This is a genomic window from Sorangium sp. So ce381 (genome assembly GCF_051473845.1).
Classification (GTDB): Bacteria; Myxococcota_A; Polyangia; order Polyangiales; family Polyangiaceae; genus Sorangium; species Sorangium atrum.
Genome location: NZ_CP150336.1, coordinates 11,991,958 through 12,453,330 on the forward strand (window position 1 = coordinate 11,991,958; position 461,373 = coordinate 12,453,330).

At 71.5% G+C, this 461,373-nt stretch carries 369 protein-coding genes, 1 tRNA gene and 2 pseudogenes (1 of these 372 only partly in view); 194 read left to right on the forward strand and 178 right to left on the reverse strand.

Annotated elements, in window-relative coordinates; translation table 11 throughout:
* Positions 1 to 558, forward strand: the 3' portion of a protein-coding gene (locus WMF29_RS44925) for a phosphotransferase (protein ID WP_437326180.1). Its footprint begins 468 nt before the window's first position; the window shows 558 of its 1,026 coding nt (coding positions 469-1,026); its start codon lies off the left edge, out of view; the stop codon is at positions 556 to 558.
* Between the two features lie 207 nt (positions 559 to 765).
* Here the strand turns inward: WMF29_RS44925 and WMF29_RS44930 are convergent, their stop codons facing one another.
* Both WMF29_RS44930 and WMF29_RS44935 read right to left on the reverse strand, forming a co-directional pair.
* Entirely contained in the window at positions 766 to 2,130 is a 1,365-nt protein-coding gene (locus WMF29_RS44930; RefSeq protein WP_437326181.1) for a hypothetical protein, read from the reverse strand.
* A 286-nt stretch (positions 2,131 to 2,416) separates the two neighbouring features.
* Positions 2,417 to 3,886 carry a cellulose binding domain-containing protein gene (locus WMF29_RS44935; protein WP_437326182.1) on the reverse strand — a complete coding sequence of 490 codons (1,470 nt, stop codon included), beginning with the start codon at positions 3,884 to 3,886 and terminating at the stop codon, positions 2,417 to 2,419.
* Positions 3,887 to 4,213: 327 nt separating this feature from the next.
* Between WMF29_RS44935 and WMF29_RS44940 the strand changes: the two genes are divergently transcribed.
* Positions 4,214 to 5,008, forward strand: coding sequence for an ABC transporter ATP-binding protein (locus WMF29_RS44940; protein ID WP_437326183.1), 795 nt, complete (start codon positions 4,214 to 4,216; stop codon positions 5,006 to 5,008).
* A 330-nt stretch (positions 5,009 to 5,338) separates the two neighbouring features.
* On the opposite strand, the gene WMF29_RS44945 is transcribed toward WMF29_RS44940, so the two are convergent.
* Both WMF29_RS44945 and purN read right to left on the reverse strand, forming a co-directional pair.
* Complete coding sequence (locus WMF29_RS44945) at positions 5,339 to 6,964, reverse strand: NAD(P)-binding protein (protein ID WP_437326184.1); 1,626 nt, start codon at positions 6,962 to 6,964, stop codon at positions 5,339 to 5,341.
* Positions 6,961 to 7,683, reverse strand: coding sequence for a phosphoribosylglycinamide formyltransferase (gene purN / locus WMF29_RS44950; RefSeq protein ID WP_437326185.1), 723 nt, complete (start codon positions 7,681 to 7,683; stop codon positions 6,961 to 6,963). Before purN ends, WMF29_RS44945 begins: the two co-directional genes overlap by 4 nt.
* Positions 7,684 to 7,900: 217 nt before the next feature.
* Here purN and WMF29_RS44955 point away from each other — a divergent pair, with 217 nt between their 5' ends.
* On the forward strand, positions 7,901 to 11,566 hold the full coding sequence (locus tag WMF29_RS44955) for a protein kinase domain-containing protein (RefSeq protein ID WP_437326186.1): 3,666 nt from the start codon (positions 7,901 to 7,903) through the stop codon (positions 11,564 to 11,566).
* 93 nt (positions 11,567 to 11,659) lie between these two features.
* Here WMF29_RS44955 and purM read toward each other — a convergent pair whose 3' ends face one another.
* Positions 11,660 to 12,706 (reverse strand): phosphoribosylformylglycinamidine cyclo-ligase, encoded by a 1,047-nt coding sequence (purM, locus tag WMF29_RS44960; protein ID WP_437326187.1) that lies wholly within the window; start codon positions 12,704 to 12,706, stop codon positions 11,660 to 11,662.
* Between the two features lie 331 nt (positions 12,707 to 13,037).
* The gene (locus WMF29_RS44965) at positions 13,038 to 13,703 is read right to left on the reverse strand and encodes a VOC family protein (protein ID WP_437326188.1); all 666 of its coding nucleotides are present in this window, start codon (positions 13,701 to 13,703) and stop codon (positions 13,038 to 13,040) included.
* A 205-nt stretch (positions 13,704 to 13,908) separates the two neighbouring features.
* On the opposite strand from WMF29_RS44965, the gene WMF29_RS44970 reads away from it, so the two are divergent.
* Positions 13,909 to 15,252 carry a hypothetical protein gene (locus WMF29_RS44970; protein WP_437326189.1) on the forward strand — a complete coding sequence of 448 codons (1,344 nt, stop codon included), beginning with the start codon at positions 13,909 to 13,911 and terminating at the stop codon, positions 15,250 to 15,252.
* A gap of 213 nt (positions 15,253 to 15,465) precedes the next feature.
* Positions 15,466 to 15,894 carry a (deoxy)nucleoside triphosphate pyrophosphohydrolase gene (locus tag WMF29_RS44975; protein WP_437326190.1) on the forward strand — a complete coding sequence of 143 codons (429 nt, stop codon included), beginning with the start codon at positions 15,466 to 15,468 and terminating at the stop codon, positions 15,892 to 15,894.
* Between the two features lie 15 nt (positions 15,895 to 15,909).
* Here the strand turns inward: WMF29_RS44975 and WMF29_RS44980 are convergent, their stop codons facing one another.
* The 4 genes from WMF29_RS44980 to thiO all read right to left on the reverse strand — a co-directional run bounded on the left by WMF29_RS44980 (position 15,910) and on the right by thiO (position 19,619).
* Complete coding sequence (locus WMF29_RS44980; protein WP_437326191.1) at positions 15,910 to 17,016, reverse strand: cytochrome c biogenesis protein/redoxin; 1,107 nt, start codon at positions 17,014 to 17,016, stop codon at positions 15,910 to 15,912.
* 21 nt (positions 17,017 to 17,037) lie between these two features.
* Positions 17,038 to 17,781: a zf-HC2 domain-containing protein gene (locus WMF29_RS44985; RefSeq protein ID WP_437326192.1), complete on the reverse strand. Its 744-nt coding sequence runs from the start codon at positions 17,779 to 17,781 to the stop codon at positions 17,038 to 17,040.
* The gene (locus tag WMF29_RS44990; protein WP_437326193.1) at positions 17,721 to 18,305 is read right to left on the reverse strand and encodes an RNA polymerase sigma factor; all 585 of its coding nucleotides are present in this window, start codon (positions 18,303 to 18,305) and stop codon (positions 17,721 to 17,723) included. Before WMF29_RS44990 ends, WMF29_RS44985 begins: the two co-directional genes overlap by 61 nt.
* A gap of 204 nt (positions 18,306 to 18,509) precedes the next feature.
* Positions 18,510 to 19,619: a glycine oxidase ThiO gene (gene thiO, locus WMF29_RS44995; protein ID WP_437326194.1), complete on the reverse strand. Its 1,110-nt coding sequence runs from the start codon at positions 19,617 to 19,619 to the stop codon at positions 18,510 to 18,512.
* 338 nt (positions 19,620 to 19,957) lie between these two features.
* Between thiO and WMF29_RS45000 the strand changes: the two genes are divergently transcribed.
* Together WMF29_RS45000 and WMF29_RS45005 are read left to right on the forward strand one after the other, a co-directional pair.
* Positions 19,958 to 20,299: a hypothetical protein gene (locus tag WMF29_RS45000; RefSeq protein ID WP_437326195.1), complete on the forward strand. Its 342-nt coding sequence runs from the start codon at positions 19,958 to 19,960 to the stop codon at positions 20,297 to 20,299.
* 94 nt (positions 20,300 to 20,393) lie between these two features.
* Positions 20,394 to 20,717, forward strand: a complete 324-nt coding sequence (locus WMF29_RS45005) for a type II toxin-antitoxin system VapC family toxin (RefSeq protein WP_437326196.1) — start codon at positions 20,394 to 20,396, stop codon at positions 20,715 to 20,717.
* A gap of 118 nt (positions 20,718 to 20,835) precedes the next feature.
* Here WMF29_RS45005 and WMF29_RS45010 read toward each other — a convergent pair whose 3' ends face one another.
* The 3 genes from WMF29_RS45010 to WMF29_RS45020 all read right to left on the reverse strand — a co-directional run bounded on the left by WMF29_RS45010 (position 20,836) and on the right by WMF29_RS45020 (position 23,299).
* The gene (locus tag WMF29_RS45010; RefSeq protein WP_437326197.1) at positions 20,836 to 21,537 is read right to left on the reverse strand and encodes a hypothetical protein; all 702 of its coding nucleotides are present in this window, start codon (positions 21,535 to 21,537) and stop codon (positions 20,836 to 20,838) included.
* Between the two features lie 39 nt (positions 21,538 to 21,576).
* The gene (locus WMF29_RS45015) at positions 21,577 to 22,287 is read right to left on the reverse strand and encodes a hypothetical protein (RefSeq protein WP_437326198.1); all 711 of its coding nucleotides are present in this window, start codon (positions 22,285 to 22,287) and stop codon (positions 21,577 to 21,579) included.
* A 169-nt stretch (positions 22,288 to 22,456) separates the two neighbouring features.
* Positions 22,457 to 23,299: a hypothetical protein gene (locus WMF29_RS45020; protein WP_437326199.1), complete on the reverse strand. Its 843-nt coding sequence runs from the start codon at positions 23,297 to 23,299 to the stop codon at positions 22,457 to 22,459.
* A gap of 342 nt (positions 23,300 to 23,641) precedes the next feature.
* Between WMF29_RS45020 and WMF29_RS45025 the strand changes: the two genes are divergently transcribed.
* The 8 genes from WMF29_RS45025 to WMF29_RS45060 all read left to right on the forward strand — a co-directional run bounded on the left by WMF29_RS45025 (position 23,642) and on the right by WMF29_RS45060 (position 31,050).
* Complete coding sequence (locus tag WMF29_RS45025; protein ID WP_044967211.1) at positions 23,642 to 24,184, forward strand: hypothetical protein; 543 nt, start codon at positions 23,642 to 23,644, stop codon at positions 24,182 to 24,184.
* An 11-nt stretch (positions 24,185 to 24,195) separates the two neighbouring features.
* Positions 24,196 to 24,774 carry a hypothetical protein gene (locus WMF29_RS45030; protein ID WP_437326200.1) on the forward strand — a complete coding sequence of 193 codons (579 nt, stop codon included), beginning with the start codon at positions 24,196 to 24,198 and terminating at the stop codon, positions 24,772 to 24,774.
* Between the two features lie 186 nt (positions 24,775 to 24,960).
* Entirely contained in the window at positions 24,961 to 26,601 is a 1,641-nt protein-coding gene (ffh, locus tag WMF29_RS45035) for a signal recognition particle protein (protein ID WP_437326201.1), read from the forward strand.
* A gap of 250 nt (positions 26,602 to 26,851) precedes the next feature.
* Positions 26,852 to 27,658 (forward strand): carbohydrate-binding family 9-like protein, encoded by an 807-nt coding sequence (locus WMF29_RS45040; protein ID WP_437326202.1) that lies wholly within the window; start codon positions 26,852 to 26,854, stop codon positions 27,656 to 27,658.
* A gap of 79 nt (positions 27,659 to 27,737) precedes the next feature.
* Positions 27,738 to 29,054 (forward strand): DUF3696 domain-containing protein, encoded by a 1,317-nt coding sequence (locus tag WMF29_RS45045; RefSeq protein ID WP_437326203.1) that lies wholly within the window; start codon positions 27,738 to 27,740, stop codon positions 29,052 to 29,054.
* Complete coding sequence (locus WMF29_RS45050) at positions 29,047 to 29,574, forward strand: hypothetical protein (protein WP_437326204.1); 528 nt, start codon at positions 29,047 to 29,049, stop codon at positions 29,572 to 29,574. Before WMF29_RS45045 ends, WMF29_RS45050 begins: the two co-directional genes overlap by 8 nt.
* A gap of 10 nt (positions 29,575 to 29,584) precedes the next feature.
* A complete protein-coding gene (locus WMF29_RS45055; RefSeq protein WP_437326205.1) occupies positions 29,585 to 29,851 on the forward strand; it encodes a hypothetical protein in 267 nt (88 codons plus the stop codon).
* A 431-nt stretch (positions 29,852 to 30,282) separates the two neighbouring features.
* Positions 30,283 to 31,050, forward strand: a complete 768-nt coding sequence (locus tag WMF29_RS45060; protein ID WP_437326206.1) for a hypothetical protein — start codon at positions 30,283 to 30,285, stop codon at positions 31,048 to 31,050.
* Positions 31,051 to 31,164: 114 nt separating this feature from the next.
* Here the strand turns inward: WMF29_RS45060 and WMF29_RS45065 are convergent, their stop codons facing one another.
* Complete coding sequence (locus WMF29_RS45065) at positions 31,165 to 32,100, reverse strand: BON domain-containing protein (protein WP_437326207.1); 936 nt, start codon at positions 32,098 to 32,100, stop codon at positions 31,165 to 31,167.
* A 28-nt stretch (positions 32,101 to 32,128) separates the two neighbouring features.
* Between WMF29_RS45065 and WMF29_RS45070 the strand changes: the two genes are divergently transcribed.
* The 4 genes from WMF29_RS45070 to WMF29_RS45085 all read left to right on the forward strand — a co-directional run bounded on the left by WMF29_RS45070 (position 32,129) and on the right by WMF29_RS45085 (position 37,513).
* Positions 32,129 to 32,317, forward strand: a complete 189-nt coding sequence (locus tag WMF29_RS45070) for a hypothetical protein (RefSeq protein WP_437326208.1) — start codon at positions 32,129 to 32,131, stop codon at positions 32,315 to 32,317.
* Positions 32,318 to 32,574: 257 nt separating this feature from the next.
* Positions 32,575 to 34,551 (forward strand): ABC-F family ATP-binding cassette domain-containing protein, encoded by a 1,977-nt coding sequence (locus tag WMF29_RS45075; protein ID WP_437326209.1) that lies wholly within the window; start codon positions 32,575 to 32,577, stop codon positions 34,549 to 34,551.
* Between the two features lie 142 nt (positions 34,552 to 34,693).
* Positions 34,694 to 34,954 (forward strand): hypothetical protein, encoded by a 261-nt coding sequence (locus WMF29_RS45080; protein WP_437296350.1) that lies wholly within the window; start codon positions 34,694 to 34,696, stop codon positions 34,952 to 34,954.
* A 336-nt stretch (positions 34,955 to 35,290) separates the two neighbouring features.
* The gene (locus tag WMF29_RS45085; protein ID WP_437326210.1) at positions 35,291 to 37,513 is read left to right on the forward strand and encodes a S46 family peptidase; all 2,223 of its coding nucleotides are present in this window, start codon (positions 35,291 to 35,293) and stop codon (positions 37,511 to 37,513) included.
* A 46-nt stretch (positions 37,514 to 37,559) separates the two neighbouring features.
* Here the strand turns inward: WMF29_RS45085 and WMF29_RS45090 are convergent, their stop codons facing one another.
* From WMF29_RS45090 to WMF29_RS45100, 3 genes are all read right to left on the reverse strand, one after another.
* Positions 37,560 to 39,086 (reverse strand): ATP-binding cassette domain-containing protein, encoded by a 1,527-nt coding sequence (locus tag WMF29_RS45090; RefSeq protein WP_437326211.1) that lies wholly within the window; start codon positions 39,084 to 39,086, stop codon positions 37,560 to 37,562.
* Between the two features lie 203 nt (positions 39,087 to 39,289).
* Complete coding sequence (locus WMF29_RS45095) at positions 39,290 to 40,054, reverse strand: SDR family NAD(P)-dependent oxidoreductase (protein ID WP_437326212.1); 765 nt, start codon at positions 40,052 to 40,054, stop codon at positions 39,290 to 39,292.
* A gap of 22 nt (positions 40,055 to 40,076) precedes the next feature.
* Positions 40,077 to 40,745 carry a TetR/AcrR family transcriptional regulator gene (locus WMF29_RS45100; RefSeq protein WP_437326213.1) on the reverse strand — a complete coding sequence of 223 codons (669 nt, stop codon included), beginning with the start codon at positions 40,743 to 40,745 and terminating at the stop codon, positions 40,077 to 40,079.
* A gap of 1,340 nt (positions 40,746 to 42,085) precedes the next feature.
* Here WMF29_RS45100 and WMF29_RS45105 point away from each other — a divergent pair.
* Together WMF29_RS45105 and WMF29_RS45110 are read left to right on the forward strand one after the other, a co-directional pair.
* A complete protein-coding gene (locus WMF29_RS45105; protein ID WP_437326214.1) occupies positions 42,086 to 43,324 on the forward strand; it encodes a cytochrome P450 in 1,239 nt (412 codons plus the stop codon).
* A gap of 62 nt (positions 43,325 to 43,386) precedes the next feature.
* Positions 43,387 to 44,376, forward strand: coding sequence for a terpene synthase family protein (locus WMF29_RS45110; protein WP_437326215.1), 990 nt, complete (start codon positions 43,387 to 43,389; stop codon positions 44,374 to 44,376).
* A gap of 77 nt (positions 44,377 to 44,453) precedes the next feature.
* Here WMF29_RS45110 and WMF29_RS45115 read toward each other — a convergent pair whose 3' ends face one another.
* Together WMF29_RS45115 and ggt are read right to left on the reverse strand one after the other, a co-directional pair.
* Entirely contained in the window at positions 44,454 to 49,418 is a 4,965-nt protein-coding gene (locus tag WMF29_RS45115; protein ID WP_437326216.1) for an AAA family ATPase, read from the reverse strand.
* Positions 49,419 to 50,266: 848 nt separating this feature from the next.
* The gene (gene ggt / locus WMF29_RS45120) at positions 50,267 to 52,096 is read right to left on the reverse strand and encodes a gamma-glutamyltransferase (RefSeq protein WP_437326217.1); all 1,830 of its coding nucleotides are present in this window, start codon (positions 52,094 to 52,096) and stop codon (positions 50,267 to 50,269) included.
* 280 nt (positions 52,097 to 52,376) lie between these two features.
* Here ggt and WMF29_RS45125 point away from each other — a divergent pair, with 280 nt between their 5' ends.
* On the forward strand, positions 52,377 to 54,902 hold the full coding sequence (locus tag WMF29_RS45125; RefSeq protein WP_437326218.1) for a protein kinase domain-containing protein: 2,526 nt from the start codon (positions 52,377 to 52,379) through the stop codon (positions 54,900 to 54,902).
* Positions 54,903 to 54,979: 77 nt separating this feature from the next.
* On the opposite strand, the gene WMF29_RS45130 is transcribed toward WMF29_RS45125, so the two are convergent.
* Both WMF29_RS45130 and WMF29_RS45135 read right to left on the reverse strand, forming a co-directional pair.
* Positions 54,980 to 55,342 (reverse strand): VOC family protein, encoded by a 363-nt coding sequence (locus WMF29_RS45130; RefSeq protein WP_437326219.1) that lies wholly within the window; start codon positions 55,340 to 55,342, stop codon positions 54,980 to 54,982.
* Between the two features lie 189 nt (positions 55,343 to 55,531).
* Positions 55,532 to 55,885 carry a response regulator gene (locus WMF29_RS45135; protein WP_437326220.1) on the reverse strand — a complete coding sequence of 118 codons (354 nt, stop codon included), beginning with the start codon at positions 55,883 to 55,885 and terminating at the stop codon, positions 55,532 to 55,534.
* Between the two features lie 274 nt (positions 55,886 to 56,159).
* Here WMF29_RS45135 and WMF29_RS45140 point away from each other — a divergent pair, with 274 nt between their 5' ends.
* The gene (locus tag WMF29_RS45140) at positions 56,160 to 58,085 is read left to right on the forward strand and encodes a fructose-bisphosphatase class III (protein WP_437326221.1); all 1,926 of its coding nucleotides are present in this window, start codon (positions 56,160 to 56,162) and stop codon (positions 58,083 to 58,085) included.
* Between the two features lie 33 nt (positions 58,086 to 58,118).
* Here the strand turns inward: WMF29_RS45140 and WMF29_RS45145 are convergent, their stop codons facing one another.
* Positions 58,119 to 59,360 carry a hypothetical protein gene (locus tag WMF29_RS45145; protein WP_437326222.1) on the reverse strand — a complete coding sequence of 414 codons (1,242 nt, stop codon included), beginning with the start codon at positions 59,358 to 59,360 and terminating at the stop codon, positions 58,119 to 58,121.
* Positions 59,361 to 60,374: 1,014 nt separating this feature from the next.
* Here WMF29_RS45145 and WMF29_RS45150 point away from each other — a divergent pair.
* Positions 60,375 to 62,588 (forward strand): glycoside hydrolase family 3 protein, encoded by a 2,214-nt coding sequence (locus WMF29_RS45150; RefSeq protein WP_437326223.1) that lies wholly within the window; start codon positions 60,375 to 60,377, stop codon positions 62,586 to 62,588.
* A 114-nt stretch (positions 62,589 to 62,702) separates the two neighbouring features.
* On the opposite strand, the gene WMF29_RS45155 is transcribed toward WMF29_RS45150, so the two are convergent.
* The 6 genes from WMF29_RS45155 to WMF29_RS45180 form a co-directional block, all read right to left on the reverse strand.
* Complete coding sequence (locus WMF29_RS45155) at positions 62,703 to 63,701, reverse strand: NADPH:quinone oxidoreductase family protein (protein WP_437326224.1); 999 nt, start codon at positions 63,699 to 63,701, stop codon at positions 62,703 to 62,705.
* Between the two features lie 100 nt (positions 63,702 to 63,801).
* Positions 63,802 to 64,425, reverse strand: a complete 624-nt coding sequence (locus WMF29_RS45160; RefSeq protein WP_437326225.1) for a hypothetical protein — start codon at positions 64,423 to 64,425, stop codon at positions 63,802 to 63,804.
* 198 nt (positions 64,426 to 64,623) lie between these two features.
* Positions 64,624 to 65,361 (reverse strand): hypothetical protein, encoded by a 738-nt coding sequence (locus tag WMF29_RS45165; RefSeq protein WP_437326226.1) that lies wholly within the window; start codon positions 65,359 to 65,361, stop codon positions 64,624 to 64,626.
* Positions 65,362 to 65,719: 358 nt separating this feature from the next.
* Positions 65,720 to 66,814, reverse strand: a complete 1,095-nt coding sequence (locus tag WMF29_RS45170) for an ABC transporter ATP-binding protein (protein WP_437326227.1) — start codon at positions 66,812 to 66,814, stop codon at positions 65,720 to 65,722.
* Positions 66,811 to 68,226: an oligopeptide/dipeptide ABC transporter ATP-binding protein gene (locus WMF29_RS45175; protein ID WP_437326228.1), complete on the reverse strand. Its 1,416-nt coding sequence runs from the start codon at positions 68,224 to 68,226 to the stop codon at positions 66,811 to 66,813. Before WMF29_RS45175 ends, WMF29_RS45170 begins: the two co-directional genes overlap by 4 nt.
* Positions 68,223 to 68,924, reverse strand: a complete 702-nt coding sequence (locus tag WMF29_RS45180; RefSeq protein ID WP_437326229.1) for a DNRLRE domain-containing protein — start codon at positions 68,922 to 68,924, stop codon at positions 68,223 to 68,225. The genes WMF29_RS45175 and WMF29_RS45180 overlap by 4 nt, the downstream gene beginning before the upstream one ends.
* 329 nt (positions 68,925 to 69,253) lie before the next feature.
* Between WMF29_RS45180 and WMF29_RS45185 the strand changes: the two genes are divergently transcribed.
* Positions 69,254 to 69,649 carry a hypothetical protein gene (locus tag WMF29_RS45185; RefSeq protein ID WP_437326230.1) on the forward strand — a complete coding sequence of 132 codons (396 nt, stop codon included), beginning with the start codon at positions 69,254 to 69,256 and terminating at the stop codon, positions 69,647 to 69,649.
* Positions 69,650 to 69,934: 285 nt separating this feature from the next.
* Here the strand turns inward: WMF29_RS45185 and WMF29_RS45190 are convergent, their stop codons facing one another.
* From WMF29_RS45190 to WMF29_RS45215, 6 genes are all read right to left on the reverse strand, one after another.
* Positions 69,935 to 71,461, reverse strand: a complete 1,527-nt coding sequence (locus WMF29_RS45190) for a hypothetical protein (protein ID WP_437326231.1) — start codon at positions 71,459 to 71,461, stop codon at positions 69,935 to 69,937.
* A 52-nt stretch (positions 71,462 to 71,513) separates the two neighbouring features.
* On the reverse strand, positions 71,514 to 71,702 hold the full coding sequence (locus WMF29_RS45195; protein WP_437326232.1) for a hypothetical protein: 189 nt from the start codon (positions 71,700 to 71,702) through the stop codon (positions 71,514 to 71,516).
* Positions 71,703 to 72,239: 537 nt separating this feature from the next.
* The gene (locus WMF29_RS45200) at positions 72,240 to 73,763 is read right to left on the reverse strand and encodes a hypothetical protein (protein ID WP_437326233.1); all 1,524 of its coding nucleotides are present in this window, start codon (positions 73,761 to 73,763) and stop codon (positions 72,240 to 72,242) included.
* A 211-nt stretch (positions 73,764 to 73,974) separates the two neighbouring features.
* Entirely contained in the window at positions 73,975 to 74,790 is an 816-nt protein-coding gene (locus WMF29_RS45205) for a hypothetical protein (protein ID WP_437326234.1), read from the reverse strand.
* Positions 74,791 to 75,399: 609 nt separating this feature from the next.
* A complete protein-coding gene (locus WMF29_RS45210) occupies positions 75,400 to 75,633 on the reverse strand; it encodes a hypothetical protein (RefSeq protein WP_437326235.1) in 234 nt (77 codons plus the stop codon).
* Between the two features lie 107 nt (positions 75,634 to 75,740).
* On the reverse strand, positions 75,741 to 76,688 hold the full coding sequence (locus WMF29_RS45215) for a LysR substrate-binding domain-containing protein (protein WP_437326236.1): 948 nt from the start codon (positions 76,686 to 76,688) through the stop codon (positions 75,741 to 75,743).
* A 236-nt stretch (positions 76,689 to 76,924) separates the two neighbouring features.
* Here WMF29_RS45215 and WMF29_RS45220 point away from each other — a divergent pair, with 236 nt between their 5' ends.
* Positions 76,925 to 77,989 (forward strand): SMP-30/gluconolactonase/LRE family protein, encoded by a 1,065-nt coding sequence (locus tag WMF29_RS45220; RefSeq protein ID WP_437326237.1) that lies wholly within the window; start codon positions 76,925 to 76,927, stop codon positions 77,987 to 77,989.
* 152 nt (positions 77,990 to 78,141) lie between these two features.
* Here WMF29_RS45220 and WMF29_RS45225 read toward each other — a convergent pair whose 3' ends face one another.
* Positions 78,142 to 79,044, reverse strand: coding sequence for a LysR family transcriptional regulator (locus WMF29_RS45225; protein WP_437326238.1), 903 nt, complete (start codon positions 79,042 to 79,044; stop codon positions 78,142 to 78,144).
* 76 nt (positions 79,045 to 79,120) lie between these two features.
* On the opposite strand from WMF29_RS45225, the gene WMF29_RS45230 reads away from it, so the two are divergent.
* Complete coding sequence (locus tag WMF29_RS45230) at positions 79,121 to 79,981, forward strand: aldo/keto reductase family oxidoreductase (protein ID WP_437326239.1); 861 nt, start codon at positions 79,121 to 79,123, stop codon at positions 79,979 to 79,981.
* Between the two features lie 271 nt (positions 79,982 to 80,252).
* Positions 80,253 to 80,537, forward strand: coding sequence for a hypothetical protein (locus WMF29_RS45235; protein WP_437326240.1), 285 nt, complete (start codon positions 80,253 to 80,255; stop codon positions 80,535 to 80,537).
* A 29-nt stretch (positions 80,538 to 80,566) separates the two neighbouring features.
* On the opposite strand, the gene WMF29_RS45240 is transcribed toward WMF29_RS45235, so the two are convergent.
* Complete coding sequence (locus tag WMF29_RS45240) at positions 80,567 to 80,800, reverse strand: hypothetical protein (RefSeq protein ID WP_437326241.1); 234 nt, start codon at positions 80,798 to 80,800, stop codon at positions 80,567 to 80,569.
* On the reverse strand, positions 80,797 to 81,768 hold the full coding sequence (locus tag WMF29_RS45245; protein ID WP_437326242.1) for a LysR family transcriptional regulator: 972 nt from the start codon (positions 81,766 to 81,768) through the stop codon (positions 80,797 to 80,799). The genes WMF29_RS45240 and WMF29_RS45245 overlap by 4 nt, the downstream gene beginning before the upstream one ends.
* 126 nt (positions 81,769 to 81,894) lie before the next feature.
* Between WMF29_RS45245 and WMF29_RS45250 the strand changes: the two genes are divergently transcribed.
* Positions 81,895 to 82,557, forward strand: coding sequence for a DUF998 domain-containing protein (locus tag WMF29_RS45250; RefSeq protein ID WP_437326243.1), 663 nt, complete (start codon positions 81,895 to 81,897; stop codon positions 82,555 to 82,557).
* Between the two features lie 102 nt (positions 82,558 to 82,659).
* Here the strand turns inward: WMF29_RS45250 and WMF29_RS45255 are convergent, their stop codons facing one another.
* The 5 genes from WMF29_RS45255 to WMF29_RS45275 form a co-directional block, all read right to left on the reverse strand.
* The gene (locus WMF29_RS45255) at positions 82,660 to 83,625 is read right to left on the reverse strand and encodes a universal stress protein (protein WP_437326244.1); all 966 of its coding nucleotides are present in this window, start codon (positions 83,623 to 83,625) and stop codon (positions 82,660 to 82,662) included.
* Between the two features lie 71 nt (positions 83,626 to 83,696).
* A complete protein-coding gene (locus tag WMF29_RS45260; RefSeq protein ID WP_437326245.1) occupies positions 83,697 to 84,002 on the reverse strand; it encodes a hypothetical protein in 306 nt (101 codons plus the stop codon).
* Positions 83,999 to 86,329 (reverse strand): nitric-oxide reductase large subunit, encoded by a 2,331-nt coding sequence (locus WMF29_RS45265; protein WP_437326246.1) that lies wholly within the window; start codon positions 86,327 to 86,329, stop codon positions 83,999 to 84,001. Before WMF29_RS45265 ends, WMF29_RS45260 begins: the two co-directional genes overlap by 4 nt.
* Positions 86,330 to 86,515: 186 nt before the next feature.
* Positions 86,516 to 89,164: a MopE-related protein gene (locus WMF29_RS45270; protein WP_437326247.1), complete on the reverse strand. Its 2,649-nt coding sequence runs from the start codon at positions 89,162 to 89,164 to the stop codon at positions 86,516 to 86,518.
* A gap of 447 nt (positions 89,165 to 89,611) precedes the next feature.
* Entirely contained in the window at positions 89,612 to 89,992 is a 381-nt protein-coding gene (locus WMF29_RS45275) for a LysR substrate-binding domain-containing protein (protein WP_437326248.1), read from the reverse strand.
* 49 nt (positions 89,993 to 90,041) lie between these two features.
* On the opposite strand from WMF29_RS45275, the gene WMF29_RS45280 reads away from it, so the two are divergent.
* A complete protein-coding gene (locus WMF29_RS45280; RefSeq protein ID WP_437326249.1) occupies positions 90,042 to 90,509 on the forward strand; it encodes a hypothetical protein in 468 nt (155 codons plus the stop codon).
* A 99-nt stretch (positions 90,510 to 90,608) separates the two neighbouring features.
* Here WMF29_RS45280 and WMF29_RS45285 read toward each other — a convergent pair whose 3' ends face one another.
* Entirely contained in the window at positions 90,609 to 91,502 is an 894-nt protein-coding gene (locus WMF29_RS45285; RefSeq protein ID WP_437326250.1) for an SDR family oxidoreductase, read from the reverse strand.
* A gap of 111 nt (positions 91,503 to 91,613) precedes the next feature.
* Here WMF29_RS45285 and WMF29_RS45290 point away from each other — a divergent pair, with 111 nt between their 5' ends.
* The 3 genes from WMF29_RS45290 (at position 91,614) to WMF29_RS45300 (ending at position 95,277) form a co-directional block, all read left to right on the forward strand.
* The gene (locus WMF29_RS45290; RefSeq protein WP_437326251.1) at positions 91,614 to 92,522 is read left to right on the forward strand and encodes an AraC family transcriptional regulator N-terminal domain-containing protein; all 909 of its coding nucleotides are present in this window, start codon (positions 91,614 to 91,616) and stop codon (positions 92,520 to 92,522) included.
* Positions 92,523 to 92,792: 270 nt separating this feature from the next.
* The gene (locus WMF29_RS45295) at positions 92,793 to 94,106 is read left to right on the forward strand and encodes a lactonase family protein (RefSeq protein ID WP_437326252.1); all 1,314 of its coding nucleotides are present in this window, start codon (positions 92,793 to 92,795) and stop codon (positions 94,104 to 94,106) included.
* Between the two features lie 55 nt (positions 94,107 to 94,161).
* A complete protein-coding gene (locus WMF29_RS45300) occupies positions 94,162 to 95,277 on the forward strand; it encodes a lactonase family protein (RefSeq protein ID WP_437326253.1) in 1,116 nt (371 codons plus the stop codon).
* Positions 95,278 to 95,388: 111 nt separating this feature from the next.
* Here WMF29_RS45300 and WMF29_RS45305 read toward each other — a convergent pair whose 3' ends face one another.
* Positions 95,389 to 96,189: an alpha/beta fold hydrolase gene (locus WMF29_RS45305; RefSeq protein ID WP_437326254.1), complete on the reverse strand. Its 801-nt coding sequence runs from the start codon at positions 96,187 to 96,189 to the stop codon at positions 95,389 to 95,391.
* Between the two features lie 261 nt (positions 96,190 to 96,450).
* Positions 96,451 to 97,557: an AraC family transcriptional regulator ligand-binding domain-containing protein gene (locus tag WMF29_RS45310; RefSeq protein ID WP_437326255.1), complete on the reverse strand. Its 1,107-nt coding sequence runs from the start codon at positions 97,555 to 97,557 to the stop codon at positions 96,451 to 96,453.
* 374 nt (positions 97,558 to 97,931) lie between these two features.
* Here WMF29_RS45310 and WMF29_RS45315 point away from each other — a divergent pair, with 374 nt between their 5' ends.
* The 17 genes from WMF29_RS45315 (at position 97,932) to WMF29_RS45395 (ending at position 122,160) form a co-directional block, all read left to right on the forward strand.
* Entirely contained in the window at positions 97,932 to 100,067 is a 2,136-nt protein-coding gene (locus WMF29_RS45315) for a prolyl oligopeptidase family serine peptidase (protein ID WP_437326256.1), read from the forward strand.
* 229 nt (positions 100,068 to 100,296) lie between these two features.
* Positions 100,297 to 101,103: a hypothetical protein gene (locus WMF29_RS45320; protein WP_437326257.1), complete on the forward strand. Its 807-nt coding sequence runs from the start codon at positions 100,297 to 100,299 to the stop codon at positions 101,101 to 101,103.
* Positions 101,104 to 101,121: 18 nt separating this feature from the next.
* Positions 101,122 to 104,511 carry a hypothetical protein gene (locus WMF29_RS45325; protein WP_437326258.1) on the forward strand — a complete coding sequence of 1,130 codons (3,390 nt, stop codon included), beginning with the start codon at positions 101,122 to 101,124 and terminating at the stop codon, positions 104,509 to 104,511.
* Positions 104,512 to 104,626: 115 nt separating this feature from the next.
* Positions 104,627 to 105,259, forward strand: a complete 633-nt coding sequence (locus WMF29_RS45330) for an OmpA family protein (RefSeq protein ID WP_437326259.1) — start codon at positions 104,627 to 104,629, stop codon at positions 105,257 to 105,259.
* Between the two features lie 149 nt (positions 105,260 to 105,408).
* The gene (locus tag WMF29_RS45335) at positions 105,409 to 106,296 is read left to right on the forward strand and encodes a DUF2894 domain-containing protein (RefSeq protein ID WP_437326260.1); all 888 of its coding nucleotides are present in this window, start codon (positions 105,409 to 105,411) and stop codon (positions 106,294 to 106,296) included.
* A 13-nt stretch (positions 106,297 to 106,309) separates the two neighbouring features.
* The gene (locus tag WMF29_RS45340; protein ID WP_272096295.1) at positions 106,310 to 106,756 is read left to right on the forward strand and encodes a hypothetical protein; all 447 of its coding nucleotides are present in this window, start codon (positions 106,310 to 106,312) and stop codon (positions 106,754 to 106,756) included.
* A 457-nt stretch (positions 106,757 to 107,213) separates the two neighbouring features.
* Entirely contained in the window at positions 107,214 to 107,984 is a 771-nt protein-coding gene (locus WMF29_RS45345) for a PP2C family protein-serine/threonine phosphatase (protein ID WP_437326261.1), read from the forward strand.
* 126 nt (positions 107,985 to 108,110) lie between these two features.
* Positions 108,111 to 111,149, forward strand: coding sequence for an excinuclease ABC subunit UvrA (uvrA, locus tag WMF29_RS45350; RefSeq protein WP_437326262.1), 3,039 nt, complete (start codon positions 108,111 to 108,113; stop codon positions 111,147 to 111,149).
* Between the two features lie 188 nt (positions 111,150 to 111,337).
* Positions 111,338 to 112,822 (forward strand): IS4 family transposase, encoded by a 1,485-nt coding sequence (locus WMF29_RS45355; protein ID WP_437325635.1) that lies wholly within the window; start codon positions 111,338 to 111,340, stop codon positions 112,820 to 112,822.
* 486 nt (positions 112,823 to 113,308) lie between these two features.
* Entirely contained in the window at positions 113,309 to 115,021 is a 1,713-nt protein-coding gene (locus WMF29_RS45360) for an IgGFc-binding protein (RefSeq protein ID WP_437326263.1), read from the forward strand.
* Positions 115,022 to 115,093: 72 nt separating this feature from the next.
* On the forward strand, positions 115,094 to 116,017 hold the full coding sequence (locus WMF29_RS45365; protein ID WP_437326264.1) for a DMT family transporter: 924 nt from the start codon (positions 115,094 to 115,096) through the stop codon (positions 116,015 to 116,017).
* Between the two features lie 290 nt (positions 116,018 to 116,307).
* Positions 116,308 to 117,630 carry a phenylacetate--CoA ligase family protein gene (locus WMF29_RS45370; RefSeq protein ID WP_437326265.1) on the forward strand — a complete coding sequence of 441 codons (1,323 nt, stop codon included), beginning with the start codon at positions 116,308 to 116,310 and terminating at the stop codon, positions 117,628 to 117,630.
* A gap of 282 nt (positions 117,631 to 117,912) precedes the next feature.
* Positions 117,913 to 118,635, forward strand: coding sequence for a ClpXP protease specificity-enhancing factor SspB (locus WMF29_RS45375; RefSeq protein ID WP_437326266.1), 723 nt, complete (start codon positions 117,913 to 117,915; stop codon positions 118,633 to 118,635).
* A gap of 56 nt (positions 118,636 to 118,691) precedes the next feature.
* On the forward strand, positions 118,692 to 119,942 hold the full coding sequence (locus WMF29_RS45380) for a branched-chain amino acid ABC transporter permease (RefSeq protein ID WP_437326267.1): 1,251 nt from the start codon (positions 118,692 to 118,694) through the stop codon (positions 119,940 to 119,942).
* Positions 119,939 to 120,739 carry an ABC transporter ATP-binding protein gene (locus WMF29_RS45385; RefSeq protein WP_272096308.1) on the forward strand — a complete coding sequence of 267 codons (801 nt, stop codon included), beginning with the start codon at positions 119,939 to 119,941 and terminating at the stop codon, positions 120,737 to 120,739. The genes WMF29_RS45380 and WMF29_RS45385 overlap by 4 nt, the downstream gene beginning before the upstream one ends.
* Positions 120,736 to 121,494, forward strand: a complete 759-nt coding sequence (locus WMF29_RS45390; RefSeq protein ID WP_272096309.1) for an ABC transporter ATP-binding protein — start codon at positions 120,736 to 120,738, stop codon at positions 121,492 to 121,494. Before WMF29_RS45385 ends, WMF29_RS45390 begins: the two co-directional genes overlap by 4 nt.
* A gap of 291 nt (positions 121,495 to 121,785) precedes the next feature.
* On the forward strand, positions 121,786 to 122,160 hold the full coding sequence (locus WMF29_RS45395; RefSeq protein WP_272096310.1) for a response regulator: 375 nt from the start codon (positions 121,786 to 121,788) through the stop codon (positions 122,158 to 122,160).
* 82 nt (positions 122,161 to 122,242) lie between these two features.
* On the opposite strand, the gene WMF29_RS45400 is transcribed toward WMF29_RS45395, so the two are convergent.
* Positions 122,243 to 123,283: a hypothetical protein gene (locus WMF29_RS45400; RefSeq protein ID WP_437326268.1), complete on the reverse strand. Its 1,041-nt coding sequence runs from the start codon at positions 123,281 to 123,283 to the stop codon at positions 122,243 to 122,245.
* Between the two features lie 511 nt (positions 123,284 to 123,794).
* Between WMF29_RS45400 and WMF29_RS45405 the strand changes: the two genes are divergently transcribed.
* The 4 genes from WMF29_RS45405 to WMF29_RS45420 all read left to right on the forward strand — a co-directional run bounded on the left by WMF29_RS45405 (position 123,795) and on the right by WMF29_RS45420 (position 127,004).
* Complete coding sequence (locus WMF29_RS45405) at positions 123,795 to 125,360, forward strand: glycosyltransferase family 2 protein (RefSeq protein WP_437326269.1); 1,566 nt, start codon at positions 123,795 to 123,797, stop codon at positions 125,358 to 125,360.
* Positions 125,361 to 125,678: 318 nt separating this feature from the next.
* Entirely contained in the window at positions 125,679 to 125,984 is a 306-nt protein-coding gene (locus WMF29_RS45410; RefSeq protein WP_012241218.1) for an integration host factor subunit alpha, read from the forward strand.
* A gap of 11 nt (positions 125,985 to 125,995) precedes the next feature.
* Positions 125,996 to 126,361, forward strand: coding sequence for a MerR family transcriptional regulator (locus WMF29_RS45415; RefSeq protein ID WP_272097930.1), 366 nt, complete (start codon positions 125,996 to 125,998; stop codon positions 126,359 to 126,361).
* Positions 126,342 to 127,004 carry a hypothetical protein gene (locus tag WMF29_RS45420; RefSeq protein WP_437326270.1) on the forward strand — a complete coding sequence of 221 codons (663 nt, stop codon included), beginning with the start codon at positions 126,342 to 126,344 and terminating at the stop codon, positions 127,002 to 127,004. Before WMF29_RS45415 ends, WMF29_RS45420 begins: the two co-directional genes overlap by 20 nt.
* Positions 127,005 to 127,276: 272 nt before the next feature.
* On the opposite strand, the gene WMF29_RS45425 is transcribed toward WMF29_RS45420, so the two are convergent.
* Positions 127,277 to 127,885 (reverse strand): single-stranded DNA-binding protein, encoded by a 609-nt coding sequence (locus tag WMF29_RS45425; RefSeq protein WP_437326271.1) that lies wholly within the window; start codon positions 127,883 to 127,885, stop codon positions 127,277 to 127,279.
* A gap of 243 nt (positions 127,886 to 128,128) precedes the next feature.
* A complete protein-coding gene (gene mgtE, locus WMF29_RS45430; RefSeq protein WP_437326272.1) occupies positions 128,129 to 129,514 on the reverse strand; it encodes a magnesium transporter in 1,386 nt (461 codons plus the stop codon).
* A 626-nt stretch (positions 129,515 to 130,140) separates the two neighbouring features.
* Between mgtE and WMF29_RS45435 the strand changes: the two genes are divergently transcribed.
* Both WMF29_RS45435 and WMF29_RS45440 read left to right on the forward strand, forming a co-directional pair.
* Positions 130,141 to 132,495, forward strand: a complete 2,355-nt coding sequence (locus WMF29_RS45435; RefSeq protein ID WP_437326273.1) for a hypothetical protein — start codon at positions 130,141 to 130,143, stop codon at positions 132,493 to 132,495.
* A gap of 210 nt (positions 132,496 to 132,705) precedes the next feature.
* The gene (locus tag WMF29_RS45440; RefSeq protein WP_272096320.1) at positions 132,706 to 133,395 is read left to right on the forward strand and encodes a response regulator transcription factor; all 690 of its coding nucleotides are present in this window, start codon (positions 132,706 to 132,708) and stop codon (positions 133,393 to 133,395) included.
* Here the strand turns inward: WMF29_RS45440 and WMF29_RS45445 are convergent.
* Complete coding sequence (locus WMF29_RS45445) at positions 133,377 to 134,309, reverse strand: hypothetical protein (protein ID WP_437326274.1); 933 nt, start codon at positions 134,307 to 134,309, stop codon at positions 133,377 to 133,379. The two genes, WMF29_RS45440 and WMF29_RS45445, sit on opposite strands and share 19 nt — an antisense overlap.
* Before the next feature lie 207 nt (positions 134,310 to 134,516).
* Between WMF29_RS45445 and WMF29_RS45450 the strand changes: the two genes are divergently transcribed.
* Complete coding sequence (locus WMF29_RS45450; RefSeq protein ID WP_437326275.1) at positions 134,517 to 135,194, forward strand: HEAT repeat domain-containing protein; 678 nt, start codon at positions 134,517 to 134,519, stop codon at positions 135,192 to 135,194.
* The gene (locus WMF29_RS45455) at positions 135,194 to 136,021 is read left to right on the forward strand and encodes a class I SAM-dependent methyltransferase (RefSeq protein ID WP_437326276.1); all 828 of its coding nucleotides are present in this window, start codon (positions 135,194 to 135,196) and stop codon (positions 136,019 to 136,021) included. The genes WMF29_RS45450 and WMF29_RS45455 overlap by 1 nt, the downstream gene beginning before the upstream one ends.
* Positions 136,022 to 136,083: 62 nt before the next feature.
* On the opposite strand, the gene WMF29_RS45460 is transcribed toward WMF29_RS45455, so the two are convergent.
* Together WMF29_RS45460 and queD are read right to left on the reverse strand one after the other, a co-directional pair.
* The gene (locus WMF29_RS45460) at positions 136,084 to 136,368 is read right to left on the reverse strand and encodes a (2Fe-2S)-binding protein (protein ID WP_272096324.1); all 285 of its coding nucleotides are present in this window, start codon (positions 136,366 to 136,368) and stop codon (positions 136,084 to 136,086) included.
* A gap of 4 nt (positions 136,369 to 136,372) precedes the next feature.
* The gene (gene queD, locus WMF29_RS45465; RefSeq protein WP_437278340.1) at positions 136,373 to 136,735 is read right to left on the reverse strand and encodes a 6-carboxytetrahydropterin synthase QueD; all 363 of its coding nucleotides are present in this window, start codon (positions 136,733 to 136,735) and stop codon (positions 136,373 to 136,375) included.
* 114 nt (positions 136,736 to 136,849) lie between these two features.
* Here queD and WMF29_RS45470 point away from each other — a divergent pair, with 114 nt between their 5' ends.
* On the forward strand, positions 136,850 to 136,990 hold the full coding sequence (locus WMF29_RS45470; protein WP_012241230.1) for a hypothetical protein: 141 nt from the start codon (positions 136,850 to 136,852) through the stop codon (positions 136,988 to 136,990).
* A 27-nt stretch (positions 136,991 to 137,017) separates the two neighbouring features.
* On the opposite strand, the gene WMF29_RS45475 is transcribed toward WMF29_RS45470, so the two are convergent.
* The 7 genes from WMF29_RS45475 to hemE form a co-directional block, all read right to left on the reverse strand.
* Positions 137,018 to 138,574: a GAF domain-containing protein gene (locus WMF29_RS45475; protein ID WP_437326277.1), complete on the reverse strand. Its 1,557-nt coding sequence runs from the start codon at positions 138,572 to 138,574 to the stop codon at positions 137,018 to 137,020.
* A gap of 148 nt (positions 138,575 to 138,722) precedes the next feature.
* Positions 138,723 to 139,847 carry an acyl-CoA reductase gene (locus WMF29_RS45480; RefSeq protein ID WP_437331239.1) on the reverse strand — a complete coding sequence of 375 codons (1,125 nt, stop codon included), beginning with the start codon at positions 139,845 to 139,847 and terminating at the stop codon, positions 138,723 to 138,725.
* Positions 139,847 to 141,046 carry an acyl-protein synthetase gene (locus tag WMF29_RS45485; RefSeq protein ID WP_437326278.1) on the reverse strand — a complete coding sequence of 400 codons (1,200 nt, stop codon included), beginning with the start codon at positions 141,044 to 141,046 and terminating at the stop codon, positions 139,847 to 139,849. Before WMF29_RS45485 ends, WMF29_RS45480 begins: the two co-directional genes overlap by 1 nt.
* A gap of 48 nt (positions 141,047 to 141,094) precedes the next feature.
* Complete coding sequence (locus WMF29_RS45490) at positions 141,095 to 142,456, reverse strand: aspartate aminotransferase family protein (RefSeq protein ID WP_437326279.1); 1,362 nt, start codon at positions 142,454 to 142,456, stop codon at positions 141,095 to 141,097.
* 43 nt (positions 142,457 to 142,499) lie between these two features.
* A complete protein-coding gene (locus WMF29_RS45495; protein WP_012241235.1) occupies positions 142,500 to 143,399 on the reverse strand; it encodes a GGDEF domain-containing protein in 900 nt (299 codons plus the stop codon).
* Between the two features lie 1,241 nt (positions 143,400 to 144,640).
* Positions 144,641 to 145,426, reverse strand: coding sequence for a class II glutamine amidotransferase (locus WMF29_RS45500; protein ID WP_437326280.1), 786 nt, complete (start codon positions 145,424 to 145,426; stop codon positions 144,641 to 144,643).
* A gap of 78 nt (positions 145,427 to 145,504) precedes the next feature.
* On the reverse strand, positions 145,505 to 146,554 hold the full coding sequence (hemE, locus tag WMF29_RS45505; protein WP_272097932.1) for a uroporphyrinogen decarboxylase: 1,050 nt from the start codon (positions 146,552 to 146,554) through the stop codon (positions 145,505 to 145,507).
* A gap of 217 nt (positions 146,555 to 146,771) precedes the next feature.
* On the opposite strand from hemE, the gene WMF29_RS45510 reads away from it, so the two are divergent.
* Entirely contained in the window at positions 146,772 to 147,356 is a 585-nt protein-coding gene (locus tag WMF29_RS45510; protein ID WP_272096334.1) for a hypothetical protein, read from the forward strand.
* Between the two features lie 6 nt (positions 147,357 to 147,362).
* Here the strand turns inward: WMF29_RS45510 and WMF29_RS45515 are convergent, their stop codons facing one another.
* Entirely contained in the window at positions 147,363 to 148,550 is a 1,188-nt protein-coding gene (locus WMF29_RS45515) for an amidohydrolase (protein ID WP_437326281.1), read from the reverse strand.
* 178 nt (positions 148,551 to 148,728) lie between these two features.
* Here WMF29_RS45515 and WMF29_RS45520 point away from each other — a divergent pair, with 178 nt between their 5' ends.
* The gene (locus WMF29_RS45520) at positions 148,729 to 149,880 is read left to right on the forward strand and encodes an FAD:protein FMN transferase (protein WP_437326282.1); all 1,152 of its coding nucleotides are present in this window, start codon (positions 148,729 to 148,731) and stop codon (positions 149,878 to 149,880) included.
* A 24-nt stretch (positions 149,881 to 149,904) separates the two neighbouring features.
* On the opposite strand, the gene WMF29_RS45525 is transcribed toward WMF29_RS45520, so the two are convergent.
* The 3 genes from WMF29_RS45525 to WMF29_RS45535 form a co-directional block, all read right to left on the reverse strand.
* On the reverse strand, positions 149,905 to 150,693 hold the full coding sequence (locus WMF29_RS45525) for an enoyl-CoA hydratase-related protein (protein WP_437326283.1): 789 nt from the start codon (positions 150,691 to 150,693) through the stop codon (positions 149,905 to 149,907).
* A 44-nt stretch (positions 150,694 to 150,737) separates the two neighbouring features.
* On the reverse strand, positions 150,738 to 153,401 hold the full coding sequence (locus tag WMF29_RS45530; protein WP_437326284.1) for a M1 family aminopeptidase: 2,664 nt from the start codon (positions 153,399 to 153,401) through the stop codon (positions 150,738 to 150,740).
* Between the two features lie 75 nt (positions 153,402 to 153,476).
* On the reverse strand, positions 153,477 to 155,342 hold the full coding sequence (locus WMF29_RS45535; RefSeq protein WP_272096342.1) for a bifunctional homocysteine S-methyltransferase/methylenetetrahydrofolate reductase: 1,866 nt from the start codon (positions 155,340 to 155,342) through the stop codon (positions 153,477 to 153,479).
* A gap of 93 nt (positions 155,343 to 155,435) precedes the next feature.
* Between WMF29_RS45535 and WMF29_RS45540 the strand changes: the two genes are divergently transcribed.
* Both WMF29_RS45540 and WMF29_RS45545 read left to right on the forward strand, forming a co-directional pair.
* Positions 155,436 to 156,314: a hypothetical protein gene (locus WMF29_RS45540; protein ID WP_437326285.1), complete on the forward strand. Its 879-nt coding sequence runs from the start codon at positions 155,436 to 155,438 to the stop codon at positions 156,312 to 156,314.
* 39 nt (positions 156,315 to 156,353) lie between these two features.
* Complete coding sequence (locus tag WMF29_RS45545) at positions 156,354 to 156,935, forward strand: hypothetical protein (protein ID WP_437326286.1); 582 nt, start codon at positions 156,354 to 156,356, stop codon at positions 156,933 to 156,935.
* A gap of 4 nt (positions 156,936 to 156,939) precedes the next feature.
* Here WMF29_RS45545 and WMF29_RS45550 read toward each other — a convergent pair whose 3' ends face one another.
* From WMF29_RS45550 to WMF29_RS45560, 3 genes are all read right to left on the reverse strand, one after another.
* Positions 156,940 to 159,519 carry a hypothetical protein gene (locus WMF29_RS45550; protein WP_437326287.1) on the reverse strand — a complete coding sequence of 860 codons (2,580 nt, stop codon included), beginning with the start codon at positions 159,517 to 159,519 and terminating at the stop codon, positions 156,940 to 156,942.
* 463 nt (positions 159,520 to 159,982) lie between these two features.
* The gene (locus tag WMF29_RS45555; RefSeq protein ID WP_437326288.1) at positions 159,983 to 161,215 is read right to left on the reverse strand and encodes an aminotransferase class V-fold PLP-dependent enzyme; all 1,233 of its coding nucleotides are present in this window, start codon (positions 161,213 to 161,215) and stop codon (positions 159,983 to 159,985) included.
* Positions 161,215 to 163,062: a YgiQ family radical SAM protein gene (locus tag WMF29_RS45560; RefSeq protein WP_437331240.1), complete on the reverse strand. Its 1,848-nt coding sequence runs from the start codon at positions 163,060 to 163,062 to the stop codon at positions 161,215 to 161,217. The genes WMF29_RS45555 and WMF29_RS45560 overlap by 1 nt, the downstream gene beginning before the upstream one ends.
* A gap of 550 nt (positions 163,063 to 163,612) precedes the next feature.
* On the opposite strand from WMF29_RS45560, the gene WMF29_RS45565 reads away from it, so the two are divergent.
* On the forward strand, positions 163,613 to 164,335 hold the full coding sequence (locus WMF29_RS45565; protein ID WP_437326289.1) for an RNA polymerase sigma factor: 723 nt from the start codon (positions 163,613 to 163,615) through the stop codon (positions 164,333 to 164,335).
* 27 nt (positions 164,336 to 164,362) lie between these two features.
* Here WMF29_RS45565 and WMF29_RS45570 read toward each other — a convergent pair whose 3' ends face one another.
* From WMF29_RS45570 to WMF29_RS45595, 6 genes are all read right to left on the reverse strand, one after another.
* Positions 164,363 to 166,144: a right-handed parallel beta-helix repeat-containing protein gene (locus tag WMF29_RS45570; protein WP_437326290.1), complete on the reverse strand. Its 1,782-nt coding sequence runs from the start codon at positions 166,142 to 166,144 to the stop codon at positions 164,363 to 164,365.
* A gap of 730 nt (positions 166,145 to 166,874) precedes the next feature.
* Positions 166,875 to 168,995, reverse strand: a complete 2,121-nt coding sequence (locus WMF29_RS45575; RefSeq protein WP_437326291.1) for an FtsX-like permease family protein — start codon at positions 168,993 to 168,995, stop codon at positions 166,875 to 166,877.
* On the reverse strand, positions 168,996 to 169,760 hold the full coding sequence (locus WMF29_RS45580; RefSeq protein ID WP_437326292.1) for an ABC transporter ATP-binding protein: 765 nt from the start codon (positions 169,758 to 169,760) through the stop codon (positions 168,996 to 168,998).
* 84 nt (positions 169,761 to 169,844) lie between these two features.
* Positions 169,845 to 170,186, reverse strand: a complete 342-nt coding sequence (locus tag WMF29_RS45585) for a type II toxin-antitoxin system PemK/MazF family toxin (protein WP_276596792.1) — start codon at positions 170,184 to 170,186, stop codon at positions 169,845 to 169,847.
* A complete protein-coding gene (locus WMF29_RS45590; protein ID WP_272096353.1) occupies positions 170,174 to 170,422 on the reverse strand; it encodes an AbrB/MazE/SpoVT family DNA-binding domain-containing protein in 249 nt (82 codons plus the stop codon). The genes WMF29_RS45585 and WMF29_RS45590 overlap by 13 nt, the downstream gene beginning before the upstream one ends.
* 358 nt (positions 170,423 to 170,780) lie before the next feature.
* A complete protein-coding gene (locus tag WMF29_RS45595; protein ID WP_437326293.1) occupies positions 170,781 to 171,371 on the reverse strand; it encodes a Uma2 family endonuclease in 591 nt (196 codons plus the stop codon).
* 253 nt (positions 171,372 to 171,624) lie between these two features.
* Between WMF29_RS45595 and WMF29_RS45600 the strand changes: the two genes are divergently transcribed.
* The 3 genes from WMF29_RS45600 to WMF29_RS45610 all read left to right on the forward strand — a co-directional run bounded on the left by WMF29_RS45600 (position 171,625) and on the right by WMF29_RS45610 (position 175,520).
* On the forward strand, positions 171,625 to 173,268 hold the full coding sequence (locus tag WMF29_RS45600) for an ATP-binding protein (RefSeq protein WP_437326294.1): 1,644 nt from the start codon (positions 171,625 to 171,627) through the stop codon (positions 173,266 to 173,268).
* Positions 173,269 to 173,808: 540 nt separating this feature from the next.
* The gene (locus tag WMF29_RS45605; protein WP_437326295.1) at positions 173,809 to 175,266 is read left to right on the forward strand and encodes a peptidoglycan-binding domain-containing protein; all 1,458 of its coding nucleotides are present in this window, start codon (positions 173,809 to 173,811) and stop codon (positions 175,264 to 175,266) included.
* A 71-nt stretch (positions 175,267 to 175,337) separates the two neighbouring features.
* Complete coding sequence (locus WMF29_RS45610; protein WP_437326296.1) at positions 175,338 to 175,520, forward strand: hypothetical protein; 183 nt, start codon at positions 175,338 to 175,340, stop codon at positions 175,518 to 175,520.
* A 383-nt stretch (positions 175,521 to 175,903) separates the two neighbouring features.
* On the opposite strand, the gene WMF29_RS45615 is transcribed toward WMF29_RS45610, so the two are convergent.
* Positions 175,904 to 177,580 (reverse strand): AIPR family protein, encoded by a 1,677-nt coding sequence (locus tag WMF29_RS45615; RefSeq protein ID WP_437326297.1) that lies wholly within the window; start codon positions 177,578 to 177,580, stop codon positions 175,904 to 175,906.
* A gap of 629 nt (positions 177,581 to 178,209) precedes the next feature.
* Between WMF29_RS45615 and WMF29_RS45620 the strand changes: the two genes are divergently transcribed.
* Positions 178,210 to 179,739 carry a sigma-54-dependent Fis family transcriptional regulator gene (locus tag WMF29_RS45620; RefSeq protein WP_437326298.1) on the forward strand — a complete coding sequence of 510 codons (1,530 nt, stop codon included), beginning with the start codon at positions 178,210 to 178,212 and terminating at the stop codon, positions 179,737 to 179,739.
* A gap of 157 nt (positions 179,740 to 179,896) precedes the next feature.
* On the opposite strand, the gene WMF29_RS45625 is transcribed toward WMF29_RS45620, so the two are convergent.
* The 16 genes from WMF29_RS45625 to WMF29_RS45700 all read right to left on the reverse strand — a co-directional run bounded on the left by WMF29_RS45625 (position 179,897) and on the right by WMF29_RS45700 (position 201,339).
* Entirely contained in the window at positions 179,897 to 182,968 is a 3,072-nt protein-coding gene (locus tag WMF29_RS45625) for a tetratricopeptide repeat protein (protein ID WP_437326299.1), read from the reverse strand.
* Positions 182,969 to 183,162: 194 nt separating this feature from the next.
* Positions 183,163 to 183,444: a hypothetical protein gene (locus tag WMF29_RS45630; protein ID WP_437326300.1), complete on the reverse strand. Its 282-nt coding sequence runs from the start codon at positions 183,442 to 183,444 to the stop codon at positions 183,163 to 183,165.
* Positions 183,445 to 183,616: 172 nt separating this feature from the next.
* A complete protein-coding gene (locus WMF29_RS45635) occupies positions 183,617 to 183,904 on the reverse strand; it encodes a hypothetical protein (protein ID WP_437326301.1) in 288 nt (95 codons plus the stop codon).
* Between the two features lie 272 nt (positions 183,905 to 184,176).
* Positions 184,177 to 185,664, reverse strand: a complete 1,488-nt coding sequence (locus WMF29_RS45640) for an OmpP1/FadL family transporter (protein WP_437326302.1) — start codon at positions 185,662 to 185,664, stop codon at positions 184,177 to 184,179.
* Positions 185,665 to 185,693: 29 nt separating this feature from the next.
* Positions 185,694 to 187,520, reverse strand: a complete 1,827-nt coding sequence (locus WMF29_RS45645) for an acetyltransferase (protein ID WP_437326303.1) — start codon at positions 187,518 to 187,520, stop codon at positions 185,694 to 185,696.
* 2 nt (positions 187,521 to 187,522) lie between these two features.
* Positions 187,523 to 189,472 carry a hypothetical protein gene (locus WMF29_RS45650; RefSeq protein ID WP_437326304.1) on the reverse strand — a complete coding sequence of 650 codons (1,950 nt, stop codon included), beginning with the start codon at positions 189,470 to 189,472 and terminating at the stop codon, positions 187,523 to 187,525.
* Between the two features lie 226 nt (positions 189,473 to 189,698).
* Entirely contained in the window at positions 189,699 to 191,009 is a 1,311-nt protein-coding gene (locus tag WMF29_RS45655; protein WP_437326305.1) for a ketopantoate reductase family protein, read from the reverse strand.
* Positions 191,010 to 191,166: 157 nt separating this feature from the next.
* A complete protein-coding gene (locus WMF29_RS45660) occupies positions 191,167 to 191,868 on the reverse strand; it encodes a hypothetical protein (RefSeq protein ID WP_437326306.1) in 702 nt (233 codons plus the stop codon).
* Entirely contained in the window at positions 191,865 to 193,046 is a 1,182-nt protein-coding gene (locus tag WMF29_RS45665; protein WP_437326307.1) for an AAA family ATPase, read from the reverse strand. The genes WMF29_RS45660 and WMF29_RS45665 overlap by 4 nt, the downstream gene beginning before the upstream one ends.
* Before the next feature lie 79 nt (positions 193,047 to 193,125).
* On the reverse strand, positions 193,126 to 194,076 hold the full coding sequence (locus WMF29_RS45670) for a diacylglycerol/lipid kinase family protein (RefSeq protein WP_437326308.1): 951 nt from the start codon (positions 194,074 to 194,076) through the stop codon (positions 193,126 to 193,128).
* Positions 194,077 to 194,171: 95 nt separating this feature from the next.
* Complete coding sequence (locus tag WMF29_RS45675; RefSeq protein WP_437326309.1) at positions 194,172 to 194,510, reverse strand: hypothetical protein; 339 nt, start codon at positions 194,508 to 194,510, stop codon at positions 194,172 to 194,174.
* Positions 194,511 to 194,573: 63 nt separating this feature from the next.
* On the reverse strand, positions 194,574 to 195,587 hold the full coding sequence (locus WMF29_RS45680; RefSeq protein WP_437326310.1) for a YihY/virulence factor BrkB family protein: 1,014 nt from the start codon (positions 195,585 to 195,587) through the stop codon (positions 194,574 to 194,576).
* A gap of 346 nt (positions 195,588 to 195,933) precedes the next feature.
* Positions 195,934 to 196,653 (reverse strand): MerR family transcriptional regulator, encoded by a 720-nt coding sequence (locus WMF29_RS45685; protein ID WP_437326311.1) that lies wholly within the window; start codon positions 196,651 to 196,653, stop codon positions 195,934 to 195,936.
* Between the two features lie 124 nt (positions 196,654 to 196,777).
* The gene (locus WMF29_RS45690; protein ID WP_437326312.1) at positions 196,778 to 198,022 is read right to left on the reverse strand and encodes an MFS transporter; all 1,245 of its coding nucleotides are present in this window, start codon (positions 198,020 to 198,022) and stop codon (positions 196,778 to 196,780) included.
* A 90-nt stretch (positions 198,023 to 198,112) separates the two neighbouring features.
* Positions 198,113 to 198,964, reverse strand: a complete 852-nt coding sequence (locus WMF29_RS45695) for a helix-turn-helix domain-containing protein (protein ID WP_437326313.1) — start codon at positions 198,962 to 198,964, stop codon at positions 198,113 to 198,115.
* A gap of 128 nt (positions 198,965 to 199,092) precedes the next feature.
* A complete protein-coding gene (locus WMF29_RS45700) occupies positions 199,093 to 201,339 on the reverse strand; it encodes a bifunctional salicylyl-CoA 5-hydroxylase/oxidoreductase (protein ID WP_437331241.1) in 2,247 nt (748 codons plus the stop codon).
* Positions 201,340 to 202,076: 737 nt separating this feature from the next.
* Between WMF29_RS45700 and WMF29_RS45705 the strand changes: the two genes are divergently transcribed.
* The 3 genes from WMF29_RS45705 (at position 202,077) to WMF29_RS45715 (ending at position 205,963) form a co-directional block, all read left to right on the forward strand.
* Positions 202,077 to 203,777, forward strand: coding sequence for a DUF1592 domain-containing protein (locus WMF29_RS45705; RefSeq protein ID WP_437326314.1), 1,701 nt, complete (start codon positions 202,077 to 202,079; stop codon positions 203,775 to 203,777).
* 43 nt (positions 203,778 to 203,820) lie between these two features.
* Complete coding sequence (locus WMF29_RS45710) at positions 203,821 to 205,167, forward strand: DUF1552 domain-containing protein (RefSeq protein ID WP_437326315.1); 1,347 nt, start codon at positions 203,821 to 203,823, stop codon at positions 205,165 to 205,167.
* A 250-nt stretch (positions 205,168 to 205,417) separates the two neighbouring features.
* Positions 205,418 to 205,963: an HdeD family acid-resistance protein gene (locus WMF29_RS45715; protein ID WP_437326316.1), complete on the forward strand. Its 546-nt coding sequence runs from the start codon at positions 205,418 to 205,420 to the stop codon at positions 205,961 to 205,963.
* 51 nt (positions 205,964 to 206,014) lie between these two features.
* Here WMF29_RS45715 and WMF29_RS45720 read toward each other — a convergent pair whose 3' ends face one another.
* Positions 206,015 to 206,863 carry a hypothetical protein gene (locus tag WMF29_RS45720; protein WP_437326317.1) on the reverse strand — a complete coding sequence of 283 codons (849 nt, stop codon included), beginning with the start codon at positions 206,861 to 206,863 and terminating at the stop codon, positions 206,015 to 206,017.
* Positions 206,864 to 206,968: 105 nt separating this feature from the next.
* Between WMF29_RS45720 and WMF29_RS45725 the strand changes: the two genes are divergently transcribed.
* Positions 206,969 to 207,709, forward strand: a complete 741-nt coding sequence (locus tag WMF29_RS45725) for an SDR family oxidoreductase (RefSeq protein ID WP_437326318.1) — start codon at positions 206,969 to 206,971, stop codon at positions 207,707 to 207,709.
* Between the two features lie 97 nt (positions 207,710 to 207,806).
* On the forward strand, positions 207,807 to 209,348 hold the full coding sequence (locus WMF29_RS45730) for an aminopeptidase P family protein (protein ID WP_437326319.1): 1,542 nt from the start codon (positions 207,807 to 207,809) through the stop codon (positions 209,346 to 209,348).
* A 36-nt stretch (positions 209,349 to 209,384) separates the two neighbouring features.
* Here WMF29_RS45730 and WMF29_RS45735 read toward each other — a convergent pair whose 3' ends face one another.
* The 4 genes from WMF29_RS45735 to WMF29_RS45750 form a co-directional block, all read right to left on the reverse strand.
* Positions 209,385 to 210,047 carry a hypothetical protein gene (locus tag WMF29_RS45735; protein ID WP_437326320.1) on the reverse strand — a complete coding sequence of 221 codons (663 nt, stop codon included), beginning with the start codon at positions 210,045 to 210,047 and terminating at the stop codon, positions 209,385 to 209,387.
* A gap of 120 nt (positions 210,048 to 210,167) precedes the next feature.
* Positions 210,168 to 211,238 (reverse strand): hypothetical protein, encoded by a 1,071-nt coding sequence (locus tag WMF29_RS45740; protein ID WP_437326321.1) that lies wholly within the window; start codon positions 211,236 to 211,238, stop codon positions 210,168 to 210,170.
* A complete protein-coding gene (locus WMF29_RS45745) occupies positions 211,235 to 212,584 on the reverse strand; it encodes a FecR domain-containing protein (protein WP_437326322.1) in 1,350 nt (449 codons plus the stop codon). The genes WMF29_RS45740 and WMF29_RS45745 overlap by 4 nt, the downstream gene beginning before the upstream one ends.
* On the reverse strand, positions 212,581 to 213,228 hold the full coding sequence (locus WMF29_RS45750; RefSeq protein WP_437326323.1) for an RNA polymerase sigma factor: 648 nt from the start codon (positions 213,226 to 213,228) through the stop codon (positions 212,581 to 212,583). Before WMF29_RS45750 ends, WMF29_RS45745 begins: the two co-directional genes overlap by 4 nt.
* Positions 213,229 to 213,520: 292 nt before the next feature.
* Between WMF29_RS45750 and WMF29_RS45755 the strand changes: the two genes are divergently transcribed.
* The 5 genes from WMF29_RS45755 to polA all read left to right on the forward strand — a co-directional run bounded on the left by WMF29_RS45755 (position 213,521) and on the right by polA (position 221,273).
* The gene (locus WMF29_RS45755) at positions 213,521 to 214,267 is read left to right on the forward strand and encodes a hypothetical protein (protein WP_437326324.1); all 747 of its coding nucleotides are present in this window, start codon (positions 213,521 to 213,523) and stop codon (positions 214,265 to 214,267) included.
* Positions 214,268 to 214,952: 685 nt separating this feature from the next.
* Positions 214,953 to 216,890, forward strand: coding sequence for a S8 family serine peptidase (locus WMF29_RS45760; RefSeq protein WP_437326325.1), 1,938 nt, complete (start codon positions 214,953 to 214,955; stop codon positions 216,888 to 216,890).
* Between the two features lie 86 nt (positions 216,891 to 216,976).
* Positions 216,977 to 217,183, forward strand: a complete 207-nt coding sequence (locus WMF29_RS45765) for a hypothetical protein (protein ID WP_437326326.1) — start codon at positions 216,977 to 216,979, stop codon at positions 217,181 to 217,183.
* Between the two features lie 19 nt (positions 217,184 to 217,202).
* A complete protein-coding gene (locus WMF29_RS45770) occupies positions 217,203 to 218,537 on the forward strand; it encodes a carboxypeptidase regulatory-like domain-containing protein (RefSeq protein ID WP_437326327.1) in 1,335 nt (444 codons plus the stop codon).
* Between the two features lie 33 nt (positions 218,538 to 218,570).
* Entirely contained in the window at positions 218,571 to 221,273 is a 2,703-nt protein-coding gene (gene polA, locus WMF29_RS45775) for a DNA polymerase I (RefSeq protein WP_437326328.1), read from the forward strand.
* A 282-nt stretch (positions 221,274 to 221,555) separates the two neighbouring features.
* On the opposite strand, the gene rpsT is transcribed toward polA, so the two are convergent.
* The 4 genes from rpsT to WMF29_RS45795 form a co-directional block, all read right to left on the reverse strand.
* A complete protein-coding gene (rpsT, locus tag WMF29_RS45780; protein WP_437326329.1) occupies positions 221,556 to 221,840 on the reverse strand; it encodes a 30S ribosomal protein S20 in 285 nt (94 codons plus the stop codon).
* A 13-nt stretch (positions 221,841 to 221,853) separates the two neighbouring features.
* Positions 221,854 to 222,042: a hypothetical protein gene (locus WMF29_RS45785; RefSeq protein WP_044967265.1), complete on the reverse strand. Its 189-nt coding sequence runs from the start codon at positions 222,040 to 222,042 to the stop codon at positions 221,854 to 221,856.
* 95 nt (positions 222,043 to 222,137) lie between these two features.
* On the reverse strand, positions 222,138 to 223,646 hold the full coding sequence (locus WMF29_RS45790) for a hypothetical protein (protein ID WP_437326330.1): 1,509 nt from the start codon (positions 223,644 to 223,646) through the stop codon (positions 222,138 to 222,140).
* Positions 223,643 to 224,230, reverse strand: a complete 588-nt coding sequence (locus WMF29_RS45795) for an RNA polymerase sigma factor (protein WP_272096404.1) — start codon at positions 224,228 to 224,230, stop codon at positions 223,643 to 223,645. Before WMF29_RS45795 ends, WMF29_RS45790 begins: the two co-directional genes overlap by 4 nt.
* Before the next feature lie 383 nt (positions 224,231 to 224,613).
* On the opposite strand from WMF29_RS45795, the gene WMF29_RS45800 reads away from it, so the two are divergent.
* Positions 224,614 to 225,951 carry a S41 family peptidase gene (locus WMF29_RS45800; RefSeq protein ID WP_437326331.1) on the forward strand — a complete coding sequence of 446 codons (1,338 nt, stop codon included), beginning with the start codon at positions 224,614 to 224,616 and terminating at the stop codon, positions 225,949 to 225,951.
* 45 nt (positions 225,952 to 225,996) lie between these two features.
* On the opposite strand, the gene WMF29_RS45805 is transcribed toward WMF29_RS45800, so the two are convergent.
* The 4 genes from WMF29_RS45805 to WMF29_RS45820 all read right to left on the reverse strand — a co-directional run bounded on the left by WMF29_RS45805 (position 225,997) and on the right by WMF29_RS45820 (position 231,177).
* Positions 225,997 to 227,244, reverse strand: coding sequence for an FAD-binding protein (locus WMF29_RS45805; RefSeq protein ID WP_437326332.1), 1,248 nt, complete (start codon positions 227,242 to 227,244; stop codon positions 225,997 to 225,999).
* The gene (locus tag WMF29_RS45810) at positions 227,223 to 229,004 is read right to left on the reverse strand and encodes a glycerol-3-phosphate dehydrogenase/oxidase (protein WP_437326333.1); all 1,782 of its coding nucleotides are present in this window, start codon (positions 229,002 to 229,004) and stop codon (positions 227,223 to 227,225) included. The genes WMF29_RS45805 and WMF29_RS45810 overlap by 22 nt, the downstream gene beginning before the upstream one ends.
* An 83-nt stretch (positions 229,005 to 229,087) precedes the next feature.
* Positions 229,088 to 229,831, reverse strand: a complete 744-nt coding sequence (locus WMF29_RS45815) for a glycosyltransferase (RefSeq protein WP_437326334.1) — start codon at positions 229,829 to 229,831, stop codon at positions 229,088 to 229,090.
* Entirely contained in the window at positions 229,828 to 231,177 is a 1,350-nt protein-coding gene (locus WMF29_RS45820) for a protoporphyrinogen/coproporphyrinogen oxidase (protein WP_437326335.1), read from the reverse strand. Before WMF29_RS45820 ends, WMF29_RS45815 begins: the two co-directional genes overlap by 4 nt.
* A gap of 239 nt (positions 231,178 to 231,416) precedes the next feature.
* On the opposite strand from WMF29_RS45820, the gene WMF29_RS45825 reads away from it, so the two are divergent.
* The 5 genes from WMF29_RS45825 to WMF29_RS45845 all read left to right on the forward strand — a co-directional run bounded on the left by WMF29_RS45825 (position 231,417) and on the right by WMF29_RS45845 (position 236,590).
* Positions 231,417 to 233,399, forward strand: a complete 1,983-nt coding sequence (locus WMF29_RS45825; RefSeq protein ID WP_437326336.1) for an aconitase family protein — start codon at positions 231,417 to 231,419, stop codon at positions 233,397 to 233,399.
* A 134-nt stretch (positions 233,400 to 233,533) separates the two neighbouring features.
* Positions 233,534 to 233,764, forward strand: coding sequence for a TIGR04563 family protein (locus WMF29_RS45830; protein ID WP_012241296.1), 231 nt, complete (start codon positions 233,534 to 233,536; stop codon positions 233,762 to 233,764).
* A 42-nt stretch (positions 233,765 to 233,806) separates the two neighbouring features.
* Entirely contained in the window at positions 233,807 to 234,871 is a 1,065-nt protein-coding gene (locus WMF29_RS45835) for an alpha/beta fold hydrolase (protein WP_437326337.1), read from the forward strand.
* On the forward strand, positions 234,868 to 236,058 hold the full coding sequence (locus tag WMF29_RS45840) for a hypothetical protein (RefSeq protein ID WP_437326338.1): 1,191 nt from the start codon (positions 234,868 to 234,870) through the stop codon (positions 236,056 to 236,058). The genes WMF29_RS45835 and WMF29_RS45840 overlap by 4 nt, the downstream gene beginning before the upstream one ends.
* 91 nt (positions 236,059 to 236,149) lie before the next feature.
* Entirely contained in the window at positions 236,150 to 236,590 is a 441-nt protein-coding gene (locus WMF29_RS45845; protein ID WP_437326339.1) for a YbjN domain-containing protein, read from the forward strand.
* A gap of 42 nt (positions 236,591 to 236,632) precedes the next feature.
* On the opposite strand, the gene WMF29_RS45850 is transcribed toward WMF29_RS45845, so the two are convergent.
* Positions 236,633 to 237,919, reverse strand: coding sequence for a formylglycine-generating enzyme family protein (locus tag WMF29_RS45850; RefSeq protein WP_437326340.1), 1,287 nt, complete (start codon positions 237,917 to 237,919; stop codon positions 236,633 to 236,635).
* Positions 237,920 to 238,005: 86 nt separating this feature from the next.
* On the opposite strand from WMF29_RS45850, the gene WMF29_RS45855 reads away from it, so the two are divergent.
* The 4 genes from WMF29_RS45855 (at position 238,006) to WMF29_RS45870 (ending at position 240,411) form a co-directional block, all read left to right on the forward strand.
* Complete coding sequence (locus WMF29_RS45855) at positions 238,006 to 238,269, forward strand: hypothetical protein (protein ID WP_437326341.1); 264 nt, start codon at positions 238,006 to 238,008, stop codon at positions 238,267 to 238,269.
* A 10-nt stretch (positions 238,270 to 238,279) separates the two neighbouring features.
* Positions 238,280 to 239,242: a prepilin peptidase gene (locus WMF29_RS45860; protein ID WP_437331242.1), complete on the forward strand. Its 963-nt coding sequence runs from the start codon at positions 238,280 to 238,282 to the stop codon at positions 239,240 to 239,242.
* Complete coding sequence (locus WMF29_RS45865) at positions 239,239 to 239,598, forward strand: YXWGXW repeat-containing protein (RefSeq protein WP_437326342.1); 360 nt, start codon at positions 239,239 to 239,241, stop codon at positions 239,596 to 239,598. Before WMF29_RS45860 ends, WMF29_RS45865 begins: the two co-directional genes overlap by 4 nt.
* A gap of 117 nt (positions 239,599 to 239,715) precedes the next feature.
* The gene (locus WMF29_RS45870; RefSeq protein WP_437326343.1) at positions 239,716 to 240,411 is read left to right on the forward strand and encodes a hypothetical protein; all 696 of its coding nucleotides are present in this window, start codon (positions 239,716 to 239,718) and stop codon (positions 240,409 to 240,411) included.
* A gap of 23 nt (positions 240,412 to 240,434) precedes the next feature.
* Here the strand turns inward: WMF29_RS45870 and WMF29_RS45875 are convergent, their stop codons facing one another.
* Entirely contained in the window at positions 240,435 to 242,426 is a 1,992-nt protein-coding gene (locus WMF29_RS45875; RefSeq protein ID WP_437326344.1) for a serine/threonine protein kinase, read from the reverse strand.
* 367 nt (positions 242,427 to 242,793) lie between these two features.
* Between WMF29_RS45875 and WMF29_RS45880 the strand changes: the two genes are divergently transcribed.
* The 4 genes from WMF29_RS45880 (at position 242,794) to WMF29_RS45895 (ending at position 246,188) form a co-directional block, all read left to right on the forward strand.
* Positions 242,794 to 244,572, forward strand: coding sequence for an AMP-dependent synthetase/ligase (locus tag WMF29_RS45880; RefSeq protein WP_437326345.1), 1,779 nt, complete (start codon positions 242,794 to 242,796; stop codon positions 244,570 to 244,572).
* Positions 244,573 to 244,574: 2 nt separating this feature from the next.
* Positions 244,575 to 245,288, forward strand: a complete 714-nt coding sequence (locus WMF29_RS45885; RefSeq protein ID WP_437326346.1) for an HAD family hydrolase — start codon at positions 244,575 to 244,577, stop codon at positions 245,286 to 245,288.
* A gap of 368 nt (positions 245,289 to 245,656) precedes the next feature.
* Positions 245,657 to 245,866, forward strand: coding sequence for a hypothetical protein (locus WMF29_RS45890; RefSeq protein ID WP_437326347.1), 210 nt, complete (start codon positions 245,657 to 245,659; stop codon positions 245,864 to 245,866).
* Between the two features lie 10 nt (positions 245,867 to 245,876).
* Complete coding sequence (locus WMF29_RS45895) at positions 245,877 to 246,188, forward strand: hypothetical protein (protein WP_437326348.1); 312 nt, start codon at positions 245,877 to 245,879, stop codon at positions 246,186 to 246,188.
* A 236-nt stretch (positions 246,189 to 246,424) separates the two neighbouring features.
* Here WMF29_RS45895 and WMF29_RS45900 read toward each other — a convergent pair whose 3' ends face one another.
* The 3 genes from WMF29_RS45900 to WMF29_RS45910 all read right to left on the reverse strand — a co-directional run bounded on the left by WMF29_RS45900 (position 246,425) and on the right by WMF29_RS45910 (position 248,762).
* Entirely contained in the window at positions 246,425 to 246,943 is a 519-nt protein-coding gene (locus WMF29_RS45900) for a hypothetical protein (RefSeq protein WP_437326349.1), read from the reverse strand.
* 188 nt (positions 246,944 to 247,131) lie between these two features.
* On the reverse strand, positions 247,132 to 247,449 hold the full coding sequence (locus WMF29_RS45905; protein WP_437326350.1) for a YtxH domain-containing protein: 318 nt from the start codon (positions 247,447 to 247,449) through the stop codon (positions 247,132 to 247,134).
* A 191-nt stretch (positions 247,450 to 247,640) separates the two neighbouring features.
* Positions 247,641 to 248,762 (reverse strand): hypothetical protein, encoded by a 1,122-nt coding sequence (locus WMF29_RS45910; protein WP_437326351.1) that lies wholly within the window; start codon positions 248,760 to 248,762, stop codon positions 247,641 to 247,643.
* A gap of 500 nt (positions 248,763 to 249,262) precedes the next feature.
* On the opposite strand from WMF29_RS45910, the gene WMF29_RS45915 reads away from it, so the two are divergent.
* The 7 genes from WMF29_RS45915 (at position 249,263) to WMF29_RS45945 (ending at position 266,459) form a co-directional block, all read left to right on the forward strand.
* Positions 249,263 to 251,392, forward strand: coding sequence for a zinc-ribbon domain-containing protein (locus WMF29_RS45915; protein WP_437326352.1), 2,130 nt, complete (start codon positions 249,263 to 249,265; stop codon positions 251,390 to 251,392).
* A complete protein-coding gene (locus tag WMF29_RS45920) occupies positions 251,385 to 253,241 on the forward strand; it encodes a S49 family peptidase (RefSeq protein ID WP_437326353.1) in 1,857 nt (618 codons plus the stop codon). The genes WMF29_RS45915 and WMF29_RS45920 overlap by 8 nt, the downstream gene beginning before the upstream one ends.
* Positions 253,242 to 253,402: 161 nt before the next feature.
* Positions 253,403 to 261,343: a hypothetical protein gene (locus WMF29_RS45925; protein WP_437326354.1), complete on the forward strand. Its 7,941-nt coding sequence runs from the start codon at positions 253,403 to 253,405 to the stop codon at positions 261,341 to 261,343.
* A 483-nt stretch (positions 261,344 to 261,826) separates the two neighbouring features.
* Positions 261,827 to 263,611 carry a carboxypeptidase-like regulatory domain-containing protein gene (locus WMF29_RS45930; protein ID WP_437326355.1) on the forward strand — a complete coding sequence of 595 codons (1,785 nt, stop codon included), beginning with the start codon at positions 261,827 to 261,829 and terminating at the stop codon, positions 263,609 to 263,611.
* Between the two features lie 57 nt (positions 263,612 to 263,668).
* A complete protein-coding gene (locus WMF29_RS45935) occupies positions 263,669 to 264,907 on the forward strand; it encodes an ATP-binding protein (protein ID WP_437326356.1) in 1,239 nt (412 codons plus the stop codon).
* Between the two features lie 220 nt (positions 264,908 to 265,127).
* Positions 265,128 to 265,209 (forward strand) — tRNA-Leu (locus WMF29_RS45940).
* Positions 265,210 to 265,835: 626 nt separating this feature from the next.
* Entirely contained in the window at positions 265,836 to 266,459 is a 624-nt protein-coding gene (locus WMF29_RS45945) for a methyltransferase family protein (protein WP_437326357.1), read from the forward strand.
* Positions 266,460 to 266,465: 6 nt separating this feature from the next.
* Here WMF29_RS45945 and WMF29_RS45950 read toward each other — a convergent pair whose 3' ends face one another.
* The 3 genes from WMF29_RS45950 to WMF29_RS45960 form a co-directional block, all read right to left on the reverse strand.
* A complete protein-coding gene (locus tag WMF29_RS45950; RefSeq protein WP_437326358.1) occupies positions 266,466 to 268,103 on the reverse strand; it encodes an ATP-binding protein in 1,638 nt (545 codons plus the stop codon).
* Positions 268,100 to 268,516 (reverse strand): response regulator, encoded by a 417-nt coding sequence (locus WMF29_RS45955; protein ID WP_012241324.1) that lies wholly within the window; start codon positions 268,514 to 268,516, stop codon positions 268,100 to 268,102. The genes WMF29_RS45950 and WMF29_RS45955 overlap by 4 nt, the downstream gene beginning before the upstream one ends.
* A gap of 74 nt (positions 268,517 to 268,590) precedes the next feature.
* Complete coding sequence (locus WMF29_RS45960; RefSeq protein WP_437326359.1) at positions 268,591 to 271,437, reverse strand: PAS domain-containing hybrid sensor histidine kinase/response regulator; 2,847 nt, start codon at positions 271,435 to 271,437, stop codon at positions 268,591 to 268,593.
* A gap of 622 nt (positions 271,438 to 272,059) precedes the next feature.
* Here WMF29_RS45960 and WMF29_RS45965 point away from each other — a divergent pair.
* The 4 genes from WMF29_RS45965 (at position 272,060) to WMF29_RS45980 (ending at position 273,585) form a co-directional block, all read left to right on the forward strand.
* The gene (locus tag WMF29_RS45965) at positions 272,060 to 272,224 is read left to right on the forward strand and encodes a DUF1328 domain-containing protein (RefSeq protein ID WP_437326360.1); all 165 of its coding nucleotides are present in this window, start codon (positions 272,060 to 272,062) and stop codon (positions 272,222 to 272,224) included.
* 234 nt (positions 272,225 to 272,458) lie between these two features.
* A complete protein-coding gene (locus WMF29_RS45970; protein WP_437326361.1) occupies positions 272,459 to 273,016 on the forward strand; it encodes a hypothetical protein in 558 nt (185 codons plus the stop codon).
* 50 nt (positions 273,017 to 273,066) lie between these two features.
* A complete protein-coding gene (locus tag WMF29_RS45975) occupies positions 273,067 to 273,285 on the forward strand; it encodes a hypothetical protein (protein WP_437326362.1) in 219 nt (72 codons plus the stop codon).
* 15 nt (positions 273,286 to 273,300) lie between these two features.
* Positions 273,301 to 273,585, forward strand: a complete 285-nt coding sequence (locus tag WMF29_RS45980; protein WP_437326363.1) for a hypothetical protein — start codon at positions 273,301 to 273,303, stop codon at positions 273,583 to 273,585.
* Between the two features lie 237 nt (positions 273,586 to 273,822).
* Here the strand turns inward: WMF29_RS45980 and WMF29_RS45985 are convergent, their stop codons facing one another.
* Positions 273,823 to 274,302, reverse strand: a complete 480-nt coding sequence (locus tag WMF29_RS45985) for a hemerythrin domain-containing protein (protein ID WP_437326364.1) — start codon at positions 274,300 to 274,302, stop codon at positions 273,823 to 273,825.
* Positions 274,303 to 275,124: 822 nt separating this feature from the next.
* On the opposite strand from WMF29_RS45985, the gene WMF29_RS45990 reads away from it, so the two are divergent.
* The 3 genes from WMF29_RS45990 to WMF29_RS46000 are packed head-to-tail and all read left to right on the forward strand — an operon-like array spanning position 275,125 to position 277,652.
* Positions 275,125 to 276,558, forward strand: a complete 1,434-nt coding sequence (locus WMF29_RS45990; protein WP_272096441.1) for a sigma-54-dependent transcriptional regulator — start codon at positions 275,125 to 275,127, stop codon at positions 276,556 to 276,558.
* A 30-nt stretch (positions 276,559 to 276,588) separates the two neighbouring features.
* Positions 276,589 to 277,281, forward strand: coding sequence for a histidine kinase (locus tag WMF29_RS45995; protein ID WP_437326365.1), 693 nt, complete (start codon positions 276,589 to 276,591; stop codon positions 277,279 to 277,281).
* Positions 277,281 to 277,652 carry a response regulator transcription factor gene (locus WMF29_RS46000; RefSeq protein WP_437326366.1) on the forward strand — a complete coding sequence of 124 codons (372 nt, stop codon included), beginning with the start codon at positions 277,281 to 277,283 and terminating at the stop codon, positions 277,650 to 277,652. Before WMF29_RS45995 ends, WMF29_RS46000 begins: the two co-directional genes overlap by 1 nt.
* Before the next feature lie 72 nt (positions 277,653 to 277,724).
* Here the strand turns inward: WMF29_RS46000 and WMF29_RS46005 are convergent, their stop codons facing one another.
* Entirely contained in the window at positions 277,725 to 279,155 is a 1,431-nt protein-coding gene (locus WMF29_RS46005) for a helix-turn-helix domain-containing protein (protein ID WP_437326367.1), read from the reverse strand.
* A 210-nt stretch (positions 279,156 to 279,365) separates the two neighbouring features.
* Here WMF29_RS46005 and aceB point away from each other — a divergent pair, with 210 nt between their 5' ends.
* The 5 genes from aceB (at position 279,366) to WMF29_RS46030 (ending at position 290,024) form a co-directional block, all read left to right on the forward strand.
* Positions 279,366 to 280,988 carry a malate synthase A gene (aceB, locus tag WMF29_RS46010; RefSeq protein WP_437326368.1) on the forward strand — a complete coding sequence of 541 codons (1,623 nt, stop codon included), beginning with the start codon at positions 279,366 to 279,368 and terminating at the stop codon, positions 280,986 to 280,988.
* Between the two features lie 75 nt (positions 280,989 to 281,063).
* Positions 281,064 to 282,362 (forward strand): isocitrate lyase, encoded by a 1,299-nt coding sequence (aceA, locus tag WMF29_RS46015; protein ID WP_272096448.1) that lies wholly within the window; start codon positions 281,064 to 281,066, stop codon positions 282,360 to 282,362.
* Positions 282,363 to 282,665: 303 nt separating this feature from the next.
* On the forward strand, positions 282,666 to 285,026 hold the full coding sequence (locus tag WMF29_RS46020; protein ID WP_437326369.1) for a glutamine--tRNA ligase/YqeY domain fusion protein: 2,361 nt from the start codon (positions 282,666 to 282,668) through the stop codon (positions 285,024 to 285,026).
* 268 nt (positions 285,027 to 285,294) lie between these two features.
* Complete coding sequence (locus WMF29_RS46025; RefSeq protein ID WP_437326370.1) at positions 285,295 to 286,065, forward strand: hypothetical protein; 771 nt, start codon at positions 285,295 to 285,297, stop codon at positions 286,063 to 286,065.
* Positions 286,066 to 286,076: 11 nt separating this feature from the next.
* The gene (locus tag WMF29_RS46030) at positions 286,077 to 290,024 is read left to right on the forward strand and encodes a serine/threonine-protein kinase (protein WP_437326371.1); all 3,948 of its coding nucleotides are present in this window, start codon (positions 286,077 to 286,079) and stop codon (positions 290,022 to 290,024) included.
* Positions 290,025 to 290,058: 34 nt separating this feature from the next.
* Here WMF29_RS46030 and WMF29_RS46035 read toward each other — a convergent pair whose 3' ends face one another.
* Both WMF29_RS46035 and WMF29_RS46040 read right to left on the reverse strand, forming a co-directional pair.
* Positions 290,059 to 294,333, reverse strand: a complete 4,275-nt coding sequence (locus tag WMF29_RS46035) for a serine/threonine-protein kinase (protein ID WP_437326372.1) — start codon at positions 294,331 to 294,333, stop codon at positions 290,059 to 290,061.
* Positions 294,334 to 294,340: 7 nt separating this feature from the next.
* Positions 294,341 to 295,207, reverse strand: coding sequence for a hypothetical protein (locus WMF29_RS46040; RefSeq protein ID WP_437326373.1), 867 nt, complete (start codon positions 295,205 to 295,207; stop codon positions 294,341 to 294,343).
* A gap of 290 nt (positions 295,208 to 295,497) precedes the next feature.
* Here WMF29_RS46040 and WMF29_RS46045 point away from each other — a divergent pair, with 290 nt between their 5' ends.
* Positions 295,498 to 296,871, forward strand: a complete 1,374-nt coding sequence (locus WMF29_RS46045) for a serine/threonine-protein kinase (protein ID WP_437326374.1) — start codon at positions 295,498 to 295,500, stop codon at positions 296,869 to 296,871.
* 243 nt (positions 296,872 to 297,114) lie between these two features.
* Complete coding sequence (locus tag WMF29_RS46050; RefSeq protein WP_437326375.1) at positions 297,115 to 298,269, forward strand: ferritin-like domain-containing protein; 1,155 nt, start codon at positions 297,115 to 297,117, stop codon at positions 298,267 to 298,269.
* 55 nt (positions 298,270 to 298,324) lie between these two features.
* Here WMF29_RS46050 and WMF29_RS46055 read toward each other — a convergent pair whose 3' ends face one another.
* Both WMF29_RS46055 and WMF29_RS46060 read right to left on the reverse strand, forming a co-directional pair.
* A complete protein-coding gene (locus WMF29_RS46055; protein WP_437326376.1) occupies positions 298,325 to 299,404 on the reverse strand; it encodes a hypothetical protein in 1,080 nt (359 codons plus the stop codon).
* A 293-nt stretch (positions 299,405 to 299,697) separates the two neighbouring features.
* Positions 299,698 to 299,913 carry a hypothetical protein gene (locus tag WMF29_RS46060; RefSeq protein ID WP_272096458.1) on the reverse strand — a complete coding sequence of 72 codons (216 nt, stop codon included), beginning with the start codon at positions 299,911 to 299,913 and terminating at the stop codon, positions 299,698 to 299,700.
* A gap of 333 nt (positions 299,914 to 300,246) precedes the next feature.
* Between WMF29_RS46060 and WMF29_RS46065 the strand changes: the two genes are divergently transcribed.
* The 9 genes from WMF29_RS46065 (at position 300,247) to WMF29_RS46105 (ending at position 313,788) form a co-directional block, all read left to right on the forward strand.
* Entirely contained in the window at positions 300,247 to 300,987 is a 741-nt protein-coding gene (locus tag WMF29_RS46065; protein ID WP_437326377.1) for an RNA polymerase sigma factor, read from the forward strand.
* On the forward strand, positions 300,984 to 302,291 hold the full coding sequence (locus WMF29_RS46070) for a FecR domain-containing protein (RefSeq protein ID WP_437326378.1): 1,308 nt from the start codon (positions 300,984 to 300,986) through the stop codon (positions 302,289 to 302,291). The genes WMF29_RS46065 and WMF29_RS46070 overlap by 4 nt, the downstream gene beginning before the upstream one ends.
* Before the next feature lie 217 nt (positions 302,292 to 302,508).
* Complete coding sequence (locus tag WMF29_RS46075; RefSeq protein WP_437326379.1) at positions 302,509 to 304,635, forward strand: biotin carboxylase N-terminal domain-containing protein; 2,127 nt, start codon at positions 302,509 to 302,511, stop codon at positions 304,633 to 304,635.
* Between the two features lie 206 nt (positions 304,636 to 304,841).
* Positions 304,842 to 305,984, forward strand: coding sequence for a hypothetical protein (locus WMF29_RS46080; RefSeq protein ID WP_437326380.1), 1,143 nt, complete (start codon positions 304,842 to 304,844; stop codon positions 305,982 to 305,984).
* Positions 305,985 to 306,127: 143 nt separating this feature from the next.
* A complete protein-coding gene (locus WMF29_RS46085) occupies positions 306,128 to 307,546 on the forward strand; it encodes an SIR2 family protein (protein WP_437326381.1) in 1,419 nt (472 codons plus the stop codon).
* 318 nt (positions 307,547 to 307,864) lie between these two features.
* Positions 307,865 to 308,296, forward strand: a complete 432-nt coding sequence (locus tag WMF29_RS46090; RefSeq protein ID WP_437326382.1) for a hypothetical protein — start codon at positions 307,865 to 307,867, stop codon at positions 308,294 to 308,296.
* A gap of 129 nt (positions 308,297 to 308,425) precedes the next feature.
* Entirely contained in the window at positions 308,426 to 311,482 is a 3,057-nt protein-coding gene (locus tag WMF29_RS46095) for a hypothetical protein (protein WP_437326383.1), read from the forward strand.
* The gene (locus tag WMF29_RS46100) at positions 311,479 to 313,026 is read left to right on the forward strand and encodes a hypothetical protein (protein WP_437326384.1); all 1,548 of its coding nucleotides are present in this window, start codon (positions 311,479 to 311,481) and stop codon (positions 313,024 to 313,026) included. The genes WMF29_RS46095 and WMF29_RS46100 overlap by 4 nt, the downstream gene beginning before the upstream one ends.
* Positions 313,027 to 313,149: 123 nt before the next feature.
* Complete coding sequence (locus WMF29_RS46105) at positions 313,150 to 313,788, forward strand: hypothetical protein (protein WP_437326385.1); 639 nt, start codon at positions 313,150 to 313,152, stop codon at positions 313,786 to 313,788.
* A gap of 24 nt (positions 313,789 to 313,812) precedes the next feature.
* On the opposite strand, the gene WMF29_RS46110 is transcribed toward WMF29_RS46105, so the two are convergent.
* A complete protein-coding gene (locus WMF29_RS46110) occupies positions 313,813 to 314,016 on the reverse strand; it encodes a hypothetical protein (protein WP_437326386.1) in 204 nt (67 codons plus the stop codon).
* 13 nt (positions 314,017 to 314,029) lie between these two features.
* Between WMF29_RS46110 and WMF29_RS46115 the strand changes: the two genes are divergently transcribed.
* Positions 314,030 to 314,284: a hypothetical protein gene (locus tag WMF29_RS46115; RefSeq protein WP_437326387.1), complete on the forward strand. Its 255-nt coding sequence runs from the start codon at positions 314,030 to 314,032 to the stop codon at positions 314,282 to 314,284.
* 179 nt (positions 314,285 to 314,463) lie between these two features.
* On the opposite strand, the gene dnaK is transcribed toward WMF29_RS46115, so the two are convergent.
* The gene (gene dnaK, locus WMF29_RS46120) at positions 314,464 to 316,362 is read right to left on the reverse strand and encodes a molecular chaperone DnaK (RefSeq protein ID WP_437326388.1); all 1,899 of its coding nucleotides are present in this window, start codon (positions 316,360 to 316,362) and stop codon (positions 314,464 to 314,466) included.
* Positions 316,363 to 316,368: 6 nt separating this feature from the next.
* On the reverse strand, positions 316,369 to 316,872 hold the full coding sequence (locus WMF29_RS46125; RefSeq protein WP_437284718.1) for an aminoacyl-tRNA deacylase: 504 nt from the start codon (positions 316,870 to 316,872) through the stop codon (positions 316,369 to 316,371).
* A gap of 412 nt (positions 316,873 to 317,284) precedes the next feature.
* Here WMF29_RS46125 and WMF29_RS46130 point away from each other — a divergent pair, with 412 nt between their 5' ends.
* Entirely contained in the window at positions 317,285 to 317,497 is a 213-nt protein-coding gene (locus WMF29_RS46130) for a hypothetical protein (protein WP_437326389.1), read from the forward strand.
* Complete coding sequence (locus WMF29_RS46135) at positions 317,494 to 318,183, forward strand: TMEM175 family protein (RefSeq protein WP_437326390.1); 690 nt, start codon at positions 317,494 to 317,496, stop codon at positions 318,181 to 318,183. Before WMF29_RS46130 ends, WMF29_RS46135 begins: the two co-directional genes overlap by 4 nt.
* Before the next feature lie 82 nt (positions 318,184 to 318,265).
* Here WMF29_RS46135 and WMF29_RS46140 read toward each other — a convergent pair whose 3' ends face one another.
* The 4 genes from WMF29_RS46140 to WMF29_RS46155 form a co-directional block, all read right to left on the reverse strand.
* A complete protein-coding gene (locus WMF29_RS46140; protein WP_437326391.1) occupies positions 318,266 to 318,379 on the reverse strand; it encodes a BON domain-containing protein in 114 nt (37 codons plus the stop codon).
* A gap of 323 nt (positions 318,380 to 318,702) precedes the next feature.
* Positions 318,703 to 319,119 (reverse strand): CBS domain-containing protein, encoded by a 417-nt coding sequence (locus tag WMF29_RS46145; protein WP_437326392.1) that lies wholly within the window; start codon positions 319,117 to 319,119, stop codon positions 318,703 to 318,705.
* 180 nt (positions 319,120 to 319,299) lie between these two features.
* Positions 319,300 to 319,905 (reverse strand): HdeD family acid-resistance protein, encoded by a 606-nt coding sequence (locus WMF29_RS46150; RefSeq protein ID WP_437326393.1) that lies wholly within the window; start codon positions 319,903 to 319,905, stop codon positions 319,300 to 319,302.
* A 72-nt stretch (positions 319,906 to 319,977) separates the two neighbouring features.
* Positions 319,978 to 320,574, reverse strand: coding sequence for an Hsp20/alpha crystallin family protein (locus tag WMF29_RS46155; RefSeq protein ID WP_437284724.1), 597 nt, complete (start codon positions 320,572 to 320,574; stop codon positions 319,978 to 319,980).
* 631 nt (positions 320,575 to 321,205) lie between these two features.
* On the opposite strand from WMF29_RS46155, the pseudogene WMF29_RS46160 reads away from it, so the two are divergent.
* A pseudogene (locus tag WMF29_RS46160) lies at positions 321,206 to 321,922 on the forward strand (alcohol dehydrogenase catalytic domain-containing protein); the annotation flags it as partial.
* A 561-nt stretch (positions 321,923 to 322,483) separates the two neighbouring features.
* Here the strand turns inward: WMF29_RS46160 and WMF29_RS46165 are convergent.
* Positions 322,484 to 322,918: an HAD family hydrolase gene (locus tag WMF29_RS46165; protein ID WP_437326394.1), complete on the reverse strand. Its 435-nt coding sequence runs from the start codon at positions 322,916 to 322,918 to the stop codon at positions 322,484 to 322,486.
* A gap of 401 nt (positions 322,919 to 323,319) precedes the next feature.
* Here WMF29_RS46165 and WMF29_RS46170 point away from each other — a divergent pair, with 401 nt between their 5' ends.
* From WMF29_RS46170 to WMF29_RS46180, 3 genes are all read left to right on the forward strand, one after another.
* Complete coding sequence (locus WMF29_RS46170; RefSeq protein ID WP_437326395.1) at positions 323,320 to 323,874, forward strand: transketolase-like TK C-terminal-containing protein; 555 nt, start codon at positions 323,320 to 323,322, stop codon at positions 323,872 to 323,874.
* Between the two features lie 371 nt (positions 323,875 to 324,245).
* Complete coding sequence (locus WMF29_RS46175; RefSeq protein ID WP_437326396.1) at positions 324,246 to 324,443, forward strand: hypothetical protein; 198 nt, start codon at positions 324,246 to 324,248, stop codon at positions 324,441 to 324,443.
* An 83-nt stretch (positions 324,444 to 324,526) separates the two neighbouring features.
* A complete protein-coding gene (locus WMF29_RS46180; RefSeq protein WP_437326397.1) occupies positions 324,527 to 325,510 on the forward strand; it encodes a YfdX family protein in 984 nt (327 codons plus the stop codon).
* Between the two features lie 73 nt (positions 325,511 to 325,583).
* Here the strand turns inward: WMF29_RS46180 and WMF29_RS46185 are convergent, their stop codons facing one another.
* The 4 genes from WMF29_RS46185 to WMF29_RS46200 all read right to left on the reverse strand — a co-directional run bounded on the left by WMF29_RS46185 (position 325,584) and on the right by WMF29_RS46200 (position 329,865).
* On the reverse strand, positions 325,584 to 327,470 hold the full coding sequence (locus WMF29_RS46185) for a potassium transporter Kup (RefSeq protein WP_437326398.1): 1,887 nt from the start codon (positions 327,468 to 327,470) through the stop codon (positions 325,584 to 325,586).
* Positions 327,467 to 328,072: an HdeD family acid-resistance protein gene (locus WMF29_RS46190; RefSeq protein WP_437326399.1), complete on the reverse strand. Its 606-nt coding sequence runs from the start codon at positions 328,070 to 328,072 to the stop codon at positions 327,467 to 327,469. The genes WMF29_RS46185 and WMF29_RS46190 overlap by 4 nt, the downstream gene beginning before the upstream one ends.
* A 240-nt stretch (positions 328,073 to 328,312) precedes the next feature.
* Positions 328,313 to 328,960, reverse strand: coding sequence for a BON domain-containing protein (locus tag WMF29_RS46195; protein WP_437326400.1), 648 nt, complete (start codon positions 328,958 to 328,960; stop codon positions 328,313 to 328,315).
* A gap of 296 nt (positions 328,961 to 329,256) precedes the next feature.
* A complete protein-coding gene (locus WMF29_RS46200) occupies positions 329,257 to 329,865 on the reverse strand; it encodes an Hsp20/alpha crystallin family protein (protein ID WP_437326401.1) in 609 nt (202 codons plus the stop codon).
* 527 nt (positions 329,866 to 330,392) lie between these two features.
* Here WMF29_RS46200 and WMF29_RS46205 point away from each other — a divergent pair.
* The 6 genes from WMF29_RS46205 to WMF29_RS46230 all read left to right on the forward strand — a co-directional run bounded on the left by WMF29_RS46205 (position 330,393) and on the right by WMF29_RS46230 (position 336,092).
* Positions 330,393 to 331,046 carry a BON domain-containing protein gene (locus WMF29_RS46205; RefSeq protein ID WP_437326402.1) on the forward strand — a complete coding sequence of 218 codons (654 nt, stop codon included), beginning with the start codon at positions 330,393 to 330,395 and terminating at the stop codon, positions 331,044 to 331,046.
* 100 nt (positions 331,047 to 331,146) lie between these two features.
* Entirely contained in the window at positions 331,147 to 331,626 is a 480-nt protein-coding gene (locus WMF29_RS46210; protein ID WP_437326403.1) for a redoxin domain-containing protein, read from the forward strand.
* Positions 331,623 to 332,171 (forward strand): DsbA family protein, encoded by a 549-nt coding sequence (locus WMF29_RS46215; protein WP_437326404.1) that lies wholly within the window; start codon positions 331,623 to 331,625, stop codon positions 332,169 to 332,171. Before WMF29_RS46210 ends, WMF29_RS46215 begins: the two co-directional genes overlap by 4 nt.
* Positions 332,110 to 332,784: a 2Fe-2S iron-sulfur cluster-binding protein gene (locus WMF29_RS46220; protein ID WP_437331243.1), complete on the forward strand. Its 675-nt coding sequence runs from the start codon at positions 332,110 to 332,112 to the stop codon at positions 332,782 to 332,784. Before WMF29_RS46215 ends, WMF29_RS46220 begins: the two co-directional genes overlap by 62 nt.
* Positions 332,781 to 333,770, forward strand: coding sequence for an FAD binding domain-containing protein (locus WMF29_RS46225; protein ID WP_437326405.1), 990 nt, complete (start codon positions 332,781 to 332,783; stop codon positions 333,768 to 333,770). The genes WMF29_RS46220 and WMF29_RS46225 overlap by 4 nt, the downstream gene beginning before the upstream one ends.
* Positions 333,771 to 333,779: 9 nt before the next feature.
* On the forward strand, positions 333,780 to 336,092 hold the full coding sequence (locus WMF29_RS46230; RefSeq protein WP_437326406.1) for a xanthine dehydrogenase family protein molybdopterin-binding subunit: 2,313 nt from the start codon (positions 333,780 to 333,782) through the stop codon (positions 336,090 to 336,092).
* 158 nt (positions 336,093 to 336,250) lie between these two features.
* On the opposite strand, the gene WMF29_RS46235 is transcribed toward WMF29_RS46230, so the two are convergent.
* Positions 336,251 to 337,195 carry an NADP-dependent oxidoreductase gene (locus WMF29_RS46235; RefSeq protein ID WP_437326407.1) on the reverse strand — a complete coding sequence of 315 codons (945 nt, stop codon included), beginning with the start codon at positions 337,193 to 337,195 and terminating at the stop codon, positions 336,251 to 336,253.
* 184 nt (positions 337,196 to 337,379) lie between these two features.
* Between WMF29_RS46235 and WMF29_RS46240 the strand changes: the two genes are divergently transcribed.
* Both WMF29_RS46240 and WMF29_RS46245 read left to right on the forward strand, forming a co-directional pair.
* Entirely contained in the window at positions 337,380 to 337,823 is a 444-nt protein-coding gene (locus tag WMF29_RS46240; protein ID WP_437326408.1) for a DUF2267 domain-containing protein, read from the forward strand.
* A gap of 29 nt (positions 337,824 to 337,852) precedes the next feature.
* Positions 337,853 to 338,452, forward strand: coding sequence for a hypothetical protein (locus tag WMF29_RS46245; RefSeq protein ID WP_437326409.1), 600 nt, complete (start codon positions 337,853 to 337,855; stop codon positions 338,450 to 338,452).
* Positions 338,453 to 338,490: 38 nt separating this feature from the next.
* Here WMF29_RS46245 and WMF29_RS46250 read toward each other — a convergent pair whose 3' ends face one another.
* The 6 genes from WMF29_RS46250 to WMF29_RS46275 all read right to left on the reverse strand — a co-directional run bounded on the left by WMF29_RS46250 (position 338,491) and on the right by WMF29_RS46275 (position 343,462).
* The gene (locus WMF29_RS46250; protein ID WP_437326410.1) at positions 338,491 to 338,781 is read right to left on the reverse strand and encodes a hypothetical protein; all 291 of its coding nucleotides are present in this window, start codon (positions 338,779 to 338,781) and stop codon (positions 338,491 to 338,493) included.
* A gap of 110 nt (positions 338,782 to 338,891) precedes the next feature.
* On the reverse strand, positions 338,892 to 339,764 hold the full coding sequence (locus WMF29_RS46255) for an HvfC/BufC N-terminal domain-containing protein (protein ID WP_437326411.1): 873 nt from the start codon (positions 339,762 to 339,764) through the stop codon (positions 338,892 to 338,894).
* The gene (bufB, locus tag WMF29_RS46260) at positions 339,748 to 340,656 is read right to left on the reverse strand and encodes an MNIO family bufferin maturase (RefSeq protein ID WP_437326412.1); all 909 of its coding nucleotides are present in this window, start codon (positions 340,654 to 340,656) and stop codon (positions 339,748 to 339,750) included. Before bufB ends, WMF29_RS46255 begins: the two co-directional genes overlap by 17 nt.
* A 2-nt stretch (positions 340,657 to 340,658) precedes the next feature.
* Positions 340,659 to 342,665: a ferritin-like domain-containing protein gene (locus tag WMF29_RS46265; protein WP_437326413.1), complete on the reverse strand. Its 2,007-nt coding sequence runs from the start codon at positions 342,663 to 342,665 to the stop codon at positions 340,659 to 340,661.
* A 10-nt stretch (positions 342,666 to 342,675) separates the two neighbouring features.
* On the reverse strand, positions 342,676 to 342,921 hold the full coding sequence (locus WMF29_RS46270) for a CBS domain-containing protein (protein WP_437326414.1): 246 nt from the start codon (positions 342,919 to 342,921) through the stop codon (positions 342,676 to 342,678).
* Entirely contained in the window at positions 342,911 to 343,462 is a 552-nt protein-coding gene (locus tag WMF29_RS46275; RefSeq protein ID WP_437326415.1) for a phosphoribosyltransferase, read from the reverse strand. Before WMF29_RS46275 ends, WMF29_RS46270 begins: the two co-directional genes overlap by 11 nt.
* A 386-nt stretch (positions 343,463 to 343,848) precedes the next feature.
* On the opposite strand from WMF29_RS46275, the gene WMF29_RS46280 reads away from it, so the two are divergent.
* Complete coding sequence (locus WMF29_RS46280; protein ID WP_437326416.1) at positions 343,849 to 344,697, forward strand: aldo/keto reductase; 849 nt, start codon at positions 343,849 to 343,851, stop codon at positions 344,695 to 344,697.
* A 250-nt stretch (positions 344,698 to 344,947) separates the two neighbouring features.
* On the opposite strand, the gene WMF29_RS46285 is transcribed toward WMF29_RS46280, so the two are convergent.
* Complete coding sequence (locus WMF29_RS46285; RefSeq protein WP_437326417.1) at positions 344,948 to 346,108, reverse strand: alcohol dehydrogenase catalytic domain-containing protein; 1,161 nt, start codon at positions 346,106 to 346,108, stop codon at positions 344,948 to 344,950.
* Between the two features lie 562 nt (positions 346,109 to 346,670).
* Here WMF29_RS46285 and WMF29_RS46290 point away from each other — a divergent pair.
* Complete coding sequence (locus WMF29_RS46290; protein ID WP_437326418.1) at positions 346,671 to 348,386, forward strand: bifunctional transaldolase/phosoglucose isomerase; 1,716 nt, start codon at positions 346,671 to 346,673, stop codon at positions 348,384 to 348,386.
* 435 nt (positions 348,387 to 348,821) lie between these two features.
* Here the strand turns inward: WMF29_RS46290 and WMF29_RS46295 are convergent, their stop codons facing one another.
* A complete protein-coding gene (locus WMF29_RS46295) occupies positions 348,822 to 349,832 on the reverse strand; it encodes an AraC family transcriptional regulator ligand-binding domain-containing protein (RefSeq protein WP_437326419.1) in 1,011 nt (336 codons plus the stop codon).
* A 130-nt stretch (positions 349,833 to 349,962) separates the two neighbouring features.
* Here WMF29_RS46295 and WMF29_RS46300 point away from each other — a divergent pair, with 130 nt between their 5' ends.
* From WMF29_RS46300 to WMF29_RS46320, 5 genes and pseudogenes are all read left to right on the forward strand, one after another.
* Positions 349,963 to 350,706, forward strand: a complete 744-nt coding sequence (locus tag WMF29_RS46300) for a pentapeptide repeat-containing protein (protein WP_437326420.1) — start codon at positions 349,963 to 349,965, stop codon at positions 350,704 to 350,706.
* A gap of 137 nt (positions 350,707 to 350,843) precedes the next feature.
* Positions 350,844 to 351,062: pseudogene (locus WMF29_RS46305) on the forward strand (FAD-dependent monooxygenase); the annotation flags it as partial.
* A gap of 1 nt (position 351,063) precedes the next feature.
* Positions 351,064 to 351,258, forward strand: a complete 195-nt coding sequence (locus tag WMF29_RS46310) for a hypothetical protein (protein ID WP_437331262.1) — start codon at positions 351,064 to 351,066, stop codon at positions 351,256 to 351,258.
* Between the two features lie 68 nt (positions 351,259 to 351,326).
* Positions 351,327 to 351,908 carry a metallophosphoesterase family protein gene (locus tag WMF29_RS46315; RefSeq protein ID WP_437331244.1) on the forward strand — a complete coding sequence of 194 codons (582 nt, stop codon included), beginning with the start codon at positions 351,327 to 351,329 and terminating at the stop codon, positions 351,906 to 351,908.
* A gap of 116 nt (positions 351,909 to 352,024) precedes the next feature.
* Entirely contained in the window at positions 352,025 to 353,113 is a 1,089-nt protein-coding gene (locus WMF29_RS46320) for a formylglycine-generating enzyme family protein (protein WP_437326421.1), read from the forward strand.
* 53 nt (positions 353,114 to 353,166) lie between these two features.
* Here the strand turns inward: WMF29_RS46320 and WMF29_RS46325 are convergent, their stop codons facing one another.
* Positions 353,167 to 354,039, reverse strand: a complete 873-nt coding sequence (locus WMF29_RS46325) for an NAD(P)-dependent oxidoreductase (protein ID WP_437326422.1) — start codon at positions 354,037 to 354,039, stop codon at positions 353,167 to 353,169.
* Positions 354,040 to 354,360: 321 nt separating this feature from the next.
* Between WMF29_RS46325 and WMF29_RS46330 the strand changes: the two genes are divergently transcribed.
* The 7 genes from WMF29_RS46330 to WMF29_RS46360 all read left to right on the forward strand — a co-directional run bounded on the left by WMF29_RS46330 (position 354,361) and on the right by WMF29_RS46360 (position 363,395).
* Positions 354,361 to 355,065: a helix-turn-helix domain-containing protein gene (locus tag WMF29_RS46330; protein ID WP_272096478.1), complete on the forward strand. Its 705-nt coding sequence runs from the start codon at positions 354,361 to 354,363 to the stop codon at positions 355,063 to 355,065.
* 163 nt (positions 355,066 to 355,228) lie between these two features.
* Complete coding sequence (gene polX / locus WMF29_RS46335; RefSeq protein WP_437326423.1) at positions 355,229 to 356,956, forward strand: DNA polymerase/3'-5' exonuclease PolX; 1,728 nt, start codon at positions 355,229 to 355,231, stop codon at positions 356,954 to 356,956.
* 175 nt (positions 356,957 to 357,131) lie between these two features.
* On the forward strand, positions 357,132 to 358,526 hold the full coding sequence (locus WMF29_RS46340; RefSeq protein WP_437326424.1) for a pyridoxal-phosphate dependent enzyme: 1,395 nt from the start codon (positions 357,132 to 357,134) through the stop codon (positions 358,524 to 358,526).
* A gap of 154 nt (positions 358,527 to 358,680) precedes the next feature.
* On the forward strand, positions 358,681 to 359,403 hold the full coding sequence (locus WMF29_RS46345; RefSeq protein WP_437326425.1) for a cyclase family protein: 723 nt from the start codon (positions 358,681 to 358,683) through the stop codon (positions 359,401 to 359,403).
* Positions 359,404 to 359,612: 209 nt separating this feature from the next.
* Positions 359,613 to 361,190 (forward strand): serine/threonine-protein kinase, encoded by a 1,578-nt coding sequence (locus WMF29_RS46350; protein ID WP_437326426.1) that lies wholly within the window; start codon positions 359,613 to 359,615, stop codon positions 361,188 to 361,190.
* Between the two features lie 31 nt (positions 361,191 to 361,221).
* Entirely contained in the window at positions 361,222 to 362,358 is a 1,137-nt protein-coding gene (locus tag WMF29_RS46355) for a tetratricopeptide repeat protein (protein WP_437326427.1), read from the forward strand.
* A 26-nt stretch (positions 362,359 to 362,384) separates the two neighbouring features.
* Complete coding sequence (locus WMF29_RS46360; RefSeq protein WP_437326428.1) at positions 362,385 to 363,395, forward strand: hypothetical protein; 1,011 nt, start codon at positions 362,385 to 362,387, stop codon at positions 363,393 to 363,395.
* Position 363,396: 1 nt separating this feature from the next.
* Here the strand turns inward: WMF29_RS46360 and WMF29_RS46365 are convergent, their stop codons facing one another.
* The 8 genes from WMF29_RS46365 to WMF29_RS46400 form a co-directional block, all read right to left on the reverse strand.
* Positions 363,397 to 364,740, reverse strand: a complete 1,344-nt coding sequence (locus WMF29_RS46365) for a PAS domain-containing protein (RefSeq protein ID WP_437326429.1) — start codon at positions 364,738 to 364,740, stop codon at positions 363,397 to 363,399.
* 424 nt (positions 364,741 to 365,164) lie between these two features.
* On the reverse strand, positions 365,165 to 366,091 hold the full coding sequence (locus WMF29_RS46370; RefSeq protein ID WP_437326430.1) for a hypothetical protein: 927 nt from the start codon (positions 366,089 to 366,091) through the stop codon (positions 365,165 to 365,167).
* A 369-nt stretch (positions 366,092 to 366,460) separates the two neighbouring features.
* Complete coding sequence (locus tag WMF29_RS46375) at positions 366,461 to 367,399, reverse strand: DUF4349 domain-containing protein (RefSeq protein WP_437326431.1); 939 nt, start codon at positions 367,397 to 367,399, stop codon at positions 366,461 to 366,463.
* A gap of 233 nt (positions 367,400 to 367,632) precedes the next feature.
* Positions 367,633 to 368,094, reverse strand: coding sequence for a hypothetical protein (locus WMF29_RS46380; protein ID WP_437326432.1), 462 nt, complete (start codon positions 368,092 to 368,094; stop codon positions 367,633 to 367,635).
* Positions 368,091 to 368,492 carry a hypothetical protein gene (locus tag WMF29_RS46385; RefSeq protein ID WP_437326433.1) on the reverse strand — a complete coding sequence of 134 codons (402 nt, stop codon included), beginning with the start codon at positions 368,490 to 368,492 and terminating at the stop codon, positions 368,091 to 368,093. Before WMF29_RS46385 ends, WMF29_RS46380 begins: the two co-directional genes overlap by 4 nt.
* Positions 368,485 to 369,051, reverse strand: coding sequence for an RNA polymerase sigma factor (locus WMF29_RS46390; protein ID WP_437326434.1), 567 nt, complete (start codon positions 369,049 to 369,051; stop codon positions 368,485 to 368,487). The genes WMF29_RS46385 and WMF29_RS46390 overlap by 8 nt, the downstream gene beginning before the upstream one ends.
* A 29-nt stretch (positions 369,052 to 369,080) precedes the next feature.
* Positions 369,081 to 370,184 carry a Spy/CpxP family protein refolding chaperone gene (locus WMF29_RS46395; RefSeq protein WP_437326435.1) on the reverse strand — a complete coding sequence of 368 codons (1,104 nt, stop codon included), beginning with the start codon at positions 370,182 to 370,184 and terminating at the stop codon, positions 369,081 to 369,083.
* A gap of 159 nt (positions 370,185 to 370,343) precedes the next feature.
* Positions 370,344 to 370,835 (reverse strand): GreA/GreB family elongation factor, encoded by a 492-nt coding sequence (locus WMF29_RS46400; RefSeq protein WP_272096501.1) that lies wholly within the window; start codon positions 370,833 to 370,835, stop codon positions 370,344 to 370,346.
* 681 nt (positions 370,836 to 371,516) lie between these two features.
* On the opposite strand from WMF29_RS46400, the gene WMF29_RS46405 reads away from it, so the two are divergent.
* The 5 genes from WMF29_RS46405 to WMF29_RS46425 all read left to right on the forward strand — a co-directional run bounded on the left by WMF29_RS46405 (position 371,517) and on the right by WMF29_RS46425 (position 375,710).
* Complete coding sequence (locus WMF29_RS46405) at positions 371,517 to 372,116, forward strand: response regulator (protein WP_437326436.1); 600 nt, start codon at positions 371,517 to 371,519, stop codon at positions 372,114 to 372,116.
* A 46-nt stretch (positions 372,117 to 372,162) separates the two neighbouring features.
* Positions 372,163 to 372,897 (forward strand): sensor histidine kinase, encoded by a 735-nt coding sequence (locus WMF29_RS46410; RefSeq protein ID WP_437326437.1) that lies wholly within the window; start codon positions 372,163 to 372,165, stop codon positions 372,895 to 372,897.
* Between the two features lie 25 nt (positions 372,898 to 372,922).
* Complete coding sequence (locus tag WMF29_RS46415) at positions 372,923 to 374,500, forward strand: sensor histidine kinase (protein ID WP_437326438.1); 1,578 nt, start codon at positions 372,923 to 372,925, stop codon at positions 374,498 to 374,500.
* Positions 374,501 to 374,530: 30 nt separating this feature from the next.
* Complete coding sequence (locus tag WMF29_RS46420) at positions 374,531 to 375,265, forward strand: response regulator (protein WP_437326439.1); 735 nt, start codon at positions 374,531 to 374,533, stop codon at positions 375,263 to 375,265.
* Between the two features lie 88 nt (positions 375,266 to 375,353).
* Positions 375,354 to 375,710 carry a response regulator gene (locus WMF29_RS46425; protein WP_437326440.1) on the forward strand — a complete coding sequence of 119 codons (357 nt, stop codon included), beginning with the start codon at positions 375,354 to 375,356 and terminating at the stop codon, positions 375,708 to 375,710.
* Between the two features lie 53 nt (positions 375,711 to 375,763).
* Here the strand turns inward: WMF29_RS46425 and WMF29_RS46430 are convergent, their stop codons facing one another.
* Positions 375,764 to 376,888, reverse strand: a complete 1,125-nt coding sequence (locus WMF29_RS46430) for an acyl-CoA dehydrogenase family protein (protein ID WP_437326441.1) — start codon at positions 376,886 to 376,888, stop codon at positions 375,764 to 375,766.
* 104 nt (positions 376,889 to 376,992) lie between these two features.
* A complete protein-coding gene (locus WMF29_RS46435) occupies positions 376,993 to 378,144 on the reverse strand; it encodes a methionine aminotransferase (RefSeq protein WP_437326442.1) in 1,152 nt (383 codons plus the stop codon).
* Positions 378,145 to 378,374: 230 nt separating this feature from the next.
* Between WMF29_RS46435 and WMF29_RS46440 the strand changes: the two genes are divergently transcribed.
* On the forward strand, positions 378,375 to 379,100 hold the full coding sequence (locus WMF29_RS46440) for an SDR family oxidoreductase (RefSeq protein ID WP_437326443.1): 726 nt from the start codon (positions 378,375 to 378,377) through the stop codon (positions 379,098 to 379,100).
* Between the two features lie 34 nt (positions 379,101 to 379,134).
* On the opposite strand, the gene WMF29_RS46445 is transcribed toward WMF29_RS46440, so the two are convergent.
* A complete protein-coding gene (locus WMF29_RS46445; protein ID WP_437331245.1) occupies positions 379,135 to 379,752 on the reverse strand; it encodes a TetR/AcrR family transcriptional regulator in 618 nt (205 codons plus the stop codon).
* A gap of 107 nt (positions 379,753 to 379,859) precedes the next feature.
* Here WMF29_RS46445 and WMF29_RS46450 point away from each other — a divergent pair, with 107 nt between their 5' ends.
* Together WMF29_RS46450 and WMF29_RS46455 are read left to right on the forward strand one after the other, a co-directional pair.
* A complete protein-coding gene (locus tag WMF29_RS46450; RefSeq protein ID WP_437331246.1) occupies positions 379,860 to 380,600 on the forward strand; it encodes an SDR family NAD(P)-dependent oxidoreductase in 741 nt (246 codons plus the stop codon).
* A gap of 117 nt (positions 380,601 to 380,717) precedes the next feature.
* Positions 380,718 to 381,680 (forward strand): hypothetical protein, encoded by a 963-nt coding sequence (locus WMF29_RS46455; RefSeq protein ID WP_437326444.1) that lies wholly within the window; start codon positions 380,718 to 380,720, stop codon positions 381,678 to 381,680.
* Positions 381,681 to 381,767: 87 nt separating this feature from the next.
* On the opposite strand, the gene WMF29_RS46460 is transcribed toward WMF29_RS46455, so the two are convergent.
* The gene (locus WMF29_RS46460; protein ID WP_437326445.1) at positions 381,768 to 383,906 is read right to left on the reverse strand and encodes a cytochrome C peroxidase; all 2,139 of its coding nucleotides are present in this window, start codon (positions 383,904 to 383,906) and stop codon (positions 381,768 to 381,770) included.
* Between the two features lie 383 nt (positions 383,907 to 384,289).
* Between WMF29_RS46460 and WMF29_RS46465 the strand changes: the two genes are divergently transcribed.
* Both WMF29_RS46465 and WMF29_RS46470 read left to right on the forward strand, forming a co-directional pair.
* Complete coding sequence (locus tag WMF29_RS46465; protein ID WP_437326446.1) at positions 384,290 to 384,934, forward strand: glutathione S-transferase N-terminal domain-containing protein; 645 nt, start codon at positions 384,290 to 384,292, stop codon at positions 384,932 to 384,934.
* A 58-nt stretch (positions 384,935 to 384,992) separates the two neighbouring features.
* Positions 384,993 to 385,172 carry a hypothetical protein gene (locus WMF29_RS46470; RefSeq protein WP_437326447.1) on the forward strand — a complete coding sequence of 60 codons (180 nt, stop codon included), beginning with the start codon at positions 384,993 to 384,995 and terminating at the stop codon, positions 385,170 to 385,172.
* A 42-nt stretch (positions 385,173 to 385,214) separates the two neighbouring features.
* Here the strand turns inward: WMF29_RS46470 and WMF29_RS46475 are convergent, their stop codons facing one another.
* Entirely contained in the window at positions 385,215 to 386,021 is an 807-nt protein-coding gene (locus WMF29_RS46475) for a hypothetical protein (protein WP_437326448.1), read from the reverse strand.
* A complete protein-coding gene (locus tag WMF29_RS46480; RefSeq protein ID WP_437326449.1) occupies positions 386,008 to 386,796 on the reverse strand; it encodes a hypothetical protein in 789 nt (262 codons plus the stop codon). Before WMF29_RS46480 ends, WMF29_RS46475 begins: the two co-directional genes overlap by 14 nt.
* An 83-nt stretch (positions 386,797 to 386,879) precedes the next feature.
* On the opposite strand from WMF29_RS46480, the gene WMF29_RS46485 reads away from it, so the two are divergent.
* The 3 genes from WMF29_RS46485 to WMF29_RS46495 all read left to right on the forward strand — a co-directional run bounded on the left by WMF29_RS46485 (position 386,880) and on the right by WMF29_RS46495 (position 389,684).
* Positions 386,880 to 387,743 carry a LysR family transcriptional regulator gene (locus WMF29_RS46485; RefSeq protein WP_437326450.1) on the forward strand — a complete coding sequence of 288 codons (864 nt, stop codon included), beginning with the start codon at positions 386,880 to 386,882 and terminating at the stop codon, positions 387,741 to 387,743.
* 92 nt (positions 387,744 to 387,835) lie between these two features.
* The gene (locus tag WMF29_RS46490) at positions 387,836 to 387,994 is read left to right on the forward strand and encodes a hypothetical protein (RefSeq protein WP_437326451.1); all 159 of its coding nucleotides are present in this window, start codon (positions 387,836 to 387,838) and stop codon (positions 387,992 to 387,994) included.
* Positions 387,995 to 388,034: 40 nt separating this feature from the next.
* Positions 388,035 to 389,684: a 5'-nucleotidase C-terminal domain-containing protein gene (locus WMF29_RS46495; protein ID WP_437326452.1), complete on the forward strand. Its 1,650-nt coding sequence runs from the start codon at positions 388,035 to 388,037 to the stop codon at positions 389,682 to 389,684.
* 54 nt (positions 389,685 to 389,738) lie between these two features.
* Here the strand turns inward: WMF29_RS46495 and WMF29_RS46500 are convergent, their stop codons facing one another.
* Positions 389,739 to 390,398, reverse strand: a complete 660-nt coding sequence (locus tag WMF29_RS46500; protein WP_437326453.1) for a siderophore-interacting protein — start codon at positions 390,396 to 390,398, stop codon at positions 389,739 to 389,741.
* A 514-nt stretch (positions 390,399 to 390,912) separates the two neighbouring features.
* On the opposite strand from WMF29_RS46500, the gene WMF29_RS46505 reads away from it, so the two are divergent.
* Positions 390,913 to 391,413, forward strand: a complete 501-nt coding sequence (locus WMF29_RS46505) for a hypothetical protein (protein ID WP_437326454.1) — start codon at positions 390,913 to 390,915, stop codon at positions 391,411 to 391,413.
* Between the two features lie 62 nt (positions 391,414 to 391,475).
* On the opposite strand, the gene WMF29_RS46510 is transcribed toward WMF29_RS46505, so the two are convergent.
* A complete protein-coding gene (locus WMF29_RS46510) occupies positions 391,476 to 392,099 on the reverse strand; it encodes a DUF4389 domain-containing protein (protein WP_437326455.1) in 624 nt (207 codons plus the stop codon).
* Positions 392,100 to 392,126: 27 nt separating this feature from the next.
* Complete coding sequence (locus tag WMF29_RS46515; RefSeq protein ID WP_437326456.1) at positions 392,127 to 392,600, reverse strand: CoA-binding protein; 474 nt, start codon at positions 392,598 to 392,600, stop codon at positions 392,127 to 392,129.
* A 377-nt stretch (positions 392,601 to 392,977) separates the two neighbouring features.
* Here WMF29_RS46515 and WMF29_RS46520 point away from each other — a divergent pair, with 377 nt between their 5' ends.
* Complete coding sequence (locus tag WMF29_RS46520) at positions 392,978 to 393,880, forward strand: PfkB family carbohydrate kinase (RefSeq protein WP_437326457.1); 903 nt, start codon at positions 392,978 to 392,980, stop codon at positions 393,878 to 393,880.
* Between the two features lie 28 nt (positions 393,881 to 393,908).
* Here WMF29_RS46520 and WMF29_RS46525 read toward each other — a convergent pair whose 3' ends face one another.
* On the reverse strand, positions 393,909 to 395,219 hold the full coding sequence (locus tag WMF29_RS46525) for a hypothetical protein (protein WP_437326458.1): 1,311 nt from the start codon (positions 395,217 to 395,219) through the stop codon (positions 393,909 to 393,911).
* Positions 395,220 to 395,229: 10 nt separating this feature from the next.
* On the reverse strand, positions 395,230 to 396,606 hold the full coding sequence (locus tag WMF29_RS46530) for a hypothetical protein (RefSeq protein WP_437326459.1): 1,377 nt from the start codon (positions 396,604 to 396,606) through the stop codon (positions 395,230 to 395,232).
* Between the two features lie 271 nt (positions 396,607 to 396,877).
* Here WMF29_RS46530 and WMF29_RS46535 point away from each other — a divergent pair, with 271 nt between their 5' ends.
* Positions 396,878 to 398,662: a serine/threonine-protein kinase gene (locus WMF29_RS46535; protein WP_437326460.1), complete on the forward strand. Its 1,785-nt coding sequence runs from the start codon at positions 396,878 to 396,880 to the stop codon at positions 398,660 to 398,662.
* A 298-nt stretch (positions 398,663 to 398,960) separates the two neighbouring features.
* Positions 398,961 to 399,674: a glutathione S-transferase family protein gene (locus tag WMF29_RS46540; protein WP_437326461.1), complete on the forward strand. Its 714-nt coding sequence runs from the start codon at positions 398,961 to 398,963 to the stop codon at positions 399,672 to 399,674.
* A gap of 147 nt (positions 399,675 to 399,821) precedes the next feature.
* Here WMF29_RS46540 and WMF29_RS46545 read toward each other — a convergent pair whose 3' ends face one another.
* The 3 genes from WMF29_RS46545 to WMF29_RS46555 form a co-directional block, all read right to left on the reverse strand.
* Positions 399,822 to 401,741: an ATP-binding protein gene (locus WMF29_RS46545; RefSeq protein ID WP_437326462.1), complete on the reverse strand. Its 1,920-nt coding sequence runs from the start codon at positions 401,739 to 401,741 to the stop codon at positions 399,822 to 399,824.
* A 209-nt stretch (positions 401,742 to 401,950) separates the two neighbouring features.
* Positions 401,951 to 402,667 carry a DJ-1/PfpI family protein gene (locus WMF29_RS46550; RefSeq protein ID WP_437326463.1) on the reverse strand — a complete coding sequence of 239 codons (717 nt, stop codon included), beginning with the start codon at positions 402,665 to 402,667 and terminating at the stop codon, positions 401,951 to 401,953.
* Between the two features lie 275 nt (positions 402,668 to 402,942).
* The gene (locus tag WMF29_RS46555; protein WP_437326464.1) at positions 402,943 to 403,896 is read right to left on the reverse strand and encodes a GlxA family transcriptional regulator; all 954 of its coding nucleotides are present in this window, start codon (positions 403,894 to 403,896) and stop codon (positions 402,943 to 402,945) included.
* Positions 403,897 to 404,051: 155 nt separating this feature from the next.
* On the opposite strand from WMF29_RS46555, the gene WMF29_RS46560 reads away from it, so the two are divergent.
* From WMF29_RS46560 to WMF29_RS46575, 4 genes are read left to right on the forward strand one after another with little or no spacing between them, the layout of a single operon-like run.
* Positions 404,052 to 404,777 (forward strand): ABC transporter ATP-binding protein, encoded by a 726-nt coding sequence (locus WMF29_RS46560; RefSeq protein WP_437326465.1) that lies wholly within the window; start codon positions 404,052 to 404,054, stop codon positions 404,775 to 404,777.
* On the forward strand, positions 404,714 to 406,030 hold the full coding sequence (locus WMF29_RS46565) for an FtsX-like permease family protein (protein ID WP_437326466.1): 1,317 nt from the start codon (positions 404,714 to 404,716) through the stop codon (positions 406,028 to 406,030). The genes WMF29_RS46560 and WMF29_RS46565 overlap by 64 nt, the downstream gene beginning before the upstream one ends.
* Positions 406,027 to 407,235 (forward strand): FtsX-like permease family protein, encoded by a 1,209-nt coding sequence (locus WMF29_RS46570; protein ID WP_437326467.1) that lies wholly within the window; start codon positions 406,027 to 406,029, stop codon positions 407,233 to 407,235. Before WMF29_RS46565 ends, WMF29_RS46570 begins: the two co-directional genes overlap by 4 nt.
* Positions 407,232 to 408,566: a sensor histidine kinase gene (locus tag WMF29_RS46575; RefSeq protein WP_437326468.1), complete on the forward strand. Its 1,335-nt coding sequence runs from the start codon at positions 407,232 to 407,234 to the stop codon at positions 408,564 to 408,566. Before WMF29_RS46570 ends, WMF29_RS46575 begins: the two co-directional genes overlap by 4 nt.
* Here the strand turns inward: WMF29_RS46575 and WMF29_RS46580 are convergent.
* Positions 408,559 to 409,995 (reverse strand): sigma-54-dependent transcriptional regulator, encoded by a 1,437-nt coding sequence (locus tag WMF29_RS46580; protein WP_437326469.1) that lies wholly within the window; start codon positions 409,993 to 409,995, stop codon positions 408,559 to 408,561. The two genes, WMF29_RS46575 and WMF29_RS46580, sit on opposite strands and share 8 nt — an antisense overlap.
* A gap of 34 nt (positions 409,996 to 410,029) precedes the next feature.
* Positions 410,030 to 410,641 carry an NADPH-dependent FMN reductase gene (locus WMF29_RS46585; RefSeq protein ID WP_437326470.1) on the reverse strand — a complete coding sequence of 204 codons (612 nt, stop codon included), beginning with the start codon at positions 410,639 to 410,641 and terminating at the stop codon, positions 410,030 to 410,032.
* 232 nt (positions 410,642 to 410,873) lie between these two features.
* On the opposite strand from WMF29_RS46585, the gene WMF29_RS46590 reads away from it, so the two are divergent.
* Positions 410,874 to 413,339, forward strand: a complete 2,466-nt coding sequence (locus WMF29_RS46590; RefSeq protein WP_437326471.1) for a PAS domain S-box protein — start codon at positions 410,874 to 410,876, stop codon at positions 413,337 to 413,339.
* A 274-nt stretch (positions 413,340 to 413,613) separates the two neighbouring features.
* Positions 413,614 to 414,384 (forward strand): trans-aconitate 2-methyltransferase, encoded by a 771-nt coding sequence (gene tam / locus WMF29_RS46595; protein ID WP_437326472.1) that lies wholly within the window; start codon positions 413,614 to 413,616, stop codon positions 414,382 to 414,384.
* A gap of 12 nt (positions 414,385 to 414,396) precedes the next feature.
* Here tam and WMF29_RS46600 read toward each other — a convergent pair whose 3' ends face one another.
* A complete protein-coding gene (locus tag WMF29_RS46600) occupies positions 414,397 to 414,777 on the reverse strand; it encodes a hypothetical protein (protein WP_437326473.1) in 381 nt (126 codons plus the stop codon).
* Between the two features lie 292 nt (positions 414,778 to 415,069).
* Between WMF29_RS46600 and WMF29_RS46605 the strand changes: the two genes are divergently transcribed.
* A complete protein-coding gene (locus WMF29_RS46605; protein WP_437326474.1) occupies positions 415,070 to 415,714 on the forward strand; it encodes an exonuclease domain-containing protein in 645 nt (214 codons plus the stop codon).
* Here the strand turns inward: WMF29_RS46605 and WMF29_RS46610 are convergent.
* Positions 415,659 to 416,156 (reverse strand): MarR family winged helix-turn-helix transcriptional regulator, encoded by a 498-nt coding sequence (locus WMF29_RS46610; RefSeq protein ID WP_437326475.1) that lies wholly within the window; start codon positions 416,154 to 416,156, stop codon positions 415,659 to 415,661. The two genes, WMF29_RS46605 and WMF29_RS46610, sit on opposite strands and share 56 nt — an antisense overlap.
* Before the next feature lie 50 nt (positions 416,157 to 416,206).
* On the opposite strand from WMF29_RS46610, the gene WMF29_RS46615 reads away from it, so the two are divergent.
* The 3 genes from WMF29_RS46615 to eutB all read left to right on the forward strand — a co-directional run bounded on the left by WMF29_RS46615 (position 416,207) and on the right by eutB (position 420,659).
* Entirely contained in the window at positions 416,207 to 416,884 is a 678-nt protein-coding gene (locus tag WMF29_RS46615; protein ID WP_437326476.1) for a DUF4336 domain-containing protein, read from the forward strand.
* A gap of 121 nt (positions 416,885 to 417,005) precedes the next feature.
* Positions 417,006 to 418,418, forward strand: a complete 1,413-nt coding sequence (locus tag WMF29_RS46620; RefSeq protein ID WP_437326477.1) for an ethanolamine ammonia-lyase reactivating factor EutA — start codon at positions 417,006 to 417,008, stop codon at positions 418,416 to 418,418.
* A gap of 39 nt (positions 418,419 to 418,457) precedes the next feature.
* Entirely contained in the window at positions 418,458 to 420,659 is a 2,202-nt protein-coding gene (gene eutB, locus WMF29_RS46625) for an ethanolamine ammonia-lyase subunit EutB (RefSeq protein WP_437326478.1), read from the forward strand.
* On the opposite strand, the gene WMF29_RS46630 is transcribed toward eutB, so the two are convergent.
* Positions 420,649 to 421,539 (reverse strand): AraC family transcriptional regulator, encoded by an 891-nt coding sequence (locus WMF29_RS46630; RefSeq protein WP_437326479.1) that lies wholly within the window; start codon positions 421,537 to 421,539, stop codon positions 420,649 to 420,651. The genes eutB and WMF29_RS46630 overlap by 11 nt on opposite strands.
* 120 nt (positions 421,540 to 421,659) lie before the next feature.
* Here WMF29_RS46630 and WMF29_RS46635 point away from each other — a divergent pair, with 120 nt between their 5' ends.
* The 3 genes from WMF29_RS46635 to WMF29_RS46645 all read left to right on the forward strand — a co-directional run bounded on the left by WMF29_RS46635 (position 421,660) and on the right by WMF29_RS46645 (position 424,314).
* On the forward strand, positions 421,660 to 422,310 hold the full coding sequence (locus tag WMF29_RS46635; RefSeq protein ID WP_437331247.1) for a glutathione S-transferase family protein: 651 nt from the start codon (positions 421,660 to 421,662) through the stop codon (positions 422,308 to 422,310).
* 123 nt (positions 422,311 to 422,433) lie between these two features.
* Positions 422,434 to 423,450, forward strand: coding sequence for an aldo/keto reductase (locus WMF29_RS46640; protein WP_437326480.1), 1,017 nt, complete (start codon positions 422,434 to 422,436; stop codon positions 423,448 to 423,450).
* A gap of 63 nt (positions 423,451 to 423,513) precedes the next feature.
* Positions 423,514 to 424,314 carry a helix-turn-helix domain-containing protein gene (locus tag WMF29_RS46645; protein ID WP_437326481.1) on the forward strand — a complete coding sequence of 267 codons (801 nt, stop codon included), beginning with the start codon at positions 423,514 to 423,516 and terminating at the stop codon, positions 424,312 to 424,314.
* Between the two features lie 39 nt (positions 424,315 to 424,353).
* Here the strand turns inward: WMF29_RS46645 and WMF29_RS46650 are convergent, their stop codons facing one another.
* On the reverse strand, positions 424,354 to 425,166 hold the full coding sequence (locus WMF29_RS46650) for an alpha/beta hydrolase (RefSeq protein WP_437326482.1): 813 nt from the start codon (positions 425,164 to 425,166) through the stop codon (positions 424,354 to 424,356).
* Positions 425,167 to 425,721: 555 nt separating this feature from the next.
* On the opposite strand from WMF29_RS46650, the gene WMF29_RS46655 reads away from it, so the two are divergent.
* A complete protein-coding gene (locus tag WMF29_RS46655; protein WP_437326483.1) occupies positions 425,722 to 426,381 on the forward strand; it encodes a hypothetical protein in 660 nt (219 codons plus the stop codon).
* Between the two features lie 15 nt (positions 426,382 to 426,396).
* Here the strand turns inward: WMF29_RS46655 and hisC are convergent, their stop codons facing one another.
* On the reverse strand, positions 426,397 to 427,494 hold the full coding sequence (hisC, locus tag WMF29_RS46660; RefSeq protein WP_437326484.1) for a histidinol-phosphate transaminase: 1,098 nt from the start codon (positions 427,492 to 427,494) through the stop codon (positions 426,397 to 426,399).
* A gap of 216 nt (positions 427,495 to 427,710) precedes the next feature.
* Here hisC and WMF29_RS46665 point away from each other — a divergent pair, with 216 nt between their 5' ends.
* Entirely contained in the window at positions 427,711 to 428,268 is a 558-nt protein-coding gene (locus WMF29_RS46665; protein WP_272096583.1) for a glycine cleavage system protein R, read from the forward strand.
* A 34-nt stretch (positions 428,269 to 428,302) separates the two neighbouring features.
* Complete coding sequence (locus WMF29_RS46670; RefSeq protein ID WP_437326485.1) at positions 428,303 to 429,244, forward strand: hypothetical protein; 942 nt, start codon at positions 428,303 to 428,305, stop codon at positions 429,242 to 429,244.
* 14 nt (positions 429,245 to 429,258) lie between these two features.
* On the opposite strand, the gene WMF29_RS46675 is transcribed toward WMF29_RS46670, so the two are convergent.
* Positions 429,259 to 430,044, reverse strand: a complete 786-nt coding sequence (locus WMF29_RS46675) for an HAD family hydrolase (protein WP_437326486.1) — start codon at positions 430,042 to 430,044, stop codon at positions 429,259 to 429,261.
* Between the two features lie 120 nt (positions 430,045 to 430,164).
* On the opposite strand from WMF29_RS46675, the gene WMF29_RS46680 reads away from it, so the two are divergent.
* On the forward strand, positions 430,165 to 430,953 hold the full coding sequence (locus WMF29_RS46680) for a Uma2 family endonuclease (protein ID WP_437326487.1): 789 nt from the start codon (positions 430,165 to 430,167) through the stop codon (positions 430,951 to 430,953).
* Between the two features lie 54 nt (positions 430,954 to 431,007).
* Here WMF29_RS46680 and WMF29_RS46685 read toward each other — a convergent pair whose 3' ends face one another.
* Positions 431,008 to 431,535, reverse strand: a complete 528-nt coding sequence (locus WMF29_RS46685; protein ID WP_437331248.1) for an SDR family oxidoreductase — start codon at positions 431,533 to 431,535, stop codon at positions 431,008 to 431,010.
* Positions 431,536 to 431,579: 44 nt separating this feature from the next.
* On the opposite strand from WMF29_RS46685, the gene WMF29_RS46690 reads away from it, so the two are divergent.
* The 3 genes from WMF29_RS46690 to WMF29_RS46700 all read left to right on the forward strand — a co-directional run bounded on the left by WMF29_RS46690 (position 431,580) and on the right by WMF29_RS46700 (position 434,287).
* The gene (locus tag WMF29_RS46690) at positions 431,580 to 432,122 is read left to right on the forward strand and encodes an MmyB family transcriptional regulator (protein WP_437326488.1); all 543 of its coding nucleotides are present in this window, start codon (positions 431,580 to 431,582) and stop codon (positions 432,120 to 432,122) included.
* Positions 432,123 to 432,339: 217 nt separating this feature from the next.
* A complete protein-coding gene (locus WMF29_RS46695) occupies positions 432,340 to 433,449 on the forward strand; it encodes a M23 family metallopeptidase (protein ID WP_437326489.1) in 1,110 nt (369 codons plus the stop codon).
* A 148-nt stretch (positions 433,450 to 433,597) separates the two neighbouring features.
* A complete protein-coding gene (locus WMF29_RS46700; protein ID WP_437326490.1) occupies positions 433,598 to 434,287 on the forward strand; it encodes an MgtC/SapB family protein in 690 nt (229 codons plus the stop codon).
* A gap of 89 nt (positions 434,288 to 434,376) precedes the next feature.
* On the opposite strand, the gene WMF29_RS46705 is transcribed toward WMF29_RS46700, so the two are convergent.
* A complete protein-coding gene (locus tag WMF29_RS46705; RefSeq protein WP_437326491.1) occupies positions 434,377 to 435,105 on the reverse strand; it encodes a helix-turn-helix transcriptional regulator in 729 nt (242 codons plus the stop codon).
* A gap of 85 nt (positions 435,106 to 435,190) precedes the next feature.
* Here WMF29_RS46705 and WMF29_RS46710 point away from each other — a divergent pair, with 85 nt between their 5' ends.
* Positions 435,191 to 435,919: a glutathione S-transferase family protein gene (locus tag WMF29_RS46710; RefSeq protein WP_437326492.1), complete on the forward strand. Its 729-nt coding sequence runs from the start codon at positions 435,191 to 435,193 to the stop codon at positions 435,917 to 435,919.
* Between the two features lie 64 nt (positions 435,920 to 435,983).
* On the opposite strand, the gene WMF29_RS46715 is transcribed toward WMF29_RS46710, so the two are convergent.
* Entirely contained in the window at positions 435,984 to 438,458 is a 2,475-nt protein-coding gene (locus WMF29_RS46715) for a beta-propeller domain-containing protein (protein WP_437326493.1), read from the reverse strand.
* Positions 438,459 to 438,968: 510 nt separating this feature from the next.
* Between WMF29_RS46715 and WMF29_RS46720 the strand changes: the two genes are divergently transcribed.
* The gene (locus tag WMF29_RS46720; protein ID WP_437326494.1) at positions 438,969 to 439,811 is read left to right on the forward strand and encodes a Uma2 family endonuclease; all 843 of its coding nucleotides are present in this window, start codon (positions 438,969 to 438,971) and stop codon (positions 439,809 to 439,811) included.
* A gap of 36 nt (positions 439,812 to 439,847) precedes the next feature.
* On the opposite strand, the gene WMF29_RS46725 is transcribed toward WMF29_RS46720, so the two are convergent.
* The gene (locus WMF29_RS46725; RefSeq protein WP_437326495.1) at positions 439,848 to 440,489 is read right to left on the reverse strand and encodes a mannan-binding protein; all 642 of its coding nucleotides are present in this window, start codon (positions 440,487 to 440,489) and stop codon (positions 439,848 to 439,850) included.
* 615 nt (positions 440,490 to 441,104) lie between these two features.
* Between WMF29_RS46725 and WMF29_RS46730 the strand changes: the two genes are divergently transcribed.
* Both WMF29_RS46730 and WMF29_RS46735 read left to right on the forward strand, forming a co-directional pair.
* Entirely contained in the window at positions 441,105 to 442,982 is a 1,878-nt protein-coding gene (locus WMF29_RS46730; protein WP_437326496.1) for a sigma 54-interacting transcriptional regulator, read from the forward strand.
* Positions 442,983 to 443,059: 77 nt separating this feature from the next.
* Positions 443,060 to 445,012 (forward strand): protein kinase domain-containing protein, encoded by a 1,953-nt coding sequence (locus WMF29_RS46735; RefSeq protein ID WP_437326497.1) that lies wholly within the window; start codon positions 443,060 to 443,062, stop codon positions 445,010 to 445,012.
* A 33-nt stretch (positions 445,013 to 445,045) separates the two neighbouring features.
* On the opposite strand, the gene WMF29_RS46740 is transcribed toward WMF29_RS46735, so the two are convergent.
* Positions 445,046 to 447,703, reverse strand: coding sequence for a hypothetical protein (locus WMF29_RS46740; RefSeq protein WP_437326498.1), 2,658 nt, complete (start codon positions 447,701 to 447,703; stop codon positions 445,046 to 445,048).
* Positions 447,704 to 447,952: 249 nt separating this feature from the next.
* On the opposite strand from WMF29_RS46740, the gene WMF29_RS46745 reads away from it, so the two are divergent.
* Positions 447,953 to 453,301 carry an AAA family ATPase gene (locus tag WMF29_RS46745; RefSeq protein WP_437326499.1) on the forward strand — a complete coding sequence of 1,783 codons (5,349 nt, stop codon included), beginning with the start codon at positions 447,953 to 447,955 and terminating at the stop codon, positions 453,299 to 453,301.
* A gap of 12 nt (positions 453,302 to 453,313) precedes the next feature.
* Here WMF29_RS46745 and WMF29_RS46750 read toward each other — a convergent pair whose 3' ends face one another.
* The 4 genes from WMF29_RS46750 to WMF29_RS46765 all read right to left on the reverse strand — a co-directional run bounded on the left by WMF29_RS46750 (position 453,314) and on the right by WMF29_RS46765 (position 457,524).
* On the reverse strand, positions 453,314 to 453,766 hold the full coding sequence (locus WMF29_RS46750; protein ID WP_437326500.1) for a hypothetical protein: 453 nt from the start codon (positions 453,764 to 453,766) through the stop codon (positions 453,314 to 453,316).
* Positions 453,767 to 453,974: 208 nt separating this feature from the next.
* Positions 453,975 to 455,222, reverse strand: coding sequence for a hypothetical protein (locus WMF29_RS46755; protein WP_437326501.1), 1,248 nt, complete (start codon positions 455,220 to 455,222; stop codon positions 453,975 to 453,977).
* Positions 455,223 to 455,314: 92 nt separating this feature from the next.
* Complete coding sequence (locus WMF29_RS46760; protein WP_437326502.1) at positions 455,315 to 456,349, reverse strand: tetratricopeptide repeat protein; 1,035 nt, start codon at positions 456,347 to 456,349, stop codon at positions 455,315 to 455,317.
* A complete protein-coding gene (locus WMF29_RS46765; RefSeq protein ID WP_437326503.1) occupies positions 456,346 to 457,524 on the reverse strand; it encodes a hypothetical protein in 1,179 nt (392 codons plus the stop codon). The genes WMF29_RS46760 and WMF29_RS46765 overlap by 4 nt, the downstream gene beginning before the upstream one ends.
* A gap of 186 nt (positions 457,525 to 457,710) precedes the next feature.
* Here WMF29_RS46765 and WMF29_RS46770 point away from each other — a divergent pair, with 186 nt between their 5' ends.
* The gene (locus tag WMF29_RS46770; RefSeq protein ID WP_272096606.1) at positions 457,711 to 458,379 is read left to right on the forward strand and encodes a hypothetical protein; all 669 of its coding nucleotides are present in this window, start codon (positions 457,711 to 457,713) and stop codon (positions 458,377 to 458,379) included.
* 132 nt (positions 458,380 to 458,511) lie between these two features.
* Here the strand turns inward: WMF29_RS46770 and WMF29_RS46775 are convergent, their stop codons facing one another.
* Together WMF29_RS46775 and WMF29_RS46780 are read right to left on the reverse strand one after the other, a co-directional pair.
* Positions 458,512 to 459,354 carry a DUF4142 domain-containing protein gene (locus tag WMF29_RS46775; protein WP_437326504.1) on the reverse strand — a complete coding sequence of 281 codons (843 nt, stop codon included), beginning with the start codon at positions 459,352 to 459,354 and terminating at the stop codon, positions 458,512 to 458,514.
* 480 nt (positions 459,355 to 459,834) lie between these two features.
* Entirely contained in the window at positions 459,835 to 460,620 is a 786-nt protein-coding gene (locus tag WMF29_RS46780; RefSeq protein WP_437326505.1) for a class I SAM-dependent methyltransferase, read from the reverse strand.
* Between the last annotated feature and the right edge of the window lie 753 nt (positions 460,621 to 461,373).

Sequence of the window (461,373 nt, forward strand, 5' to 3'; positions counted from 1 at the left end):
TGGGAGCTCGACCATTTCCGCGCGTGGGCGCTCGACGCGCGCGGGCTCCGGCTGGGCGACGCCGCGCGGGCCGAGCTCGATGCCGTCTCGGATCGCCTCGCCCGGCGCATCGCCGCGTGGCCGCGGGGCTTCGTTCACCGCGATTACCAGAGCCAGAACCTCATGGTCCTGGACGCGGCGGGCGGGGGCCTCGAGATCGCCTGGCTCGACTTCCAGGACGCCCTCCTCGGCCCGCGCGCCTACGATCTGGCGACGCTCCTCAACGACAGCGCCCAGGACCTGGATCGCTCGTTCGTCGAGGCCCGGCTGGACGACTATGCGGCCGCCGCCTCGCTCGACCGGCCGGCGCGCGACGCGCTCGGCCGGGAGTTCGACGTGCTCACGGTCCAGCGCAAGCTGAAGGACGCCGGCCGCTTCGTCTTTCTCGACCGCATCGGCGTGGATCCGACGTATTTGCGCTACGTCGAGCCCGCGCTCGCGAGGGCGCGCGCCGCGCTCGCGAGGATGGGTGACGACGAGGACATGCGCGCGCTGGCGCGGCTCATCGCTCAGGCGTGAGAGATTTGAACGCAAAGGTGCAAAGACGCAAAGGCGCAAAAAGACGAGAGAAAAAGGGGGAGTGTGGCCCTCGAATGCCATGTCGACGACCGTGGCCACCTCGTCGCGCTCAACTCCCTCTCTTTTTTGCGCCTTTGCGTCTTTGCGTTTGAATCTGACATGCCCGGTCGTCGGCCGGCCGGATCTAGGCCTCGGGCGCTGTGCGGCTCAGAGCTCCGACTCCTCCAGAAAGCGCTGGAGGAACGTGACGGCGGCTTGCTCTCCAGCCTCCGGGAAGCCCCCGAACATCGCGAACTGGTGCCATACCCAGTCGGCGTGCAGATAGGTATCCTTCTCGCTCGCCTCGAGCGAGGAGCACACGTGATCCCAGCGCGGGTTCGCCCCGGGGAGATAGCCGCTCTTGTCGGGCGGCAGGCGGGTCAGGCGCGCTTCCTTCGAAGGGCCAGGGAGCTTCTGCTGGAGCGCGGCGTTCGCGTCGAGCTGGTGGCCGCCGGTCATCCGCAGGCGGCGCGAGGCGTCGCCGCCGAGCCAGCGCACGAGCAAGGCCTCGTTCTTGGCGATGCCGCGGGCGTCGAACGCGAACACCTCGCTCACGCGGTCCTTGTTGGCCGCGAGCGCCTGCCACAGGGCCAGTCCGCCGGCGCTGAAGCCCGCGAGCCCGAGCTTCCCGAGCCGCGGCCCGCCCTGTCCAATGCCGATCTTCTGCGCCCCGCAGAGGAAGCGGAGCGCTGCCTCGGCGAGGCCGGGCAGGCTCGCGGTCGTGGCGGCGCCGAAGCTCGCCCCGCTCGGCCACGGGTGCAGCATGACCACCGCCCTGCCGCTCGCGGCGAGCGCCTCCTCGAAGCCGCAGCGGACATAGACCCAGCGGGACTGGTCGCGCGGATCGCGCTCGAACACGTCGCGCGCCCAGAACGAGGCGCCGGGGGACGGGTCGGGCGTGAGCAGGTATCGATTCAGCCCGAACATCTCGTGGCGCTGGTCGACCCGGGTATAGGCGTACCCTTCCGGCCGGTAGAACACGAGGGCGGAGATCCCGTCGTCCGGGGGCGCCATGCAGGCCTCCGGGATGCTCGCGAACCAGATCTTCGGATCTCCCGCGGTGGCGCCGAGGGCCACGAGCTCGGTCCCGGGCCGATGCTCGCGCCGGTACTCGTCCGAGTACCCGGCGTAGGCCATCCAGAACGGGGTGATATCGACGAAATCCGTCCTGATCTGGGCGAGCGCGAGGCCGGGCGCCGATTGCACGTCGACGAGCGGGTGAGCCTGTCCGAACGCCGGGTCAGGGGCGGGGCTGAGCGCCGTACCCCCGCCCGTCACGTCGAACGCCTCGTCGATCGACAGGACCTCTTCCTCTCGGGCGGGGACGTCCTCGAAGGCGTCGAACGCCGCCGAGAAGCGCGCGCTGAGCGCGACGCGCGACGCCCCTGCGGGGATCACGAACTCCCGCCGCCCCGGGCTCGAGCCGGCGAGCGGCAGCGGCGCGTCGTCGGCCGTCGCCTGCACGTCGGAGAGCGCGTCGGGCAGCAGCGGGCTGCCCGCATTGCGCCAGGTGACCCGGAGCCTCAGCGCCATGCGGCGCCCCGGAGGCGCCCCCGGCGACGAGGGAGCGAAGCGGCGTGGAGGGGGTCGACCGGGCTATCGCCGGCGAGGGGGATGCGCTGCGGGGCGGAGGGCACGGTGCGCCCACGGTACCAGAGGGCGCGGGCCGCGGGCGAGCGCGACCGGGCGCGGAGGCTGCGCGGGGAGCCCCGAGAGGGGCTCTTCCTGCGCCGATCGGCCCCTCCTGCAAGGCAGGCGCGCCGCGCCGCCGGGAGGTCGTCTCTCCTCCTCGATCGGCGCGGCGCTCGTCGACCGGAGATCAGCGCGTGCCGTTCGCGCAGTACCCGAACTCGACGTTCGTGCCAGGCTTGATCTTGGCGTTCCAGCTCACGCCGCTGAACACGAAGTCGGTGCCTTGCTTGACGGCGTTGGTGTTCCAGAAGTCACGGAACGTCGCGCCGTTCGAGGGCACGTAGAGCTTCCATGTGGTCTCGCCGCTGTCGGTCTTCGTCAGCTTGATGTTGTTGCAATAGCCGCCCGTCCACGTCGAGTTGGGGGTGATGCTGACGGTGATGTTGCCGCCCTCGACGCGCACCCCGGTCCCGGGGTTGCCCCCGCCGCTGCCGCCGACGCCGGTGCTGCTGCTGCTGCTGCTGCTCGACGAGGACGTGGTGGTGCCGCCTCCGCCACCACCGCTGCCGGAAGTGCTGGAGCTGCTGGAACTGGAGCTGGAGCTGCTGGAGGTGGTGCTGCTCGAGCTGGAGCTGCTGCTGCCCTTCACCCGGGCGATGAAGCTGTCATAGCCGGCGACGTCGCCCGTCTGGGAGAGCATGACGATCGCGACGCCCATGTCGACGGCCTTGGCGACGTTGCTCTCGTTGAGCCAGGTGGAGTCGACGTTGATCGGGCCGCCGCCGAACGTGTACGCGTCCACGATGACGAGCGGCAGGTTGAGCGCGGTGGTGATATCGCGGTAGGTGAAGTTGTCGATCTTGCCCTCGGTGAACGGGAACTGCTTGCCCGTGAGGCCGACGTACTTGACGACGCTGCGATCCCAGCCGGCGTAGAACCCGCCCGGCGTCGTCGCCCACCGGGTCGCAGACGGGTTGAACCACGGGCTGAAGTCGATGACCACCCTGCACGAGGGGCAGCCCGACTTGATGGCGCCGAGGATCTGGTTCATGAAGCCGTCGGATTCCGTCTTGTCGAACGCGTTCTGCTGATCCTTCTGCGAGAACTGGTACCAGTCCGGCTCGATGTGGATCAGCGGCTCGACCGCCCTGCCCCCGAGGCCCGCGTAGATCTTCTGCGCCGCGTCCTTGTACTTGGTCACCATCGCGCCGATGTTGGCGCGCACGTACGCCGCGCCCTTCTGGCACAGCGGTGCGCCACTGTTGCCGTCGCAGTCGTTCTCGGACCCGAGCCCCTTCTTCGTCATGTCCGTGGCGATGTAGCCGAAGAAGTAGGGGGTCTTCCCCGCGTTGACGATCTGCGTAAGCTTGTTCTTGTGTGTGCTGGTGAAGCCGCCCGATTGCAACCAGTCCCCGACGGCGACCACATCGACGTTGGCGGGTCCGGACTGGGGCGGCGACCAGATCTGGCTCCATTGCGGAGCGACGCCGAAGCGCATCTGCGATGCCGCCGCGGCCGCCGCTGCCTCATCGGCGAAAATCTCGTCCTCTTCGGAGGCGCTGGAACCATCGTCCGCGACAACGATGCACCCGCCGACAGCGGCGAGCAGGCACAGAGCTGCCCCAGCACCGAAAAGCGAACCCTTGATCTTCGTCATTGTCAATCTCCAAGTGACCGAGCGGCTCCGCGCCGCATCGGATTTTTCCACTCCCGAGTGCCAGCATCGGCTTGGCACGGGGCGCTTGTTGAAAGGAAGGTTCGTAGATCGTTGCAACGGCCGGGCCATCGTCTCTCCAGAGCGGAGAACGCCGGTTCACGGGCGCATTCCGACGGTGCCTGTCCGCGAGAGATGGAGAGTGGGCCGATGGAGTGGATCGCCGAACCGGGGCACGGATGATCCACCGCGAACGGCCTGATTTCTCGGTGCGGAACGCCGGCAAGCGGGTAGTCTGCGCCCGATGAACCAGGATCGTGGAGTGAGGCGATGAGCGCGCCCGCGCTCATCGAGATCGAGGACGCCGAGGTCTTCCGCGGCGACACGCGCGTCTTCGAGGGGCTGTCGCTGCGCATCGAGCAGGGCGAGAACACCGCGATCCTCGGGCCCAACGGCGCGGGGAAGTCGACCTTGCTGCGGCTGCTCTCACGGGAAATCTATCCGGTCCACCGCGAGAGCTCGCATGTGCGAATACTCGGTCGCGAAAGGTGGGAGGTGTCCGCACTCAGGCGCAGGTTAGGGCTCGTGTCGTACGAGCTGCAGATGGCCTATCCCCGGGGTGTGCGGGGCCACGACGTGGTGCTCTCCGGCTTCTTCGCGAGCGCCGGCCTGCACGAGCACGAGCCGCCGACCGCGGCGCAGCGCCGGCGTGCCGAGGAGGTGCTCGGCGATCTCGGCGTCGCGCACCTCGGCGGCAAGCCCATCGCGGAGATGTCGGCCGGCGAGCAGCGGCGCTGCCTGCTCGGGCGCGCCCTTGTGCACGATCCGGAGGCGCTGGTGTTCGACGAGCCGACGACGAGCCTCGATCTGAAGGCCGCGTTCGAGCTCATCGACCTGCTCAGGCGCCTCGCGCAGCGGGGCAAGACGCTGATCCTGGTGACGCACCATGTGCACGAGATCCCGCCGGAGATCGGGCGCGTCGTCCTGCTGCGGAGAGGCCGTGTCTTCGCCGATGGCCCGAAGCGCGCGGTGCTGACCGACGACAACCTGTCGCGCCTGTTCGACGTGCCCCTCACCGTCGTCGAGCGCGAAGGCTTCTTCCAGGTCTTCCCCCGATCTCCCTGAGACACGGAGTCTCGCCTTCACGTCTCACCCGCTTCGCAAGACGCACGGTTCGTCCTCTGCGCAGTGGAGAGATCAGAAAACGGTAGGCCCTGACGCCTAGGCGTTAACGAAGCTTTGCGCCGCGTTCTCCTATCATCCGAACGTTTACGTTTACGTTTACGTGGTCGTGGTCGTGGTCGTGGTCGTGGTCGTGGTCGTTCACGGCTTATCGTTGACGACCACGACCACGACCACGACCACGACCACGACCACGTTCACGTTCACGTTCCACGTTTACGTTGGTGACCGGTGGAGGGGGACCCGGCACTCTAGCGAGGCCCGCCCCCCCCGCTACCCGATCTCCACCTTGCTCCACATGTCGCGCCGCATCCGCTCCTTCCGCCGATCGGTCCGGGTCACGAGCCGGGCGGCGCCCCAGGCGGCGAGCAGCTGGCCCTCCTGGCCGAGGCCGGGCAGCACGCTCCGGCCGACGAGCAGCGTGCGCTCGATCGGCCCGCGGATCGGCTCGCCCGCGAGCCCGAGGTAGCCGGGCGGGTCGACCTCGAGCTGCCGCACCATCGGCTCGGCGCCCGGGGCGGCGCCCTTCAGCGCGGCGCGCTCGATGAGGCGGCGGCGCTGGCCGTCGTAGAGCCACACGGGCAGCCCGTCGTGCACCGAGTCGACGAGCACGAGGTGGCGCTCGAGGAAGGGGAGCTCGGCCGTGAGCGCGTCGAGCACCGCCTGGCGCGCCTCGAGAAGCGACAGCGGCCCCCGGTCGGGGAGCAGGATCTCCGCCACGAGCAGCGTGTCGGTCGAGGGAGCAGGCAGATCGCAGCGCTGGAGGTGGACCACGGGGCGCCCGGGCCCTGCCGGCCGCGTGTGCCGCGGCGAGCTCGGCCGGCCTCCGGGCGCGCCGTCGCTCGACACGCGCGGCGGCGCGGGCGAGCGGCCCGTCGACGCGGACGGGAAGGGGAACAGCAGCGCCTCCGGGCCGAGCGGCTCGGGCAGGCCCTCGCGGCGCACGATGAGCGACACGACGAAGCGGCCGACCGACGAGGTGATCCGCGGCCACTCGCGCAGCGCGCGCTTGTGGATGCCCTCGCCGCCCGACAGGCTCGCGAGCGTCTCGCCGTCCATGTCGGTGATGACGAAGCTGCTGCCGTTCGGGTGATCGTCGCCGTCGAGGACGACCCCCGCGGCGGTGCCGCGGCGGACGTGGACCGACGCGGCGCGCTCGTCGAGCAGACAGCGACCGCCGTGGGCGAGGATGCGCTCGACGAGGAACTCCTCGAGCTCCTCCTCGCCGCGCGGGAGCATCATCAGCCCGCGCGTCCACGCCCCGTGCAGGCGCGCGACCGCGAAGGGGGGCGGGAGCGCCGAGAGGTCCGTGGCGAAGAGGACGGACTGCGTGACGATCGAGCGGAACAGGTGGCCGCGCGGGAACTCGACGAGCAGGTCGGCGTCGGGCTCGGCGCGCGCATACGGGAGCAGGCCGGCGTAGCGCGCGGTCTCGCGCCGCTCCCAGAACGTGCCCGGCGGCCAGAGGGCGTCGTGCGAGAACGCGTCGTCCGCGGCGCCGTTGACGTGGGCGAGCTCGGCGTAGAGCTCGTCGACGACCCGCCGGAGCTCGGGGAACTCGCGGTCGATCTCGCGGCCGAAGAGGACCATGTCGGGCGGCACGTCGAGGCGCCGGCGCGGCGCGACGGCCTGCAGCATGGGCATGGCCGGGACGATGCGGCGCTTCCAGGTCTGCGACTGGGCGAGCTCGACGAGGAAGCGGCGCCACGCGGGCGAGGGCTCGGCGAGCATGGTGAACGCGCGCCGGCGGAGGACGTGCTGGTCGAGGCGGTAGGTGGGCGGGCGCTCGCCGTGCCCGACGACCATCACGGTGAAGTCGCGGCGCGCGAGGAGCGCCGCGGCCGTGAGCGCGCCGATGGACCGGCCGAGGACGATGACGTCGTAGTGCTTGTGGATCACGCCCCTTCCCCGACTTCTCCGACTTCCCCGACGCCTCCGCCGTCCCCGCGCGCAGGGCCGCTCTGGGCGAGCCCGAGCGCCGTCTCGACGCCGGCGAGCGTCGCGCGCGCTCGCCCGCCCGGCACGTCTGGCGGCGCGATCTGGAGGCGCCCCTCGGCGATCCACGAGAGCGCGCGGATGAGCAGGGCGTGCTCCTGGACGAGGATGCGCGCGGCGAGCGCGTCGCGGTCGTCCCCATCGAGCACGGGGACGGCGGCCTGCGCGAGGATGGGCCCGGTGTCGGTGCCGGCGTCCACGAGATGGACGGTGCAGCCGGTGACGCGCACGCCGTGATCGAGCGCCTGCTGCTGGGCGTCGACGCCGGGGAAGGAGGGCAGGAGCGACGGGTGGATGTTCACGACCCGGTGCGGGAAGGCGTCGAGGAAGGTCGTCGTCAGCAGGCGCATGAAGCCCGCGAGGACGACCCAGGTCGCGCCCGCCTCGCGCAGGGCAGCGACGACGGCGGCGTCGAAGCTGTCGCGATCCGTGAAGTCGCGGTGCGCGATGACGCGCGTGGGGACCCCGGCGCGCTCGGCGCGCGTGAGGCCCTCCACGTCCGCCCGGTTGGACAGGACGAGCCGCACGCGGGCGTCGAGGCGGCCGGCGGCGATCGCGTCGAGGATCGCCTGGAGGTTCGAGCCGCGGCCGGAGATGAGGACGCCGAGATCGAGGGGGGGCATGGGGGGCAGATACTACGGCGGAGGCGGGCGCGGGAGAGATCCGGGGCAGAAGCGGCCGCCCGGCCCCCGGGGGGACGCCTCGAGGGCTGCGAGGCGACCGCCGGGCCGCTCGCGCTGTCATTTGCGGCTGCGCGCGCTCCCGCCTCGTCGGGGCCGGGCCCCTCTGGCCGGCCACCTACCAATGCCGCGCCGCTCGGGGTAGGGTGGCGGCGCCACGATGTCGGAACGCCCGCCTGAGCCGACCCTTACCGCCGACGAGGCCGCGAAGCACCGGGCGAGGTCCTACCTCGGGCGGGTGATCTCGAAGCGCTACCGCATCGACGAGGTCATCGCGATGGGCGGCATGGGCGCGGTCTACCGCGGCGAGCACGTGCACATGCACAAGCGCGTCGCGATCAAGATCCTGCACCCCGACACCGAGCGGCTCCCCGAGCTCGTGCAGCGCTTCGAGCGCGAGGCCATCGCCGGCGCCCACATCGAGCACCGGAACGTCGCGACCGCGACCGATTTCGGCGAGGCGGAGGACGGGTCGTTCTTCCTGGTCCTCGAGTACGTGCGCGGCACGACGCTCCACGAGATCATCCGGCGGGGGCCGGTGCCCGCCGCGCGCGCCGCCCTGATCGCCAGGCAGCTCGCGGCCGCGCTCGACGCGACCCACGCGATGGGCATCGTCCACCGCGACGTGAAGCCGCGCAACGTGATGGTCGTCGAGCCGCAGGGCGACCTCGTGAAGCTCATCGATTTCGGCCTCGCGAAGGTGAGCGTCGATCAGCTACGCCGGTCCGTCGCGTCGCCGGAGTCTGCGCGGGCGGGGGCCGACTCGCTCCCGGTCCGGCTCACCACGGCGGGCGTGATCTTCGGGACCATCGCCTACCTCGCGCCGGAGTCGGCGCTCGGGATGGATTTCGTCGACGAGCGCGCGGATCTCTACGCCGTGGGCCTGATCTTCTACGAGATGCTGGCCGGCAAGCACCCGTTCCTGGCCAAGGATCCGGTCGAGCTCTTCAACCAGCAGCGGAGCGCGCCCGTGCCGGCGATCGCCGCGCACTCGCCCGGCGTCGAGGTCCCGCCTGCCCTCGAGGCGGTCGTGCGGCTCCTCCTCGAGAAGAATCCGCGCGCCCGCTTCGGGACCGCGGCGGAGCTGATCGCGGCGCTCGACGACGCGTGCTCCGTGTCGGGGATCGCCGTGCACGAGCCGCGGGCGGAGATGGCATCGAGGGGGGAGATGTCATCGAGGGCGGAGATGACGTCGGTGCCCGCGATCGCGGACGCGGCGCGCGTGCCGAGCAACCGGCCGCCCGTGCCCAGCGCGCCGTCGCGCGCGACCGACGCGAGCGTCGGCGGCTCGTCGGCGATCGTCCTCGGGGATTCGTGCCTTGTCTCGCTGGACGACGTCGCGGACGCGCTGGCGCCGGCCGGGAGCGGCGAGGGCGCGCCGGAGGCAGCGCGAGCGCGCGCGTCGAGCGAGCCGGGGGAGGGCCGAGCGGACAGCGTGGAGCTGGCGGGGATGACGGCGCCCGTGGAGCCGGCAGGGGCGGCGGCCTCGGAGCTGCCGGAGGGCGACGAAGACGACGAGGACGCCCTCAGCCACTCGCGGCCGACGCCGGTGCGCAACACGCCGACCCTCGTCGCCGAGCTGACGCGCGACTCGCGCCCGACGGCGGTGGGCGGCGCGGCGTTCATGGCGCAGGTCGCCTTCGCGCAGGAGGTCGCCAGGGCTGACGCTGCCTCCGCGGCCGACGACTCGAGCGTGCCGGAGGACGCGCGCCCGACGACGGTAGGCGGCGCCGCGCTCATCGCCCAGGCCGCTTTCGCTCGCGAAGCTGCAGGCGGTGGCGCTCCTTCCGGGGCCGATGACCCGGGGCCGCCGCGCGAGCCGTCGCAGATGCTCGATGCGGCGGCGCCGCCGCAGGAGCCGGCGCCGCCGGAGGAGCCGACGCTGCCGGTCTCGACGCCTCCATCGCCGGAAGCGCCTCCGTTGCCTGGGGAGGCAGCGCGGTCCGTCGAAGCGCCTCTGGCGACGGCGGCAACGGGACTGAGCTCCCTACGACTGTCGCTGGACGATCTATTGTCGTCGCCGGGTCAGGCGGAGCGTCGTCCGGTAGAGCCCTCGGCGAAGAAGCCATCGCCGTCGGGCGTGGAGGAGCCGTCGTCGCCTGGAGCGGAGCAGGCGCCATCGAAGCCGCCGTCGTCGCCTTCGGCGGAGAGCTCGCCATCGAAGCCGCCGTCAGCGGAGCGCGCGTCATCGAAGCCGCCGTCAGCGGAGCGTACGTCGTCGAAGCCGCCGTCAGCGTCCGCTGTGGAGCGTGCGTCATCGAAGCCGCCGTCAGCGGAGCGTGCGCCATCGAAGCCGCCGTCAGCGCCCGCTGTGGAGCCGGCGTCTGTCGCGAAGCCGGCGTCGTCGAAGCCACCGTCGTCTGCGGCGGAACCTGCGTCATCGAAGCCGCCGTCAGCGGAGCGTGCGCCATCGAAGCCGCCGTCGTCGCCCGCGGCGGAGCGCGCGTCATCGAAGCCGCCGTCCGCGTCCGCTGTGGAGCCGGCGTCCGTCGCGAAGCCGGCGTCGTCGAAGCCGCCGTCGTCGTCTGCGGCGGAGAGCTCGCCATCGAAGCCGCCGTCGGCGGAGCGTGCGCCATCGAAGCCGCCGTCGGCGGAGCGTGCGTCATCGGAGCCGCTGTCCGCGTCCGCTGCGGAGCCGGCATCCGTAGCGAAGCCGGCGTCGTCGAAGCCGCCGTCAGGGGCGAGCGCGGAGCCGGCGTCATCGCCATCGCCCGCGCCGTCCGTGGAGGCGCAGCCGCCGCAGAACGAGCCGGCGCCCGTGGCGTCCGCGTCCCCGCCGCTGGACGAGCCGCCCGCAGAGGAGGCGGCGCCCATCTCGGAGCCGACGTCCGAGCGGATGAGCGGCTCGCGGCCAGCCTTCGCCCCGACGCTGCTCCGGGAGCTGGAGGCCGCCGAGGCAGAGCGCGTCGCCCGGGAGCGCGAGGAAGAGGCCAAGCGGAAGCTCGCCGAGGAGGCGGAGCGCGCCACACGCGAGCGCGAGGAGAAGGCCAGGCGAAAGCGGGAAGCCCGGGAAGCTCGCGCGTCGCGGCTGGGCCACGAAGGACTCGGTGGCCGCATCGGCCGGCTGGCCCCGTACCTGGGCGGCGGCATCCTTGCGGCGGCCGTGATCGCGGCGCTCGCCGGCGGTGGGCGCGCCCCGCCCGAGCCGGAGCCCCAGCTCGCCCCCGCGAGGCCTCTCGCGAGCGCGCTCGCCACGAGCGAGCCGGCCCCGGCAGACACCGCCGTCCCCGAGGTACCCGCGCCCACGGCGCCGGCGCCCGAGGCCGCTGCGTCGGCGGCGCCCGATGCGCCGGCCGAGCCTCCGCCGGATGAAGCGGCCCGGAAGGCGCTCACCGACGCTGTCAGGGCGCGCCGGTGGGTGAAGGCCGCCGACGCGATCCAGAAGCTCGCGGAGCACGATCCGACGGCGCTCCGCGAGCGCCCGCTCGCGATCGCGGCGCGCAACGTCGCCATCGCCATCGCGAAGACGGGCGAGGAGCACGCCGACAAGGTCTTCGACGCGCTCTCGAGCCGCTTCGGGACGGCGGGCATCGACGTGCTCTACGAGATCGTCGAGACCCGCGGCCGCTCCACGCCGGCCACCCGGGCCGCGAAGCTGCTGCGCGATCCGGAGATCGCGGCCCGCGGGACCCCTGCGGTCCGGATCTCCTTCGAGCTGCGCGACGCCACGTGCGGCGAGAAGCTCCCGTTCCTCGAGCGCGCCGTCTCGGAGGGCGACGAGCGCACCCTGGTCGTGCTCGAGACGACGGTGAGGCCCTGTTACAAGACGAACCGGGCGATCGACGAGGCGATCAAGAAGCTGCGATCGCGGCTCGAAGGCGGCTGAGCTCGCGCCGCGCGGTCGCTCAGCGCATCCGGGCCCGCCCGGTTGTCTCGCGCTGGGCGGCCCGCGCGCCGCGCATCGCCCTTGCCGGCCCTCTCATCCGAACAGCACGCGCTCCTCGAACGGCACGTCGCCGACCGACAGCACCTCGCCGAGCACCCAGGCCTGCTCGCCGCTCTTCGCGAGCGCCTCGATGGCCCGGTCCGCGGCGCCCTTCTCGACGACCGCGACGAGCCCGACGCCGAGGTTGAACGTGCGCCGCATCTCGGCCTCCTCCACGGGGCCGCCGCGCTGGAGCACCTGGAACACCGCCGGCCGCTGGTAGGAGCCGAGGTCGAGCCGCGCGCCCAGCCCGTCCGGCAGCACGCGCGGCAGGTTCCCCGGCAGGCCGCCGCCCGTGATGTGCGACAGCCCCCGGACCGCGTCGCCGCAGGTCGCGAGGAGCGCCGTGATCGCGCGGGCGTAGATCCGGGTCGGCGTCAGCAGCGTCTCGCCCACGGTGCCGCCGAGATCGGCCACGCGGTCGCTCATCTTGAGGCCCATCTCCTTCTCGAGCACGCGCCGCGCGAGCGAGAAGCCGTTCGAGTGCAGCCCGCTCGACGCCACGCCGAGGACCGCATCGCCGACCGCGATCCGCTTGCCGTCGAGGATGCGCGAGCGCTCGACGACGCCCACGGCGAACCCGGCGAGGTCGTACTCGCCGTCCGCGTACATGCCCGGCAGCTCGGCCGTCTCGCCGCCGATCAGCGCGCAGCCGGCCTGCTTGCAGCCCTCGGCGATGCCGCGGACCACGGCCTCGCCCACGTCGACGTCGAGCTTGCCCGTCGCGAAGTAGTCGAGGAAGAACAGCGGCCGCGCGCCGACGGTCAGCACATCGTTCACGCACATCGCGACGAGATCGATGCCCACCGTGTCGTGGACGCCCGTCGCGAACGCCACCTTCAGCTTGGTGCCGACCCCGTCCGTGCCGCTGACCAGCACCGGCTCGGACAGCCCGCCCGGCAGCGCGCACAGCCCGGCGAAGCCGCCCACGTCCGCGAGCACCTCGGGGATGCGCGTCGGCTTCGCGAGCCGCTTGATGCGCTCGACGAGCGCGTCCCCTGCATCGATATCGACCCCGGCTTCCCGGTACGTGACGCTCATGGCAGGCGCATCCCACACCTCGGCGGCAAAGGGAAGCGGGCTCGCTCTCCGGCTCCGGCCTCCGGGCGGCTCCGGGGTCGGCGGGCGGCCGGGCTCCCCGTGGGGGCTCACCGCGATCGCGTACGGGGCACCGCGATCCTCGACGGCGCGGCGGTGAACGGGGTCACGCGGTGGAGCAGCGGCGCGCGCCGACAGCGCCGCCGCTGCCGCGCCCACGAGCTCGGGCCAGCTCGCGCCGGCGCTGGAGCCGCGGCGGCGGCCGCCGGCAGACGCGCGACCGCATGGCCGGGCGAGCGTTCCTGCTTCCCCCAACGTACGGCGCCAGCCCGCTTTACCAGCGCACGACGAGCGGCGCTTCTGCAGGGAACTGGTGCGATTGCCCTTCGTGACCGTGATCCCACTCCAGCTCAAGAGAGTAGGTCGCCCCGCGATCGATCGAGAGCATGCCCTGGTCCACGAACCAACGCACGCCCGGCGAGAGCGGCGGGTTCTCCGCTGGCAGTTGCAGACGTACACGCGTCAGCGTTCGGCGCGCGCCACGATGCGATCGCGCCTCGATCGGGATGATGTGATTGGTTGTCTGGGCCGCCACGAATATCATGGGCTCCGCCAAGGACCCTCGCGGCGTCACGATGGGCATGCCCGTGCCCTTCGGCAGGTATTGGGGCTTGTAGTCCCAGGTCTCGAAGGGCCAGTCTCCGGCGCCTCCGGCATCGATGGTCCTGAAACAGACGCCGAACGGGCACGCGCCGGTCTCGGCCCAATGAATGCGTTCGTGCAGCCCCAGCGGTCGAACGATTTCGGTCCGCAGCTCCTCCGGATCATGGACGCCGAGGACCTCGAAGAATGCGTTCTCGAAAGCCGCGCACGCGTTCGCGGTCCCCTGACCCTCATGCACCGCGTGGCGCCAGAAGTTCAGGCCGAACTCGGCGAGCATCCGCTCGACGATGCCCACGCCGGGCGTCGCAAGGAACACATGATCGATTTCCCAGCCCATCGGCCGCCTCCGGCGAGTGGAGCCGGCGTCCCTGGCTCGCACGAGACTGTAGCGTGAAAAGCGACGCCATATCAACAGCACCACACCTGATCAGGCTGTGTCGCGACCGGGACAGCTGCGGGTTCGCAAACCGTCGCGTACGCCTGGCGTCACTTCGGGGTATGCTGCCGCGGCCACGCATCGTGGCTCGCGCGAAGGAAACCCCATGAGAGCCGGCGTCGCTGTCACCCTCCTTGTCTCCTCTTCCTTCCTCGCCGCCTGCTCCGGCGGCGGCTCATCGGCCGGAGACGGCGGGACCGGAGGCACGGCCGGATCCGGCGGCGCCGCGGGGACGGGCGCCGCCGGTACGGGCGGCTCTTCGGGCGTGGGCGGCGCGGGCGGCGCGGGCCCGAGCGAGCCGATCGATCTTTGCGCGGGCCTCGTGCAGGACAAGGACGCGCGCCCGATGACCGAGCTCGCCAGGCCGGCGCTCGGGGAGGCCGTCACCGACGCCGAGTTCGGCACCACGATCCGCCGGATCACGGCGGTCGCGCCGGGCGGCGGGAACGACCCGGTCATCAAGCCGATGTACTCGACCATCTCGGCGTGGAACGCGGACGAGTCGAGGCTCATCCTCTTCTCGGTCGCGGCCGGCGAGCATCAGCTCTACGACGGCAAGACATACGAGTTCATCGAGGCGCTCGACATCTCGCCTGCGGACATCGAGCAGGTGTACTGGCACACCTCCGATCCCGACGTCCTGTTCTACGTGGACGACAAGGACTTCATCCGTTACCACGTCGGCGCCGGGACGAAGGAGGTCGTGACGACGTTCGACTTCTGCTCGGGCGGCGCGAGCGCGGGCAGCGACCCGCTGTTCATGTCGTGGGATTCGAACCGCATCGGCCTCGCGTGCGACGAACAGGTGTTCCTCTATGATATCGGCCAGAATACGGTGCTCGCCAGGAAGGCGCTCGACGAGAACCCCGCCCAGGTCGCGCCGAGCGGGACGCTCGCGTTCCTGAGCGACAGCGGCGGCGTGACCGATCCGCAGCTGAACGTGGTGCGCACGCTGGACCTGCTGGAGCCGTACGGCCACGCGTCGCTGAGCATGGTGAACGGCCACGACACCTGGAACGGGGCTGTCTATGATCCCGGCCCCGGCGGCAACGACGACATCGGGCTCCTCGTGACATGGGATCTCGCGGAGGGCACCTCGAAGGTGGTCATTGGCCCGGAGACGGGGTGGCCCTATCCCCCGACGGGGCACATCTCGGGGATGGCGTACAAGCAGCCGGGGTGGGTCTTCGTGTCGTCGATCGGCGATGCGTCGGGCGGAGGGGTGCTCGACATGGAAAACCTGATCGCCGACACGAGCACGGGCAAGGTCTGCCGGATTGGCCGCCACCGGAGCTGGGGCAAGGAGAACACCCACCTCACCGAGCCGTACTGGGCCGAGCCGCACACCGTGCCCAGCCCCAGCGGCACGCGCGCCGTGTTCGGGAGCGACTGGGGCAACGGGGATACCGTCGACGCCTACGTGATCGAGCTGCCCAGCTACGAGCCGTGATGACGGGACGCGACGGGTCGCGCTGGCGTGCCGGAGGTGCTCCCGGTCGTGTCCGTGCTGCCGATCGCCCCTCGCTCCCGCCACCGCCGGAGCTCGAGTCCGAGGGTGAGAAATCCCAGCCCGGAAAGGCAATGAAGACGCCGGAGGGAAGCGCAGCGTCGAGCGTGCCGTTCGCCCTTGTCTTGCGCGCCGCGGCCGACATTCTACGCGCCCATGTCCGCCACGCCCGAGCCCGCTCCTCCCCTCGTCCTCGTCGCCGCCGCCGTCATCATCGAGCGCGGCCGCGTCCTGCTCACGCAGCGCAAGGCGGGCGCGCACCTCGAGGGCGCGTGGGAGTTCCCCGGCGGCAAGGTCGAGGCCGATGAGGACCCGCGAGACGCCCTGATCCGCGAGCTGCGCGAGGAGATCGGCGTCGAGGCCCAGGTCGGCGACATCGTCGAGGTGACCTATTACCGCTATCCGAAGAAGCCGGTGCTCCTCCTCTTCTACGCCGCCGTCCTCGCCGAGGGCTCGCCCGCGCCCGCCGCGCTCGACGTCGCCGCCGTGCGCTGGGCCGAGGCGGCCGATCTCCGGGACGAGCTCTTTCCCCCCGCCGACGTCGCGGTGCTCGCCAAGGTGCGCGCGCGCCTCGCGGGAGCCTAGCCGCGCCGTCGGGGCTCACATGGCAGGGGGGCACGCCTCGCCGCGGACGTCGCCGATGAGGCTCGCGAGCCGCTGGGCAGGCAGCTCGCCGACGGCGCGCTCCACCTCCTGCCCTGCGGCGTCGACGCTGAGGAACGTCGGCACGAAGCGCACGCCGTAGCGGGCAGCGAGCGCCCGCCCGCGCGGGTCGTCGACCTGGATGCGCAGGACGGTGCCGTCCTCCCCGGCGCAGCGCGCCTCGAGCTCCTTCATGAGCGGCGCCATGCGCTCGCACACCGCGCAGTGCGCGCTCTCGAACTCGAGCAGCCGAGGCATCCCCTCGGGCAGCGCGACGTCGCCGTGCGCCACGGCGCCCTCCGGGGCCGCGCACGCGCCGGCGGGGCCGACCTCGCAGGGCGCGCCCGCGTCCAGGGCCGCCGCGGGCGCCGGCGAGAGGGCGTCCAGACGGCCGGCAGCGACCGCGATCCCGGCGGCCACGAGCAGCGCCCCCGTCAGGCGCTGGAGGGCCGGCGTGGCCGGCATCACGCGGCGCGCGAGCTCTACGGCAGCCGGCCCGACGAAGGCCGCGGCGACGAGCGGCGCGGCGAGGCCCGCGGCGTAAGCGCCGAGCTGGATCGCGCCGGTGAGCGGGCTCGCGCCCGCGCTGGCCGAATAGGTCAGCGCGGCGCCGAGCACCGGGCCGACGCACGGCGTCCACCCCGCCGCGAAGGCGATCCCGAAGAGCATGCCCCCCCAGAAGCCGCCCGCGCTCGGGAGGCGGGAGAGGAGCGGGCGCGCCTCGCGCTCCAGCCACGGGAGGCGCAGCACGCCGAGGAGCTTCGCGCCGAAGAGCGCCAGGATCACGCCGGACGCGACGGTGAACGCGCGCCGGTGGGGCGCGAGGACCGCGGCGATCGCCGAGGCGCCGGCGCCGAGCGCGACGAGCACGATCGCGAGGCCGATCGCGAAGCCGACACCGGCGAGGCGCACGCCGCGCTTCGCCGCCGCGGGGTCCGGACCGCCGAGCGCCCCGGCGCCGCCGAGGGCCGACAGGTAGACGGGGAGCATCGGGAGCACGCAGGGCGACGCGAACGTCAGCAGCCCCGCGCCGAAGAGCGTCAGCAATGAACCGATCGTCATCATGGGTCCTCGAGATCGACGGGATCAGCGCCCGAAAAGCGCCGGCGCGAGCGCCGCTGCGTCCACTTCAGCCACCGCGAGCACCGGCTGCTCCACGCTCCTCGCGCAGATCGCGTTGCCGAGCGGCCCCTGGGTGCACCCCACGCTGCGCCCCGCGAGCGCGCGCGCCGCCGTCGCGGCGCCGGAGCCGGGCGGCGGCACGAACACCGTGAGCGGCTTGTCCCCGCTCTCATACATGAGCGCCGCCGTGCGGGTGCCGCCGATCTGGCAGAGGCGCGCCCCGAGCAGCCGGGCGCCGGACACCGGCGGGACGGTCACCGCGTAGCCGAGCTTCCCCTCGAGCCACCCGGCGACGGCGCCCGGATCGGAGGACTCGAAGTCGCACGGGCGCTCGCGCGCGAAGCCCCGCACGTGATGGCTCACGAGCTCGTCGGCCATCGCCGCGCTCACGCCCCGGCTCGGGCTGCCGACGAGCAGCGCGGCGGCCGCCGCGACCGCGGCGAGGGCGGCCGTGATCGCCCAGGGGCCGCGGCGCCGCGCGCGCGCGTTCCGCGCGGCGGCCTCCGCCCGATCGCGCAGGCGCTCCGGGACCTCCCCGTCCGCCTTCGCGACGAGCGCGCGCCGCACGCCGCCGAGGACCTCCGCGGCGCGCCGGCAGGGCCCGCAGCTAGCGACGTGCGCCTCGATCCGCGCCGCGTCTTCGGGCGTCACCTCGTCGTCGTGCCACGCCGAAATGTTCTCGAACCACTCGCGGTTGCACCCTGCCATGACGTCTCCTCGCATCGTTCGGAGAGGCCCTCGACGAGCGCGAGCCGCGCCCTCGAGAGCCGTGATCGTACCGTGCCCACCGGGCACCCCTGGAGATCCGCGATCTCCTCGTAGGAGAGCTCCTCGACCTCCCGCAGGAGCAGCGCCTCGCGCCACTCCGGGGGCAAGCGCGCGAGCGCGCGCTCGACCTCGTCCGCGAAGCCGCGCTCGAGCAGCTCCGCCTCCAGATCTCCCTGCGGCTCCGGCACCGACTCGGCGCCGCGGCCGCCCTCGATCACCTCGAGCCGCTGCCGCGCGCCGCGCGTCGCGTTGAGCAGCACCGATCGCTCGATGCGGAGCAGCCACGAGCGCATGCGATCCTCGTCGCGCAGATCGGTGTGCCGCTCGATCGCGCGCACGACCGTCGCCTGCGCCAGATCCTCGGCGTCCTGCTCCGAGCGCGTCAGGCGGCGCGCCGCGCGCAGGAGGCACGGGAGCTCGGTGAGGAGCCGATCGACGAACGACGTGTGGGGAGACGTGGGCATGGGCTGGACCGGGAGCAGGAGGGCTGTGCGCCGCCTCGTTCCCCAGACACTCTGAGGACACGGCGAGCCCCGCGAAAAGTTCCTGACCGTCACGCCTCGCCGGGATCCCGGCGTGCCGACGGCTCGCGGCGGTTTCGTCCTCGGGCGACGAGGTGCGAGCGGCTAGCCCGTCGCCGGGCTGGGCCCGAGCTGCGCGGCCGCCGCTCAGCCGGCGATGCCGGCCCGCCTGGCCGAGAAGGGCGACAGATCGAGCGGCGGCTCCTCTCCGGCGATCAGCGCCGCCACGATCTTTGCCGTCACCGGGGCGAGCAGGACGCCGTTGCGGAAGTGCCCTGTCGCGAAGATCAGGTTCGCGATCTCCCCCTCGCCGAGGATCGGCAGCGCGTCCTTCGGGTGGGGCCGGAGGCCGGCCCACGTCCTGCCGATCGGCGCGTCGCCGAGCGCGGGCACGAGCCGGAGCGCCGCGGTCAGGAGGTCGCGCACGGCGCGCGACGTCACCGCGGTCACGTAGCCGGCGAACTCCATGGTCGCGCCGACGAGCACGCGCCCGTCGTCGCGCGGCGACAGGTAGCACCCGGGGCCGAAGACCACCTGCGAGAGCACGGGCGTCGCGGGCGTGAGCTCGACGATCTGCCCGCGCACCGGCCGCACCGCGGAGGGCGCGAGGCCCGACGCCTCGAGCAGGGACGACCAGCTCCCGGCGGCGAGCACCGTCCAGCGCGCCTCGACCTTCGTCCCGTCCTCGAGCTGCGCGCCGCGCGCGTGCTCCCGCTCGACCACGATGCGCCGGACGGTCGCGCCCGTGCTGAACTGCACGCCCGCGCGCTCCGCCGCGATGCGCAGCGCGCGCATGAGCGACGGCGGATCGATGCGCGCCTCGTCGGCGAGCCACGCGCCGCCGGCGACCTCGTCGCAGAGCGCCGGCGCGTGAGCGCGCGCCCCGTCGCCGTCGCAGATCTCGACGGCGAGGCCGGCTTCTCGCTGCCACGCGAGCTCGCGCGCGATCTCTTCACGTCCTTCAGCGGTGAACGCCACGCGCAGGGCGCCGCTCTGCCGGTACCCGACGTCGATCCCCGTCGCCTCGACGAGCGACCCGGCGAGCTCCGCGTACAGGGCGCGGCTCGCGAGGCAGAGCCGCGCGAGGGGGCCGTCGCCCGTGGCCTCGAGCTGGGGGCCGATGATCCCCGCCGCCGCCCACGAAGCGCCCTCGCCCTGGTTGCGCTCGAGGACGCGGACAGACAGCCCGCGCCGCGCCAGGGCCAGCGCCGAGGCGCACCCGGCCACGCCGCCGCCGATCACCACCACGTCGCTCATCGGCGCGTGCATAGCACGCCGGGCGCCGAGGGCAGCCACACAACCTGGAGCGCAGCGAGCGCGGCGCACTGCGACATGGGAGCGGGGGCTGGGGCGCGGGATGCGTCGGCGGAGGGGAGGACTTATCGACGAGCGACCGCGGGGCGGCGTCGGGGCGTGCGCCTTTCGGAGCACTTGCGCTGGGGAGACCCGGCAGGGTGGGGGGAAGCGTTGCCGATACCTGGCAGGGGTAGGGGGAAGCGTTGGCGGATGCCCGACCAGCTTGGAGGAGAAGCAACGGGTTGACGGTGTGCTCGCCCGCGAGAAGGGGCTAGGTTTCTGAGGTCACGGAGGTTTGTATGCGGGTAACCCTGGAAATCCGAGAGGACGCGTTCCGTACACCCAAAACCCCGGAGCAAGTCGCGGAGGAGATGCGGCAGGCGGCGGCGGTCTTCTGGGTTGCTCGAGGGGACGTCGCGCCGGACGCTGTCAAAGATATCACGCTGGCCGCTCCCGTTGAGCTCTCAGCCCCCGCTGAGAAGGAGATGGCGCCACGCGGTACGGGATCAGCCTCCGGCACGGAGGTCGGGCGCCCGAAAGACTTCAAGGCGTTCCTCCTGTCGATGCCCGATGTGGGGGATGATTCCCTCTTCGAGCGTCCCCTCGACTATGGCCGTGAGGTTGACTTGTGCGATACCTGATGGACACCAACGTAGTATCCGAATTGCGCAAGAGAAATCGACGCCATCCCGGTGTCGGCGCCTGGTTTGCGGCGACGGCCGGGGAAGACCTCTTTTGTCCGTCCTTGTCATCGGAGAGCTTCAAAAGGGGATCGCAGCGCTGCGTCGCACCGACGCCCGTGCGGCCACATCTATTGAAGCTTGGGCTTCAGCGCTGGAGGTGGACTACGGCGACAGGGTGTTGCCGGTAACCTTGGAGATCTCGCGAATGTGGGGCCGACTCTCGGCACAGGATCCACTCCCGATAATCGATGGCCTTCTGGCCGCGACCGCCATCGTCAATGGACTTACGCTGGTGACCCGAAACGTGCGCGATGTGGCGAGAACCGGTGTCGCACTGCTCAATCCATTTGATATCTCAGCTCCCGAGCAAGGCTGACAACACCTCTATCAAACCCTGGTACAAGGCGTCAGACGCGCGAGGAGCTTCGAGCCAACAGGCCCCTAGACGCCGCATCCTCCGCTCGCGTCAGCGCGGCGTGCGCGCGCAACGATCGCTACTCCGACGGCCCTCCGCCGGTCTCCTTGGCTGCCGTTGCAGGTTCGGGCGCCTTTGTCGCGGCCTCTGGCGCCTTGGCGGCGTCGGGCGCCGCTTCCTTCGGCGCCTTTGCAGCAGCCTTCGGCGCCTTTGCGGCCTCGGGTGCCGCGCCCTCCGCCGCCTCCGGCGCCGCGCCCTCCGCCGCCTTCGGCGCCGCGCCCTCCGCCGCCTTCGCCGGGGCTGCCTTCGCCTTCTTCTCCTTCGCGGCCTTCGCCTCGAGCGCGCCCGCCGCGATCGGCTCGCGCTTGCCGTGGCCGACCGCGCGCGGATCGCCGTACGGGAACGCCGCGCTGCCGCTTGCGTCGATCGGCTTGCGCGGGGCCTCCGGATCCGTCGCCGGGCTCGGCGGCGGCGCGATCGGCCGCGGCGCGCGCAGCCTGTTGCCAGGGCCGGCCTGGGTCCACACCTGCACGTCGCCGAGCACGCGCGTCCTGTTCGCCATCCGCCGCTGGCCGCGCGCGCCGAGCAGCTTCTCCAGGAACGTCGGGGGCGACGTCGCGCCGGGCTCCCCCTTCACCCAGCACGTGTAATCGCCGATGCCGGTGCCCCGGAACGCCTCGCGGCAGACCGCTATCCCGAGCTCGGCCGCGATGTCGCTGAGGAGACGACCCGGCGAGGTCTCGACCGTCCTGTGCTCGTTGACGAAGGTGACCTTGGGCATCGGTGGGCGGGAGCGTCCTGCTCCCCTGCCGCGAGCGCGTCAAGAAGCGCGGCGCGCGTCCCTCGCGTCCCGCACGCGGTGGAGCACCCGCGCGATGCCGACCAGGTTCCAGCCCGCGAACCCCACGAACAGCGCGACGAGCGCGACCGCCCAGCGCGACGCGCGCGGCGAGCTGCCGTCGATGAGCAGCCAGGCGTCGTCCGTCACGGCCGTCCCCGCCTGCTCCTCCACCTCGGCGGCCAGCCGCGCGTGCCGGATGCCCGCGCTCTTGAACGGCACGAGCCGCCCCGCGAACGTGCTCGGCGGGACGAAGCGCGGGCCCTCGAACCCCTCCGGCACCCGGATCTCCACCCACAGCCCCGGGTTGCCCGCCACCGGCGCCAGCCGGAACGAGTCGCCCTCCGCGGCGCGCCCGTACCGGATGGCGCCGCGCGTCCCGAGCAGGCCGACGGCCCGCACGTAGCGGTTGGCGAGGTCCGCCTGCGGCCGCAGCGACGCGAGCTCTCCCACGTCCGTCGGCTGTCCCGGCGACAGCGCGTAACGCGCCTCCCCGAGGAGCGCGACGGCCATCCACAGCGCGGCGATCGCGGTCGCCGCCATCAGCGCCACCGTGACCGTGCGCTCCTGCTTCGGGGGCGACGGCAGCGCGAGCAGCTCCGGATCGGGCCCCGCCACGTCGAGGCCATCGCCGCCCGGGCCGCGCGGGCCGGACGTCATGGATTCCAGGGTCGAGGTCGGGTCGGTGGGCACGCTTCGTCGAGTATATAGCCGGAGCGCCGGCCGCGGTGCACCGCCGTCTCGCCGGTCCTCGGACGAGGGGAGGAGCGGGCTCGGGCGTGGCGGCCCTGGGCGCGCAGGACGTCGGGCGCGGCGCGCGAGACATGGGCGAACGACACGCTCCCGGCGCGCGTGCGCGGGCTCAGCACCAGCACACCGGGTTGCCCGTGGCCACCGAGGCCTCGAAGACCCGCCGCAGGGAGCCGAGGATCTGCTCGAAATCGGCGATGCCCAGCGCGCGCTGCTTCACGTGGAAGGAGCGCGGATACGCCGAGCGGACGCGCCCTCTACCGTCCTGCATTCGACCGTCGGGCCAAGGAATGCACCCGCCGGGAACGGCGATCCTGGACTCGAATTCGCGTCCCGTGTCGAGGTTCCGGAGCAGCACGCGGCCGTCCTCGTGGGCCTCGGTGCGCTCGGGCTCCAGCAGGATCTGCGCGACGCGCAGGGCGCGGAACAGCTCGCAGGGCGGCGCTTCGCGGCTCTGAACGAAGAAGCCGTTCACGTCGAAGCCGAGGTCGATCTGCTCCGAGCCGCTCATGATGAAGATGCCGTCGTACTGCGGAATGAAGTCGTAGAGCTCATCGCCGGTCTCGGAATCGACCAGGAAGGCCGAGCGGACGGAGGCGACGAGCTCCGCGAACCGCGCGAGCTCTCCCAGCGCGTGCGCGCTGGCTTCGGCCAGCATCATGCCGCCGTTCGCCGCCGGCAGCTCGGCCTGCAGCGTCGGGAAATGCTGCCAGCCGATCCTATCGAGCGCCGCCTGGAACGCCCTGAGACCTGCCCAGTTCGAGATCCACTCGGAGGCGAGGCACATGCGTGGGTGCGGGCAGCAGTCCTCCATCCATGCATAGAACGCGTCGTGCGCGTCCCGGCGCTCCTCGGGGAGCGTCAGGCAAAGCTGTCCATCTTCATCGAACCCCACGTGCTCCGCGTGCGGGGGCGGCGTCCGCGTCGTCCCGTCGAGCCAGCATCTGCACATCACGGTCGCGTCCAGGCCCATTCGTGCGCCTCTCGTGTGGCTCGCACCAGCCGGCGGGAGCCCCGCCGCGCGAGCGTCCGTCGGCGGGGCTCCGAGTCTAGCCCGTGCCTTCGCCCATCAGGAACCGCGCGGCGCGATCGCCGAGCCGGCGCCCGGACACGCGCCGGGGGCGGCGGGGGCGGCACCCTCCCATGGCCGGCAGGGTCACGAGGCGCCGCACGCACCGTCGAGCGGACCACCGCCCTCTCGGGCTGCCCTCGAGCTCGCCGCACGCTCGCCCGGCCGCGGCGCAGGGGCCGCGCCGCGCGCTTGCCCGCAAGCGGCGCCTTGCCTAGCCTAGCCGCGATGCCCTCGAAGAACGACAGCTCCATCGTGTGCCCGTCATGCGGCGCGAACAACGCCTCCGTGACGGCGAGCGGGCGCTGCATCGCGTGCGGCGCCAGGATGGGCTCGCTCGCGCCTTTCCGCGACTCCGAGCTCGATCGCCACCGCCGCTACCAGCAGGAGGGCTTCTCGATCCTCTGGTGCCTCATCGCCCTCGTCCTGCAGAGCGTGCTCACCGCGGCCCTCGTCGGCGGCCTCCCCATGATCGTGCAGCAGCTCGACTTCGAGGGGTCGAACGGGATGATCGTCGCCATCCCCGTCTGGTTCATCGGCGGCGTCCTCCTCGGCATGATCTCGCCCGGCAAGACGTTCCTCGAGCCGGTCGTCGCGTCGTTCCTCGTCGCGATCCCGACCGTGTTCTACCTCCTGCACAGCCAGACCGTCCGGACGATGCCGCTGTTCATGTACGTGATCATGGCGCTCATCGGCGTGCTCTTCACGCTGATCGGCTCTTACCTCGGCGAGCGCATCCAGATGGGCCCGCCCGCGAAGCCGGCCGACTGAGGGCGCCCAGCGTGACGACGAGGCCCGGCGCGACGGGCAGCGCAGGGGCAGCAGGCGCAGCAGGGGCAGTGAAGGCGGCAGGGGCAGCGAACGCGGCAGGGGCGGCAGGCGCAGCAGGGACGGCGGGCGCAGCAGGGACGGCCGTCCGGCGGATCGCGCCGGCGAAGCGGATCGCCGCGGCGCTCGCCGCCGTCGCCATGGCCCAGGCGGCGCCCGGGTGCGGCCGGTCGGCCGAGCAGCAGGAGGCGGACGCGCTCCTGCATGCGATCGACGTCCTCCGCGATGCGCCGAGCGAGCCGCGCGAAGCGCGCGAGGCGCTGCTGGCGGAGCTCGAGCGCCAGCCCGCATCGACGCCGCCCGCCGCGAGCGCCAAGGACACGTGCGCGCGGGCCTACCGCCTGCTGCTCGACGCGACGGCCGCCGAGGCGCGCGTCCGCGCCCTGCTCGAGGCGCCCGACGGGGCCGCCGGGCCCGGCGCGCTGGCGGATCTCGCCGCGGCGGACGCCAAGGTCAAGGAGAGCGCCGAGGTCATGCCGAGGTGCGCCGAGGCGCTCGCGATCCTCCGCCGCTCGGGCCGGCGCGGGATGTGACGGCCCGCGTCGACGGCGCCCACGTCGGCCGAGGCCGCGTCGGCCGCGTCCGCGTCGCCCGAGGCGCCCGCGCCGCGCGCCCCCTGGGAGAGGGGCGCCGGCCGCGCCCGCGCCGCGCGTCGCGCGGCGTTGAAGAGGGCAAGGGCATCCGCGCTCGCGGTCCCCTGTGCTAAGACCCGCCCTGCCATGTTCGACACGCTGACACGGGGCTTTCGTCAGGCCAGAAACCGCCTCGCCGGGCTCACGGAGCTCACCGCGAGCAACATCGACGTCGCGCTCCGCGAGGTAAGGCTCAGCCTGCTCGAGGCCGACGTCGAGATCGGGGTGGTCAAGGCGTTCCTTGCCCGGGTCAAGGAGGCCGCGGTCGGCCGCACCCTGGAGACGCGCGTGAAGCACGCCGGCGAGGTCCACCAGGTCTCGGCGAGCGACCACTTCATCAAGATCTGCCACGACGAGCTCGAGGCGATGATGACCCACGAGGGCGACGAGATCGCCTGGGCCGACGGCGGGCCCACGGGCATCATGATGGTCGGCCTCCAGGGCTCCGGGAAGACGACGAGCTGCGCGAAGCTCTCGCGCTACCTCGAGAAGCAGGGGAAGAAGCCGCTGCTCGTCGCGGCCGACATGCAGCGCCCCGCGGCCGTCGAGCAGCTCAAGGTCCTCGGCGAGTCGCTCAAGATCCCCGTGTTCAACATCCCGGGCGAGTCGCCGGTCGCCATCTGCGCCGCCGCCCGCGGCGAGGCGAAGCGGCTCGGCCGTGACGTCATCATCTACGACACCGCCGGCCGCCTCGCGATCGACGAGCCGCTCATGCAGGAGCTCGCGCAGATCAAGGACGCGACCAAGCCCGAGAACATCTTCCTCGTGGTCGACGCCATGATCGGCCAGGACGCCGTGAAGACGGCGCGCGGCTTCAACGAGCGGCTGTCGATCGGCGGCGTCGTGCTGACGAAGCTCGACGGCGACGCCCGCGGCGGCGCGGCGCTCAGCATCAAGGAGGTGACGGGCGCGCCCGTGCTCTTCACCGGCATCGGCGAGACGACGGACAAGTTCGAGCCGTTCCGCGCCGACGGCATGGCGAGCCGCATCCTCGGCATGGGCGACGTCGTCGGCCTCATGCAGGACTTCGAGGAGGTCGTCGACCAGAAGAAGGCCGAGAAGGACGCCGCGCGGATGCTCCAGGGCGACTTCACGCTCGAGGACTTCCTCGATCAGGTGCGGATGATCCAGAAGATGGGATCGCTGAAGGATCTCGTCGACAAGCTGCCCCTCGGCGGCATGTTCCCGGGCGGCCTGCCCCAGGACGTGAACCTCGACGACCGGGAGCTCGTCCGCATCGAGGCGATCATCCAGTCGATGACCCGCTTCGAGAAGAGCGACCCGTACGCGCTGGTCCGCGAGCCGAAGCGGGTGGAGCGCATCGCGAAGGGCTCGGGCTCGAAGCCCGAGGCCGTGAGCGAGCTCGTCCAGAAGTTCCTGTTCATGCGCCAGATGATGAGCGGCCTCGGCCAGAACATGGGCCTCATGGGCAAGATCCCCGGCATGAAGCAGATGGCCATGGCCAAGAACATGCGGGAGATGCAGAAGCAGATGATGGCCGGCGGCGGCCTGCCCGGGATGGGGATGCCGGGCATGGGCTTTCCGGGGATGGGCTTCCCGGGCATGGGGATGCCCGGGCTGGGGATGCCGGGCATGGGCGGCTTCCCGGGCGCCGGCGCCGGTGGCCCGAACATGACGAAGATGAAGACGCTCAGCGCCTCCGAGCGCAACGCGAAGAAGGCGCAGCGCAAGCGCGAGCGCGACGCCCGCAAGAAGGGGCGGAAGTAGCGGCGGCCGCGTGCGCGGGCCCTGCGGCCGGCGGCGCGCTGCTGACGGTGCGCACGGCCCGCACGGCGCGCACGGCGCGTACGCTCGCGCGCGGGCGCTCGCGCTTGTCGCCGTGGCCTTCGCCGCCGCGTGCTCCCGGGGCGGCGGGGGCGAGCAGGAGGCGGCGCCGTCCGGGGCGACGGGTCGCTCGCCAGCGCCGGCGAGCAGCGGCGCAGGCGCCGGGCAAGGTCAGAGACGACCGCCTGCTCCCGTGAAAGAGCTCTCGGTGCGCAAGCTCGCGCCCGGCGCGGCGATCGTCATCGACGGCCGCCTCGACGAGCCGGCGTGGCAGGCCGCGGCGACGACAGGCCCGTTCGTCAACGTGGGCACGGGCCGCGAGGATCGGTCGCTGCCGACGCAGGGCGAGGCGCGGCTGCTCTGGGACGACGGGTTCCTCTACGTCGGATTCGACGTCAGCGACAGGACGCTCACCGGCGGGTTCCCCCAGGGCGCGCGGGATCCGCACCTCTGGGAGCGGGATACCGTCGAGGTGATGATCGATCCGGACGGAGACGGAGATAATAAAGACTATTACGAAATCCAGATAAACCCTCAGAACCTCGTCTTCGACTCGCAGTTCGACGACTACAACGCTCCAAGGGGCGGCCCGAGCGGGCCTTTCGGTCATGAGGAGTGGAGCGCGGGGCTCGCGAGCGCGGTCGCGCTGGGAGGGACGCTCGACGACGACTCGGACGAGGACCGGGGGTATGTCGTCGAGGCGAAGATCCCGTGGAGCTCGTTCGCGAAGGCGAAGGCCGCGCCGCCGGCGCCGGGGGACGCGTGGCGGATGAACTTCTACGCCATGCAGAACAACGGTGGGGCGGCGTGGTCGCCCATCCTGGGGGAGGGGAACTTCCACAGGGCGCGGCGGTTCGGTCGGGTCCGGTTCGTCGGAGCCGGGGGCGAGACGGGCGGCGCGGGGGCGCCCGCGCGCGACGCGGGCCCGGCGCCCGCGACGGCGCCCTCCGCGTCGGCCGGTCCCAAGCAGGGCTACCGGGTTGATCCGCTGGACCGCTGAGCTGCGCGTCCGGCGTCTCGAGCAACAGAACAGCGAACCCCGTTGCGGCGCGAGCCCTCCGTGGAAAGGGAAACAGAGGATGTTCACGAAGCTCGGACTCCGGAACTTCAAGTCCTGGCGTGGCGCACATGCGTTCGACCTCAGGCCGCTCACGCTGGTGCTCGGCGTCAACTCGGCCGGCAAGACGAGCCTGCTGCAGCCGCTCTTGCTCCTGAAGCAAACCATCGAGTCGCCCGACCGGCTCCTGGCGCTCAACCTGGGTGGGCAGCCCGGTGAGATGCTGGACCTCGGCAGGCTCTCCGACGTCGTCTCCGGGGGCGACGTGCGCGCCGGGCTCGGCTTCCGCCTGACGTTCGGCCCCGTGAGCATCGGGAAGGGGGCCGCGCCGCGCACGCTCGATTCCGTGGACTACGAGGTGGAGGTTGGCGCCGGCGAGGATGAGAATCCCTACGTGGAGCGGCTCTCGTACGCCACCGCCGAGGGCGCCTACGCCGTCGCGCGCCAGCGAGACGGCGCCTACGCGCTCTCCGCGCCGGGCGGCCCCTTGCCCGACGACCGGCGAGCTCGGCGGACCTACGAGCCCGAGCGCTCCGTCGGCTTCTCGGCCGATGCGGTCGCCGCCCTCGGCGCCGCGGGGGCGGACGCGCAGGATCTCGCGCTCGCGCTGACGCGGGAGCTCCGGCGGCTCGCCTACCTCGGGCCCCACCGGAGCGTGCCCACGCGCCACTACGCCTGGACGGGGCGCTCGATAGGACAGCTCGGATCGAGCGGCGAGCACGCGATCCCGGCGCTGATCGCGAGCCTCGTCGGCCGCCACGCCGACGGGTCCGAGCGGGGCCGCCTCGTCGAGCAGGTCTCCGCGGGGCTCGCGCGGCTCGGGGTCGCGGACAGGATGGAGATCGAGCGCCAGGCGACGACGTTCTTCCAGGTCATGATCACCTTCCAGGGCCACCGGACCAACCTGCTCGACGTCGGCTTCGGGGTTTCCCAGGTCCTGCCCGTGGTCACGGCGGCGTACTTCGCGCCCGAGGGCTCGACGGTCATCATGTCGGAGCCCGAGCTCCACCTGCACCCGCTGGCGCAATCCGCGCTCGGCGATCTGCTCGTCGAGGCCGTGCGAGAGCGCGGGGTGCAGCTCCTCGTGGAGACGCACTCGGAGCACCTCTTCCGGCGGATCCAGACGCTGATGGCCGAGGAGCGCATCACGCCGGACGAGTGCGCCATGTACTTTGCCCGGTGCCATGGAGGGGATTCGGTGCTCGAGCCGCTCGAGGTGAACGAGTACGGGCGGGTCGCGAACTGGCCCGACAAGTTCTTCGGTGACACGGTGGGCGAGGTCGAGCGACAGATGGAGCGGATGCTCGACCGCATGGAGAAGGACGAGCAACGTGGCTGATCACGTCGTCGACACCAACGTGCTCATCGTCGCGAGCGCCGCCGATCCTGCCTCGCCGTTCAAGGACACCCACGTCCCGACGAGCGAGCGGAGGATCGTCTTCGCGTGGCTCAAGGATTTTCGCGCCGATGACGGGCGCCGTCTGATCATCGACAGGGCCCGCGGCATCCTGCGCGAGTACAGGAAGAAGCTGACGGCCCAGGACTACGGCATCGTCGTGGCGATGGAGAAGCTCCGGACGGCGGCGTTCGTCTCCGTGCAGTACGACGGCGAGTACGCCGTCGTGCCCGAGGGGCTCGCTCGCTTCGACAACTCCGACAAGAAGCTCGTGGCGGCGCACCTCGCGCACCGGGCGGACGGCGGTCAGAGCACCATCGTCAACGCGTGCGACACCGACTGGCACGAGCACGAAGAGGCGCTCTCGGCAGAAGGGGTCATCGTGGAGCAGCTCCTCCCGGCGTGGTGCCAGATGGAGTTCTGGCGCAAGAACCCCGAGAAGATGCCTCCCGGCGCTCGATGATGCGCTTGCGGTGGCGCCGGCGCACCGTGACCTCGTTGTTCTCCGCCCGGACCGTGACGTCGCTCCCCATGGGGTCGCGCTGCGTCGTGGGGCGATGCGTCGTGGGCTCGTACGAGGCAGCGCGAGGTGGGCGCGCTTCCTGAAAGCGAAACGCTACATCAACAGCATGAGTGAGGTCCGCGGCTTCCTGAAAGCGAAACGCTACATCAACAGCATGAGTGAGGTCCGCGGCTTCCTGAAAGCGAAACGCTATATCGATAACGTGTCCGTGCAATGAAGGGGCCGCCTTCTCCACAGCTGCGGGGCGGTCCTCCTCAACGAGGCACGCTACCGGTGTTGGTTGATCCAGAAGGCCTCGTCCGATCCGCTCTCATGAGAAAGCGAGGCCGTGTCCAGAATTCATCGGTGCATCGAGTTGGCTGCCTTCCAACCATCGATCTCAGCGCGCCTCTCGTCCGCGTGTCCGGAGATGCAGTGCGCTCGATCGTCCTCGCGTGATGCTGCACATTTCGCGCGGCGGGGTGGCGTCGCCGTGCAATGACACGACACCCGCCGGCGGTAGCCTCCATACGAGAGCGCGATCGATCTATTGCGTCGACGCGAAAGATCATCGAGAGTCGTGACATGCAATTGCATGCCTCGGATGGTGACCCATCCCGACATACCGGGATCGATCGTCCGCGGGCAGGCTGGATGGAGGTTCATGCGATGACACGGTTCTTTACTCTCGTTGGTGCGATCCTTTTGGCTGCCTGCGGCGGTGCGGGGGAGGGCACCGGCGCGGAGAGCGGGACGGGCTCGGCGGGCGGAGACGATACGAGCTCGAGCGGCGAGGGGCCGACCACGTCGGGCACCACGACGAACACGACGGGCACGGGGATCGAGGACCCGACGAGCGGGTCGGGCAGCAGCACGAGCGGTTCAGGCGACGCGACCGGCTCGGGCGGCTCGGGCGGCTCCGGTGGCTCGGGCGCCGCGAGCGGCTCCGGCGGCACGGGGGGCACGGGGGGCACGGGCGGCGATGATCCGTTCGCGCACGCTCCTGTGTGCAGCAGCGACGAGCACTGGACGATGGGCGATCACGAATCCCCGCTCATGCACCCAGGCATGGCGTGCCGGACCTGTCACTCGACGAAGGAGCCGCGGGTCGCGACGCGCCTGCCGATCGTCGGCACCGTCTACCCGACCGGGCACGAGCCCGACGACTGCCTCGGCGTCGACGGGGATTCCGAGGACGTGGTCGTCGAGATCACGACCGCCGACGCTCGGGTCATCCAGCTGCCGGTCAACGCGTCAGGCAACTTCCTCTTCGACACCGCCCGAGATCGAACGCCCATCAAGTTCCCGATCACCGCACGGGTGGTGAAGGGCGACAAGGAGCGCAAGATGCTTACCGCGCAGATGAGCGGCGATTGCAACAGCTGCCACTCCCAGAACGGCGCCGAGGGGGCGCCCGGACGGATCGTCGCGCCCTGACGCTTGCGCTGACGCCCGCCCGGCGAGGCTCATCGGACGCCCATGCGATGTTCGTGAGCGGCCCGGTGCGGTGCTCCGGGCCGCCCAACGTGGTCCGGGTGTCGCCGAGCAGGTTCAGACCCGGACCCGGGCCGCGTGGCTCTCCGTCGGGCGAGCAGCGCCCTGCTGCGTGCCCGACAGGGCGGCGTCGCCCATCGTGCCCGCCGCGGTGGTCGAGCGGGTTGTCGGCTCGATGGCGCGCTGGACCCGGATCCGGTTGTGGACGTCCTCGACGCCCCGCACGCCCTCGGCGACGTGCTCGATGATGCGCTTGTGGTGGCGCTCGAGCACCGTGCCCTCCAGCGTGACCTCGTTGTTCTCCACCCAGACCGTGACATCGCTCACGTCGATGTCGTCGCGGTCCGAGAGCCTCTCGCAGATGTCCTCCTGGATGCGCGTGTCCGAGCGCTTGTAGCCCTTCGGCCCACGGCCGAACGCGCTGCGCACGCGATCGCCGACCTCGTGGAACGCGTGGCCGACGCCCTCCATCATCGAGCGGCCCGATTCGCGCAGATCGTGGCTCTCGCCGCGGTACGGGCCGCCGCGCCAGTCTGCGTCAGGGCCGTGGTCCGGGCTCACGACGCGGGTCATGCCGAGGTGATACGCGCCGCCGAGATTGAAGCTGTACGCGCTGGCCGCCGGGGGAAGGGGATTGCCGCCGAAGCTCCAGCTGGTATCCCGGCCGCCGACGTAATCGCCGCCGTGATCGTCATCGGGAAAGCCGCGCAGCTGGTCGCCGGGACGACCGTCGCTGTTGGCGAAGCGCCCGTCGTCGAGGGATCGGCCCATGGGGTCGCGGTGCGTCATGGGCCCAGACGTGCGAGTGCGCCCGTGGCCCCAGTCGCGGTGGTCGTGCAGGGCGGCCCCGTGGTCGTAGATCGGGCCCGCGCTGCGGCGCTCGTCGCGAGCCCAGCCGCGCTCGGTGAAATGGCTCCGGTCATCCCTGTAGCGCTGCTCCCAGCGGCGCCCATCTCGTCCGTCGTCCGTGTGCCTGTCCAATCGATCTCGCATCCCGTGCCTCCTTTCTTCCTTGCGAGCAATGCGCCTGAAACACTTCTCCGACGCGCGACAGCGCTGCGCGGCAGACCGCACCACCCTGGTAGCGTGGATCGAGAACATGGGCCGCGTCGGCGCCGTCGCCACCAGGGAGAACCCTTCGTCTCGCGCCGGGGTGATCCCGAAGGTGGCCAGTCACCGGATCAGCACAGAAGAGAAGAGCGTGCTGTGAACGCCTTCTCCTCCTGTTGCGGAGCGCTGCACACCCACCCTCCCGTCGCGGCGGAGGCGGCGTCACGCTCGCCACGCCCCCTGGACCTCCGGCACAGGGAACATCGGCCTCGGCAGCAAAGCCGGCCGCTACCGATCGAGGCGAGCAGCCTGCGCAGCGCGCGCCGCCCGGGGTCGCCGCCCGCGCCCGGGGCGTCGACAGCGCCTTCGCAGCAAAGCGGGCGCATGCGGCAGCCGCTGCGCTAAGCTCCGCGCCCTGTGCCCGTCCTCACCGCTCACGATCTCCACAAATCCTTCGGTCCCCAGACGATCCTCGACGGCGTCTCGGTCAACATCCGCACGGGCGAGCGCGTGGGCCTGGTCGGCGTCAATGGCTCCGGCAAGAGCACGCTCGCCCGCATCCTCGCCGGGGTCGAGCAGGCCGACAGCGGCACCATCGCGCGCCGCCGCGGCGCCGAGATCGGCGTCCTGTCGCAGGATCCGGTCTTCGAGCCGACCGACACCGCGCGCGACGTGGTGCTCGCCGGGCTCTCCGCCTGGCACGCCGCCAAGGCCCGCCACGACGAGGTGAGCCGGGCGCTCGCGGCCGGCTCGGGGGACGCCGAGGCGCTCCTCGCCGAGCAGGCCGAGGCCGGGGCCGACGTCGAGCGGCTCGGCGGGTGGGACATGATGCACCAGGTCGACGCCATCATCGGCCACGTCGGCGTCACCCGGCCCGACGCGCCCATGAGCGTGCTCAGCGGCGGCGACCGCAGGCGCGTCGCGCTCGCCCGCCTCCTCGTGTCGCGGCCCGCCCTCGCCGTGCTCGACGAGCCCAGCAACCACCTCGACGTCGAGACCGTCGAGTGGCTCGAGCGCTACCTCGTCGAGGAGCACCCCGGCGCGCTCCTCCTCATCACCCACGACCGCTACCTGCTCGACCGCGTCGCGGAGCGCACCCTCGAGATCGACAAGGGCAAGGTCTACAGCTACGACGGCGGCTACGAGGAGTACCTCGAGCAGAAGGCCGAGCGCCTCGCGCTCGAGGCGCGCACCGAGTCGAACCGGCAGAACTTCCTGCGCACCGAGCTCGAGTGGCTCAGGCGGCAGCCGAAGGCGCGCACCGGCAAGCAGAAGGCCCGCATCCAGCGCGCCGAGACGACCAAGAGCGCGCCGCCGCCCAAGGCGGAGCGGACCGCGCAGCTCTCGGTGGAGTCGGTGCGCACCGGCAAGACCATCCTCGAGCTGAAGAAGCTCGGCCTCTCGCTCGACGGCAAATGGCTCGTGCGCGGCCTCGATTTCACCCTGACCAAGGGCGAGCGCGTCGGCATCGTCGGCCGCAACGGCACGGGCAAGACCACGATGCTCCGCGCGATCCTCGGCCAGCTCGGCGCCGAAGGCGAGGGCGCCGCCGCCGAGGGGCCCCGCATGGAAGGCGAGGTCGTGCTCGGAAAGAACTCGAGCGTCGCCTACTTCGACCAGCACAGGAGCGGGCTCGACCTCGACAAATCGATCTTCGAGAACATCGCGGGCTCGCACACGCGCGTCGAGGTCGGCGGCCGATCCATGGACGTGCGCAGCTACCTGGAGCGGTTCCTGTTCGATCCGAACAAGGCGCGGCAGCCGGTGGGCTCGCTCTCCGGCGGCGAGCGGGCGCGGGTCGCCCTGGCGAAGATGCTCACCCAGAGCGTCAACGTGATCATCCTCGACGAGCCCACGAACGATCTCGACGTGATGACCCTCGCCGCGCTCGAGGAGATGCTCATCGAGCTCGACGGCTCGGCGCTCGTCGTGACCCACGACCGCTGGTTCCTGAACCGGGTGGCGACCTCGATCCTCGCGTTCGAGGGCGACGGCCGGGTCGTGCGGTACGCGGGCAACTACGACGCCTACCGCGAGCAGCGCGCGAACGCGGCGCTCGAGACCGAGGCCGAGGCCCGGGCCGCGAAGGCCCAGGCGGCGGAGGCCCGGCCGGCGGCGGCGCCGGCGAAGCCCGCCGCGCGGGCCGGCGACAAACCGAAGCTCACGTTCGCGGAGCGGACGGAGCTCGACGGCATCGTGGGGCGCATCGACGCGGCCGAGCAGAAGGTCGCCGAGCTCGAGGCGAAGCTCGCCGACCCGACGCTCTACGCGAGCCGCGGGGCGGACGTGGCGGCGCTGCTCTCGGAGCTCGAGCGCGCCAAGCAGGAGGCGGCGCGCCTGGTCAGCCGCTGGGAGGAGCTCGAGACGAAGCGCGAGGCCGCCGGCAAGGCGTGACAGGGCGCGACCGAGCGCGAGGAGAGCCGCGAGGCGTGACAGGGCGCGACCGAGCGCGAGGCCGCTGGCCAGCGGTGCAGGGGGCGACCCGCCTCGCACGACGACCCTTGTCGGCGCGGCGCGGCCCGGCGACCATGGCCCCATGATGACCGTGTTCGAGGTGCACCTCGCCGAGGGATCCGACGGCGCCGGCCTGCTCAGCGACGAGGTCCTGAGCGAGACAGGCGCGCAGGTGATGACGCTCCAGGAAGCAGCGCTTGTCGGCTTCCAGGGCCTCCAGGCGCTCGACGGCTCCGGCAACGTCCGGCTCATCGCCGTGCGCGCGCGCGACGCCGCCTGGATTCACCGCTGCCTGGAGACCCACGGGGCCGTCGCCGCGTTCCGGGCTCACCAGGTCGACTGAGCCACATCGCCCCCGCTGCTCGACCGACCCCCCGCGCGCGGCCTTGTCCGGAATGCCGTGGATGCCAGTCCGGCCGCCCGGCGCACAGAACATGAAGTCCCGACAAGCCCGCTGAAGCAGGCGAAGCTCGCATCAACGAACATCGACGAGATCCGGTGTCCATCACCACGTATGGAACGCCACCCTCTCGCCGGATCCGTACGTCTCCGCACGCACGAGGCCCGTCCCACTGTGTCTCGTGTTACTAGAAAGTTGCCGTGTGGTTGCGTTGTTCACCGACGATGGTAACAACACCGCATGTCTCACTCCTCTCTACGTAGTTATACGCTCCTGGCGTTGTTCGCGGTCTCCGCGTTCGCGCCGGGCTGCGGCTCGGAGCGGCCGCAAGCGGGCGATACCAGGCCACCGGGCTCCGAGCCCGGTCAGGGGGCGCCCTTCGAGAACCCCGGCGGGATGTGGATGCCGGAGCAGATGGCGCAGCACAAGGACCAGCTCAAGGCGCTCGGGCTCGAGATCGATCCCGAGTCGCTCGCCGATCCCACGGCGTCCCCGCTCGGCGCGGTGGTGAGCCTGGGCGGCTGCTCGGCCTCGTTCGTCTCGCCCGATGGGCTCATCGCCACGAACCACCACTGTTCGACCCGGGCGCTCCAGTACAACTCCACCCCGGAGCAGGACCTCCTGACGAACGGCTACCTCGCGAAATCCCGCGCCGAGGAGCGATGGGCCGGCCCCACCGCGCGCGTGCTCGTGACCCGCGCGTTCCGCGATGTCACCGCCGAGGTGCGGCGCGGCATCGAGGCGATCCAGGGTGATCTCGAGCGCTACGACGAGATCGAGAAGCGCAAGAAGCAGCTCGTGACGGCGTGCGAGGAGGGGCGCCCCGAGATCCGCTGCTCCGTCGCCGAGTACTTCGGCGGTGGCCAGGTCTCCTTGATCGAGCAGCTGGAGATCAAGGATGTTCGCATCGTCTATGTCCCGCAGGAGGCGATCGGCAACTTCGGCGGGGACATCGACAACTGGCGCTGGCCGCGCCACACCGGCGATTTCGCCTTCTTCAGGGCCTATGTCGGCAAGGACAACCGGCCTGCGGCGCACGCCGAGGACAACGTGCCTTACCGTCCGGCGCACCACCTGAAGCTCGCGTCGTCGCCGCTCCACCAGGGCGACCTCGTGATGGTCGCCGGCTACCCCGGCACGACGAACCGGCTCCGGACCGCGGCAGAGGTCGAGTCCGCGGTCTCATGGCTGTACCCGAAGCGGGTGTCGTTCTACGAGGAGTCGATCACCCTCCTGGAGGAGCTCGGCAAGAACGACCCGGCCCTGCGGATCAAGGCGGAGCCGACCATCCAGGGCTACGCCAATTACCTGCTCAAGACGCGCGGCCTGCTCGACGGGCTGGTCCAGGGCGGCCTGGCCAAGGAGAAGGCCAAGCAGGAAGGCGAGCTCAAGGCCTGGATCGACGCGGACCCGGAGCGCAAGGCGGCCTACGGCGGCGCGATCGAGCGGATCGCCGCGCTGCACGCCGAGCAGCGGGCGACGCGCGACCATGACGCGGCCGTGTCGGAGATCGCCTCGTCGGCGAGGCTCCTCGACGCCGCGGTCACCATCGTGCGCATGGCGGAGGAGCGGCCGAAGGCCGACGCCGAGCGCGAGGCCGAGTACCAGCAGCGCAACTGGGAGCGCCTCGAGCAGGCGCAGGCGTCGCTGCAGAAGTCGTACGACCGCGCGATCGATCGGAGCACCTTCAAGCTGGCCACGAGGCGCGCGCTGCAGCTCGATCCGAAGGACAGGCCCGCGCTGCTCGGGAGCCTCGCGGGCGGGCAGGCGCCGACGGAGGCCGGCGTCGCCGCGGCGATCGACGCGCTCTACGAGAAGACGGCGCTCGAGGACGCGGCGACCCGGATCAAGCTCCTCAAGACGGCGACGCTCGAGGAGCTCCAGGCGAGCCGGGATCCGATGATCCGCCTGGCGCTCGAGCTCGCGCCGGTCGACAAGGCGATCGAGGCGCGGGACAAGGCCTACGCCGGGGCGATGAGCCTCGTGAAGCCGCGCTTCGTCGAGGCGCTCCGCGCGTACCGGGGCGGCCTCCTGGCGCCCGACGCGAACGGCACGCTCCGCATCACGTACGGCACCGTGCGGGGGTACCGCCCGGAGGCCAACAAGCCGGCGTATCGCCCGTTCACCACCCTCAGCGAGGTCGTGAAGAAGAGCACCGACAAGGCGCCGTTCAACACCCCGGCGACCCTGCTCGAGGCGGCGCGCGAGAAGCGGTTCGGCCCGTACGTGGACAAGGACCTCGGCGAGGTGCCTGTCTGCTTCCTGAGCGATCTCGACATCACGAACGGCAACTCCGGCTCTGCCACGCTGAACGCGCGCGGCGAGCTCGTGGGCCTCGCCTTCGACGGCAACTACGAGGCGATGGCGTCCGACTGGCTGTTCATGCCGTCGATCACCCGGACCATCCACGTCGATTACCGCTACATGGAGTGGGTGATGGACGCGGTGTCGGGCGCGGACGCCGTGCTGAAGGAGATGGGCGGCAAGCCGGCCATCGACTGAGCGCGGCGCGACGCTGACAGCACGATCGCGATGACGCCGGCGCGGATCACGCGCCGGCGTCGTCGGACGACACCCGCACCTCTCCCTCGGCCACCGTCCAGAGGATCGACGTGCAGCTCCGCCCGAACGCCCTGTCGTGCGTGACGAGGAGCAGCGCGCCCGGGTAGTCGGCGAGGGCGCGCTCCAGCCGCTCGATCGAGGGCAGGTCGAGGTGGTTGGTCGGCTCGTCCAGCACGAGCGCCCACGCGTGCTGCCCGAGGCCCAGCGCGATCATCAGCTTGCGCGCCTCGCCGGGCGACGGCCGCGCCGACCCGAGCAGCGGCCCCGGCTCCACGCCGAGCGCGGCCACCAGCGACATCACCCGCCCGCGCTCGTCCGGAGGGAGGCGCCGCGCCCTCGCGAGGAGCGCCTGCTGCTCCGCCTCGCCGAGCTCCTGCGGCACATGGAGCACCTTGTCCGCCGGCACGCGCGCGCCGGCGAGCAGCGCGTTCACCAGCGTGGTCTTGCCGGCGCCGTTCGGGCCCGCGATCCGGATGCGGTCCTCGCGGCCGACCGCGAGCCGCACGTCCCGCAGCAGGGTCCGCCCGTCGCTCTCGCCGCCGGCGCGGATCCGGGGCGCGTCGAGCGCGAAGAGCCACGGCGCGGGCGATCGCTCGTAGTCGACGAACACGCTGCGGCCCACCGCCTTCTCGAGCTCGACCTCTCCCGCCTCGGCCGACGCCTTCTCGAGCTTGCGCCGGGTCACGCCGACGTTGCGCGACAGCCGCGCCTCGGCGGATGACACGCGGAAGTCCGCGAGCAGGCCCCGGGCGTCGCTGTCGCGCGGGCCCTTCATGCGCCGCTTCGTGCTCCGGTCCGCGTCGGCCGCGGCCTGCGCCCGCCGCTCCTCGCCGAGGCGGCGGCGGAGCTGCCGCTCCTCGGCGCGCATCCGCTGGTGCGCCTCCTCGCGCCCGCGCGCCTCGGCCTCCCAGAGCGCCTTCGCCGCGCTGTACCCGCCGGGATAGAGCCTCGCCGCGGCCCGCTCGACGCGGATCGTGCCGGTGGTCAGCGCGTCGAGGAGCTCGCGATCGTGCGAGACGCACGCCCCGATCCCCTGGAACCCGGCGAGCGCGCCGGCGAGCAGCGCCCGCGCGTCCGCGTCGATGTGGTTCGTCGGCTCGTCGAGCAGGAGCAGGTCCGGCGCCGCGGCGAGCGCCGCGCCGATCTGCCACCGCTTGCGCTCGCCGGGCGACAGCGTGGCCCAGCGCCCGAGCTCCGCCGGATCCAGGAGGAGCTCGCCGCGCAACCTGCGCGCGGCGCCGTCCTCGGCGTCGGCCAGCGCATGGATGGCCGCGTCGGCGTGCTCCACGGCCTGCGGGCAGACCGCGATGGTCGAGCCCCGCGGATCGAGCCGCAAGCTCCCTGCCTCGGGCGCGAGCTCGCCGGCGAAGAGCCGGAGGAGCGTGGTCTTGCCGGCGCCGTTCGGCCCGACGATCCCGTACCACCCGGGGGTCAGGCACAGATCGACGTCCGCGAGGATCGCGGACGCGTCGGAATAAGAGAAGGAGAGGCGCTGCGCGCGCAACGACGACATACGAGCTCCTGAATCCAGAGGGCCACATGGCCCGGTCACGGGACGGGCAGGCTGCCTCGCGCGGCCAGGGAGCAGGGATGCCACCTGTCGCGCTCGCTACCTGCGACGGAGACCGATTCAGGAGTTGATCTTCACCGGAGCACTCTCCTCTTGCGTCAGCCGTGCTCTCTAACAGACGGCCGAGGCCTGCGCAATCGGCGCGGTCACGCGGCCAGGAAGCCGCCGTCGACCGGGACCGCCGCGCCGGTCACGTAGCCCGCGCCCTCCGAGCACAGCCACAGCGCGGCGCCGGCGATCTCGTCCTCGGTGGCCATCCGCGCCATCGGGTGCTGCGCCACCAGCGCCTGCACCAGCTCGGGCGCGAGCGCCTCTGCCTGCTGCATGGCGGGCGTGCGGGTGACGCCGGCGCAGAGGGCGTTCACGCGGATCCCGAGCGGCGCCACCTCGAGCGCCACCGAGCGCGTCATCCCGAGGACCGCGTGCTTGGACGCGACGTAGGCGTGGTGCGCCGCCTTCCCGGCGACGCCGTAGATGGAGCTCATGTTGACGATGGCGCCCCCGCCCGACGCCAGCATGGCCGGGATCTCGTGCCGCATGGCCAGCCAGATCCCGCGGGCGTTGGTCGCCATGACGTCGTCCCACACCGCCTGATCGGCGTGCTCGAGGCGGGCCATGTCGCCGCCGATGCCCGCGCAGTTCGCCGCGAAATCGAGCCGATCGAAGCGGCTCATCGTCTCTTCCACGGCGCGCTTCATCGAGGCGTCGTCCCGCACGTCGGTCTGGACGAACAGCGCCGGCGCGCCCTCTCGCTCCAGCGCGGCGCAGGCCCGCTGCCCGGCGTCGCCGTCGCGCGCGGCGATGGCGACGCGCGCGCCTCCTCGCGCGAACGCGCGCGCGGTCGCGAGGCCGATGCCCGAGGTACCCCCGGTGATGAGGGCGACCCGTCCGGCGAAGTCGTAGGTGATCATGAAGCTCCCTTTCCTGGTGGAATCACGCAGTGTTCGCGCCAAGGCCGCGCTGGATGAACTGGACCGCCTGCTGGGCGAGGCGACGGCGGCGCTTCGGGCCGAGCTGCTTTCGCAGCGCGTCGGAGGCCAGCACGTCGTGGAGCTCGGCCCCGAGCTCCTGGAGCACCGCCTCGGTCAGCCCGGGGCCGATGACGGCGGCGACCAGCCGGGTCGCCACCTCGAGGCTCGTGTCGGTGGAACGAATGGAGCCGCTCGCGATCCCCTCCTCGAGGAGGGCCCGGAGCTCCGCGGCGCCGGCCTCGCAGATGGCCTTGTGGAGACCGCGGACCTCGACCGTCGCGGTCGGGTCGGCCGCCGCGGCGGACAGGCGGGCGAGGCGCGGGTGCTCCACGAGGAACGCCATGCCGCGCTCGATGTGGACCTCCAGGCGAGCCCAGAAGTCCCCCTCCACGCACGCGGCGCCGAGGAACGCGCGCTTCTGCCGCGGCACCTCCTCCGTGAGGAGCCACCGGTAGAGATCGAGCTTGTCCTCGAAGTACTGATAGAAGCTCCCCTTGGGGATGCGGGCGCGGCGCGCGATCTGCGAGAGGGAGGCCTCGGCGTAGGGGCGATCCGCGAACTCGGCGATCGCCTCGCGCACGAGGCGGTCCCGCCGCTCCTCGGGCAACCCAAAGAACGTGCTCTTCGGCATGCGACCGGTCAGTCATATGACCGATCGGTCGCATCGTCAAGGCGGAGGCGGCTCGCGTCGCTGGCCGCTGTTCAGCGGTTCAGGGCAGGGCGCACCCTGAGCACGACTACGGCTCTCCCTGAACTCAGCCCGAAGCGCCCAGAGCGCGACACCGATCGTGAACGCTCCTCCGGCGTGGGTCGGCGCGCCGACGGAGGAGGTGTGGTTCCAGCGAGAAGCCCCCTCTTTCGAGGTCACGAGATCGAGCCGAGCGTGACATCGAGCGTGGCGGACGATGCCGGGAAGCGCGACCGTGCCCCGCCCGAGCGAGGCGCTCCTTTTGCATAGAAGGCCGGAGCACCCTCGTGCCGCCGTGCATTCCTGCAATGCACGTCCAATCGATGGCGCCTTCCTTCGCCGTCAACATCTCGGGCAGACGCCGCGGGCGTCCGCGTCGACGTACGCCTGCAGCGTTCTCGTCTCCACGGCTCGCTCCATCCAGAGCGTAGCGGGGGTGGCTCCAGGTCACGCGCTTTGCGTTCACGGATGAAACCCGAGTCGACTGCATCTTGCATCGCTGCACAGTCGTTCGCGATAGATGGCGTCGATCCTCCAGAGATCATTGCGCTCATCGATCGCAACGCATCTCTATCGGATGGCCATTGAGGTGTCGCTCGGGGGCTGTAGATGTTCTCGGCGCCTGGTGGAGCGGTGCGGGCGCCATACGCAAAAATGTATTTTTATTCACGCGGCATGTTGTGGCGGCTCGGCCATCGTATTGAAGCGTTGGAAGATTCGTTGTCCGCGGTGCTTCGGGCACGACGAGGTCGTCGTGTGAATCTCAGAAATAAGAATACAGTTGCGCATTCGTCCGCATGGTATAGGATGCTGTCATCAGATGGAGGAGCACCCAACGACCATCGGACCCCTGCAGCCATGAAGAGAGCCTAGCGGCTCTCTCGCTTGCTCTGGTCTCATGATGCACCGGGAGATGCCCTGGAAGCAGTCCAGGCGCTCGTGAGTCGCATGCTCGCATTCTGGCGAGCGCAGCGACGACCGAGGAGTGCAGCCGTGTCGTGCGGACGCCGAGCGTTGGCTCGGACCGCGTGGCGGCTGTTCAGCGCCCTGCTCGCGGGAGATGCGCCCAGGTGGCCACGCGCTGGAGCATCGCGGAAACGCGGCTTGCGGGTCCCGTTGCGTGCTCCTTATCAGCGCTAGGGACCAGCTGCCTCAAGGCAGCACCGAATCGACGCCATCGCGTCGCCCAGCGCGTCATCCGAGGCAACACCACACTTAGGCCGATCGACGCGTGCCGCCATGGCGGTGCGGCTGCGTCCTGCCTTCGCCACAGGAAGAGCGCGATGAGTCGACTGAACTTGTTTGCCCCCGAGGTCCGAGAGAACCCGTACCCCTTCTACGCGGCGCTGCGCCGCGAGTCGCCCGTGTGTCAGGTGGACCCCAACGGGATGTGGGTGGTCACCCGGTATGATGACATCGTGGCGGCGTTCAAGAACACGCAGGTGTTCTCGTCCGCGGGGCTTCGCATGGCCACCGAGCCTCCTTACCTGAGGCGTCAAAATCCCTTGTCCGGATCCATGATCCTCGCCGACCCGCCGCGGCACGGACAGCTGCGCAGCCTCAGCAGCCGTGCGTTCACCGCCAACATGGTGAGCACGCTGGAGCACCACATGCGATCCATGGCCGTGCGGCTCACAGACGGCCTGGTGCAGCGTCGTTTCGTCGAGTTCATCTCCGAGTTCGCGAGCCGCGCGCAGGTCAGCGTCCTCGCCAAGTTGATCGGATTTGATCCAGGGCTGGAGGAGCACTTCAAGCGATGGGCGACTGACCTGGTCATCGTTGGCGTCATACCTCCAGAGGACCATGCGCGGATCGCCGAGGTGCGTAGGACCATCGATGAGATGGAGCAGTACATGCTGGGCCTACTGGCGAGCCGCCGGCGTCAGTTGGAGAACGACCTGGTAAGTGAGCTGCTCCGGTCTCGGAGGGACGACGATGGGATCACGGACCAGGACCTCGTATCCCTCCTCTCCCTGCTCCTCGTGGCAGGGCTCGAAACGTCGACATCGCTGATGACCCATATGGTCTTGATCCTCGCCCAGCGTCCGATGTGGATGGATCGCCTTCGTGCGGAGCCGGCGCTCATCCCGCATTTCATCGAAGAGGTCCTGCGCTTCGAGGCGCCTGTGCACGCCACGATGCGGCTGACCCTCACCGAGACGGAGCTCGGCGGTACGCGTCTGCCCGCCCACGCCGTGGTCGCGCTGCTCATAAGTTCGGGTCTGCGCGACGAGGCGAGGTTCCAGGAGCCGGACCGCTTCAACCCAGAGCGTGGCGATCAGGCCAACCTGGCATTCGGCCATGGTGCCCACTTCTGCCTCGGGGTCTTCCTGGCCAGGGTGCAGGCCCGCATTGCGCTGGAGGAGCTCCTGCGTCGATGCCACCGCATCGTGCTTCGTACCGACCGCCTCGAGTGGCAAGCAGCTCTCAACACACGCTCCCCGGTGGCGCTGCCCATCGAGGTGATCCCCATCTCGACTACCGCCACGCGTGAGTCGCCGGTCCTCCAGGGGATCTGGTAGGACCATGCTGTCGTCGTGAGGATGTCTCTATTCCATGAAATCGTCTTGTGGCGGAGCTCGTCATGTCATCCGATCGAACTAGCGTTGTCGTCAGCAAGCGCGATGCTGGTGTATTCGAATATCCATTTGCTGCGTCGTGTCACCCCGGGAGAGAGGTCGCGGAGCAAAGGACCCTGGCGTGGGTTCGCCGGTTGCGTCTGGTGCCAGACGGTCGGTCGCTTTCGCGTCTCAAGGCGACGAACTTCTCCCAGCTGGCGGCATGGCTCTTTCCGTCCGCAAGCATGCAGATGCTCCAGCTGGCGTCGGACTTCACTGCCGCGCTGTTCCTCCTGGATGACGCGTACGACGAGGGGCAGCTCAGCGCGGACCCGGAGTCCGTCGAGTGGCTCAATGAGAAGTACCTGGGTGAGCTCTTCGGGTACACCGAAGCGGACATGAGCGATCCCCTGACGCGTGGGATGCTCGATGTACGTGAGCGCATCCGACGCAGCCATCCGCACTTCTTCCTGAATCGATGGCTCTCGCACTTTCAGTACTACTACGAGGCCAACCTGTGGGAGGCGAACAACCGAAAACAGGTGAGGGTGCCGCATCTTGAAGAATATTTGATGATGCGGCGCTACAGCGGAGCCGTCTATACCTACTGCGACCTGCTGGAGCTGCTGCTCGAACGGCCGCTGCCGCTCGAGGTCGTCCAGCATCCATTGATTCAGACCGTTCGCGATATATGTAATGACATCCTCTGCTGGACGAACGACTACTTCTCGCTCGGGAAGGAGCTGAGCAACGGCGAGACGCACAACCTGATCGTCGTTCTTCGGAACGAATGCGTGAGCACGCTGGAAGAGGCGATCGAGCGGCTCAAGCACATGCACGATCGTCGGGTGGCGGAGTACCAGGACGTGAAGGAGAAGGCGCTCGCGCTCTGGGCGGACGACGAGATCCGCCTCTACCTGGACGCGGCCGACGCCATGATCGCCGGGAATCAGCGCTGGGCGCTCGAAGCCGGTCGCTACTCCGGACTAGAAAGTTTGATCGTGCGCGCTGGATGAAGGCAAGGGGGCTACCGGCGCGTGCGCTTGCGGGGGTCGGCCGGCGTCACGGGGCGCGCTGTGAGAAAGGGGGCGCCCTACGCGTGCAATCTCGTCGCCGTCCGCCGCATCGCGTAGGCGATACCTGCCTTGAGATTGGAGCGGGTCTCTATCGAGCCGAGGTCCACGCCGAGCGCGACCAAGCTCTGCGCCACCGCAGGGCGGAGTCCCGTCAAAATAGCCTTGCTTCCGAGCAGTCCCACCGCCTGGGCCAAGCTCATCAGCCTGCTCGCGACGCTTGTGTCCACGCTCTTGACCCCCGTGACGTCGACGATCACGACTTTCGCAGAGCTGGACGCGACCCCTTGCATCGCGGTTTCAATCATCTGCGCCGCCCGTTTTTCATCGATGGTTCCGATGATCGGCATCACCATGACCTGATCGGTGATCGGTATGCAGGGCGTTGATAGCTCGAAGAGCCGATCCCGCTGCGTCTGAATGATGGCTTCCTGCATCTGGACGCGCTCTTCCTGCAGCCGGACCCGCTCGCCCAGCTCCACCTGCAGCTGGTCGTTGACGTCGCGGAGCTGCTCGTTGGACAGCCGGAGCTCCTCCGTGCGCGCAGCGACCGCCTGCTCGAGCCTCTCGTAGAGCTTTGCATTCTCGATGGAGATCGCGATCTGCGTCGAGAGGAGCTTCAGGAGATCGAGGCGATTCTGCGTGAATACGCCGGTGGACAGGTTGTTCTCGAGATAGAGCACGCCGACGAGCCGACTCTGACGGATGATCGGGGCGCAGATGACCGACTTCGGACGCATCTCTCGGATGTAAGGGTCGGCAGAGAACCTGGCCTCCTCCGCCGCGTTGTCCAGCAGGATGGCTTTCTGGGTGCGCTGCACGTAGCTGATGATCGACAGAGGTGCTCTGCTGAACGAGACGACGGGCGCGGACCTGAGCACGTGAACTTGCTTTGGCTGAAAGGTCCCTTCCACCTCGACGAGGAGGGCATCGCCATGCGCCAGAGCCAGCATGCCGGACTGCGCTCCGACGTTCTCCAGCACGATCGTCATGAGGTTTTCCAGTAGCCTCTCCAGGACGATCTCGCTCGCCACGGCCTGCGACGCCTTGACCACGCTGAGCAGATCCAGGACCGCGTCATCGTGGGTGGAGGTCACCGTCACCGACGTCGATGGATCTGGCCCCCCCTCGAGCCTCAGATGAGGGAACGCCGCGACGAGGCTCTGGCACTTCGCATCAGCGCCCCACAGAGCATAGCCACGGTAGGCCATCGTCATGTAGTGCTGAGCGATCTCGCTCCGACCCATCCCCCGGTAGAACGATGACGCAAGTTCGCACCCTAGCGCCTCTTCCTGGATGTATCCGTGCTGTCGAGCTCCCTCGATCGCGCGATCGTAGAGGGCCATCGCCTCGATCATCGAGCGCCCCACGCGAGCCCGCTCCGCGCTCACCAGGTCGTGCTTGTGCTGGCTGTTCTCCGGAGCGTGGTGTGCCCACATCCCGAGCCTCTGCTGATTCGCGTCGACCTTGGCGAGCGCCGCGTCTTGCTCCTCCTTCGAGAGTCGATCGAACGCGGCGAGAACCGAGAGCGAGCTGTAGAGGTTCTGTTCCACGACGGTGGCAAACCCCACCGCATCCTGGTACTCCTCTCCGGCGCGAAGGCACTCGTAGGCGAGCTTTGGCTCGCCGAAATAGTAGAGCATCATGCCCTTCGCGAGGTGCAGGCAAAACAACGATGTCCTGTTGTGCTCGAGACAAGGGATCATCGACGTTTCGTCGAAGCTCTCGCCGACCAGCCGCAGCTTCTCTGCAGATGGATCTCGGAGGCTGCGCACGAGCTGTTTCCAGATTTTTACATAATACAGCGGATACTGCTGCTTGAGCTTCAGCGCGAGCTCGATAGCATGTGTCATTCGCTGCTCGGTCGTTCCCAGATCCTCCCCAGCAAATAAGGAGTATGTGGGGTGCTGGCAGGAGCTGTATCCGGCGTATTCGATATCTCCTGTCTCTAGCCCTACCTGGACCGCGTGGCGCGCCGGTTCGATGGTCTCCTTCAGGTGCCGCTTCCAGTGATGAATGGCGATGTAATGGAGGGTGTAGATCTTGGGTTCGAGCTCGATCGCCCCGAAGCGATGAGTGAGATCGATCGCGAGCTGGCCGAGCGCGAACCCATGATCTATATTGTTCATCACGCTACACTGAATATGGCCGTAGATCGCGAAGGCGTATGCCGCGGAGGGTGAGATCCCGTGCTGTACGCATATTGCCATCATCGTGAATGCGATCAATGGGACGACGTGGGGCTTTGTCAGGACGGCCGCTGGAAAGGCAGAGACGAGGATCCGGTTCGCGGCGAGCATCCTCCGATCGGCGAGCACCGGCAGCTCCGCCAGGCGAGGTATGTCGATGTCGACGGGCGGCGCCTCGCAGAGCGGCACCTCAAGCATGGCGAGCACAGCCAGGGCGATATCGAGAGCATCCGCCAGTCGATGCTGCGACATGTGGAATTGAATACGGGTCTCGTAGACCCGGATCTTCTCCAGTACGTCCCTTGCATGGTCCACGACGATCTTCGCGCACGCCTCCGCGCGGTCGAAGTTGATCGTCAGGTACTCCAGCTCGACGAGATCCGTGTAGATCGCGAGCGACAGCTCGTGGTTCGTCTCCCACGAGTCCTCAGGCAAGAACGCCGCGGCGGCGCGGAGGCACTGCACCCCGGGGCCGTACGCCGTGGAGCGCCTCGCCTTCTGCCCGGCCCTCAGGTTGAGCGTCGCGGCCTCCTCACGCTCGCGCCTGTCCACGATCATCTCTGCCCCCATGTTGAGGTGCGTCACGATGTCGTAGATCCTCTCCTCGACGGACGCGGGAGGGCTCTCTCCGAGCATGAGCCGTCCCAGCTCCAGGTGGATCCGCTTCTGCTCGCCCTCCGGGAGCAGCTTGTAAGCCGCCTGCTGCACGCGGTCGTGGAGGAACTTGAACGTGACAGCGTCCTCGTCCGCGTCGTCGAGGAACCGCGCGATCCCGTACTCGCCGTCGACGGGCACGACGAGCCCTGCGTCCAGCGCGCCCCACAGGTCCTCGTCGGTCGCGCGCCGGTTCTTCTGGTGGATGAGGGCGAGCATCCTCAGATCGAATTGATTGCCGATGCACGCGGCGAGCTCCAAGACCCGCTGCGTCGCCTCACCCAGGCCCTGTATCCGGCGGACCATCAGGTCGACGACGTTGTCCGCGACCTCCATCCGCTGGATGTCGGCGATGTTCCATCGCCAGGCGCCCGTCTCCGAGCTGAAGCGCAGGTGGCCTTCGCGGCAGACGCTCTCTAGGTACTGGATGGTGAAGAACGGGTTCCCGTGCGTCTTGGCGAAGATGGCACCCGAGAGCTCGCGACACTCCTCCCGAGGCGCGTCGAGCGTGTCCGACACGAGCTGGTTGACGTGATCGGGCCCGAGCGGCGTGAGCGTGATCGTGCGGACGCGGGCCTCGCTCTTCCGGAGCGCGCTCAGCATCATCGTCAGCGGGTGCGCGTCGTCGACCTCGTTGTCCCGGTACGACCCGATCAGCAGGAGATGGCGGATGTCCGGGTCCTCCAGGAGCACGCTGAGGAGGTTCAGGGACCCCGTGTCGGCCCACTGGAGATCGTCGAGGAACAAGACGAGCGCCCGCGTCTTCAGCGCGATCGCGCCGATGAAGTTCCGGAACGTCAGGTTGAAGCGGTTCCGCGTCTCCATCGAGCCCAGCGCCGGGACGGGCGGCTGCTCGCCGATGATGAGCTCGATCTCCGGGATCACCTCGGCGATGACCCGCCCGTTCGGAGAGACCGCCGCGAGGATCCGGGCCCTCCAGTCGGCAAGCTCATTCCTGGTCTCGGTCAGGATCTGCCGGACGATCTCCCGCAGGGCCGCGAGCACGGCCGCATACGGGACGTTGCGCGTGAACTGGTCGAACTTGCCGGCGGCGAAGTAACCCGCCTCCTTCGCGATCGGCTTGTGGATCTCGTTGACGACCGCCGACTTGCCCACGCCGGAGTAGCCGGCCACGAGGACGAGCTCCGAACGGCCACCCTCCGCCGCCTCCGGCCCAGACCCGCTGATGTCCCTGAAGGCCGCCATCAACACGCCGACCTCGCTCTGCCGGCCGTACAGCTTCTGCGAGATCTGCAGCCGCGTGGGCTTGTCCCTCGTCCCTGGCACGAAGTCCGCCGCCGGCGCGCCGTGCTCCAGCATATCGAGGCAGGCCTTCAGATCGGCCTTCAGGCCGAAGGTGCTCTGATACCGCTCCTCCGCCGTCTTCGAGAGCAGCTTCATGATCACCCGGGAGAGCGCCTCCGGGATCGCCGGCCGGATCAGGTGCGGCGCGATAGGCGTCTTCGCGATGTGATGGTGCACGAGCTCCAGCGGATCCGTCGTCTCGAAGGGGAGGCGCCGCGTCGTGAGCTCGTAGAGCGTGACCCCGAGGGAGTAATAGTCCGAGCGGAAGTCGATCGACCGGTTCATCCGGCCCGTCTGCTCGGGCGAGATGTACTGCAGCGTGCCCTCGCCGACCGACCACGGGTCGACCACCGCCGCGCGCTCCCCGGGCAGGAGCGAGGCGATGGAGAAGTCCGTGAGCTTCGACGTGCGCACGTCGCTGTCGACGATGATGTTGCTCGGCTTGATGTCCTTGTGGACGATGTTCCGCTCATGGATCGCCCCGAGCGTGTCCGCGAGCTGGAGCGCTATCCTCACCGCCTGCGCGAGGCCGACGCCCTGCCCATTGCCGTCGATGATCGCCCGCAGCGAACGACCGGCGAAGTACTCCATGACGAGCGCGGCGTAATCGAGCCGGACCTCGAGCTCGTGGACCCGGACGACGCCGTCGAGGTCGAGGTGCTTCGTGATCTCGTACTGGCGCTTCAGGATCGCCACGTTGCGGGTGCCATTGACACCCTTTCGCGCGACCTTGATGACGCACATCTTGCCGGTGCTCTTCTTCCGGCCGAGGTAGACGCTGCTGCGAGCACCGTCGTGCAACGTCTCGAGCAACTCGTGATTCAACAGCTCCACCATGACGGCGACCCCCCCCCTGCGTGACAGGGCTATCTACCCACAGCGCGGCGTTCAGCCGGTATCTCGGTCGGTGTCAAGCTGCAGTCCCCCGTTTCACGGCAGCTCCTCGGGGCGCTAGATTCAAGGATGGCGACAGGCGGACGCGCGATCCGCCGAGGGAGCGAACGTGCTCGGCGAGGCGCATCGCCATAAGCAATCGAAACGGACGGGTTGTGTCAAGGTCGAACCGCCGCGGCTCCGCGCGCGGATCGAGCGCTCCTGCGTGGATCCGCCGCCGAGACGCCGCGCGTCAGGCCAGCGACGCACCACTCGGCTCGAGGCCGGGAGCGAATGCGAGAACCGCGTCCTCACCGCCCGGACTCACGGCGCTCCGTGGCGCAGAGGGCCGTCGGATGTGCATCTCGGGATGACGCCTTCACGAGGAGGGGCGCCACACGCCACAGTCCCTTGGGCACACGCGCGTGCCGGGAACGGCCAACGTGCGCCAGATAGAGAGGGATTCCCTTAGGGAAGCGCCTGATGCGCGTGGCGCGTCTCGAGGCGGTGGGCCATCGAAATGAGCGGCGATTGGCCCCTGAGAGAGATAAGGAGACGCCCGACCGATTGATCGTTGCAATGTTGTCCCGACAACATGCGTCGCCCGGCGGGCGACAACATGGGTCGGGGGAGGCCGTCGAGGGGGGGCGTGGCTCGTTGTTGAGGCTCTCACCCGGCGCCCCCCGGCACGCCGCGGCGCCAGTCTGCCGGTCCGCAGCAGACCATGGATCTCGCCCGTTGTGGGATACGCAGGCGTCGCGTGGGCCGATGTGGGGAGAGGCGCCCGGTCGACGCTGCCGACGCTGCCGACGCTACTTTCCGGCCGCCGCTTCGGAGCCGGGCCGCCGCGGTTCCCGCGCGCCGGCGAACGCGGCGCCCTCGCGGCCGATCGACGGCGCGTCGGCGATGTGCTCGCGGTCGTCGAGGGTATGGCCCATTGCGCCGAGCGCGCTCCTGAGCTCGTCGGGGAAGCCGCCCTTCTCGACCATCAGCTTGTCGGGGTAATCCTGCTGGTGGAAGCGCGGCGCGTTGACCCCCGTGGTCACGTCGAAGCCGAAGTCGACCACGTTGGAGAGGATCTGGAACACCGCAGTGAGGATCGTCGGGCCGCCCGCGGCGCCGAGCACGAGCTCCACGCGCCCGTCCTTCCCCGTCACGATCGTCGGCGACATCGAGGAGAGCATGCGCTTGCCGGGCGCGATGGAGTTGGCCTCCCCCTGCACCAGGCCGAACTGGTTCGGCGTGCCGGGCACGGCGGCGAAGTCGTCCATCTCGTTGTTCAGCACGAAGCCGGCGCCGGACACCGTCACCCCCGAGCCGTACCAGCCGTTCAGCGTCGTGGTCAGCGCGACGGCGTTGCCCTGCGCGTCGACCACGGAGAAATGCGTCGTGTGCGGGCCTCGCCCGCCCGAGTCCTTGACCGCCGCGCCGCGGGCGAGCTCGTCGGTCGGCGTCGCGCGGTCCGCCGCAATCGTGGCGCGCTGCTTCTCGGCCCACGCGACCGAGAGCAGGTCGTCCACCGGGTTCTTCACGAAATCGGGATCCCCGAGGACCTCGTTGCGCGCGAGGAACACCCGCCGCATCGCCTCGGCGACCACGTGCACGTGCGACGGCGAGTGCCAGCCGAGCTTGGCGATGTCGAGCCCCTCCAGCTGATGCGCGATCATCGCGAGGGCGAGGCCGCCCGACGACGGGAGCGGCATGGATGCGACGCGGCGCCCGCGGTACTCGAACACGACGGGCTCGCGCCACTTCGCCTTGTAGCCCTTGAGGTCCGCGGCCGTGATGATGCCCTTGCCCCGCCGCATCTCGGCCACGAAGAGCTCGGCGGTCTTGCCCTCGTAGAAGCCCGCGGGCCCCTTCTCGGCGATGCGCTCGAGCGTCGCCGCGAGCTCGGGCGATTTCCACGTGGCGCCGATCTCGATGGGCGCGCCGCCCGGCAGGAACAGCGCGACCGACGCCGGGAAGCGCTTGAGCTTGGCCGAAGCGGCCTTGACGGTCGTCGCGAAGTTCTCGTCGACCGGGAAGCCCTCCTTCGCGAGCCGGATCGCGGGCGCGACGAGCTCGGCCCAGGTCTTCTTCTTGGAGCCGAGCTTGTCGTACGCTTCCCAGAGCCCCGCCACGCTGCCGGGCACGCCGACCGCGAGGTGGCCGACGCGCGCGCTCTCCGTGGCCTTGCCGTCCTTGCCCCGGTACATGTCGTGGGTCGCCTTGCCCGGCGCGGTCTCGCGGAAATCGAGCGCGTGCTCCTTGTCGCCGACGCGCGCGACCATGAACCCGCCGCCGCCGAGGTTGCCGGCCGTCGGGTGCACCACCGCCAGCGCGAACGCCGTCGCGACCGCCGCGTCGACGGCGTTGCCGCCCGAGGCGAGGACCTCCGCGCCCACCTTCGTGGCCAGGGCGGCGTCGCTCGTGACCATCGACGGGCCCCGCACCGGCGGCGCGCCCTCGGGGAAAGGCCAGCCGGCGGGGAACCGCGACGCCGGCGTGGGCGGCGCGGCCGGCGCGGGCACAGGCGCCGAGGCGGGGGCGGCGTTCGGCGACGGGGGCGGGGGCGGCGCGGGCGGAGGAGGCGGGACGGCGGCCTCGCAGCCCGCGAGGAGGACGACGGCGAGCAATCGATGCCAGGCACGGAGCTTCATCGCGGCGGCTTATAGCCCAGGCCCCGCGCCGCTCGAAAGCCGGAGGCGCGGCCGCGCGAGCGCGGCCGGAGGTTTCTCCACGGTGATCCGTCACAGCTGTTCGGGCTTCTGCTGATCAGCCGTACCGCTCTCTGGCGAACGGGAGAGCGACGCGCCGTACAGGGCGCGTGGAGCATGGGCTCGTACCGAGGCGCCCGGGGACGCCTCCTGGCGCCGCGAAGTGATCGGTCTTGGTCGTTGGCTTGGGGGCTTCGCCCCGCTTGGGTATGATCGGCCCCGGATGTTTCCGACGGAGCCCGCTCCCGAGACGATTGGGGCCTACAAGATTCTCCGGCACCTGTCCGGTTCTGGGCCCACCAGCGTCTATCTCGGGCGACTGGATGGCCCGCTCGGGTTTCGCCGCGTCTGCGTGCTGAAGCTCGTCCCGAATACCGCCGAGGGCGATCCGCGCTTCGCCGACGAGCTCGCGCGCGAGGCGTCGATCTGCGCGACGATGAACCACCCGGCGATCGTGCGGATGTTCGACTTCTTCGAGCACGACGGCCGGCTCGTGCTCGTGCTCGAGCACGTCGAGGGCGTGAACCTCAATCGGCTGCACCAGCACCTCGCGGCGCGGCAGCAGAAGCTCGCCGACGCGGCGGTCTACTACCTGGTCCACTGCATCGCCGGGGCGCTCGCGCACGCGCACGGGTCCGTCGATGAGCACGGCAGCCCCACGCCGATCATCCATCGCAACCTCCACCCGGAGAACATCGTGATCGGGTGGGACGGGCAGGTGCGCCTGACGGGGTTCGGCATCGGCAAGATCCTCGGGCGCACGCCCGATACGATCGCGGGCGTTGTGAAGGGCGCGCCGGGCTACATGGCGCCCGAGCAGGCGCGCGCCGAGCGCGTCACGGTGAAGGCCGATATCTATGGCGTGGGGCTGCTGCTCTGGTCGTTGCTCACGGGGCGGCGGCCGCCCGCGGACGGCACGCGCCCGCAGGCGATCGCCACGATCCGGCCGGAGATCCCGCGCCCGATCGTGGCGCTGCTCGACACGGCCCTCGCGCCCGCGCCGGACGATCGGAAGATCACCGTTCACGAGATCGAGCAGGCGCTCGCGAAGGTCGCTCGCCCGGAGAAGGGGAAGGCCGAGCTCGTGACGCGCGTGCAATCCGCGCACGCGACGATCGAGATCGAGGACGCGGATCGCGAGGAGGACAGGCGGCCGACGATCCCGGTCAAGGGCAAGGGAGGCCAGACCGCGCGGCCCGCGGCGGACGCGGCGAAGCGGCTCGCGAAGGATCTCTTTGCCAGGGATCAGGCGGCCAGGGACGGCGGCGCCGCGAGGCTGCGGACCCCCGGCGCGCAGGCGAAGACCGCGCCTCCCTCGGCGGCGGCGTCCGAGGCGCTGAGCGGGTCGGCTCGGCAGGAAGGCAAGCCGACGCTCGGCGCGCCGGCGCCCGAGCCGATCACGATCCCGGTGCCGGCGGGCCACCCGTCGTCGGCGCTCGAAGCGAGGGGCGAGGGCGCGAAGGGCGTCGAGGGACGAAGGCCCGCGCTGCCGGATCGCGAGACGTTCGGCCGCCTGTTCGAGGCGTCGAAGCGCGCGGCGGAGCGCGACGCGGCGGCGGCCGACGAGGGGCCGCCGGGGGGCGGGCCGCCGACGTTGACCGAGGTCGATCCGGTGTTCTTCGAGGAGGACGGCACGACGATGCCCGGCACGGGCGCGGAGGCAGCCCGCTTCGTGCCGACCACCTCGGTGATCCCGGAGGCGATCCGCTTCGGTCCGCCGCCGGCCCTCCCGGCGGATCTCGCGCCCGCGTTCCTGGGTGCGCCGCCGAAGCCGCCTTCCGGCTCGCCGGTGACCCCCTCCGGCGTGACCGTGCCGATGGGCGTGTCGGGCCTGACGCCGCCCGGGGTGACGGTGCCGGTGGACGGCTCATCGGGGCTGACGCCGCCCGGGGGCGTGCCGTACCCGAGGCCGAGCGCGGAGGGCCGCAGCGGCTCTCCGACGGAGTCGTCGCCCCCGGCGGGCGCGTCGTCGCGGCGCCCGCGGCTGCCTGCGCTGGCGTGGCAAGCGCCGCGTTCGCTGTCGCCTGCCGGGACGATCGCGGTCTCGGCGATCACGGCGACGGTGGTGGCGGGGCTCTGGATCTACGTGGCGCGACGGGATCGGCCCGAGCCGGCTGCCGCTGCCGCGGTGGAGCTGGCGCCCGCGCTCGTCGAGCCCACAGCCGCGGCGGCGTCCGCTGCGAGCGAGTCGCCCCCCGCGAAGAAGGCTCCGGTAGGGAAGGCGCAGGCGGCGAAGACGCTTTCAGCAAAGGAGGCCGCCGCGGCGAAGGAGGCTGCGGCGAAGGAGGCCGCCGCGGCGAAGGAGGCCGCGGCGAAGGAAGCCGCTGCGGCGAAGGAGGCTGCAGCGAAGGAAGCCGCCGCGGCGAAGGAGGCTGCAGCGAAGGAGGCCGCCGCGGCGAAGGAGGCCGCTGCGAAGGAAGCCGCGGCGGCGAAGGAGGCCGCTGCGAAGGAGGCAGCGAGCCAGGCGAAGCAGGGGGGCAATCCCGCGTCGCTGCCCAAGGATCAGGGCCTGCTCACGGTGGGGTTTCCGCAGCCGGGGGGCGTCTACATGACGGGCAAGTACGCGGGGGATGTGAACCAGGCGCTGGCCGTGCGCTGCGGCCGCTTCTTCGTGCGCGTCGGCCGGCCCGGGAAGACGAAGTTCCCCGAGTGGCTCAGCGCGGGTGTGACGGCGCAGGTGCCCTGCCAGGGGGCCACGAGCATCGATATCAAGCCGAGCGCACCGCCGAAGGCGAAGAAGAAGCGGTAGCCCGGCGCTCGGCGCCCGGGCCGCCTCGGTGCGGCGGCCGGAGCCCTCTGCGGCGATGGCGCAATGGCCGCGCGCCCCTATTTCATACAGACCGCCTCCAGGTTGTTGCCGTCGGGGTCGTGCAGGAAAGCCGCATAATACGTCGGGCCATAATCCGCGCGCACGCCGGGCTTGCCGTTGTCGCGGCCGCCGGCCGCCAGCCCCTCCCGGTAGAACCGATCGACCGCGGCATGATCCGCGGCGCGCAGGGCGATGTGCGCGCCGGGGCCCCGGGGGCCGTGGTCCACCTGCAGATAAAGGGCCGGGGCCCCCTCGGGACCGAAGCTCGCATAAGCCTCGTCGCGGGCGCACAGCACGTGACCGAGCGGCGCCAGCGCAGCGGCGTAGAAGCGAACGCTCGCCTCGATGTCCTTCACCTTCAGTCCGATGTGATCGTACATGTTGCCTCCTCATGAGGAGGACCCACGAGAGGGCGCCTCCACGCCGGAGACGCTAGCGAGGGGTGCCCCCGGCGCTCTTGGAGAATCTTGCGGTCGATGCGCGCTCGCTCCCTCACCGCGGCATCGCGCCGTCGCTGAGCCCCAGGGGCGACCGCCGCTCTCAGCCGTCCGGCCGTCATCGAGCGCCGCTCAGGCGGCGTCGATCGTCCTGAGCAGGGCCTCGAGCTCGAACGGCTTGCTGAGCACCTTGCGCGCGTGCGTCGGCATCGGCTGCCTGATGTTCGACGCCGCGGTCATGATGACGACGGGGATCTCCTCCAGCGCGGGGACCGCGCAGAGCTCGTCGCACACCTTCCAGCCGTTCATCTTCGGCATCATCAGGTCGAGCAGGATCACTCCGGGCCTCTCGCCGTCGAGGAGCCGCTCGAGCGCCTCCCGCCCGCTGAAGAAGGGCGTCGCCTCATAACCGAGGTCGCGCAGCGTCTCGGCCAGGGTCGTCGCCAGATCCACGTCATCATCGATGATCAGAACAGACTTGGTCATGTAGAAAGAGGGCGTTCGCTGGTGAATGTGGGGCCGGCGTCGAGGCCGCTCGGCGCAAAGAGGCCGCCTCGCAGCCCCGATATTGCATGGGCTCCCATTGCATTTGCTAGTAGGACGCCGCGCGGCCGCAAGGAGAAACGCGGCAGAGCCAGGCACATGCGCTCGCCTTGCGCGCTTGCCCGGCTGCTTCAGCGCGGCACGCAGCACACGTCACACGCGCGCGCGCGCGCGCGCGTGTGCGTCGAGCCGCGGCCTTGCTCTATGCTGCGGCGCCATGCTCGACACGCGGGAGCTGCCGCTCCTCCGGGCCCTCGCGGGCCGGTACCCGACGACCGAGGCCGCGCTCTCGGAGATCGGCCATCTGCGGGCGATCCTGTCGCTCCCGAAGGGGACGGTGCACGTGGTCAGCGACGTCCACGGCGAGCACAGGAAGCTGAAGCACATCATCAACAACGCCTCGGGGAGCCTGCGGCCGCTCGTCGAGCGGGTCTTCGGCGACCGGCTCACGGCGGCCGAGAAGCGCGCGCTGCTCTCGGTCGTCTACTACCCTCGCGAGAGCTATGCCCGCGTCGCGTCCCACAGCGAGGGGGCGCGGCGGGGCTTCCTGGTCTGGACGCTCGCGCGCGAGGTCGAGGTCATCCGCGCGCTGTCGCTGCGCTACACGCTCCGCCAGGTGGAGGCGGCGTTCCCGGAGGACATGCGGGGCCTGCTCCGCGAGCTCGTGTCGGCGCGCGCCACCCTCGGCGAGGGCGGCTACCTCGACGCGCTCATCGATCCGTTCGTGCAGCACGGCCGCGAGATAGAGATCCTGCGCGCCACGGCGCGCGCCATCCGGAACCTGACGGTCTTCGAGCTCGTGGTGGCCGGCGATCTCGGCGATCGCGGTCCCCGGCTGGACAAGGTGATCGAGTACCTGATGCGCCAGCCGCGCGTGCGGGTCGTGTGGGGCAACCACGACGTGAGCTGGATGGGCGCGAGCCTCGGCCAGGAGGCGCTCATCGCCACCGTGGTCCGGCTCTCGCTGCGGTACGGGCGCCTGTCGCAGCTGGAAGAGGGCTTTGGCATCCCGGTGGCGCCGCTCGATCGGCTCGCGCGCACCGCCTACGCCGACGATCCGGCGGAGCGCTTCGCGGTCCGGGGCGAGGGGCTGCGCGACACCCTCCTGCTGGCGCGGATGCAGAAGGCCGCGGCCGTCCTCCAGTTCAAGCTGGAGGGGCAGCTCTGCCGGCGCCGCCCGGAGTACGCGCTCGAGCACCGCTGCCTCCTCCATCGCATCGACCCGCGCGCGGGCACGGTCGCGATCGACGGCGAGGTGTTTCCGCTGCTCGACGCGCGCTTCCCGACGCTCGACCCCGGCGATCCGTACGCGCTGACGCCGGACGAGGCGGCGTGCATCGCCCTTCTGAAAGAGTCTTTCCTGAGGAGCCCGGCGCTGTCCCGCCAGATGCGCTGGATGGTGCAGCAGGGGACGACGTGGCTCAGGCGCGACCGGGCGCTCATCTTCCACGGCTGTGTCCCGGTGGACGGCGAGGGCGAGCTCCTCCCTTTCGTGGTGGACGGCGAGGTTCGCCGCGGCAGGGCGCTGTTCGACGCGCTGGAGCGGACGGTGCGCCGGGCTTTCCGGGCGGGCGCGCAGGAGGACGTCGACCTGCTCTGGTACCTCTGGACCGGGCCGCTCTCGCCCATGTTCGGCAAGGACCGGATGACGACGTTCGAGTCGTATTTCGTCGCCGACGAGAGGACGCACAAGGAGACGAAGAACCCGTATTTCCACCTGATCCACGACGCCGCGTTCTGCGGCCGGGTGTGCCGCGAGTTCGGTGTGGACGAGGAGCGCGGGCTCATCGTGAACGGGCACGTGCCGGTCCGGGTCGAGCGGGGGGAGTCGCCGATCAAGGCGTCGCGCCGCGCGGTGACGATCGACGGGGCGTTCTCGGAGGCGTACGGCGACAAGGGGTACACGCTCGTGCTCGAGGCGAGCGGGGCGCGGCTCGCGCAGCACCACCATTTCACGTCGGTCGAGCAGGCCGTCGAGGCGGGGGAGGACATCATCCCCGTGATCTCGGACGTGGAGGTCTACGAGGCCGAGCGCCGGGTGGGAGACACCGAGAAGGGGGAGGAGCTCGAGCGGGAGATCGAGATCCTGGAGCGGCTCATCGAGGCGTATCGAGACGGCGCGCTCCTGGAGCAGCCGAGGTGACGTGAGGCGCGGCGGGGCCCGCGCCTGGCCTCGTCACTCCAGCTGACCGTCCGCGATCCAGTCGACGAGCGTCTGCTGCTCTGCGGCCGTCAGGCAGTTAGCGTTCGCGGCGTCGAGCGCCGGGTCGCCGGTGCATCCGCGGTTGCGCGGCATGCGGGTGGCGTTGTCGAGATCGTGGATGCGGATGACGGTGCACGCCCCCTGCGTCCTCGCGGGTTCACCCGGGCCCACGGCGCACTGGGCCGAGTTCGAGGGAAGCTTCGCGGACTCGTAGGTGATTGAGAAGCCGCTGGCCGGCGGGGGATCCGTGCGGGTGTGGCAGGGCGAGCACTTCGCCAGCAGGATCGGCTCCACGTCGGCCCATCGCACGGGCTCGCCGTCATCGCCACCCGCGCCGCCAGCGCCGCCGCCCGCGCCGCCAGCGCCGACTGCGACGGCGGTGGAGGACTCGCCGCCAGCGCCGCCAGCGCCGACCGCGACGGTGGAGGACTCGCCGCCCGCGCCGCCAGCGCCGACTGCGACGGCGGTGGAGGACTCGCCGCCAGCGCCGCCAGCGCCGACTGCGACGGCGGTGGAGGACTCGCCGCCAGCGCCGCCAGCGCCGACCGCGACGGTGGAGGACTCGCCGCCCGCGCCGCCAGCGCCGACTGCGACGGCGGTGGAGGACTCGCCGCCAGCGCCGACTGCGACGGTGGAGGACTCGCCGCCCGCGCCGCCAGCGCCGACCGCGACGGTGGAGGACTCGCCGCCCGAGCCGCCGGAGCCAACTGCGACGCTGGTGGTGGCGGCCGTGGAGGACTCGCCGCCCGAGCCGCCCGCGCCAACCGCGACGCTGGTGGTGGCAGCCGTGGAGGACTCGCCGCCCGAGCCGCCCGCGCCGACCGCGGCGCTGGTGGTGGCGGCGGTGGAGGACTCGCCGCCCGAGCCGCTGGAGCTAGCCGCGACGCTGGTGCTGGCAGCGGTGGAAGGCTCGCCGCCCGCACCGACCGTGCCGGTGGAAGGCTCGCCGCCCTCGCCACCCGCGCCGGCAGCGCCGCCGGCGCCGCCCTCGCCACCCGTGCCAGGAGCGCCGCCGGCGCCGCCCTCGCCGCCCGTGCCGGGAGCGCCGCCGGTGCCGCCCTCGCCGCCGCTGCCGCTGGTGCTGCCGCCGCCAGTTCCTGCGCCGGTGCTGGTGGAGGTGCCGCCGCCGCCCTCACCGCCTGCGCCGCCTGTGCCAAAGCCGACCTCGTCGTCACCGCACGCGGTGAGCGCGAGGAGCAGCGTCCCGGTGGTCATGAAGAGACGAATGGAAGTACGCGGGATAGAGACCATGCGCGGAGAATAGGCGCGTGCAGTATCGCGGGTAAATGCTGCTGCTCAGAAGACAGGATTTTATCATTGCTCCCTTGACGGAATATGCTTCCGCTGAATCGCGGCGGTCGAAGCCCCGGCTCGCCCGTCGGCTCGCGCTGCAGTGAGGCCACGGCTCTGTCCGCCGGCCCTGTTTGACCGCGCCGATCACGCCGCGCCCGGCTGGAGTCCTCATTGCAGGTGTACGACCACGCGAGGACGGGCTCGACGATCCGGAGCGCTCGCGGCGTGGTGCCGCGGCTGCGTCGTATCCCCGAGGTGCGACGGCACATGATAGTTGTTCACCGCCATCTTCATGATGGAGCGTTGATCGCCGACTCCCTCGACCGCCGGTGGAACGCTGGTGATGTCAACTCAGTTAAGGATGGCTCGTCGTTGCGCCGCCATCATCTCTCCTCCTTGTCTTCCTCGCGCCGTCTCTCGATCATCGGATCGGAGAGGGTGTGCTCGACCCCGGTGAGCCCGCATCCATCGATGAGCCCGTCGCGTCCTCGCTCGTGCACGGGTTGTCGCGTTATGCCACGGGTAAATTACCGCGCTGCGCCATCGGGTTTGCAACTTGCGGCCCGACTCGAACTATGGTTAACCGGTGGCGTCCCAGGACGCACCGTGTCATCCGGCGCGCCACGAGGCACGAGAGAGCTGGCTCGGCCTCATCGTCACGGCGCGGCGGCGACGATCGCGCGAGCGCGACCACGCGACCGAACCCTCGTTCGCGGCATGAGGGGGGCTTGCGTGCCGGTGGAGTCATGGATTAGAACGTTCGCTCTCTGCCTTATATTTCTTACACCCATCGCTTGGAGATCATTTCTTCCCATGCTCACGCCCTCGATCGGCTTTCGGCCTCTCTCGGGCGAGCGGCTCGACAGGGCTCTGCTGCCCGGCACGGTTCACCTCAGAGCCCATCCTTCATCTCATTCACAAGAGAGGGGAGCACCCATGCGCCTCACACGGTATGCAACATGGATCTTGGCGGCGGCTGTCGTTCTCGCGCCGGCCGCCTGCGGTGACGACACGTCCGACAACGCGACCGGCTCCGGTGCCACCTCCGGCGCTGGCGCTGGCTCCGGAAGCGGCTCCGGCGCCGGCGCTGGCTCCGGAAGCGGCTCCGGCAGCGGCTCCGGCGCTGGCGCTGGCTCCTCCGCCAGCGGCTCCGGGACCGGAGGCGGCGGCACCGGCGGCAGCGACGCCACCGGCGGCGGCGGCAGCGGCGCCGGGGACAGCAGCGGCCTCTTGCCCTGCGACAATGGCTGGCCCGAGGTGCGGAGCGCGATCGCGCAGGATCCGGAGATCGAGGCGGCCATCACCGAGCTGCTCGGCAAGATGAAGGTGGAGGAGAAGGTCGGCCAGATGGTGCAGGCCGAGATCCAGAAGATCACGCCGGCCGAGGTGAAGCAGTACAACATCGGCTCCGTGCTGAACGGCGGCGGCTCGTGGCCGGGGAAGAACAAGAACGCGACGGCGGCGGACTGGGTGAAGCTCGCCGACGACTTCTACAACGCCTCGGTGGACACCAGCGGTGGCCGCGTGGCCATCCCGATCATCTGGGGCATCGACGCGGTGCACGGGAACAACAATGTCCGCGGCGCCACGCTCTTCCCGCACAACATCGGCCTCGGCGCGGCCCACGACCCCGAGCTGCTAGAGCGCATCGGCGCCGCGACGGCCAAGGAGGTCCTCGCGACGGGGCTCGACTGGACCTTCGCGCCGACGCTCGCGACGGTGCGCGACGACCGCTGGGGCCGCACGTACGAGGGCTACTCCGAGGATCCCGAGATCGTGAACGCCTACGCGGGCCGGATCGTGCAAGGCATCCAGGGCGCCGCGAACAGCCCTGATCTCCTCGGCGCGATGCACGTCATCGCGACGGCCAAACACTTCATCGGTGACGGCGGCACGGACAAGGGCGATGACCAGGGGAACAACCTCGCCTCCGACACCGAGCTGTGCGAGATCCACGCTCAGGGCTACCTGTCTGCCATTCCGGCGGGCGCGCAGACCGTCATGGCGTCGTACAACAGCGTCCGCGGCACGAAGATGCACGGGAAGGGCGATCTGCTCACCGGGGTGCTGAAGGACAAGTTCCACTTCGACGGGTTCGTCATCGGCGACTGGAACGGTCATGGGCAGGTGTCGGGCTGCACCAACGCCTCGTGCGCCGCCTCGATCAACGCGGGTGTGGACATGATCATGGTCCCGGACGACTGGAAGGCGTTCTACGAGAACACCCTCAGTCAGGTGAAGGGGGGCCAGATCTCGATGGCGCGCGTCGACGACGCCGTGACGAGGATCTTGCGGGTCAAGATGCGGGCGGGGCTCCTCGGCCCGAAGAAGACCAAGCAGGCGCCGTCGAAGCGGATGTTCGCGGGCGATCAGTCGGTGCTCGGGCAAGCGGCGCACCGCGCCCTCGCGCGCGAGGCGGTCAGCAAGTCGCTCGTCCTCCTGAAGAACGCCGGCGGGGTCTTGCCCCTCGCCGCGTCGGCCAAGGTGCTCGTCGCGGGCAAGTCCGCGGACAGCATCCCGAACCAGTCCGGCGGCTGGTCGCGGACGTGGCAGGGCACCGACCTCACGAACGCCGACTTCCCCGGCGCGACGTCGATCCTCAAGGGGATCCAGGATCTGGTGTCGGCCGGCGGCGGCCAGGCGACGCTGAGCGCCAACGGCTCCGCCGCCAATTCAGGGACCTTCGACGCGGCGATCGTGGTGATCGGCGAGACGCCTTATGCCGAGATGTACGGCGACATCCAGCTCGCGACGGACGACACGCCGCACGCGAAGACGCTGGAGCACGCGGTCTTCCACCCCGAGGATCTGCAGGTCCTCCAGGCGATCCGCACGGCCAAGCCGGATCTGCCGATCGTGACGGTCTTTCTGTCGGGCCGTCCGCTCTACGTCAACAAGGAGCTGAACCGCTCGGACGCCTTCGTGGCCGCGTGGCTCCCGGGCTCCGAGGGCGGCGGCGTGGCCGACGTGCTGTTCGGCAAGCAGCCGTTCCAGGGCAAGCTCTCGTACTCCTGGCCTGCGACCGATTGCCAGCGCGTCAACCGCGGGGAAGACGGCGCGCTGTTCCCGTACGGCTTCGGCCTGACGACGGAGAACAAGGAGACGCCTGCGGCGCTCCCGGAGGCGTCCACCGCCGGCGGCTGCAACTGATCCCATCTTCCGCGCCGCTGCCGTTCTCCCAGCTCTCCGCAGCGGTGGCATTCGTGAGATAGGCCGAGGGACCCAGCCCGCTGCACAGCGGGCCGGGTCTCCGCGCTCAGCGCGTCAGCGCGTCAGCGCGCCGCCGCCTCGAGCGGTCGTGAGCACCACCTTGCCCGTGGTCGCGCGGGACGTGACCGCCGTCATGGCCGCCTTCGCCTCCGCCATCGGCCGCGCGGCGGAGACGAGCGGCTTGATCGCGCCCTGGCCGTAGAGCGCGTAGAGCTCGTCTTGCGCCCTCCGCGTGAGATCGGGCCGGGTGCGGCTGTAGGTGCCCCAGTAGAGGCCGATGACCGAGTAGTTCTTCACGAGCAGGTGGTTCGCGCGCGCCGCGGGGATGCGGCCGCAGGCGAAGCCGATCACCACGATGCGGCCCTCGAACGCGACGCATTTCGTCGATTGATCGAAGACGTCGCCGCCGACGGGGTCGAAGACGATATCGGCCCCCCGGCCCGAGGTCCGCTCCTTCACGACGGCGACGAAGTCCTCGCGCCGGTAGTCGATCGCGACGTCCGCCCCGAGCGCGCGGCAGACCGCCGTCTTCTCCTCGCCGCCGGCGGTCGCGATGACGGTCGCGCCGGCCGCCCTGGCGAGCTGGATCGCCGCGCTGCCGACGCCGCCCGCGCCGGCGTGCACGAGGACCGTGTCGCCCGGCTGGACGCCGGCGCGCCGGTGGAGCGCGAAGTGGCCTGTCTGGTAGGTGATGGTCATCGCCGCGGCGTCCTCGAACGGCATCGCGTCCGGGAGCGCGTAGGTGGTGCGCGGCCCCGCGATCGCGCGCGTCGCGTACCCGCCGGAGCCGGGGAGCGTCGCGGCCACGCGGGCGCCCGGCGGGAGGGACGGCTCGCGGCTCTCGACGACGACGCCGGCGACCTCGAAGCCGGGGATGAACGGCGGAGTCGGCTTGACCTGGTGCGCGCCCGCCGTGAAGAGCACGTCGGGGAAGTTGATCGCGGCGGCGGCCACCTCGATCCGGACCTCCCCCTCGGCGAGCGGGGGGTCGTCCACCTCTTCCCAGACGAGGATCTCGGGGGGACCGAAGGCGTGTCCGCGCCAGGCGTGCATGCGCGCGGACCTTAGCAGAAAGCACGGGCGACCCGGCGGAAGCCGCGGCGGCGCGGCCTCGCGCGCCGCGGATCCCCTGCGGGATCGCCGGCGCGCGCGATCAGCGGACGATCTCGATCGGCAGCTTCGCCGTCACGGAGCCCTGCTCCTGCCCGTCGAACGTCACCTCGACATCGTAGGTCCCCGGCGCGAAGAACTCGTCCTCCGGGTTGTCCGTGTCCGAGGGCCCGCTCCACTGCCGCCCCGACCAGGAGATCGTGTGCGTCGCCGCCGTCGCGTCGACCTGCACGGTCGCCGCGTCGTCGGGAGCGCAACACCCCGTGTCGCAGAGGCAGTACTGCTGTGGATCTCCCGCCGTCGACAGCCCTGTGATCTGGTACGTGACGAACGAGCGCGGATCCGCGCTCGGCACGACGCAGTGCCCGCACCCGTCGGACGCCGTGATCTCGATCGGAGGGACGCTCGCGTCGGTCGTGATCGTGTAGACGAACTCCGCTGGCTCGCCCCTCCAGTAGACGCAGCGGCTGGACTCGATCGATATCGTCACGCCCGGGATCGTGCCCTGGACGTCGCGCACCGCGCACGGCTCGGCCCCCGGCGGCAGCCCGCGGTCGCCGCCTCTGCTGCTCTCGCCGTCGCCGCCGCTCCCGCCGCCCTCCTTGCTGCCGCCGCATCCGGCCGCGCACGCAGCGGACAGCAAGGTTATCGCCAGAGCTCGAATCATGTCGTTCGCCATTCCCTCACCTCTCCCTCCTTCGCGCCACGCCGCCTGTCTGCGGCGGCGCGCGATCGGCAGCAAGGGAGATGCTCCACGGAGCGCGTGCGGGCTCCTGAGGAACAGGCCGTGGCTCGCTCCACCCCGGGCCGTCAATTGTGCCAGCCTGGGCCGCTACCTGCCTGCCGGCTTCGCCTCAGCCCTGCTTCAGGGGTAGATCTCGATCGGCAGCTTCGCCGTCACGGAGCCCTGCTCCTTGCCATCGAACGTCACCTCGACATCGTAGCTCCCCGGCGCGAACGGGGCGCCCTCCGGATTGCTCGTGTCGGACGGCCCGGTCCACTGCCGCCCCGACCAGCGGATCGTCTGCGTCGCCGAGGTCGCGTCGACCTGCACGGTCACCGCCTCGTCGGGAGCGCAGCAGCCCACGTCGCACAGGCAGTAGAGCTGCGGCTGCGGATCGGCGCCCCCCGAGAGGCCGCTGATCTTGTAGGAGACGAGCGAGAGCGGATCGCTCGTGGGTTCGACGCAGCGCCCGCAGCCGGTGGAGGCCGCGACGTCGATCGGAGGGACGCTCGAGTCGGTCGTGATCGTGTAGATGAACTCCGCCGGCTCTCCCTGCTGGTAGGCGCACCGGCTCGACTCGATCGATATCTTCACGCCGGGGATCGTGCCCTCGACGTCGCGCACCGCGCACGGCTCGTCCTCCGGCGGGGTGCAGCGGCTGCCCTCGCCGCAGCCGCCGGTGCCGTCCTCGCCGGTGTCGTCGTTGCCGCCGCTGCTGCTGCTGCCGCCGCTGCCGCTGCTGTGGCCGCCGCTGTTATCGCCGCTGCTGCTGCTGCCGTTGCCGCTGCTGTGGCCGCCGCTGTTATCGCCGCTGCTGCTGCTGCCGCCGTTGCCGCCGTTGCCGCCGTCGCCGCTGCTGGCGCCAACGCCGTCATTCACGCTGCTCTTGCATCCCATGAGGCACGCACTGGACAGCAGGGCTGCCGCCAGCACGCGAAGCACGTCGCTCGTCATCGCATCACCTCGTCGCTACGCCACCGAACCTCGCGCGCGGCGGCGCGGGGCGTGCAGCAAAAGGGATGCCGCGCGCAACAAGCGCAGATCCCGCAGGAGCGCCTCTGGCGCGTGACACACCGGATCTTCGATTGTGCCAGTTTGGGCCGTGGTGGCTGTGGGCTGCTGCGCTCCCAGGGCGCCATTCCCGGCGAGCCAGCTATTCCGGGGCATCCCGGCGACATCTCAACGCACGAACCAGCAGCCGACCCGGCACATCCCACGGCGCGCCGGCGCGCCGCCGTCACTCGATCTCGGGGTACCAGCACGCCACGCGGTGGCCGCTGCCGGGGACGAGCTCCTCGAGCGGCGGGATCTCGACATCGCACTTGCCCTCCTCGGCCTTCCGGCAGCGAGGGTGGAACACGCATCCGTCGGGCGGGTTGATCGCGCTCCCGGGCGCGCCCGGCAGCAGGCGGCGCGCCTTGCTCCCCCGCTCGATCGACGGCGTCGCATCGAAGAGCGCGCGCGTGTACGGGTGGTGCCGCCGGCCGGCGACGCCCTGCGTGGGGCCGATCTCCACGATGCGGCCGAGGTACATCACCGCGACGCGGTGGCTCACGTGCTCGACGACCCGGAGGTCGTGCGAAATGAACAGCAGGCCGAGCGACAGCTCGTCCTGGAGCTCCTCCAGCAGGTTGACGATCTGGGCCTGCACCGAGAGGTCGAGCGCGCTCACGGGCTCGTCGCAGACGATGAAGTCCGGGCGCACGGCGAGGGCGCGGGCGATCGCGACGCGCTGCCGCTGGCCGCCGGAGAGCTCGTGGGGGAAGCGCTCCATCATGTCCGGCCGCAGGCCGACCTTCTGGAGCGCGCCCTCGACCATCGCGGTCTCCTCGTCGCGGCTCCTCGCGAGGCGGTGGATGACGATGCCCTCGCCCACGATCTCGCGCAGCGTCATGCGCGGGTTGAGCGAGCCGTAGGGGTCCTGGAAGACGATCTGCATCCGCCGGCGCATGGCCCTCAGCGCGCGGCTCGACAGGGCGCTCAGGTCGTGGCCGTCGAAGAGGACGCGGCCGACCGTGGGCTCGATGAGCCGGAGCACGAGGCGCCCGAGGGTGCTCTTGCCGGAGCCCGACTCGCCGACGAGGCCGAGCGTCTCGCCGCGATGGACGTGGAAGGTCGCCTCGACGACGGCCTGCACGAACGTCGGCTTCGCGAAGGCGCCGCGCTGCACCGGGTAGAACTTCGAGAGCCCCTCCGCCTGGAGGAGCGGTCGCTCGCCGGGCGCGCTCTCCGCGCCTTCCGAAGGCGCCGCGGCTGCAGGTTGCGGGTGCGCCGCGGCGGCGCCGGGCTCGTCGCGCTGGGTGGGCGGCGGGGAGCCGCTGTCGCGCGTCACGAGGCGCCCTCGTTCCCCGCGCGCCCCGGGCCCGTGAGGAGGAAGCAGCGCGCCGCGTGGTGCCCGGCGCCGGGCGGGACGGCGTACAGGTCCGGCGCCTCGGCGCGGCAGCGGTCGAACACGGCCTCGCAGCGGTCCTGGAAGCGGCAGCCGCGCGGCGGATCGCGCAGATCGGGCAGCGCGCCCGGGATGGTCGGCAGGCGGAGCGAGCGCTCGCCGCGCACGCGGTGCGGGCGGAGCCCGCGCGCCGGGATGCTCCTGAGGAGCGCGCGCGTGTACGGGTGCGAGGGCGCCGCGAGCACGTCGCGCGCCGGCCCTTGCTCGACGACGACGCCGGCGTAGAGGACGACGATCTCGTCCGCGAGCTCGCCGACGACGGCGAGGTCGTGCGCGATGAGCAGGAGGCTCATCGACGTCTCTGCCTTGAGCCGCTCGAGGAGGTCGAGGATCTGCGCCTGCGTCGTCGTGTCGAGCGCGGTGGTGGGCTCGTCGGCGATGAGCAGCGAGGGCTCCGGCGCGAGGGCCATGGCGATCATGACGCGCTGGCGCATCCCGCCGGACAGCTCGTGCGGGTAGCTGTTCGCGCGGACCTCGGGCTCCGGGAAGCCGACCTTGCGCAGGAGGTTCACGGCGTAGAGCCGGGCGTCGCCGCGGGACATCGGCCGATGCAGCCGGATCGCCTCGGCGATCTGGGCGCTGACCGTGTACACGGGGTTCAGCGAGGTCATCGGCTCCTGGAAGATCATGCCGATCTTCCCGCCGCGCACGGCGCGCATCTCGCGCTCGCTCAGCGAGAGGAGTTCCTGGCCGTCGAGCTCGATCGAGCCGCCGTCGATGGTCGCGTAGGGCGCGGGCAGGAGCCGCAGGACGCTGAGCGCGGTCACGGTCTTGCCGCAGCCCGACTCGCCGACGAGCGCCACGGTGCGCCCGCGCGGCACCGTGAACGAGACGCGGTCGAGGGCGCGCGTGACGCGGCCGTCGGCGGCGAACGACACGCGCAGGTCGCTCACCCGGAGCAGCGTGGGCGGCGGGGCCTCCTCGGGCGAGACGGGCGGCGCGGTGCGGGGGAGCACGGAGGGGCGCCCGCTCGCCGCCGAGCGCTGGGTGACGGCGGGCTCGTCGTCGTCGAGCAGGCCGCGCGCGAGGGCGCTGCGTGGGACGGCGGAGGCGCTGGGCGCGGGAAGAGCGCCTGCGGTCGGCGTGGTGGGTGCGGGAAGAGGGCCTGCGGGCGGCGTGGTGGGCGCGGGAAGAGCTCCCCCGCTCGGGGCGTCGGGCGTGGCCGGAGCGCTGGGCAGAGAGGGCGCGCTGGGCACGGCCGGCCTCCTCTCGCCGAGGTCGTGGCGGATCAGGGGAAGCGGGAGCGAGTTCCGCGCGCCGAGGTCGTCGTCCTCGTCGTCCTGGCCGGTGCTCACCGTACGTACACCTCGAGGCGGGGGCCGACGCCCTGGGAGATGCCCATCGAGTAGGCGGCCCCGACGGCGTCGGTCCCCGGCGCGAGGATGGCGATGCCGTGGTCGTCCTTGCGCCGCCTGGCCCAGTCGCGCACGAGCGAGGTGACGTCGATCCGCAGCGGCGTCGCCGGTCGGGGCCGCGCGATGGCGGCGGCTTCCGGGATCGACAGGCGCGGCTGCCGGCCCCACGTCGCCGTCTCGGAGCGCCACGGCTCGAGGATGCGCGCGACCTCCAGGGTGAGCGCGCGCTCGGCGGGAGGCGCCATCGGGGCCGGCTCCAGCACGACGAAGGCGCTCGCGATGTCGGCGCCGACGCCGAAGGTCGGCGAGAACCGGAGCAGCAGGACGACTTCACCGCCCCCGGCGCGCCCGAGCGCGACGGCGTCGGGGACGCTCGGCGCGGCCGCGGCGTCGTCCTCGACGAGGACGGCGAGGTCCGCGGGCGGGAGCAGGACGCGGCGCGCGTCGATGGGCGCGGGGAGGGCGCTCGCCGGCCGGCAGCGCCCGGCGACGCAGTAGCCGGCGCCGCAGACGCCCGCGCTTGCGCACACGCCCGCGTCCTTCGCGGGGCCGCCGCCGCAGCCCAGGAGCGGCGGCGCCGCGACGAGCAGGGCCACGGGCGCGAGGGCGGCGAGCAGACGCACAGCGGGGGCGACCATAGCAGAGGGCGGCCCGGGGAGGGCGGCCCGGGTGGCCGGGGGGGGGTGGTGGCGGGCGTGGCGCGCAGGGGATGGCGCATCCGAAACGGCCGAAACGGGGGCGCGCGCTCGGGCGTGGGGGGCGGCGGCGCGCCCGGGAGGGGCGGTGGCGGGCGCGCGCGGGCCGCTGCCCGAACGGCGTGGTCGGCGAGGACGCGGGGAACGTGGGCGTCTCGAGAGGCGTTGCCGGTCAAGAGCGTCGCGATCCCTGTTGTCGGGCCGCGGCCGCTCTGATGGGATGCCGTGTCGTGCGCGTTCGAGCCATTACCTTCCTCAGAGCGCTGTTGATCGTGGCTGCCGTTCCTGGGGCGCTCGCCGCCTGCGGAAAGAAGGCGCCCCTCGGGTCTCCGTGCCGCGCCGACGACGACTGCGCCTCGGGCCTCGCCTGCCACCGCGAGCAATGCCTGCACGAGGGGAGCGCCCGGCGCCTGCGCGACGAGGAGCAGCGCGCCTCGAGCGAGGGGGCGGCGCGCAAGGTCGGCGACCGCATCGAGGTCGAGTGGAAGGGCTCGTACAAGCCCGCCATCATCACCGGCGTCGTCGCTCCCGGCTCCTATCGGGTTCACTTCGACGGGTACGACGCGCAGTGGGACGAGGTCGTGACGGAGGCGCGTATCAAGGGCGGCGCGCGCTCGGGCTCGGGGCAGAGGACCGCGGTGCCGGCGGCGAGCAGCGCGCCGCGCTGAGCGGCGGAAGGCGGCGTTCGGAGCACCTGGAGCTGCGGCTGGGGCCGACGGGGCACGAGCGCGATGACGGGCTGGGGCTGATCAACCTGAAAGGCCGGATCTACGATCCGAAGCGGAGGCGTGTGCTGACGCCCGATCCTGTGGTGTCGGCGCCGCTGTTCGGTAAGTGCGGCACGAATAGGTGACAGAGAAATGGTGAGACTACGCAGGCATCCGTGCGAGGCCTACTGACGAACAAGGGTGAGCTGCAACGCGATATTGGGCAGCCCAGCTGGTTCGTGGTCGCTATGCCGTGCTGGCGACCACCGTCGTCAGAACACCATCGCAGCCAGAATACTGGACCGATTGGCCCGTGCCGGCGAGACTTTGTAGGAGCAGAATCACAGGAGATCCCGCATCCACAAAGCGTAGACAGAGATTGCTCAGCTCGAGCCCAGTAGCATCGAAGAGCAGGTCGAGCCCGGACCCATCACGATGCACGCCGGAGGCGAGCCACAAATACCGTGGAAGGCTCGTCGTCAACAGAATCTCGCGGTCCCGAAGGCCGTTTCGCGTAAGGCATTCGGTCTTGTACTTGTTCACGGTGGTGAGTCGTATGTCCCATTCCAGATCGTCAATGGTGCCCGGAGAACCGGATGACGATCCCGTCGACTGCGAAAGCTCCGCGACCAAGCACTTCAAGTAATTGTCAAATGCGCGAATTTCACTGTAGATACGCAAGAATGGCACGCGAATCTTGTGGTACAGTGGAATCAGCAAGGCGTCCGGGCAAAATACCCGGTTGCCGATCGTGTCGTTAGACGCGCACTGCGAAGTCGAGAGCACGGGACAGGACGCCGGTCTCGCATGCGACCACCCCTTGGTAGTCGTTGCAATGAACTCCATGCGTGCGAAAGGCCCTACGCCATCGTCGTGAGCGTACAACTTTTGAATGCGAGACGAGCGCATCAGGAAACCGTCGCTCTCAGGTTCTGCTCGCTCGTCGCTCAATCGGTAGCCTGTGATCGCTACGGCGTGCACGCCATGCTGGTGCCCAAGATCGTCGCGCTCCAGAACGTCGCCGTTGAGCAAAAGAGGTATACCCTCCGAAAGATGCGCGCGAATTGAGGCGAAAAAATATTCTGGGTAGGTGTCCATGACCCATAGCGGCTCAAGGTCGCACGATCGAACGGCGTCCGCCATTTGCACGAACATCAGACCGTCCCCTGCCGGGAAGGCTCGACCGTCCAATGGGTTTGTGGCGGTGGCTTGCTGCGTAATTTCGGCGGGAGATGGGATTCGATGTTGAAAGAGCCGGCCAGTTCCCTGGAACATGGACCACAGAGCACTCGTCGCGCAGGCCGCCACTGCTCGGTCTTGCTCCTGAAACGGAATGGTGCGAACAGTGAGTGAAATGCCGAACAGGTTCGCCTGCTGCGTCCGCGCTGCCGGAAACTCTCTGCCGTCTTCAATTGGGTAGGTGGCCAAACAGGTCCGGCCTATCACCCGCTGGGGGATTGGACGTACAACAATGAACCCGAGATAGCCCTGTTGAAGTGAGGGGCACTTTTGAAGGTCCCCCCGCAAGAGCTCTCTAAACTCGGCGGGCTCGATGTCGACTGTGAAGAAATGAAGTCGTCGACAGTACCGGCTGTAAGGCTGGAAGCACCGCACGTAGTATGCTGCGAAGTCCTCAAGGAAATCGTGGTCGACATATCCGTCTTCCACGACAATCGTGCGCGCTTGGAGCTGATTAAAGTACTCTTCGAAGTAGACGGCGTGGAGCTTCGCGTCGATCGACTCGCGGGTATTCTCGGGACCGTAGGCGAGCAACTCCCAGAGTGCGTCAGGCGCGTACTTCAGAACCCGAGGCTCCAACGTCGTCTCAGAGCGTGACACGTTTCTGGAGCAGCTTCGGATCGACTCGGCTGGCATCCTGCCGTTCGCGAATTCGCGAGAGCGTCGCCTCGGTAGCCTTGGCGAGCGCGCGCTTCCCTTCCTCGGAAGCTAGACGCCGCGCCAATTTGCGCGCAGCTTCCTCAATGCGCTGCATTCGCGGGTCGTTGCTCGTCACGCCGGGCCTCTCGCGGGGACTTATACGTCACGCGCTTACGCTTGGCAAGTGTTCAGGTGTTTCCCGTGGTCGCGTTCGCGTCGGGCACGCGTGACCCGCAGGATGAGCGTTCGCGCGGAGCGCGGGTCGGCGGTCTGCCCAACGGACCACGAGTTCAGCTGCGAAGGCGCCCATGGAGACGCCGGCGAGCGAGCACGGCCGCGGGCAGGCGCCCGTCCTTGCTGTTTGCCACAGCAGGCGCGGGCTCGCGTATGCCGACCGGGCCGAATGCTGAATACCCGGGCGGGCGCTCGATCACGGCCACGGCACGGATCGCGCTGACGACCTGACGGCGTCATCTACGGCTCCCTCTCGTCCGTGACAGCCTTGCCCTCGTTGGCTATCTTTGACCGAGCAGCCTGTCGAGCCTTCCCCCATCGGAGATCGCCTCTGCGCCCAGCCCCGCACCTCGGGCAGAGCTACAGTCTCGCGATCGACCGCGGGCGCCAGCTTCTCGATCTCGTCCAGCAGGGCGTGCGAACACCCGGTGCCGCGGCTTCAGACCCGAAGCGCCTTGCGCATGCGAGCCAGCCATGTGCCTACCCCGCCGAGCCCGAGGGCGCGATAGGCCTCCTCCGCGTCGTCGAGCGTGGCGGCCACCGAAGCCCTCGGCTCGCCGAGGCGCAGGAGCTCGATGGCGATCCGGACCTTGAACCACAGCTCGACATACGAGGTCTCGCGCGCCGCGCCGCGCTCGGCGAGGGCGCGCGCGAAGAGCGCGCGGGCCGCCCTCGCATCGCCGCGGCGAGCGCGGTAGACGCCGGTCATCAAGAGCCCACAGCCGCGGAAGACGTGAAGGCGGCTCATTCGCCTGGCCAGGCGGACGTCGCGGCGCAGATGCTCCAGGAGCTCCCGCGTCGCGGGGCCCCCCTCCTCATCGGCGAGGCAGAGGAGCGCCTCGCTGTGGAAGAGCTTGGCCAGCGTGCCCCAGGCGCGGTTCAGGTGGTGCGCCGCATAGTGGGTGCGAGCGCGCTCGAAATACGAGACCGCCTCACGAAACCGCCCCGACAAGAACGCCTCCGCGCCGAGGATCTCGTTCGGCAGCGCCTCGAACACCGGCAGCGCAAGGCGCGTATCGGACGAGAGCACGCCGCGCGCCGCGCGCGCCGCGGTCTCGAGCTCGCCATGGAGGAGCTCGACCAGGCTCCGGCCGCACGCGGCGTCCTCGCGGAGCCACGTGACGTCGAGCTCGGCCGCGAGCGCACCGGCGCGAGCAAAGTCCTCCTTGGCCTGCCCCGCGCGTCCGAGCAAGAGCCCCGCCCAGCCGCGCATCGTCAGGGCGAAGTTGAGCAGGAACCGATCCCCGAGGGCCTCGGCCCCGCGGACTCCCTCGGCGAAGCGGGAGAGCGCCACGTCCTCGTCGCGCCCCGTCAAGAGCTCGACGCCGGCCCGGACGATCTCCAGGCGAGAGAGCCCGTGCCTGTCCTCGGCGCCCAGCGAGACGGCCCGCGCCTTGCCGAAGAAGAAGGCCGCGAGTCGAGGCCACGATCGCAGCGAGAAGAGGAAGGCCGCCCCGGCGTGCGCTTCGACGAGGTACGCGTCCGCGCCGAGGCGATAGGCGAGCCGGATGAACGCAACGTGGTGGAAGCCGGCTCGCTCGAGGTCGATCCAGCGGTGGATGAGCGCGAGCTCGCGGTGGATCACCGCCCGCTCCTCGTCGGCGGCGTCGTGGACGGGGCGCGCGCCGGAGAGATGCCTGAGGAACGCGAGCGCCATGGCCCCCGCCATGCGCCGCAAGCGGCGGCGCCTGAGGCTGGGCACCGGGTCGCCGAGGAGCGCGAGCGCGCTCTCCAGGGCGTCGAGGCCTCCGGCGACGGCCGGGGTGCGAAGCTGCGCCACCCCGAGCTTGCGCAGCCACCGCGCGCGGGTGGTGGGCGGCGCCGGGCCCGCGCCGAGCTGCCGCAGGAGGTCGATGCCTTCGCGCGTCCGACCCAGGGCGACCGGCGCGTCGGCGAGCGCCTCCGCGCAGCCGGCGCGCGCCGCTTCGCGCGCGCCCTCGGCGAGGCCATCGACCCGCTCCATCGCCTCGCCGAGAGGCGCGCCGCGACCTCGTAGTCGTGCGCGTCGAACGCCGCGAGCCCGGCGCGGCGCAGGGCGTGAAACGCCCGTTCGCGATCCGTGCCGCGCGCGAGGTGGTACGCGAGGGTCGCGGCCGAAGCCGTGCCGCGCCGGCTCAGGGCCGCGCCGATCGCGTCGTGGCGCGCGGCGCGCTCGGGCGCCGGGACATCGCGCTTCAGCACCTCGGCCAGGAGGTCGTGCGCGAAGGCGTACTGGGCGTTCGCCGACCGGCCCCGGACGCTCCGGACCACCGCGGCGCGAGCTGCCTCGTCCACGGCGTCGAGGGCTGTGTCCTCTCCGACGCCCGCGGCCTGACAGAGCAGGTCGATATCGAACGCCCCCCGATGAGCGCCGCGACCGCGAGCACGGCGCGCGTCGACGACGCGAGGCCCGCGAGCTCCGCGTGCAGCAGATCGCCGATCGCGACGTGCAAGACCGAGGAGAGCTCCGCGCCGGTGAGGACCCAGCCCGACGCGACAGGGCGGAGATGGCCGCGATCGACGACGGTGCGCACCGCCGACTGCACCCAGATGGGGTTGCCATCGCACACCTCCACGAGCTCCGAGGCGAGCGGTTCAGGGACGTCCGGCGGCTCGACCGCGAGCATCTCCGCCGCGATCTGCCGCACCGCCGCCGGCTCCAGCCCGTCCAGCGGGCGCCGCGCGATCCTCTCGCGCGCGCTCGGCGCGGCGTCGAGGCGCTCGCGCCACGCCGGCCGCGCCGTCGCGACAAGCACCGGACGGCGGCCGTCCGCGCGCTCGAGCGCCTCGAGCAGGTCGTGCAGCAGGTCGAGGGCGCCCTCTGCGGCATGGTGCAGGTCTTCGACGACGAGGACGACGGGGGCGCGCCGCGCGAGCGCGAGCAGCTTGTCCGCGATCGCGCTCGCGAGCTGTCGCCGCGCCACGACGGCGTGATCCGCCGGCAGCAGGGACCGCGCCTGGCCATGGCCCTCCCGCGCCTGGGCTTCTACGACACCGAGGCGATTCCACATGTGGTCTCGCAGGTCCGCCTGCGCGCGATCGAGAATCAGGTCCCGATCGTCCGCGCAGCTCGCTTCGGCCCTTCCGGCGTGTTTCACCAAGACGGGCGGTACGAGACGCGGGCAAGCTCCGGATCGGGCGTCGCGCTGAGCGTCGCGGTGAGCGCCTCGGAGCGCTCCGTGTTCTCGCGTTTCGCATACGCTCCGTTCCTCGGCGTTCTCCTCGCGCTTTCACTCGTGTATCGAGCGGCGCGATCCGGCTCGATTTTCCTGCGCGCCCCCGTCGCGGCGCGCGCGCCCGCCCGCCCGCCACGTCGGTTCGCCGAGCTGACGGGCGACACGATCGAGCTTCGCTTCGATCCGAGGGACGAAGGCGCTCGCCCGCGCGTCCGCGGCGGTGTTCGGGCCGGCGCAGATCCATGTGCACCCAGGCGAAGTCGACGGGCGCACGCGCCGCCGGCTCGCTCCGACCGACGTGGCGGAACAAGCGTGTCTCTACCTCCGCGACCTCGCCGGCAGCTCGTGAACTGCATGGTGGTGGCTCGCCTCATCGACGGCCCGGGGTGGGGCGAAAAGGCATGCGCGTCGCCGCCGGCGACCGACGGGGGCGTCTGATGCCGGTCACCAGCCGGATTTCTCGTCCTCGCCCAGCGCGCCGCCGATCAGGCCGACCGCGCCGCCCACGGCCGCGCCGCTGGCGCCTCCGAGGAGGCCTCCGGCGAGCGCCCCCTTGGCAGCGCCTCCGGCGAGCTCGGCCTCCGGCGAAGACTCCCTCGCTTCTCCCTCCCCCGCCGGGTCCGCCTGCTCCTGCTGGCTCGTCGCTGGTGTCCGCTGATTCTTCTGCTGCTTTTTCATGATGAGCTTCGGAGCAAGCCTCGTACCTGCAGCGACGGCTGGCCGCCGGAGCGGGGCGGTCTCCGTTCGGCCTGGTGAATCGCGCCGGAGGCCGCCGTCTCAACGGGTCATGTCCGAGCTGCTTTGGATTTCCTTCTCCCCGGCGCGGCGCTCGCTCCTGCCTCGTTCCCCAGGCGCTCGACGAGGAGCTCCACAAACGCGCGCACCTTGGTGGGCTGGTGGAGGTGGTGAGGGAAGACGACGAAGATCGAGATCTCTTGCCCGACATGGCTCAAGAGCACAGGCTGGAGCCGACCGGCTGCCAGATCCTCTGCTACGGCGAAGTACGGCAGCATCGCGAGGCCGAGCCCGTCCACGAGCGCTTGCCTGAGCACGACGACATTATCCACGACCAGATTGCCCCTGACCGGCACGGCGAGCGTCTCCGCGCCGGACTCGAAGACCCACTCGCTCGACTGCCCCGAGAGACGGATGCAGTTGTGCCGGACGAGATCGCCGGGCACCTGCGGCGCGCCGTGGCGCGCGAGGTAGCCGGGCGACGCATAGACCCTACGACGGTAAGACCCGATCTTGCGCGCGACACGCGCCTCATCGAGCTGCCGCGCAAAACGCACCACGACGTCGAAGCCCCCGCCGACGACATCCACGAGGCTGTCGGAGAGGGAGAGCTCGAGGCGCACCTGCGGGTAGCGCGCCGCGAAGTCGCCTAGCAAGGGCGCGATCTTCAGTATGCCGAACGAGATGGGCGCCGACACGCGCAAGAGCCCCTCGGGGACCCGGCTCACGCCATGCATCGCGGACGCGGCCTCGTCGACGGCCGTGAGGATACGCTCGCAGCTCTCGTAGAGCCGTAGGCCCTCCTCGGTGAGCGCGAGGCGCCGCGTCGAGCGGTGGAGCAGCCGTACGCCGAGCCGCTCCTCGAGCGCCGCGAGCCGCGCGCTGACGACCGACTTCGAGAGCCCCAGCACGCTCGCCGCGCCCGTGAAGGACTTGCGCTCCACCACGCGCGCAAAGATCGCCATCGAGAGGAGATCGTCCAGGGAGGTGGTCAGCATTGTCCTGTGGGCAGAACAGTTTAATCGGCGGAGGACTCTACCGCAACGACGAAAGCCGCTTCATCTTCAGGCCGTCCACAGCGCGCGGCGCTACCGGCTGTCACGGGCGCCGGCGAGACCTCGCGGCGCGAGGGCAGAAGATCGTTCGCGCGGGCACGACCTTTCACGGTCCTTCACGTCCCACCCAGGGGCGGCAGCCGCCCTGATAGTAAATACATGTTATCGAAGGAGCTCTCATGAAATCGACCATGGTACTCTCCCGCTCGATCCTCCTGGCGGCGCTGGGGCTCGGCGCATCTCTCGTCGCGTGCGGTGGAGACAACACCACGAGCAGCAGCAGCGACGGTGGCGGCGGCAACAGCGTCTCGACGCCAGAGCTCAATTTTCTCGCCGAGCTCGATGCAGCGAAGTCCCAGCTCCCCGAGGGGCTCTGGGTCACCGCCGACAGCAAGACGGCGTATATGAGCTATGCCCTGACCGGCGAGATCGTCGCCGTCTCGCTCGCCGACAACAAGGTGTCTGCCTTCGCCACCGTGCCGGCGCCTCCCGCGAACACGGGCTTCGTCACCGGCATCACCCAGTCCGCCGCCGGCGATCTCTACGTGGCCGCCGCGTCGCTCGACCCGGCCTCGTACGCGCCCGGCATCTACAAGATCCCGGCGGCGGGCGGTCCGGTGGCCACGGCCTTCGCCGCCGACGCGGCCATGAACCTGCCCAATGGGCTCGTCTTCGACAAGGATGGCAACCTCTTCGTCACGGACTCGGCCCTGGGCGCGATCTTCAAGATAAGCCCCGATGGGAAGACGGTGACCAACTGGCTCACCGATCCTTTGCTCAAGGGGGACATCGCCGCGACGAACCCCTGCAAGACGGTCCTCGGCATCCCGTTTGGCGCCAACGGCATCGCGCTTTCGCACGGCGCCTTCTACGTGGCCAATACGGACAAGGCGGCGCTCATCAAGATCCCCATCAAGGCCGACGGGACACCGGACGTCGCGGTCGAGTTCTCCACGTCGGATCCGGCGACATGCCTGCCGCTCCAGGGCGCCGACGGCATCACCGTGGACGCCGACGGGAGCATCCTTGTCGCGGGCAACGGGGGCAACGCGCTCGTCCGGGTCGGGACAGACGGCAAAGCGGTCGTGCTCGCCACGGGCGGCGTGCTCGATGGGCCCGCGAGCGTCGCGCTCGCGACGTTGGGCTCGGAAAAGCACGCCCTCCTCACCAACTTCGGGCTCATCACGCTGCTGTCGATGAAGACCCCGAAGGTCGGCCTGCTCTCCTACGGCCCGCTCCCGTGATCGTCGCGAGCCTCCGCGAAGGCCCGATCGAGCGCCGAGTCCACTTCGGCCCGGAACGGCGGCGCAGGCCGAAGCGGCGCGCGTCGCGTGGTAGAATCAACGTCTTGCCCACGTCGTTCGTCGAGCACTTCTTTCCCATGCTCCCACCATGACTATTTGCTGTCCGCGCGGATGAAGTCCACGAACGCGCGAAGCGCCGCGGGCATGTGGCGGCGGCTCGGGTAATAAAGAAAGGGGCCCGAGAAACGCGACCACCAGCGCTCCAGGACCGGCTTCAGGGCGCCGCTCTCGAGGTGCGGGTGCAGCCAGTCCTCGAACCAGTAGATGAGACCGGTGCCCGCGATCGCCGCGTCCACGAGGAGGTCCGTCGCGCTCCCGAGGCTGCCGACGAGCGGGCCGGTCGGGTCGACCTTCACGACCTCGCCGTCGCGCTCGAACTCCCACGGGCACAGCGCGCCGGTCGGGAAGCGGCCGCGCAGGCACGCGTGATCGAGGAGCTTGCGCGGATGGGTCGGGCGCCCGCGCCGCTCGAGGTAGGCGCCGGACGCCGCGAGCGCCAGGCGCTGCTCGCGCTGGCCGATCGGGACCGCGATCATGTCTTTCTCGAGCGTCTCTTCGTAACGAATGCCTGCGTCGCAGCCCGCGGCGAGGATGTCGACGAGCGTGTCGTCCGCCGTCACCTCGACGCGGATATCGGGATATGCGGCGAGGAACGGCGGCAAGATCCGCGGGAGCACGAGCCGCGCGGCGACGACGGGGACGTTCAACCGGAGCGTGCCGGCCGGCTTTTCGCTCGAGCTCTTCACGACGTCGAGCGCCGCTGCGATCTCGGCGAGCGCAGGACCGAGCCGCTCGAGGAGACGCGCGCCGGCCTCGGTCGGCGCGACGCTGCGGGTCGTCCGATGAAGAAGCCGAACGCCGAGCTCGCCCTCCAGCCGGCGCACCGCCTCGCTCGCGCTCGACGCGCTCGTGCGGCCCGTGCGGCTCGCCTCGCGGAAGCCGCCGGCGCGCGCCACCGCGGCGAAGACTCGGACGTCGTCGAGATCCACTGCCATTGTTCGCCTTTCCGTACAGGCCGTGCTGATTTGAGGCCCTTATCATACACCCCGTCGTGGCCTACCGTCGACAGCCATGACGAATCTAGCCAAGGTCGGGACGTTCAAGATGGGCAGTCGCACGGTGAAGCGCTTCGGGTACGGAGCCATGCAGCTCGCCGGGCCGGGCGTGTTCGGACCGCCGAGAGACCGCGATGCCGCGCTCGCCGTGCTGCGCGAGGCGGTGAAGAGCGGCGTCGATCACATCGACACGAGCGACGTGTACGGGCCGCACGTCACGAATCAGATCATCCGCGAGGCGCTGCACCCGTACCCGAGGGATCTGGTGATCGCCACGAAGGTCGGCGCAAGACGCGGCCCACAGGGCTCCTGGGAGCCGGCGTTCGCCGCCGAGGACATCACGAGCTCGGTCCACGACAACCTCCGGAACCTCGGCGTCGACGCGCTCGACGTCGTGAACCTGCGCGTCCTGTTCGACGCGCAGGGACCCGCGGAAGGCTCGATCGAGGCGCCGCTCTCCGCGCTCATGAAGCTGCAGCGCGAGGGCAAGGTCCGCCACATCGGTCTCAGCAACGTGACCGCGAAGCAGGTGGAAGAAGGGCGCGCGATGACCGAGATCGTGTGCGTGCAGAACCTGTACAACCTCGCGCACCGGCAGGACGACGCGCTGATCGACAGCCTCGCCGCGGCGGGCATCGCGTACGTGCCGTTCTTCCCGCTCGGCGGCTTCTCGCCGCTCCAGTCCTCGACGCTGTCCGACGTCGCGCGTCGGCTCGGCGCGACGCCGATGCAGGTCGCGCTCGCGTGGCTCCTGCGGCGCTCGCCGAATATCCTCCTCATCCCCGGGACGTCGAGCGTCGAGCACCTGCGCGAGAACCTCGCGGCGGCAGATCTCGAGCTGTCCGACAATGCGATGAAGGCGCTCGACCGTATCTAGGGCGGGGTGCAGCTTCATTTGTCGGCTCGAAGCTGCTGAGGGGAGCGTCGCCGATTCCTATCCGAGCGGGCCGATCCCCCGGTTCAACCTCCGCCCGATTCCAGCGAGACTCGAACTGAAAAATCGACATCGGCCCGTGCCCAGAGTGGCTTCCCCACGTTCTTCCCAGGGCGAAGGGGCCGGCGACAACGGCGGGCCGCTTCCGGGGCGCCGCGCCGCATGGCCGGCCGGCTCCCCTCCATCCACACGTTGCGAGCTGCAGGGCTGGACCATGCGCACTACTTATCTCATCGCGTCAATTTTCCTTGCGACCGCGCTCCTCGCGGCCGGCTGCAAAACGGGGACATGCGCGGATGCCGTCGAGCACGCGGAGGCCTGCGGGGTCGACGGCCTCGAGTTCGAGGACGACCTCACCGGCTGCTCCGAACACGAGGCGTGTCGCGCGTCGTGCGTGCTCGACGCGCCCTGCGACGAGATCAAGGCGTCTTTCGCCGGCGGCACGGACCGGAGCACGGAGGCCTGGCGCTGCTACGAGCAGTGCCCCATCTCTGATTGACACCCCTTCCACCGGGCGGCTGATGCCGGTCACCAGCCGGATTTCTCGTCCTCGCCCAGCACGCCGCCGATCAGGCCGGCCGCGCCGCCCACGGCCGCGCCGCCGGCGCCCCCGAGGAGGCCTCCGGCGAGCGCCCCCTTGGCCGCCCCTCCGGCGAGCTCGTCCTCCGGCGAGGACTCCTTCGCTTCTCCCTCCGCCGCCGGGCCCGCCTGCTTCTGCTGGCTCGTCGCTTGTGTCGGCTGATTCTTCTGCTGCTTTTTCATGATGAGCCTCGAAGCAATCCGCGTACCAGCAGCGACGGCGGGCCGCCGGAGCGGGGTGGTCTCCGTCCGGCCTGGTTCGATCCATGCACCGAATTCGTGATCTCGAGGAGCGACCGCACGAGCGGGTCCTTGTCGTCCATGGCGCGCCACACCGAGCGGCCAAGGACGACGACGTCGAGGTCCCGAACCCGCTTGAACACCACTCCGGCAAGGAGCGTCGACGCGGCGCTCTCGGGAAACAAGCTGAGACCTTCGCCGCTCGCCACGAGCATGAGGATCACATCGCTGCTGGCCTCCTCGTGGGCGAGCTCGAGCCGATGATCATGCGCCCGGAAGGCGGCGATGATGTCGTCCTGGAGGCGCGGGCCCTCCTTGCGCGGAGGCCAGAGAAAGCGCTCCTGCTTCAGGTCCGCGACCCTCAGCGTGCGCCGCGCCGCGAGGCGATGGCTCTTCGACATCACGACGCCGACGCGCTCGCGGTACAGCACGCGAAAGCGGAAGAGCGGGTCGTCTTCCGGCGAATGATAGCCGTACCCGACCGAGATCTTGCCGTCGCGCAGCGCGGCGACCTGCTCCTCGCTCGGCAGCGGCCGAAGGCGTACCTCGACGCGCGGGTGACGCGCGCGGAACGTCTGCACGATCCCCGGCAGCAGGAGGGCGTCGGCCAGGGCGCCGTCGAATCCGACCACGATCGTCCCGATACGGCCTTGCGCCGTCGCGCGGGCGTCCTCGACCGCGAGCGCGGCGCGAGCGAGGGTCGCGCGCGCGCCTTCGAGGAAGCTCCGGCCGGCGGCGGACAGCTTCACCCCGCGTCCAGAGGGCACGAAGAGCTCGACGCCGATCTCCTCTTCGAGCTGCGCGATTTGCCGGCTCAAGGGCGACTGCGAGACGTGAAGCTGCTCGGCCGCCCTTCCGAAGTGCTCCGCTTCCGCGACGGCGACGAAGTACCGCAGGTGACGTAGCTCCATGTTTCAGACCTATAGGGTCTGAAACCGTTGCGATCAATGTCCTGGTGGCCTTGAACGCGACGGCGCAGGCTGTTCAACATGCTGCGACACGAGAGAGGCCCGGCGGCTCACCCCGAGGGGAACCCGATGATGCAAGGTCGCCCCGCCGGCGCGGCGCTCGTCGCCGGGGCCGTGATCTTCTTCCTCGCCGAGCTCATCGCCGCCGCGGCGTGGACGGATCCTCCCTACAGCTACACGCATCACTACATCAGCAACCTGGGAGTCCGTGGCCCCCTCGAGGCGCTTGGCCAGTTCATGAACTCGCCGCTCGCCTGGGTCATGAACACCGGGTTCTTCCTCTTCGGGATCATGTTCTTCATCGGTGTCGCCGCGCTCGAGGGCCTGCGGAGCTGGCGCCGCTGGGCAGCGCTCATCCTGGGAGCTCTCGTGGCGCTGGGCGGCGTCTTGCTGGCGTTCAACCCCGGTTCCGGAGAGCCGCCCGACGGCGCAATCGACTATCACGGCCTGGGCGCCTTCGCGTCCATCGTCGGAGGCAACGTGCTCGTGATCTTCCTTGGACGCCAGCGCCAACAGATCGGAGTCACTCCGAAGGCCGGGAGGGCCATGGTCGCCCTCGGCGTGTTCGGGCTCGCCTCGATGGTGGCCTTCCTCGCGGTCGCCAGCTCGGGGGCCAATGTCCTCATCGGCCTCGTCGAGCGCTGCGCCGTCTATCCCATCCTGGTCGGCTTCCTCTGTGCGGGGACGTCGATCCGGAATCGCAGGATCTGTGGAAGGGCGAGCTCTACCTGACCGACATCCTCGCGCAGGCCGCGAAGGCCGGCGGCGCCGCGGTGGTCGGCGTGCTCACCGCGCTCCTGCCGACGGCTGGGGTGAGGCCAGCAGGATGCAGCCTCACTCGGGCTCCTCGGCGCGTGGCCGAGCAGGCACGATCAGCACGTCGCTGGCGACCTCACGCAGCACGTCTCCAGCGACCGTTCCGAGGAAGGCGTGAGCGACCCCGGAATAGCCGCGGGTGCCGAGCACCAGGAGGTCGCTGTCTGCCTTCTTGACTGCCTTCTCGATCACGCGCCGCGCGGAGCCGCATCGAACATGCATCTTCCAGGGCGGCGCCTCCGCTGGCCGCACCTTCGCCCGCGCAAGCGAGGCAGCGAGCAGCTTCACGAGCTGCTGTGTAGCTGTTTGCTCGAGCTCGCTGCTCCATGCCTCCGCGTCCTCCTCCGAGAGGCTGCGGTAGATGGCTCCGCGATAGGGAGTGTCGAACGCATGGATCGCCATGACACGCGGCGGCGGGGTCGGAATCAGCCGGAGCATCAGAGCGAGCACATCCGCGGATCCTTGCTCGAGATCGAGGGCGACCGCGGGCCGGCTGTACGCCGCGCGAGGAGCCAGCCGGACCGCCAGGACCGGGAGCTGCCCGCGGCGGATGACACGCTCCGCGGTCGAGCCGAGAAAGATGTCCCGGAGCGCGCGGCCGCCGCCGCGACCCATGACGATGAGCTCGGCCGCCGTCGAGGTCGCGCAGCCTGCGATCTCCGCGGCCGGGGTGCCGACCTTCACCACCGGCTCGACGTCGACGCCCTTGGGCAGCGCTCTTGCGAGATGCCGCGCTTCGTTCACGAGTGATTTTCTGGCATCCTGCTCGGCGCGTTCCTGGGCCCTGGCGGGGAGGTTGCCGGGAACGACGTGAAGCAGCGTGACGCGAGCTCCATCGGCCAGAGGCAGAAGTGCAACTCGGCCGAGGACGCGGTCCGCAATGGCCGTCAGATCGACGGGGACGAGCAGCGAATGGAAGCGCCCGGCCTCGTCCATCTCGGGCTGACCGTTGCCTGCCCCCGGCTTCTTCAAACTCTCGTTCATCGTGTGGCCTCCTCTCTATGAAGCAGGTCCCTTCTCGGAGAACGCCCTCCACCGCGCCTGGAACAGCCGATCTAGGCGCGACGGCCGCCTCGGGCGAACGCGGCCAGGCCCCTGGCGAGCGCCCTCGTCACGAGCGCCGCGGCGAGGCCAAGCATCCCGAGATCGGCGAGGCCGTGGTTCCGCAGCGCGACCGCCCCGACGATGCAATCGCCCGCGAGCAGGACCACGAGCGAAAGGCCGAGGTGAAAGCGGCGCGCGTCGTCGTGCGGCCACCCGGGCTCGGCCCTGGCTCCTCCGAACGCCCGGATCCCGGCGGCGATCCCCAGGAGAAACACCGCATAACCGGCGCCGAGCAGCGCCTCCGGCGCGACGCTCACGGGAGCTCGCCCTGCATCGCGCCCGAGGGCGCTGCCCTCCCGGCGCTGTCAGGCGGCGCCTCGATCTCGGTGAAGAGGTTGACCGGGGCTTCCGGTCCCGCGAGCTGCGGGACGCGATGGCGGACGCCGCGGTAGGCGAGGAGCAGGAGCGGCAGGGTGCCGCCGAGGATGAAGAGCACATCGCCCGGCAGGCGCATCCACTCCATGAGGCGGTTCGTGGGGTTCGTCAGGTACTGGAGCTCTCGAGCCTCGAAGTACCCGTAGCTCACCGCGTGGTGGAGCTGCATGAGCCCGAGCGGGAACAGCGTGGCAAAGACCATCCACGCGAGCCCGACGTTCAGCGACCAGAAGCTGATCTTGGCCGCCCTGTCGGACCACTGCGCGGCGGGCATCAGGTAGCGCAGCGCGAAGAGCGCGAGCCCGGCGGCGAGCATGCCATAGACGCCCATCATCGACGCGTGCCCGTGGTTGGCCGTCAGCGCGGTGCCGATCTCGTAATAGGACACGATCGGCAGGTTGATCAGGAACCCGAAGATCCCGGCCCCCAGGAAGTTCCAGAACCCCACGGCCACCAGGAACATGATCGCCCAGCGATGCGGGAAGGGCTTCGTCGACTGTTCGCCTTGCACGATCCCCAGGCGGAGGAAGGTCCACGCCTCCACCGTGAGGAAGGTCAACGGGATCACCTCCGCGGCCGAGAAGAAGGCGCCGAGCGCCATGTGCTCCACGGGCGTGCCGGAGAAGTACAGATGGTGCATGGTGCCGATCACCCCGCCCGCCGAATAGAGGATGACCTCCAGGTAGATGAGCCGCAGCGCGATCGCCTCGGCCACCACCCCGAGCAGGACGAAGAGATAGGCCACCATGAGCGTGGTGAACAGCTCGAGGAAGTCCTCCACCCAGAGGTGCACCACCCAGAAGCGCCAGAAGTCGGTGCTCGTGAAGTTTGCCCGCGGGTGCGCGAGGAGGCCCACGGCGTAGAAGGCCGGGATGGCCAGCGCGGCGAAGAAGAAGAGCCAGGGCATGTTGCCCCGGTGCTCGACGGCGAGCCGACCCCGGAGCACGCGGAAGAGCAGCGCCACCCAGGAGAACAGGCCGAGCGTCAGGAGCACCTGCCAGAAGCGGCCCAGATCGAGGTACTCGAACCCTTCGAGCGCGAACCAGATGCTGTCCGACGCGCCGTGGATGGCGAGGAGCTCGCCGAGGAGGCTTCCCGCGACGACGATGACGAGCGCCCCGAGCAGACCATAGGCGAGCCAGCTCTGGCCTCTCGGCTCGCGCCCGCTGATCATGGGCGCGATGAAGATGCCCGCGCCGAGATAGGAGACCGCGACCCAGAAGATGGCGAGCTGCAGGTGCCACGTGCGCACCAGGTTGAAGGGGAAGGCGCCGGCCAGGTTGATGCCGAAGAAGCTGGACAGCTCGGCGCGATAATGCTGCGTGGCGCCTCCGAGGACGGACTGGAGGGCGAACAGCAATGCCATGACCAGGAAGAACCACGCCGTCGCGCGCTGGGCTGGGGTCAAGGCGACCTCGCCCGGCTGGCGAAAGCTGAGCCGGTGCCCTTCCCGCCCGTGCCAACCGAGGAAGCGCCATCGCCCGAAGACCGCGAAGAGCAAGCCGATCCCGCCGAGGAGCGCGATGAGCGAGAGCACGCTCCATACCACCACTTCGCCCGTGGGCTGGTTCCGGACGAGCGGCTCTGGAGGCCAGTTGTTGGTGTACGAGTAGGCCTCTCCGGGTCGCTCCGCCGCGGCGGTCCAGGCCGTCCAGGCGAAGAACGAGGTGAGCTGCGAGAGCTCGCGCGCGTCCGAGAAGAGGCCGGAGCGCAGGCCGTGCTTGCCGCTGGGCTGGGCGAAGAAGCTGCGATAGTGATCCTTCAGCAGCTCGAAGGCCTCTGCCTGGGCGTCGGTGAAGACCAGCGTCCCTGTCGCAGGATCATAGCGGTTTCGACGAAAATCGCCGACGGTGCGCGCGAGCGCCTCCGCCGAGCCCGCGCCGCCGTGGCGAGAGGCGGCGTGGGAGGCGGCCCGACGGAGGTAATCGGCGGTGAAATCCGGGCCGAGGTAGGCGCCGTGGCCGAAGACGGATCCGTATTCCATGAGCCCGTTGCGCAGGAACAGCTCCTGACCCGTGAGCACGTCGTCGCCCGTGAACAGAATGCGGCCCGCAGGGTCGACCACCCGGACGGGGATGGGTGGCTGTGCCGCGTAGGTGCGGTAGGCGAGCAGGCCGAGCACGAAGAACCCGAGCAGGAAGACGAGGGCCGTCGCCTGGACCCAGCCGCGCGAGATGAGGAGCTTTCGCCGTTTGGATGAGGACGCCATGGGAATGCCGGGAGCAAGCCGAGAGGGGCCTACCCGTTACCCGAGATGACGACCGAGGAGGCTGCGTTGCGCGGCGCTCGTGCCGGGTACGATGATCCGGACGAGGAAGCGGGGGTCGGGTGCACGGGGACCCGCAGGGCCGGGCCGGCTAGACGAGACAGCGAAGAAGTGGGACCTGGTAGGTCCTCACGGACTCGTCCACCAGGCCGGCGCCGAATTGCTCACGCTGAGCTGCAGGTTCCTGACCTGGAAGGACCAGTCGGTCCCTGGATTGGTGAACGCGTGCGCGATGAACCAGCTGGACTGGTCCGCGACCAGCAGCCTGCTCCAGCCGCGCGGCACGATGGTGGGCCCGCCGCCGAAAACAGGGCCGGACGGCTCGGGCTGGGAGTTGTCGAGGAAGACAGTGTCTCCCCCGCCCCTGATGAGGAGCGTGGCGCCAAAGACAGCCCCCGTCCTCCGGATCGCGTAGCCGACCGAGCGGCATTGCGCCGTGGAAGGTGCCGGGCAGGGGGCCTGCTTGACGAACACCTTCACGGAATAGACCGCATACGGATCGAGCGTCGTCTGGCTCGAAGCGGCCGGGCAGGCGGTCTTGTTTTCGGGGTCGCCGATGCCAAGAAAGTGCTCGATGGCGACTCCAAATACGTGCCCGTCGCTGCCGTTCTGGTAACCCGCGGGAGCCGTGCCCCCGAGCCCGTTGTTACAGGGCACCTTCCCCAGGATGATTCCGTTCCCGTAGGCATGTGGCCTCTTGGTGGGGCCGTCCATCACGAAGGGGGCATACCCGTGGTACGGCGTCGTGGTGCCGGGGACGACATAAGGCAGCAGCGCCCTGGGCGCGATGGCGATGTGCGCACCGGGATTCTGGACAAAGAAGTTCCCCGTGTACAGCTCCAGCTCCATGACGTGGTAAACCATCGTCGCGGAAGGGTCCAGCGTGTCGATGCTGCCGCGCACCGCTACGCCGTTCGCCAGCTGCTCGAACGCGTTGGAGATCAGCCTCGTCCCCGAGCCCAGGGGAGCGCCCTGTGCGTTGTGGCAGTCGGGCGTGTCGGTCACACACACCCTGAAGGCATCGCTCGGGAACCCGGAGAACGTGAACTCGTTTTTCCCGGGGAAGGTGATTGTCCCGGCGTTGATCACCTCGCAGGCGCCGGAGCCATCGCACTCCGCGGCGCACTCGTTCGCCGGGTCCGTGTTCGCGGCGTAGCTCGTGCAGGATCCGATGGATCCGCTCACGTTGCACGCCTGGCAGGTTCCGCCGCAGGCCGTGTCGCAGCAGTAGCCGTCGACGCAATTCCCGCTCTGGCACTGCGCGGCGGTCGCGCAGGCCGTCCCGTTGGCCGCAAGACAGGCGCCCTCGTCGACAGCCATGTCGCAGTCGTTGTCGAGCCCATCGCAGATCTCGGTCATGGGCGGCGTCTCCTGTACGCACTGCAGCGCGCCGCCGTCGCAGGTCAGCCACCCGAACCCGCACTCGCCAGGATGGCCCGTGTCGCACGGGTCGCCACCCTCCGGGTTGCCCTCGTCCGCGACGCTGTTGCAATTGTCGTCGAGCCCGTTGCACAGCTCCGGGGCGCCCGGGTTGATGGATGGGTCGAAGTCGTCGCAATCGGCGTCGTTCGCGGCGTACCCCGGCGTTACCGGGTCCGTGCACGACTCCGTCACGGGTGACCACGGGTCGCCGTATCCATCCATGTCGCTGTCAAAGTAGCGGATCCGTGTCCACGCGTACGCGGACGCGGGCGTCGGGTGCCGGACGGCGTCGGCGCCGCCGCTGCCGAGCTGCGCATTGCTGTTGGAGCCCCAGGTCCACGCCTGGCAGACCGAGGAAAGCGCCGCGGCGTGGTAGGCGCCCGCGGCGATGGCCCGGACGCCGTTCACGCTCGACACCGCGTAGGGGCTGGTTCGGTTGGTGGAGCTCGCGTCCCCGTCGCCGATCTGTCCCTGCGTGTCCTGGCCCCAGCTCCAGACGGCGTCGCTCGCCCCCATCGCCATCGAAAAGTACCCGCCTGCGGCGATCACCTGGACATTGCTCAGACCCGGCACGATCTGCGGCAAGGGTTGCGACGTGGTGCTGCCGAGCCCGAGCTGACCCTGCCCATTGTATCCCCACGCCTTGACCGTCCCATTCGAGAGCAGCGCCAGCGAGTGCCCCCCGCCGGCGGCGACCGCGGCGGCCGTGCCGCCGAGAGCGACCTGGTAGGGCGTCGTCCGGTTCGTGGTCCCGGAGGTGCCGTTCCCGATCTGCCCATAGTTGTTGCGCCCCCAGGACCACACGGAGCCGCCCGTGCTCACGGCCAGCGAGTGCTGCCAGCCCGCGGAGATCGCCGCGGCGCCCCCGGGGAGGATCACGCTCGTCGGCGTCACCTGGTTGATCCCGCTCGACCCGTTGCCGATCTGCCCGTAGGAGCTGGCGCCCCAGACCCAGATCACGCCGCTCGTGTCGAGCGCCATCGAGTGCGACGCGCCCGCGGAGATGGCCTTGATCGGGGGCAGCCCCGGGACCTGCACCGGCGTCGCCTGGGGCACGCTGCTGGCGCTGCCCGTCCCGATCTGACCGTAGCTGTTCTGGCCCCAGGCCCACACGGAGCCCGAGGCGTCGAGCGCCAGCGAGTGGTAACCGCCGGCGGAGATCGCCGTGATCGCGGGCAATCCCGGGACCTGGACGGGCGATCCCTGAGGCGCGCTGCCGGAGCCGCCGGTGCCGATCTGGCCATAGGTATTGTTACCCCAGGCCCAGACGGCGCCACGAACGAGGAGCATGGTGTGGTTCGAGCCGGCCGCCACGTCCTCGCTGGTTCCGGCCGCCTGGATGGGTGAGACAGCCATGGCGATACCACGGCCTGGGAGCCGCTCGGCAAGCCCGTCGGCGGTCTTTTCGCTCGGGAGGTCGGCCATCCTCTCGGGAATGGCGTGGGGCCGCTCAGGGGTCTCCGCGCCGGGTCGCGTCTCGGCTGGCGTGCCCACCTCCTCGTCGCTGCCTTCATCGAAGGCGCTGCCCGCACCGGAGCAGCCGACAGCCGGGAGCGTGGCGGCGCCCGCCAGGAGCCCGATACCTATGTAGATCCGGAACGGGATTTTTTGTTTTATGCGATACATTTCGGCGCATAGGTACATCGGCCCTGGTGGAGACGCATACATTTCATCGAAGAAGGGTGTTGCTACTGCAACGATCTGAGCGGGTGTACAGGTGTTTCGCTCAGGGCGCTGTGAGTCGAGGGTTGCCCTGCCGATTCCGTAGAGCCACGGACGACCGGTGCGCGCGATAGCGCACGCCTACCGTGAGGATCCATGAACCGAATTCGTGATCTCGAGGAGCGACCGCACGAGCGGGTCCTTGTCGTCCATGGCGGAATGATAGCCGTACCCGACTGAGATCTTGCCATCGCGCAGCGCGGCGACCTGCTCCTCGCTCGGCAGCGGCCGAGGGCGCACCTCGACGCGCGGATGACGCGCGCGGAACGTCTGCACGATCTCCGGCAGCAGGAGGGTGTCGGCCAGGGCGCCGTCGAATCCGACCACGACCGTCCCGATACGGCCTTGCGCCGTCGCGCGGGCGTCCTCGACCGCGAGCGCGGCGCGAGCCAGGGTCGCGCGCGCACCTTCGAGGAAACTCCGGCCGGCGGCGGACAGCTTCCCCTCGCGTCCCGAGGGCACGAAGAGCTCGACGCCGCGCCGCTGGGCAGCGCTCGTCCTGGGAGCCCTCGTGGCGCTTGGCGGCGTCTTGCTGGCGTTCAACCCCGGTTCCGGAGAGCCGCCCGACGGCGCAGTCGACTATCACGGCCTGGGCGCCTTCGCGTCCATCGTCGGAGGCAACGTGCTCGTGATCCTTCTTGGGCGCCAGCGCCAACAAATCGGAGTCACTCCGAAAGCCGGGAGGGTTATGGTCGTCCTCGGCGTGTTCGGGCTCGCCTCGATGGTGGCCTTCCTCTCGGTCGCCAGCTCGGGGGCCAACGTCCTCATCGGCCTCGTCGAACGCTGCGCCGTCTATCCCATCCTTGTCGGCTTCATCTGTGCGGGGGCGTCGATCTGGAATCGCCGGACGTGTGCACGCTCGAGCGGCGAGGACGAGCCTTCCCGACCACCGATGCTGAAGCAGCAGCCTGCCTGCAGCCTGCAGCCTGCAGCCTGCAGCCTGCATCATCAAAACGCGCGCCAAGCCCGGAGCGAGTGACGAGCTGTTCCAGCTAGCCACGGTCGGAATGGAGAAATCGGGGACGGTGCCGGCGACGAGCGGAGAGCTCGGGGAAGCGCCGCAGCATGTAACGAAGCATCAGGTGGATGCGCGCGCGAAGTAGGTGCCGTGCTCGAGGTCGGCGAGCAGCCCCGCCTTCTCGGGCTTCCAGCCGAACCGCGCCTGCGTGAGCGCGCTCGACGCGGGGGTGTCGAGCGCGAAGAACCCGCCGAGCCAGCCGAAGTGCTCCTTGGGGACCGATTCGACCGGCACGCCGAGCTTGCGGCCGATCACACCGGCGATGTCGCGGGTCGGGATGCCCTCGTCGCCGATCGCGTGGAGTCGCGCGCCGGCCGGCGCCTTCTCGAGCGCGAGGACGAACAGCCGCGCAGCGTCGAGCCGATGCACCGCGGGCCACCGGTTCTCGCCGCCACCGACGTACCCGGAGCGCCCGGTCTTGCGCGCGATCTCGATCAGCATCGGGACGAACCCGTGGTCGCCGTCATCGTGGACCGAGGGCGGCAGCCGCAGCGAGGACACGCGCACGCCGCGGCTCGCGAACGAGAGGGCGAGCTGCTCGGAGGCGGCCCGCAGGCCGCCGGCCGACGCGTCGGGCGCCTCGTCCTCGCTGGCGACGCGGCCCGGCGCGAAGCGCGCGATGCCGGAGGCGATGACGAGCGGGCGCCCGGAGCCGGCGAGCGCGCCGCCGAGCGCCTCGATCGCGCCGCGGTCCTTCTCGCAGTTACCGGCGTAGTCGGTGAAGTCGTCGTGCGAGAACGCGCAGTGGATCACCCCGTCGCACGCGGCGGCGCCGCGGCGCAGGCTATCGAGATCCGTGAGCGAGCCGCGGTGCACGTCGACGCCGGCGGCGGCGAGCCTCTCGGCGGACGCGTCCGAGCGCGCGAGACCGAGCGCGCGGTGGCCGGCGCGGGCGAGCTCGGGGACGATGGAAGATCCGATGAAGCCGCTGGCTCCCGTGAGGAAGATGCGCATAGGAAACCTCTCCTTGGTTCGCGATCCACCATGGCACCGCCGCGGCAACCGCGAAATACACGGCCGTCTCCAGTTCTTGCCCGATCGTCTACGCGGGGCTAGGCTGCCACCGTGATCCCCGGGAGCGGCGAGCTGAAGAACCTCATCTCGCGCTGGTGCCCCAGCGACGGCGTGCACGCCTCGCCGGTGCCCGGGATTTCTTGCATCAAAGTCTCGCGCCCGCAGCAACGCGCGAAGCGGCACTGGCGCGCGTCGTTCTGCATCGTCGTCCAGGGCACGAAGGAGATCCTGCTCGAGCGGCAGGTCTTTCGCGAGCGGGAGCCGCACTACATCGTCAGCCCCATCGACCTGCCTGTGACGAGCCGGGTGATGGGCGTGTCGCCGGCGCAGCCGCTCCTGGGCCTGAAGATGGACTTCGACGCGGCCCTGCTGCGCGAGGTCGCGGCGCAGCTCGACGGCGCGCGGCCGGAAGGCCTCGAGAACCCGGGGCGCGCGATCTTCATCGGCAAGGCGAGCGACCGCATGCTCGACGCCGCGGTCCGGCTGGGCGAGCTGCTCGCGACGCCCGACGACGCGGCCGTGCTCGCGCCGCTCGTGAGGAAGGAGCTGACCTTTCACCTGCTGAAAGGCCCCGACGGCCCGGCGATCCGGCAGCTCGTGCGCGCGGGCAGCCAGGCGCACCGCATCGCCGAGGCGGTCTATCACCTGCAGGCGTCGCTCGACGAGGACGTCGACATCGCCGCGCTCGCGCGCGCCGCAGGGATGAGCCGGGCGGCGTTCTTCAAGCGGTTCAAGGAGGCCACCGCCATGAGCCCGCTGCAGTACCAGAAGCGCCTGCGCCTGCTCGAGGCGCGCCGCCTGATGGTCGAAGAGGGCGCGGGCGCCGAGGTCTCGGCGTTCCAGGTCGGCTACACGAGCGCCTCGCAGTTCAGCCGCGAGTATTCGCGCATGTTCGGCAACTCGCCGCTGCGCGATGCCCGCGCGCTGAAGCAGAAGGCCGCGGTCGTCCAGGACATGTAGTCCGGCCGCTTCCATCGACGTCCTTCGTTCCCGCTCCCATATCCCGCCCCCGTGGCCGCCTCGATCTGAAAGATCGAGCTCGCCAAGAAACCGTTCGGCGCCTTCGCCGTAGGACTGGGCACCGCTCGACATGAGCGGGGCGGTGCGCCGATCGCCGAAGCATGCAGCCGTATCCGGACATGGGCTCGCCCGTGGACGCCGCACGACGGCCTCAATGCGCGGATGGCGCGTCGCGGACAGCGCAATACATCAGAAGATGGAGAGGCAGCTATGAGAAAATCAGTTGGCGCCCTGTTGTTCGTATCCCTCGCGTCGGCCTGTTTGAGCGCCTGCGGGGGTGAACCCGAGAGCCCCGCGGACGGCCAGAGCGCCGTCGGATTCGTGTTCGTGGGGACGAACCATAACAACACGCACGACGCCGGCGAACCTGCCAACCAGGTCGCCGTGTACCGCAGGTTCGCCGATGGATCGCTCGAGCTCGCCGATCACGTCGACACCGGCGGCCAGGGGTCCGGGCCCTCGGCGCGCTTCGCCGGCGACGGTCTCGGCTCGTCCCATTCGATGGTGCTCAGCCAGGACCGGGCATTCCTCCTCGTCACGAACGCCGGCAGCGACACGCTCTCCGTGCTCCGCGTCGGAAAGGACACCCTCGAGGTCACCGACGTCCAGCCCACCAGCGATGGTGCCGGGCCGGGCTTCCCGAACAGCGTGACCCAGCACGGCGATCTCGTCTATGCGCTGAACGGCGCCGGCGAGGGGAGCGTCACCGGCTTCCGCCTGAGCGACAAGGGGAAGCTCACGCCGATCCCGGGCTCGACCCGGCTGCTCTCCGCGAACCAGGCCAGCCCGCCGGACACGCTGTTCAACCCGGCGCAGGCGTCCTTCACGCCGGACGGGAGGCAGCTCGTCGTCACGATCAAGGACGGGCCCGCAGCGGGCCTGATCGGCGGCGTGACCCCGACCGGCCCGAGCCGGGTGCTCGTGTTCGACGTGCTCGATGACGGCCAGCTCGCGCAGACGTTCACGCAGACCGAGCTCGACAACGACGGTCCGTTCGGGTTCTCGTTCGACGCGGCCGGGCACCTGCTCACGGCCATGTTCGTGGGCGGCGATGACCTCGCCGGCGCGGCCGGATCGTTTCAGATCGACGCGGACGGCACGCTCACGCCGATCACGCGGAACGCGAAGGTGAGCCAGCTCGATCCGTGCTGGCTCGAGAACAACGGGGAGTTCGCGTTCACCGCGAATTACACCTCGGGCACCCTCTCGAGCTTCCGTATCGGCGACGACGGCAGCCTGACGGTGCTCGACGAGCAAGCCGGCCTCACCGACGAGCGCGCGGGCACCGCCGGCGCGAGCCAGCAGGGCTCGACGCCGCTCGATCTCGGCATCAGCCCCGATGGCAGGTTCCTCTACGACGTCCTGCCGGGCTCCGGCAAGGTGGGCGCCTGGCGGATCGAGGACGACGGCGGCCTCACCAAGATCGGCGAATACGGCGGGCTCCCGAGGACCGTCGACGGCGACAGGGCGCCTGAGGAGCGCTTCGGCCCCGGCGGGAGCCCGGCCGGCATCGGCGTGCTCTGAGCCTCACGGGCCCATTCCACCGCATCCATCCACGCTCAACTCAAGGAATCGAATCATGCATAACGATGCCAAGGACGATCGACGCGCGGTCTACGTGATGACGAACGCGACCCCGAATGCCATCCAGGTGTTCCACCGGGCGGGCGACGGCACGCTCTCCCCGGGGGCATCCTACCCGACGGGCGGGAACGGCCACGCCCCGAACCCTCCGCTCGGCTTCCCGATCCTCGAGTCCCAGAGCGCCCTGGTCCTCAGCCGGGACGGGCGCATGGTCTTTGCCGTCAATGCAGGGAGCGACACGATCTCCTCGTTCGTCGTCCGCCGAGGCGGGGAGCTCCAGCGGGTCGGCCTCGTCTCCTCGAACGGCGCGCGCCCGGTCTCCCTCGCGCTGCACGAGGGCGTGCTCTACGTCGCGAACGCGGACAGCAAGAGCATCCAGGGATATCGGGTCGGCCACACGGGAGAGCTGACGATGCTCGCCGGCGCCTCGCGCTCGCTGAGCGGCTCCGGGTTCGCCACCATCGCGTTCAACCGGACGGGCGATGTCCTTGTGATCGCGAGCCGCGGGGACGGCGAGCCGATGGGGAGCCTCGAGACCGTCACCGTCGACGACCACGGGATGCCGGGGCCGGTCCGCCGGCAGGACGTGGTGAAGGCCGGCCAGGCGCCGTTCGGCTTCACGTTCGATCGGCGTGGCCACGTCATCCTCTCGAACCTGTCGCTGACCGGCGACAGCTCGGTCTCGCGCTACAGCGTCGCCCCCACCGGGGAAATGCGGCTCATCGCGGAGCAGCGCATCTTCACGACCGCGGCGTGCTGGGTGGCGACAGCGACCGCCGGCCCCTCGACGTTCGCGTTCATCACGTCGGCGGGCTCTCGCTCTGTCACCGCCCTCCGCGTCGACAGGAGCGGCAGCCTGACGCCGGTGGGGCCGCTGAGCGCGACGGAGCAGGCGGCGTTCACGAGCGGGCTGGCCCTCGATTGCGCCGTGAGCATGGGCGACGACTTCCTCTACGTGCTGAGCCCTGACGGGTTCAGCGTGCCACCCTTCACAGGCGCGGGCCCGGCCGTCGTCCACGGCTACCGGATCGAGCCGAGCGGCGCGCTGACCTCGCTGGGCCCGCCGGTCGGCCGCTTGCCCCAGGGCGCTACCGGGCTCGCCGCAGTGTAGCCGGGGCGATGCGGCAAACGCATCTCACGGACCACAGGAATCTCAGGAGCCCGGCCGGCGCCCGACCGCGCCGTTCCCGGGCACCTTGGATGAACGCGGGCGTGACCTTCGTCAGCGAGCGGCGGATCGGTGGTCGGCGTGGGTATGGGCGAAGTCCCAGACGAGCTTGCGGAGGGGTTCGGGGGCTTCGATCTGGGGGAGGTGACCGGCGTTGGGCAGCAGCGCGAAGCGGGCGCCGGGGATGGCGGCGGCGTAGGCGCGGCCGTAGTCGGGCGTGCAGATCCCGTCGCTGTCGCCCCAGACCACGAGTGTGGGCAGGGAGATGGCGGCCAGCCGTGGGCGCAGGGTCGGATCGGTCATGGTGCCGCCGTAGGTGCGCAGGGTGGCCCGGTTGGCGGCCATGGCGGCGCGCTGGGCGTCGCTGAGGCTGGCTGGGTCGATGCGGAACGATTCGGGGTTGTGGTAGCTGCGCTCGGCCAGCTCGGCCAGGGTGAGAGAGAAGATGTCGGCGACGGGCTGGCCGGCGACGTCGATGCCGACCGCGTCGACGAGGATGGTGCTGCTGATGCGCTGGCTCTGCAGGAGGGCGAGCTCGGCGGCGATCCAGCCGCCGATGGAGCTGCCGAACACGGTGACGTCGACAAGATCGAGGTCGTCGAGCAAGGCGCGGTAGAGCTGGGCGAGGCCAGCGATGGTGGTCAGCCATTGCGGGCGGTGGGTCCCGTCGAAGCCAGGATGGGTGGGAACGATCACCCGGGCGTGGTTGCGTTCGGCAAGGGTCCTGGCGAAGCCGGCCACGGACTGGGGACCGGCGCCGCCATGCAGGAGCAGGAACGGGTGTCCGGCGCCGTGGGCGTCGACGGTGACATCGAGTTGGCCGTGGCCGGGAAGGGTGAGGTTGTGCGTTGCCATTGGGCTCCCTGGAGGGGTGCGGCGAGCGCGCTCGCCGCAACCGCTTGTGGTAAGGCTCTTGTCGAAGCGGCACGCGCGCGGATCGTCCCGCTGGGGCGCAGCGTGGCGGCTTCGATGACTCGACCCTAGCGCCTTGCTCGACGGCGCACATTGTCCGGACGTGCCAGAAAGGTGGCACGCGACGCCAGGCGCACGGCGTCCTGCGATCTCGCCAGAGGCCGCGCGCTGCCAGCGAGCGAGCCCGCGCGCGGGCCCGGCGCCCTAGGGAACCCGGCGCGCCGGCGCCTTGTCGGGACGCGGCTGTGTCGTGGCGCCTGGCGCCAGCGAAGCGCGGTACTCGGCCGGCGTGCGGCCGCTCCACCGCCGGAACGCCCGGTAAAAGGCGCTGAGCTCGCGGAACCCGACGAGCCACGCGACGTCGGCGATCGATCGCTGCTCGTCGGCGAGGAAGCCCGCCGCCATCTCGTACCGGACCTGATCGAGCACCGACTCGAAGGTTTGGCCCTCGCCCGTGAGCCTGCGCTGGAGCGTGCGCCGGCTCGTCCCCAGCGACTTCGCGACGCGGGCGACGTCGGGCGAGCCGTCGCGCAGGAGGGCGGCGATCGCCTCCCGCGTCCTCGCGCACCAGGTCTCCCTCGTCGCCAGGGCGGCGAGGAGCGCCTCCGCAGAGCGGGAGACGAGCTCCTGGAGCACGGCGTCGTGCTGCGGAAGCGGCTGGTCGAGCACGGCATCATCGAAGATCAGCCGCGGCACCGGCGCGCTCCAGGCGATCGGCGCGGCGAACAGGCGCTGGTGAGGCCGCACGTCGGCCGGGGCCGAGGACGCGAGCTCGACGCGCACCGGAGAGATCGGCGCGCCGGTGAAGGATCGGCCGAGCATCAGCATCGTCGCGCTGCCCAGCTCTGCGAGCTGGCGACGGCCTTCCGGAGCGGCCATGGCCGTCTTCCCCTGGGGCCGGAGCACGATCGACGTGAGGCGCGCCGCGCGATCGCGCTCGAGCTCGAGGCGGACTCCTTCGTTCCAGAGCACGAGGTAGCGAGCGGTCCGCTCGTAGGCGGCGCGAAGCGTGGGGCTCGTGGAAGCAGCATAGGTGACGACCCCGAAGCGGCGCGGGTCCGCCGCCTTCGCAAGGCGAAGCCCGAGATCGTCGACGCGGGTCAGCTCGACGGCGGCCCTCAGGAGCTCGGGGAGCTTCTCGGCAGGGCCGCGGGCGTCAACGCCGTCCAGCGGGACGCCGGCGAGCACCTCGGCGCGGAGGCGGCTCGCTGCGCCGGGGGCGAGCTGGTCGGCGAAAACGAGAATCGACAGGAAGGAGCCGGCAGCAGCGCTGTGGCTCGGCGCCGAGAGTTGTGTGCCGCGCGGAGGCATCGTTCGAGTGGAGGGGCCAAGAGGAGCAAACGCGTTCTCGAGAATCAAGAGATGGCAGGCCGCAGCCGGCGCTCGAGCCCCGCCACGAACCGCAGGCCAGGACACGGCGAGAAGCGCGCTCGACGCGTATCCATCGGATATTCCAGCCCATCATGTGGCCTCCCACCCGCTGGCCGGTGCGGGAACACCGCCCTCCCCGGCGACCCGCCTCGCACGACGCTCGCGCCCCGACGCGAGCCCCGCGAACCCGCGTGCCCCTGTCGGCTGGGGCACGGTATGCTTGTCGCACCATGAAGTACTCTCCCGGCCTGCTCCTCTCGGCGCTTCTCGCTGGCGCCTGCGGAGGTGGCGAGGCACACCCATCGGGTTCGACCATGACCGCAAGCTCCTCTCTGCTCCCCACCGCGGCCAGCGCCGCGCCCGCGCCCGCGTCCGAAGGTCCCAGCCGCCCCGCCTACCCGCCCACCCGCGTCGCCCCGGTGACGGACGCCGTGCATGGGGTCGAGATCACCGACCCGTACCGCTGGCTCGAGGACGGCAGCGCGCCCGAGGTGAAGGAGTGGATGAAGGCCCAGGACGCGTTCACGCGCGCCGAGCTCGCCCGGCTCCCCGAGCGGGACGCGATCGCGTCAAGGCTGAAGCAGCTCTTCTACATCGATGCGGTCTCCGCGCCGCGCCACCGCCGGGGCCGGTACTTCCTGAGCCGGCGGCACGCGACGAAGGAGAAGTCGGTCGTCTACTGGAAGGAAGGAAAGAGCGGCGAGGAGCGCGTGCTGTTCGATCCGAATACCTGGTCCGACGATGGCAGCGTCTCGCTGGGCGGATGGGAGGTGTCGTGGGACGGCAAGAACGTCGCCTACAAGATCCAGCAGAACAACTCGGATGAAGCGACCCTCCATGTGATGGATGTCGCGTCCGGCAAGCGCTCCGACGTGGATGTCATCGAAGGGGGCAAGTACGCGGTTGCGTCGTGGACGCCCTCCGGCGACGGCTTCTACTACGTCTGGCTCCCCACCGACCCGTCCATCCCTGTCGCCGAGCGGCCGGGTTACGCGGAGGTGCGCTTCCACCGGCTCGGCCAGGATCCGAAGCAAGATCGCGTGGTGCGCGGCAGGACGGGCGATCCAAGGACGTTCCTTGGCGCGTCCCTCTCCAAGGATGGCCGCTTCCTGATGCTCACCGTGTCCCACGGGTGGACCTCGGCGGACGTCTACTTCCGCGATCTCCGCAGGCCGGGCGGTCCCGCCGTGGACAAGCCGCTCGCGGTCGGGCGCGACGCCCACTACAGCGTCGAGGTCTACAAGGACCGGTTCTACGTCCACACCGACGAGGGCGCGCCGCATTATCGTGTCTTCGAGGTCGATCCGGACAGGCCGGATCGCGCTGCGTGGAAGGAGATCGTCCCGGAGCGCCCCGACGCCACGCTGGACAGCGTATCCATTGTGGGTGGGCACCTCGCGCTGAGCTACCTCAAGGACGCTTCGAGCCGGGTCGAGGTGCGCACGCTCGACGGCAAGCTGGTCCGCGAGGTCCCGCTGCCGGGCATCGGCACCGTCGGCGGCCCTTCCGGGCTGCCCGACGAGGACGAGGCGTATTTTTCGTTCGAGTCCTACACCTCGCCTCACGAGATCCACGCGACCTCGATCAAGACGGGTCGGACCGAGCTCTATGCGCGCGTCGAGGTGCCCGTCGATCCGTCGCCCTTCAGCGTCGAGCAGACCTTCTTCCCCTCCAAGGACGGCACGAAGATCTCGATGTTCATCGTTCGCCGCAAGGACATGAAGAAGGACGGGAGCTCCCGCGCGCTGCTCTATGGCTACGGGGGGTTCCAGATGTCGCAGACCCCCGCGTTCACCGCCTCGATGTACCCATGGCTCGAGCGGGGCGGCGTGTACGCGGTGGCGAACCTGCGCGGCGGCGGCGAGTACGGGGAGGCGTGGCACCGGGACGGCATGCTGCTCAAGAAGCAGAACGTCTTCGACGACTTCATCGCCGCCGCGGAGCACCTGGTCCACGAGGGGTACACGCGGCCCGAGCGGCTGGCCATCCTTGGCGGCTCGAACGGCGGCCTGCTGGTCGGCGCCGCGCTCACGCAGCGGCCCGACCTGTTCGGGGCCGTCCTCTGCGGCGTCCCCCTGCTCGACATGGTGCGATACCACCTGTTCGGCTCCGGCAAGACGTGGATCAGCGAGTATGGCTCCGCCGACGATCCGGAGCAGTTCAAGGCGCTCTACGCCTACTCCCCCTATCACCACGTCCAGGCGGGGAAGCGGTATCCGCCGGTCCTCCTGATGTCGGCCGACAGCGACGATCGGGTCGATCCCATGCACGCGCGCAAGTTCGCCGCCGCGCTGCAGTCTGCGAGCGCGGGCGGTCCGGTCCTGCTCCGCATCGAGCGGAACGCCGGGCACGGCGGCGCGGATCTCATCAAGTCGGCTGTCGCGAAGGGCGCCGACCAGATCTCGTTCGCGCTGTGGGCCACGAGCGCGCAGGCGCCGGCGAACAGGTAACGAGTCGAGGCGGCGCGCGCCGCCGCGCATGACGGGCGCCGCGCGTGAGGCGCGCGACGCTCGTGCGCCGCAAGACGCATGAGGCGCGCGGCGCGCGGCGCGCGAGAGCCGCGGGACGCGCGCCGCGGGCGGGGCGACGGACAGGCTTGCGGCTCCGCGCCGCGACGGCTAACAACGCGCCGCTGTGCGAACGCTTCACCCCGTAGCCGGGGCCTCGCGCCGCGGGCCTTTGATCTCGCGCCCCCTCGCGGCCGCCGTCTCGGCGCTCGCGGAGGGCCCGCGCGCGCCGCTCGCGGACCTCGCCGATCCTGCGGCGGTCCTGGCCGGGCTCATGGACCTGCACGGGAGCGTCTCGCTCGCGCGCGAGCTCTCGCTCCTCGACCGCCACGCCGCGCCTCCGCGGGCGTCCGAGGGCGCGCGCGCCGAGGTCCGGGCGCTCGCCGCCGATCGCCTCGGCGAGCTCGCGGAGGCGCTCGACCAGGTGTTCGCCGCCCCGTTCCACCGGCGGAACAAGCTCCCCGACGCGGCGGCGGTGCACGCGACGCTGGAGCAGACCGGGGTGTTGCCTGCCCGCGCGGCCCGCGACCGCGGGGGGCGCCCGCTCGCGTCCGCGGCAGGGCAGCTCTGGGAGCCGTTCGGAGAGCTCGTGGGTCGCGTCCTCGGCCGCATCCGGCTCGAGACGCGCGCGCTGCGCGAGGAGCTCGCGCCTTCGCTGCGGGCGCTCGGCCCGGACGCGGCGCGGCTCGAGCGGCTCGACGCCGCGATCTCCTCCGCCACCCAGAAGCGGCGCGAGCGCGCGCTCGCCGAGCTCGTCCCCGGGCTCTCGCGCGCCTTCGCGCGGGCCTTCCGCGCGGCCGTGGGCGCGCTGCCGGAGGGGGCCGGGCTCGAGGACGTCGCGGGCTGGTTCGGGCAGGAGCAGTGGCTCCTGCGGGAGCTCCAGCGCATGGAGCTCGTGGTCCAGGCGGTGCTCGCGCACGAGGCGGGCCGGCTCCTCTCGCTGGTCGACGGGGCGGCGGCGGCGGGCGCGCCCGCGTAGCTCGCGGGGAGCTTCACGATGCGGCTCGCGACGGCGCGGCAGTGGACGACGCGGATCCTGGTGCTCCTCACCGGCGGGGTCGGCCTCGCCCTGGTGGGGCGGGCAGCGTTCGTCTACCGCGGGGCGGACCCGCTCGCGTACCGCCTCGTGCAGCTCATCGCGCTGGGGCTCGCGCTGGGCACGCTGGAGCTGTTCGTGCGCGCGGGGCGGGCTGCCCGGATCGAGCGCGAGCTCGGCGCGCTGCCGCGGCCGGCGACGCGGGCGGCGATCGAGCAGAGCGGCGCGCCGCTGCGATCGATGCTCGAGGCGCGGATCGCCGGCGCTGCGCTGCCCCCGGCGAGCGCCGCGTTCGCGTCGTACCTCGTCGGCCTGCTCGTGATGATCGGGCTGCTCGGCACGTTCCTCGGCCTGTTCGAGACGCTGCGGGGGGCCCGCGAGGCGCTGACGATGAGCGCCGACGTCGACGCGCTGCGGGAGAGCCTGGCCGCGCCCATGCAGGGCCTCTCGCGCGCGTTCGGCACCTCGGCGGCGGGCGTCGCGGCGTCGGGGATGCTCGGGCTCGCCGGCGTGCTCCTGCGCCGGGCCGAGGCGCGGGCCGCGGCGGCGCTCCAGGCCTACGCGTCGGGCCCGCTCGCGGAGCTCACGGTGGCGGGGCGGCAGCTCGCGGCGCTGGAGGCGCTGGCGCGGCAGGGCGAGGCGCTCCCCGCCGCGGCGGCGTCGCTCCGCGAGGCCACGGGCCGCCTCGAGCGCCTCGAGGAGCGGCTGCTCGCGGTCCAGGTGGAGGGCGCGCGCCAGGCCGCCGCGTCGTTCGCGGCGGCCGCGGCCGAGGTCCGCGGCGACATCGCCGCGGGCCTCCGGCAGACCGCCGACGTCGCGGCGAGCGTGATCAGGCCGATCCTGGCGGAGGCGGTGGAGCGCGCCGGCGCGGCCGCGGGCGGCGCGCTGCAGGCGGTCGAGCGGCGCCTCGACGAGGAGGCGCGCGCGAGGCGGGAGGCGGATGTCGCGTCGGCCGCGAGGCTGGAGGGCCAGGCGGAGCGGCTGTCATCGGTGGTGGGGGAGGCGATCGAGCGGCTGGAGCAGGCGCACGCGGCGCGCGCAGCGGAAGCGGCGGAGCGGCAGGCGGGGCTGGACGCGGAGCGTGCGGCGCACCTGACGGCGCTGGGCGAGTCGCTCTCGGGCGCGCTGTCGGAGGCGGCGAGGGCGGCGCAGGCGGCGCCGGAGGCGGCGTCGCGGCTGATCGGGGAGGCGTCGGAGCGGCTGTCGGCGCGCGCGGAGGCGGACGCAGCGCGGGACGCGCGGCTGGACGCGCTGCTGGAGAAGCTGTCGGAAGCGACGGCGGGGATGGCCGGGAGCGCGCGGGAGCAGGCGGAGCGGGTGGCTGCGCTGGCGGAGGCGGCGGAGCGCAGCGGCGCGGAGCGCGAGGCGCGCGCGGAGGCGCGCGTGGCGGCGCTGGGCGAGGCGGCGCGGGCGCAGCTTGCGGAGCAGGCAGCGCGGCTGCTGGCGTTCGAGGAGCGGCTGGACGGAGCGCGGCGGGAGGCGGCCGACGGGCTCGCCGAGCGGCTCAGCGCCCATGCCCGCGGCCTCGGCGAGAGCCTCGCGCAGCTGGAAGGGGGCGTGGCGTCGCGGCTGGAGCGGATGGAAGGGGGCGTGGCGTCGCGTCTGGAGCAGATGGAAGGGGGCGTGGCGTCGCGTCTGGAGCAGATGGAAGAGGGCGCTGCGAAGCGGCTCGCTCGGCTCGACCAGGAGGCCGCCGCGCGCCGGCACGAGCTCGAGACGGCGTCGGCGTCGAGGCTGGAGGATCAGGCGGAGCGGCTGTCGTCGGTGGTGGGGGAGGCGATCGAGCGGCTGGAGCGAGCGCACGCGGCGCGCGCAGCGGAAGCTGCGGAGCGGCAGGCGGGGCTGGACGCGGAGCGCGCGGCGCACCTGACGGCGCTGGGCGAGTCGCTGTCGGGCGCGCTGTCGGAGGCGGCGAGGGCGGCGCAGGCGGCGCCGGAGGCGGCGTCGCGGCTGATCGGGGAAGCGTCGGAGCGGCTGTCGGCGCGTGCGGAGGCGGACGCAGCGCGGGACGCGCGGCTGGACGCGCTGCTGGAGAAGCTGTCGGAAGCGACGGCGGGGATGGCCGGGAGCGCGCGGGAGCAGGCGGAGCGGGTGGCTGCGCTGGCGGAGGCGGCGGAGCGCAGCGGCGCGGAGCGCGAGGCGCGGGCGGAGGCGCGCGTGGCTGCGCTGGGCGAGGCGGCGCGGGCGCAGCTTGCGGAGCAGGCGGCGCGGCTGCTGGCGTTCGAGGAGCGGCTGGACGGAGCGCGGCGGGAGGCGGCCGACGGGCTCGCCGAGCGGCTCAGCGCCCATGCCCGCGGCCTCGGCGAGAGCCTCGCGCAGCTGGAAGGGGGCGTGGCGTCGCGGCTGGAGCGGATGGGAGAGGGCGCCGCGAAGCGGCTCGAGCAGATGGAAGAGGGCGCCGCGAAGCGGCTCGCTCGGCTCGACCAGGAGGCCGCCGCGCGCCGGCACGAGCTCGAGACGGCGTCGGCGTCGAGGCTGGAGGGTCAGGCGGAGCGGCTGTCGTCGGTGGTGGGGGAGGCGATCGAGCGGCTGGAGCGAGCGCACGCGGCGCGCGCAGCGGAAGCTGCGGAGCGGCAGGCGGGGCTGGACGCGGAGCGTGCGGCGCACCTGACGGCGCTGGGCGAGGCGCTCTCGGGCGCGCTGTCGGAGGCGGCGCGGGCGGCGCAGGCGGCGCCGGAGGCGGCATCGCGGCTGATCGGGGAGGCGTCGGAGCGGCTGTCGGCGCGTGCGGAGGCGGACGCAGCGCGGGACGCGCGGCTGGACGCGCTGCTGGAGAAGCTGTCGGAAGCGACGGCGGGGATGGCGGGGAGCGCGCGGGAGCAGGCGGAGCGCGTAGCTGCGCTGGCGGAGGCGGCGGAGCGCAGCGGCGCGGAGCGCGAGGCGCGCGCGGAGGCGCGCGTGGCGGCGCTGGGCGAGGCGGCGCGGGCGCAGCTTGCGGAGCAGGCGGCGCGGCTGCTGGCGTTCGAGGAGCGGCTGGATGGAGCGCGGCGGGAGGCGGCCGATGGGCTCGCCGAGCGGCTCAGCGCCCACGCCCGCGGCCTTGGCGAGAGCCTCGAGGCAACCGCAGCGGTCGTGCGGGAGGCCTCGGAGCTCGTGCGGGCCGGCGGCGCCGAGATGACGGCTGTGGCGGAAATGTTCACCATCGCGGTCGACCGTTACCGCGACGCGAGCGATCGCTGGCTGAACAGCCTGGGGGCGATCGAGGACGCGATCGAGCGCCGGGAGCACGGCGAGGCGACGGACCTCCTCGGCGCCTACCTCGACCAGACCCGTGAGGTCTTCGATCACTCGCTGCAGTTCCAGCGCGAGCTCTTCTCCGAGCTGCGGGCGCTGAGGAGCAAGACGAGCTGATGGGCCGCGCCTCGCGTGCGTCCGGCCCTGGTCTCCCGCGCCTCGCGATCGTGGGCTCCGAGGATCGTGGCGAGATCTCACCGCGTTTGCTGACGTCTGCCGCGAGAGCGATGCGATGTCCCTGACGCCGGCCGAGGACGATGTGCCCGAGCAGGCGGCGGTCTGGCCGGTCTTCGGCGACCTCATGGCCTGTCTCTTCGGCCTCTTCGTGCTCTTTTTCGTCTGGGCGATCTCGTTTCAGGTCGATCTGGCCCGCGATCTCGCCGCCGAGCGCGCCACCCGCGCGACGGAGCGCGCGCGTCTGGAGTCGCTCGAGCGCGCCCTGGCCGGACCGCTCGCCGAGGGACGGATCACCCTGACGGAGGGGCGCATCGGGATCCGCGGCAGCATCCTGTTCGAGCTCAACTCGGCCGAGCTTCAGCCTGCCGGCATCACGCTGCTCCGCGCGCTGGCCGGCCCGCTCAAGGCGTACCTCGATCTTCATGACGAGCTCATCATGGTGAGCGGTTTCACGGACGACCGCCCGCTCACGAGCTCGTCCCGCGGATATGCCGACAACTGGGAGCTGTCGGCGCAGCGAGCGCTCACGGTGACACGGGCGCTCGCCGCGGCGGGTGTCCCCGACACGTCGCTGTTCGCGGCCGGCTTCGGAGAGCGGCACCCGGTGGCGCCCAACGACACGAGCGAGAACCGGGCGAAGAACCGCCGGGTGGAGATCTCGCCGATCCCGCGGCGAGGCGCGCCCTGATGACATCCACGGCGGATTTTTCGCCGACAATGCCCATGCCCTCCCAACCCGGGTTGGCCGCGTCGTCCCAACCCGGGTTGGCCGCGTCGCCCCAACCCGGGTTGGCCACGTCGCCCCAACCCGGGTTGGCCACGTCGCCCCAACCCGGGTTGGCCGCGTCGTCCCAACCTGGGTCGCCCGCGTCCTCCCAACCCGGGTCGCCCCCGGCCGACGCGCGCCTCGCCGCCCTGCGGGCGGCCGGCGCCCACCGCTTCGACCCGGCGGGCTACCGCCTCGTCGAGGCGCTCCTCGAGCGCGCTCGCGCCCTCGACGGCGGCGCCCGCGCGCGCCTCGCTGCCCGCGCCTCCGCGCGGCTCGCGGCGCTCGACGCCGCCTTCCACCGCGCCCGCGCCGATGCCGAGGCCCACCTCCGCGCCCTCGCCGACGCCGGCCTCCCTCACGACGGCGCCCTGGCCGCGGCGCTCGCGCTCGGCGATTTCCCCGCCGTCGTGAGGACCGCGCGCCGCCGCCTGCGCGCGCTCGCCGCCGAGCGGAAGACGACCGCCGTCCCCTCGCTCGCGCGCCTCCGCGGCGAGGTGGCCGCGCGCGACGTGCGCCTCCCCGAGCCGCTCGCGCGCGATCTCGCGGAGCTCCCGTGCGACGGCGACGTCGTCGAGCGCCGGGTGAAGCGGCAAGCCCAGGCCCTCAGCAGCGCGCTGTCCACCGCGCTGTTCCACGAGTCGCTGGTGAGCGCTCGCGCCACGCTCGCCGTCGCGCGCGCGGCCGACAACGTGCCGGAGGACGCCGGCCCCTACAACGCCCAGGTGCTCGCTGCCCGGGCGCTCTGCGCCGCCGAGCGGCTCTCGGAGCACTACCTGCGCGCGCTCGTGGCCAGCCTCCAGGACCTCGGCGCCCTGGCCGCCGCGCTCGAGCCGCAGCCCGAGAAGCCAGCGCGGAAAAAGGCCGCCCCGCGGAACACCAGCAGCGACGCTGCCCCTCGCCGACGGCCAGCCCGGTCCGCCCGAAAAAAAGAATCCCTTTTTCGCGGATCGCGTTAGGTAAGTAGTCCCCATGCTTCGCTCGCCAGGCCGATCGCTCGCTTCCCTCGCGCTCTTCCTGCTCGCAGGCTCCTGCTCGTCCTCGCCCGACAAGGTGCAGAGCGGGCCGCTCACGCCGCCGCTCAAGCAGTGCGGCACCGAGGTGGTCAAGCACGGCGACGGCTACAACGGCGCGGCGCGCGAGTGCATCTGGCAGGCGTACAGGAACCACGACCCGTCCGAGTTCACGACCACGCGGTACACCATCGAAGGCGACCCCGTCACCTACCGCCTCGAGGTCACGCTCACGGGCGTCGTGGTCGTCGTGAACAGCAAGGATCGCTACGCGCTCCGGGGCGTCTTCCGCCACGAGTGCCGCAACCTCGAGCGGATCATGCAGGACGGCACCGAGGACCGGCGGTTCGGCTTCGCGCTGAGCGCGTGCTCCGGCGGCGGCGCCGAGCGGTTCGCGGTCCCGTGACGAGGCCGCCGCGCGCCGGCGGCCCGGTCGGCCCCGGCGGCCCGGCGGCCCGGCGGGAGGCTGCCCCGAAGCCGCGGCAAATCGAGACGTTGGAAACGGAACGGTGACGGGCGCGCAGCGTGAGGCGCGATCGCCGTCCGCGCCGAGCCCGGCGCGGACAGCCGCGGGCGGGCGCGGCCCGAGGCCTGATCTGGTGGACGCGACCGATCCTTGGCGCGTAGGCTCGCTACGAGCAGTCGGAGCGGGCGGCAAGATGAGCAGACGAAGCACCCCGTGTCGCGCGATCGGTCCGATGAAGGCGCCGGAAGGGTGTGCCGGAAGGGTGTGGATGACGCGATGACGGAAGACGCGCGCCCGTCGTCCGGCAGTCCGGCAGAGCGTGCCTGCGAGCAAGCTGGAGGGAAGCGCCGTGCAGCGTCACCTCGTTTTTGAAGTCGCCGGGATCACCCATCCTGGCATGGTCAGAGACACGAACGAGGACAGCTTCGCGATCCTCGAGCACCGTGGGCTGTTCCTCCTGGCCGACGGCATGGGAGGGCGCGCCGCCGGGGAGGTCGCCTCGCGCATGGCGATCGATACGGTGCGTGATTTCTTCGACGATCCGGACTCCACCTGGCCTATCGCCGTCGGCGTGGGGCCGCCCACGACGCGGGGCTCGGAGGCCCGCTACGTCGATCAGGGGCTCCCCCTGCTCGTCGCGGGCATCCAGCTCGCGAACGGCCGCATCTTCTCCGCGGCGCGGCGCGACCGGGAGAAGCGCGGCATGGGCACCACGATCGCGGCCGTGCTGGCGCGCGACGGCTTCATCGCCGTCGCGCACGTGGGCGACAGCCGCGTATACCGCCTCCGCGATCATCGCCTCGAGCAGCTCACGCGGGATCACTCGCTGGTCAACGAGTGCATCCGGCTCGGCCACCTCCTCCCCGAGCAGGCGAGCTCGTTCCCGCTCCAGCACGTGATCACCCGCGCCCTCGGCACCGACGAGGCGGTCGACGTGGAGACGCGGATCGACGCCATCGAGGGAGGGGATGTCCTGCTGCTCTGCTCAGACGGCCTGTCCGGCGTGGTGCCGGCGCAAGATATCGCAAGTATTCTGGCGACCCACGCCGATCCGGCCGAGATCGCGTCGCGGCTCGTCAAGCGTGCCAACGAGAACGGTGGCCCCGATAACGTCACCTGCGTTGTCGTGCGCTGGCGCGCTTCGCCCGGCGGCCCCGCCAGGCGCTGATCCGCGCGCCCGCCCCGCCGCTCCGGCGGTGTGCGGGCGACAGCATTGCGCTCAGCTCGCCGGTTTTTCCATGGAACACAGCGTGCCGGAGAGCGCGCCACCGTGTTAATGGCGGTGGGGAATCCAATGGGCGCGCGAACGAACGGCTCCACACACCCGCAATCCATCGAATCCCCGTCCCGGAGCGGGGCGCTGAGCAAGCCCGGGAAGGGCAGCTCATCGGGCGCGCGGCGCGCCGGGCCGGCGGCGACGGAGCTCGATCCTGCGGAGCACCACCGGCCGGCGCTCAAGCTCCTCGACGCGGCGCGGGAGCCGGATTTCATCGAGGTGCTCGGATCGCGGGAGCACAACCTCCGCATCGATCGGCTGGAGGTGCCCAAGCGGAAGCTCGTTGTGTTCACGGGGGTGAGCGGCTCGGGCAAGTCGAGCCTGGCGTTCGACACGCTCTACGCCGAGGGGCAGCGGCGTTACGTCGAGACGCTGAGCTCTTACGCGCGCCAGTTCCTGGGTCAGCTCGAGCGCCCGCAGGTCGAGCACCTGCGCGGCCTGTCGCCGACCATTGCCATCGAGCAGAAGAGCGCGTCGAGCAACCCGCGCTCCACGGTCGGCACGATCACGGAGGTCTACGATTACCTGCGCGTGCTCTATGCGCGCGCCGGCGAGCAGCATTGCCACCTCTGCGGCAAGCCGGTGAAGGCGCAGAGCTCGGAGCAGATCGTCGACGAGCTCCTCGGGATGCCGGAGGGGACGAAGTTCGTGCTGCTCGCGCCGCTCGTGACGCACCGGAAGGGGGAGTTCAAGGACCTGTTCGAGGAGCTCCGGGGCCGCGGCTTCGTGCGGGTCGAGATCGACGGGGCGCAGCACCGGCTCGACGAGCTGCCGAAGCTCGACAAGAAGCTCAAGCACACCATCGCGCTCGTGGTGGACCGGCTGGTCGTGCGGTCGGACGAGCGCCAGCGCATCACGGAGGGGGTCGAGCTCGCGCTCCAGGAGGGGCGCGGCGAGCTCCGGGTCGAGCTCCAGGCCGACGAGGGGGCGTCCGGGAAGCGGCGTCGCCCCGACGCCCCGCTGCTGTTCAGCGCCGCGCGCTCCTGCTGCAGCCAGAGCTTCCCCGAGCTCTCGCCGCAGAGCTTCTCGTTCAACAGCCCGCTCGGCATGTGCGGCGCCTGCAACGGCCTCGGCACCCGCCTCGAGATCGATCCGGCCCTCGTGATCCCGGATCCTGCGCTGTCGATCCGGGAGGGCGCCATCGCCCCCTGGGCGTCGGCCATGGCGCGCGGGGAGGGCTGGACGTTCCGCATCATCGACGCCGTGGCCAAGGCGTGCTCCGTCGACCTCGACGTGCCCTGGCGCAAGCTCGGGGCGAAGAAGCAGGAGATGGTGCTCCATGGCCTCTCCGGCAAGCGCATCGCGGTGACGTGGGGGAAGGAGGGGACCGAGACGCACGGCACCTGGGGCATGAAGTTCGAGGGCGTGATCCCCAGCCTGATGCGCCGGTTCCAGCAGTCGTCGTCCGAGTCGGCGCGGGAGGCTTACCGCAAGTTCATGAGCGAGCGCCCGTGCGACGCCTGCGGCTCCCGGCGGATGCGCCCCGAGTCGCTCGCGGTGCGCGTCGCCGGCAAGGGGATCGCCGACGTCACCTCGATGACGGTGAGGGACGCCTACGAGCACTTCGCCCGGCTGGAGCTGCCGGGCAACCGGCAGAAGATCACGGAGGGGGTGCGCCGCGAGATCACGAGCCGGCTCAGCTTTCTCCTGAACGTGGGGCTCGACTACCTGACGCTCGACCGCTCCGGGCCGACGTTGAGCGGCGGCGAGGCGCAGCGCATCCGGCTGGCGAGCCAGCTCGGCAGCGAGCTCTCCGGGGTGATGTACGTGCTCGACGAGCCGAGCATCGGCCTGCACCAGCGGGACAACCAGCGCCTCATCGAGACGCTGCGGCGCCTCAGAGATCTGGGCAACACGGTGCTCGTGGTGGAGCACGACGAGGAGACGATCCGGGCTGCCGACTACGTGGTGGATTTCGGCCCGGGGGCGGGTCACCTCGGCGGCCGGGTGATGGCCGCGGGGACGCCCGAGGAGATCGCGCGTGACCCCGAGAGCGTGACCGGGGCGTACCTGGCGGGGCGCGCGCGCATCGAGGTGCCCGAGGCGCGGCGCGCGCCGCGCGGGTGGCTGGAGATCCTCGGCGCGGCCGAGCACAACCTGAGGAGCATCGACGTCCGTTTCCCGCTCGGGGTGCTGCTCGCGGTGACCGGGGTGAGCGGCGCGGGCAAGAGCTCGCTGGTGAACGGCATCCTTTTGCCGGCGCTGGGCCGGGCGCTTCACCACAGCACCGAGCCGGTCGGCGCGCACCGCGCGATCCAGGGGCTCGAGGCGCTCGACAAGGTCATCGCGATCGACCAGAAGCCGATCGGCCGCACGCCGCGCTCGAACCCGGGGACGTACACGAAGGCGTTCGACCAGATCCGCGAGATCTTCGCCGAGCTGCCGGAGTCGCGCGCGCGCGGCTATGGCCCGGGGCGGTTCAGCTTCAACGTGAAGGGCGGGCGCTGCGAGGCGTGCAGCGGCGACGGCATGGTGAAGGTGGAGATGCACTTCCTCGCCGACGTCTATGTCCCGTGCGAGGTGTGCGCCGGCAAGCGGTACAGCGCGCAGACGCTGGCGGTGCGGTACAAGGGCAAGAGCATCGCGGATATCCTCGACACCAGCATCGAGGATTGCCTGCGTCTCTTCGAGCACCACGTCGCGCTGCGCCGCGTCCTGGAGACGCTGGTCGAGGTCGGCCTCGGGTACATGAAGATCGGCCAGAGCGCGCCGACGATGAGCGGCGGCGAGGCGCAGCGCGTGAAGCTGAGCCGGGAGCTCGGCAAGAGCCAGACGGGGCGAACGCTCTACGTCCTCGACGAGCCAACGACGGGCCTGCATTTCGAGGATATCCGCAAGCTGCTCGGCGTGCTCCACCGGCTGGTCGAAGCGGGGAACACGGTGGTGGTCATCGAGCACAGCCTCGACGTCATCAAGTGTGCGGACTGGGTGATCGATCTCGGCCCCGAGGGCGGCGCCGGAGGAGGCCGGGTCATCGCCGAGGGGACGCCGGAGCATGTCGCGAAGGTGAAGGGCTCGTATACAGGGCAGTTCCTTAGCCCCCTTCTCCCGCGTTAACCAAGCCTCGCGCCGCGTTCTCCTACATTCGAACGTGGTCGTAAACGTGGTCGTGGTCGTAAACGTGGTCGTGGTCGTGGTCGTCAACGGTAGACCGTGAACGACCACGACCACGACCACGACCACGTCTGAAGATCCCGCACATCTTTTTTTGATCCGTTTCGGACCCGCCAAGCGTCTGAAATGTCATGGGAAATCCCGATGTGCCGGAAGCGACGCCGTCGCTCGTGCGCGAGTTCGAGACGGTGCAGCTGGGCGACGCGCGCCTGCATCAGCGGGTCCGGGCGGTGGTGGCACGGCTGAGCGTCGCGCCGGGCGAGAGCTTCCCGGACTCGCTGAAGACAGAAGCAGAGCTGGAGGGCTTCTACCGGCTCCTTGGCAACAAGCGCGTGTCGTATGGTGCGCTGGTGCAAGCCCACAGCGAGCAGACCCTCGAGCGGATGGCCGGTCACGACACGGTTCGCGCGGTGCATGACACCACCGCGGTCGCTTTCGACGGCGACGGCGCACGCAAAGGGCTCGGCCCGCTCAACGGCAAGCACACCCAGGGCTTTTTGGCGCACGCGACGCTCGCCGTGGCCACCGACGCGATCAACCAGCCGCTCGGACTGCTGGGGCTGGCCTGCTGGGCCCGCAAAGCCTCCGCCCTGTCCAAGAGCCCACGCAAGAAGAACAGGACGGGCAGCGACTATGCGCGCGTGACCGACAAGGAATCGACGCGCTGGCTGCGGCAGGTGGAGGCGGCCGAGCAGGCCGTGGGCGACCGCACGTCGCTGCTGCACATCATGGATCGCGAGGCCGACGCCTACCCGCTTCTGTGCGCCATGGTCGAGCAGGGCCACCGCTTCGTCGTGCGCATGGCGCGGGATCGGAACGTGTTGGAGTTGGCCGAGGACGAGGAGGAATCGCTCGACGACAGCGCACCGCTTCGGCTGAGCGAGGCGCTGGTCGAGCTGCCGATCCGGCTTAGCCGCGAGGTCGTGCTCACCCAACGCCGCACCGGCCCTGTACCTGCGAGCAAGCGTGCGCACCCCGAGCGCTCGGAGCGGAGGGCCACGCTGGGCGTCGGCGCCCGGCGCGTGGCGCTGCGCCGTCCGTACTACCTGCCCGAGCTGGCCGAAGAGCTCGCAGTCAACATCGTGTGTGTGCAGGAGATCGACACGCCAGCGGGCGAAGAGCCGGTCGCGTGGGTGCTGGCGACCAACGAGCCCGTCGACACGCCCGACCAGATCGCTGCGATCGTCGACCATTACCGGGCACGGTGGCTCATCGAGGAGTTCTTCAAGGCGCTCAAGACCGGCTGCGCCCTCGAGACGCGCCAGCTCGAGAGCTTCCGGAGCCTGACGAACGCGCTGGCGCTGTTCGCCCCGATCGCGTGGCAGATGCTGCTGCTGCGCTCTCTGTCGCGCCTTGAGCCCAACGCGCCCGCGGAACGAGCCCTGAACCCCACGCAGCTGAAGCTGCTGCACCAGCACCAGCCCAAGAAGCTGCCGGCGCAGGGGGCGACGGTAGTCGATGCGCTCTACGCCGTTGCCGGTCTCGGTGGACACCTCAAGCGCAACGGTCCCCCCGGTTGGCTGACGCTCGCGCGCGGAATGCAGACCTTGCTCATGCTGGAGATGGGCTGGAACGCCGCCGTCGCCAACACAGCGAAAACTAAGGGGGAAATGTGATCAATCCTCAGACGACCACGTTTACGTTTACGTTTACGTTCACGACCACGTTCACGTTGGTGACCGATGGTGGGGTAGAGGGCGCGGGCTTCGTGCGCTGAGTGCAACTGAACGAGCTTGGTTAACGCCTATGCCCTGTGCAGGCGCTGGCCGCTCGACGATGGATCATCTGGGGCAGAGTGGGGCAGAGAACGTCTGCGACGGCTCACTCCGACAGGCCTGAGACAGGCGCACTTGTGATTTGCGTCGCCTGCCGACCATCCATTCCGGATAAGCGCGATATTCATTGGTGGCGCCCATAACGGATTTATTCGATCGGCTTGCGCCGCGGCACAAAAGCGCGTAGCCGGGATCGATGGACACCATCGTGTCCAGGAGTGCGCGAGCACCCGACCAGCACCTTCAGCAAGAAGACATCATGATATCTCGCGCCAGCGGGGCTGTCGTACAGGCCCCTGCGCTCGAGATCCGTTGACGGGAGGGCCCATGCAGATCTCGAAGCATGCTCTATTTCTCGGCGTAGGACTTTGGGTGGGCGCCGCCTCGGCGGCGGCGTGCTCCGCCAGCGGCTCGTCGGCGGGCGCCCCTCGGCCCGGGACCACCTCCAGCGCCGGCGCCGGCTCGGGCGGCGACGACGTCGGGTCGATGAGCTCCGGCGGTTTCGGCGACGACATCGGCGCCGGCACCGGGGGCGACGCCGTCGGCCCCGAGCTGGCCGGCGACCCGAAGACGTGCGCGGAGGCCGCCGCGAGCAAGTCCTATATCGGCTGTGACTTCTGGCCCACGGTCACCGCGAACATCGTCTGGTCGATCTTCGACTATGCGGTCGTCGTCGCGAACGCCGGCGACGAGATCGCCGAGGTCGAGGTGACGCGCGCCGGCGCCGCCGTGGCGCGCGCCGAGGTCAAGCCCAACAGCCTGAGCAAGATCTACCTCCCCTGGGTGCGCGAGCTGAAGGGGCCCGACGCCACCCATTGCACCGGGGGCGACTCGATCACGAGCTCCGTCCGCGTCGACGGCGGCGCTTACCACCTCGTCTCGACCAGGCCGGTCACCGTCTATCAATTCAACGCGCTCGAGTACAAGGGGGAGGGCGGCCCGTCCGGGAAGGACTGGTCCTCCTGCCCCGGCAACGAGGCGTGCGCGGCCAACGACGGGGAACCCTTCGGCTGCTTCTCCTTCACCAACGACGCGTCGCTGCTCCTGCCGAGCACCGCGATGACAGGCAACTACCGCGTCACCGGCCAGCGCGGCTGGGCGGAGGCGGACTTCGGCGGCTACATCGTCATCAGCGGGATCCAGGACGGCACCAGCGTCACCGTGAACGTCGCCCAGGGCGGCTCGGTGGTCGCGGGCGACGGCATCCCCCGGACGACCGGCGGCGGCAGCTTCACCGTCCAGCTCGACGCGGGGGACGTCGTCGAGGTCCTCGGGCACCCGAGGAGCGACCTCAGCGGCAGCCTCGTCACAGCGACCCGCCCTGTCCAGGTGCTGACGGGCATACCGTGCGTGCAGGCGCCCGTCGGCCACCAGGCCTGCGACCACATCGAAGAGTCGGTATTCCCCGCCGAGACGCTGGGCAAGCGGTACTTCGTCACGGTCCCGACGTCGCCCGGCGGCCACGTCATCGGCCACCTCGTGCGCCTCTACGGCAACGTCGATGGCACGGCGCTCACGTATCCGTCCGGCAGGCCGGACGGCGCGCCGACCACCATCGACGCTGGTCAGGTCGTCGATCTCGACGTGGTGAGGCGGGATTTCGAGGTCGTGGGAGACCACGAGTTCGCGGTCAGCACGTTCATGCTGGGCGCCGAGATCGTCGACGCTGACACCGAGTCTCGCCAGAAGGGAGATCCGTCGCAGAGCCACCCCACCGCGGTCGAGCAATACCGCTCCAAGTACGTCTTCCTCGCGCCGAGCGACTACGATGAGAGCTACGTCGACATCATCCAGCCGCTCGACGCGAGGATCACGCTCGACGACGCCCCCGTCGACGTCGCGCCGACCCCGATCGGCAACGGCTCCGGCTTCGGCGTCGCGCGCGTCCGGCTCGGCCCCGGCAACGGCGGCGCGCACGTGCTGACCGCCTCGGCCCCTGTCGGCATCCAGGTGCTCGGCTACGGCGCCTACACGAGCTACCAGTACCCTGGCGGGCTCAACCTCGTCGTCATCGCGCCTCCGCCGCCCCCGCCTCGCTGACCGCGCGCGCGGTGATCGTCGTCGGGCGTCGCGCTGGTTGTCTTTCCCGGTCTCCTGAACTAGCACCCTCGCATGACGGACGAGCCGCGCTCCTCGGCACGTCGCGCCCGCCGCGCCGCGCTCTTCGTCGTCCTGGCCAGCCTCGCCTTCGCCGCGAGCGGCCCGCTCGCCCGCTATGCGCGCCCGGTCCACCCGCTCGCCATCGCCTTCGGCCGGGTCGCCCTCGCCGCGATCGCGCTCTCCCTGGTCGACCTGCGCGCCATCGCCCGCTCGGCCGCCGGCCTCTCGCCGCGCCAGCGCGCCGCCGTCCTCTGCGCCGGCCTCCTGCTCGCCGTCCACTTCGCGCTCTTCCTCTGGGGGCTCGACCGCACGTCCCTCGCCGCGGCCCTCTCGCTCGTCTCGCTCGAGCCGCTCGCCGTCGTGCTCTGCGCGTGGGCGTTCTTCGGCGTCCGCCCCACGCGCTCCGAGCAGGCGGGCGTGCTCCTCGCCACCGTCGGCGCGCTCGTCGTCGGGCGCTCGGCCGGCGCCGGCGATCACCGGCTCTCGGGCGACCTCCTGGTCGTCGGCGCCACCCTCCTCTACGGCCTCTACGTCTCCTTCGCCCGCGCGCTCCGGGACGCGCTGCCAGCGCGGAGCTACGCCGCCCTCGTCTACGGCAGCGCCGCGGTCTTCCTCGCCGTGGCGCTCCCGTTCGCGCCCGGCGCGCTCGAGGGCGTCGCCCCGCCGCCGGCCCACGCCGCCGTCGCCATCGTCGCCCTCGCGCTCGTCCCCACCGTCGTCGGCCACACCGCGGTCCAGATCGCGGCGCGCCGCATGTCCCCGTCCATCGTCGCGCTCGTGTCCCCCGGCGAGACGCTGGGCGGGATCGTCATCGGCGCCCTGTGGCTCCACGCCACCCCCACCGCCCTCGAGATCGCGGGCGCCGCGATCATCCTCCTCGGCGCCACCGTCGCGATCCTCGGGTCGAGCTCGTCCGCGGCCACGAGCGCGAGCTGACGCGCGCCCCCTCCGGCGCGCCGCGGCCCCCGGCTGGCGCGCGATGCCCGGCGCGGCGTGAAGGCGTGACAGCGTGTGTCCGTGCAGCGGTCGCGCCGAGCGCTCACCGGCTCTGCCGGGACGGAGCTTGCCCCGCGCGCGCCGCTCCGGTCGGACTCCGCGCCACGAACACAGGGATTTTCGCGGGAGAGCCGCCCGCGCGCGCTTGACGGTCGATGATTCGAAAGAACGCTTCGCCCATGTATGGTGGGCTGTTTCGAAACATCCTGTTTCCGTTCTACGAGACCCGTTTGAGGGGCAGGGAGACCCTGAAAGACCTGGAGCAGATAGAGCGCTCCCAGTGGCGATCGGAAGACGAGATTCGCGATCTCAGCTTCCGGCGGATGCTCGCCGCCCTCCAGTTCGCCGAGCAGCACGTCCCGTTCTATCGGGCTCGCTTCGCCGAGCACGGCGTGCGCGCCGCCTCGGTGAAGGCGCCGGAGGACCTCCTGCGGTTCCCCGTCCTCACGAGGGCCGACCTCCGCGCCCACGGGCAGGACCTCCTCGCCGAGGGCTTCGTCGGCCGGCTCTACTCGAGCGGCACGGGCGGGTCCACGGGGGAGCCGGTGCAGTTCCGCTTCGACCACCGCACGTACGAGCGCCGCATCGCGGCCGCCATGCGGTCCGACGGGTGGGCGGGCGCCCGGCTCGGCGACCGGGAGCTCCACCTGTGGAGCGCCGTGCTGGTCAGCGAGACGCTCGCCAAGAAGGCCAAGCGCTCCCTTCACGAGGCCATCCTCCGCAAGAAGATGGTCTCCGCCTTCGACCTGTCCGACCGGCGCCTCGCCGCCTTGCTCGACGAGATCGCGCGGTACCGGCCGCAGCTCATCGTCGGCTACGCGAGCGCGCTGTACCACGCGGCGCGCTACGCGCTCTCGGACGGCCGCGCGCTCCCCGCGCCGCGCGGCATCGTCACCAGCGCAGAGCGGCTGTTCGCGCACCAGCGCGAGGCCATCGAGCGCGCGTTCGGCGCGCCGGTGTTCGATCGGTACGGCTGCCGGGAGCTCATGCTGATCGCCGCCGAGTGCGGGCGGCACGCCGGCAAGCACATCAACATGGAGAACGTGTTCGTCGAGCTGATCCGCGACGGGCGGCACGCCCTCCCCGGCGAGGCTGGCGAGGTCGTCGTGACCGACCTCGTCTGCCGCTCGATGCCGCTCATCCGCTACAAGAACCAGGACGTCGCGATCGCCGCCGGCGCGCCGTGCGCGTGCGGCCGCGGGCTGCCGATGCTCGCCTCGGTCGAGGGCCGCGTCCTCGACCTGCTCGTCGGCCCCGACGGCGAGCTGCTCGCCGGGGAGTTCTTCCCGCACCTCATCAAGGACCAGCCGACGATCGCCCGCTACCAGGTCTACCAGGACCGGCGGCGCGCGCTCACGGTCAAGCTCGTGCCTGGCAAGGGCTTCCAGCCCGAGACAGCGAGGCTCATCGAGCGCGTCGTCCGGCAGCACCTGGGCGAGCGCGCGGAGGTCCGCGTCCAGATCGTCGACGACATCCCCCTCACGAGCGGCGGCAAGCACCGGGTCACCCTCTCCGAGGTCCCCGTCCAGCTGGGCCGGGGGCGCGCAGCGTGAGCGTCGCCGGGGTCGGGCGCGGGCCTGCCGCGCCGCGCCGCGCCGCGCGGTGCCCCCGGCGACGCTGGGTCGACCGGGGCCTCGAGCGGCGCCGGCGCCGGCCGCGGCCACGCCCCACGCCAAGCGCGGCGCTCACGGTCACAGCGCGCTTTCTACAGATCTGCTGGAGCGCCCGGCGGCTGGCGCGCCGCGGCCTGCTCACCCGTCACGGTGCTCGGCGCGCGGCGTCCCCCGAAGCGCTGGCGGAGCCGCGCGGTCCGGGGTATTGGGCAGAGCAGTACGATGTCCGACGTGCAGAGACCGCTTCCGCCGAAGAAGGACGTCGCGCTGGCTCTCCTCGAGCGAGAGCCGAGCGTGTTCATCCACCTCGATCCGCGCCGGCCCGGTGTCTCCGTCCCCAAGTGGTTCACGGGACAGCCGCAGCTGATCCTCCAGGTCGGCATGAACATGGCGATCGCCATCCCCGACCTCAAGGTGGACGACGACGGGATCAGCTGCACCCTGTCGTTCAACCGCGCGCCCTTCTGGTGCCGCTTGCCGTGGCACGCGATCTGGGCGCTCGTGAGCGAGGACCAGCGCGGCATGGTGTGGCCCGAGGACATCCCGGCCGATCTCGCCGCGCAGAAGCAGCAGCGCCCCGCCGTCGCCCCGCCGCAGAAGCCCGCCAAGCGGCCGCGCCCCCGGCTCGCCGCCGTCGCGCCCCCCAGCAGCGACGACGAGCGGAGCGACGAGGCGGCGGACGAGGCGCGGGCGCGCGACAGGGCGCGCCCCCAGCTCGAGCCCGTGGAGGCCGGCGAGCGCCTCGGCGCGGGCGAGGCCCCGGCGCGGGACGCGGGCGCGGCCGTGAGGCCGCTCGCGCCGGTGCCGGCGCTCGCGCCGGTGCGGTCCACCGAGGAGCGCGAAGACGACGAATCGGGGGGCTCTGGTGAGCCCGAGCCCAAGCCTCGCCAGGGAGCGGGCAAGCCGAAGCGGGAACTGCCCCCTTATTTGCGGGTCATCAAGTAACGCTACTGACGCTACTGCTTGACGGTGCGGCTCGGCCATTCCAACTCTGGCCGGCCATGCCTCGACCGTTGCAGCGCGTCCTCACTGCGCTCCTGCTCCTCGGCGTCGTCGTCGCCCTCGAGTTCGGCTTCGAGACCCTGTTGCCGGACGCCGCCTGGCGGCAGCTCGCCCTGTTCGCGATGGTCAACGTCATCGCGGCGCTCTCGCTCAACGTCATCAACGGCATGGCCGGCCAGTTCTCGATCGGCCACGCCGGCTTCGTCGGGATCGGCGCGTACACCGGGGCGGTCGTCGCCGGCAACCTGCACCAGCACCTCGGCGGCGGCGAGCCGCTCTTCGGCAACTCATTCGTCGTGATGCCCGCGGCGCTGCTCGCGTCCGGGCTCGTCGCGGCCCTCTTCGGCCTCGTGGTCGGCCTGCCGAGCCTCCGGCTGCGCGGCGACTACCTCGCCATCGTGACCCTGGGGTTCGCCGAGATCTTCCGCCTGACGATCGCGACGGCGACGACCGGCGGCCCCGACCAGGGGGCGCTCGGCAAGCTCCTCGGGGCGCTCGGCGGCCCGATCGGCTACGCCGGGCCCGACGACACCGGCGTGCCGCAGTACGCCGGCCCGTTCTGGATCTTCGGCGCCGTCGTGATCGCGACGATCCTCGCCTGGCGGCTGAAGTTCTCCGGCTGGGGCCGCGCGCTGCGCGCGCTCCGCGAGGACGAGATCGCCTCGGCCGCGGTGGGCGTCGATCCGACGCGCTACAAGGTCACGTCGTTCGTCATCTCCGCCGCCGGCGGCGGCATCGCCGGCGCCCTGCTCTCCTCGATGCGCGACGGCAACCCCACGGTCCAGCCGGACCAGTTCACGTTCAACTACTCGTTCGACGCCATCACGATGGTGATCCTCGGCGGCTCGGGCAGCGTCTCCGGGGCGATCCTCGGCGGCGTGTTCGTGACCTTCACGGTGAAGCTCATCGAGCAGCTGCAGGGCCTCGACAGCGTCCTCGCGCTGAAGGCGGCCTACCCCGCGCTCGATCTGAACGCCCTCAGGATGGTGCTCTACGCGGGCATCCTCATCGGGCTGATGGTCCTCCGCCCCGAGGGCCTGTTCGGCGAGCGCGAGCTCTTCGGCCGGCGCTGGTCGCGCAGGAAGCGCTTCCCGGTGGGCCCGGCCGAGCCCGTCCCCGCCACCACCGGCGTGGAGGTGGCCGTCGGGCACGAGGGCGCGCTGCCCAGCCCGGGCGCGCCGCCGGACGAGCCGCCGCCCGGCATCACCGTCGGCCGCGAGGGCGCGCCGACCGGGAGGGATCTCGAGTGAACCTCGATCTGAAGCACGTGACCAAGCGGTTCGGCGGCCTGCGGGCCGTCGGCGGCGTCTCCTTCACCGTGCCCGAGCGCTCGATCTTCGGGCTCATCGGCCCGAACGGCGCGGGCAAGACGACGGTGTTCAACCTGATCACCGGCGTCTACAAGCACGACGAGGGCGCGATCCGCTTCGGCGGGACCGACCTCGCGCCGCTCCGGCCGAGCCAGATCGCGCGCCTCGGCATCGCCCGCACGTTCCAGAACATCCGCCTCTTCGGCCAGCTCACGGTGCTCGAGAACGTGCTCGTCGCCTGCGAGAACCTGCGGAGATCCACGCTCGCCTCCGCCCTGCTGCGCTCGCCGTTCTTCTACAAGGACGAGCAGGAGATGACCGAGCGCGCCCTCTCGCTGCTCTCGGTGTTCAAGCTGGAGGAGATGGCCGACGAGATCTCGACGTCGCTCTCGTACGGCAACCAGCGCCGCCTCGAGATCGCCCGGGCGATGATGCTCAAGCCGAGGCTGCTCCTGCTCGACGAGCCGGCGGCGGGCATGAACTACGGCGAGGCCGAGGGGCTCAAGCAGCAGATCCGCTGGCTGCGCGACACCTTCGACATCACGGTCGTGCTGGTCGAGCACAACATGCAGGTCGTGATGGGCGTGTGCGAGGAGATCCACGTCCTCGATCACGGCGAGACCATCTCGCACGGCACCCCGGAGGTCGTGCGCAGGGACCCGAAGGTCCTCGCCGCGTACCTCGGCGAGGAGATCGACGACGAGGCGGCCGGCGCGGCGGCGGAGGAGCCCGCATGAAGACATCGCATCCGACGCGGCAGCCCCCCTCGGTGGCCCCCGGCGACCCCCTGCTCGTCGTCGAGGATCTCGCGGTCAGCTACGGCGGCATCAAGGCGCTCAAGGGCGTCAGCCTCGAGGTGCGGCGCGGCGAGATCGTGGCGATGATCGGCGCGAACGGCGCCGGCAAGACGACCACGCTGAAGACGATCGTCCGCCTCCTCCCGATCGCCTCCGGCCGCGTCCGCTACGACGGCAAGGACCTCGCGTCCGTCTCGACGGAGGAGCTCGTCGCGGCCGGCGTCTCGCTCGTCCCGGAGGGGCGCGCGATCTTCTCGAACCTCAGCGTCCGCGAGAACCTCGAGCTCGGCGCGTGGTGCCACAAGCACGGCCCCACCATGGCGGAGACCGTCGACGACGTGGTGAAGCTCTTCCCCCGGCTGGGCGAGCGCATGCACCAGCACGGCGGCACGCTCTCCGGCGGCGAGCAGCAGATGCTCGCGATCGGCCGCGCCATGATGGCGCGCCCCGCCATGCTGCTCCTCGACGAGCCCTCGCTCGGCATCGCGCCGCGGCTCGTCGCAGACATCTTCGAGTCGATCGCCAAGATCGCGGCGTCGGGAACTACCGTACTCCTCGTCGAGCAGAATACCCGACTGGCGCTCAAGTACTCGATGCGCGCCTACGTGCTCCGTACTGGGCAGATCGCCATGAGCGGCGAGTCGAAGGACCTCGCGGCGAACGAAGAGATCCGCGCGGCCTACCTCGGCGGCTGATCCCGCCGCTCCCGCGTCGACGCGTGTCGGCGCGCCGCGATTCCCCGGACGGGTCGCAGATCATCGCGGATCACGGCGGATCGCAGGGGATCGCAGCGGATCACAGCCGATCACAAAAGAGACAGGCGGAAAGCGCTGGTGTTTCAAGCGCGTATCAACGCATCGCGTGATGCGCTGAGGCGCGATTGATATCGCTCTTTGCCGAATATGGAGTATGGTCACTGTGAGCCAGGCCATGAAGACCTGGTTTTCACAGCGGCGGTCAGCGCCGGCCGCTGACGGGGGATACCCATGGAGATTGAGAGCACGACCCGCGTTCTGGTGATCGATGACGACGCCAGCAACTCCCAGCCGCTCGTCCACTTCCTCTCATCCCGGGACTACACGGTGGAGACGTGCTGCGGGCTCGGCCATGCGCGTGACGTGCTTGCCCGCTGGCGTCCTCATGTGATGGTGCTCGTGCCGCGGGAGGAGGCGGAGCTCCACAGCGAGATGGAGCAGCTCCGCCGCATGTCGCCGCGCGTGCCCGTCGTGGTGCTCACGCCCGCGGCCGGCCCCGAGCTGATCCTGGACATGGAGGCGTTTGCGCCCACGGTGCCCGCGTGCCCGTCGCGCGGCCTCGCGTACATCGAGTCTGCGGTGGCCGACGCCTCGGCCATGGGCTGAGCGCGGCCAGTCGCGGGCCGGGGCCCGCGCTCGCCGCGGGCCTGGTCCCACCCGCGGCAGGCGCCCATCGCGACGGCTCGCCTCAGGCGGACGGCTCGATGCCGTCCGGCAGCCCGTCGAAGAACTCCTCCACCACGGACGCGACCCAGGCCCGCACCGGCCCGGTCGCGCACATGCTCCTCACGACGGGCCAGAGCGCATCCGCGAGCGCGCCGACGTCGAGCTCGGGCGCGATCCCGAGGCGCCCGAGCGCCTCGCCGAGCGGCTCGCCCGCGTGCGCCGCCACGAACGCCGCGATCGCCTCGCTGGTCCGCGCCCGGACGGGCCGATCGCGGAGCAGCTGCGCGGCGATGTCGGCGCCGAGCTCCTCGGCGATCGCCGAGCTCTTCGCGTCGAGCTGACCGACGAGCGCGCAGATCTCCTGCTCCAGCACCCACGTGGCGACCTGCTTGCGCAGGCCGACGAACTCGGGCGTGTCGCCCTTGGCGACGAGGAGGTCGTGCACCTGGCGCATCGCCGTGCGCGAGAAGCCCTGCAGAAACCGGCGGATCTCCGGCTCGAGCCGCCGCTCGAACTCGCCCCGCATCGCGCCCATGGTCTTGCCGACCCCGCCGAGGCCGAAGGGGGCGACCCGCTTGAGGAGCGCCGGCAGGCCCCACTCGGCGAAGAACGGGTTCACCTTCTCGGAGAACTCCATCAGCGTGTCGTACAGGACGTCGCGCATCACCGCGTCGAGCGCCGCGCTCTCCAGCACCTCGCGCACGAGCCGCTCCGGCACGATCTTCGGCTGCTCGAGGATGCGATCGAGCTTGTCGCGGGCCCCCTCCGGCAGGAGCTCCTTCCCGCGCCGCCGCTCGGCGCGCGCCGCCTCGACGAGCGCCGCGAGCGCCGCGGCGGCCGCGGGCCGGACCGCCCGCCGGAGCGGCTCCTCCGCCGCAAGGGCCTCGAGCGCGCGCCCGATCGCCCCCGCGTCCACGAGCTCGCCCAGCGGCGTCGCGAGCAGCGCGGCGAAGCCGGCAGGCAGCCGCTCCCGGAAGTCGCGCGCGGCGGCCTCGGAGACGAGCCGCGCCTCGAGGAACGCGATCTGACGAGCCTTCAGTTCATTAAGTAGCGCCCGATCCATCGGGGAACCGATAGCCCCGAGCCCCCGCTGGTGCCAGGCGCAGATGACCCCGGGCCCCTGCCGACGCGGCGCGCGGCGCGCGGCCCCTGCCCGGGCCTTGAAATCGCGCAGTACTGTGAATCTGCCCAGCGGGTGAGCCCCCTACTCATCGAACGTGGATTCGGAGGAGCCTTACCAGAAACACCTTACTTGGAGCTCCAGTGTCCGGGGACGCCCTGAGTCGGCGCGCCGCTCGCGCACGTGCGTTCGCGAGGCAGACCTGCGGGCAGCGCCGCGCGCCCGGGCGAAGCGGGATTGTCGGTGATTGTCATTTTCCGCGGGGAGCGACTCGGGCCGAAGTCAACTTTGCGCACCTCGCGACAGTGAGTTGCAACGAATTACAAGTGCCTGACAACTTCGGATCCGGCGGATGGTACGCGTTCGTTGTCTGCCGGCGCCTGCAGGGGTGGAGATCGGCGCTCTCGCCCGTTCCCACGGCTGCACGGCAACCCGCCGGCGGTAGGTGCTCGCGATGCTCTCCCTGCTGCTCTGTGTCCTGTACTTCGGCGTGCTGCTCGGTCTCAGCGCCTACGGCCTGCACCGGCTGCACCTCGTGGTCCTCTGTCGCCTGAACCGCGCGAAGATCACCCGCGCGCAGGAGGTCGCGGCCCTGACCGATCGCGACCTCCCGCCGGTGACGATCCAGCTCCCGCTCTTCAACGAGTCGACGGTCGCTGCGCGGCTGCTCGATGCCGTCGCGAAGATGGACTACCCGCGCGACAAGCTGGAGATCCAGGTGCTCGACGACTCGACGGACGAGACGCAGGGCCTCGTCCGCGCGCACGTCGAGCGGCTGCGCGCGCAGGGCCTCGACGCGGTGTACCTGCACCGCGTGGATCGCGTCGGCTACAAGGCGGGGGCGCTCGACGCGGGGCTCAAGGTCGCGAAGGGCGAGCTGGTCGCGATCTTCGACGCCGACTTCATCCCGCAGCCGGACTTCGTCCGGTCCATCGTCGGCCACTTCGAGGACCCGACGGTCGGCATGGTGCAGACGCGGTGGGGCCACCTGAACCGCGACGTCTCGATCCTCACGCAGGTGCAGGCGCTCATGCTCGACGGCCACCACCTCGTCGAGAACCGCGCGCGCTTCGGCGCCGGCCTCCTGTTCAACTTCTCCGGCACCGGAGGGATGTGGCGCAAGGACGCCATCCGCGAGGCCGGCGGCTGGCAGCACGACACGCTGACCGAGGACCTCGACCTGTCGTACAGGGCGCAGCTCGCGGGCTACCGCTTCATCTACCGCGAGGACGTCGTCTCGCCGGCGGAGCTCCCCGAGGACATCTCGGCGCTGCGCGCGCAGCAGTACCGCTGGGCCAAGGGCACGGTGCAGACGTCGCGCAAGCTGATGGCGACCGTGCTGAGCGCGAAGCTCTCGGTCGGGCAGCGGATCGAGGCGTTCTTCCACCTCACGCCGCACTTCGCCTACCCGCTGCTGGTGCTGCTGAGCGTCCTCCTGCTGCCGGCGCTCGTCCTGTTCCCCGCGGCCGACACGCTGACGATGGTCGCCATCGATCTGCCGCTCTGCACGGCGACGACGGGGTCGCTCGCGGCGTTCTACATGCTGGCCGAGACGGCGCAGGGCCGCTCGCGCTGGGGCGCGGTCAGGCGCCTGCCGATGCTCATCGCGCTCGGGACGGGGCTCGCGCCGTACCTGTCGAAGGCCGTGATCGAGGGGCTCCGCAGCATGTCCGGCGAGTTCGTCCGGACGCCGAAGCAGGGCGACAACAAGGGCCGGTACAAGGTGCGCACGGACCTGCCCATCACCGAGGCGATGCTCGCGGTGCTGTCGTGCGGCGCGGTGGTCGCGTCCGTGGAGACGGGGCACTACTTCGCCACGCCGTTCGCGGTGCTCTTCGCCCTCGGCTACCTCTACGTGGCGGTCCTGGTCGTCCAGGAGCAGATCGTGCGCCGCCGCGACGCGACCTCGAGCGCGCCGGTCGTCGGCTGGAGCGACGCGCGGCCGAGCGAGGCGGCCGTCGTGGGCGCCTGGTCCCGGCAGTCGACGAAGGAACGCCACCTCGGCGATCTTGCCGTCTGAGCGGATCGTCGCCGCCGAGCCCAGCCAGCGCCCGCGGTCGCGCCGGTGGGCTTGCCGGATCCCTGGCCACCGGCTCGAGGGTGCGAGGTGTGGGGCGCTGCTCGTGTCGTCGCGGGTCCGCTCCGAGCGCCGCGCTGCCCGGGGGCTCCACGAAGCGTGCCTGGTGTACATCGGGCGAAGCCTGCGTAACCCCCTAGACCTCACCGACGCAGGCTGGCATTCTGCCCTCCAGGCCGGTCGGGGGACCGCACGCGGCTTCCTGAACGGTCTTCAGGGGTTGCGGCGCGTCCCCCCTTCTGCAAGGGCGATGGGGGTGTCATGACGAAAGCCGAAATCGTTCAGGCGGTCTACTCCCGCCTTGGGGGGTTCTCGAAGAAGGAATCTGCCGATCTGGTGGACCTCGTGTTTGAGACCATGAAGGAAACCCTGGGGCGCGGGGAGAAGATCAAGATCTCTGGATTCGGCAACTTCGTGCTGCGCGACAAGCGCCAGCGGCAGGGCCGCAACCCGCAGACCGGCGACCCCATCCTCATCACGGAGCGCCGGGTCCTGAACTTCAAGGCGAGCCAGATCCTGAAGCAGGCCCTCAACCCGCGTGAGACGGCCTCGGCGGCCGAGGAGTAGACCGCTTGGCGGTGCGCGCGCAGCTTCCGGCGAAGCTGTACTACCGGATCGGCGAGGTGGCCGGCATCGTGGGGGTCGAGCCGCACGTGCTCCGGTACTGGGAGACGGAGTTCCGCTCCATCCGCCCGCAGAAGTCGGCGAAGGGGCAGCGGGTCTACAGCCGGCGCGACGTCGAGACGCTCCTCAAGGTCAAGGAGCTGCTCTACTCGCACCGCTTCACGATCGCGGGCGCGCGGCGCAAGCTGCGCGAGGGCGGCATCGAGCCGCCGGCGCCGGACGCGGGCGCGAGCCACGAGGAGGTGCAGCGGATGCGCACGGCCCTCGTCGAGATCCGGACCGAGGTGCTCGCGCTGATGGATGAGCTCGAGCGCGTCTGAGCTCCACGGCGTGGCGCCGGGCCTCGGGTTGCGCCTTGCGTTGCCGGCCGGGGCGAGCGACGCGCCGAAGGAGGCGCTGCCCGCGATCGACGTCTCCGCGATCCCGGGGGCGAAGGTGACGCTCCTGCGGGGCGTCGAGGCGGACGGGCTCTCGCTGCGCGCGGTGTGCGTGACGGCCCCGTCGCGGCAATGGGTGACCGGCCTGGAGGAGCTCGTGCTCGATCGGGCCTCGGGGCTCGTGCGGGGGGGCCTCGGGGTGGCGATCGAGCGGTGGGAAGCCGGGCCGATCCACGCGCAGTCGCAGCGGTTCGAGCAGGCGTTCGAGGGGGCCGGGAGGGCTGGAGCGCGCGCGGTGGTGATCCGCGGGCAGCACGTGCTCGGCTTCGCCGGGAGCGAGCACGACGCGGCGCTCTGCAGCCTGGCCTGCCTGGAGCCTGCGCAGGGGACGGGCGCCCGGTGCGGCGCGCTGCTCGGGGCGACCGCGTTCGAGGGCACGTTCGTGGCGCCACCGGAGCCGGGGCTGGTCGTGCGGATGATCTTCCTCGCCGCGGAGCAACCCCTCGCCACGACCGCGGCGCTCGGAGTGCTCGCGGCGGCGGGGGTGACCGTCCTGCTGGCGCGGCGGCCGCGGCCGCGGCCCTAGGACGGGCCCTAGGACGGGGAAGAGGGGCTCGTGGAGAACCGCCCGGCCCTCGGAGAGGGTGCTCGTCGCGCGGCGCACGGAGGGCCGAACTCGCCTGGGACGCTTTGTCTCCGGCGCGCTGCGCACGCCGGAGACAAAGCGTCAAATGGGCTCAGACAACGGCCCTCCGTGCGCCGCGCGACGAGCACCCTCTCCGAGGGCCTGACGGTATTCGAGATGTTTGAAGAGAGAGGCGTCGCCGGGTTGATCACTCGGCCGGGCAGGGGGAGCGATCAGAACGGGATGTCGTCGTCGTTGCCGCCGCCGTAACCGCCGCCGCCGAAATCGTCGGGCGGAGGACCGGGATCCTGAGCAGCCGGCGCGGGGCGACCACCGCCGCCGCGGTTGTAGCCGCCACCCGCCGGGCGGCCTCCGCCACCACCGCCACCGTAACCACCGCCGCCGCCGCCGCCGCCGCTGTAGCCACCGCCACCGCCACCGCCGCTGTAGCCACCGCCGGGATCCGCGCCGAACGCGCCTGCGTCATCGCCGGCAGCGCCGCGACCGCGGGCCCCGCCCGTCAGCAGGACGTTGTTCGCGATCACCTCGGTCTTGTAGCGCTTGTTGCCATCCCGGTCGTCGTAGCTCGACGTGCGGAGCGAGCCCTCGATGAAGATCGAGGAACCCTTGCTGAGGATCTTGCCCAAGGCCTCGGCGCGCTTGCCCCAGATCACGACATTGTGCCAGTCCGTCCGTTCTTTCCGGACCTTGTCGCGGTCCAGGTACGACTCGGTCGTCGCGAGCCGCAGGTTCAAGACGGCCTGACCCCCCTGGGTGAACCGGAGCTCTGGGTCGGCGCCCAGGTTGCCGAGCAGCATTACGCGATTCAAGCCTTCGGCCATCGTCACTCCTTCCCTAGGAGGGGCTCAGCGCACGCTGCGCTGAACGAACGTCGCCTGCTTCACTCCCCCATGGGGGCCGACGCGTCAAGGGTCGTGGCGCGCCGAAAAGCACGCGGCGCGCCCGCGCGGCGGGACCGGCGTGGGCCTCGGCACGGGCGGCGCGGCGTCGCTCGATCGCCGTCCGACCGCCGTACGACCGCCGTCCAATTTCGCCCGGTTCCGCGCAATGCCGCGTGATTCCGCTCACCCGCCCGCTCCGGCTTGCGCCAGGAGGTCGGACAGGAAGAGCCGGGCGATCGTGAAGTAGAGGAGGATCCCCAGGACGTCCACGAGGCTCGCGATGAACGGCGTGGAGCTGGTCGCCGGATCGAGGCCGATGCGCCGGAGCAGGAGGGGCAGCATGGCGCCGACGGTGCAGCCCATGAGGACGATCGCCATCAGCGTCGCGCCGATCGTCAGGACAAAGCCGGTGCCGTCGCCCCAGAGCCAGACGCGGAGCATGCCGATGGCGGAGAGGATGAGGCCGAGCACGACCGCCTGGCCGAGCTCGCGGACGAGGACGCTCGCCCAGTCGCCGACGCGCAGATCGCCGACGGCGAGGCCGCGGATGATGAGCGACGACGACTGCGAGCCGGAGTTGCCGCCCGTGGAGATGAGCAGCGGCACGTAATAGGCGAGCGTCGCGACGGCCTCGAGGTCGTGCTCGAAACGCCGGAGCACCTCGCCGGTCATGAACTCGCCGACGAACAGCACGGCGAGCCACGGGGCCCGCTTCTGGATGAACGTCCAGAAGCTCGTCTTGAAGTAGCTGTCCTCGATGGGGCCGACCGCGCCGAGCCGCTGCATGTCCTCGGACTGCTCCTCCGTGAGGACGTCCATCACGTCGTCGACGGTGATGACGCCCAGCAGCTTGCGATCCGCGGAGAGCACGGGCAGCGCGTTGAAATCGTACTTGGCCATGGTCCGCGCGACCTCTTCCTGATCGGTCTCGGGGCTGACGGCGAAGACGTTCTCGGTCATCACGTCCGCGAGCTTCTCGGACGGCGAGGCGAGCAGCAGATCGCGCAGCGACACGACGCCGATGAGGTGCCCGCGATCGGAGACGATGTACACGTAGTAGATGGTCTCGGCGTCCTCGCCGACGGCGCGGATGCGCTCGATCACGTCGGCGACCTTGAGGTGGATGCCCACCGACACGTAGTCGGTGGTCATGAGGCCGCCGGCGCTGTCCTCGGGCCACTTGGCGAGCTCCTCGACCTCGGCCGCGGCCTCGGGGTCGACCTTCTCCAGCGTGGAGAGCAGCGTGCCGCTGACCTGGTCCGGGAGGGCCTCGATGAGGTCCGTGCGGTCGTCGGCCGCCATCTCGGAGACGATCGGCGCGATGCTCTCGATGCCCATCTGCTCGACGAGCGCTTCCTGGGTCTCGCCGTCGAGGCGCTCGAAGATCGGCGCGGCCTCCTCGGCCTTGAGCGCCATCAGGACCTTCGCCGCTTCGGCGTCGTCCAGCAGGCCGATGAGGTCGGCGAGGTCCTCGTCGTGGATCTCGTCCAGCAGGTCGGACAGCTGCGCCGGATCCTCGGTGAGCAGCTGCCGTACCTCCGGGACCATGGCGAGGGCGACGCGCAACATGCCCGGGCACTGACCACAACTCGGCCCTGCTGGGAAGCGGCAAACCCCACCGGCGCCGGGCCCGCGAGCAACCCACCCCCGCATCGACCGAGGTTGCGTTGCGGCGCCTCGGCCGACCGAGGTTGAGCCTCCCGCGACCGCCGGTCGCGAGCGATGGAGGCCGGTCTCCCGGGACCGTGAACGGGTGATTTGTACTACAGTGATAAGTGAACTTTCTCTATTGGCCGACCCGGGCCGAGGACCAGGTCGGGAGCCAGGTCGACCCAGGTTGAGGAGCGGGTCGCCTACTGCGTTGGCTGTCGCGCAATCAGGTTGACGTCGCGGCGGCCCGCGGGGCATGGAGGGTACGGCGCTGCGGCAGCGGCATCTCGTTTGCTATGGCACCCCTTCGCGGGGTCGAGCGGGGCCGGCCGGGTCGAATTGACAGCCTTCCGGTCGGGTCCCTAGCATCGGGCTCCCGTCGAGCCGTGGATCGCCTGCGGAAGTCGGTCATGGGCCCGTGGACGGCGGGCCTTTTCGGTGGCTTGACCGCCGCGCAACTGGATCGGTGGTCGAAAGGAAAGTCGAATATGACGCGGATAGAGCGTGAGAGCAGGCGCCCGTGGAGGGGCGCGGTGAGGTTCGCCATGGCGGGCCTGCTGATCGCGGGCACAGGCAGCGCCTTCGGATGCCTGAGCCGCCCCATCGCCGAGAACAAGCCCCGGTCGACGTCGACGATCGTCGAGCGGCTGACGCAGAGCTCGGTCGACAAGATCGACCTCCTCCTGGCGATCGACAACTCGGGCTCGATGGCCGACAAGCAGGCCATCCTCGCCACCGCGATCCCCGACCTCGTCCAGGGTCTCGTCAACCCGCGCTGCATCCACAAGGACGGCACGATGGCGACCACGGTCGCCTCGCCCAACACGCCCTGTCCGCAGGACTACAAGCGTGAGTTCGAGCCGGTCAAGGACATCCACATCGGCATCATCAGCTCGAGCCTCGGCGGCCACGGGTCGGGCGCCTGCCAGGGGACGACGAGCGCCTCGAACGTGGACATGGCGCACCTCCTCGCGCGCCGGAGCGAGACCTCCACGACCAACGACATCCCGACCTATCTCAACCTGGGCTTCCTGGCCTGGGACCCGGATCAGAAGCTCGACGGCGAGCCGAATCAGCCGGATCCGAACGACGGCGAGGCGGACATCACCGCCGACTCGAACGCCGACCTCAACGACACGTCGCTGGTCAAGCAGCTCACCGATATGGTCAAGGGCACGGGGCAGACCGGCTGCGGCTTCGAGGCGCAGCTCGAGAGCGTGTACCGCTTCCTCGTCGACCCGGAGCCCTACGAGACGATCGGCATCGACGCGGAAGAGAACATCGTCGTCACCGGCGAGGATGCCGTCGTCAAGAAGCAGCGCGCCGACTTCATGCGGCCGAGCTCCCTCCTCGCGATCATCATGCTCACCGACGAGAACGACTGCTCGATCCGTGAGGAGGGCAAGAACTACCTCGTGGCAGAGACCGGGCCGGGCTTCCGCCTGTGGCGGCCGCGCGCCGAGTGCGCCACCGATCCGGGCAACAAGTGCTGCAGGTCGTGCAGCCAGAGACAGGAAGGCTGCCCCGAGGACCCGGCGTGCAAGGGCCCGGACGGCAACGCCGCCAGGCTGACCGCCGCGGAGGATCCGGTCAACTCTCGCTGCTGGGATCAGAAGCGCCGGTTCGGCTTCGACTTCCTCTATCCGATCGACCGCTACCGGCGCGCCTTCACCGAGGCGCAGATCCCGAACCGCAGGGGCGAGCTGGTCCCGAACCCGATCTTCAGCGATCCGAACCCGGACGACCTCGACTCCAACGTCCGCGATCCCGGGCTCGTCTTCTTCGCCGGTATCGTCGGCGTGCCGTGGCAGGACATCGCGCGTCAGAACGCGCAAGGCCAGCCCGACCTGCTGAACGGCCTCAACCAGGACGGCGAGCCGGTCGGTGGGTTCAAGAACTCCGACGAGCTCAGCGCTCCCGTGGGCGGCGCCGCCAGCGCCTGGGAGCTCATCCTCGGCGATCCCGCGAAGTACCAGGCGCCGAAGGATCCCTTCATGATCGAGTCGATGAAGCCTCGCTCGGGCACGAACCCGATCACCAACGACACGATCGTCGGGCCGCAGGAGGCGGGCTGGAACACCATCAACGGCCGCGAGTACACGATCCCGGAGGGGAGCACGGGGGACCTCCAGTACGCTTGCATCTTCGATCTCCCCCAGGACGCGGTGAAGACCTGCGACGGGCAGGCTCAGAGCTGCGACTGCAGAGCGGTGGGCGGTCAGGCGACCGACAACCCGCTGTGCAGGCCCGAAGCGGGGAACGATCAGGAGGATCCGGAGCCCAGGTCGACGACGCAGATCAAGGCGAAGGCCTACCCGGGCCTCCGCGAGCTGCAGCTGATCCGGGAGCTCGGCCCCCAGGGCATCGTCGGCTCGGTGTGCCCGCGCCAGCTCACCAACAACGGCGCGGCCGACTACGGCTACCGGCCGGCGATCGGCGCCATCATCGACCGCCTGAAGACGGTGCTCGGCGGCCAGTGCCTGCCGCGCACGTTGACGCCGCACGAGAACCAGCAGGTCTCCTGCCTGATCCTCGAGGCGCGCAACTCGCAGGGCCAGTGCAACTGCGCGGATGAGAGGACGCCGGGGCGCCTCGACGTGACGGGCGCTCATACGGCGGCGAAGGACGAGGTGCTCTCGCTCGACATCGCGAAGGCGTCCGGCTGGGACTGCGTGTGCGAGATCCAGCAGCTCGATGGCGACGGGGCCAACGCGTGCAGGACCAACGTCGGCGACATCCAGGACGTGCACGGGTGGTGCTACGTCGATCCGTCGATCCGGCTCGGCGACGCCGCCATCGTGGCCGACTGCCCGTCGACCGAGCAGCGCAAGATCCGGTTCACGGGCAAGGGCGAGGCCCAGCAAGGGGCCACGCTGTTCATCACCTGCTCCGGCGAGTAGGCGGCATCAGCGGGCATCCGCTAGCGTCAGCTAGCGTCAGCTAGCGTCAGCTAGCGTCTGATTGAGCCCGGCGCGCGGGGTGCGATCGTGAGATCGCGCCCCGCGGCGCTTTTGTGGCGCTTTGCGGCTCCAGAGCGGCGCCGGCGAGCCGGCCGGCGGAGCGCTCGGGGGGACCTGCCCGGTTTTGTGCTAAGACCGGACTCCTTCGTGGTGGCACGCAAGAAGATTCTCATCATCGAGGACGAGCCCCACATCGTGCTGGGGTTGACGGACGCCCTCGAGTTCGAGGGCTTCTCGGTGGCGTCGGCCTCGAAGGGGAAGGACGGCGTGCTGCTCGCGCGGCAGGAGAAGCCGGACGCCATCCTGCTCGACCTCATGCTCCCCGACACCAACGGCTTCAAGGTCTGCGAGGACCTGCGGCGCTGGGACGCGTTCGTGCCGATCATCATGCTGACGGCCCGCGGCCAGGAGATCGACAAGATCCGCGGCCTCGACGCGGGCGCGGACGACTACGTGACCAAGCCGTTCAGCGTGGGCGAGCTCATCGCCCGCCTGCGCGCCCTCTTCCGCCGCGCCGCCCGGCCGGCCGAGGCGCCCGTCGAGGTGTTCACCATCGGCAACGTGCAGATCAACATGACGGCCCACACGGTCTCGCGGGGCTCTCGCTCGGATCAGCTGTCGTTCTACGAGGTCGAGCTCCTTCGCCTGCTGCACGAGCGCCTGGGCCAGCCGGTCTCGCGCGAGGAGATCCTCCAGAAGATCTGGGGGATCGAGGCCGGACCGTCGAACCGCACTGTCGACAACTTCATCGTCAAGCTGCGCAAGAAGATCGAGCGCTCGCCCGACAAGCCGGAGCACATCCTCACGGTCTACGGCTTCGGTTACAAGCTCGCTCCCTGACGGAGCGGCAGGACGTTGCGGAGGTCGCAAGGCACCGTCACCGCGGCGTCGGTGATGCGCTTCGGATCGAGCTCTTCGATGCGCGCCCCCTCGCGGATCTGCCGCGCCTCGAGGCGCAGCCGGACGAGGCCCGGGCTGCCCGTCTCGCCTGCGTACCCGACCACGTCGCCCGCGTCGAGGCGCGCGCCCGCCACGACGCCAGGGCCAGGGCGATCGAGGTGGCCATGGAGAAGGACATACCTGCGCACGCGATCCACGTCGCGCACGTCGTGCGCCGTGGCCACCGTGATGCCGGACAGCGCGCCGACGAAGATGACCTCGGCCTTCCCCTCCTGGCCCTCGAGCCTGAGCGCTGCCACCCGCTCGCCGCGCGTCGCGGCGATGTCGATCCCGCCGAGCCACGACGGCGGCTCGGGCCGCGCGGCGCCGATCGCGGCGACGAAGCCCGCGGCAGGCAGCGTTCCCGCCCCGGCCGGAGCGTCCTCGACAAGGAGGAACCCCGGCGGCCCGTCCGGCGCGCCGATCGGGAACGTGTACGCGGCGGCGCTCGCCGGGCGTTCCGGGCGGCGGGGGATGTGCTCGTGGGCCTGGCTGCGCGTGCCCGCTCCGGCGGGACGCGCGCCGGCAGGGTCAGAGAGCGCCGCCGCGCCGCCTTCGGGGAGCGGCGCGCCCGGAGCAGGCAGCGGGACGCAGGCGGCGCCCTCCGGCACGGTGCGCGGGCCGCAGAGCGCCGCCGCGCCCGCGGCGCCGCGCGCTGCGGCCGCCGGAGGGACGACCGCGGGCGGCGGCGGCTCGGGATCGTCGATGCCGCCGAGCGCAAGGACGAGCGCCGACGCCGCGGCGCCGCGCACCAGCGGGGAAGGGGAGACCGCTGCCCTCGTCGGGCGGGCTTGCAATGAGCCGGACACACGCATGCCACGAACGGTTTACCGCATCGCGCGCGGCGGGCGAGCTCGGTGCAGCGGCGGCGCGCTCGTCCCGCCCGGCTTGCGCGCGGCGGCCCCGGCGTGAGCGGCGCCGGGCACGCGCGGCCGCGCCCGCCGTGGACGGGAATTCGCGAGGAACAGGCCCTTGTTGCCTGCCGGCTTGCGGAGGCGACGCGCTGTTGATAGCTCCTCTTCGTGCAAAATCGTCAAGCCATCGAGACGACCCTGAACAAGCTGTTCGACGCGGAGCGCACGGCTCGCCGGCTCCACGAAGACCTGACGGCCACGCCCGGCGATGGGCTGCTGGATGTCCTCACGGACGCCATCGCGGCCGCGACGCGCGAGAACGACGAGGACGAGGCGGCGCTCCGGCTGGTGCGTATCGCGTCGCTGCTCGGCGAGCACGAGGGGCCGCGCGCGCTCGACGCGCTCATCGATGTGCTCGCGTCGGAGCACCCCGAGGCGCGGCAGGCCGCGGGCGAGGAGATCGAAACGCTGGCCTACGATCGGTTCAAGGAGGTCGCGCAGGCGGTCGAGCGCGCGCTGAAGCGGCTGCCGGTGGGCTCGTCGGCGCTCCCGGAGCTGCCGTACCTCATCGCCGAGGTGCCGGAGCCGGGCGTGCCGAAGCTGCTCAGCCAGTTCCTGAGCCACAAGGATCCGGACGCGGTCGCGGCGGCGATCGAGACGCTCGTCGAGATCGGTGACCCGGCGCATGCGCCGCTCATCCAGCCGCTGCTCGACGACAAGCGCACGGTCGAGCTCGCGGACGACGGCGGCGACGACGCGACGTCGGAGGTCACGATCGGCGAGCTCGCCGAAGAGGCGCTCAGCCTCCTCGCGCCCTACGACGACGAGGAGGACGGGGTCGCCTGATGATCGGCCCGCCGCTGAGCGCGGCGGACGCCGTGTTGTTCGAGCACGCGGTCGTCCCGCGCTACCTCTCGTTCTTCGCCTCGCTGGCGGTCGAGATGCTGCTGCCCTCCGAGGCGGCGCGCATCGTCCACCTCGGCTGCAGGAGCGGCTTCCCCGACGCGATCGTGGCGGACAAGCTGCCCGGCGCGACCCTCGTGGGCGTCGACGGCTCCGCCGCCGCGCTCGAGCTCGCGCGCGACAAGGCCGCGCTGTTCTCCGGGATGAACGCGAGCTACATGCTCGCCGACGCCCTGCCGACGCCGCTGCCGGACGCGAGCTTCTCCCACGCGTTCACGCTGCACCCGGTCTGCCGTCCGGACGAGCGGGCGCAGCTCCTCGCCGAGCTGCGCCGGGTCCTGGTCCCCGGCGGCCAGGCGCTCATCGCGCTGCCGCTGCGCGGCTCGTTCCCGGAGATCGCCGACATCGCTCGGGAGTGCGCGCTCAAGCAGGACCTCTCGGAGCTCGGCGCCGCGGTGGACGCCGCCGCCGTCAGCCGCCCCACGATCGAGACCATCGCCGAGGAGATCGAGGGCGCGGGGCTCGACGAGGTCGAGGTCGACGTCCAGCTCATCGCCGTGTCGTTCGAGAGCGGGCGTGAGTTCCTCGAGGATCCCATCTCGAGGTTGATGGTGATCCCCGAGTCGACGGCGATGCTCGACGTCGAGCCGCAGATCATCGACTCGATGCTCAAGTACCTGCACCACGCGGTCTCGAAGTACTGGTCCGAAGGGGTCTTCGAGCTGACCGTGAACGTCGGGTGCGCGAGCGCTCGGCGCCCGCTGGGCTGACGATCGCCTGACGACGGCTGACGATCGAGCGAGGGCGCTGGTCGCGCGGAGCGCGGCCTGCGCTAGCGCTCGCGCCCGCCGCCGCGGAGGCCGAGCTCGTCGAGCCCGGCGAGCGCCGCAAGCGAGACCGGGTGGTACGGCGGCCGCGGGGTGATCGGCTTCCGGGCGTCGCCCCCGCGCTCCTCGATGAGCCGCGCGCAGAGCGCGAGGCACCACTTGCCCTGGCACCAGCCGGTGCCGAAGCCCGTGTAGCGCTTGACGGACTCGATGTCCTTGTAGCCGCGATCCATCGCGGCCTCGAGCTCGTGCAGCGTGACGTCCTCGCAGCGGCAGACGAGCGTCTTCATCGACCTAGTCGCCCTCGTACTCGCAGCGGGCGTCGCAGGTCTCGAAGATGGTGACCCGGTTCAAGGACGGCAGCGACGGCGCGAGGCGGCTCCAGATCCACCGGGCGAGCACCTCGCTCGTCGGGTTCTCCAGCCCGGGGACCTCGTTCAGGTAGTGGTGATCGAGCAGGTCGTGGAGGGGAGCCCAGGCCTCGTAGAGGTGGCTGTAATCGATGAACCACCCCGTCTCCTCGTTCACCGGGCCGCGGATCGCGACCTCGACCTTGAAGCTGTGACCGTGGAGGCGCGCGCACTTGTGCCCCTGCGGAACCTTGGGAAGGCGGTGGGCGGCCTCGAAGCGGAACTCGTGTACGAGACGGACGTTCATCGGAGCAGCGGTCATGGGGCGGCCGCCGTGGGGCGTCAACGCCCCGCGGCCTCGCGAGGGGCGACGTGAGGTACGGGGTTCCCTCGAGGCGCTCGAGCGACTATACCGCCGGCCATGCCGCAGAAGCCCGCAGTGAGAGCCAAGAAGAAGCGTCGCGACACGAAGCGCCTGGCGAACTGGCGCGCCAAGAAGGAGCTGCAGAGCGCCCAGGGAACGCCGGCCGAGCCGGCCGCCGCCGCGCGATCCGGCAGCTGAGCCGCGAGCACCGGCCGCGGCCGGTGCTCAGATCGCCGGCTCGTCCTCTCCGTCGTCGTCCGGCCCCGGCGACGCCGGTCCCTTGCGTCGCGCCGCACGAACGGTCGCGACCTCGGCCCTGGACGGGTTGATCACGAGGAAGCCATGGTCCGCGTCGAGGAGCGCGACGTCTCCCGGCGACGCCCAACGGAACGCACCCGCCACATCCACGATCGACGGCACTCCGAGCAGCTGGAGGAGCACGAGCGAGCGCGGCCCGGACCGGTCGCTGAGCGCGACGCCCACCGGGTGGGCCCGGGCGGAGATCAGGAGGTCGAAGACCGTCAGCTGGTCTCCCACGAGGACCGCCTTCGACGGGAGCTCGGCCCGGGCGTCCGGGGTCGCCAGCATCAGGATCGCATCGCAGAGATCCTCGATGTCGCGGGCGCGATCCTGCAAGAACGGGTCGCCGACGATCCCGTTGGCGGCCCGCGCCACCTCGCGAGCGACCGTCCCGAGCGCCTGCGCGACGTTGCGCCCGCTGGCCGCGAGCTCGAAGGCGCGCGCGCGCAGGCGGCCGTCGCCGATCATCAGGAGGTAGGTCGAGAGGAACGCCGCCTCCTGCGCGAGCCCTCGCTTCGCCGCGCGGGCGTTGAGGTCGAGGAGCGCCTTCTCCGCGATGTCGAAGGCGAACCGCAGGAGCTTCGGATCGCCGCTGCCCTGCCGCGCGCCGAGCGATGAGGTCGCCGGCCGCCGCAGGGCCGCGATGGCGCCGAGCGCGCGCCCCGCGACGACGGGCAACCCCGGCAGCGTGACCTTGCGCGTGCCGCCGCCCGTGCGCCGCCGCCGCTCGCGCAGCTCGTCGAGCACCTGCGCGTGGCGCGCGCCGGCCGCGATCGGCGCCGTCAGCGCCATGACGAGCTCGACGTCGCGCGCCGTGAAGGCGCGATCGCCCGCCCGCTGCACGACCAGGGCGCCGAGCGGGCGGCCGCTGCCGAGGATGGGCGCCGCGAGGAAGACCGGGAAGCGCTCTTCTCGGAGCTCGGGGAACGCCCGGTAGCGCTCGTGCTCGGTCGCCTGGACGACCGAGATCGGCCGCAGGCACTCGACCGCCATGCCCGTGATGCCCTGGCCGACCGAGAGCCGCACCGTGCCGCGCGCCTCGCGCGGAAAGCCGACGTTGCCGCGCAGCACCAGCTCGTCGCCGTCGCCCTCGAGGAGGTACAGCGAGGCCACGTCGGCGCCGAGGATCGCGGCGATCCGCTGCGGCGCCTCGTCGAGGAGGAGCGAGAGCGGCATCGGCTTCGCCACGAAGGCCAGGTACTCGATCACGAGATCCAGGCGCTCATCGCGGCGCACCTGGATCCTCGCGGAGGCGACCGACGGCGGCGCGCCCTCGTCGTCGGTATCCGCGGCGCGGGCCGAGCTGCGGGCCGGGTCGCTCGAGACGGACGCGTCCTCCTCGTCGGGGCCGGGCTCGTCCAGCGCGCGGTCCGGGAAGCTGTCCCGTGAGCCCTCCACGTCGGACGGCGTCGCGGACGGGCTCGCGATCGCTTCGAGCTCCGTGGGCGGATGGGTCGCCTTCGGATCGGTGCGCGACGACATGCCATGATCGCTATCACACACCGTCGCTCGAGCGCACCTTGCTCCCGCCGCCTCCGGACCGCTGCGCGGTCTGGACGGCGCGGCCGCGCGAGGTGCGCGCTCGCTGCGAGCCGCCCGCGCGGCGAGCGCGGGTGGGGGCAGCCGGAGGTCAGGGCGTCCGCAGGTCGACGGGTCCGTCGAGGGGCGGGCGCTGCATCCACCCGAGCGCAGAGAGCCGCGCGCGCGGGGCTGCCGCGGCCGCCGCGCGCGTGAGCGGCCCGGCTCCGCCCGCGCCGATCGCGGTGATCGCGCCGCGGATCGGCGCGAGCAGCGCCGGAGCGGCCTCGGCGCTGCTCGCCGCCACGTGGACCACGCGCGCCGCGGGCGGCAGCAGCAGCGATCGCGGCGCCGGATCCAGGCCGACCCCGTGCCCTCGACCTTCCCAGAACGAGCCCACGGCCTCGAGCGTGGCCCGGTACATGGTCACCTCCGCGCGGGCGGCGCCGTCGAGCGGCCCGCGCGGGACGCGCGCGCCCAGCGCGTCGAGCGCCTCGTGCAGGGCGCGCGCGAGCGCCTCCGCGCGCTCGGCCGGGCCTTCCACCAGCACGAAGCGCGGCGACAGGCAGCCGCGCTGATCGAACGGCACGACGTCCGCCGCGATGTCCCGCGCCGCCTCGGCGAGGTTCGCGCTCAGGCCGACGACGGCGAGCCCCAGGCCGGCGCCATGCCCGCGCACGAGCACGCCCGGGCCGGCCTGGGCCCGCAGCGTGGCCACGGTCTGGTCCGAGCCGTAGACGTGCAGCTCGGCGCCGGGCAGATCCCCGGGGACGCCCTCGCCGGCCGCCGGCGCCCCGGCGTCCCCGAGCGCGATGTCCGCGACCAGCGCGATGGTCCCGCCTGCGCGGCGGAAGCCTTCGTCGGCCTGCAGCGCGCGCACGAGGAGCTCCGCGACGACGGGATCGCGGCGGGATGGGCGCACGAAGACCTCCGGCGCTGTCGCCGCCGCGACGGCGATGGCCCGCAGCGGCGCCGTGCAGACGTTGGCCGCCAGGACCACGTGGCAGCGGCGCGCGCGCCCCGAGGCCGACACGAGCGCGTCGAGCTCGCGATCGCTCGGCGCGATCTCGAGGTGGCGGCCGAGCGCGAGCTCCACGCCCTCCTGCGAGAGGCCGCTCGTGGAAGGCAGCCGCTGGCGCGCCTCCTCGCCCAGCGGATCGCGCGCGTCCGCGATCCGCACCGCCGCGGCGACGGCGCGCTCGACCCGGCGGCGCCGCGCCGCGCCGTCGTCCATCATCACGGGCCGCCGCCGAGCATCTGGTCCATCGCGATCGAGCAGCCGCGCGGCGGCGCCCCGGACGCGCGGCCCAGGAGCTCGACGCCCTCCGCGGTGACGCGCACGCGGTCGGCGGTCTGGATGGCGACCGCCGAGTCGACGTTCGCGAGATCGACGATCCGCGCGAGCCCGATGGCGCCCGCAGGGAGCGGCGCGAGCGTCTCGGGGTCCACCGCGGTGACGCGCGTCCAGGGGGGCGCGAGGTACAGCCCCGGCGCCGCGCGCGGTGCGCCGGCGAGCGCCGCCGCGAGCGTGCCCTCGTAGAGCTGGCTGGAGAGCTCGGTCATGCCGTACTCGCTCACCACGTGCGAGAGGGGCACCCCCAGCGCCCGCGCGATCGACGCCCGCAGCTCCTCCGCGGGCACCTCGCGCGAGCGGCCCTTGTAGCCGCCGGTCTGCATGACCCGGCTCCCTTCGGGCAGCAGCGCCGCGCCCTCGGGCAGCTTCGCCTCGATCAGGTGCTCGATCAGGTGCACGAAGGCGAACGACGTTCCGAGCACGAGCGCCGGCTCGCTCGAGGCGCGCGCCTCGGCGCACGCGCGGGCGAACCCTGCGGCGTCGAGCTCGCCGCCGCGAACGTGCCAGCTCGCCGGCCCCGAGAGGCGCGCCGCGAAGCGGTCGATCATGAACCCGAGCGACGAGTCCGGCGCCTCGTGGAGCGGCGGCGCGAGGACGATCGCCCGGAGCCGCGCGCCGTCGGGCCACAGCAGGCGCTCCCCCCACGCGAGCGCGGCCAGCTCGTACGTGGCGGTCGTGCGGAACGGGTGCTCGCCGCGGGACGCCGCGCCGAGGGAAGTCCCGCTCGTGCGGAAGACGCGCTCGTCCGCCTCCGGCGGGTGGGCCGCGACGCGCGCGAACCGGAACACGTCGCACGGCACAGCGGGGATCTGCGCCGCGAGATCCATCGCGGCGACGTCCGCGCCGCGCGCCTCGAAGAGGCGGGCGACCGGCGCGCAATGCGCGGCCTGGTGCCGGGCGAGGGCGAGCGCGAGCGCATCGAAGGTCTCCGGAAGCGCCCCGCGCTCGCCCTGGTCCTGCGGAGGAGAGGCAGCCGCCGCTCGGCCGGCGCCTGTCGAGCCCGCCCCGTCCACGCGGAGCGACGCCTCGATGAACGCCCGCGCGCGGCGGTGCAGCGCCTCGCTCTGGTCTATCGGTCCCACGGGCACCGGGATAGCACGCGCGTCCTGCTCCGCTCGCGCGCTAGGCCGTCAACACGCGCGCAGCACGCGGGCGAGCGCCCCGGCCGCGGCCGAGAGCAGCGCTTCGGGGATGGTGAGCGCCGGCGTCAGCGTCAGCGTCTCGCCGCGCACCCCGCCCGTGAGGACCAGGTACCCTTCGGCCAGCATCCCGCGCATGGCCCGGAGCCCGAGCTCGGCGCTCTCGAGCTCGACGCCGACCATGAGCCCCGCGCCCCGCACGTCGACGACGCCCGCCCTGCGCGGGAGCGCCTCCCGCAGCATCGCCTGGAAGCGAGCGCCCACGTCGCGCGAGCGCGCGGCCAGCCGGCCTTCGCCGAGGGCGTCGAGCGTCGCGAGCGCGGCGCTCGACGCGAGGGGCGATCCGGAGTGCGTCGAGGTGTGGACCACCTCGCCCTCGCGCGCCCACGCCCGCATGATCGGCTCGGGCGCCACGCACGCGGAGATGGGCAGCCCGCCGCCGAGCCCCTTGCCGAAGCACAGGATATCGACCGGCGCCCCGAGCTCTCCTGTGCGCGTCATCGCCCCCGATCGACCGAGGCCGGTCCAGATCTCGTCCGCGATCACGAGCGCCCCGTGCCGGTGCGCCGCTTCGCAGACCGCGTGCAGGAACGCGTCGGGCGGGACGACGCAGCCGCCCCGCCCGAGGATCGGCTCGAGGAGGACCGCGCCGACGTCGCCCCCGCGCAGCGCGAGCTCGACGGCGTCGACCGAGCGCGCGGCGCCCGCCTCGTCGCGCGGGTAGGGCGCGAACGTCACGCGCCGGTTGAGCTGCTCCGCGAAGGGCGCCCTGTAGCTCTCCCGCAGCCCGCACGCCGCGAGCGGCGCGTACCCGAGCCCGTGGTACGCGCCCTCGAACGCGACGAGCCCAGGCCGTCCGGTCGAGAGCGCCGCCGTCTTGACGGCCGCGGTGATCGCGTCGCTGCCGCTCTGGCCGAGCAGCGCCATGGGCGAGGGCCCGGGGTGCAGCGCCGCGAGGCGCTCCAGCAGGGCGATCTTCACGTCGGCCGAGTACACGTCGCCGAGCGCGAGGGTCAGCCTCGACAGCTGCTCCTCCGCCGCGCGCCGCACCGGCGCCGCCGCGTGGCCGAGCAGCAGCGCGCCGAAGCCGGCGCACAGGTCGACGTACCGGTTCCCGTCGACGTCGCAGACGTTCGCGCCGCGCCCGTGCGACAGCACGATCGGCAGCATGTCGGCGCCGCTCTTCTGCGCCCGCGCCTCGCGCCGCCGGCCGAACGCCGGGCACTCGACGCGCTCGAGCCGCTCGAGGGCGCTCCGCGACAGGGGACCAGGCGGCGGCGACAGGATCGCGGGCAGCTCGGCGCCGCTGCCCGCGTCCGGCGCCGCCGGCAGCGGCAGATCGCTGTTCGGCATCGTCCTTCCTCCGCCGGAGCCTAGCGCGCCCGCGGGCGGCTGCTCAGGCGCACACCCGGTTTCTCCCGCTGTTCTTCGCGTGGTAGAGGCGCTCGTCCGCGCGCTTGATGAGGTCGTTCGCGGTGCGATCGCCCTCCTGGAGGAGCGCCACGCCGACGCTGATCGTCACGCGGATGCTGTCGGCCTGGAACACGAACAGGTGCTCGGCGACCTTTTGACGCAGGGTCTCGCCGAGGGCCGCCGCGCCCTCGATGGACGTCTCCGGCAGGATGATGGCGAACTCCTCGCCGCCGTAGCGCGCGAAGACCTCGTCGCGGCGAATGCGGCTCTGCACGATGCGCGCGACCTCCTTCAGCACGAAGTCGCCGGCCAGGTGGCCGTGGACGTCGTTGATGCGCTTGAAGTGGTCGATGTCGAACAGGAGGATCGCGAGGTCCCGCTCGTGGCGGCGGCCGCGGATGATCTCGCGCTCGAGCGCCTCGTAGAGGTAGCGCTTGTTGTGGATCTGCGTGAGACCATCGATGATGGTCATCCGGTAGATCTCTTCGTGGTATTGCGCCTCCACGTCGGCGCCGGACAGGAACTTGAAGATCGTGGGGCCGATCTTCACCCGGTCTCCGTTCTTCAGCACCACCTCGCGGGAGATCTGCTCATCGTTGCAGTACGTCCCGTTGGTGCTCCCATCGTCGACGACCATCCAGGCGCTCGGCCGCTGCTCGAAATGGGCGTGCCTTCGTGACACGGAGTCGCCGTCGAGCACGATGTGGTTGTCCGCGCCGCGACCGACCCGCGTCGGGTTGTTCTCCAGCACGAACCGCTTGCCGAGCAGCGTGGGCTCCTTCGTGTAGATCACGACCAGGCAGTCGGTCGTGTTCTTGCTGCCGCCGCCCGGTGGGGGCTGGACCACCTGCGTTACACGAGTCTTTTCGTCGAAGTCACTCACGCGCGCTCAGCCCAACCCGTCGTGCGACCTAGCCTCGACATCGTTCGAGCTCTTCCCGAGACGGAACCTACCCGGGCGTGGCTCTTCGGTCGCGATGCAACGGTTCGATATGCCCTAGCTCGCCCAACGTCAAAGCGTACTGACATGCCCCGACTCCCGTCAAGACGGCCATCCGGGCGGAGCCGTCTTCAGTGCTTCCTCCGCCTTCCCGACCCGACAACGGCCTACGTCGCCTTCTGCGCTCGGTCGCGTCGGTCGTGTCGGTTGCGTCGGTTGCGTCCGTTGCGCCCTTCCACGTTCTCGGCTTGTTCCCCGCACGCCGTCCGCCCCCTCGCCGCTGTTCGCTGCCGCTCACGCCGCGCCGCCGGTGCTCGCCGATGCACCTTGTGGGGCGCTGTGCGCTGCTATCGCAGTTGACGCCCCATCTCTTTCCTCTTGTGCAGCCCGAGCTGCCGAGGACGCGGGTCTCTCTATGCGTTTCCCGAGCGCGCCGCCACCCGTCCGGCGAGCGATTGAGCCGGCAAGGGAGAGAATGGTTTGCTGGAACACGATGTGTTTGTTCGCCTGGCATGTCCGCGTTCTGCGGGGACGAGGCTCTGTGAGTTCTGCCTCAAAACGAGGGCGCATCACAACGCTGAACTGAGCGAAGCGGAACGCAGCGGACCGGAACCGAGCGAAGCGGCACGGAACGGAGCGGAACCGGAGCGGAGCGGAACCGAGCGAAGCCGAGAAGAACGTCGCGAGCGGTGCGGAACGGTGCGGAACGTCGCGAGCGGCGCGGAACGGCGCGGAGCCGGAGCGGAGCCGCGTGGACCGCGTGCGCTGCACGCCGCGCGTGCTGCGACCCCGCAGCGCAGAGGCCTCCCGCGAGCGTTGCCGGTCAGTTGACTTGGCATACAGGGTGCGTAGGATAGACCTGCGTCGCGGCGGAGACCTTCCCCCCCCAGGTCCGTCGCGGCGTTTTTCTTTTCAGGCTGCCGTGCCCATCTCCAGGCCGCGGCACGGCAGCGCGCTTCCTGCCTTGGATGGCCTCCAGGAGCAGCTCGTTCCTCCGCCAGCCGCAACGCTCCGTCATTGCTGGAACCGGCTACGGCGGGAAGGCGTCACTGCGCCCGCTCGTCACTGCGCCCGCTGCGGAGAAAGCCGCCGAGAGGCCGACCCCCATCACGAGGACGGGATCGACGGATCGAGCCCTGACGCGCAGGCGCGGGCGTGAGGGGTGGACACCGCGCTGGTGTCGATCAGGCGAGCGACGACAGCGTCGCGCGCAGCTCGCCGCCATCGAATACCCAGAGCTCGCCCGGTCGTCCCGTGGTCCAGGTCTCGTTCGCGGTGAGCGGGCTCGTCGCGACCACCGCGATCCGATCCTTCGGGGTCGTGACGGCCGAGAAGTCGACGCGGACATCGTCGTCCAGGAGCGTCGCGATGCCGAAGGGGGCCTTGCGGATGATGTGACAGAGCCGGGTTGCGCAGCGGGCGAAGAGGTGGCGCCCGTCGCCGAGCAGGAAGTTGAACGTCCCGTCCTGGCCTAGCTCGCCGCCGAGCGCCGCGATCGCCTCCCAGAGCTCGCTGGGCCGGCGAGGATAGCCGGAGAACGAGCTGCGGAGCCCCTCCAGCAGGTAACAGAAGGCGTGCTCGCTGTCGGTCGTTCCGATGGGGTTGAAGCGGCCCAGCGCGCGGCGCCGGACGCGAGGGAGCGTGCCGTTGTGCGCGAAGACCCAGTGGCGTCCCCAGAGCTCGCGCATGAACGGGTGCGTGTTGGCGAGGAGCACGTCGCCGCGGGTGCGGCGCCGGATGTGGCCGATCGCGAGCAGCGTCTTGATGGGCGTCTCGCTGAGGAATCGCGCCAGCGGGCTCTCCGCGGCGGGGCTCGGATCGAGGAACACGCGCGCGGCGCGCCCCTCGAAGAACGCGAGGCCCCAACCGTCAGCGTGGGGACCTGTGCGGCCGCCCCGGTGCCGGAGGCCGTTGAACGAAAAAACGATGTCTGTGGGGACGTTGCACTCCATCCCGAGGAGCTCGCACATGCTCGCGGCTGGACCATATCACCCCCGGAGGGGATCTGAGATCCGATCCCGGTCGATGCCGCGGCGCGATGCGCGGCGTCAGCGCGCCGGCTCGCCCTGGAGCGACGCGCGGGGGATGGAGTGGACGAGATCGATGACCGCCTTGACCGTATCGACCGGCGTCTCGGGGATGATGCCGTGGCCGAGGTTGAAGATGTGCCCGGCGCGCCCGCCGGCCTCCGCGAGCACCGCGCGCGCGCGGCGCTCGGCGACGGCGCGCGGCGCGCAGAGCAGCAGCGGGTCGAGGTTGCCCTGCACCGCGCGATCGTACCCGATGCGCTGCCACGCCTTGTCGAGCGGCGTGCGCCAGTCGACGCCGATCACCGTGCCGCCGGCGTCGCGCTGCGCCTCCAGGAGCGCCCCTGTGTTCGTGCCGAAGTGGATGACCGGGACCCCCGTCGCCTCGAGGTCGCGGAGGATGTGCCGCACGTGCGGCTGCACGTGCTCGCGGTAGTCGTCGATCGAGAGCGAGCCGACCCACGAGTCGAACAGCTGCACCGCCTGGGCGCCCGCGGCCACCTGCGCGCGCAACAGGCGGCGGACGACCTCCGAGATCTTGCCCATCAACGCCGACCACGCCTCGGGGTCGCTCCACATCAGCTGCTTCGTGAGCCGGTAGTCGCTCGACTTGCCCCCCTCGACGAGGTAGCTCGCCATGGTGAACGGCGCGCCGGCGAAGCCGATGAGCGGCGTCTTGCCGTCCAGCTCCTTGCGGATGAGGCGCACGGCGTCGAGCACGTAGCCGAGGCCCTCCTCGGGCTCGAACACCCGCAGCCGCTCGATGCCGGCCCGATCGCGCACGGGCTCGTGGATCACCGGGCCCTCGCCCTTCGCGAACTCGAAGGGGGCGCCCATCGGCTCGAGCGGCAGGAGGATGTCGGCGAACAGGATCGCCGCGTCCATCCCGAGCCGCAGCGGCTGGAGCGTCACCTCGAGCGCGAGCTCGGGCGTCTTGCAGATCTCGAGGAGCGTGTACTTCTTCCTGAGCTCCCGGTACTCGGCCATGTACCGGCCGGCCTGGCGCATGAACCACACGGGCGTGACATCGGTCGGCTCACGCCGGCAGGCGCGCAGGAAGCGATCGTGCATGGAAGGCTCCGGGAGGGGGTCGACGGGACGCCCCTTCATGTCCGTTCAGCCATCGCCCGGCAATGGGTTTCAGCCCATCGCTCGCGCGCGGCTCGCCGGGAGCGCGGCGCGGCCGGGCCCGGGGCGGCCCGGTCGAGGGGGCGGACCCAAGCGTCGGCTCCCCCGCCGTGTAGACTAGGGGCCTATGGCGCGTCCCTCCAGACCTCCCGGCTTTGACATGACGTACAGGCCCGAGAAGCGCATCGCGTTCGGGCCGCCGCTGAAGGAGCGCCTCCCGGCGCTGCTTTACCTGACCTTCGCCCTCGGCGTCTCGGGGGTGATCTTCTATGGCCAGAACGCTCCCTCGAGCTCCCGGCTCTTCCAGTACGTCGTCGAGGGCGATCGCCACCGGCTCGTCTCCTCCAGCGTTTGCGCCATCGTCCTGTGCGTGAGCGCGGTGGCGATGGTGCTGCGCGAGCAGATGCGGGGGGTCGTCGTGCACCCGGACGGGATCGAGCTGCGCGAGCTGCTCACCTTCGGCGTGCCGCGCGTGCGGCGCTTCGCCTGGTCGCAGATCGACCGGATGGCGGTGCCCTCCGCGCAGGCGCGCGCCGGCGGCGCGGCGGCGGTCGGCGGGAGCGTGCCGGCGAGCAACATCCGGCTCGATCTCTGGGATGGGTCCCGCACCTGGCTGCCGGACGTCGGAGACAAGATCGCGCTGTCGGTGATGCTGGAGCGGGTCGCCCTGGCGCGGGCGATCCCGGTCGAGGGGGGAACCGGGCTGATGGACGACCTCGGGAACCCCCTTCAGGACGACGGCTGAACAGGCCTAGCGCGCGCCCGCCCCGGCCTTCCGCTGCGCGAACTCCTCGCGCACGCCCTGCCGCAGCTCGGGGTCGAGCAGGAGATCCGCGCACGTCATCGCCATGGCCTTGGCGGCGATCAGCATCGAGTCCTGGCCGGCGGGGCTCGCGGCGCGCGCGGCGAACGCGTGCTGGTGGCAGGTCGTCTCTCCCTTGCCGCAGATCGCGATCCACGGATGGATGGCGGGGAGCGCGTGGGACACGTCGCCCATGTCCGTCGAGCCGGTGCCGACGGCAGGGTCCATCTCGATCGGCGAGCGGCCGAGGGCGCGCAGGTGCTCGCCGAAGCGGCGCGCCATCTTCCGGTTGTTGACCATGTTCTTGTAGCCGCCCTGGTCGACGAGCGTGAGCTCGACCCCGCTCGCCATGGCCGCGCCGCGGGCGCAGCGCTCCACGATCGCCCGCACGCGGGCGAGCTCCTCGGTGTCGAGGGCGCGGACCGAGAACTCGGCGACGGCGAGCTCCGGGATGATGTTGACCGCCTGACCGCCGTTCTTGATGAACCCGTGCACCCGGACGCCATCGCGGAAGTGGACGCGCTGGCCGTCGATCAGCCGGAAGGTGTCGAGGCAGGCCGTGAGCGCGCTGCTCCCGTCCCACGGCGCGAGCGCCGCGTGCGACGGCTTGCCGTGGAACTGGAGCTCGAGCCAGACGCTGGCCAGCGTGTCGTGCGCGAGCAGGTCGCGGTCGAACGGGTGGAACATCATCGCGGCGTCGACGCCCTCGAAGGCGCCCGCCTCGAGCAGCCTGATCTTGCCGCCGCCCCCCTCCTCGGCGGGCGTCCCGACCAGATCGATGGTGCCGGCCACGGCGTCCTTCTGCCGCGCCAGCGCGAGGAACGCGCCGAGCGCCCCCGCCGCGATCAGGTTGTGCCCGCAGGCGTGGCCGATCTCAGGGAGCGCGTCGTACTCGGCCAGGATGGCGAGGTGAGGCCCCCCGCCGCGCCCGATGCGCGCGCGCAGCGAGGTGGGCATGCCGGCGAGCCCGCGCTCGACCTGGATGCCGCGGCTCTCGACGGCCTCGGCGAGCCAGGCCGCGGCCCTGTGCTCCTCGAACCGGAGCTCCGGGTGCGCGTGGATGCGCGCGGCGATCTCGCGGAGATCCGGGGAGAGGTCGTCGATGTCACGCTGGATGCGGCTCGGGTCGAGGCTCATAGGGCGAGCGATACTACTCTGGATCCGCGCGGCTCGCCCGGGCCATGGTGGCGCTGGCGGAGGAGCTCCGCCGCCGCCCGGTGGTCACGTTCGCGCGTTCGCTCGTTCGCGCGTTCGCACATCGGCACCCCGCGCGCCGCCACGCTGTCGGGACTTCTCACGGACCCAGGACCCTCGAATGCACGGACCGCGCTGTTCTCCGCTCCTCGTCTTCCTCTGCTTCCCCCGCTTCCCCTTCCTCGCGGCGGCGCTCGCGCTCGCCGCCTGCGACGCGCCCCCACGCGCGCGCCAGGAGGCCGGGCCGGCCGCCGCGAGCGTGGCGCCGATGCCGGCTCAGTCCGCTCCGGCGCAGGCCGGGCCTGCCCGCGTCGCGGTCGAGGCGAGGGCGATGGGCACGAGCCTGCTCCTCGCCGCCTACACGAGCGAGGCGATGGATGAGGCGGCGATCAGGGCCCGGCTGGACAAGGCGATCGCCGAGATCCGCAGGCTCGAGGGGCTCATGACGACCTGGCGGCCGGACAGCGAGCTGTCGCGGGTCAACGCGGCGGCCGGGAAGAGCGCGGTGGAGGTGAGCCCGGAGTCGCTCGCCGTGATCGAGAAGAGCCTCTGGATCAGCGAGCGCTCCGAGGGCGTCTTCGACGTCACCTTCGAGGCGATGCACGGGCTCTGGAAGTTCGACGAGGACATCGACGACAACGTGCCGCGCAAGGAAGACGTCGAGCGGGCGCGCGCGCTCATCGATCACAGGCAGATCAAGATCGATCGCGCGCGGCGCACGGTGATGCTCGGGAAGCCCGGGATGCGGATGAGCCTCGGCGGGATCGCGAAGGGCTACGCCGTCGACGCCGCGGCGCGGGTGCTGCGGGGGGAGGGGCTGACGTCGTTCTTCGTGCAGGCCGGCGGTGACCTGTACATCGCGGGAAAGAAGCCGGACGGGTCGCCGTGGAGGGCGGGGGTGCGGGATCCGCGCGGCAAGGACGCGAACGACTACTTCGCGATGATCGAGGTGGAGGACCACGCCTTCTCCACGGCGGGCGACTACGAGCGGAGCTTCATCAAGGACGGCAGGCGCTATCACCACATCATCGATCCGCGGACCGGCTTCCCCGCGTCCGAGAGCCGGAGCGTGACCATCTGGGCAAAGGACGCGCTGACCGCGGACGCCGTCGATGATGCGGTCTTCATCCTGGGGGCCGAGAAGGGGCTCGCGCTCGTCGAGTCGATCGAGGACTGCGGCGCGGTCATCGTCGACCGGAACAACAAGGTGTGGGTGTCGAAGCGGCTGGAAGGAAAGGTCGAGGTGCTGCGGCAGCCGACGGAGGGGCTGTAGGAGGCGACGCCCGGCTCGCTGCCCTCACCGCCCCTTGTAGACAGGCTTCCGCTTCTCGGCGAACGCGCGCAGCGCCTCCAGCCGATCCTCGCTGCGCAGCGTCTCGTCGTAGTGGACCCGCTCGATCTCGAGCCCGAGCGAGAGCGGCACGTCATAGCCGTCGTCGATCGCCCCGAGCGCCGCGGCCTGCGCGATGGGCGCGCCGCTCGCGATCGGCTCGATCCACGCGATCGCGTCGTCGACCACCGGCGTCCCTCCGGGCGACACCCGGTTCACGAGGCCCCAGGCGAGCGCCTCGGGCGCGGTGAGCTTCCTGCCGAGCAGGATCATCTCCTTCGCCCGCGCCTCGCCGACGACCCGCGGCAGCCGCTGCGTGCCGCCCGCGCCCGGGATGATGCCGAGCGACGTCTCCGGCAGCGCGAGCTCGGCGTGCGGCGCCGCCACCCGGAGATCGCAGATCAGCGCGAGCTCCAGCCCGCCGCCGAAGGCGACGCCGTTGATGGCCGCGATCACCGGCTTGGGGCTCCGCGCGAGCACCCCGAGCTCCGTCCGGTACAGGCCCACCTGGCGCCGGACGTCGTCGGGGCTCATGCCCTGCCGCTCCTTGAGGTCGGCGCCGGCGCAGAACGCCTTGTCCCCGGCGCCCGTGATCACGATCGCGCGCACCTCCGGGTCGTCCACGAGCTCGCGCCCGAGGCGGCCGAAGGTGAGCAGCGCGTCCCGGGAGAGCGCGTTGCGGCGATCCGCCCGATCGATGGTGAGCACCGCGACCGCGCCGCGCCGGTCGAGCTTCACGGGAGGGGCTTCCGACATGGAGCTTGCCTAGCCGACCGCGGCGGCGCGGCAAAGGGGCTCGCTCACTTGGCGTCGGCCGCCTTCTTGGCCTTGGTGCTCGCCGCCTCGAGCTTGCCCAGCCGCGCCCTGATCTCCGCGTTGTCGCGCCGCAGCGTCTCGAGCTCGTCCCGCAGCCGATCCAGCTCGCGCTTGCCCGCCCCGCCGAGATCGCGCAGGACCTCGCGGATCCGGCGCCGCACCCGGCCGTCGAGATCGCGGTCGAGCTGCCGCTGCAGCGCGCCCCGCGACCGGCCGTCGCCGAGATCGCCCAGCGCGCGCGCGACGTCGACCCGGAGGTACGGATCCGGCTGATCGAGGAGCTCCTCGAGGAGCTCGCGCGTCCGCCGATCGCTGGAGAGCTTCGGCAACGCCATGATCGCAGCCCGCCGCCCCCGCGTCGGGACGCCGTAGCGCGTGCGGGCCGTCAGGTGCGGCACCGCGCGCTCGTCCCGCAGGTTGGCCAGCCCGTCGATCACGCCGCAGCGGATGACCTCGCCCCACGAGGGACGATCCAGGAGATCGACGAGCGTCTCGAACCCCGAGCTCTGCCGCGTGGCCCCGAGCGCCCGCGCCGCCTCGGCCTGCACCAGGTAGCTCGCGTCGCGCAAAGCGAGCTTGCCGAGGACCTCCGCCGCCTTGGCCGACCTGAAGTTGCCGAGCGCGCTCGCGACCGCCCGGCGCACCTTCGGGTGCTCCACGCCCGCGCTGCCCTCGAGCAGCGCGAACGCCGCGCTCGACTGGAGCGCGCCGAGCGCGGCCGCGGCGGCGGCGCGCACCCCCCAGAACTCGTTCGCGTCGGAGAGCGACTGCCCGAGCGCCCGCGCCGTCGGCGGGTCGTCGCGCCGCGAGAGCGGCTTCGCGGCGAGCATGCGGCCGCGCGCCGTGGGCGCGTGGGCGAGCTGCGCCCGCAGGAGATCGCCGGGCGCGTCGACCCTGACCTCGCCCAGGATCCTGAGGTCCGGATCCACCACCACGAAGCGAGGCCGCCGCGGGAGCGGGATGACGAACGTGTGCGCCGCCTGATCCACGCGCCGCACCTCGCGCCGCGTGATGGAGCTCTTGCCCTCCGTGAAGCCGAAATCGAGCACCAGGTCGAACGCGAAGGCGGGCGGCGTCGAGGCGTCCGGCTGGAGCGCGTGCTCCCGGCTGGGCTGCCCGGCCACCTGCGCCTGCTTCACCGTCACGGTGCACTGGTCGCCCTCGATCTCGATCTTCACGTCGAGCTCGGGGTGCCCGGCGCGGAAGACCCACTGCTCGAAGAAGCGCTCCAGCGATTTGCCGCTCACGTCCTCGAGCGCGCGGGCGAGATCCCGTGTCTCCACGACCCCCCGCGCGTGGCGCGTCAGGTAGGTGCTGACCCCGCGCCAGAAGAGCTCGTCTCCGAGCTCCCGGCGGAGCAGGTGGAGCACGAGCCCGCCCTTCTCGTAGAGGTGTCGATCGAAGACGTCGAGCGGCGCGTCGTAGTCCTGACAGACGATGGGCCGCCGGTAACGCCCGCGCGCCTCGCCGAGGTACGAGTCGAGATCGGCCTTCAGGCCGTGATCGTACTCGTCGGCGCCGAGGTGGTGCTCCCGATAGACGTGCTCCATGAACGTCGCGAATCCCTCGTTGAGCCAGCCGTGCGACCAGTCGCGGCAGGTCACGAGATCGCCGAACCACTGGTGCGCGAGCTCGTGGGCGATGAGATCGTCCGACGAGATGTCGAGCGCCGCCCGCTCGTCGAGCAGGATGTGCTCGTACATCGTGGTGGCGGTCGTGTTCTCCATCCCTCCGAAGATGAAGTCGCTCACCACCACCTGCGCGTAGCGGCGGAAAGGATATTTGACGCCGAGCTTCTCGCTGAAGTGGCGGATCATGTCCGGCGTGCGCGCGAACGTGCGGCGGCCGTCCTCCTCGCGCCCCTTCGGCACGAAGTACGCGAGCGGGACGTCGAGCGCCGCGCCGTCGATGCGGGCGAACTCGCCCGCCACGAGCGTGAACAGGTAGCTCGGGTGAGGCTCGTCCAGCCGGTAGTGATAGACGCCCTCCTTCTGCGATCTCGCGTCGCCCTCGAGGTCGCCGTTCGACAGGCAGTACCAGCCCGGCGGCACCTGCGCGCGGAGCTCGGTCGTCTGCTTGATGTGGGGCTTGTCGATGCACGGGAAGATGTGGCGCGCGTCCTCGTCCTGACACTGCGTCCAGACCTGGCGCGGGCGATCGGGGACGTGCTCGTCCGGCTGGAGGAAGTAGATCCCCCGCCGCGGCGTCGCCCGGTACCGGACCAGGATCGACGCCTCGGCCTCGTCGAGCGGCACGGCGACGCGGAGCGTCTCGCCGTCGTACGTGTGCTCCGCCGGGTGGAACGCGCCGCCCGCCGCCTTGCCCGCGCCGCGCCTGGGCTTCGCGGCGCGCCCGGCCCCGGCGCTGATCTCGACCGCCTCGAGATCGAAGCCGATGGCGTCGAGCGCGATCTCGCGCGCGCCGGGGTCGACGCGGACCGCGTCGAGCCGCGCCGTGCCGCGGATCGAGCGCGCCTCGACGTCGAGCGCGAGATCGAGGGCGATGTGCCGGATCGTGAAGGGGCGCGAGCGCTCGTAGACGCGCCTCGTCCCGGCCAGCGTGAAGGGGCGGGACGCGGCCGCGAACTCGGACGACGACAGCACGGAGCCGCAGGCGCAGCGCGAGTGGAGCCGGTACTCTAGGGACATCTCCGCGGAGTTTCCCCGCGCGGCGCCCGGCGCTGCAAGCAAGAACTCGTGCGCGGGGGCGGGCCGCCGGCCGGATCAGCCCGTCTTGAGGCCGTCGAGCACCTCGAGCGCCAGCTCGTACTTGCCGAGGGGCGGCATCAGGTAGGCTCCCTGCACCCGGTCGCGCACCGAGAAGAGCATCTCGCGGGCGATCTTCACCCCCTCCTTGCGCGCCTCGGGGCCGGCCGGCACCTTGCGCATGCGCTCGCGGATCTCCTCCGGGATCTGCATGCCGGGCACCTCGTTGTGGAGGAACTCGGCGTTCTTGTGGCTGACCAGCGGCAGCACGCCGACGAGCACCGGCATCCCCAGGTGCTCGATGCGCCGCAGCACCTTCTCGAGCAGATCCTGGTGGAAGATCGGCTGGGTCATGATGATGTCGGCCCCCGCCGCGCGCTTCCGTTCCAGCCGCGCGATCTCCTTGTCGAGGTCCTGGGCGCCGGGCTCGAGGCCCGTGGCGAGCAGGAACGACGTCTTGCCGCCCGGGATCGGCTTGCCGGCCGGGTCGAGGCCGCGGTTCATCGTGCTCGCCATGTGGAGCAGCCCGATGGAGTCGAGATCGTAGACGGCGGTCGCCTCCGGGTAGTCGCCGACCTTCGGCGGATCGCCCGTGATGATGACGAGGTTCTTGATGCCGATCGCGTGGGCGCCGAGCAGGTGCGCCATCTGGCCGATGAGGTTCCGGTCGCGGCCGCAGACGTGCAGGATCGGCTCGATGCCGTAGCGCTGGACCAGGAGCGAGCAGAAGGCGAGGTTCGTCATCCGCGCCGTGGCGCGCGGGCCGTCGGCGACGTTCACGACGTCGACGCCGCTGTCGATGAGCATCTTCGCGGCGCTCAGCGCGCTCTCGGGGTTCAGGCCAGGCGCCGGGTTCACCTCGACGGAGACCACGAACTTGCCGGCGGCGATCTTCGCCGCGAGGGGGCTGCGCTCGCCGAGCGGCGTGGGCTCGAGCCCCGTGGGCGCGTCCATCGTGATCTGCGGGCGCGCGGCGGCCTCGGGCGCGGCGCCGCCACGGAGCATGCGGGCCGACTTGGCCATCCACCGGACGTGCTCCGGCGTGGTCCCGCAGCAGCCGCCGATCATCGCCGCGCCGGCCTGGATCATGCGGCGGGCGAAGACGTCGAAGTACTCGGGCGTCGCCATGTAGAGCTGGCGGCCGTCGACCGTGCGCGGCAGGCCCGCGTTCGGCTGCACGCAGAGCGGGAGCCCCGCGGTCGCCATCCGCTCCGCCATCGCGAGCGACAGCTGCGGGCCGTCGCCGCAGTTGACGCCGAGCAGGTCGACCCCCCAGTCCCGCAGCGTCCGCGCGACGCGCTCCGGCTCGCTGCCGTCCGCCGCGACGCCGCTCGTGTCGAACGTCATCGACGCGAGGACCGGGAGCCCCGGCGCGGCCGCCCGCGCCGCGTCGATGGCGAGCTTGATCTCGTCGAGATGGCGAAATGTTTCGAGGATCAGGAGGTCCGCGCCGCCCTCGGCGAGCGCGCCGGCCTGCTCGGCGAACGTGGCGGCCGCGGCGGCGAGGTCGTCGCGCGTGGCGACGCCGGGCACGAGCCCCGTCGGGCCGATCGAGCCGGCGACGTACGCGTCGCCGCCCGCGATCTCGCGCGCGAGGCGCGCGCCCGCGAGGTTGAAGTTGCGCACCTCGTTGACGAGCCCGTACCGCTCGAGCCGGAACCTGTTCGCGCCGAAGGTGTTCGTCTCGATGACGTTCGCGCCCGCCGCGACGTACTCGGCGTGGATCTTCTTCACGAGATCGGGGCGCGCGACGTTGAGCTGCTCGAAGTTCTGGGTGACGAACACCCCGCGCTCGTAGAGCAGCGAGCCCATCGCGCCGTCGAACACGAGGGTCGAACGCCGGAGAGCGTCGAGGAACGGGGCCTCTGGTCTCGTGCGGGACATGGGGCGCATCGTAGGGGCGCTCCGGCTTCTCAGGAAGGGGGGGGCGCGACGCGGTTGACGGCGCGGCGCGGATCTCGGTAGGCAGTTCTCGAGATGAGCACGCACCGATGGCTTCGCGCATTCGCCCTGGCGGTCTCCGCCGCTGCTCCGCTCCTCGCCGCCCCCACGGCGGCGCACGCCTGGGATCCGGTGGTGCACCGCTCGGACGCCGGCGTGGATCTCTACCTGTGGAGCGCCCGCTTCTACGGCACGTCGCTCGCCGCCGTCCCCTTCGTGCAGTTCGAGCCGACGCCGAACCTGTTCATCAACCTGAAGTTCCCGCTGGCGCTCTCGTTCGACGGCCCGGGAGACGCCGAAGATCTCGACCGCCAGTCGCGCGCCGCGCTCGGCAACCCGACGTTCACGCTCTACTACTCGGACGCGGGCCGCAAGCTCACCTGGTACGCGGGCGGCCGCGCCGGGCTGCCGCTCGGCGCGATCGACGGCCTCGACTGGCACGTGGCCAGGGGCTACAGCGCGATGGCGATGGCCTGGTACGACCTGCACCTCTGGGCGGCGAACTCGCTCCCGATCGGCGGCCTGGGCGGCATCGAGTACCGCTTCGGGAGGTCGTTCGTGCTCCGGGCGGGCGGGGATCTCACGTTCTTCGTCCCGGTGGGGGACGGCGTCCGGCGCGGCTTCATCGACGACTCCGACGATCTCGAGGCGGTGTTCCAGGCGAAGGTCGAGCCCGAGCTCCAGAGCCGCTCCGGCTTCGGCGGCGGCGTGGCGCTCCAGACGGTGTGGGTGCCGTCGTCGGTCTACGACGACCGGGGGCAGGTCTCGCTGCTGCCGTACTTCGTGTACGACAGCCAGAAGACCTTCTTCATGCGGGCCGGCCTGCTCCTCGCGCTGGACGAGCCGCTCGGGCCCGCGTTCGACAGGGATCGGGTCGCGTCCCTCTATCTGCAGTTCGGCGGGCACATCGACTAGCGCGCCGCGCGGTTCGAGAGAGCGAGAGATGAGCCGGACATGACCCGTCGCCGCGCCATCGCCTGGGGCGCCGCCGCCGTCGCCCTGCTGGCCCTCGTGCTCGTCTGGCGCAAGCTCAACCAGTTCCCGCCGGACACGACGCCCGAGGGCGCCTACCTCCGCATCGCGTACAACATCGGCGTCAGCGATGCGCGCGCGTGCTTCCCGTACCTCGAGGACCGGGCGCAGCACGCGGCGTACACCATCCGCGACTACCGGCGGAAGGCGAGCGAGCGGATCGAGGCGAGCTACCCGGAGCCGGAGCGCGCGCGCCTGCTGGAGCAGTACCGCGCGCACGCGATGGCCGAGGACGGGGCGGACGTGTGGGTCGACATGGCCACGAAGCAGGGCTTCATCGCGCGCCTCCGTCGCGACCTGTCCGGCATCGGGAAGGTGGAGGTGACGGGCGAGCGGGCCACCGTCGAGACGGCGCGCGGCACGCGGTACCCGTTCCGGCGGCGCGACAACGGCATCTGGGGGCTCACGCTGTTCACCGCGGACCTCGTGGCCGAGGCCGAGCGGGCCGCGCGGGACTGGGACGTCGTGGAGAAGGCAGCGCTCGATTACGAGCGCGGGCGGTGAGGGGTCAGCGGACGAGCCGGCCGATCGCGTGGGGCCGCGCGCCGGATTGCGGGAAGTACGCGGAGCCCGACGTGAGGCTCCAGCTGTACCCGGTGAGGTCCCCGGCGTTCGCCCGGCCCGGGGAGACGGCGTAAAGACGCATGGTGCCCCTGCCCGCCCCGCCGTCCGTGCTCCCGCTGCGGCAGGGCCTTGTCGGATCGGCCGGCACCCATCGCGTGTCTCCCGTGCTCGGGTCCGTGGTGCACCCGTGGGCGGTGCTCGTCGAGTCGATGACCCGGAGCGAATACTGGGTCGTGCCGGGGACGACGGGCTCGACGGCCGCGATGGCGGTCGGGGACGCGTCGACGATCGCCGTGTGTCCCGAGCCGCCGTCCGTGTAGTTGATGACCAGCAGATCGCCAGGCAGGATGTCGCTGATCTTCGAGATCCGCTTGAAGTGGTTCCCGGCCACGACCTGACCGTACAGGTTCGTGGAGGTCGGGCTCGTGGAGCCCCACCAGCCGCGGAGGATCGAGGTCGTCAGCGTGGGATCCTCATGCAAGAGGGACAGGGTGAACAGCGATGCGCCCTGCGTGGTCCCGGTGAAGCTCGCCCAATCGATGCTGCTCGGCGTCCCGAACCTGTTGGTGTCGACGCTGTCGAGCACGAACGGCACGTCGGCGGCATGCTCGACGAAAGCGCGGGCTCCCACGAGGTGAGCAGGCGGACCCTCTTGCAGCTTGATGACATGAGCAGCGCCGGCGCTGTTGCCGCGAACGCCGTCGGCCCACGTGCCGGCAATCAGCGTGTCTCCCGAGAGCGCCACACGAACCTCCCACCTGCTCCATGTGGAGCTATCGACCGTGGCCTGCGGCGTCCATGCGCCGCCGATCCTGGCGAAGACCCTCGGTCCCTGTTCGCCGTCGTCACTTCCGAGGATCAACCTGTCCCCGGACACGGCGACGCTGGTGTTGCGAAACCAGCCCCCCCAGCCAGGAGCATCGACATCGCTGGAGTACAGCATGGCTTGCTGGGTCCACGCGCCCTCGCTGCGCGCGAAGACCACGGCGGCCAGCCTGTCAGGGCCGTACTCATTGTAGACGATGGTGCCCACCGCCAGCGTCTCCGAGCTCAACGAGAGCGAGCCGCCGAACCTGTAGTGCGGTGTCGCTCCGACCGGCGGGTAGAGAACGGCCTGTTCGGACCAGGTGTCGCCGGCGCGGGTAAACACGTAGACTCGACACGATGGTTTCGCTGGACCGTCGTCGCAGTCGCTGCCCATGACCGCGGTGTCGCCGTGCAGGGCGACGGCGTAGCCTTGGTTGCGGGTGTCGTGGCTGGGCGCGAGCTTGGCCTGCTGCGCCCACGCGGCGCCGCTCCGGACGAAGATGGACGCACCGCCTGGACCATAACGGTCGGGGGCCCCGACCATGATCGTATTGCCCGATATGGCGACGGCATATCCGAACCGACTGTCGCCGCCTCCGCCGTCCTGCGAGGGGAGCTTTTGCTGCTCGTGCCAGGCGCCGCCGCTGCGCGCGAACACGTACACGGCGCGGCGATCCATTGAACGAGTGCTGTTTCCGACGACGATCGTATCTCCATCGATGGCCACGGAGACGCCGAAGAAATCTCCCAGCTGGCCGTCGCTGGGCGTGAGCACGGCCGCCTGGGACCACGACGCGCCGTCGCGCACGAACACGTAAGCTGCTTCCGCGCCCATGGCGCCGACCACCGCCGTGTTCCCCGAGATGGCCACGGACGACCCGAAATAGTCGTCGCTCGAGGCGTCGCTGGCGTAGAGCGCTTGTTGCTCCGTGGCGATGAGCGGGTCGACCTCCAGCGGATAGGTCGCGCCTGTGTCGTCCACCACGATCGAGAGCTTCGCGTCGCTCAGCTTGATCTCTGCCGGAAGCACGCTCCCGCGCGCGTCCTGGACGACGAGATCGGCGTACCGCAGCACGGCCGCGCCGGACTCGTCCACCAGCGCCACCGACTGGCCGTCCTCCGCTAGTTCCGGCGAGAGATCGCCCCCGAGCGCGATCTCGAGCTCCACCTTGCCCTCGCCCTCGCGGCGGCATGGAGGCGCCGAGTCCAGGGAGAAGCCCTGCTCCAGCCCGAGGGGGCCGTTCAGGTACCACTCCGTGACGCTCAGGCCCGCGGACGGGGCTCGATGCCGTAGCTCGACGCGGTTGTTCGTCCCGCGTGGTTCGGCCGCGACGTCCAGGGGGACGAGCGCCCCCTCGCAGCCATAACGCGCGAGCTTCATCGTGAGTCGCCCCGCCCTCTCCGAGCTCTCCCGGGTCACGGCGACGCCGGCCGAGGTGAACTCGGAGATGAAGCCGTGCGCCGGATTCAGAGCGCTCACCAGAGCGCGCACGGCCGACGCGTCGAGGTTTACATTGTAGTCAGAAGGCGCCTGTCTCTGAATGCTCGCGATGAACGCCGCGCGGTGCTCTGCGGACGCGGCGTCCGGTCCCTGCTGCTCGTGAGGCCATGCTTCCTCGGCGCTGTCCGTGCTCGCTGGATCGACCTCCGCGCTGCACGACGTGACGGCGGTGATGCAAAACAAGAGTGCATGAATGGATGTTCGATGACGCGGCATGTGGCTCTCCCTGTCGGTGATAGACCCTGACGGACCGGCGGCGTGTGCGGCGCCGGAGCCAATGACCCGAAATTGGATTGGAAGGCGGTCCACAGCGGCTCGCTGCCGTCGAGCGCCTTGCGGAGCGCGCCAGCGCACGAGCACACGCGGATCGTTAGGTCACGCGAAGGACGGTCTCGTCCTTATTCGCCGTTGTCATCGTCCTCTTCGGTTTCGCGCGTGTCAAGGAGGGCGAGCCTCGATGACGTTGAGTCGGGCCGCTGTATCGATAGGTTGTGGTGTGAAGGTGGGTCCTTCAATGCGTGGATGTCAGACAGCTGCGGCACGGAATGCGGTCGAGGATGTCTTGACCGCGCTCATCGCAGTGGAGCCGCAGAAGGCCATGCGCTGCGGCGCCTCCGCGCGCGGCTCTCTCGGGTTTCATCCCGACGGCATTGGGCGACGCGCCGCGCGCGACGCCGGCTCACCCGGTCGCGATCCGCCCGAGCGCCTCGTCGGCCGACAGCAGCACCTGCTCCCACTCGTCCAGCGCGTTGGGCCAGTGCGGCGAGAAGCGCAGCACGCCGTCCGGGATCGCGCAGGCGATCCCGAGGCGGGTGAGCTCGCGGTACAGCTCGACCACCGAGGCGCCGCCCGGCGGCCTCACCCCGAGCGAGCAGCCCCGCAGCGCCGGATCTGCCGGCCGGAGGCTCTCCCAACCGCGCTCCCGTAGCGCCTCCTCGAGCGGGTCGAGGAACCGGTTCGCGTGCTCGTGGATCCGCTCGACCCCGATCTGCAGGATGAGGTCCACCGCCGCCTCCAGCCCCGCGAAGCCCGCGGCGTTGAGGTTGCCGCCCTCGACGAAGTCGGCGCGCTGCCGGATCGGCCGGTCGTACCGGAGCTTGCCCGGGCCCTGGAGCAGGAAGCTCACGGCGTCCTCGTGGCTCAGCCAGCCCGCCACCGCGGGCCGCAGCGACGGCAGGCGCTCGCGGCGGATGTACAGGAAGCCCGTGCCCTCCAGCCCCATCAGCCACTTGTGGCCGCCGCACGCGAGGTAATCGACCCCGGCCGCCTCGACGTCCACCGGCGTCGCGCCGATCGCCTGCACGGCGTCCACGCAGAGCTCGGCGCCGCGCGCGCGGCAGAGCGCGCCGATCTCCGCGAGCGGCATCCTGAGCCCCGTCTGGAACTGCACGGCGCTCACCGCGACGAGCCGCGCCCCGCGCTCGAGCTCGCCCTCCAGCCGCGCGAGGCCCGAGCCGCTGCCGTCCGTGAAGCCGCCGAGCGGCAGGAAGACGACCTCCAGGCCGAACATCGCGGCCGCGCGCTGCCACGGCGTCACGTTGGCCGGGAACTCCCCCTCGAAGAGGATCACCCGGTCGCGCGGCTGCCAGGGGAAGCACAGCGCGATGTCCGTGAGCCCGCGCGTCGTGCTCTGGACCAGCGCGATGTCGTCGCCCGCCGTCGCGGCGCCGATGAGCCGGCCGAGCTTCTCCCGCAGGCGGAGCCGCTGCGCGTGCCACGCGGGGTACGCGGCCGCCCCCTGCGCGGCGTAGTCGTCGAGCAGCGCCGTCATCGCGAGGCGCACCGGCCGCGACGGCGGCGAGATCCCCGCGTGGTTCACGTAGACGAGCGGCGCGAGGTGAGGGAACAGCCCGCGATCGCCGAGCTTCGCGGTGAACGCCCGATCCCTATCGATTTCGGCGGTGTGTCGCATCAGCTGACTCCGCGCTTCCCCCGGCGCTCCCCGCGGACCTTGGCGAGGTAGCGCGGCGGCGCCCCCTTCCCGGCCGCCGGCGGCACGAGGCAGTGCGGCTTCGTGCCGATGAGATCCCCGCGGCCCGCCTTGATCAAGGCCTCCCGCGCCTCGTCGTGGTGCGCCGGGTCCCAGTAGAGGAGCAGCGCCTTCTGGAGCTTCTTCTCGCGCAGGTCCTTCGCCGTGTACACAGGCTCCCGCGTGAGCGGGTCGATCCCCGTGTGGTACATGCAGGCCGCCATCGACATCGGCGTCGGGATGAAGTCCTGCACCTGGCGCGGCCTCATGCCGCTCTTCTTCAGGTAGATCGCGAGATCGACCATGTCCCGCAGCGTCGAGCCGGGGTGCCCCGAGATGAAGTAGGGCACGAGGAACTGGTTCTTGCCGGCCTCCTCGCTCGCGCACCGGAACTGCTCGGCGAAGCGCTCGTAGCTCTCGATGCCCGGCTTCTTCATCTTGTCGAGCACGTCCTTCTTGTTGTGCTCCGGGGCGACCGAGAGCTGGCCGCCCGTGTGGTGCGCGGCGAGCTCCTCGATGAACTCGGGCGACCGCTCCGCGAGGTCGTAGCGCACGCCCGAGGCGATGAAGACCTTCTTGATCCCCTGCTCCTCGCGCACCGCCTTCATCAGCTTGAGCAGCGGGCCGTGGTCGGTGTTCAGGTTCTCGCAGACCTCCGGGAAGACGCACGAGAGCCGCCGGCAGGCGTTCTCGATCGCCTCGTCCTTGCACCGCATCTGGTACATGTTCGCCGTCGGTCCGCCGAGGTCGCTGAGCACGCCGCGGAAGCCGTCCATGCGCCGCAGCGCCCGCACCTCGCGCAGGATGCTGTCGGCCGAGCGCGACTGGATCACCCGGCCCTCGTGCTCGGTGATCGAGCAGAACGTGCAGCCGCCGAAGCAGCCGCGCATCGTGACGACCGAGTGCTTCACCGTCTCGTACGCGGGGATGGGCGCGTCGTACGACCAGTGCGGCACCCGCGTGAACGGCAGGTCGTAGAGCGCGTCCATCTGGCCCGTCTCCAGCGGGAACGCGGGCGGGTTGAAGTACACCGCCTCGGCGCCGTGCGCCTGGAGCAGCGGGCGGGCGTTGCCGGGGTTCGTCTCGAACTGGAAGGCGCGTGACATCTCCGCGAAGGCGCCCTTGTCCGCGGCGACCTCCTCGTAGCTCGGGAGGATCACCGCCTTGCCGTCGGCGACGTAGCGGGAGCCCTCGATCTGCTCCCACTCGCCCTTGCGCAGGGGGACGGCGGTGCCCCTGACATCGCGGATCGACCGGACGGGCTCGCCGCGCCGGAGGCGATCGGCGACCTCCCAGACGGCCTTCTCGCCCATGCCGAAGATGAGCATGTCGGCCTTGGCGTCGAGCAGGACCGAGCGGCGGACCTGGTCGGACCAGTAGTCGTAGTGGGCGATGCGCCGGAGCGACGCCTCGATGCCGCCGAGGACGATGGGGACGCCGGGGAACGCCTGCCGGCAGAGGTTCGCGTAGACGATCGAGGCCCGGTTGGGGCGGAGGCCCACCTGCCCGCCCGGCGAGTACTGGTCCTCGCTGCGCACCTTCTTCTGCGCGGTGAGCTTGTTCAGCATCGAGTCGAGGTTGCCGGCGGTGACCCCGACCATCAGCCGGGGCACCCCCATCCGCAGGAGGTCGCTCGTGTCCTGGTAGCCGGGCTGCGAGACGATGCCGACCCGGAAGCCGCGCCCCTCGAGGAAGCGGCCGATGATCGCGGCGCCGAACGCCGGGTGGTCGACGTAGGCGTCGCCGTTGACGAGCAGGATGTCGAGCGCGTCCCAGCCCCGGGCGCGCATCTCCTCCCGGGTCGTCGGCAGGAAGGCGGTCAGGTCCCGGGGGGCGGCGCCGGCGCTTCGGCGGAGCTGGGTGAGGGGCACGGCGCCGTCACCCTACGGGCCGGAAGAGCGGGCGGCAAGGGGGCGGCCCCGGCGGGGGCGGGGGGCGAGGGGGGACGGCGTGACGGCGTGACGGCGCCGGGAAGCCCCGCGGGGCCGCGGCCGAGGCCGGCGCGCGGGGGGGCCGGCGGGAGGGCGCAGCCCGCGTTTTCCCCGGAGAAACGCACAAATTGCACGATACCCGGCCAGCAGGTCACGGCTTCTGCTCACCGGCGCACCGGATCTCCGGACGCGACATGAGGGCTGCGCGCACCGCCGCGGGGAGCCGCGCGCTCCACTCGGCGTCAGCCGCTGGCGAGCTCGTCAAAAAATGCTTCAAAACAAGGGGTTTTGGCGCGCGGGGGAGGGTTCCAAAACGACCCGGAAAGAGGGTTCGTAAAAATAATATGTGGAATCACGATCAGATGATGCCCTCCGCGCCAAACATCTCAGCTTCGCTGTGGTGCACGAGGTGGGCGTTCCCTTCCTTCGCGGGCTGCTCCAGGGCTTCGGCGTGGGGGCGAACGATCGCGAGGACGTGGTGCACGACGTCCTCCTCGCCGCTTACCGCAATCTGGAGACCTTCGACGCGAGCCGCCTGCTGCGCGCGTTGCAGGGGCGGCGCGACGAGGACGACTTCTTCGAGGACGACTTCGAGGACGAGGACCACGAGCCGCTGCCGCTCAGCGAGGTGCTCCCGTGGATCGGGGAGGGGCAGCCGCAGCCGCGGCGGGTCTGGGACTCGCTCTACCGGTGGCTCTACGGGATCGCGTGGCGGCAGGTCAGCCACTACCGCGACCGGGCGTATCGGCGCCGCGAGATCCCGGACGGCCTGCGGCTCATCACCATCTCTGCCGGCGTCGACCGCCGGTCCCCTCTGGAGCAGCGGCTGGAGGCGATGGAGCGGGCCGAGGTGATCGACGCGCTGCTCGCCAGCCTCGACCCGCAGCGGCGGGTCATGCTGGTGATGCACGACATGCTGGAGATCCCGGTCGTGGACATCGCCCGGGAGCTCCAGATCAACGAGAATACAGGGCAGAACCGGCTACGGCTGGCCCGGGAGGACTTCCGGGCGGCGGTGAAGCGGCTCGACCCGGAGCAGCGGAACGCGCTGCGCCTCGGCGACAGGCCGTTCGCCGCCGAGGCGACGACGCGCCGCCGGCCGGCCCCCCGGCGGCGCAGGCGGGGGACCTGAGCCGGCGCAGCGCGCCCTCGCCGCTCGTCAGTAGGGGCACGCCAGCACCTCCGGCGCGCTCAGGCCATCGGTGCGCACGTCCGAGATGACGTTCTCTTCCGGATGGGAGAGCACCTGGGCGCCGGCCGGACCCGACAGCCAGCATTGCTGCTGGATGGATCGCGACTGCGTCCCGCGCCAGGGCTCGCAGCGGGCCACCGCACCGCCGTGGATCGTGACGTCGCTGGCCTCTATCCTGATACCGGGATAGGAGCCCGACGTGAAGCGCAGGGCATTGTCGAAGACGAGCAGGTTCTCCAGGGTCACGTCCTCTACCCGGGTCGAGGTCGCGGGCAGCGTCGTCCGCGAGCTCACGAGCACGCCGTAGAGCGCGTTGCCCCAGGACCAGACGTCCAAGAACTCCACGCCGGCGCCAGCCTGCACGTGGACGCCATGGCCCCCGTTGTAAGCGAACTTGACCCTCTTGATCAGGATCCCCTTCGGACGCTCGTTCTCGAGGGGGCTCGCGAGCACGACGCCGGAGCCGCCGTTGTGATGAAAGTAGCTGTCCTTGACCACGACGTTGTACGGCACCGGGCTCGGGATCCCGGGCCCAGGGGAGATCTGGGTGGAGATCCAGATGCCATGCCCGCCGCTGACCGTGGTGGAGCCGTCGCCGGGATGGATCATGTTGTGGTGCACGTGGCAATTTCGCACGGTCACGTTGGCGGTGACGATCTTGATCCCGCTGGCGCTGACCGGGCCGTCGATGTTCCTGATCTCGCAGTTCTCCACGAGGATGGGCGGCGTGTCGTGGTACCCGGCGATGGAGGACAGGTAGATGCCGCTCTTCGAGAAGCCATCCACGAGCACGTTGCGGATGACGCCCCCGGAGCCCCAGGTGAAGCCGATGCCCTCCAGGTTGCTCGGCTTGCAGGAAGGTAGCTGGGGAACGAGGGGCGAGTACCGCAGGATGACGTTCTCCACCTTGCAGTCCGAGCAGGTGTTCAGCTGGATGCCGCTGTTCGCCTTCGTGCGTGGCCCCTCCGTGATCGCGATCTGCAGATTGCGGATCCAGAGCCCCTGGACCGCGCTGATGATGGTCCCGTCCGGCTTGACGACCCTGGTGACCTGGATGGCCCCGGGGTACTGCTCCGGATTGCAGGGGATCGCCACGAGGGTCGCGGTGTTGGGATCGCCCGGGGGGGCCTCGGGAGACAGCTCCGGTCCCTCCAGGGTGAGCGCGTCATGGTGGGGCCGCAGCGGGGTGCGCAGCACGTAACGGCCGGCAGCGAAAGCCACGGTGCGCCTGCTGGCGCTCAGCGACGCCGCGCACTCGATGGCCGTCGCGATGCCCGGGCTGTCGTCGACGTTCGTGCTGCGGTCGACGGACGCGTCGGCGGAGAAGGGCCATTCCGCCGGCCTCGCCAGGTAGGGCAGGACGTCGACCACGCCGTCCGGGTCGACGGAGCCTGGCAGGCAGCAGCCTGCCCCGTCGCAAGTATTCAGGTCCTCGTGCAGCGTGCTCGTCCCCGGGCAAACGCGGTTGGCCGGGCAGAAAGGCCCCGTGCAGAGCGGCGATTGCGTGGCGTAACCGGGGCAAGCGATGCCGGTCGTCTGGTCTGCCAGGAAGGGCGGCTCGGTGTAGGGCAGATCGAGGCTGCAGAACCCCTGGGAGGACACGGCGCGCTCCTCCGGAGGAGGGTGATATCCCCAGCCCGCCTCGGAGCGGGCGGTGCTTTCCGGGGGCGGCGCCGCTCCGGCTGGAGCGGAGGCGAGCGCGAGCAGGACTCCGATCCAGATCTGCACAAACCGCTGATCCAATACCACACATACCTCCTCTCGGACGAGGGTCGATCCGTCGCTGTCAGTCACCACCAGGAGCAAGGAGCGAGCGCAGAAGTCGAGCGGAGCACCGCTGTGCCAGGGAGAGACTCACCTCTCCGGGGTAGGCGCGACGCGAGCACACCCATGTCCCGCTCTCCGTGTCCGGCCTGAGCGATTTTCATGAGCGGGCGCGCCGCGCGGTGCGGCGGCCCGTCCCGGCGGGCGCGGGGAGGGCACGTGAACGCGAGGGGCGCTGGGCGCCGGGGCGCGCGGGCTCGCCGTCAGCTCCTCGTGCCGCGGGTCAGAAATTCTGCTCGGGCTCTCTCGCGAGCAAAGAGAGATTTCAACGCAAAGACGCAAAGACGCAAAGACGCAAAAAAAAGAACAAAATTCGTGCAGGTTTGCGCCTTTGCGTCTTTGCGACTTTGCGTTGAAATCTCTCTCCGGATCCCTGGCCGGACCCCTGGTGGATGGAACTAGGCGAGGCTATCCGTGACAGTTACTTTCGAGAGCGGGTTGCCCCTTGCGGTGAACACGCCGAAGGCACCGTCGCACATGCCCGCGGGGATGTGGTCGCGCCCACGATATGCCATGTGACTTGTCATGCTGAACGCCTCTGCGCAAGCGCCGTGTCCGAGCGCTTCGCGGCGTCCCGCCGAGGGCGATCGGGGGAGGAGAGCCCGCGACGGCCGGGCGAGTTTCGTGAAGGACGGGCGCGCGCCCCTGCTCGTGGTCACTCGTAGTGGACCGACTCCGCCGCGTTGTTCCGCCCCGCGCTCCGCGCGGGATAGAGCGACGCGAAGAGCGCCACCGCCGTCGCGCCGAGCGCCGTGAACAGGCCGTACTCCGGCGGGATGCTGAGCTCGACCTCGAAGGTCGACACCGTGCGCAGCGCGCCGAGCGCCGCGGAGCCCAGCGGGATCCCGAGCAGCACGGCCAGCGCGCCGCCGAGCGCGCCCACCAGCGCGCCCTCCATCAGGACCATCCGGCGGACCTGCCCCGCCGTCATGCCGAGCACGCGGTGCAGCGCGAGCTCCCGGCGCCGCGCGTGCAGCGCCAGGACCATCTGGTTCGCCACGCCGATCGCCGCGAGCACGGTCGTGAAGCCGAGGATCATGTCGAAGATCACGAAGTCGCGGCCCGTCGCCTTCCGGCGGACGGCCTCGATCTCGGCCCCCGTCTGCATCCGGACGTCGCGCGCGCGCGGCACGTCGGCGAGGAGCTCGGCCCAGGGCGGCGTCGCCGGTCCGCCCCGCGCCGCCACGGCGCCCGTCACCGGATCGGCGATCGCCACCGTGTGGCCGATCGCGGTCGCGTACGGGGAGATGACCGGGAAGTCGGACGCGTCGATGACCGCGTACGTGCGCAGGTTGCGGTACGCGCCGGCCGCGTGGACGTAGCCGAGCTCGTCCGTGATGCCGACGACCTCGAGGCGGCGCGTGCCGGCGCGGCCGCCCACCTCGAGCAGGTCGCCGGGGCCGACGCCGAAGCGGCGGGCCATCATCGTGGAGACGAGCGCCTTGCCCGGGCCGAAGCGGCGGGCGAGCGCGATCGACTCGGCGCGGCCCGTGGCCTCGGCGAGCGCGAGGAGCTCGTCGGCGGGGACGGCGTAGGCGACGTTGGGCCACGGCGTGCGGCTCGAGAAGCGCGCCGCGACGAGGCGCTTCGGCAGGCGTCGGAGCAGGCGCTCGGCGTGGCCGAGCGGCTCGTCCGGGTAGAGGAACGCGTAGGGCGCGAGGGCGCGGCCGGCCCAGGCCGAGACCTCCTGCTTGAGCGCCGTCGTGGCGATGTGCAGCGCGAGCAGGAGGGCGAACACCATCATCACGCCGCCGACGCTCCAGGCGAGCTCGTGGCCGCTGTGCTCGACCCGGCGCCGCAAGAGCAGCCGCTCGGCGGCCCAGCGGCGCGGCGCGAGGCGCACGGCGAGCGCGCCGAGGCGCGCGACGAGGTCCGGGACGAAGACGATGGCGGCGAGGAACGCCGCGCACGCGAGGCCCGCCTCGAGCACGAAAAAGGCGAACAGCGGGACGGATTCCCGGAAGAACGGGCGCAGCAGGCCGTAGACGAGCACCATGAACGGCAGCGCGAGCAGCGTGACGCCGCGCATGCGCCGCCGCTGCTCGGCCCCGCCCTCGACGAAGCGCGGGCGCAGGGCGCGCGCGATGTCGAGGCGGAGCGCGTCGCGCACCGGGCGCAGCACGCCGAGCAGCGCGGTCAGGGCGCCGGTGCCGGAGACGAGCAGCATCGCGCCCCAGGGCAGGACGATGGCGTCGAGCGGGATGCGCGCGCGGCCCGTCGTCGTGATGCCCGCCTTCGCGGCGAGGTACGCGAGCGGGATCGACCCGAGCAGGCCGAGCGCCGCGCCGCCCACGCCGAGCAGCAGCGCCTCGAGGACGAAGACCGCCGCGACCTGCGGCGGCAGCGCGCCGGCGCTGCGCAGGAGGGCGATCTCGCGGCGGCGGCGCTCGACGGCGACGTTGAAGGTGAAGAAGACGATGAGGGCGCCGACGAGGAACGCGGAGAGCGAGCCGAGGCGGATCGCGGACCGCATGATCTCGTAGTCCTCGTGGGTCTCCTCCTGGGCGTCCTCGGCGTCGATGGGCTGCCCGTCCGGGCGGAAGCCGCGCAGGGTGATGGTCTGATCGGTGAAGACGGGGAGGTCGGGGTTGGTGACGGCGCTCCTCGCCTCGACGGCGCGCGTCCCGACGTCGAGGATGAGGACGACGTTGACGGTGGCCGTGCCGAGGGCGACGCCGAGCACGGCGGCCATGGCGCCGAAGCGGTCGGCGCGCAGGTTGCGCAGCGCGAGGATCCGGACGAGCGGCTGGAAGAGGGCGCGGAGGAGGAGCAGCATTCAGATGCCGAGCTCTTTCAGCCGATCGTGGACGGCGGCCGAGGTGACGGCGGGGCCCGCGAGGGCGGCGTCGTGCAGGAGCAGGCCGTCGCGCATGAAGACGACGCGGTGGGCGCGGGCGGCGTCCTCGGCGTTGTGCGTGACGAGGAGCATGGCGCTGCCGGCGTCGCGGAGGGCGTCGGCGAGCAGCGCCATGATGCGGCGGCCGGTCGCGACGTTGACGTTGCCTGTCGGCTCGTCGGCGAGCACGAGCGCGGGGCGGCGGACGAGGGCGCGGGCGATGGAGATGAGCTGCATCTCGCCGCCGGACATCTGCGAGGGCAGGTGCTCGGCGCGGGCGCGCATGCCCACGCGATCGAGCATGCGCGACGCGGCGTCGTGGTCGGGCGCGGCGCCGTCGATGAGGTAGGGGAGGACGATGTTCTCGTAGCCGGTGAGGGTCGGGACGAGGTTGAAGAACTGGTAGACGATCCCGACGCGGCGGCGGCGCAGGAGGGTCCGCCCGTGCTCGTCGAGGGCGGCCATATCCTCGCCGAGCACGCGGATCTCGCCGCTGTCGGGCGACTCGAGGCCCGCGACGCACGAGAGCAGCGTGCTCTTGCCGACGCCGGAGGGGCCCATGATCGCGCACATCTCGCCGGCGTGGATGTCGAGGTCGACGCCGCGGAGCACCTCGATGGGCGTCGCGCCGAGCGCGTGGGACTTGTGGAGGTTGCGGACGCGGAGGACGGCCTCGTCGGAGGCGGGGGTCGAGGGGGTGCTCATGGGCGTGCGCGGTGCCGGGCTCGTCACGTGCCGAGCGTCAGAACCTATTCTATCTGTGGTGTTCGGCGGTGCGCGTTCCTCCGCTCAGGGAGAGAACATTTCCTGAAGGACGGCCAGGATGCGCGTGAAGGTCGCCGGCGATATGCGACCAAGATGGCGGACGAGACGCTCCCGGTCGACGGTGCGAAGCTGATCGATGACGACGTGCCCGCTCTTGTTCGAGAAGCGGCACGCGACGCGAAACGGGTAAGGCTGCCCTCCCGTCGTGAGCGGCGCCACGATGACCGTGCGCAGATGCGCGTTGAGCTCGTCCGGCGAGACCACCACGCAGGGGCGCGTCTTCTGGATCTCGCTTCCGCGGGTCGGGTCCAGATCGATGAGGAAGACATCCCCGCGACGGACCGGTTTCACGCCTACCACTGCCATTCGGCCTCGTCGAAGCGTGTCGGCGTGGGAGCGTCGAGCATCCGGTCGCCGTCCTCGGCGTGCGACTGCCGAGCGGCTTCCGCCCAGCCGCTTCGAGGCGACTTTCGTGCGGCGATGATGATGGTATTGCCACGCACCTGGAGCTCGACCTCCTCGGTCAAGCCTGCTTGCTCGATGAGGGGCTTCGGGAGCCGGACTCCCTTGGAGTTGCCGATGCGGACTAGGCGGGTTTTCATGTTCAGCCTGCGTGATCACAACGTACCTACCGAGGCAGGCGCCGTCAAGGCGACCCGGACTGCGCCGTTCGTGCGCCCCCGGAGGACTCGCCGATCCGTCCACGGAGCGCCGCTCGTGTAGGGCGAGGCGGGAGCGCTGCCCCTCGCGACGCCGACCTGAAGAATCCCTCGAATTTGTCGGGCAGATTCACAGAGAGGCCAACAGAGAGGCCAGGCTGTCGGCGGCCGGCGCGAGCGGACCCCACTTCATGGCGTTCTCTGCGGTGACGCCCCGCCCGGGCCGGGCGAGGGGCGCGCAGGTTACCAGAATTGGCCCTTGCCCATGACGATGGCCGGGCGCTCACAGCGTAGCAGCCTGCTACTCCGCCCAGAGCACGGACAGGTCGAGCTCGATGGCCTCGAACGGCGCGACGCGAACGCGCGCGGCGTCGCGGTAGACGGCCGCGGGGCCCCAGCGACGATCCGCGTCGAGCACGTAGGCCTCGAGGGTCCGCGCGATCGGGTCGACCAGCCACGCATACCGCACGCCCTCGCGCGCGTAGATAGGCATCTTCTCGTCACGGTCGAGGTTCTCCGTGGATGCGCTCAGCACCTCGCAGATCCAGTCTGGAGCGAGCGCGAAATAGGCCGTCTTGGGCAGCTCGGGCATGCGCTCGGCGCGCCAGCCAGCGAGGTCGGGCACGAGCACGTCGACCTCCCCCGGCGCGTCCGGATCGGGGAAGTGGAGCTCGGGTTCGACAAGGATGCGCCAGCCACCTGGCCCACCCCGCCCCCGCTGGAAGGGACCGAAGAGCTCCCCCTGCAGCGCGCTCTCGGCGCTCGCGTGTCGCGGTGCCGGTCGGGGGAACACGTGCAGGGTGCCGCGGATGAGCTCCGCCACCTTGTTCGGCGGGACAGTGCCGAGGTCGGCGTACGTGGCGCGGCGCTGCTTCTCGGCGGGCTGGCCCATGGGCGAAGCCTGCCCGGGGGCGGGCGGTGAGGCAAGGCGGTGAGAAAGACGGCCAGGTCGGGGCGCTGACCGGCGCAGGGTTACGACCGCGATCACCAAGGCGAGCCCGCGTGCGTGCGGGTTTCGCTGACCGGGAGACCTGGGAATGCGTCCAAGCGCTCGGGTGGTGTGATCCGGAGCCTCGGTGACGCGCACTGGCACGAGCCCCGTCGAGCCTCTTAAGGATCATCTCGACAAGGATGTGAGGGGGTCGATGCGGACGATCAAACAGATCATCGCGGCGCACGGATCAGAGATCGTCGCAGCGTGGGCCAGCGAAGCGAACAGGGCAGCGGCGGCGCGGGGGCTGGCGAGCCCCGAGCTGACGAACATGATGCCCAAGTACGTGCGGACGCTCGCGCGCGGATGGGATGGGGAGGACGTGGTCCGCCAGCGAAACGAGCTCATCGAGAGTCAGCTGTCCTCCCGCTTGCGTGCTGGCTTCAGCCTCGAGGAGGCGCTGGAAGAGTTCGCCATCCTCGGGCGCGCGATCGTTCGCACCTGGGCCATCGCAGGCGCCGAAGAGCAGCCGAGCTTGGAGGAGATCGATCGCCTCTTCGCCGAGATCCACGCCCGTTCCGTGTTCATAGCGCAAGCGTTCCGGCAACACCTCCTGGAGGACGAGCAAACCGAGAAGCGCTACCTGCGGCTGCTCCATGACCCGTTCTTGCAGCCTTTCGGCGGAGAGGCGCCCCTGTCGTCGGGGCGTTTGAGGAAGGTCCTCGAGGTCGTCATGGAGTCGATGGACGCCGATACGGCTGCGCTGCTGTTGCACGACATCAGGACCGGGAAGCTGGAGATGGTCGCCTCGGTGGGCCTGGCCGACGAGCCGTTCGTCGAGTACGTGCGAATTGTCGACGCCTCGTCCTTCGCAGGCGCCGTCGCCTTGCAGGACTATGCGATGTCGATGCGCGACGTGGAGACCACGTTGCTCGACGTGCCGGATAGACTCCGGCACAGCGGCATCCACTCGCTGCTCGGCATCCGTCTCCCGCCGCAGCGTTCTCTCCTGGGTGTCCTGTACATCGGCCTCCGTGAGAAGCGGACGTTCACCGCCCGTGAGACGCGGCGCATCGCGGCGCTCGGCGAGCGGCTCGCGCTCCACCTCGATAACGCCAAACTCTACACGGAGCTGCTCGATCAGCTCGGTGCCCTGCGCGTCGCGCGCGAGCTACGAAACCAGTTCGTCTCGGTCCTGGCGCACGATCTCCGCGGCCCGCTGTCGGCCGCGAGGATAGCTGCGACGCTGCTCGCCGCGCAGCCGGACGCGACCGGGCCGGGCGTCGCGAAGCGGGTCGAGGTCGTCGTCCGCAACCTGGATCGGGCGGACCGCATGGTGACCGATCTGCTCGACGCCGATCGGATTCACGCCGGCCGGCGTCTCTCGGTCACGCTCGAGGAGTGCAACCTGGGCGAGCTCGCCCGTGAGCTCGTCAACGAGCTCGCGGCCGATCACCCTGGCCGCATCGTGCTGCGTGCAGACGAGGGCGTCCGAGGGATCTGGGGTGCCTCGGAGCTGCGACGCGCGCTCTGGAACCTGATTTCGAACGCGCTGAAGTACGGCGCGAAGGACGCGCCGATCACCGTCGTCATCGCGAAGCTGCGGGACGGCGTCGAGGTGAGCGTGCACAACGAGGGCGCGCCGATCCCCCCGGAGGCACGAGAGACGCTGTTCGATCCGTTCACGCGCGCCGCGGGCGAGCACGGCGCACACGGATGGGGCCTCGGTCTGATGCTGGTACGCGCCTGCGCCGAAGCCCACGGCGGGAGCGTCCATGTGGACAGCGCTCCCGGTCGCGGTACGACGTTCACGATGCGGCTGCCAGCGGACGCGCGGCCGGCCCAAGGCTGGACGTGAGGCGTTCTGCTCGTCTCCATCGGCCGCCTTGAACGGGCAGCCAGCTACGCCGGCTCTCTCGGAGGTCGAGCCGGGGCGTGCCTTCACCGAGCGAGCACAAGCGGGCCGGTCCTATTTGCTCGATTCCTGAGCGGTTTCTCTGGATCCCGGGTGCGTCGATCTGGTTCTTTGAGCCGATTCTCTGGATGTGGCTCGCGATGGGCTAGTTGAGAAAGCAGAAACTCTAGATGTGGCTCTTGATCATCTGGTTCTGAAGGGTAAACCTCTGGATGTAGCTCTCGATTGTCTATTTATGAAAGCCGAGCCTCTGGATGTGGCCTGTGTTTACCTGGAAACTTGAGATGTTTTTCTAGATTTCGTCGAGTTTTGTCTTGTTTTTCGTCCAGGATGTCTCGATCCCTGGTGCGAACGCCCCCGTTGCACGGTGCGGCGACAGCCGTCGAGCTGGCGCGCGCCGCCGGCGTGAGCACCGGGACCGTCAGGCGCTGCTGTATCCTGGGATGGACCGAGCGCGCCTGGTGAGCGCAGGAGAGGGGACCCATGGGGGACAGCGGGAACACAGGGCTCGGCGCGCCCGAGCTCGCGTCGAACGAGGCGTTGAGAGCGGTTGCGGGGGGCGCGGCGACGCTCGCGCAGGGGGCGCACGGCGACGGCGTGCGCGCCCTGCAAGAGGCGCTCGGCGCGCTCGCGCTCGGCGACGCGATGAAGGCCGACGGCTCGTTCGGGCCGAAGACGCACGCCGCCATCGTCGCGCTGCAAGCCGCGGAGGGCCTGCCGCGGACGGGCATCGTGGACGCCGCGACGATCGCCGCCCTCGACAGGCGCATGGCGGCCCGGCGTACGCCGTCGCTCGAGGAGGCCATGGCCAGGGCCGCGGGGCTCAGCCCGGAGGAGGCGGCGGCGCTCGGCCGCAAGCCGTCCGCGGTCCAGGCGGTCGCCGAGGCCTCGCGTACCGATCAGGGCTATTTCACGGATGCGAGCAGGCTCCCGCGCGTCGTGCCCGGGGCCGAGCCGGACCCGGACACGCCGCCGCCCGCCGTGGACTCCGTCGACGAAAGGCCCGCGACCGCCGCTTACGGCGCGCTCGCCGCCGATCGGAGCGCGCGCCTCGACGAGGTCCGGCGCGCGCTACGGGACGACGCGCGCGCGCTGGCCGCGCTCGACAGGCTGCTCGCCGCGGGCCGGCTGCACGCGGGGGCGCTGCTGCCGAACCTCGCGACCATGGCGGGCGTCCGGCGCGATGGCAGGCTCGTGCTCGAGGGCGGCATCGATCCGCACCTCGTGCTCGCACAGGCGATCCGGCACGTGGACAACCCGCTGCGCGTCAAGCAGGGGGCGCGCCACGGCACCTGCGGCGCGGGGACGATGGAGTACGTCCTGCTGCGCGCCGATCCGGCCGAGTTCACGCGGATCCTCGACGGGATCACGCGGGAGGCGGGCGAGGTGACGCTCCGCTCCGGCCGCGTGCTCAGGATGCCGCGCAACGCGATCCAGCGCGACGCCTCGGGCCGCATCGACATCGACCGGATGTTCCAGTCGGCGCTGATGAACCACGCGACCCTGATGAGCTGGATCTTCGATTACGACAACCCCGAGGACAACGACTCATTCTGGGCTGCTCTGGGGGGCGACTCGCGCGTCCCGCTCGGCAATTTCACGAGCTTGTTCCAGGACATCATGGGCGGCAGCTACACGAGCGTCTCGGCGCTGCTGCGCAGCGGGGCGTCCGTGGCCGATGATGTCGCTGGGGCTTTGGGGCGCGGGGAAAAGGTGCCGGTTCTCCTGAAATGGGAGGGTGGCTATCACTGGGTCGCGGGCGAGAAGATCGAGCGGGGGGCGGACGGCTCGCCGGCCTCGGTGATACTGCGCAATCCTGCGGGGGCGGACAGCTGCCAGGGCGTCCCGCCACGCGCGCCGCTGCCGGAGGGGTGTGGGCGGTTTCGCATGAAGTACGCGGATCTCGCGACGCATATCCACGGGGCGACCATCAGGGGGTGAACGTCGCGGGGAGGGGAGCGCCGCAGGGCGTGGAGTGAAGGCGGGCCCTTCGATGCAGGGATGAAGTGTCGATGGCGTCGCTCTTCCAGGAGGAGCGGGGTGAGGCGATCGGGCGGTTTTCCGTGGGTTTCGAGCGGGTCGAGGCCGACGTCAATCTGGCGATCATGGGCGCTAACCCCGCGATCTCTGGTCGGCCGGACGATTCAGTGACGCTGCCGGCGGTGTCCTTAACGGTCGTGAAGCAGGCGGCGTAGACGACCACTACCCGACTCAAAGCGGCTCTGGCCGCGCCCCCGGCGAGCAGTCCGCGCCAGGGGCTTGTCGCAACCCTCACGCCAACCATCGCTGCTGCCCATCCGGCGGGCGACGTCGCGACAGCGGAGATCGCCGCTCGGACGCTGGCAGAGCTTCTCAGCGACCCGCATGCAACGCCGCACGTCGCGCCCGTGATCGACCTCGCTCGCACCCGGTTTGCACGATCGTGAGCTCATCCTGAACGCCATCCCGGCCGCGCTGCTCCGCATCGCCGGCCGCTAGGTCCGGAAGTACCACGAGAAGGGCCACCGCAGCCGGAGGTCGCCGTGCCCGACCCGTCGGCCCACGTCGCCCGCCGGGCCCACCAAGATCGAGTGCCGTTCTATTTCGTTGGAGGTAACGCGAGTTGCGATGCTACCTGACGGCACTTCTCAATGTTCTTGAATAGGTTCGCGAGATAGGCGTCTGCGTAAAGCTGGTTAACGATTGATAGGACGTCCGTGACCATCTTCTTGGTCGTCTTGACAACTGCCGCTTCGTCTAGGGCGGCTCCGCCGCTTAGGACGTCGCTTGGCATAGTTCTCATGACAGTGTGGGCGACAAATCGATTCCCGTGAACAACGAGGAGTCGTTTTCTGCCATCTGCATCTTTTCGGAACTTGACGAGCTGACTCTCAACCAGTCGAAGAATTTGGACGAGGCGCCATATACTGGGCCCCGAGACCGAACTGTTGAATAGTACCTTATACGGAGCTCGTTCTATGTCCTGCCATAGGCGACCTATCTCGGCCTTGGCATTTACAGTAAATGTAATGTCAGTCTGCCTGCAGGCGCGCGCAACGGTTGCCTCCGCCAGGTCGAGCCCATTAGAATGATCTACAAGCGTTTCGCCGGATTTGTATAGATATGTGATTCCCTCGAGGGCCAACTCAGAGGCAATGCGCTCTTGCTCTGGGTCGAGAGCTACGAAGTCGCGATGCTCGATCCGGTTCTGAGAATTGTTGAATCTCGTAATCTCCTTGTCGAAGCCTTCTGGACAATTCTCGAGGGAAATGAGGCGAACCCATACACGTGCGCGACTAACTGGCTCTGAATTCTTCGTGGCGGCTTCGGTAATCGCGCCAACTGTTTGGGCGCCATTTACTACTCGAAGATCGCTACACTCGAAGAGACCTGTCTCGTGCGTGTTGCCTCCAAGTGGCTTTTTGACAACTTTTCGGCATAGCGCGGTGATGCCATTGTTAAAATACCAAAAATGTTCCGGATGATTCGTTAATGTGTCGACCATGCTAGCGTTGACAGATGTGACGCCCAGAAACACTCGCAGATTGGGAGCGAATAAGCGGTTCTGATGAACCATCATCCATTGTGCGACGTCGCTGGCAGCAACCTGTCCGTAGAAGCCGTGGAATGGCTCCCGAATCTGGCCCCACTCGTACATCTGAACATCGACATCGATGGGGGCTCCGCCTATCCCCTTGGATATTATTGCGTATACGTCTGCCTGTCGGAGGACTTGACTGTAGACAAGGTCGGTGGGGTCGTTTAGTTCGTCGAGTATATCCTGAAGGTCCTGTTTGACATCATTCGAAAGAGGGGCTTGGCCCGTATATACAACCACGAGAGAAATGCGCGTTGTGGCGTCGTTAAGCGCCTGTTCAATCGCGGCTTTGCGGCGCTTCAGCTTGGTCGGGAAGCGGTCCCATCGTGCGTTGATCAAATCCTTGACGCCCTTGAGGAACTTCTGAAGGTCGCCGCGTTCCACAGAGCCGCTTCCGTCATGTCGCCACTTGGACTGAACGAGGTACAGGATCCTCTCTGGTGGATGGTAGTACACGGCATCTATGCCGTTATCTTGAGAGCCATCGGTGATAGAGTTTGCCGCATCCTGTGGCTCGATGCTGGCCAAATGGGCGAGGGCAAGGGCAGCTAATGCCCGCGTCAGAAAGCCGTTTTCCTGATCGCTAGGTTGATGGTTTGCGAGGTCGCTTACGTCGATCTTTCCGCGGAAGGTCTTTTCGATGGTTGATTTGATCTGACGGACGTGCAGGTCACTCATCAAGGTGTCCTTCTGCCGGAGGTCGCACTTGGTCTACGTGGCATTCGTTAACACTCGCAGGTTTATGCACCCAATCAGGTGAGCGTGTGGACAGAGGTGCGTCGCGAGGTTTGGCCCTGAACTGCGCGCTTCAGCCGTTTCGGCATCACTGGGACCTGCTCTGCACATCACCTCTCCCGAACATCCGGAGGAGTCTCTCTGAGCCTCTCTGTCGAACCAACTACCCCTCGACCGTCCCACTCTGCGAGGTCAGCGGAGATACCGTCCCGTGTCAAGGGGGAGCGGGAGGACACGATCCGGTAGGTTTACGCCTGTTTTGAAAGGGTCGAGGCCGACGGCAACCTTCCGATGGCGGGCGCTAACCCCGCGACCACTGGTCGGCCGGACGATTCCGTGACGCTTCAAGCGGTGCTCTCGGCGCCCACGTAGGAGGCAGCGCAAGCTACGCCTCTCCGACCCGATGCCGCGCGGATCACGCCCCCGGCGAGCAACCGTGCCGGCCATGCCGCGCGCGGGCGACCAGCCACTCGCCACGCTCACACCCGGCGACGCCACAGGGGATCCCCGACGCCTCGGGGGAATCGCTTTGTGATCCCTTCCCCCCTCATCGTACTCTGAGCGCCGCGGCCATGGATCTCTACCCCTCGCTCCTTCAGATCGTAAGGATCCTCCTCTCGGAGGACGACGACGCGAGGGCCCCCGAGCTCGTCCTCCGCCGCGTCCTCGAGGCGACGGGCGCCGACCGCGGCTTCATCGTCGTCCGTGAGGACGGCTCGTACGAGCAGAAGTTCGCGGTCCACTTCGACAAGGCGAAGATCTCCGACAAGGAGCGCAAGTTCAGCCGCGGCCTCGTGCGGCAGGCCATCGAGACTCGGCAGATCGTTCACCTCTCCAGGGACGCCGACGAGCCGCGCTCCCCGCTCCTCAAGAGCCTCGAGGAGTCGGGCGCGTCCGCCGCGCTCGTCGCACCCCTCGCCCACGGCGCCGATGTCTACGGCGCGGTCTACGTGGAGTACAAGTCGCGGGCCGCCAGCGACGAGGCGCTCCGCTTCGTCGCCGAGTTCGCCGAGCTCGCAGGGCTCTTCCTCAAGCGGGCCAGCGAGCGCGAGGCGCTGCGCCGCCGGAGCCAGCGCCTCGAGCGCGATCTCTTCGCCCGCTACGATTTCGAGGGCATCGTCACGCAGGACGCCAGGATGCTCGCGCTCCTCAAGACGGTCGCGCAGGTGGCCGACTCGGACGCGACCGTGCTCGTGCGCGGGGAGACGGGCACCGGCAAGGAACTCATCGCCCGCGCGCTCCACGTGAACAGCCCGCGGCGCAGCAAGGCCTGCGTCACGCTGCACACCTCGGCGCTGCCGGGCACCATCCTCGAGTCGGAGCTCTTCGGCCACGTCAAAGGCGCGTTCACCGGGGCCGACCGGGACCGCGTCGGGCGGGTCGCGTCGGCGCAGGGAGGCACGCTCTTCCTCGACGAGGTCGCGGAGATCGCGCCCGAGGTGCAGGCGAAGCTCCTGCGCTTCCTGCAGTTCGGAGAGATCCAGCGCGTGGGCTCCGACCGGACCGACAAGGTCGATGTCCGCGTGATCGCGGCGACGCACCAGGATCTGCCGGCGCTCGTCGAGGCAGGGAAGTTCCGGCGCGATCTGTACTTCCGGCTCAAGGTGATCGAGATCGGGATTCCGCCGCTGCGCGAGCGCGCGGGCGATGTCCCGCTCCTCGTCGAACATTTCCTCCGCACCTGCTGGAAACGCCCCGGCGAGCGGCCCCGCTTCACGGAGCGCGCCGCGCGGGCGCTCCGCGAGCATGCGTATCCGGGCAACGTGCGCGAGCTCGCCCACGTGGTGGAGCGCGCGTGCATCCTGGCGACAGGGCCGGAGCTCGACGTGGATCTGCTCCCGTCCGATGTGGCTCAGCCAGCAGGCCCCGGGCCCCTGGCGCCGCGCTTCTCGCGGCTCTCCGCCGACGAGCTCGAGGCGGCGCGCGAGGCGGGCGTCGCCGAGCTGGAGCGCGCGTTCCTCGTGGCGCTGATGGATCGGCACGGGGGGAACGTGTCGCAGGCGGCGCGGGAGTCCGGGTTCAACCGGACCTACCTGCAGAAGCTCCTGGCGAAGCACCGGGTCGCCGGCGCAGGCGGCCGGCGCGCTGCCTTCGATGGCTGACGGACGCCGCCGGCCTTTGAACCGCCAAGCCGCCAAGGGCGCCAAAAAATCTTCATCATCTTGGCGTCTTATGGCGCCTTGGCGGTTCCCTCATTCCCGCAGGGTGGGGGAGTCCCATGCCACCCGCTCGGGAGCTCCCCCGAGCGCGGCCCCCGCTTCACCGCGCGCCGCCGTGCGCCGCGAGCCACTCCTTCGCCGCCGTGAGCGCGCGCTTCGCGTACTCCCCCTCTTCGGCCGCATAGGCGTCGCGCGCCTGGGTCGCGAGCTTCATCGCCCGCGCCCGGTCGCGCGCCGAGCCCCAGAGCGCCCGGGCCGCGTGGAAGCGCGTATCGGCGAGCTCGATCGGAGAGACGCCCTCGCCCTTCGCCGCATAGATGGCGAGCGCCCGCTCGGCGAACGGGCGCGCCTTTCCCGGCTCGCCCATGTCGTTGTAGGCGCCGGCGATCCCGGTGAGCATCGATGCGACCGCGTGCGAGCTCGGGCCCACGGCCTTCTCCTGGATCGCCGCGGCGCGCTCGAGGCGCACAAGGCCCTCGGCGTACCTCTTCTGCGCGACGAGCGCGCTCCCCAGATTGCCGAGCGAGGAGGCCACGCTCGCGTGATCGGGGCCGAGCGCCTTCTCGCGGATCGCGAGCGACCGCTCGTAATAGGGCGTCGCCTCGGCGAACTTCTGCTGCATTTCAAGGACGGCCCCGATGTTGTTGAGGGATGACGCCACGTCGGGGTGATCGGGGCCGAGCGCCTTCTCCCGGATGGCGAGCACCCGCTCGTGAGCACGCCTGGCCGCGTCGGTCTCGCCGAGCATGACGAGCGCATTGCCGAGGTTGTTGACGGAGGCCGCCAGGAACGGGTGCTCGGGGCCGAGCGCCTTCTCCTGGATGGCGATGGCTCGCTCGATCCGGGGCAAGGCATCCCGGTATTTGCCCTGGGTGTTGAAGAGGCGACCCAGGCTGTTGAGCGTGAGCGCGACGCTCGGATGAGAGGCGCCCAGCGTCTCCTCTCGGATGGCGAGCGCTCGCGTGGTTGCGCGCTCCGCGTCGTCGAACCTCTCGAGGTGGAGGAGGACGGTGCCCAGGCGGCTCCACGTCGCCGCGACCTCGGGATGCTTCGGCCCGAGGGCCTTCTCGAGGCCGGCCAGGGCGCGCTCGACGTGCTGCGCTGCCTCGCCGTACTTCCCCTGCTCGTCGAGGACGCTGCCCAGCGTGCCGAGCAGCCGCGCGCTCGCCAGCGTGTCGCCCCCCGTCCGCTCGACCGCGCCCTCGGCGGCCAGCTGCAGCGCGAGCGCGTCGGCGTGCCGGCCCTCCAGGTAGCCGACCACGTAGATGAGCTGGGGCCATGCCTCCGCCGCGAGGGCGTCGTCCCTGGCCCGCGCTGCCGCGCGCAGCGCCTCGCGGAGCGCCGCCTCCGCGGCCGGGGCGTCGTGCGCGTCCCGCGCCGCACGCCCGAGCATCAGGAGCGCCTCCGCCTCGATCGGGGCATGGTCCGCCGCGCGGGCCTCGTCGGCGAGCGGCCGCGCGAGCGCGAGCGCGTCGCCGAACTTGCCGGCCTCGTCGAGGGCCCTGACCTCGGCAAGGCGACCCCGCAGCGCGTCGATGCGGGCCCGCGCCGCGGCGTCCGCGGGCGGCGGGACCGCCGCGGTCAGCGCGCCCGCGTCCGCGCAGCGCTCGAGGCCGGGGAGCGCGAGCGATGCCTCGATCGATCGATCGAGCACCTCGGCGTCCGCTCCGTGCGCGAAGAGCGCCGTGAGCGCCCCCATCTCCTGGCGGCGGCGCTCCAGGCACAGCGTCCGGAGATCGAGGAGCCCGGCCGACTGATCGCCCCTCACGTGCGTGGCCTCGCACGAGTCGGCGTACATCGCGACCCACGCGCGCGCCCGCTCGCCCAGCGCCTTCTCCACGCGCCGGTACGTGTCTTCCGCGTACGGCCGTCCGGTGCCGGCGAACGCTGCCCGCACCTTCGCCATCGTCGCCCCGTCCCAGACGCCCGCGAGCCTCGCCTCGCCGCCCTTGCAGAGCCTGTCCGCAGGCTGCCGCGCGAACGCGAACACGACGAGGCCCGCGAGCGCGAGCCCCGACGCCGCGACGAGCCCGCGCCTCCACGCCGCCGCCGGATCCTTCGCGAGATCGGCGAGCAGCGCGTCCATGTCGGGGTATCGCGCGTCCCGGTCGACGGAGAGCCCGCGCTCGAGACAGCGGCGGATCCGCGCCGGCATCTCGGCCCCTCGCGGCGGCTCTCGCACCCGCCCGAGCGTCACGTTCTCGCGCAGCTCGTCGTAGGTCTTGCCGGCGAACGGGCGCTCGCCCGCGAGCGCCTCCCATAGCGACACGCAGAACGCATACTGATCGGCGCGCGCATCCGCGGCCTCTCGCCGGTGCTGCTCCGGCGCCATGTAGACCGGCGTCCCCAGGAACGAGCCCGAACGTGTGAGCGCGGCCTCTATCCCCGCCTCCGCGGGGCCGCTGACGGCCTCGCCCTCCGCGAGCCCCGCGAGCCCGAAATCGGTGACGCGCACGCGGCCGTCGGCGCCGACAAGGACGTTGTCGGGCTTGAAATCGCGGTGCACGAGGCCCGCGTGGTGCACCTGCGACAGGCCTTTGCCTGCCTGGAGGAAGGCCGCCACGACCTCCGACGGGGGCCGCCGCTTCTCGACGCAGAATGCGCGCAGCGTCCGGCCGTCGACGTGCTCCATCACCACGCGCACCTGACCGCCCGAGGCGTCGACCTCGTGCACCGTGACGACGTTGGGGTGCTTGATCCTCGCCATGGCCTGCGCCTCGCGGACGAGCCGCGCGAGCGCCGTCGCCGCGCCCGAGCGCCCCAGCACCTCGGGCCGCAGCACCTTGATCGCCACGTCGCGGCCGAGCACGTGATCGCGCGCTCGCACCACCACGCCCATGCCGCCCTCGCCGAGGCGATCGAGCACCTCGAACCGGCCGAGCTTCGTCCCCGGGCGCAGATCGAGCGATGCATCGTCCCCGGGCGGCCCCGGAGGCCCGGAGGCTCCCCCGTCCGGGACGACAATCGTGCTTGCGAGCGGATCGATCGTGACGCTCGAGGACGCGTGCTCGTCGCGGGAGGTCGATTGCCTCGACGGGGGCTCCTCGGCGGTCGCGGAGCGCGACCGCGGCTCCTCCGAGAGCAGCGCGTCGCAGCGGGTGCAACGCGGGTTGAACGGAGAGTTCTCCGCGCTGCACCCCGGGCAGATGATCACGCTCTCGCCCAGGCTCACAGGACGCTGTGTAGCACGCGGCGTCGCGGCCTGTGGTCCCTGCGTCGCCCTCTCCAGGGTGGTAGGGGACTTTGACTGAAGGTGCGGTCTCTTGAACCGCCAAGGCGCCAAGGACGCCAAGAAAATATCAATAATCTTGGTGTCTTATGGCGCCTTGGCGGTTCCATCATCCCGGCAGGGCGGGGGAGAGGCGGCTACCAGCAGGTCGGCTGACCCTGGCAGCAACCGGGCTCCCCGGGCTCGCAGGTCTGCTCGTCGCACTCCGCCATGCAGGCATCGCGCTCGGCGGCGCACGACTCGTAGTCTTCGCCCCACTGGACGCAGAGCATGAAGAACTTGGCGCACCGGCCCTTGCAGTTGAGCAACTCCTGGCTCACCTCGCCCACCTCGCTGTCGGGCGACGGCTCCTCGGCGACCTCGACCTGACAGCCGAACAGGGAGAAGCTCGCCAGCAGCGACGCGAGAAGGACGGACATGGATCGTTGGGTGACGCGAGTGAACATTCGACTCTCCTCGATGGTGACCGGACAGGTGGAACAGCGATGTCGTTGACGTCGGCAGGAGCTCATGGCGAGCGGCCCTTGCTCTCTGCGAGTTACGTGCTCGCCAGAGGGCCGGCGCAGGCCGCGCGACGGCCCTTCGCGGCGGTCATTCGCAACGGCAGCGAGGCGGAGGCCCCAGGGTGCACACGAGCTTCTCACCGGGCAGGCAGATGGGCGCGGCCAGCGGCATCGGCTCGGCGTGGCTCTCGTTGGCGGCCTCGACCACCGCGCCTTCGCTCGATCCGGGCATGGCGGGGCCGGCATCACCGACGTGCGCGAGGGGCAGCAAGAACGTGGCGAAGAACAGGTGCTTCATGGTCGACTCCTTCCGGTTGTTGGTCGTCTCGACGCCGGCGAGCCGCCCTCTGCGCATCGACCCGCGCGCAACGTGCATGGCGCGGTGGTTGAAGCGGCGTTGTCGGCGAGAAACGAAGCGTCCGGCGAAAGGTTTTGCAGATGCCATGCCACGACGAGCACGCCGGGCGTCCGTCGGCGAGCTCCCGCGTTTGCGCCGAAAACGAGGCTTATCGCTGCCCGGATCTCCGGCGCCGAGCACGAGGCTGCCGAGCCCCCTGCCTCTCTGAAGGAGACACCTGTTCCTCGCGGAGAACAGCGCGCTGGCTCGCGACCGGGGTCCAGTAGCCGCCGGCGGTCAGCGAATCGCCGTCAGAACACGAACTTGAGGTGCCCGCCCACCGTCGCGAGCACCAGCGAGTACTTCCCGTTGCCGAGGTCGTAATCCGAGCCGGTCACCGTGCGCGGCAGGATGCCCTGCACGCGGACGTCGCCCGAGAGCGACACGCGATCGCTGAGCTTCAAGACACCCCCGACGTCCCCGATCAGCCGGTGGTTGTCGGGCGAGGCCACGTCGATCGTGCTGTCCGGCGAGGCCGCCGACTGGTACCCGACCGACGCCGTCGCCAGAAACGCCTCGCTCAGCTTGTACTTGGCGCCGATCTCCGCCCACACCGTGTCGTTCCACCTGCGCGGCAGCGTCACGGTGACGCGATCGGTGATCCCGAGCTTCGGCTGGGCGAGATCCGGAGACGAGGCCTCGACGACGAACGCCTCGATGTCCGAATAGAGCACGTACGAGAGGAGCCCATCGAGGCTGAGCTTGTCGTTCACCCGGTAGCCGACGCCGACGGTGAGCCGCTTGGGGAGCGTGAACGAGAGCTCCGCGTCGCCCTCGACAAGCGGCTTGTAACGCAGGCCCTGCTCGGCGAGGTCCTGCGTGAAGAACGGGTGGTTCATGTCGATGGCGAACTTGCCCTTGTACCGCATCGCGGCGCTGTGCTGGTACGTGAGGCCGAAGCGGAGATCCTTGTTGGGATTGAAGGCGAGCCCGAGGTGGAACGAGGCGCCGTGCGACAGGGCCTCCTTGATCGAGATGGAGCGCGCCAGGACGTCGAGCTCGCGCAGCTCGGACGGCGTGCTCGGGCCGAAGTCGTTGTCCTGCTTGAGGTAGTCGAGCCCGTCGTGGAACTCCTTGAGGCTCCCGAAGTCCTGCACCTTCGAGAGCTCGGCCAGGCCGCTGACATAGGACACGCCGGCGCCGAGCGAGACCTGGTCGGTCAGCTTGAGCCCCGCGGCCGCCGTGAGCGACGTCGACACGATGAACGCCTGCCGCAGCTGCCAGCGCTGCGCGCCGTCCGGGAAGCTGAGCGCCGCGGCATAGGGGACATACAGGCCGACGCCGACCGTGAGGCGGTTCGGCAGGACCGGGATCGCCAGGAATGCGTTGCCCGTCGGCGCGATCGGCGTCGTCGACACCTCCTCGGCGCGGCCGCGCTTGCTGGCGTCGACGTTCGCCGGATCGAGCGGGAGCTTGAACTGGAGGGTGTCCGGCGTCTGGTACGTGCCGCGCCGCTCGCGCTGGTAGGTGGCGTGGCCGACGATGAGGCCCGCGCCAAGGACGAGCTCCGGCCGCTGGACCCCCGCGAGCTCGGCCGGGTTCCAGTAGACGGCCGCGGCGTCCGACGTCGTGGGGCCCGAGAGGCCGCTCGTCACCCAGGGCGCGTCGATGCCCGAGGCGTGCGCGTCCCGCGCCGTCAGGCAGACGAGGCCTGTCGCGAGCGAGAGCGCGGCGAGTTCACGTCGTGTTCGTTGACGCGCACGGGCGCGGGGCCGCGAGGGCGGCAGAGCTCCTTGCATGAGACGGGTCCTCACGGTGGGGGGGCCGATCACTGGATCCGGGTGAGGGTGAGCGAGAGGCGATGGGGGCTCGGCTTGTCGCCGACCTCGATCTCGTAGCGGTGCCCCTCGTCGTCCGCGAAGTACAGCGTATCTCCTGCCTTGACCTCCACCTTCTCGTGGAGCGCGTCGCCGTCGATCTCCTCGGTCGTCGACACCTTCTTCTCGAGCGCGGGGTCGGAGAAGAAACCAGGGCTCTCGTAGGCATAGTCGCGCACGCGCACGCCGTCCGCGTCCTTGCGGATGTCGTCGGGCGCGACGAAGTAGAGGTAATCCCGCTGGCCGGCGACGCCGCTCTCGGTGCTCGGCTGGTAGAGATAGAAGTCCGCGTCGCCGGCGGCGTTGTCGTTGAGCTCGAGCGCCATGTCCTTGAGGACCGCCGGATCGCTCGCGAGGTTCTTCTTGATGCTCGCGACGAGATCCTCGGTCTTCACGCCGACCGGCACGTCGCGCAGCGTCACCTCGAGGTCGGCCTCCCCCTCGGCGAGCCCGCCGTCGTGGAGGCGCGCCTGGGCCACGTCCAGGAGGATGTCCCAGAAGTAGGACGGCGCCGGAGGCGGGTCTTCGAGAATGACGCTCTCGTCGACGCTGATCTCGGTCCATCCGCTCTCGTCGATGCAGACCTTCACGGCCTCGAAGTCGCTCATCGAGGTGCCCGCGGGCCCGTAGCTCGAGCAGTGATCCTTGATCTTGGCCGCCCTGAGCTCACCCGCGCGGGCGAGGATGTGCTCGAACTCCCAGAGCGGCTGTTCCCACACGGGCGAGTTGCCGCGCGGCGCGGGCTCCCGGCTCGTGCCGCCCGGCAGGAGCATCGCGCTCTCGGGGATGGCCAGCGTCAGCTCGCCGATGCTCAGGTTCCTGGCGAGGTTGTCCAGAACGAGCCAGTCCTCCTGGCTGAAATCGAACAGGGTGTCTATCTGGCCGGGCGTGCTGTTGACGCTCGCGACATCGGCCATCGTGGCGTCGACCCCCTTGTACGGCAGGGCGTTGACGTCGACGCGGACCGTCATCGTGAAGTCGTCGAGGGCCGCCTTCACCCCGGATGCGGCCTTGATGAAGCCGGGGTGCTTCGCGCCGTCCGGGTCGTCCGGATCGAGCGGCGTCGGACCGAACTGCGCGGCGAGGCCCGCGAAATCGGTGACGACGTCGTACAGCGTGACGGGGATGGAGTGCGGCGCGACGGGGTAGACGCCGTCCGGGTGCTCGTCGTCGACCGGCCCTCTCCGGTGCTGGGTGTTCGGGTGGGTGCTGACGAGGTTCTCCAGGACGGCCTGCGAGGTGATCTGCACGGGGATGAGCCGCTCGTTGCCGGCCGCGCCCGTGAGGTCCGAGAGGATCTTCGACGTCGAGAGCCCGACGGCGTTGCCGACCCCGAGCAGGCCCTCGAGGCTCGTGCCGCTGAGGTCGGCGTTCTCCGGCGTCATGTTCAGGAGCCCGACGAGGTTCCGCGACGCGGGCGAGAGCGCCGCGACCTCCGCGGGGGGCATGTACATGACCTTGAGCAGCGCGTTCTCGATGAGCGTCGAGATGTCGAGATCGAGCAGCCATATCCCCTCGAGGGTGGGCCGCGGGATGGCCTTGAGCTCGTCGAGCGTGAGCGTCTTGGCGAAGCGCCTCGCGTCGAACCGCAGGAACTCGAGCGTGAGGGCGCGGCTCTCGTTCACGCCGAGCGCCGGCGGGGGCGGCGCCTGCTCCACCGTGACGGCCTCGACGCAGCCGGGCAGCGCAGAGGAGAGCGCGGCGGCGAGCAGGGGACCGAGCCGGGAGAGCCGGCGAGCGGCGGGGGCGGCGGGGCGGGTGCGGTCTCGCGCTTCCATGATCAGAGCTTCTCCACGTCGGCGGTGATCTCCACCGGATCGTCGCTCTCGGGCACGTAGAAGCGGACCTCGTAGACGGCGCCCTCGTCGTCCTTCATGTACAGCGTGGTCTCGCCCGGCGGCAGCCTGAATTTCTCGTGCGTCGTGTCGTCGATGCCGTCGAGCTCCTTGCTGGAGACCTTGCTCGCCTCGCTGAGGTCCGGGCTCGTGAAGAAGCCGGGACTTTCGTAGGTGTAGGCGCGAGGGGCCTCCGAGCTTTGATCCGAAGGCCGGAGGTCGTCCTCGGCGACGAAGAACAAGGTGGGCGCGCCGTCGGGCGCGCCGCGGCCGTAGAAGAAGTCGAGCCCGTCGTTGTTGACCCAGTAACGGCCCAGGATGATCTCGGCGATCTCGCTGGCCTGGCTCTGCAGGGTCGGGCGGAGCTCGGCCACGATCTCGTCGGCGGTCAGGCCGATGCCGACGTTGTGGAGCGCGAAGACCGGCTGGGCGGCGCCTTCCTGGATCTCGGGGCTGCCGTCGCCGGTCGGGTCGTGGATGGCGACCTGGCCGACCTCGGTGAGCAGCTCCCAGAAGAACTGCGACGGCGGTATCGGGGGCGGTTGGTCGGAAACCAGGTCGGTGAAGGCGGTCCAGCCGCGCGGGTCGCCGTTCTGGCCGATGGTCACGCCCACCCGGCACGTGCCGCTCAGGCGGAAGTAGCACCCTGTGAAGGGCACGCGCTCGCCATACGTGAGGTAAGCCGCCTTGCCCACGATGTGCTCCATCATGAATGGAGGGGTGGACCATACCGTGTTGGAGCCGACCGGCATGCCTGGACGGTTCTCCTTGCAGGCTGGCGCGTCAGCCTCGATGCACGCCTTCACCTTGGTGGGCAGCTCGCGCAGCGAGATGCGCATATCGATCGTCGGTGTCGGGGCGATGCCGCTGATCTGGAGCTTCTCCGGGTCGTTGAAGTCGAACCGGAGCGGCGCGTCGCCGTCCCGGAGGAACATGTCGCCGCCGCCCTTCGAGAGATCGACCCCCGAGACCCTGTGCAGGCCCGACTCGGCGACGACACGCATCTGGAAGTCGGGCAGGAGGACATCGCTCTTCGTCGTGAACGTCTCATCGTCCCGTACGAGCACGCCTGGATGATCCCCGCTGGGTCCGAGCTTCTCGGACAGCGGCTGGAGATCGAACAGGGCCTCGTAGAGGCTGACAGGCATCCTCAAGCCATCTGGACTGGCGATGGCCGGGTGCGTGCCGAGCAGCTGCTGCTGGAGGGCGAGGATGAGCTTGGGTATCGGCACGAAGGGGGCCGTCCGGTTGCTGCGCACGGCCGTCGGATCCGGCTGGACCGCCAGATCGAGGGTGATGCTGTCGGCGAGGACGTCGGCGAAGTCGAAGGCGAAGGTGCCCGGATTCTCCTCGAAGATCGCCTGAAGCCCCTCGAGCGACGTCCCCGTCACGTTGGCGTTGGCGGGCGTCATGCTGAGCAGCCGGACGAGCGCGAACTCCGGGGAGGTCTGCCACTCGGCCCCGAAGCTCCGGCCGAGCTCGGTGAGCGAGCAGTTGTGGCCGGGGTTCGCGCTGTCGTTCCGCCACGAGGTCCCACACGCGTTCTGGATCTGCTCGAGCGCGTTCCGGAGCAGCCCGGTGGTGTCCACGTCGAGGATCGTGATCTGCTTGGCGCCGTCCTCGCCGAAGACCTGGAGCGCCTTCTGCTTGTCGAGCTCCAGCACGACCGACGGGACCTCGGCGTCGTCGATGCGCAGGCGGAACCTGTTCGGTTCTGCGATGACCGCGCCGCCGCCCCCGCCGCCCTCGCCGCCGCTGCCGCCGCCGCCCGCGGCCCCGCTGCCGCCGCCTCCTCCGTCGTCGCCGCACGCGGCGAGCGCGGCGAGCAGCACGAGGGAAGCGCCGCGGAGCGAGGCGCCGCGCCGGGAGGAGAGGGCGAGCGAGAAGTGCGTCATGCGAGGGTTCCTCGTCGAGGGATCTCTCAGGATCCGCAGGAAGAGACGCCCGATGCTACCGAACTTCGACGCCACGGCGCGACAAAGAGTTCGCGCCGCGACGGCGCGGCGAGCTCGATCCGCGACGACGCCAGGAAGGCCAGGACACGTGTCGGTGTCCTTCGTCCGCTCGCCTGCCTGTCGGTTGCTTGTCGGTTTTCTGTCGCCGAGCTGCTCGGCGCGCGGTCTACGCGCTTCCGAGATCGCTCTGGACGTTCGCTGCTGGCATGGACGGCTCGCCCGACGCGTCCGCCTGGGCGCTCGTCGCGGTCGCGGGCGGCTCATGCGCTGGGCCCACGGGCGGCTCAACCGGCGGGGCTGCCGGCGGCGCGGCCACGGGCGGCTCGGCCGGCGTCGCCGGCGGCGGGGGCCGGATGGACGACGGCGCGCCCACGAGCTCGCGCGTCCGGTCGAAGAACGCGCGCAGCTGCGTGAGGCTCGGCTTGCGCTTGCCCGCCGCGATCGCGAGCACCTCCTCGCGGATCGCGGCGTTGATCGGCGTCGCGATGCCGAGCGCCGCGCCGCGCTCGATGACCTCGCCGTTCAGGAAGTCGACCGCCGGCGGGCGGCCTCGCTCGATGGCCGCGAGCATCGAGGAGCGCATCCGGCGGAAGCGCGCGCCCACCGCGAGGAGCAGCGCGTGCTTCGCGAAGAGCCCCGGCGAGCCCACGGCGGAGCGCTCGGCGTCCGTGAGCGCGATCCAGTCGAGGTCGAGCGTCCCTGCGACCTTCTCGAGGCGCACGCCGATCGCGCGCGAGACCTGCACGGTCTCGGTCATGATCTCCAGCGCGAGGCGGCGGACGAAGCGGTGCCTGAGCAGCGCGCCGAGGCGATCGCCGCCCACGGTGCCGAGCGACGAGATGGCGCAGTTGATGGCGAGCTTCGACCAGCGCGCGCCGGCGAGGTTGTCCGTCACGGTCGTCGGTCCGATCGCCTCGAGGATGCGCGCGAGCTCGTCGAGGCGGGGGTCGCTCGCGCCGTCGAGCCGGCCGAGGACGAAGCCGCCGCTCGAGGTGCGGTCGTACACGCCGGGCTCCACCATCGAGGCGCCCCACGCGACGATCGCCCCGAAGGTGCGCTCCGGGCCGGCGATGCGCGCGATGCGCTCCTCGCAGAGGCCGTTCTGAAGGCAGATCATCGCGCCCGTCGGGGCGAGGTGCGCGACCGCGTTCCGCGCAGCCTCCTCGACCTGCGGCGGCTGCGTCGCCAGGAGGATGTAGTCGAACGGGCGGGTATCCGGGCCGAGCTCCCGCACCGCGCGGCCGCCGATGGTGCCAGGGCTCGCCTCGCCGCGCACCCGGAAGCCGCCGGCGTTGATGGCGTCCGCGATGAGCGGGTTCGTCGTGAAGGCGGTGACGTCGTGGCCCTGCTCGAACAGGTACGCGGCGACGATGCCGCCGATCCCGCCGCAGCCGACGACGAGCAGCCGGGGGGCGGAGGAAGCGGGGGCCACGGAGGTGCCCGGGGCAAGCTCGGCAGGTGAATCGATGAAGCTCATGAGAGATCCCTTACCACCGCTGCGGCGCGGGCTCGACGGGCTCGAGGGGGAGCGGCACAAGGGGACAGGGGTATCGGAAACCACGGTGGCTTCCGCAGCGCGTCATGTGTGAGCAGCGGGCGATGCGGCCGTGGTTCGCGGGGGGCCCGCGCGGGCGTTACAGCGCCACGTCCCCAGCTGCCTCGAAGGCGGATAGCAGTTGCCGGAAGCTCTGGAGGTGCCCCGTGCGCGCGCACCGCGCCCGCAGCGCCTCGAAGTACGACGGGTCGATCACCACGCCCGGGCGCTGCTTCGTGTACCGATGGCTACGCTCGATGAGCATGGCCTTGAGATACGCCAGGTGGAAGCTGGCGCGCGTGGCGTAGCCGGGATAGGTCCCCATCCGCTCGGGATCGTCCGCGCTCACGTCGTAGAAGCGCTTGAAATCGACCAGCTGGGGTGACTGCGGGCCGGCGCGGAGGAAGCCGTCGTGCCCCAGGAACCAGGGCTCGATGCAGCAGTGCTGGATGATGATGCGAATCTCTAGAGACGGATTGGTCCTCGCCATGCGGGCGCCCTGGAGCTCGGCCTGCACGGTGCGGTGGACCTCGGCGTAGCGGGCTTCGTACGTGTCCTCGTCCGAGTCGATGCAGATCCAGAATTCCTGCACGCGACCGGGGTTGGATTCGATGTCCTGGAGGAGGCCGGCGATCCTGCGATAGCACGATGGATAGCCCTTGCCGCTCACGAGGACGTTGCCGTCGGCGATCAGGTCGGCCACGTTGGGCACGCGATGCAGCGCGGGGAGCCGGTGTCGCAGCCATGCCTCGTAGACCCTCGGCTCGGTCTCGGCACCCTCCACGAGGAGGACGAGGTTCATCCCTGGACTCCGTGCTCGTACTCCGGGAGGTTGATGAGTCGCGTGAAGCGGTCGAGGTGCGAGCGATCCTGCGCCATCGCCGGGATCTTGTCGGCGTCGAGCACCCGGACGCGGCTGCCCTTTCGGGTGACGATCTTCCAGTGTCTTGGCGGGATTTGCTCGATGATGTAGGGGTGGTGGCTGGTCAGGACGAGCTGGAGGTACGGCGCCCGGCTCAGGAGGAAGCGCGTTACTGCGGGCAGGCAGTTGACGCCGAGGCTCGACTCCAGCTCGTCGATGAGCACCACCGTGCCTGGCGGAGCGAACGAGAGGTGGATAAGGAAGGAGAGGTAACGTTGCATGCCAGAGGACATGTCGCAAAAGAAGATCCAGCTGGCGACGCCCGACTCGGCTGCCGTGAGCGCGAGGTTGTAGCTACCCCCTAACTCCATGCTCGCCGTAGCTCCCAAAGGGTAATAGCGCTGAACCTTGAGCTTCTCGACCGTGGGAAACGCTTCCCGGAACGCGTCCTCTATCTCGGCGAACGCCTCTGGAAACACCTCCTGGAGAAGCTCGGCCTTGTGGTGCAGCGGCAGTGTGAAGTCCGCACCAATATCTGCCGCGGATTGGTAGTTGCCCCGCCGCTTCTCGAAGTGAGTCTCCGTCGTAAGTCCGTGGCTCGGCAATGTTTCGAGCGCTGAACGAGGAATGCAGCGCGAAAAGGCCTTGTAAAGCGGAGCCATCTGCGGGTCTTCCTTGAGGACGCCAATCGCACTCTGCGCCCGGTCCAGCTTCGGGAGTGCATGGCCGTTCAGAAGGAAGCGCTCAGGCGAGCGTTCCACGATGGCCCGGTCCCCCTCGAGGACGCGCTCGGTCCGGATGAGGGGCGGCTCCTCAGCGTGCAGCGCGCCGTGCTCTTCTGCCCCTCGCCCGACGCGCGGCTCCAGCTCGGCTTCCCAGCGGTACGTGAGCCCTTCGTGCTCGAAGCCGATCGCGAAGCTGGCCCCGCGGATCGCATCGATCAGCTCATCTTCTTCCTTCTCTCCGAGCGCGACGGCGCGGACCTGCTCGATCGCCCGCACAATCCGCGTCTTGCCCGCCCCGGACACGCCGACCAGCAGGTTGAACGCATCGAGCGCCATCGGCTCGAGCGTCCAGCCACGCCCAGCGCTCTGAAACTCGACGGTCAGGATCCTCATACGGCGGCCAGTCTACGCGCCTGCCCCATTCCGGCTAGCCCTGCCGGCTCGACCGCAGCGCCTCCCCTCGCGGTCCGCCTCAATCCGCCGGCGCCAGCACCTCGATCGCCTTCGGCTCCAGCGTGACCTTGATCGGCAGCTTCCCGAGCGGCTCGCCGTCCACGTCGAGGAAGAACGACTGCTCGACGTCGCGGTTCAGGAGGGTGAGCTCGATGCTATCGCACTGGAAGTGGCGCACGTCCCGGTGGCGGATGTGCGAGCCCGTGTACATGCCGGTCGACACGGCCGCGAAGCGGAGGTGGGGCGCGGCGCCCAGGTCGATGACGTCGAACACGCCGTCGTCGAGCTTCGCCATCGGCGCGAGCTGCATGCCCGCGCCGAAGAAGCGGCCGTTGCAGATCCCCACCATGCGCGTCGAGATCTCCTCTTCGCGACGCTCCCCGCGCAGCGTCGTCACGCAGCGCACCCGGCCGACGCGGCTGCGGACGAGGCCCTGGAGCGAGGCTATCGTGTAGGCGAGCGTGTTGCCGAGCACCCGCGACGACTCGTTGACCAGCGAGACAACGACGCCGCTCATGCCCGCGGAGAGGACGTTGACGAAGAACGCATCGGCCCGCCGGCCGTCGCGCGTCTCGTACGAGAGGCGGCCCACGTCGAGCCGGCGTGTGTGGCCGCTCGCGATCGCGGTGCAAAAGCTGTCGAGCCGGCGGGTGAGCTTCAGCGTCTTGCAGAGATCGCTGCCGGTGCCCGCGCCGATGATCCCGAGCCGCGTGCCGCTGGCGCCCCGGTCCCTCGCCTGCATGAGCCCGTTCACCACCTCGCTGATGCTGCCGTCCCCGCCGACCGCCACGACGGTCTCGCGCCCGCCGAGCGCGGCTTCGCGCGAGAGATCGGCGGCGTGGCGCGGGCGATCCGTGCGCACGATGTCGACGTCGCCGAGGATGCGGCGGATGGGCGTCAGCATCTCGTCGAAGAGCCTGCCCGTCTTTCCGCCGCTGGACCGGGGATTCACGATGAGGAGGGGGCGCATGCGAGCACCGATGCTAGATGCCGCAGGCCGCCCAGGGCGAGGTGTTTTTGTCGCGAGCCCCGCGGGCCGACGCCTCGGCGCGCTCGGCGGCGGTCTCACTGCTTCGTGCAGCCGCAGCCGCAGTCGTCGCTGAAGTAGCTCCAGCCGGGCTCGCACACGAAGCGGATCCGGGCGCACTCGTCGTGGCTCTGCCCGACGTACTTGAGCATCGGGCTGTCGGTCCCGCAGCCTTGCGGGCTGCTCGCGCCCGGCGCGCCGCCGGCGCCGGTCGGCTCGCCCTCCAGACCCCGCACGCTCCCCGTCTCCGCGCCCCTCGGGCTGTCGGCCGGCGGAGCTGCCGCGGGCGCGCCGCTCGGGGCGCCGCGGCAACCCGTGGCGAGCGAGCCGAGCAGCACGAGCAGCGATGATGAGGAGGGGAGGTGTCGAGTTGGCATGAAGGTGGCTCCGGTGGCAGAGACAGGCCCGCTGCGCGGGGCTCAACGGTGAAGGGGCGTCGCCTATGCCCTCCCTCGATGGAGCTCCGAGCGGCGCGCGCCGACGGGGTGGGGGAGCGCCGCGTCGCCGCCCGAGCTCTCGTCGCGCGAAGCGTGCGCGGCGCCCGTCGTGACCGCGGCGCCCTGCGCCTCTTCCTTCGCGGTCTTGGGCAGATCCGCCCCCGTATCGCTGGCGTCCTTGGCGCCCGTGCGCTTCCCCTCGGGCGAGCGGTGCTCGATGATGGCGTTGATCTCGGCCCCGAGGAGCACCGCCATCGAGGAGATCCACATCCAGAGGAGGAGGATGATGACGCCGCCCAGCGCGCCGTAGCTCACCTCGTAGCTGCCGAACCGGCTGACATAAAAGGAGAAGCCGAGCGACGCGATGACCCAGATCACGACCGCCACGACCGACCCCGGGGTGATGAACTTGAACTTCTGCTCGACGTCGGGGAGCAAGTAATAAAGGGTCGCCAGGACCGCCATGACGATGAGCGCCGACACCGGGATGCGCAGCCAGAGGACGAGCGTCGCGAAGGGGCCGAGGTGCGCGGCGAGCGCTGGCGTGGCGACCGCGATCGCCGAGGCGACCGTCAGCAGGACGGCGCCGCCGATGGTGACAAGCAGGGCGATGCCGCGGCGCTTGAGGTACGACCGGCTTTCCTCGACGCCGTACGCGGAGTTGAGCGCCTCCATCAGCGCGGTGACGCCTCCCGACGCGGCCCAGACCGCGCCGAGGGCGCCGACGGTCAGGAGCGCCGGGCTCTGGCCTCCAGTGAGCGCCTGAAGGCGCTCGCCCAGGATGGTGGCCACGGCAGGCGGGGCCACCTGGTACAATTCGCTCATCAGCCGCGCGGAATCGGCAGGATCGATGACCAGGCCGGCGAGGGCGACCGCGAAGAGCAGGAACGGGAACATCGAGAGGACACCGAAGAACGCCAGTCCAGCAGCGACGGTGTCGATCTTGTCCTTGACGAACTCCTGCGAGATCTCGTGCAGGAAAACCTTCCAGGGGATCTCTCTTCCGGGCAGGTGCATGATGGGCCCTCGCTGGGGTGCATGGAGCGCTGCTGGATTGGCCTGGGGCGGCCCGCGCCGGAGGCGCCGTCCGCTGTCCATGAAATAAAAGCAACGCGAGTGCCAGGCCAGTCGCGGTCGCAGCTGGCCGGAGGGGTCGGCGATCTCCCGCGCTGGGCCGCGGCCGAGCGCAGCGGCGGCTCCACCGCTGCGCATGGCGCGAATTGCCCCACATGGCAGAACGGCCACGGCGCGAGCGCCCGAGGCCACCTGGCCGGGCGCTCGCGCGTGGCCTCCGGCGCCGGCGGCGCGGGCGCTCCGCTCCGTGCGGCCGGGCGCTCCGCCGGCGGACTGCCTGCGCCGCGAGCTAGCTCATCGCCTTGCCGATGAACTCGTGCAGCTCCGGATCCATCCCGTGCTGCGTCCTCACCGAGGGCTCCTGCCGGTACATCGTGTTGAGCGATCGCTCGATCCCGGGGTTCTTCCCCGTGAACGCGTCGATGAGCTCCCGCATGCGCTTCACGATCTGCTGCACCGGCTCGCTCTTCGGGTCGGAGCCCTTCTGCATCTCCGCCCGCAGGTCGTCGTAGATCTGCTTCCACGCCGACTCGGCCTCACGCATCTTCTCGGGGCCCATCGCGTCCGCGCGCTGCTTGAGCTCCTCGAGCTGCTCTGGAGTGTAGTATTTCTCGATCATGGTCATCACCTCGATGGTTTGAAGGAGCTGCTCCACAGAGACGTCCTCTCCCGACCGCAGGACGTGGGCCAGGCCCTCGAGCCGCGCGCAGAGCCGCTGCTCCAGCGCGATCTGCTCGCGCAGCCGCGACAGGTGGAGCTCGACGGTCTGGAGCGGAGAGAACCCCGGCTGGTCCAGGCACGCGGCGATCTGCTCCAGGCTGAAGCCGAGCTCGCGCAACGACTTGATCTGCTGGAGCCTGGCGACGTCGCCCGCCGAGTACATCCGGTGCCCCGACGCGGTGCGATGCGACGGGGCGAGCAGGCCGATCTCCTCGTAATAGTGGAGCGTGCGGACGGAGAGGCCGGTCTGCCGGGCGAGATCGCCGACTTTCAACGGTGCTGAACGCATGGCGCTACCCCTGTTTCCAGGGCGGGTGAGGACGTCCATGCCCCGGAGGCTAGGTCCTCACGTAGCGTGAGGATCAAGGCCTGCCCTCAACTTTTTTCCATTGCCCACGCGCGCCCCGGACAGGTCACTCCTCGCCGCCGGCGGTGGGGGCCTCGACGACGCGCGTCCTGAGGAGCATGCCAGCGAGCGCCGCGGCGATCGCCGCGGCCCAGAACGGCGCGCCCGTGCCGGCCCGCGCGTAAAGCTGGGTGGCGACGAGCGGAACGATCACGTAGGCAAGCTCCTGGAGCGCCTGGTTGCCACCCTGCGCCTGCCCCTGCGCGGCAGGCCCGGCGAGGCGCGACAGGAGAGCGGAGAAGGACGTGGTGATCAGGCCCTCGCCGCCCGCGAAGGCCACGATGGCCGCGATGAACGCCGGCTCCGCGGGCAGGGTGGCGACGAGCGCCATGGTCACGAGGGCAAGGCCGACGAGGGCGAGGCCCAGCGCCAGCACGCGTGAATCCCCGAGGCGCTTTGCGAGGCGCTCCAGCAAGATCCCCTGGACGCACACGTCCGTGACGCCGACCGCGATGACGGTGAAGCTCACCGCGTCGGCGCCCCATCCGAGCCGGTCCTTGGCCAGGAGCGCGAACGTCGCCTGGAGGGCGACGACGGCCGCCGTGAAGAGCACGCCCACAGCCAGGAGCGGACGGAGGTGCTCCAGGCGGAGCAGACCGGCGAGCTGAGAGAAGGGGTTGAGCCTTCGCCACGGCACCGCGCGGGCCCGGTGCTCGGGGTCGAGGCTCTCCGTGAGGAACACGTAGCTCCCTGCGGCGTTCAAGGCGGTGAGAATGGCCGCCAGGAAGAACGGCGCGCTCAGGCCGAGCTTCAGGGCCAGACCGCCGAGCGCCGGGCCGGCGATCAATCCCGCGCCGAACATCGCGCCCACCCGCCCGAAGTACCGCGCGCGCTGCTCGACCGGCGACGCGTCGCCCAGGTACGCGAACAGCGTGGCCACGTTGCCCGCCGTGATGCCGTCGATCACACGCCCGAGGAACAGGAGCGGAAGGGCGTCGGCGAAGCCGAACAACGCATGGCCGGCCGCGGAGCCCACGAGGCTGAGCAGGAGCACCGGGCGGCGGCCGATCGCGTCGCTCAGCGCGCCGAGCGCCGGCGCGGAGAAGAAGGCGCAGAGCGAATAGGACGCGCTCAGCAGGCCAACCGCCGAAGCCACATGGGCAGGATCGCCGTCGAACCGTGCAGCGAGGAAGGGGATCACCGGGGCGACCAGCCCGGTGCCGACCGCGCTCAGGAAAGCCGTGGCTTGAAGGAAGAAGAGCGCCCCGGGGCGCAGACCCGCGCCGGGATGGCGGTGGACGGTGCTCGTCATGCGGCCACCGTGACGACCCCGCGCCGCCTCCGATTGAACAAACGCGACATGGCGCGCTGCGCGCTGCGCGCTGGTGATGCGCAGGTCAGGTCAAGCGCGCGAGTCTTCCCCTCGAGGGGCGCCTCGCCCGCCGCCGTCGCGCGGCCAGCGGCGCCGCACCTCGCCGGCGTACGCGCCGGGGCTCATGCTCGTGAAGGCGCGGAACTCCCGGATGAAGTGCGCCTGATCCGCATAGCCGAGCTCGAAGGCGAGCGCCGTGAGGCTCACGCCCGGGTCGAGCTCGAGGCGCTCGGTGGCGCGGGAGAAGCGGATGAGCCGCGCGAGCACCTTGGGGGACAGGCCAGCCGCGCGCTTGAACTGCCGCTCGAGCTGTCGGACCGACAGCCCGAGCCGCTCGGCGAGCGCGCCGACGCGCGCGCCCCCGTTGCTCGCGTACAGCTCGAGGCCCGCCGCCTCCACCGTGGCCTCGGCCCGGCGGGCCACGCGGCGCCGCGCGAGCAGCCACCCTTCGACCAGCCGGAGCGCGGCGTCGTGGTCGCCGCTCTCGAGGAGCGGGCCGACACGCTGGGAGAGCGCATGCAGACCCGATCCCACGATCGTGCAGCATCCGCGCACGTCGGCCTCGTGCTCGAGCAAGGAGAGGGCGTGCCACGGGTGAAACCGGACGCCGAGCACGCGCGACAGGCCCCGGGACACCATCCGGGTGGATTCGTCCCGCGCGCCGATGACGAAGACGGGCGGCAAGGGACGCAGGCGTCCATCGCGCCCCTCGAGGCGCGCATCGCCGCAGTTGAAGACGAGGTCGATGTTGGCGTCCGGCAGGAGGAAGTGCTCCTCCGTGCTCACCGTATGTAGCTCCTCGTAAGAGGAATAACTCTGCACCGCACCGCGCAAAAGCGGGTGTGGCGCATGCTCGCGGTAGCGGACGTCCTCTGACGTCATCCAGGTCTCGTGACTTTGCGAGACGGAGACGTGGAGCGCAAGCGCTGCGGCGGGACCGGAGAACCGCCGGCGCGGGGCGCTGCGCTCCGACCGGTCGGCGCGGCATCGCTGCCGCCGCCCTGGCCAGGTCACCGCATGCGGAGCGTGTATCTCTCGACCGACCTGTACTGAGGTGGCCAGTCGATGTCGAAGCCCTGCTCCGCGGCGGCGTGCCGGGTCCAGTACGGGTCGTAGAGGTGCGCCCGCGCGAGCGCGCACAGGTCGGCTCTCCCGGCCGCGATGATGCTGTTCACGTCCGCGTAGCTCTGGATGTTGCCCACCGCGATCGTCGGCACGTCGGCCGAAAGCCGCACGAGCTCCGAGAGCGGCGTCTGGAACAGCCTGCCGTGCTCCGGTTTGCTGCACGGGTCCGTCTGTCCCGCCGAGACGTGGATGATGTCGGCGCCGTGCTCTCGCAGCATCGTCGAGAGCACGATCAGATCGTCGGTCGTGAGCCCGCCCGGCGCCCAGTCGGTGGCGGAGATGCGCACGCTCATGGGCTTGTCCGCCGGCCACGCGGCCCGCACCGCGTCGAACACCTCCAGCGGGTAGCGCATCCGGTTCTCGATGGGACCGCCGTACGCGTCGTCGCGCCTGTTCGTGAGCGGCGAGATGAAGCTCGCGAGCAGGTAGCCGTGCGCGCAGTGCAGCTCGATAAGGTCGAACCCGGCCTCGTCCGCCCGCCTCGCCGCCTGCACGAAGTCCGAGGTCACCTGGTCCATGTCCCCGCGATCCATCGCCTTCGGGACCTGGCTCTCCGCGAGGTAGGGGATGGCGGAGGCGCTGAGCAGCGGCCAGGCGCCGCGATCGAGCGGCACATCCATGCCCTCCCAGAGCAGCTTCGTCGCGCCCTTGCGCCCGGCGTGGGCCAGCTGGACGCCGATCTTGGCCCGGGAGCGCGCGTGGACGAAATCGACGACGCGCCGCCACCCCTCGACATGGTCGGCGCGATAGAGCCCCGCGCAGCCCGGCGTGATGCGCGCTTCGGCGCTGACATCGGTCATCTCCGTGATGACGAGCCCTGCCCCTCCGAGCGCCCGGCTGCCGAGGTGGACGAGGTGCCAGTCGTCGATCCGCCCGTCCGCGGCCGAGTACTGGCACATGGGCGACACGACGACCCGGTTCTCCAGCACGAGCGATCGCAGCCGGAACGGCGTGAACATCGGCGGCGGAGGCGCCCCATTTCCGTCGAGGAGGCGCGCCCCCGCCTGCGCCTCCGCCTTGCGCGCCACGTGCGCGTCGATCTCGCGCACGAACGCCGGGTCGCGCGCCTTCAGGCCCTCGTGCGTCACCCGCAGGCTCCGCGTCAGCAGGCTGAACATGAACTCCACCGGGTCGAGCGCCATGTAGCGCTCGGTGTTCTCGAACCACAGGAGGCTCACCTGCGCGGCCCGCTGGAGCGCGAGCACCTTGGGCTTGCGCTCCGCCTCGTAGGCGGCGAGCGCCTCCGGCACGCCCGGGTGCCGCTGGAGGCTGTCGACGAGCGCGATCGCGTCCTCGAGCGCGAGCTTCGTCCCCGAGCCGATCGAGAAGTGCGCCGTGTGCGCGGCGTCCCCGAGCAGCACCACGTTGCCCGCGCTCCACCGCTCGTTGTGCACCGTGGGGAAGCTCCGCCAGACGCTCCGGTTCTTCAGCAGCCGGTGTCCCTGGAGCTTCTCGGCGAAGAGCTCCTCGAAGTACGCGATCGTCTCGTCCTCGCTGGCGCGATCGAGGCCCGCGCGCCGGAACGTCTCCTCCCGGCACTCGACGATGAAGGTCGAGCGCTCCGGCTCGTAGCGGTACGCGTGGACCCGGAAGAGGCCGTGGCGGTTCTCCTCGAAGTAGAAGGTGAACGCGTCGAACGGGAACGTCGTGCCGAGCCACACGAACCGGTTCGGGCGGACGTCGATGCGCGGCCCGAACCGATCGGCGAATCGCTCCCGGATCTGGCTGTTCACCCCGTCGGCCGCGACAACGAGGTCGCTCTCGGCGACGGCCTCCGCCGGGTCGGTCACCTCCTCCTCGAAGCGCAGGACGACGCCGAGCTCCCGCGCCCGGTCCCCCAGGATCGCGAGCAGCTTCCGGCGCGAGAGGCCGCTGAAGCCGTGCCCCCTCGAGACGAGGACACGGCCGCCGAAGTGCGCGTGGAGCTCGTCCCAGTGGGCGAGGCTGCTCCGGATCGCGTCGTAGCTCGGGCGATCCGCGTCGGCGAGGCCATCGAGCGTCGCGTCCGAGAACACGACCCCGAAGCCGAAGGTGTCGTCGGGCCGATTCCGCTCCACCACGACGACCTCTCGCCGGGGGTCTGCCTGCTTCGCCAGGAGGGCGAAATAGAGGCCTGCCGGCCCGCCGCCCACGCATGTGATCCTCACCGCCCTGCTCCTCCGCTCCCGCGTCTGCGCCCGCGCCGGAGCCTACACGAGAACCCCGAGGTACAGCGCCGCTCCGGTGGAAATCAAGCGCGGACAGGATCGAAGAACGGGATTTCCGGGACTCGCAAGAGCTGGTTCGCAGCGCCGCGCGATCGAGCGCGGCAGTCCGCATCATCACCCGGCTCGCACAGGCAGCCGGCGACGCAGTCGTCAGAGGCGATCACCACACACGATTTCTTCATGGAGGCTCCCAGAGCGCCACGAGCATCGGTGTCGAGCTCGACGACCAGAGCGCGAATGTCGGTGCGCTGGAGCAGACCGGTCTGCCTGACCTGACAATCCCGTTCATGGATTGCTATTCGGGGGCGGAAAATTGAACAGGGAGACGGGGAGATGGGGAGGGAGATCGGTGGGATTCTTCTCCCCATCTCCCCGCCTCCCTGTTCAATTTCTCCGGAAAATTCGAGGGATGCTTCTGCCGCCCTGAATGCCTCTGAAGGAGCGCCTCCGGGCGACCGACGAACGGGGTTGGTCGGCGGGCGTAAGTAGGGTAGGCGTTGATCAGAAGAGCGATCGTCGGGAATGTAGACCGAGCCCCGAGGTGACGCCGGGGCGCACGTACCGCTCTGCTTCAAATATTCTCCTTAGCCACGATGCGGCCCATCGCCGGGACACGTCTCGGGATGCGCCAGGTGAATTCCACCCGAACGGCTGGTCACTCCATGAGCAAGACAGCGCCGCCCGACACCGATCGATCGGTACCGTTCCTCCGCCGTTCCATCGCGGCGGGCATGCTCGCGATGGGGCTCGTCGGCCTGACGGCGGCTGCCTGCACCGGGCAGCTCGGCGATGACGATGGGAGCCCGGGCAGCTCCACCGACGACGACAGGCCCATCGACCCGACCACCGGGAAGCCGGCCGCCTACGACTGCAGCGAGGCCCGGACGAGCCCCAGCGTGCTGCGCCGTCTGTCCAAGGTCGAGGTCCAGCTGACCCTTCAGGATCTGTTCCAGCTCGACGAGCCGCCCGCCGTGGACAGCATCCCGGAAGACACAGGCCAGGGTGGCTTCCGGACGATCGCCGCCCTCCAGAACGTGTCGGATCAGCACCTGCGCGCCTACCTGGCCATCGCGGAGACCCTTGGGCAGGAGCTCATGGCGGACGAGGCGCGCCGGACATCGGTGCTCGGCTGCGAGCCGGAGGCCGACGATTGCCTCGAGCGCTTCGTGCAGCGCTTCGGCAAGCTGGCGTATCGAAGGCCGCTCTCGGCCGAGGAGGCGAGCGATCTGGTGGCGCGGGCGAGCGAGGTCGCGCGGGACAGGGAGGACGCGTTCCGCTTCGTCATCGAGGCGCTGCTGACCTCGCCCAGCTTCCTTTTCAGGATCGAGGTCGGCTCGGCCGGCTCGCAGACGTCGACCTTGACGCCGCTCGAGCTCGCGTCGCGGCTGTCGTTCACGCTGTGGGGCCGGTCCCCGAGCGCAGCGCTGCTCGAGCGGGCCGAATCCGGCGAGCTCGACAGCGAAGCGGGCCTCCGCGCGGTCGCGGAGGAGATGGTCGAGGACGAGCGGACTCAGGTCTTCTTCAACGCCTTCTTCAAGCAGTGGCTGACCTTCGAGCAGCTCCGCGCGCCGGTCAACCCGGACGCGTCGTTCACGCCCGCGCTGCTCGAGGACATGATCGCCGAGAGCGAGCTCGTCCTCGGCGAGCACGCGTTCACGCCTGACGTCGACTTCTTCGACGCGCTCACCGCGAACCACACGTATGTCACCCCGGCGCTCGGCAAGTTCTACGGCCTCGAGGTATCGGGAGACGGCGTGAGCCGCGTGGAGTTCCCGGCCGGCCACCACCGGGCGAACACGGGGCTTCTCACGCACGCGAGCCTCATCAGCGCCAAGAACGACGGCGATCTCATCGCCGTGCGCGGCCAGTGGCTCCGGGCGGCCTTCCTCTGCGAGAAGATCTCGATCCCCGCGGGGCTCCTCGAGCAGCTGGAGAGCGAGCTCTCCGGCCTGACGTATCTCGAGGTCCTCCAGAAGCGCAACACCCAGGAAGGGTGCGCTGGCTGCCATTCGCTCATTGATCCCATCGGCGTCGGCTTCGCCCAGTACGACAAGCTGGGGAAGTACGATGGGAGCATCGGTATCGACGAGTTCGGGCTGGAGCCGCGCCTGGAGGGCGCTGCCAACGAGTCGTTCGACTCGCTCGCTGCCCTGGCGGCGGAGCTGCGGCGGAGCCCCGATCTGGCCGCCTGCGTCGCGGAGAAGCTGTTCATCTACACCCAGGGGCGCGAGCCGGCGGCCGAGGACCGCTGCGCGATCGACGGCTCCGCGGGGAGCTTCACGCAGGACGGCAACAGGTTCCGCTCCTTCCTGACCGCCATCGTGCGCTCGCCGGAGTTCCGGCTGCGGAGGGCGCCAGAGTGATGTGCTCGCACACGGTTCGACCGACGGAAGAGGAGTGTCGCCAGTGAAGATCTCGAGAAGAGCTCTGCTCCGCGGGGCGGGCGTCGCGGTCGCCCTGCCGTTCCTCGACGTGATGCGGCCCCAGCGCGCCAGCGCCGCGCCGGCGGATCCGAAGCGCTTCGTGGCGTTCTTCGTCCCGAACGGCACGGATCCCGGGGCGTGGCACCCGAAGACGGAGGGGCCGCTCTCGGCGGAGGGGCTGCCGCCCTGTCTCGTGGACATGAACGGCTTCGACGCCGAGCGCGAGTGGCCGGCGGGAGACGCGATCTGGCGCGACGTCACCATGGTGTCCGGCGTCGACCACCAGGGGATCTGCTCCGACATTCACAGCCCGGCCATGGCGCTGTGCGCCCACACCGACGGCGGCGGGACGGCCGTCCCGCGCAAGGCCACGCTCGACCAGTACCTCGCCAACCACATCGCGGCCGAGACCCCGTTCCGCAACCTCAACCTGTCCCCCACGGGCGACACGGCGGTCACGCAGGGCTTCATCTCGTTCAGGGACGGCGGTCAGGTCGAGGATGCGTTCCGCGATCCGGCGAAGGTGTTCGACACGCTCTTCAGCAACCTGGGTAACCCCAGCGAGGAGATGGACGACATCCGGCGGCGCCGCGCCAGCGTCCTCGACTGGGTGCGAGAGGACGCGAGGCGCCTGAACCTGCGCCTCGGCGCGGCGGATCGGGCGCGCGTGGAGCAGCACCTCGAGTCGGTGTTCGAGCTGGAGAAGCAGATCCAGTCCACGACGCAGTCGGGCTGCACCGTCCCCGGCGCGCCCACGAAGGGGCAGAACTTGCACGGCAAGTTCAAGCAGATGATCGATCTCGGGCTCCTCGCGCTCACCTGCGACCTGACGCGGGTGCTCGTCCTGCAGTACTCGAACAGCTGGGGCCTCGACTTCGCCGGGTACGATCTGCCCGACGGCGTGGGGGACTGGAGCGATCACTTCATCTCGCACAAGCTCGGCGATCGCGACCGCGCGACCGATCTCGACGGGCTGCCGCAGGCGGAGGCGATGCGCATCGCGAACGCGCGCGTCGTCCAGACGTCGCGGTTCAAGGTGCGCCGCTTCGCCTACCTGCTCAACGCGATGAAGGCCGCCCAGACGGCGACGGGCAACCTGCTCGACGAGTCGCTCGTGCTCTACACGTCAGAGAACGGCGACGGGGACTCCCACGGTCGGACCAACATGCCCATCCTGCTCGCCGGGCACGTGGGGGGGTTCCAGACAGGCCGCGCCGTCAAGGCCAACAAGCCGCCGACCGGCGCGCTCCATTGCTCCATCATCAACTACTTCGGCGTCGAGCTGTCGGAGTACGGCGACCCGGCGAGCGGGCCTATCGCCGGCCTGTGAGCCTCGCGCGCCGCGAGGCCTGCGCGTGACACCTACCAGCGATCGACCTTCGAAGGGCTCGCTTGCCCGAGGCTGCTGAGCAGCTCGCCCGCCACGGTCGGGCAGGGGACGTGCATCCAGCCCGGGCCATGGACGCCGTGCGGGCATGAGCGGCACAGCTCTCCGCGCGTGAGCGGCGGACGCGCCGTGCGCTCAGGCCGCGCGCGTCCGCCGGATGTGAGCGACGTGGATGCCAGAGGAGGGGTGAGGCATGGAATCGCTGGGACGGTACTGGTGGCTGCTGGCCCTGAGGGGCGTGGTCGGGATCCTCTTCGGGTTCCTGTTCTTCCTGTGGCCGCTCCCATCGCTCGCCACGCTCGTGCTGCTGTTCGGCGTGTGGGCGTTCTTCGACGGCTGCGCCGCGTTCGCGTCCGCGCTCAGCGGCCGCGGCGGCGTGTATTCCGTGGTCGAGGGCATCTTCGGCGTCGGGATCGCGGTCCTGACGTTCTGGCGGCCCATGATCACCGCGCTCACGCTCTACGGCGTGATCGCTGCGTGGGCCATCGTGCTGGGCATCTTCAAGATCGTCAGCGCGGTGAAGCTCCGGCACGTGATCGCCAACGAGGTCTGGCTCGGGCTGAGCGGCGCCGTCTTCGTGATCTTCGGCGTGCTCATGGTGGCGCTCCCGGCGGCCGGCGTGCTGGCGCTCGTCTGGTTCATCGGAGCGTTCGCGATCGTCGAGGGAGCGATGCTCCTCGGGCACTCGCTGCGCCTGCGCCGCGTGGCGAGCGTGGTCGCGCCGATGCGCATGCCGTGACGCCCGGCGGCGCGCCATGTAGACGGCGCGCCACGGAGCGGAGCGAGCCCGTCAATCGATCTGCAGGTGGTAGTGCGCCGGCGTCGTCTCCTCGAGCACCAGGACACCCCCGACCTCCGCGGCGCTCTCGAGGAACGCGCGCTTTTCCTTGGGCGACATGGTCCTGTTGCGCACGTCGACGGCGCCTCTCCGCAGGTGCGCGGAGACGTAGATCCCCCGGTCGATCTGGTCCTGGATGACGGCCTCCATGGCGGCCACCACCTGCTCCGGCGGCTTGCGGGAGTTCGCCTGATAAGCCTTCTTGATCTCCTGGACCGCCGCCTTGTTGCGGTAGAGCTGGAGGAGGTCCTCGCCGAGCCTGAGCTTCGTGAACATCGCCCTGGCCTGGCGGTTCGCGTCGCGTGTCCCGCTCGTGATCACGAGGTGCTCGCGCGTGCGTCGCGCGTAGCCCTGGTCGATCTGCTCGACCTTCGCGGCGATCTTCGCCGGCAGCGTCACGCCCGGGAGCACCTCGTACGGCGGCGGGGACCACGGCTCCGTGGGCACGGCCTTCCCGAGCGCCGTCAGGGGCGGCAGCTGCGCGCGCCGCTCCTCTTCCTCCGACGGCAGCTCGTCGCACTCGGGTCGGGTCGCCGGCGCGGCGGCGCGCGGCGCGGCGCTCGCTGACCCGGCGGCGCGCGGCGCGCTCGGGGCCCGCGGCGCCGCGCTCGCCGGCGCCGCGGGGGCGCTCGTGGCGGGCGGATCGAGGCCCGGCAGGCCGATGCTGGGCAGATCGATGGACTCGAGCCGCTCCGTACATCCGGTCGCGCACAGCAGCGCCGCGGCGAGGGCGCGCAGGCGGCGCGGCGGCTCCAGGGACCGTTCCTGTGCGGCTGCTCGGCGTGTAGGAGGCGTCGGCAAAGCCGGAGCAGCGTGCCATGGCGCGCGGCGCGGACGAAAAAAACGGCGGCGCGTGACGTCGGCCCTCTCGACGCGCGGGGCCCCGCATCGACTACACAGCTCCCCATGCCCCATGCCCCCCTGACCGGCCGTATCGCCCTCGTGACCGGCGCCGGCACCCGCCTCGGCGCTGCGACGGCCCGCGCGCTCGCGACCGCCGGCGCCGACCTGGCCGTCCACTACGCCACGAGCGGCGCCGGCGCGGACGTCATCGTCGACGAGGCGCGCTCCTTCGGCCGCCGCGCCGCCGCATTCCAGGCGGACCTCCACGACCGGGGGGCGCTCGCCGCGCTCGCCCGCGCCGTGCTCGACTGGTCGTCTGGCCGGCTCGACCTCCTTGTCCACAACGCGGCGAACTTCGATCGGGTCCCGCCGGCCGAGCTCTCCGCCGAGGCGTGGGATCGCGCCATGGCGCTCAACGCGACCGCGCCGTACCTGCTCACGCTCGAGCTCGCCCCCGCGCTCCGCGCCTGCCGCGGCAGCGTCGTCGCGATGGTCTGTATCAGCGCCGAGCGGCCCTGGAAGAATTACATTCCCTATTCGGTGTCGAAGGCCGCGCTCGCGCACCTGGTCCGCGGCCTCGCCGTGGGGCTGGCGCCGGAGGTGCGCGTGAACGGCGTGGCACCCGGGACGGTGCTGCCGCCGTCCTCCTACGACGAGGCCACGCTCGCTCGCCTACGCGAGCGCATCCCGCTCCAGCGCATCGGCGAGGCGGAAGACGTCGCCCGCGCCGTGGTGTTCCTTGCTGAAAACGACTTCATCACCGGCCAGATCCTCGCGGTCGACGGCGGCGCCTCGGTCGCGTGACGCGCCGCCTCGCCGCGCGGGTGGATCCGCCCCAGCGTGAACGGGCGCGCGCTTTGGCTTGAACGACCTCACCTGATCGACCCATAGTTCGAGCCTGATGAGCCAACCGCCCGAGACCAGCGCCGCCCCCCTCCAGGCAGATCCTGCCCACAGCGCGCCCGCCGAGGGCGGCCCGGCCGAGGCGCCCGCGGCCGCGGCTCCCGGCGCCGAGGCCAAGCCGGCGAGCCACGACTCGACGCTGCCGGAGGCGCTGATCGCGTTCATGCTGGAGCGCTGGGCGCCGGCGTCCGGCGAGCTCCCGCGGGCGATCGCGCACGCGGAGGTGTTCGCTGCCCGCCGCCGCGCCCTGTCGAAGCTCTTTCCGGCGGAGACGCTCATCATCCCGACCGGGCACGAGAAGGTGCGCGCCAACGACACGCACTACCGCTTCCGCCCTGGCTCGGACTTCTTCTACCTGACGGGCAACCTCGAGCCTGACTGCGTGCTCGTGCTGCAGCCGCAGGAGGGGGGCGGGCACCGGGACATCCTCTTCGTCGAGCCGAACCCCGGGCGCAGCGACAAGACGTTCTTCACCGATCGCGCGAAGGGCGAGCTCTGGGTCGGCCCCCGCCTCGGCGTCGAGCAGAGCCGCGCGCATTTCGGCGTCGACGAGTGCCGCGGGCTCCCCGAGCTGGACGCGTACCTGAGCGGCCTCGTCGGCACGGTGACGCGCCCCCACCGGGTGCTCCGCGGCATGTCCGAGCGCGTCGACAAGCTCCTCGCCCGGCACGATCGCGACAAGCAGCTCGGCGAGGCGCTCTCGGAGATGCGCCTCCTCAAGGACGCCCTCGAGGTGCAGGAGCTCGAGGCGGTCGTCGCGTCGACGAAGCGGGGCTTCGAGGACGTCATCCGCGCGCTCCCCCGCGCGCGGAGCGAGCGAGAGGTCGAGGGCACGTTCAACCTGCGCGCCCGGGTCGAGGGCAACGACGTCGGTTACGGGACGATCGCCGCGTCGGGCCACCACGCGTGCATCCTGCACTGGACGAGGAACGACGGCGCGCTGGAGCCGGGCAAGCTCCTCCTGGTCGACGCCGGCGTCGAGGGCAACGCGCTCTACACGGCCGACATCACCCGGACCCTGCCGATCAACGGGAAGTTCTCCAGGGAGCAGCGCGAGATCTACGAGCTCGTGCTCGAGGCGCAGGAGGCGGCGATCGGCGAGGTGAAGCCGGGCAACGACTTCATGGAGCCGAACCGGGCGGCGATGCGGGTGCTCGCCCGAGGGCTCGAGCGGCTCGGCATCCTCCACGTCTCCGCCGAGGAGGCGCTCAAGGACGACAGGCAGCTCTACCGGCGGTATTCGCTCCACAACGTCAGCCACATGCTGGGCCTCGACGTGCACGACTGCGCGCAGGCGCGGCAGCAGGTCTACAAGTTCGGCAAGCTCAAGCCGGGCATGGTGCTCACGGTCGAGCCAGGGCTGTATTTCCAGCTCGATGACGAGACCGTGCCGGCCAGGTACCGCGGCATCGGGGTGCGCATCGAGGACGACATCCTCGTCACGGAGACGGGGTATCGGAACCTGTCGAGCGATATCCCGAGGTCCGTGAGCGACGTGGAAGCGTGGATGGCGGGACTCTGGGCCAAGACGCCCGGGTGAGCGGCGTCCGCGCCCGTCTCTCCTCGGCGCGCCTGCCTACCGGCAAACGCCGTCGACGCACGACGCCTCGTCGGCACACTGCACCTCGCAGTCGCCGCAGTGCTCCTTGTCGGTGAGCAGGTCCACGCAGGCTTCGCCGCACGAGACCAGCGGCGCGAGGCAGCCGCACTCCCCGTCGGAGCACGGCTCGTCTTCTTCGCACGACTCGCCGCTCGCCTCGCTGGACTCGGGATCCACGCACTCGCCGTCGCACAGCACCGTGGGAGGCGGGCAGCCGGTCCCGCAAACCCCGTGATGGCAGGACTGGCCGTCCTCGCAGCGGATCGCGCAGTTCCCGCAGTTTTGTGGATCTGCGTCGAGCGATGTGCACACACCGCTGCACATCGTATCGCCGTCGCGGCAGGTGCAGCTGCCCGCGCTGCAGAAGGAGCCGCCCGAGCACGCCACGTTGCAGGCGCCGCAATGGGCGTTGCTCATGGACAGGTCGGCGCAATCTCCGGCGCACGCGATCAGAGGGGGAACACAGTCGGCGGTCCCCCCTCCGTCCTCCCCATCGTGGCCTGCTTCGCCCCCCGCGCCCGCCGGCACGAGCACATCGATGAGGGTGTCGCCGCACCCGAGGCCGACGAGCTGGGTGACCACGAGGAGCGAGGCGAGCGCGACGAAGCGCTCTGGCGTGGTGGCGGTGAGGGACATCATGAGGGCTGATCCAGAGGAGACCGGAGCGCGGGAAAATGGCTCAGGTTCTCGCGCCGGGGCGGTCTCTCGCGGGCACACGCGGCACCCGCTGCCTGTCGAGGGCTCCGTCGGCCCGTCGGGTCACTGGATCCCGGCCTCCAGCAGCAGGCTGAAGGCGAGCAGCGGTCGACCGAAGGGCACGTCGGAGCGACCCGCCAGCCGGAGCACCGGGCGGGGGGCAGCGATCCCTGCAAGGGACTGAGCGCGCAGGGTCAGGAAGCGGTGGATATGCCACCCGATGTCCCAGCGGACGAACGGCAACGCATAGGGGGCGGTGCCATCGCGTCCTCGCACGTCGCCCGTCGCGCCCTGCCCGTAGTAGCCGAGGAAGCCCGCACCAGCGCCGGCGCCCACCCGCATGACGATCGGCAGCTGCGGGTCGAGCAGGCTCATCAATGCGCCGGCACCGATCACGAGGGTCGAGACCCGCGCGCGTCCGGTCGGGGAGTCGATGCTCGCAGGGACGAGGGAGATGATCGCCAGGATGTCGCCGTCGAGCCGGTCGGTGAGCCCCCAGCGGGCCCCGCCCATGGCAGCCCCTTCCGGGGAGATCGCGCTGCCCGGCTGGAGCACGATGCTCGGCCCCGCGTGCAGCCCGAACGACGCGCGCCGAGCGGGCGCGGCGCTCGCGCCGGACGTCCGGGAGGCGTCGGGCGCGTGAGCTGAGCCGGGCGCGAGCGCCTGCGGCGGGCTCGGCGGGGCGACCGGAGCAACCGCTGCCGGGGGCGTGCTCGCCGCGGGCCGAGCGCTGGGCGGCGATGGCACATCGAGCAGACGCCCGCGCAGGAGCTCCACGGCGCGGAGCGCGAGCCCTGCCGCCTCTCCGCCCGGCTCACCCGGCTGTGCCTCCACCCGGACCACGCTGGGCGACTCCGAATCCCAGATCTCGACGGCGCGCCGCGTGCGATCGACGCGGACGACGCGGAGCGCGGCGCGGGCCGAGCGCGCGCGCGCCAGCGCAGGCAGATCTCGCTGGGCGCTGGCCTCGACCTCCACGATGATTCCGAGCGCGACGAGCTCGTCGAGGAGGCTCGCGGTGACCGGATCCGCCGCGCCCGGCGGGACGAGCAGCACGCGCGCCGGCTCGGCGAGGCTCGGGCGTGCGCCGAGCGCGAGCGCGAATGCCGCGGCCGCGAGCGCCCGGGCCTTCACGGCGCGGCCGCGGACTGCGCGAGGGATGTGTACGCGCCGCCCGGGTACCGCCGCAGGTAGAGCGCTGCGTCGGCGCGGGCGCCCGCGGCGTCTCCGAGGCGCTGGCGCAGCTCGATGAGCCGGCCGAGCGCCTGCTCTCCGAGGCCGCCGCCGGGCTCCTCGTCGAGGTAGGTCTGGAGCCAGGTGATCGCCTCGCGCGGCGCGCCCAGGTGATCCGCGGCGAGCTTGCCGAGCACGAACGCCGACCGGCCGTGCGCCCCGAGGCGCCGCGCCCGCAGCAGCGCCTCGCGGGCGCGCCGGAACTCGCCCGAGTGGCGCGCAGCTTCCGCGAGCTGGATCAGGTCGGAAGCGCTCGCGCCGGCGAGGACGCGCTCGAACCCCTCGCGCTCCACGGCCGCCATCGCCTCGCGGTACCTGCCCTGCGCCGCGAGGGCGTGCCAGCCGTGGTCCGCCGCCGCGGCCTCGCGCTGGCGCTCGGGCGCAGGCGGCGCCGCTCGCAGCGCTGGCTGCGACGCCGCGGCGCTCGGGCCGGCCCCATCGGCGGCCGGCGGCGACGGCTCGACCGCGGTGCTCGGGCCGGCGCCGCGCTCTGCCGGGAGCGACGGTGCCGCCGTGATCGGCGAGGTCACGGCGGGCGACATCGAGGTTTGCTGGGGCGTGCCTCTGGAGAGCTCGCTCCGGCTCTCGGAGATGCTCACATGCAGCTGCTCCCCCGGCGTGAGCGTGCGCCCCTCGTCGAGCAGGGGGCCGGTCACCACGACCCGCCCCTCGTGGAGCGCCACGTCCAGGCAATCTCGGCCCGGATCCCAGGCGAGGTCGAACTCGGTCCCGACGACGGCGACCTCGAACGGGCCGGCGTGGATGCTCCACCGCGTCGAGCGGCTCGCGTGGACGACGCGGGCGCGCACGGAGCCGCGCTCCAGGAGCAGCGAGGCGCCCTCCGCGTCGGCCTGTGTCACCCGCGCGCGCGACCCGAGCGCGAGGGTCACGACGGTGCCCTCCGAGAACCTGAGCGGGGTCGCCTCGCGGTCCGCGGCGATCCATGCCCCGAGCTGGCCGGCTCGAGCGTCCGGCCCGACGACGTACGTGAGCGCCGGCCGCCGCGGAACCAGCACGAGTCCGCCGACGAGGAGGGCCGCAGCCATGGCCAGCACCGCGACGAGGCGGCGGCCGGGGCGGCGCCCCAGCGCGGCCTTCCACGTGGCGGCCGCGGCGCTCGGGCGCCCCGGCGCGGCCTTCCACGTGACGATGGCGCGCCGCTGCGCTGCGTCGAGGCTCTCGGCCGACAGGGCGCTGGCGTCGGAGGCGGCGCGGACCTCGCGCAGGAGATCTGAGCGGGATCTCATTGATCTGTGGTCCACCGGTCACCTTCTTCCATCCACCCCCGCAACACTGGATCGCGCTTCGCCATGGCGGTGAACCGCTGCTCCGCGCGGGCGAGGCGCCGCTTGATCGTCGCGAGCGACACGCTGCAGGCGCCGGCCACGTCCTCGAGCGGCATCTCCTCGATGAAACGGAGCGTGAAGGCGATCCGGTCCTCCGTCGAGAGCTCGTCGAGCGCCGCGTAGACACGCCTGAGCGCTTCCCGAGGCCCGTGCGCCGGCACGGACGAGGGCTCCGGCAAATCGTCGTCGCTTTGCCAGAAGAAGAGCCACCGAGCGCGGCGGCGGCGGCGGATGGCGTGGTGCGCCGTGTGGACGGCGACGGACGAGATCCACCCCTTCACTGCCTGGCCGTCGCGGACCTGGTGGACGGACGTGAGCACGCGCGCGAACGCTTCATGGACCAGGTCCTGGAGCTCGGGATCGCGGCCCATGACGCGCCGGATGAGCCGCTCCACGAGGGGGCCATACCGGTCGAGGAGCATCGCGGCCGCCCAGGGCTCGCCGGCCGCGATCCCCGCGACGAGCTCCTCATCGGTGCGCTCGGACTGGGGCAGCCGCGAGACGACATTGCGGCCCGACGCGGGCTGCGGGGGCGTCGATTCCATCGGTGTGGCGATCGGGAGCGGGGACACCTGACGAGTAGAGCCCGGAGGCCACCGTGACGGCTCAGGTTTCTCAGCGCAGACCACATCAACCCATCTGGCCCGGTAAGCGAACAGCGCGCTGTCGGCGTCGTTGTGCGAGAAGAGGACCGGACGGACGGGCCGAACGGAAACGGGCGCTGTTGGGGCCGTTCATTTTCTTGAGCTGATGGCGGACGACTCCGGCTCTCTATCTCACGAGCTGTCTGGGGCAGCGGAAACGCAGTACCAAACGTCTTGAGAAAGAAGGCACCTTATGAGGCATTCGAAGCTGTTCGGCATTCTTCTCGCTGGCATGACGGCGCTTCATGGCATCGCCTGTGGCGCGAGCGGTTCAGCGGAGAGCACCGGCGAGGGCCAGGCGGCGGTCCGCAGCGTCAGCGGCAGCGTGAAGTCCGGCACTGCGGCGACCTCCGTCGTCGCCCTGCTGGCCCAGGCAGACGCCGACGCAGCGACCTACTCGGCGCCGATCGACGCGCAGGGCAACTTCCGGCTCACGCTGCCCATGAAGGCTCGGTTCGTCCTCGTGCTCATGAACGGAGACAAGGGGATTGCTACCCTGCGATTTGCCTCCTCCGCTGGCGGGGCGCTCACCTCGCTGCTCCCGATCGCCAATGCCCCCGCGCGCACGCTGGCCCCCCAGAGCGCCGGCGAGGACGAGGAGGACGACATCGATCTCGGCGAGGTCGAGGTGGATGAGACCGACGGTGTGAGCGAGAGCAACCCGCTCGATCAGGTCGATTCGGACAGCGATGGAACGTCCGACTACGAGGACGCCGACGACGACGATGATGGCACCGTCGATGTCGACGACGCCGACGACGACAACGACGACGTCGATGACAGCGACGAGGACCACGACGACGACGACGACGGCATCTCAAACGAAGTCGATGCCGATGATGACGACGACGGGGTGTCGGACGAGCACGAAGAGGAGCTCGGCGAGCACAGCGCAGGCGGCGAGGGCGGCGGAGAGGGCGAGGGCGGCGGCGCCGACTGACACCCTGATCTTCCCTGGAGTCACCGCGCACGGCCAAGCCGGGCGGCCGCGCTCATCGCGGCGCCCGCGTTTGCAGCCATCTCCCTCGCTGCCGCGGGGTGAGCGTCATATCCTCGACCGCGGATTGGCCAAGCCAGGGGCGACCACCCTGGCCCACCACAGCGCCGGACGTGGTGCATTTCCGCGGCCGGCTCCGCAGGTCACGCGTTCGCCCACGAACGGGCAGGAAGCGGCCGGGAGGCTTCCGGTGCGGGCACGAAGGCTTCCGTCGCGCGCCGGAAGCTTCCGGCGCGGGGCGGGGTGCCGAATTCGCGGGAAATTTCGTCCTCCAGCGCGCGCTGGAGGGCATCGAGGGGGTGATGGGAACCGCCAAGTCCGCGAAATCTCGTGCTCCGGAGCGCACCGAAGGGCTTCGTTCCGGTGACGGAAGCTTCCGGAGCGCGTCGGAAGGTCTGGGACGCGCGCCGGAAGCCGTAGCTGGGGTCCTGGGACCGCCTGAGGCTGTTCATGACCATGCCTGACTCACGGCCACGCCCTCGGCGGAGGCGGCGCCGCGGGCCGGATCCGGCGGGCAAGCGCGACAGGCATGGCGAGCACGATACGTCGACATCAGCGGCGATGTGGCGGTGCCAGAGCGATGGCTGCTCGCGGGCGGCGGCGCTACCCTGCCGATGAGGAGACCCGCATGCACACGTCTCGCCTTCTGCGTTGGCCAGGGACCGCAAATCTCCGAACCGGACGCGCGCTCGCGACGTCGCTGCTCGCCGCGGCAGCGGTGGCCGCAGCGGCGGGCGCGGCCAGGGCCGAGGATGGGACGGACGGCCGAAGCGCCGGGGCCGTCCTCGCGGCGCGCTCGCCGGGGATGCTCGAGCCTCGCCTTCCCGGGTACGTCAACCCTGCGCTGCCCGTCGACGTCGGCCCGTCGCTGCGCGGCCCGGACCTGCTGAGTGAACCGGTCGCAACAGCGGGCGAGCCGCTGTACGGCATGGCCTCCGAGCTCGACGAGACCAGCTACGACATCCCCGGGCAGATCGTCGTCGATGCGCGCGACGACCTCGACGACGCCTCGCTCGCGGACCTCGTGCGCGACTTCTCGCTGCGCATCGTCAAGCCGACGGCGCTCTTCTCGGAGACCCGGATCCAGATCGCCACGGTGGACGGTCCAGTCAACGCGACGCTGGAGCGGCTGGCGCGCGATCCGCGCGTGGAGGCGGCGGAGCCACTCGCCCGGGTGGTCGCCTCGTTCGTCGCGAACGACCCGCTGCTGAAGGACCAGTGGCACATGGCGCGCGTGGGCGCCGAGCGCGCGTGGGACTTCGCCACCGGTCGCGGCGTCACCGTCGCCGTTGTCGACACGGGCATCGCGTGCGAGGACCACGGGCCCTTCACCAAGGGGACCGACCTGGCCTCGACCGAGTGCGTGGAGGGATGGAACTTCGTCACCAAGACGAACCACGCGAACGACGACCAGGGCCACGGCACGCACGTCGCCGGAACGATCGCGCAGTCGACCAACAATGGCCTCGGCGCCGCGGGGCTCGCGTTCCACGCGCGGCTCATGCCGGTCAAGGTGCTGAACGAGAGCGGCTGGGGCACGACCGCCGACGTGGCCGACGGGATCCGGTGGGCAGCCGAGCACGGCGCCCAGGTCATCAACCTGAGCCTCGGCGGCCCGCGCAACTCCAAGGTGCTCCAGAGCGCGATCGACGACGCGATCGCGCATGGCGCCGTCGTCGTCGCGGCGGCCGGCAACACCGGCGGGCGCGTGCAGTTCCCCGGCGCCTCCGATGGCGTCATCGGCGTGAGCGCCACCGACGCGAACGACAAGATCGCGAGGTTCTCCTCGCGCGGCCAGGGCGTCGACGTCGCGGCGCCCGGGGTGAACGTCACCCAGCAGACCATCTGCAACCGCGGGCGCGACAAGTGCCAGAACTACTACGCGTACAGCGGCACCTCGATGGCCGCGCCCCACGTGGCCGGCGCGGCGGCGCTGGTCGTGAGCCTGGGCGTGACGGATCCGCGCGCGGTCGAGGACGCGCTCCGCGCAGGCGCGCGCGTCGTCGACGACTCCGACGGCGGCAAGCTCCTCTACGGGGCCGGCATCCTCGACGCCGCGAGCTCCGTCGTGCGCGTGACGCAGAGCCACATCGTCGTGCGGCTGCTCGCGCTGCTGGTGCTCGCGACGTGGGTCGCGCGCCGCGCCCGCAAGAAGGACGCGACCGCCACGAGCCCGTGGCGGGCGAGCTTCCTCATCCCGGCGCTCGCGGCAGGGCCGGGGCTGTTCTTCTTCGCGCCGTGGCTCCTGCCGCGCGTGGATCTCGCCGTCGACGTGCTGGCCCGGCCGATCGCCGACCTCGACATGCTGCTCGGCGCGTCGATCCACCGCTGGCTGCCGCTCGCCAACGCGCTCGTCCCGCTCGGCCTGACGGCGCTCTTCTTCGGCGTGAAGAGGCTCCGGCCGGCGATCGCGGGCCTCGCGGTCGGCACGGCGGCCTACCTCACATCGGTCGTCCTGCTCGGCGAGGCCGCCGGTCCCTTCGGCCGGATGGCCCTCGTCGTGTGGTGCGCGGTCAACGCCGCAGCCTGCCTCTGGATCGCCCGGACGAACCTGTCCACGCGCTGAGCCGGCGCCTGCCGCGCTCGCTCCATGGCCGGGCGGTGTGCCCGGCCGTCATGACCACCCTGCAAAAACGAGCTAGGATGCCGGCGATGCGGTCCGGCACCTTGCTCGTACCTTTCCTCCTGCTCCTCGGGGCGTGCGGCGGCTCCTCCAGCGAGACGCCGTGGCCCGCCGAGCCACGGGGCCCCGCGCTCGGCCCCACGGACGAGGCATCGCCGGAAGGGCCGGCCGACTCGAACGCGGCCCCTCAAGGCGCGCGCGAAGGCTCGGCGGACGAGGTCGACGCCGGCCGGTGAACGGGCGGCGGAGGATGGCATGGCGGACAGCGGGACGGCAGGCGCGCAGCGGAGGGCCTGGCTCTCCGCTGCGCTGCTCTCCGTCGCGCTGCTGGTCATGCCGGTCCTCGTCTGGCTGCTCCTGCCGCAGCCCGGCCCCATGATGCCGGCCCGGCGCGAGCCGGCCGCTGCGCTGCTCCCTCCACCGCAGCCGGAGCTCACGGCGCCGCGTGAGGTCGAGGCGCCACCGGCGCCGCCACCACCTCCAGCGCCGCCGCGCGAGGTCACGGCCGCGAGCGTGGGGCCGGTCCGCGGCGTGGTGCTGGATCCGGAGGGGCACCCCAGCGCCGGCGCCGTGGTCAGCTGCCGCGAACCGCCGGGCGCATCGGCCAGCGCCGACGGCGAGGGGCGCTTCGAGCTGCCGGCCGAGGCCGACGGCTGCACCGCCACCGCCGCGCAGCCTCCGTACGGCGACGCCGAGCCCACGCGCGTCGCCGCGGGCCGCGACAACGTCCTTCGCCTGCTCGCCGCGGGCTCGATCGTGGGCGAGGTCGTGGATCCATCGGGCAGGCCCGTCGAGGCGTACCTCCTGGCGATCGAGTCGTTCACGCCGGCCGGGTCCGGCGCGAACTCGAACGTGAACGGCCGCGCGCGCAAGGTGTCGGATCCGGGCGGCGCGTTCCGGTGGGACGCGCTCGCCCCGGGCCGCTACGTGCTGACCGCGAGCTCGGCCGGACGCCCGCCTGCGCGGAGCCGGCCTGTCGACGTCGAGGCAGGCCGCGCTGCCCAACGCGTGCGGATCGTGCTGCCGCAGGGCGCGACGCTGAGGGGCAGGGTCGTCGACGCCGCGTCGCGCGCGCCGGTCGTCGAGGCCCAGGTCGAGCTCGACTCCGCGACCTCGTCGGGCGCGAACGCGATCTCGCTCGCGCTCACCGACGGGAACGGCGACTACGAGCTCGAAGGGGTGCCGGCCAGCGGCCCGTTCTCGGTGCGCGTGCGCCACCAGCAGTACATGGCCAAGATCGTGTCCGGCCTCGACGCGCGCGGCGCGCAGTCGACGCGGGTCGACGTCGAGCTCCGCCAGCTGGACGACGGCGGGGCGCGCGAGGAGCTCACGGGCATCGGCGCGATGCTCTCGCTCTCCTCGGGCCGCGTGATCATCGCAGGCGTCGTCGACGGGGGGCCCGCGGCGTCCGCCGGGCTCATGGCTGGCGACGTCATCGCCCGCATCGACGGCCGGCCCACGACGGACCTGGAGCTCGCCGACTGCATCCAGCGCCTCCGCGGCCCGGCGGGGACGGTCGTCACCGTCGGCGTGGAGAGGGAAGGGCGCGCCCTCGACGTGACGATACGGCGCGACGTCGTGGTTCGGTGAACGGCCGCGCGCCGAGGTGCTAAGGGTCGGTCCATGTCCACGCGCCCTACCGCGCTTCCCCCGGCCGGAGCTCCGGACGTCCTCTACCTCGTCGACCTGTCGGGCTACGTCTTCCGCGCCTACCACGCGATCAGCCCGCTCTCGAGCCCGAGCGGCGAGCCGACCCACGCGACGTACGGCACCGTCGCGATGCTCACGAAGCTCGTGGAGGAGCGGAAGCCCGCGTACCTGGGCGTGGCGATGGACTCGCCGGGCAAGACGTTCCGCGACGATCTCGACCCCCGCTACAAGGCGCACCGGCCCCCGCCGCCGCCCGATCTCGGGGTGCAGATGAGCCGGTGCCGCGAGATCGTCGAGGCGTACCGCATCCCGATCTTCATCCAGGAGGGGCTCGAGGCGGACGACCTCGTCGCCGTCGCCGTCGCGCGGGCCAAGGAGCGGGGGCTGCGCGTCGTCATCGCGTCGAGCGACAAGGATCTGATGCAGCTCGTCGACGGCGAGCAGGTGATGCTCTGGGACGCGATGCGCGACAAGGTCTACGGGCACCCCGAGGTCGTCGCGAAGTTCGGGGTGCCGCCGGAGCAGGTGCGCGACCTGCTCGCGCTCGTCGGCGACACCTCGGACAACGTCCCCGGCGTCCCCGGCGTGGGCCTGAAGACGGCCGCCGAGCTGCTCGCGCAGTTCGGCTCGCTCTCGGCGATCTACGAGCGCATCGGCGAGGTCAAGAAGCCTCGCATCCGGGAGTCGCTCCAGCAGAACGAGGCCGACGCGCGCCTCTCGCAGAAGCTCGTGACGCTCGACGGCGGCGCGCCCGTGTCGCTCGACCTCGAGACGCTGCGCTACGGCGGCGCGGACACCGGCAGGCTCCGCGAGCTCTTCACCGAGCTCGGCTTCTCGCGCTTCCTCAAGGCGGTCCGCGCGCCCGAGCCGACCGCGCGCGCGGCGACCTACAGGGTCCTGACGACGCGCGAGGAGCTCGAGGGCTTCGCCAGATCGGCGCGCGCGGCCGGCCGCCTCGCCCTCGACGTGCTCGCGACGAGCCGCGAGCCGATGAGCGCCCACGTCTGCGGCGTCGCGCTCGCCTGCGAGCCGGGGCAAGCCGTGTACGTCCCGCTGGGCCACCGCTACCTCGGCGCGCCGGCCCAGCTCTCGATGAGCGACATCGACGCGGTGATGGGCCCGCTGTTCGCCGACCCCGAGCTCCCGAAGGTCGGCCACGACGTGAAGTTCTGCGAGGTGATCCTCCTGCGGCACCGCATCGGGCTCGTGGGCGTCTCCTTCGACACGATGCTGGCGAGCTACCTGCTCGATCCCGAGGGGAAGAACCAGCTCCACGAGCTCGCCGAGCGCGAGCTCGGCGCCAAGATGCAGACCCTCGACGAGGTGGCCCCGAAGCGCCGCGGGCAGGCGCAGCGCGGCCTCGACGAGATCGAGCTCGGCGAGGCGTCGAGCTACGGGGCCGCGTTCGCCGACGTCGCGCTCACGCTCACCGATCGGCTGCGCCCGCGGCTCCGCGCCGAGAAGCTCGAGGACCTGCTCGTGCAGATCGAGCTCCCCCTCTCCGCCGTGCTCGCGGAGATGGAGCTCACGGGCGTCCTCGTCGACCCGAAGGCGCTCGCGCAGCTCGGCGCGCAGATGACGACCGAGCTCGCCGCGCTGGAGCAGAAGGCGCGCGAGCTCGTGGGGCACGACATCAACCTGGCGTCGCCGAAGCAGCTCGAGGCGGTCCTGTTCGACGAGCTCAAGCTGCGCTCCCAGCGCAAGACGAAGACCGGCCGCTCGACCGACGCCGACGTGCTCGAGGCGCTCTCGGAGGAGCACCCGTTCCCCGGGGTGGTCCTCGAGCACCGCGCCATCGCCAAGCTCAAGGGCACGTACGTCGACGCGCTGCCGCGCCTCGTGCACCCCGGCACGGGCCGGCTCCACACGCGCTGGGGCCAGGCCGTGGCCGCGACCGGGCGGCTCTCGTCGCAGGACCCGAACCTGCAGAACATCCCGATCCGCACGGAGCTCGGCCGGATGATCCGGCGCGCGTTCGTCGCGCCGCCCGGGAGCGTGATCGTGAGCGCCGACTACTCCCAGATCGAGCTGCGCGTCCTCGCGCACCTCTCGAAGGACCCGGTGCTCGTCGACGCCTTCCGCACCGGGCAGGACGTGCACGTGCGCACGGCCATGGAGATCTTCGGCGTGGACCAGGCAGGGGTCACCGCCGAGATGCGCCGCCGGAGCAAGACGATCAACTTCGGCGTGATCTACGGCATGGGCGAGTCTGCGCTCGCCAAGCGGCTCGACATCTCGCGGGCGGAGGCGGCGCGCTTCATCGACGCCTACTTCGCGCGCTACCGGGGCGTGCACGAGTTCATGGAGGGGACGATGGCCGAGGCGAAGCGCTCCGAGTCGGTGCGCACGCTGCTCGGCCGGCGCCGCTTGCTCCCGGATCTGCGCAGCAGCGACCGCATGCGCCGCGCTCAGGCCGAGCGCATCGCGCAGAACACCCCCATCCAGGGGACGGCGGCGGATCTCCTGAAGCTCGCGATGGTGCGCATCCCGCGCCCCGTCGTCCCCGGCGCGCGCATGGTGCTCACGGTGCACGACGAGCTCGCGTTCGAGGTGCCGGCCGAGGCCGTGGACGAGGCCAAGGCGAAGGTGCGGGAGGCCATGGAGTCGGTCTTCCCGCTCGACGTCCCGCTCGTCGTCGACGTCGGTCACGGCCCCACCTGGGCCGACGCCCATTGAAGGGGCGGGCACCCGCTTCGGATACGGGCCCATCTCGGCGTTTTCGGTGCTCAGCGTACCGGAGTACGCTTCCGCGCCGAAAACGCCGATCTGGGCCCGTCTCCTGTGCGGGTGCCCGCCGCTGGCGTCATGGGGGGAGAGGGGCGGAGAAGAGCCAGGCTCTCCGTGGCTGTGACGGCGGCGGTGGAACGCCAACGGGGGGCTATGGGGTTGCGGGGGGACAAAACGACGACGCCCGCTGCACCTTGCGGTGAGCGGGGCGTACGTGCGGAAAGGGTGTTCTCAGCTCGCGGCGGTCTTGGCGGCGACGCTCGCCTTGTGAAGGGCGAGGGCGAGGCGGCTCTTCACGCGCGACGCGCGCTTGGCGGGGATCGTCCCCTTCGACGCGGCGCGATCGAGCGCGCTCACCGCGGCGGTCACCGGCGCAGCGGACTCTTGCGGAACGCCCTTCAGCGCGGTGCGCGCCTTCTTGACGGTCGTGCGGAGATCCGACTTGATGGCGCGATTGCGCGCGGTCCTCGTGATGCGCTGGCGGTTGCGCTTGTCGGCAGATGCGTGATTGGCCATGAGAAAAGCTCTCCTACTTCTTCGCCTGCGCCTCGGCGGGCGTGGCAGCGCGCAGGGCGTCCGGCGCGTTCTGGTCGTAACCCGCCGGATGGATCGGGAACGCGGGGGTGCCGTGTGCGCGCTCGAAGCGCTTGCGGCGGGTGCCCGCCGTGCGCGCCTTGCGCCGGCGGATGCGCTGGGTTTGCTGAGTCGCGGAAACCATGGGGGCGCGCATTCTACCTACGGGGGGGGCCGTGTCAACCGGGAGGTTTGCTGCCCTCCGCGAGGGCGCGAGGGCGCGTCGGCGCGTGGTCAGGGCTAGGGTCGGATCGTCGCGCTGACCGAGAAGGACGGCTTGGAGAAAGGACCCACGTTGGCGCCCTTGAGCGCGGACTGCACGCAGCTCGACTGGCCGTTCGACGCCGCCCACCCGCTGACGCTGACCTTGCTCACCTGGCCTGTCGACGAGAACGTGATCTGCGCGCGCGACACGTCGTCCGCGCCCGCGACGCACGCCTTGGCGCTGCCCATGACCGAGCCGAGCGCGGCCTGGACCGAGCCCTGCGACGGCTGCTCGGGGATGTTCTGCTGCCGGAGCGGACCCGACGCCGGCACCGGCGCCTCCGAGACGACCGACGGCTGTCGCTCCCCGTTGTCGCCCACGGCCGCCTGCATGGCCGAGGGGAGGTCCCCCGGCTTGCCAGCCGCCGCCGGCGCAGCCGCCGTCTTTCCGTGCTCGGGCTTCGGCGACGCGGCTGGCGTGGCCGGCGCCTCGACGGCCGTCGACGCAGGAGCGCCGCCGCCGACGGGGGCGGCTTGCGCCTTGGGCGCCGCGGCGAGCTTCTCCTCCGCTTGCACGGGCTGCTCGACAACGGCGCGCTCCTCCGGCACCTTGGCGACCGGAGCCGCCGGCTCCACCCGCGTGTCGCCGCGCGGCTCGGCCGGCGCCGCGACGGTGGTTGTCGCGGGCGACGCGGTGGCCGCGATCTCCTGCTGCGGCGGAGCCGTCGTCTTCACCAGGATCGTGACCGCCGCGGCCAGCCCCAGGGCCGCGACGGCGGCGCCGGCGATCATCCCGCCGGATCGCTTCCTCGCTGGAGCCGCGGCCACGGGCGCGGACGGGGCGCGGCGCGCCGCCACGGGCACCACCGCTGCCGCCTTCGCGTCCTCGAACCGAGCCGCCGCGCCGGGCTGCGCCTTCTCGGAGGCCTCCACCTCCGAGGGCGCCGACGCGTTGAGCCGGTTCAGATCGATGACACCGGAGTCCTCGGGCACCCCCTCCACCGGCCGCATGGACGGCGACGACGTGCGGGCATTGCCGGAGAGCGAGCCGCGCCCCGGCAGCGGGGACACACGCCCTGGCGGCGCCGAGCTGCGTCCCGAAGCCGGCAGCGGCGTCGAGAGCGCAGAGCCGCTCATCGCGGGCATACCGCTCGCGCGACCCGGCGCCTGGCTGACCCGCTCGGCGATCTCCTTCAGCGACTGGCGCCTCTTCTCGGGCGGCCGCGACAAGGTGCCGCCCGACAGGCTCGCTTCAGGCCTCGAGGCCCTGGCTGCTTGTGATCCGTCCCCCATGGTGCTGCGTTCTCCTGATGCGCGAGCTTCGCGCGAAGGGTCCTCCGTCTGCTCCTCGCCGGGCGCCGCGGTGAGGTCGGGGGGGGCGAGGAGGTCGGCCGCCGCCGCGGTGTCCTCCGATCGCCTGGAGATGGCGACCTCGACGATGTGGGCTGCCCGCGTCTCCCATGCCTCCTCGTCGTTCATCGAGGGCGCGGGGGCAGGCCAATCGTTGAGCATCCCGTCGAGGTCGAGCTTGTCGGTGACGTTCATTCGGCGTCCCCTCCGAAACCGCGCTCCGCGAGGTAAGCACGGAGCTTGCGGCGCGCCTCGTGGACGCGCCAGGCGACTGTTCCTTCCGGACAACCCAGGATCCTGGAGGCGTCCTCGTGGGGCACGCCGTCGATGCACACGAGGATGAGCGTCGTTCGAAGCGTGTCCGAGAGCGTGTCGATGCCGTCGCAGAGCGCGGCCGCGAGCTCGCGTCGCTGGGTCGACGCGGCCGGATCGACGCCGTGGCTCGGGCGCGTCTCGAGCAGCAGCGCCTCGATCCGCGGATCGTCCGCGGGGGTCGAGTTCTTGCTCGGCTTGCGGGCCCGGATCATGTTGAGCGAGAGGTTCACGGCGATCCGGTAGAGCCAGGTGAAGGGCTCGCTCCGGCCATCGAACCGGTCGAGCGCCTGGTAGGCCCGGACGAAGGTCTCTTGCGTCACGTCCTCTGCCTCCGCGCCCGAGCGGACAAGGTGGAACGCCAGCCGGAAGATGCGCTTCTGATATCGACGAACCAGCACCCCGAACGCCTGGGCATCTCCGCTCCGGGCTTGATCGACGAGCTCACGATCGGTGGGTTTGGCCATCCTAGCCGCCTCGGGGTGCGAGTTGTCTCCCGCGCACGGACGACAGCGCAGCCGCGGACACCTCCTCGCGACGGCCCCCGACCGTCTCGGCGAGAGAAGCCCCTCGCGGCGAGCCCCGCTTCGCGAAGGCGAAGCCGGGCGATGAGGAGGCAAGTTTCACGTTCAGGCGCGCGAAGATAGCCGAACACTCCTCTTAGGACAAACCATGCGCCCGGAGCTTGGGCGCCATGGTGCCCTCGTCGACCGGCGGGCGATACGCCCGCGCTGGCACACCGAAAGCCGCCGCGGCGCCCCGGCGCCCGGCCCACCGCGCAGGCGTGTGAACGAGCGCGGCCGTCGCCGGCGAACAGCGCCGCCGCCCGCGCCGCTGCTATGGTCGGCGGATGCAACGCTACTCGAGCTGGATGCGCACCCTGGGGCTCGTCGCTGCGGCCTTCGCGGGAGGGGCGGCGACTTCCCACCTCGCGGGCGCGAGCACACAGGCGCAGAGCCCCTACGCTCCGCTCGAGCAGCTCGCGCGCGTGCTCGTGCTCGTGGAGAACAACTACGTCGAGCCGGCGCAGCGCAGCAAGATCCTCGACGGCGCGATCAAGGGGATGGTCGCGGAGCTCGACCCGCACTCGGCGTACATGAACTCTTCGGAGTTCGCCCAGTTCCAGGAAGAGACGGGGGGAACGTTCGGCGGCGTCGGGATCGAGGTCGACGCCAAGGACGACAACATCACCGTCATCGCGCCGATCGAGGGCTCGCCGGCGGCGCGGGCCGGCATCCGCTCCGGCGATCAGATCATCGCGATCGACGGTCGCCCCGTGCGCGGCGAGCGCCTCGACAAGCTCGTGAAGATCATGCGCGGGGCGCCCGGCTCCCGGGTGAAGCTCACGATCCGCCGGCAGGGCGTGCCCGAGCCCCTCTCGTTCGACCTCACGCGGGAGCAGATCCACGTGACGAGCATCGCGGCGAAGCGCCTCGACCGGGACGTCGCGTACGTCCGCGTGAAGCAGTTCCAGGACGGCACCCACGAAGAGATGCTCCGCGCCGCGGCGAAGCTGCGCGCCGCATCGAAGGCGCCGCTGGCCGGCGTGATCCTGGACCTGCGCAACAACCCCGGAGGCCTCGTCAACGAGGCCGAGGCCGTGGCCGACGAGTTCCTCTCCTCGGGGACGATCTACTCGACGCGCCAGCGCAACAAGGTCGTCGACGAGGCGAAGGCGCACGACGGCGGCGCGTTCGCCTCGCTGCCCGTCGTCGCGCTCGTGAACGAGTACTCCGCGAGCGCCGCCGAGCTCGTCGCGGGCGCCCTGCAGGACAGCGGGCGCGCCGTGCTCGTCGGCGCGACGACCTTCGGCAAGGGGTCGGTGCAGACCATATACGAGCTGCCCGGCGGCGCCGGGGTGAGGCTCACGACGATGCGCTACTACACGCCGAACGGGCGCTCGATCCAGGCCCAGGGCATCCGGCCCGACGTCGTCATCGAGAGCGCGGCGCAGCAGGTCCCGGCCGCCATCCTCCGCGAGCAGGATCTCGAGGGACACCTCCCCGCCGAAGGGGCGATCGGCGACCGTTCGCCGAGGGCCGTGCTCGTGGAGAAGCGCGCCGAGACGGCCGCGGCGATCGGCCCCGAGGGCGACATGCCCTCCGATCCCACCCGCGGGAGCGACTTCGCGCTCGCCGTCGGGTACCAGCAGCTCCTCCGCGCCATCCCGGCGGTCCGCCAGCGCTGAGGATCGCGCGTCGAGCGACCAGCGCCGGACGCCGCGCGACGCGCGTCAGGCCTCGGCGCCGGCGCGGAGCCCGGTCGTCACCGCGTCGAGCACGGTGCGCGCCCTCCCCGCGATGGTCGCCCCGGCCGCCAGGATCCCGGGTGCGGCGCGGACGCCCTCGCACCGCACACCCACCGCCTCCAGCGCGCCCAGGCGCTCGCCGCGGGGCCACGCGACGACGTCGAGCTCCGGGCCCTGCATGGAGCTCACCACGCCGAACGCGCCGCGGTCGTCGCCCATCGTCACGGGCGCGGCGATCGAGAGCGCGAACGGCGCGGCGCCGCGCGCCGGGAAATCGGCGCCGGCGCCGCTCTCGGGCGGCGTGTACGCGATCCCGCCGCCGGCGAGGCCGCCGATCGCCAGGACCACCCCGTCCGCCGCGAGCGGCGCGTCCTCCCCCTCGACGTGGATCGTCACGCCTTCGTCCGGCGCCCCTGGCTCCAGGGGCCCGCTGCCCACCGCGCGCACGCGGCCGTGGCGCTGAGGCGCCGCGATCGCGGCGAGCAGCGCGTCGCGCGCCGCCTCGAAGCGGAGCCCCGCCGGCGAGCCGGCGCCCATCAGCGCCTCGCCCACCGGGACGCCGAGGCGGGCCGCGAGCGCCTCGGCCCGCGGAGCGCTCGCGCCGAGCCACGGGCCGAGCAGGATCGCCCCCGCGCCGCCCGCGCCCTCGAGCGCCTGGCGGAGCCGATCGAGGAGCCAGGAGAGCCGCGCCGGGTCGTCGTGCCGGGCCGCGAGATCGCCGTCGGCGATGTGCCGCTCGTCGTCGAAGCGCAGGACCGGCGCGTCGACGGGCAGGAAGCGGAGCCCCCGCGCCCGAGCGAACGGCTCGTCCGTGAGCGCCTCCGCGAGCGCGTCCGCGTCCCACCCGGCGCGCGCCGCGCGCGGGACGAGGACGCGCGTGCGGCGGAGCGGGCCGAGATCGAGCAGCGCGCGATCCCTGCCGCGGGCGGGGCGGATCCGCCCCGCGACGGTCGCGAGGCGCACGCCCGCGGCCTGCGGCAGCTCCCACAGGCCGAGCTCCGCCGCGAACTGCCTCGCCGCCGGGGCGAGATCGCTCGCGGGCAGGTCGCCGCCGATCAGCCGTGAAGCCCGCTCGATCTGCTCCCACGGCACGTCGTCCACCGCGCCGCCCGCGAGCGCCGTCTCGCCGACGCCCGCGGAGATCACCGCGACCCGGGCCCCGCGCCGCCGCGCGCTCCACGCGGCGGCGAGCCCGGCGACGCCGGCGCCTATCACGAGGATCGATCGCGCCACGCCCTCTCCTCCGGCTCCCGCGCGGCGCGCTGCGCGCGACGATCGGCGTCCTCGCACGCCGCCGTCGCCTCGTCGTCCGCGGGCGCGCCGAGCTCCGACCGGACGCTGGCGATCGCGAGGGCCTCCTGCCGCGCCTGCTCCGGGCCGAGCGCGACGGCGCGGGTCACCGCCTGCCGCGAGAGGAACGCCGCCGCCTGCCGCATCCCGTCGCGCGGCGGGAGCGAGAGCTCCTGCGCCACGATCTGCCCGCACCGCGCCGCGCAGCGCATGCCCCCGCACGCGCCCAGGCCGAGGCGCGTGCGCCGCGCGACGTCGGCGACGCTCCGGGCGAGCTCGTGCCGGAGGACATAACGCACCTCGGCCTCGATCACGGGCTCGCAGGGGCACACCGTCGCGGCCTCGCGCGGCCGCTCTCGCACGCGCTCCTCGATCCGGAGCGCGCGCGAACCGTGCCTGTACACGAGGCGCCGGGCGGCCACCGCGTCGATCTCCATCCGCCGCGAGAGCGCGAGCGCGTCCACCGCGCGATCGCCGCCGGGCAGCGAGGTCGTGTGCGTCACGCAGCGGGCGCCGAGATCGAAGCGCCGCGAGAGGACGTCGGTCATCTCCTCGGCGAAGAGCCGGAAGCTGGCCAGCTTGCCGCCGATCATCGAGTAGATGCCCGGCGCGCCGTGCGCCGCGTGATCGACGATCTGGTGCTCGCGCGAGAGGGCGTCCTCGGTGGGCCCGAACGCGTAGAGCGTGGGCCGCACGCCCGCGAACGTGCCGATCGCGCGCGCCTCGTGGATCTGCGGAAACACGCGGGCGATGCCCTGGACCAGGTACCTGACCTCCTCGCTCGTCGCGCGGACCTGATCGAGATCGCCGTAGAAGTCGTCGTCGGTCGTGCCGATGACGCTCATGTTCTCCCACGGCTCGAGGAAGATCTGACGGCCGTCGATCGTCCTCGCCATGATCGCGTAATTGGTGAGGCGCCGGTCGAACACGACGTGCACGCCCTTGCCGGGCCGAACGCGCGAGCTCGCGGCGGGGAGGCCGGCGAGGGACGCGGTGATCGGCGACCACGCGCCCGTCGCGTTCACGACCGTGCTCGTGCGGAGCCGCCCGCCTTCCCCCGTCGTGCGGTCCCGGTAGCGGACCGCGACGACCTCGCCGGTGTCCTCGCGGCGCTCGATCCGCTCGACCGTGTGCCCCACGTAGACCTTGGCCCCGCGCTCGATCGCGTCGACAGCGTTGGCGACGCAGAGCCGCGCGCCGTCGATCCCCCACTCGTCGAAGCTGAAGCCGCCCACCAGGTCGCCGTGCAGCCCCGGCTCGAGCCGGCGGAGCTCGTCGGGCGACAGGCGCGCGTGCGGCTTGCCGCGCTTGAGCGGCTGGTAGTTGTCGTACGCCTCGAAGAAGGCGTCCGCGAGCGGGTAGAGGAGGCGCCCGTGCCGCGCGTTCTCGAACGGGACGAGGAAGGGGATCCGGAAGAGCAGGTGCGGCGCGATCGCCTGGATGTGGCCCGAGTCGCGGCACGATTTCTCGGTCACCTGCGGATCGCTGGTCAGGTACCTGAGCCCGCCGTGGATCATGCCGCTCGAGTTGCCGCTCGCGCCGAACGCGAGATCGTTGCGCTCGAACAGGGCGACCCTCAGGCCCCGCTGCGAAGCGTCACGCGCGACCCCCACGCCGTTCACGCCGCCGCCGATGACCACGACGTCCACGTCGGTGTCCGCTCGGCGAGCCGGTCTTGCGGCGCTCGAAAGGAGGATCGTCACCTGCGGCGTATAGCATGCCAGAATTTTTCCACGAGCGGGCCCGGCCTCGCGCGCGGCGCTGCGAATGCTGGAGGAGCCGGCCGTCAGCCGCGGACCCGGATGGCCCAGGTCAGCTTCGCGAGGCTGCGCAGCACGTTCGGGACGCGGCGGGTGAGGTTGATCGAGGGGCGCCGCTTCTCCAGCACGCGGACGGGGATCTCCTCGATCCGCAGGCCAGCGCGGTAGGCGCGGATGACGAGCTCGCTGGCGAAGACGTCCTTGTCCACGACGCAGTCGCGCGCGACCGCGAGGAGCGGCTCGCGCAGGAACGCCTTGAGCCCGTGCGTGTCCGTCCCACGGAAGCCGAGCGTTGCGCGGAGGAGCCCGTTGTACACCTGGCTCGCCGCGTGCCGCGCCCAGGGGCGATCGTCGCGCGCCCCCTGGATGAGCTTGGACCCGATCACCATGTCGATGCCGCCTGCCCGCAGCATCGCGATGGCGCGGCGGTGGAAATCGACGTCGCAGAGGTCGATCTCGTCGCAGAGCACGAAGCGCCCGCGCGCCCGCTCGATGCCCGCGCGGAGCGCGGCCCCGTAGTTCGGCTCGCCGATCGAGAAGTGCCTCACCTCCGGGTACTTGCGCTCGAGCTCGCCGGCGATGCCGAGGGTCCCGTCGTACGAGCCGTTCTCGGCGAGCACGAGCTCCCAGCGCCAGCCGAGCGGCGAGAGCCGCTCGCGCAGATCCACGACGGCGGCGTGGAGGATCGCCTCCTCGTTGTAAACGGGGATGACGATTGAGATCTCCGGCGATCCGTCCGCATCCCCGCGGCCAGGCTCGGCTGTGCTCACGGCGCGCCTCCGAGGAGCGCCTGCGCGCGGTGCGCCGCGTCGCGCCCGAAGTGGAGCGCGTCCTCCATCGAGGAGTAGTTCCAGCCGCCGTAGCGCCCGCACGAGAGGATGCGCTGGCCCTCGAGGAACGGCCGCACCGCCTCCAGCGAGCCGAAGTAGCTGTGATCGAACACGACGTACGCGTGGTCGATGCGGCGCAGGCGGGCGAAGCGGATGGCGCTCGGGGCGGGAATGAGGCCCATCTCGACGAGGCCTTCGGCGACGCGGGGGAGCAGCGCCGCGAGATCGGGCTCGGCGCGATCGGCGAGCTCGACGTAGAGGCCGGCCTTGCCCGGCGGGGCCATGGCGGCGGAGAAGTGGGAGTAGCAGCCCACGCGGTAGAACGGGTACTTCGCCTCCGGGACGTACACCCAGTGCAGCGGCTGCCCGCACGGTGTGTCGAGCGCCACATCGAGGTAGTAGAGGTGCGTGCAGCGCAGCCGGGAAGCCGCCTCGCCCACGGCGCGAGGCGCGTCCGAGAGGAGCCTGACGAGCGCGGGCAGCGGCGCGGACGAGACGAGCACGTCGTACCGGACGACCTCGTCGTCGAACACGAGCTCGCGCGCGCGCCAGTCGATCGACCTGGGAGCCCGGCTGAGCTCGATCGCCGGCGTTCCCGCGTCCCGCGGCCGCTGCTCGGCGAGCGCCCGCGCGAGCCCGTGCGTCAGCTGTCCGATGCCCAGCCGCGGGTAGAGAAACCTCGCGTTGTAGCCGAGCTCCCGATCGTTCAGCCCGACCGCTCCGGCGAGCACGTCCTCCAGCTTCGGTATCGGGACGAAGCGGGAGCACCAGTCGGCGGTGATCTCGCTCGGGTGCACCCCCCAGAGGCGGCTGTTGTAGGGGATCATGAAGTGGCGGCTGATCCCCTCGCCGAAGTGCGCCAGACAGAACTCCTCGAAGTTCCTTGGCTGAGGTCTGTCCTTGGCGAAGTGCGCCTCGACGAAGCCGCGGAGGCAGTCGTAGGCCACCGCGGGCGGCAGGCCGAAGGTGTTCGCCTGGAACGGATAGCGGGTGTACGTGCCGTTCGACCAGATCATCGAACGCCGCTCGATCTCGAGCGGGTCGGGGCCCAGCCACCCCAGCGCGAGCTCACGGGTCGCGGGGTCCCGCAGGTGGAGGAGATGCCCTGTCCGATCGAAGCGGAAGCCGGCGTCCTCGAGCGTGATCGCGTGGCCGCCCGGGCGCGGCAGGCGCTCGAACACCCGGTGCGGCACGCCGGCCCGCCCCAGGTGGTACGCCGCTGCCATGCCCGTCAGGCCGGCGCCGAGGATCGCGACGGGAACGCTGGAGATCGTGGGTCGGGTCATCGCTCGCGGCCCGGCCGCGGCCGCGAAGACACCATCTCCCTGGTGCGTCGTCAAGGCACGCTGCCGTCCCGGCGCTCCTCGGCGCATGCTGGATTTCCCGCCTTCGACGTAATTCGACGTAAGCCGCGCGGAGCTCCACGCGCGCCGCGCAAAGAGCGCCGTTGGCGCCTCCGCCCAGAGCGACTAGGTGTGGAGAGGTCCCAGCGCGCGCCGCGCGTCCCAGGGCGTCCGAGGTGCAGATGCCGATCCCCCGCCGGAAGTCCGTTCAAGTCACCGGGAGGACCCTCTACCTGACCGAGGACCCGGCGCTCCTGAAACAGCAGCTGGCGGGCGGCGAGCTTCGCTTCGATCCCGAGCAGCACGCGCTGATCGACAACATCTCGACCGACGAGCTCACGCCGGGCTGGGTCTGTTACTACTACGACGAGACGCTCGCCCGTTACTGCCTGGTCGGGCTGCGCGGCGGGCACATCGAGCGCGACGCCATCAAGAACGGCGGCTTCGGCGTCATCGTCAGCGGGCGCTCGAAGGGGTGCGGCAGCTCGCGCGAGACGGCGCCGTACTCGGAGCGCGAGGCGGGGATCCAGATCGTCGTCGCGCGCAGCATCGAGAAGATCTACGGCCAGAACTGCCAGAACATCGGGCTGCTCACGACGACCGATTTCTCGCTCCTCGACCGGATCGCGCGGGGCGACGAGATCCCGATCGGCGAGTTCACCCGCGGGCTCGACCCGATCAGCGCCGACGTCGTCGAGTACGGTGGCCTCTTCACCTACAACAAGGCGCGGATGGCCGGCGAGGTCTCGCCGCCCACCCTGGCCACGCCGCCGCGGCCGATGACGCTGTGCGAGAAGATCATCGCGGCGCACGCGATCGTGGACGCCCGGGCAGGGAAGATCGGCGTCCCCGCGGTGAAGCCTGGAGACGCGCTCTTCGCCCGCATCGATGTGCGCTTCTCGCACGAGTACGTCACGCCGATGGCCGAGTCGCTCTTCCGGGCGGGCGTCGGGCCGGACGCGGTCGTCACCGAGCCGGAGAGCGTCTTCGCCTTCCGGGATCACCTGACGTTCCTCGATCGCGTGATGCCGGAGGCTCACCTCAGGCTCGGCCTGCGGGAGCAGGCGGCCTCGCTCGCGACGGTGCAGCAGGCGTTCACCGAGCGGCACGGGATCAAGCTGTACGGCGAGGTCGAGCGCGACGGCAGGACCGTGGGCTCGGAGGCCATCTGCCACAACAAGGTGATCGAGGAGCTCGCGCTGCCAGGGCAGATCGTCGCCGGGACCGACTCGCACACCTGCATGGCGGGGGCGCTCGGGTGCTTCGCGTTCGGCGTCGGATCGACGGACATGGCGAACGCGTGGCTCACGCGCGACGTCCGCGTCGCGGTGCCGCAGTCGGTGCGCTTCAACCTGACCGGGCGGCTCGGGCCGGGGGTCACGGCGAAGGACGTGATGCTGTTCCTGCTCTCGCAGCCGTTCTGGAAGACGGGCCAGGGCATCGGCAAGGTGCTCGAGTTCGCCGGCGATGGCGTCCGCGCGATGGGCCTCGACGAGCGGGCGACGCTCACCAACATGGCGGTCGAGGCGGGCGGCTTCACGGGGATCATCGAGGCCGACGAGGAGATCGTGCGCTACCTCGTCGAGCAGCGCGGGCTCGCCGCGGAGGACGTGCGCGCGCGCATCGTGCGCGCCGATCCAGGCGCGGAGTACATGGCGACGTTCGACGTCGATCTCGCGTCGGTCGAGCCGATGGTCGCGACGCCGGGCGATCCGCGGAACGGCGTGCCGCTGCGGTCGCTCGACGAGCTCGCCGGCGGTCCGGTGAAGATCGACATCGCGTACGGAGGGTCGTGCACGGGCGGCAAGAAGGCCGACATGGACATGTACGCGTCCGTGCTGCGCCAGGCGGTCGAGCGGGGCAAGCGCGTCGCTGACGGCGTGCACCTCTACATCCAGTTCGGCTCGCAGGACATCCGCCGCTACGCCGAGGCCAAGGGCTACCTCGAGATCTTCGAGAAAGCCGGCGCCGAGCTCGTCGACCCCTCCTGCGGCGCGTGCATCAAGGCCGGCCCCGGTGTATCCGACCGCAAGGAACAGGTCACGGTCTCGGCCATCAACCGGAACTTCCCGGGACGAAGCGGACCCGGCCAGGTCTACCTGGCCAGTCCCCTCATCGTCGCGGCGAGCGCGATTGCGGGGAAGATCGCATTCCCGGAATCATGACGCAGAGCGCCTATCGCGGTAATACACACATAGTGGCCGCAATCGGCATCATGGAAAAACGAATGCTTTCCACGGAAGTGCACCGTACGCTAAGGTGCTCTTCTGTGGCGGATCGGGAGGAGCCCCAAGAGCGTATGACCGACAAGGACACGCTGGCGAAAAACAACGAAGCCTCGAAGACGGACAAGCGGAAGCAGAGCCTCTACTTTCCGGAGTCGATGCTGCAGGAAATCAAGGAGGAAGCGGCGCGGCTCGATCGCTCGCTTTCTTGGGTTGTGCAGCGCGCGTGGAAGCTGGCGCGGATAGACATCAAAAAGCTTCCGAGTGTCAATGACGTGGCTGACGACGAGGACAGCGGCGACTAACATCGCCGCGAGCCTCGCGTAAGCCGCGTCGCTCGGGGATCGATGGGTCGAGAGCTTTTCGCCGCCGGGAAGGACGGTACGCGGATTTACGTCCGCTACCGGGAAGGTCCCGGCGGCAGCGGAAGCTTTGCCAGCGGGGTCGGGGCGGGCTCGGGACGCCTCACCGCGGTGCTCTGCGACGGCATTGCATGCGACGGCTTCATCTGGAAGTACCTCTGGGACGACCTGGCCCGTACGGTCAACGTCGCCCACTGGAACTATCGCGGCCACGGTCGGAGCAGCTTGCCTGGTGATCCGCAGGCGGTCGAGCTGAGCGATCACGCCAGCGATCTCGCTGCAGTGCGCGCGTCGATCGGCGACGGCCCCGTGGTGCTCTTCGGGCACTCGATGGGTTGCCAGGTCGTCCTGGAGCACCTGCGGACCCACCGCGAAGGGGTGCGCGGGCTCGTGCTGATCTGCGGCTCGTCCGGCAGGATCACGCACCACTTCAAGGGCACGGACGTGCTCGCGCAGCTCTTGCCGCGCCTGATCGAGCAGGTCGACGCGTACCCGCACATCGCTCGCGCGATCTGGAGCCGCGTGCCGGCGCCGATGGCGCTGCGGATCGCGCTGCTCACGCGGGAGGTCGACGCGAGCGCGGTCACCCCGGCGGATCTGCTGCCGTACATGCGGCACATGGTCGACATCGATTTTTCGATGTTCCTCCACATGCTGCGCAGCGCCGGCGAGCACTCGACGCTCGATCTGCTCCCGCAGATCGACGTGCCCGCGCTCGTGATCGCGGGCGATCGCGACACGTTCACCCCGCCTCGGCTCGCAGAGGAGATGGCGGCGGCGCTGCCGCGCGGAGAGCTGATGATGGTGAGCGGCGGCACGCACGTCGTCCCGCTGGAGCGCAAGAAGATGGTCATCGAGCGCGTGGAGCAGTTCCTCCTCGAGCGCGTCATCGGCGGCGCATCGCTCGGGGCGAGCGCGCGGGCGTCGGGCTTGCAGGCTCCGACCGAGGACGGGCGCTCGCGGTCGCTGGCCGAGGAGGCGTCGTCGCAGCGCCTCGCCGAGGAGGGGTCCTCGCCGGACCATCCGCGCGGGCTCTCGAAGGACGGATGAGCCGGTGCGCGCGCGACCTGCGCGCCCCCGGATCGGCGCGCGGACTTCTGCCTCGCCTCGGCGGCGTTGGGGCGCAGCGCATGCTCGTCGCGGCGGCGCTGCTCGCGCTCTCGTGCGCGCGACCATCGTCCGAGCGCAGCGACGGGTCCGTCGGCGCGATCGCCCCGCTCGTCGACGATGAGAGCGCGCCCGCGATCGGCGCGCCTCCGACACGCCAGCCAGCCGAGCCGCGCGCGCCGGCCGAGCCGCGCGCGCCGGCCGAGCCGCGCGCGCCTCCCGCGTCGAGCGCCTGGGCCGCGGGGGACGTGCGCGTCGCGCGCGCCCTCCAGCGTTCGCCCCTGCGCGCGCTGCGGCTCACGGGCAAGGTGGCGGACGGCCGGTTCGAGGCGACGCTCGCGCTGGGCGCACCCGTGGAAGGAGCGGCCCCGCGCGAGGTGAAGGTGAAGCTCGCGCCGGCGCAGAAGAAGGCCCCGCTCGCGTTCCGGCGCCCGCTCGCGTTCTACCGCATGGCGAAGGCGCTCGGCGCGCATGTCGTGCCCGCGGCAGCGGCGCGGCGCATCGGCATCGGTGAGCTCGCGGCCCTCCTCGGCCGGGAGCCGAACGCTCGCAAGCTGCTGCGTCGCTTCGCCGTCATGAACGACGGGACGGTCGACGCGCTGGTCCTCGCGCCCGCTCCCGGTCCGCCCGGCCCGCGCTGGGTCTCGTCTCGCCGGCGGTCCGTGCGCTTCGGCGACGCGCCCGAGCTCGATGTGTGGGCGCGCTGGGCTCGGTCGCCGTCGCCCGTGCGCGGCGAGCGCGCGGCCATCCTCCGCGACTACCTGGAGGTGCTGGTGCTCGATTACCTGGCGGGCAACGGGCTTCGGAAGGAGATCGTCATCGACGTGCACGCGGGAGCGCTCAGCCTGGAGGCCAACGCGAGCGCCTTCCCGCTGCACGTGAAGGCGCACGAGCTCGACCGGCAGCTCGAGCGCCTCGTGGAGGCGGTGCGGTTCCCCCGGGCCCTTCGCGATGCGCTCGCGCGCTTCGGCCCCGAGGAGGCCGCCGCGGCGCTGCGCCCCGGCGGCATCGAGGAGGAGCTGGTGCCGCCGCGCGCGCTCGTCGAGCTCGAGGAGCGGAGGCAAGCGCTGCTCAGCCTGATCGCGGCGAAGCTCGCCGACCGGGGAGAGGACGCCGTGCTCAGCCTCTAGCGCCCCCCGCCTCCAGCGCTCGTCGCTGCGAGAGGGCTTCCCGCGCGCCGCATCTTGATCTCCGGCGGCGGCAGGGCGATTACATCACCCCGTGATCGACGTCGCGACCCTGCAGCGCTGGACGGAGGAGATCGGCTACAGCGCCGAGCTGACGAAGCCGTCGACCCTGCGCATCCGTCCGCACGAGGAAGGGGTCGTCGAGCTCCCTCCGTTCTACGTCCAGTGCACCGAGAACTGGGTCGTGCTCTCGATGTTCGGCGTGCTCGATCTGCTCGACACGCAGCACGACGGCGCTGTGGTGCCCACCCTGGCCGAGGACACCGGCCAGGTGCTCGGGTTGCTCCGTCACCTGCTCGAGGCCAACCGCGACATGCGCGTCGCCAAGTTCGCCCTCGATGATCGGAACGAGATCCTGCTGTGCGCCGAGCTGCCCACCGAGTCGCTCGATCGCTCGGAGTTCGTCGACGCGGTCGAGCGGATCATCGAATACGGTACGACCTACCGGCACACGCTGCTCGGCGCCGACACCTGAGGCGCCGGGGCGTGTCGGTGTCCGGTCCGCGCCGCCGCGGGGTCACTTCTGCGTGATCACCACGCGGTTGTCGTCCCGGTAGGTGATGTTGCCGGATTCGCCGCGGCAGTCCCAGCAGGTCGCCCACGCGAGCCGTCGCCGCACGTAGCCGTTGAACCCGAGCGCGAGCGGCCCCGGGTCGTCCTTGAGCAGCAGCGACGACGCGATGCGGTAGCGGTCTCCAGGGAGCTTCAGGAACGCGACGATGAACGCGTCGTCGTCGGCCTTTCCCGTCACGACGAGCACCTCCTCGCCCGGGACCGGGCTCCAGAGCAGCGGAGACGTCGTGAGCGTCGTGTTCGGGGGCGGGCCCGCCTCGGGCTGGCTCGCCGGAGCGCCGCTCGGCGAGAGCCGCGTCCGGCCTCGGCTGAGCACGGCGTTCGCGTCGTCGGGCTCCTTGAAGAAGGAGATCTTCCCGCCGAGGTCGCGCAGCTGCGGCACCGACGCGAGCAGCTCTGCGACCTGCTGCGGCCCGATCTCCGCGCGCCGGAACGTCTGCTGCCACTGCGGCGACGGGATCGACGCCGCGTTCGGCGCGCCGTGGCAGCACCGGAAGCCGATGTCGTCGCCCGACACCGCCGGATCGACCGCCGCACGGCGCGCGCACCGGTGATCCACGGCGCTCGCGCTCGCGGTGGCCCCGCGCACGGCGGCGGCCTTGGGCTGGAGGTTCTCGATCGGCGCGATGTCGCTCGCGGTCCACTCGCGCAGCGCGGCGCCCATGCCGACGACGCCGAACCCGGATGCGCACGACGCGGGCGCCTTGGCGCACGCCGGGTCCCACGCCGCGCCGCCCGCGTAGGGCGTCCCCTCGGGGCCCTTGCACGCGCGCTCCCACTCGAGCTCGGTGCACAGCCTCCCGCCGGCCTGCTGGCAGAGCTCCGAGGCGCGCGCCCGCGTCACCCCGGTGAGCGGAGCCTGCGCAGGATCGTTCGGGTACGGGGTGCGATCGACGGTGAAGCCGCCCAGCTCGACGTCGAGCAACGCCGGCTCGAGCGTCGGATCGCGCCCCTTGTCGCCGGGCGTGCTGCCCGCGACGAGCTTTCCGGCGGGGATCTCGATCCGCGCGGGCCCGGCCGCCGCGGCGCCGGCCCGCGGCGTCGCGCTCGCAGCGGGCGACTCGTTCTCGGCCGCCTCGAGCACCTTCCCTTGCGGCGCGGGCGCCTGCGGGGCGCCTCCGTCCGCGCGATTCTCCCCGGGCTCTCGCTGCTCGGCGCGGCTGCAGCCGGCCCCTCCGGCGATGCCGGCGGCGAGCAGGATCAGGGCAACGGCAGGCGTCCTCGTCGGCACGGTTCCTCGAAAGCGCCTCGCCTTATGTCGCAGGACCCCTCGCCCGTCAAAGTGCCCGCGCTATGCTGGCCCGGATGGGGCAGGGCGTGAGCGGCGCACCGGATCCGATGGCCTCGCAGATGGCGCAGCTCCTCGCTGGCAGCGAGCTCGACGAGCTGCGCGAGATCGTGAGGCGGTGGGTCGCCGAGGCGCCGACCGAGGGCGTGCGCCGGCACTACCAGGAGCTCGGCGGCCGCCTCGTCGACCTCAAGGCGGCGCTCGCCGAGAACCCCGTGCAACCCACGATCGCGGAGCTGGAGCAGGCGCTCACGATGATGCTCCGGCTCGCCGCGTCGAGCCCGAGGACATGAGCCCCAGGTGATGCTCGCCGATTTCCCTCCGTGGTTCCTGCGCGCCTTCGGGCTCTGCTTCGGCCTGCTGTGGGGGAGCTTCCTCAACGTCGTCATCCACCGCGTCCCGCGCGAGCTCAGCGTCGTCCGTCCGGGCTCGTGCTGCCCGGCGTGCGGCGCGCCGATCCGCGCCTACGACAACATCCCCGTCCTCAGCTACCTGCTGCTGCGCGGCCGCGCGCGCTGCTGCGGTGCGCCCGTGTCGCCGCGGTATCCCCTGGTGGAGGCGGCGGGCGGTTTGCTCTCGCTCGCGATCATCGAGGTCATCATCCTCCGGCTCCCCGGGACGACGCCGGCCCTCCACGCGCTCGCCACGTACACCGCCGACCTGGCGCTCGCGCTCGGGCTGCTCGCGGCGACGTTCATCGACCTCGAGCACATGTTCATCCCCGACTCGATCACCCTCGGCGGCGCGGTGCTCGGCGTCGCGACCGCGTCGCTGCGGTCGATGGGCTTCGTCGACGCCCTCGTCGGCGCGGCGGTCGGCTTCGGCATCGTCTGGCTGCCGTTCGTCGTGCTCTACCCGCGGATCCGCGGCGGCCGCGTCGGCATGGGCCTCGGCGACGCCAAGCTCCTCATGCTGGCGGGCGCGTGGTTCGGCTGGGGGGGCGCCCTGTTCGTGCTCGGCGCCGGCGCCATCCAGGGCTCGATCATGGCGATCGCCATGCTGCTCCTGCGCGGGAGCATCGAGGAGCCCGAGGCGGTGCGCCTCGAGCGGGAGCAGATCCGCGCCGAGCTCGCGGCCATGTCCCCCGAGGAGCGGGCCGCCGCCGAGGAAGAGCTGGCGCAAGATCCGCTCGCGGAGGAGCCTCGCGAAGGGTTCGGTCAGGCCCGCATGGCGTTCGGCCCGTTCCTCGCGCTCGCGACGCTGGAGTGCCTGCTCGTCGGCCGTGATGTCCTGGACGCGTATCTCGCCTGGATCGACGCAGGATGAACGCCGCTCTGCGCCGCGCGCTCCGGATCCCGCTCGCGTCGCTCCTGGTGCTCGCGGGCTGCGGCAGCTCGCTCCCGCTGCCTCCGACCGGCCCTCACCTGCCGAGCGAGACGACGGTGGTCGTGCCGTACCCTCCGCCGCCTGCGCGGGTCGAGATCATCTCGCCGTCCGAGCGGCCGGGCGATGTGTGGATCGACGGTGAGTGGCAGTGGCGGAGCCGCCGCTGGGCGTGGCAGCAGGGACGATGGGAGGCCGCCCCGCCGGGCGCGTACTTCGCGCCTGCCACCACCGTGCGCCGCTCAGACGGATCCCTGGTGTGGTTCGCCGGCGTGTGGCACCTCCCCGGCAAGAAGTGATCGACACCGCGGCCGAGCGATGGGAATTCACCCCGTGCCGAGGTGCCTGCCGCCCGATCGGCATCGGCGAGCCAGCTCGGCGTGCCATCCCCTGCACGGATCGATGAGCCTTGCCCCATGATGCTTGCCTGGTCGTTCGCAGCGCGCACACCCGACGAAATCGCCCGACTCCTCCGCGCCCTCGGCAAGCACCGGTACGTGCGCGAGGTCGATCATCGGCTCCACTGGTCCGTCGATCACGCCCTGGCCGAGCTGCCGGAGTTCGCGCCGCACGCGGCGGCCTTCCAGGCGCGCCTCCAGAAGGAGCGCGCGCTCGAGCTCGGCTCGCGCGACCCTTCGCTGTGGCGAGAGGCGAAGACCGAGGACGTGATCGCGGTCCTCACGGCGTTCTGGACCCCGGATGACGCGGCGCTGCGCTACCGCAGCCGCCTGCTCGAGGCGCTCGCGCGGACGGGCCTCCCCGAGGCCACGCACGCCCCCTTCGCGTCGGCCCCGAACGAGCCCCCGCACCCGGAGCTCGTGCTGCTCGACTGGGAGCTGTACCCCGTCGACGAGCTCGACGCCGACCGGCACGCCGGCGCGCTGGCGGCCATGGAAGAGGCCGAGGAGGCGGTCAACGCGTCGGCCCCGATCTACAACGAAGGTCCCGTCATGGCGGCGCCGGAGCTCTGCGAGGGAGCGCCCAACGGGGTGCTCGCGGACGATTTCCTCGTGTGGTCGGACGGGCCTTACAGCTACTCCGACTACGTGTTCCGCGGCGTCGCCAAGGCGGCGAAGCTCGTCGAGCCGCCGATCGGTTACCGAGATCTGTAACGTTCGCCCGCGGGCCCCGCGCGTCAGTAGGGATCGGGCTTCGGCGGCGGGACGGTCGGATCCGCCTCGACGGGGGGCTTGACGACCTTCGAGGTCGCCGTGGTCGCGGGGGCCGGTCCTCTCTGCGCGTGCGAGAGCGTCACCTCGAGCTCGATGTCCCGATCGAACACGAGCATCCGTCGCTGCGCGGCGTGGCCCGGCGCGGAGACCTCGATCCGGTGCGCCGCGCCGTCCTTGATCAGCTTGCCGTCGAACGGGTTCGAGGGGAGCTCCACCCCGTCGACGAAGATCTTCGCGCTGGCAGGGCTCGCCTTGATCGAGGCGCGGAGGAGCGACGCGTCGGTCTCCTCGCGTGGAGCGCTGCTCGCGGCGGACGGCGGCGAGGCCTCGGCGCGGGGCGGGGAGGGCTCCGGCGCGGGCGGCGCGCTCTGGGCCGGCGGCGCGGTCGCGCGGAGGCTCTGCTGGACGGGAGCGCGCAGCTTCAGGTACAGCGTCGCGGCGCCGACCAGCGCGATGACCGCTGCGAACGCGACGAGCGGCAACCGGGAGCGCCGCGGCGCCGGCGCGGGCTGAACGGCCGTGGCCGGCTCGGTCCGCACGACGGCGTGGAGCGTCGCTTGCGGAGCGCTCGAGCGGTGGAGGGGACGTGTGGGCGCCGACGGCGAAGAGCCCGTGGTCGCCCCCTCCTCCTGCGCAGGAGGATCCGAGTCGAGCGGATCGCGCCCTGGCAGCGACGGCAGCCTCGGCGCGCGGCCGGCGAGCCCCGCGCTTCCCGCGTCCGCGCCGTGCTCCTGCAGCTGCTTGAGCTGGCGATCGATGATCGCCCGGATCTCGGACCGCTCGCTGGCGAACAGCTCGCGCATGAGCGCGCCGAGCTGCTCGGCCGTCACCTGCCCTTCCAGGCGTTCCGCGTAGCGATCGAGCTCCGCGCGGAAGGCGGCGGCCGTCGAATAGCGCTCGCCGGGTGAATGCGCGAGCGCCTTGGCGCAGATGCGCGCGAGCTCGACGGGCACCTCGGGGCGCGCGGACCGCAGGTCCGGGATGTCCCGCATCAGGCGCGAGATGATCTGCGGATCCGACAGCCCACGCCAGAGGCGGCGGCCGGCGAGCATCTCCCAGAGGATGACGCCGGCCGAGAAGACATCCGCGCGCCGATCGATCTGGGAAGAGTGCGAGAACGCTTGCTCCGGCGCCATGTACGCGACCTTGCCCTTCATCGTGCCGGTCTGCGTCTCGACGAGGCGGTGCGCGGCGAGCGCGATCCCGAAATCGACGATCTTCACCTGCCCGTCGTAGGTGACGAAGATGTTGTGGGGGCTGATGTCGCGGTGGACGACGTTGAGCGGCGTCCCGTCGTAGTCGACGAGCTCGTGGGCGTAGTGGAGGCCGGCCAGCACCTCGCTGAGGATCCAGAACTGGACGGCGAACGGGATCGCCCGCGCTTGCTCTCGCGCGCGGGAGATCACCCGGCTCAGCGGCTGCCCGTCGAGGTACTCCATCGCGATGAAGTACTCGCCGTCCGCGAGGCCGACCTCGTTGGTCTGCACCACGTTGCGGTGGTTCAGGCGAGCGGCGAGGCGGGCCTCGTCGAGCAGCATGTCCCGGAACTCGGGCTCGTCGGCGATGTTGGGCCGGAGGCGCTTGATGACCTGCAGCTTGCTGAAGCCCGCCGGCCCCACCGCGACCGCCAGGTGCACGTCCGCCATGCCCCCGTGACCGAGCGTCGCGATGAACCTGTATTTTCCGAAGCTCCGCGCGTGCCGATCCGAGGGCGACGGCGGCGCGTCCGGCGGCGCATCCCGGCCGACCGTGGTCGGCGCGTCGCGGTCCGGGCGCCGCACCTGGACGGTGGGCGGGGGCTCGGGCGCGGGGACGAGCCCCTGCCTGGAGACCAGGGTCCCGCCGTCGAGCGCTGCCCGCACGCGCTCCGGCGGGCCCGAGGCGGCGAGCTCGTTGCTGCGGGCGGAGTCCGCCGCCCAGTCAGCCTCCTCGATCGTCCCTTTGCGCTCGCCCACCGCCGAATGGTCCTGATCCGAAGACGTGCAGTCAAGCTGACGACAGCGCGGGCCGGCGTTTGCGCGGCAGCGGGCGGATGACGAGCGGCTCGCCCATGACGGCGAGCCGGCGTCCCGCCCGTAACCGCAGCGAGGACCGCCGCGCGCTCGGCCTGCACCAGCGCGCGATCGAGCGCGCGATCCGCCGAGCGCGCGCTCGGAGCGCCGCCGGACAGAAGCGCCCGGCGGGAACGTTTCACGCTCAGAACGCCGCGGCGTCTGCTGCTACTGTGCGGGGCGTCACTCCCCCAGGCGGTCCCGGACCTCGGGAGGGTGCAGGAAAATTCGCCTGTGATTGCGCACTCTTGCCCGTGAACGAGGTAGCTCGATGCCCTGTGACTCGATTCCGCGGCGCCTGCTAGGCCAGGCGAAGGTGCGCCCCGAGGCTCCTGCCCACTACGTCAAGGAGGGGGGCTTCTGGAGGATGACCAGCTTCCGGGAGTACGCGGGCGAGGTGCGGCGCGCCGGCAAGGCGCTGCTCGCGCTCGGCCTCGAGCCCGGCGCCACGGTCGGCCTCCTCGGCTTCAACCGGCCCGAGTGGGCGGTGCTCCACGTGGCCTGCATGGCGATCGGGGGCGCTCCCGCGGGCATCTACACGACGTGCTCGCCCGAGGAGGTGCGCCACGTCGTGCACCATGCGGGGTCGCAGGTGGTGCTGGTCGAGGACAGGGCCCAGCTGGAGAAGGTGCTGAGCCAGTGGGATCGGCTGCCGCGGCTCTCGTGGGTGGTGCTGATGCGGGGCGCGGAGCCCGCGGGTGATCCGCGGATCCTGGCCTGGGAGGAGCTCCTCGCGCGGGGCGACCGCGTCCCGGACGAGCTGCTCGAGCAGCGGCTCGACGCGCTGGAGCCGAGGGGCCTCGCGACGCTGCTCTACACCTCCGGGACGGTGGGGCCGCCGAAGGGGGTCATGCTGAGCCATGAGAACCTGACGCGCTCGGCGGACATGGCGGCGCGCATCGTCCCGTTCTCGTCCCGGGACATCGGGCTGTCCTACCTGCCTCTTTCGCACGTCGCCGAGCAGATGTTCACGATCCACATCCCGGCCTCGATCGGCGCGGCCGTGTACTTCGCCGAGTCGATGGCGGCGCTCGCCGACAACCTCAAGGAGGTGCGGCCTACCGTCTTCTTCGGGGTCCCGCGCGTCTGGGAGAAGCTGAGGGCCGGGATCGACGCGAAGCTCTCCGGCGCGAAGGGGTTGCAGAAGATCACGCTCGAGCAGGCGCGGCGCGTCGGGCTCCAGCACAGCGAGCTCCGCGCCCGAGGCGAGCAGCCGGGGCCGCTGCTCGCGCTCCAGCACCGCGCCTTCGACAAGCTGGTCTACGCGAAGGTGAAGGAGGCCGTGGGGCTCGGCCGGACGCACGCGTTCAGCAGCGGCGCGGCCCCCATCGCGAAGGAGGTCCTCGAGTTCTTCGCGTCGCTCGACATCCTGATCACCGAGGTCTACGGCCAGTCCGAGGTGACCGGCGCGACGAGCTACAACGTGCCGGGCAGGACGAAGCTCGGCTCCGTGGGGCCGTCGGTGCCAGGCATGGACGTGAAGATCGCGGACGACGGCGAGATCCTCGTGAAGGGGCCGACCGTGTTCCTCGGCTACTACAAGGAGCCAGAGGCGACCGCGCAGGCCCTGGTCGACGGCTGGCTCCACTCGGGGGATCTCGGCCGATTCGACGAGGAGGGGTTCCTCCACATCACCGGGCGGAAGAAGGAGATCCTCATCACGGCCGGCGGGAAGAACATCTCGCCCAAGAACATCGAGGAGGCGCTCAAGCGCCACGACCTCATCGCCGAGGCGGTGGTCGTCGGCGATGGGCGCAAGTTCCTCACGGCCCTGCTCGTGCTGGCCCCCGACGCGGTGAAGCGCCTCTCGGCGGAGCGCGGGCTCGGCCGCGATCTCTCGCGCGCGTCGCCGGAGATCAGGGAGGCCGTGCAGCGGGCCGTCGACGAGGTGAACGGCGAGCTCGGGCAGGTCGAGACGATCAAGAAGTTCTCGATCCTGCCGCGCGGCTTCACCATCGAGGACGGCGAGCTGACGCCGACGCTCAAGATCAAGCGGCGCAATGTGAGCCAGAATTTTGCGCGCGAGATCGAGGCGATGTACGCCGAGTAATCATGCGCAACGAGCCTGCTACAGCCGTCTCTTTCGACTTCGGCCAGACCCTGGTGGAGCTCGACACCAGGCTGCTCTCCGCCCGCCTCGCCGAGCGGGGCATCGGCGCGCCTCGGGAGCGGCTGGACGGGGCGGTGGACGAGGGCTGGCGCGCGTACAACGAGGCGATCCAGCGCGGGCTCGGCGGCCACCCGTGGAAGATCATGATGCGCCGCCTGCTCGAGGCGGGCGGCGTCGAGGCCAGCGCGCTCGACGCGGCGGTCGACTGGCTCTGGACGGAGCAGCCCCGGAAGAACCTCTGGCGCCGGCCGATCGCGGGGATGATCGACGTCGTGATCGAGCTCCGGCAGGCCAGCGTGCCGGTCGCTGTGCTGTCGAACTCGGAGGGCCGGCTCGAGGAGCTGATCGAAGAGCTCGGCTGGTCGGCGCACTTCGTGGCGGTGGCGGACTCGGGGCGGCTCGGGTTCGAGAAGCCGGGCAGGGAGATCTTCGCGTGGACGGCCGAGCGCCTCGGCGCGCCGCTCGCCGCGGTGGTCCACGTCGGCGATTCCCTCGCCGCCGACGTCGGCGGCGCTGTCGCGGCAGGGATGCGGGCCGTCTGGTTCAAGGGGGAGCCGACGAGGGCTGCGGAGGTGCCCCAGGCCGAGCGGGTGGCGGTGTGCGACGGCGCGGAGGCGCTGCGCGGCGCGCTCCGGGCGTTCGGCGTCCGCTTCTAGCGCGTGTAGCGCGTGCGCTGCGCTGCGCGCTCCGGGCGTTCGGCGTCCGCTTCTAGCGCGTGCGCTGCGCCGCGCGCCGTCGTGCGGCCAGCGCGATCTCCACGGACCGTCACCCTGGCGAGCGCGGCCCGCAAGCGCGGCGCTGGCGCGCGAGGTCGCGAGGTCGCGAGGTCCACAAGCGCGTTGCCCACTCGCCCTTCCGTCCGTGAGCACGAACGTCCCGGAAGGCGCTCCGCCCCGCGCTCGTCGCGCGCGCTTCTCTCCTGGCTCTCCTCGCCCCGCTGCCCCGCGCCGCTGGGTCTGTCTCCGGATCGTGCAGCCGATGCACGTTGCGCGGTGGTTCGGGCATTGCTGGAGACCGGTTCACGATGATCGCCAACGATGCAGACATCGAACAAGAGTCCGGACGCCGGGACCGGCGCGCGAACGTTCCCGCCGCCGTCCCTCGCCTCTTCGGCGAGGTCCGCCGCGCGGACGAGCGGCTCGTCTCGCTCGTGCAAGAGCGCCCTGTGGCCACGCTCCTCGCGGTGGCGGCCGTGGGCTACCTGATCGGACGGGTCGTTACACGGCTGAGTTGAGGAGGTCATCATGACAGCACGCGATGTCGAGGCCGAACGGGAGCGCGACGCTCGGGAGATGGTGAACGACGCGCTCAGCCGACTCGACGCGGCGGAGGTCACGCGGGCGGTCTCGGCGTTCGCGCGCGACAACCCGCACGTGGCGCTCGCGGCGGCGGCTGGGCTGGGGTTCCTGCTCGGCGGGGGCCTGACGCCGCGCATGCTCAGCAGGCTCGGGTCGCTCGCGACGCGCAGCTACGCCAAGAGCGCCTTGGCTCAGGCGGTCGAGCTCGTCTTCGATGAGCAGACGCGATCCCAGAGCCATCTCGGCTCGTCGCCCTGATCCAGCAGCGACCTGCGGCGCGGTACTCCGGCTGAAGGTGGGTCGTTTGAACGGCCAAGGACGCCAAACACGCCAAGATCTTTGAGGTTCTCTTGGCGTCCTCGGCGGCTTGGCGGTTCCATCATGGGCGCGTCCTGGCCGCGTTCGCACGTGGTGCACGCGCTCTCCACGGGGCGCGGCTCGCCTGTTGCGAGTTCGCGAGGTCGCCGGGCCACGCCACGCCGGGCGCGCGTCCTTCAGGTCCTGCGGCTGTAGGTCTTGCGGATGCGGCGACCGCCGCTCTCGCTCAGCACCTCTTCGACGCTGCGGGAAACGTCGGGCAAGCACCGCACGGAGAGCAACGCGCCGCCGCCGGCGCCGCTGCCGTCGTCGAGCCGGCGCGCCTCGTACTCGGGCAGGCGCGCACCGAGGACGGCGCCGAGCAGGGTGCCGGCCGCGCCAGCGGCGCCCGCTCCAGCGAGGCACGCGACGATGGGCCCCGCCAGGAACGCGTCGAGCCGCGGAATGATCAGCGCGCCTCCAGCCGTGATCGCGGCGAGCGTACCCCCGACGAGCCCTCCAATCACAGCGCCCAGGGCGGCTCCTTCGGACGCCTTGCTGTGGATCGTCAGCTCGATCTCGTCCAGACGGGAGTGCTGCCTTGGCACCATGCTGATGTCTTCGGCCGCGACGCCCAGGGCGAGGAGGCGGCCAAGTGCGCCCGCGGCTTCCGTGCGACCTGGGAAGAATGCAGTGAGCGTCCGGTAATACATCATTCGACGAGTGCCCCTGTGCCGCGGTTCGCGAGGTGTCTCGTTCAATCCATCTGCTCTCGGAAAAGCATCGCTTGTGCCGCTCCGGCTGCGCAGATGTCGCTCGGCTGCTGGAGCACATCCCGGGAAATGATGGAAGGCGCCGCTCCGCGCGTGGCGGTGCGGCGCCTTCGCGCCCCCCTGGAGCTCGCTCAGCGGGCGCCGAGCTCGTTGGAGTACGAGCCGGCGCTCTCCTGGACCTTCTCCTGGATCTCGTGCTGGGTCCGCTGCGCAGCGCCCAGGGCGCGATCCTTGGCTCTCTCCGCGCGCTCGCGCAGCCGGCTCGTGCTGTCGCGCAGCCGGCGGCGAGCCTCGTCACCCGACGTCGGCGCGACCAGGACGCCGACCCCGACGCCGAGGGCGACGCCGAGGCCGAGCCCGACCGACACCGGAACGATCCAGTCGAGTGAGCTCCTTCTCTTGTAGGGGAACATATCGGCCATGTAATTGACGAGATCGTCTGCCTTCATTGTGGCTCCGTCGGTTCGCATCGCGTGGGGGCGCGTAACGCGTAGCCCTCAGCGTGGATTCACGTGGCTGGAACAGTGACCGGCGGGACGTGAGGCAGCGCGCATGCCAAGGGCATATTGCGCACGGAGGGGGCAGGGCAGGGGGGCTTCCCTGCTCCGAGATGCGAGCGCGGCGGAGGAGCGCCGCAGCGTTACCGGCAGAAGCCGTCGATGCAGATCTTGCCTTCGCTGCAGGGCGTCTCGGGATCGCAGTCGCCGCCGAGGTTGTCGCTCGACCCGCAGACCTGGTGCTCGCCGGAGAACGTCGCCACGGTCCTGCACTCGCTCAGCGAGGGCGACTGGTTGTCGCAGGCGTTCGGGTTCGGCTGGTCGCACGAGATGTAGCAGCTGTGGTGCAGACAGATCGACCCCGGCGCGCAGACGTCCTGCGCTCCATCCTCGCCGCACACGAAGTTGCTCGACTGATTCGGGATGCAGCCGTTCTCGACCCAGACGTCGCCCTCGGGGCAGCTGGCGCCGTCGCTCCTCGGAACACAGGCGCCGTCGACGCAGACGGCAGAGGGGCCGCCGCAGTCGTCCGTGATGACGCAGGGCTGCGCAGGGTGGGAGCAGATGCCGAGCGTCGCGTCGCAACGGTAGCTGCTGGGGCAGTCCGCATCCTCGCTGCAGGCCGGCGTGCATTTGCCCTCGACGCACTTGTCGTTGACCGGACACTGCGTCTGATCGAAGCACTGGTCCTGAGGCGCGGTGCAGATGCCGCTGACGCAGAGGTAGTCAGGGCCGAGGCGGGCGCAGTCGGCGTCGGCGCCGCACGCGGCCGGGGTCGCCGGCACGCAGGTCGCATCGGCGTCGTCGCCCTCGCAGACATAGCCGTGGATGCACCCGAGCGGCTCGCCGCTCGGAAGGACCTGATCGCAGCTGCCGGGCTGACACGTGCCATCCGGCGCGCAGGTCTCGCCATCGGCGCAGTCGTCCGGGTTGCCGCAGTACACGACGTCGCCCGGGGCTCCGCCGCTGCCCCCCTCCCCGGAGGTGCCGCTCGCGACGCAGGCGGCGGTGTGGTCGTCGGCGATGACGCACTCGAAGCCCCGGCTACACCCCCAGGTCGTGCAGTCGCCGATGTGGCATTCGTTGTCCTTGCCGCAGGTCTCGTTGATCCCGCAGTCGGCTGGCTCGTTACAGCCGCTCGGGATGCTGGGCCCGCAGTCCTCTGCATCACAGAAGTGGCTGTCGGCGTTGTCGTCGTAGATGGGGCAACCCGCGAGGAGGGGCGCCAGCACGCTCGCGAGACCCAGCAGAGTAAGTCGCTTCATTCACCGTCTCCCGAAAGCATTCGGCCGCCCGGCGTCGAGGAGCCGCGCCCTCGCGCGTGACGGTCGCGACCGGACGAGCGTAGCAAGCGACATGCCCCACACAAGCCTGGCGAGTCGCGGCGTATTTCGGCGCGTATTTCGGCCGATCGCGCGCTCGCCGTGAAGCCGCGTTCACGTCGGCATGTGGCCTCCGCGCGCGGCGAGGCGAGGCGCGGCCTGGCCCCGAGGCGCGGCCTGGCCCCGAGGTGCCGCGCCTCGCGGAGGGTCACGCCGCGGCGGCCGCTGCGTCGGGGGGACAGGGGGGCCGCAGACGACCGTGAACCCTGAACCGCGGGGGAAAGCGGAGGATGGCGCGGCGCAGCGCGACCCTTTGGGGCGCACAGGGGAACCCGTGCTACCGTTCCGCCGAGTTCCGGGCGGCTACCTCCGAACGAGGAACCCCGGCAGGCTCGCGCCTGGGGGGCCAGCCGTTCGCGAGGACACGGGGACCGGTCGAGCAGATGGATGTCACCTGCGAGCGTTGCAGCACCGAGTACGAGTTCGACGACGCGCTCGTGTCGGAGCGCGGCACGACGGTCAAGTGCACGAACTGCGGCTTCCAGTTCAAGGTCCGCCGCACCGACGGCGCGCTCCCCGAGAAGTGGGTGGTGCGCACGCTCGGCGGCCGGGAGCTCGAGTTCAAGATGCTCCGGGAGCTCCAGGCGGCGATCACCCAGGGCCAGATCACCCGCGACGATGTGATCTCGCGCGGCAACGCGAGGCCGCGGCGGCTCGGGTCGATCGCGGAGCTGGAGCCGTTCTTCAAGGGGCCGGGCGGCATCGTGATGGCCGGGACCGCGCTGGGCATCGGCGGGCCCTCGCCGTTCCCTGGCCGCTCGAGGTCGCTGACGCCTCCAGGGCTCGGCGGTCCGGCGCCGGCGCAGACCGAGGGCTCGGTCGCGATCCCGCTCCCGCGGGCGGAGAGCGACGCGGACGCCGCCCCCGAGTCCATCCACGACGCCGAGACGATCGTTCGGGACGTGCGGGAGGTCCAGTCGGGCAAGGAGCGCCCGTCGCCGCGCCGCGGCGCGCAGACCGCGGCCTACGATTCCGAGGCCAGCGCCCCCGCGCGGGTGATGACGAAGCCGAGCGCGCTGCCCGGGGTGGTGGTGCCGCCGGAAGAGGCGCCGCCGCTGCCGGACGGGCACCCCGCGCGCCGGCAGGAGCCGCGGACCCTCCGCGGCGCGGGGGTCGCCGAGGTGCGCCAGGGCAGCGTCAGGCCCGGGCCCGCGGACGCCGGCGGCGAAGGGCAGGGGCGCGCCGCCGGGGCCGTGCCGCTGCGGATCCCGAACAGCGTTTCCCCGGCACGCCTCGAGCGCGCGGTCGCGTCCGCCGACAGCCCGGGAGAAGAAGCCCCCGTGGCGCGGCGCGGGTCGCCGCGCGCGGCGAGCGAGGACCACGCCGCGCGGAGGGCAGCGACGTCGGGGTCGCCGACCGCAGCCGTGGAGCCCGAGGGGCGTCCCTCCTACGTCGACGAGGGGGACGGCGATGCCGGGATCACGTCGCTGCCCTCGAGGAGGACGGGGATCGCGCGGTGGGTCGTCGGTCTCATCGTCGTCGGCCTCATGGTGGTGAGCGCGGCGACCCTCGGGCCGAAGTACCTCAAGCCGGCCGTCCAGACCCGGCCTGCGCCGAGCGACGATCGCGTCTCGGCGCTGCTCGCCGAGGGCGAGCGGAGCCTGGCCGAGGGGGATCCGGAGACGGCGAGGGACAAGCTCGTCAAGGCGAGCGCGCTCGCCGAGGACGACCCGCGCGTCGCGGCGGCGCTGGCCCGGGTCGAGACGGTGAACGCGGACGTGCGGTGGCTGCGGCTGCAGCTGCTCGCCGCAGGGGACGCGGATCTGGACACGGTGCGGCACGATCTCGACGTCGCGATCGAGCGCGCCCGCAAGGAGGTCGAGCACGCGCGGCGCGTCGCGCCGGCGAACGCCGAGGTGACCCGCGCGGCGATCGATCTGCTCCGCATGCAGGGCGATCTCGCCTCCGCACGGAAGCTCGTCGGCGCGATCTCGGCCGAGAGCGCGCAGCCGGAGAGCGCGCTGACGCTGGCCGCGCTCGATCTCGCGGAGGCTCATCCGAGCTGGGCCGCCGTCGTCGAGCGGCTCCGGACGGCGGCGAGCATCGAGCAGAGCCCCGGGCGAGCGCGGGCGCTGCTCGTCTATGCGCTCGCGAGGTCCGGCGATCTCGCGGCCGCGCGCGCCGAGAACGAGCGCCTGCTGGCGACGAGCCGGCCGCACCTGCTCGCGCGCCCGCTCCGGGCCTTCATCGACCGGCTCGAGAAGGCGCAGGGGGAGCCAGGCAGCGTCGCCGAGCCGGCGTCGAGCGCGCGCGCGGAGAGCCCGCGCGCGGGCTCTCCTCCGCCGAGCCCATCGACCGCGGCGAGCGCTCCTCCCGCGAGCCCGCCGGGGCGCGTTCGGCGCGGGCCGGAGCCGGAGCCGGACGACGGCCGCGTGCCCGACGACTACGTCGCCCCGGGCGGCGCCATCGATACGAGCGATCTCCCCGGCGTGCATCCGCCGCCGACCGCCACGCCCGGGGCGACGACGCCGCCGGTCGACACCTCGGATCTGCCTGGAATGAAGCATGAGTAAGCGCCGAGCTCGAGGGGTGCGATGGACCGGCGTCGGCGCCCTCGCCGTGGCGGCATCGATGGCAGGGTGCAGCGGGAGAGAGCGAGCGGCGCTGCCGGCGCCGCCCGCGGCGGGCCTCGACGAGCCGGCGGTCATCGAGATCGATCTCTCGCGCGGGCTCCCCGAGAGCGCGTCAGCGTCGCTGTTCGGCCCGCCGAGCGGCAGGACCCACGTGCAGCTCGTGCAGTCGTTGCGAGCGCTCTCCGGGTCCCCGAGCGCGAAGGGGTTCCTCGTGCGGCTCGGGAGCGCGCGCCTCGCGTTCGCGCGGGCCCACGAGATCGGCCGGATCCTCGGCGATGTCCGCGCGTCGGGGCGACCGGTCGTGTGCCACGCGGACGAGTACAACAACGCGACCATGCTGCTGGCGTCCATCGCGTGCAGCAAGCTCTGGCTCAGCCCTGCGGGGCAGGTCGACACGGTGGGGATCGCGGCGCAGCTGGTGTTCGCGAAGGGGCTCCTCGACAAGCTCAACGTGGACGTCGACTTCCTCCAGGTGGGGAAGTTCAAGGGCGCGAGCGAGCCGTTCACGCGGGAAGGGGCGAGCCCCGAGGCGCGCCGATCGCTCGAGTCCGCGCTCGGCGGGGTCCGTGAGGCGTGGCTCTCGGCCATCGTGGAGGGGCGCGGCAAGGAGGAGCTCCGGGAGGCCCTCGAGGACGGCCCGTTCGCTCCTGAGGAGGCGAAGGCGAGGGCGCTCGTGGACGAGATCGGCGATTTCGAGTCCGCGACCGAGGACGCGAAGAAGCTCGCCGGCACCGAGCGCTCCGTGCCGCGGTTCGGCGGCGCCCCGCGCGATGCGAGCCTCTCCCGGAGCCTCGTGGACGTGTTCCGGTCGGTCTCCGGGGCGAGCTCGCTGGGGACGCCGCACGTGACGGTCGTCCCGGCGATCGGCGGCATCACCATGAGCGCCAAGGGGATGCCCATCGGCTCGTCGGACGGGATCGGCGAGCGCGAGCTCGGGCAAACGATCACGCGCCTCACCGAGGATCCGAGCGTGAAGGCGGTCGTGCTCCGGATCGACTCGCCCGGCGGATCGGCGCTGGCCTCGGATCTGCTCTGGCAGAAGCTGATGCGGCTGCGGCAGAAGAAGCCGCTGGTCGTCTCGATCGGCGGGATGGCCGCGAGCGGCGGCTACTACCTCGCCTGCGCTGGCACCAAGATCGTCGCCGAGCGGACGAGCATCATCGGCTCGATAGGCGTCGTGGGCGGCAAGTTCGCCGTCGGGAAGGCGCTTGCGGACATCGGGATCAACGCAGAGACGGTCGCGGCCAACCCGGATCCTCAGCGGGCAGCGCGCGCCGCGTACATGTCGGCGCTCACACCCTGGGACGAGCCCACACGCGCCCGCGTGCTCGCCTCCATGGAGGCGGTTTACGATCTGTTCCTGAAGCGCATCACGGCCGGACGGAACCTCCCGCTGGAGACGATCGCGCCGTCGGCGGAGGGGCGCATCTTCGGCGGGGTCGAGGCCGCAGGGCGCTCGCTCGTCGATGAGCTCGGCGGCCTGGAGCGAGCGATCGCGCTCGCGCGCGAGCTGGCGGTGCTGCCGACGGATGCGCCGGTCGAGATCGAGCAGGACGACGGCGGGCTGCTGGAGCTCCTGGCGACCGGCGACGAAGCCAGCGAGGGCAGCGCGCGGGCTCCCGACCGCGCGGCGCTCAGGGAGCGCGCGCGGGAGGCGATGGCTTCCGTCCTCCTGCCGGAGTGGCTCGGCGTCGCGCCGGAGGTGGGGACATTCGCCGCCTCCATGGCGCCTCTCCTGGCCGGAGAGAGGGCGCTCACGGTGTTACCGTTCGCGGTGACGCTCCGGTAAAGCGCGAGATTGCACCTGAAGATTGGCCTTGTACCTCGGTCGTTCTGGTAGGCTGAGCGGGTTCAGCACACCCGAAGCGGGTCGCCGAAATGAGCTCTTCACCTCCGGATCGGGCAGCATCAGCGTCGGGCGCGAGGAGGTCGCTGCATTCGCCGGAGCTGATGGATCCTGCCGGGCCCGCCTCTGCGGGGCAGCTGGTCCTCGCAGGGGCCCGCGTGATCGCGCCGGTGTCGCGCCACCGCGGCCCGCGGGCTGAAGAGGCCTACTGGCGCGCGCGGGTGGACGAGCGCCGCGCGGCCGGCGACGTGCAAGGGGAGCGCGAGGCAGCCCTCGCCCTCGCGAGGACCCTCGCCGCGCGCGGCGTCGAGCTGGACCAGGCGGCGGTGCTCGCCCGCCGGGCGCTCTCGCTGGGCGACGATCCGGCGATGAGGAGCGAGCTCGCCGGCTGGCTGGCCGGGCTGGGCGAGCCAGCCCTCGCCGCGGCGGCGCTGCGCGGCCTCCGCGACGACGCGCAGCCGCCCGCCGCGACGGCGCGGATGCTGGTGAAGATCGCCGTGCTCCTCGCGCGCGCCAGCGACGTCGCGGGCGCTGTCGACGCGCTCGAAGAGGCGAGCGAGCTCGCCCCGGACGACGCGATGGCGAGCGAGCTTCTCGGCACGATCGCGGCCTGGGCGTCGGACGAGGTGTTCCCCGCGGCCGCGGCGAAGGCGTACCTGGAGGCGGCCAAGCGGCGCGAAGCCGCGCGGGAGCGGGAGGCGGCGTTCGAGGATCGCCTGCGCGCCTTCGAGATCGCGCCTCACGACGACATGGCGGCCAAAGCCATGGCGGCCGCGCTGTTCTTGCGCAGCCGGCAGGGCGCGGCCGACGAGGTGCTCCGGACGCACGCCGACGCGCTCGCGGCGCGGGCGGCTCGCGGCGAGGGCGAGGCCGCTGGCCCCGCCAGCCTGCGACGCGCGATGGAGGTGCACGGCCACCGGCTCCAGGGCGCGACGAACGAGGGCGACTGGGCGCGCGCGGTCGGGTGCGTGCTCGACGCCGGCCTCGACGGGGCGATCGACGGCGACGCCGCCCGCGCGATCGACGAGGTGCTCGAGCAGGCGGGGCTCTACGAGCTCGTGGCCGCGCGGATCGAGCTCAGGGCGGAGCAGCGGGTCGGGGCGTCGAGGGCCGAGGCGTACGTGGCGCTCGCGCGGCTCCACGCTGGCCCGCTCGCGAGCCCCGATCGCGCCGTGGAGGCCTGGATCGAGGCCGCGGCGAGCGACTCCGGCAGCGCCGCCGCGCGCTCCGCGCTGCGCGACCACGCGGCGACCCTGCACGACATGGCGCCCCTCGTCGAGGCGCTCATCCGCATCGGCGAGGGCTCGGACGCGAGGGCGACGGAGGACGCAGCGGGGCGGATCGACGCGCTCTCGGAGCTCGCGCGCCTCGCGGAAGAGAAGATCGGCGACCCCGGCCTCGCGCGCTGGGCGCTCGAGACGCTGAGAGACGTCGGCGGCGACCCGAAGCACGCCGAGGCAGGGCTCCAGCGGATCGCCGATCGGCTGAAGGGGCAGGACGAGGCGCTCTCGGCGGCGCAGCGCGCGCTCCGCGGCGCGGACACCGCCGAGGGGCGGATCGACGCGCTCCGCCGGCTCGTCGTGATCTACCGCGGCCGCCCGAAGGAGCGCGCGGCCTACGAGGAGGCGCTCGTGGGGCTCTCGCGGGCGCTGCCGGCCGACCGCGGCTGCCTGCTGGCGCTCGATCGGCTGAGCCGGCGGACCGGGGGCGGCGCCGCGCTCGACGCCCTGCTCCGCGCGCGGCTGGCCGAGGCGCTGCGGGCGCCCTCCGAGGCCGAGGGCGCGCGCTCCGCGAGGTCCGAGGCGATCCGCGCGTCCTTGCTGACGCGGGTCGAGCTGGTGCGCGCAAGGCTCCTCCTGTCGGCGATCGCGCGGCGGCAAGGCCAGGACGCCCGCGCCCTCGACGAGGTGTTGCCGCTGCTCGGCGAGGCCCCGGGGCACCGCGGCGCGGCGAGCGCTGCGCTCGTGCTGGCCACGCGGACCGGGCGCCTGCGGGAGCGCGCCGACGCGCTCGTGCAGCTCGCCGCGCCGGTCTGGCCGGCGCTGCGCGCGGTGCTGCTCTCGATCGCGGCGGCGCTCTACCAACAACGGACGCAGCGGGCGCTCTCGCGCGAGGTCGCGCTGCTCGCCTGCGAGGCCGATCCGTCGTCCGCGCGCGCCGTGGCCACGCTCGCCTCCATCCTCACGGCAGATCTCGCCGCCGCCGCCGAGGCCGGCGAGGCGCCTCCGTTCGAGGTCGACCGGGCGGTGGCGGCCGCGATCGAGCGCTCCATCACCACGGTGTTCCCGCGCGGCGCGCTCTGCGACGGCCTCGCGAGGGCGCTGGAGGCGCTGGGCGAGCTGCCGCTCGCGCTCGCGTGGACCCAGCGCTGGCTCGCGCTGCGGCCAGGGTGCCCCCAGGCGACCGCGGAGCTCATCCGCCGCGCCGCGGCCGCCGGCGACGCGGCCCGGCTCTCGGACGCGCTCGCGTGGATCCTGGCGCAGCCCAAGCCGCTCGGCGAGATGGCGGCCGCGCTGGCGAGCGCGCTGCACGCCCTCTACGACCTCGATCCCGAGCGCGGCACGGCGCTCGCGAGGCGCTCGCTCGACGTCTTCGGACCGCAGAACCCGCTCTTGCGCGAGCGGCTGCTGGAGCTCGCGCGCCGGGCGGGCGACCCTCACCTCGCCGTGACCGTGCTCGAGCGGTGGCTGGCCGTCGAGATGACGGCGTCGCACGCCCCCGAGCTGATGTTCATGCTCGCCGATTGCCGGCTCGACGGCGGCGATCCGGACGGGGCGGCGCAGGAGCTCGCGCGCGCAGCCGCCGTGCAGGCGGATCCTCACGAGGTCCTCACGCGGGTCCAGCGCCTCGAGTCGTCGCTGCTCGACGCGAAGGGGCTCAGCTCCGACGGCGCCATCGCGCTGGCCGAGGCGAAGGCCCGGGCGTTCGCCGCGCGGGGCGCCGACACGGCGGGAGAGGCCGCGGCAGCGTGGCGTGAGCTCGGCAGCCTGCGCTGGGACCTGGCGGAGGATCACCGGGGCGCCGAGGAGGCGTTCTTCCGCGCGAGCGAGCTCGCGCCGAGCGGCGGGACCGAGCGTTACGCGCGGGACATGTGCGAGTTCGCGGGCGTCGAGGCGGCGATCGACGCGCTCGTCGCGCGCTCCGCGGAGGCCCGGGGCGAGGGAGGAGCGCAGCCCGCCGCGGACGAGAACGGTTGGTCGGGCGACGTCGGGCCCGAGCGACGCAGGCGCGCCAACCTGCTGATCGAGGCCGCCAACCTCGCGCACGAGCACGGCCTGCCCGAGCGCGCGCTCTCCGCGGCGGCGAGCGCGATCGAGCTCGATCCCCTCCGCGCCGACGCCGTCGCGCTGGTCGAGAAATCGGCGGACGCCGACGGCGGCATCGTCGTCCTCGACAAGACCTACCGGCTGCTCGCCGGCGCGGCCCTCGGCTGCTATGGGCGCCGCGCCGCCCATTACCGCGCGGCGCGGCAGCTGGAGCGGCGCGGCGCGTTCGAGCTCGCGCTCGCGCACGCCGTGGCCAGCTTCGAGGCGGTCCCCACCGAGGGCACCTCGTACGTGCTGCTCGCTCGGCTCGCCGAGCACGTCGGCGAGCCGTCGGACGCCGTGCGCGCGCTCGAGCGGGTGGCGGCGACGGCCGATCCGGCGACGCGCAATGCCTGGTTGAAGCGCGCCGCGGCCCTCACAGGCCGCACGGAGGAGGGCCTCCGGCTGCGCCTCGACATCCTGCTCCGCGCGATGGTCGTGCGCCCGGATCCGGCGCTCGTCGAGGACGTCGGCGCGGCCATCCGCGATCTCGTCGCGTGCACGGGGCAGCCGGAGGTCGAGACCATCCGCTTCGACCGCGCGGTCAAGGCGAGCATCGCGAAGCTCGACGGCCCCGAGGGGGCCCGCGCGGGGCTCGCCATGGCGCGCATCGCCGTCGCCGTCCTCGACTCGCCCGCGCTCGCGCTCGCCGCGATCGAGCGCGCGATGCTCGCCGACGGCGACGTCGACGAGTTCCAGACGCTCCTCGACATCGTCGGCGAGCTCGCGCAGCAGACCGAGCCGGCGTCGCACCTCGTCGCGGCGGTGTACGCCGCAGCGATGAGGCCGCACTCGAGCGTCGGTCCCAGCCTGCTCAGGTGGGCGAGCAAGCTCGCGGGCGCCTTGAACGTGCCGCCGGTCGCGGCGGCGCTGCTCGTGGAGGCGGCCCGGCGCGCGCCGGAGGACGACGCGCTCGCGTACGAGGCGGAGGCGGCCGTCGAGGCCAGCGGGGACGAGGCGCTGAAGCGCTCGCTGGACGATGCCTTGCCGGTCGCGCGGCGCCTCGAGGCGCTGCTGCACCTCGCCGACAAGCACGAGCGCGAGGGCCAGCGCGCCGAGGCCACCGTCGCCCTGGAGCGGGCGCTCGCCGGCGGCCAGCTCCTGGGCGAGGTGCGCACCGAGGTCGTCACCCGGCTGCGCCGGCTGTACGCGGCCGAGCGTCGCGGCGCCGATCTCGAGGCGCTCGTCCAGTCCGAGCTCGCGCGCATCGACCTGCCGGATGACGTCCGCCTCGGGTTGACGCGCGAGCTCGCCGGCATCCTCGCCGCCGGCGGCGATCTCGATGGCGCGGTGGAGCTCCTCCTCGAAGCCGCGCAGAAGACGCCGTTCGACGAGGCGCACATCGACGAGCTCATCCAGCTCGCGCGGAGCACCGACGATCGCCAGCGGCTCTTCGACGTGCTCACGCGCCTCCAGGGCATCCTGACCGGCGACGAGGAGCGGCTGCTCGTGCTTCGCGAGCTCGCGCCGCTGGCCCAGGAGCTCGGCGATCGCGGCGCCGCGGTGGCGCTCTACGAGGCGATCGCCCGGCTGGATCTCACCGACATGCACGCCGTCGAGATCGTCGAGCAGGACGCGAGCGACCGCGGCGATCACGCCGCGGTCGCCGCCCTCCTCGCGCGGCGCATCGAGGTGGCTCCGCTGCCGGACACGCGGCGCGCGCTGCGGCTCCGGCGGGCCGCCCTGCTCGAGCAGCGCCTCGGCCTGCTCGACGAGGCGTGCGCCGAGCTGGAGGCCCTGCTCGCGGCGTCGCCCGACGACGTGAGCGCGCTGAGGTTCCTCGCGGACATCCACGAGCGGCTCGGGACGCCGCTCCGCGCCGCCCCGCTCTGGTGCAGGCTGGGCGATCTCGCGACGACCACCGACGAGCGGGCCGAGTACAGCCTCCGCGCGTGCAGCAGCTACCTCGGCGGCGGGGATGTCGAGTCGGCGAAGGACACGCTGGAGAGCGTCGCTCGCATCGCGCCGCGGGAGGCCGTGATCGAGCTCCGCGTCGAGATCGCCCGCCGGGAGGGGGACGGCCACGCGCTCGCCGCGGCGCTCGATCAGCTCGCCAGCGCGTCGCGCGACGCCCCGGAGCGGCGCGCGCAGCTGCTGGTCGAGGCGGCGCGCGCCACCTCGACGCTCGGGGACGACGCGACGGCGCTCGAGCGCGCTCGCCGCGCCGTGAAGCTCGCCCCGGAGTCGCCCGACGCCGTCCTCGAGGCGCGCCGCATCGAGTACCGCCTGCGCGGGACCGGGACGCCGCGCGACGCGCAGGCCGCGGTGGAGGAGCTCGGCCGCATCGCGCCGCGCCTGCGCCCGGCGCACGTCGACCTGCACGCGTTCCTGCTCGCCGAGACGCTCGACGTCATCCAGGGCCACGGCGCCGGCATGCGGGAGCTGACCCGGCGCCACGCCGAGGTCGGCCCGAGCACGCTGGTCGCGCTCGGCATGGCGGAGCGCCTGGCCCTGAAGCGGAACTTCTCTGCCGCCCTCCCGCTGTTCGATCGCGCGCTCGGCGGCGATCTCCAGGGCATGCGCGCGCGCGGTCGGGTCGCGCTAGCCGCCGCCGAGAACGCTCAGAACGCCGGCGATCTCGAGGCGGCCGCGCGCCTGCTCGAGGAGGCCGCGGCGGAGCCGGAGACGCGCACGCTCGCGCTGCGCCGCCAGCTGGAGCTCACGGCTGCGCGAGGCGAGCCCGAGGCCGCCCGGAAGGCGCTCGAGGAGCTCGCCGCGCAGAGCTCGGGGATCGATCGCGCGCGCGCGCTGATGCAGCTCGCGCGTCTGCACGCGTCGAGCGACCCGGATCGCGCGGCGAAGATCCTCTCGCAGGCCACGGTGCTCGCGGGCACGGATCGCTCGCTGGGGCTGAAGATCGCCGAGCTGAACGCCGAGCTGGCCAGCGAGCGGGCGACCCTGCCTCCCGAGGAAGTGCCCCAGGCCACGACGCTCCGCGCAGGCGCCGCGGAGCCGGCCCAGGCGGCACCAGAGGCGCCGCCCAGCGTTGCGTCGGCAGCGAGCGGCGCTGGGCCTGCGAGCAGCCGCGCGCCGTCGGGCGGCGTCGGGCCCGCGAGCAGCCGCGCGCCGTCGAGCGGCGTCGGGCCCGCGAGCAGCCGCGCGCCGTCGAGCGGCGTCGGGCCCGCGAGCAGCCGCGCGCCGTCGAGCGGCGCTGGGCCCGCGAGCAGCCGCGCGCCGTCGAGCGGCGTCGGGCCTGCGAGCAGCCGCGCGCCGTCCAGCGGCGCGCCGGCCTCGAGCAACCCGCACATCGATCTCGTCGAGCTCAACGACCCGCTCGACGAGGGGTTGATCGCCGACGACCCGTCTCAATCCACCTCTGCCGAGCTTTCGGACGACGATCTGCTCGACGGGACGGCGAGCACCGCGGCCTCGCCGGGGCCGCCACCGAGCGCTGCGCCAGGTCCCGCGGAGAGCAACGCCGCGCGCGGCGGCGCCGCGTCGGGCCGCTCCAGCGTCGGCGCGCCGCACGCCGGGCCCCCGGTCTCCGCCCCGGCGTCGATCCAGCCGCCCTCCTCCGCGACGCGGCTCGTGGCCGCGTGGTCGCCGTCCGCCGCCGAGAGCTTCGAGGAAGCCGCGCTCTTCCGCGAGCTCGCCGCGGGCTCGTTCGACGCTGGCGAGCGGCTCATCAAGAGCTTCGCTCCGCGCGACGATCGCTCGCGGGAGGCGCTGGCGGTCCGACGGATGCAGGCCCACCTGCGCCTCGGCGACCGGAGCACCCTGGAGCGCCTCCAGGCGGCCGCGATCGCCGACAAGAACATGACCTACGCCCGCGCCATCGAGCACGTGCTGCGCGCCTTCGACGGTGACGAGCCGTCCGATCGGCCCGGCGAGGGCGTCGTCACGCCGCCGCCCCTCGCCGCGCAGCGCGACGCGCCGGAGCTCGTGAGCGCGCTGCTCTTCCGCGATCTGGAGTCGCCGGTCAACGAAGCGCTCGCGATCGTCTGGGAGACGGGCCTCTATCGCCGCGACGCAGGCCAGTCCGGGCTCGTCCCCTCCGAGCGGATCCAGCCGACATCGCCCACCCTCCTCGGGGAGATCTACGGCGTCATGGCCGCTCACCTCGGCCTCTTGCGCACCGCGCTCTTCCACCAGCGCGCTCCCTTGCCTGCTCCGTCGTCGCCGGAGGGGCAGATCATCCGGGTCAACCCGCCGGCCGTGCTGCTGCGGGGCGAGGTCCGCGAGGACACCCCCGAGCTGCGTTACCTGCTCGGCGCTCAGCTCGCTGGCGCCATGCCCGACCATGTCCTGGTGAACACCAGCTCGGAGGATGAGCTCCGCACGCTGCTCTCTGCCATCGTCGCCGCGTTCGGTCCTCTGGAGGCCACCGCGCACAGCGCCCGCGGCAACCCGGCGGTGGTGCGGCTCGAGCAGAACCTCTGGCAGCTCATCCCGCCGCGCGCAGAGCGTCGACTCCGCGAGATCTGCGACAGCGCCGACAAGATCACCTACGAGGGGGCCGTCAAGACGACCCGCACCGCGATGCGCCGCGCTGGCCTCTTCGCCGCGGGCAACGTCGCCACGGCCGTGCGCGCGACCATCAAGGAGCGCGGCCTGGAGCTGGCGGTCCCGCTCTCCGACCCCGAAGGGCTCGCCGCGGCCTGCGCGTCGGTCCCCGAGATCGCCGATCTCGTACGCCTCGCGACGCGGATGGAGTACGCCGAAGCGCGATGGCAGCCAGGTACGGTGCCTTCACTCCGGCGGGTCGACACGGGAAGCTCGCGCTTCCGTGCAGGCACGTAGGCGTCGCGGCACCCACCGCGCGGACGTCGGCGGCGTCATGTTCCTTGCAGACCTCGCGCCCCCGCAGAGCCGACCGGAGCCCGGTCGTATCCCGTCCCAACCGAGCTTCCCCGTGTGCATGTCCGTACTTCGCCCGGGTGCGATGATTGCGGGGTGGCCGCATCGGCGCATCCGTCTCGACGCGACAGCGCTGTCACAGCGCCGCCGCTGGTTGCGCGGCGCCCTGTCGAGCGGATGCACGCCCCACGCTGCCCGGAACGCCGTCTGTCGGTTGGCACGAACATCGCCTTCTCGCGCAGGTGTGATTTTCCCCTGCGCCTGCTCGGGTGCGGACCCGTTCGGGCTCCGCGCGTCGCTCTCATCAGCTCGGCGGCCATCGGTCGCCAGCGTCTCTGCGGACCCGCGGCGCTGTCCCGCCGCATCGCGCCGGGGGCGGCTCCTGCTCCGCGCTGCGCGCGCCGCGTCCTCGGCGAGGAGGGCACGGTGAGCTCGCGACCCGTCGTGTGCGCCGCGCTGCTCGCCTGCCTAACCTCGGTGGCCTGCGGCATTCCCCTCGAGATGGCGGACTCCGCCCCCATGAACGCCTGCGACAGGTCGGTCGAGTGCGGCCCGGAGGCGACCTGCGCCGATGTCAGCGGGCAACGCGCGTGCGTCTCGACCAGCGCGAACCTCGACGGGCTCATCCTCGAGATCCGGCCGCGCGCCTCGCCCGAGCTGGGCGCGGAGGTCTCCCATCTCCTCGCCATCGACGCAGCGAGCGGCTTCCCCCCTCACGACCCTGGCGGGCAGGTGCATTCCGTCGATCTCACGATCCCCATGCCCGCGCGCGTGGAGGCCACGGTGCGCCTCGGCGGCTCCTACTGCGAAGGCCTCACCGGCGGGCAGCTCCCCGTGACCGGCGGGCAGTTCCCTTTGAAGGTCGAGTTCCGGCGCATCGCGCCCATCCTGGGCCTGCCCACCCAGACCTACTCGACGCTCTCGGAGCCGAACGGCGAAGGCGGCCAGAGATTCCAGATCGAGATCCCTGCAGGCGACTACCACATCTCGCTGACGCCGCAGGCGCGCGCCGACTGCCGCGACGACATCCCTCCGCCGATCTTCCTGCCGAACCAGGTGGTCCCCGAGCAGTGGACGCTCGGCATCAACGCCGAGGCGCCCTCCGTGCTCCAGGGGAGCTTGCAGGTGCCTGAGGGCGTGCGCGTCGACGGGTGGAAGCTCGATCTCGTCGACCCGGTGACCGGCAGCGTCCTCTCCCAGGTAGGCCTCCTCCAACAGGCCGAGCCCGACCCGCAGGCGACCGCGACGCAGGTCAAGTTCAGCCTGAAGTTCTACTGGGCCGACAAGGACAAGGACAGGAGCCCGCTCATCCGGCTGCGCCCGAAGGACGGCGAGCCGAGGCCCACGGTCTACTGGGACCTCGCTGCGCTCGCGCTCCAGGGCTCCACGGGGAACCTGGACCTGTCGCTCCTCCAGCTCGACGCGGCGGCGCGCCGCGTGGAAGGTCAGACGCTCGATGCGGCAGGCAACCCGGTGCTCTCCGCCGTCCGCATCCAGAGCGCCGTCATCGACAGGGCGCCCACCGCCGCCTACAAGCTGGACACCGAGACGGACGCGAACGGCCTCTTCCGTGCCGACCTCCCGCCAGGCGAGTACGTCCTCTTCGCGCAGCCGATCAACGACACCACCAAGGCGGCCGCCAAGCAGACGCTCAAGTTCGCCGCCAGCGACGACTGCTACTGCGGTCAGTCGGTCATCATCCCCGAGGCCGGGACGCTGACCGGCCGCGTCCAGGGGCCCATGGGCGAGCTGATGGATGGCGCCAGCGTGTTCGCGGTCCCTTCCCGTGGCCAGGTCACGGCGTACATCGGCCAGGTGCTGACGCCCGAGCCGCTGCTGCCCCGGCAGGCGTCCGGGGTCCTCCGTGACGGCACCTTCTCGATCGGCGTCGACCCAGGGGAGTTCGACTTCTCGGTCCGCCCGATGCCCGGCTCCGCCTACCCCTGGCTCGTCCGGCCGCGCCTTGCGGTCTCCGCGATGGATGCCGCGGTCACCGACCTCGAGCTCGCCATGTCGTACCCGGCCGTTCTCCAGGGCGTCGTCCGCGACGCGTCGGGCGCCCGTCTCGGCGACGCCACGGTCGTGGCTTGGCTGCCCGTCCAGAGCACGACCGCGCGGGATACGGCCGCGAGGGGCATCCAGATCGGCGAGACCCGGTCGGCGGCCGATGGCTCCTATGTGCTGCCGCTCCCCCCATCGATGTCCCGGTGAAGTCGGAGCGAAAAAGGGCGGTACCAGCTCAGCGCGGAGCGAGATAGGCTAACGCCCGTGGCGCAGCCGACGCGCGGTGGGACATCGGAGCCTTCAACCGAGGATGGCCTGACCCTCGCGCCTCCTCTACGCGGCGACCTGGGCCAGCGCGCCGACGAGGAGCGCGCGACCGGGACCTCGCTTCCGTCTGCGCAGGAGCTCGCGATCGCGCTGCACGAGGTCTCCAACGCGCTCACCGTCATCGTGGGTTGCATCGAGCGCGCGCAGGGCGAGCAAGGCCCCGAGCTGGGCCGTGCGCTCGGCGTCGCTGCCTCCCGCGCGCGCGACGCTCGCCGCCTGATCCGGCGAGCCATCGGCGCCGAGGGCGAGGGGCGTCCGGCGGGCGACGGCGAGGTGGCGTCGAGGCCGCTGGGGGAGCCGGCGCGCCTGATCGCCGACGTCATCGACGATGCCGTGACGGGGCTCGAGCCCGAGGCGCGGCGCTCCGCGATCGCGCTCCGCGCGGTGATCGAGCCCGCGATCGCGCGGACCGGCGTGAGCAACGGCGCTGCGGTCGTGCAGATCTTGACGAACCTGCTGCTCAACGCGGTGGCGCTGTCGCCCCGCGGCTCGTCCGTCCGTGTCGATGCCAGGCTCGAGGGCGCCGCGGTCGTCATCGGCGTCGCGGACCAGGGGCCCGGCGTCCCGCCGTCGCGCCGCGCGACGCTGCTGAGCTCGGGCGTCTCGACGCGGCCTGGCGGAGCGGGCATCGGTCTCCGCCACTCCGCGGCGCTGGCGAGCGCTGCCGGCGGCGGGCTCGCGCTCGTGCCTTCGGAGGAAGGCGCTCGCTTCGAGCTGCGCTGGCCCGTCGAGGACACTCCGCCTGCCGACGCCCCGCCCCGCGAAGCAGGCGCCGAGGAAGGGCCGCCCGTGCCGCGGAGCATGGCGTCGCCGTCGCAGCCGGGGACGGTCCTGGACGGCGTCAGGATCCTGGTGGTCGAGGACGACGACGCGGTGGTGGATCTGCTCGACACGGCGCTCACCGCGCGTGGCGCGAGCATCGTCAGCGTGCAGAGCGCGCTCGAGCTCCCGGGGGCCCTCGCCTCCGGGCCGTTCCAGGCTGCGCTGCTCGACATCTCGCCGATCCAGCAGGACGTCCTCGGCACCGTCTCCGCCGTGCGCAGGGCCAACCCGGACGTGCGGCTCGTGGTCATGTCCGGCAGCGCCGGCGCCGATCCTCTCCCCGCGAACTCCGGCGTGTCCTGGGTGCGCAAGCCGTTCGAGATCCGCGAGATCGTCGAGGCGCTCGTCCGCTGAAGGGCCCGCGGGAGGGTGCGCGCAGCGCTCGGTGCGGTGCGGGCGTGCCCTTCTGGTGCGCGCCCCGGTCGCGCGGCCGCAGCCTGGGCAGCGGGCGATCGGCCAAGGCCGGGAGGCCGCCACGGCTGAGCAGCGCGGGCGCTGCGCCGTGTGACGACGATGTGAGGATTAGCTTGACTTCCCCGGCCAGCTGGGTAGGTTCCGTCCCGCAACCGCACTCGCGAAGGTGGCGGAATTGGCAGACGCACTAGCTTGAGGTGCTAGCGGGTAACACCGTGGGGGTTCAAGTCCCCCCCTTCGCACTCCCTGTCTCTCTCTCGACGCATCGTTCTCCAATCCTTGTGCACACCTGGCTGAGTGTTTTCCCTCAGCGCGTGTGCGGTACCGGTGGCGCCGCCCCTGTGTCTTGACGGGGCCGCACGGTTTCGGAGCTCGCGTCTGAACCTCGACGGCTCGCCCTGGCACCGCTGAGCGCTCGTCTGCGCCAGCTGGACGCGGGGCGATGCATGCGGGCAGCGCATGCCGCGTGGAGCGTGGCGCTCCGGGGGAGGCGTGCGACAGACCGCCTGTTCGGAGCGGATGTCACGCGAGTTCGCGCAGGGGATGCACATGAGAGCGCGCTGGAGAGGCCTCAGGGCTCCTCCGATCGGTTGGGCCGACGCGTCGTTTCGGCGGCTGCCCCCGAGGCTTCTCGCTGGCTGTCCGGCCCAGGCAATCCGCGCAGACTCGCTCGCTACGGACGATGGGCCATGTCCCTATCGCGCTGGAGTCGACGCCAATCGATCCATCGGTTGTGTGTGCCAGGTGTCCGCGGCAAGGGGCTTCGAACGAGGATCCATGCCGTTCGTGGAGGGTCCACTCCGGATGTTCCAGAGTGCATCGTCCTGCCGGTCCTCCACCGGCTGACCCATCGACAGGAAAGCTCGGCATGAATCGGCCCTGGCTCGCCCTCGTTCTCTACGGGATCTACCTTGCGCTCGCGTTCGGATGGCGCTCGCTCAGGCAGCGCAGCGCGACAGGATCGGCGGGCTTCCGCGGCATCTCGGGGCCACCGGGGTCGCTGCCGTGGCTCGGCGGCGTGCTCTTCGTGATCGCGCTCGTCCTGGGAGCGCTGGCCCCCGTCGCGGAGCTCGCGGCCTGGATCGGGCCCCTCGCCGATCCAGGCCTGCCCCTCGTCGGCCTCGGCGCGGCCATGACGATCGCGGGGACGCTCGGCACGCTCTGGTCCCAGGGCGCGATGGGCGCGTCCTGGCGCATCGGCGTCAGCGAGGCGGAGCGCACGGGCCTCGTGACCGGAGGCCCGTTCGCTCTGGTGCGGAACCCCGTCTTCAGCTTCATGATGCTGGCCGCGCTCGGGCTGCTGCTGATCCTCCCGAACGCGGCCGCGCTCGCCTCGCTCGTCGCGCTGGTCATCGCGATCGAGCTGCAGGTCCGCCTGGTCGAGGAGCCGTACCTCCTGCGCACCCACGGCGGCGCGTACGCGGCCTACTGCGCGCAGGTCGGCCGCTTCCTGCCCGGGATCGGCCGAGGGAGCTCGCCGCCGTCGCCCTGACGCCCCTCAGCTCGCCAGGGGCAGCGAGAAGTGGATCGTCGTCCCCTGGCCCGGGGCGCTCTCGACCGCCATGGTCCCGTGGTGCGCCTCGACGATGCCCCGCGCGATGTAGAGGCCGAGCCCCGCCCCCGTGCGCGACTCCTGCGAGGCCTTCCAGTAGCGATCGAAGAGGTGCGGCTGGTGCTCGGGCGGGATGCCCGGGCCCGTATCGGCCACCGAGAAGCGCGCGCTGTCGGCGACCCGGCGGAGCGACACGCTCACGACGCCGCCCCTCGGCGTGAACTTCAGCGCGTTGCCGAGCAGGTTCGAGAAGACCTGGAGCACGCGATCCCGGTCGGCGAGGACCTCCAGGCCCGCGTCGAGCGGCCCCTGCGTCACCCGGCAGCCCTTCGCCTCCGCGAGCGACGCGGCGGCGTCGAGGGCCTCGCGGACGAGCGTCCCGCCCCGCTCCACCCTCGGCGACACCACGAGCCGCCCCGCCTCGATGCGCGACGCGTCGAGCAGATCCTCGATGAGCCGCGTCATGCTCTGGATGCCGCGGTCCATGCGGTCGACGAGCTGGACGGCGTCGTCGTCGTCGCCGTCCTTCCGCAGGAGCAGATCGCTCCGCAGCAGCGACGCCGTGATCGCGATCGTGTTGAGCGGGTTCCGGAGATCGTGCGACACGATCGCCAGGAGGTCGTCCCGGGCGCGCGTCGCGGCCTGCGCCTCGTTGTAGAGCCGCGCGTTCTCCAGGGCGACGGAGGCCGACTGCGCGAGCTGGGTGAGCAGCACCTCGTCGCTCTCCACGAACGGGCCGTCGCGCCGATCGAGCAGCTGGATGCTCCCGATGCACTGGCCGTCCCGGCCGCGCAGCGGCGCCGCGAGGAGCGAGCGCGGGTGGAGCTCCGCCGGCGAGCGCGAGAGCACGTCGGCGCACGTCGGATCGCTCGCGATCTCGTCGCCCGTCAGCCGGACGCTGGTGCTCCTCCGCTCGATCAGGCCGAACGCGACCTCGCGGATGCCGTCGCGGTCCTCCCGCGCGGCGTACTCCTCCGACAGCGAGATCCCCGTCAGAGGCCGCTGCTCCGCGCCCCGCGCCGCCAGCCGCGAGGCCGCGACGCCGGCGTCGAGCAGCGCGCGCGCCTCGTCGGTGGTGCGCTGGATCAGCTCGTTCAGCGAGAGCGACCGGTGGATGCGCAGCGTCGCCTCGGTGAGCTGCGCGAGCTGGTTCGCGTGGCGGGCGAGCGCCCTGCGCGCCTCCTCCTCGCGGCGCTCCGCCTCGCTCAGCCGCAGGACGTGGCGCAGGCTCTGCACCAGCCGCTCGGGCGTCAGCAGGTTCTTCGGCACGTAGTCCGCCGCGCCCCGCTTCATCAGATCGACCGCGAGCGACTCGTCGCCCTGCCCGGTCAGCATGATGAACGGCGCCGTGAGCTTCGCGTTGCGCGCCGCCTCGATCACCGCGAGCCCGTCGCCCCCGGGGAGGTAATAGTCGAGCAGCACGCAGTCGATCTGCTGCTCGTACAGCACCGCGAGCGCCGAATCGACGGAATCGGCCTCCCTGATCTCGGCGTCGACGCGGCCGCTCCGCAGCGCGCGCAAGATCGCGATCCGATCGACCGTGTCGTCGTCGACGACGAGGAGGCGAACCGACCTCGGGCTCAAGGCATCTCCACGAGCGTCCAGTATCGGTTCAGCGCCGTCATGAGCTCGACGAAGCTCATGAACGTCACCGGCTTGAGCAGGTAGCCCGCGACGTTCAGATCGTACGCGTCCACCTTGTCCCGATCGTCGTTCGAGGTCGTCAGCACGACGACGGGCGTCGCCCGCAGCGAGACGTCGGCCCGGAGCTCGCGGAGGAACTCGATGCCGTTCATCCTGGGCATGTTCAGGTCGAGCAGGACGAGGCGCCGATCCCTGGGCACCTGGTTGCCGCGCAGCAGATCGAGCCCCTCCACGCCGTCGCCCGCCACCCAGAGCGGGTTCGTGATCTTGCCCCTCTCGAACGCCCTCCGGACGTTCATCACATCGACGGTGTCGTCCTCGACCAGGATAATATTCAGGATTTTACCGTCCATCCGCGTCCTCATGGAGGGGCAAGCGCCGGCCCGTTGATAGCATCATACGCAGCCCGCGCGCAGGGGCTACGGCGCTACGGCCAGCTACCACGCTTGCCCGCGCGGCCCACGAGGTGCGCCACCGCGGTCACCAGGCTGTTCGGCTCGATGGGCTTGGCCAGGTGCATCTGGAAGCCGGCGGCGATCGCCTGGCGGCGGTCCTCCATGCGCGTGTAGGCGGTGAGCGCCAGCGCCGGTATGCCGCTCGCGGGGACGTCGGCCCCCAGCGCGCGCAGCCGCCGCATCATCGCGTAACCGTCCTCGCCCGGCATGCCGATGTCGCTCACGAGCACGTCGAACTCGCCCATGTGGAGGGCCTCGAGCGCCGCTCCGGCTGAGGCCGCCTCGCTCACCGTCGCGCCGGCGCGCACGAAGATGATGCCGAGCAGCTCGCGGGCGTCGGTCTCGTCGTCGACCACGAGGACCCGGATGCCCTCGAGGACGCGCCGCGCCGCGCCCCCCTGCGCCTCGCCGCCCCGGCGCTGCGGGGACGGCGGCGCCGCGAGCGCCTCCGCGCGGATCGGCAGCCGCACCCGGAAGCGCGCGCCCTTGCCCTCTCCGTCGCTCTCGGCGTGCACGCTGCCGCCCTGCGCCTCCGCCAGGTGCCGCACGATGGCAAGGCCGAGCCCGAGCCCGCCGTGGGCCCGGGTCATCCCCCCGTCCGCCTGCCGGAACCGCTCGAAAAGGAACGGGAGGAAGCTCTTCGGGATGCCCTCGCCGTTGTCCTCCACCTCGACCTCGAGCGTCGCCTCGACGCGCCGGGCGAGGGCCCGCACGTGGCCCCCGGACGGCGTGAACTTCACCGCGTTCGTGAGCAGGTTCCACACGACCTGCTGGAGCCTCTCCGCGTCGCCGAGGAAGATGCCCACGTCGTCGGCGACGGAGATGTCGACCGCGACGCCCTTCGCCAGCGCCGCCGGGCGCACGAGGTCGAGCGCCGCGGCGAGCACCTGCCGCACGTCGACCGGATCGGTCCGGAGCTGCAGCTTCCCCGCGATGATCGTCGAGGCGTCGAGGACGTCCTCGATGAGCTGCGACTGCGCCTTCGCGTTGCGCTCGATCGTGGCGAGCCCCCGCTCGAGCGACTCGGCGTCCACCTCGCCCGTGCGGAGGATCCGCGCCCAGCCCAGGATCGACTGGAGCGGCGTCCTGAGCTCGTGCGACACCGTCGCGAGGAACTCGTCCTTGAGCCGGTTCAGCTGCTCGGCGTGCTGGCGCGCGCGCTGCTCCTGCTCGAGGAGCTGGGCGCGCTCGGCGTCGGTGCGCTTCTGCTCCGTGATGTCGTGGAACGAGATGCCGACGCCGTCGCCCAGCGCCACGGCGATGGCGCGGAACGTCCGCGGAGCGCCCTCGTGCGCGCAGAAGAGCTCGACCCTCGCGGGCTCCCCGGTCTCCACGACGCGCGCGTACGCGTCGAACGCGCTCGCGAGCGCGCTGCCAGGGACCTCGACCGAGAGCCGCTTGCCCTCCAGATCCTTGCCGCGACCCCCGACGATCGGCCCCGTGGCTGGGTTCACGTAGACCCACTCAAAGTCGGAGATCGCCCCGGACGCGTCGCGCACGCTGCGCAGCATCATGAACCCGTCGGGCGACGCCTCCTGCACGGTGCGGAACCTCGCCTCGCTCGCCCGCAGCGCCTGCTCGATCGACTTCCGCTCCGTGATGTCCGTCGCGGTGCAGGTGATGCCGATGATCTCGCCCGTGTCATCGCTCAGCGGCTCGATCGAGACGTCGATGTGCTGGGTGCGGCCGCCGGCGCGCACCGCGAGCTCGCGCCGCTGGCCGACGCCGCTGGCGAGCACGTCGCGCTTCGTCCTATCGAGCGACCTCGCGGCCTCCGGGTCCTCCAGCACCTCCCCGTCGGTCTTCCCGAGCACCTCGCGCTCGGACTTGCCGAACGAGTTGTGCATCCACGTGTAGCGCAGGTCCCGGTCCTGGGTGAACACCATGACCGGCGATCCCCGGAGCGCCTTGCGGAAGCGCTCCTCGTTCACGCGGAGCGCCTGCTCCGCGCGCAGGCGCTGGGCCACGCTCTGCTGGAGCTCGAGCGCGAGCCGCTCCGCCTTCCGGCGCGCGCCGATCTGCTCGGTCACGTCGAACGCCGTCGCCATGACGCCCTCCACGGCGCCGCTCACGTCGTGCACCGGCTTGCACAGGACGTTGTACAGCCGCTCGACCGTCTCGCCGGTCCAGCGCGTGATCCGCACCGGGATCTCGCTCGCCACGCTCGGCTCGCCGCTCGCCAGGACGGCCTCGAGCTGCGCGTGCAGCGGCTGCCCGCGGAGCTCCGGGACCGCCTCGACGAGCGGCTTGCCGAGGAGATCGTCGCGGCCGACCATGCGGCAGAAGAGCGGGTTCGCGAGCTCGAACACGAGCGATGCGCCCTTGAGGAAGCAGATCGGCGCGGGCGCCTGAGCGAGCAGCGAGCCGCTCCTGCTCCGCTCGATCTCGGTGCGCCGGCGCTCGGTCTCGATCGCCTCCAGCTGGAGTCGGGTGTGCTCGCTTACCGCCTGGGCGATGCCCGCGTCCACGCGCTCGGAGAGCGCCTCGATCTGCCGCACATCCGGCGTGATCCCGGCCTCCTCCAGCTCGCGGAGGATGGATTGCCGGAGGACGCCGTACTCGCGGACCATCACGTTCAGGTCGAGCCCGTGCTCCCAGCGCATCTCGCCGTGCTCGCGCGCGGCTTCCTTGCTGCCGGCCGTCGATGCGCGCTGCTCCAGGCTGGCGGCCACCTCGTCGAGGAAGGTCGGCAGCGAGTTGATGATGAGCGGCTTCGGCATGTTGCGCACCGCCGCGCTTCGCTTGCGCAGCTCGCCCACGAACCGTTCGATGATGGCCTCGCGGCGGGTCCTGATGAGCGTGGAGAGCGGGATCGTCATGATCGGATCGTTCGCGGCGGGAGCCCGACCTCGGCAGACATCGCCGTCAGGGCGCCTGCGCGGCGAGCGGCGAGCGGCGGTGGGCGATCAGCGGCGCGGGTGGCATCGGCGAGCACGGTATCTTCGGAGAGCTGACCGGCCGCCACAAGGCGCGCTGACAGCGCGGCCCGCGCGGCCTCGGACGGCCGACCGCCGCTCTCCTGAAGCCGCGGCCGGCTCTCCGTCGACATCGATCTCGACATGGGCCTTGAGCTGAGCCTGATTTCCACCTCACCCGCACAAGCCCAGGCGCGAGCAAGCGTTGTGCCGAGATAGGTCAGCCGAGAACGACGTGATGCGCGGTGCGCGACGTCACGAGTGAGGCAATTTGCCGCAGCTACGCCGCCCGCCCGTGTCGTGCGGCGGCACCTGCCGCGAGCCGCCGGGGCGCCCGGACGCTCCGCGGCTCCGGCGAACTCGCGATGTCGCGGCACGTCGGCTGCAATGACGTAACGGCGTAACGACGTAACAGCGTAACGACGTAACAGCGTAACGGCGTAACCGCTGCAATCGCTGCAACAACGCAGCATCGAAGCGCTGGAACACCGATTCACCCAGTCATTCACCCAATGAGGAGGTTATCATGCTCAGTTGGAGTATCGCGTTCTTCATCGTGGCGATCCTCGCTGCGATCCTCGGCTTCGGCGGCCTCGCGGCGAGCGCCGCCTCGGTGGCGAAGCTGCTCTTCGTCATCTTCCTCGTCCTGGCGGTCGTCTCCCTCGCGCTCGGCCGACGCGCCCCGACCTGACGCCATGCGCACCGCACGTGCCCGGAGGCCACGATCGGGGCGACATGCCTCGCCAGGCCGGGCGGTATCCATGGTTCCGCATGGCACGTCTGTCGCAATACGCAATACCGCGGGTCGACCCATCTATCGCGCCATGAGGCCCATCCCGGGCGGCGTCGACGGGGCGTCCGCGTCGCGCCGGGCTCGCGCCCGGACGCAAGGTCGCGCGTCGACCGCAGACCAGAGGAGATCATCATGCTGACCGTCCGAACATTCCTGCCTATCGCCATCGTCATGAGCGCCGTCGTGGGCTGCGAGTCTCCCACGGCGGACGCGCAAACCAAGGCCGAGCGCGCGCAGCGCGAGGCGCAGCAGAAGGCGGCGGAGGTCGCCACCGAGCTCGACAAGAAGGTCGCCGAGATCGACCGGCGGGCCGAGCGGGCGACCGACGACGCGCTCCGGGAGGCCGCGGAGAAGCTCAACAACGCCGCCGTCGAGGCCCAGGAGAAGACGGCAGAGGCCCAGGCGGAGCTGGCGAAGGCGCGCGAGGACGTGCGCGCGTCCACGTCGCGCAGGATCGAGGGCCTCGAGAAGGATGCCGTCGAGCTCCGCGAAAAGGCCGAGAAGAAGCTGCCCAAGGACGAGGTCGGCAGGCTGATGAAGGATGTGGAGGACAAGTCGGAGGCGGTCCGCAGGAGCCTGCGCGACCTCGACGCGGCGACCAGCGAGACCCTCGACCAGGTGAAACAAGGCGTCTACCAGCGCGTGGACGAGCTGGATCGCGCGATCCAGGCGGCGAAGCGGCGCGTCTGATGCAAGCCCGTTGGCCCGGGCCCAGCAAAGCTCGACACGAGGAGGATAGGATGGCGAATCAGAAGGCGACCCAGCACACCCCGTCGGCGGACATCGAGGGAGAGGGCAACCGCACGGCCGATCGGCGTTACCGAGAAGGGGTGGAGAAGTCGGTGAAGGCCGGCAAGATCAAGGAGCATGCCGAGGAGGCGGCCCGCGCGCTCGACGGCCCCGAGGGCGACGAGCTGCGCGAAGCCGAAGAGGCGGCCCGGCGAGGTCAACCCAGCTGAACCGGGTGAGCAGCGATGATCCGCGAGCTTCGATGCAAAGCCTGTGGCCGCCGGTACGTCTTCGTGTCGACGGCGGCCACGCCCTGCCGGGCCTGCGGCTCGGCCCTCGACGAGGTGGAGCTCGAGCGCGGCGTTTACGAGCTCGTCGCGAACGACGCGCGGAGCGCCGCCTCGCCCGCTCCGTCGAGCCCGGCGGACACCATGATCCCCGAGGATCTCGGCTACGGCGAGTCCCACGGATACGGACCCGCGCACGGCGGCCCGACCGGCCCCGGCGACGCGCCCGCGACCGGCCCCTGATCCACCGAGCGCGCCCCGCGCTTCGCGCAGGGCGCGCGGGTGCTCTCGCAGAGCGCCTGTGGTGGCCGCGGGAGAGCGCGGGCGAACGACGGGACGCCCCGGAGGGTGCTGGTCAAATTGGAACAGGGAGACGGGGAGGCAGGGAGAAAAAACTCAGTGATCTCCCTGTCTCCCCGTCTCTCTGTGATCTTTCCCAAGCACAGTTGGCGCCGCCCGCCGGAGGCAGGGCGCCGGCCGTCAGGCCGCCCTCGCTGTGCGGAGCGGGGCGTGGCTCGAGGCGTGGGGGCGGCGGGAGTGGGCGATGAGCGCCTCGAAGAGCTCCAGCATCTGCCGGCCGAGGCGCTCGTTCGTGTCCTCGGTCAGCTCCGCTTCGATCCTCGGCAAGAGGTCCCGCTCCTCCTCCTCGGCGTGGTGCGCGACGAGGTCCCTCAGGGTGGCGAGCCTGGCCTTGAAGCTCGGGTCCTCCGGCGCCGTGCCGACGACGCGCCGGATCTCGAACCGCGTGACCGTGTGCTCCTCGCAGGCCCCGCTGATGAGGTCCGGCTCGACGGCGAGCAGCTCCGGAAAGAGCACCACCTGCTCGGCGAGCATGTGGGCGAGGAGGTGCTTGGTCAGCTCGTCCGTCGCTCGCCGGACATCGCCTGTGGTCGAGAGGGCCAGAGCGAAGAGCCTCTCGGCTTCGCGGTGTTGCCCCTTCAAGAGCTGTGTCGCCTTCATGCATTCTCCTCTCAAGGACGGGACGTCAGGTCGTTGTTCATCGAGGTGGATGGGTCGTCGTTCATCGAGGTGAAAATCGAGGTGAAAAGAGCGCTAGTCGCCCTCGCTCGCTCGCGACCAGCTCACGCAACGGCCTCGGCCGAGGGCTCGAGGCGGCGCGCCGAGCCTTCAGCGAGGTGACATCGCGCCGTCGCGCAGCGCGCGCAGCATCGGCGGCAAGGCCCGCGAGCGCGCGAGCCCCCCACCCCCCTCCTCTGCATGAGGCGCACTCAAGCAATCACCGTGCCGATTAGGTTTATTCCGGATGCGAAGAGACACTGGAGGCTGGACAGGGAATATCGATGTGGAATTTCGCCTCTTGCCATGGCCCTCGGGGCTCGGGCGGACTCGGCTGCTCCCGGGAGGCGCAGCCGTCTCATCGAGAGAGGCGCACGGCGCCCGCGTGAGACCGCGACGGCGCCTCCGTGGCGGCGCCTGGCCCGTGTGGTCCGCCGGAGGGGCGCCACATGCACCGCGAAGAGGCGCGCTGCCGGCCCCCGCCGATCCGTGGAGGAACGGCGGGGTCGGTAAGTCCCCTACCGGCGACGTCGCCTCGGGCGCAGCGGCGGTCGCTGGCCCCGTCGGCGGCGGAGCGCTCGGCCCCTGCGCGCGGCCGGCGCCATCCAGGATGAGGCAAGAACGCGCACCTGTGGCGAAACGTCACGTCGGAAGGACGTCGGCGAGGAGCGGACTGGGCTTGATGGCGCGGACTCTCCGTGGCACGTTCCCTGCAACTGCAGGCAGCGGTCGACCTTTAGAAGAGCTGCCGGGGAAGGACACGCGATGAGCGGCAGGATACTCGTCGTCGACGACGACGAAGCGACGTGTGATCTGGTCGAAGCCCTCCTTAAGAGGCAGGAGTTCTCCGTCGCGGCGCGCACCTCGGCCAAGAGCGCGCTCGAGCTGGTGAGCGAGGACGATTTCGACGTCGTGTTGACCGACGTCGGCATGAGCGAGATGAGCGGCCTGGAGCTCTGCGAGCGCATCCTCGGCGCGAGGCCCGACATGCTCGTCATCGTCATGACGGCGCTCGGGAGCATGGAGACCGCCATCTCCTCCATGCGCGCCGGGGCGTTCGACTTCGTCACGAAGCCGCTCGACGCGAACCTCCTCGGCCTGACGGTCTCGCGCGCCGTCCAGCATCGGCGCCTCCGCTCGGAGGTGAAGCGCCTGCGCGAGGCGGCCCACGACGTCCAGCAGACCAAGGGCCTCGTCGGGCGCAGCCCTGCGATGAAGCGCGTCTACGATCTGATCGGGCGCGTCGCGCGGAGCGACGCCTCGGTCCTCGTGCACGGCGAGACGGGCACCGGCAAGGAGCTCATCGCGCGGGCGATCCACGAGGCCAGCGGCCGGTCCGGCCCCTTCGTGGCGGTCAACTGCGCGGCGGTGCCCCAGGCGCTCCTCGAGAGCGAGCTCTTCGGCCACGCGCGCGGCGCCTTCACCGACGCCAAGACCCAGCGCACCGGCCTGTTCCTCGAGGCCAGCGGCGGCACCATCTTCCTCGACGAGATCGGAGAGATGCCGCTCGAGGTCCAGCCGAAGCTGCTCCGCGCGCTCCAGGAGCGCAAGGTGCGGCCGGTGGGCTCGAACGCCGAGATCCCCTTCGACGCGCGCATCGTGACGGCGACGAACCGCGACCTCGAGACCGAGGTGTACGAGAAGCGGTTCCGCGAGGACCTCTACTACCGGGTCAACGTCGTGAAAATCGACCTGCCGCCCCTGCGCGAGCGCGGCACCGACGTGCTCCACCTCGCGATGCACTTCCTCGAGAAGTTCTCGTCCCGCAGCAGCAAGGGCGTGCTCTCGCTCTCGACCGCGGCCGCGGAGAAGCTCACGGCGTACAACTGGCCGGGCAACGTGCGCGAGCTCGAGAACAGCATCGAGCGCGCGGTGGCGCTGGCTCGCTTCGAGCAGATCACGGTCGAGGACCTGCCGGAGAAGGTCCAGGCCTACCGGCCCGACCGCTTCGTCGTCGCCGTCGACGAGCCGGCGGAGATCATGACGATGGACGAGCTCGAGAAGCGCTACATCAAGCGCGTGCTCGCGCTCGTCGGCGGCAACAAGTCGCGCGCCGCCCAGATGCTCGGGTTCGACCGGCGGACGCTCTACCGCAAGCTGGAGCGCTACGGGGAGCAGGACGGCTCGGGCGGGGACGAGGGCCCAGACAAGGACAAGGCGGCCTCTTCGCCGGGCTCGGCGAGCTCCTCGTTGAGCTGAGACGGGGCGCGAGGCGAGGCGTAACGAATAATGAGCGAAAAGGCGCTGTCCGACTCGATTTACAAGCTGTTCGCGCGCGCGGGGCACGACGTCCGCGGGCCCGCGGGGGTCGTGGCCACGGCGCTCAACGAGCTGGAGAGCGCCCTCGGGGGGGAGGCCACCGCCCAGAACGCGGCGTACTTCACCATGGCGCGGCGGGGCGTGCGCCGCCTGCTGCGCCTCGCCGACCGCTACACCGCCGCGTCCGAGCTGCCGCGGCAGCTCGACGCCCCGACGCAGCCGCTCGACCTCGAGGCGCTCGTCCAGAAGGCCGTCGCGGAGGCGTCGTTCGTCTACGGGCGGCGCGACGTCACCGTGGCGCTCGATCTCGCCCCCGTGCGCGGCTTCGCGCACGCCGTCTCGCTGACCGCGGCGCTCTCGGACGCGCTCATGCTCGCCCTGAACGTCGCCCGCGCGCGGGTCGTCGTGGCGCTCGCGGCCCATGCCGATCGCGCGCGGGTGGTGCTGACGACCGACTCGAGCACGGCCTCGGTGGAGAAGCTCTTCGAGGCCGCGCTCTCGCCGGACGCGGATCCTCTCGCCGACGGCGCGCTGCCCGTCCGGGTGATCGACGGCGTGCTCAAGGCGCACGGCGGCGAGGCGCGGGCCGACCGCGTGGGCGCGGAGACGCGGATCACCCTGGAGTGGCCGCTGAACGTGGCCGATCGCAAGGCGGGGGCCTGATGAGCGCGGAGCTGCCGCAGGTGCTGGTGATCGACGACGACGACGACACGGCGGCGCTGCTCGGCATGGCGCTCCGCCGCCGCGGCTTCCGCGTGCTCGTGGCGCGCTCGTGCGAGGAAGGGCGCTCGCTGCTCGCCGCGAGCGCGGTCGATGCCCTGGTGACGGACGTGTCGCTCCCCGATGGCAGCGGCGTCGAGCTGGTCGCGTCGCTCGCGGCCAGGCCGCGGGCGGTGATCGTGGTGAGCGGGTTCGGCGGGGATGACGATCGCGAGAAGAGCCGGACGGCCGGCGCTCATGCGCACATGGTCAAGCCCATCGACGTGGGCCGGCTCGTGGCCACGCTCAACGAGCTGCTCGGGCGGCCCAGCTGAGCGGGCCGCCCGCGAGCCCGCGCCGCGCGCTGGCCGCCGAGGCGCGCGGAGCACGCCGGTCGCGGGCTCGCCTCACTTGTCGACCGACGCGTAGAACGAGACGCCCCGCCGGTTCTCGTCGAGGCGGAGCGGGTGCTGCAGCGCCGGCAGCGCGCGCTGGGCGCAGTCGAGGCGCTCGCAGGTCCGGCACGTGACGCCGACGGGCACGGCCGCGCCGATGTTGTCCAGGTCGATCCCGTCGGCATAGACGAGCTCGCGGGCGTAGCGGACGTCGCAGCCCATGCCGATCGACTGCACCGTGTGGGGGACGTGGTAGCCGCCGCGGTCGCTGCGCACGGTGCGCGCGATGCAGAAGTAGACCGCGCCGTCGGGCATCTGCGAGAGCTGGATCCGGATCATGCCGGGCGTCATCAGGGCGGCGTGGACGTTCCAGCGGGGACACGCGCCGCTGAACCGCGCGAACCGGATGCCGGAGCCGCTGAAGCGCTTCGAGATGTTGCCCGCGATGTCGATGCGGACCATGTGCATCGGCACCCCCTCGGCGCCCGGGCGGCGGAGCGTCGTCAGCCGATGGCACACCTGCTCGAAGCTCGTGCCGAACCGGTGCGCGAGCAGCTCGATGTCGTAGCGCTCGGCGCGCGCCGCCTCCAGGAACGGCTGGTACGGCATGAGGATCGCGGCCGCGAAGTAGTTGGCCAGCGCGACGCGGGCGAGCGCGCGGGACTCCGGGGTCGTGAGGTTCTCGTCGCGCAGGATGCGGTCGATCGCCGTCGATTGCGTCAAGAGGCCGAGCTGGTGCGCGAGCTGGAACCTGCGGCTGCGGGGCGGCAGCACCTCGGAGATGCTCAGCACGCGCCTGTCGGGGTCGTATCGCCGCATCGCCTGGCGCTCGTCCGCGACCCGGACGATGCGCACCTCGATGCCGCGCGTCGCGTGGAGGTACCGGACGAGGCCGCGGTAGACGTCGTCCGCGTCGAGCTCCGCCTCGCGCCAGAGCGCCTCGGCGCCCTCCTCGAGCTCCGCGAAATGGTTCATCCGGCGCTGGATGAGATCGCTGACCTCCTCGGACGGTAGCCGCGAGTTGTCGACCCCGACGAACCCGTCCCCCGCCAGCCGCTCTCCCAGCGTATCCAGCGATTCACGCGTCGTCGCGTAGGTCCGGTAGAGCGTGAGCACCGCGCGCGCGACGTTCGGCGACGCCGCGACGAGCTCGCGCAGGTCCGCGTTCGTCAGCCCGTGGCTCTCGAAGATGGGATCGCCGAACACCTCGTGGAGATCGGCCGTGAGCCGGACGTCCTCTTCCGACGCGAAGTTCTGGAGGTCGAGCTGGAATATCTGGGCGAGCCGGATGAGCAGCGGCGCAGTCAGCGGACGCCGGTTGTTCTCTATCAAGTTCAGATAGCTCGCCGAGACACCGAGGCGCTCCGCCAGATCGACCTGCGTCATGTGCTCGCGACGCCGGAGCGCGCGGACCTTGGCTCCGAGAAGAGGTGCATCGGCCATGGGGACCCTCCCGACGTAACTGGGACAACCTGGATGAGATGTAGGCGCAGCTCGCCTGGTGGAAATTTACAATAGTTTACACGTTAACACGCTGTAAAGCCCTTTCGTCTACATCGTTATCCGCCTGCATTTCAGAGCGAAGTTGACGCTGAAACCTCGTCGACAAACATAGGTTGCTTGTAACGACGCGCAGCGTTGCAGGAGATGTGGATGAGCCAGAATCATGAGACCGCAAGCGTCCGCTTGCTCGCTCCTCGGGTCGGGGGCGACGAGTCCGTCCTCACGCCAGAGGCCCTCCGTTTCCTTTCCGGTCTTGGGCGCAAGTTCGCTGACCGGGTACCGGCCCTGCTCGCCCGGCGGCGCGCCGTGCAAGCGCGGCTGGACGCGGGCGAGCGGTTCGATTTTCTCCCCGAGACGCGGGATGTGCGCGACGGCGACTGGACCGTTGCGCCGCTGCCCGAGGACCTCCTCGACCGGCGCGTGGAGATCACGGGTCCGGTCGATCCCAAGATGATCATCAACGCGCTGAACTCGGGCGCGAGCGTGTTCATGGCCGATTTCGAGGACGCCACGTCGCCCACGTGGAAGAACCTCATCGAGGGGCAAGCGGCGCTGAGGCTCGCGGTGCGGCGCGAGCTCCGCCACGAGGACCCGGCGACCGGGAAGCGTTACGCCCTCGGAGACAGGCTGGCGACGCTGCTCGTGCGCCCGCGCGGCTGGCACCTCCCCGAGAAGCACGTCGAGCTCGACGGCAAGCCGCTGCCAGGCGGGCTCTTCGATTTCGGACTCTATTTCTTCCACAATGCGCGTGAGCTCGTCCGCCGCGGGACCGGGCCTTACTTCTACCTGCCGAAGATGGAGAGTCACCTGGAGGCGCGCCTCTGGAACGACGTCTTCGTGTTCGCGCAAGAGGCGCTGGGCCTGCCCGTCGGCACGATCAAGGCCACGGTCCTCATCGAGACGCTGCCCGCGGCGTTCGAGATGGACGAGATCCTCCACGAGCTCCGGCAGCACTCGGCCGGCCTCAACTGCGGTCGCTGGGACTACATCTTCAGCTTCATCAAGAAGCTCCGGAACGACCCGGCCTGCGTGATGCCGGATCGCTCGCAGGTGACGATGGAGCAGCACTTCCTTCGCTCGTACACGCAGCTGCTCGTGAAGACCTGCCACCGCCGGGGCGTGCACGCGATGGGCGGCATGGCGGCGCAGATCCCGATCAAGAGCGACCCGGAGGCGAACCGCGCGGCGCTCGACAAGGTGCGCGCCGACAAGCTGCGCGAGGTGAAGGACGGACACGACGGCACCTGGGTCGCGCACCCGGGGCTCGTGCCGCTCGCGCGCGAGGTGTTCGACGCGCACATGCCCGCTGCGAACCAGATCGAGCGGAAGCGCGAGGACGTCCGCGTCTCGGCGGCCGACCTGCTGCGCGTCCCGGCGGGCGCGCGCACCGAGGCGGGCCTGCGCCATAACATCCGGGTCGGCGTCCAGTACCTCGAGGCGTGGATCAGCGGCCTCGGCTGCGTCCCGCTCTACAACCTGATGGAGGACGCGGCCACCGCGGAGATCTCCCGCACCCAGGTCTGGCAATGGATCCGCCACAGGGCGACGCTCGACGATGGCCAGCCGCTCACCGTGGAGCGCTTCCGCGCGGCGGTGGACAGCGAGATGGCCGCCCTCCGCGGCGCGCTCGGCCCGGCGCGCTTCGACGGCGGCCGCTTCGCCGAGGCGCGCGCGCTCTTCGAGCGGCTGTCGATCGGAGAGACCTTCGAGGAGTTCCTGACGCTGCCTGCTTACGAGCTCTTGATCTCCAGCGCCGGAGAGCAGCGCTCGTGACGCCCGGCGCGCTTCGTTTGACGTCGACACAGCGGCCGCTGCCGCCCCCAACCCCAACGCACTAGGAGCCCAGTCATGTCCGCTGCTTTCCCGCTGAACACGCCGATCTCCGCCGACTCGCTGCACGCGCCGCCGAGCGACACCGTCCCGGGCAGGTGGAGCGGCATCGTCCGCCCGTACTCCGAGGCGGACGTCGCGCGCCTCCGCGGCACCGTCCGTATCGACTACACGCTCGCGACCCTCGGCGCCAAGCGGCTCTGGAACCTGATGCACTCCGAGCCGTACGTTGCGGCGCTCGGCGCCCTCACCGGCAACCAGGCCATGCAGCAGGTCCGGGCCGGGCTCAAGGCCATCTACCTGAGCGGGTGGCAGGTGGCGGCCGACAACAACGAGGCCGGGACGATGTACCCCGACCAGAGCCTGTACCCGGCGAACAGCGTCCCGACGCTCGTGCGCCGCATCAACCAGGCGCTCCTCCGCGCCGACCAGATCGAGAACGCCGAGGGCAAGGCGGGGCGCTACTGGCTCGCGCCCATCATGGCCGACGCGGAGGCGGGCTTCGGCGGGCCGCTCAACGCGTTCGAGCTGATGAAGGCGATGATCGAGGCGGGCGCCTCGGGCGTTCACTTCGAGGACCAGCTCGCCTCCGAGAAGAAGTGCGGGCACATGGGCGGCAAGGTCCTCGTCCCGACCAGCCAGTTCATCCGCACCCTGATCGCGGCCCGGCTCGCCAGCGACGTCATGGGCGTGCCGACCGTCCTCGTAGCCCGCACGGACGCCGACAGCGCCAAGCTGATCACGTCCGATGTCGACCCGCGCGACAAGCCGTTCGTCACGGGGGAGCGCACGCCGGAGGGCTTCTTCGTGCTGAAGGGCGGCCTCGAGGCGGCCATCGCGCGCGGGCTCGCGTATGCGCCCTACGCGGACCTCGTCTGGTGCGAGACCTCGACGCCGGACCTCGATCAGGCGAAGCGCTTCGCGGAGGGGATCCACAAGCAGTTCCCGGGCAAGCTGCTCGCCTACAACTGCTCGCCTTCGTTCAACTGGAAGAAGCACCTCGACGACGCGACGATCGCGCGGTTCCAGCGCGAGCTCGGCGCGATGGGGTACAAGTTCCAGTTCGTGACCCTCGCCGGGTTCCACTCGCTGAATCACAGCATGTTCGAGCTCGCCCGCCAGTACCAGCGCCGCGGGATGGCGGCGTACTCCGAGCTGCAGCAGGCCGAGTTCGCCGGCGAGCAGTTCGGCTACAGCGCGACCCGCCACCAGCGCGAGGTCGGGACGGGCTACTTCGACGAGGTCGCCCAGGTGATCTCGGGCGGCGCTGCGTCCACGCTGGCCCTCCACGAGTCCACCGAGGCCGCCCAGTTCTGAGCGCCCGCGCGGGCGTGCGCCGTCCGTCGCGCACGCCCGCGTCTGTCCGCCGCGGCGCCCCCCGCCGTCCTCGCCCGCGCGGCGTATCTCCCCGTCTCTCTGTGAATTTCCCGCAAAATTCAAGGGGATGCCTCCGCCGTCCCCCCTCCGCCGCGTCTTCCCCCGCGCTTCGCGATGTGCCCGTCCTCGCGGGAGCGCGGCGCCGGGCGCGCCGGGCGGGCGCCGTCTCCGCGGTGGCCCGGCGGGTGCCGTTTGAGTAGGCTCGGCGCGGGCGGCGCCGCCCGAGCCGAGGTGAAAAGAGCTGTGACAACGCAGAGCCCCAGAGCGAGCGACGCTGACAGCAGCGTCGCCGCGTCCAACTTCATCCGCAACATCATCGCCGAGGACCTCGCCGCCGGCAGGCACACGCGGGTCGTGACCCGGTTCCCGCCCGAGCCGAACGGCTACCTGCACATCGGACATGCGAAGTCGATCCTGCTGAATTTCGGGCTGGCGGCGGACTTCGGGGGCGCATGCCACATGCGCTTCGACGACACGAACCCGGCCGCCGAGGACATGGAGTACGTGGAGTCGATCCTGCGGGACGTTCGCTGGCTCGGCGGCGACTGGGGCGACAAGCTCTTCTTCGCGTCGGACTACTTCGAGCGGCTCTACGCCTTCGCGGTGGAGCTCATCCAGAAGGGCAGAGCCTACGTGTGCAGCCTGAGCGAGGCAGAGACCCGCGAGCTCCGCGGCACCGTCACGGAGCCCGGTCGGGAGAGCCCCTACAGGAACAGGTCCGCCGCGGAGAGCCTGGATCTCTTCGCCCGGATGAGAGCAGGGGAGTTCCCGGAGGGCGCGCACGTGCTCAGGGCCAAGATCGACATGGCCGCTCCCAACATGAAGATGCGCGATCCGCCGATCTACCGCATCAAGCGCGCGCGCCACTACCGGACGGGCGACGCGTGGTGCGTCTACCCGCTCTACGACTTCGCTCACAGCCTCTCCGACGCGATCGAGGGGATCACCCACTCGATCTGCACGCTGGAGTTCGAGAACAACCGGGAGCTGTACGACTGGATCATCGAGCACCTCGATGTCCCGTCCCGCCCTCGCCAGTACGAGTTCGCTCGGCTCAACCTGAGCTACACGGTGATGAGCAAGCGAAAGCTGCTCGCGCTCGTGAAGGGCGGGCTCGTGACGGGCTGGGACGACCCGCGCATGCCCACCATCGCCGGCCTCCGGCGCCGCGGGGTGACGCCCGAGGCCATCCGCTCGTTCTGCGAGGAGATCGGCGTCGCCAAGACGAACAGCATGGTGGACATCGCCAAGTTCGAGTCGTGCGTCCGAGACGACCTGAACCTCCGCGCCCCGCGCGTCATGGCGGTGCTGCGCCCCCTCCGGGTCGTCCTCGAGAACTACCCCGAGGGGCAGGTCGAGGAGATCGACGCGCCCTACTGGCCCGAGGACGTGCCGAGGGAAGGCTCCCGCAAGGTCCCCCTGTCCCGGGTGCTCTACATCGAGCGCGACGACTTCCTCGAGGACCCCCCCAAGAAGTGGTTCCGGCTCGCGCCCGGGCAGCAGGTGCGGCTCCGCTACGCCGGGTTCATCACCTGCCGCGAGGTGGTGAGAGACGAGGCTACAGGAGAGGTCGTCGAGCTCCGGTGCACGTACGATCGCCCCACGAAGAGCGGTGAGGCGCCCGACGGGCGCAAGCCGAAGGGAACCTTGCACTGGGTCTCGGCCGCCCACGCGCTCACCGCCGAGGTCCGGCTCTACGACCGGCTCTTCGCGGTCGAGCGGCCCGACGCGGTCGAGGAGGGAAAGGATTTCCTGGAGAACTTGAACCCTGGTTCGCTGGTTGTCCTGAGCGGGTGTCAGGTGGAACCGAGCCTGTCCACGGTCGAGAAGGGGAGCCATGTCCAGTTCGAGCGCCAGGGGTTCTTCTTCGTGGATCCCGTCGATTCCGCGCCCGGCGCGCCCGTCTTCAACCGCACGGTGGCGCTCAAGGACTCATGGTCGAGGCTCTCGGCCGAGAGGCCCGCTCGGGCCGCCGAGCCCGCGCCCGCGGGCCCCGCCGCCAAGGCGCCGCCGCCGGAGCCTCGGCGCGAGCGCGCGCCCTTCGAGGAGCGCCTCGCGCGGCTCGACCCGGCGCGGGCCGAGAAGGCCAGACACCTCATCGAAACACGGGGGATACCGGGCGACGACGCGGTGGTCCTGGCCGACGACGACGGCCTCCTCCGGCTCTTCGAGGAGACGGTCGCCGTGCACGACAACCCCCGGGGCGCCGCCAACTGGGTCATCCACTCGCTGGCCCGTGAGCTGAAGGACAGGAAGACAGGCGACCTCCCCGTCTCGGGGGCGCAGCTCGGCGAGCTCCTGGCGCTGATCGATGACGGGACGATTTCCGGGAAGATCGCAAAAGATGTCCTCGCTGAGATAATGCAGCACGGCGGTAGCCCGAAGGCGATCGTCGCGCAGAGAGGGCTCCGGCAGGTCGCCGACGAAGGCGCCCTGGAGCGGATCGTCGACCAGATCATCGCCGGTCATCCAGGCGAGGTTTCCCGCTTCCGCGCGGGGAATTCGAAGCTGATCGGGTTCTTCGTCGGTCAGGTCATGAAGGCCTCCGGCGGCAAGGCGAACCCCGACCTGGTCAATACGCTGCTGGCCAGGAAGCTGGCGTAAATCTCCCACCCACGCGCTGTTTCCCTTCCTCCCCGACGCGGGGTGCGCCCGAGTGCTGCGCTCTGCGTTATCCCACTCCCGGCACCTGACTACGTGACGTGTGTCGTGGCGGTGTGGAGGCGGTGTGCAGAAAGATGTCCAGCAAAATCTCCATAAAATATTTGAACTTGATAGATGGAGTGGTGTAGATCTGATTGGTACTATGGAATCTGCACGCCAGTTCGCTCTCCTCGCTTGCGTGGCTGTGTCGTTCTCGCAGGCTGCTTGCGTGGCGTCTGCCGAGCTCGAAGGGGATGACGAGGCGGTGGCGGAGGCCGAGCAGGAGGTCACGATTCACAACGCGCTGACGGCCAACGCGTTGACGGCCAACGCGCTGACGGCCAATGCGTTGACCGCCAACGCGCTGACGGCCAACGCGCTGACGGCCAACGCGCTGACCGCCAACTCGCTGACGAGAGGCGCGCTCCGTGATCCCGTGTCGAGGGAGCTCCTCAGCTTCATTGTGAGCTGCGCTCTCCCCGAGGAGGACAGCATCGAGGTCAAGGTCGATGGGGTGTCCTACAGCTTTGACGGGGATCTCGGGCTCGCGCCCGAGTGGGGCAAGAAGCGCGGCTCGTGTGATGAAAACTGCCAGGAGTGGGTCTCCGCGTGCCTGCTGGCGCGCGTGAACTACCGGGGCGAGCACGTCATGATCTCGCTCCGCGGAAAGAACCCGGCGCTCTCGTCCACGAAGTGGGAGCGGGCGAGGTACGACACCCCGGAGGCGACCTACTTCGGCAACGTCTTCCACAAGCCGCAGAGCCTCTTCGCCTGCCTCGCGCCGGGCAAGAGGTCGATCCCGCGCGTCTGCGGGCCCTCGCTCGACAACTGCCCGATCGATGTCGTGGGCGAATGTGAGGACGTGTGCGATGGGCCGAAGCAGGACGGCAGCTTCTCGGACTGCCACGACCGCGAGCCGCTCAAGCTGCCGTGCGGCGCCCACGTCTTTCCGCGCGGCACCGATCGCTACAAGGCTTCAGTGTCCGTCTTCCTCGAGTAGCATCGAGCCGCGTGGATTCCGGCGCAGTCCTCGCGAGCCGCTTCGTCGTCGAGCAGCAGGTCGCGGCCGGGGGGATGGGGACGGTCTATCGCGCGCACGACCGCCTCGACGCCCGCCCGGTCGCCCTCAAGGTCCTCCACAGCCGCGAGGCGTTCGACGTCGAGCGGTTCGAGCGCGAGGCGCAGATCCTCGCCGAGCTGAGCCACCCCGGGATCGTGCGGTATGTCGCGCACGGGCGAACCGCCGCCGGGGACCACTACCTCGCCATGGAGTGGCTGGAGGGGGAGGACCTGGCGGCGTGCCTCGCGCGCCGGCAGCTCGCGCTCGGAGAGAGCCTCGCGGTGCTGCGCAGGACGGCGGACGCGCTCGCCTTCGCGCACTCGCGCGGGATCATCCACCGCGACGTCAAGCCGAGCAACATCTTCCTCGTCGCCGGCGATGTCGGCCAGCTCAGGCTCGTCGACTTCGGGATCGCGCGCCCCGACGGGGAGTCGCGCCGGCTCACCTACACGGGCGGGATCCTCGGAACCCCGGGGTACATCGCGCCCGAGCAGATCGAGGGCGGGGGCGCCCTCGACGCGCGGGCGGACGTGTTCTCGCTCGCGTGCGTCTTCTACGAGTGCGTCGCGGGGCGCCCGGCCTTCGAGGGGGCGCACGTCATGGCGGCGCTCGCCAAGCTCCTGTTCCAGCAGACGCCCCGGCTGCGCGACGTCCGCGCGGACGTCCCGGAGCCGCTGGAGCGCCTCATGGACCGGATGATGGCGAAGAACCCCGAGGACCGGCCGCGCGACTGCGGCGACGTCGGGGTCGAGCTCGCGCAGATCGCGGAGGCGCTCGACGCCTGGGCGACGCCGCGGCCCGCCACGCTCGCCTCGCCGCGCGACGCGACCATGCGCTCGGCGCGGGTCGACGGGTTCCTCACGCGCAGCGAGCAGCGGCTCGTGTCCCTCGTGCTCGCCGGCGAGCCGGACGACGTGCAGATGAGCGTCGCGGCGGCCGGCGGCGTGCCGAGCGCCTCGGACGTCTCGAGCGTGCTGCAGGAGCTCTCGAGCGAGGGCCCGGGCTCCGCGGTGCCGCGCTCCGAGGTGCGGGCCGCGGTGGAGCCCTACGGCGCGCACATCACGGAGATCTCGCGAGGTTCGCTCATCGCGATCCTCGCCGGCGCTGGGAGCGCCGTGGACCGGGCCGAGCGGGCGGCGCGGTGCGCGCTCGCGCTGCGCGCGCGGTTCCCCGGCATCCCGCTCGCCGTCGCCACCGGGCGCGGGGTGTCGTCGGCGAAGCTCATCGAGGGCGACGTCATCGACCGCGGGGTGCGCGCCCTGCGGGCCGCGCACGCCGGGGCGGTCCGGCTCGACGACGTGACCGCCAGCGTCGTCGGCGGCCGCCTCAAGGTGGAGAGCGACGAGAACGGGCCGTTCCTCGCGACCGAGACGGCGGCCGACGAGAGCGTCCCCGTCCTGCTCGGCAAGCCGAGCGTCTGGGTCGGCCGCATCCGCGAGCTGTCCATGCTGGAGGGCGTGTTCTCCGGGTGCGTGAGCGAGTCGCTGGCGAGCGCGGTGCTCGTCATCGGCGCGGCGGGGTCCGGGAAGTCGCGGCTCCGCCTGGAGTTCCTCACCCGGGTGCGGCGCCAGTTCGGGTCGGTGGAGATCCTCTCCGGGCGGGCCGAGTCGATGGCCGCGGGGTCTCCGTTCGGCCTCATCGCCGACGCGATCCAGAAGGCGGCGGGGATGCGCGAGGGCGAGCCGGTGGAGGCCCGGCGGCGCAAGCTGACGCGCCGGCTGGGGCGCCACGTGAGCGGCGAGGCGCTGAGCCGGATCTCGGCCTTCCTGGGCGAGCTCTCGCGGACGCCGTTCCCCGACGGCGAGACGAGCGGGCTGCGCGCGGCGCGCGACAACGCGATGCTCATGGCCGACGCGACGCGCGCGGCGTGGGAGGACTGGCTCGCCGCCGAGTGCGCGGCGCAGCCGGTGCTGCTCGTGCTCGAGGATCTGCACTTCGGCGATCCGGCGACCGTGCGCCTCATCGATCAGACGCTCCGGAACCTCCGGGACCTGCCGCTCATGCTGCTCGCGCTGGCCCGGCCCGAGGTGAGCAAGCAGTTCCCCGGGCTGTGGACCGACCGGGAGGTGCAGACGATCAAGCTCGGGCCGCTGCCCGCCAAGGCGAGCGAGCGCATGGTGCGGAGCGCGCTCGGCGAGGAGACGCCCGCCGAGACGGTGGCCCGGGTCGTGGACCGGGCCGACGGCAACCCGTTCTACCTGGAGGAGCTCATCCGCGCGGTCGCGACGGGCAAGGGGGACGTGCTGCCCGACTCGGTGCTGGGCACGGTCGAGGCGCGGCTCGACGCCGAGGGCCACGAGGCGAAGCGCGTGCTGCGGGCGGCGAGCATCTTCGGCGACCGCTTCTCGAAGCTCGCGGTGGCGGCGCTGCTCGGCGGCGCGACGCGGGTGAAGGAGACCGAGACGTGGCTCGACGCGCTCGCGGCGCGGGAGCTCATCGCCCCGGTCTCGACGCCGGGGTGGCTCATCCCGACGGACTACGTGTTCCGCCACGCGATCGTGCGCGAGGCCGCGTACGCGATGCTCACGGAGCCGGACCGCGCCCTCGGCCACAAGCTGGCCGGCGAGTGGCTCGAGCGCAGCGGGCACACCGACGCGATGGCGCTCGCGGAGCACTTCCGGCGCGGCGGCGAGCCGGGGCGCGCGGTGCGGTGGTACCGGAGGGCCGCGGAGCAGGCGCTCGAGGCGAACGATCTGACGAGCGCGCTCGCGCGCGCCGAGATGGGCGTCCAGTGCGGGGCGGCCGACGAGGAGCTCGGGCGGCTGCGGCTCGTGGAGGCCGAGATCGGGCTGTGGCAGGGAGAGGCCGTGCTCGCCGTGCAGCGCGGCACCGAGGCGGCGAGCCTCGTCCGGACCGGCAGCTCGCCGTGGTTCCGCGCCATCGGGCAGGTGATCATCGCCGAGGGGAAGCTCGGTCACTTCGATCGCGTCGAGGCGTGGGCGACGCGCGCGGCCGAGGCGGCGGGCGCGATCAGCGCGCGGATCATGTGCCTGTGCGACGCCGCGACGTTCCTGAGCTTCGGCGGCCGCTACGCGGCGGCCGACGCGCTGATCCAGATGCTCGAGGTGGTCGCGAGCGAGCCCGCCGGGCTCGAGCCGCAGGCGGCGGGACTCTACCAGCAGGCGCGCGCGGTCCGGGCGAACACGAGGGGCGACATCGGGGCCGCGCTGAGCGGGTTCACGGCGGCGCTCGCGGCGTTCGAGCAGGCCGGCGACCGCCGGAACGCCTGCGCGATACGCTCGAACCTGGGCTTCCTGTACGGCGAGCTCGGCGACTTCGAGGTGGCCGAGTCGGCGCTCCGGACGGCGCTCGCCGCGGCGCAGCGCATGGGCCTCGACGACCTGGAGACGGCCGCGAGCCAGAACCTCGGCTACGTCATCGCCCACCTGGGGCAGCTCGAGGAGGCGAAGCTCCTCGAGCAGCGCGCCGCCGCGGCGTTCCAGCAGCAGGGCGACCGGCGCATGGAGGGCGTGACGCTGACGTACATGGCGAAGATCATGCTCCTGTCGGGCGATCCCGTGGCCGCCGAGCGCGAGGCGCGCGCCGCGGTCGCGACGCTGGCGGTGGCGCCTCCGCTCCGCGCCGCCGCCGTGGCGGTGCTCTCGCGCGCGCTGCTCGCGCAGGGCCGCCCGGAGGAGGCGCTGCCGGCGGCGCGCGAGGCGTTCGTGCAGCTCGAGGAGGCGGGCTCGCTCGAGGAGGGCGAGTCGCTGGTGCGGCTCGCCTACGCCGAGGCGCTCGCGGCGGCGGGCGCCGCGCGCGAGGCGGCGGAGGCGCTCGCCGTCGCGCGCCAGCACCTGCTCGACCGCGCGGCGAAGATCAGCGACGCGGCCTTTCGGGAGCGGTTCCTGACGTGCGTGCCCGACAACGCGAGGACCCTCGCGCTCGCTGCCGCCGGGTGACACGTCACGGGGCGGCGGCGCCGGGGCGGCTTGCCTACGCCGGCTGCGTCGGCTGATCCAGGGCGGCCTCCGCCGCTTCTCGCTCGGCGAGGGCGGCGGCGTGGCGGCGCAGCCGGTCGCCCATCACGTTCGGGATGCGCTCCGCGGCCTCGAGCGCGGCCGAGAGCGCGCCGCGCGCGGCGGCGAGCCGGCCGCGGCGCAGCGCGGTCACCGCGCGGATCTCGAGGACCTCGATGTGCTCCTGGCCCACGGAGCTCTGCGCCGAGCGGTCCACGAGGGCGTCCCACGCGGCGTCGTCCGCGGCGCCCCTGTCCTGCGTGGCCAGATCGATCATGGCGCAGAGCACCTCCTCCGAGGGGACCATCAGCGCGTCGGCCTGGCCGTCCTCGCGGGCTCGCTCCTGCATCTCGCGCATCTGCTCGAACAGCGCGCGCGCCTCGGCCTGCTCGCCGCAATAGAAGAGGAACCGGGTCTTGAGGAGCAGCGCGACCGGCCGGCACGTCCCGCAGAACCGGTGCCGCTCGATCTCGAGCGCGCGATCGATGTGCGGCCCCGCCGCCGCGAGGTCGTCCATGAGGTAGAGGTACTCGCCGAGGTTGTACTCGCCGACCCGCTCCAGCGCGCCCTGGCCGAGGTCGCGCGCGAGCGCGAGCACCCGCTCGAGGTCGGCGATCATCCGGGCCTTGTCGCCGCGGCACGCCCAGAGGAGCGCGCGGTTGTTCGTCACGACGCAGAGGTGCAGCGTGTCGTGGTGCGCCTCGCAGAGCGCGATCGCCCGGCCGAGCGCGTCCTCCGCGTCGTCGAGCCGGCCGAGCCCCTGGAGGACGAAGCCGAGCATGAGCAGCGAGATGACGAGCGTCTCGTACCCTTCGTCGCCGAGCGAGGCGGCCGACGCCGCCGCGCGCTCGAGCGCGGCGGCCGCCTCTTCCTCCTGGCTGAAGCGGTGGAGCGTGCGCCCGGCGCCGAGCGCGAGGCGCGCGGTGAGCGCCGGCGACAGCGTGATCTCTTCGGCGAGCACGCCCGCCTCCTCGACGCGCTCCTCGGAGCTCTTGAACTCGTCCATCCAGTCGAGCGCGGTGGCCTCGTCGAGCAGGATGTCGATCTGCGCCGGGATGTCGCCGCGCGCCCGCGCGATGGCCCGCGCGCTGGCGAAGTCGGCGAGCGCGTCGTGGTAGCGGCCGAGGCGGTAGCGCATGAGGCCGCGGCCCCGGTGCGCGGCCGCGCGATCGGGGCGCGCCCCGTCCGGCGCGCGGCGGCTGGGCGGGCCTCCGCCCGGGGCCGTCGGCTCGATCGGCTGCTCCAGGGCGCGGCTGTAGAGCGTCTCCGCGTCGAGGTAGGCGTGCCGGGCGCGCGCGCGCTCCGCCAGGGTGAGGTAGGCGATCTCGGCGATCTCGCCGAGGCCCGCCTGGGCGGCGTGGTACGCGAACGGGATGAGGCGCTCGTTCTTGAGGTGCGGCGCGTCGCGCTCGCCGGCCTCGTCGCTCGCGGCGTCGCGGTGCAGCTTGAACGCCGCGAGGTGGACGCGCCGGCGGAGCGGCTCGGGCGCGCCGCGGGCCACCGCCTCGCGGACCAGCGCGTGACGGAAGCCGATGCGGCCCCGCCGGTCCTGGACGAGGAGGCCCGCGGCGATCAGCCGCTTCACGGCGACCGCGGCGTCGAGCGGGAGGTCGTCGGCCTCGCCGTGCTCGTCGAGCCGGTGGAGCACGCCGGCCACCTCCGCGACCGCGACGTCGGGGCCGAGCAGCGCGATGAGCCGCGCGTGCGCCTGGAGCGCGGGCGGGAGCGCGTCGATCTCGCCGAGGGCCAGCCAGTCGAGGAGCGGCATGTCGGGGAGCCGATCGAGCTCGTCGGTGGCGAGGTACCACGCGTCGCCGCGCGGGTGCCGGCGCACGACGCCCCCGCGCTTGAGGCCGCGCACGAGCTCGATGAGCAGGAGCGGGACGCCCTGCGCGCGCTCGACGAGGTGCGCGACCGCGGGCTCGGGCACGTCCTCCGCGGGCAGGAGCAGCCGCCGGCACAGGGAGATCGCGCTGTCGCGATCGAGCGCCTCGAGGCGGTACGTCTCGCGGCGCGCGGCGCGCTCGCCGAAGGAGGGGCGCGCGCTCTCGAAGCTCGGCCGCCCGAACGCGCAGATGAAGAGCGGCGCCTGCGCCTCGGCGAGCGCCGCGTACTCGAGCGCGGCGAGCGCCGCGTCGTCGGCCACGTGCGCGTCGTCGAGCACCACGAAGAGCGGCGTCCTTCGCGATCGCCGGCGGAGGGCCTCGCCGGCGGCCACGGAGAGCGCGGCGCGGAGCGCGCCGGGCGCCGCGGAGAGCGCGCGGAGCTCCGGGTAACGCTCCTCGGCGAGCGGGTCGTCGCTGATCCAGCCGAGCGCGAGCGCCACGGCGGCCCCGAGCCGCTCCTGCTGCGCGCCCGCGAGGCGGCGCCGGAGGAGCGCGCTGCCGCCGTCCGCCGGAGGGGACGACGGCAGCGCGAGCGCCCGCTGAAGGATCTCCCGGACGACGCGATCGGCCCCGCCGGCGACCGGCTCGCCGGTCCGGAGCTCGATCACCTGGGCGCGCCCCTCGATCGCGCGCAGCCGCTGCGCGAGCGCGCCGGCGAGGCGGCTCTTGCCGTGGCCGGCCACGCCGATGACGCTGGCGATGGTGGGCGTCGCGGTCGCCACCGCGTCGCGCGCGCCCGCGACCAGCGCGTCGAGCACGTCGCTCCGGCCGAAGAGCGGCTGGGAGCTCGAGTCGAACGCGGTGTCGGCGTCGGGCTGGGCGGCCGCCTGCCCGGGCCTGACGGAGGCCGGTCCTGGCGGGGGGAGGCCATCGCCCGGGGCCTGGGAGGCGTCGTCGCCGAGCGCCGCCGCGGCCGCCGAGGACAGGGTGAGGCCCGCAGGGCCGCCCGCCGCGAACCGGTCCTCCCGGTGGAAGAGCGGGCTCAGGAACCGCCGCGTGCCGTCGGGCCGCGGCTGGACGGAGACGGTCGCGAGGTCGAGCAGCCCGCGGGAGAGGACGCGCTGCTGCTCGAGCTCGCGGCCGGCGTGCGCCGCGCGGCGCAGCGGGCTCGCGCCGTCCGCGTGATCGAAGACGGCGACGAAGCGGCCGCCCGCGGCGTGGGCGAGCTCCCCGCCCAGGGCGCTGAGCCTGCGCTGGAGGGCCACGACGTCGAGCTCGGCCTCGAAGAAGAGGAGCGCGACGGCGCGCCGCTCGACGCTGCGAGCGCTCGGCGGCGGCGGCTCCGTGGTGGGACGCCGGAGGCGCGAGGGGCGGCGCTCCTGGCCGCGCTCGAAGCTCTCCAGGGCGGCGCCGAGCGCCGCGGCGCTCGCGAAGCGCTGGCCCCTGTCCTTCGCGAGGCACCGGAGCACGATCTCCTCGAGCGAGCGCGAGATCGGCGCGATCAGGGAGGGCCGCGGGGGGCGGCGGCTCATGTGGTCCTGCCGCACCAGGGCGGGAGGTCCCCAGAACGGCGGCTTGCCGGTGAGCAGCTCGAACAGCACGGCGCCGAGGGCGTACACGTCCGCGCGCGCGTCGACGTCGCCGCGGCCGTCGCACTGCTCGGGGGCCATGTACTCGGCGGTGCCGGGCGCGTCGCTCTCGGCGGTGATGCGGGGCGACGGCTCGTGGTGCCCCGCGGCGAGGCCGAGATCGATGATGGTGGCGCGGTGCCCGCCGTCGCCGGCGCGCGGGGCGAGCGGCGCGCCGGAGACGAAGATGTTCTCCGGCTTGACGTCGCGGTGCACGTAGCCGCGCGCGTGGATCGCCTCGAGGGCCCGGAGCGCGGCGCGCGCGAGGGCGCACGCCTCGCGCGCCGGCATCGGCACGGCGACCCCGCGCGCCACGAGCCGGTGGGCGAGCGTGGGGCCGTCGAGGTACTCCATGACGAAGTACGGCGCGCCCGAGGCGAGCTGGCCGCACCCGTAGACGGCGGGCACGTGGGGCGGCCCGACGTCGTAGAGGGCCCGCATCTCCTTGACGAGGCGGGCGCTCGCGTCCGGCCGGTCGGCGCGCGCGACCTTGATCGCCACGGTCGGGCCGCCCTCCTCGGGCTCGGCCGCGAACACGGCCCCGAACCCGCCTGCGCCGGCGAGCCGGACGCCCCGGTAGCCTTCGATGCTGGGCAGAGCGGCCGCGCTGAGCCAGCTGCCGCTGGGCTCGTCCGCGCCGCCGGGCGCTACGGGCTCTGGGCTGCCCTGCCGCGCCACGGGGCCGTGCTCCGGACACCCCGGATCCGCGTGCGCGACGCGCCTGCCGCACTCCTTGCACCGCGCGGTGGGCGCCCCGGAGCGAGCCGCGCTTCCGCCTCGACGAGCATCGGGCAACATGGGGGCCTCATGGCAGGAACGTCGTAATCACCGCGGGCCACGACTCGCCTCGATCGTCGGTGCAGCTCGGGCGATAGCCGTCGGCTGCGCTGAGCGCGTCACACGCGAGATCGCATGAGCCCACGATGTGAATGTTCGGGCATTCCCGGACGCCCCCTTCGGGCTCGGGGAGCCCCGCGGCGCAGTCCCTGCTGAGGGCCCGAGAGCTCTCCACGTTCGATTCTTTGTAGCAGGCATAGAGGCGGGGGGGCGTCGCGAACAGATTGCCCCAGAACGCGCCTTCCTCCATCGGATACGACTCGACCTCGCTCGCGTCCGGGTGCCTGAGGGCGAGGTGCGCCGCGCGCGACGAGATCATCACGGAGACGCCGGTCCGGTTGGCGCGCGACGCCACGCAGGCCGAGACCCACTGCTCCCGGGACTCGCTCAGCGGCGCGATGGCCCAGCTCGCAGCGAGCCCGAGGTACCCCGGGTAGACCTCCTCGCGCAGCTCGCCGAGCTCGTCGCGCCACGAGAACCTGAACGATTGCGACGGGGTCAGCGCGCAGCCGACGATGTATTGAAGGAGCTGCCGGGACATCGCGCCGAGCTCTCCTGGGCGGGTGATGGCGGCGCGGACCGCCGCCGAGAGGGCGCTCAAGGCGAGTCTGTTCGGGGCGAGCGCAATCGGGTTGAGGGCGTTCGGGTTCAGCGCGTTCGGGTTGAGGGCGTTCGGGTTCAGCGCGTTCGGATTCAGCGCGTTGTGATTCAGGAGCGCACTTGAGACCTCGTCGACCGACCCCCACTCCGCGGGAAATCCGTCGCTGCCACCGCAGCACGGCACTGAAGCCAACAGAAATGTGTGCGCGCACAGCGCTCGGATTCGCCTCTTCATCTGTCCCCCTCCCCGCCCGTTCTGCTAGCAGATGGAATAGGCTACCGTAAGGATAACGATGGATTTACTGTACCACTTGGCGAAGCGACGTGTAGCGCCAACCCGGCCGTCTGGCGCGGAGAAAATCATCGCTCGGGTGAGCCCTTAGTCGCATCGGGGGGGTTATGACGATGGATGCTTTGGCGACGCGAGATACACGAGATAACGAGACGCGGGCATTTTCACTGGAGGAGAGGTCCTTTTCCCGAGGCGAGCTGCCGTGCGGCTCGCGGGCGGGCGAGTACGGCATTGTGTCGCCCATCGCCCGGGGCGGATGTGGGGCCGTCTACGAGGCGATTCACCTTCGGACCGGCGCGCGGGTGGCGATGAAGGTGCTCCACGGGACGCTCGCCGCGTCGCCGAAGATGGTGAAGCGCTTCCTGCGCGAGGTCGAGGTGGTGCGGCTGCTCAACCACCCCGGGATCGTCGAGATTCATGACGCCGGCGAGCTCGCGGACGGCCGGCCCTTTTATGTGATGGAGCACCTCGACGGGGTGACGCTCGACGTGCTCCTCCGGCAGGAGGGGCGGCTGTCGCCGGAGCAGGCGCTCGAGCTGCTCGAGCCGGTCTGCTCGGCGCTCGACGCGGCGCACGCGGCCGGGATCATCCATCGCGACGTGAAGGGCAGCAACATCTTCGTCTCGCGGGGCGCCCCGCGGGCGGTCAAGCTCCTCGATTTCGGGATCGCCAAGCTGATGGAGCCGGACGAGGCGGCGAGCGGCTTCACCACGGCGGGGAGGGCGCCCGGCACCCTCACGATCATGGCGCCCGAGCAGATCCTCGGCGGCGTCCTCGACGCGCGCGTGGACGTGTACGCGCTCGGCGTCCTGCTGCACAGGCTCCTCACCGGCAAGCTCCCGTTCTACTCGCCGGACGCGACCGAGCTGCTCCGGCAGCACCTGGAGGAGCCCGCGCCGCGCCCGAGCCGGCGGACCCCGCTGCCGCCCGCGCTCGACGCGGTGGTGCTGCGCTGCATGGAGAAGCAGCCGGAGCACCGCTACCCTTCGGTGAAGAGCTTCCTCCACACGCTCCGCGAGGCGGTCGGCGAGCCGACGTCGGGGCGGAGCAGCATGCCGGAGCTCCAGACCGACGCGATCGCGATCTACCTCGATCTCCGGGTGCGCACCGACGCCGACGATCTCGACGACGCGCTCGCCGAGGAGCTCGGCCTCGTGCTCGACCTCGCGGAGGAGCGCCTCCGGGACGCCGGGCTCACGCTGGTCTCCGTGACCGGCAGCGAGATCCTCGCCGTGCGCCTCCTCTCCAGCGAGCTGCGGGAGTCGCTGATCGAGCGCGCGGCCGTGATCGAGATCGCCTCCTCGCTCCACGAGGAGATCGCGCTGAGGAGCGGCCCGGACACGCGCGTGCACACGAACCTGTGCCTGCACGCCGGGCAGGTCGTGGTGCGCTCGGCGATCCATCCGGAGATCATCGGCGGCGACCTGGCCCGGGTCGGGGCGTGGGCGCCCGTCGACTCGGTGCAAGGGCTCTGCGCGACGGAGGCGGCGGTCCGCGGGATCGGCGGACTCGATCTCTCCGCGGGGCCGCCCGGGCTCCTGCTGATCGGCGAGCTCTCCGGGCACTGCTCCTCGCCGGCGCCCACGCTGCGGTGCCGCGCGCTCTGACGCGGAGGGCGCGCGGCGAGCGTCGGGGAGGCCCGCGCCGCGCCCCTGCGACGTGCGATGTCAGGCGGGCGACGGGCGCGCGCTCGGCGTGGACCCCCTGGCCGACTCGGGAGCTCCCGGAGCCGATATGACGACGCAAAAACGAGCGAGAGGCGATTGCCGCTCGAAGATAGGTGCCATTATAAGGGCCGCCCGCGGGTCGCTCGACCTCGCGTCCGCGCCTCGCCGCTCCGGAAAGCTCTCATGTCCATGCGCCTCCAGCAAGCACTCCAGACCCTCCTCGATTCCGCCCCTCTCCTTCGTGACGCGTCGAGCAGCGGTAACGTCCGTGTGCTCGCCTCGCTGCTCGGGCCCGCCTTTCGCGGCTTCGTCCAGCGGCGGGGCAAGGGCGTGGTCTCGACCGATATCTCGGTTGGATACGAGGCCAGCTTTAACTGGAGTTACGGGCGGGACGACCCCGACATGGCGCGGCTCTACCACCTCGCCAAGACGTCCCAGTGGAACGCTGCGACAGACCTCGACTGGTCGCGGAGCGTCGACTGGCTCGACCCGGCAATGCCGCTCTTGCCCGACAGCTGGATGCCGCCGTCCAAGCTGCCCGCCTGGGGCAGGCTCTCCGAGCGGGAGCGGGCGACGCAGCGCCACGGGCTGCTCTCCTGGATGCTGAGCCAGTTCCTGCACGGCGAGCAGGGCGCCTTGTTCGCGGCGTCGCAGATCACGGAGTGCGTGCCGTCGCTCGACGCGAAGCTCTACGGGAGCACGCAGGTCGCCGACGAGGGGCGCCACGTCGAGGTGTTCCACGCGTACCTGACGCAGAAGCTGGAGAAGCTCTACGAGATCAACGACAACCTCTATGTCGTCATCGACGCGATCATGAGCGACGGCCGGTGGGACATGAAGTTCCTCGGCATGCAGATCATGATCGAGGGCCTGGCGCTCGGCGCGTTCGGCTCGATTCGACAGGTGACGAGCGAGCCGCTCCTCAAGGACGTCCTCCGGTCGGTGATCACCGACGAGGCGCGCCACGTCCACTACGGGGTGCTCGCGCTGAGCAGGTTCTACCGCGAGGGCATCGACGAGCGGGCGCGGAGGGAGCGTGAGGACTGGGCGTTCGAGCTGTCGGTGCTCCTGCGCAACCGCTTCCTGGCGCACGAGTTCTATGACGAGTTCTACGCCCACCGCATGACGCGCTTCGCGTGGGACGAGCTCATGCTCCAGAGCGACCTGATGGGGTTCTTCCGCCGGACGATGTTCCGGCGGATCGTGCCGAACCTGAAGCGGATCGGCCTCTTGTCCGCGCGGATGCGGCCGCGCTACGCCTCGCTCGGCCTGCTCGAGTACGAGCACGGGCGGGCGGCCAGCGAGCTGACGGCCAAGGAGCTGCTCGACGACGCGTGAGGCGAGGGCGTCCGAGGGCGGAAGAGGCGGACGCCCGCGCCGGCCCGGGGAGCGATCAGCAGGTGGATCTGACGCAGGCCGAGAGCTCGACGCCGCACTGCCTCTGGATGCAGGCGAAGTCGCCGTTGCAGACGGCGAGCGACCTGAAGGCGCACCCGAGGACCTGATCGGCGAAAAACTGAGCGTTGGGGCAGCCCCGCGAGACGCAGCTGGAGACGCACGCGACGCTGAATTCCGGCGGCATCCGCTCCCTGTCGATGCACCGGGCGGCGCAGGTGACCACCTCCTGGCAGTCCATGGGCTCGCACGCGCCGCAGTCCTGGGGACAGAGGCTGCAGGTCTCGAAGCTCTCGCAGACGCCGTTCGAGCACACGGCGCACACGCCGCAGTCGCGCTGGCAGGACGCGCACGTCTCCGTCCCCGAGCAGATGCCGTCGCCGCACGTGGCGCAGGCGCCGCAGTCGTCCGGGCAAGAGAAGCAGCTCTCCAGCCCGGTGTTGCACACGCCGTTGCCGCAGGCCTCGCAGACGCCGCAGTCGGGGGCGCACGAGCGGCAGTCCTCCCGCGGCGAGCAGACACCGTCGCCGCAGCCCTGGCAGACGCCGCAGTCACCCGCGCACGTCGCGCACGTCTCGGCGCCGCTGCACACGCCGTCGCCGCAGTTCGGACACACGCCGCAGTCGTCGGGGCACGTCGAGCACGTCTCGCTCGCCGGATCGCAGGCGGCGTCGCCGCAGCGCGGACACGGGCCGCAGTCCTCCGAGCAGCTCTGGCAGTCCTCTGCGCCGTTACAGGCGCCGTCGCCGCACCCCTGGCAGGTGCCGCAGTCCTCCGAGCAGCTCTGGCAGTCCTCTGCGCCGTTGCAGGCGCCGTCGCCGCACCCCTGGCAGGTGCCGCAGTCGGCGGCGCAGCTCCGGCAGTCCTCCGCGCCGCTGCAGGCGCCGTCGCCGCAGGCCGAGGGCTCGGCGCCGGACGAACCGTCGTACTCCCACGTCTCGGTGCGGCCGCAGCCCGCCCCGAGCGAGGCCCCCGCGAGGGCGACGAGCGCGGACCAGGCGAAGGCGCGCGAGGAGAGGAAGCCAGGGCGATGCCGCCCGGACCGCAGCAGGGAGCTCAGCCGGCTTGTGGTACCCATACGATCAGCCCCGGGGACACGAGAGGTCTGGTTGTCGGAGGGAGCGGGACCGGCTCGCGGGCTGCAGCGGCGCCGCGCCGAGCCGTCCACGGGAAGGCGCGCGGACGGAACATACATGGAGACGGCCCTCGGATGGCGCCAAAGCACAGGCGCGCCGGCGCTGGAGCCGCGGCGGGTGGGGCGGCGGGAGCGCGCGGCACAAAATGAAAGAGGGCGGCGCCTCCGGAGAGGCGTCGCCCAAAGCGCTCCGCGGTGCGCGCTTCACCAAGGAAGCGACGTGCCGCGCAGAGAGCTCACTGCTTGGGGGCGTCCGCCGCGGGGGCCGCCGCCGGGTCGGCCGCGGGGGCCGCCGCCGGGTCAGCCGCGGGGGCCGCCGCCGGGTCGGCCGCGGGGGCCGCCGCCGGGTCAGCCGCCGGAGCCGCGCCCGGGTCGGTCGGGGCCGGGGCGCTGCCGCCGCAGGCGACGACGAGGGACGACACGGCGACGAGCGCAAGAACGAGCTTCTTCATGGAATCCTCCGAAAAAGAGGGCGGTCAGGCCACCCTCACAACCAACAGGCGTGTGAACCGCACGCAAATCCGGCGGCCACCACCCAGACGCCGCGGGGAGCCAGAACGGCTCACAGTTTTTTCGATGAGCCGCCCGGGCCCGACCAGGCGTCTAGAAAAGTGTGGGAAGTTCGGGCTGCTCCTGATGCCGCTCTGGACAGGAGCCGAGGGCTCGGCGCTCCGCCCGGGCCGGCGACCCGCCTCCCGCGAGGGCATCGCGATCACCTTCTGCTGTACATTTCCAGTCATGTCCCCTGGTACGAACGCATGGCTCTGAGACCTCAGCGAGGGCGCTTGCGCCTTGTCGAACCGGTCGTCCCGGCTGCCCCGGCCGCGGAGGCCCAGGAGGACATGGGCGACGCCGGGCCCGCGTTCGCTCCGGACGAGCGGGGCCGCGGCGACGCCCGGCGCGCTCAGGACAGACGGTCCTCCGCCGCGACCGCGCCGGCCGAGCGCGGATCAGGCCTCGCGGAGCTCCCTGACGCGCAGCTCGTGGTGCTCGGCGCCCGCGGGGACGTGAGCGCGCTCGAGCAGCTCTACCGGCGGCACGTCGCCTTCGCCATCCACCTCGCGACGCGCATCGAGGGCTCGGCGCGCGACGTGGAGGACATCGTTCACGACGCGTTCCTCCGCGCTTACGAGCGCCTCGACGATCTCGTGGATCCCGCCGCGTTCCGCGCGTGGCTCGGGTCGATCATCGTCCACAAGGTCCGCTCGCGGATGCGGCGCGCGCGGCTGCTCGGCGTGCTCGGGATGGGCAAGTCGAGCGAGCCGGTCGATCTCGACGCGCTGGCGAGCCCGGCCGCGTCGCCCCACGCGCGCGCGCAGATCGCGCAGATCTACGCCCTGCTCCAGACGTTGCCGGCCGACGACCGGATCGCGTGGATCCTCCGCTCGGTGGAGGGGCACGATCTCGAGACGGTCGCGCAGATGACGGACTGCTCGCTCGCGACCGTCAAGCGGCGCATTTCGCGGGCGCAACACTTCCTCGACGGTCACTTTGTGGATTCAACCAGCAGCGAGGCCTCATCATGAGCCGGCGAGGGCTACCCCGGATCGCCCCGGCAGATCTCCGCGACCACGCGACCGAGGAGCGGATCGCGCGCGTCTGGGACCGCATCGAGCACGACCTCGGGGCGCGCGAGCGCTCGTCGCCGCGGCGCGCGGGCATGGCCGCGATGCTCGCGGCGGCGACGTTCGCGGCGTTCGGCGGCGGCCTGTGGCTCGGCAAGGCGATCTGGAGCGACGAGCGCGCCGCGCCCGCGCCCACCGCCGTGGCGCCGGCCAACGACGCGCCGTCGCTTGTCGACGTGTTCGCCGCGGGCTCGCAGGGGCGCACCTTCCAGCTGCCGGGCGGCGGAACGATCTCGCTGACGGCGGGCACGACCGTCGAGGTCGAGCAGGCGGACGGCGGCGCGCTGACGCTGCGGCTCGTGCAGGGCGAGGCGTGGCTCGACACCGTGAGCGGGACGCGCACGGCGGCGCTCGCGATCGTCGCCGGCGAGGCCCGCCTCGCGGCGGCGGCGGGCAGCGTGCTGCGCGTGAAGCACAACGTCGACGCGATCGACGTCAACGTCGCGGATGGCTCGGTCAAGCTCACGTCGCCGGCCGGCTCGCGGGAGCTCGGGCGCGGCGACGCCGAGGAGGGCGTGCCGATCCGGCAGCGGATCGCGGTCGTGGCGCCGCCGGAGCCCCGGCGCGCCCGCGCCTCGTCGCTCCCGCGCTCGAGCGCGGAGGTGGCGCCGATCGAGCCGCCGCCTGCCGCCGCGCAGGTCGCCGCCGCGCCGGACTGGCGCGCGCGGTACAACGCGGGCAACGTCGCCGAGGCGCTGCAGAGCCTGCAGCAGCAGAGCGGCGGCATCGACGGCGCCATCGCCTCCGCGAAGACGGCGAGGGAGCTGATGGACCTCAGCGATCTGCTGCGCGGGAAGGGCGGCGATCGCGCCGCGGCGATGCGCGCGTTCGCGCGCGTGGTCGAGGGCTTCCCGAGCGACGCGAACGCGCCGATCGCGGCCTACAAGCTCGGCGACATGTACGCGAGCATGGGCGAGCAGGCGCTGGCGGCGAAGTACTACGAGCAGGCGCGCTCGCTGTCGCCCGAGGGCAACCTCGCGGAGGACTCGTTCTGCAAGCGCATCCGCTCCGAGGTGGTCGCGGGCCACAAGGAAGAGGCCTCTCAGATGGCCAAGGAGTATGTGGCCAAGTACCCGGACGGCCGGTGCGAGGACGTCCAGCGGATCGTCTCCGGCGAGTCCGGCGAGGAGGCGGCCGAGGAAGAGGAGCACGCGGCCCCGTCGCCCCAGCCTCCGCCGGCCCCGGACGCGAGCCCGACGCCGTAGAGCGGGGGGCGCCCGTCCACGTCGATCGCGCTCCGCCGGGCGCGGTGGACATGCTTGACACCCCTGGCGGTTCTGCGCTTGCTTGGTCGCTCGCCGCGCCGGAGAACCGCTCAGGATGACCACCGCCGTCCGCACCAGCTCTCTACCCGCTCGTAACGACGTTCAATCGCTCCCGTCGTGGAAGTTGGTGTTGCCCCGAGGCGGCTATGTGTCCTCGATGGAGGCGTTCACCACGGCGATGGGTGTCCCTGGCTTCGTGCTGCTCGATCTGGGCACGCTGGCCGGCGGCAAGGACGCGCACCGCCTCCTCGGGCTGCGGTACCTCATCGCGAACGGCGAGGTGTGGAGGACGCACTTCGGCTGGCAGCGCCCCCTGGAAGCGGCGCTGCGCAGGGCGCTGCTCGACGAGGAGCGGGTGCAGGAGCTCCTCGCGGCGGCGGAGGGCCTGCTCGCGCGGATCAGGGACACGCGCGCGGCGATCACGGCCGCGGACCGAGACGGGTTCGCTCGCTACCTCGAGGGCGGGCTGCTCCGGGCGCTGAAGCGCCGTGATTTCGACGACGAGCGCTTCCTCAAGTTCCTGATCCTGGAGCAGGACGAGCCCTCGCTCCGCGACCAGGCGGCGGAGCACCTGCGCTCCCGGGCCGGTGATCTCCTGCGGGAGGACGCGCAGGTGCTGGATCTCCTGTACGCCGCCGTTTATCGCCTGGACAGCTACCCCGCCACGACGGTGAGCGCGGGCCAGCTCAGGTACATCCTTGTGGCGGACAAGGGGGAGATGGGGGTGCGGGCCACGCGGGAGGCGATCGCGCTCGGCAAGATCCCCGTGGTCCTCTACAGCCTGCAGGACGACGCGAACGCGCTGCAGCTGCGGATCGCGCGGGAGGGCGGCGGGTTCGGGGTGGGGCTCGAGGGGAGCTTCCGCGAGAGCTACGCGAACTTCACCCAGATCGCGGACAAGGTGCGGGCCGAGTTCGAGCGGCGCTTCGGCGACGGCTGGCAGGACGAGCTGTCGCGCGCGGGGCTCTATCCCGGGTACGGCCCGCTCGCGGAGAACGCCGCGGCCATCCGGCACTTCCGCCAGAAGAACATCGTCTTCGTCGGCCCGATGCAGGACGTGGTGGAGAGCGCCGGCGACAAGCGCAAATTCCGCCTGATGGCCCAGGATTTCGACCCGACCGCCGTGACGCCGGGCATCGTCATCGACAGCGACGATCCGGGCGAGATCCAGCGGGTCGTCCTGGAGGCGCACGCGGCTGGGCGCTTCACGTTCCCGGGGCGCCTGAAGGCCGCCAACGGCGGCGGCGGCCGCGGGCAGGCCGTCATCCCGACGGTGGAGCAGGTGCCGCAGGCCATCCAGAAGGTCCTTGGCGAGATCAAGGCGTACAACTGGCAGCCGGGCGTGATGTTCGAGCAGAACATCCCGGAGACGATCCACCTGGAGGTGCAGGTGCTGCGGGATCGCTACGGCAACACGCGGCACTTCGGCATGCGCGACTGCAGCGAGCAGCGCGCGAGCCAGAAGATCCAGGAGGAGGCGCCGCCGGCCCTGCTCCGGCGGTATCCGGGCCTGGAAGAGCGCATCTGCGGGCTCGCGGTGCAGATCGCGGACCGCGTGGGCTACGTGGGCGCGGGCACGGTGGAGCTGATGTTCAAGGAAGGGAAGTTCTACTTCCTCGAGATGAACACGCGGATCCAGGTGGAGCACCCCGTCAGCGAGGAGACTTACGCCATCAAGCGGAAGCGCAGCCGCGTCCCCGTGAACCTCGTCGCGTGGCAGATGCGCATCGCGGACGGGCAGCCCATCGATTTCGAGCAGGACCACGTGGTGCAGACCCACTGCAGCCGCGAGTTCCGCATCAACGCGGAGAGCTGGAATCCCGATCTCAGGGACTCGCGGGACGGCGGCAAAGGGCTGTTCTTGCCCAACGCGGGTATCTTCGATCGCATCGCGCTCCCCGACACCGACGCGATCCGCGAGGCGCTCGAGGAGAAGGGCCTCACCGACCTGAAGGTCCGCTTCGACTGCGGCTTCGAGGCGGGGGACGTCCTCGTGAACAAGGACCCCACGTTCGGCAAGCTCATCGTCTCCGTGAGCTGCAAGGACCCGGAGAGGGCCTATGAGCTCCTGCGGCTCGCGTCCCTCGAGGTGCTGAAGAAGATGAAGATCGAGGGGCGGCAGGTGCGGCCCGACGGGACGCCCATCCAGGGCTCGCCCTTCAAGACGAACCTCCAGGATCACGTGCGCATCCTGAGGATGCCACTGTTCAAGCGCCATTCGAACGACGACGACACAGGTCGTCACGTCAACTGGCTCGTGGCCGCGTTCCGCCAGGAGGCGTGAGCCGGGGCAGGCAGTCGCGCTCCCCTGTGTGGTGAGCGCTGGCAGCGAAATATTACGCGAACGCGCGGCCGCTCTCGTTCGAGAGCGCGCCGCGGCGGATTCGTCCGGCCAGAGCAGCCTCGGTGAGGTGGTCTCGAACCACAAGAAAGAGGCAATTCAGATGGCAACAGGGTATGTGGCCAAGTACCCCGATGGCCCGTGCGAGGATGCCCAGCGGATCATCTCCGGCGCGGACGCCGCCGCAGAGGACGGGCTTTGGCCGCCGGCCCCCGGCGGGCGCCCCGCGCCGCGGGCTGCCTGTGCTCGCCGTCCCCGCGGTCGCCCTCCTGGTCTCCGCGGTCGTCGTCCAGCTGAGCTTCGCCCTCCCGGCCGCGGCTGCCGAGCCGCGCGCCGTCGTGGCGAGCACCAGCCGCGCATCTGCGCCGGCCGCGCCTCGGCTGCCCGACGCGGCGGCGCCCATCGAGGTGCGCGTCGCCCTGTCGCGCGGCGCGGCGGAGGAGGTCTCCAGCGTCCGCGTGCGGCGCCTGCTCGAGATCGAGCTCCCGGACGGCGCGGCGCTGGCCGCCGAGCCGGTCGGCCCGCTCGGCGACCGCGTCGCGACGGTGTGGGTCGATCGGCCCACCGCGGCCCGCCTCGAGATCCAGGTGCGCCTCGACGGCCGCGCGGTCGTGCGCCGGCAGATCGCCGTCTCCGGCCTCACCTCGGACGTGGCCGCGCGGCTCGTCGCGATCGCCGCCTCCGAGATGATCCTCGCCGAGATGCGCCGCGCGCGCGCCCCGCGGCGGCCGCCGTCGCCGCGGCGCCCCACCCAGGACGAGGTCGAGCTCGCCTCGCGCGATCTCGACACCCTGTCCGTCTCGGCCGGTCCCTACGCGGCGGTCGTCTCGGGCGGGCCGCGGGTGCTCGGCGGGGCGGGCCTCGCGCTCGGCCTGCGGCGCCTGCGGCTCACGGAGTCGCTGTTCGCCCGCCTGCTGGTCGCGCCGTCCGGCGAGCCGCTGCGCTGGCTCGAGGCGGGCTTCTCGGGCGACTACCGCTTCTGGCTGGCCGCCTCGTGGCGCCTCTCGATCGGCGCCACCGCCTCCGTCGCGTCGCTCAGGCTGCCCGCCGCCGTCTCCGTCGATGGCATCGCCGGCGAGCGCGATACGTGGTCCGCCCGCGCCGGCCTCGGGCTCGGCGTGGAGACCCGGCTGGGCGGTCCGGTGTGGCTCGGGCTCACGCTGGACCCGGGGATCGTGCTCCGGCCGGCGCCCTACGAGGACGCCCGTGGCCAGGCGGGCGCCGTCGAGGGGGCCTGGCTGGGGATCGGCCTCTCGCTCGCCACGGAGCGGCGCTCGGCGCCGCTGCGGTGAGGGTGCGGCGCTCGGCGCCGCTGCGGTGAGGGTGCGGCGCTCGGCGCCGCTGCGGTGAGGGTGAGACGCGGTGAGGGGGCAGCGCGGTGAGGATGCAGCGGGGCGCCGCCCGCTGGCGCAGATCCGCGGTATCGTGATCGCTGATGGATGAAGAGATCCTCGAGCAGCTGCGTGAGCGCTACACGTCAGGGAACCTGATCGTCTTCGCAGGCGCCGGCGTCTCGGCGGCCGCGGGCATGCCCACCTGGAAGCAGCTCGCCGAGAAGCTGCGCGACCGCGCGCGGCGGCGGAGCGCGGACCCGGCGGTCATCGACGAGATCCAGCAGTACATCTCCTCGAATCAGCTCATCAACGCGCTCTCCGCCGCGAGGCTGGCGCTCGGGCCGCAGGACTTCAACTGGACGGTCGACAAGGAGCTCGACGACACCGGCCGCGACGTGCCGGAGCTGGCGCGGGCGATCGCCGCGCTCAAGCCGAAGCTCAAGGCCGTGCTGACCACGAACATCGACCGCTTCCTGGAGCGCGCGTTCCAGGGCGAGTGGCGCATGGTCGATCGGCCGGCGGGCGACATCGCCATGGACAGGTGCTTCATCCTGAAGCTGCACGGCACGCTGCGGGCGTGGGACACCTGGGTGTTCTCGCGCGACCAGTACGACCGGGCGATCTTCGGCTCGCCCCTGCTTCAGGACGCGTTCGGCGCCCTCTACCGCACGCACTCCATCCTGTTCGTGGGCTTCGGCCTCGCCGACGACAACATCGACCAGACGCTCGCCCGCGTGCGCGCGCTCTCCGGCGGGCAGCCGCCCATGCACTTCGCGCTGCTCCCGAAGGGGGTGCCGCCGTTCCGCCGCCGGCTGCTCGAGGAGTCGGGCGTCCGGCTCATCGTCTACGAGAACCAGGCGGGCGATCACGCGGAGGTCGCGCAGGTCCTCCTCGGCCTGGAGCCGGGCGCGGCGGCGCCGCCGCCCGCCGCTGCGCCGCCGCCCGCCGCTGCGCCGCCGCCCGCCGGTGTGCGGGCCCAGCAGCAGTCGTCGCCCACGTTGCCGTCGTCGCTCGTGAAGGCGCTCGCGGCGCCGCCGACATCGACACCGCTCGCAACGGCGGCGCCGCGGCCGGTGCGCGTCTTTTTCTCCTACGCCTCGCGCGATGAGGAGCTCCTCGCGCGCCTCGAGGCGCACATGACCCCGCTCAGGCGGGAGGGGCTGATCGCGCCGTGGCACAGCGGGAAGATCGGCGCTGGCGAGGACACGGAGCGCGCGATCGGCGAGCAGCTCGAGGCGGCCGACCTCGTCCTCCTCCTGGTGAGCGCGAGCTACCTCGCGTCCGAGCAGGGCGACGCGCAGGTGGCGCGCGCGATGGAGCGGCGCGCCGCGCGGCAGGCCGTGGTCGTGCCGATCCTGCTCCGCCCCTGCGACTGGGAGACGACGCGCTTCGCCGAGCTCCAGGCGGTGCCGCGGGACAAGAAGCCCGTGACCAAGTGGCCCGATGAGGACGAGGCGCTCCTCCAGGTGGTGCGGGAGATCCGCGCGGTCGTGACGAAGCTGCGCCCGTCGCTGAGGTGAATCTGCGCGCTATCGCCCGAGCGGCGGCCCTGCCGGGCTCGGGCGGCGGCTCTCTAGAGCGCGAGCGGCGGCTCCGCCGGCGCCGGGCGTATTCCGTACTCTTCCGCCTCCTCGGCCCATGAAGGATCGCCGCTCCGCGTGATCGGCGCCGGGCAGCCCGGCGTGCCGGAGGGCTCTCTGGATTTTCTCGGGCTCTTCCGGGCCTCTGGCCTTGTCGCGCTGCGCGCGCCGCAGCGGGCGCGGATGCACATCGGGACGCGCATGCGGCTTGCTATGCCCGCTGGGCGCACAGCGCCAACGAGCGGAGAGGTGGCCATCGTGAGCCCATTGCACAGAGAACGGATGGTGACGGCGCGCGAGAGCAGCCAGCCCGAGGCGCGGTTCGCCGAAGAAGACACCCCGCCCGAGTCGGGCCGCCAGCCGGCCGTCTACACGGCGCGCGGCGGGCCCACCGGAGAGCCCTGGCCGGAGCGCGCGCCCGTGCTCACGCCGGAAGAGGCGCGCGAGCTGTCCGAGCGCTGGAGCGCGATCCAGGCGGGCTTCATCGAGGCGCCACGCCTCTCGGTCGAGCAGGCCGACGCGCTCGTGAACGAGGCGATCCAGCGGGTCGCGCAGAGCTTCCGGGAGGAGCGCGCCGCGCTGCAGCGCCTCGTCGACGGCGAGCCTGGGCGAGCGGAGGCGTCGACAGAGGAGCTCCGGCTCGCCCTGCGCAGGTACAGAACGCTCCTCGGGCGCCTGCTCGCGTTCTAGTTCCGCCCGCCAGGAGTCCGGGTCGAGAGTCCGGCCAGGCTGGCCCTCGCGAGGGGACGACCGGGGCGAGCGCTCCGCTTGCGCGGCGCCCTGTAGCGGGGGCTCTTCGCTTCTGGCATGGTCGCCGCCATGCTCGTCCGCAGCGCTCTCCCCTGGGTTCAACGCGGCTCGCGGCGCGACGCGCGCCGCCCGACCGGCCCCGCGCTCGGGCGCCGCGCGCCGGCGCTGCTCGGCGCCGCCCTCGCCCTCTCGCTCGGGTGCTCCGGCGCGGCGCCGGCCCCCGTCGCGCGCCCGCCGCGGGTCGTGAAGACGCCGCCCGCGCAGCCGAAGGCGCCGGAAGGGCCGCCGCTCCTGCCGGCCCGGGTGATCGCGGAGCTCGACGACGAGGACACGACGTCCTACTTCGCCCGGCGGGGCGACGAGGCGCTGCTGCTCTACGCCGCGGGAGGGCGCTGGAGGACGCGCGCCCTCGGCGCGGACGGCGCGCCGCGCGGGGACGCCGTCGACGCGGGGCCGGTCGCCGCCGACGTGCCCGTCGCCGCGCTGCGCGCCACGCCGCAGGGCTACATCGCCGCGTGGATCGAGCAGATCGACGGGAGCCGCGCGGTGCGCGTGCTCGCGCTCGACCCCGCCGGCAAGCCGAGCGCCCCGGCGAGCCTCGTCGCGCAGACGGCCGAGGAGATCTCGTGGCTCGACGTGCTCCCGAACGCGCAGGGCGCGCTCGTGCTGTGGGAGATGCCGCGCGAGGCCCAGGGCGACGCGGCCCGCGCCGATGTCGCCCGCGTCGACGTGGTCATGACGGTCGTGGCGCAGGGCAAGGGCGCCGCGATCAAGCCGACGGCGCCCGCGTCGGTCGCGCGCGAGGTGCTCGGGTGGCACGCGGTCGCCACCGAGCGGGGCGCGGCGGTCGCCCTCGTGCTCCCGCCGGCCGCGCCGCGCGGCCGGGGCGAGGGCAAGCCCGCGCGCAAGGCGGCGGCGGAGGACGCCGCAGAGGACGCGAAGCTCGGACCCGTCGCGCTCGTGGAGATCGATGCGGCCGGGAAGGTGTCTTCGCCGGTGGTCGTCAGCCCCGAGCCGACCGCGCAGATCGATGTCGAGATCGCCTTCGTCGGTGGGCGTTACCTGCTCACCTGGACCGACGAGCGGGACATCGACAGCGCCGTCTACCTCGCGGCGGTCGAGCCGGGCGGCAAGGTGGTGGTGGCGCCGCGGCAGGCGACGCCGCCGTCCGGCGAGCAGGCGCTGGTGTCGCTCGTCGCTCCCTCCCAGGGCGGAGGCGGACGGGCGCTGCTCGCGTGGGAGGACCTGCTTCGCGCCCGCGGCGGCGACGTCGGCGGCGCAGGGGCGCGCGGGCCGGGGCGCCTCATCCACCTCGCGTCGGTCGGCCCGGACGGGACGCTCGGCGCGGAGCGGGCGGCGCTCGTCTTCAGCGCGAGCGGGCCGCCCGACCTCGCGGCCGACGGCGACGGCTTCGCCGCGGTGACGCTCGCGCCCGCCACGCTCAAGATGGCGCGCGACGGGGCGGCCGCGCCGCCGGTCTGGCCGACGTTCGTGCGCTTCGGCCCGGATCTCTCGGTGCGGGCCGCAGAGCCGGTGCGCGCCGCGCCGTTCGCGGCGACGGACGGCGTGCCGTACCTCGTGCGCGGGCTGACGTGCCACGCGGGCGCGTGCGCGACGCTGGCGAGCGCCGCGCCCGGCCCGCAGCCTGGCGGCGCGGCGGGCGCGCGGGCGGCGCTCGCGCTGGTGTCGCTCCCGGTGCGCGAGAGCGCGTGGCGCGCGCCCGCGTTCCGGGAGGACAAGGACCCGCCGCCGCGCGCGACCGCTGTGCGCGCCCTCGCCGAGGGCGACCCCATCGCCAAGGTCGCGGCGGTCGAGCTGGACGGCGGCGCGGCGCTCTCGGCGTGGGTCACGTACTTCGTCGAGGGCGCGTCGGACGCCGCGCCTCGCGGGCAGGATGTCTCCGCGACGCTCGCGGTGCGCGCCGCGTCTCCGGGCGGCCTCGGCAAGCTGAACGTCCTCTCGCAGAAGGCGTCGTCGCTCGGCGGCGTCGCGATCGCGGCGGCGCCGCCGCTCCCGGCCGACGCGAAGGGCAAGGGCGCGGTGCAGGGCGAGAGCGTGATCGCGTGGGTCGCGCGCGAGCGGGGCGAGACGCAGGTCTACCTGACCAAGGTCGACGCGACGGGCGCGAAGGTCGCGCAGAAGAAGCTCACCACGGCGCCGCGGAAGAAGCAGGGCGGCGCCGCGAGCGAGGCGTCCGACGTCGCGATCGCCTACGACGGCGCGGGGGGCTTCATCGTCGCGTGGATCGACACGCGCGACGGCAACGCCGAGGTGTATGCGGCGCGGGTGGACCGCGCGCTGAACCGGACGGCGCCGGACCGGCGCATCACGAACGCGCCGCTCGACGCGGCCGAGGTGCAGATCGCGGTGCGCGGCCAGGAGGCGTGGCTCGTGTGGTCGGACGCGCGCCCGGGCGGCGGAGCGGTCCCGGGCGGCGCGGCGGCGGGAGGCGGCGCGGCCGTGGGCGGCCGCGCGGCTGGTCAGGGCGGCGGGGCCGGCGCGGCGGCGGGCGGCGGCGCGGCTGGCCAGGGCGGCGCAGCTGCGGGCGGCGGCGCGGCTGCGGTCGGCGCGGCTGGCCAGGGCGACGAGCCCGGCGGCGACATCTTCCTCGCGCGGCTCGACGCGAAGACGCTGCAGCGGATCGGCGACGAATCGCGCCTCCATGCATCCTCGGAGCACTCGCGCAGCCCGGTGCTCGCGCCGCTCGAAGGCGGGCTCTTCGTCGGCTGGATCGACGAGCCGGCCGACGAGTCCGGCGGTGGCGCGGCGGCCGGCGGGCGCGCGCGGCTCGTGCGGCTCGACGGCAGCGGAGCGGTGCAGGGCCCGCCCGTCGTGGTGAGCGGCCCGGATGGCGCGGCGGTGTCGTCGCTCGCGCTCGCGTGCGACAAGGTCTGCCGCGGCGTGCTCGCGTCGGCCCCGGGGGACTCGGTGGAGCTGAACGCCTTCACGCTGGCGCCCGGCGACGTGTCGGCGCCCTCGCTCAAGCCGCTGGCGTGGCTGACCGGCGGCGCGTCGCAGGACGTGTCGCCGGCGTTCGCGGGGCGGTCCGGCGCCTCGCTGTTCTTCGCGGACGACGCGGTGAGCGGCTCGGGGCGCGTCCGGTGGATGACGATCGCATGGCCGTGAGCGGAGCAGATCGCGCTCGTCGGCGCCGCGCCGCGCCGCTGCGCGCGGGCGGGCTCCTCCTCGGGGCGCTGGCCTCCGCGCTCGGCTGCCCTGGGCCGCCGGAGGTGCCGGTCCCGCCCCCGCGCAAGCCGGCCGGCGCGGCGGCGTTGCCGGCCTGCAAGGAGAGCGGTTGCTCTCAGGCCGGGGCGCTGCTCGCGGCCGCGCGGGCGTTCAGCGACGTGCGGCACGACTACCTCCTCGACACGTCGAGCGCGATGGTGCCGGGCCGCGGGCTGTCGCGGAGCGCGGCGGGCGCGTTCTCGCCGGTCGGCCTTGCTTGCGCCCGTCCCAAGGCGGAGCCGGCAGCGCCCGCGGTGGCGGGAGCGCCCGCGGCGACGGCAGCGCCCGCGGCGACGGCAGCGCCCGCGCTGGGCGAGCGGGCGATCGACTTCCGCTACGTGGGCATCGCCGTCGACTCGGTCCTCGTCGGCGCCGACGTCGATCTGCCGGCGTACTTCGGCGCCGGAGGGACGCTCGACCGGCGCCGGCTGCGGCTGGTCGCGATGGCGCTTGTCGCGGACGAGGATCCGCAGTTCTTCGAGCCGACCGAGAGCGTGGTGCCGGCGGCGGGCGGCGGCTGCGCCTGCGGTCGCGCGACGCACTTCATCGGGGCCGTGAAGCGCGGCGCGATGGTCGCCTACGAGACGGACGTGACGGCCGGCGAGGCGCACGGCACGGCGCTCGGCCTGTTCAAGGCCCGGATCGAGGCGGGGGACCGCCGGGTGACGATGACCTCGGTCGGGGAGCTGGCCATCGAGGGCGTCGAGGGCGCGCCGGTCGCGGGCGCGAAGGGAGGCGGGCAGGCGTTCGGCGCGCTGCGGATGGAGGTCAAGAAGGCGGTGCCGCTCGCGTACGCGATCTACCCGGTGGCGGACGTGTGCCGCTTCTCGCTCGCCGAGCCGGAGATCGCGCCGCTGCCGGTCGACCTGGGCGTGGTGCCGTACGGCGCCGCGGGGACGGCGCAGGCGCTCATCACGAACAGGGCGCAGGTCGATGTCCGGGTGACCCACGGCGAGCGCACGGTCGAGGTGCCCGCGCACGGGAGCGCGGAGCTCACGTTCTCGTGGACGCCGGAGGGCGCGACGGCCGGCTGCGAGCGGCAGACGCGGCGGGATACGTTCGTCGTGCAGCCGAAGGACGCGTCCGCCCCGGTGGTGCCGCGCGAGCGGGCCGTCGTGGTGCCGCTCCAGGTCACGACGGGGATGCCGACCTTCTCGAAGCATGAGCCGATCGCGACCGAGACGGGGCGGTCGCCGGACTACGCGCGGGCGAGCGCGGACTGGACGTGCCCGGCCGGCTATGTGGTCGAGCAGTGCGAGCCGCAGCTGGCGAGCTGCCTGTCATCGACGGGGAGCTGCAACGCCGAGGGATACCGGCTGACGGCCGAGGCGACCGCGGACGGGCGGGGGTGCGCGTTCCGGTGCACGGGGCCGAGCTCGTCGCTGTGGGGCGACCACGGGTGCTCCTACACGGCGGCCATGGTGTGCCGGCTGGGGTGCAACTAGCTGGTTCCGCGTCGGCCAGGTTCCTCCGTGGCCGCGCTGGGAGGTGATGCCGCAAGGTTCCGCGTACCGAGGCGGCCCGCCCCCCTCGTAGAATGGTCCTGGTAACCTGTTGATCATCTTACCATGTCTGTCCCGTCCTTCGGTCCACCCATGGGCGCCGCGGCGTCGGTGGCGCGCGCCCTCTCCTCGGCCGCGCTGACGGCCCTCGCGCTGCTCGCGTCGGGCTGCCTCCTCCTCGCGCAGCCCGATCACGAGACGCCTCCGCAGACGGCGCCGTACCTGATCGCGTCTGCGGCATCTCCCAGCCAGCTGCAGGTCGTCTACATTCATGAGCAAGACGTCTTCGTGGACTTCGGCGCTGCCGTGCTCTCCGAGGACAACAGCGTGGATATCGAGATCGCGCTCTACCTCGATTACGGCACCCGCAACTCAGCCGGGCAGCCCTACCGGGACCGCGTCTACCCGTTCGAGGCCATCGAGGCGGGCACGATGGATGAAGGGCAGCGCCCCTTCGTGAGGCGCTGGTTCCTGGACTCGTCCTCCGTGACGGCGGGCTGCCACACGCTCACCATGGTGGCGTCGCATGCGTTCGACGTCGACGTGTGCCCAGCAGATCCAAAGGATATGAGCTCCTTGACCTGGCAGCTCATCAAATGCGACCCGGACGACCCGAGCTGCCCGACGTCGTGCCCCGAGCTGGCTTGCGCGGCGTCCAAGTGCCCGTCATGCGCTGACTTCAACCCTGGCGGCGAGGCGCCGTGACTGGCCGGGCAGGGGATCGAGCGATCACTCCATCCGTACCTTCGCCACGTTCAGCGTGCCGTTGGTTTCGTTGCACACGATATCCGAGCCGAACTGCCCGTCGGCGTTGCCGACGTGAACGTCCTTGATCGTGGCGCCGGTGCACCAGCCGTCGAGGTCGCCGCGCCACTCGGCCGTCAAGAACTGGCCGGTGGCGTCCGAGAGATCGATCTCGGTCTTTCCCGACACACCATCGCGGCACATGAGGTCGCCCGACGGAACCGGAGGGCTTAATAGGCAGACGCCGATAGCAAGACTCACGGCCGCCGGAAGGTGGGTACGCGGTACGCGGGGAGCGGCTGCGGAGATCAAGGAAGCCGTCGCGGCTATCGCAGAGACCCGGAATGCGCGCAAGGCCATCGCGGAGGACAAGCGCGACGACGCGGTGGCGGCGCTCGAGCGGGCTACCGGCAAAGTCAGCATCCTCCTGGCCCGCACCCAGAGCGAGCGGCGCTGACGCCGCAGGCATCCAGGACCACCGAGGACCGCCCACGCGCCAGCGCTTCCGCAAACCATGGACAACCGCCGGCCCTGGCCTCCGGGCGACGCGCGCGCGGCGCGCCGATGCCTACGCCAGTTGCACTCCTCAGGAGCACGGCGCAGCCGGACGGCTCGCCGCCTCGATATCGGACCAGCCTACGTCCCGGTCTCCTCGAACTCCGCGTCGATCACGCCCTCTTTCCCTCCGGTATCGCGCGCCCCCGAGGGCGGCGCCGGAGCCTCGGGCGGCTGGCCGCCCGCCTTCTCGTACATCACCCGGGCGACGCGGTGCGCCTCCTTCTCCACCTTCTCGAGCGCGGCCGCGACCTGGGCGTCGTCCTGCTGCTCGATCGCGCGACGGCCCTCGGCGATGAGCGCATTCAGGGCCGCGACGTCGGCGTCGGCGAGTTTGTCCTTGTTCTCTGCGACGGTCTTCTCGAGCGTGTAGCAGAGGGTGTCGAGCTTGTTCCGGCGCTCGATCTCCTCGCGGCGCCTCGCGTCCTCGGCCTCGTTGCGCTGCGCCTCGGCGACCATCCGTTCGATCTCGTCCTCCTTGAGCCCGCCCGACGCGGTGATGGTGATGCGCTGATCCTTGCCGGTGGCCATGTCCTTGGCGTGCACCGAGAGGATGCCGTTCGCGTCGATGTCGAACGCCACCTCGATCTTCGGCACCCCGCGGGGCGCCGGCAGGATGCCGTCGAGGTGGAAGCGACCGAGCGTCCGGTTGTACCGCGCCTCGGCCCGCTCCCCTTGCAGGACGTGGACCTCCACCGAGGGCTGGCCGTCGGCCGCGGTAGAGAAGACCTCCTTCTTCTGCGCCGGGATCGTCGTGTTGCGCGGGATCATCGGCGTCATCACGCCTCCGAGCGTCTCCACGCCGAGCGACAGCGGCGTGACGTCGAGGAGCAGGAGATCCTTGACCTCTCCGGAGAGCACGCCGGCCTGCACGGCCGCGCCGACGGCCACGACCTCGTCGGGGTTGACACCCTTGTGCGCCTCCTTGCCGAAGAAGCTCCGGACCGTCTCCTGGACCAAGGGGATTCGGGTGGAGCCGCCGACGAGGACGACCTCGTCGATCTGCTGGGCCGTCTTCTGCGCGTCGCCGAGGGCCCGGCGCACGGGCTCCATCGTCCGGTCCACGAGCGGCTTCATCATCTGCTCGAGCCGCGAGCGGGTGAGCACCTTCGAGAGGTGCTTGGGGCCCGAGGCGTCCGCGGTGAGGAACGGGAGGTTGATGGTGGTCTCCTGCACGTTGGAGAGCTCGATCTTCGCCTGCTCCGCCGCGTCCTTGAGGCGCTGGACGACCATCTTGTCGGTCGATACGTCGATGCCCGTGTCCCGCTTGAACTCGGCGACCAGCCAGTCGATCACCAGGTGGTCGATGTCGTCGCCCCCGAGGTGGGTGTCGCCGTTCGTCGAGATCACCTGCACCACGCTGTCGCTCACCTCGAGGATGGAGATGTCGAACGTGCCGCCGCCGAAGTCGTAGACGGCGATGATCTCGTGCTTCTTCTTGTCGAGGCCGTACGCGAGCGCCGCGGCCGTCGGCTCGTTCACGATGCGCTTGACGTCGAGCCCCGCGATGCGCCCGGCGTCCTTGGTCGCCTGGCGCTGCGCGTCGTTGAAGTACGCGGGGACGGTGATGACGGCCGCCGAGACGCTCTCGCCGAGGTACTCCTCCGCCGCCTTCTTGAGCTTCTGGAGGACGTGCGCCGACACCTCCGGCGGCGAGATGACCTTGCCGCGCACCTCGAACGCTGCGTCGCCGTTCTTCGCCTTGACGACCTTGAAGGGCACGCGCTTGGCCTCCTCCGTGACCTCCTCGAAGCGCCGCCCGATGAAGCGCTTCGCCGAGGCGATGGTGCCGAAGGGGTTCACGACCGCCTGGCGCTTGGCGATCTGCCCGATGAGCACCTCGCCCCGCTCGTCCCAGGCGACGACGGACGGGGTGAGGCGCGAGCCCTCCTGGTTGGGGATGACCTTGGGCTCCTTCCCCTCCATCACGGCGACGACGCTGTTCGTCGTACCCAGGTCGATTCCGATGATCTTGGCCATGGTAACCTACGCGACCTTCTTGTTGGGTTCCTGCGGCTCGGCATGCTCCGGGAGCTCGCCGCCGATCGTGAACGAGGCGACGCGGGGGCGCTCGAGGCGCGCGAATTCGTCATACGAGAGCTCGATGCAGTCGTTCGGGGAGAAGGCCGTGAACACGATGGCGGACGCGCTCGTCAGCCGCTCGTCGATGAGGGTGAGGGCGCCCATCGCCCCACCGAGCGGCGGGATCTGCCCGCCGGCCTGCGAGTAGGGCGGCTTCAGATCCGCGGGGCTGCCCTCGATCACCTCCGCGCGGAGCTCGTGCCTGAGCTCCGGCAGGCTCAGCCTCTCCCCCCGGGGCAGGCAGGCGATGGCAGGTTGCCCGCCGACGACGAGCACCTGCGTCTCTACCGCGAGGCCGCCCGGAGGGACGCAGTGCGCGACCGCCGGGAGCGGCTCGGGCGATGGATGGCTGGAGAGACGGAACGGTACGCCGTGCGTCCTCAGGTAGGCGACGACTCGATCGAGCATGGAGTCGACTCAAGCGATCATCGGACCAGACCCGCCGCATGCGCAACCTGCACACGGACGGCGCAGGGCCGCGCTCAGGGCTGCGGCAGCAAGGACCCCGGAGAGCTCCTCGCCGCGGCGTCGCGCGCATGCCGCGCCCGTCCTCCCGGCGAGCACGCCCGTGCACGAAGTGCCCTGTGCAGCACGCGGCGCCCCGTGCCGCCGGCGACGCTCGTCACCGTCCTTTGCCCTCGAGCGCGCTCCAGGGTACGAGCCGGGAGGCTCCTGCGCTCGATTCACGCCACGTCGCCCCACGCCGCGTCGTCGCGTCGCCCGCCGGAACGAGCGCGCTCGGGTGCTGGGCCGGCGTGGCACACGCGATGCCGGACCGGGAAGGCACGGCCCGAGGGCCGTGACGCGAGGAGCCGGGCGCGTGCTCGCTGGATGGATCATGGGCAAGGCGATCGGGGCGATGCGGCGCGCGCTCGGCGGCGCCGCGGAGCAGGCGGCGGCGCGCGCCGTCGTGCAGCGGCGAGCGCGCTTCATCACGCTGTCGAACGACGACGAGGGCTTCGCGCACGCCGTGGAGACGTGGCTGCTCACGGCGAGCGGCGGCCAGGGAGGGAGAGGGCGAACGAGCCCATGACGGCCCCTCTGGCGAGCGCTCCCGGCGAGCGCCTGAGACCGCACCGACGCCGGAGGCTCGCCCTCGTCCTCGCGACGCACGAGGGGACGAGCCGCATTGAGGCGCTCAGCGACGCGGTGTTCTCGATCGCGGCGACTTTGCTGGTGATCGAGCTCAAGATCCCTCGAGGGCTGACCGACTCAGCTCGGCTCCTGGATGCGCTGGCGACGCAGTGGCCCGTCTACGTGGGCTACGTGATGAGCTTCGTGTACCTCGGGATCTACTGGAGCCACCACGTCCACGTCTTCAGGCTGTTCCGGCGCACGGACCATGTCTTCCTCAAGCTCAACGTGCTCTTCCTGATGACGATCGCGCTCATCCCCTTTCCGACGGCGCTCCTCGGCGTTTACTGGCACGCGCACGACGACAGGACGCGCACGGCGCTCCTCGTCTACGCGAGCTCGCTCTTCGTCACGGCGAGCCTGTTCCTGGCCATATGGCTGCACGCGACCCACAATCGCCGGCTGGTCGATCCGGAGCTGGACGACGATGTCATCCGAGCGACCACCGAGCGCTACCTCATAGGGCCGATCGGTTACGGCGCCTCGTTCCTCGTCGCATGGTGGAGCCCCGTCGCCGGCGCGCTCATCATCCTCCTGATCGCGCTGTTCTATATCCTGCCGGTCCAGCTCGTCAGGCATGGCTGAGGATCGCCCGCGAGTTCGGGCGCCGGAGGCGCGCTGGAGATCGATCCAGAGCCCCCACCTCGCGCGCTGCGCCGGGGCGTTATCACGGCTCGACGGTGATGAGGTTCTCGACGCAGTGGACGCCCGGAGCCGACCATGCCGCCCGCTCGGCTTCTTCCTTCTCGGCCCACGAGCGCACGCGGCCGAGGGAGATCACCTCGCCCTCCCGCACTCGACACGGATGCGCCGGGCGTCCATCCGGGCGCTCCCGACGAGCCCGCCGGTCCGGCGCCTGCGAAAGGCGGTCCCGGCAAGGTGTGTCTCGGCGCCACGCCGGCGCGAGGCGCCGCGCTACTCGATGACATAGGCATCGCAGCGCACCCTGAGGAGCTCCATGTCGGCTTCGCCGATCATGAGCATGGCCTCGCGGTTCAGCGATTCATAGCGCCGATCTGCAGCAGTCGTGACGGAGGCGATGCTCGATGTTGTAGATGGTGCATCAGGGGCGCACGACGCCCGTCTCTTCGAGACGTCTATGGCTCAGGTATGGCTCAGGAGGTCTCTGGCGAGGCGGACATAGTCGGACGTGGTGACGATTCCGACGACGTGGAATCGTTCGTCGATGACCGGAAGACACCCAACCTTCAGATCGAGCAGCTTGCCGGCGGCCTCGGCGGCGTCTGTGCCGGGACGCACCGTCTCGACCACCCCGCGCATGATCTTGCACACGTGGAGCTTGGCCTTGTACTCGATCTCGTCGTCCTCCGACGGAATGCTGATGCTCGGAGGCGACACGTCGAGCACGTCCTGCCGGCTGACGACCCCGACCAGCACGTCGCCGTCGGTGACCGGGAGGTGCCCGATCTTCTCGCGGTTCATCGTCTCCTCGGCGTGCGCGACCGAATCGGTTGGAGCGATCGTGATGGCCGGGAATGTCATGATCTCATTGACGCGCATCGGATTCGACCTCCTCCTCCGCCAGGGCCACACCAGGGCGAACGGGTCGCGCTGAGGGCAGGCATCCAGGCGCTTCGAGCGGCCGGCGCTCCGAACATGTCAGAGACCGGCCTCATGGACAGCAGCCGTACGGCTGAGCGACGACGAGCGTGGCGCGCCGCTCCGGGCGCGGCGCGCCGGTCACACGCGCGCGCTGGCCACGGGCCGGGGTCGCGCGCTGACCCCGATCAGCAGCATCGACGATCCGCTGATGATGAGGTTGACGCCGACGAGCAGGCCGAGCGCCCACGCCGCGGTGCTCGGCCAGCGCCACCAGATCAGGACCCCGAGCGCCAGCGAGAGCAGCCCATCGAACAGGAGCCAGCCCCAGGCCGGCATCCCGCGGTGCTGGATGGCGCGGATGATCCTGAGGAAGCCGTCTGCGAAGAAGAACGCCGCGAGGATCAAGGTCAGCGTCATCGTGCCTGTCACCGGGAAGGCCACGATCAGGACGCCCGCGACGATCTGGAACAGGGCGCTCACGAGGGACCAGGAGGAGTTGGCCCATCGCGGGTTCCGGACGGCGTGGACGCCCTGGAGGAGGCCGCTCACCACCAGCACGCTCCCGATGACGACCGCCGAGACCAGCGAGGCGACCACGGGCATGAGAATCGCGAGAACGCCAAGCACCAAGAGGGCGATGCCGAGCCCCAGGAACGAACCGCGGTTCTCCTGCACCGTATGAGCATCGACCAACCCCAATCCGAAGCTCGTCGTGCGGACAGGGTCCTCCAAGCGATCAGCCATGTGCATCCCCTCCTCTTCCTGCGCCGCGGCGTCGCGAGCGCGAGCAGGATAGACCTGGCCACTTCCCAGGGGCTACGCTGCCTTCTTTTCGCCCGTCGCAGCCCTCTCGGCTTCGGCCGTCGTCCCGGCCCTCTCGGCCGGCTGCCCGGATGCGAGCTCCTTGCCGCCCGCCTCCTTGCGGCCGCCGATCTGGACGCGGCGTGACTGCATCTCCGCCTTCTTGGGCACCGAGATCTGGAGCACGCCGTCCCTGAGCTCGGCCCTCAGCCTGTCGAGATCGGCGCCTTCGGGCATCACGAACGAGCGGCTGAACGCCCCGTAGGAGCGCTCGTAGGCGAAGAACCGCTCGTCCTCGCGCTGTTCCTCCTCCTCCCGCTTGCCACTCACCGTGAGCCGGTTGCCGGAGATCGAGACCTCGAGGTCCTCCTCGCGCACGCCGGGCAGGTCGATGTTGAAGACGTAGCTGTCCTTGGTCTCCTTGATCTCGATATCGGGCGCGAACGCCGTGCGCGCCGCCTGGACCATGCCGGCGAACGGGTCGGTGCCCACGAGGTCGCGGATGATGCGAAAAGGATCGAGCGCGCGGAACGGAGCCGTCATGCGCGTGGGATCCCCGGCGGTGGCGAGCGACTGCTGCGGCTCGCCTCGTCGAGTGCTTAGATTGGCCATCGTACCCTCCTTCTTTCTCCCCCTCCACTGCAAGCATCAATTGTGCGCGCCGCACGGCGGCGCAAGTGCACGATGCGCGCCGAGGAGCCTCCCCTCGCGTTCGCCGGATCGACACGCTCCGGAGCGGACGCATGCCGGACTGCCGTTCATCCGGTCACGCAGGCGGGAGAGGACGCGACGGCTCCGGAGCGACGGCTCATGCTGCTCGCGTGCCTCTCCTCGACCGCAGAACGGAAGAGCGCGGTCGGAGCATGGTCCGAAATGGCTCACGCGATGCAAGCTCGCGAGCTCAAGGCTGACGAGCTCGAGGTGAGGCTGCCGGGCAGTTGCCAGCGCACCGACGAGAACATCGCCCGATGTGTCGTGGCACCGACATGGCTGCGCGTTCGAGTTGAACACGGAGCTCCCGCTCTCCTCGAGGAAGGCGCACGACGAGACGAAGCGCCAGAACCAGGAGCTCGATGGATCAGCGGTAGATGTCCGGGTTTTCAAACGATGGACAACCGTCCTCCCTGGCCTCCGGGCGGCGAGATCGCGGAGCGCCGGTGCCTACGCCGGTTGCACCCATGAGCGAGCGCGCTGGGTTCGCTCCTTGCTTCGCCCCTATCGAGCAAAAGGGGAGCTGGTGCGAATGCTGGCGCTCACATACCATGGGCCGAAATGCGTCCGTGTCGAGGAAAACCCGGAGCCTCGGATTCAACATCCGAATGACGTGGTCCTGCGTGTGAGTCGCGCCACGATCTGCGGCTCTGACCTGCATCTCTCTCATGGCTACGTGCCCGACACGCGCGTCGGCACCATCTTCGGCCATGAGTTCACCGGCGTCGTGGAGGAGGTCGGGCCATCCGTGCGGACCCTCCAGTGCGGCGACCGCGTCGTGGTGCCGTTCAACATCGCCTGCGGTACGTGCTTCTTCTGCCAGCGAGACCGCACCTCCGCCTGCGAGAACACGAACCCGCTCACCACGATCACCGGCGGGATCTTCGGTTACTCGCACACCACCGGCGGCTACCAGGGCGGCCAGGCCGAGCGCGTCCGCGTCCCCTTCGCCGACGTCGGCCCCATGAAGATCCCCGACGACCTCTCGGACGAGGACGTGCTCTTTCTCTCGGATATCCTCCCCACGGGATACCAGGCGGCGGAGATGGGAGACATCGGCCCCGCGGACACGGTGGCTGTCTTCGGCTGCGGGCCCGTCGGCCTCGTGGCCCAGCGGTGCGCCTGGCTCCTCGGCGCGCGCCGGGTCATCGCGATCGATTCGGTCGGTTACCGCCTCGATTTCGCGCGCCGGTACAACCAAGCGATCCTGCTGATGATCGGGGACCGGGTCGACGTGCTCGAGAGCCTCCCTCTCCTCTTCCAGAGGCGGGCCGTCAGGGCGGGCAAGCTCAGGACAGCTGCTCTGAGACGTCGCAGCGAGCAGAGAGGGCGCTGATCCTCTCTGCTCGGCTCCCGCTGCGCCGCCGTGGCGCGGGGTCGCCCCGGGCAGACGGCGCAGCCGGGCGGCTCGCCGTCGCGGCATCGGACCTGCCTACGTCCCGGTCTCCTCGAGCTCCGCGTCGATCACGCCCTCTTTCCCTCCGGTATCGCGCGCCCCCGAGCGCGGCGCGGGAGCTCCGGGCGGCTGGGCGCCCGTCTTCTCGTACATCGTACATCACCCGGGCGATACGGTGCGCTTCCTTCTCCACCTTCTCGAGCGCGGCCGCGACCTGGGCGTCGTCCTGCTGCTCGATCGCGCGGCGGCCCTCGGCGATGAGCGCATTCAGGTTCGCATCCGGCTCGACCTGCGCCGGAGCTCGGCATCGGTGTGCCACGGCGAGCGGCGGCGGCCAGTGAGGGAAAGGGCGCACGAGCCATGACCGTCGACTGCCGCGTTGCGCGCGGCGGAGGCCGACCCGCCGGGCGGTCCTCAGGGCAGGACGCCGAGCTCGTCGAGCGCCGCGCCGAGCTCCGCGGGGTCGCGGTACACCCGGTACGCCCCCGCCGCGAGCAGCTCGTCCTGCCCGTACCCACCGGAGAGCAATCCGACCCCGAACATGCGGGCCCGGCGCGTGGCGAGCAGGTCCCATACGGAGTCACCGACAACGTAGCAATCCTCGGCCGCCACACCCAAACGCTGCTGGCACGCGAAGAAGAGATCGGGCGCGGGCTTCGCGCGGCGCACGTCACCGCGAGCAACCACGACCATGCCCGGCGGGAGGTCGAGCGCCGCGAGCGAGGCGTCGATCTCCGGACGCCGTCCGGAGGTGACAAGGTCGCACAGGGCGCGCGCGAGCGCCCAGATCGCGGCGCTGGTAGCTCCCTGAACAACCCCATTACACCGCCGGTCGGATTCGGCGATCACATCCGCGGCGAGCTAAACGTTCCGCTCGAGACGCGCTCTGTCGCCGTTCACGCCCTCGTGCCCGGCAAGCGGCGGACCGCGCCGCAGGGGGCACGGCACCTCATGTGCAGACCACAGGCACGCCATGCGCATTGGGATTATCGGAATGGGACGCCTGGGCTCGGCCATGGCGCGACGACTGCCCTACGCGCACTGCGCCGCGCGCCTCCACATCCTCGGTCGATGGCGCACGCCCACGACGGCCACGGTCCAGATCCGGATGAGGAGGGCGGCATGAAGCATCGATCCCACGCCAATCCCGTCGAGACACCGGGCCACGAGGCCGCGCTGGATCGCCTCTCGGTCGACGCGCTCCGGATGCTCGCGATCGACACGGTCGAGAAGGCGAGGTCCGGGCTCTCGTGGTCATCCGGCCCTGCGACGCCAACGAGACCCGCTCGGCGTGGCAGATGGCCGTCGAGGAGCGCCGCCGGCCGACGCTGCTGGTGCTCACCCGCCAGGCGGTGCCCACGCTCGATCGCGACGTGTTCGCGCCGGCGAGCATGCTCCGTCGGGGCGCTTATGTGCTCGCCTGCGATGGATCCGCCAACGATCCGGAGATCGTGCTCATGGCCAGCGGATCGGAGGTGGCGCTGATCGTCGGCGCCGCGGAGATCCTCAGGCGAACAGGCGTCAGGGTCCGGCTGGTCTCGATGCCGTCATGGCGCCTGTTCGAGGAGCAGACCGCCGCGTACCGCGAGGGCGTGCTCCCGCCCCGCGTCGCGCGTCTGGCGGTGGAGGCCGCATCGCCGTTCGGCTGGGAGCGCTGGACCGGGGAGCGAGTGGACATCGTCGGCGTGCCTCGCTTCGGGGCCTCGGCGCCCGGCAGGAAGGTGCTCGAGGAGTATGGGATCACAGTCGACAACGTTGCCCGACGCGCGCTCGCGCTGGTCTCGGGTGCGCGGGCGAACGGTTGAGGGCCCGCCTCGCAGCCTCCTCCACCTCCATGTGGATTCCCGGCCACGGGGGCGCCTCGACCGGCAGCCCCGGGTAGACCTGGACGAGCACCTCGTAGGCGTGGAGCACGACGACCTCGGCGCTGAAGCAGGGGGCGAGCTGCTTCACGAGGTCGAGCGCTCGGAGCGAGCGCTTGCCCGAAGTCGACCGGCACGAGGATGATGTCTTGGGCGTGCCCCTCCGGCGCGCCTGTTCGCACGTGATTCTCCATCAGTCCCTCCGCTTTTGCGTGGAGGGAACGCAAACGCGATAGCGAGCATCATGTGGTATTGACGCGCCGAGGCCCGGCGGCATGCTCGCAGTGAAGGCAGCGGAGGAGGGAGGTTCTCCGATGATTGTGCAGTTCATGGATCGCGCCACCGGAGCGGCCGTGTACATCAATCCGGCCTACGTCGTGACCGTGCGACCCGACCCGACGGACCCGGACCACCTCAGCGACGTCAAGCTCCGGGACGGAGAATCCGTCGAGGTGCTGGGCGACCACCGGCAAGTCGCGGAGAAGCTCACCCGGGCAGAGGTGGCGAGCTAGCGGACGCTGAGCGACGCACGCTCGGCGGCGTCCGGCCGGCTGGTGGGCAGGCAACCGGAGATCGAGACCCGAAAGGACAGCAGATGAAGGACACAAGAAGCACATCGAGTTCGGTGCTGGCGATGTCCTTGGCCTTGTGCATGGGACTGGCCTCGTGCGAACGCGCCCGGGAGCATGGCGGGACATCCGCGTCTCTCCTCGCGCCGAGCGAGGCACAGGCGCTACCTGACACCAAGAAGCAACCGAAGGAAGGCGAGCGACAAACGAAACCCGAGATGCGGCCCGAGGTAGAGAAGCAGCGGAAGGAGGCCGAGCAGCAGGGCGAGAAGACGCTGGACAAGGAAGCCATCGCGGCCATCACAGAGACCCGGAATGCGCTCAAGGCCATCGCGGAGGACAAGCGCGATGAAGCGGCGGCGGCGCTCGAGCGGGCTACCGGCAAAGTCAGCATCCTCCTGGCCCGCAACCCGGCGGCGGCCCTCATCCCTGTCCAGCTGGAGGTCGACATCATCGACGTGGCGCCGGTGGACATTCAGGCCATCAAGGAGATCGCCAAAGCCGCGGCGAGGGCCGTGGAGGACAAGAACTATCCGGTGGCGCGGGTGGCGCTCTTCGGTCTGACCAGCGAGATCCGCACCCGCGTCTACAACCTGCCACTCGCGACCTATCCGGCCGCTCTTGGCGAGGCCGCCCGTCTGCTCGAGCAGAAGAAGACCAAGGAGGCCGGCGTGATGCTGCAGACGGCGCTCAACACCCTGGTGGTGATCGACCGTGTCAGGCCGCTGCCGATCGTCGCCGCGCAGGCCGCGATCAGCGAAGCCCAGGCCCTGCGCGAGAAGGACAGGGACGGTGCGCAGCGGCTTCTGGCCACGGCCAGACACGAGCTCGAGCGCGCGAAGGAGCTCGGATACGCGGGCAATGACCCGGAATACGCGGCCCTGCACAAGGACATGGCGGACATCGAGGCACAGCTCAAGAAGAAGGAAGACGCGACCTCGGCCTTCGCCAAGCTGAAGGATAGGATAGCGGCGTTCTTCAAGCGGCAGTCCGAGAGCGAGCGGCGCTGAGCGCAGGCATCCACGCGCTTCGAACCGCCGCGCCCGCCGGCAGCCTGATCCAGAGGGCGCTCGCGGAGGCGCGCTAGAGATCGATCTGGAGCCCTATCTCCACCACCTGGCTCGGCGGCAGCTCGAAATAGGCGGACCGCGGGACCGCGTTGCGCAACATGAACGCGAAGATGCTCTCGGCGACGTGGCCCATACGGCCCCGGTCGGTCGCCAGGAGCGTCTCGCGGCCGACGTAGTAGGTGAGGTCGTCGACGTCGAACGGCTCGCCGCTCCGCTCCGCCGCGGCGACGAGGCAGGAGGGGACATGCGGGCTCTCCATGAAACCCATGCGGATCCGGAGCCGGTAGAAGCCGTTGCCGCCGAGCGACGTGAGCTCGATGCGCTCCCCCTCGGGCACGCGGGGCACGTGCTCTGTGAGCACGGTGAGGAGAATGGCCGTCTCGTGCAGGACCTTGTTGCGCGCGAGGTGGTGCGCGAGGCTCGGCGGCGTCTTGTCCGTGCTCGTGAGGAACACCGCTGTGCCGGGCACGCGCGCGGGGCGCTTCGCGTCGAGCTCCCGCAGAAACGCGCCGAGCGGCGGGGCGGTCTCGGCGACAGCCTCGGCGAGCAGCGCGCGGCCCCTCTTCCAGAGGGCCATCAGCCCGAAGAGGGCAGCGCCGACGAGGAGCGGGATGTACCCGCCGTCGCGCAGCTTGCGCAGGGTTGCGCCGAAGAAGGCGAGGTCGCCGGCGAGTAACACGACCAGCAGCGGCAGCGCCTTCACGCGAGGCCAGCGCCAGGTCCTCCGCGCGACGCCGTAGAAAAGGACGGACGTGATCGTCATCGTCCCGGTCACGGCGATGCCGTATGCGGCCGCGAGGCGGCTCGACGCCTTGAAGCCGAGGACCAGCGCGACGCACGCGACGGCCAGGGCCCAGTTGACTACGGACACGTAGACCTGCCCCTCCACCTCGCTGGAGGTGTGCTTCACCGCGGTCCACGGGAAATATCCGAGCTGCACCGCCTGGTGCGTCAGCGAGAAGGCGCCGGAGATGAGCGCCTGCGACGCGATCAGGGTGGCCATGGTCGAGAGCGCGACCAGGCCGTAGGTGGGGATCCCCCGCGGCACCATGTCGAAGAACGGATTGCCGGCGGCCTCGGGATGTCCAAGCAGGAGCGCCCCCTGGCCGAAATAGTTGAGCACGAGCGCGGGGAGCACGAGCCAATACCACGCCCTCCGGATCGGCCCGCGACCGAAATGCCCCATGTCGGCGTAGAGCGCCTCGGCGCCGGTGATGACGAGCACGACGGCGCCGAGGAGAGCAAAGCCGTGGACGCCCTGGTCCAGGAAGAAACGCACGGCGTGCGCCGGCCGTAGGGCGTCCAGCACCGACGGGTCGCTTGCGATGAACCGGAGCCCGAGCAGGGCGAGGACGATGAACCAGAGCGACATGATCGGGCCGAAGACCCGGCCGACGTTTGCCGTCCCCCAGCGCTGCGCGCCGAAGAGGAGCAGCAGGATCGCGCACGTGATCGGAACGACGGCGGGCTGGAGCCGCGTGGTCGCGACCCCGAGCCCCTCGACGGCGCTCAGCACGGAGATGGCCGGGGTGATGAGCCCGTCGCCGTAGAGGAGCGCCGCGCCGAACACGGCGAGCGCCGGCATCCAGCCCATCCGCGGCGAGCGCTGCGCCCGCACCCGCTCGGGCAGGAGCGCGAGCAAGGCGAGGATCCCGCCCTCTCCCCGGTTGTCCGCGCGCATGATGAAGGTGAGGTATTTCAGGGTCACGACGAGGAGGAGCGACCAGAAGATGAGCGAGAGCACGCCGAGGATGTTCTCGGGCGTGGGCGCGACGCCGTGCTCGCCGTGGACACACTCCTTGAAGGCATAGAGCGGGCTCGTCCCGATATCCCCGAAGACGACGCCGAGCGCCGCAACGACGAGCGTGGCGCGCCGCTCCGGGCGCGGCGCGGCGGTCACACGCGCGCGCTGGCCACGGGCCGGGGTCGCGCGCTGATCCCGATCAGCAGCATCGACGATCCGCCGATGATGAGGTTTACGCCCACGAGCAGGCCGAGCGCCCACGCCGCGGTGCTCGGCCAGCGCCACCAGATCAGGACCCCGAGCGCCAGCGAGAGCAGCCCATCGAACAGGAGCCAACCCCAGGCGGGCATGTCGCGGTGCTGGATGGCGCGGATGATCCTGAGGAAGCCGTCTGCGAAGAAGAACGCCGCGAGGATCAAGGTCAGCGTCATCGTGCCTGTCACCGGGAACGCCACGGTCAGGACGCCCGCGACGATCTGGACCAGGGCGCTCACGAGGGACCAGGCGGAGTTGGCCCATCGCGGGTTCCGGACGGCGTGGACGCCCTGGAGGAGGCCGCTCACCACCAGCACGCCCCCGATGACGACCGCCGAGACCAGCGAGGCGATCACGGGCATGAGGATCGCGAGCACGCCAAGCACCAAGAGGGCGATGCCGAGCCCCACGAACGAACCGCGGTTCTCCTGCACGGCATGAGCATCGACCAACCCCAATCCGAAGCTCGTCGTGCGGATAGGATCCTCCAAGCGACCAGCCATGTGCGTGCCCTCCTCTTCTTGGAGCTGTGGTTTCATCGCGAACCGAAGCCCAGCGTCTCGCCGGCGTGCCTGCTCGCCGCAATGAGCGTCTAGCTCACTTAGCTCACTCCCCCGGGAGCGCATGATGCGGGGCGCGGCACGGGCCACGGCGAACAAGGTGCCGCCCGTGAACGGTGTCAAGTGACCGCCGCCCAGCGGCGATGAGGCCTGTCTCGCGCCGCGGAGCCTCTCCGGGCATCATCACGCCTCGACCGTGATGAGGTTCTCCACGTCGTGGACCCCCGGAGCCGCCCAGGCTACCCGCTCGACCTCCTCTCTCTCGGCCCACGAGCGCACGCTCCCGTGCAGGGTCACCTCGCCGTCCACCACCTCGATGCGGATGCGCCGGGCATCCAGCAGGGCGCTGCGCCTCAAGGCCTCCTCGATCCGAGCTTTCACCTCCGTCGGTGTGACGCTCGGCCCGACCGTGATCAAATTGCTCACCCCCCTCACGCCCGGAAGTTTGCGGACGGCCCTCTCCGCTGCGTTCTTCTGGAACCGCCAGCTCACCTCGCCTTCCAGCTTCAGCCAGCCGTTGCTCACCGTGACCTTGATCTTGTCGGCTGGCACGAGGATGTTCCACTCGAGCGCCCTGACCGCCGCGGCGGCGACGTCCTCATCGGTGCGCCTGTCGGGCAGCTTGACGTCAAGCTCATTGACGACGGCCCTGACGCCGTAGACGCGCCTGGCAGCCTCCTCCGCGGCCTGTTTCTCGGCGTAGGTGGAAGCGTGGCCGCGGAGGGTGACGACACCGGCCTTGACCGAGACGGCGATGTGGGCCGCGTTCACGCTCGGCTCCCACGACAGCTCGCTCATGACGTCACGTTGCAGTTCGATGTCGGTCTTCATGTGTCACTCCGTTGGGCACGACCGCCGATGCGCCCGGGCTCGACCTCCGGCCTCGCTGCGGCCTCCCCGGCTGTGTCTGCGTCGTAGACGCCACCTCGGCAGCGTGGAGGTCCTGACGAGCTGATCGGCCACCTGCCGGTGGTCCCCCTGAGCCCGCATGGATTCGCGGTCCCTTCGCGGTCCCGGAGCGCCCCGGAGCCCGGAGCCGGCGCGGCGTCCCGGCTGGCGACAAGGCCTGGGCCGGACGTCGCGCCGTCGCGAGGACGATCAGGCGAGACCTGGCGACTTCCCAGGTCCTACGCCGCCTTCTTCTCGCCCTTCTCGCCCTTCTCGGCCGCCGTCCCGGCCCTCTCGGCCTCGGCCGTCGTCCCGCCCCTCTCGGCCGACTGTCCGGACGGGAGCTCCTTTCCGCCCGCCTCCTTGCCGCCGCCGATCTGGACGCGGCGCGATTGCATCTCCGCCTTCTTGGGCACCGTGATCCGGAGCACGCCGTCCCCGAACTCGGCCCTGAGCCTGCCGAGATCGGCACCTTCCGGCATCACGAACGAGCGGCTGAACGCCCCGTAGGAGCGCTCGTAGGCGAAGAACCGCTCGTCCTCGCGCCGCTCCTCCTCCTCCCGCCTGCCGCTCACCGTGAGCCGGTTGCCGGTGATCGAGACCTCGAGGTCCTGCTCGCGCACGCCGGGCAGGTCGAGGTTGAGCACGTAGCTGTCCTTGGTCTCCTTGATCTCGACATTGGGCTCGAACACGGTGCTCGCTGCCTGGACCATGCCAGCGAACGGGTCGGCGTTCATGAGGTCACGAATGATGCGGAAGGGATCGAGCGCGCGGAGCGGATCCGTCATGCGCGCAGGCTCCCAGGCGGTCGCGAGCGGCTCGCCTCGGCGAATGTTCAGATTGGCCATCGTACCCTCCTTCTTCCTCCACCAACCAGCGTAAGCATCAATCGTGCGCAATGAGGATAAATCGTGCGTGCGCAACGAGGATAAATCGTGCGCACCGCACCGGCGGCGCAAGTGCGCAACGCGCGCCGGCGAGCCTCCCCTCGCGTTCGCCGGATCGAAGCGCTCGGGAGCGGACGTGTGCCAGACTGCCATTCATCCGGTCACGCAGGCGAGACAGGAGGAGGGAGCGCGAGGGCTCCCGATCGACGGTTCATGCCGCTCGAGTGCCTCTCCTCTCGACCGCTGAAATTAATAATAAGAAGAAGGGAGCGGCCTGGCCACGGGCCGGAGTGGCTCGCGCGATGCAAGCTCGCAAGGCCAAGGCTGCGAGGCCGGCCCGGGGGAAGGTCACGCGTGCCAAGCGCCAAGGAGAACCCGGCCGAGGTTGTACAGCTGCGTTCGCTCTGACGCTGCCGGCCGGGTGAGCCGACCGCCTGGCGGTACAGGAAGAACAAGCCAGAACCGACGCAAGCAAAGGAGAGCGATCAATGGACGACAGACAACTGCAGCGGGATGTCCTCAATGAGCTGGCGTGGGAGCCGAGCGTCAATGCAGCCGAGATCGGCGTGGCGGTCAAGGACGGCATCGTCACCCTGACCGGCCGCGTGCAATCGTTTGCCGAGAAGTTCGCGGCCGAGCAGGCGGCCAAGCGCGTCTACGGCGTCAAGGCCGTCGCCAACGAGCTCGAGGTCAGGCTGCCGGGCAGCAGCCAACGCACCGACGAGGACATTGCTGCGGCGGCCGTCAGCGCGCTCAGATCCAACGTGCTCGTGCCGGCCGACAAGATCAAGGTCACGGTCAGCAAGGGCTGGCTGAAGCTGGAGGGCGAGGTGGAGTGGCAGTTCCAGAAGGACGAGGCCGAGCAGGCCGTCCGCAATCTGGTAGGCGTGCTCGGGGTGAGCAACTTGATCACGGTCAAGCCGCACGTCTCCCCGGCGGAGATCAGGTCCAAGATCGAGGACGCCCTCAAGCGCAGCGCCGAGATGGACGCCCGGCGCATCAGCGTCGATGTGGTGAACGGCGGCAAGATCGTCCTGCGCGGGAGCGTGCGCTCGTGGGCCGAGAGGGAGGAGGCCGAGAGAGCAGCCTGGTCGGCGCCCGGGGTCTACAGCGTCGAGGACCTCATCACCGTCTCGCCCTGAGCCGACCGCCGCCGCTGGCCGCTCGACCGGGAGCCCAGATTGCTTCTTGCGGTACCCGGTGGGAGCACCATGCTGCCATCAAGTAGGGGGAGGAACCATCATGGCCCAACCGATCGGCTCGGGCGCGGCCGCGCCCGATTTCACGCTGGCGACCACGCCCGACCAGAAGGTATCGCTGAGCGATTTCCGCGGGCAGCCGGTCATCCTTGCCTTCTACCCGGCCGACTGGAGCCCCGTGTGCGGCGACCAGCTGGCGCTCTACAACGAGAGCGAGGTCCGTAGCGAATTCGAGCGACACCACGCCAAGCTCCTCGGAGTTTCCGTCGACGGGGTGTGGTGCCACCTCGCGTTCGCCCGCGACCGAAAGCTGCGTTTCCCGCTGCTCGCCGATTTCGAGCCGAAGGGCGCGGTGGCGCGGCAGTACGGCGTCTACCGCACGCATGACGGCATCTCCGAGCGGGCGCTGTTCGTCGTCGACGCGGAGGGCAAGGTGGCGTGGAGCTACGTCTCGCCCGTCGGCATCAACCCCGGCGCTGACGGCATCCTCGAGGCGCTGGACAAGTTAGGAGGTTCGAAATGAGCAAGCTGACACCGCCGGTCGGCCCCGGCGACCACATCCTCGGTGACGTGGACGCGCCCGTCACGCTGGTCGAGTATGGCGACTTCGAGTGCCCATACTGTGGACGCGCCCACCTCGTGCTCCAGGACGTGCTGCGCTGGGTGGGTCGCGACGTGCGCTTCGTCTTCCGCCACTTCCCGCTCGCCGAGCTGCACCCGCACGCGCTCGCGGCGTCAGAGGCCGCCGAGGCCGCGGGGGCGCAGGGGAAGTTCTGGGCCATGCACGACACACTCTTCGAGCACCAGGACGCGCTCGGGCTCGAGGACCTGGTCGGCTACGCCACCGACCTCGGGCTCGATACCGAGCGCTTTGCCGACGAGCTCGCGAGCCACGCGCACCTCGACAAGGTGAAGGCCGAAGTCCGCTCCGGCGTGCGCAGCGGCGTCAACGGCACGCCGGCGTTCTTCATCGACGAGGTGCGCTTCGACGACAGCTGGGACGCGGATACGCTCACGGCCGCGTTGCGCGCCGCGATCCGCGCGAAGGCGCTGGCGGCGACGGGGTGATGGCGCCGTGGTCGTCGCCGATCGACAGCGCCCGGCCGGAATGGATGCGGGCATAGGAGCGTCGCAGTCCCCTGAGGGCTGCGTGCCCGTGCGTCTCCGGGTCAACGGTGAGCTTCGCGAGCTGCGCCTCGACCCGCGCACGACGCTGCTCGACGCGCTGCGCGACCATCTCGACCTGAACGGGAGCAAGAAGGGGTGCGACCTCGGGCAGTGCGGGGCCTGCACCGTGCTCGTGGACGGCCAGAGGGAGCTCGCCTGTCTCGCGCTCGCCGTCGCGCACCAGGAGGACGAGATCACGACGATCGAAGGGCTCGCGGACGGCGACCGGCTCGACCCCGTGCAGGCGGCCTTCATCGAATGCGACGCGCTCCAGTGCGGCTACTGCACGTCGGGTCAGATCATGTCGGCCGTGGCGCTCCTCGAGGAGGCGCGCCGCGGCGTCCCCAGCCATGTCACGCTGGACGTCTCCGCGCCGCCCTCGCTGGGTGCTCTCTCCGATGAGGAGATCCGCGAGCGTCTCAGCGGCAATCTCTGTCGCTGCGGCGCGTACCCGAACATCGTCGCCGCGGTGCGCCGGGCGCGGGATCTGAACGGGGGAGGAAGCGCGGATTGAAGCCGTTCCGCTACATGGAAGGCGAGAGCGCCGAGGCGGCGACCCGCGCGGTGACCAGCGCGCCGGGGGCCGTCTTCTTCGCCGGCGGCACCACGTTGATCGACCTTATGAAGATCGATGTGGTGTCGCCGGACACGCTGGTCGATATCCGTCGGCTGCCGCTCGCCTCCATCGCGGAGGACGGGGAAGGCGTGCATATCGGGGCCAACGTGCGCAACAGCCAGCTCGCGTGGCACGCGACCATCCGCGAGCGCTACCCCGTCCTCTCGGAGGCGATCCTCTCCGGCGCCTCGACACAGCTGCGCAACATGGCCACGACCGCCGGCAACATCCTGCAGCGCACCCGGTGCCCGTACTTCCGCGACGTGCACGCGGCGTGCAACAAACGGGAGCCCGGGGCCGGCTGCGATGCCCTCGAGGGATTCAATCGCAGTCACGCCGTCCTGGGCACGACCGAGCACTGCATTGCGACCTATCCATCCGACATGTCCGCAGCGCTCGTCCTCCTCGATGCCGTCGTGCGGACGCGGAAGCCGGACGGCACGACGCGCAGCATTCGCCTGGAGGACCTTCACCTGCTCCCGGGCGACACGCCCGAGCGCGAGACGGTGCTTGAGCATGGAGAGCTGATCACCCACGTCGATCTGCCGCACCTCTCCTTCGCCCGCCGCTCCCATTACCTCAAGGTGCGGGATCGGGCGAGCTACGAGTTTGCCCTCGCGTCGGCGGCCGTGGCGCTCGACATGGATGGCGAGACGATCCGCGCGGCCCGTGTGGCGCTGGGCGGCGTGGCCACGAAGCCGTGGCGCTGCCCCGAGGCCGAGCGGGTGCTCGCCGGGCGGCGTGCAACGGCGGACAGCTTTCATGCCGCCGCGGACGCCGCGCTCACGGGCGCTGTCCCCCGGCGGCACAATGGCTTCAAGATCGAGCTCGCTCGGCGCGCGCTGGTGCGTGCGCTGAGCGAGCTCACGGCCCGGGCGGCCTAGGAGTCGACGATGGCGACTGGCAACTGCCTGATCGGCACACCCGTCAGCCGTGTGGACGGGCGAATGAAGGTGACCGGCGGCGCGCGGTACGCAGCCGAGACCAGGTTCCCCGCGACGGCGCATGCGGCGCTCGTGGGCAGCACGATCCCGAGCGGGCGGGTGGTGCGCCTCGACGTGGCGGCTGCCGAGCGTGCGCCGGGGGTGCTGCTCGTGCTCACCCATGAGAACCGTGGACCGCTCGGCGAGATGCCGACGAGCGCGGACTGGACGGGGATGACGCCCGAGCGGCGCCCCCCGCTCGAGGACGCGCGCATCCATCGCTACGGCCAGTACGTGGCGATGGTGGTGGCCGACACGCCCGAGCAGGCGCGTTACGCCGCGTCGCTCGTCCAGGTCGCGTACGAGCGCGCGCCCTTCGCCGTAGCGATGGAGCAGGCCCTGGAGACCGCCGATGTGCCGCGGCAGGTGTTCGGCGAGGAGCTGCAGGTGCAGCGGGGCGCGTCGCTCGCGGGCGCGCTCGCCGCGGCCGAGGTGCGCCTGGACGTCACCTACGCGACGCCCAACGAGCATCCGTGCGCGCTGGAGCCGCACGCGTCGGTCGCCTCGTGGGACGGCGACACCCTCACGGTGTACAACGCGACGCAATGGGTGCGGGGCGACCGGGCCGTGCTCGCGGCGGCGCTCGGGTTGCCCCAGGAGAAGGTCGTGGTGCTCGCGCCGTTCGTCGGCGGCATGTTCGGCTCGAAGGTCGCAACGGGCTGGCATACGGTCCTCGCCGCGCTCGCCGCCCTGAGGCTGAAGCGGCCGGTCCGAGCGGTCCTCACCCGCGCGCAGGTGCTCACCAACGTGGGACATCGCACGGAGACCGTGCAGCGCTTCGAGCTGGGCGCGACGCGAGGCGGGACGCTCCTGGCCCTGCGCCACCACACGCGCGTGCACACGGCCGCGGACGAGCGCCTGGACGGAGAGGGGTTCCTGGAACCGACGAGCTGCACCTCCCGGCTGCTGTATGCCTGTCCGAGCTACGAAGCGACCTACGACTGCGTGCGCCTGAACGTGATGGCGCCTGGATGGATGCGGGCACCAGGCGAAGCCCCCTGTATGTGGGCGCTGGAGAGCGCGATGGATGAGCTCGCCCTCGTGCTCCGGATGGATCCGGTCGAGCTGCGCCGCCGCAATCACACGGACATCGATCCACACCGCGGAGCTCCGTTTTCGAGCAAGCACCTGCTCGCCTGTTACGAGCGGGGCGCCGAGCGGTTCGGGTGGGCGCAGCGCACGCCGGAGCCGGGTTCGATGCGCGATGGCGACTCGCTCGTCGGCTGGGGGATGGCGACGGCCACGCACCCCGCCTGGCTCATGGGCGCGACCGCGCGCGTGCGTCTCGAGCGCCACGGGACCAGCGTCCGCGCCGTCGTCTCGACGGCGGGTGTGGACGTGGGGACCGGCATGTACACGATGATGGCGCTCGTCGCGGCGGAAGGGCTCGGCTTGCCGCTCGCTCAGGTCACGGCCGAGCTGGGCGACACCCGGCTCGCGCCCTGCCCCCCTGCGGGCGGCTCGAACCTGACGGCCAGCACGGCGCCGGCGATCCTGGATGCATGCGCCGCGCTCCGCCGGGAGATCCTCGCGCTCGCCGCGGCCACGCCGAGCGGCCTTTCGGGTGCGGCGGACCAGACCGGCGAGCTCGCGTGCGCGGAGGGGAGCCGCCCCCGCCGTCCGCCGCTCGCCATCCACATCGATTATGCCGAGCTGCTGGCGCGCATCGGGCGCGACAGCCTGGAGGCCGAGGGCAAGACCGCGCCAAGGAGCCTGCATGACGACCGCTTCACGTTCCAGTCGTTCGGCGCGCACTTCGTGGAGGTGCGCGTTCATCCGGACATCGGCCGCATCCGCGTCTCGCGCGTGGTGAGCGTCTTCGACGTCGGGCGGGTGCTGAACGCGAAGGCGACGCGCAGCCAGCTCATCGGCGGCATCGTCTTCGGCATCGGGCAGGCGCTGCTCGAGGAGCTGGCCTACGACGGAGCGCACGGGCAGCCGATCAACGCCGATCTTGCCGGCTATCTCGTGCCCGTCCATGCCGACGTTCCGGACATCGACGTGAGCTGGCTCGATGAGCCGGATCTGGTCTTCAACGCGATCGGCTGCCGCGGCGCCGGGGAGATCGGGATCACCGGCGTCGCGGCGGCGATCGCGAATGCGGTCCATCACGCCACCGGCGTCCGCGTGCGCGGCCTGCCCATCACGCCGGAGAAGCTGCTCTGGGCGCCCGCAGACAGGCAGCCCGCGCCAGGGGCGAGCCGACCCCAGGGAGCCGGATGAAAGAGCTCTGAGAGGTCGTGAATGCCTGTCTCGGCGGGCATCGCGTCGTGATGGGCTTCGCCGCCCGGAGTCAACCGCTGTCAGACGCACGGCCTGTGCTGCCAAGTGAGGCGGAAGTGGATTCTGGCAGCACGAAAGGCTGTGGGGGGCGTTTGGTGCTAGCGAATGTGGAGCACGATCTTGCCGAGCACGTGTCCCTGCGCCAGACGCTCGTGGGCTTTGGCCGCCTCGGCGAGTGGATGGGCTGCCGCGATCGGCATCGTGAGGTTCGCCACTTCCGCAGCGCGTGCCAGACGCTCGAGCTCGCGCCGGTTGGACACGGCGTCATAGGCGATGACCTCCATCCCGTGTCGCTTCTTCGGCGGGGGCTCGACGCCGTTTGGGTACGCGACGCGACCGCCCGATCGGACCAGATCCATGGCGTGCGTGAGCACCTGGCCGCCCGCCAGCGCGAGCACGGCGTCGATGCCATCCGGCGCGAAGTGCTTGCCCGCCTTGAGCATGTCGCCGTGCCGCGCGTCGACGGTCGCGTCGGCGCCGAGCTCACGCACCAGCTCCTGGCCATCCTTGCCCGAAGCGGTCGCGAGCACGCGCGCGCGGCGCAGCTTGGCGAACTGGACCGCCAGCGTCCCCACGCCGCCCGACGCGCCATGGATGACGACGGTCTGCCCTTCCTTGATGCGAAGGTGCTCGTCGATGCCCTGCAGCGCGGTGAGCCCGGTCGTCGGAATCGCGCCGGCGAGCGCGAGCGCGAGGCCGCGGGGAGCATGCCCGACTCTCTCGTCGAGCACGGCGACGTACTCCGCGTAGAAGCCGCCCTTCGGGTTGCTCCAGCTGTAGGAAAACACGCTGTCGCCCACCGCGAGGCCAGCGACGTTCGGGCCGACGGCGGCGACCGTGCCGGCCCCGTCGGTGCCGAGCACGAGCGGAAAATCGGCGCGTCCTTCCGGCAACCAGCCTTGTCGGATCGCCGTGTCCCACGGCCCGACGCCGGCCGAGTGGAGCGCAATCAACACCTCGCTCGCTCCGATGGTGGGTACCGGCAGCTCGTGGATCGTGAGCACCTCCGGTCCCCCGAAGCGATCGATCGCAGCGGCGCGCATGGTCTTCGGTATTTCTCTCATCTCGCTCACACTTCCCGCGCGCGGATGCTGCAGGAAGCGGACCACCCACGCCGCGCTCAGCGAGGCGCGAGGGACACCTGCGATCGCCGTCGAACGTTCGCGTGCACGCGCATTCCCGGCTTCTCATGCGACCTCGGCGTCCTAAGTTGTGGTGGAGGGCATCATGGCGGACGCGAAGCCAGAGGCGAAGCCGATCGAGCGCGACGAGATCCTGCGTGCGATCGAGCGCGTCGTCCCTCCGGGCTTGGACCCGAAGGATGCCTTCGCCGCGGTGATGTGCTCGCTGGAACGGCGGCTCACGCGCGGGGAGGCCATCCACGTTCTCGCCGAGCTGCCCGCCTCGGTGCGTCGGTTCATCAGGACCTGCGCGATGCACCGCGAGGAGCACGCCCCGAAGGGGGACACGAGGGCCTTCCTCGAGCAGGTGGCGGCGCACCTGCACCGATCCGCCGAGGAGGTCGAGCCGATTGCGCGTGAGGTGCTCGCGGTCGTGCAGAGCCGGCTGTCGGCCAAGGCGATCTCACACATCAGCAGGCAGCTCCCCGCGGATCTGCAGGATTTCCTGGCCGAGGCGAGGGATCAGGGGACGCCGCCGGAACGTCGCTGAGCCCAGAGAGACGGAACAGAGGGGAAGTCATGCCGAGTCCGCCCATCGGGTGCCGCGAGTTGGAGTTGCTCGTCCACGAGGCGCTCCACGTCCACAACGAGCACGCCCGCGCGACTTCGGAGAGCGTCCGGCGCAAGCTCCACGCCCGCCTGCTCGAGCTGGAAGAGCGCTTCGAGCGGGTGCTCACGGAGTCGGTGTCCGACGAGGCGGTCCGCCGCGCCTGGCGCGAGCACCTCCACGCGCGGGGTCCGGCTCCGGCGGAGCCGCCCCCACCGCCCATCATCGTCTTCAGGGGACGCTCCGAGGCTGGATCCGAGGTCGTCGTGCGCGCCGCGAGCAACGGCGAGCTCCGCGTCGAAGTGGACGGCGCGCTCTTGAATCGCACGGTCGCGCTGGCTCTCCGTCAGGATGGAGAGCGGTCGTTCTTCCCGATCAAGGGCGTCGGCGACTTCGGCGAGACGTTCGTCGCCTCCGCGGAGGCCATCGAGGCCTTGCGCGCCTGGGTCGACGAGCCCCGCGGGAAGCCGCCGTGGGAGCACCTGCGAGAGCTTGCCGACGACGGGCTGGTCGGCAAGGACTTCGCGCTCACGCCGCGCGGGCGGCGTGCGCTCGGCCGTACCGCAGCCTGACCGAGATCGCCGTCCCGCGCCCGAGCGCGCGCGGCCTGTCACATCAGCGCATTCAAGGCGCCGTGCAGGTGGGCGGCAGCCACCTCGATCTCGCGGTCCTCGTACTGGGCTGCTCGCACCTCTGCCGCGATCACGCCGCAGCGGTGGAGCTTCTCGAAGTCGCCGTAGGGGAACTTGTACCTTCGCCTGTCGCTCTCCTCCTCGTCCTCGTCGATGCCCAGGAACCACTTCTGGTACTCGTCGATCCCGTGCTCCGCGAGGAACTCGTTCTCCTTCTCCGCCGAGGGCTTGTGCTCGCTCCAGTCGTCCCTCTTGTCGAGAACGAACATCTTCTGCCCGATGAGGATCTTCGCGTTGTGCGGGCGACGACGTCTTCGACGTGGCGGGGATCGTCGACGTACGCAACGAGCTCGGCATCGCGCGCTGATCCCGGAGGGATCTACCTGCCTCGTGTCAGCGAGACCATCCCGAGCCCCTCTGCCGTGGGCAGCCAGAGCAGGAGATCCACCAGCGCCGCGCTCCTGTCCTCGCCCGTCGCGGCGGCGACCTCCCCGGCCAGCGCGACCAGCGGGCGCGGGCTGCCGCAGCTCGCCAGCGCGCGTCGCTGCCAGGGCGCGACATCGGCCAGCACGGGCCGATACGCGACGCGGCTGACGGCGAGCAGCGAGGGCCGCGCCTCGGGGAGGGCGGGGGCCTCGCCGCGATCGACGGCCGACAGGAAGCCACGCACGTCGTGCCCCAGCGCGGCCACCCGCAGACACGGCGCGGCCACGACGTAGAGCTCGTCCCGGAGGAGCGGCGAGAAGCCGGTGACGTCGAGACGCGCGCCGTCCTCGTCCGGGAGCCCCGGCGCCCGGAGCGCCTCGATCCGGGCGCGCTCGGCGCGGGCGAGATCGATCGGTAGCCGGAGGAGCGAGCGCCGATCCTCGGGCATGACCTCGTCGGGAGGGCGCGTCCGCTCGAGGTGGTCGGCGAAGCCTTCGCCGAGCATGAAGAGGCTATGGTGCCGCGGCGGCCGTGACGCGAGGTAGCCGGTCGCGAAGCGCTCGAACAGCGCGTCGCCGAGCAGCGCGCGGACGGCCGGGTAGTCGGCCCGGATGCAGGCGAGCAGGCGATCGAGGTAGCCGCGCGCGTAGATCGAGAGCCGCTCGACCGCGTCGGCGCCCTCCGGGACGCGGATCGTCCGCGCCTCGCCGTAGCGCTCGCGCGCGCGGCAGAGGCCGGCGGGGACGCCGCCCGGCGTGGTCACGGCGAGCCGCAGCCAGTCCTGGAGCGCGGAGAGCGACGGCGCGCCCTCAGGGGGCGAGGTCATGAATCACTCCGGGGAGCCAGGGGGCGTCGTCGCGCACGGGGCCCGAGAGCGGCACGTCCGGCAGCTCGCCAGCGAGCACGGCGCGTGCCTTGTCGAGCTCCGCGACGAGATCCGGATACGCGGGAATCGCCGCGTCCCACTCGAGCAGCGTCGGGACGCCGCCCGTCCGCTCCTCTGCCAGGCGATAGAGGCGCCAGACCGGCGTGGGCACGGGGTGATCGTGGGTGTCCACGAGGTAGCGGCCGAAGGACGTCGGGCCGGCGATGTGGATCTGCACGATCCGATCGTGCGGCAGGCCCTCGATGTACCGCTCCGGGTCGAAGCCGTGATTGAACGACGACACGAAGACGTTGTTCACGTCGAGGAGCAGGCCGCAGCCGGTCCGCTCGGAGAGCGCGCCGAGGAACTCCCACTCCGGGATGGTGGAGGCGGCGTACTCGACATAGATGCTCGGGTTCTCGAGCACGAGCGGCCGGCCGAGGAAGTCCTCCACGCGGAGCACGCGCTCGGCCACGTGATCCAGGGCCTCCTCGGTCAGCGGCAGGGGCATCAGATCGTGGGTGTTGTGACCGGCCACGCCGGTCCAAGAGAGGTGATCCGAGATCCAGGCGGGCTCGACCCACGCGGCGAGCGCGCGGAGCCCTTCGAGGTAGTCCATGTCGAGCGGATCGGAGGAGCCGATCGAGAGCGAGACGCCGTGCATGACGATCGGGTGGGAGCGCGCCAGCGCCCCGAGCACATGACGCGCGAAGCCGTGATCATCCATGAAGTTCTCGCTGATGATCTCGAGCCAGTCGACACGCGCCGGGTGCCGGAGCAGGTGGTGGAAATGGCATGACCGGAGCCCGAGTCCGAAGCCGAGCTGGGGCATGCCGAGGCGGGCGGGGCGCATGGTCAGGTCGAGGGCGGGAAGGCCACGCGCAGATCGTCGGCGGGGGGTGGCGCGCTCGGCGGGGTCTCGCCGCGCGCGCGGAGGACCTCGCAATAGGCCCTCCAGGCGACGTCGTAGACGGGGTCGCCGTAGGCGAAGGGCATCGTGCCGATCGACCTGGGCTCCGCGTCCGGCCCGATGTCGAACAGCGCCATCTCGCCGCTCGACGGGTAGAGCTGCGAGGCCGAGATGGGGACGGCGCAGCCGCCCAGGGCGCCGCACTTGTTGTCGGTCGGCGCGCTGTAGAGCATCCCGCGATGGCCGCAGCTCGCCTGGGACTTGATCGTCGTGCCGCAGCTCGTCGCGCCCCCGCCGCCGCCCCCGCGGCAGCTCCCGCCGCCCGCCACCGATTGCACGAAGCCGCAGCCGCCCTGGGCCTTGCAGGCGTTCGAGCCCTTGCAGGTGTGGTAGGTCGTGATCGCGGGCATCTCGCCGGAGCCGGGGTGGGCGAGGTCGAGGCCCTGGCACGCATGATAGAGAGCGCCTTGCCTGGGCTGCTCGGTGCCCAGCGCGAGGTCCGGGGCCTCGCCGAGCACGGCCCAGCAGATCGACACCCGATCTCCCGAGCCGACCATCGAGGGGTAAGGGAAGCCGACGTTCGGGTCCTTCCAGTAGCCGTCGAGCGCGCGGGTGACCCCGGCGATGGCGCCGGCGGCCACCTGGCTGAGTTGCCGCCGCACGCTGCCGTCGGCATTCCTGGCCTTGAGCCGGTTGAGCGCCGCGGCGACGTCGTCCACCCGGGGGACCTTGTCAGAGGCCTCGTCGGTGTCGCCGATCGTGAGGTCCCTGGCCGTCCACGGGGTCGCGCCGCGCGAAGCGTGCCACGCGTCCCAGGTCACGAGATGGGGGAGGAGCTCTTCCCTGATCTCGAGGAAGCGCGCATAGTGATCCTTGCGGTCGTTGTCGAAGCGGGCCTTCGCGTCCGCGGAGGGCAAGAGCTTGCCGTCGTCGTCGTAGCTCGGGTAATCGAGGGTGAGGCCCTTCTCGGACGAGCGGTAGTCGGTCGCGACCTCGTTCGCGAGGGAAGCGAGCGCCTCCCTGTGGCCGAGCAGCACCGCGCGCAGGGGCGGGGTGATCGTCCTGCCCTCGCCCTGGTCCGTGATGGCGCTGATGATGTCGACGGCGGCGCCGAGCGCCTCCTCCGCGCCGATGGTCGGGAGCACCGCCGAGATGCCGGGGTACTCGGGCATGGGGTGCCCGCCGGTCGGCGTGTTGAACAGCTCGCGCTGCACGGAGCTCGGCGCATAGACGTGCTGCCAGAGCGTCGTCCCGTCGCGATAGCGCATGGTCATGTAGTGAACCATGCACTCGTACATGTATCCGATGGTCCCGAACATCGGGAGATCGGCCTCGGTCAGGTCAGGGGTCCAGCCGGCGAAGGGCACGGCGGGGAAGTACTTGTCGAGCTTCTGGGGATCGATGCGCTGCCTGGCCTGGTTCTCCGGCGCCTCGACCGCGAGGAAGAGCTCGATCTGGGCGGCGGAGAGCGGCCCGAGCACGACCTTGGCGGAGGCGTGGGTCGTCGTGTCGCGGAGATCGATGATGTGGGGAATGACGGTGTTGTCGGGGCCGAAGCACTTCCAGCCGTCGTCCTCGGTCTGGAGGATCGAGCTCGTGAAGGTCGGCGTGACGCCCATGCTCGTGGCGAGGTTGGCGGCGAGCTGGAGGTGCAGCATCTCCTGGACGAAGACGCTGAAGATGATGTTGAAGGCGCGCTCGTTGGCGCTCTCCGGCGCGTGCGTCGGCGCGGAGCCGGGCCACCTTCGTCCCTTGTAGAACGTCTGCTCGGAGGCGTTGATCGGGTGCATGCCCTGGATCGAGTACATGGGCACCATGTAGAGGGGGATCGTGAACAGCTCGACGGTGACGGCGGCCTGCGCGAGGGCGCGCAAGGCAGAGGCGTCGATGGAGAGGTTCTTGGGATCGCGATCGTGGACGGGATCGATGTGGATCGACTCGACGGTTCTCATGGTGACCCTCTCATGCGGCCAGGCGGCGGCGACTCCAGAGCTCCTTCAGATCCGAAGAAGCCGACGGGGGATTGCCGTCGGCCACGTTGCGGATCGCGATGTCCCGATCCGTCACCGTGCCGAGCACTTTGCCCGAGGCGTCGCAGACCGGGAGAAACCCGATGTTCACTGCGCGCATCAGCAGCGCCGCCTTCTGCACGGTGGTGTTCGGCAGCACGGAAACGGGGTTGCTGTTCATCAGCTCGCTACAGAGCATGGCTCCCTCCCGAGCGCCCGGTCGTCGGGATTGCGCCCGCGAGCGAGAGATCGAGGCCCCAGGCCCGACCCTCTCCTCGATCACGGAGACGTACTCGGCGTAGCAGCCGCCATGCGCGTTGGTGAAGCTGTAGGAGAACACGCGATCTCCCACCGACGAGGATCACGGTGCGGCCGCGGACGTCGACCGGAGGTCTCGCGCCGCGGTACAGACGCTCGCGGCGCCCGAGCTCCGGTAGCTCCCGCGCTTCGGCGGCGGCAATCCCGTCCTCCGAGACCCCGAGCCCGTGGACGACCTCGTCGTCGAGCACGCGGACCCCGCCGGAAGCGATCGCCCCCATCGCGAGCTCCTCGTGCCCGGGGACACCCAGCTTGCGAACGACGAAGACATCCAGCGGCGCCCCCAGCCGGCGGGCCACCTCGTAGCCGACGGGGACGCCTCCGCGCGGCAGCGCCAGCACCACGACGTCCGGCCGCCCTGCATAGGGCTCGAGCACCGCTGCGAGCCTGCGGCCGGCGTCGAAACGATCTCGGAACAACATGGTCCCCTCGCCGCGCGAGATCGTAGTCCCGTGAAGGTGAATCGAAAGCCCCGACGGGGCCCTCTCCCGCGAGGCGCCGCCGCGCGACGAGCAGGCTCGGCGCGCGGGTCGGGACACCCCTTGCCAGTCCATGACGAGAGCGCCACGAGCGGCCGGAGGGCACTTCCATGGCTCGCATGAGAACCATCACCGAGGCTGCCGGGCCCGCGAGCCCGGAGCTCGGTCGCATCCTGAAGATGGTGGATGAGACCGTCGCGCGCGGAGCGCGCGCCCTCCTCCGCGGCGCGCCGCAGGGGCTGGTCCTTCCCCCCCATCTTCCATCTAAGAGGTCCATCTAAGAGGGTAGAGGCTGAGCGCTGGACGCGCTCGGCTGAAGGAGGTCCGCCATGGCAGTCGATGCCGTCCGCACGATCGCGCTCCCGTCCGGCAAGGAGATCCCGGCGCTGGGGCAGGGCACCTGGCACATGGGCGAGGACGCACGGCGTCACGCCGAGGAGGTCGCGGCGCTGCGGCTCGGCCTCGATCTCGGCATGACGCTGATCGACACCGCCGAGATGTACGGGGACGGCGCCGCCGAGCAGCTCGTCGGCGAGGCCATCATCGGCCGCCGCGACGAGGTCTTCCTGGTCAGCAAGGTGCTCCCGTCCAACGCATCGAGGAGGGACACGGTCCTCGCCTGCGAGGGCAGCCTGCGGCGCCTCGGCACGGACCGGCTCGACCTCTATCTCCTGCACTGGCGCGGTCCCACCCCCCTCTCGGAGACGATCGAGGCGTTCAGGGCGCTGGTCCGCGCGGGTTTGATCCGCTTCTGGGGTGTCAGCAATTTCGATGTCTCGGACATGGAGGAGCTCGCCGGCATCCCCGGCGGCCCGGCGGTGCAGACCGATCAGGTGCTCTACAACCTCCAGCGCCGCGGCATCGAGTGGGATCTGCTCCCCTTTTGCCGCGCGCGCCGGATCCCCATCATGGCCTATTCGCCCATCGAACAGGGCCGCCTGCTCGAACATCCCACGATCCGCCGCGTGGCGGTCCGGCACGGCGCGTCGCCGGCCCAGGTGGCCCTCGCCTGGGTGCTCTCCCACGACGGTGTCAGCGCCATCCCCAAGGCGGGCACGCCGGCGCACGTGCGCGAGAACCGCGCCGCCCTCGACATCCGCCTCACGGAGCAGGATTTCACCGCGCTCGATCATGCGTTCCCGCCGCCGGATGGGCCGCGTACGCTCGAGATGATCTGAGGCGTCGCCGCGGAGCTGGCCGCAGCGTCGGGGGCGCGTCCAGGCCGTAGCCCGCGCGAGCTGCGGCAGGCGGTGCCGGCCGGCGCGCGCGGACCGGGGCTGCTGCGAGGCCCGCAGATCGCCGAAGCGCAGGAGCAGCCCTGCTCTTCAGCGGCACGTCGCTGCTGCTGCTCGGCCTCAGCGCAGGGTCCGCCGTCCCGGCGCGCCCGTGACGATCGCGCCGCCGCGGCGCGGCCCTCGGGCGTCCGTTCTACGCCGCCTTCCCCAGGCTGCCGTGGGGGTCGATGATGTACTTCTTCGGCTCCCCCCGGTCGAACAACTGATAGGCCTCGACCGCCTGGTCGAGCTTGATGACCTCGGGGTTGATGACCTCGCTCAGGTACTCCATCCGGCCCCACAGAATGGCCATCATCAGGTCCCGGTTGTACCGCATGACGGGCGCCTGGCCCGCGGTCATCGAGGGCGACCTGATCCACGCCTTGCCGAAATCGAGGCTCAGCTTCCCCCTCTTGTGCTCCTCGTCCTTGGCATGGGGATCGCCCTCCGCGTAGATGCCGGGGACGCCCATCGCGCCGCCGGCGCGGACGACCCCGAAGAGCGCGTTGATCACCGCCTCGGGCTCCTCCTCGCCGGCCATCTTGCCGTAGCCGTGCGCCTCGAAGCCCACGCAGTCCACGCCGCAGTCGACCTCTCGCTCGCCGAGGATCGCCTCGACCTGATCGGGCAGCGGCGTGTGCGAGGTCGTGTCCACGACCTCGTACCCTGCCCTCTTCACGAGCGCCCGCCGGGCGGGGTTCGGGTCGCCGACGATGATGCAGGACGCGCCCAGGAGGCGCGCGGCGGCGGCGGCGGCGCGGCCGACCGGGCCGGCTCCGCCGATGTACACCGTGGATCCCGTCTTCACCCCCGCCTCCATGCACCCGTGGTATCCGGTTGGGAGGATGTCCGAGAGGAGGGCAAGCTCCTTGATCTTCGCCATCGCCCGGTCCTTGTCGGGGAACTTCAGGAGCTGGAAGTCGGCGTAGGGCACCATGTGGTACTCGGCCTGCCCGCCCTGCCAGCCGCCGAGGTTGAAGCCGTACGCCCCGCACGCGACCGCAGGGTTCGTGTTCATGCACACGTCGGTGTGCCGCTCCCGGCAGTTGCGGCAGCGTCCGCACGCGACGTTGAAGGGCACCGAGACGAGATCGCCCTTCTTGATGTACTCCACGTCGCTCCCCAGCTCGATCACCTCGCCGGTGATCTCGTGGCCGAGCTGGTCCCCCTTCGGGAACGGGAACCGACCCCGGTAGATGTGCATGTCGCTGCCGCAGATGTTGGTCGCCAGGACCTTGAGGATGACCGCGTGCTCCAGCTTCCGGCCGCGCGGATCGGCCATCTTGGGATAGTCCCTGCTTTGAACCTCGACCATCCGAGGCCCCTGATACACAACCGCACGATTGGCTGCCATGACCCCATTCCCCTTTCCCGTCGAGCGCCCGGGCGGCGCCCTCGACCCGCGGCTCCCAGCGCAACGTGGGATGTCGGGCGAAGACGGCCCTCCGCCTTCCATCCTTCCTCCGTGCCCGCTCGCCGCATCCGGCGTTCGGGACAGCGATCCTCGTGGGAGCGCGAGGCGAGCCATCGACGCAATGCCGGTGCCACCAGGATGATGCTCCGAGCGCACCAAGGCCCTGCATGAGCCCGGTGAGGCGCGATCACGCGCGCCCGTCACCGTCATGCGCGCGCCGCGACGGTGGTCACGGCCCCGGGGCCGTGTGCGCGAACCACTCATGCATCACGGGCACCACGGGCCGACCGAGCAGGCGAGCGTCGCGCTCGAACGCCTCCGAGAGGGGGTCGGGCGCGCCGCGCAGCAAGGAGGCGGCCAGGTTCGCCGGAGGCGACAGCGGGCATCGGGTTTGCTGCCGCGTGGCCCCAGCATGAAACGCCGATCACACGCTGCTCGCACGGCCGCGGCTATCCCCCGGCCGGTGCGGCTCCACCTCCCCCGCGAGCTCGAGCTCGCCACGTCGAAGACCCTCGCCGAGTGGCAGGCGGCGGATGGCCTCCGGCGGATCCACGAGCGCGACGCGGCGCTCTGGACGGGGAGCGACGAGCCGAGCTGGCTCGGCTGGCTCGAAGCGCCCTTCCACGAAAAGGCGAACCTGCCGCGTCTGCGCGCGCTGGAAGACGAGGTGCGCGATCGCGGCCTCACCCGCGCCGTCCTGCTCGGTATGGGCGGAGCGAGCTTGTGGCCGGACGTGCTGTCGCGGAGCTTCCCGGTGGCCACCGGGCACGCCGCCCTGACCGTGCTCGACTCCACGGATCCCGCCGAGATCGCCGCGGTGGTCGATCGGCTCGTGCCCGAAAAAACGCTCTTCATCGTCTCCAGCAAGTCCGGCACGACGCTGGAGACTGATCTCCTGCAGGCGTTCTTCCACGAGCTCATGGAAGAACGCCTGGGATCCCTCCCGGCGGCCTCGCGCTTCGTCGCGGTCACGGACGCGGGCTCTCCGCTCGCGCGGCGCGCGCGCCTGCGCGGCTACGCGCACACGTTCCATACGGTCCCCGGCATCGACGGGCGCTATGCGGCGCTCACGGCCCCCGGGACGGTGCCCGCCGCGGTGATGGGGGTCGATGTCGAGCTGCTGCTCGAGCGCGCCGCCGTGATGGTCGGGGCCTCGACCAAGAGCACGCCGCCCGGCGACTGCCCGGGCGTGGTGCTCGGCACGGCGCTCGGCGCGGCCGCGAAGGCGGGGCGCGACAAGGTGACGATCGTCGCGTCGCCGCCGATAGCGGCGTTGGGCGCCTGGCTCGAGCAGCTCCTCGCCGAGTCCACGGGCAAGCGTGCGACCGGCCTCTTGCCCGTGGATCGCGAGCCGCTCGGGCGCGCAGAGGTCTACGGGAGCGATCGGATCTTCGTCTACCTGCGCCTCGACCGCGGCTTCGATCGCGGGCAGGACGCCGCCGTGGCGGAGCTCGAGGCGGCCGGGCAGCCCACCGTGGGTATCGCGCTCACCGACGCGTACGATCTCGGCCAGGAGGTCTATCGCTGGGAGCTCGCCACCGCCGTCGCCGCCTCGATCCTGGGCGTCAACCCCTTCGATCAGCCCGACGTCGAGGCGAGCAAGACCGCAGCGCGGCAGCGGATGGAAGCCTACGACCAGGCCGGCGAGCTGCCCGACGACGCGCCGTTCTTCGCCGACGCGGGGCTCGCGCTCCACGCGGACCCGGCGAACCGCGAGGCGCTGGAGCGCGGCGCCGCCGGCGATCGGACGCTGCGCGGCTATCTGCGCGCCCACTTCGCGCGCCTGTCGCCCGGGGACTACGCGGCCCTGCTGGCGTGGGTCGATCGGAGCGAGGCGCACGAGCGCCTGCTCGAGGAGATGCGGCGCGCCGTGCGCGATCACCGGCACGTGGCGACCTGCGTGGAGTTCGGGCCGCGCTACCTGCACTCGACCGGGCAGATGTACAAGGGAGGGCCGGGCACCGGCGAGTATCTGCAGATCACCGCCGACGAGCCCGAGGATCTGCCCATCCCCGGCTACACGTTCACCTTCGGCGTCGTCGAGCAGGCGCAGGCGCTCGGCGATTTCGCGACCCTCACGTCGCGCGGCCGGCGCGCGCTCCGCGTCCACCTTGGCAGAGAGGTGGATCGAGGGCTGAACACCCTCGCCCGCGCGGTCCACGAAGCGCTCGCCGCCTGACGGCCACCGATCACGGCAGGACGCCGAGCTCGTCGAGCGAGGTGTCGAGCTCGGCAGCGCCGCGGTACACGCGGAGCGCGTGGGAGGCGGCGGAGCGCGGGACGCCCGCGGTCTCAAGCCCACGTCCGAGCGATCGGCATGCTGGTCTGCGGTGCAGCGCTGCCCGGCGGGAAGCGCGCGAGTCGAGCACATGAAGCGGCGTCGCGTTGGACTTTCGCCGCGTACCTCTCCCGTGCGTGCTTATCGCGCCCGCTCGCCGATCTTAATTCAGGGAGCAGGCGACGCTGGCGCATGGGCGACGTCGTGCAGCTCCAGGTGCCACCTGGAGACGGGTAGCACCCGTCTTTTGTTGGAGGCATGTCCAGCGGGAGATGGGTGCGTCCCGTCGTTTGCTCGAGGGGCGTGCAGCGAGAGATGGGCGGGTACGAGCGCGCCTCACGATCGCCGCCATTGGCCCGGCGGCTTGCCGGTCCAGCGCTTGAAGGCGCGGGTGAACGTCGCCAGATCCGCGAAGCCCAGGCGAAACGCGACGTCGGTGAGCGTGAGCGCGGGGTCGGCGAGCAGGCGGCGGGCGACGGCGAGGCGCGTGTGATCGAGCACGTCGGAGAAGCGCGTCTGCTCTTGATCGAGGCGGCGCTGCAGCGTGCGAGCGCTCATGTGCAGGGCCAGGGCGACCTCGTGCACGTCGGTGCCGCGCGGCAGCGAGTCGGCGACGTGGGCGGCGACGCGCTCGGTGAACGAGGCGCCCTGCGGCCGCGCGCCGAGCTCGGCGTTCACGAGCGGCGCGAGGGTGGAGAGCGCGCGGGCGTCGGCGAGGCGCATGGCGCGATCGAGGTCCGCGCGCGGCACGGCGAAGCCGCAGGCCTCCGCCCCGAAGGCGATCGCGCCCGTCCCGAAGAACGCGCGCAGGACCGCCAGATCCGGCGGGCGAGCATGGGTGAACCACACCCGCGCGGGCGCGAGGTCAGCCGCACCTGCGCGGACGTGATGAAGGGCGTGCGCGAGCGCGAGCTCGTGGACGTAGCGGCCGACGCCGCGCGGGCGGCGCGGTGTGCGGAGCAGCCAGCGCGCCTCGTGCGCGTCCTCCTCGACGGTGGCCGCGAGCCCTTCGTGCAGGAGCGGCGCCCAGCGCGCGAGCAGGTGGAGCGCCTCGCGCACGTTCGCGCTCGCCCGGACCGCGAGCTCCGTCAGCGTGTGCCGCCGCGATTCGAGCCGGGCCGCCACGCGCAAGGCGACGTCGGGCTCGGCGGCGGCGCGCGCGACGGCGTGTAGCAGCTCGTCGGGCACGTCGGCCGCGACGCTCACCTCATCGCGCTGCGCGGCGTCCGCCGGCAGCCCGAAGCGCAGCGCCAGCGCCTCCACGTCGAGCCGGCGCGCCTCGGCGTGACGGAGGATCGCCGGGAGGATCGACGACGAAGCGGGGGGCTGCTTGGTAGGCCGGGCCATCGGGAGCTCGGGAGAGGGTAGTCGCGCGCAGAGGTGCCGCTCGTTTCGTCGCGATCGGCAAATCGATCTGGCGCGGATCGCCATGGTTGTCGCGCGCCGGCCGGGTAGAGTCTCGGCGAGGAGAGATTCGATGCCGATCCAGATTGTCCGCGCCGACGGGACCACGCTCTACCGCGCCGACGTCCACGAGCTGCGCGACGCCGTGGAGCGCGCCGTCGAGGAGCGGGTCGACCTCGCGGGCGCCCGCCTCGCCGGCGCCGACCTGCAGGGCGCCGACCTCGAGGACGCGCGCCTCGCCGGCGCGGATCTCACCGGCGCCCGGCTCGACGGCGCGAACGTCGAGGACGCGGACCTCGCGGGGGCGAAGCTCGACGACGCCTCGGCGCGCGGGACCAACTTCGAGAGCGCATCGCTCGCGGGCGCCTCGCTCCTCCGGGCGAACCTCGACGGCGCCAACCTCGAGCGCGTCGATCTCGAAGGCGCGGCGCTGGAAGGCGCGCGCGCGGTTCGGGCGAACATCGAGCGCGCGAAGCTCATGCGCGTGTGCGCGCGCGGCGCCGTCCTCCAGTGGGCGAATATCGAGAAGAGCGATCTCTGCGGCGCCGACCTGTCGGGCGCCGATCTGACGGGCGCGAACATCGAGAAGAGCGACCTCCGCAGCGCCCGCCTGATCGAGGCGGTGCTCGCCGGCGCCGACATCGTCAAGGTCGACCTGCGCAACGCCGATCTGTCGAGCGCGGACCTGAGCGAGGCCAACCTCGAGAAGTGCGACGTGGAGGGCGCCTGCCTGGACGGCGCCAAGCTCGCCGGCGCCAACATCGAGGGGGTGAGCGGCCGCCTCCGCGCGCGCGAGAGCTCCGGCCCTTACCGCTGAGCCAACTCTAGATCATCCGACCAGGCACGTACGGCGGCGCGGCGGATCTGCCGCCGAGGCGCCGACGTGTGCCCGGCCTTCGGTGGCGAGCGTCCGCTGCGCCATCTGGGCCTTCGACAACCCGAGGGAGCAAGCACGTGAAGAACGGAGACATCCTGATTTCGGGCGCGAGCATCGCCGGGCCCGCGCTCGCGTACTGGCTGCGCCGCTACGGCTTCAACCCGACCGTGATCGAGCGGGCGCCGGCGCCGCGCCCGGGCGGCTACAAGATCGACATCCGCGGCGTGGCCGTCGACGTGGTCAAGCGCATGGGCCTCGTCGACGAGATCCGCCGGGCCGGCACCGACATGCAGGGACGTGGAGCGGAACCAGAAGCTCGGCCGCAGCGCCGCCAAGCACATGACGCAGGGCCACCGGGCCTTGATCTGGCTGCAGATCCTGCTCATGCGCGCGCTGCCCCACGTGCCGTGGCGGCAGAGCATCATCCGGCAGATGCTGCGGCCGGTCCGCGACGCGGCCCAGGCCATCTCCCTGCCGGAGTACGCGGGCTGACGGGAGCGCTCCCCCGGTGCTGCGCGACGGGATGGTCGGGCGCAGCCTTCACGACTACAAACCCGCGCATGGCCAAGCGCGTGCACCGCCGAGAGGCGATCCAGCTCCGCGATGGGTCCCTGCGCCTCGTCGCGGTGGCCGACACCCACAGCCTCCCGCACGCCGACAGCGCCCGGCGGATCGCCGCGCTCACGCCCGATCACATCGTGCATGCCGGCGACATCGGCGCGCTCACGGTCCTCGATGGGCTCCGGAGCATCGCGCCGCTCTCCGCGGTGCGCGGCAACATCGATGTCCATGCGCCTGACATCCCCGACTCCATCGCGCTCGACATCCGCGACGGGGACGAGACGGTGCTCACCGCCCTGCTCCTCCACATCGCCCTCTACGGCGGCAAGCTTCGGGCCGACGTGATCCGCTTGGCAGCCGAGGTGGGCGCGTCGCTGGTCCTGTGCGGGCACTCCCATGTTCCCTTCATGGGCCGCGATCGTGGCCTGACGGCGTTCAACCCGGGATCCATCGGGCCGCGCCGATTCATGCTGCCGATCGTCTTCGGCGTGGTCGAGATCGATCGCAAGCGCGTGGCGCTCCGGCACGTGGACTGCGAGACGGGGGAGACGTGGATGCCGCCGGCCGTGGGCAGGGGGTGAGCGGAAATTCCGTGCTGTCCGAGCTCTGCAATCCTCGGAGCGAGGAGAGGGAACCGCCCGCGCCGCGACGCCATGTCGCACAACCGAAGCGGCGGCGCTCGCACCTAACCGCTCAAATGGCGACACGACCACCTCGACAGCCGACTTCGGTCCTCCTCGGCCTCTGCACCCTCGCGGTGATCCTGGGATCCAGCCACGCGTACAGCGGCGGCGCAGCGGGGCAGGACGCGGGGGCTTCCGTTCAGACCGGGGCTGGGCGCGCCCGCGCGTCGGCGTCTCCGCCGAGCTGCGCGGGCGGCACGCCCGGCGCCGACGACCGCTGCGGCCTCGGCCATGACGACGACTGCTGCGCCAGCCTGCTCGTGCCCGGCGGGACGTTCAACCGGCTCAACGACCCGCGTTATCCGGCGAGCGTGAGCAGCTTCCACCTCGACAAGTACATGGTCACGGTCGGGCGGTTCCGCCGCTACCTGGAAGAGACCGGCGGCCCGACGCAGGCGAGCCCGCCGCCGGTCGGCGCAGGAGCGCACCCGAAGATCCCGGACAGCGGGTGGGATCCGGCCTGGAACACGATGCTCCCGGCGACAACGGCCGCGATGAAGCGGGCGCTCGTCTGCGATCCTTACGGCTGGCCGACGTGGACCGACGCTCCGGCCGCGAACGAGGACAAACCCATCGTGTGCGCGACGTGGCTCGAGCTGTTCGCGTTCTGCGCGTGGGACGGCGGGCGCTTGCCGACCCAGGCCGAGATGAACTACGCGGCCGCCGGCGGCGACGAGCAACGGCTGTATCCGTGGGGCGCTTCTCCCATCACCTCCGAAGACGCGGCCTACTGCTGCCAGGGCGAAGGCTCGACGTCGCTGCCCTGCGAGGACGCGTTTCCCCCGTGGAGCCTCATCCACTGCACGACGGACGATCTCGCGCCCGTCGGCTCCTTTCCCAGGGGAGCGGGGCGCTGGGGCCAGCTCGATCTCGCCGGCGAGGCCTACAAGGTCACGCGCGACGCCGCCGACGACGACCGCCCGCTCGTGCCGTGCGCCGATTGCTCCCGCCTGGACAACCACGCTGCCCTGCGCGTCACGCACGGCGGGAGCTTCGTCGCCGCCGGATACCGGCAGACGACGACCTACCGCGCACCCTACGAGACCAATGGCCGCCACTACTATGTATCGGCGATGTGCGCGCGCGACCTGCCAGGGCCGTGAGCCCAGCGCGCGGCCCTCGCCGGCAGCGTCGCGGAGGGCTTACGTTCCTATTTTCAAGCGCTCTCGCGAAACACCTTGATGAGCGCGGCTGGCGACTCCGCCCCGTGGCCCGCGGCAACTCCCTTCCTGAAGAGCGCCGCTGCGAACGCCGGGAGCTCGGCGTTGATCCTCGCTTCCCGCGCGTGCCGCTGGATTAGCTCGATGGCCTGCGCGCAGATCTCCAGCGTGGCCTCCGAGGCCTCGTACGCTCCGGACTGGATGGAGTCCGCGTCGTGCTTGACCATCCCACCGATGGCCGGAGCGACGACGGCGGCCATGGCCCCGAAGTCGGCCACGCGGATCCCTTCGGCCTCGCAGATGCGGGCGCCGTGGTAGAAGCCGAGGAGCCCCGCGAACAGGTGCGATAGGAACGCCAGGTCCATGGCCGCCGCCCAGCCGACCTTCTCCCCGAGGTAGCTCACGGTCCCGGCCGTGCTCTCGAGCAGCGGCTTGCTCTTCTCATAAGCAGAGCCCGACCCCGAGACGAGGATGCTGCTCTCCGGCTTCCCCATCTGGCTCGGGGTGGCGAGGATGGCGCCGTCGAGGTAGTCGATGCCGCGCTGCTTCGCCCACGCTTCGAGGGTACGCGCGTCCTCGGGGCTGCCCGTGCTGAGCTGGACGAGCACCTTGCCGGCGAGGGAGGAGATCACGTCGCGCCCCTCCAGCACGCCGTACGTCGCGCGGTAGTCGGTGATGCAGGTGATCACGATCCCGCTCGCCTGCGCCGCTGCGGCGGCGCTCGGGGCCAACACCGCTCCCTCCGCGACGAGCGGTGCGGCCTTCGCGATCGAGCGGTTCCAGACGGTGACGCGAGAGCCGCTGCGGAGCAATCCCCGAGCGAGCGCGGTGCCCATGAGCCCCAGACCGATGACCGTGACTTCACGCATGTGAGCTCCTTTGTTTGCGGCCCGTCTGCCGATGACGGGCGCGCCTTCGTGTCCGCCAGGATAGGGCCCTGCGACCCGGGCCGTCGCGCACGATCGGACGCCCGGAGAGCACGTTCGGACGGCGGCGAGCGCGGAGCCGCCCTGTGGCGCGCCGCTCGGCGCCGGTGGATACTGGCGGGGATGCAGGTCATCGGACCGACCCGAGCTCCCATCCGACTGGAGCCGTCCGCGGGCGCGCCGCGCCCGTACGTCGGGGTACATGTCGGCGTTCACTCGACCCAGCCTGGCGTGATCGCGCTCGAGGCCTCGCAGGATCATCGGGTGAAGATCCATGCGGGCGCGCCGGTGCGCGGGGCCTGCCGCGCCGATCGGTTCGTCTACACGCGCGGCGACGTGGACCTGATCCCCGCCGGAGCCTCGGACGTCTGGCAGGAGGACGACGCGGGCACCTCGCTCATCCTGGCGCTGTCCCCTTCGCTGCTGCGCCGGGTCGCAGCGGACATGGGGCTCGATCCCGACAAAGCCGGCCTGGAGCCGCGCCACCAGATCAGGGACCCGCAGATCGAGCACATCGCCTGGGCGCTCGACGCCGAGCGCAGGGCCGGCGATCCGACCGGGCTTCTCTACAGGGAGAGCCTCGGCGTCGCGCTCGCCGCGCACCTCCTCGGCCGTTACAAGGCGCCGGGCCGCCTGCGGCGAGGGCTGTCTGCGCCGCAGCTACGGCGCGTGACGGCGTACATCGAGGAGCACCTCGATCACGACCTGTCGCTCGATCGGCTGGCCGGCGTCGCCGGGGTCAGCGCGTCCCACCTCAAGACGCTGTTCAAGCGGTCGACCGGCGTGCCGGTGCACGAGTACGTGATCCAGCGCCGGGTGGAGCGCGCGAAGGCGCTGCTCCTGCGCGGCGACCTGCCCGCCAGCCAGGTGGCGATCGAGGCCGGGTTCGCGCACCAGAGCCACATGGCGAGGTGCATGCGCCGCGTCCTCGGCGTGACGCCGGCAAAGGTGGCGGCCAGAGCGCGTTGAACCAGAGAAAACAGCCGCCAAGGCGAGCCGCAATGACGCCATACGCGCCGCCGGGCGCGACCGCCGGGGTCTCCGCCGGTGGCGCTGTGGCAAACTGCCCCGCTGCACGGGGCCTCGCGGCATGAACTCCGGCGGCCCGCGAGTGCTAGAGTTGCCGTCATCCATGCTCGACAAGCTCGACATCGCCCGCGCCCTCCGCGAGACGGGCACGCTCCTCCAGATCAAGGGGGAGAACCCGTTCAGAGCGCGCGCTTACGAGACGGGGGCCGACGCGCTGGAGCAGCTCACGGACGACCTCGGCGCGCTCGTCAGGGGCAAGAAGCTCACCGGCATCAAGGGCATCGGCCCGGCGCTCGCAGCCCAGATCGCCGAGCTCTACCAGACGGGGCGCTCCGGGCAGCTCGAGGAGCTCCGCGCCGAGCTGCCCAGCGGCGTGCTGGAGCTCGCCAAGGTGCCGGGCATGAGCCTCAAGCGGATGAAGGCGCTGCACGAGGCGCTCGGCATCGGCAGCGTGGAGGAGCTGAAGAGGGCCTGTCTCGCCGGGAAGGTCCGGGCGGTGAAGGGCTTCGGGGCGAAGACCGAGGCGAGCCTGCTCGAGGGCATCGCCCGCTACGAGGCGCGCGACGAGCGCGTCCTCCTCGTCGACGCGCTCGAGGCGGCCGAGCCGCTCCTCGCCCACGTGCGCGGCTGCGACGCGACCGAGCGGGCCGATCTGGCGGGCTCGATCCGGCGCTGGGAAGAGACGGTGGCTGCCATCGACCTCGTGGCCGCGGCCGACGACCCTGCGCAGGTGATCGATTGTTTCGTCCGGTCCCCGCAGGTCGCCGAGGTCGAGGAGCGCGGCGACGCGCGTTGCAGGGTAAGGCTCTCGGGAGGCCTGCGCGGCGAGCTCCTCTGCGTGCCGCCCCGGGACTACGCCGCTGCGCTTCACCACCGGACGGGGGCGCCCGACTACCTCTCGGCGCTCGGCGCGCTCGCGCGCGAGCTGGGGCTCACGCTCGACGAGAGAGGGCTCTCGCGCGGCAAGAAGCGCCTCTCCGTGAAGACGGAAGAGAATCTCTACGAGCACCTCGGCGTCCCGTACATCGCGCCCGAGCTCCGCGAGAGCGCGGAGGACATCATCGCTGCCGTGGAGCGCGCCGCGCGGGCGGGCCGCGAGGGTGAGCTCGTCGAGGAGGGCGATATCCAGGGGATGGTGCACTGCCACACGGTGTACTCGGACGGCAAGAACACGGTCGAGGAGATGGCCCTGGAGGCCGAGGCGATGGGGATGAAATACCTCACCATCACCGATCACTCGCCCGCCGCCCATTACGCGAACGGCGTCGGCCTCGACCGGCTGAAGAAGCAGTGGGACGAGATCGCCCGCGTCCAGGAGCGCGTGAGCGTCAAGCTCCTCCGAGGCACCGAGTCGGATATCCTCGAATCGGGGAAGCTCGATTATCCGGACGCGATCCTGGAGCAGCTCGACGTGATCATCGCGAGCATCCACTCGCGCATGAAGATGGACGCCGACCAGATGACGCGCAGGCTCGTCAGCGCCATGCGGCTGCCGGTCTTCAAGATCTGGGGGCACGCGCTCGGCCGGCTCATCCAGCGGCGCGAGCCGTTCGCGTGCCGCGTCGAGGAGGTGCTCGACGCCGTGGCCGAGTCGAGGGCCGCCGTCGAGGTGAACGGGGACCCGTACCGCCTCGACATGGAGCCCCGGTGGATCAAGGAGGCACGCAAGCGCGGTATCCGCTTCGTGATCTCGACGGACGCACACTCGACGACCGCGCTCCACAACCTGCGGTTCGGCGTGGGGACCGCGCGGCGAGGCGGCCTCCGCCGGAACGAGGTGCTGAACGCGCGCGGCCTGGCGGCGTTCCAGAAGGCGGTCCGGCCCGCCTGAGCGCGCCCTGAGCGTGGCAGCGTGCGGCCCGGACACTGCAGACACCGCACGAGCCGCCTCCGTTCAGCGGTCGGCCGTCCGCGGCAACCCTGCGCGACGCGCGTGACGCGCGCGTCATGGCCGACAGCACCTCGACAGGCGGTGCGCGTCGTGTGACCGTTGAGCTGTCATGCCAATGCCCATGCAGACCCCTGCGCCCGCAGAGAACATCGTCGCTCTCATCGGGCATACTCCGATGATCCAGGTGACTCAGCTCGACGCCGGCCCGTGCGAGCTCTTCCTCAAGATGGAGAGCCAGAACCCGGGCGGCAGCATCAAGGATCGCATCGGCCTGTCGATGATCGAGGCGGCCGAGCGCGCAGGCCATCTCGGGGGCGAGCGGCGCCATGTGGTCGAGGCGACGGCGGGCAACACAGGGCTCGGCCTGGCGCTCGTCGCGGCGCAGAAGGGCTACCGGCTCACGCTCGTGATCCCGGACAAGATGAGCCAGGAGAAGGTGTTCCACCTGAAGGCGCTCGGCGCGCAGGTGGTGATGACGCGCTCCGACGTCGAGAAGGGCCACCCGAGCTATTACCAGGACCTGGCGGCCCGCATCGCGCGCGAGGAGGGCGCGTTCTACGTGAACCAGTTCGAGAACCCGGCGAACGCGCTCGCCCACGAGACAGGGACCGGCCCCGAGATCGACGCGCAGCTCGATCGAAGGATCGACGCGATGGTGTGCGGCGTCGGCTCCGGCGGCACCATGACCGGGCTCTCGCGCTACTTCGCCAGGGCGCAGCCGCGCTGCGAGATGGTGCTCGCCGATCCGGAGGGCTCGGTGCTGGCGGGCTACGTCAAGACCGGCAAGCTCGGCAAGGCGGGCTCGTGGCTCGTGGAGGGCATCGGGGAGGACTTCCTCCCCCCGATCCTCGACCTCACCCATGTCAAGCACGCTTACACGATCTCCGACAGGGAGAGCCTGGAGACGGCGCGGCTGCTCCTCTCCAGGACGGGCATCCTCGCTGGCTCGTCGTCCGGGACGCTGCTCGCGGCGGCCCTGCGCTACTGCCGCGAGCAGTCGGCGCCGAAGCGCGTCTGCACCCTCGTCTGCGACAGCGGCAACAAGTACCTGTCGAAGATGTACAACGATTTCTGGATGGCCGATCAGGGCTTCACCGATCGGGCGCCGACAGGGGATCTGCGCGACGTGATCACCCGCCGCCACGCCGACAGGGCGGTGGTCACGGTGCAGCGGTCGGACGCGCTCCTCGTGGCCTATGCGAGGATGAAGCTCTACGACGTGTCGCAGCTGCCCGTCCTGGAGGACGGCAAGATCATCGGCATCCTCGACGAGTCCGACCTCCTCCTCGCGGCCGTCGACGACGTGACGCGCTTCCGCCAGCCGGTCGAGTCTGCGATGACGACGCGGCTCCGGACGGTCGACGTGAGGACGCCGATCCGGGATCTCCTCCCGATGTTCGACGCGGGGCTCGTGCCGATCGTGACCGATGGTGACGAGTTCGTCGGGCTGGTCACCCGCATCGACCTGATCAACTACCTGCGACGCCGGGTGAAGCTGCACGAGGTGTGAGCCGCGCGCGGGCGCCGGCCCGCGCGCAGGCGAACCCCGCCTCGGTCGTCGCGTCGGGCGGGCGCGCTGCGCCGCGAGCGCCCGTCGGCGTGCCTTGTGCGGGCAGCGGGCTTGTGGTGAGCTGCGCGCCATGCAGGAGGCGTGCGGAGCTTTCGTGATCGACCTCTCCACGGCGCGGGTGGTCGATCTGACGCACCCGATCACCCCGGAGATGCCGCTGTTTCCCGGCGACACGCCCTATGCGTCGGAGACGCTGAGCACCATCGAGGAGGACGCGTGTTGCTCCAATCGGTTCTCGATGGCCGAGCACGCGGGCACGCACGTGGACGCGCCGGCGCACTTCACGGCCGGGGCAGCGACCGTCGAGCAGATCGCCCCGGAGCAGCTCGTGGGGGCGGCGGCGGTCGTGGACGTGACGGCGGCTGTTGCGGCGAGCCCGGACCACCGGGTCACGGTGGATGATCTCTGGAGCTGGGAGGCGCGGCACGGCGCGCTCTGCGCGAGGCATATCGTGCTGATCCGGACGGGCTGGGGGGCTCGCTGGTCCGATCCGGCGAAGTACCGGAACCAGGACGCCCAGGGCGTCATGCGCTTTCCCGGGGTGTCCGTTGAGGCGAGCCGCTACCTGCGCGAGCGCGGCGTGCGCTGCATCGGTATCGATACGCTGTCGACCGACCCCGGGCAGAGCGAGACATTCGAACAGCACAGGGCATTCCTTGGCGCGGGCGGCTATCACATCGAGAACCTGGCCAATCTGGAGCAGCTCCCGGAGGCCGGGGCCGTCGTGGTGGTCGCGCCGCTGCCGCTCGCGGGCGGCAGCGGCGCGCCCGCCCGGGTGCTGGCGCTGGTGCCGGCCTCCGGCGGCCCGGCGGGATAGCGCGGTGCGCCGCCCCAGGCTGGCGGGGCGCAGCTCGCGTCGTCCTGGCCCGTTGCCCCGCTCTGGTGCGGTGTCGCCTGTTTGCATACCGCCCCCCGCGACGGTCGTACGAGGTGCTGCTCCCCGCGCCGGATCGACCACACGAAGCTTCGCGTCCTGCCCGGGATTCGGTATCCTCTCGGCTCCCCCCTCGGGAGGTGACCGGGCGTATGAAGTTCGAGAAAGACGTCCTTCTGGCCGGCAAATTCCGCCTCGAGCGAGAGCTATCGCACGGCGGGATGGGCTCGATCTGGGTGGCGCAGCACGTCCAGCTCGGCACGCTCGTCGCGGTCAAGTTCATGCGCGACTCGTTTTCGCGGCTGCCGGTGCTCCGGGCGCGCTTCGAGCGGGAGGCGCGCGCCGCCGCGCAGCTCAAGAGTCCCCATATCGTGCAGGTCCACGACTTCGGCTTCGAGGAGGAGGACGAGGTGCCCTACCTCGTCATGGAGCTCCTGCAAGGCGAGGATCTCAGCAAGCGCCTCCAGCGGTGCGGGCGCCTCTCGCTCCCGGAGACGCTGCACATCATCGTCCAGGCCGGGAAGGCGCTCCGCAGCGTCCATGAAGCGGGGTTCGTGCACCGCGACCTCAAGCCCGCCAACTTCTTCCTGGCGCGCGTCGACGGCGAGGATGGCGAGATCGTGAAGCTGCTCGACTTCGGGATCGCGAAGGACGTCTCGGCGGTGCTCGCGGCCGACATCTCGGCCACGGGCGAGGTGATGGGCTCGCCGAATTACATGAGCCCGGAGCAGTTCTATGGCGAACGGGACGTGGACGCGCGCAGCGATCTCTGGTCGCTCGGGGTCATCCTGTTCAAGATGCTCACGGGGCAGCTGCCGTTCCCGGGCGACGCGATCGGGCGCGTGGTCACGAAGGTGATCCTCGGCACGGTGCCGTCGGCGCGCGAGCTCGCCCCCGATCTGCCCAGCGGCATCGACGCGTTCTTCGCGCGGGCGCTGGCGCGCGATCGGGACGAGCGGTTCCAGAACGTGCGCGAGATGATCAACGAGCTCGCGCGCGTCGCGGGCGCGCCGCCGTTCTTTTCGCTCATGGGGGACACCTCGCTGGGCGCCGGGTGGACATGGCGGGGCTCCGGCGGGGAGCCCGGGCTCGCCGACCCCGGCACGCCGCCGGTGGCGCAGCTGACGACGATGCCCATCCAGCGGCGCTCGGACCCGAACGATGTCCGCGCCTCGACGCCGAACCCGCAATCCTTGCCGGGCACCTTGACCGGCGCGATCAACCTGTCGGCGCCGCACACGGCGCGCGCCGCCATCGCGCGGGTCGCGGGGCGCGTCGCCGTCGGGGCGACGATCGCCCTCGTGGGGGTCGGCCTGTTCGTCGCCACGCTCAAGGGCGCATCGACCGGCGGCGACAAGGCCGCGACCCAGGCCTCCGCGGACGCATCAGCGCCCGCGCTCGGCGCGCCGTCGAGCGGCGCGCCGGCCGGGCTCGCCGCGGTCCCCGCCGTCGCGAGCGCTCCCGAGGCGCGCGCCGCGGCGACTCCTGCGGTGGTGCCGGCTCCGTTGCCGCTCGACCCCGCCGCGGGCGCGGGCGCGCCGAGCGCCGCCTCCCCGGCGCCGGCATCGCCCGTCCCCTCTGGCCCCTCTGGCGCGGCGGCGCGGAGCGCCGCGCCCGCGCGCCCCAGGTCCCCGGCCACCGCTCGGACCGCGGCGGCACCGGCGCCGCGCAAGACAGTCACGGGGCCTCGCAAGAAGTCCGGCGGAAGCAGGCCGGACTGGGGGCTCTAGCCGGGTGGCTCCGCGTCCCCAGAGGGCAAGAATGCGCTTCCGAGCGGCGGTGATGGGTGTGCTGCTCCTGGTCACGCTCGCCGGCGCGGAGGCGTCAGCGCAGGCGCCCCCCCCGTCGGCGAAGGCGCGACAGGCGGCTGTCACGTACGCCAACCAGGGGTGGACGGCCTACCGAGCGCGCCGGTACCGGGAAGCGCTCCAGGCCTTCCGCCGAGCCGAGGCCACGGTGCATGCGCCGACCTTCCTGATCATGGTCGCGCGCTCCTGCCACAAGCTCGGCCGCCTGACCGAGGCGCGCTCGGTCTACCAGGTCATCGTCGACGAGCAGCTCCCGGCCGACGCGTCGCAGGCGTTCCGGGAGGCCCAGGCCGAGGCGAGGACGGAGCTCGAGGCCCTCTCGTCGCGCATCCCCACCGTGGAGATCACCGTGACGGGCGCGGGCTCTGGGGGCGCGCAGGTGGCGCTCGGCGGGCTGGACGTGCCACAGTCGACGCCCGTCGCGCGCGATCCGGGCAGCCACACGCTGGCTGTGGGGGCGCCTGGACGACGCGGGCTGACGAAGGAGATCGTCCTCAAGGAGGGCATGAGGGCCAGGGTCGAGGTCGATCTCGCGGCCGGAAAGGTGCGGATCGAGAGCGACGGGACCGGGCGCGGCGCGGGCGGCGAGCCGCATCCGCTCGGCCCGGGGCAGGGTGCGGCCGACGGCGGCGCCCAGGAGGGCGGCGAGCCGCTCGGCCCTGGGCAGGTAGCGGCCGACGGCAGCGCCCAGGAGGGCGGCGGCGCGGCGGATGGACGCCCGAGCCCACGCAGCTCCGCGGTCGTGTTCACGGGGCTTGCCGCGACCGCCGCGGGGACGGGGCTCGGCGTCGCGTTCGTGGTCCTCTCGAACGGGAAGGCGAGCTCGCAGCAGCGCCTCCTGGAGCCGGCCTCCTGCACGGACCCTGCGCGCTGCCCTGGGCTCGACCTGCGCGCGTACAACGACCTGGGACACGCCAAGGCAGACCTCGCGAACGCGGCGGTCTGGAGCTTCCTGGCCGCGGGCGCGGCGGGGCTCGGCACGGCGGCGTACGTCCTCCTGACGGGACGGCCCGACGCGCGGGACGCGACGGCGACCGGCCTGTCGGTGAGCCCCATGCCGGGCGGGCTCGTGATCAGCAAGCGCTGGTGAGGCTTCCGGAGAGAGGGATCTTCCCGATGATGCGCATCGTATCGTGGAGGTGGATGGGCTGGGCGCTCTCGACGATCGTCCCGCTGGTCGCGCTCAGCGGAGGTAGCTGCGTCTTCTTCAGCTACGAGGATGTCGTCGCAAGCGCGGGCGGAGCAGGCGGAACGGGCGGAACGAGCGGCGGCGCCGGTGGCACCCTGGAGCCTTGCGGGCAGGGGGGCGGCGGCTGCGGCGGGGCGCCCCCGGAGGGCTGCGATGGGCCGGGGAGCCATATCTCGACGTGCCTCGTCGATGATGGCTTGCTCGCGCGGTACTTCCTCGACGCGTTCGACGCGGAGGGCAAGCTCGTCGACTCGGGACCGGAGCCGGGGCTCTCGCTCGACGTGGTGTCGGACGGAGAGAGGCTCAACCTGGAAGGCGAAGCGGGGCGCGTGGGCATCCGCTGGATGAACCTCGGAGGGAACGCGCGCGTGGAGGCGGCGTTTCCGTCCACCGCCACGCCCCCGAGCAAGCTCCTCGTCTCGGAGGCGACGCTCACGCTCGAGACCGTGGTGAGCGTGACGGCCGCGGCGGTCGAGGGCGTGCCGGCTCGAATTCTGTACCTCGGGACCGATACCGGAGAGTTCGGGAAGTACTCGCTGAGCGCCGGCGACCCCGACGGGATGGGAAACCGAGAGCTGCTGTTCCACATCTACGCCAACTCCCAGACGCTGTTCGTGGGGCAGTGGTTCATTCCCCTCGAGGAGCTAGAGCGGCCGTGCGTCCTGCACCTCGTGCTGAACGCCGCCGAGGGCGTCGTCGATCTCTACGTGAACGGCGACGTGCGAACGAACGCGATCCCGGATCGGCCACCCGCCGACTTCGTCTTCACGTGGGCGGAGCCGACGTGGTATCTCGTGCTCGGAAACTCGCGGAAGGCCGGGCGCTCTTTTCGCGGCTCGATCCAGTATGCCGCGCTGTACGGCAAGCCGTTGACCCCCGAGCAGGTGAAGGCCAACGCCGCGACGCTGGCGAAGAGCGACGACGGCCCCGGGATGTGAGCTAATACGCGCCGCGCCCGCTCCGGGTTCGCGCCGGCGCCCGCGCACCCTCGCGGCTGGAGAGCGCATAGGTCACCCCGCGCTCCAGCGTCCCCCGCGTCACGATCCCCCCCAGATCGGCCCCCAGCGCCACGAACGCCTGCGCCACGTTCGGCCTGATCCCGGTGAGCACCACCTCGGCCCCGAGCAGCCGCGCGCTCCGCGCCGCCTGGATCAGCGCGTCCGTCACCTCCGGCCCCGCCTGCGGCACCCCCGTCACATCGAGTATGGTGATCCGGGCGCGCTGGCGGGAGATCCCGTCCAGCAGCGTCTCGGTGAACTGCGCGCCCCGCTCGCGGGTCAGCTCGCCGACCAGCGGCGCCACCAGCACCCCGTCCGCGATGGGCAACAGCGGCGTGGAGATGGCCCGTATCGTCTCCTGCTGGACGATCAGCATCTTCTCCCGCAGCTGCCGGGTCCTCGCCTCGGCCTGCACCCGCTCGGTGATGTCCACCGCGATCGCCCCGCATCCGGAGACCCTGCCCTCCTCGTCGCGGAGCGCGAACCTGGTGCTCATGAACACGTGCCTACCGTCGGCCAGATCCATCTCGTCCTCGGAGGTGATGGGCTCGGACGACGCCATCGCCGCCCGGTCCTGCGCCGCGAACCGGTCAGCGATCTCCGCGGGGAACAGGTCGTGCTGGGTCTTCCCCATCAGCTCCTCGCGGGGCTTGCCGAGGAGCTCTTCGACGGGCGGGTTCAGCAGCGTGTGGCGTCCCTCGTTGTCCCGCGCGAACATGAGCATCGGCGCGTTCTGAATGAATGCCTCCAGCAGCGCGGCGCCCCGGCGCCTCTGCGCCTCGGACTCCACGCGCGCGGTGACGTCGATGCTCACCACCGCCACGAAGCGGTTCCCGCTCGCGTCCTCGAACGCAACGTAGCTCGGCTCGGTCCAGAGCCGACGCCGGTCCTTGTAAAGCTCGCCCGGCTCGGTGTCGTAGGGGACCGGTGGCAGCGTGACCACCTCCCCGGCGAGCGCCCGGCGGAAGGCCTCGGCGTGGCCCGTCTTCACCGCCTGCGGGTCCTCCAGCGCGTTGTACTTGCCGATGATCTGCTCGGGGGTGATGCGCCACCGCGCGCAGTCGGCCTGGTTGATCGCGACGAGGAGCCCGTCCGCGCGATGGATGACCAGCGGTACGGTCACCGCATCGAAGAGCGCGCGATAAGGCACGCTGTCCGCGAGCTCGCGCTGCGCGTCGCGCGGCGCCGCGCCTGCGCTGAGCCTTCGCTCCAGCTCCTCCACGCGGGCCCGGAGCCGCATGTTCTCTGCCTTGATTCGCTCGTCGCTCTGCCGATCGATCTCCATCGTCCCCCCTGGGCCCTGCCCCATTTGCAACCTCACGCGCGGCCGCTCGCCGCCGCGGAGAGCGCGCACAGCCCCCCTGAGCCCTGCCCGCCGCTCTCCGCCCGCGGCCGTCCGGGAGTTCTTCTGCGCTGAAATGGTGCACCATCAGGACGGCGCCGTGAAGCCTGGATTGGCCGGGGCTGGCGCCTCGACAGCGGTACTCCCACGCACGACCGACTCGCCCTCATCGCAGCACCGCGCACCACCGACCGGGACCTGCCCGTCGTGCTCGCCGCCTCGTACATCGGAGCCTCTCGGAGGCGCTATCGACACGGCGAAAGAGATCTACGATCCGGACGGACGCCTCTTCGTGGAGCTCCTGCTCCCGGAGAATGTTCTGTCAACCAGGGGTTGGGCCCGCGGCTGGGGCTCGCCGTCTCCCTCGCTAGGGAAGAAAGACGGTGAACACCCGGGTGGTCGAGTCCGGGCTGCCGGTGAGGTTGTTGACGCAGCTCGGGTAGTACATGCCGTTCGTGTTGAGCTGCTGGCAGAAGGCGGTGCACGACCCGCGGATGCTGATCATCCCGCATTGCTGGACGGCCCCGCCGCTGTCGAGGTGACCCGCGGCGCAGTCCCGCATGAGCGACCGTGAATAGCCGCGATTGGCCTCGTCGTAGCAGGCGTTCAGGTAAGGAGAGGGGGCAAACAGATTGCCCCAGAAGGCGCCTTCCATATGCGTGTAGGTCGTGAGCTCGAGGGTACCGGTCTTGTCGATGACCGCGGAGTTGCCCCGCGAGGAGATCGTCACGGAGACGCCGTACCAGTTCGTCCGCGACGCGAGGCACGCCGAGATCCACTGCTGGTCGTTATGGCCGAGCGGCTTGGTGCTCCAGTCCGGCACGAGGCCGATGATTCCCCTGTACTCCTCGTTGTGCACCGTGCCCGAGCTGTCGGTCCACGAGAAGCTGAACGACTGCGACGGGAGGAACGCACAGCCGACCATATAGTTGAGGAGCTGGCGCGAGAGATCGCCGGCCGCGCCCGGATCCCGGATCGCGGCCAGGGCCGCCGGGCTCAGGGCGTTGGGGTTGAGGGCGTTGGGGTTGAGGGCGTTGGGGTTGAGGGCGTTGGGGTTGAGGGCGTTGGGATTGAGGGCGTTGGGGTTGAGGGCGTTGACGAACTCGAGGGCGCTAGGGGCAACTCCTACGGAGCCCTCCTCCTCTCCCTGAACTGCGATGCAGCCCACCAAAAGCGCGAGCGAAAGCGCCACGAAACCAGCGATGCTGATCCGGTACATCGTCGTCCCCCCCGGGTTCGTCCCTTCGTGCCCTCGTCGAAGGTCGAATTGGGTGTACCGATGAATAGGCATCATGTCCAGTGCTCAACCGGTGATTTGTGTAAAATTCGTAAATCGTTGAAAGCGAGGAGCTGCTCTGTCCACGGTGTGTAAGGTGAGCAAGGCAGCGTGTCGCCTTCATCGCGCTCTGTTCGGAGCCCAGCGAAGCGCGGTGGATGATCGAAATCTCACACTGCATGAAGGCCCGACAGAACGGCGGCGAGCGGCCCGGGTGTCGCTGCAATACGCAGTGTGGCGATAGGTGCGTGCGCGGGGCTGGGGACAATCGCGTGGGGCACGTCGATGACGAGCGCGTCGCCGCGCGCTCCGGCCGGCGATGTCAGGGGAGCGCGTGCCGCGGGGCCGAGCAGGTCGTGATCGAGCTGCTCGCGACTGCGATCCTTCTCACCCGGGGCCGATCTCGCCGTCGCCGCGCGGGCCCTGCGCCGGAGGAGGCGAGGTCGATTCCGGCGAAAGCTGCGCTCCTTGCGCCGGCGGCGCGGCGCTCGGGTAAGGCTGCGCACCCTGCACCGGCGGCGCGCCGCTCGGGTAAGCGTGCATGGGGCCCGCCTGGAAGGGCGGACGGAAGCTGGCTGCCGTGCGCCGCTGCCGCCGGACGATGGCGCGGAGGGCGTAGTAGAGCACCCCGAAGAACGCCGCCAGGAGCAGCAAGGTGGGGCCGATCGACGCGGCGAGGACCGCTGTTTTCACGGCGACGACCCCCGCGTTCTCGATTCCCTCGCTGGCCGCGCGGGCGATCTTGCCGCCGGCGCCCAGCGTCTGCTCCTCGCCGCGCGCCGTGACCGACATCTTCACGGTCGCATAGGCGATCTGCCCCTCCAGCAATCGCTCCTGCGCCTCGATCTGCTCGATCGTCTCACGCACGCTCCCGAGCTGCTTCTCGACGGCTACCACGTCCGCGAGGCTCCCCGTCCTGTCGGAGAGCAGGTCGAGCAGCCGCTTCTCCTGGGCGCGGGCGTTCCGCAGCCGCGCGCCGATGTCCGCGCGCTGCTCGGTCACGTCCTCGGCCTTCTCCGCGTCGTCGACCACCTCGCCGAGCGACGCTACCGCGGCCCGGAACGCGCCGACCTTCGCCGAGGGGACCCGCGCCTCGAGCGACGCGCTCCGGTGCGGGCCGCCGTGCACCCGGGCCTCGCTCACGTAGCCGCCGTGCTCCTCGACCGCGGTTCGCAGCCGCTGCATCGCCGGCTCGAAGGCGTCCACCAGGATCGCGGTCTCGACGGTGATCCGCATCGCGCGCCCGGCGAGCGGCGCCGCGGCGGGTGATGTCCCTTGCGCTCTCTGATCGAGCGCCGCGGCCTGCGCGGGCGGGGCCGATGCCATGGTGGCTGACTCGGACCGATCCGATCTCGCGCAGGCGCCGGTCAGCGTCACAGCCGAGAGCAAGGCGACGAACAGGCTCGTAGAAGGGCGCATGCGGCCAGCCTAGCGGCTCACGGGTGAGCTCGCTAACGGCGCGCGTCGGGCGGCCACGAGCCCAGAGCCGGCTGCGAGATCACCCGAGGTGCGCGGCGCGGCGGTCGCCGCGCGCGAGGTGGCGACCCGCGACCGGGCGCTCAGTCGCCCCGACCGCCCGGCCCGCGCCCGCGGCCGGGCCCCGGCCCGAACGGCGGCGGGCCCGGGTGCCGCCGCCGGTCGGCCTCGAGCTCCTCGTAGCGGGTGAGCTGCTCGGGCGTGAGCACGCCCTTCACGCGCGCGTCGGTGCGATCGCGGAGGGCGTCGAGCGCGGGGCGGCACTCGGAGAGGAGCCGCTCCCGCTCGGCCTCGGCCTCGGCGATGGTCGCCCTGAGCTCGCGCACCTGGCGGTCGGTGAGGTCGAGGTGGCGGCGCATCGCCCTGAGGCGGAACTGGGCGCGGGCCTCGGTCGGAGGACCCCGGAAGGTGGCCTCGAGGTCGCGCAACGCCGTGACGCGGCCGATGGCCGCGCCGGCGACGCCGCCGAAGAGGAAGACCGCGGCCAGCACGGCCAGCGGCTTCCAGCGGGCGAGGGCGGGCGGAGACGCGGGGCGCTGGGTCATTCGCTCGCCTCGACGGCCTCCACGGAGGCCATGATTTCGCTGTCGACCTCGCGCTGCGTCTGCAGAAAGAAGAGGACGCTCGCGGCCGCGGCGAGGGCGGTCACGACGAGGGCAGGGCGACCCGAGCGGACGATGCCGTCGGCGATCGCGGGCCGCGCGGGGAGGAGGGGAGGAGCGGCCGTCGCCGCGCGGACCATGGCCTCGGTGAAGCCGGCGTCCGGCTCGAGGCCGCCGGTCGCGGCCGCGATGCGCGCGAGCGGATCGCTGGCCGCGCTGGCCGTCGCAGCGCGCAGCACGGCCGCCGTGAAGCGGTCGTCGGCGTCGATGCGAGCGGTCGCGGCCGAGAGGCGCGCGAGGTCCCGATCGGGTCCGGTCCGGTCGTCGTCGCGGTCAGACATGCGGCGCCTCCTCCTCGATCTGCCGGGCGCGGAGCGCGGCGCGGGCGCGCACCAGGCGTTGTTCGACGGCGCCCTCGGAGCAGCCGAGCGCCGCCGCGGCCTCCTTCGCGGGCAGGCCCTCGACGGCGACGAGGACGAGCGCGGCGCGCTCCTGGGGCGGGAGCGCGGCGAGCAGGGCGTCGAGCTCGCGCAGCGCGACGCGCGCTTCGGCGGAGACGAGGCCGTCGAAGCGCGGCTCGGCGGGCGCCTCGCGCGGGATCTCGCGGCGGCGCCGGAGGGCGTCGAGGCAGGCGTTCGTCACGATGCGGTACAGCCAGGTCTCCACCTTCGATCTCCCGTCGTAGCGCCCCTCGCGCAGGGCGCGGTAGGCGTCGACGAACGCCTCCTGCAGCGCGTCCTCGGCCTCCGCGAGGTCGCCGACCAGGCGCGCGGCCAGGCGGTACATCGGCGCGCGCGTGTGCTCGACGATCTGCCGGAAGGCCGCATCATCGCCCCTGGCGACGCGCGCTGCGACGAGCCTGAGGTCGACGATCACGTTCCCCCGCGATTCTGCGCCCATGGCACCGCGCGCGCTACAGGGACGAGCGCTCAGCGGCGCTCGGGGCCGCGCATGCCGGGCCCGGGGCCGTGCCCGGGGCCGCGCATGCCGGGCCCGGGGCCGCGCTCGGGGCCGCGCATGCCGGGCCCGGGGCCGTGCTCGGGGCCGCGCATGCCGGGCCCGGGGCCGCGCTCGGGCCTGCCCGCAAACGGCCCCTTCTCGATGCGTTCGGCGAGGGCATTGCGCTGCGCCTCGTCGAGGATCGGGACGATCGCGGCCAGCGCGCCGACCATGCGGTCCAGGTGCGCCCGCGGGCCCATCTTCTCGCCCGCCGGCGGCTGCGGCAGGAACGCGTTCGCGTCGAAGCGATCCGCGGCGAACGTCTCGAGCCGCGCGCGCATCTCGGCGCGCCTCGCCGCGTGATCTTCCTTGTGCTCGCCCCGGTCGGCGTCGCTCGGGCGCGCGCCCTCGAGGGCCTTGTCGATCTGCGCGCGCTGCTCGTCGCGCAGGTCGAGGCCGGCGAGGAGATGGCCCAGCGGACCGCCGCGCATGCCGGGGCCGCGCATGCCCCCTCGATCGCCGCGCGGGCCGCGGTGGTGCTCGCCGCCGCGCGGGCCGCGCTCTCCTCGCTCGTCCATCTTCGCGGCGATCACGTCGACGAGCTGCCGGCGCTGCTCCTTCGTGAGCGTGGCGTGCAGGGTGCTCAGCGCCCCGGCGACGCGCGAGCGGTGCTCCTCGGCTGCGCGGCCGGCGTCGGGGAGCTTCGCCTCGATCGCCGCCCGATCGATCTTGCCCGCGCGCACGCCCTCGGCGAGCGCCGAGAAGACGGCCCCGCCCTTCGGGCCCTCCTTCGCGCCGTCGCGCAGCCCCTCGAGGGCGCCCTCGATCGTCGCTTTCTGCGCGTCCGAGAGGTCGAGCTCGTGGAGCGCCGCGCGCAGGAGGTGCTCGGGGCCGCGCGGGCCGCCGCGATGGCCGCCGAAGCCCTCCCGGGGACCGCCCGTCCTCGACGGGCCCTGGGCGAGCGCCGCCTCGGCGGCCTCGTCGCTCGGGGACGTGTTGCCCTGCCCCGTCTCCGCCGTGCAACCGGCCGCGCCGACGAGCGCGCCGACGAGCGGCAATACCGCACCAAGCCTCCACCAACGAGACTGCGTCATGGACTCTTCTCCTGGGTCGCCCGCGTCGTGCCGAGCGGGTCGTTCATCCCTGTGACGCCGGCGGGGAGGGGAGCCCTACGAGGACGAGCGACTTTTTCTGGAGGCGGGCTCCTCGAGCAAGCTCCGCAGCAGCCGGGAGAGGCCGGCGCGGGCTCGGCCTTACCGCACGCTGGCGATCAGGTGGGTGCGCGTGCCCTGCGGTGTGGCGACCTCGGCCTCGTCGCCCTCCGACAGGCCCAGCAGGGACTGGCCGAGGGGGCTCGTCGTGGCGAGGGTCTGCAGCTCGACCCCCTGGAACTGGATGCGCTCGCCGCCCGCGGCCGGCAGGAGGAAGTAGAGCGCGCGCCGCTTTCCGCTCTCCAGCTCCACGAGCGCCGAGCTCTCGATGCCCGCGCCGGGGCCGAAGTCGCGCACCGTGAGGGCGCCCAGCCTGGCGAGCGCCTGCTCGAGCTGGAGCACGCGCTCGCTGTGACCTCGCGCCACGTAAGAGGCCTCGGTGGCGCGCATGTCCTTGTCGCCCTCGGCGCGGTTCTCCTCGTGCGTCGCGGCGCTGGCGGCGTCGCGCGCCCGCTCGGTGGAGCGCTCGAGCTCACGGGCGAGCTGGTCCCTCAGGGCCGCGAGCAATGCGCGCTTGTCGATGGCGGGTGGCATGGACACGCACATCTTACCAGACGGGATCGCGGCGGTCACTCCACGGTCGTCTGGCGCCGCCGCTCGAGACCCGAGGGGCGCAGCCGTCCTCAGCGCCGCGCGGCGCCCGCCCGTCGCCGCCGTCCTCGGACGAGGAGCGAGAGGCGGCCCGGCTCCTCCGGGAAGGCCGCGCGCCTGCTCGCCGGCGAGCAGCGCCGAGCGCACACCTGCGCTGATTGCAACTCTGTAATGGATGCCTCTCGCACAGAGTCGCAGTTCATGGCTCCTTTTCGCGTCGAGAACTCCCCGCTCCTTGCAGATGTGCAATCCGTGCGCGTCGCGCGCGGCGGACTGCCGATGCGCTTATCGTCCGTGTGAATCGAATGTTTCAAGACGGTGACTTGGAAGCACGCGGGAAGCGCGGGGGAAGCACGATGACGCCCCGCGACGGCGAGCGGGAGAACCGCGCAGGAATCGTTCAGGAATCTCTTTGCCGGGGTAGGGTGAGTAGTGTAGATTCCTAATCTGCTACGCCGCTGCTCCGGGCTGGAACGCATCGACACGAGAGCATGGGTGTCGATGCGGCGCCACCGCACAGCCTGCAGCGCGCGAGCCGAGCGCGCGCGACATGACGCGAGGCGTCCTGCCGCCGCTCGTCCGGGCTGCGTCCAGATCACTGCACGAGCACACAAGAGGAGAATCGTGAGCCTGTATGCCCAGGAGCGGCTGCGCGTGCTCGTCGTCGACGACGAGCGGAGGATGCTGGACAGCATCGCGGCCATCCTCGACGACGACATCGACGTCGAGACCTGCACGTCCGCCCACCGGGCGCTCGAGCTGCTGCAGACAGGCCAGTTCCATGTGGTCTGCTCCGACTACAAGATGCCCGGGATGAACGGAGACGAGCTCCTCAAGCGGGTCGCCGGCCTGCCGTTCTACACGAGCTGCCTGCTGATCACCGGCGACGAGGAGTACATCCGCTCCAGCGAGGTGGGCCGCCACTACGTCATCCTCAAGCCGTTCGAGCCCGCCCGGGTCACCCGGATCGTCCTGGAGCTCGCGCGCCTCGCCCACGCGAGGCGGTCCGCGGACGCCTCCTCGGCGCGCGAGGCCGCCGCGCCCGCCTCGAAGACGAGGAGGGCCGCGCCGTCGCTCAGGCCGCGGGAGATCCAGGACGCGCCGGCGTCCTCGCAGCGCGAGCGGGTGAGCTCGTACCCGCCCCCGTCCTCCCGCGCAGCGTCGAGCTACCTGGACACGGTGCGGGTCGGAGACGCTGGGCTCCCGGCCCGGACCCTCAAGTGATCGCCCACAGCGGCGAGCGCGGCACCCGAGGAGGCGATCCCCCACGATGACGAGCCGAGATCCGCTCGGCGCGGTGGAGCAGACCGCGACGGCCGAGGAGATCGTGGCGACGCTGCGCCACGATCTGCGCAATTGCTTCGGGACGATCCGCAATGCGGCGTTCTTCATCCGGCGCAAGGTCGCCCGGGAGCAGGCGTTTCGGGACGACCCGCGGGTGGGGCAGTTCCTCGACGTCATCGACGAGGAGGCGATCGCGGCGAGCACGCTCGTCGATGGCGTCATCGACGCGAACGCGAGCCTCAGGCGGCGTCCGGTGAGCGCGAGCGCCCGCGAGTGCGCCCTCACGGCGGCGGCCTGCGCGCGCATCGCCGAGCCCGGGATCCGCGTCGACGTCGACGCGGCGGAGGGCGTGGTCGAGCTCGATCCGGCGGAGCTCGCCCTGGCGGTCCGGTGCCTCGTGGAGAACGCGGCGGAGTCGATGCCCGGGGGCGGGGTGGTCACGCTCCGCGGGAGCGTGATCGGCGCCCGCTACCGCATCGAGGTCGGCGACACGGGGACGGGCGTGCCCGAGGCGGAGCGGGAGGCGATCACGCGCCCGTTCTACACAACCAAGCCGGGCCGCCTCGGCCTCGGGCTCAACATCGCCGGGCGCGTGGCGCGCCGCTATTTCGGGACGCTCACCCTCGGCCACGGCGCGCCCTCCGGCACGCTGGCGTGCATCGAGCTGCCCCTCGCCGCGGCGCCCGAGCCGCCCGGCGCGGGCGCCGAGGAGCGGCCGTGACGTCGCGCGCGGCCGAGGCGCCGCGATGAGCATCCGGGCCGCCCTCTCGCTGATCTTCGCCGTGGCCGCGGCCGTCGTGCTGCTCGCGACCGGCGCGCTCTACGTCACCTCCGCCAGCATGACGCGGCTCCAGCGGCGCGCCGAGCTGTCGTACGAGGACCTCACCCGCCACGTCACGCTCGCCAACCACGCCGGCCGCTACATGCGGGAAGCCGCGGAGATCTCCCTCGGCGGCGGCGACTCCGAGGAACTCCACCACCTGGCCGGGCTCGTCGCGCGGGACCTGGCCGCGGCGGAGGCGATCGAGCGGGCGCGGGAGCCGCTCGAGCGGGCGCGGGAGCCGCTCGAGCGGGCGTGGGAGCCGCTCGAGCGGACGCTGATCGAGGGCGAGCGCGCCCCCGAGGCGCTGCGCGAGGCGCGGGAGGGCGACGAGCGCCTGCGCCGGATGCGCGCGAGCTTCGCGGCGATCGCCGGGGGCGTCGACCACGTGTCCCGCATGGCGAGCGCCGGGGATCTGGCGGCCTACCGGAGGTTCGTGGAGCGCCCCGAGGCCGAGTACGAGGAGGGGTTCGTGCCCCAGATCGACGCGGCCATCGCCGACGCGCGGCGCGACGTCGCGCGGAACGCGGAGGAGGCGGGCCGCGCGGGCGCCAGGATCAGGATCGCGAGCATCGCCCTGATGACGGCGGCGCTCGTGACCCTCGTCGTCCTCCTCGGCGGCCTTGTGCGCTCGATGGCGCGCGGGTTCGGCGCGCTCGCGGAGTGCTCGCGGCGCATCGCCGGAGGCGACCTCGAACACCGCGTGCCCGACCTGGGAAAGCACGAGTTCGGGCGCATCGGCGCGGCGCTCCGCCACATGGCCGAGAGCCTGCGCGAGGCCCAGGCGTCGAGCGTGCGCGTCGAGCGGCTCGCGGCGATAGGGCAGCTCGCGGCGAGCGTCGGGCACGAGCTCCGCAACCCGCTCGGCGCCATCCGGAACGCGACGCACTACCTCAAGAAGCGCCTCGCCGGGACCGAGGTCGGCGCGGAGCCGCGCGTCGCCCAGTTCCTCGCCCTGATGGAGAAGGAGCTCCTCTCGTGCAACCGGATCATCGGCGATCTCCTGGACTTCGCGCGTGAGCGCAGGCTCCGCCGCACCGCGTGCCCGCTCGCGCCCCTGGTGGACGACGCCATGTCGGTCGTCGAGCCGCCCGCGCACGTGCGCCTCGAGAACCTCGTGCCGGCGGCGCTGCCGGTGCCGAGCCTCGACAAGGACCAGTTCCGGCAGGTGCTCGTGAACCTGATCCAGAACGCGGCCGAGGCGATCCCTGTCGAACGCGAAGGGTGGGTGCGTGTGGTTGGGCGTGTGTGTGACGAGGCCGTGAGCCTCGAGGTGGCCGACAACGGGGATGGGATCGAGGAGGAGCACCTCGCGAAGATCTTCGAGCCGCTCTTCAGCACGAAGCTGAAGGGGACGGGCCTCGGGCTCGCCATCACCGCCGGGATCGTCCGCCTGCACGGCGGCACGATCGCGGTGGAGAGCGCGCCCGGCGCGGGGACGACGTTCACCATCCGGTTACCGCGCGCCGCTGCGCCGGAGGTACACTCCGTTCAACTCGCGTGACAGCGTGACAGCGGAGGGAGACGTCCGTCGATGCAAGGGACCGGACCGGTGCTCGTGGTGGACGACGAGGAGGGGATGCGCGCCACGCTCGCCGCGAACCTCGAGCTCGAGGGGTACGAGGTCGTCGAGGCGCGCGACGGGGCGCACGCCCTCGAGCTCGTGAGGCAGCGGCGCTTCGCGCTCGTGCTGACCGACGTGAGGATGCCCGGCCTCGACGGCGTCGCGACGTTCCGGGAGATCAAGCGGCTCCAGCCGGAGCTCACGGTGGTGCTGATGACGGGCTTCGCGCGCGAGCAGCTCATCGAGCAGGGCATCGGCGAGGGGGTCTACGCGGTCATCTACAAGCCCTTCTCAATGGAGCACCTCATGCGGATCATCGCGCGGGCCCTCTCGTCGCGCGGCGTGCTCGTGGTGGACGACCTCCCCGCGGTCGCGGAGTCGATCGTGGCGGGGCTCAAGGCGGCCGGGCTGCGCGCGGAGGCCGCGTACGACGGGCACACGGCCATCCAGCGCGCGCGGGACGCGGCGGTCGACGTCTGCGTGCTCGACCTCCGGATGCCCTCCCTGGACGGCGTGAGGACCCACGAGCAGATCCGGCGGCTGAGCCGCGGGATCACGGTGATCGCGATGACCGGCCACGCGACGCCGGAGATGATCCACGCGTTCACGAGCCAGGGCGGGTACGCCTGCCTCCACAAACCGTTCGAGGTGCGCGAGCTCATGCACACGATCGCGCGCGCCCGGAGCGACCCGGGGACGTGCTGAGGGCCGCTGGACATGGCGCCGGGCGGCGGCGTGCGCTGCTCCATGCCCGGCCGCGACCGCGCCGGCCGCGGGGGCGGAGGAGGGCGCCGTGAGCGTGACCGTGCTCCTCGTCGACGACGACGCGTCGTCCCGGTTCGTGCTCGCGACGCTCCTGGAGGACGAGGGCTTCCAGGTGGAGGAAGCCGGCTCGTTCGCCGAGGCCGGGCAGAAGATCGCGGCGGAGGGCGCGCGGTACGACCTCGCGCTGCTCGATCAGAACCTCGGCGACGGTCATGGCACCGATCTCGTGGCGGTGCTGCGGGCGCGCCTGCCGCGCGCGAAGGCGGTGCTGATCAGCGGCAGCGGCGACGAGGGCCTCGGCGACGCGCCCCCGCCGGACGCGGTGCTCGCGAAGGGGATCGGCTTTCCGGAGCTGCTCGATCGGATCCGGCAGCTGCTCGGCTGACGCGCTCCGACGCCGCGCGGGCCGCGCGGCGCGAGATGGCCGCGCGCGCGGCGTCAGGCGATGCCGAGCAGGGCCTTGCCCACGATGTCGCGGATCGCGGGGCCGGACAGGGCCATGATGGGGCCGCTCATCGCGTCGCGCAGGTGGCGCTCGATGGGGCGGGTGCGCATGTACCCGGCGCCGCCGGCGATCTCCAGGGCCGAGGTGGCGATGGCCACCGCGGCCTCGTTGGCCACCACCTTGGATTGCAGCTGCAGCAGGCCGTAGCTCGGGTCGCCCGCGTCCAGGGCAGCGGCGGTGCGCATGGCGAGGGCGCGCGCGGCCTCGAGGCGCATGCTCATGTCGGCCACGGCGAACTGCACCCATTGCAGCTCGGCGATGGGCCGGTCGCCCGGCGGCAGGACCCGCTCCTTGGCGTAGGCCACGGCCGCGGCCATGGCGGCCTCGGCGATGCCCACGGAGAGCCAGCCGAGGCCGTTGGGAATGGGGTTCGGCGCCAGGGGATCGAGCGCGAGCCGCCGCGACTCGGGCAGGGGCGTGCCCTGGAAGCGGACGATCTGGCTGCGCGTGGCCCGCATTCCGAGGGTGTCCCAGACGGGCTCGATGACGATCGAGTCGTCCCTCTCGATGAGGAAGAACGCCGGCTGGCCGTCGCAGACCGCGGCCGTGAGGAACCAGTCCGCGCGCTCGCACCCGGTGACGAAGCGCTTCTCGCCGGTCAGGCGATAGCCGCCCTCGGCCTTCTCGGCCACCTGGCGCGGCACGAGGAACATGTTGCCGCTGGTGGGCTCGGAGAGCGCGTTGCCGACCCACGCGCCGCGGCGGATCGCCTGCTCGAAGCGGGACCGCTCGCCGGGGTCGACGAGGGCGCGGTACACCGACAGGGCGCCCTGGTGCATGAGCCACGCCGTGGCGAACGACGCGTCGCCCCGCGCGAGGATGGCCACGATGCGGCCGAACGTGAGCCACGAGCAGGGCGCGCGGGCGGCGCCGTCGCCGGCGGCCCCGCCGAGCAGCGCTGTGTTGATCGGTGAGCGGATCATGGCGGTCAGCCCCTCGATCGGGAAGGTGGCATCCCGGTCGTGCTGAGCCGCGTGCTCGGCGAGGAGCGCCGAGATCCGTTCGGCCTCGGCGAGGAGCTCGTCGGCCTGACTTGCGTCGTTCTTCTCTGCATTCATGAGGTCGTTCCTCTGTGGCTGCGAGGCATTGAGCTCGCCTGGTCGTCGGCGAAGCCGGATATTACAGGAGGCGGCGCCCCGGAGGTGTTTTCCCCCGCGGACCCTCAGACCCGGCGCAGCCTCTCCGCCGCGCGCTCCAGCGTCTCGTCCCGCTTGGCGAAGCAGAACCGCAGGACGGGCCCGGGCTCCACCCCGGAGAGGAACGGGGAGATCGGGATCGAGGCGACGCCGTGCTCGCGGAGGAGGCGCAGCGCGAAGTCGGCGTCTCGCTCGGCCGTGATCGCGGAGGTGTCGAGCAGCTGGAAATACGTGCCCTCGCACGGCAGCGGGCGGAACCGCGAGCCCTCGATGAGCCTCAGGAAGAGATCCCGCTTCGCCTGGTAGAAGGGCGCGAGATCGGCGGCGAGCGGGTCGCGCATCACGAGCTCGGCATACGCGTGCTGGATGGCGCCGTTCACCGCGAACGTCACGAACTGGTGGACCCGCTGGATCTCGGCCGAGAGCGCCTGCGGCGCCGCGCAAAAGCCCACCTTCCAGCCGGTCGTGTGGTACGTCTTGCCGAAGGAGCTGATGACGACGGAGCGATCCGAGAGCTCCGGATACCGCGCGAGGCTCTCGTGCCGGCGCCCGTCGAAGAGGATATGCTCGTAGACCTCGTCGCCGACGACGATGACGTCCCGCCCGTCCACGACGCGGGCGAGCTCGCGCATGTCGCCGGCCGACAGCATCGTTCCGGTCGGGTTGTGCGGCGAGTTGATGAGCAGGAGCCGCGTGCGCGGCGTGATCGCGCGCCGCACCTCGTCCCAGTCGACCCGGTAGTCCGGAAAGCGGAGCGTGACGAACACGGGCGTTCCGCCGTTCAGCTGCACGGCCGGCGCGTACGAGTCATAGCAGGGCTGAAAAAGGATGACCTCGTCCCCGGGCCGGACGAACGCGGTGATCGTGCTGAAGATGCCCTCGGTCGCGCCCGAGGTGATCGTGATCTCGGTCGCCGGATCGTAGCGGCGGCCATAGAGCCGCTCGATCTTCATCGCCAGCGCCTCGCGCAGGGCCAGCACGCCCTGCATGGGGGCATACTGGTTGTGGCCGGCGCGCATGTGGCGGGCGACGGCCTCCACCAGCTCCGGCGCGCAGTCGAAATCCGGGAAGCCCTGCGACAGGTTGATGGCGCCGTGCTCGTTCGCGAGCCGCGTCATCACCGTGAAGATGCTGACGCCGGTCGACGGCAGCTTCGATGGGAGCGCAGGCGTGGTCATGGCAGGTCCTATATCACCCCTCCAGCCCGGCCGTGCTTCCCGGCAGCGCGCCGCGGAGCGCGAGGGCCGCGACCGCCGCCGCCGAGACCAGCCTGGCTCGAGGCCGGCGCTCTGCCCGAGGCCGGCTACCGGCTCCGCGCGCGCGCGCCGCGCCCGTGATAGCGTGCCTCCCGCCGGCGCGGGGGGCGGCGCTCCGTTCCTCTGCGCGCGGCGGAGAGAGAGGGGACACCGTGCGGCTGAAGGACAAGATCGCGCTCATCACCGGGGCGAGCAGGGGAATCGGGAAGGCCAGCGCGCTCGCGCTGAGCCGGGAGGGGGCCGTCGTGGTCGGCGTGGCGCGCACCGCGGCCGATCTGTCGGCGCTCGAGGGGGAGATCCGCGCGGCGGGCGGCCGCGGGCTGATGATCGAGGCCGACGTCACCCGCGCCGCCTCCGTCGCCGCGTCCGTGGAGAGGGCCGTCGGCCAGCTCGGGAGGGTCGACATCCTCGTCAACAACGCGGGCATCGGCGGATACCGGCCTTTCCTCGAGTGGTCGGAGGACGACTACGACCGCATCATGGCGACGAACGTGAAGGGGACATGGCTGTTCTGCCGCGAGGTCATCCCCCACATGCGCCGCCAGGGCGGCGGCCACATCATCAACGTCGCCAGCGTCGCCGGCCTGCAGGGCTATCCGAACGAGGCCATCTACTGCGCCTCCAAGTTCGCGCAGGTGGGCCTGACCCAGGCGCTCGATCGCGAGTTCTGGCAGGACAACATCAAGGTGAGCGCCGTCTGTCCGGGCGGCGTCGAGACCCACTTCGCGCTCGGCGACGGGCGCACCGCCGGCTCGGAGCGCATGCGGGGCTTCTCCACGCCGGAGGACGTGGCCGAGGCCGTGGTGCTCGCCGCGCTGCCGCGGGACCGCTCGCGCATCGTGCAGATCGTCATGCGGCCGATGAACGAAGCCACGTAGAGCGTGGGCTCACCCCAGGTGTCGCCGGGCGCGCTCAGACCGCGGCGCGCGGCCTCGCCAGCGTCTCCCATGCTGCCATCGCGCAGTCGACGATCGCCTGGAGCGCCTCGCGCGAGGCGCCGTCGCGGGCCTGGAGGGAGAGGCCCTGGAGCACCGCGGTGTAGAAGGCGGCGAGCGCCGCCGTGTCGGTGCCCGCCGGCACGTCGCCCTCGACGACGCCGCGATCCAGCCGGCGCCGGAGCGCGTCGAGCGCCGCCCGCCGGCACCCGGCAAGGTAGGTGCGCACGCGCTCGTTCTCCGGCGTGCCGAGCGTCGCGGCGAGCACGACCATGCAGCCGCTCGGCTTGCCCGGCGTCACGTACCCCTCCACGTTGCCGCGCAGCATCGCCTCGACCGCCCCGCGCGCCGTCGGCTCGTCGCGCAGGGCCCGGTTCGTCGTCGCGCCCTCGACCTCGGTGTAGAGCGCCACGGCCTCGCGAAACAGCGCCTCCTTGCAGCCGAACGCGGCGTAGAGGCTCGGCGAGTTGATGCCCATCGCGGCCGTGAGATCGCTGAGCGAGGTGCCCTCGTAGCCCCGCTCCCAGAACACCTCCATCGCCCGCCGCAAGGCGGCGCTCCGATCGAAGCTGCGAGGGCGACCTCGTCCGACCATCATCGAGACCTTTCTGTAATTCTGTGACAATCGATAAAAAACGATTGACCACCCATCACGGGACAGACTATATATTCTGTATCGATCTGTACAGAAAAGAGGCTGACATGGCGGAATTTGCAGGCAAGGTGGCGCTGGTGACCGGTGGCAGCCGCGGGATTGGCGCGGCGATCGTCAAGCGGCTGGCGCGGGGCGGGGCGGATGTGGCGCTGACGTACGTGAGCGCCGCGGACAAGGGGCGCTCGGTGATCGCCGACGTCGAGGCGGCCGGCCGGCGGGGGATGGCGATCGCGGCGGACACCGCGGATCCGGCTGCGATCGTCGGCGCGGTCGAGCGGACGGTGGCCGAGTTCGGCAGGCTGGACATCCTCGTCAACAACGCCGGCGTCGCCATCATGGCGCCGATCGAGGCCGTGACGCTCGCGGACCTGGACAAGACGCTGGGGATCCATGTTCGGGGTGTCTTCCTCGCCTCGCAGGCCGCGGCGCGGCACATGGGCGCCGGCGGGCGCATCATCAGCATGGGCAGCTGCCTCGCCGACCGGGTGCCGGGGCCGGGAATCGCGCTGTACTCCATGAGCAAGTCCGCGCTGGTCGGCCTCACGAAGGGCCTCGCCCGCGATCTCGGGCCGCGCGGCATCACCGCCAACCTCATCCAGCCTGGCCCGATCGACACGGACATGAACCCGGCCAACGGCGCTGGGGCGGATATGCAGCGGAGCATGCTCGCGCTCGGTCACTACGGCAGCACCGACGATATCGCCGCCACGGTCGCTCACCTCGCCGGCGAAGGCGGGCGCTTCATCACCGGAGCGACGATCACCGTCGACGGCGGGTTCGCGGCCTGAAAGGGCCGCGCGGCGCCGCCATGGCGCCGCCACCCGCTCGATGTGCATGACTCACGCGGGTATCCCGTAATCTCGGCCTTCTCCTCGCTGGCACGCGATCTGCCGTGCGTTCGATGCATGGGAGACGCGGACATCACCTTGCGCCACCTCGCCCGGAGGCGGCCCGGGGACCTCGCGCGCGCCTTCGTCCCGGAGGGCCATCGCACCGAGGTCGTCGGCTGGGTGGACAGCCAGGTCACGAACATCGAGCGCCGCCTCGACAAGGCGCTGCGCCTGCAGGTCGACGGCGAGCCGCGGGTGCTGCATGTCGAGTTCTGCTTCGCGCTCCGTGACGCCGTGCCGGATCGCGTCCTCGAATACCTCGGCTTCCTCTTCACCGCGCTCCGCCTCGAAGCCCCGGGTGCGCCTGTGCCGCCGATCGAGAGCGTCGTTGTTGTCCTCTCGGGCAGAAAGCGGCGCTTGCGCGCGACGGGCCAGCGCTGCACCGCATGGCCGGGGCGGCCGTTCAGCGGGATGCGCTTCCGCGTGGACGCCGTCTACCAGCGCACGGTCGCGGAGCTCCGGGCGCGCGGCAGCGTGCTCTGGCTGGTGTTCGCCCCGCTGGCGCGGGACGCGACCGCGGCGGCGCTGCGGGAGGTCGTCGCAGAGATCCACGCGGGGGCAAAGGCCGCGGCGGAGCGGGCCGAGCTGTACACGGCGCTCCTGGTGATGGCCGCCATCGATCCCTGGGGGCATAATCTGCGGAAGGAGCTCATCGACATGGTGGAGGACAAGGAAGAGGGGTTGCTCCGGCGCACGCCGATCATCGGAGAGATGATCATCGAGGCCGAGCGACGAGGTGAGTTGCGAGGCGAGCTTCGTGGCGAGCTTCGTGGCGAAGAACGAGCGCAGGAGGCGATCGCAGAGCTGCTTGGCCGCCTCTTCGCGCGGCGGATCGGGCGACGGCCGACGGCCGACGAAGCGCGTTCGATCCTCGAGCGAGCCCGCGCGAACGGCCCGGGTGAGGTCACGGATGCCTTGCTCGATCTCGAGGGCGAGGCGCTGGTTCGCTGGCTCGCGGAGCCGATTCGTCCCTCGTGAGCTCCCGCAAGAGGAGCGGAGACCGGGCGCGTGGCCGTCGCGCGGCGCCCCGCTCGGGGGACACGGTGCAGGCCGGTCGCGCCTCCCTCAGAGCGACTCCAGGTAAGCGACCAGGGCGCGCCGATCCCCGGCTGACAGGTGTGCCGTGTGGCCCATGGAGCCGTCCACCCCCTCGATCAGCGCGAGCAGCGTCGGGTAGCGGCCATCGTGGTAGTACGGCGCGGACCGGCCGACGAAGCGCAGCGAGGGCGTCTCGAAGGAGCGCTCCGTCTCGAAGCGCGTCCCGCTCCGCACGTCGTGCCGCGCGCCGTCGGTGGTCAGCTCGTCGCCGACATGGCAGCTCGAGCAGCCCGCCTCGCGGGCATGGAAGAGCTCCTCGCCGCGCGCGGCGAGGGCCACGCGGGCGCCGCCCGCCGCGGCCGCCGCCTCTGCGGCACCGGCCGGCGCCGGCACGAGCGCGGCGCGCTCCTCGGCCGTGAGGACCGCCGCCTCGGCGGGCGGCTCCATGCCGCGGAGGTACGCGAAGATCGCGTCGCGCTCCTTCGCGCTCAGGCCGGTGCCCGCGAGCCGGGACATGGTCCGGGCGAAGTGGCTCTCCAGGTCCTTCTTGCCGCCTTCCCAGCCGTACGGCGCGGTGCCGTCCAGCCGCCCCATGAGCATCGGTGTCTGGCGCGGGCCGTCCGGCGTCGACCAGGTGAGCGCGTCGTCGCGGCCGTCGGGGTGGCAGCTGGCGCAGGCGCGGCCGTCGAACGCGATGCGCCGGCCGCCGGCCGCGTGGAAGAGCCGCTGGCCCTCCGCGCGCTGCTCGTCGAGGCGCGACGCGCGGGGCAGGGCGATGACCGGCAGCTCGCCGGCGAGCTCCTTGCCGATGGCGCTGATCACGGTCGGCCCCGGAGCACGCGCGGCGGGCAGGATCGTCAGCGCGCCGTCGAACCGGGAGAAGACCACGGCGCGCCGGCGCGCGCCGTCGACGGCGACGGCGGTGGGCCCGGCGCCCACGCGGGCGCGGAAGAGCTCGCGATCCCGCACCGATCCGGTCCGCGGCGGCTTGCCGGGGATCTGGGCGCGGGCGTCGTAGGCGATCACCTCGTCGTGGCCGAGGCAGGTGACGAGCAGGACCTCATCCTCGGGCTCGAACGCTGCCGCGCGCGGGAGCCGGCAGCCGCGGAGCCCGAGGTGGGCCGAGACCGGCGGGACGTCCGCGCGTTCGCCCATCGCGTCGACGACCGCGATGTGCTCGATCGCGGTCTGGACGAGCGCGCTGCCATAACCGCCGGCGCCCGTCGTGGGCCCCGGATCGACGAGCGCGACGGGCGCGAAGACCGCGCCGCTCGCCGCGCGCGCCAGCGCGAAGCCCTGGGATCCGCGGCGATCCACGTTCACCGTCGGGCGGCGCATCTGGAACGGCGTCCCGTCCTCGAAATCGAAGGGCACTTTCCGCGAGGGCCCGCTCGAGCTGCGCGGGAAAGGTTTGGCGAGCTTCGACGTCGATCTCGGGGCGCGCCGCTCCACCCCGTCCGTGGACAGCTCCCGCGCGCCGGTCGGCGCGCCGCCTTCGTCGAGGGTCACGACGCTGATGCGGCCGCCGACCGCGTGGGAGACGAACGCGCGCCGGCCGTCGCTCGACGCGACGACCGCGCTGGGATCCCGGGCGAGCGGGAGCTCGCCGGTGCGCCGGAGGTCGGCGGTCGCGAGGCTGGTCAGCGCGTGGCCCCACCGGCTCGCGACGAGCAGCGTGGCGCGGTCCGGCGTCATCGCGAGGCCCACCGGCTCGCTCGCCACGGGCACCAGGCACCTTCGCTCGAGCGGGGCGGCAGGGCCCACCGGCTCCAGCACCTCGAGCAGGGCGCGGTCGCGCAGCGAGGCCACGACGCGGCCGTCGCCCAGCACGATCACCTGGGCGGGCCGGCCAGCGAGCGGGGTGCGCGCGAGGGCGGCGCGGGCGTCGATGTCGACGGTGTGGAGGGCGGCGTCGTCCTCGTCGGCGACGAAGGCGAGGGTGCGCCCGCCGAGGTCCGCGAGGGCGACGCCGGAGCCGGCGTGGGTCGCGTCGAGGGGCGCGGGCGCCGGGCCCGCCGCGCGCCGGGCGCAGGTGGGCGGCGGCGGCGCCTCCGCCACGACAGGGGGGCCGAGCGGCGGCGGCGGGGCCGGGTCGCGCGGGGCGGGTGTGCAGGCGAGGGCGGCGAGGGCGAGGAGCGCGAGGGCGGTCGGAGCGGCGGCTCTCATGCGTGGACCATCGGTCCAGCGGGCGAGAGTGTGACAGGGGCGTCGCCGCGGGCCGTCGCTCGCCCGGCCTGGCCGGGCTGGGCTGGAGCGCCGGCTGGGCGGAGGGGGAGCCGGCCCGCTCGCGCGGATGGGCCGGAGGTCGACGAGGTCGCTGCGAGAAGCGCGTTCGATAGTGCAGGTGAGCGCGCGCAGAGAGTGGATCCGGGGACCCGGGTGACCGACTGGGATGCTGCCTGGATGCTTGACAGCGCTGGTTCCACGTCGGGTACGCTCCCTGTCCACGATGCGTTGGAGCGGCGCGACGAGGCTGGGTTGGAGCTCAAGGCGCTCCACGCGCCGGACCCGCATCGACACGGAACGGTTCTCGGATCGGAGAAGCAAGCATGTCAGATGCTCTAGGAGAGCTCGTCAAGCCCGTCATCGTCGGCCGCTCCAGCTCGCACTTCACGCGTGTGACGAGGATCTTCGCCTCGGAGATGGGGGTCGACTGTTCGCTCGAGGTCGTGCGGGACCTCATGTCGTCCAATCCGGCCGACTACGGGGGCAACCCCGCGCTCAAGATGCCGGCTCTCCGGACGCGCCATGGCGTGTGGTTCGGCGCGCTCAATATCTGCCGCGAGCTGTCACGGCAGTCGAAGCGCGGGGTGCGCACGGTATGGCCGGAGGACCTCGACCAACCCCTTCTCGCGAACGCCCAGGAGCTCGTCGTTCATGCGATGGCGACGGAGGTCGCGCTGATCATGGCCGGCGCCGCCGGGGCCGATGATGGCAGCGCGCCCCATGCGAAGCAGCGAAAGAGCCTGCTCAACACCATGTCATGGCTGGAGGACAACGCGAGCCACGCGCTCGCCGCGCTCCCGTCGGACCGGGATCTGAGCTACCTGGAGGTCGCGCTGTTCTGCCTGGTCACTCATCTGGAGTTCCGGCAGGTCCTGCCGACCGATCCCTATCCGGCGCTGAACGGCTTCTGTCGAGAGTTCGCGGCGCGGGCGTCCGCCGGCGAGACGACCTACAAGTTCGACCCCTGAGCGCAGCCCGCCATGGCGGCGCCACCCGCCCGGCGCGCATACCTCATGCTGGGAGCCCGTGATTTCGGCCTCCTCCTCCCTGGATGGCCGCGAGCGGGCCGAGCTGTATACGGCGCTGCTGGTAATGGCCGCCATCGATCCCTGGGGGCATCATCTGATGAAGGAGCTCGTGATGGGAGTCGGGGCGGATTCCAACGGAATACCCGACAGCACGTTCATCGAGCGCGCTCGCGCGTAGGGGCTGCGTGGACCGGCCCACGACACCGGCGAAGGCGCCCGCTCAGATGCCGTGGCCGAGCTCCACGCCGAGGACTCCGCTGAACCCGAGGTAATCGTCTCGCACCACCGTGTCGAAGCCGGGGACGGCCGTGAAGCTCGCGCCCACGTAGGGCCTGAACCACGGCGCGTCGTCCGGCTGGTACCCGAAGCGCAGCCCCGCATCGACGACCACGCCGAGGAACGAGTCCTTGCCCGCGAAGAGCTCGTCCTCCCACGCGCTCACGCGGCGTCCGTCGGGCGTCTTGCGATCGTCCCCTTGCAAGTAGAAGCCGAACCCGCCGTAGCCGACCGTGATCGGGATCTGGACCGCCAGCGCTTCCGCGAAGGGCAGCCGGAACGAGAGCCCGACGTGCGCGCCCAGCATGGATCCGTCGGACTTGAGCTCGAGCGTGCGTTGCCCCTTGTAGGTCTGTCCTCCGGGCAGAGCGACCTCGAAGGTGGCCGGATTCATGGGTCCAGGTCGCCCGAGCCCACCCAGGCCGAGGCGCACCAGGCCGTTGGCGAAGGTCACGCCGGCGGCGAACGCCGGCCCGTGCGACACGTGTCCTCCCAGGCCCATCACGCGCCATTCGAGGTCGACGAAGCCGCCTACCGGGACGTCCGGCGCGGGCCGGCGCGCGCTGCGCGCATCCGCGGCCCCGGGCCGCCCGGCATCGAAGGCAACCGCGCCGGCGCGCTCGACGGCACCCGATCCGGCGTCCGGAGCCTGCGCGTCGGCCCGCGCGGCCCCCAGCAGGAGCGCGAGGAACGCGCTCGACGCGAGCGTCATGAGGGGAAGGCCGTGGCCACGGCGGTCAGTGAGCGACACGCGAGCCTCCTTGTCCGAAAGCGAAGCGCGCTCCGAAGGAGCCCTCGAGCATGAACTTGCCGTTGTCGCCGTTGAATCCAAAGCTGCCTCCCGCGCTGGCGTCGAGGGTGAGGAGAACGCGCTCGGACACGGCGTAGCCGGCGCCCGCCGTCAGGACCTGCGCCAGGTCGGCCAGCTCCGTCGTCGGATCGAGCTCCAGCTCGAAGCCGACGGTGGCCCCGGCGCGGAGCAGCCACGCCTCGCCGAGCGCGACGTGAGCCATCATCGATAGCTCGTCGATGTGCCGGAGCGCCGACGCGGGCGCGTCGCCGCCTCCCCCGCCGTCCCCTCCGACATCCCGGAGCGCCAGGAACCCCGTCTTGAGGCGCAGATCGAGCTCGAGCGGGCCGTGCGCCACGAGCGGCATCAGGAAGACCGCAGCGCCCGACGCGCCGCTCGCGCCTGTCACCGTTTGCCCCCCCATGTACGCTCGCTCGAGGGCCCAGAAGGAGGCAGCGGCGCCGAGCTGCGCCCCACCCGCGAGGCGCACGCGGCCGTCGAGCTCCAGGCCGCCGCCCGTGTCCCTCCCCACGAGCCGTGATCCGAGGACGAGGCGAGCCTCTGCAGACCCCGGACCGGTGGAGTCGGCGCTGCGGGGCGCGACCTCCTGCGGCGGGGATGCCCCCGCGGACTCGGCCGCGTGGAGGCCCAAGGGTGGCAGCAGCGCGCTCAAGAACGCGAGGAGGCGGAGCAGACGGCCCCGCCTCGGTCCATCGAACGTGTGGCGTACGAGCATGCACGCAGGATGGTCAGCGCCCGCTTATGCCGGTATCGATAGAATACGGCTTACAGTTATTTCAATTCAGAATAAATTGAGCCATGGATCGATTCCTCGCGCTGCGCGTGTTCTGCAAGGTGGCGGACAGCGGCAGCTTCTCGCGGGCGGCGCGCGAGCTCTCCATGACGCAATCGGCCGCGAGCCGCGGGATCGCCGATCTGGAGTCGCGGCTGGGGCTGCGGCTGTTCGAGCGCACCACCCGGCGCGTCGCGCTCACCCTGGAGGGGCGCGCGTACTACGAGCAGATCGAGGAGCACGTGCGCGCGCTGGAGGACGCGGAGCTCCGCGCCGCCTCCGGCTTCGGGGACCTCGCGGGCCGCGTGAAGCTCTCGGCGCCTGGGGCGCTCGGCCGTCGCCTCCTCTTGCCGGAGCTCGTGCGGATCATGCACGAGTCGCCGGGGCTCGTCGTGGACGCCGCGCTCACCGATCAGCGGGTCGACCTCGTGGCAGGCGCGTTCGATTTCGCGCTTCGCGTCGGTGTCCGCAGCGAGCCGTCGTTCATCGAGCGAACGCTGGGGACCTCGCCCCAGTGGCTCGTCGGGAGCGCCGGCCTGTTCGCCGGCAAGCCGGCGCCGACATCCATGTCGGAGCTCGCCGCGGTGCGGGTCGTGGCGAGCGGCGGGGTGCGCGATCTCGAGAAGCTGGGGCTCGCCGTCAGGCTCACGACCGACGACATCGAGACGAACCTCAGGGCCGTGGACGCAGGGCTCGGCGTGAGCGTGCTCCCGCGCTGGCTGGTCGCGCGTCGGGTCCAGGAGGGGCGCTTGATCCGCCTCTTGCCCAGGCTCCCGCTGCCGAGCCCGCCCCTGGTCGTCGTCTACCCCCGGCGGCTCCGGCGCGTGGCGCGCCAGGTGCTGGAGCGGATAGAGCGGCACCTCCAGAAGGAGCTCACCTTCGACGGATGAGCGCCTGTCGGGGAGGGGCGGCGCTCAGAGCGGCTGGTGCCCGAGGCGCACCTGCATCGACGGGTGGCGGGCGGCGAGGGCACCCGCCGCTCGTGGAGCTGAAGGTGGACCTGCCGCCCGCGCGACGCCCGCTCGTCCTGCTCTGCCCGCGCAGCGCCCGCGCCATTCCACGGGTGCGCGCGGTGCTCGATCCGCTCGCGGAGAGCCTGCGCGCGTGGCGCCCGCCGAAGGCGAGGGGCGCTCGGCGCTGACGGCGTCGCGCGCCCGCGGGCTGGGCTATCTTCGATGGCGATGACCGCCGCCGCACACGCCCTGCCCAGAGGCCCCGCTCTGCGGATCGTCTGCGTGAACGACGTGTACTTGCTCGACAACCTCCCGCGCCTCGCGACCCTGGTGCGGCGCCACGCCGCCGCGCCCGTGGATCGCTTCATCACCGTGATGGCCGGCGATTTCCTCGCGCCGAGCCTGCTGTCGAGCCTCGATCACGGCCGGGGCATGGTCGACTGCATGAACGCGCTGCCGATCACCCACACCATCTTCGGCAACCACGAGGCCGACGTCGAGCTGCCGGAGCTCAGGGCGCGGGTGCAGGAGTTCCGGGGCACGTGGCTCAACACCAACATGCCCTCGTTCGCCCCGGCGCTGCCGACGCACGAGATCCTCGACATCTCGAGCCCCGGCGGGCGGACCGTCCGGCTCGGCCTGCTCGGCCTGCTCGTGCACGTGAAGGGCCTTTACCGGCGGGATGCGTTCGGGGGGATCGACATCGAGCCGGCGAACGAGGCGGCCGTGCGCTGGACCCGTCGGCTCCTCCGCGACGAGGGGTGCTCCTGCGTGATCCCGATCACGCACCAGAGCCGCGACCAGGACCTCGCGCTCGCGCGGGCGCAGCGCGATCCGCGCTTTCCCGTGATCCTCGGCGGGCACGAGCACGAGGTGATGCTCGACGACGTGGACGGCTGCTGGGTCGTGAAGGCCGGCACCGACGCGGAGAACGCTGCGATCATCGACCTCGTGTGGCCGGCCAAGGCGCCGCCTGCAGGGGCGCCCGACCTGCCCGCGGTCACCGTCCGGATCGAGGAGGTCGGCGCCTACCCCGAGGATCCGGCGATGCGCGCGCGCGTCGACCGCCACATGCAGATCGTTCGCGATCTCGACGCGGCCACCCTCCTCCGGCTCCCGCCGGGGAGCGAGCTCTCGTCCGTCGGGACGCGGGTGCAGCAGACCTCGCTCGGAGCGCTGCTCTGCTCGCGGATCCGGGACGCCCACCGGGCGGAGGGGTGCCTCTTCAACGGCGGGGGCATCCGCGGCGGTCGCGTGTACCGGGAGCGCTTCACCTACGGGGATCTCAAGGCCGAGGTGCCCTTCAGCAACGAGGTGGTGGTGACCCTCCTGCCTGGCCGCGTCGTCCGCGAGGCCGTCGCCGCGGCGCGGTCGCGCGCCCCCGCCCAGCACGCCGGTTACCTCCAGATCGACGACCGGATGGCGACGGACGCCCGCGGCGTCCTGAGCGCGATCGACGGCCTCCCGCTGGTCGATGATCGCGCGTACCGGATCGCCCTCCCGCGCGGGCTCCTCGGAGGCATGGATGACATCGCGCCGCTGGTCCGCTTCGCCAAGGAGCACCCGGAGAAGGTGCCGCCGGCGGACAGCGGGCGCGATCCGAAGCTCGTCCTCGTCGAGTCGTTCGCCGCGGACCTCGTCCGCCAGCTCGGGGCCTTCGAGGCGATCGACGCCGACGGGGACGGCCGCGTCTCGGCCGAGGAGCTGAGGGCCGCCGTCTCGAGGACGACCTCCGAGACGCCGTCCGAGGTGGTCGTCGGCGAGATGATGAAGGCGCTCGACCGCGACGGCGACAAGCGCGTGACGCGCGGCGAGGTGGACGCGCTATCGTCTTCGCCGCCCTCCGGCGCGAGGGGGCGCGATCGATCCGATCCGTGAGGGGTCTCCGCGGGCTTCCCGCCAAAAGCGGCGCTCGGGGTCGTCCAGATGGGGTCAGTCGATCCCGGTCTTCCCCGCGATCCAGTAGGCCTTGGCGCGCACCTCCCGCACCCCGGCCGCCCGGAGCACCTCCCGGGCCCGCTGGACCCACGCGCCCCCGCCGCAGGCCACCGCCGTGGCGACGCCCGCCGCGCGCTCGCGGAGCAATGCGGCGGCCTCCTCGTCGGAGCCCGCAAGGTCCACGGAGACGTCGAGCGATCGCGCCGCCGCCTCCGCCGCGGGGACGTTCGCCACCCGAAGCACGGCGTGGGCGCCGAGGCGGCGCGCCGAGGCCGCCACGCCGAGCGAGGTCTCGTCGCCGGTCAGGAGGCCCACGCCTCCCAGACGGAGGGAGCGTTGCGGGCCGACGAACCGCACGACGTCGCCGGGGCGGACGGCCTCCGTCCACCGCGCGCCCGGCGCGCTCCCGTGCGCGTGGAGGAGCAGCGTGGTCCGACCCTCCGCCCAGTCGATCGGGGTGTACGTCCGCACGTCGTTCGAGGGGAGGAGCACCTGGATCTTGTCGCCGGGCTGCCAGCTGCTCGTGCGCAGCCCCTCGCCCTCGAGCACCACATGCCGGTAGAGCGGGTGGGGCGCGTCCACGGCCCGCACCTTCGCCTCGGTCAGCACCAGCCCGCCGAGGAGCCCAAGCAAGCGACCTTTTCCGGATGCCATGCGGGTCAGCGTAGTCAGGGCGACCGCGCTGCTGCGTGAAAAAGCGTGAAGGCCGGAGGACCGGAGGGCGAAAGCCCTGCACAGTCCTCTGGGCCCGCGCGCTCCAGCGCGGTCACGCAGCGGCGGGCGCGTCGTGACGCGCGGCGAGGTCGACGCGCTGTCTTCCCCGCTGCCCGCGGGCGCGGGGGGGCGAGATCGAGCCGATCCGTGATCGAGCTGCAAGAAGGCACGCCGAGCTCCCGGCTCGCGCTCGCGAACGGCTACCCCGAACCCTGGATCAAGCACTATTTCGCGAGAGCTTGCTCGGTCATGAGCCGGTGATGGCCTATTGCCGGGGGCACATCGTACCGACCGAGTGGAGCTCGCTCGGACCGGCGGCGCTCGAGGGCCGGAGCCCCCTGTCAGATCTGACAGCTGGGCGAGCGCTGGCGTCTCCACTAACCTCTGTCGGATGACCTCATCCTCCCGTGGCATGAACCCCGCTCGACGACGCTCTTACCTGGCTTTCGTTCCCGTGCTCACCCTCGGCCTGGTGGTGGCCTGCGGCGGCGACGACGACGGGTCGGGCGACTCGAGCTCGGGTCCGGGCGGCTCGGGCCCGAGCCCCTCGGCGCTCGAAGAGCGCCTCGCCGCCTGTCCCGACATCTCCCTGACGAGCGATCCCAGCGCGAGCGCCTGCCTGGTCGGAACCTACGAGGGGACCACACCTTCGGGCGAGGCCTGCAGCCTCGAGCTCGGCGAGGTTGGCGCCTACGAGTTCACGAGCCCCTCCCTCACCGTCTCGCACACCGCTCCCGACAAGACGATCTTCGTCTTCGATCACACGTCGATCAGCGGCTTCGAGCAACTCGCGTGGAAGGTGTCCGATCCGATCACGCTCGAGACCTGGTACGAGCTGGACTTCACGGCTCGCTTCGGCGCCGGAGCGGACGAGGCAACCTCGAAGATCCAGATCGAGGTCACGGAGTACGGCGAGGACACGACGACGAGCGTCGTCTGCGTGGTCGACCTGTGACGGCTCGCTCCGGCGGCAAGGACCGGCGAACGGGCTCCTTACCTCGGCGCTGAGCGGACGCCTCAGGCGAACGTGCCCGCGTGATCGCGCGGGGTGCCGTCCACGGGACCCGGATCGAACGCGAACGGCGGGTACTGGTCGACCAGCGACGCATGATGGGCGAGGAGCCGCGCCTGCCACCGGAGCACGCCGCACTGGAAATCGTAGATGGCCGTCGGGACGCGCTCGGTGAAGAGGACCGCGACCGCCGAGACGAGCCACGCCAGACAGGCGACGCAGAAGAGCAGCGCGAGGACGATGGCCGAGGGGAGGCTCGTCAAGAGGCGCAGGAGCGCGTCCTTCGCTGTCGGCGCGCCGGTCGGATCGATGTCGAGGCGCGCGGTCTCGGCCGGGCGATCGAGCGGCAGCCTGTCGGTGAGCAGGAAGAGATAAGCGAACGCGGCCTGTAGCCACACGAGCGCGCGCGTCAGCCTCGGGCCGTTCTCGGCCAGGAACCGGGCCGATCCCTTCTGCGCCACCAGCGCGGCCGCCACGGCCGGCAGGGCCAGATAGACAAGCATCATGACGAACCCCACCGTGACGCCGGCAATCGAGAGCGCCGCGAGCAGGAGGACACGCGCGAGGAGCTGGACGCGATCGAGCTTCCAGGGGCGCGTGACGGTGAAGGTGACAGGATACGAGGTCATCTCGAGATCTCCCAGGTTCATGGCGCTTCACGCGCGCGCCGGGTAACTCCCCGCGATCTTGTTGGTGAACCGGTGGAGCCGGTGGACGAAGCCCGCGTTCGGGAGGAACATCAGCGGGCACTCGCCCGCGACCACGCGGATGCCGAGCTCCTGACAGGCTTGCACGGCAGGCGCGCTCACTGCACCCTGACCGACCCCCCGGTGCAGCCACACGCGCTGGATGCCGGCAGCGGCGCACGCCCGCACGATCTGCTCGGTGACCTGGGGCGGGGTCATCACGATCGCCCCCTCGACCGGGGGATCGATCTCGCCGACCTCGGCGTACGCTACGCGGCCTTCGATCACGCCGCCCCCCGGGTTCACCGGAACGACGTCGTAACCCCGATCGATGAGCTCCCGCATCACCATCCGACTGAAGTCCTTGTCGTCATGCGATGCGCCGACCAGGGCCATCCGCCGGTGTGAGAGGAATTCATTGACGTCTTCCAATCTGTTCCGCATTGGGGCCTCCCGCGCTCCGCTTGTGCGCTCGTTACGACACCGACGACTGACAACTGACGACTGCACGGCTCGTGCCGGCCGACGCAGGCGTGGCGCAGGCCGGAGAGCCTGTTCTCTGCGGCGCAACACGTGCGCCTGCGGTGCAGGTCGTGCTGGGCCGCGCCGCGCGCCTCTGCCTCGACGGCCCGGACCGGCCCGGACCGCGCGGAGCGCTGCGACGGTCCCCCTCCGGCGTCCGTGGCTCGCGCGCGTGTCGAGGAGCGCGACCCTCCGTCAGCCGAAGGTCCACGAGTGCAGCAGGAACGGCTCGACGTCCGTGGGGACGACCAAGTTACGGCGGCCTGCTGCGATCCCCGTGGTGTAAGATGGGGAACCCCATGGCATCCATGTTCGCGAGCGCTGGGCGGTCCACGGCGGCGCGGGTCGCGCCGTCGCGGGTGGCGACCCTGGACGTCATCTGCGCCGGTGAGGCTCTCTGGGACCTCGCGCCTCCGGGCGGGGCCTCGCTGCGGTTCCGGCCAAGCGGCGGGGCGGTGAACGCCGCGGTCGCGCTCGCGCGGAGCGGGCTCCGCGTCGGGCTCGCGGCGGCGCTCGGCGACAACGCCCCGGGCCGGGCGCTCCTGGCGCGGGTCGCGGCGGTCGGCGTCGACGTCGCGGGTGTGGCGCTGATCCCGGCCCGCCAGGGGCTCATCGTGCTGGAGGACACCGGCGGGGCGCGGCACATGGTCGCCCACCGCGCAGAGGACGATCTGCCCCTCTCGGTGCCCGAGGGGTGGGCGGCGCCGGTGCTGCTGCTCTCGGGGATCTCTCCGGCGCTCGCGCCCATCGCCGCGCTCTGCCGCGCCGCGCGGGCCGCGCGCCGCACGGGCACCGTCGTCGTCGTCGACCTCAACGCGCGATGGCGCCTCTGGGCCGGGCGCGATCCGCGCGTGCTCCACGCCCTGCTGCGCGAGGCCGACGTGGTGCGGTGCAGCGCGGCGGACCTCGCCGGGCTGGGGCTCGACGACGCCCAGGTGCGCGCCGCCATGCGGCCGAGCGCGACCCTGGTGCTCACCCAGGGCGCAGGCGCAGCCCGCGCCGCCGGCCCCTTCGGCGAGATCGCGCTCGCCCCGCCCGTCGTGGCCCAGGCCCGCGCGGCGGGCGCGGGCGACGCGTTCACTGCCGCGATCTGCGCCGAGATCGCCCGCGCCGGCGACCACGGGCCGGAGCGCCCCGATCTCTGGGCCCGCGCGATCCAGCGCGGTCACGCCGCGGCGAGCGCGAAGGTCGGCCGGCGCTGAGGCAGGGCTCCCCCGGCGGAGAGCGCGGTCACGGGCCCTTCGGCCCGCGCACCAGCGCCCCCGTCGCGGGCCCGCCGTTCCACGCGAGGCTGAAGTAGACGTTCGTCCCGTCGACGGCGATGCCCCACGGGTAGCTCAGGTTGCGCGCGTGCGTCGCGAGATCGCTCCCGTCGAGCCGCGCGCTCTGCACCTGGCCGTCGGCCTCCCGCGCGGTCGTCCAGAAGACGCGCGCGTCGTCGAACGCGAGCTGCGCGGGGATCTGCGGCAGATCCTGGACGACCCTGCGCAGCGGGCCCCCGGGCGAGAACGTGGCGATGCCGCGCCCCTCGATGAGCCAGAGGGCGCCGCCGCGCGCCTCGAGCCCGCGCGGGGCGACCAGCGCCTCGTGCAGCCGCTCCGGCGCGCTCGGCGGCGCCGCGTCGCGCGCCACCCGGAAGATCGCGCCGCCGGCCGCGTCGGCGCGCTGCGCGGTCACGTACACGTGGCCGGCGTCGAGCGCCACCCCGCTCGCGGCGCCCGGGATGGCCGCGAGCATCACCTTCGCCGCGCCTGGCTCGGCGCCGAGCGGCAGCATGAACAGCCCGCCGTCCTCGAACGCTGGCGGCGTCCCCGCCTCGGCCCAGTAGAGCGCGCCCTGGTCGACCGCGAGCGCCGTGATGCCGCGGGCGTCGGGCGCGAGCTCGGTCACCTCGCCGCCGGCCTTCGGGACGGCCGCGAGGCCGCGCGCGTGCGCGAAGTACACCGTGGCCTCGCCGAGCGCGAGCGGGCCCGGGAGCTCCTGCTCTGCCGCCAGCACCGCCGGCGTCCCGCCGCCCGGATCGAGCCGCATGACGCTGCCGTCGGGCGCGTCGCCCGAGCCCTGGTTCGTCCAGTAGAGCCCGGTCGCGTCCATCCTGAGGAACGTGGGCAACCGGAGCTCGCCGGCGAGCACGGCGGCGTCGCAGGTGCCGTTCCAGCAAGCGTCGGCGCAGGTCACGCCGCAGGCCCCGCAATGGCGCGGATCCTCCGCGACGAGGACCTCGCAGCCGTTGCTGCCGTCGCCGTCGCAGTCGGCCCGCCCGGCGTCGCACGCGAGGGTGCAGGCGCCCGCGGAGCAGAGCGCCGTCGCGCCGTCGCCGCCCGCGCAGCGCGCGCCGCACGCGCCGCAGCTCTCGACGCTCGTCATCAGGGCGGCCTCGCAGCCGTTGTCGCTGACGCCGTCGCAATCGGCGAAGCCTTCCGGGCAGAGGTCCTCGTGCGGCTCCGTGCGCCCGGGCGGGGCGGCGCTCGGCGGTGAAGAGCACGCGGCGAGCAGGAGCGCGCCGAGACCGAACAGTGCGTGACGATGGTTCGAAGGCATCGGCGTCTCCTCAGAGGTTCGGGTGGACGACAGGCAGGAACGCCACGCACATCTCGTCGAGCGTCGACTCGCCGAGGACGATGTCCTGCGGCGCGGGCAGGCGCTCCTCGATGAGCTGCGCCGCGAGCGCCGGGTTCTCCGTGGAGTTGTCGTACGTGCAGCGGAGCTCGATCGTGTCGCCCGACCGCAGCGTGGGCAGCTCGTCGATCGGCGCGTCGTAGCTGTAGAGCCGCTGCCAGTTGTAGTCCCACGCGGGCGTCTGGACGAGGCACTCGCGGTCGGCCTCATCGCCCCGCGGATCGGCGCGGATCTGGTCGACCTTGAGGTCGACGCCGGCCCGGTGCATGTGGACGCCGGCGCCGTAGATCGAGATCTCGGGGATCGGGAAGTCGATGGTGTACCGCATCCGCTCCACGTGTCCCCGGGCGCCGGCCGGGATCCGGAACTCGACGCTCCCGCGGTCGCCCGGCCCGGGCAGGAGCCCGGTGCCGTCCCGGAACGGCGCCTCGGCGTTGCCGAGCATCAGGTGCGAGAGCGCGCGGCTCGGCTTCTCGTCCATGAGGCGGAGCGCGACCCGGGTCGCGTCGGGCGAGGGCTTCTCGCCGGGCTTCGGGTGGTAGTGCACCTGCATCACGAGCAGCGCGTTCGCTGGCACCGAGATGCCGATGTCCGGCGGCAGCTCGAACGCCTGCGTGCCCGGCGCCCAGGCGCCGAGCAGCGACGGCTCGGAGAGGCGCGCGTCGCCGAAGCACTCGTAGCTGCCGCTCTCGCCGCCGAGCGCCTCGCTCTCGCGGTTCACGTCGATGAAGAGCAGCGCGTGGTGCACGACGGCGCGGTTGCCCGGCAGCACGTCGTAGCCCTGGACCCACGCCTGCTCCGTGAGCCGCGGATCGAGGACGAAGCAGCGGAAGCTGTCGGAGCCCTCCGCAGCGGCGAAGGGGGCTTTGGGCGAGAGCTCGAGGTCCGTTCGCGACAGGCCCGTCGCGACGGGGGTGGTGGGGGCCGGGGCGTCCGCGGGATCCCCCTCGGGCGCGCCGGCGTCGCTCCAGGCGCGGAGCAGGGCGATCTCGTCGAGGGAGAGGTGCAGGTCCCCCCGGAACGGGCGAGGGGGCGCGCACTCGTCGGTCGGCAGGGCGCCCCACGGCGGCATCCGCCGCGCCTCGGTCTCGTCGGCGATGACCGGCGCGAGCGCCTTCGCGCTCTCGTACGAGGCCAGGCTCACCGGCGCGGTGCCGCCCTGCGCGTGGCAGCCGAGGCAGCTCTTCTGGAGCAGCGGCTCGATGTCCCTGTGGAATGTCGGGGTGCTCGCGCCCGGCGACGCCTCGGGGGAACAGCCGAGGAGGAGCGCCGCGGCGGAGGGCAAAACGAAGTGGATGAGAAGACGCATGCGGGGCGCCCAAGCAGCGCGCGTGCCGGAGAGGATTGGCCGCAATCGGCGGGCGGCGCGCGAGGGCGCGTGTCCGCGTCCGGACAGGTGTCCGCGGCGGAGGCGGACAGGTGTCGTGCGCCCGCGGTCCGGCGCCGATTTCTTGCGGGGGACGAGCCAGGGATCTCGTACTTCAGAGCTGGTGAAGCCTCGGTTGCGGTGAGCTCCTTGCCGGTCATGCCCATCCTCGGCGATATTTCGGTGCATGGGACGAGCTCCCCGGCTCCGGGTCGTGATCAGCTCCAGCCCCGAGGACGCCGTGCTCACCTCGCAGCTCCTCGCGCACCTCCGCGCCTTAGAGCGCTCTCGCAGTGTCGACATCTGGACCGACGGCGACATCCCCCCGGGCGCTGATGCGCGGGCGGCCATGGAGGAAGCCCTCGCCGCCGCCGATGTGGCTTTGCTTCTTGTCAGCGCCTCCTATCTCGCCTCCGGTCTCATGCACGACACCGAGGTTCCCCGCATCTTCGATCGCTGCCGGAAGGGCGGGCTCCGGGTCATTCCTGTCCTCGTGCGGAGCTGCTCGTGGGAGCTCCACCCCTGGATCGGAACGCTGAAGCCCGCATGGATGACGCCGCTCGCCGCGGTTGATGGAGACGAACGCGATCGGGCCATGGCCGAGGTCGTCCGGGTGATCGAGAGGATCGCCGGGAGCGAGAAGACTCCGCCCAGACGCACGACAGAGGCGCCACCGCGGCCGCGCTACGCGGACCCCGTCAGTCAGGAAATCTCCCAACGAATCGAGGAGGCTCGCGCCAGGCGGGCCGAGCTCCTCGCGATCGGCGCCCCTACGACGAAAATTGACAGTGAAATCCTGAACCTGCGTCGCCAGTTGCGCGAGGGCGGGCAGCTCCGGGCCGGCGATTCGCTCGGTGATGGGCGCTATCTTCTCATCGATCATGTTGGCCGAGGCGGTTTCGCAGTCGTCTGGGAGGCATTTGACCGCGAGCGGAAGGAGCGAGTTGCGGTCAAGGTCTTGCACAGCAATCTCGCTGACGACCTCATCCGGCGCGAACGCTTCTTTCGAGGGGCACGGGTCATGGCCGACATCGGGCATCCTGCGGTCGTGCGAATCCTGGAGCCTTTCGGTTCCGACGGCGGTTATTATTACTTCGTCATGGAGCTCGTCACCGGACGCGACCTGCGTCGCGCGGTGCTTGACCGCGAGCTGTGCAAGGATGATATCATTCCAATGATCCTACGTGTCGGTGACGCGCTCTCTGCGGCTCACCAGATAGGGATGATCCACCGCGACGTGAAACCGGCAAACATCCTCCTCGACGCCGAAGGCGCTCCGCGACTCACCGATTTCGATCTGGTCGGTGCAGCCGACACCACCGGGGGGACACGCACCGGCGCATTGGGGACATTCCTGTTCGCCGCGCCCGAGATGCTGGATAGACCCCAGGAAGCAGGTGCCCGCGCCGACGTGTATGGCCTGGGGATGACCGCCATCTTCTGCCTTCATGGCGCCGAGCTTCCGCGGATAGTGTTCGGACCGGGGCAGGCGGCGATGTTCATCGACCGCCTGCCGTCCGACGAGGCTGTCAAAGGCGTGCTCGAGCAGGCGGTGGCATGGGACGAGGAACACCGCTTCGAGGACATGGCCGAGTTCTGTCTGGCGCTGCGCCTAGCAAGCGCCACATCAAGGCGAACCGAGCTGACAGGAACCGAAGGAACCTCGGAAAAATTGCCACTCCAATCGTTTACCGTGGAGGTCGATCTCTCCACCCTGAAGAAAGATTGGGTCGCGCGGATTTCTACGCATACCAATTCCACGGTCGGAGCGTTTCTCGATGCGCTGTGGCTCGATTACCTTCGCGGGGAGGTGCCGGCTTATACCTACCGCGATTGGTGGGTTCTCGACGACGTGGCTCTCGGGGTGTCCTTGTCCTCGAACGGAACGGCGGATCTGCGGCTGCTGGCCAGCGCGGGGATCACTCCTGGTGTCCGGCTGAGGCTGAAGCTCACCCGCAAGGGCGCCGAGGAGCGGGAGCGCCTGCGCCGGATGAGGTGAACCAGCTCTTTGGAAACTCAATCTGGCGCCTCTCCGAGCTGGAGGCCCTGATGGATCGACGCGCTCTTTTTCGCCAAGTAGATTTCGATCGCATCGCTCGCAGGGGAAACTCGTGATATCTTCGCGCCAGAGCCGCCGGGGGGTCGACGCTCGCTACAGGGAAGCCGAAGAGAGCCGCGGCGATCGTCCACGCCGAAGTTCAGACCCTGGCACGAAGTGAACCTGGCTTGCGCCCTCCGCAGCTCTGCGAGCCAGCGGTCGATCTGTCCGAATTCATGCGGTTTCGAGGAGCGCCAACATGATCACCCTCTATCAGGCCCCCGCCGCGTGGGGCGTCCCGAACATCAGCCCCTTCTGCCTCAAGCTCGAGACCTGGCTGCGCATGGTCGGTCTCCCCTACGAGGTGCGCTCCGCCGATCCGCGGCGTGCACCAAAGGGCAAGATCCCCTATGTCGACATCGACGGCTGTACCATGGGCGACTCGCAGCTCATCATCGAGCACCTGGAGCGCGTCCACGGCGACAAGCTCGACGCCCACCTCACCGCGGAGGCGCGCGCTCGAGGCCATGTGATCCGGCGCATGCTCGAAGAGGCGTTCTACTGGATGGTGGTGTTCGTCCGCTGGAGCGAGCCCGAGGGGTGGGCTGCATATCGTCCCATCTTCCTTCCGCTCATGCCGCCGGTCATCGGCGGCGTGGTTGTCGAGCTCTTGCGCAAAAGGATGACCGGCATGCTCCGCGCGCAGGGAACAGGGCGCCACCGCCGCGAGGAGATCTATGCCCAGGGCAAGGCTGACCTCGACGCCATCGCCACCCTGCTCGGCGACCAGCCCTTCATGCTCGGGACCGAGCCGAACTCGGTGGACGCGACCGTGTACGCCCTCCTCGCCAGCGTGCTCCGCTTCCCCGTCGACTCCCCGCTGAAGCGCCACGCCGAGGCCCAGCCCAACCTCGTCACCTACTGTGAGCGCATGCGGCAGCGCTACTATGCCGACTGGAAGCCTCCCACCTGACCTCGGAGGAATCCCCCCTCATTTGCAGCCCTTTTCAGCGGAGACAATTCACAGGGAGGCGAGGAGACGGGGAGGGAAATTTTCAAGATACTCCCCGTCTCCCCGCCTCCCTGTGAAATTCCCCCCCGCGTCTGCGACGGTATCGTATCAGGTGCCTTTGCGCGCGAGCCGATGGACCGCGGCCACGAGCTCACCCGGCTGGACCGGCTTGGCGAGGTGGAGCTGGAACCCGGCGTCGCGGGCCTGAACGATGTCCTCGGGCCGGGCGAACGCGGTGAGCGCCAGCGCCGGCACGCAGCCACCGAGGTCCGGGGCGCGGGACCGGAGCTCGCGAAGGAGGGCGTAGCCATCCTGCTTCGGCATGGCGATGTCGCTGACGAGCACGTCGGGCCGAGCGCGACTCATCATCTCCAGCGCGGCCGAGGCCGAGCCGGTCTCGTCCGCCTGGGCGCCTGCCTCGCGCAGCACCATGGTGACGAGCTCCCGCGCGTCCGGCTCGTCGTCGACGACGAGCACGCGCAGCCCGTCGAGCCGGGTGATCGTCCCGACCGAGGGACGCTCGATCCCGGACGGGACCTCGGAGCGCTCTCTCTCCGCCAGGGCCACGGCCCGCACCGGCAAACTCACGCTGAAGGACGCCCCTCTCCCCTCTCCGTCGCTCCGCGCGCGGACGGTGCCGCCATGGAGCTCGACGAGGTATTTGACGATCGCCAGCCCGAGACCGAGTCCGCCGTGCTGCCGCGTTGTGGCCGCCTCTGCCTGACGGAACCGCTCGAACACGTACGGAAGAAAGGTGGCCGAAATGCCTTTTCCGGTATCCGTCACCGTCACCTCGACGCCGCCTGGGCAGAGCGCCGTCTGGAGTCCGACGTGCCCGCCGCCCGGCGTGAACTTCACGGCGTTGACCAGCAGATTCGTGACCACCTGCTGGAGCCGATCGGGATCGCAGACGATGTCCCCGACACCGGGATCGAGCCGGACCTGGAGCCCGATGGCCTTCGCGTCGGCGGCCGGCCGGATGGCGTCGACCGCGGTGCGGACGAGCTCGTTCACGCTCGCGTTCCTGGGGTAGAGGCGGATCTTCCCGGTCACGATGCGTGAGCTCTCGAGGATCTCCTCGATGAGCCTGGCCTGCGCCTCGGCGTTGCGCTCGATGACCTCCATCGCCTTGGGCGCGAGCTCCGGCCGCGAGCGCTGCATGCGCGCCCACCCGAGGATGGCGGTCAGGGGCGTGCGGAGCTCGTGCGAGACGATCGCGAGGAACTCGTCCTTCAGCCGGCTTGTCTCCTCGGCCTGCGCCAGGACCTCGGCCCGCTGCTGCTCGAGGCGCTTCTGATCGTCGACGTCGGTGCAGGTGCCGAACCAGCGGAGGATGCGCCCTGCCTCGTCGCGCGTCGGCAGCGCGCGGCCCAGGAACCAGCGGTATGCGCCGTCGGCGCGCCGGAAGCGGTACTCGATCTGGTAGTCTTCCCCCGTCTCGACGGAGCGCTTCCACCGCTCCCAGGCGCGCTGCTGATCGTCCGGGTGCAGCTGGTCGTTCCAGCCGGCGCCGTGCGTGGCGTCGGGCGTCTCGCCGGTATAGTCGTACCAGCGGCGGTTGTAGAAATCGTGATAACCGTCGGGCCGCGCCGACCAGACGAGCTGCGGCATCATGTCGAGGATGCGGCGAAGGCTCCGCTCGACCTCCGGGATGTCGTGGGCCTCGGAGGTCAGCGCTGGAGCGGCCGGCACCGGAGCGGCGCGCTCCTCGACGAACAGGATCCCGACGAACGCCACGGCGCCTGAAGCGTCGCGGATCGGGAAATAGTGCCCGGTGAACGGCGCGCCGCTGATCGAGCCGAGCGGCACGGCGCGCGAGACGCCGTCGAGCGCCGCGCGAAGCGCCGAGGAGTGCCCGCCCCGCAGCGCGGACGCGATCTCGCTGCGCTCGTCGGCGCTCGGGCCGAACCTCGCTCGATACGCCGGGTTCTCGTGGGTCGCGACCCCAGCCGGGCTCAGCACGAGGACGGGGAGGGGGAGCCCTCCGATGAAGTCGTCGAGCCACAGCTGCTCCTGCTGCTGCTTCATCCGCGACGACACCCTATAGCGCACCGGAGCGATCGGCGCCGTCGGCGCGGCGCGACCTCGAGGCGGACAAGGTGCTTCGCGAGCAGGCGAGCGCGCCGGGGCAAACCGAATGCAACCATCTCTCAATTTCAGAGAGTCCTGGCCTGTCCAGATCCATGCGCTCTCCGAGGGGCATCGACACGGCATCGCGGCTGCGCGCGCAGTCGGCTTCAGCTCGCTCTGCTGCTCCTCTCCGCAACGATCCTCCGCATCTGCTGATCGTACGGATCGAGGACGCTCAAGATGCGCGCCGTCAGCTCGGGGCCCGCAGCTTCGGGCGCCCCGGCGTTGAAGGGCGGGGCGGGGTCGTATTCCAGCATGAGCTGCGTCAGCTTCGCGGCATCATCCCCGCGGAGCAGCGCCAGCAGCGCCAGCCCGAAATCGATGCCTGCTGTCACCCCGCCGCCCGAGATCCGGTTGCGATCGACCACGACGCGCGCCCGGACGCACTCCACGCCGAACGCCTCCAGGATGTGGCGCGTGGACCAGTGCGTCGTGGCCTTGTATCCTTGCATCAAACCGGCTGCGGCAAGGACGAGCGATCCCGTGCACACGGAGGTCACGTACCTGGCGCGGGCGCCCCGATCCTTCAAGAACCGAAGGATCTCGTGATCCACCATGGCGTCGGGCGTGCCCATGCCGCCTGGCACGAACAGGATGTCCAGGTCATCCGGACAGTCGCTGAAGGTCGCCGTCGGCTGGATGGGAACCCCCGAGTCAGACATGACGAGGTCGCGCGTCTTCCAGAGCAGATAGGTCGTCGCGTGAGCGGTCAGCACGCTTTGGGGACCGATCAGATCCAGCGCCGTGAGCCCTGGATAAAGCACCATGCCGACCTGGAGCGGCGGCTGAGGATCTGGCAGCTTGATGTCATAGGCGTCCGTCATCTTTCGTCCCTGAATCCTTTCGTCTCTTCCTCTGCCGATGATCGCCTCGATGGCGGAGCTCCGCCTCGACGCGGCCCCGCGCCTGGCTCTCACGAGCGCGGCGGAACGCGCTTCGTGGACCCGACTGTGAGCCACGCCGGCGGGGGCCGAAAGGACATCGTCCCCTGCTTTCAGGACACGCAGGCGCGGGGCCCCCGGCGCGCCTCGTCGCGCGCGGCCGCGCCCGAAGCATCCGGCGAGCGTCGACGGCGCCCGGCCGAGCGCCCGGCGTCCGCTCACGTTCGACCGAAGCGCCTCCGGTAGTCCTCCGGCGTGACCTGCAGGGTGCGCTGGAACGCGCGCCGCATCCGCTCGTCCGTGCCGAAGCCGCAGTCGCGCGCGAGCTGCTTCATCGACGCTCGACCCCCCTCGAGGCAGGAGCGCGCCTGCTCCAGGCGCGCCGCCTCGACGAACTTCGCGGGGGTCATCCGCATGGCCTGGGTGAACGTCCGCGCGAAGTTGCGCGGGCTCATCCCGGCCCTCTCCGCCAGCACCTCGACGCGCAGATCGGCGTCGAGGTGCCGGAGGATCCAGTCGATCACGCCCTGCAGCGGGCCCGTGGCGACCGTCTGCGCGAGGAGCGGGCGGCTGAACTGGGACTGTCCACCCGGGCGCTTGAGGAACACCACGAGCCCCCGCGCCACCTGGAGCGCCATGTCGTATCCGAGATCCTCTTCCACCATCGAGAGCGCGAGGTCGATGCCCGCCGTCATGCCCGCCGACGTGTAGATCTTCCCGGACCGCACGAAGATGGCGTCGGGGTCGACCTCGACGCCGGGAAACTCGCGCGCGAGCGCTGCCGCGGAACGCCAGTGGGTGGCCGCCCGGCGCCCCGTGAGCAGCCCCGCGGCGGCGAGGAGGAAGGCGCCCGTGCAGACGGAGCCCATGCGCCGCACCTCGGGCGTCGTCGCGCGGAGCCAGGCGAGCAGCCGGTCGTCCCGCGTCGCTTCACGGGTCTCGCCCCCGGCGACCAGCACCGTATCGATGCCGGGCGCCAGATCCGAGAGCGCCTTGTGGGCGACGATCTGCGCCCCCGACACCGTCCGGATCACGCCGCCGTTCACGGCGGCGATCTCGACCGCATAGGCGGGTGGCGCGCCGGGCACCTTCATGCTGGCGATGTCCGACGCCAACGCGAATACGTCGGTGGGCCCCACCACGTCGATGGCGCTCGCGCCGTCGTAGGCCACGGCCACGACCCTGCGCGTCGGTCCATGGCGATGCGCGCGCGGCGTGGCCCAGGGAACGGATTTCGATGCAGGGAGCCGCTTCACGCGACGACGGTAGCTATCTGGCCGATGGCCGTGAAGATAAAGTACCTGCATTTCCTGCCAAAGGGGCCGACATGATACGGATGACGAACGTCACCAAGGTCTACCGGCGCGGCCTGTTCGAGACCCACGCGCTCGCCGGGTTCACGCTGCGCGTCGCGCGCGGCGAGTTCCTCGCCGTGATGGGCCCCTCCGGCTCCGGAAAGACGACGTTCCTCAACGTCGCCGGGTTGCTCGATCCGTTCGACGGGGGCGAGTACCTCCTCGACGGCGAGCCGATGCAGGGGCTCTCGGACGTGCGCGCGAGCGCGATCCGGAACCGGAAGATCGGCTTCGTGTTCCAGAGCTTCCAGCTCATCGCCGACCTCGACGTGCTCGACAACGTCGATGTGCCGCTGCGGGTCCGCGGCATGGGCGCGCGTGCGCGGCGCGAGCGCGCCTTGCGCGCGCTCGAGGACGTCGGCCTGAGCGCGCGGCTCCGCCACCGGCCCAGCGAGCTCTCGGGCGGCCAGCAGCAGCGCGTCGCGATCGCGCGCGCGCTGGTGGGCGAGCCCTCGCTCCTCCTGGCCGACGAGCCCACCGGCAACCTCGACTCCCGCTCGGCGCGGCAGATCCTCGATCTGCTCGAGCGCATCCACGCCGGCGGCACGACGATCGTCATGACCACGCACGACCCCGAGCTGGCGGCTCGGGCGCGCCGCAGGGTCCACGTGCTCGACGGCAAGCTCATCGATCCGTGGGCGCCCTCGGACCCCGGCGCGCGCGCGGAGGCGCCGGCGACGGCGGCGAGCCGCGGATGATGCTCGGCCACGCGCTCTGGCTGGCCCGGAGGAGCCTCGGGCGGCAGCCGGGCCATACCGCGATCGTGCTGCTGGCGTTCACGCTCGGCCTCGCGGTGTGGACGGCGGCGCGCGCGGTCCTCCACGAGAGCACGTCCGACCCGCTGGCGTCCGCGCGCGGGGTCTACCTCGTCTCCGTCCCGCACGAGGGCGGCGCGCCCGTGGCGCCGGGCGCGATCCATCCCCCGAGCCTGCGCGATCGCATCCTCCTCGGGAGCCCCCATCCCTCGCGCAAGACCGACCTCTTCGCCGCCATGGCCGCCGGCAGCGCCGACGGCGGTCCGCTCGTTCCGGTCGTGGTGGCCTTCTGTGCCCACGATCTGTTCGGGATGTTCGGGATTCCGGTCCGGAGCGGGGCGCTCTGGTCGCCGGCGGAGGGCGCCGGGGAGGATCGGCCGGTCGTGCTCACCGAGGCGGCCGAGCGCACGCTGTTCGGCGGGGCGAGCGGCCTCGGGCGCACGCTGCGGCTGTTCGGAGCGTCTTTCCGGGTCGCCGGCGTCGTCGCCATCCCGGCCCCTCCCGGCACGCGCGCCTCGCTTCATCCGATCGTCTTCGCGCCGAGCGCCGTGGGCATCGCGCTCGGCGTCCGGCCGCCGCTGATCCACGAGCGCGAGGACCCGAGCGGCAGCTTCGACGCGCTCGCGGCCTCCGACAACGGCTGGCTGGAGCTCATGGTCGAGCTCCCCGACGAGGCCCGTCGGGGCGCGTTCCAGGCCGAGCTCGACGCCCACGTGGCCCGCGAGCGCGCGCGGGGCAGGCGCGTCCTCGGGGCCGAGCTGGTGCCGCGCGAGCGCATGCACGCGCTCCGCGTGGACGACCCGGGCACGACGCTCTTCGCCCTGCTCGCCGACGTGCTCCTCGGCGCCTGCACCCTCAACACCGCGCGGCTCCTCGAGGGGAAATTCCGCGCGAAGCGCGCCGAGATCGCCATCTACCGCGCGTTCGGGGCGAGCTCCCGCGCCGTCTTCCTCGAGCTCCTGCTCGAGGCGATGCTCGTGGCCGCCGGCAGCGCCGCGCTCGCCCTCGGCGTCGCCGTGGCCGCGCTCGCCCTCGTCAACCGCGTCATCCACCTCCGGCCGATCGACTACCACCTGGACGCGCGGAGCTCGGCCGCGACGGTCGCTGCCGCGCTCGTCCTGGGCCTCCTCGCGGGCGGGTACCCGGCGTGGCGCGCGGCGAGGCAACCCCCGGCCAAAGGGCTCCGGCGCTCGTGATCGGCCCCATCGTCAGGGCGCTCGCCCGCCAGAAGATCCCCGCGCTCCTGATGGTGCTCGAGACCGCCTTCGGCTTCGCCGTCGCCGTCCACGCCTCGGGGCTCGCCCTCCACTACGCCCGCGCGGCCGCCGCGCCGCGCGGCATCGACACGCGGTCGCTGCTCCTCGCCGTGACGGAGCGCGACGGCCCGAGCTTCGCGTCCCGAGGCGAGCGCGAGGCCGCGGTCCGCCGCGACACCGAGGCCCTCGCGCGCGTCGTCGGCGTCCGCGGCGCCGCGGAGGCGAGCTCGGCGCCGTTCAACATCACCCACCGGGAGCTCGTCGAGGCGACCTCCCCGGGCGGTCCGAGTGCGCTTGCGTGGATGCTTGACGACCGCGGCGGGGTAGCGGCCGTCCTCGGCCTGGCCCCGCTCGAAGGGCGCCTGCTCGCCCCCGGGGACGCCGCGGACGCGGCGTCGACGCCCGCCGTGGTCACGCAGGCGCTCGCGGCGCGCCTCTTCCCGGACGGCCGCGCCGTCGGGCAGATCGTGCGCCGGAGCGCCCGGCAGAAGCCGCTCGCCATCGTCGGCGTCGTGCCGCCGTTCCGCGCCGCCCTGGGGCCCGACGCCGACAGCGTGCTCTTCGCGGCCGAGGGGCCGCCGCTCGGCCGCACGCTCTCCTACCTGATCCGGATCGAACCGGACGGCGACGACAGCGACGACGGAGACGACCGCGCCGGCGCCCGGGTGCGCGAGGCGCTCGAGCGCGCCGATCCGCGGCGCGTCGTGCTCGTGCGCGCGCTCGACGAGGGCGCCGAGCTCGACACGCACACGAACCGCGGCGCCGGCGCCCTCGCCCTCACGCTGATCGGGATGATGCTCGTCGTCGTCTTCCTGGGGCGCATCGGGATGGCGTCGCTGCTCGTGGCAGAGCGCCGCCAGGCCCTCGGCATCCGCCGCGCCCTGGGAGCGACCCGCGCCGACGTGGCGCGCCTCATCCTCGTGGAGAACGCGCTGCTCACGACCGCCGGCCTCGCCGTGGGCGCCGCCGCCCTCGCCGGGCTCCGGGCCGCGGCGCGCGCGGTCGCCCCCGAGCTCGACCTGCCGCTGGATCCACGCGCGGCCGCCCTGGTCGCCGTGGCCGTGTGGCTCGCCGGCATGGCGGCGGCGCTCCTGCCCGCGCTCCGCGCGAGCGCCGTCTCCCCCGCCGAGGCGTCGCGATCATGAGGCCGATCCGCGCGCCGCTCCGGGTACGCCACGCCGCGGTGGTGTTCCTGAGCTCCGCCGCCGCCTGCGCCGGGAGCCTGGTCGCTGCGCAGGCGCAGGTGTCCTTGCCCGCGTGCGCCCTCGCGGGGCTCGGGCTCGCGCTGGTCGCCGGCGCGCTCGCCTCCCGCCTCTTGCTCGGGCGCGCGCTCGGCGTGCTCCGCGCGGTGATGGACGGCCTCGCGAGCTTCGCCGAAGGCGACTACACGCAGCGCGTCCGGCACCACCGCCGGGACGAGCTCGGGGACCTCGTCGAGCGCCACAACCGCCTCGGCGACGCCCTGCGGGCGCAGCGCGACGACCTCTACCAGAAGGAGCTCCTGCTCGAGACGGCGCTCGACGCCACGCCCGTCGCGATGGTGCTCCACGACGAGGCGGGCCGGATCGTGTACGGCAACGGCGCCGCGCGCGCCCTCTTCGCCGCGGGCGAGCGCGTCGGCCAGAGGACGCTCTCCGCGCTGCTCGCCGGGGAGCCCGAGGAGCTCCGCGCCGCGATGGTCGCCGGGAGGGACGCGCTCGTCTCCGTCGAGCGCCGGGGCGAGCTCGAGACGCTGTACGTCGCCCGCCGCGCCTTCCGCCTGAACACGCAGGCGCACGTCCTCGTCTCGGTCCGGTCGCTCACGCGCGAGATCTCGCGCCGGGAGGCGGAGCTCCACAGGAACGCGATCCGGTTGATCAGCCACGAGCTCAACAACTCCCTCGCGCCGATCTCCTCGCTCCTCCACTCGGGCCGCCTCCTGCTCGATCGCCCGGAGCAGCGGGAGCGCCTCGGCGTGGTCTTCGACACCATCGAGGAGCGGAGCGCGCACCTCGCCCGCTTCCTCGCCGCATACGCCGAGCTCGCGCGCCTCCCGCCGCCCGCCCCCGAGCGGGTCGCGTGGCGCCCCTTCCTCGAGCGGCTGCGCGGGCTCGCGCCCTTCACGCTCGGCGGCGCGCCGGACGAGCCCGGCTTCTTCGACCCAGCGCAGATCCAGCAGCTCCTCCTGAACCTGCTCAAGAACGCCGTCGAGGCCGGGAGCCCGCCCGACCGGATCGAGGTCTCGGTGCGGCGGCTCTCGACCGGCGAGCTCGCGCTCACGGTGGCCGACCGCGGCCACGGGCTCCCCGACGACGCCCCGGGCAAGGCGCTCCTGCCCTTCTACTCGACGAAGCAGCAGGGCCGCGGGCTCGGCCTCGCGCTCTGCCGCGAGATCGCGACCGCGCACGGCGGCGCGCTCGCGCTGCGGCGCCGCGAGGGGGGCGGGGCCGAGGCGGAGTGCCGCCTGCCGCCGCCGCCGGACGAGCGCGCTACTTGAGCTTCCGCTCGATATGGATCCCGAGCCGGTCCATGCGCCGGTAGAGCCCCTGCCGGCTCAGGCCGAGCGACGCCGCGGCCTTGGCGACGACGCCGCGCGCCTCGACGAGCGCGCGCTCGATCTCGAGGCGCTCGGCGGAGGGCGCGGAAGGCGCGGAGGACGCGGCGTGCGCGGCATGCGCAGCGGGCGCGGCGCCGGTCGCGATGGGCGCATGCGAGACGCGCGCGGCCGCGTCGAGCCCCAGATCGTGCGGCTCGATCGTCTCGCCCTTGCGCACCAGCGCCGCGCGCGTGAGCCGGTTCTCGAGCTCGCGGACGTTGCCCGGCCAGTCGTGCTCGGCGAGCGCGTGGCGCGCGCGCGGGCCGAGCGTCACGCGCTCGCCGCCCGCCGCGCGCGCGGCGAGGCGATCGAGCAGGTGGCTCGCGATCGGCGCGATGTCCTCGGGGCGATCGCGCAGCGCGGGGATCGTCAATTCGATGACGTTGAGCCTGAAGTACAGGTCTTCGCGGAAGGATCCCTCGGCGATGGCCCGCGGGAGATCGCGGTTGGTCGCGCTCAGCACGCGCACGTCGGCCTTGCGGGTGACGCTGCTCCCGAGCCGCTGGTACTCGCCGGTCTGGAGGACGCGCAGCAGCTTCTTCTGGCCGTTCAGCGACAGCGTGCCGATCTCGTCGAGGAACAGGGTGCCGCCGTCGGCCTCCTCGAAGCGGCCGGCGCGGAGGCGGGTCGCGCCGGTGAACGCCCCTGGCTCGGCGCCGAACAGCTCCGCCTCGACGAGCTCGTCGGGGAGGGCCCCGGCGTTCACCTTGACGAACGGCCGGTCCCGCCGCCGCGAGTTGGCCTGGACGATGGAGGCGAGGAGCTCCTTCCCGGTCCCGTTCGGCCCGGTGATGAGGACGGGCACGTCGGCGGGCGCGACCTTGACGGCGAGGCTCACGACCTCGTGCATCGCGTCGCTCGCGTACACGAGCCCGGCCAGATCGTGGCGCTCGGCGAGCCTGTGCCGCGCGCGCCCGCGCTGGGCCAGGAGGCGCGCGTTCTCCTGCTCGAGCGCCCGCAGCCGCGCGAGGTTGCCCACGGTGGCGACGAGCTTCTGGTCGTCCCACGGCTTGGGCACGTAGTCGCTCGCCCCGGCCTTGATCAGCTCGACAGCGCCCGCGATCGACGTGAACGCCGTCATGGCCACGACGGGCAGCTCGGGGTCGACGGCCTTGATCCGGCGGAGCAGCTCCATCCCCTCTTCGCCCGAGGTGGCGCTCTGCCGGAAGTTCATGTCCTGGACCACGGCGCCGAGCTCGTCGCCGAGCACCGCCGCCATCGCCTCGTCGGGCGTGGCGGCGACGCGGACCTCGTGCCCGTGCAGCTCGAACAGCGTCGTCAGCGCGACGCAGACGGCGGGCTGGTCGTCGATGACGAGGATCTTCGGCACCCGGCGAGACTAGCGTGTTCGCCGCCGGCGCTCGTCACATCCCGTAGGGGTACTTGGCCAGATCGACCAGGCCGCTGGCGCGGACGTGCTGCAGGGCTTTCCCGTACTGGAGGAGGATGCCCAGCGCGTAGCGGAGCCGCTCGCGGATGCGCTCGTCGTCGGGGGACTGCGGCGCCTCCGGGTCGTTCAGGAGGCTGCGGACGTTGCGCACGATCACGTGGTCCGGGATGTAGCAGAGGTACGTGTTCTTGTAGCTGCTCATGCGCAGCTCCGCGATCGGGTAGGAGCCGCCCATGCTCGCGGAGACCCCGACGATGAGCGCGGGCTTGTGCGCGAGCTCGCCCCGGGAGCAGAGGAGGAAGAAGTTCTTCAGTCCGGCGGGGACCATTCCGCCCCACTCCGGCGCGATGATCACGAAGGCGTCGGACGCTCTGAGCTCGGCGGAGATGGGGGACCAGACGCGCTCCCATTTCTCGGACGGCTGCCACACCTCCGGGTCCCAGAGCGGAAGCGGGTTGTCGGCGAGATCGAGCGTGTATGTCGAGGAGACGTCCGCCGACGACGCCAGCTGTTGCTGCACGTGGCGGGCGATCTTCCCCGATTCGGAGCCGTTGCGGTGACTGCCTGAGATGACAGCGAGCTTCATAGGGTCTTGCGTGCGGCCGGCGACGGATCGCGCGGCGCTCCTCGGTGATCGGTGGATTGCGGCGCGCAATGCTACCCCGTGCTCGCGCGGCGGGTCGAGGAGTTCGGTAGGTGAAGGGGCCCTCCGCCCCGCGCCGCCCGGCGAGAGGCGCCGTGGCGACAGGCCCTGTTCCGAGGGGGTGCGAGGGGATTCCTTTCGACGTGGCGCCGCCGCGCGCCGCGCCGGAGCCGCTGTGAAGGGCCGAGCCGGCTCGATCCGCGAGCTGCCGGGGGGCGCGCCGTTGCACTACGATGCCCGCGACGCCGCGTGCCTGGCGGCCGGTACGCAGGCCGGCGATCTCGGGGGGCGTCGCGGGGGGCGGGTGACATCGACTCAAGAAGAGCTGGAGGGCGCGGCGAGCGCAGCGCTCTCCGAGGGGAGGAGCCCTGGGCCGGGGGGGACGCGCCTGGGCGCGAGCGGGATCTGCGCGGACCTCGTGGGCGTGCGCGACCTGCTCCAGGCGCTCGAGCTCGCCGGCGTGCCCCTCGTCATGGGAGATCCGGTGACGGCGCGGATCGTGGGGTGCAACCGGGCGTTCTGCGAGCTGACGGGCTACTCCGAGGCGGAGCTCCTCGATCGCCCCTTCGCCGACCTCACGCACCCCGACGATCGCCCGCGGGAGACCGCCACGTGGGTGCAGGCCCTGAACGGCGGGCACCTCGAGTGGCGCAGCGAGAAGCGCTACGTGCGCAAGGACGGCCGCGTCCGCTGGGCGGTGGTGCGCGGCGCGGTGATCAGGGACGAGCGCGGCAATCCGGTGCGGACGATCGGCGTGGTCAAGGACATCACCGAGCACAAGCAGGCCGAGGAGACGCGGCGCTGGAGCGAGGACCGTTACCGCGGCCTCGTCGAGGCCACCGAGGAGGTCGTCTGGGCGACGACGCCGGAGGGGCTCACGCAGCAGCACTCGCCGCACTGGTGCTCCGTCACCGGCCAGAGGCCCGAGGAGATGCTCGGCCGCGGGTGGCTGGCCGTCGTTCACCCGGACGATCGGGAGCAGGTGATGCAGAGCTGGACGCGCGCCGTCGAGGCGAAGGCGCGCTACGAGACCGAGTACCGGATCCGGGCCGCCGACGGCAGCTACCGGCGCACGCAGGCCCGGGCGGTGCCGCTGCTCGATGCGGAGGGGCGCGTGCGCGAGTGGATTGGGATGAACATCGACATCACCGACCGGCGCCAGACCGAGGAGCGCTTCCGCGCAGCCCAGGAGCTCTCGCTCGACGCGTTCGTCGTGCTCCGGGCGGTGCGCGACGCCGGGGGCGAGATCGTCGATTTCGTGTTCGATTTCGCGAACCCGGCGGCCGGGCGGCTCCACTGCGTGCCCCTGGAGGCGCTCGTCGGCCGGAGGCTCCTCGACGTGATGCCCGACCTTCGGGCGGAGATGTTCCCGCGCTACGTGCGCGCCGTCGAGACCGGCGAGCCGCACGACACGGAGGTCGAGCTCACGGCCGGCGGGCGCCGCGTGTGGGTGCGCAACATGGCCGTGAAGGTCGGCGACGGCGTGGCCGTCTCCTGCCATGACATCACCGCGCGCAAGCAGGCCGAGCAGGCGCTCCTCGAGGCCGATCGCCGCAAGGACGAGTTCCTCGCGATGCTGGCGCACGAGCTCCGGAACCCGCTCTCGGCCATCCAGTTCTCGCTCAGCGTCTCGCAGATGCCCTCGGTCCCCGAGCCGCGGCGGGCGTGGGCGCGGTCGGTCATGCAGCGGCAGCTGTGCCAGCTCGGCCGCATGGTCGACGATCTGCTCGACGTCTCGCGGATCACGCGCGGCAAGATCACGCTGCAGCAGGCGCCGCTCGATCTCCGCGACGTCGTCCGCCAGGCGGTGGCGGCGGCCGCGCCGCTGATCGACGCCTCGAAGCACGAGCTCTCGCTCGACGTCGGTGCGCGGCCGCTCCCGGTGTTCGGAGACACCGCGCGTCTGGAGCAGGTGATCGTCAACCTCCTCACGAACGCCGCGAAGTACACCCCCGAGGGCGGGCGCCTCTGGCTCTCCGCGGGCCAGGAGGGGGCGGAGATCGTGGTCCGGGTGAAGGACACCGGGGTCGGAATCCCCTCGGAGATGCTGCCGCGGATCTTCGGCCTGTTCGAGCAGGCGCACCCGACGCTCGACCGCGCGCGCGGCGGGCTCGGGCTCGGGCTCACGCTCGTGAAGCGGCTCGTCGAGATGCACCGGGGCTCGGTGTCGGCCGCAAGCGAGGGCGAGGGCCGCGGCAGCGAGTTCACGGTCCGCCTGCCGGCCGTCGAGGCGGCGGCCGAGCCCGGGGAGGCCGTCGAGCCCGCTTCGAGCGCGCGCCCGCGGCGGGTCCTCGTCGTGGACGACAACCGCGATCACGCGTTCGCCCTGGCGCTGCTCCTGGAGCAGGCTGGCCACGCGATCGGGCTGGCGCACGACGGGGCCTCGGCGCTGGAGATGGCGCGCAGCTTCGCGCCCGACGTGGTCCTGCTCGACATCGGCCTTCCGGAGATGGACGGCTACGAGGTCGCCCGGAGGATGAGGCGCTGGCCGGGCGCGACGGAGCTGAAGATCATCGCGTTCACCGGTTACGGCCAGCAGGACGATCTGCGCAGATCGAGGGAGGCCGGGTGCGACGCCCACCTGGTCAAGCCGATCGCTCCCGACGTGCTGCTCGCGCACATCGCGCGCGGCGAGCGGTAGCGGCCGGGGCCGCTTGAGGAGGAGCGTTTACGAAGGCTGGAAGGTGACGGGCCGGCCGCGGCGCCAGCCGCATCCACCGGCGCGAGGGTGCCGGCGCCGCACCGAGATGTCCAGCGCGGCGCTCGGCGGCTCGGGCGCTGTCGCGGGCGCGATCGCCGCCGGGGTGGTCCTCGGTTTCTGCGTCGACAGGCGCGCCCGGATCTGCTGGAAGTAGGGAAAGGAAAGGGCGGCGCGGGAGCTCACGCTCTGCGGCGCTGGACCGGTGGAGGGCGCGATGGCGGACTGGGATCCTGCGCAGTACCTGAAGTTCGAGGACCAGAGGGCGCGCCCTGCGATGGACCTGCTCGGCCGGGTCGACCTCACCGCGCCGGGCGACATCGCCGATCTCGGGTGCGGGGCCGGCAACATCACCCGCCTCGTGGCGCAGCGCTTTCCGGGCCGGGGGATCCTCGGGGTCGACAGCTCTCCGGACATGCTGGCGCAGGCGCGCGCCGCGCTCCCCGGGGCGCGGTTCGTCGAGGGCGACATGGCGCGCTTCGCGCCGTCCGCGCCGCCGGCGCTGATCTTCAGCAACGCCGCGCTGCACTGGCTTGACGACCACCAGGCGCTGTTCCCGGCGCTGCTCCGGCGGCTTACGGCCGGCGGGGTGCTGGCGGTGCAGATGCCGAGGAACCACGGCGCGCCGTCGCACACGGCGATGGTGGAGGCGAGCCGGCTGCCTCGCTTCTGCGACAAGCTGGCGGCGGTGGTGAGGGAGAGCCCTGTCGCGGCGCCGGCGGCGTATTACGGGATGCTGGCGCCGCACGCGGCGCGGATCGATATCTGGGAGACGGAGTATCTGCACGTCCTCGAGGGCGCGAATCCGGTCGTCGAGTGGACCAAGGGGACAGCGCTGCGGCCGCTGCTCGCGGCGCTCGATGCTCAGGAGCGGGCCGAGTTCCTGGAGGAGTACGGCGGGCGGGTGGCGGCGGCGTATCCGAAGGCGGCGGACGGGAAGACGCCGTTTCCGTTCCGGAGGTTGTTCCTCGTCGCCACGGCGCGGTGAGCGCCGCGCGGATCAGCGCGTGTACTCGATGGCGCCGACGCCTTCGGCCTCGGGGAGCACGGTCACGAGCGCCTGCGCTCCGACGGAGCCTGACGAGAGCGAGGAGCGGACGGCGACGAGCCATGTCCGGTCGCTCCTGCGCGCGACGAGGATGGTGCAGCGCTCGCGCTGGGGCGCGCCGATGCGCGCCTCGGCCTCCTGGACCACGCGCGCCTCGGAGGCGTCGCAGCCCTCGACGTCGAACTTGCGGTTCAGCAGCGCGGTGAGCGCCATGCTGGCGGCCTTCTTCGCGGTGACCTCTTCGGCCGTCGGGGCCGCGGGGGGCGGCGCCGGGGCGCACCCGGCGGAGAGCGCTGCGAGGAGGGGTATCCACCGTGCGATGGTGCGTGTCACGCTGCAGTCCTATCGCGGCGGCGCCGCCAGGGGAAGCCCTCGTCGCGAGCTCGCTTGAGCGGCTGCGAGTGGAGCGACGCGGCGACTTACGTGGTTGAACCATGGTCCGTTCGAGCGCGCGATGATCGATCCAGCGCGCGTGCAGGCAAGCCCGCTCCTCGCCGGAGAGCCCTTCATCCCCCCAGGGAAAGCCCGTAGGCGAGCCCGTGGGGGCGGCGTGTCCGGAATCGTGTCCGGGTCCTCCGGTCATCGCGACCGCAGACTACCCGCAACGAATTCAAGGAGAACGCCGATGTCTTCCCTAACTCACTATCTGGTCATCGATCTCGAGGCGACCTGCAGCGACGACCCCGCCTTCCCCCGCGACGAGATGGAGATCATCGAGGTCGGCGCCGTGCTCGTCGATGCCGGCACCCTGCGGCCCGCCGCCGAGCTGCAGTGCTTCGTGCGCCCGATCCGACACCCGCGCCTCTCGGCGTTCTGCATGCGGCTGACGAGCATCCGCCAGGCCGACGTCGACGCCGCCCCGCGCTTCCCCGCGGCGGCGGCGCGGCTGAGAGAGCTGGTGCGCGGAAAACAGGCGCTCTTCTGCTCCTGGGGTGGCTACGACAAACGCCAGATCGAGCGCGACGCCCGCCGCCACGGGGTGGCGCTGCCCTTCGGCGGCGATCACCTCAACCTCAAGCGGGCCTTTGCCCGCCGCCTCGGCGCCGAGCGCGAGCTCGGTGTGGGGCAGGCCCTGCGCCGCGTCGGCCTCTCGTTTCAGGGGACGCAGCACCGCGCCATCGACGACGCGCGCAACATCGCGCGGCTCCTGCCGCACGCGCTGGGCCTCGAGCCCCATCCCGCCGGCGCTCCCGGGAGCCCCGCCGCGCCGGCGCTCACCGGCCCTCCGGCGGCGTCTCCGGCGCTTCCAGCGCCGCGAGCAGCGCGGTGAGCCCCTTCTTCAGCGAGGCCATCTGCTTCTGGCCCATGGCTCGCGTGAGCTCCTCCTCCAGCTCGTGCAGCACCCCGAGCCCGTGGAGCAGCGTCTTCAGCCCGTGCGGCGTGAACCGCACCCGCTTCGCCCGCCGGTCGTCCGGATCGGGCGTCCGCTCCACCACGCCCGCCGCCTCGAGCTCCTCCACGACCTGACCCACCGCCTGCTTCGTCACGCCGGCGCGCTCCGCCAGGTCCGTCAGCCGCGTGCCCTCGAGATCGATGTACGGAATGAGCGCCGTGTGCGCCCGGCGCACCCCGGTTGCGCCGCGCCGGGCGACGCGCGCCACCGCCCGCTCGTCGAGCAGCCGCGCCGAGCGGAGCAGGAGCTGCCCGAGGCTCGCGCGCTTGCGCCGCTCGAGCTCGGCGACGTCGCAGGGATCGAGGTCGTGTTGGCTCATGATGGTCAAGCTGCTTGACTAAATGGTCAAGCAGGTTTACCAATTGGAGCATGCTGCGACGGCTCGATCAATCCCTCTGGGTTGCGGAAGACACGTTGAAGGTGGGGTTTCTCCGTTTTCCCGTGCGATCTCCGGTCGTGCGTCTCGAGGACGGCGGGCTGCTGCTCTTCTCGCCGCTCCCGAGCGTGGAGCGGGAGGCGGACGAGATCCGCGCGCTCGGCGAGGTGCGGGCGATCGTGGCGCCGAACCTGCTGCACCACCTCGGCCTTTCGCCGGCGGCGCGGCTGTTCCCGGAGGCGCGGCTGTACGGCGCACGGGGGCTCCGCGAGAAGCGCCCTGACGTGACGTTCACCGGCGAGCTCGACGGCGCGCTGGACCCGCTCTGGTCCGCGGAACTCGACCAGGCGGCGGTCGGCGGGATGCCGAAGCTCGAGGAAACGGTCTTCTTCCACCGGCCGAGCAGGACCCTCTTCGTCTGGGATCTCTGCTTTCACATCGCGCAGAGCGATCACCTCCCGACGCGCCTCTTCATGCGCCTCAACGGCGCCTACGGGCGGTTCGGCCCGTCGCGCATCGCGCGCTCGATGATGCGCGATCGCGCGGCGGTGCGCGCGTCGGTGGAGCGGATGCTCGCGTGGGAGCCGGAGCGCATCGTGGTGGCGCACGGCGACGTCGTCGAGCGCGGCGGTCGGGCCGCGCTGCAGGGCGCGTTCGAGCGGGTGCTCTGACGTCCCTGACGTCGAGCGGCGCGCGGGCGGGTGCTCCTGACGTCCCCCCGGCGTGGAGCGACCCCCGAGCGCCGGTGCGGTAGGACGGTGGCCTGGCCATGAACATCAGGACCGTCCGGTGATGGGCGCCCAGGTCACCCTGCTCGGCCTGGATTTCGGCTCCACGACGAGCTGCGCCGTGGCCGCCTCGGCGACGCTCACGCGCGCCGCGGGCAGCGGCCGGGTGGAGCTCGGCGCGCTGGAGGAGCGGTACCGATCGGAGATGGCGCTCACGCCCTTCGCCGGCGACGCGCTCGATCTCGACGCCGCGGCGGCGCTCCTCGATCGCTGGCTCGCCGAGGCGGGCATGGCGCCCGGGGCCCTCTTCGGCGGCGGGGCGATCATCACCGGCCTCGCCGCGCGCCGGAGCAACGCCGACGCGCTCGCGGCGCTGATCCGCGCGCGCGTCGGCGAGGCGCTGCTCGCCGTCGCCGAGGACCCTTGCCTCGAGTCCTGGGTGGCCTTCATGGGCAGCGCCGCTCCCCTGTCGCGCGCGCGCCCCCGCGAGCCCCTCGTCAACCTGGACATCGGCGGCGGCACCACGAACATCGCGCTCGGCGTGGCCGGCGAGGTCCAGCGCACCGGCTGTCTTCTCGTGGGCGCGCGGCACGTCGCGCTCGACCCGCGCTCGCGCCGCCTCCGCGCGCTCTCGCCCGAGGCCCTCGCCGCCTTCGACCACCTCGGGCTCCGCCGCGGCCCGGGCGAGGTGCTCTCGCAGGCCGAGGCCGAGGCCGTCGTCGCCTTCTACGTGGATCTGATCGAGGCGGCGATCACGGGGCGCGCCGGCGCTCTCGACGCGCCCGCGGCAGCGCGCCACGTGCAGGTGCCCTTCGCGCTGCCAGAGGGGATCACGGCGCCCACCCTCACGTTCTCCGGGGGCGTTGGCGAGCTGATCTACGCCGGTCTGGCCGGGCGCCCCCTGCCCGAGCCGGCTCACCACGGCGATCTCGGCGTGGATCTCGCTCGCGCGATCCTCGCTTCACCTCGGCTGAGCGCGCGGGTGGCGACGCCGGCCAGCATGGGCCGGGCGACGGCGTATGGCCTGCTGCGCCACGCCACCCAGCTCTCCGGCGCGACGCTGTTCCTCCCGCGCCCCGAGCGCTTGCCCCTGCGCGACCTGCCCATCCTGGCGCGCCTCTCGCCGGTCTCTTCCGACGCCGAGCTCGATCACGCCGTGGACCTCTTTCGCCGCAGCACCCGCGGCGGCTGCCTGGAGATCTCCCTCGACGATGTCTCGGCGGCCACCCTCAAGCGCCTCGGCGCGCGCATCGCCGGCGCGCTGCGCCGGGCCGGATCGATCCCGGAGCACCCCCTCGTGCTGCTCACCGCGCAGAACGCGGGCAAGACGCTCGGGGGCTACGTGACCGGCTGGGGCGCGCTGCCGATCGACCTCCTCGTCATCGACGAGGTGCAGGCGCATGGCGCCCGGTTCGTCCAGGTCGGCCGTCTGTGCGATCAGATCCTGCCGGTCTCGTTCTACGGGATGACGCCATGACGTCGCTCGGCAAACCTTCCGTGAAGGGAGGAGCGCGACGTGAAGGAACCGACCCCGCTCGATCGGATCGAGGTCCCTCGCCCCCGGACCGACGTCGTCTATGCGGCTCATCTGCCCGGCCCCGGCGGCTCGTTCCGCGGCCTGAAGCGGCTCCTCGGCGCCGCCGACTGCAGCAAGGCCGGCGATCGCCACGCAGGCCTCGCGGCGAGCGACGACGCGGAACGGGAAGCCGCGCGGGAGCTGCTCGGCGAGCTGACCCTGGAGCACCTCCACGATCACCCGCTCACCGATGGGCGGGGCGAGATCGACGCGGTGATGCGCGTCAATTACGACATCGACCGCGACGCCTTCGCCCGGATCGCCTCGCTGCGCCTCGGCGAGCTCAAGGACCACCTGCTCCGCGCGACCGGCCCGGAGGTGGCGCGCCTCGGCCGCGCCCTGACCGGCGTCATGGCTGCGGCGCTCGCCAAGCTCTGCGACGTGCACGAGCTCGTGTACCTCGCCCGCAAGATCAGCCGCCCGACCCGCGCCCGCACGCTCCTCGGCGCCCCCGGCACGCTCGCCTCGCGCCTCCAGCCGAACCACCCCACCGACGATCTCCGAGGGATCACCCTGCTGCTCTACTGGGGCCTTTCCCTCGGCGCCGGCGACGCGCTGCTCGGCGTCAACCCCGCGTCCGGCACGGTGGAGGCCACCGCCGCGATCCTCCGCCACCTCGACCGCATCCGCCGCGCGGCCGGCGTCCCCACGCAGATCTGCTGCCTGTCGCACCTCAAGGTGCAGCTCGCCGCGCTCGACCAGGGCGCGCCCGTGGAGATCCTCTTTCAGAGCCTGGCCGGCACCGAGTCGTGCTGTGTCACCGAGTTCGACGTCACCGTGGATCTCCTCGACGAGGGCTATCGCCGCATGGCCGCGCGCGGCCCGCTCGCGGGCCAGGCCGAGCAGTTCATGTATTTCGAGACCGGCCAGGGCAGCGAGCTCACGTACGGCAAGCACGAGGGCATCGACATGGCCACGGCCGAGGCGCTCTGTTACGGCCTCGCCCGCCGCTGGGACCCGTTCATGCTCAACAACGTCACCGGGTTCATCGGCCCGGAGACGCACCTCGACGACCGCGAGATGATCCTCGCGAACCTCCAGGACCATTTCATGGGCAAGCTCCTCGGCGTGCCCATGGGCATGGCCCCTTGTTACACCCTCCACGCCCGCGTCACGCTGGAGGGCCAGCAGATGGCGACGCAGCTCCTCACCGCGGCGGGCGCCAATTACTACATGGATGTCTGTCTCAACACCGATCGCATGCTCGCTTATTTCGACACGAGCGGGCACGACGTGCAGACCTTGCGGGAGCTCCACGGCCGCGCGCCCGGCGGCGAGTTCCTGGAGTGGGCCCTCGCGCGGGGCATCCTGGCGCGCGCGGGGGAGGGGCAGGGCGAGGCGGGCGCGATCACCCGCGGGCCGCGCTTCGGTGATGTGCGGCAGTTCTGCCCGGACGATGCCGAGCTCGCCGAGCTGCTCGCGGCCACGCCCGCCGCCCACGGCTTCGCCACCGCCGGTCCGCGCCCGGCCAACGCGGTGAGCCGCCGCGGTCGCCGCGACGAGGCCATCGCGCGGGCGGCGCTCGCCACCGAGCTGCGCGAGGACGAGCTGACCCGCATCGCCGCGTTCCACCTCATCTCCACGACGGCGGCCAGCAAGGGAGAGCACCTCGGCTCCGCCGACGCGGGGGCGCGCCTCTCCCCGGAGAGCGCCGCCCGGCTCGCGCCGGAGGAGGCCGAGGTGCAGATCGTGGTATCGGACGGCCTGAGCGCCGAGGCCGTCCACCGCAACATCCCTGACCTGCTCCCGGTCCTGCTGGACGGCCTGGGGGCGCGCGGCGTGACCGTCGGCCAGCCGCTGCTCGCGCGTTATGGCCGCGTGAAGCTCGCGGAGGCCGTCGCCGAGCGGCTCGGGGCGCGGCTGGTCGTCGTGCTCCTCGGGGAGCGTCCGGGCAGCGGCGAGCAGGCGTCGAGCAGCCTCTCGGCCTACCTCGCTTATCGCCTCACGCCCGGCGCGGACCAGGAGGCGGCCGCCGCCTTCAGCGGCAATCCCATGATCGGCTTCGAATACACGGTGATCTCCAACATCCACGCTGGCGGGCTGCCCGCCGCGGAGGCGGGGGGCGTGATCGTCGAGAAGGTATCGGCGGTGCTCGCCCACCGCGCGGCCGGCAACCGGCTGGAGGCATTGCTCACCGGCTAGCGCCGCGGGTCAGAGATGCTGCCGGGATGTCTTGCTTCGGCGATACGCCGAACTTGCGCGTGTAATCGCGGCTGAACTGCGCCGCGCTCTCGTAGCCGACGTCGAACGCCGCCGCGGAGACCGAGATCGTGCCGGCGCGCAACAGGCGGCGGGCCTCGAGGAGCTGGAGGCCCTTTCGATACTGGAGCGGTGACGACGCCGTGATCGCCTTGAAGTGCTTGTGAAACGAAGAGGCGCTCATGCCGACGCTGCGCGCGAGCCTGGGGATCTCGACGGGCGAACGAAAGTCACGCCGCAGCTGTGCGATCGCGCGCGCGATCGCGCTGGCGTGGCTGTCATGGCGGATCAGGTCGCGCAACATGCCGCCAAACGGCGCCGTCGCGAGCCGGTAGTGGATCTCGCGCGAGACGAGCGGACCGAGCACCGCCGCATCCGTCCGCGCGCCCGCGAGCGCGAGATAGCGATGGAGCGCGTCGACGAGCCTGGCATCGCAGGTGTGGACCGCGAGCGAGCGAGGCTGCGCGGCGGAAGGAGGCAAGTCATCCATTGCCTGGTACAGGTCGCGCAGCGTATCGAGCTCGACATCGAAGAGCAGCACGACGTAAGGGGCCTTGGTGACCCGCGCGATCACCGGAAGGTCGTGGCTGATGAGCAGACACTCGCCAACGCTCATCGGAAACGAATCGGCTCCCAGCACCGTTTCTTTTCGCCCCTGGAGGACAAGGCCCATGACCGGCTCGTAGACCGCGGCTTCGAACGATGTCGGCTGGTGGTGCCGGAGGATGCCGAGGTTCTTCAGCGGTCGCACGTACTGGCTAGCGCGGCCGTTCGGGCGAGGGAGCTGGCGCGCGGCGAGCTCGGCGAGAGCCGCGAGGTTCATGCAGCGAGCGTAGCACCATCACGCGTTTGTGTCTCCGATGAGAGGATCGAGCAAGAAGCAGAGAGCTACCGGCAAGCATCTCGCGACGTGCGGTCGTACCTTGCGCTCATGGCGAACAACGTGCTGACCGTGCATCACCTCGGGCGTTCCCAGTCGGAGCGGATCGTCTGGCTTTGCGAGGAGCTCGGGCTCGACTATGAGCTGAAACGGTATGAGCGCCGGAAGGACAACAGGCTGGCCCCGCCGGAGTACAAGGCGCTGCACCCGATGGGGACGGCGCCGATCCTCACCGACGGGCAGCTGGTGCTCGGCGAATCCGGGGCGATCGCCGACTATCTGATCGCGACGCATGGTGAGGGGCGGCTCGCCGTGCAGCGCGGCCAGCCTGGATTCGCCGACTATCTCTACTGGTTCCACTTCGCCAACGGGACCTTGCAGCCGGCCGTCTTGCGGGTGTGGTACCTGGAGCGCGTCGATGCGTCCGAGAAGAACGCGGCGCTGCAGGCGGCGAAGGAGCGGTTCAACCTGATCTTCTCCACGGTGGAGCAGCGTCTGGGTGAGTCGCCTTATCTCGCCGGCCCGGAGCTGACGGCGGCGGACATCATGACGGTGTTCTCGCTGACCACCATGCGGCTGTTCAAGCCGTACGATCTCTCGCAGTGGCCGAACATCCTGGCTTATCTGCAGCGGATCGGCGCGCGCCCCGCGTATCGGCGCGCGATGCAGAAGGCGGATCCGGACATGACGCCGTTGCTCGGGGCCACTCCATGACCGAGGGGCCGTCGACCGCGGACCCGATCCGCTGGCCTGGCGCCCAGTCGGAGCGAGATGCCGGGGTCCCCGGATGTCCGGTTCTTCCAATCGGAGGCCGCGGGCGCGTGGCATGAACACCCCATGACCCACCTCGACGCCACGATGAGCCGCTCCCCGATCCGATCGACTCCGCTGGGCAAGACAGGGCCCAGCGTCTTTCCCGTCGGCCTCGGCTGCATGGCGATGTCCGGCGCCTACGGCCCGGCCGAGGACGCCGAGGGCGTGGCGACGATCCGCCACGCCATCGAGCGAGGGATCACCCTGATCGACACCGGAGACTTCTACGGCAACGGGCACAACGAGCTCCTCATCCGGCGCGCGATCGAGGGGGTGCGCGACAAGGTCCAGCTCTCGGTGAAGTTCGGCGCGATGCGCGGCCCGGACGGCGCCGCGCTGGGCATCGACACCCGCCCGGCGGCCGTGAAGAACTTCGCGACGTACAGCCTGCATCGGCTGGGCGTGGAGGTCATCGATGTGTACCGCCCCGCCCGTCTCGACCCGCAGGTGACCATCGAGGACACCGTCGGGGCCATCGCCGACCTCATCAAGGCCGGCTTCGTCCGGCATATCGGGCTGTCCGAGGTAGGGGTCGAGACGATCCGGCGCGCGAGCACGGTGCACCCGATCGTGGACCTGCAGATCGAGTACGCGATCTCGACGCGCGGGCCCGAGGCGTCCATCTTCCCTGCCCTCGCAGAGCTCGGGATGAGCGCGACGCTCTACGGGGTCTTTTCGCGGGGGCTGCTCACCGGCAGCAAGCCCTCGGGAAAGGGGGACTTCCGGCAGTACATGCCGCGCTTCGCAGGCGAACAGGGCGCAAAGAACGCCAGCGTCGTCGAGAAGCTCCACACCTTCGCCGGTGAGCGAGGGATGACGCCGGCTCAGGTCGCGCTCGCCTGGGTGCTGGCGAAGCAGCCCACGCTGGTGCCGATCGTCGGGGCCCGCACGCGAGCCCAGCTCGACGATGCCCTCGTGGCCCTCGACAAGCCGCTGTCGGCGAGCGACGTCGCGGCGCTCGAGAGCATCGTGCCGGCGGACGCGATCGGCGGCACGCGCTACCCCGCCCAGCACATGAAGGCTCTCGACAGCGAGCGGTAGCCGATCGATGCGGCCACCCGCGTCGGCTTGAACCGCCGCACGAGAGGCGTAAGAGTGACGAACGTGGCCGTATCGATGGATCTCCCCACCCTCACGCTCCCGCGCTTCGTCGAGGACGTGCGTGAGGTCGCGGCACCCCCCGGTCGGGTGTTCGACGTCGAGTGGCTTCCCGACGGCAGAACGGGCCTTTTTTTTCGAGCGCTCGAGGGTGGGCGCGAGGGGGACGTGTGGGTCGCTGGCCCCCGGACGCGCGCGATATTCAAGAGCAAGACCGGCATCGCGCGGACGGTCACCCTTCGGTTCAAGCCAGGTTGGTCGGTTCCGCTGCTCGGCGTGGCAGCGAGCGAGCTCACGGACCAGATCGTTCCGCTGGAGGACGTGTGGGGCCGCGCGGGGCGCGAGCTCTGCGGTGAGCTACTCGCCGCGAGGACCGGCGCGGACGTGCTGGACCGCGTCGCCCGGGTGCTCCCCCTTCGTGCCGGCCAACCCTTCGAGACGGCGTCGGGGCAGCTCGCCCGTCGTGCGGTTCGCTTGCTCGAAGGGGGCGAGGTCCGGGTGGAGCGTGTCGCCGATCGGCTCGGCGTCACGGCGCGGCATCTTCGCCGCGCGTTCATCGAGAACGTCGGCATCGGCCCGAAGGAATTCGCGCGGACCGTCCGCCTGCAACGCGCCGTGAAAATGGCAGCGACCTCGTGCGACTGGGCGCGTATCGCCGCAGACGCGGGCTATTATGACCAGGCCCACCTCATCGCCGACTTCCGTCAACTGGTCGGGATCACACCGGGCGCGTTCTTCAAACGCGCGGGCGGCCGGATGCCCCAACCGAAGATCATCATGTCGGATTTCGCTTTGCCTGTGCGGTAGCTCGCCACGACGACCTCCCAGCGCGCAGGCCCGATCGCCCTACCCCAGGAGATGGAGCCGCAGGAACCCCAGGATGCTCCTGATCGTCTCTCGCGAAGCCTCGCTGTCGTCGAGCAGATCGAACGCGTGCGGCGCCGCGGCGAGGTTGACGAGCGTCACTGGCAGGTTGCGGGCCAGCGCTCCGGCGACGAAGTCATCGATCGTCTCGTTCAGGTGAGGCATCCTGTCCTGTCCCGCCCTGGCGATGAACAGGGGCAGGTCCGGAGGGAGGTCGTCGATCGACTTTCCGGCGCACGGGTTGACGAACCGGAACTGCGCCGCCGCCTCCGCGACGCGGGAGGACGCGCCGAGATCGAGCATGAAGCCGTAGCAGAGGGCGGCGCACCTCAGCGAGCCGCTCGCTCCCCGCATCAGCGCCGACAGGGCCATCGGGACGTTGCCGGAGCAGGCCCACAGGCCGATCCGGCGTTCGTCGATCCCGAGCGAGGCGGCGTTTTGCCGCAGGTGCTCGAGCAGCGCATGGAGATCGGACGGCTCCCGGTTCGTGTAATTGATGCCCACGAGCCCGGAAGCGGCCACCAGCCGTCCCCACGACGTGGACTGCCCTATCTCCTTGCGTTTGCAGCCGAACACCGACTCGAACCCCGGATCCGGATATCCGGACACGAAGACGACGGCAGGCGCCCGCGCCACGGCTGCCAATGTTGGTGGAGCGTAGAGGTCGAAGGTCAGGGCGCCTGCATCAGCCGCCTGGTACGCGATGTCCTTGCGGAGGATCACGGCATCCATGCCGGGGACCTCGAGGACCGCGGTCTTCTTCATCATCTGGGCTCGCTCGGATTCTTGGCTCATCTGTGCTTCTCCTCTGCTGTGGTGTCGACCAGCGCCGCTCGATGACAGCGCACCGCGCCGGGATTCCCGGACGCAAGTGCGCACAGCCCGCGCGGGCGAGCCGACGAGGTTCACTCTGCCGAGCTGCGCGGAGCACCGAGGACGACGCGCTGCTCATAGCCCTGTGGCGGCTTACCGGGCGGTCGAACAAAGGGGATCAGACGCCTCGAGAGCGGCGTTTAGGCGAGAAAAGTACATCCTTGGCGCCGCTGAAGGCGCCAGGGAGAGAATTTTCTGGGTTTTCTCGACGTCTTTCGCGTCTTTGGCGGTTCTTATCTGGCCGCTGTACCGGGCGCGGTCAGGCATTACTCTGGAAACAGAAACGCCAGCCGTGGCTGGGCTGGCGAGGTGTGTCCGAAGCTAGCAGTCTCCGGACCCCATGGCAATTCGGAAGGGGCGGGCCGAGCGTGAAAGTTCCGCGGACGAGGGCGTGCCTCATGACCGCGCACGGAACGCTCGCGAGGGCGAGGTCTCGCTCTTGCTCTGGCCAAGGCAACCCGAGGTGAAGAGGTCGTTATGCGCCGTGCATGGGTGTTTTTCTCAACCGTGATATGGGTCGCATCGATGTCTGGCGAAGCCGTCGCGGCGGCCCATTTCGTCGACGCGAATCTCCAGGATTTTCGCGCGGTGGGTTTCGGCATCGAGGGCGACCTCAACGCGACCAACTGGGCCCAGGCGCGCCGTGCGGCCAACGAGTTCTGCAAGGGGAACGGGTTCCTTGCCGGCGTGCTCAATGGTCACCAGGCGGGGGCGATGCGCGGCGCGACCTGCGTGGACGCAGCCAACGCCCGCTTCATCGACGCCACGCTCTCGGAGCTGGGCCAGACCGGCTTCCCCGTGAGCGGGAACCTCGATGTCGTCCCGTGGGCGCAAGCGGCCCGCGCCGCCAACGAGTTCTGCAAGGCGAGGGGATTCCTCAGCGGCTGGATGAACGGTCATCAGGCTGGCGAGATGCGCGGGGTCGTGTGCGTCGACGCAACGGACGCTTCCTTCATCGACGCGCTCCTTGCGGACTTCCGCAACGTGGGCTGGCCGATCGATGACGATGTGAATGCTCTCCACTGGGCCCAGCCGGCGCGCGCCGCCAACGAGTTCTGCAAGGTGCGCGGGTACGTGGGTGGCTTCATGAACGGCCACCAAGCGGGACTTCGACGTGGTGTCACCTGCCTGCGCTGAAAGCCTAGGCTCAGCTCATGATGCGCCCGCGGTCCCGGCGGCGCGCGACAGCTCGTCGATCGCCCCGAGGAGCGCGTCGCTCTGCTCCGGCGTGCCCACCGTGATCCGCAGCTTGTCCTGGATGCGCGGCGCGTCCCAGTAGCGCACGAAGATCGCGCGGTCGTAGAGCGCCCGGTACATCGCCTGCGCCGACAGCCCTCCTCCCGGCGGACTCGCCAGGACGAAGTTGCTCTGGCTCGGCGCCACGGTGAACCCCTTCTGCCGGAGCGCCCCCGTGAGCCGGGCGCGCTCGGCGATCACCTTCTCCCAGCTCTTCCTCGCCTCGTCCCGCGCGGACAGCGCCGCGGTGGCCGCGGCCTGCGAGAGGATATCCGTGTTGTAGCTGTCGCGGGCCTTGTCGAGCGTCTCGATGAGCCGCGGGTGCCCGAGCCCGTACCCGAACCTGAGCCCCGCGAGGGAGTAGCCCTTGCTCAGGGTCCGCAGCAGAAGCACGTTGTCGAGCCCCCGCGCCGGGTCGAGCAGCGGCGTCGCGTCGAACTCCGCGAAGTCGACGTATGCCTCGTCGATGAGGAGCACGCCGCGGAACGCCCGCGCGACGCGCTCGAGCTTGTCGAGCGGCTCCTGCCGCCCCGACGGCGCGTGCGGGTTGACGAGGAGCGCGAGCCGGCAGCCCTGCTCGTTCAGGCGCTGCGCGAAATTCTCCGGGACCGACCAGTCCTCCTCGAGGGGGACCTGGGTGATCGTCGTGCCGTGGATCTCCGCGAGCACGTCGTAGAGCGAGTAGGTCGGGTACGTCTCCCCGATGCCGCGGCCGCCGGGCTCGCAGAACACCGTCACGGCCATGCGGAGCAGCTCGTCGCCGCCGTTCGTGGCGATCACCTGCTCGGGCGACAGGCCGTGGAGCCGCGCCGCGGTCTCGCGGAACTGCTGCGCCCGGGGCGGCGGGTACCGGCGGAGCTGATCGGCCGAGACGTCCCGGATCGCCTCGAGCACGGCGGCCGGCGGCGGGTACGGGTTCTCGTTCGTGTTGAGCTTGACCACGTCGGCCCGCTGCGGCTGCTCACCGGGCGTGTAGGGCGTGAGGCGATGGATGTTGTCGCGTTCGTACAGCATGGGGATGGCCGTCTCTCGCCCACTGGCTCGCCGGAGACAAGCGCCTCGTCGTCGGCGGGAGGCGCGCGCGGCGCTCGATCCCGGCCGCCCTCGGGGGGAGCTCGGCCGGAGGGCACGGACGGCGTTGCCCGGGCGCTCGTCGTCCGATCGATCCGCGCAGCCCGCGCGCCCGCGGCGAGGTGCGCTGGCTGCGCGGATCGGACTAAGATGCGCCGCATGACGACGACGCCCGAGCCTGAAGTCTTCCTGGTCCTCTCCTGCCTCGGCCCTGACCGGACGGGCATCGTCGCGGAGGTGACCCATTACCTGACGGAGCGCGGCGCCAACGTGGAGGACAGCCGGATGGCGGTGCTCGGCGGCGAGTTTGGCATCCTCCTGCTCGCGTCGGGGCCCCCCGGCGCAATCGAGGCGGTCGAGCGCGACACGGAGTCGCTCACCCGGGCGACGGGGCTCACGGTGCAGAGCCGCAGGACCAAGAGCCCCGAGTCGCACCGGCGCGCGGCGACCATCCCTTGCGTCATCTCCGTCGACGCGCTCGATCACGAGGGCATCGTGCGCGCGGTGTCGCGCGCGCTCCACGGCGTCGGCGTCAACATCGTCTCGCTCGAGACATCGGCTTACGAGGCGCCCGTCACCGGCTCGCAGCTCTTCCGGATGGAGGCCCGCGTCGACGTCCCCGCCGGGGTGACCGTCACCCAGCTCCGCAAGGCGATGGATGCGGTCGCGGAGTCCGAGAACCTCGACATCGACGTCCGCTCGCTCATCAAGGGCTGACCGCGCCGCGCGAGAACCGGTATCCTCGCGGGCCATGCCCTTCAGCAATCTGAGCTCCCCCCGCAAGGTGCACGGCCTGGACGCGGAGATCCGAGGCGCCGCGGTCCTCGCGAGCCCCGGGCTCGTCGCGATGGTCTCGACCGATCCGGTGCGCCTCGCCGTCTGCCCGGTCGGCGGCTCCGGCGCGAAGACGACGAACCTGTCGCTGCCCTCGGCGCACGACGTGGCGCTCCTGTCGAAGGACGTCGCCGTGGTGCGGAGCGGCGACGACGCGGTGTGGGCGCTGCTCGGCATCACGCACGGCCCGAAGCTCGATCAGGTCGGCCGGGACGCGCGGCAGCTCGCCACGCGGCCGTCGGGCGAGACGGCGCTCGCGCTCGGCTGGGACGGCAGCGCGACGGAGCTCAAGCTCGACAAGACCGAGGTCAACGGCCGCACGTTCGCGGTGCGCGGCTCCGCGCGGGCGTTCGACCTGACCGAGACCGAGGCGCACGTGGTGATGGACGGCGCGGGGGAGGGAGGCGAGCTCCGCGTCCACCCCGGCGCGACGCCCGAGCCGGGCCCGACGCTCCGCGCCTCGCTGCCGCGCGCGGCCCAGAACCTCGATCGCGTGCGCGGCGGCCCGAAGCTGACGGCGGTGTACAAGCGCGGCGCGAGCGCGGCCTGCGCGGTCGTGAGGTCGTCGGGCAAGCTCGCGGCCAAGATGCTCGCGTTCGCCGATCCCGTCGCCGACGTCGCCGTCCTCGAGTCGAGCCTCTTCGTGGCCTTCGCGGACGGCCGCGTCGCGCTGTTCGACGGCGCCGCCATCGAGGCCGCGTCCGGCGCGCCGATCGCGCCGACGGCGAGCGTCACGCTCGGCGCCCGCGGCGAGCCGGCCGTGCTCGCGGTCGCCGGCAAGGGCTCTCCGAGCCTGTGGGTCGGGACGAGCGCCGGGGAGATCTGGAGCCTGGCGATCGTCCGCAAGCAGGGCGGCTGAGGGGGCGCCGCGGCTCACGCCGCGCGCGCCGCGATCTGCCCCTCGACCAGCGCGTCCGGATCGAGCTGGTCGAGCGTCGTCACGACGCGATCCGCCCCCGCGGCGGCCAGCAGCGCCTCGTCGGCGAGCCGCGCCACGCCGATCGAGGTCATCCCGGCCGCCTTCGCGGCCTGCACCCCAGAGGGGGCGTCCTCGATGACGAGGCAGCGCGGCGGCGGGACGCCGAGCACGCGCGCGGCGGCCAGGAACAGGTCCGGCGCCGGCTTTCCGCGCGCCACGGCGGCGCCGCAGAGGTCGGCGTCGAACAGGTCGAGCAGCGTCGCGCCCAGCGCGACCGGCGCGCGGCGGGGGTTCTGGTGCTCGACGAAGGCGTCGACGGGGATCCTGCGGAGGAGCTCGCTGGCATTCCTGGACGACGACGCCGCCGCGAGGAGCACGCCGCGCGCCTTGAGCTCCAGGATCAGGCGCGTCGCGTCAGAGAACACGACGAACTTCCCCGCCGCGATCTTCCGGAGCAGCACCTCCTGCTTGCGCTTGGCGTAGACCCCGGCGCGCTCGGCGGCGTCGGGCACGCCGAAGTAGTCGAGCGCCGCGCGCGCGCCGCTCTCGCGCGCCTTGCCGGCGACCTCGCTCTGGTAGACGGCCGTCGTGAACCGCTCCGGCGCGTAGCGCGTCTCGGGCGCGATCGCGCGCCACTCGGTCGCCATCAGCGCCTCCAGCGCCTCCTGCCAGGCGCGCTCATGCGGCGAGTCGACAACCACCCCATCGACGTCGAAGAGGACTCCCCCGAGAGGACGCATGCCGCTGACATGGCGCCGGCGCGCCGGATCGGGAGCCCCGCGGCGCCTCGACGACGCGGCGCGCGATCGCGCCCGCCTGTGGCTCCCGCCGCTCCGCTCGGGGTGCTACCGTGTGGGCTCGTGCTGCCTGCCCGTTCCGGAGCCGCTCCCCCTGCGACGCGCCTGCCGCGAGCGCTCGTCGTCCGCGACCCGGATCCCGAGGAGCTCCGCGCGACCATCGACTGGTCGGACTGGTACCTGGACGACGCGGACGGCATCGGCGCGTGGGGCGAGCACGACGAGATCTCCCGCCTGCTCCTCTCCTCGATCGCGCAGCTCGCGCGCGAGCGCGGCTGGACCGACCACCACGCCGGCGCGGATCGGTTCTTCGCCTGGGTGCGCGAGGAGCCGCTCGTGCGCGTCTCGCCGGACGTCTACCTCCTCGATCACCGGCCCGCGCCGCCGCTGCCCAAGCAGTGGCAGACCTGGCTGCCCGGCCACCGGCCGCCGCGCTTCGCCCTGGAGATCGTGGCGAGCGACTGGCAGAAGGCCTACGAGGACGTCCCGCTCAAGTACTGCCAGCTCGGCTGCCCGGAGCTCGCGATCTTCGATCCGCTGGCCGCCACGCACCGGCCGCCGGCGGGGCGCGTGGCGCTCCAGGCCTACCGGCGCGACCCCGACGGCGCGTACGTCCGCGTGTACGCCGGCGCCGGGCGCGTGTGGAGCCCCGCGCTCGACAGCTGGCTCTGCGTGATCGGCGGCGGGGCCGAGGCCCGGCTCCGCCTCACGCGCCCCGGCGGCAAGGGCGAGCTCGTGCCCACCCAGGAGGAAGCGGCGGCGATCGAGGCCCGCGCGAGGGAGGCGGCCGAGGCGCGCGTGCGCGAGCTGGAGGCGCGCGTGCGCGAGCTGGAGCAGCTGGAGCACGGGTAGCGCGTAGCGCGCGTCACGGCGCCGCGAGCGGTTCCGGTCGCGAGGAGGCGCCGGTCACACCTGCTGGGTCGGCATGATGGTGACGTGCGCCAGGTTGACGTGCCGCGGGAGGGCGGCCGTGAAGGCGATGGTGCTCGCCAGGTCGTCCGCCGTGAGCCACGTGATCTGCTGCCTCGCCTCGGCGATCCACGCTTTTGCGGCCTCGTCGGTCATGTGGCTCTGGAGCTCCGTGTTGACGAACCCAGGCTCGACGACCGAGACGCGCACGTGCTTCGGTCCGAGCTCGGCGCGCAGGTTGCGCGAGAGGTGGGTGACAGCGGCCTTGGTGGCGCAGTACACGGCGAACGTCGGAAAGACGCCGTGCGCGCCGATCGACGAGATGTTGATGAGGTCCGACGGGCCGCCCCGCTTCGCTGCCGCGACCAGCGGATCGACGAACGCGTCGACGACCCGCATCGCGCCGGTGAGGTTGACCTCGATCATCTGCTCGAAATCGGCGATCCGGTGCTCCTCGACGCCGGAGGGCAACATGACGCCGGCGTTGTTGATCACGAGGTCGACGGGGCCGAGCTCGGCCGCGATCGACCGCGCGGGCCGCGGCGCGCCAGGAGAGGGCCGAGCCGGCGATGGCGCGCGCGCTCGAGGCGATGCGCGTCCCGGCGCTCGTCTTCAGCCCCCGTTTCGACGTGCTCGCGTGGAACGGCGCGGCGCGCCGCCTGCTCGTGGACTTCGGCGACGTCCCCCCTCGAAGGCGCAACCTGCTCTGGATGACCTTCCACCATGCGGCCTACCGCGCGCGCTACGCGGAGATCGGCGTGATCGAGCGAGAGGTCGTGGCCGCCTTCCGCTTCAGCGCAAGCTCGTACGTGGGAGATCCGGAGTTCGACGCGCTCGTCGCCGAGCTGCTCGAGACGAGCGAGGCGCTCCGGGCGATCTGGGCGCGCCACGAGGTCCGCGCCAAGGTGAGCGGCGCGAAGGCCTTCCGCGTCGAGGTCCAGGCCGCGGGTGCCCGCGACGCCGACGGCGCCGGGCCGCTCGTCCTCGAGTGGCACACGCTCGCCTCGACGACCTCGAGCCGCCAGCAGCTCGTCTACTACACGGCGCGCGCGGCGGGCGGACCCGAGGACGAGCGCCGCCTCGCGGCGCTGTGCGGGGCTGACAGCGGATGATGAGGGGCGCGCTGATCCAGCTGCGCGGTAGGAGAGCTGAGCGCGCTCGATGCTTGCGTGCCCGAGGAGACCTGTCGCGCCAGCGATGCGTCCTCGAAGGGGGCCCGCCGGGCGGCCGGGGTTGACGGGAACGCCGCTCGCGCATAGCGTCCGCATGTCTCGTGCCCCTGTCACTGCCGCCAAGGCCCGCCGGTGCCATGGCGCAGGGTGATCTCTGATGCCCGGTGGAAGCCTCAAGCGACCCGAGCCCCCTTCCGACGGCTGGTCGCCCCGCACCGAGGCCTCGGTGTGGATCGGGCTCGGGCTGCTCGGCGTCGGGGTCGTGTGGTTCGCCGTGCGCGCCGTCGAGATCGACAGGTCGCTCGGCGCCGCGAGCCGGCAGCTCGCGAGCGCCGGGCCTCCGGACGCGCCGCCGCCCGCGCCGGCTCCCGACGCGGGCGCTGAACCGCACCTCGCGCTGGCCTGGACCGTGGGAGCCCCGGACGGGCCGGCGGAGCCGCTGGCGAGCGTGCGGCGGGCAGCCGAGGAGCTGCTCGCGCGGCGTCTCCCTCACGGGCTCCGTCGCGGGGCGGTGATCCGCGCCGTGGCCGAGGCCGCCAGGGCGCCGGAGGAGCCTCGCGTTCTGGCGCTCGACGTGCGGGCGGCCGGGCAGCCGGAAGCCCGCTTCTACCGGTTCGACGACAACGCCACGGGGCGGCTGGTCGACGATGACGGACGCGAGCTCGTGCCGAACCCGTGGCAGGCGCCGCTCGCCACGCTGCGTCGGACGTCGCCGTTCAACCCCAAGCGGATGCACCCCATCTTGCACCGCGTGAGGCCGCACGAGGGCACGGACTACGGCGCGCCGTCGGGAACCCCGGTCTATGCCGCGCTCGAGGGCAGCGTCTCCTGGGTGGGGCCGCATGGTGGTCACGGCAACTGGGTCGCGATCCAGCACGACAACGGAGTCGAGACTGGCTACGCGCACCTCTCGAGGTTCGCGGCGGGCCTGAAGTGCGGGGACCACGTGGCGACCCATCAGCTCGTCGGCTACGTGGGGTCGACCGGGCGCTCGACGGGGCCGCACCTGCACTTCAGCGCGAGCCGCAACGGCGTCTACTTCGATGCGGAGACGCTGCTCGCGATGCGCCTGCGGGAGCTCCCCGCCGATCAGCGCGACGCGTTCCGCGCCGAGAAGGGCGAGCTCGACCGCGAGCTCGACGACATCGGGGATCCCCTCCCCGCCGCGTCGCGGCCCGGAGGCGGGGACGAGCCGGCGTCGCCGGCGAACGATTCGGTGTCGCAGCCGCGCGCGGCCGCGTCGGGCGCCCGGCGCCAGCGGCGGTGACCGCCGGCGAGGCCGCCCGGCGGCCTCGTCTCCCCCTGCGGATCGGCGAGCCCTATGTACGGGGACGCGCCGCTACGCGTCCGGCGAGGGCGCGCGCGGGCGCAAGCGCGGCGCAAGCCTCGGCGACCCTCGGGAGGTGCAAGCACACATGGACACCATGCACGTCGACCTGTTGAGCCGGATCGTCGCGGGCGCGGCGCTCGGGGGCGTCATCGGATACGAGCGCGATCGCCACGGCCGCCAGGTCGGGCTCAGGACGCACCTGCTCGTCGCGATGGCCGCGGCGACGTTCATGGTCATCTCGGTGAAGTTCGTCTACTTCCAGCATTACGGAAAGGAGGATCTGGTCGTCGTCGACTCCTCGCGCATCGCCGCGTCGATCGTCGCCGGCATCGGCTTCCTCGCCGGCGGCTCCATCCTGCGCACCGGGACCACGGTCCAGGGCATCACGACCGCGGCGGGCCTGTGGCTCGTGACGGCGATCGGCATGTGCTCGGGCGCGGCGATGTACGTTGAGGCCGTCGTCGTCACGCTCCTGGGCGTGCTCGCGCTCACGGCGCTCCGCCGCTTCGAGGACAAGGACGACCGCAGCACCCGGCGACGGATCGCCCTCGTCCTGGGCGAGGAGTCGGCCGGCGTGGCTGACATCATGAAGGCGCTCGAAGCGCTCGGGGCCGTCGTCTCGGACATGGATTACGAGCGCCGCCTCGACGACAAGCGGCGCGTCAACGTGACGCTCGACGCGAGGATCCCGAACACGATCGGCGTGGAGACGCTGATTGACCAGCTCGCAAAGCAGCCCGGCGTCCGGCGAGTCCACGTCCAGGCGCCCACGTGATGGAAGCCGCTCTGCGCACGGTCGCGCGCCTCGCCCGGCGACCCCTCGCTTTCGACCAGCGTTTCTGGCGGGATTGCTGACACGCGGAGCTAGCGCGCCCTGATCGACGCCGCGCCGGCGCGCTCTCGCAGCTCCCTACGCGCGCGCATGTGCGCGCGCCACCGCGCGCGGAGGGCGCTCGGCTTCTCGGCGTAGCGCTCGTCGAGGAACCTGGCGCCGGTCACGCGGTCCGTGCGGAAGTGGCGGAAGTCCTGGCGGAGCTCGCACCACGCCGCGAGGAGCCGCGTCGACTCGAGATAACCCACGATCACGGGCCACACGACGCGCTCGCTCTCGTGCCCCGTCTCGTCGCGGTAGCGAAGCGCGATCTTCGTGCCGGCGCGGATCGACGCCCGAACCTGGGCCAGGTCGAGCGTGTCGGGCGTCTGGACCGCCCCGACCGGCGTGCCCGTCGCCGGCTCGAACACGAAGGGCCGCAGCCGCTCGGGGACCGCCGCGGCGATCTTCGCGATGAGGTCCTGCGCCGCCCGCTGCAGGGCGACGTCCCCGCGCTGGGCGACCCACTGCGCGCCGAGGACCGCGACCTCGATCTCGTCGGGCGTCAGCATCAGCGGCGGCATGTCGAAGCCGCGATCGAGCACGTACCCCGTGCCAGCCTCCCCGCGGATCGGGACGCGCTGGGCCAGGAGGTCCGCGATGTCGCGGTAGACGGTGCGCTTCGACGTCTCGAGCTCCTCGGCGAGCGCCGCCGCCGTGATCGGCGCCCGCTGCCGGCGCAGGATCTGCAGGATCTGGAACAGGCGATCGGCGCGTCGCACGGGGATGCTGACACCAGGTTGTCAGCAGGGCAGGGCTACATCAAGCGCAGTCCACGGCGGACCCACAACTGCTCGGAGATTGCACATGATCACGCTCCACAGCTTCGGCCCCATGTTCGGCTTGCCGGACGCCAGCCCCTACGTGACCAAGACCGAGGTCCAGCTCAAGCTGCTGGGCCTCCCCTACACGAAGGAGCGCGCCCGGCCCGATCAGTCGCCGAAGGGGCAGCTCCCCTTCATCGACGACGGCGGCGCGCGCATCGCCGACTCGCACTTCATCCGCGAGCACCTCGAGAAGAAGCACGGCAAGGATCTCGACGCCGGCCTCGACGCCCGGCAGCGCGCCGAGGCGTGGGCCATCGAGCGCATGATCGAGAACAGCCTCACGCCGACCATGGTGTACTCCCGCTGGCTCATCCCGGAGAACTTCGCGAAGGGCCCGGCGAATTTCCTCAACGGCGCGCCGGAGGAGGCGCGCCCGAAGCTGCGCGAGGAGCTCGTCGCGCGCGTCCGGGAGGCGCTCCGCGCGGTCGGCGTGGCGCGCCACGCGAACGACGAGGTCGTCGAGCTCGGCGCGCGCTCGCTGGCCGCGCTCTCCGCGCTGCTCGGGGACAAGCCGTACCTCTTCGGAGCGCGCCCGGCGGGCGTCGACGCGACGGCCTTCGCGGCGCTGGCGGGCCTCCTCACGCCGTTCTTCGACTCGCCGCTGCGGCGCAGGGCCGAGGGGTTCGCGAACCTCACCGCGTACACCGCGCGGCTCATGAAGGAGTTCTACCCGGATCACCCGTGGGAGGCGCCGCGGCCGGGCGCCTGAGCGGCGCAGCGCCGCCGGCCCGGACGGGGCGGCGGCGCTGCGGCCGATCGCTGCCTGTTCGGCGCTACTCCTCGGGGGTGGGAGCCGGCTCGGGCGCCGGCGCGGGCTCCGTGACGCCGCCGCCGACGCCGGCGCACGCGTATCCGACCGAGTCCGGGGTGGGCAGGGGCAGCGACGCCACCGGCGTCTCGAGGTCGTCGAGCGCGTTCACGAGCACGCCGCCCTGGGAGTACGAGTAGACGTAGTCCTCGATGAACAGGCCGCGCTGCACGGCGGCCCCGCCGTAGTAGCACCCCGACGGCACGCTGCTGAAGAAGCCGCTGTGGTCGACCGCGCCGAGCCGGCTGAACCCGTCCTCGATATCGACGTTGAACAGCTCGAGCGTGCTCGACATCGCGCCCGTCTCCCCGTCGAAGCTCACGAGCGGGAAGGCGAGCACGCCGAGCTCGCCATAGTACGTGAACGCCTTGTGGTTGTACTCGGCCTCGGAGTGCATGTACTTCGCCCCGTCGAGCGCCTCCTTGTGCAGGAGCGCGGGCGCCGACGCGTTCGTGACGTCGAAGATCTGGAGAGCGAGCCCGGTCACCGTGCCGTCCTCCTCGCCATCCCTGCCGATCGTCAGGAGGTGTCCGTCGTCGAGCGGGTGCATGTACTCGCTGAAGCCGGGGATCTTGAGCTCACCCGCGACAGAGGGGGACGCCGGGTCCGCGAGATCGATAACGAACAGCGGATCGACCCGGCGGAACGTCACGACATAGCCGCGATCGCCGACGAACCGGGTGGACTGGATGGTCTCGCCGGGGGCCAGATCGGTGACGGCGCCGATCTGCTCGAGATCGGTCCCTTGCGCCTCGAGGACGAACACGTTGTTGCTTGTCGTCCACCTGGGCTCCGCCGGCACCTGCGAGGTCGTCGAGACGCGGAGCTTGCCGTCGTGCTCATCGAGCGAGAACTGGTTGATGATGTGGCCGGGCACCGAGCCCGACGCGACGTACCCGGGCTGGCTCGGGTCGGCGATCAGATCGAACTTGTGCAGATGGGTGACGTTCGTGCCGACGAACACCTCGCCGGGCGCCGCCTGATGCTCCCAGGACCGCGCGGCGACGTAGAGGGCGTCGTGGCTCGCGTACACGGTGTCCGTCGCGCCGACGATCGACGTCGACTCCGGCGTTGCGGCGAGGTCGGCGAGGTCGATCGACTCGATCTGCGTCAGGCCGTACGACGTCGTGCCGGCCTCCGGAACATAGAAGTCCGAGCAGCTCGCGTCGAGCAGCTCCACGGCCTCTCCCTGCTTCTCGAAGCGGTACGGCAGCCACGTCGAGAGCGGGGCGTCCTCGATGATCGCCGCGTTCTCGGCGCGGAGCTGCTCGAACGCCGCGGTCCACGCTTCGGCGGTCTCGGGATACTCGGTCAGGCCAGAGGGCCAGTAGGGGAGCGCGGGGCCGTGGGCGCCGCCGGTCAGCACCGTGCGCACGTTCGGGCCGGTGCGCCGCGCCGAGGTGTAGCCTCCCTCGAAGTAGAGCTCCTTGACCACGCTGGGGGCGCCGCCGGCGAGGCTCAGGACGGTCACCTTCGTGAGCGGGGCCCAGACGCCGCCCGAGCCGGGGTCGCCGATGATGGGCGGCGGCTCAGCGGCCCCGCCGTCCGGCGGCGGGGGCGCTGGCGCGTCGCCGCTGGACGGCGCCTCGGCGTCGGGGGGCGCGTCGTCGGACGAAGGCGTGCCGCCGTCGGGCGGTGGCTCGGCGTCGTCCGGCGGCAGCGGCTTCGCGTCTCCGCCGTCGGCGGGGGTCCCCGGGTTGCTGCTCGGCGCGCTGGGGGCTCCAGGCGTCGGCATGACGCCACCGCCGCCGACCATGGTGTCGACGAGCAGGTAGTCGTAGTACCCCGGCCGCGGCGTGACGCCCGCATGCTCGTAGATCGCGGCCCCGTTGACCGACGAATAGACGACGACCTTGTCGTCTGCCACGAACATCTCGTGGGGCGACCCCTCGATCTCGAGCGAGCTGCCCACCGCCAGCGAAGACGCCGGCCGCGCCGTCAGCGTGTAGAAGCTCTGGCCGTGGAGCACATAGATGTTGTTGCCGTCGGTCTTGATGATATCCGCCTCATCGACGCCGGCGACCTGGGTGTTCGTCTCGGAGTGGGCAGGGTCGGCGCCGCTGCCGCTGTCGTCTCCCGACGTCTCCTGGCCGGTTTCCCCGCCGTCTGCGCTGGGTGGTACCGGGGCGGGTAGGTCCGTGGGGTCCTCGGCCCCTCCGGGGGCGCCGACGCTGCCGTTGTCGACGCCGCCGACGACGCCGCCGCGGGGGTAGCCGTACGCCGAGTAGCTCGCGATCGTGGCGTCGATCTGGGCGTTCATCTTGGCGAGCGCGTCCTGCTTCAGCAGCGCTTCGAGGTCGCCGCAGGACTGAGCCCGGTGGAGCGCAGCGCGCTGAGAGCCGACCTGGTCGACAGGCGCGGACGCCGTCTCGCATCCGGCGGCGAGGAGGCCTGTTGCCAGGAGTAACCAAAGGGAGGAATGGGTGCGGTGGGTTCGCATGGTGCCTGCTGCGTTCGCAAGGCCCGCGCCAGCCGCCCGCTCGCTTGGTTCACCGCGCTTCGCCCGCGCGCTGCTCCTGCCGCGCAGCGGAGAGCACGACATGCAAGCACTGGCCGCAGGCCGTTTGGCACACGTGTGCCAAACAGATGGTATGACGGTTGGTTTCCGTCAGTGCGGGATCGGAGCGTAGCCGTCGCGCGACGACGAGAAGATGACCCAGCAACAGGTCTTGACGTCGACGGTGGTGGCCTCGGGCGACCCTCGAGGGCAGCTGTCGTGGATTCCAGGGCTCGTGACCCGAGGCAAGCGGGCGGGTCGTTGGCCGCGAGCCGCGTCGGTGCGCCGCCGGCCGCGGGGATGACGTGAAACCCGGAGTTGGGATGATGGTACATCTCCCCCGGACCAGGCGTCCTGTTGAACGCGATCCGCTTGTCGTCGGGCGCGAAGGCCGGGCAGTGCTCGTTGAAATTCGGCGCCCCGCGGGGCCTGTCGGGGTGCTAATTTCCTCGCGTGGCATCGCCGAATCGCATCGGGTTCCCCCTTACCCCTCGGCGTTCTCCCCGCGCGCTCGTGCTCCGCGATCTGTCGCCTGAAGAGGCCGGCGCCGCGATCGACTGGTCCGGCTGGTATCTGCCCGATGACGCGGAGCGTCCTGACAAGGTCGAGCGGTCCGAGATCGTCCGCCTGTTGCTGTCGGTGGTCGCCCAGCTTGCGCGCGAGCGTGGCTGGGCCGACTGGTACGCTGGCACCGGGCAACTCTTCGCGTGGGTGCGGGGCGAGCCGCTCGTGCGCGTCCTGCCGGACCTCTACGTCCTCGATCACCGCCCGTTGCCGCCCGTCCCGCGGCAGTGGCAGACCTGGCTGCCCGGCCATCGTCCGCCGCGGTTCGCGCTGGAGGTGGTCTCGGGCGACTGGCGCCGTATCTACGAGGATGCGCCGGCGAAGTACTGGCAGCTCGGCTGTCCCGAGCTCCTGCTCTTCGATCCCGAGGCGGCTGCCGCCCGCGCGCCGCTCGCGGAGGAGCGGGTGCCTCTCCAGCTGTACCGGCGAGACGCGGACGGCACCTACCTGCGGGTCCACGGAAGCGGCGATCCCGTCTGGATCGAGGCGCTCGACGCGCACCTCGTCGTGCTGAAAGACGGCCCGCACCCGACATTGCGCGTCGCGCGGAGCTCCCGCGCGACGGATCTCGTGCCAGCCGAGGAAGAGGCCCTCCGGGCCGAGGGCGAGGCGCGCGCCCTGGAGCAGCGCGCCCGCGTCGCCGAGCAGCGCGCCCGCGCCGCCGCCGAGGCGCGGGTCCGCGAGCTCGAGGCGCGGGTGCGCGACCTGGAGGCCCGTGTGACCCGGAGGTGAGCGCGGTGGCGCGCTCACGAGCGGGTCGTCGTGACGTCAGGGCGTGCAAGCGCAGCCGCAGACAGACATCTGGCCCGAGACGGTCGTGCTCCACTGCCCATTCCAGGCGCGGCTCGTGCCGCAGGCGGCCGGGCACTTGCTCGGGGCGTCGGCGCTGCTCCAGATGGGCCCGGCCTCGAGCGACACCGTGGCCGGCGGGGTGGTTGCGCACTCGCAGACGGACATCTGGCCCGGGACCGTCGTCCACCATTGCCCGTCCCACTTCGTCGCGCTGCTGAACGCGGCGCAGGTAGTCGGACACTGCGTCTGAGCGTGGGTGTTGCTCCAGATGGGGCCGGCCTGCACGACGGCGGCAGGGCGCGGGCTGCACTCGCATACGGACATCGCGCCCGGAACGGTGGTCCACCACTGCCCGTTCCAGTTCATGTTCTGGGGATTGCAGACGTTCGGGCACTTGGTCTGGGCATCGGTGGTGTTCCAGATCGGGCCGGCCTCCAGCGCGAGGTTCTTGGCGACGCACGCAGGGCCGAGCGCCTGCGACGCCTCCTCGACGGTCTCGTCGTCGGCGAACGCCTGTTCGGAGTCGCCTTCGTCCATCGGCACGCTGCAACCCGCGATGAGCAGGATGCCGAAAGCGCTGGAGGTGAAGAGTGCGGAGAGGATGTGTTTCGTGTTCATGGTCGGCTCCTGGAGTGGTCTGTCTGATTGATGTCTTGGGTCGCGATGTTCGCCGCCCGTCCGATTCTGATTTCGGTTGTTTGCAGCCTGCGTGCCACCAGGGCGCGCCCTCCTCGGAAGCGCTCGGCGCTCCACGTCAGCAGGCAGAATGCGAGCGGCACCCGTGCGTTTCCGGGGGCGCGGCGCGCCCGCCCATGGCCGCCTCGGCAAGACCTTGCCCGCAAGAGATCGCCGTCGCGAGTTGCCCGGCAAGAGTTTGCCGGCAAGGATGGGCCGAACGTAACAGCGGTGTCCTCCCGGCTACCGCGGCCTTCGTCCAGATCGTCGCTCCGCCCGGCACGTGAGCCGGCTGGAGCTATTGGGCCGAGGCCCACCGGACATGACCGGGCGCGTCGGCAAACGTTGGCGCGCAATGGAAATGGAACATGGAAGTGGAAGTGGACCGCCCGCCCGCGGCGATCTGGCGACACAAACAGGAGCAGAGCAGAGCAGAGCAGAGCAGAGCAGAGCGGCGCAGCGCCGCGCAGCGCGGCGGAGACTCATGAGCGGCGAGGTCCGTGGTGGCTCTTGGACCTTCCGAAAGAGCCTGATATAGAGACCAGCGAGGCGGAGTGCATGCGGTCAGGCAAGTCGGTGCAGGACGACGCGGCGAAGACCTGGACCCTGGCGGGGAGGTCGATCTCTGCCATTCAGCAGACCGCGACGCTGGGCATCGCGCTCGTCTGGCATCACGCCGGAAAGACGGAGAGACGATTGCTCTCGCCCGACACGCCGCTTGTCGTGGGGCGCGCCGCGCCCGCCGCGCTCTGCATCGACGATCGGACCCTGTCGCGGGAGCACGCCCGCTTCCTCCTCTCGCGCGGGCGGGTGTGGGTCGATGACCTGGGATCCAAGAACGGCACGTTCCTCGACGGCCGCCGCGTCGCCCGCGCCGGGATCGCGATAGGGGATGAGGTCGTGCTCGGCAGCGTCGCGCTGCGGGTTCAGGCGTTCGGCGCCGCGGGCGAGTCCCTCGATCTCGAGGGAGAGGAAAAGCTCTTGCGCCGCGTCGAGGACGAGCTGACGCGCGCCCGACATTTTCGCCGTCCGTTCGCCCTGCTCCACGTGCGCATGAGCGCGGCGGTGACGGCGGAGGGCTGGATCAACGCCGTGCGCGCCTGTCTTCAGCCCGTCCATCGTGTGGCGCTCTACGGCACCTGCGCTGCCCACGTGCTCCTGCCCGAGGCCGGCGCCGAGGAGGCGCACCGCGCCGCGCAGGCCATCGCAGCCTCCTTCGTCGGCAGCGACGCCCGGCTCCTCGTCGGCCTCGCCCTCTACCCGGACGCCGGAAGCACCGCGGACGAGGTCTTCGCGGCCGCGCGCGAGGCTGCCCGCCACGCCTCGCCCGAGCGCCCGGTGGCGTGCGGCCCGGCCGCGACCTCGGTGCTCGCGCGCGAGGAGCCGGAGGAAGGGGGGATCATCGCCGGCCAGCAGATGCGCGAGGTCATCGAGACGGTGAGGCGCGTGGGCGCCTCGCGCATCCCTGTCATCCTTCACGGCGAGACGGGGACCGGCAAGGAGGTCGTCGCGCGGATGATCCACGAGGGCGGCCCGCGCAAGGGGCGGCGCGTGGTGCGCGTCAACTGCGGGGCGATCCCGAAGGACCTCGTGGAGAGCACCTTGTTCGGCCACGAGCGCGGGGCGTTCACCGGCGCGCTGCAGCAGCAGAAGGGCGTGTTCGAGGAGGCCGACGGCGGCACGGTGTTCCTGGACGAGATCGGCGAGCTGCCGCCGCCGGCCCAGGCCGCGCTGCTCCGCGTGCTCGAGTCGGGGTCGTTCAGCCGCGTCGGCTCGAGCCGCGAGATCGAGGTCGACGTGCGCGTCGTCGCGGCGACCCACCGGGATCTCGAGGCGATGGCCGCGTCGGGCGCGTTCCGGGCCGATCTGTATTACCGGCTGGGCGGCGTCGTCATCGACATCCCGCCGCTGCGCGATCGAAAGGACGAGATCGAGCCGCTCGCGCGGCATTTCCTGCGCGCGGCCAGCGCGGCCAACGGACGACGCGTCGAGGGCATCACCCCCGAGGCGCTCGCCCTGCTCTGCGCGTACGCGTGGCCTGGCAACGTGCGCGAGCTGCGCAACGTGATCGAGCGCGCGGTGGTGGTCACGCCCGGCGCGCTCGTCGGCCTGGAGGATCTGCCCCCGAGGGTGCGCGCGGCGGCGGCGCGCGGCGAGTCCGAGCGCCCCGCGGACCTGGGGAAGGACGCGGAGCTCGGCCGCGCTCCGCCCGACGTGGCCGTGTTCTGCCCCACGCCGTCGGCCCCGAAGGAGGCGCCCCCCGAGGGCGGGCTGGTCCGGGGGAAGGTGCAGCAGTACGAGGCCAAGCTGCTCCAGGACATGCTCGAAACCGCGGGCTGGAACCGGACCGAGGCCGCGCGGCGGCTGGGGATACCGGTGCGCACGCTGTCCTACCGCATGAAGGTCCTGGGTGTGAAGCGGCCCTCTCCTCGCTGATGCAGGGCTGCTGTCGACGGGCCCCCGCGTCTCGAACCTGAGCAAGCGCGCTGGGAGCTCGCTACACTGCGCTCACCATGCTGAATCGCACGATCGCGCGGAAGTACGCGCTGAGACGAGAGATCGGACGCGGCGGGATGGGCGTCATCTGGGAGGCGTTCGATCAGGTGCTCCGGCGTCCCGTGGCGCTCAAGGTGATGACGCCCGAGCATGTCAGCTCCGACCCGGCGCGACGCCGGTTCGAGCGAGAGGCGACGGCGATCGCGCGGCTACGCAACGAGCACATCATCCAGATACACGACTACGGTATCGACGAAGATTGCCCTTACATCGTCATGGAGCTGCTCGAAGGGGAGGACCTCGAGGCCAGGCTCACCCGGGAGCGGCAGCTCTCGCCGTCGGCGACGCTCGCCCTGCTCCGGCAGATCGCCATTGGCCTGCAGGTGGCGAGCTCCGCGGGGATCATCCACCGCGATCTCAAGCCGGCGAATGTCTTCCTGGCGCGGAAGGAGCCAGGAGAATGCGTGAAGCTCCTCGATTTCGGCGTGGTGTGGACGGTCTTCGAGTCGGACGAGGAACAGCAGGGATCGTTCGGCAGGGTCGTCGGTACGCCATCGTACATAAGCCCCGAGCAGGTGCGCGCCGTCGTGCCGGATCACCTGAGCGATCTCTGGTCGCTCGGCGTCATCACCTACAGGGCCCTCACGGGCCGGCTCCCGTTCGCGGCGAGCGGGATCGGGGAGCTGCTCATCAGCATCTGCACCGATCCGTTTCCGCCGCCGTCGAGCCTCGTGCCGGGCCTGCTGCCCGGCTTCGACGGCTTCTTCGAGCACGCGCTGGCGAAGGACCCGGCGCAGCGGTTCCAGTCCGCGGCCGATTTCGTGGCGGCGTTCGCGGCGGTGATCGAGGCCAGCGGGGGCCCCGCCAAGATCCTCATCGCCGACGACGAGCCGGACGTGGCGCTCATGATGAAGCTGCTCTTCCGGCAGAAGATCCGCGACCGGGTCTACGAGTTCATCTTCGCTGACAACGGTGAGAACGCCCTCGACGAGCTCCGGCGCCACCCCGACATCGACGTCGTCGTCACCGATATCAACATGCCCGTGATGGATGGGCTCACGTTCCTCGGGCGCGTCCCTGAGGTGAGCCCCTTTGCGAGGACGGTGATGATGTCCGCCTACGGCGACATGGGGAACATCCGGAGCGCGATGAACCAGGGCGCGTTCGATTTCCTGCTCAAGCCGATCCAGCGGGGCGATCTCGAGGCGACCATCGACAAGACGATCAAGCACGTCGCGGAGCTGCGGAGGAACGCCCGCTCGGACGAGGAGAACAAGATCCTCCGTCAGTTCACGAGCGCGGCGTTGATCGAGCGGATCCGGGAGATGGGCCCCGCGATCGCGCTCGCGAGCGAGGCGGTCATGGCCACGGTGGCGTTCATCGACATCTTCCAGTTCACGCCCGTCACCAGGGAGAGGCTGCCCGGCGAGGCCATGCGGTTGCTCAGGGCGAATTTCGAGGTGATCGTCCCGGAGCTCGTCGCCAAGGGGGGGATCGTGGACAAGTTCCTCGGCGACGCGGTGATGACGGTGTTCCAGGGGCCGGATCACCTGTCCCGGGCGCTCAGCGCGTGCGTGGCCGTCCGCGCGCAGATGGCGGCGGTGGCGCGCCGTGCCGGCGAGGGCTCGCCGTACACGCAGGGGATCTGCATCGGGCTCTCCACGGGGCAGGTCCTCTCCGGCAGCGTCGGATCCCAGGCGTACGGCCGGCTCGACTACACGGTGCTCGGTGAGGTGGTCAACGCCGCCGCGCACCTCGCCAGGGCGTCGCGGCCCGGGGAGATCCTCGTTGAAGCGACGGTCCGCGAGGCCGCGCAGCAGCTCTTCGATTTCGAAGAGGTCGGCGCGCGGAGCCTGCTGCCGGGAGCCCCCCCCGTGAGCGTCTTCAACCTGGTGAAGCGCGCTCCGGCCGAGTTCGTCGCAGGCTGCGAGCCGACCATCGGCGTCCACTCGACGACCACCATGCGATGAGGTCGCGCCGCGCCGGCGCCGGCTCGAAGCGCCTCAGCGCGCCGTGAGGCGGTGGCGGCCCTGGGGCACGCTCGTCGAGGCCGTGCCGCTGGCAGCGTCGTAGCGCGTCGGCGCGGGCTTGCCGTCGAGGTAGAGCTGCGCGTCCTGGCGCGAGACGGCGAGGCCGACCTGCGCCGCGCTCGAGAGCACCAGCTCCGCGGCGAGGCCGGGGCCCTCGGGCCGGAGCGACGCGGACACGGGCGAGGCGGCGAGCAGCAGGGCGCGACCGCCGACGCTCAGCGAGGTGCCGGCGTCGACCTGGGCGCGCTCGAGCGCCCTGTGGCGCAGGAGCAGCAGCGCGCTGCGGCCCTGCAGCTTCGCGGCGGGCACGGCGGGCACGCGAGAAGCGTCGCCCACCTCCACCGGCTGCGCGCCGTCGGAGACCAGCGCGAGATCCTGCGTGTCCTGCTCCGCGATGGAGACGAGCGCGGCCGAGCCGCTCCCGCCGCTCACCTTGAGCGCCTCGATCGCCGGCTTCGGCTCGCCGGCGGTGAGGTCGCGCGGGTAGAGCACGGTCAGCCATTGCGTGCTGGAGGCGATGTAGCGCGCCACCGAGAACGGGTGCCGGAAGGTCATGTTCGGGAAGAAGTTGGTGAAGCCGCTTCGATTCACCGAGAAGGCGTCGGGTCGTGGGACGTAGACAACGTCGAGCTCGAGATCGCGCTTCCCGTCGTCGGTCCGCGTCGCCCACGCCAGCCGGCCCGCCGTGGGAGCGGACGACGGAGCGCCGCCGCCAGCGCCCGGAGGCATCGGCTCGCTCGGGGCGAGCCCTGTCGCTGCCCCCGCCGCCGCCAGGTCGCTGGCCATCCGGACCTCGCCGCAGACGTCGCCGCAGTCCACCTGTGCGCTGGACGAGGTGGGCCTGGAGGTGGCGTAGTCGGTGCAGATGGCGGGCGCGCCCGGCCGGCAGCCCAGCCAACCGCTGTAATGGAGGTGGGTGTCGTAATAGTGGAGCATCGGTTGGGCCGAGCCGATGGCTGCGGAGATCATGTGGTCGAAGACGACCACGTAGCTCCTCCGCGCGAGCGTCGCCGTCCGCCGCGTGGACACGTCGGGCACGTTGACGTAGTCGTCGATCGTGACCGTCGAGGAGTCGAGCTCCCCGGTCAGGAAGGAGGCCTGCAGGATCGCCGGATCGTCCACGGGCCGGGTCAGGTCGCTGAAGATGCCGAGCTGGCGCCACGCGGGCGTCTGGTACGTATCCCGGATCCCCTTGAAGCTGTCGATGGTGACCAGGTTGTGCGACTCCGGGCTGAAGTTGACCCAGTAGAACAGCGAGGTGTGGGAGCTGCCCGCGGGGTCGTAGTTGCGGCCGTCGCCCGGATCGATGATCAGGTATTGCCCCTTCGCGTGCAGGAGGAAGCTCGTCTGATCGGGCTGGCTGTGCGAGGACGGGCGGTACTCGTGCTCGGTCGTCATCAGCAGGTGAACCGCGTCCGCGCTCCAGCCGGAGCGCAGCGAGGTCATGTCCGAGGTGACGAGCGAGGTGTACGTGGGCTCCTTGGGCTCCTGCGCCCCGGCGCCGGCCCTGGCGATGTCCGGATCGGTATAGAGGATGCTGTAGACCGGGTTGTTGACGACGGCCTTGCCCTTCGCGCTGAGCCAGCCATAGAAGCCCTTCGCGTCGCGGCGCCCCTCCTTGTCGCTGAGCGCGCTGGCGGCGATGCTGCTCAGCTGCAGGGGCTCGCGCCAGCCGGTCTCGAGGGTGGCCGCGTTGCCGTCCGGCATGGAGAGGGCGCCCCCGTAGCGGAGCATGCGGGCGATGCGGGTGTCATCGCCCCAGACCGCGGGGGTGTTCACCGCGTTGATGTAATCACGGCCGTCGCGAGCCCCGCCGGAGAGCCTCTTCATGGCCTGGAGGTAGGGCAGCATCACCGAGAACACGTCGTCCTGGTAGCTCGGGCCCTCGACGTAGGTGCCGTCCCTGGTCAGGCAGGCTTGCATGTAGGGGCCGTAGGAGCGGAGGGCGACGAGCGAGTCCACCGGCTCGTCGCCGAAGAGATCGCGCTCGACGGTGCAAGCGTGGTCGTGCTCGCCGAGGGCGTAGCTCAGCGTGGCCGCGCCGCTGCCCACACGATAGCGGAAGTTGGTGACGTACGTTGTGTTGAACTCGCCGTACACCCCCATCGTCTTCCCGAGCGCGTCCTCGAGCTTGTCGCGGATGGCCGCGTCGTCGTCCGCGCTCAGCGCCGGCTGCACGAGGTCGTAGGCGTAAGCATAGTTGAGCAGGCTCCCGCCCCAGTACCAGGCGCCTGGCGTCTGGTTCCAGCCGGTGCTGGTGTCGCCCGCGTTCATCAGCGTATCGCGCGCCGTCTTCAGCGCGTCGCTGCGCTGCTCGATCACCCAGGAGAGGGCCCCGTACAGCGCGCAGTTGGAGAGCTGGTATTCTTTTACGTCCGTATTCGTGGAGGGGGCCGCGCACGGGTGGCCCTGCCCCGGCGGGCCCCGGCGGACATCGTCCATCCAGGTCTTGTAAGGGTCCTGGGTGACCCGCTGCCTGAGGGCGGGGATGTCGTGGCGATCGAAGGCGATGAACGGGTGCTTCCGCTCCTGGATCTGGACTGGGGCGCACGGGGGCGGCTTGGGACAACCTCCGAGGCCCAGCAGCAGGATCCACGGCACGAGGACCTTTCCCCCCATTGAGCGGAGCATGAGGGTCCTTGTTATCAGCACCGCAATGTGGGCGTCAACGTGAGTCACCTCGCGGCCACCTCCGGCGCGAGGTGGCGCAGCGCGCGCCTTCGGTCGAAGCAGCGTCGAACGAGCGAACGAGCGTCGAAGGCGCGCCGCCCCGGCGGGGACATGGCTTTGTCCCGCGGACCGTGGTCCAATCCGCTCCCATGAGCGCCGCCCTCCGCCACTCGCCCCGCAGCTCCGCGGCGCATCGAGGCTAGATCCAGCATGGTCCTGCCCGGGTACGAGATACAGGCTCAGGTCTACGACAGCACCAACACCCGCGTCTGCCGCGCCCTGCGCAAGGCGGACGGCGAGCCCCTCATCCTCAAGATCCTGAAGCCTCTCCGCCCGTCTCCCGAGCGGCTCGCCTGGTTCCAGCGCGAATACGATATGCAGCGCGGGCTCGAGCTGCCCTGCGTCCCGCGGGCCTATGGCCTCGGGCTCGAGCTGCAGGGCTGGACCATGGCTATCGAGGACTTCGGCGGGGAGTCGCTGGACAGGCTGCTGCGCCGGGGGACGCCGCCGCTCGCCGAGGCGCTGGACATCGCCGTCCGCATCGTGGACGCGCTCGGGCAGCTCCACGAGCAGCGCATCATCCACAAGGACATCAACCCCTCGAACATCGTCTGGAGCGCGGAGCGCGAGCGGCTCGCCATCATCGACTTTGGCATCTCCACCGTGCTGTCGCGGGAGAACCCAGTCCTCAAGAGCCCGGACGTGCTCGACGGGACGCTCATGTACATCGCCCCCGAGCAGACCGGCCGGACCAACCGGGCGATCGATTACCGCACCGACTTCTACTCGCTCGGCGTCACGCTCTACGAGCTCTTCACCGGGGCGCTCCCCTTCCCGGCGCAGGACGCGATGGAGCTCGTGCATTGCCACCTGGCGAGGCTCCCGGCGCCGCCTCACGCGCGGACGAGAGGCGTGCCGAGGGCGGTGTCGGACGTGGTGATGCGGCTCCTGGAGAAGGCGCCCGAGGCGAGATACCAGAGCACGTACGGCATCAAGGCGGACCTCGCGGCGTGCATCGCGGCGCTCCGCGACACGGGCGCGGTGGGGGCGATCGACCTCGGGGCGCGCGACGTGCCGGAGCGGTTCCAGATCCCCCAGCGGCTCTACGGCAGGGAGCGCGAGGTGGAGGCGCTGCTCTCGACCTTCGAGCGGGTCGCGCAGGGCGCGAAGAGCGCCGTCGAGGGGGCGCGAGGCGCGGCCGAGCTGCTGCTCGTCACGGGCTCCTCGGGCATCGGCAAGAGCGCGCTCGTGCGCGAGCTGTACGAGCCGATCACGCGGCGGCGGGGGTACTTCATCGGCGGGAAATACGACCAGCTCCAGCGGGCGACGCCCTACGCGGCCGTGGTGGCGGCGTTCCGGTCGCTGGTGCGGCAGATCCTCGGCGAGAGCCAGGCGCGGCTCGCGGGGTGGCAGGAGGCGCTGCGCGGCGCGCTCGGCCAGAACGGGCAGGTCATCCTCGACGTGATCCCCGAGGTGGAGGCGATCCTCGGGCCGCAGCCGCCCGCGCCCGAGCTCGGGCCGACGGAGACGCAGAACCGCTTCAACCTGGTGCTGGAGCGCTTCCTGCGGGTCTTCGCGAAGCGGGAGCACCCGCTCGTGATCTTCCTCGACGACCTGCAGTGGGCCGACGCGGCCAGCCTGCGGCTGCTCGAGCGGGTGCTCGGGGAGGATCGACCGGCGCACCTCTTCCTGATCGGGGCCTACCGGGACAACGAGGTGGGGCCGGCTCACCCGCTCACGATGACGCTCGCGGCCATCCGGGCGTACGGGACGGCGGTGCACGAGATCCACCTCGGGCCCCTCGGCCGCGAGCACGTGGAGGAGCTGCTCGGCCAGGCCATGCACGCGGAGCCGGAGCGGGTCCGCCCGCTGGCGGAGCTCATCCTGCGCAAGACCGAGGGCAACCCGCTGTTCGTGAGCGAGCTCCTGAAGGCGGTGCACAAGGAAGGCTTCATCGCCTTCGACCGGCAGCGGGGGCGGTGGCAATGGGACCTCGGCCGGATCGAGGCGAAGGGCGTCACCGACGGCATCATCGATCTCATGATCGGCAAGATCCGCAGCTTGCCGGCCGCGACCCAGCAGGCGCTCAGCCTCGGCGCCTGCATGGGCAGCGAGATCGATCTGCGCGCGCTCTCGCTGGTGGCGGGCAGATCCGAGGAGGCGCTGTCCCAGCCGCTGTTCGCGGCGGCGCTGGAGGGGCTCCTGCTGCCGGCCTCGGAGCTCGAGGTGGTCCAGGACTCGACGAATCCCTCGCTGCTCGTGCGGCATTACCGGTTCCTGCACGACCGGGTGCAGCAGGCGGCGTATGCGCTCGTCGAGGAGGCGGAGCGGCCCGCGGTGCACCTCAGGATCGGGCGGCTGCTCCTCTCGAAGATCAGCGGGCCGGAGCGGGCCGAGCGGATCTTCCAGCTCGCGACGCACCTGAACCAGGGGCGGGGCCTCGTCACGGATCCGGTCGAGCGGCTCGTGATCGCCCGGCTGAACCTGGAGGCCGGGAAGCGGGCGAAGAGCTCCACCGCCTACGCCGCGGCGCGGGAGTACCTCGCCGCGGGGCTCGCGCTCCTGCCCGAGGGCTCCTGGGGAGAGCACCACGATCTCACCGCGGATCTCCACCGCGAGCTCGCGGAGGCCGAGGGGCTCAACGGCAACCACGAGCGCGCCGAGGCGCTCGCCCGGGCGCTGCTCGATCAGGCGCGGACGCCGCTCGAGCAGGCCGGCGTGTACGACGCGCTGGTCAGCCATTGCACCATGGTCGGGCGGTACGCGGAGGCCATCGACGAGGCCCGGCGCGGGCTCGCCCTGCTCGGCATCGACCTGCCCGAGAGGGATCTCGGCGCGGCGCTCGAGGCGGAGCTCGCGGACGTCGACCGCCGGCTCGGCGATCGCCCCCTCGAGTCGCTGCTGGAGGCGCCCGCCGTGGAGGACCCCGCCGGCAAGGCCGCGCTCAAGCTGCTCTCGAACGTGCTCTCGGCGACGTTCTACGTGGACCGGCAGCTCTACGGGCTCACCGTCACGAAGTCGGTCGGCTTGAGCCTCCAGTACGGGCTCGCCCCCGGCGCCTGCTCGATCTTCGCGTTCTTCGGGATCGTGCTCTCGGGGTTCCGTGGCCAGCCGGTCGCTGGCTACGAGATGGGGGTGCTCGCGGTGCGGCTCGGCGAGCGGTTCAACAGCCCCGGCGACGTCTGCAACAGCTGCTTCGCCCTCGGCAACTTCCTTTTACCGTGGGTGAAGCACCTGCCGGCGGCCCAGGCGGTCAACGACGCTGGATACAAGGCGGGGCTCGAGGCCGGGGAGCTGCGGTACGCGGGCTATATCCTCATCTACAAGCTGTTCAACCAGCTGTACGAGGGCAGGCCCCTCGCGCAGGTGCTCGCGGATCTGCCGGAGTTTCTGCACTTCAACCAGAAGAGCAAGAACCAGATCGCGATCGACATCATCCGCGGGCTGGAGCTCGCGCTCGCGGACCTCTCGGGCAGGGCCGGGGCCGCCGCGCCGGATCCCGCCGCCGAGGCCGACTACCTGGCCGCGTGCGAGGCGAACCAGAGCGTGATGGCGCTCTGTTACCATCACATCCTGAAGACGCAGACGCTGTACCTGCACGGCGATCTGGCGGGGGCGCGCGCCGCGGCGACGAGGGCCGAGGCGCTCATCTCCGCGGTCACCGGCAACGTGGCGTCGGCGGAGCACCAGTTTCATCACGCGCTCTGCCTCGCGGCGCTGGCCGACGGCGCCGGGGCGGACGAGAGGAGGGCCTTCCAGGAGGGCGCCGCGGCGAGGCGGGATCAGCTGGGGCGCTGGGCGGAGGTCTGCCCCGAGACGTTCTCGCACATGCACGCGCTGGTCGGGGCCGAGCTCGCGCGGCTCGCGGGCGAGATCGGGGAGGCCATCGAGCTGTACGAGCGCGCCATCACCTCGGCGAGGGCCCACGGGTTCCTCCAGGACGAGGCGCTCGCGAGCGAGCTCTACGGCAGGTTCTGGCTCCGGCGCGGAAAGGAGCGGCTCGGCAGGGATTACCTTGCCGACGCCCGCTATGGCTTCGAGCTCTGGGGCGCGCGGCGCAAGGTGGCGCTGCTCGACGCGGAGCTCAACCCGCCGCAGCCGCTGGCCGAGGCGCCCCTCGACAGGACGACGCTCACCACCACGAGCACCCGGCAGCAGACGTCGCGGGTGCTCGATCTGGGCAGCGTGCTCAAGGCGTCGCAGGCGATCGCCAGCGAGCTCGTGCTGGAGCGGCTGCTCACCAAGCTGATGACCATCGTCATCGAGAACGCGGGGGCCGAGCGCGGCGTCTTGCTGCTCGCGCAGGGCGAGGAGCTCATCCCCAGCGTGGAGGCGCGCGTGGATCCGGCCGACCCGCGGGCCGCCCCCGCGGTCACGGAGCTGGATCTCGTGTCGTCCGTGGAGGGGGGCCAGTTCGCGGAGAGCATCGCCGTGTACGTGGAGCGGACCCGCGAGAGCGTGGTGCTCGCCGACGCGGCGCACGAGGGCGATTTCACCCAGAGCCCCTACATCACCCGGAACCAGACGCGGTCGGTCCTGTGCATGCCGCTCCTCAACCACGGCAAGCTCATCGGCGTGCTCTATCTGGAGAACAACCTGGCCACGGGCGCGTTCACGCAGGAGCGGCTCGAGGTCTTGCGGCTGCTCTCGGCCCAGGTGGCCGTGTCCATCGAGAACGCGGTGCTCTACGGGCAGCTCGAGCAGCGGGTCGGCGAGCGGACGGCGGAGCTGCAGAAGAAGAACGCCGACCTCGAGGAGGCGCTGCATCACCTCAAGGCGACGCAGTTCCAGCTCGTGCAATCGGAGAAGATGGCCTCGCTCGGGCAGCTCACCGCGGGCATCGCGCACGAGATCAAGAACCCGCTCAACTTCATCAACAACTTCGCCGAGGCGAACGTCGATATCGCCGCCGAGATCCTGGACGGGCTCGCGTCGAACCGGGATCTCAAGGTCGCCGAGATCGAGGATCTGGTGGTGAGCCTGAAGCAGAGCGCCGAGAAGATCGCCGAGAACGGGCGGCGCACCGACGGGATCGTGCGGGGGATGATGCAGCACGCGAGCGGCGGCACGGGGGAGCGCCAGCGCGTCGGGCTGAACGGGCTGCTCGATCAATACGTGAGCCTCGCCTACCACGGGATGCGCGCGCAGAAGCTCGATCTGAACGTGATCATCGAGCGCGATTACGACGAGGCGGTGGGCGCGATCGAGCTGGTGCCGCAGGAGATCGGGCGGGTGTTCGTGAACCTCCTGACGAACGCCTTCCACGCGCTGCGAGAGAAGCAGCGCTCGGCGGCCGGGCCGTACGTGCCGACGCTGATGGTGAGCACGCGGCGGCTCGGGCGCGAGGTCGAGATCCGGGTGCGCGACAACGGGGTCGGCGTCCCCGAGGCGCTGCGGGCCAAGATCTTCCACCCGTTCTTCACGACGAAGCCCACGGGCCAGGGCACGGGGCTGGGGCTGTCGCTGAGCTACGACATCGTCCAGGCCCACCGGGGCACGATCAGGGTCGATGGCCAGGAGGGCGAGGGCGCGACGTTCATCGTCGCGTTGCCTGGCTGAGGCCGGGGCTCTCTATTGCGGCGCGGATCCCTGGGGCCAGCGCCGCGCGAAGACGTTGTTGTCCCAGGCGACAGCGACCGCCGCGCCGCCGTTGAGCTTCATCCCTATCGCCTCGTAGATGAGCTGCGTTCCCGGGACATAGCCGAGCTCCTCGAGCGCCAGCTCGACCGGCCGCAGAACCCAGCGGACCAGGTAGACGCCCTCCTGGCCGAGCGGCCTGGCGATCATGTCGCCCACGGCGAACGTGGTCCCGTCGGGGCGCAGGGTGGTGACCGAGTACGCGCCCGCGAAATCTCCCGTCGGGCCGCTGATCTTGGTTCCGATCTCGCGCGCGAGCTCCCCCTCGTAGAGGGCGAGGGCAAAGGTGCCGTCGACATTGCCCGTCTGGAGATCGACGCGGAAGATGATGACGCCGCAGCTCGTCGGCGCCGACTGTTGCGGGTCGTTGATCTGAACGATCGGCATGGGGCTCCTTACCCTGATCCAACGTGCGCGGGGTACACTGCTGAGCTCGGAAGCGCAGGATCCGAGGCTCGGGTGTGAGGCAGCGCTCGAGATCCAGCCTGAACGTCACCTCGCAGCGGCCGATCCTCCTCCGGGGAGCAGCGACCATGCCTCCGCGGACGGGCTCGTGCGATGAGCAGGGCGTGCGGCGCGCGCAGGCGACGGTGGACTACGCCGGCCGCAGGATCTGCCGCACCGAGTCCACGTCCGCCACCCGGTGCAGCACCGGCTGGAGCCCGGCGCCCGGGGCCTCGCCGAAGGCGCCGCTCGCGGCGACGGCGCGGGCGCGCGGGCCGTCGAGCACGAGGAACACGTCCCGCAGGCCCCCGGCGCCCGGCGCGTCGATCACGTCGACGATGCGCGAGCGATCGAGGTGCAGCTCCTCGTCGCCGCGCTGGATGAGCACGCGCCGGTCGGTGATGAGGTACCGCGTCCGCGCCGCGAGCCGCGCCGGGCGCACCACCGACATGTAGAGCATCGCCGCGCCCGCGGCGACGAGCAGCACGATCGTGAGCGAGAGGGACGCGACGAGCGCCACGAAGGAGACGCTCTCCGGATCCATGCCCGCCGCGGTCACGATGCGGATGCTGCGCACGGCGTGCACCGCCGTGACCACCGCGAAGCCGCCGAGGAGCACGCCGAGCAGCACCGAGCCGACGCCGCGCAGGCCGTTCGGGAGCCACTTGTGCCAGCCGTCGGCCGGGTGCGCCGACCAGAGCACCCGCTCGCCCTCGTCGAGGCGCTGCGAGAGCAGGCGGTGACCGTCGCCCGCGGGCGCCGACGGGACGACGCCCCGGAGGATCGCCCAGACGCGATCCGGGGCCACGACGCCGGTCAGCACGATCGACAGCCGCCGCCGGAGGGCGCCGGTCGGCACCGCCCTGACGAGCTCGAGGTCGCCGACGCCGGGGTGCTTCGGGTTCCAGTGGATGCGCGCGTAGCTGATCGACCGCCGCTCGATGGAGCGCCGGAGCTTCCCGCGCTGCACGACGATGTGCCGATCGGTGAGCATGTACTCCAGCTCCGAGCGCCACCAGCGCGGCAGGTAGCTGAACGCCACCGCGAGGCTCGCCATCCAGGCCGCGAAGGCGAGCAGCTGGTTCGGCGACGCGTCGAGGGCCTTGCTCACGACCACGGCGGACGCGGTGCTGATCGCGGAGGTCACGCCGCAGACGGCCGCGCCCACGAGATAGAGCAGCGGCGTCGCGACGACCTTGGGACGTCCGGACCAGAGCACGACCTCATCGAACACCGAGTCACGCATCTCGATGGAGCCTCCGTTCGGGGTGAGCTGGCCGGCGCCGCCCCCGCGCGCGAGGGCGACCACGTTAAGGTGAACCCGCCGGCCGGGGTCGTAAAGGGGGCTCTCGCCATCGCGCCGCTGTACGACCAGAGCACCATCGGTGATCACGCGCACGTGCGGCCGTCCTTCGCCGTACGCGCCCTACGCCGCGCGCGGGCGGAAGCGGCGCGCGGCCGTCCAGACGTTGCAGCGGCCGCCGCCCCGGCTCAGCGCCGCTGCGGCGCCGCGAGCTTGCGCAGGCGCTTCAGCGTCTGTTCCCATTCCCTCTCGCACTGCGCTCGCCGCGCCTTCGCCAGCGGCAGCCAGTGATCGTTCCCCGGAGCGCGGGCGATGTAGGACTCCCACGCGCTCACGGCCTGCAGGTAGGCCTCCGCGCGCGCGGCGCCGAGCTCGGCGCTCCGCGCCGCGGCCCAGTGGCCGAGCGCCGCGTACCAGGCCTCGTCGTAGGAAGGCACGTAGAACCAGCCAGCGCCGTTGATCTGCTGGTCGGCCCGGTCGTAGGTCCTCGCGAGCCGGATGCTCTCGATGCCTCCCTCCAGGTCGCCGGACCTGTCGAGCGCCACCGCGAGCCCCCAGAGCGTGGTCACGCCGTAACGGACCATGTCGAGCGACCCGAGGGTCGAGAGCGAGGCGCGGTACCCCTCGACCGCCGACGTGATGTCGCCGAGCGCCATGTAGGCCTCGGCCTGGTTCGCCAGCAGCAGCGCGCGCGAGGCCGCGTGCGGCTCGAGCACGAGCGCCTCGTCGTACGCCTCGATCTCGTCCGTGTACCTGCCGAGCCGCGCGTAGCAGACCGCCAGCGCGTGCCACGCGTCGGCCCGGAAAGGCGCCGGAGGATGGACCCGCAGGAGCCCCTCGAGCGCCGCGACGGCGCCCTGCACGTCGCCGAGGTGCTCCAGGATGTCGGCGTAGCGCAGCCGCACCGAAGGGGTGCGCGAGGTCGCCGCGCCGGCGCGCTCGTACAGGGCGCGCGCCTCGCGCAGCCAGAGCGGGCCGATCTCCTCGACCCGCTCCAGGAGCGGCGAGCGCCGGAGCTGGTCGTACCGCGCGAGGAGCGCGTCCGCCTGGGAGATGAGCTCTTCGCGCTCGTCGGCCGCCGGATCGAGCGCGCGCGACCAGACGGTCGGCGCTGCGTCGAGGGGCCCCGCCGCGAGCGAGAGCGCAAGGAGCGCCGCGGCGCCCGGCAGGAGCGAGCGCCGGGGCAGGGGCGAGCGCCGGGGCAGGGGCGAGCGCCGCGTCACCGCGCTCCTCCCGGGTTCGGCCGCGGCGGCGGCGCCGCGCTCCGCTCCTGCGGGCCGCGCGCGGCCGCGCCCGTCGCCGCGCGCGCGGGCCGGTGGCCCCCGCCGCCGCCTCGCCGGAGCGCGTCGAGGCGCGCGCGCGCCGCCGGGGCCCACGGCCCCTGGCCGCCGGCGCCCGACAGGTACGCCTCCCAGCGTGCGATCGCGGCCGCCGTCATGGTCCGCTCCAGCGCGAGCGCCTCGAGGGCGAGCCTGTCCTCCGGGACCGCGAGGTACTCGACGGTGCGCAGGCGCGCCGCCGCGCTGGCGAGGTCGTCCGCGGCCCGCTCGCGCGCGGCCGCCCCGGCGCTCCGATCTTCTGCCGCGCGCCCGCGCGGCGCCTCCAGCGTGGCCGCCTCGCCTTCGAGCGCGGCGTCCGCCTGGGCCTTGTCGCCGCCGCGGTCCAGCGCCAGCGCGAGCGACAGCGTGACGTCGCGGGCGAGCTGCGTCTGCGCGCGCAGGCGCGCCTCGCGCAGGTAGGCGATCGCCTCGTCGAGGGCCCCGCGGGCGGCCGCCTCTCCGTGCGCGCCGGCGGGCGGCCTCGCGCTCGCGTCGGCGACGGACGCCGCGCCCGCCGTGGCCATCGACAGGTGCGCCGCCTCGAGCAGCACGAGCGCGCGCTGGTCCGCGGTCCCGAGCAGATCGATCCGCGGGACGAGCGCGCGGTAGATCGCGATCGCCTCGCCGCGCTTGCCGGTGCGGGCGAGCGAGCGCGCGAGGTCGTGCATCGTCTGCGGATCCTCGACGCTGCGGGGATCGACGCTCCGCGCCCGCTCGAAGGCGCGCGCGGCGTCCTCGGGCGAGCCGAGCGCGAGGGCGGCGCGGGCGAGCAGGACCTGGGGCGCGGCGTGCCCCGGGAGGAGCTCGTCGGCGAGGCGCGCCGACTCGCGCGCCGCCTCGGCGTCGCCGCCGAGCTGCGCCTGGCCGCGCGCGAGCAGGTCGCAGTAGCGCGGCAGCTCGGGCGCCCGCGCGCGCTCCCAGACGGTGGGCCCCCGGGCGATGGCCCGGCCGGACCGCGCCGAGCACTCGGGCGGACGCCCCGCCGCCGCCGCGGCGGCGACCAGATCGCCGGCCTGTCCGGCGTGCGCGGCGAGCGGGAGGACGAGCAGGGCCGTGAGCAGCAGCGGGCCGAGGTGCACGGCGAGAGTGTACCAGGGAGGCGCACTGGAGGCTCATGCCGGGGCCGACGGCGCCGGGCTGCGATCCGGTTGATCGGGTGGGCGTCGGTCCGTTATGGTGCCCGAGGTGACAGCGTCGACGGGGGGCGTTCGCGGGTCGTGTTTCGCTGGACTCCGCAGCCTTGGAGCCTGAGGAGGATCGACATCATGGGCGAGGTGATTCGCAAGGATGCGCCAGCGGACGACATCATCGGTGACGTGCGCGCGACGCTCCAGAGCGCTTCCGCGAAGGGCGGGCCCCTCCGGGAGCTCGCCGAGCAGCGGCTCGTTCCCGTGCTGACGCTCTTCGACGGGGTGGAGGCCCAGCGCAACGCCGCGCGCTCCGAGGCGGAGCCGCTGCTCGCCAAGGTCGAGGCCGAGTCCGCGCGCGCCGACGACGCGCTCGGCAAGGTCGCCGACGACGTCTGGAACGCCGTGGGCCGCCCCTCTGCAGATCCCGCGCTGTCGATCCTGTTCCCGGGCGGCGTCGCGTACTTCGCCGACAACGAGGACGGCGACCTCACGGGGCAGCCGGATCGGCTGGAGGTGCTCGCGCAGCTCCTCGGCTCCGGCATCCACCCGAAGCTCAGCCTGGACAAGGCGCAGGCCGCGGCGGCCGAGGTGAAGTCGGCGGCGGCGGCGGTGCGCTCGACGGTCGAGGCGACCCGGCTGCCGCTCGAGCGGCTGAGCGTGCTCGACCGCATCCGCGCCTCGGTGGCGAAGAGCGCGCACATCGAGCTGGTGCACCTGAAGCGCCTCTACAGGGCCGCTGGCTTCAGCGAGGCGGAGATCCACGCGGTCATCCCGGATCGCGGCCGGGCACGGCGACGCCTGTAGCGCGCCGCGCCCTTCCCCGTAGGCCCGTCAGAAACCCACCGGCTGCTTCCCGCTCATTTCGAGCGTGGGGCGGCGACGCGCATGTCCCCCTCGCCAGGCGCCTTGGCGCGAGCGAGCCCTATCGGGCCGGCCTCAGGGGCGGGGGTACGGGCTGGGCGCGCCGAAGCCAGGCGGCGTGCTGCGGCCGTAAACCCCGTAGTAGGGGGAGGCGGCGGGCGAATAGGGCCCGTTGGCGCCGAAGTAGACGGGGCCGTAGGAAGGCGCGTTGTTGGCGAAGCCGCCGCCGTAGTTGCCGTAGTTGCCGTAGTTGCCGTAATTGCCGTAATCGATGTAGTTGCCGTAGGTGCCGTAATTTCCGGAATAGGGAACGCCAGACGGATAGCCGCTCTCCGGAATGTACGGGCTGCCGATGAGCGCGAGGAGCGATGTGGCGAACGAGAGGTTACGCTTCGTGGCGCTCAGGACCTCCGGGACGAGGTGAGAGAGCCCCGGGTGCAGCTCGGGCCCCACGATGGCCATCTGTTCCTGGAGATGGGCGAGGAACTCCCGGTGTCGATAGATCTGAACGTTGACGAACGTCCAGTCGAAGCCGGGCCCCGCGAGCCCCTCGAGCTGCTGCCGATCCGCCGTGCCCTGCTCGATCAGCGACAGGCTGATCTCGTTGTCCGCCGGCGCCATGCCCATCTGCGTGAGCGCGAGCGCGAGCTGCTGGCTCGCGGCGGTGTGATAGTCGAACAGCTGCGCGGCGAGCTCGAGGACGTGGGCGTCCGACGCCTTGGCCCGGGCCATCTGCGCGTCGGTGATCTCGGTCGCGTTGAAGGCGGCGAGCACGGCGGCGAGCTGCGGCATGCTGAGCGAGAAGGCCTGTGACGTGGAATCGACCGCCTCCGAGCTGTCCTCGTCCGCCGCCACCAGAACACCGTCTTCCGCCGCGACGGAGCAAGCGCTGGTCCCCGCGAGCGCGAGGGCTGCCATGCATGCAAAACGAAGAGAATCGACTCGAATGTTCATAGTTCCCCCATGTCATTGACGGAAGCGGGGCCGGCGCTGGAGCGCTCGGCGGTGATGCCTGGCCCGCCCCGTCACGTATCTTGAACCGTTGTTGGGCGGCGCAAGCCGCGAGAACATCAAATAGTCAATTCTCACCAGCGCGCAGGATCGGCTGAATCGTCCGTGCCGCGCGACGGACCGGCGCAGAGGTGCCACCTCTCGACGTCGATGAACGGACGCGGGCGCCGCACGGGCGGCGGCCCTGGAAACCTTGCGCGAGGGCGAGCGGAGGCCGGGAGCGGCGCTGTCGGAGGATCAGCGTGGTGCCATGTCCGGGCTCGACGGAGATCGCAGGACGGAGTTCGCCGCTTTGCTGGAGGACGGGCCCGGAATCGGGCTCTCGGTCACCGTCATGTGGCACCGCCACCTGGCCCCGTCACCTGGCCCCGGGGCGGGAGCAGGACGTCAGTCGGAGGTCCTGGCCGGTTTGCGGGCCAGGACGCCGACGGTGCCGTAGTAGACACCCCACGCCGACGGATCGGCCGCGAACCGGGTGTAACCGGCGAGATCTTCCGCGCTGACCCGCCCTGTCGCGAGGTACCTGTGCTGGAGCTGGGTGGCTGAGATGCTCATGATCTCGGACAGCGGGTGACCGCCCGGGCACAGGGGCACCTCGTTCTCGACAGCCTCGATGGCGAGCCCTCGCGACGTCAGGATCGCGGGCAGGCGCAGGCCGAGGCCGGGGTCCTTGCCGTCGGCCTCGAACATCGCGAGGATCGACCGATTGACCCGATCGAAAGCCTCGATATCCGGACCGGAGGCGCCCCTCGCCGCGGTGAAGTCGGGCTCCTCGAGCACCAGGTGGCCGCCGGGCTTCAGCGCTGCGAGCATGGCGTCGAGGAGATCCTGGAAATCCGCGTTGTGGATGAGCACGTAGCGCGCGTGCACCAGATCGAAGCGGGCCGCGTGGAAGTTGAGCTGGCGGATGTCGCCCTCGATGATCCGGACCCCGGGCGGCGGAGAAGCGTCCATGAACCCGACATCGAGGTCGACCGCGACCACCTCGCCCTCGAGCCCCACGCGCTCTGCCATCCAGCAGGCGATCGACCCGGCGCCGGCTCCTACCTCCAGGCAACTCCAGCCGGGCCCCATCCCGGACGCCTTGAGAAGGCGCCTGCTGCCGGGGTCGAAGAAGCCCTCGATCCGCCGCAGGCGCTCCAGCTCTCGCGCACGCTCCGAACCCGCAAACACGTAGCTGTCCTCGGCCATAGGAATGGACAGAATAGTCGATCCCGTGGAGGAAAAGCGAGCTTCTCCCTGCTGACTTCGCCCGACCTTCTTCCAGCGTCATCCATCTGTTGAGCGGCGCACAGCGGCTGAGCTGTTCGGCCCGGGCTGTAAAGCGCGCTTGTCCCGACGATCTGTCCAGACGACTTCAAGGGAGCGGGAGCGCGCCGTCACCGCCAGGCGTCCACGCGAGCAGCCTTGGGCGGAGCCACAAGAGGCCTGGCGCGGCGGGCGCGAGGGCTGCGAGCCCGGCGCGAGGAGAGACAGCAAGGCGAGCTGTGGGCCCGCGCTGCCCACGAAGATGTCTCGCCGAGGCGTCCGTGCCAGGCGAACGATGGCGCGCGCCACGCGTTCAGGTGAGACGATCGGGGGCATGTCCCTGGGCGCGCGCCCCGCGTAGTTGCCTGCGTGCTGAAAGAGCGGGGTGTCGACCGTCGCCGGCACGACGGTGCAGACATGGATGTAGCGGGCGCGCAGCAGCCTGAGCTCCTGCCTCAGACTATCCTCCGACGTGCGCGCCGCTGCGAGCGGCCGCGCGCGGGCGCAGCGCGGCGGTCACAGGTGGTCCTCTCGCCACGCAATCGCCGGGCGAGCCGCGGCGAGGGCGGCTTGCGCGGCGCGTGTGGCGCGTGTGGCGCGTGTGGCGCGTGTGGATCGATTCGCTCGCTCCGTGACCGGCTGAGCGCCTGTCGTCGAGCGCGCGCTTGGCGAGCGCGC

Bases quoted from the DNA above. Each gene is read 5' to 3' on its own strand.
- WMF29_RS44930 (WP_437326181.1), bottom strand. From the start codon at position 2,130: ATGGCGCTGAGGCTCCGGGTCACCTGGCGCAATGCGGGCAGCCCGCTG.
- WMF29_RS44935 (WP_437326182.1), bottom strand. From the start codon at position 3,886: ATGACGAAGATCAAGGGTTCGCTTTTCGGTGCTGGGGCAGCTCTGTGC.
- WMF29_RS44940 (WP_437326183.1), top strand. From the start codon at position 4,214: ATGAGCGCGCCCGCGCTCATCGAGATCGAGGACGCCGAGGTCTTCCGC.
- purN (WP_437326185.1), bottom strand. From the start codon at position 7,683: ATGCCCCCCCTCGATCTCGGCGTCCTCATCTCCGGCCGCGGCTCGAAC.
- WMF29_RS44955 (WP_437326186.1), top strand. From the start codon at position 7,901: ATGTCGGAACGCCCGCCTGAGCCGACCCTTACCGCCGACGAGGCCGCG.
- purM (WP_437326187.1), bottom strand. From the start codon at position 12,706: ATGAGCGTCACGTACCGGGAAGCCGGGGTCGATATCGATGCAGGGGAC.
- WMF29_RS44965 (WP_437326188.1), bottom strand. From the start codon at position 13,703: ATGGGCTGGGAAATCGATCATGTGTTCCTTGCGACGCCCGGCGTGGGC.
- WMF29_RS44970 (WP_437326189.1), top strand. From the start codon at position 13,909: ATGAGAGCCGGCGTCGCTGTCACCCTCCTTGTCTCCTCTTCCTTCCTC.
- WMF29_RS44975 (WP_437326190.1), top strand. From the start codon at position 15,466: ATGTCCGCCACGCCCGAGCCCGCTCCTCCCCTCGTCCTCGTCGCCGCC.
- WMF29_RS44980 (WP_437326191.1), bottom strand. From the start codon at position 17,016: ATGATGACGATCGGTTCATTGCTGACGCTCTTCGGCGCGGGGCTGCTG.
- WMF29_RS44985 (WP_437326192.1), bottom strand. From the start codon at position 17,781: ATGGCAGGGTGCAACCGCGAGTGGTTCGAGAACATTTCGGCGTGGCAC.
- WMF29_RS44990 (WP_437326193.1), bottom strand. From the start codon at position 18,305: ATGCCCACGTCTCCCCACACGTCGTTCGTCGATCGGCTCCTCACCGAG.
- thiO (WP_437326194.1), bottom strand. From the start codon at position 19,619: ATGAGCGACGTGGTGGTGATCGGCGGCGGCGTGGCCGGGTGCGCCTCG.
- WMF29_RS45000 (WP_437326195.1), top strand. From the start codon at position 19,958: ATGCGGGTAACCCTGGAAATCCGAGAGGACGCGTTCCGTACACCCAAA.
- WMF29_RS45010 (WP_437326197.1), bottom strand. From the start codon at position 21,537: ATGCCCAAGGTCACCTTCGTCAACGAGCACAGGACGGTCGAGACCTCG.
- WMF29_RS45025 (WP_044967211.1), top strand. From the start codon at position 23,642: ATGCCCTCGAAGAACGACAGCTCCATCGTGTGCCCGTCATGCGGCGCG.
- ffh (WP_437326201.1), top strand. From the start codon at position 24,961: ATGTTCGACACGCTGACACGGGGCTTTCGTCAGGCCAGAAACCGCCTC.
- WMF29_RS45045 (WP_437326203.1), top strand. From the start codon at position 27,738: ATGTTCACGAAGCTCGGACTCCGGAACTTCAAGTCCTGGCGTGGCGCA.
- WMF29_RS45060 (WP_437326206.1), top strand. From the start codon at position 30,283: ATGACACGGTTCTTTACTCTCGTTGGTGCGATCCTTTTGGCTGCCTGC.
- WMF29_RS45065 (WP_437326207.1), bottom strand. From the start codon at position 32,100: ATGCGAGATCGATTGGACAGGCACACGGACGACGGACGAGATGGGCGC.
- WMF29_RS45070 (WP_437326208.1), top strand. From the start codon at position 32,129: ATGCGCCTGAAACACTTCTCCGACGCGCGACAGCGCTGCGCGGCAGAC.
- WMF29_RS45080 (WP_437296350.1), top strand. From the start codon at position 34,694: ATGATGACCGTGTTCGAGGTGCACCTCGCCGAGGGATCCGACGGCGCC.
- WMF29_RS45090 (WP_437326211.1), bottom strand. From the start codon at position 39,086: ATGTCGTCGTTGCGCGCGCAGCGCCTCTCCTTCTCTTATTCCGACGCG.
- WMF29_RS45095 (WP_437326212.1), bottom strand. From the start codon at position 40,054: ATGATCACCTACGACTTCGCCGGACGGGTCGCCCTCATCACCGGGGGT.
- WMF29_RS45100 (WP_437326213.1), bottom strand. From the start codon at position 40,745: ATGCCGAAGAGCACGTTCTTTGGGTTGCCCGAGGAGCGGCGGGACCGC.
- WMF29_RS45105 (WP_437326214.1), top strand. From the start codon at position 42,086: ATGAGTCGACTGAACTTGTTTGCCCCCGAGGTCCGAGAGAACCCGTAC.
- WMF29_RS45110 (WP_437326215.1), top strand. From the start codon at position 43,387: ATGTCATCCGATCGAACTAGCGTTGTCGTCAGCAAGCGCGATGCTGGT.
- WMF29_RS45115 (WP_437326216.1), bottom strand. From the start codon at position 49,418: ATGGTGGAGCTGTTGAATCACGAGTTGCTCGAGACGTTGCACGACGGT.
- ggt (WP_437326217.1), bottom strand. From the start codon at position 52,096: ATGAAGCTCCGTGCCTGGCATCGATTGCTCGCCGTCGTCCTCCTCGCG.
- WMF29_RS45125 (WP_437326218.1), top strand. From the start codon at position 52,377: ATGTTTCCGACGGAGCCCGCTCCCGAGACGATTGGGGCCTACAAGATT.
- WMF29_RS45130 (WP_437326219.1), bottom strand. From the start codon at position 55,342: ATGTACGATCACATCGGACTGAAGGTGAAGGACATCGAGGCGAGCGTT.
- WMF29_RS45135 (WP_437326220.1), bottom strand. From the start codon at position 55,885: ATGACCAAGTCTGTTCTGATCATCGATGATGACGTGGATCTGGCGACG.
- WMF29_RS45140 (WP_437326221.1), top strand. From the start codon at position 56,160: ATGCTCGACACGCGGGAGCTGCCGCTCCTCCGGGCCCTCGCGGGCCGG.
- WMF29_RS45145 (WP_437326222.1), bottom strand. From the start codon at position 59,360: ATGACCACCGGGACGCTGCTCCTCGCGCTCACCGCGTGCGGTGACGAC.
- WMF29_RS45150 (WP_437326223.1), top strand. From the start codon at position 60,375: ATGCGCCTCACACGGTATGCAACATGGATCTTGGCGGCGGCTGTCGTT.
- WMF29_RS45155 (WP_437326224.1), bottom strand. From the start codon at position 63,701: ATGCACGCCTGGCGCGGACACGCCTTCGGTCCCCCCGAGATCCTCGTC.
- WMF29_RS45160 (WP_437326225.1), bottom strand. From the start codon at position 64,425: ATGATTCGAGCTCTGGCGATAACCTTGCTGTCCGCTGCGTGCGCGGCC.
- WMF29_RS45180 (WP_437326229.1), bottom strand. From the start codon at position 68,924: ATGGTCGCCCCCGCTGTGCGTCTGCTCGCCGCCCTCGCGCCCGTGGCC.
- WMF29_RS45200 (WP_437326233.1), bottom strand. From the start codon at position 73,763: ATGGAGCGGGTCGATGGCCTCGCCGAGGGCGCGCGCGAAGCGGCGCGC.
- WMF29_RS45205 (WP_437326234.1), bottom strand. From the start codon at position 74,790: ATGTGGAATCGCCTCGGTGTCGTAGAAGCCCAGGCGCGGGAGGGCCAT.
- WMF29_RS45210 (WP_437326235.1), bottom strand. From the start codon at position 75,633: ATGAAAAAGCAGCAGAAGAATCAGCGGACACCAGCGACGAGCCAGCAG.
- WMF29_RS45215 (WP_437326236.1), bottom strand. From the start codon at position 76,688: ATGCTGACCACCTCCCTGGACGATCTCCTCTCGATGGCGATCTTTGCG.
- WMF29_RS45220 (WP_437326237.1), top strand. From the start codon at position 76,925: ATGAAATCGACCATGGTACTCTCCCGCTCGATCCTCCTGGCGGCGCTG.
- WMF29_RS45225 (WP_437326238.1), bottom strand. From the start codon at position 79,044: ATGGCAGTGGATCTCGACGACGTCCGAGTCTTCGCCGCGGTGGCGCGC.
- WMF29_RS45230 (WP_437326239.1), top strand. From the start codon at position 79,121: ATGACGAATCTAGCCAAGGTCGGGACGTTCAAGATGGGCAGTCGCACG.
- WMF29_RS45235 (WP_437326240.1), top strand. From the start codon at position 80,253: ATGCGCACTACTTATCTCATCGCGTCAATTTTCCTTGCGACCGCGCTC.
- WMF29_RS45240 (WP_437326241.1), bottom strand. From the start codon at position 80,800: ATGAAAAAGCAGCAGAAGAATCAGCCGACACAAGCGACGAGCCAGCAG.
- WMF29_RS45245 (WP_437326242.1), bottom strand. From the start codon at position 81,768: ATGGAGCTACGTCACCTGCGGTACTTCGTCGCCGTCGCGGAAGCGGAG.
- WMF29_RS45250 (WP_437326243.1), top strand. From the start codon at position 81,895: ATGATGCAAGGTCGCCCCGCCGGCGCGGCGCTCGTCGCCGGGGCCGTG.
- WMF29_RS45255 (WP_437326244.1), bottom strand. From the start codon at position 83,625: ATGAACGAGAGTTTGAAGAAGCCGGGGGCAGGCAACGGTCAGCCCGAG.
- WMF29_RS45265 (WP_437326246.1), bottom strand. From the start codon at position 86,329: ATGGCGTCCTCATCCAAACGGCGAAAGCTCCTCATCTCGCGCGGCTGG.
- WMF29_RS45270 (WP_437326247.1), bottom strand. From the start codon at position 89,164: ATGGCTGTCTCACCCATCCAGGCGGCCGGAACCAGCGAGGACGTGGCG.
- WMF29_RS45285 (WP_437326250.1), bottom strand. From the start codon at position 91,502: ATGCGCATCTTCCTCACGGGAGCCAGCGGCTTCATCGGATCTTCCATC.
- WMF29_RS45295 (WP_437326252.1), top strand. From the start codon at position 92,793: ATGAGAAAATCAGTTGGCGCCCTGTTGTTCGTATCCCTCGCGTCGGCC.
- WMF29_RS45300 (WP_437326253.1), top strand. From the start codon at position 94,162: ATGCATAACGATGCCAAGGACGATCGACGCGCGGTCTACGTGATGACG.
- WMF29_RS45305 (WP_437326254.1), bottom strand. From the start codon at position 96,189: ATGGCAACGCACAACCTCACCCTTCCCGGCCACGGCCAACTCGATGTC.
- WMF29_RS45310 (WP_437326255.1), bottom strand. From the start codon at position 97,557: ATGCCTCCGCGCGGCACACAACTCTCGGCGCCGAGCCACAGCGCTGCT.
- WMF29_RS45315 (WP_437326256.1), top strand. From the start codon at position 97,932: ATGACCGCAAGCTCCTCTCTGCTCCCCACCGCGGCCAGCGCCGCGCCC.
- WMF29_RS45325 (WP_437326258.1), top strand. From the start codon at position 101,122: ATGCGGCTCGCGACGGCGCGGCAGTGGACGACGCGGATCCTGGTGCTC.
- WMF29_RS45330 (WP_437326259.1), top strand. From the start codon at position 104,627: ATGTCCCTGACGCCGGCCGAGGACGATGTGCCCGAGCAGGCGGCGGTC.
- WMF29_RS45340 (WP_272096295.1), top strand. From the start codon at position 106,310: ATGCTTCGCTCGCCAGGCCGATCGCTCGCTTCCCTCGCGCTCTTCCTG.
- WMF29_RS45345 (WP_437326261.1), top strand. From the start codon at position 107,214: ATGGTCAGAGACACGAACGAGGACAGCTTCGCGATCCTCGAGCACCGT.
- uvrA (WP_437326262.1), top strand. From the start codon at position 108,111: ATGGGCGCGCGAACGAACGGCTCCACACACCCGCAATCCATCGAATCC.
- WMF29_RS45355 (WP_437325635.1), top strand. From the start codon at position 111,338: ATGGGAAATCCCGATGTGCCGGAAGCGACGCCGTCGCTCGTGCGCGAG.
- WMF29_RS45360 (WP_437326263.1), top strand. From the start codon at position 113,309: ATGCAGATCTCGAAGCATGCTCTATTTCTCGGCGTAGGACTTTGGGTG.
- WMF29_RS45365 (WP_437326264.1), top strand. From the start codon at position 115,094: ATGACGGACGAGCCGCGCTCCTCGGCACGTCGCGCCCGCCGCGCCGCG.
- WMF29_RS45375 (WP_437326266.1), top strand. From the start codon at position 117,913: ATGTCCGACGTGCAGAGACCGCTTCCGCCGAAGAAGGACGTCGCGCTG.
- WMF29_RS45380 (WP_437326267.1), top strand. From the start codon at position 118,692: ATGCCTCGACCGTTGCAGCGCGTCCTCACTGCGCTCCTGCTCCTCGGC.
- WMF29_RS45390 (WP_272096309.1), top strand. From the start codon at position 120,736: ATGAAGACATCGCATCCGACGCGGCAGCCCCCCTCGGTGGCCCCCGGC.
- WMF29_RS45395 (WP_272096310.1), top strand. From the start codon at position 121,786: ATGGAGATTGAGAGCACGACCCGCGTTCTGGTGATCGATGACGACGCC.
- WMF29_RS45400 (WP_437326268.1), bottom strand. From the start codon at position 123,283: ATGGATCGGGCGCTACTTAATGAACTGAAGGCTCGTCAGATCGCGTTC.
- WMF29_RS45405 (WP_437326269.1), top strand. From the start codon at position 123,795: ATGCTCTCCCTGCTGCTCTGTGTCCTGTACTTCGGCGTGCTGCTCGGT.
- WMF29_RS45410 (WP_012241218.1), top strand. From the start codon at position 125,679: ATGACGAAAGCCGAAATCGTTCAGGCGGTCTACTCCCGCCTTGGGGGG.
- WMF29_RS45420 (WP_437326270.1), top strand. From the start codon at position 126,342: ATGAGCTCGAGCGCGTCTGAGCTCCACGGCGTGGCGCCGGGCCTCGGG.
- WMF29_RS45425 (WP_437326271.1), bottom strand. From the start codon at position 127,885: ATGGCCGAAGGCTTGAATCGCGTAATGCTGCTCGGCAACCTGGGCGCC.
- mgtE (WP_437326272.1), bottom strand. From the start codon at position 129,514: ATGTTGCGCGTCGCCCTCGCCATGGTCCCGGAGGTACGGCAGCTGCTC.
- WMF29_RS45435 (WP_437326273.1), top strand. From the start codon at position 130,141: ATGGCGGGCCTGCTGATCGCGGGCACAGGCAGCGCCTTCGGATGCCTG.
- WMF29_RS45445 (WP_437326274.1), bottom strand. From the start codon at position 134,309: ATGCGTGTGTCCGGCTCATTGCAAGCCCGCCCGACGAGGGCAGCGGTC.
- WMF29_RS45455 (WP_437326276.1), top strand. From the start codon at position 135,194: ATGATCGGCCCGCCGCTGAGCGCGGCGGACGCCGTGTTGTTCGAGCAC.
- WMF29_RS45460 (WP_272096324.1), bottom strand. From the start codon at position 136,368: ATGAAGACGCTCGTCTGCCGCTGCGAGGACGTCACGCTGCACGAGCTC.
- queD (WP_437278340.1), bottom strand. From the start codon at position 136,735: ATGAACGTCCGTCTCGTACACGAGTTCCGCTTCGAGGCCGCCCACCGC.
- WMF29_RS45470 (WP_012241230.1), top strand. From the start codon at position 136,850: ATGCCGCAGAAGCCCGCAGTGAGAGCCAAGAAGAAGCGTCGCGACACG.
- WMF29_RS45475 (WP_437326277.1), bottom strand. From the start codon at position 138,574: ATGTCGTCGCGCACCGATCCGAAGGCGACCCATCCGCCCACGGAGCTC.
- WMF29_RS45480 (WP_437331239.1), bottom strand. From the start codon at position 139,847: ATGATGGACGACGGCGCGGCGCGGCGCCGCCGGGTCGAGCGCGCCGTC.
- WMF29_RS45490 (WP_437326279.1), bottom strand. From the start codon at position 142,456: ATGCCGAACAGCGATCTGCCGCTGCCGGCGGCGCCGGACGCGGGCAGC.
- WMF29_RS45500 (WP_437326280.1), bottom strand. From the start codon at position 145,426: ATGTGCGAGCTCCTCGGGATGGAGTGCAACGTCCCCACAGACATCGTT.
- hemE (WP_272097932.1), bottom strand. From the start codon at position 146,554: ATGCACGATCGCTTCCTGCGCGCCTGCCGGCGTGAGCCGACCGATGTC.
- WMF29_RS45510 (WP_272096334.1), top strand. From the start codon at position 146,772: ATGACGTACAGGCCCGAGAAGCGCATCGCGTTCGGGCCGCCGCTGAAG.
- WMF29_RS45515 (WP_437326281.1), bottom strand. From the start codon at position 148,550: ATGAGCCTCGACCCGAGCCGCATCCAGCGTGACATCGACGACCTCTCC.
- WMF29_RS45520 (WP_437326282.1), top strand. From the start codon at position 148,729: ATGCACGGACCGCGCTGTTCTCCGCTCCTCGTCTTCCTCTGCTTCCCC.
- WMF29_RS45525 (WP_437326283.1), bottom strand. From the start codon at position 150,693: ATGTCGGAAGCCCCTCCCGTGAAGCTCGACCGGCGCGGCGCGGTCGCG.
- WMF29_RS45530 (WP_437326284.1), bottom strand. From the start codon at position 153,401: ATGTCCCTAGAGTACCGGCTCCACTCGCGCTGCGCCTGCGGCTCCGTG.
- WMF29_RS45535 (WP_272096342.1), bottom strand. From the start codon at position 155,342: ATGTCCCGCACGAGACCAGAGGCCCCGTTCCTCGACGCTCTCCGGCGT.
- WMF29_RS45540 (WP_437326285.1), top strand. From the start codon at position 155,436: ATGAGCACGCACCGATGGCTTCGCGCATTCGCCCTGGCGGTCTCCGCC.
- WMF29_RS45545 (WP_437326286.1), top strand. From the start codon at position 156,354: ATGACCCGTCGCCGCGCCATCGCCTGGGGCGCCGCCGCCGTCGCCCTG.
- WMF29_RS45550 (WP_437326287.1), bottom strand. From the start codon at position 159,519: ATGCCGCGTCATCGAACATCCATTCATGCACTCTTGTTTTGCATCACC.
- WMF29_RS45555 (WP_437326288.1), bottom strand. From the start codon at position 161,215: ATGCGACACACCGCCGAAATCGATAGGGATCGGGCGTTCACCGCGAAG.
- WMF29_RS45560 (WP_437331240.1), bottom strand. From the start codon at position 163,062: ATGCGCGCCCGGGGCTGGGACGCGCTCGACATCCTGCTCGTCAACGGC.
- WMF29_RS45575 (WP_437326291.1), bottom strand. From the start codon at position 168,995: ATGCTGCTCCTCCTCCGCGCCCTCTTCCAGCCGCTCGTCCGGATCCTC.
- WMF29_RS45580 (WP_437326292.1), bottom strand. From the start codon at position 169,760: ATGAGCACCCCCTCGACCCCCGCCTCCGACGAGGCCGTCCTCCGCGTC.
- WMF29_RS45585 (WP_276596792.1), bottom strand. From the start codon at position 170,186: ATGGCAGTGGTAGGCGTGAAACCGGTCCGTCGCGGGGATGTCTTCCTC.
- WMF29_RS45590 (WP_272096353.1), bottom strand. From the start codon at position 170,422: ATGAAAACCCGCCTAGTCCGCATCGGCAACTCCAAGGGAGTCCGGCTC.
- WMF29_RS45595 (WP_437326293.1), bottom strand. From the start codon at position 171,371: ATGGGCCAGCCCGCCGAGAAGCAGCGCCGCGCCACGTACGCCGACCTC.
- WMF29_RS45600 (WP_437326294.1), top strand. From the start codon at position 171,625: ATGCGGACGATCAAACAGATCATCGCGGCGCACGGATCAGAGATCGTC.
- WMF29_RS45605 (WP_437326295.1), top strand. From the start codon at position 173,809: ATGGGGGACAGCGGGAACACAGGGCTCGGCGCGCCCGAGCTCGCGTCG.
- WMF29_RS45610 (WP_437326296.1), top strand. From the start codon at position 175,338: ATGGCGTCGCTCTTCCAGGAGGAGCGGGGTGAGGCGATCGGGCGGTTT.
- WMF29_RS45615 (WP_437326297.1), bottom strand. From the start codon at position 177,580: ATGAGTGACCTGCACGTCCGTCAGATCAAATCAACCATCGAAAAGACC.
- WMF29_RS45620 (WP_437326298.1), top strand. From the start codon at position 178,210: ATGGATCTCTACCCCTCGCTCCTTCAGATCGTAAGGATCCTCCTCTCG.
- WMF29_RS45630 (WP_437326300.1), bottom strand. From the start codon at position 183,444: ATGTCCGTCCTTCTCGCGTCGCTGCTGGCGAGCTTCTCCCTGTTCGGC.
- WMF29_RS45635 (WP_437326301.1), bottom strand. From the start codon at position 183,904: ATGCACGTTGCGCGCGGGTCGATGCGCAGAGGGCGGCTCGCCGGCGTC.
- WMF29_RS45640 (WP_437326302.1), bottom strand. From the start codon at position 185,664: ATGCAAGGAGCTCTGCCGCCCTCGCGGCCCCGCGCCCGTGCGCGTCAA.
- WMF29_RS45645 (WP_437326303.1), bottom strand. From the start codon at position 187,520: ATGGAAGCGCGAGACCGCACCCGCCCCGCCGCCCCCGCCGCTCGCCGG.
- WMF29_RS45650 (WP_437326304.1), bottom strand. From the start codon at position 189,472: ATGACGCACTTCTCGCTCGCCCTCTCCTCCCGGCGCGGCGCCTCGCTC.
- WMF29_RS45655 (WP_437326305.1), bottom strand. From the start codon at position 191,009: ATGAGCTTCATCGATTCACCTGCCGAGCTTGCCCCGGGCACCTCCGTG.
- WMF29_RS45660 (WP_437326306.1), bottom strand. From the start codon at position 191,868: ATGAACCTCGTCCTCCTCGTGGAGGGTGCCGAGACCGAGCCGAGGGTC.
- WMF29_RS45665 (WP_437326307.1), bottom strand. From the start codon at position 193,046: ATGAGGATCCTGACCGTCGAGTTTCAGAGCGCTGGGCGTGGCTGGACG.
- WMF29_RS45670 (WP_437326308.1), bottom strand. From the start codon at position 194,076: ATGCGCCCCCTCCTCATCGTGAATCCCCGGTCCAGCGGCGGAAAGACG.
- WMF29_RS45675 (WP_437326309.1), bottom strand. From the start codon at position 194,510: ATGCCAACTCGACACCTCCCCTCCTCATCATCGCTGCTCGTGCTGCTC.
- WMF29_RS45680 (WP_437326310.1), bottom strand. From the start codon at position 195,587: ATGCACCTGCCCGGAAGAGAGATCCCCTGGAAGGTTTTCCTGCACGAG.
- WMF29_RS45685 (WP_437326311.1), bottom strand. From the start codon at position 196,653: ATGCGTTCAGCACCGTTGAAAGTCGGCGATCTCGCCCGGCAGACCGGC.
- WMF29_RS45690 (WP_437326312.1), bottom strand. From the start codon at position 198,022: ATGACGAGCACCGTCCACCGCCATCCCGGCGCGGGTCTGCGCCCCGGG.
- WMF29_RS45695 (WP_437326313.1), bottom strand. From the start codon at position 198,964: ATGACGTCAGAGGACGTCCGCTACCGCGAGCATGCGCCACACCCGCTT.
- WMF29_RS45705 (WP_437326314.1), top strand. From the start codon at position 202,077: ATGAGCAAGACAGCGCCGCCCGACACCGATCGATCGGTACCGTTCCTC.
- WMF29_RS45715 (WP_437326316.1), top strand. From the start codon at position 205,418: ATGGAATCGCTGGGACGGTACTGGTGGCTGCTGGCCCTGAGGGGCGTG.
- WMF29_RS45725 (WP_437326318.1), top strand. From the start codon at position 206,969: ATGCCCCATGCCCCCCTGACCGGCCGTATCGCCCTCGTGACCGGCGCC.
- WMF29_RS45730 (WP_437326319.1), top strand. From the start codon at position 207,807: ATGAGCCAACCGCCCGAGACCAGCGCCGCCCCCCTCCAGGCAGATCCT.
- WMF29_RS45735 (WP_437326320.1), bottom strand. From the start codon at position 210,047: ATGATGTCCCTCACCGCCACCACGCCAGAGCGCTTCGTCGCGCTCGCC.
- WMF29_RS45745 (WP_437326322.1), bottom strand. From the start codon at position 212,584: ATGAGATCCCGCTCAGATCTCCTGCGCGAGGTCCGCGCCGCCTCCGAC.
- WMF29_RS45750 (WP_437326323.1), bottom strand. From the start codon at position 213,228: ATGGAATCGACGCCCCCGCAGCCCGCGTCGGGCCGCAATGTCGTCTCG.
- WMF29_RS45755 (WP_437326324.1), top strand. From the start codon at position 213,521: ATGAGGCATTCGAAGCTGTTCGGCATTCTTCTCGCTGGCATGACGGCG.
- WMF29_RS45760 (WP_437326325.1), top strand. From the start codon at position 214,953: ATGCACACGTCTCGCCTTCTGCGTTGGCCAGGGACCGCAAATCTCCGA.
- WMF29_RS45765 (WP_437326326.1), top strand. From the start codon at position 216,977: ATGCGGTCCGGCACCTTGCTCGTACCTTTCCTCCTGCTCCTCGGGGCG.
- WMF29_RS45770 (WP_437326327.1), top strand. From the start codon at position 217,203: ATGGCGGACAGCGGGACGGCAGGCGCGCAGCGGAGGGCCTGGCTCTCC.
- polA (WP_437326328.1), top strand. From the start codon at position 218,571: ATGTCCACGCGCCCTACCGCGCTTCCCCCGGCCGGAGCTCCGGACGTC.
- rpsT (WP_437326329.1), bottom strand. From the start codon at position 221,840: ATGGCCAATCACGCATCTGCCGACAAGCGCAACCGCCAGCGCATCACG.
- WMF29_RS45785 (WP_044967265.1), bottom strand. From the start codon at position 222,042: ATGGTTTCCGCGACTCAGCAAACCCAGCGCATCCGCCGGCGCAAGGCG.
- WMF29_RS45790 (WP_437326330.1), bottom strand. From the start codon at position 223,646: ATGAACGTCACCGACAAGCTCGACCTCGACGGGATGCTCAACGATTGG.
- WMF29_RS45795 (WP_272096404.1), bottom strand. From the start codon at position 224,230: ATGGCCAAACCCACCGATCGTGAGCTCGTCGATCAAGCCCGGAGCGGA.
- WMF29_RS45800 (WP_437326331.1), top strand. From the start codon at position 224,614: ATGCAACGCTACTCGAGCTGGATGCGCACCCTGGGGCTCGTCGCTGCG.
- WMF29_RS45820 (WP_437326335.1), bottom strand. From the start codon at position 231,177: ATGACCCGACCCACGATCTCCAGCGTTCCCGTCGCGATCCTCGGCGCC.
- WMF29_RS45825 (WP_437326336.1), top strand. From the start codon at position 231,417: ATGCCGATCCCCCGCCGGAAGTCCGTTCAAGTCACCGGGAGGACCCTC.
- WMF29_RS45830 (WP_012241296.1), top strand. From the start codon at position 233,534: ATGACCGACAAGGACACGCTGGCGAAAAACAACGAAGCCTCGAAGACG.
- WMF29_RS45835 (WP_437326337.1), top strand. From the start codon at position 233,807: ATGGGTCGAGAGCTTTTCGCCGCCGGGAAGGACGGTACGCGGATTTAC.
- WMF29_RS45840 (WP_437326338.1), top strand. From the start codon at position 234,868: ATGAGCCGGTGCGCGCGCGACCTGCGCGCCCCCGGATCGGCGCGCGGA.
- WMF29_RS45860 (WP_437331242.1), top strand. From the start codon at position 238,280: ATGCTCGCCGATTTCCCTCCGTGGTTCCTGCGCGCCTTCGGGCTCTGC.
- WMF29_RS45865 (WP_437326342.1), top strand. From the start codon at position 239,239: ATGAACGCCGCTCTGCGCCGCGCGCTCCGGATCCCGCTCGCGTCGCTC.
- WMF29_RS45870 (WP_437326343.1), top strand. From the start codon at position 239,716: ATGATGCTTGCCTGGTCGTTCGCAGCGCGCACACCCGACGAAATCGCC.
- WMF29_RS45880 (WP_437326345.1), top strand. From the start codon at position 242,794: ATGCCCTGTGACTCGATTCCGCGGCGCCTGCTAGGCCAGGCGAAGGTG.
- WMF29_RS45885 (WP_437326346.1), top strand. From the start codon at position 244,575: ATGCGCAACGAGCCTGCTACAGCCGTCTCTTTCGACTTCGGCCAGACC.
- WMF29_RS45890 (WP_437326347.1), top strand. From the start codon at position 245,657: ATGATCGCCAACGATGCAGACATCGAACAAGAGTCCGGACGCCGGGAC.
- WMF29_RS45895 (WP_437326348.1), top strand. From the start codon at position 245,877: ATGACAGCACGCGATGTCGAGGCCGAACGGGAGCGCGACGCTCGGGAG.
- WMF29_RS45900 (WP_437326349.1), bottom strand. From the start codon at position 246,943: ATGATGTATTACCGGACGCTCACTGCATTCTTCCCAGGTCGCACGGAA.
- WMF29_RS45905 (WP_437326350.1), bottom strand. From the start codon at position 247,449: ATGAAGGCAGACGATCTCGTCAATTACATGGCCGATATGTTCCCCTAC.
- WMF29_RS45910 (WP_437326351.1), bottom strand. From the start codon at position 248,762: ATGAAGCGACTTACTCTGCTGGGTCTCGCGAGCGTGCTGGCGCCCCTC.
- WMF29_RS45915 (WP_437326352.1), top strand. From the start codon at position 249,263: ATGGATGTCACCTGCGAGCGTTGCAGCACCGAGTACGAGTTCGACGAC.
- WMF29_RS45920 (WP_437326353.1), top strand. From the start codon at position 251,385: ATGAGTAAGCGCCGAGCTCGAGGGGTGCGATGGACCGGCGTCGGCGCC.
- WMF29_RS45925 (WP_437326354.1), top strand. From the start codon at position 253,403: ATGGATCCTGCCGGGCCCGCCTCTGCGGGGCAGCTGGTCCTCGCAGGG.
- WMF29_RS45945 (WP_437326357.1), top strand. From the start codon at position 265,836: ATGAATCGGCCCTGGCTCGCCCTCGTTCTCTACGGGATCTACCTTGCG.
- WMF29_RS45955 (WP_012241324.1), bottom strand. From the start codon at position 268,516: ATGGACGGTAAAATCCTGAATATTATCCTGGTCGAGGACGACACCGTC.
- WMF29_RS45960 (WP_437326359.1), bottom strand. From the start codon at position 271,437: ATGACGATCCCGCTCTCCACGCTCATCAGGACCCGCCGCGAGGCCATC.
- WMF29_RS45965 (WP_437326360.1), top strand. From the start codon at position 272,060: ATGCTCAGTTGGAGTATCGCGTTCTTCATCGTGGCGATCCTCGCTGCG.
- WMF29_RS45970 (WP_437326361.1), top strand. From the start codon at position 272,459: ATGCTGACCGTCCGAACATTCCTGCCTATCGCCATCGTCATGAGCGCC.
- WMF29_RS45975 (WP_437326362.1), top strand. From the start codon at position 273,067: ATGGCGAATCAGAAGGCGACCCAGCACACCCCGTCGGCGGACATCGAG.
- WMF29_RS45980 (WP_437326363.1), top strand. From the start codon at position 273,301: ATGATCCGCGAGCTTCGATGCAAAGCCTGTGGCCGCCGGTACGTCTTC.
- WMF29_RS45985 (WP_437326364.1), bottom strand. From the start codon at position 274,302: ATGAAGGCGACACAGCTCTTGAAGGGGCAACACCGCGAAGCCGAGAGG.
- WMF29_RS45990 (WP_272096441.1), top strand. From the start codon at position 275,125: ATGAGCGGCAGGATACTCGTCGTCGACGACGACGAAGCGACGTGTGAT.
- WMF29_RS45995 (WP_437326365.1), top strand. From the start codon at position 276,589: ATGAGCGAAAAGGCGCTGTCCGACTCGATTTACAAGCTGTTCGCGCGC.
- WMF29_RS46000 (WP_437326366.1), top strand. From the start codon at position 277,281: ATGAGCGCGGAGCTGCCGCAGGTGCTGGTGATCGACGACGACGACGAC.
- WMF29_RS46005 (WP_437326367.1), bottom strand. From the start codon at position 279,155: ATGGCCGATGCACCTCTTCTCGGAGCCAAGGTCCGCGCGCTCCGGCGT.
- aceB (WP_437326368.1), top strand. From the start codon at position 279,366: ATGAGCCAGAATCATGAGACCGCAAGCGTCCGCTTGCTCGCTCCTCGG.
- aceA (WP_272096448.1), top strand. From the start codon at position 281,064: ATGTCCGCTGCTTTCCCGCTGAACACGCCGATCTCCGCCGACTCGCTG.
- WMF29_RS46035 (WP_437326372.1), bottom strand. From the start codon at position 294,333: ATGTTGCCCGATGCTCGTCGAGGCGGAAGCGCGGCTCGCTCCGGGGCG.
- WMF29_RS46040 (WP_437326373.1), bottom strand. From the start codon at position 295,207: ATGAAGAGGCGAATCCGAGCGCTGTGCGCGCACACATTTCTGTTGGCT.
- WMF29_RS46050 (WP_437326375.1), top strand. From the start codon at position 297,115: ATGTCCATGCGCCTCCAGCAAGCACTCCAGACCCTCCTCGATTCCGCC.
- WMF29_RS46055 (WP_437326376.1), bottom strand. From the start codon at position 299,404: ATGGGTACCACAAGCCGGCTGAGCTCCCTGCTGCGGTCCGGGCGGCAT.
- WMF29_RS46060 (WP_272096458.1), bottom strand. From the start codon at position 299,913: ATGAAGAAGCTCGTTCTTGCGCTCGTCGCCGTGTCGTCCCTCGTCGTC.
- WMF29_RS46070 (WP_437326378.1), top strand. From the start codon at position 300,984: ATGAGCCGGCGAGGGCTACCCCGGATCGCCCCGGCAGATCTCCGCGAC.
- WMF29_RS46075 (WP_437326379.1), top strand. From the start codon at position 302,509: ATGGAGGCGTTCACCACGGCGATGGGTGTCCCTGGCTTCGTGCTGCTC.
- WMF29_RS46080 (WP_437326380.1), top strand. From the start codon at position 304,842: ATGCCCAGCGGATCATCTCCGGCGCGGACGCCGCCGCAGAGGACGGGC.
- WMF29_RS46085 (WP_437326381.1), top strand. From the start codon at position 306,128: ATGGATGAAGAGATCCTCGAGCAGCTGCGTGAGCGCTACACGTCAGGG.
- WMF29_RS46095 (WP_437326383.1), top strand. From the start codon at position 308,426: ATGCTCGTCCGCAGCGCTCTCCCCTGGGTTCAACGCGGCTCGCGGCGC.
- WMF29_RS46105 (WP_437326385.1), top strand. From the start codon at position 313,150: ATGTCTGTCCCGTCCTTCGGTCCACCCATGGGCGCCGCGGCGTCGGTG.
- WMF29_RS46115 (WP_437326387.1), top strand. From the start codon at position 314,030: ATGAGGTCGCCCGACGGAACCGGAGGGCTTAATAGGCAGACGCCGATA.
- dnaK (WP_437326388.1), bottom strand. From the start codon at position 316,362: ATGGCCAAGATCATCGGAATCGACCTGGGTACGACGAACAGCGTCGTC.
- WMF29_RS46125 (WP_437284718.1), bottom strand. From the start codon at position 316,872: ATGCTCGATCGAGTCGTCGCCTACCTGAGGACGCACGGCGTACCGTTC.
- WMF29_RS46135 (WP_437326390.1), top strand. From the start codon at position 317,494: ATGACGGCCCCTCTGGCGAGCGCTCCCGGCGAGCGCCTGAGACCGCAC.
- WMF29_RS46145 (WP_437326392.1), bottom strand. From the start codon at position 319,119: ATGCGCGTCAATGAGATCATGACATTCCCGGCCATCACGATCGCTCCA.
- WMF29_RS46150 (WP_437326393.1), bottom strand. From the start codon at position 319,905: ATGGCTGATCGCTTGGAGGACCCTGTCCGCACGACGAGCTTCGGATTG.
- WMF29_RS46155 (WP_437284724.1), bottom strand. From the start codon at position 320,574: ATGGCCAATCTAAGCACTCGACGAGGCGAGCCGCAGCAGTCGCTCGCC.
- WMF29_RS46175 (WP_437326396.1), top strand. From the start codon at position 324,246: ATGATTGTGCAGTTCATGGATCGCGCCACCGGAGCGGCCGTGTACATC.
- WMF29_RS46180 (WP_437326397.1), top strand. From the start codon at position 324,527: ATGAAGGACACAAGAAGCACATCGAGTTCGGTGCTGGCGATGTCCTTG.
- WMF29_RS46190 (WP_437326399.1), bottom strand. From the start codon at position 328,072: ATGGCTGGTCGCTTGGAGGATCCTATCCGCACGACGAGCTTCGGATTG.
- WMF29_RS46195 (WP_437326400.1), bottom strand. From the start codon at position 328,960: ATGAAGACCGACATCGAACTGCAACGTGACGTCATGAGCGAGCTGTCG.
- WMF29_RS46200 (WP_437326401.1), bottom strand. From the start codon at position 329,865: ATGGCCAATCTGAACATTCGCCGAGGCGAGCCGCTCGCGACCGCCTGG.
- WMF29_RS46205 (WP_437326402.1), top strand. From the start codon at position 330,393: ATGGACGACAGACAACTGCAGCGGGATGTCCTCAATGAGCTGGCGTGG.
- WMF29_RS46210 (WP_437326403.1), top strand. From the start codon at position 331,147: ATGGCCCAACCGATCGGCTCGGGCGCGGCCGCGCCCGATTTCACGCTG.
- WMF29_RS46215 (WP_437326404.1), top strand. From the start codon at position 331,623: ATGAGCAAGCTGACACCGCCGGTCGGCCCCGGCGACCACATCCTCGGT.
- WMF29_RS46230 (WP_437326406.1), top strand. From the start codon at position 333,780: ATGGCGACTGGCAACTGCCTGATCGGCACACCCGTCAGCCGTGTGGAC.
- WMF29_RS46235 (WP_437326407.1), bottom strand. From the start codon at position 337,195: ATGCGCGCCGCTGCGATCGATCGCTTCGGGGGACCGGAGGTGCTCACG.
- WMF29_RS46240 (WP_437326408.1), top strand. From the start codon at position 337,380: ATGGCGGACGCGAAGCCAGAGGCGAAGCCGATCGAGCGCGACGAGATC.
- WMF29_RS46245 (WP_437326409.1), top strand. From the start codon at position 337,853: ATGCCGAGTCCGCCCATCGGGTGCCGCGAGTTGGAGTTGCTCGTCCAC.
- WMF29_RS46250 (WP_437326410.1), bottom strand. From the start codon at position 338,781: ATGTTCGTTCTCGACAAGAGGGACGACTGGAGCGAGCACAAGCCCTCG.
- WMF29_RS46255 (WP_437326411.1), bottom strand. From the start codon at position 339,764: ATGACCTCGCCCCCTGAGGGCGCGCCGTCGCTCTCCGCGCTCCAGGAC.
- bufB (WP_437326412.1), bottom strand. From the start codon at position 340,656: ATGCGCCCCGCCCGCCTCGGCATGCCCCAGCTCGGCTTCGGACTCGGG.
- WMF29_RS46265 (WP_437326413.1), bottom strand. From the start codon at position 342,665: ATGAGAACCGTCGAGTCGATCCACATCGATCCCGTCCACGATCGCGAT.
- WMF29_RS46270 (WP_437326414.1), bottom strand. From the start codon at position 342,921: ATGCTCTGTAGCGAGCTGATGAACAGCAACCCCGTTTCCGTGCTGCCG.
- WMF29_RS46275 (WP_437326415.1), bottom strand. From the start codon at position 343,462: ATGTTGTTCCGAGATCGTTTCGACGCCGGCCGCAGGCTCGCAGCGGTG.
- WMF29_RS46280 (WP_437326416.1), top strand. From the start codon at position 343,849: ATGGCAGTCGATGCCGTCCGCACGATCGCGCTCCCGTCCGGCAAGGAG.
- WMF29_RS46285 (WP_437326417.1), bottom strand. From the start codon at position 346,108: ATGGTCGAGGTTCAAAGCAGGGACTATCCCAAGATGGCCGATCCGCGC.
- WMF29_RS46295 (WP_437326419.1), bottom strand. From the start codon at position 349,832: ATGGCCCGGCCTACCAAGCAGCCCCCCGCTTCGTCGTCGATCCTCCCG.
- WMF29_RS46300 (WP_437326420.1), top strand. From the start codon at position 349,963: ATGCCGATCCAGATTGTCCGCGCCGACGGGACCACGCTCTACCGCGCC.
- WMF29_RS46315 (WP_437331244.1), top strand. From the start codon at position 351,327: ATGGCCAAGCGCGTGCACCGCCGAGAGGCGATCCAGCTCCGCGATGGG.
- WMF29_RS46320 (WP_437326421.1), top strand. From the start codon at position 352,025: ATGGCGACACGACCACCTCGACAGCCGACTTCGGTCCTCCTCGGCCTC.
- WMF29_RS46325 (WP_437326422.1), bottom strand. From the start codon at position 354,039: ATGCGTGAAGTCACGGTCATCGGTCTGGGGCTCATGGGCACCGCGCTC.
- polX (WP_437326423.1), top strand. From the start codon at position 355,229: ATGCTCGACAAGCTCGACATCGCCCGCGCCCTCCGCGAGACGGGCACG.
- WMF29_RS46340 (WP_437326424.1), top strand. From the start codon at position 357,132: ATGCCCATGCAGACCCCTGCGCCCGCAGAGAACATCGTCGCTCTCATC.
- WMF29_RS46350 (WP_437326426.1), top strand. From the start codon at position 359,613: ATGAAGTTCGAGAAAGACGTCCTTCTGGCCGGCAAATTCCGCCTCGAG.
- WMF29_RS46355 (WP_437326427.1), top strand. From the start codon at position 361,222: ATGCGCTTCCGAGCGGCGGTGATGGGTGTGCTGCTCCTGGTCACGCTC.
- WMF29_RS46360 (WP_437326428.1), top strand. From the start codon at position 362,385: ATGATGCGCATCGTATCGTGGAGGTGGATGGGCTGGGCGCTCTCGACG.
- WMF29_RS46365 (WP_437326429.1), bottom strand. From the start codon at position 364,740: ATGGAGATCGATCGGCAGAGCGACGAGCGAATCAAGGCAGAGAACATG.
- WMF29_RS46370 (WP_437326430.1), bottom strand. From the start codon at position 366,091: ATGATGCCTATTCATCGGTACACCCAATTCGACCTTCGACGAGGGCAC.
- WMF29_RS46375 (WP_437326431.1), bottom strand. From the start codon at position 367,399: ATGGCATCGGCCCCGCCCGCGCAGGCCGCGGCGCTCGATCAGAGAGCG.
- WMF29_RS46380 (WP_437326432.1), bottom strand. From the start codon at position 368,094: ATGACCCAGCGCCCCGCGTCTCCGCCCGCCCTCGCCCGCTGGAAGCCG.
- WMF29_RS46385 (WP_437326433.1), bottom strand. From the start codon at position 368,492: ATGTCTGACCGCGACGACGACCGGACCGGACCCGATCGGGACCTCGCG.
- WMF29_RS46390 (WP_437326434.1), bottom strand. From the start codon at position 369,051: ATGGGCGCAGAATCGCGGGGGAACGTGATCGTCGACCTCAGGCTCGTC.
- WMF29_RS46395 (WP_437326435.1), bottom strand. From the start codon at position 370,184: ATGACGCAGTCTCGTTGGTGGAGGCTTGGTGCGGTATTGCCGCTCGTC.
- WMF29_RS46400 (WP_272096501.1), bottom strand. From the start codon at position 370,835: ATGCCACCCGCCATCGACAAGCGCGCATTGCTCGCGGCCCTGAGGGAC.
- WMF29_RS46410 (WP_437326437.1), top strand. From the start codon at position 372,163: ATGACGAGCCGAGATCCGCTCGGCGCGGTGGAGCAGACCGCGACGGCC.
- WMF29_RS46415 (WP_437326438.1), top strand. From the start codon at position 372,923: ATGAGCATCCGGGCCGCCCTCTCGCTGATCTTCGCCGTGGCCGCGGCC.
- WMF29_RS46420 (WP_437326439.1), top strand. From the start codon at position 374,531: ATGCAAGGGACCGGACCGGTGCTCGTGGTGGACGACGAGGAGGGGATG.
- WMF29_RS46430 (WP_437326441.1), bottom strand. From the start codon at position 376,888: ATGAATGCAGAGAAGAACGACGCAAGTCAGGCCGACGAGCTCCTCGCC.
- WMF29_RS46435 (WP_437326442.1), bottom strand. From the start codon at position 378,144: ATGACCACGCCTGCGCTCCCATCGAAGCTGCCGTCGACCGGCGTCAGC.
- WMF29_RS46445 (WP_437331245.1), bottom strand. From the start codon at position 379,752: ATGGTCGGACGAGGTCGCCCTCGCAGCTTCGATCGGAGCGCCGCCTTG.
- WMF29_RS46450 (WP_437331246.1), top strand. From the start codon at position 379,860: ATGGCGGAATTTGCAGGCAAGGTGGCGCTGGTGACCGGTGGCAGCCGC.
- WMF29_RS46455 (WP_437326444.1), top strand. From the start codon at position 380,718: ATGGGAGACGCGGACATCACCTTGCGCCACCTCGCCCGGAGGCGGCCC.
- WMF29_RS46460 (WP_437326445.1), bottom strand. From the start codon at position 383,906: ATGAGAGCCGCCGCTCCGACCGCCCTCGCGCTCCTCGCCCTCGCCGCC.
- WMF29_RS46465 (WP_437326446.1), top strand. From the start codon at position 384,290: ATGTCAGATGCTCTAGGAGAGCTCGTCAAGCCCGTCATCGTCGGCCGC.
- WMF29_RS46480 (WP_437326449.1), bottom strand. From the start codon at position 386,796: ATGCTCGTACGCCACACGTTCGATGGACCGAGGCGGGGCCGTCTGCTC.
- WMF29_RS46485 (WP_437326450.1), top strand. From the start codon at position 386,880: ATGGATCGATTCCTCGCGCTGCGCGTGTTCTGCAAGGTGGCGGACAGC.
- WMF29_RS46495 (WP_437326452.1), top strand. From the start codon at position 388,035: ATGACCGCCGCCGCACACGCCCTGCCCAGAGGCCCCGCTCTGCGGATC.
- WMF29_RS46500 (WP_437326453.1), bottom strand. From the start codon at position 390,398: ATGGCATCCGGAAAAGGTCGCTTGCTTGGGCTCCTCGGCGGGCTGGTG.
- WMF29_RS46510 (WP_437326455.1), bottom strand. From the start codon at position 392,099: ATGACCTCGTATCCTGTCACCTTCACCGTCACGCGCCCCTGGAAGCTC.
- WMF29_RS46515 (WP_437326456.1), bottom strand. From the start codon at position 392,600: ATGCGGAACAGATTGGAAGACGTCAATGAATTCCTCTCACACCGGCGG.
- WMF29_RS46520 (WP_437326457.1), top strand. From the start codon at position 392,978: ATGGCATCCATGTTCGCGAGCGCTGGGCGGTCCACGGCGGCGCGGGTC.
- WMF29_RS46525 (WP_437326458.1), bottom strand. From the start codon at position 395,219: ATGCCTTCGAACCATCGTCACGCACTGTTCGGTCTCGGCGCGCTCCTG.
- WMF29_RS46530 (WP_437326459.1), bottom strand. From the start codon at position 396,606: ATGCGTCTTCTCATCCACTTCGTTTTGCCCTCCGCCGCGGCGCTCCTC.
- WMF29_RS46540 (WP_437326461.1), top strand. From the start codon at position 398,961: ATGATCACCCTCTATCAGGCCCCCGCCGCGTGGGGCGTCCCGAACATC.
- WMF29_RS46545 (WP_437326462.1), bottom strand. From the start codon at position 401,741: ATGAAGCAGCAGCAGGAGCAGCTGTGGCTCGACGACTTCATCGGAGGG.
- WMF29_RS46550 (WP_437326463.1), bottom strand. From the start codon at position 402,667: ATGACGGACGCCTATGACATCAAGCTGCCAGATCCTCAGCCGCCGCTC.
- WMF29_RS46560 (WP_437326465.1), top strand. From the start codon at position 404,052: ATGATACGGATGACGAACGTCACCAAGGTCTACCGGCGCGGCCTGTTC.
- WMF29_RS46575 (WP_437326468.1), top strand. From the start codon at position 407,232: ATGAGGCCGATCCGCGCGCCGCTCCGGGTACGCCACGCCGCGGTGGTG.
- WMF29_RS46585 (WP_437326470.1), bottom strand. From the start codon at position 410,641: ATGAAGCTCGCTGTCATCTCAGGCAGTCACCGCAACGGCTCCGAATCG.
- tam (WP_437326472.1), top strand. From the start codon at position 413,614: ATGGCGGACTGGGATCCTGCGCAGTACCTGAAGTTCGAGGACCAGAGG.
- WMF29_RS46605 (WP_437326474.1), top strand. From the start codon at position 415,070: ATGTCTTCCCTAACTCACTATCTGGTCATCGATCTCGAGGCGACCTGC.
- WMF29_RS46610 (WP_437326475.1), bottom strand. From the start codon at position 416,156: ATGAGCCAACACGACCTCGATCCCTGCGACGTCGCCGAGCTCGAGCGG.
- WMF29_RS46615 (WP_437326476.1), top strand. From the start codon at position 416,207: ATGCTGCGACGGCTCGATCAATCCCTCTGGGTTGCGGAAGACACGTTG.
- WMF29_RS46620 (WP_437326477.1), top strand. From the start codon at position 417,006: ATGGGCGCCCAGGTCACCCTGCTCGGCCTGGATTTCGGCTCCACGACG.
- WMF29_RS46630 (WP_437326479.1), bottom strand. From the start codon at position 421,539: ATGAACCTCGCGGCTCTCGCCGAGCTCGCCGCGCGCCAGCTCCCTCGC.
- WMF29_RS46640 (WP_437326480.1), top strand. From the start codon at position 422,434: ATGACCCACCTCGACGCCACGATGAGCCGCTCCCCGATCCGATCGACT.
- WMF29_RS46650 (WP_437326482.1), bottom strand. From the start codon at position 425,166: ATGAGCCAAGAATCCGAGCGAGCCCAGATGATGAAGAAGACCGCGGTC.
- WMF29_RS46655 (WP_437326483.1), top strand. From the start codon at position 425,722: ATGCGCCGTGCATGGGTGTTTTTCTCAACCGTGATATGGGTCGCATCG.
- hisC (WP_437326484.1), bottom strand. From the start codon at position 427,494: ATGCTGTACGAACGCGACAACATCCATCGCCTCACGCCCTACACGCCC.
- WMF29_RS46665 (WP_272096583.1), top strand. From the start codon at position 427,711: ATGACGACGACGCCCGAGCCTGAAGTCTTCCTGGTCCTCTCCTGCCTC.
- WMF29_RS46670 (WP_437326485.1), top strand. From the start codon at position 428,303: ATGCCCTTCAGCAATCTGAGCTCCCCCCGCAAGGTGCACGGCCTGGAC.
- WMF29_RS46675 (WP_437326486.1), bottom strand. From the start codon at position 430,044: ATGCGTCCTCTCGGGGGAGTCCTCTTCGACGTCGATGGGGTGGTTGTC.
- WMF29_RS46690 (WP_437326488.1), top strand. From the start codon at position 431,580: ATGGCGCGCGCGCTCGAGGCGATGCGCGTCCCGGCGCTCGTCTTCAGC.
- WMF29_RS46695 (WP_437326489.1), top strand. From the start codon at position 432,340: ATGCCCGGTGGAAGCCTCAAGCGACCCGAGCCCCCTTCCGACGGCTGG.
- WMF29_RS46700 (WP_437326490.1), top strand. From the start codon at position 433,598: ATGGACACCATGCACGTCGACCTGTTGAGCCGGATCGTCGCGGGCGCG.
- WMF29_RS46710 (WP_437326492.1), top strand. From the start codon at position 435,191: ATGATCACGCTCCACAGCTTCGGCCCCATGTTCGGCTTGCCGGACGCC.
- WMF29_RS46715 (WP_437326493.1), bottom strand. From the start codon at position 438,458: ATGCGAACCCACCGCACCCATTCCTCCCTTTGGTTACTCCTGGCAACA.
- WMF29_RS46725 (WP_437326495.1), bottom strand. From the start codon at position 440,489: ATGAACACGAAACACATCCTCTCCGCACTCTTCACCTCCAGCGCTTTC.
- WMF29_RS46730 (WP_437326496.1), top strand. From the start codon at position 441,105: ATGCGGTCAGGCAAGTCGGTGCAGGACGACGCGGCGAAGACCTGGACC.
- WMF29_RS46735 (WP_437326497.1), top strand. From the start codon at position 443,060: ATGCTGAATCGCACGATCGCGCGGAAGTACGCGCTGAGACGAGAGATC.
- WMF29_RS46740 (WP_437326498.1), bottom strand. From the start codon at position 447,703: ATGCTCCGCTCAATGGGGGGAAAGGTCCTCGTGCCGTGGATCCTGCTG.
- WMF29_RS46745 (WP_437326499.1), top strand. From the start codon at position 447,953: ATGGTCCTGCCCGGGTACGAGATACAGGCTCAGGTCTACGACAGCACC.
- WMF29_RS46750 (WP_437326500.1), bottom strand. From the start codon at position 453,766: ATGCCGATCGTTCAGATCAACGACCCGCAACAGTCGGCGCCGACGAGC.
- WMF29_RS46770 (WP_272096606.1), top strand. From the start codon at position 457,711: ATGGGCGAGGTGATTCGCAAGGATGCGCCAGCGGACGACATCATCGGT.
- WMF29_RS46775 (WP_437326504.1), bottom strand. From the start codon at position 459,354: ATGGCAGCCCTCGCGCTCGCGGGGACCAGCGCTTGCTCCGTCGCGGCG.